Here is a 437,190-nt window from a genome sequence, read left to right as displayed (position 1 = left end):
CAATTCAAAGGGAACCAACCTTACAAGATCAGAGCCCAATTACAAGTTTTGCCCAGCGTTCACCCGCGAATCAGCAACTGATCCGCAGGAAGGGTTGCTTCGAGCAGGTTTTGGTTATATTTTATACAGTTATTTCATCTTCATCATGTCATTCATCTTTTCCATTTCACCTTTTTCAAAGTCAAATTACCTATGAAAGACACACCGCCTAAAGCGCCCCCGCTTTATCCGAAGAGTCACCTGCTCGCTGCAAGCGGCATCGCCGCGTTGTTGAGCCTGGCTCTCCTGGTTTTCCCTTCAAGCGAAGTCGAAGCCAAACGAACGAACCTTGCCCTTGATCTGGAGATGCCAGATCAGGACGTACAAGACCAAGACGCTGCGAAAGACACTCAAGCCACACCTGAAACCACAGAATCGCCATTTGCCCAGATCGACAACGCTGACGATCAGGCTCAGAACACCGCCACCGCACAGCCGGAGGCAGAAAAACCGGCTCCGGCCGCTGCCAAGGACCCCAATCATCGGGAAGTCACTGTCAGCAAGGGCGACACGCTTTCGACGTTGTTTGAAAAAGTCGGCCTGCCCGCCTCCACGGTTCATGAGGTTCTGGCCAGCGACAAGCAAGCCAGGCAGTTCAGCAAGCTGCAGAACGGGCAGACCCTGCAGTTCGAGTTGTCGCCGGATGGCCAGCTCAAACAACTGCACACCAAGCTCAGCGAACTCGAGACCATCAGCCTGTCGAAATCGGCTTCCGGCTTCGTGTTCAATCGCGAAATCAGCAAGCCCAACGTGCGCAACGCTTACGTACACGGCGTGATCAACAGCTCCCTTTCGCAATCCGCGCAACGTGCTGGTCTGACGCACACCATGACGATGGACATGGCCAATATCTTCGGCTACGACATCGACTTTGCTCAGGACATCCGCAAGGGCGACGAATTTGATGTGGTGTACGAGCAAAAAGTAGTCAACGGCAAAAGCGTCGGCACAGGCAATATTCTTTCCGCCCGCTTCACCAACCGCGGCAAGACCTACACGGCCGTGCGTTACACCAGCAAACAAGGCACTACCAATTACTACACCGCCGACGGCAACAGCATGCGCAAGGCGTTTATCCGTACACCGGTAGACTTCGCCCGCATCAGCTCGATGTTCTCGATGGGTCGCAAACACCCGATCCTCAACAAGATACGCGCGCACAAAGGCGTCGATTATGCGGCGCCACGCGGTACGCCGATCAAGGCGACCGGCGATGGCAAGGTTCTGCTGGCTGGCCGTCGCGGCGGCTACGGCAACACAGTCATCATTCAGCACGGCGACACCTACCGTACGCTGTATGGCCACATGCAGGGTTTCGCCAAAGGTGTACAAACCGGTGGAACCGTCAAGCAAGGTCAGGTAATCGGCTATATTGGAACGACAGGCCTGTCGACTGGCCCGCATTTGCACTATGAGTTTCAGGTCAATGGTGTTCATGTAGACCCGCTGGGCCAGAAGCTTCCGATGGCGGATCCGATCGCCAAATCCGAAAAACAGCGGTTCATGCAGCAAAGCCAGCCGTTAATGGCGCGCATGGATCAGGAAAAGGCCACCACGCTGGCCTCGAATAAAAGGTAATCCATGGACTTCTTCTATATAGGTGTGATGTCTGGCAGCAGTCTCGACGGGATTGATATCGCCCTTTTGAAGCAGGATGACCGTTCAAGGCTTGTGGCCACTCACTACATTCCCATGCCGGAAGACCTGCATGCCGAGTTGCTGGGGCTTTGCTCCAGCGGCGCGGACGAGTTTGCTCGTGCGGCAATTGCCGAACAGAAGTGGTGCAAACTGGTTGCACAGGGCGTGCAGACCTTGCTGAAAGAGCAAAACAAGGTTGTCGCCGATATCCGCGCCATCGGCAGCCACGGCCAGACCATCCGCCACGAGCCTGCGCGCGGCTACAGCATTCAGATCGGCAACCCCGCATTGCTTGCAGAGTTGACCGAGATTACCGTGGTCAGCGACTTCCGCCGCCGCGATATCGCAGCAGGCGGACAAGGCGCACCTCTGGTGCCTGCATTCCACGAGGCGTTGTTCGACGACAATAAAGACCACCGCGCGGTATTGAACATTGGTGGCTTCAGCAACCTGAGCCTGATCGAATCCGATCGCCCGGTTGAGGGTTTCGATTGCGGGCCCGGCAATGTGCTGCTGGATGCCTGGATACAATCGCAGCGCCACGAAAGCTATGACAAGGACGGCGCATGGGCCGCGAGCGGCAAAGTTGATCCCGAGCTGCTCAAAAAACTGCTCAGCGATCCGTTTTTCCTGACCAAGGGCCCGAAGAGTACCGGCCGGGAAGTGTTCAACCTGGGCTGGGTGCACCACCACCTCTTTCAGCTGCCAACGCTGGCTCCGGAAGATGTGCAAGCCACCCTGCTGGAACTGACGGCGCTGACCATCACCGAATCGCTGCAAACAGCCCAGGCGGTCACCAAGGAGCTTCTGGTCTGTGGCGGCGGCGCACATAACAAGGCGCTGATGAAGCGCTTGGCTGAGCTGTTGCCAGACACCGAGGTCAACAGCACCGAGAAATTCGGCGTGGACCCTGACTGGGTTGAAGCAATGGCGTTTGCCTGGCTGGCTCATTGCTGCCTTGAAGGTGTGCCGGCGAACCGTCCAACGGTAACCGGCGCCAAAGGCCGCAGGGTTCTGGGCGCTATTTACCCCGCCTGACCCTTATGCCGCAAACAAAAACGCCGCTCCAATGAGCGGCGTTTTGTTTGAAGCAGCACTCAATCAGATCGAGAACGAAGAACCGCAACCACAAGTTGTGGAGGCATTGGGGTTCTTGATCACGAAGCGCGAACCCTCCAGGCCTTCCTGATAGTCCACCTCTGCGCCCGCCAGATACTGGAAGCTCATCGGATCAACCACCAGACTGACGCCTTCGCGCTCGACGATAGTGTCATCGTCTGCCACGTCTTCATCAAACGTGAAGCCATACTGGAAACCGGAACAACCACCGCCCGTTACAAAAACACGCAGCTTGAGGCGATCGTTGCCCTCTTCGTCGACCAGGGTTTTCACCTTGTGCGCTGCATTTGGAGTGAACTCCAAAGCGGTAGGCGTGAAGGATTCGACACTCATGTCAGATATCTCCCGGCGTTAGCCGTCGTAATGCGTAATGCGTAATGCGTAATGACGGCATTATCCGCTTCTCCTAGAAAATCGGTCAACTATTTGATCGGGAGCAGCTACAAGCTACAAGAGCATGGGCTGGCCGGTCTTCGCTTTACCACTTGAAGCTTGCCGCTCGAAGCTCAAAGCTGCCCCTCTCAAAGCTGCCCCTCTAAGGCATCATCCCCGCATGAGACAGCCCGGCGCGCTCATCCAGACCGAACAGGATGTTCATGTTCTGAACCGCCTGCCCCGATGCACCCTTCACCAGGTTGTCGATGACCGACAGCACAACAACCAGATCGCCATCCTGCGGGCGATGCACAGCGATGCGGCAGACATTGGCGCCACGTACGCTGCGGGTTTCCGGGTGGCTGCCCGCAGGCATCACGTCCACAAACGGCTCGTCGGCATAGCGCTTCTCGAAAAGGGCCTGCAAATCTACCGAGCGATCCGTGACCGTCGCGTAGAGCGTGGAATGAATGCCACGAATCATCGGTACCAGATGTGGGACAAAGGTCAGGCCGATATCACCACGGGCAGCGCGACGCAGCCCTTGGGTGATTTCAGGCAGGTGACGGTGGCCTTTGACGGCGTACGCCTTGAAGCTTTCGTTGGCCTCCGAATACAGCGAGCCAATGTTCAGACCGCGACCGGCGCCGCTGACGCCGGACTTGCAGTCGGCAATCAGGCGCGTGTTATCGGCAATGCCTGCTTCAAGCAGAGGCAGGAAACCCAGCTGGGTAGCCGTTGGGTAGCAGCCAGGCACAGCAATGAGCCGCGCGTTCCTGATCTGCTCGCGATTGACTTCCGGCAACCCGTAAACCGCATCCTGCAGCAATTCCGGCGCGCCATGCGGCTGGCCGTACCACTTGGCCCACTCGACCGGGTCCTGCAGACGGAAGTCGGCAGACAGGTCGATCACTTTGGTGCCGGCTGCGAGCAGCTCACCCGCCAGAGCATGAGCAACACCATGCGGCGTGGCGAAGAACACGACGTCACAGGCACCCAGGGTTTTCACGTCAGGCACGCTGAAGGCCAGGCCGTCGTAATGACCTCGCAGGTTCGGGTACATATCGGCGACTGGCAGGCCGGCCTCCGAGCGCGAGGTAATAACCACGACTTCTGCCTGCGGATGCTGTGCCAACAGACGCAGCAGCTCTACCCCGGTGTAACCCGTGCCGCCGACGATACCGACCTTGACCATAACCTGCCCTCAACGAAACAACTGGAAAGCGGTCGATAATAGGAGCCTATCGCCTCTACGACAACCGACAACGTGACGTATGGCCTTACAAGACACTACTATTCGGCCACCGTGAACCTGGGAATAACCAAAAATGCTCTATTTATGGATCAAAGCGCTGCACGTCATTTCGATGGTCTGCTGGTTTGCAGCCCTGTTCTATCTGCCGAGACTGTTCGTCTACCACTCGATGAGCGAGGACAGCGTCAGCCGCGAGCGCTTCATGGTGATGGAGCGCAAGTTGTACCGTGGCATCATGACCCCGGCAATGATCGCGACGCTGGTCTTCGGCGGCTGGCTGATCAGCTTCGATGCCAGCGGGTATTTCAGCCAGGGCTGGATGCACGCCAAGCTGACGCTGGTTTTCCTGTTGATCGGCTATCACCATGTCTGCGGCGCGCAGGTCAAACGCTTCGCCCGTGGCGAAAACGGTCGCAGCCATGTGTTCTATCGCTGGTTCAATGAAATTCCGGTGCTGATTCTGATCGCCATCGTGATTCTGGTCATCGTCAAACCCTTCTGACCCGAAGGCCGTTTGCGCCTGATCGGTGATGTAACAGGACGTCTCGCCCGCGCAGAGACGTCCGGCACTGTTTTCAATTCAAGACAAGGAAGCCCTGTATGACCGATACCCTCTTCAAGATCATGTTTGAAGGGCAGGTGCGTGACGGCGTAGAGCCGGAGACCGCAAAGGCCAATCTGGCCGGGCTGTTCAAGAGTGAAACGGCGGCCGTTCAGAAACTGTTCAACGGCGAGCCCATTGCGTTAAAGCGCGGCCTGGTCCATGCAGAAGCCGAGCGCTACATAGAAGCCCTGAAAGAGGCAGGTGTTGAAGCCCGTATCGAGCCCGATCAGGCAATCAGTTTCAACCTCAATGAAGTCGGCAACCAGGCCTCGCCCTGGACTCCCGCCAGGCAGGCGCCCCAGGATGCCTCCCCGTATGCGCCCCCCAAGGCTCAGGTAGGCAGTGAGCATTACGGGCACTCGACGCTCAAGGTCTTCACCACCAATGGCCGCATAGGACGCCTGCGCTTTCTGGCATGGAGCATGGTTCAGTGCGTCGCCCTGGTGGCACTGATAGCACTGGCGCTGATAGTGCTGAACTGGTCGCTGGTCGCCGGTGGTTTGCTGATCGCGGTCCTGGTGGTGGTATTTGTGACCATCGGCGTAATGATAGGCGTGCAGAGGCTGCATGACCTGGGCTGGTCCGGCTGGCTCCTGCTTTTGAACCTGGTACCGTTCGTAGGCAGTTTGTTCCCCTTCCTGATCATGCTGCTGCCGGGCACCCGAGGCGCCAACCAGTACGGCCCGCCACCGCCGCCCAACACGCGGGGCGTCAAGGTGCTGGGCATCATCTGGATTGCCATGATCCCGGTTATCTCGGTGGCCAGTATCTACTACAGCATTGGCAAACTGGCCGAGGCAGAACTGGCACTGCAAACCGACGAGTACGAGCAATCGCTGCCTTACGACGATGAACAAGAACCTGGCAGTGCCTTGAACGCGCCGGCGGATGTCATTGAAGAGCCCCAAGACCAGAACGACAAGCAATAGAACGCTCACGGTTCGGCAGACCGCCGGGCGCAATACGTACGATGGAGAACTGCATGACCCGTTACGCCCTGATCACCGGCGCTTCCAGCGGCATAGGTCTGGCCATGGCCGAGGCGCTGGCACGTCGCGGTCACAGCTTGATCCTCGTTGCCCGCCAGCGCGATCTGCTGGAAACAATTGCCCTGGAGCTGACGCAGCGTTTCGGCGTAGAAGTGCTGTTTCGCGCATGCGACCTCGGTGAGCCGCTTCGTCTTTCGGGCTTCCTGCTGGAACTGGAAGACGGCGCGCATCAGATTGACCTGCTGGTGAATGCGGCGGGCATCGGCACCTGCGGACCGTTTCTGGCGCAGGACTGGAGTGCCGAACAGGACTTGATCGACCTGAACATCCTCGCGCTCACACGGCTTTGCCATACGGTCGGTAACCTGATGGCTATTCAGGGTGGCGGGCAGATTCTCAATATCGCTTCGGTGGCTGCGTTTCAGCCCGGGCCGTGGATGAGCACTTACTACGCCAGCAAGGCGTACGTGCTGCACTTTTCCGAAGGGCTGCGCGAGGAAGTGAAGAAAGCCGGGGTCAAGGTGTCGGTATTGTGTCCCGGCCCGACCAAAAGCGCTTTTTTCCGCACCGCACAGTTGCAAGTGAACGTCGACAACCTGATGAGTGCCGAAGAAGTGGCGCTGTACACCGTTCGTGCACTCGAAAAAAACCGCGCGGTGATCGTTCCAGGCTTCAGTAACAGGCTGTGGACCTTAAGCCCGCGTCTGGTTTCACGCTGGCTGGCTCGCCAGATCAGCGGCTACATCAACAAGAAGTACTGCCCGCGCTGATGGACGAACGACTGGGCGAGCCGCGTCCCGCTCAGTACACTCGACCCCAATGCAGCACCGCGACACCCGCGACGCCCATCAACCGACAAGGAGCAAACGGCTGTGGAAACTTTGTTTACCAAGATCATCAATCGGGAGATCCCGGCGAAGATCATCTATGAAGATGATCAGGTACTGGCCTTTCACGACATCGCCCCACAGGCACCGGTGCATTTTCTGGTCATCCCGAAAAAGCCCATTCGTACTCTCAACGACCTGACCGAAGAAGACAAAGGCCTGGCCGGGCATATCCTGTTCACTGCGCAGCGTCTGGCGATCGAACTGGGCTGTGAGGAAGGCTTCCGTGTGGTCATGAACTGCAACGAGTTGGGCGGGCAGACCGTCTATCACATTCACATGCACGTACTGGGTCAGCGCCAGATGAGCTGGCCGCCGGGCTGATCCCGCATTTGCGGACTGTGCAGCCGGTCAGCGACTTCGATGCTCGCCGACCGGCCGACACAAGCCCTGCCGCCTCCGGCCGATTCGGGTAAACTGCCCCCATGATCTTCCGGAGGTGCCCATGGCTACCGAACGTCAATATTCCCCCATCGACCGTCTGTTACTGCAAGCCGACAGCGCAATGCGCACATTGCTGCCATCGAGCGCTCATTCACGCCGCCCTTCCCCTGCCATCGTCCAGCCCGATCACAAGATGAGCGACGTCGACACACGCCACGTTGCCGGCCTGATGCGCATCAACCACACCGGCGAAGTCTGCGCCCAGGCGCTGTACCAAGGGCAGGCGCTCACGGCCAAGCTGCCCAAGGTGCGCAAGGCAATGGAGCATGCAGCCGAAGAAGAAATCGACCACCTGGTCTGGTGCGAGCAACGCATTCATCAGCTCGGCAGCCACACCAGCGTGCTGAACCCGCTGTTCTACGGCCTGTCTTTCGGGATCGGCGCGGTAGCCGGGGTGATCAGCGACCGGGTCAGCCTGGGTTTTGTCGCCGCGACAGAGGATCAGGTGTGCAAGCACCTGGGTGAGCACCTGGAGCAATTGCCGATCGAGGACGGAAAGTCCCGGGCGATTCTGGAGCAGATGCTCAGCGACGAAGAACACCACGCCGAGTCCGCGCTGGAAGCAGGCGGTTTCCGCTTCCCGGCTCCGGTCAAATTCGGTATGGGCGTGCTGGCCAAGGTCATGACCAAGTCCACCTATCGCATCTGACGCCGCAAGAACAAAAAAGGCGCCTGCAAGAGGCGCCTTTTCAATGCCTGAAATCCGGGTTTACACCGCTACGTTACGACCGTAGAAGATTTCCAGCATTTCGTGTTTGACCTTGGCGGTCACTTGCTCACGCTGTTCGGCAGACAAGTTGCTGGTAGCGTCGCCAAACAGGTAGTTATCCAGTTCGAACTGCTTGAGCAGCATTTTGGTATGGAACAGGTTTTCCTGATACACGTTCACATCGGTCATCTGGTAACCGTTGCGCGTGTCTTCGGAGAGGTAATTCTGGATCGAGTTGATCTCGTGATCGATGAAGTGCTTTTTGCCTTCCACGTCACGGGTAAAGCCGCGCACGCGATAATCGACGGTCACGATGTCCGACTCGAACTTGTGAATCAGGTAGTTCAGCGCCTTAAGCGGTGAAATAACGCCACAGGTCGACACGTCGATGTCTACGCGGAACGTTGCAATACCGTCTACCGGGTGAATTTCCGGATAGGTATGCACCGTGATGTGGCTCTTGTCCAGGTGGGCCAGGATGGTTTCCGGCAATGGACCTGGCGACTCTTCGATCTGGCTTTCGGTAGGCGTCACCGGCTGCTCGGAGATCAGAATGGTCACACTGGCACCTTGTGGATCGTAATCCTGACGCGCAATGTTCAGGATGTTGGCACCAATGATATCGACAACATCAGTCAGAATCCGCGTCAGGCGTTCTGCGTCGTACACACTGTTGATGTACTCGACGTACGCCTGCTGGTCCTGCGGGGTTTCCGCATAGCAGATGTCATAAATGTTGAAGCTCAAGGTCTTTGTCAGGTTATTGAACCCGTGGAGCTTGAGTTTGCTTTTCACCGTTAAAAACTCTCTATATGTGTGCGGCGCCAGCCGCGTGATCAAGCATGCCCGTCAGCTGAGCCCGGCTCATCTGCGTAGGACGGTTAACACCTCTTCGCGTTGGCGATTTTGGTTGTCTGTTCGGGCCGGCAGCAGAAAACCAGTACATGCTGCGCCCTGAAAAAGTGGCGCATTATGCAGACGTCCGAAGCCGTCTGCCAGAGTGTGCGCCGTTTTTATGATCGTTGGATGTCTGGCGCTCAACCGAGCTCGACAATTTCATAATCGTGAGTGATCTCGACGCCGGCATTACCGAGCATGATCGAAGCCGAGCAGTACTTCTCGGCAGACAGCTCGATGGCACGTTTGACCTGTGCTTCTTTCAGGCCACGGCCCTTGACGACAAAGTGCAGATGAATCTTTGTGAACACCTTCGGGTCTTCATCTGCGCGCTCGGCTTCAAGGAAAGCCTCGCAGCTTTCAATCGGCTGACGCGACTTCTTGAGGATGCTCACCACATCGTAGTTGCTGCAGCCGCCCAGACCGATCAGCACCATTTCCATTGGCCGGACACCCAGATTACGACCGCCGCTTTCAGGCGGACCGTCCATTACCACCACATGACCGCTGCCGGATTCGCCGAGGAACATGGCTTCGCCAGCCCATTGGATGCGTGCCTTCATCGCCAAGACTCCACTGTAAAAAAGGGGCTGTCAGCTTAGCACAGCGCCAAAAGGTGTCTGGGGCCGGGAAAAGAATGCTTTTTGTAGGAAACGTGTAGGAACATTCGCAAATAGCACCCGCACGGCCTCGAAAAGCTGGCGAGAATGCATGCGCAGCCGATACCTACAAGTATGCCATTTGGCCATAGTCTTTATTTCGGAAGTCGCGCATGGTCGCAATAAGCTTTACACCCAAAGCGAACGGTCTGGACAAGCTGCTGCCCCATGCAGAGCGGCGTCGCTGCCCCGCGAAAACCAACATCATCAGTGCGGGAGATCGCTCCGAGTCGTTGTTCTTCATCCTCAAAGGCACCGTCACGGTGTTGATAGAAGACGACGAACGGCGGGAAATGATTGTCGCCTACCTCAACAACGGAGACTTCTTCGGCGAACTGGGCCTGTTCGAGCAGCCGGGGCATGAATCCGTGCGCAGCGCATGGGTGCGTGCCAAGACCGAGTGCGAGGTCGCCGAGATACCCTACGAGACCTTTCGCGAGCTGACCCGAAAAGACCCGGAAATTCTCTACGCCATCGGCAGTCAGATGGCCGAGCGCCTGCGCAATACCACGCGCAAGGTGGGCGATCTGGCGTTTCTCGATGTCACCGGACGCGTCGCCCGTACGTTGCTGGACCTGTGCAAGCAGCCGGACGCCATGACCCACCCGGACGGCATGCAGATCAAGATTACCCGCCAGGAAATCGGACGCATCGTGGGTTGTTCGAGGGAAATGGTCGGCCGCGTACTCAAGGCGCTGGAAGAACAGAGTCTGGTCAACGTCAAAGGCAAAACGATGGTGGTCTACGGAACGCGCTGAGTGCGTGCTATTCAGAGGTCGGCGAGAAGGCGCCGGTAGGCTTGCGCCAGACGCTCCAGCACCTGAGCATCCGGAAACGCTTCATGCAGGGCAATATGACTGTCGGCACGCACCCGTTGGTCAAGCTCGCAGAGTTCATTGAAACGATTGACCGCCGCCACCATCGGCACCCGCTCGTCATCCAGCAACAACGCTCCATGAGCCAGCACCACAGGACGCGTGCCGCCCTGACTCTGACGCCAGCGCTGGGCTGTTCCGACCATCTTGCGGCCTTCGAGATTGACGTTGAAACGCCCGTCACAGAATGCGCCTGCCACCTCCCCCAATGACGCCTTGCCCCCCAGTTCGATGAGCAGGTCCAGAATCGGCTGACACAGCCGCAGGTAAGCGGTTTCGATCCGGTCTCTGTCAGTGTCCGCAGGCGGCTGAGCGTAAACCAGCGCGATATTCACCGTCGCGCAGGATTGCGGCACGGGCTCGCCCCCCGTCTCACGCAGTAGAACGGGCCATCTATTGTCGGCCAGGGTTTCGCTGGCTTCGGTAAAACCCGGCAGACGGCTCATGCGTCGCGGCATGACCAGCGCGCGGTCACTGGGCCGCCAGAGCAGCAACCCATGCCCGGAAGCACCGGAACATACCGACGCCAGCAGATCCTGCTCGGCCTGCAAGCCTTGTTCGACACAGATGTCGATGATCGAGTCTTGCATGCCGGACCTCAGAGTAATATTTGGCACGCTACAGTCAGTCGACAGCCGGGCCGCCCGCTGCCGGCTTGCGCTCCGGGAAGAACAACCGCTGCAGCTCTGCGCCGGGCTGTTCGGCACGCATGAAGGCTTCGCCTACCAGGAACGAGTAGACATCGTTGATTTCCATCAGCTCGACGTCGGCGCGGTTGAAAATGCCGCTTTCGGTGATCACCGTGCGATCACGCGGAATGCGCGGCAGCAGGTCCAGCGTAGTTTCCAGGCTGACCTCGAAGGTATGCAGGTTGCGGTTGTTGACGCCGACCAGCTTGGTGTCGAGGGTTTTCAGCGCGCGTTCCAGTTCGTCACCGTCATGCACTTCAACGAGCACGTCCAGGCCGACACCCTTGGCAACGGCGGCAAGCTCGGCCATCTGCACGTCATCGAGCGCCGAGACGATCAGCAGGATGCAATCTGCACCCAGCGCACGCGCCTCGACCACTTGATAAGGGTCGATCATGAAGTCCTTGCGGATCACCGGCAAATTGCACGCCGCGCGCGCTTCTTGCAGGTAGGCGTCCGAACCCTGGAAAAAATCGACATCGGTCAGTACCGAGAGACAGGTAGCGCCCCCAGCCTGATAGCTTCTGGCGATCTCGCCCGGCAAAAAGTTTTCCCGGATGACGCCCTTGCTTGGCGACGCTTTCTTGATTTCCGCGATCACTGCTGGTTGTTTCAGCCTGACCTGATTGATCAGCGCATTGGCAAAGCCACGCGGCGCATCGGCGTTGGCAACCTGTTGCTCCAGTTCGGCCAGGCTCACGACAGCGCGACGAGCAGCGATCTCTTCGGCCTTACGGGCAAGAATTTTTTCCAGTACGGTTGGCACACTCATGCTTCGTTCTCCTGCTTGAATACCGCCGTGAAGGCACCCAACTCATCCAGTTTTTCCCGCGCAAGGCCGGTGTGCAGTGCGTCATGGGCCAGCGCCACGCCTTCTTTCAGGCTGGTCGCATGATCGGCAGCATAAAGCGCAGCACCGGCATTGAGCACGATCATTTCCGCAGCCTTCTGCCCGATCTCGGTCTTGCGCCGACCCAGAGCATCGCGAATCAGCTCCAGCGACTGCGCCGGACTTTCCACCGCCAGGCCATACAGGCTCTGGCTCTTGATGCCCAGGTCTTCAGGCTGCACCCAGTATTCCGTCACTTCGCCATTTTTCAGTTCAGCGACGAACGTCGGCGCCGCCAGACTGAATTCATCCAGCCCGTCCTGCGAGTGCACCACCAGCACATGCTTGCTGCCCAGACGCAGCAGCACTTCGGCCAGCGGGCGGCACAGTGCCTGATTGAACACGCCGACAACCTGATGACGCACGCCAGCCGGGTTGGTCAACGGACCGAGCATATTGAACAGTGTGCGCAGCCCCAGCTCGCGGCGAGGGCCGGCCGTGTGTTTCATCGCGCTGTGATGCGACTGGGCGAACATGAAGCCGATGCCGACGCTGTCAATGCAGCGCGCCACTTGGACAGGCGTCAGGTTCAGATAAACCCCCGCCGCCTCCAGCAAATCAGCACTGCCGCTTTTACCCGACACCGCGCGGTTGCCGTGCTTGGCCACCGTGCAGCCCGCCGCTGAAATCACGAAAGCCGACGCGGTGGACACGTTGAAAATGTTCGCACCGTCACCGCCAGTGCCGACGATATCGACAACGCCATCCAGCGTTTTCAGTTCAACCTTGTCGGCCAGCTCACGCATGACAGAAACCGCACCGACGATTTCATCGATGGTCTCGCTCTTCATGCGCATGCCCATCAGAAACGCACCGATCTGCGCTTCGGTGCATTGGCCGGTCATGATCTCGCGCATGACGTCGCGCATCTCGTCAGTGGACAGGTCCAGCTGGTTGACCACGCGGTTCAGCGCGCTTTTGATATTCATGGGGGTGCTCATAAAAAATCCTTAGCCCTGACGATGGCCGCCGCTTTGTTTGAGAAAGTTGGCGAACAACTCGTGACCTTGCTCGGTCAGGATCGACTCAGGGTGAAACTGCACCCCTTCAACGTTCAGTGTCTTGTGACGCAGGCCCATGATCTCATCAACCGAGCCGTCTTCCAGTGCCGTCCATGCCGTCACTTCCAGACACTCGGGCAGGGTATCGCTTTTGACCACCAGCGAGTGGTAGCGGGTTACCACCAGCGGATGGTTCAAACCTGCGAATACGCCGCCGTCCTCGTGCACCACCGGGCTGGTCTTGCCGTGCATCACCTGACGCGCGCGCACCACATCGCCACCGAACGCCTGGCCGATGGACTGATGCCCAAGGCAGACACCCAGAATCGGCAGTTTGCCCGCGAAGTGCTTGATCACTTCAAGCGAGACACCGGCTTCGTTGGGCGTGCACGGGCCGGGCGAAACCACGATGCGCTCCGGGTTGAGGGCTTCGATCTGCGCGATGGTCAGTTCGTCGTTACGAATGACTTTGACGTCTGCCCCCAGCTCACCGAGGTACTGCACAACGTTGTAGGTAAAGGAGTCGTAGTTATCGATCATCAGCAACATTTTGCTATCAACCTTTTGATTTTGCTCACTTTTATTTAGCCTCCTGAATTCCTGTACCCGCTTCTATACCCGCTACTATGTTTGCTTGGTAACGGTTGTGTTGCGCCGCAGGTAGTCGGTAATAAGCACAGGAGGCCGGAATCGGCGGGATGAAAATTCAGGCACGCCAACGCCAGCGGGCATGGGCCTTGATAACGCGCATCAAGAGTCTGCTGACCAACGGCACGGAGGGAGTCTCATTTGGAGGTTGCAGGACAGTAGCGTACCCAATCCTGCGGTGCAATATCATTGTACGATAGCAAACCTGCTGATATCAGGACGGGAGGCACGCCCGACCCCGCTGATGACCTGATGCTTCAACTTAGAGGGGGCTTAACAACGCATTGTCTAATGCAGAATTGATCACTCACTTCGGACGGTCCAAAGCTGATCAAGCCTTGTGGTGTAGCTCTGGCTCATCATGTCGCGACGCATTGCCCACTCGGGATTAGTAGGCACGCTTCCGGTTCTCAGCGTCCCTCTACCCCAGCGAGCATTGATCTCGTCCAGCACGCCCATTACCTTTTCTGCCGCCGCTGGCTGCGACGCCGCGAACAAGTCATCCGTGAACTCACCAGGCTGGCGAAGATCGAGCAGCAGCACTTCTGCTTTGCTGTACTTGTACCCTGGGCGGAACAGCCGGTTGACCGCTTCGGTCGCACCTTTCGTCATCAGTCGTACGTCATTTGTGGGATACGGCAGCTCGATCATCGCGCCGTTCGCATATTTGGGTTCGTCCGGATTGAACATGCCTGTACGTATGCTGACGCGCATCTTCTTGCACAGCGAGTTTTGGGCACGCAGCTTTTCGGCGGCACGCTGTGTGTAAGTGGCCACCGCTTCCTTAATAGGCTCGATAGCGGTCAGCCGCTGCCCAAACATTCGACTGCTGCAGATTTCCTGCTTTGGCGGATCCGCCTCACTCATTTCCAAGCACGACGTGCCGGCCAACTCGCGCGCAGTCTTTTCAATGACGACGCTGAACCTGGTGCGGAGGGTCCGCGCGTCGGCCTTGGCCAAGTCCATTGCGCTCCGGATATTCATTGCCTCCAGATGCGCTTTCATCTTCTTTCCTACCCCCCACACCTCTGACACACACGTATTGCGCAGCACCCAGTTGCGCTTGTGCAGGTCACAAATGTCGACGACCCCTCCTGTTTGGGCAAGCAGCCTCTTGGCGGTGTGGTTAGCCAGCTTGGCGAGCGTCTTGGTGGGCGCAATCCCGATACCAACCGGAATACCAGTACATTTTAGAATGGTGGATCGGATAAAGCGGCCAAACTCTGTCAGGTTACCCGGCATCCCGGTCAGATCGGCGAACGCTTCGTCGATGCTGTAGACCTCTGAGGCCGGCACCATGGACTCGATGATCGTCATGATCCGTTCGCTCATGTCGCCGTTTATGTGGAATGGAAATTCAACCAAAGGTCCGGAGAGACAGTGGAGCTTGGTAAGCAGGATCATGCTTTGCCGTCTTGGCCTACTGATTTCTATAGCATGATACGCGGCATAAAACCGTTCCTGATTTTACGTACCAAACCCAAGAAAAACAGGCTGCCCCCACTTCAGAAAAGTCAGGGAACTGAACCGCTTATGAAACCACTCATTTCGCATCTTTTTGAATAGGGCGCTGAAAATATGACAATCGTGTCTGGACACATCGGAAAACACCCAAGCCTAACCACTGTTCAAGCTGGGTCTTCGGCTTCGGTCGAGAATCAAATGCCTGATCCTGCACAGTTCAGTGATGGACGGTGGAAAAAGCTTCCGACCCAATTGTCGTCAATTACATTGGCGAGATTCGATCAGGATATTTGCACGAATAATCATGGCATCAGTCAGCGTGCAATGTGCTTTGGCCTTTCATTGAGCTGGATTAACATGATTCATGCCGGGAAAGATCATGTTACGCCCTATGCATCGGCAGAAAGAATGAGGTTTCTGGGTTCCTTTGAAGGGGTGGTGCATGCTCGTACTGTTCATAACTTCTATCGGACTGAGCACAAATTTCTGATGGAGCAAGCTTCCGCAAACCCCGGAGTATCAAGTGGCGCGATGGCTGGCACAGAAAGTTTATTGCAAGCTGCTGAGTTGAAGGGGTTAAAGCTTCAACCTGTTCTAGAGGACAAGTCGAACTCAGGCCTACCCTTCCTAATTGCGTGTAAGCAGTCAGGGCGGCAGGTGAGCACAGATGAAGCTGCGCTAAGCTCCTTATGTGATGCAATTGTAGAAAATAAGAGAGGGGTAATGGTGATATACAGCCAAGAAATTGCCCACGCTTTGGGCTTTTCTGTATCATCAGATGGCAAAAGAGCGACCTTATTTGATCCCAATCTCGGAGAGTTTCATACACACTCGAAAGCGTTGGCTGATACTATCGAAAACATATCATCGGCAGATGGGCTGCCTTTAATCGGCGTTCAAGTATTCGCTTCAAAAATACACTGACTTGAAGTCTCCAAGCTCTACCTTGTGGATTCCACTACACTTGGAGACCCAGCCCGATTATTTGGACACTCGCTCCACGCTCCGCTCACTTGGACAGGCCGTCGAAGCCCAGCAGATTACATTTTTAGTCTGAAGTCCCTGCCGTCGTTTTTTTGCGCATCTGCGCATCGATTCGCCCTTCAGCTCGATATGATAAGCGTTGTGCACCAACCAGTCTAGGATTGCATCGCCTGAGATCGGATCGCCAATTAGCGCATGTCATTTGTCCAACGGCGCCCTCGCGTTTTGCGATAGTGAGGCTTGATCAATTTGGTCAAGCCATTCAAGGCACGACCTGATCTATCTCTATGAGGAAGCTTTCACGGCGGTTTTTTTTGCGTTTGCCGCGCATTCGGCGTCTGAAAGACATCTGCTGATTGGAGACTACATAACCTTTTTATGGAACCGAATCCATCTCGAGGGCCACTCAAGGACCGCAACATATTTTTGACGTAGATGTATGCATACGGGAGTGTAATTTTCAGATAATCCTGGATGATCCATTGGACTCCCTACCAAACTATTTCAGAAGCAACTGGAGTAACACCAACAGGCTAAATCTCAAGCAATCACATACTCGTCAGATCAACTCAATTAGCTTTCAGGATAACTATGATCACTCCGTCTCGATATCCAGGCATCTATATCGCCCCCCTCAGTAACGAACCGACAGCAGCTCACACATTTAAAGAACAAGCAGAGGAAGCACTTGACCATATCAGCGCCGCACCCTCTGGCGATAAGCTATTGCGAAAAATATCCACTCTTGCCAGTCAAAAAGATAGAAAAGTCACGCTAAAAGAGATTGAAATAAATAACCAGTGTTATACCGAAGCTGTTCTGAGCAGGAGGCAACTGGAAAAGTACGAACCAGAAAACTTTAACGAGAACCGGCACATTGCATCACAGCTATCACGAAAGGGGACCTTTACCAAAGGTGAAGGAAGCAACGCGATTATTGGCTGGTCACCAGACAAAGCAAGCATACGCTTAAATCAGAATGGCTCACCGTTACACCTTGGAATGGATAACGACGACAAAATCACGACCCTAGCTCATGAGCTCGTTCATGCTCGACATGTGTTAGGTGGCAGCTCCTTAGCGGATGGCGGAGATCGCTATAATCCACGTACGGGATCTGGCAAAGAGGAACTTAGGGCCGTTGGATTAGATAAGTACCGCTATTCACTTACAAAAAAACCGTCAGAGAACTCCATCCGAGCTGAACACGGCCTGCCTCTGCGCATGAAGTACAGGGCACATCAATAGGGCAACCTACTGTAAGTTATTTTTTAGCGATGAGCACAGGCGATTATATCTAATTTCGCACAGAAGGAATTAAGACAAACGCCGAATTAGGACGCCCATGATTATCGATTTTTTTTCGCCTCGATTTGACTGGGCGTTCTGCCATCCAGCGTCGGTACATCATCGAGCTTGCGTATAAGCCCATCCAATTTTGCTAGGTCACCTTCGACAATAGCCCGCTCATCGGCAGTTAGAGGCACGGCCTCCAAGTAATGTCCGATGGATGCTTTACTTTCCAAGGCCTGCGCTCGGGCGCTGGCTTTAGGGACATTAAAATCACAGCCGGCACACGCCATTCGATGGGGACAACTGCTCCAGAACGGATTTGAACAGTACGAATCGCCCAGATCATAAAAGGTATAGGGGTCAGATGAATGGCGCGCGATTACGTCGTGGTCGATAAGCACTGACACCATGTGCGACATTTGATCCGCTCTAACAAATGATGCCGCCAGCTTGGTGGGGCGGATGCGGATGTAATGGAGCGTAGAACTGGGCGAACTGTGCCCGGACCACTGCATAAGCTCCATTAGCGACATACCCTGTGGAACACTCGCCAATGCAGTCACGACCGAGGCGCGCCCCCGATGGCTGGTAATACGACCCCGACTATCGTCTAGCGGGACACCGGCCTTTGCACATAGCATCGGGATAATCGTACGGTTGATGACGCCCGCGCCCATGCGCTTGCCCCGAAACTGAAAAAGGTAACTGACCTTCTCCCCGGTTCGTTCATCCACAAGCGGTGCCTGGTTCACCGGTCTTTCTTGAAGCCAGACGTCGATTCGCTCTTTAACCACCACCGCCACAGGTTTGACAAAAGCCTTGAACGTCTTGCTGGCTGGAATATCGAGGTAGCACAAGGTCCCTGGCGGAATTGTGGTTCCGTCTTCGTGTACCACCTCATGGGGCTGGGCATGCGCACACCCCACGGACAACCGCATAATTTCATTACTGCGTAGCCCGGTGTGTGTCCACACCACAGACGCCGCCTGAACCATCGCCAAGGGGTAGTGAGTTTCCGAGAGCAAATCCTTACGCTCCAGGTTTAGGCTCGCCCAGATAAGCTTGAGCCAGCTGGAGTCGTCGATAACGCGTGGATTGATACCCGAGTTGAACGCCACAGTACGGGGTGTGGCCAGGTAATGACGGGGGCTGAACTTTAGGCGTCCCCAGCCCCACAGTTCAAAGTCGATGAAAAAACGGCGTAAGGCATGCAGAAACGCTCGTTTTGAGTTCGGTGCAATCGGTTGACCAAGTCCTTTCAATTTCGTACCGAGCGCTGACTCCAAAGCCCACTCACCAACGGTCATCCGGTCAATCGCCGCGATGACGGCCGCGCAGGTTGATGTGTTCCAATCGACGGGGGAGCTCACCCACGGCTGCTCGCGCGTCAACCAGATGCCGGTTCTCAACATGAAGCTGTAGTTACTTTCCCGTGTCCGGGGACGTAAGGTTGAGGTGTCTCGCCAGCGACGACACCAACTGACCCAGACAGGGTCAATACCCTCGATACTCTTTTCACGCCAGTCAGCATAGCCACGCTTGCGTAACGGTTTATCCAGAATACCCAGCGCAGCTAGACCATGGGAGACTTTGCCAACCAGCCTGGCAATGCCCACGCTTCGATGGCCTTGGCCTTTAATCAAAAGCACTTCCGTGAAAGTTTCAAGCCGAGGGTCGCCGTTTTCCAACATCAATGCCGCCAGCACGCCACTCAGGAATTTTTCAAGATGACGCGCTGTGTAGCCCAGTGATTTCAAAACCGTGCTTAAACGAGTGAGCTCATCCTTGAATATCTTGTGCCCGAAAATGAATGATGCATAAATCGCAGATTGGCGAAATTTGGTAATGCGCTTTGGCGTACGAAAACCTCCCATGTGGTATGCGACTGCTGCCAGATAAGGGCGCGACCCAGCTTGGGTATCGAGGAGAGCCAGCCACTGCATTTCTGACCAAGACCAATAGGGGATATCAGTCCTACTAACGTACCAGAGAATGACGGACACAGAGGAGACCGCCAATCGATCCGAAACGCCAGCGTGTGCCACGAGATCAATTAGAGGAATAACGAGTCTGGGTACACTCGATTGTAGATAGGCCCAGTCAGAACGATACCGACGATTCGAGAGTATAGTCCGCTCCAGATCCGACAATTCCTCTTGACGCTCATAATGATCCACATCAAATGGCACGTAGCTCATGGTCAATAATGCTCCCTTGACGATTACTCCGACTTGAAGAGTTCAGCGAACAGTCGGGCGTCCAGACTACCCACCGAATGCGCCAATCTTGCAGTCAGGTCCGCGCCCGACAGGTGCACATAAATCAAGGTGGTCTTCGGATCCCGGTGACCTGCATAGGCCGTCAACTCATGCAGTTTCCACCCCGCACGAGCCAAATGCGTGAGTCGCAGATGACGAAAAGTGTGTGTGCTAAGGCATGACAGATTTGAGTCTCTGGCCCATCTTTCTACCGTTTTACTCCACGTCCACCGCGTGAGTGCCGAACCTCGATTGCGATCAGACTCGGATCGAAACAGGGCTCCTTTCGACCAACCGGCCAGACGAAGGGCATGAAGATGCGTCCCAAGTATCGGCGCAATGTCAGGGCTGTAGCACACGACACGGCTGCGTCGGCCTTTGGTCGTTTCTGCGCGCACTGAAATGAGTCGATGGGCGAGATCCAGGTCTTCGATTCTCAGGCCCACCAGTTCGGCACGACGGAGCGCACCGCAGTACGCCAACGAGAGCATAAGTCGATCACGAATAGACGACCTGGCCGCAATGCTGAGAAAGTAACGCCACTGCTCATCCGTGGGGATGTCGGGCAGCTTTATCAGGCGAGGCACCAGCCCTCTCACAAACCCTGAATGTCCAGGGATCTGACACAGGCGGCCGTGCTGGTCGCGAGGTACCGGATTCTGTGCGCAACGCCCCTGAAACACCAGGTGGTCGTACCACAGGCGGATCGCGGTGAGGCGCTGGTGCAAGGTCGAGTTCGCCACCGCGTTTTCTTGCCCGGGCAGTAGCCGACGGATGTAGAGCGTGACTTGCTCAAATGTGATGGATTCAGCCTCCAGACTGGAGGCCTCGCAGTGGAGCAGGTAGTGCGCTAACCCCCGGCCATACGCCTCCAAGGTAGCCGGCGCTCTTCCCAGGTTCCCGAGCAGTTCCAGCCATTCCTGAACGCTAGGGTAGCGGTGAAGCACGTGCTCATAAGAGGCAGTAGAGGCCATGGCCAATCCCCCAGAACGTCGACAGAATAAGCGTAGCCCAGAAGCATTCCACCTAACTTACTACAGCGCGTAGTTGCTGCTGAATGCGACCACTCCGTTCTGGCGCAGAACATTTTTTATTTGAAAATACGGTGCACCCATCTTTACGAATGGCTTGGCGTCATAACTTCGGGCGATGACGCAGCCGTCGTTATATCTGAATGACCCTAACTATTAGTAAGATATAAGCTTATGATTTATATGATTTTTTTTGCGCTAACATTTTTCCATTTTTTTCGCCTGATCTTGTGTGTCCTGATGCGATTTGGGAAGCCTGAGATGGCTGCTTGTGCAATACATACATATGGATATGCGGATATTAAATTGCGCATATCAACAGGCTTTCCCGATGATCCGGAGCGTTGCGATCGTTTTGAGGAAATGGAATCACTTCGCATAAGCGGAACCAGGATCATCCCACTGCGCAGTCTCAAGAACCGGATCAAGCGCGGACACCTGCGACGGTGGGCAATATGAGCGGCACCCTATTGGATTTCAGCTACTGGTCACCGCCCGTTCAAATATCATCGCCGGAGTGATACTCGCCGTTTTCACGACGCTGGCTTGGGCTCTTAACTTCATAGCCCCTGACGTCACTGGCGTCTGCAGCATTTACGACCTTACGATCATCAGGTTTCTAATCGCGGGTGCCTGGGGGCAGTAGCGTGACCCTGTATCGCGCCCAGCAGCGATTATTGCAACGCCCCCAGCAGTTGCTCGCCGCAGGGCTGGGCGCAATCGAATATTTAGGGTACAGCAGCTGTATTGCCGCAGGCGTAATCTTCGGTGGCCCCGTGCTGACGGCGGCGTTTGTTGGGTTCGTAGATGACTTGGCCGGACGCTTACGTCCGTTACGCATAGCCCGAAGTACAGTCAGCCGCGGTGTACCTCCAACCATAAGTTGCCGATCCCAAACGACGAAGCTATGAGCGTTATTACGCTTTGAAAATTAGGTCGACTCAGAAGAGTCGGATTTTCGCCAGTGCCTGTCGACGGTCGTAGTTCCGATGCCGAGTTCGCGTGCGATTTCCGTCTTGGTACGGCCTAAGGACTGCAGGGATTGAACGGCCTTTCGATTGTTCTCGGCACGTTTGCCTCTCACGCCTCGGGCACCTCCGTTACTAGCTTCGCTTCGCAACCTTCCGGCCCCGACATACTCCCTCACCTGACGCTCTTGGCTTGCTTGATACTGTTCTAGCTTCAACATGGCCAGACGAGCTTCTACGGTGGTAAGAACGAGGCTCGGAGGTATACCTAAACACTCGCACAAGGATACGAGTTTGGCTATAGAGATGCTTTGACGGCCTAGTTCTACGTTCGCGAGGTATTCGCGGCTGAGCGCCCCGGAACAATCCTCTCTTCGAAGCCCGGCATCAACTCGAATTTCCCTTAGGGTCTGCCCAAGCGTCTGCAGATAATCCATCTCTCTTCCGTACAACCACAAAAGAGAGTATGAGGCCACGCTTTGACACCCCGCATCGCTGAGCTATAACATGTATATGTGGGGCAAAAAAAATGGCCTACTAGACCCGCCGGACAGCTTGGACATGTAAGCTCGTCGTACTGATGCGCCTCCATAAGCCGTGCCGGAAATCCTTTCAACTGGGCCGCCATACGGCGGGCCGGCGAATTTGCAGCGGTGTGCTCATTGATCTACGTGCTTGACCCAGTTAGCAAGGCAGTTCAGGCGCGGTCGCACTGTGAAGTGGAAGACCTTTGCTTCCTATTGACCATCACCTCAATTCAGACCGGCCAGCGGGATCGAGCTGCGATAGTTCGTTGCGCTTACGAACTGCAGTCCTACATAACTTGCGCCATGGATGTGAAGGTCGAGGAGGTGCAACTGCTGTGTCCGCCGAGCGTGAACGGCAGTGATGCTTGGAGCCTGGAACACCTGGAAAAAATCGCTTTTTACGAAGGGATCGGAACGGGCGAGTCCGCAGTTATTTATCAAACGTCTGGCAAAACCTACAAATTTGGCAATCTAGATCTACGCAAGAAGAAAACCCGGCGAATTTGGTATTCCGAACAGCACCTTTTTTCTCGTATTACTCAACAATCTCGTCGGACTTTGGACATGCGAGAGCCGCATTTCTACGCATCCAAGGTGAGATAGAGCAATCATTTCGTCCTGATCTCACACAGTCGACTAACGACAGGCGTTAGCCAAGGTGCCTCCCTGACTGAATTAGAGCTAGCTTCAAACGCGCTACTGAATGCCAAGAAAATCGTCTGCTTCTCCGGAGCAGGTATTTCAGTGGAAAGCGGAATCCCCACCTACCGGGAAAAACAGACTGGATTTTGGGCCTGCCACAACCCCGAGCGTTTGGAAACAGCGAAAGCATTTCGAGAAAATCCAAGCCTGGTTTGGGGATGGTACTTGTGGCGACGACAACAGTTTTCGAAGGCTCAACCCAATGCAGCGCACTTGGCATTGCGCGAAATGGCCGGATCAATGGGAACCGTCTCTATCATCACTCAAAATATCGATGATCTTCACGAGAGAGCGGGCTCCGTAGATGTACTCCACCTGCACGGCAGCCTGTCCAAACCAAAGTGCTTCGCGTGTCATCGGCCTGGAATGGTGAGGAATGAGTCGGCCATTATGGAAGAAGGTGCACTAATAGAGCCTCCACGATGCACGAGGTGCAATGGAAAACTACGCCCCGGTGTGGTTTGGTACGGTGAGGATTTGCTTCCAGACGTCTGGAAGTCTGCATTGTCGTTGGTGAAAAGCTGCGACGTGCTTATTTCAGTCGGCACGTCTGGAATTGTCACCCCTGCCGCAGATTTACCTAACATTGCTCTGGCTTGTGGCGCGACTGTCATCCACGTAAATACGGTTGATGTAGGGATGGGGGCGCCCAATGAAATCATGTTGATCGGTAGAGCTACACAAATCCTCTCTCACCTATCTGCTTTTTTGTCTCGCGAGCTCAATTCACCGTAACAAGTACTCACTCTGACTGTGTTTACTGCACCCGAACGCGACGTATTGATGAAACAGCCTGGCTAGAACGGACGGTGCGGAGCTCATTTTTCTATCCCATTAGCGGTTCTCGGAGGTTTGTGATGACGACTCCTAATGAGCGCAGCCGCGCCGTGATTCATACGGAAGGCTTCCTCAAACAGCTCGCGCGGGATACTTCCCTCCCTGAAAAAGTACGCCGGGACGCCCACTTTTTGCTTCGGCACTATCCTGAGAGGAGCGATGTTTTGCTGGCTGGGCGACTTGAGGAGGAGGCGACAATGCTGCCGTCGTTCCCGTTCTTGTATCCGATATTCGGATCTACGATCGATGAGTAGCGTCGCAGCACTGATCACCATATCGACTGGACAGACGCAGTTCGTTAAAGTCGCGCGGACGTCATTTTCTGTGCTACGAATCCCCCTCGCCGGCAGATGTCGTGTCCGGGATCAGTTGACCACTACAATAAAGACAGAGCAGAAACCCATAAAAATAGGGGGAAGAGACGTGAGCCTAAATGATCACTTGAAAAAAGCATTGAATTCTGATTCCAGCGACGAGCTTGATGAAATCACCGACCTTTATGTGACGTTGCCTGCAGAGGTCTTCAGTTGCTTGACCATTTCACTCGAAGGGAATTGGAAGGAAATTGATAGCGTCTGGTCTGCTCGGTTAGACGCAGCAGATTCAAAGAATAATACAAAATGTCACGTCCATATCGCCAAAACCAAGCATCGATCCTCAAAAAGCAAACAGGTTTCTTGGAACAGTGATGGTAGCCGGCATGATAAAAAAACATTCGATGTAACGCTGGGACAGAGCAGAAAGGCCCAGGCGATAGCTAGGAAATTTTTAGGCCTTGGCGAGTCCATAAGCCTTGAAAGCAAAGATTCCAAGCAGATGGTTGAAAGACCTCTACTCAGCACTGCTACATCCTTTTCGAATGATGGAAAAGAGGTGAAGGTCGAGTTCTACGTGGAAGAATCCACCGCCCACCTTCCCGCATGGTTACGATGGTAGCGGTTGTCGAAGTACGTATAGGGGGAGCTTAGGTCTCCTACTGCCGTCAGAGGGGCACGCACAATTGCGAGCACATAGATGATGTTGACAGCTCCGTTTCGCACGACCTCCCAGTATCCTGCAGACGCGGATCGCTGCTCCAATGGGCTACAAGTGAATTGAACGCAGGGTCACCACAAAGATTCGCGCAGTGGACAAGGTGTGATCACCGGACACTTACACTTTAGGTGCAGCAGGCAGATTAATTCTGGAACATTGACTTGAGCTCATCATCGCTAGCGCCCCGCATGGCAGCCTCAAATGAGTCGAGGTCATCGTCGGAAGGGATGGTCATTGCGGGTATTGCCCGAATCCCATCCGCAATGTCCCTGCGGCTCAGATTGCAGATGATCATCTGGCCGCTGTTGATCTGGTACTCCAAGGAACCACACCAGCGATTCATGTACCCTACGGTAGGTGCCTGGACGGCTGCGCTGGGGCGCTTTCTCATCTGGTGTTTAGCGAGGGACATTCGCAGGAGCTCCATCTGAGTAAACAGCATTTGGGTACGCTTTAGGTCATCCCTCATCGTTTCAATGAGCTCTGGTTTCTCGATGAGCAGATTGATTTCCTCGATACGTTTTTGGACTGTGAAGTTCTCGTAGCCTAGGGGCTTCTGCAACTCCTTCAGCTTGAGCGGCAGCCCTCCATTGTCTGCTGCTTTGAGGTACTTGCTGATTTTCTCTCGCCATGTGCGCATCAACTCGTAAGCAGAGAAAATCCACATCTGTGACTGCGCAGACAGGAACACCGACTGGTAAGGCGTGTTTGTCTCATCGAATTTACTACGAAGGTATCCGTATTCCAGATCCATAGTAAACTCATCCACAATCGCGAGATTCATCGCTTGGCTGCTGAAGTCGAGATTGTTTGCGAAGAACATCAGGCTGTTCAGAGCAGAGTAAATCGCCATCTGATCGATTTGCTCAGCGCTCTCATAAGTAATCTCTTCGCCGTACTCTTCGTAGTCATTCATGGTCTATCCTTTGAGCAACAAACACCTTAGCGAAATGTGCATATACCGAGCGTTTACAATCATCCAGAGGTTTCCTAACGTAGCAAGAACCTAAACAAACATCGCTCCCGTCGTTAGAGTTTGATTGAAGGGCTCAAAAGTGTTGGATCGGTGCAGTGTTTTCACCTCCCAAAGATAGAATGATCGCACCGCACCTTCCAGTGCGTCCTCCCCCTCCCGATAGCACCTACCTCGTGAAGTAAGTGCTGTACCGCAGTTACCACTGAACTGCATGGGGCGCGCAGTTCCCCAACCCGCATTCCAATAACAGAGGTCCGCGATGACCTGCTCGTCAACCTTAATCTCCAACTGTCCCCCGCGAGGAGTAAGTTCGGCTTGGTCGGTGCTAGGAAGCGTCGGAAGAAAAAGCCTTCCAGGATATAGGTCGTGTTGGAGATACCCCAAACGGTCGATACCAAGCGGCGCGGCAAGCGGCCAAGCCTTGCATTGGTCCTCCATCAGCCTATCTAGCGGGGGGGAAGCGAACACGGTTGTCGTGCTCAAAGGTTCAGGAGATGCACTACGAAGCATCCAACCGTCGGCCCAGAACTCCTCTAGATGTGCGGCCAAGTCAGCGTCGGCAATACTACTCTCCTCAGCTTGTGACCACCGGACGAGTGAAACCTCCACACACCGCTCCATTGAAACAAATATTGGAGAAGCGAAAGCGATCAGTTCGTCATCCGGCCGCGCTGTTTTTACGCGGGCTACCAAGCCTCGCATAGATGATTCGATAGCCTCTCTATCGCCATCGAAGTCAGTTGTAGCGGGGAACCAAATCGGGCGCTCAGGCCTGAGCAGGGCCAACGTCGGATGAACTGGTAAGGCCAATAGAGCACTAGCTTCAGCCCGATCCGTTGGCATGCCCCAGAACTCTTCAGCCACCGCCAACGTGCGAAGGTAGGCAGAGATAGCACGAAGGGCTGTCCGCGAGGAGAGCTGTCCGATGAAACCATCGCCTAGGGGGCGCGAGAAGTGCCAAGGATCTCCTTGGAACGGGGCGTCCGGGTAAGGGACCGTTTCAAGGTCGGAAGACCCACCGCTGCTGCCGGAACTCGACGCCAGGCTGATGGAGGTGCTGCTGCCGGAACCACTGCCGGAACTTCCACCCGAGCCAGCACCTGAACCGCCGCCGACCGAACTGCCGGAACCGGTTGTGGTGCTGGCGCCGCTGACACTGCTGCTGCCATTCGCTCGTCTGGATCGGCGACTGTCGCCGTCGAAACTGGCAAAGAACGTGGTGAACAACGTGCTCACCGTCAGCGGCGCATTGACCAGCGAATGCACCAGTGCAGTGACATCCGAGTAAATCGCCATGAACGGCGCAAACTGCCGCTGAATAGTGGCAAACACCCCGGACAGCGCACTGCGCAGCGCCTGAACGTTGATGCGCACGGCATCCACGACGGCCATCACCGAGCGATAGCGCCGAAGCGCCGAGTCCAGCAGGCTCGCGGACGCGCCGAGCAGTTGCCGCCGGGTATTGAGCGTCGACACAGGAAACTTGAGCGGGTTGGCCGGATAAAACACCAGGTCCAGCCGGACCATCCCGCCTTCAATCAGGGTGTGCGTCACACTGCACTGCCCGACCTGTACCTGCATGCGCCCCAGCCACGGGTGCACCAGCTCACCCGCACCGTCCTTCTCCAGCGCCTGAAGCAAGTTGTCCCGTTTTTCAAAACAGTCGCGACCGACAATAAAAGCCGTCAGCGTATGAACCTGCGCCTGCTTGCCCAGCGACTCGAAGTAAGGCTCGTCGCGCTGTGGAAATTCATGCAACTGCCCTTTGCGACCCACCGGGACGACGGCTTTTTCAATGAAAAAACCGACACCACGGAAAGACGCTGGCAGCAGGCTGTCACGCCATGTACTCATAATCCGGCTCCTGCGCCGAGGGTTCGATAACCGACGTTTGGCGAAATCGTCAAACCCGGCTGGTTGCTTTGCACTTGTCCCGGACGCATGCCAGGCGGTGCGTTTTCAAAGCGAATATTGAGTTCGCCTTCAAGCCGCGCGCCGGCCCCCGCAGCACCCTGTTGCAGCAACAGGTTGCCGGGGGCTGGAAAGTTTGGCGCACTGAGCAATTGACTGGTCGGCGGCACTCCGGTCGCCAGGTTGAGCTGCTGCTGTTGCGAGCGACTGGCGTCAACCGCATTTGCAGCCAGAAACGCCCCGGTTCCGCCACCAGGCCCTGCGTTGCGTACCCGTTGCTCTTCAGCGAACTGATTGACCTTTTCGGTGGCGCTTTTCAGCAAGGACTTATCCCCGTCGCCGCCAAACCAGCTCATGATCGGGTCGATGAACGGTTTGATGTCTGCCCACAAATCCGCGAACCAGGCTTTGATCGGCGCCCATTTCTCGATAACCATGCCCAGCGGCGAAAAACTGAACATCATTGCCAGCGCGTCGGTAAACGGCTGCGCAGCGGTCTTGATGCTTTCCCACAGGCCGGCGAAGTACTCGGAAATTGGCTGCCAATTGGCCACAACCATGCCCAGCGGCGTCCACGAGAACAGCGTCTGCAGGAAGTCGGAAAACGGCGTGGCCAGCACTTTGATCACATCCCACAGCGCCGCAAAAAACTCGGATAACGGCTGCCAGTTGGCTACGATCATGCCGATCGGCGTCCAGGCAAATACCGCCTTGAGTACATCCCACAGCGCCATGGCCGGCCCGCGAATCGCCTCCCAAACGGCCTGAAAATAAGGCGCGACGGTCGACCAGTTGGCGATCAGCAGACCTGCCGCCAGCGCCAGGCCGCGCACGATCAGGCCCAGCGGTGACAGGCCCATCACCGCACTCAGTACGCTCATGGCAGTCGTTGCGGTCATTACCGCAACTTGCAAGACGCCGAACGCAATTGCAGCGGCCACCACACCCTTGATCACGCCAGGGTGTTCGGCCGCCAGTGCGGCGACCTGAGAAATCATCGGCCCGATCACGGCCATTGCCTGGTTCATCGCAGGCAGAAACATGCTGCCGATGTTGATGCCCAGACGATCGACACGGTTGGTCATCTCTTTGATGGCCGTGGCCGTGGTCTGCGAGTTGTCGGCGAATTCCTTCTCGAGGGTGCCGCTGTTCTGCACGCCCTCGCCGACCTTGGCCAGGTTGGACCTGAGCACATCGAGGTTGGCCAGCAATGGTGTAATCGCACCCAGCGATTCAGCGCCGAACAGTTGCGTGATGACATCCGACTGTTTGTCGGGGTCAACACTTGAGACAGCCGTCAGGACCTTTTCAATGGTCCCGGACGGGTCGCTCTGCATGCCCTGGGTCAGCTGGTTGACGTCGAGTTGCAACGCCTCGAACGCCCCCGCTTTCGCCGCGCCGCCTTCGGTCAACGACTGCATGAAGCGCTTCATGCCGCTGGCGGCCACATCGGCCGGTACATCGACGCTGGCCAAAGTGGCGCCCATCGCCGCCAGTTGCCCGGATGCCAGACCCGCAACCGGCCCGAGCGGGCCCATTGCGGTGACCATGGTGGCAATTTTCTTTTCCAGATTGTTGCCGCCGAGCACGTTGATCTTCTCGGACAGCGCCGCGACTTGCGGTTGAGTCATCTGGAACGAAGATCGCCACGAGGCCATCATGTCGCCCGACTCGGCCGCCGTCTGATCGAAGGCGACCCCCATTTTCACGGCATCGCTGGCAAACCCGGTCAGTTCTTCGCGCGGTACATTGGCCTTGGCACCGGCGGCAACAATCGCCGCGATGCCGTTGGCGCTTTCCGGCAGCCGTTCACTGAGGTCCAGAATATCGGACCCCATCTGCTGAAATTGCTGCGGTGTTTCAAAGGTAACTGACCGTTTCACGCCGGCCATGCTGGTCTCGAAACCGATCGCTGCCTTTACCCCGGCAATCAAAGGCCCCGCCAAAGCGTTGTCCGTGATCGCCTTGCCAAGTTCTATGGCCCCCAGACTGGTCTCGAGGCCTTTGACGTTGTTGCGGATAGTTGCCAGCGTTGGAGACAGCTGGTCGACGCCGGTAATCAGCGTTCTGATAGTGTCTGCCATCACTCCCCCTGCAGGATCTGGTTGATGCGTTGCGCCTGCAAGATCGATTCGGTGATGACGTCCAGCTCCCTGGACATCATCAGTTCGGGATCGGTCTTCCAGAAGTACGCGAGGTCGTAAACGACGGCGATCAGTCCTTCAAGGTTGCTGATGCCGCTGCCATGAAAAAACTCGCAACCTTCCAGCTCAACGTGTTGATGTCGCACAGATCCATCTGATTGACCGACGAGGGCGGAATCCCGGCGCAGACGGCGATGTACTTCGCCGCCACGTCCAGGTCCAGCGACACGTCTTCGTTCTTGTCGATCTTGTACGGCAGGGCCTTGATGGCTCGCGCTTCCTGCGCCGTAGGACGTCGGAATGTCACCTGCGAAAGGGTTTCCCCGTGTGCTTCGATCGGGCTGGCAAGGTCGATGACTTCACTCATTGCCAGCTCCCCTGACTGCCTTCGAATTTGAAATCGATGGCGCCGTCATCTGCCTTGCTGATCGGGTCTTCGACCAGGTAAGCGCCGGACAGTACGTAGATCTTGCCGTTGCTGAATTCACAGGTGATGGTCATGTCCACACCGGTGGTGAGCAGCTTGATCGGCAGGTCCGCGGTATGCAGCGCCTGAAATTTCAACCAGGCCGCCTTGTCGACTTCCTTGTAGTAGCCCGGCACGACCGTATCGCGCTTGACGTTCGTCAGAGGGGCTTCGCCGCCGCCAATGATGGTCAATTGGGTGCCATCCACTTTGATGTAGCAGGTACCCGCAACTTTCTGACCCATGTTGTTTATCTCCAGAATGAAAAAACCCGCACGCGGCGGGCTTGAAAGGGTGAGTGAGGCTTACGCCGCTTCGTCGTACTGCAAGCGGAACTGGTTGAGCAGCGCGAACACGCGCAGGCCGTTGATGTAATCAGGCGGGAACATCACGTTCACGCGGCTTGGATCATTGCCGTCACGCTCGACGATCAGGTGCTGGGCGAACACTTCGGCGTTCTCCACATGGCCTTCTTCTTGAAGACGGGCGTACTGCGCAATCAACTCGCCACGAATGGTGCTCGGCGTGATGATCGGCTGACCCGCACCAAAGCGCGTACCATCGCTGGCCAGCTTGTGACGACCGTATTTGCTGGTGATGATGCCTTGCAGACGACGAATGATGAACGCCGACTGGTGCATGGTTTCGCTGTCCAGGTACGAGTTATCAGCCTGGCCGTAGGCGTTCTTCTGATAGGTAGTGATCGAGCGTTGAATGCGCACGTAACCGCCTTCGTAGTACGCCGTCGCGATGCCATAACGCAGCAGTGACTCACGCTCGGTCAGGGTGAAACGCTGACTGGCTGGCGCCGGGTCCAGGCCGGGCATGGTGCCGCTCTGGGTCGGACGGCTGGAGTCGGCAGAAATGAACACTGCAGTGCGCGCAGCCAGGGCAGCGGCCTGCAGCCAGACCGGTTGCGGCACACCGGTTTCCACGCCTTGAATGGTGATGTGCTGATCGTTGCGCAGTTGGCCAGCAGCCACCAGCGTACCGACCGTACCGCGCTTGGCGCTGTACACATGGCCATACAGTTGACGCGCCCAACTCCAGCGACCCGTGCTATCGTCCATCGCCGCTTTCCAGGCATCCAGGGTGCTGGTATCAGTCCATGGCATGCACAGAAACTCGAACGGTTCGTCGCCCAACGCAGCCAGCGCCTTGAGCTGATCAGGCGTACCCACGCCACCGGTCATGGCAGTCACTGCGGCAGTCAGGCCAGCTGGAATGACCTCACCGTTGGTTTTGCCCAGACGATTGAATTCCAGATGAATGTCGTTGCCGCTTGCCCCGCTCCATTTGCAGGAAAGGGTCAGCACGCCGGCCTCGACAACGGCCTTGATCGGCAGATCGGGCGTGGCATTGATCTTCACCGACAGCGCGGTTGCGGCTTGTGCAGCCGTTGCGCCGTTAACGACAGTCGCCTGCACCCGTGCACCGCCGACATACAGATTCAGCAAGCCCGCTTCGGTCGCCGCCCCCGTCAGGGTAATGGTTGCACCGGCCTTGACACCTTCTGTGTTGAGCAGCGGCAGGCACCAGACTTCCCCGGTCGGATCAGCCTTGCGCCAGATTTCGTACATGGCCGCCAGCATGGAACCCTGACCGCCGATGTTTTTTGCCAGCGCCACGCTGGGCACCAGCACCAGGGAGCCGAGTTCAGGTCCGGATACGTCGTCGTTGACCTGAGCAACGATCAGGCGACGCATGCTTGCCGAAGCGCTGTTGGCGGCCGTGTTGTCCATCTCCGCATAAAACAGCGGCACGCGGACATCGGATGGAATGTTGTTAAAACTGATAGCCATTATTGGGCTTCCTCTTGGTTAGGCTGTGAAGGCCTGATAGGTGGTAGGGGTTTGCTCGGTCTGAATGGTGATGTCGCCGTCGTTCTGACGACGCTGCCACCAGGCATTGAATGCCACCTGCCGACCTTCGACGGGCAGCAAATCGCCCGCCTCCGGATCCGGCACAGTGCGGCCTTCGGCCGGTACTACAGTGATGCGTTGGGTCATGGTGTTACCTCTGCGGTGAACTTCGCTTCGAGACGGCCATCAGGGCCTGGGGATTTCAGATTCGGGTCGGCGGGATCGACGCAGTCCATCTCGAGGGTCGCGCCGGTAAAACCCGGCAAACCATCCAGATACGCTTCGTGCCAGGTTTCGGCGGGCTGATCCGAGGTGCTGCGGCCCAGCTGAAACTGCGCGGCAAAACCGAAGCGATAGGTCACGCGTGCGCCGCTGATCTGCACCAGCGCACCGCCCGTGTATTGCATCGCGTCGTAATCGCGGTCAGCGTTCCAGCCCACCAGCGCGCGCCACAACTCGGCGCGAACGGCGTGCAACTGATCGCTGGCCTGCTGTCCGCGCTTGTCGTCACTGTCAAGCACCACCACGATGTCGATCTGGTCGGTGATGTTCTGGCGAATGACGTTTTGCAGGTCATTGGCCGTGGCCACATCACCCGTAGCGATGACATAGGCCGAGGGGTGCGCAAGTTGATCGCCAAGAGCAACCGCAGCCCAGTCGATGCCAGCGCTGATGCGACCGGCAAAGGTCGGGCAGGTCGCCTGCAAATGGGCAACTATCGGGGTTATCTTCATAAGGGGTTCCGCGTGTAGTAAGGGTTGATCCGGCGTGAGAAATGCCTACTGATTTGCCTTGCCCAGCGCTTCATCGGCCTTGTCCGCAGCGCGGTTGGCAGCATGCGCAGCCTGACTGGCGATAGACGCCGCCGTCTCGACCTTGTCCGCCGCCTGGGTGGTGGTTTCGGCCAGCCTGTCCAGGCGACGATCGCGCTTGCCCAAGGCTGCATCGTAGGCATCACGAACCTCGGCCAACTGCCGGGTGTGCTCGGCACTGGCCGACCATTGCCCGGCCTGAAAACCGAGCATCAGGCACCCGGCAATCAACAACACGGCGATCAGCCAGATCTCCAGCCGCCGCCACCAGTGGCGAGCTATAAAATCAATTGCGCATCTGTGCATCATTGGCACCTCCGAGCTTGGAACGGAGCCGGGCAATTTCGGCACTCTGCGTGGTGACCTTGTCGGTGAGCTGAACGATGTGGCTGGTGAGGGCTTCAATCTTGCCTTCCATACGGCCAACCGCAGCGGCGAGTTCGTTGCGCTCCCTGGCAAACTGATCGGACCGCGCTTCAGCCTCCTTGCGAGCTTGCCGCTCGGAGTCGAGCAGTTCATTGAGGCGGCGAACCGTACCGATATCAGCGTTATCCATCGCCCGGTCAGTGGCATCCCTTGAAAGAAACTTGCGCAGCCACAAAAAGCCGCCAAGCAGAATGGTGCCCGTTCCGCCCAGCCAGGTAGCTGTGCCTGGGCCTAGGTCGGTTGGGTCCATGGGTACTCCAGATACGAAAAAGCCCCGGCAGATGCCGAGGCCTGAGATAGCCGTGCGTGTCATATCAGTGTTCAACCGCACGGAAAGCAGGAACTTGAGCTCGAGAAAAAGAGCGCCTGAAATCAGACGCTAGCCCAAATTTTTCCTTTTTGAAAACAAGGAATAAGCGCCGAGGATCGATATCAGTGATAACAAGCAGGCGAATATTCCAGTCAATGAATCCAAAGCGTAACCAGCGCTTACCAACGTGGCGAGACAGGTCGAGAGCAGCATAGGCGCGAAAAGAACGAGTCGAATCACCCTCCCCATTCTGCCGACACTGGAGGTGAAGCACTCTAATAATCTTCCGGCCGCAGCCAGGAGAAAAGAGAGGGCTCCAAATCCAACAAGCACAACGAAGTAAATAGCCACCGGTGGCAGCCCATAGGTATCAGAAGGCTGTAGCGGATTTTCACTGCCCCCCCTGATTGATAAGCCTAAAACACCTAGAGCGACTGGAAATGATAAAAAAACAAAATTCCTGCGTAACGCAGCCATTGTCAATCCTTATGGAAAGAGGTTCGAACGAGTAGAAAAACAGTACACGCCTGCCTGTCTTTTTTACAGATAAGTCAACGCTGGCTACGCCACTGCTCAGGCGCTACCTGTCATGCCTTTGACCTAGTTGCCACTAACCGTAACCGGCAACGAACCGGGAATTTCGATCGAGTACGAGGTAAATGGAACGGCACTCAACAACGAAGTAAGATTTTCACCCAGCCATCCGCGATGATTGGACGGATTGGCATCGTAGACATCATTGAAGGCGCGAATCTCGCCCGAGAATGTCCATGCTCCACTCGCGTTTTTATCGATAGTTCCCACCAGCCTGAGTGTAATGTTCCCCAGCGTCAGCCAAGATGCGTTGGAATCCTTACCGACATCATAGGCGAAGTTGACATCAAGCGAACTGGTGCCAACTGGGCGTGCGCTCTGAATAACATTCATTACATCAGGGATACCACGGATATCGACGTTAAGCCCAACATTCTGAATAGGGAACGTAAGGGGTGCGCCCAAACCAAACATGCCATGAGCCAGCGCATGAAATGGTGTCATAAGGCCGCCAGACAATACATGGTTGCCTGGCGGATACTTGATGATATTTTCGTTGATCTGCTGGCTTCTGCCGATGTCAGTTGCGATTTCGTTGTAAGCCGTTCGAAGATCACGCCCTTCAGCCTCACGCTGATCCGCCGCTGCGAAGGTCTTCAAGGCAACCTTGGATTGAATCCCGAAGCTGTCACGCCTCGCTTGATCCTGAAACGTGGCAAGACAGTTCGGGCTGCAATACAAATCACCCTGAAGAAGCAGCACAGTCGCTACAGGATTCTGCATACCTCGCGGAAAGCTTTGACCAGAACTAAGGTCTTGACCACGATAGGTACCATTACCTCCTGCGCTAATTTCAGGATAAGGGGTGATGTATGTCGGAGGAAGCTCAATAGGCATTGATTTTACCTGTTAATAAGTTGATGTTCGCGAAGGATTCCGCTTTTCTATATAGATCAAAGGCGATGACTCATGGCTCACGGCCTTCACATGGCTCAGCGTTCCACATAGGGAACGCTTGATGTAGTTCGGTAGGATCACCCATACGGGCTTGCAGTTTCCAGCACTGGCCGCATCGAAAGTCTTTCAACATGTGCACGAGGCCTCTGTGTGCCTGGCCTAATGAAAAACCCCGCCGAAGCGGGGTTTGGGGTGGGTTGCGATTGGCCGGTTGGCGCTGCTGAACAGCCTGTGTCCGGCTGCAGCCCTGAGGCGCAAATCGCATATCGTGGGACCTTTTTACCCCCCTCCGGAAAGCCTGGGAAGGGGCAGTTTCGGGGCGGGTCGAGTTTGACCGGAGTTCAACACGAGTTCGACCACAGCTGTGCAATCGACCCGGATAAACGGTGCCGGCCAGCGTGTTCATGGGCACTTATCCGGCCTTGCTCGCGGTGGCTTTATTGCTTCTGGAAGCACTGCGCTCGGCAAGAATGGCCAGCACTTGCTGGTGAAGCTTGTTGATCCAGTTGCGATAGGTGCGGTCCGCGCCTTCATTGATGCCTACCAGACGCATCTGCTCGCGCACCGGCAACGACTCGACATAACGCAACGTCGCCAACCGAGCCAATTCAGGCCCACGGCCTTTCGCAAGGCTGCGGGACATTTGCGCAATGGCCGCTTCCACTTCGCTGCTTATATAGTCCATGCCACTGCCATTGCCGACCAGCGCACGCGAACCCGGCGTACGTCGCGGAATGTAAGCGCCCCATTCCATGATCCCGGCCATCGGACTGCTCAGCCCGCCGCCCAGACCTACCCGCATCCGTTGTTCGCCCCAATGCTGCAGCACTGCTTCCACTTTCTCGATCATCGTGTGTCTCCTGTCAGACCTTTCTGAAAATGCAGTGCGACTCTTCCGATCACACCGCTCAAGGCCGAACAATACATTTTGTATATTTTCAGCACAATGACGCATTACATTATGTATATTGATCCGCACCCTACAGCCTGTATGATTCGACGCATGAACAGAAAATGGTATGAAGTCGCAAGACAGGTCATGGAAACCCAGGAAATCAGCCAGGAAGAAATGGCTGAGCGCATGGGCGTTACCCCCGGCGCGGTGGGGCATTGGCTCAACGGCAAACGCGAACCGAAGATCGAGGTCATCAATCGATTGCTGGGTGAGCTGGGCCTGCCGATCCTCGCGACCTCGATCCCGTCGAGCGAGCCGGGCATGCAAAACGTGGCGCCTACGGTGCAGCCTTCGCGTTTCTATCGGTACCCGGTTATCAGTTGGGTCGAGGCCGGCGGCTGGAGCGAGGCGGTCGAGCCCTACCCTGCGGGTTATTCCGACACCTTCGAGATCAGCGACTATAAAGCCAAGGGCCGCGCCTTCTGGCTGGTGGTGCGTGGCGACTCGATGACTGCGCCCGCAGGCCAGAGCATTCCTGAAGGCATGCTGATCCTGGTGGACACCGGAATCGAGCCCACGGCCGGCAAGCTGGTGATCGCCAAGCTGCCGGAAAGCAACGAGGCCACCTTCAAAAAACTGGTCGAAGATGCCGGACGCTATTTTCTCAAGCCGTTGAACCCCGCCTATCCGACCCTCCCGGTCACCGAAGACTGCAAGCTGATCGGGGTCATCAGGCAAATGACGATGCGCTTGTGATACCCGCACCATCTGCCCAAGCCCCGATCATCGGGGCTTTTTTATGCGTCCGGTCTGAGCAAAGGTCCACATATCTGTAGGAAAAATTTGCCGCTTGCGTGAGAAACACCCCTCAATTACTGTATGCACATACAGTAAAAAGGAGTTAACGCATGCTTGACCAGCCCCCCGGCAATTCGCAACACGACGCTTACCTCGCTCTGGCACAGCGTATTCAGGACGCCATCGCCAGCGACAAGGCCCAGATCGAGCATCAAGTGCTGCTGATCAGAGAGCCTGGCGAATCCGCTGCCCACTGGGATCACATCGTGGATCAGATCAGCGAGGCCGAGGGCATCGTCGTGACCCGCAGCCCTGAAAATGGCACCGCGCACGTGTCCTGGTACATCGACTCCCTGTAAAGCAAACAAGACAATTTGTATTTAAAATACAAACTGTATTGTAACGAGGCCCTACATATCGTATTGTTTGTCTGCACCTCATCTCGGGAGTGCCTACATGCAAACCACAGGGAGTCATGGAATGAACGAAATACTCGATCAACTTCGCAAAGAATTCGCCACGCCGTGCCCTTCGTTGAGCGCCGTCAGAGAGCGATATTTTTCGCACCTTTCGAATGATCGCAATCTGCTGCGCAAGATCAACGCGGGCCGTATCGCCTTGAAAGTCAGCCGCACAGGCGGCACTCGCCAGGGCCATCCGTTCGTCTATTTGCACGATCTGGCCAATTACCTGAGCGACATCGTGACCAACAGGGCCGCATGAGTTCAAAAAAGCGCCGCAGCCGAGTAAAAAGTCTCGGCTGACCTTTGCAGTCATGACAAATCTTGGTACGTTTCCGCTACAAAATAACAACAATCAGGATTCTTTCATGACCAAGACATCAAGGTGCTGGCCCTTCGCGGCCTGCCTGCTATCGCTGGCCTGTGGCACCGCCACTGCGGGGCCCTATTCGACCATGGTGGTGTTCGGCGACAGCCTGGCAGATGCCGGACAGTTCCCGGACACCGCTGGCCCCAGAGGCTCCACGTTGCGCTTCACCAATCGCGTCGGCCCGACGTATCAGGATGGCAGCGGTGAAGTGTTCAACCTGAACTCATCGACGCTGATCGGCAGAATGCTCAATGTCTCGGCGGGTGATCTGGCAGCCTCCACCTCACCCGTCAACGCCGCGCTGGGGCAGGCGGATGGCAATAACTGGGCTGTCGGTGGTTACCGAACGGACCAGATCCTTGATTCGATCAACTCGCAATCCACCGTGGTCGATCCGAACTCAGGCACGCTGTTGCGCAGCCGGACCGGATATTTGCCCGCCAACAGCTTTCGCGCCGACCCCAATGCGCTGTATTACCTGACCGGCGGCGGCAACGACTTTCTGCAAGGTCGCGTGTTGAGCGCCAGCAGCGCGGGACAAGCCGCCAACCGCCTGGCTGACAGTGCACTGGCACTGCAACAGGCCGGCGCGCGCTACATCATGGTCTGGCTGTTACCGGACATCGGCCAGACGCCAGCCTTGAGCGGTACGCCTCTGGCGTCAGCGACATCAGCCCTCAGCGCCGTGTTCAATCAGCAACTGGTCAGCCGTCTGGCGCAGATAGATGCACAGGTCATCCCGCTCAACGTGCCACTGTTGATATCTGAAACGCTGGCGGCTCCCGCACGCTTCGGTTTCGACCCCAACGAGAATCTGGTCGCCACGTGCTTCAGTGGCGACAGTTGCAGAGAAAGTGCAGCCAACGGTCGGTCCAGCGCGACGCCTGATCCGAGCCGGGTGTTTTTCAATGACCGCGTCCACCCTACCGAAGCCGGGCAGCGACTGCTGGCCGACTACGCCTATTCGCTGCTCTCGGCCCCCTGGGAAATCAGCCTGCTGCCGGAAATGGCCAATGGCACGTTGCGCATGCATCAGGACGAACTGCGCGCGCAATGGCTCAGCGACTGGGGCAACTGGCAGGGTGTCGGCCAATGGCAGAGCATTATTGCGGCGGGTGGTCAGAAAATGGATTTCGACGCGCAGGACAGCTCAGCCAATGCTGACGGCCGGGGCTACAACCTGACCATTGGCGGCAGCTACCGTTTCGCCGAACACTGGCGCACGGGCGTCGTTGCGGGTGCTTATCGACAGAACCTTGAGGCCGGTGCCAGAGACTCGGACTACAAACTCAACAGCTATATCGCTACGGCCTTTGTGCAATATCAGGCCAACCACTGGTGGGGCGACCTTGCGGTGTCAGGCGGCAAGCTGGATTACGAAAACGCCGAACGCAAGTTCGCGCTGGGCGTGAGCGAAGGTCAGGAAAAAGGCGACACCGACGGCGAGTTGTGGGCCGTCAGCGGGCGAGTCGGTTTTGACATCGCAGGGGCTGCCAGTCGCTGGCACCTGTCGCCTTTCGTCAGTGCCGACTATGCCCATATCGACGTGGATGGCTACTCGGAAAAAGGCAACCGCTCGACCGCGCTGACGTTCAGCGATCAGACGCGCAAGTCGCGTCGTGCAGGCGTTGGTTTGCAGGGCAAATTCGAAGTGACGCCCACCACGCAACTGTGGGCAGAAGTCGCAAGGGAACGGGAGTTCGAGACCGATCAGCAGAACGTGACGATGGCCCTCAACAGCGTGCAGTCGGTCGATTTCACACTCGAAGGCTACACGCCGCAACGCGACCTGAACCGGGCGACTTTCGGCGTCAGCCAGAAACTCACCCAGGACCTGACGCTGCGCGGCAACTACAACTGGCGCAAGAACGACGACGTGACTCAGCAGGGGGTTAATGTGGCATTGAGTATGAGTTTCTAGACAGCACGCTGAACCGTGCGGAACGACAACCTCACTATCGTGCGACGCTCCGCGTCGGCATGCCTTTCTGGACGCTCTGCGTCCTGTACTGATTCTGCGGTGCCGCGCAGATCTGTGACGCGGAGCGTCACCCATGGCTTTCCCACGCTGCAGCGTGAGGAACGATAATCCCAACTGTCGTGATGCTCTGCGTCTGCTTCAAGACGTAGAGCATCGTCTGCTCAACCCTCGGCAGTCTGCGAAGCCAAAGCCACGGCACGGAACATGGCGCGGCGTTTGTTGAGGGTTTCTTCCCACTCCAGTGCTGGCACCGAGTCGGCGACGATACCGCCGCCAGCCTGCACGTGCAGCTCACCGTTCTTGATCACCGCCGTACGAATTGCGATGGCGGTGTCCATGTTGCCGTTCCACGCCATGTACCCCACCGCCCCGCCGTAGACGCCACGCTTGACCGGCTCCAGCTCGTCGATGATTTCCATGGCGCGGATTTTCGGCGCACCGGACAAGGTGCCGGCCGGCAGAATCGCCCGCAGTGCATCCATCGCCGTCAGCCCGCTTTTCAGCTCGCCAGTGACGTTGGAAACAATGTGCATCACGTTGGAGTAACGCTCGATAACCATCTTCTCGGTCAATTTGACCGTACCGATCCCGGACACCCGCCCGACGTCATTACGACCCAGATCGATCAGCATCAAGTGCTCGGCGATCTCCTTGTGATCGGACAGCAGATCCTCTTCCAGCGCACGATCCGCTTCTTCAGTAGCCCCGCGCGGACGCGTACCGGCGATTGGCCGAACCGTGATCAGGTTGTCCTCGACGCGCACCAGCACTTCCGGCGAACTGCCGACAACGTGGAAGTCGCCGAAGTTAAAGAAATACATGTACGGCGTCGGGTTGAAGCAGCGCAGCGCACGGTACAGGTCAATGGGCGCTGCAGCAAAATCGATGGACATGCGTTGCGATGGCACGACCTGCATCACGTCGCCCGCCAGGATGTACTGCTTGATCGTGTCGACTGCGGTTTCGTAATCATTCTGCGTGAAGCTTGAGCGAAACACCGGGTCGGCAGCCGGAGGCCGGTCCAGATCCAGGCCACGACGCGGTGTGATCGGCTGACGCAGCTTGTGCATCAGCTCATCAAGCAGTGCAGCGCCACTGTCGTAAGCGTCCTGCTGCGCCGGGTCGACCAATACGATGGCGTGCATCTTGCCCGCCAAATTGTCGAATACCACCACGGCATCGGACACCATCAACAGGATATCCGGTACGCCCAGCGGGTCAGGGTTCGGGCAGTTGGCAAGACGCTTTTCGACGTAACGCACGCAGTCATAACCGAAATAACCGACCAACCCGCCATTGAAACGCGGCAGACCGGCGATGGTCGGCACGTTGTAGCGCGCTTTGAAGGTCTCGACGAAGTCCAGCGGGTCTTCAACGTCCAGGCTTTCGATCTCGACGCCATCGTGGGTCACGCTGACGTGATGGCCATGTACGCGCATCACAGTGCGGCAAGGCAGGCCGATGATCGAGTAACGACCCCATTTCTCACCGCCCTGCACCGATTCCAGCAAGTAGGAGTTCGGCTGATCGGCAAGCTTGAGGTAGATCGACAGCGGCGTGTCGAAGTCAGCCAGGGTTTCGCGGGCAAGCGGGATGCGGTTGTAGCCATCAGCAGCCAAACGCAGGAATTCTTCACGGTTCATGAGCAACCTCGTGGTTTGAGGGTAAACGGTCAGGTAGGCAAACGTGCCGGCAGGCCGGCCAGAATCAAGTCAGGCGCGCCAACGCCAGCGGGCCAGGGCCTTGATGACTTTCATCCAGAGTTTGCGAGTGACCACCACGATGGATTCTCTTGAGGAGGGACGTTTGATGTCGGGCAACAGTATCTCAGCGTCCAGATCCAGGCAACCGGGAATCAGCCTGCGCAGATCATCTATTACCATCGCCGGATTTTCCTCGGCAATCGGCCTGCCGTGGTTGTAGCCATAACTCAGCGCAACGCAGGCCACACCGGCAGCCTTGGCGGCCTGCACGTCACTGCGCGAGTCGCCGACAAACAGCGACTGCGAGGCCGGGACACCGGCCATTTTCATCACGAAAAACAGCGCCGCTGGGTCAGGCTTTTTCTGCGGCATGGTGTCGCCACCGATGATCCAGCGAAAGAACCGCCCCAGCTTCATTTCATCGAGCAGCGGCGCAACGAAGCGTTCCGGCTTGTTGGTGATGAGGGCCATTTCGACGCCCATCTTCTGCAGCCACTTGAGGGTTTCGCGCACGCCAGGGTAAACCACGGTGAACTCGTGCTTTTCAGCGTAGGCGCGCATGAAAATGTCCAGCCCCCGCTCGGCAAGCGCTTCATCGACACCGCTGTGGTCAAGGTTGTTGGCCAGCGCACGACGCACCAGCACCGGCGCGCCGTTACCGACCCAGGCGCGGACCGATTCCAGCCCGGCTGTCGGCCGGCCAAGCTCAGCCAGCATGGTGTCCACGGCGACGGCAAGATCGGGGACCGAGTCCACCAGCGTGCCGTCCAGATCGAACATGATCAGCTTGGGCAGCTTGCCTGCAAACAATTGCTCGAAGTCGCTCATGCGCGCGATAACGCCAGTTCTGCGCGCATTTTCTCGATCACTTCACGGTAGTCCGGGGCGTTGAAAATGGCCGAGCCGGCGACGAAGGTGTCAGCCCCTGCGGCGGCGATTTCGCGGATGTTATTGACGTTGACGCCGCCGTCGATTTCCAGACGGATATCACGGCCCGAGGCATCGATCAGCGCGCGCGCTTCGCGCAGCTTGTTGAGCGTACCGGGGATGAACTTCTGCCCGCCAAAGCCTGGGTTGACGCTCATGAGCAGGATCATGTCGACCTTGTCCATGACGTATTCCAGCAGGTTCAGGGGCGTGGCCGGGTTGAACACCAGACCCGCCTTGCAGCCGCCTTCACGAATCAACTGCAACGAGCGATCGATGTGCTGGGTCGCTTCGGGGTGGAAGGTGATGTACGTGGCACCGGCCTCGATGAAATCGCCAATAATGCGATCCACCGGGCTGACCATCAGGTGCACATCAATCGGGGCGGTCACGCCGTACTTGCGCAGTGCGCTGCAGACCATCGGACCGATGGTCAGGTTCGGGACGTAATGGTTGTCCATGACATCGAAGTGGACAAAATCAGCGCCGCTGGACAGCACATTGTCGACTTCCTCGCCGAGGCGGGCGAAGTCAGCGGAAAGAATCGATGGGGCAATAACGAAGGGCTGCATGACGCACCTGTTTGAGCAGAATCACGGTGGTGCGCATTGTACGCCAAGCTTCGCCTGGAGCGTTAAGCGGCAAGCTTCAAGCTTCAAGCTTCAAGCTTCAAGCGTTTGATCTGCTTGTAGCTTGAAGCTTGAAGCTTGTAGCTTGTAGCTCCAGCTCACTGAGCCGTTCTCAGTTTCTCGCTACGCCCTCTCAGCCATTCCAGCACCAGCAGTAACAGCACCGAGAAGCCGATCAGTAGCGTCGCGGCCGCTGCGATGGTCGGGCTGAGGTTTTCGCGGATGCCGCTGAACATCTGCCGGGGCAAGGTTGCCTGTTCCGGCCCGGCGAGAAACAGCGTCACAACCACTTCGTCGAACGACGTCGCAAAGGCGAACAGCGCACCGGAAATCACCCCCGGCGCAATCAACGGCAGGGTCACACGGCGGAAAGCGGTCAGCGGCGACGCACCGAGGCTTGCCGCAGCGCGTACCAGGTTGTGGTTGAAGCCCTGCAAGGTCGCCGACACGGTAATGATCACGAACGGCACACCCAGCACGGCGTGGACCAGAATCAGCGAGGTGTAGCTGTTACCCAGGCCCAGTGGCGCGAAGAACAGGTAACTGGCCACACCAACGATCACCACCGGCACCACCATCGGCGAAATCACCAAGGCCATGACCAGCGCCTTGCCGGGAAAATTGCCCCGGGTCAGGCCGATCGCCGCAAGCGTGCCGAAGCCCATTGCCAACAGGGTCGCGGCCGGGGCGACGATCATGCTGTTTTTCAGCGCCCGCATCCACTCGGCAGAATTGAAGAAGTCCTGGTACCACTGCAACGAAAAGCCTTGCAGCGGATAGACCAGAAAGCTCCCCGAATTGAACGACAACGGCACGATGACCAGCACCGGCAACACGAGAAAGAGCAGGATCAGCGCGCAGAGGATGCGCAAGGCGTAATACCAGATGCGCTCGATCGGCGATGTGTAGGCATTCAACATGTTGACGCTCCTCAGCTCAGTCGCAGGCGGCTGGCGCCGACCAGCCAGCTATAAATCAGGTACAGCACGATGGTCGCCAACAGCAGCAGCCCGCCGAGCGCCGTTGCCATGCCCCAGTTGATGCTGGTGTTGGTGTAGAACGCGACAAAATAACTGACCATCTGGTCGTTCGGACTGCCCAGCAAGGCCGGGGTGATGTAGTAGCCGATCGACAGAATGAATACCAGCAGACAGCCCGCCCCGATGCCGGCGTAGGTCTGCGGGAAATACACGCGCCAGAAGCTGGCGAACGGATGGCAGCCTAGCGAAATGGCGGCGCGCATGTAGGTCGGGGAGATGTTCTTCATCACGCTGTAGATCGGCAGAATCATGAACGGCAGCATGATGTGCACCATCGAGATGTACACACCGACCCGGTTGAAGACCAGCTCCAGCGGCTTGTCGATGATGCCCATCGCCAGCAGCGCACTATTGATCAGGCCGCTCGACTGCAACAGCACGATCCAGGCCGCGACACGCACCAGAATCGAGCTCCAGAACGGCAGCAGCACCAGAATCATCAGCAGGTTGCTCTGCCGTGCTGGCAGGTTGGCCAGCAGGTAAGCCAGTGGATACGCCAGCACCAGGCAGATAGCGGTGATCACCAGGCCCATCCAGAAGGTGCGAGCGAAGATATCCAGGTAAATCGCCTGATCCGGCGTTGCAGGGGCGACTTCCCCCAGGTCATCGACGCGATGGTCAACCGCCGCCAACAGGTAATACGGCGTGACACTGCTGGTGTTGCGGCGCACCGCCTGCCAGTAAGCCGGGTCGCCCCAGCGTTCATCCAGCGCTTCGAGCGCTTCTTTATAAGAGGCCGGTTCGGTCTTGAACGGCAGCGCGCGAGCGGTCTTGCTCAGCAGGCTGCGATAACCGGCCAGTTCCATGTTCAAACGCTTGGACAGGTCGCCCAGCGTGGAATTCTTGCGCGTTTCAGCCAGGTCCAGGCTCAACGCCTTATAGACCGACTCGGGCGGCAGCCCTTTACCATCCCATTTCTGCACCTCGACCACGGTGGTCGGTAGCGCGGTAACAACTTCGGGGTTGCCAACGCTCTTGTAGAGCAGCGCGGCGATGGGCACCAGAAACACCAACAGCAGGAAAATCACCAACGGCGCGATCAATGCCTGAGCCTTCCAGCGGTTGACCCGCTCGGCGCGAGCGAGACGTTGCTTCAAGGTGGGGCTGGCGCCTTCAGTCAAGGGCACGGCGATGGCCATAGCGAACTCCGAAATCTTTCAACAAGGGGGCGTTCCCTGCAGCAGGGAACGCCCGGATCTGACTCAACGCAAACGGCTTACTTGGCAGCCCAGGCAGTGAAACGCTGCTCGAGGGATTCGCCGTTGTCGGTCCAGAACGCCACGTCCATCTGCACCTGATCCTTGATGTTCTCAGGTGTGGTGGGCATGTTCTGCAGCGTTTCCTTATCCAGCAGCTTGACCGCCTGGGTGTTGGCCGGGCCGTAGGCGATGTTCTGCGAGTAAGTTTTCTGTTGCTCCGGGCTCAGCATGAAAGCGATGAATTTCTTTGCTGCATCGGCGTTTTTCGAGCCCTTTGGAATCGCCCAGGCATCGAAGTCGTATACGCCGCCGGTCCAGACCACTTTCAGGTTGCTTTCTTTCTGCACGGCAGCGATACGGCCGTTGTAGGCCGAGCTCATCACCACGTCACCGGAAGCGAGGTACTGCGGCGGCTGTGCGCCGGCTTCCCACCACTGGATGTTTGGCTTGAGCTCATCGAGTTTCTTGAACGCACGGTCCTGACCGTCTTTGCTGGCCAGCACTTTGTAGACGTCTTTCGGCGCAACGCCGTCGGCCATCAACGCGAATTCCAGGGTGTATTTGGCGCCTTTGCGCAGGCCGCGCTTGCCAGGGAATTTCTTGGTGTCCCAGAAATCGACCCAGCCGCTTGGCGCGCTGGCAACCTTGTCGGCGTTGTAGGCCAGCACGGTGGACCAGACGAAGAAGCCCGCACCGCAGGTGGTGATGGCGCCAGGCACGAAGTCAGCGGCATTGCCGAGCAGTTTCGGGTCCAGCTCTTCGAACATGTCTTCATCGCAGCCGCGAGCCAGCTCCGGCGATTCAACTTCTACCAGGTCCCAGGAAACGCTCTTGGTGTCGACCATGGTTTTGACCTTGGCCATTTCACCGTTGTACTCACCGGCAATGATCTTGCCGTTGCCGGCCTTTTCCCACGGCGCATAGAACGCTTTTTCCTGAGCGGCCTTGTTGGCACCGCCGAAGGAAATGACGGTCAGGTCGGTGGCGGCCATGGCTTGCGCGGCGCACATCAGGCCCAACGTGATGGCGGTGAACTTCAAAGACTTCAACATAGATTCTTTTCTCCACGAGCAGTGTTGGTAAGCGATTGGGATGGGCGATCAATTCGCCTCTGTTGTTGCTTTTATGTACAGATCAATGCTCTTGCTGCAGGGGATCGAGCGCACGCACGTGCTCGACTTGCCAACCGATCGGCACAACGTCACCCACACTCAGCGTCGGGTCCAGCTCGGCAATCGGCTGCTTGACGAAGAAGTCAGTCTTGCCGGCAACTTCCAGACGCACACGGACGTGGTCGCCGAGGTAGATAAACTCGGCCACTCGACCAGAGAAACGGTTCACACAGCTTTCGCTGCGGCCATTGAGGTTGATGCGTTCGGGGCGAATGGACAGCGTCACCGGGCCACCCGGCCGACCGACGTTGATCGCCAGTGCGTGCACTTTCTCGCCGCGCTCCAGCTCGACCACGCAGCGGTCGCCGTCCTGGCTGACCAGACGCCCGTTGAGTCGATTGTTCTCGCCGATGAAATTGGCTACGAAGGTGTTTTTCGGCTCTTCGTACAGGCTGCGTGGCGGCGCGATCTGCTGGATCTCACCTTGATGGAAGACCGCAACCCGGTCGGACATGGTCAGTGCTTCACCCTGGTCGTGGGTCACGTAGACCACTGTCACACCGAGGCGCTGGTGCAGATGCTTGATCTCCATCTGCATGTGTTCGCGCAGTTGTTTGTCGAGCGCGCCGAGCGGCTCATCCATCAGCACCAGTTGTGGCTCGAACACCAACGCGCGCGCCAGAGCTACACGTTGCTGCTGGCCACCGGACAGCTGCGCCGGGTAGCGATGCGCAAACGTGTCGAGCTGGACCATGCCCAGAGCCTTTTTGACTTTTTCGCCGACGTCGGTCTTGCTCATGCCACGCACCGACAGCGGGAACGCGAGGTTCTCGGCAACCGTCATGTGCGGAAACAAAGCGTAGTTCTGGAACACCATGCCGATGTCACGCTTGTGCGGCGGCACGTTGTTGATGGCGCGGCCACCGAGCAGAATTTCGCCAGCGGTCGGTGTTTCGAAGCCGGCCAGCATCATCAGGCTGGTGGTCTTGCCGGAGCCGGAAGGCCCGAGCAGGGTGAGGAATTCGCCTTTGCGAATGTCCAGATTGAGGTCTTTGACGATCAGTGCTTCGCCGTCGTAGCTCTTCTGCACACCACGAAAGCTGACCAGAACATCACTCGCTCCAGCGCTTGTATCGACGTCGCTCATTACCCACACCTTTGTTTTGTCTGCGTGGGCTCAAGCCTAGAGCAGCGTGATCGCCCCGCAAATCGGGGACCGGGAGAGAATGGCCTAGGCAGGCTGGAAGGCCGGGGGTAGGGATTGCCCTACAGAGATGGCGCGATTGAGCATGTCGGCGACGTCTGATCGTTCCGCACGCGCTGGTGGGAATACAGTGGGTGACGCTCTGCGTCACAAAAGAGGACGCGCAGCGTCCAGAACAGCATGCCGACGCGGAGCGCCGCACGATAGTGGTCGTGGTTGAGGTTATCGTTCCGCACGCTCCAGCGTGGGAATGCAGTGCGTGACGCTCTGCGTCACAAAAGAGGACGCGCAGCGTCCAGAACGGCATGCCGACGCGGAGCGCCGCACGATAGTGGTCGTGAGTGAGGTTATCGTTCCGCACGCTCCAGCGTGGGAATGCAGTGCGTGACGCTCTGCGTCACAAAAGAGGACGCGCAGCGTCCAGAACAGCATGCCGACGCGAAGCGCCGCACGATAGTGGTGAGCAGTGTGTCGTTTTCAGACTCAGAGCAGTTTGTGCTCCATCGCGTATTTGACGAGATCGGCCAGTGAGTTGAGTTTCATTTTCTGCATCAGCCGCGCTTTGTGGGTGCTGATGGTCTTGCTGCTCAGGGCCAGTTGCTGGGCAATGTCATTGACGTTGGCGCCCTGCGCCAGGCGCTCGAACACCGAGAACTCGCGCTCAGACAGCAATGAGTGCAACGGCCGGCTATCGGTGAGACCTACTTCAAAGACCATGCGGTCGGCCAGGTCCGGGTCGATGTAACGCCCGCCCGCCGCAACCCGACGAATCGCCGTCAGCAGCAATGCCGGGTCGCTATCTTTTGTCGCATAGCCCGCCGCGCCGACCTTCAAGGCGCGTGCAGCCATCTGCGCCTCGTTGTGCATCGACAACACAAGAATCGCAGGCGGATGGGTCAGTGCGCGAATCCGCGGAATCGCCTCAAGGCCATTCACGCCGGGCATGGAAATATCCAGCAACACCACTTCGCAGGCCACATGGCGCAGGGTCTCGAGCAACTGCTCGCCGTTGCTGGCCTCACCGACCACTTGCAGGTCTCTGGCCAGACCAATCAACTGCTTGATCCCTTCACGCACGATGGTGTGGTCTTCGGCTACCAAAACACGAATCACTGGCTTCGCTCCTGTGCGGTGGGGTCCAACGGAATGTAGGCGCGCAAGGTTGTGCCTTCACCGGCCTCGCTGTCCAGTTCCAGTCTGCCGCCCAGCATCAACACCCGCTCGCGCATCCCGACCAGACCGAATGAAACCGCCCTGCCCGACTCGACGACAAACCCCTGACCGTCATCGGCGACGGTCATGCACATCATGCCGTCTTGCAGCGTCAGGCTGATCTCCACCGTGTGCGCCTGAGCGTGGCGCATGACGTTGGTCAGCGCCTCCTGAAGAATCCGGAACATGCCCGTGGCCCTGGCATCACTAAGCGCCGGGAGGTTGTCCGGCACCTGCACCAGACAAGGAATCTGCGTACGCGCCTCGAAACGGCGCGCTTGCCACTCGATAGCGGAAGCGATGCCAGCGTCGAGAATCGGTGGCCGCAATGCAGTGGCGACGTCTCGCACCAGTTGAAACAATTGAGAAATAAGGCGCTTCATGCTGTCCAGACGTTCGCTCAAGCCTGGGTCAAGATCGGCATACGCCAGCTCGCACATGGATGTTTCCAGCTTCAAGACGGTCAGCATCTGACCCAGCTCGTCATGAACTTCCCTGGCAATACGCGCCTTCTCTTCTTCACGCACGCTTTCCAGGTGCGCCGACAGTTCACGCAACTGATCGTGAGCGCGGCGTCGTTCGCTGACATCACTGAGAAACACCACCAGGTATTCCGCATCACGAAAACGCAGGAAGCTCAGCGAGACATCGGCAGGCAGAAGACTGCCATCGGCGCGCAGGCAGTGGGTCTCGAACACCTGCGCACTGTCCTCACTGGAGCGTGCGTTCTTCCACAGATTAAGCCAGCGGTCCATGTGCAGGTCGGGCTCGAAGTCGATCAGCGGACGCTCGACCACTTGCCCCGGCGCATAGCCCAACATGGATTCCACCGCCCGGTTGGCATAGCGCACGCGACTGTCCCAATTGACCCAGAGAATACCGACGGTGCTCTGATCAATGGAGAATTGTGCCAGTCGCAGCGCCTCTTCGCTTGCAACGCGACGGGCCAGATGTTCACGCCCGGCCAGCAGTTCCTGCTCCAGCGCCTGCTGCTGACGGCGCTGCCAGATCACGATGGCGAAACAGGCCAGCAGCATCACCAACAGTAAAATGCACAGGTTTTTCCAGAGCTTCGTCGATTCACTGAAGTGCGACGGGGTCAGCGGCATCCAGCGCGCATGCAGTTGCTCCAGCTCCTTGGCAGGAACCGCCCGCAAGGCTTCGCTGACGATCGCCGCCAGCTCTGGCGCGTCGCGGCGTGACGCCACACGCAACAGTTGTGGCAGGCCGGTATCGCCGACCACCGCCAGCCCGGCAAACTCCGGCTCACGCAGCAAGCGACTGAGTTGTGCTTCATCCACCACGGCATAGCGTGCCTGCTGGCTGAGCAGCAATTGCAGCGCCTGACGCTCCAGCGGCACCCCTTGCAGGTTCAGGTGCGGAAAATTGCTGCGCAGGTAATCGGCAGTAGCGCTTGGCATACGCACCGCGACCCTGGAAAGGCTGTCGAGTTTTTCCAGGTCCACGGCGGTGCTGCCGTCACGTTCACCGATCAACAGTTGCGATACGCGCAGATACGGATCGGAAAACAACCACAGACGCAAACCCGCCGGGGTCTGCATCAAGCCGGGGGCGACGTCGATTTCTCCGTTGCTCAGGGCTTTTTCCAGTGAGGCCTGATCGACAAAGTTTCGCCACAGCAACTCGACAGGCAGCGTTGCCGCCAGCGCGTTCATCAGGTCGACGTTAGCGCCGGACAGTTGCTGCAAACGCTGATCAAACTGGGCGTAAGGCGCACGCAGCACCAGACCAACCCGCAACGGCCCATGCTGATCGAGCCAGCCACGCTGTGCCGGGCTCAGTTGCGCAAGCGCAGGCGATTGCGGCTCATCGGCCTGTGTATTCGCCATGTGAACCATCAAGAGCAAAGCCATGCAGCCGATAAAACCGGTGCGCAGAAGACGAATGATCACTGTGTCGCTCTCGTGTGTTTGCATGGCAGCCATGTGCCATTCAGGCTCAGGACTGACAAAAACCGATCAACCCATTAGGCTGCCGGTACAGTTTCCGGCTTGGAATATCCGATGTCCTACACCTTTCGCGCAACGTTTCCCGCACTGTTTCTGTCATTGATGCTCCCTTGCGCCCTGCCCGCGCTGGCAGCCGACCCAGCGCCGGCCAAGGATGCCGCGGCCCAGGCACCTGTCGAACGGGCACCGCTGCTCAGCCGCTCACAGGAAGACGCCATAGCGCTGGAACGTCAGTTGCCTCGCGAGGATCAGCAGCAACTGCAGGCCGGAGACGAAAGTTTTCTCGCGCTCTGGAAGCCGGCAAACACTGACGCGCCGCAAGGCGCGGTCATCATCCTGCCGGGCGACGCCGAGTCTCCGGACTGGCCAGACACCGTTGGCCCGCTGCGCCGCAAGTTTCCTGATGTCGGCTGGTCCAGCCTGAGCATCACCCTGCCGGATGCGCAGGACAACACACTGCTGCCCCGCGAACCTGATGCCGCTGCGGGCGATGCGAACGCAGCCAAACCTGAAGAAACGCCAAAGGACGCCGCCGCAAAAGCGCCAGACCCTGCTGCTGAAGCTGAGGCTCTGGCGGCAGTTGCAACCGCAAAGGCAGCCGCGGACGAAGAGCGCAACAAGGCCCAGGCCGAGCTGATTTTTGCGCGAATTGAAAGTGCGATCAGCTTTGCGCAACAGAACAAGGCGCGCAACATTGTGTTGCTCGGCCATAGCAGCGGCGCGTATTGGGCGGCCAGGTTCCTCAATGAACGCCCCTCGCCTGCCGTGCAGAAACTGGTCATGGTCGCTGCCCGTGAGCCCGTCGATGCGGCGCCGTCACTGCTGGCGATGGTGCCCGGCCTGAAAATCAAGACTGCCGACTTCATTTACAAGAACCCGGAGGACCAGGCAGCCAAAGCACGTTTGCAGGCCAGCAAGCGCGCCAAAGGGCCAGGCTTCACGCAGATCGGGCTGATCAACATCGTAGGCAATGAAGAAACTGAACAGGAACAGATGTTTCGCCGCATTCGTGGCTGGGTAGAGGCTAAAGAGGAAAAATAAGCGCCGGCATGTGGGCCGGCGCGCAGTCAGTCATGCAAAGCCGCGGCGCGCCTTCACCACCCGATAGGCATTGTGCAACTCGCTGGTTTTCTCGGTCGCCACCCGCACTTGCTGCGCGTTGGCACCCGAGCCTGCAATCTTGTCCGGGTGATGCCGACTGAGCAGCCGCCGATAAGCGCGCTTGATGCTCAACGGGTCGGTGTCCGGTTTTATCCCCAGCAAGGCCATCGCCCCCATGTAGTCATCGCCGCTGCTGAGGGGAGCACGCTTCATAGGGTCATGATCAGCCGCCAGCGCTTCAACCTGCTGTTGCGACCAGCCCAGCCACATGCCCCACACCCCGATCAGTTCGCGCTTGACCCGCGAAGCCTTGCCATCCGCCCAGGCCATGCGCCAGCAGGCACGTAACATATCCTCGGCAATGTCCGACTGCCCCTGCAAGCCACGCAGGTAAGTGCGCAGGCCGTCGGCGCCATCACGGCCACGCTTGAACGCATTGATAGCGCGCAACTGGTCGGCTTCTTTCAGATTGATGCGGCGCATCTCGGCACGTGCCTGCTGGATATGACTGGCCACAACCCGCCCGTCACTCTTGGCCAGACGACCCAGCAGCACGAACAACAGCTCGTCCTCAGGTATCGCTGCCCGCCCGCCGAGACGTTCGCGCAGGTGCGCCCAGCTCTGCAGCTTGAGCCGCCGATCCAGCGCCTGCCCCAGTAGCGCCCCGAGCATGGCGCCCGGAATACTGGCGATCGTATAACCTACGCCAGCGCCAATCAGTGTGCCGGGCCAGAGCATTCAGCGCGTCTCCGCAAGCAACTGCTCGACTTCTGCCAGGCGTTCATGGGTGCCGACATCGACCCAGCGCCCTTTGAAGTGCTCACCCGTTACCAGCCCTTGATGCATGGCCTCGCGCAACAACGGCGCAAGCTTGAAGGCACCAGGCTCGCAGTCGGCAAACAGTTGCGGATGCAGGATGGCGATGCCGCTGTAGGTCAGGCGCAGGCCAGCCGAATCGTCATCGCGCACCTGGCCGTCGACCAGCGAAAAATCGCCGGTGGGGTGGTGTGCGGGGTTGTCGATCAGCACCAGATGCGCCAGGCCGGCAAGCGGCATGCGCAATGCGCCGAAATCGTAATCGGTCCAGACATCACCATTGACCACCACAAAAGGCTCGGCGCCCAGCAGTGGCAGCGCCCGCTGGATACCGCCGCCGGTTTCCAGCGGCTGACCTTCGGCGGAATAGCGGATGCTCAGGTCGAAACGCTGACCGTCCCCCAGGTAATCCTCGATCTGCTGGCCCAGCCACGCATGGTTGATCACCAATTGGTGAAACCCTGCTGCACGTAAGGCGTTCAGGTGGTACTCGATCAACGGAATGCCGCCCGCACGCACCAGCGGCTTGGGTGTATGCAGGGTCAACGGGCGCATTCGCTCGCCTTTGCCGGCGGCGAGAATCATCGCTTTCATGCAGTCCTCTTCAAACAATCAATCTCTCATTCAACCTGGCAGTCTTTAAAAGCGTCCGCTTTTCACAACGGCCAGCCCCTCAGACAGCTGTTTCTGCCGGCTGCTGCAAACTGGTCAGCAATTGACCCAATTGGGCCAGCTCCGGGCGCTTCGACAACACCGCTTCTATGTAGGCAAAAAAGCGCGGGACATCTGCCAGATAGCGGGGCTTGCCGTCGCGATGACAGATCCGCGCGAAAATCCCGATCACCTTCAGATGACGCTGTACGCCCATCAGATCACTGGCGCGCTCGAAAGCTGCAAAATCCTCCTGCACCGGGATACCCAGCGTACGCGCCTGATCCCAGTAAGTCCTGAGCCAGTCGCTGACGCGCTCTTGCGGCCAGCTCAAAAATGCGTCCTTGAACAGGCACGTCACGTCGTAGGTGACCGGCCCGTACACAGCGTCCTGAAAATCCAGAACGCCGGGGTTGGGTTCGCTGATCATCAGGTTGCGGGGCATGTAGTCGCGGTGCACCAGCACTTTGGGTTGTGCCAGGGCGCTGTTGATCAGCAACTGGCTGACCTGCTGCCAGTCGGCCAGTTGCGCCTCGTCCATCTCGACACCCAGATGGCGCTTCACGTACCACTCAGGGAACAGCTCCAGCTCACGACGCAGCAAGGCTTCGTCATAGCTGGGCAGCGGCGCGTCCATCGGCAATTGCTGGAAAGCCAGCAGCGCCTCGATCGCTTCGGCAAACAACCCATCGGCGTTGTCCGCGTCAATCACATCCAGATAGGTCTGACGGCCCAGATCGTTGAGCAGCAAAAAGCCTTGCGTCAGGTCTTCGGCATAAATTTTTGGAACATTAATGCCCGACTTTTCCAATAAATGAGCGATATCCACAAACGGTTTGCAGTTTTCCTGCGGTGGAGGGGCGTCCATGACAATAAAAGTTCGGGCCCCACCCTCCCAGCGAAAATAACGACGAAAACTTGCGTCACTGCTGGCCGCAGTCAACGTGGCCGGGGGCACAGCGCCCCAATTTTGCGCCGCAAACAGCGCTGGCAACTGCTCATCGAGCCAAACTTTCAGCGATTGCAGGCGTATATCTTGATCTGACATTACAAGGGTCTCCGACGGCGCTAGCCGTCAAGCGGGTCATGCTTTATTATCCGGAATCTTTTTCAGCCCATCGAGAGGCGTGCGGCCCCCCCGCGGGCAGATGGCGCGCAGGAAGCCCGGACTAATAAGATGGCATTGAAATCCCCCGCGTTTCGTAAAAAATTTCCGTTGCTCGTAACCGGCAGTCTGCTGGCGATGCAACCTCTGGCCACTCAGTTCGTGGTCGCCGCGGAACAGTATGACTGCTCAGTCTCTGCTTCGGGTGCCTGGAACTGTGCGCCGAAATCCACTGCCGCTGCTGTAGAGCTGCCTCCACGCCCCGTGCACAGCACAGCGTCGGTCAGTTCCAACGGTACGGTGACGTCCGAAAGCAGCTCTTCGGGTGAGCAGGTTGCGGGTCCGCAACTGGTTACCGAAGCCAAGGGCAAAGGCTTGAAGTCGCGTAGTGCTGACTACAGCCACCTCGATTGGGTTCCTCGCGAAAAGCTCACCGCAGCGCAACTGGCCGAGACTGGCCCGTATTGCTCGGGTGCCTACGTCGAGCCGATTCGTCCTGGCATGGACGACAAGACGCCGATGAAAGACGCGCCAATGTTCGTGGGAGCCAAGGCTTCGCGTTACGAGCAGGAAGCGCAGGTCGCGACGCTGGCTGGCGATGTGGTACTGCGCCAAGGCAGCATGCAGGTGCAGGCCCAGGAGGCCGCACTGCATCAGGCCGAGAACCGTGGCGAGCTGAACGGCGATGTCCGTCTGCGCGACAACGGTGCGCTGATCGTCGGTGACAAGGCCGAACTGCAACTCGACACCGGTGAAGCCCGTGTCGACAACGCCGAGTACGTCCTGCACAAGTCGAACATTCGCGGTAACGCCCTGTACGCCAAACGTGCAGAAAACGCGATCATCCGGCTCAAGGACGGCACGTACACCACGTGCGAACCGAACAGCAACGCCTGGACGCTCAAAGGCAACAACATCACGCTGAACCCGGCCACCGGTTTCGGCACAGCGACCAACGTTACCCTGCGAGTCAAGGACATTCCGGTCCTTTACACGCCATATATCTACTTCCCGATCGACGACCGTCGCCAGTCCGGCTTCCTGCCGCCGACCATTGCGGCAGGCGGCGATAACGGTTTCACGCTCGTCACCCCGTACTACTTCAACCTGGCGCCGAACTACGACGCCACGTTGTACCCGCGCTACATGGCTGATCGCGGCTTGCTGATGGAAGGCGAGTTCCGCTACCTGACCAAAGGCAGCGAAGGCCAGTTCGGCGGCGCGTACCTGAACGACGAGAATGACGACCGCAAGCTGCAGTCCGATTACGACAAGACCCGCTGGATGATCAACTGGCACCACAAGGGCGGCTTGGATACACGCTGGCTGACCCAGGTTGATTACACCGACATCAGCGATCCGTATTACTTCCAGGACCTGGAAACCGATCAGATCGGCGTCAAAAGAACTGACTTCCTTAACCAGCAGGGCTCTTTGACCTACCGCGGCGACAGCTACTCGGCAGTGTTCAACGCTCAGGCTTACAAGCTGGCGACTGTTGCGAACGTTACGCCTTACAACCGTCTGCCACAGCTGACCTTGAATGGCACCTTGCCGTACAACCCGGAAGGCTTGAAGTTCGATTATCAGACCGAAGCTGTTCGCTTTGATCGTGATTTGCGCACCGGCACATTTGTTGATGAAAACGGCAACTTTGAAAGTCGCCTGGACAACAACATCAGCGGGCTGGACCGTGCCAACGGCGATCGTCTGAACCTTGCACCGTCCGTCAGCCTGCCGATGAACTGGTCCTATGGCTTCCTGACACCCAAGGTCAAGTATGTCTATACCCAGTACGACCTGAGCCTGGACGGTACAGGCAAAAGTCAACTGGCGGCTTCGGGCGGGACATTCGACAGCAGCGTAAACCGCAGCGTGCCGATTTTCAGCGTGGACAGCGGTCTGTACTTCGACCGCAACACCAACTGGTTCGGCAAGGATTATCGCCAGACGCTAGAACCTCGCCTGTTCTATCTCTATGTGCCAGAGAAAGATCAGACGGACATTCCGGCATTCGATACCAGCGAGAGCACGTTCAGCTACTCGTCGCTGTTCCGCGACAACCGTTTCACCGGCTCTGACCGTATCGGTGACGAGAACAAGCTGTCGCTGGGCATCACCAACCGCTGGATCGAAGACAACGGCTTTGAACGCCAACGCTTCGCCATAGGTCAGGCCATATACTTCTCCGACCGTAAAGTACAGCTGCCGGGCGTTTCATTCGCAGATCGCGACGATGCCAAGGCAAACGTTTCGCCGTACGCACTGGAATACGAGTACCGCTTCAACCGCGACTGGCGCTTCAACTCCGATTTCAACTGGGATCCGGACAGCAAGAGCACCCGTTCGGGCAGCGCAATGTTCCATTATCAGCCTGAAGCCGAACCCAACAAGATCGTCAACTTCGGCTATCGCTATCGCAATGACCAGATTCGTTACGACGAAAGTACAGGTCGCTGGATTGTGGGTGGTGGTGACTACGGTCGTCCGGGCGATCCCAACTACGTGAAGGACTACTACAAGATTCAGCAGCACGATTTCTCGGTCATCTGGCCAATCGTGCCGCAGTGGAGCCTGATCAGCCGCTGGCAGTATGACTACAACCGTGAACGCACCATCGAAGCTTTCGGCGGGTTCGAGTACGACAACTGCTGCTGGAAAATGCGTCTGGTCAACCGTTACTGGATCGACTACGACGAATTCAGCCAGGCAGCGCCTCAGAACGAGAAAGGCGACCGCGGCATATTCCTACAAATCGTGTTGAAGGGGCTTGGCGGTGTTACTGGCGCCAAAGTGGACAGCTTCCTCGACAAAGGCATCCAAGGTTATCGTGAACGTGAAGACCAAGCTTTCTGATTGTCTGCGCCCGCTGATGCTGGGCGCGTTACTCCTGAGCGGCGCAGTACATGCAGCGGTTCAACCTCTGGACAGTGTCGTGGCCATCGTCGACAACGACGTGATCATGAAAAGCCAGATGGACCAGCGTGTTCGTGAAGTTCAGCAAACCATCGCCAAACGTGGCTCTGGCGTGCCTCCTGCAGCCGATCTGCAACCGCAGGTTCTGGATCGTCTGATTCTGGAAAACCTGCAGTTGCAGATGGGCGAACGGTCCGGCATTCGTGTTTCCGATGACGAGCTGAACCAGGCGATCGGCACCATTGCCCAGCGTAACAACATGAGCGTGGAGCAGTTCCGCGCCGCGCTGGCGCATGACGGCTTGTCTTATGAAGACGCTCGCGAGCAGGTTCGCCGGGAAATGATCATCAGCCGGGTGCGTCAGCGCCGGGTGGCCGAACGTATCCAGGTGTCCGAGCAGGAAGTGAAGAACTTCCTCGCCTCCGATCAGGGCAAGGCTCAGTTGTCTGAAGAGTTTCACCTGGCCAACATCCTGATCGCCACGCCTGACAGCGCTTCTTCGGATGCAATTCAGGCCGCAGCCGTCAAGGCCAAGAGCATTTATGACCAGCTGAAGAAAGGTGCGGACTTCGCCAAGATCGCCGCCACCACGTCTTCCAGCGAAAACGCACTGGAAGGTGGCGACATGGGCTGGCGTAAAGCGGCTCAACTGCCGCCGCCATTCGGTGACATGCTCAGCTCGATGCCAATTGGTGACGTGACGCCTCCGGCGCGCACACCCGGTGGTTTCATTATCCTCAAGCTGCTGGAAAAACGTGGCGGTCAGGGCCAGGCACAGATGCGTGATGAAGTGCATGTGCGTCATATCCTGATCAAACCAAGTGAAATCCGCAGCGAAGAAGCCACCAAACTTCTGGCGCAGAAAATCTACGAGCGTATCGAGAATGGCGAAGACTTCGCCACGCTGGCCAAAAGCTTCTCGGAAGATCCTGGTTCTGCGCTTAACGGTGGCGATCTGAACTGGGTAGATCCCAATTCGCTGGTCCCGGAGTTCCGCGACGTCATGAGCAGCACACCGCAGGGTGAACTGTCCAAACCGTTCAAGACCGCCTACGGCTGGCATGTTCTGGAAGTCCTTGGCCGTCGTGCCACCGACGCAACCGGTCAGGCCCGCGACCAGCAGGCGTTGAGCGTACTGCGTAACCGCAAGTACGACGAAGAGCTGCAAACCTGGCTGCGTCAGATCCGTGACGAAGCCTACGTTGAAATCAAACTCCCTGGCGCGACCCAGGCTGCACAGTGAAACCAAAGCGTTTCGCACTGACACCCGGCGAGCCGGCCGGCATTGGTCCTGACCTTTGCCTGCTGCTCGCCACGCAGCCTCAGCCCTACCCCCTGATCGCCATCACCAGCCGCGACCTGCTTACCCAGCGGGCCGCGCAACTGGGTGTGGCGGTCAGTCTGCTTGACGTCACGCCCGAGACTCTTCCCGATCAGCCCGCGCCTGCCGGCAGCCTGTACGTCTGGCACACCCCCCTGGCTGCTCCGGTAGAAACCGGCGTGCTGAACAAGGCCAATGCCGCCTTCGTTCTACAGACCCTGACGCGCGCCGGGCAAGGCTGCCTGGACGGGCTGTTCAGCGGCATGATTACCGCGCCGGTGCACAAGGGCGTCATCAATGACGGCGGCATCGCCTTTTCCGGGCACACCGAATTCCTCGCCGAGCTGACTCACACCGAACAGGTGGTGATGATGCTGGCCACTGGCGACCTGCGTGTGGCGCTGGTGACCACTCACCTGCCGTTGCGCGAAGTGGCCGACGCCATCACGGCGGATCGACTGGAGCGCGTGACACGCATTCTGCACGCCGACCTTGTGAACAAGTTCGGCATTGCGCACCCACGCATTCTGGTCTGCGGCCTGAACCCTCATGCCGGCGAAAGCGGGCATCTGGGCCGTGAGGAAATCGACATCATCGAACCGACTCTGGAGCGTCTGCGCAGCGAAGGGCTGGATTTACGCGGCCCGCTGCCTGCGGACACTCTGTTTACCCCCAAATATCTGGAGCACTGCGACGCAGTGCTGGCGATGTACCACGATCAGGGCTTGCCCGTGCTGAAATACAAAGGTTTCGGCGCAGCAGTCAATGTGACGCTCGGCCTGCCGATCATCCGCACCTCTGTCGATCACGGCACGGCGCTGGATCTGGCCGGCAGCGCGAACATTGACACCGGCAGCCTGCGCGTCGCACTGCAAACCGCCTACCAGATGGCCGAGACCCATTCATGACCGAGCAATTCCAACACCGGGCGCGCAAGCGTTTCGGGCAGAACTTCCTGCACGATGCAGGCGTTATCGACAAGATCCTGCGCGCCATCCGGGCCAAGCCTGAAGACCGCCTGCTGGAAATCGGACCGGGCCAGGGCGCATTGACCGAAGGGCTGCTCAACAGCGGCGCGCAGCTGGACGTAGTGGAGCTGGACAAGGACCTTATTCCGATCCTCAACAGCCAGTTCGCCAGCCAGCCGAACTTCAACCTGCATCAGGGTGATGCACTGAAATTCGACTTCAACACCCTGGGTGCCGAGCCCCGCAGCCTGCGTGTCGTCGGCAACCTGCCGTATAACATCTCTACCCCACTGATTTTCCATCTGCTGCAGAACGCCAGCCTGATTCGCGACATGCACTTCATGCTGCAGAAAGAAGTCGTCGAGCGCATGGCCGCAGGGCCTGGTGGTGGCGACTGGGGCCGTCTGTCAATCATGGTTCAGTACCACTGCCGCGTGGAACACCTGTTCAACGTCGGACCGGGAGCGTTCAATCCGCCACCGAAAGTGGACTCGGCCATCGTGCGACTTGTGCCTTACGAAACGCTGCCGCACCCTGCCAAGGACCATCGCGTGCTTGAGCGAGTGGTACGTGAAGCGTTCAATCAGCGCCGCAAGACCCTGCGCAATACGCTCAAGCTGCTGCTGAGCAGCGACGAAATTACAGCGTCCGGGGTAGACGGCAGCCTGCGTCCCGAGCAGCTCGATCTGGCCGCATTCGTTCGTCTGGCAGACACGCTCAGCGAAAAAGTTCTGACCGAGTGAGCCCCCTGGGCAAGTAAACGGCGCGATCAGTCGTCTTTTTCCGTTTACTTGTCCTAGACTGATCTACCTGCCGCACACGCCCTTTTTTTGCTACGGATTCCAAGGCCTACTGCATGTCCGATTCTCGTTACAAGGTCGACGTCAGCGTCGTCACGCGCTTCCTCGCAGAACAATCGCAACCCGAGCAGAACCGCTTCGCTTTCGCCTACACCATCACCGTGCACAATAACGGCGAGTTGCCTGCCAAGCTGCTGTCACGGCACTGGATCATCACCGATGGCGACGGTCATGTCGAAGAAGTGCGTGGCGAAGGGGTGGTCGGTCAACAACCGTTGATCAAGGTCGGGCAAAGCCATACTTACAGCAGCGGCACGGTAATGACCACTCAGGTGGGCAATATGCAGGGCAGCTACCAGATGCTGGCTGAAGACGGCAAACGCTTCGATGCGGTGATAGAACCCTTCCGTCTCGCCGTTCCGGGCTCACTGCACTGATGGCGGTGTACGCCGTCGGCGACCTGCAAGGTTGCCTCGAACCTCTGCAATGCCTGCTTGAACACGTCCGCTTCGACCCGGTTCAGGATCGACTCTGGCTGGTAGGCGATCTGGTCAACCGTGGTCCGCAGTCGCTGCAAACACTTCGTTACTTGTACAGCATCCGCGAGTCTCTGGTGTGCGTGCTCGGCAACCATGACCTGCACCTGCTGGCCGTCGCGCGCAAGAACGAACTCCTCAAGAAAGGCGACACGCTGCGCGAAATTCTTGAAGCGCCCGATCGTGACGAGTTGTTGCGCTGGGTGCGCCAGCAAAAGCTCATGCATTACGATGCCGAGCGCAACATCGCCATGGTTCATGCGGGCATCGCGCCACAGTGGTCAGTGAAAAAGGCCCTGAAACAGGCTGCTGAAGTCGAACACGCACTTCAGGACGACCAACTGTATGGCGCCTTCCTCGACGGTATGTATGGCAATGAGCCTGCCAAATGGAACAACGACCTGCAAGGCGTCACACGACTGCGGGTCATCACCAACTATTTCACGCGTATGCGCTTCTGCACCAGCGATGGCAAACTAGACCTCAAGAGCAAGGAAGGCGTCGGCACCGCAATACCCGGTTACGCCCCTTGGTTCAGCCACCAGAATCGCAAGACGCGTGATGTGAAAATCATCTTCGGCCACTGGGCGGCACTTGAAGGCCGTTGCGACGAGCCGGGGGTCTTTGCGCTGGACAGCGGGTGCGTCTGGGGCGGCGCCATGACGCTGTTAAACGTCGATACGCTTGAACGTCATCAGTGCAATTGCGATGCTGTCGGCAATGCCGCCACCGGGATCATCGCCAGTGCGCAGCCCGGTAACGCCCATATTCAGCAAATCCCGGCTCAGGAGCCCAAGCAATGACCGAATTCAAACGTATTCCGCCTGAACAGGCTCAGGCATTGCGCGCTCAGGGTGCCGTGCTGGTCGATGTTCGTGATGCCCAGGCGTTTCAGAGCAATCACATTCCTGACTCTCAGCACCTGGACAATCACTCGATTGCCGACTTCATCGCCAACGCCGACCTGGACAAGCCGCTGGTAGTGGTTTGTTACCACGGCAACTCCAGCCAGAGCGCTGCCGCTTACCTGGTGGGCCAGGGTTTCTCGGACGTCTACAGCGTGGACGGTGGTTTTGAACGGTGGCGCAGCACTTTTCCGGAAGAAACCGCGCAAGGCTGATAGAAAATATTTTTATGACCGCTGATCCCGCGTTCTACGCGGGCTCGCGCGCGATCTGACGAACGGTCGGCCCCTCTTCTCGCGCAACCCTTCTTTATCTTTCCGAATCCGAACTATCCTAAGACCAGGCCATCCGTATTCAGGGGAGAGCCGGTACACCGGCGCGTGGGTCATCGGTAGTTACTTTTAAGGTGTTCTGGGGGGTAAACAGCAGCCGGGCAATCGGTTGTTGCCAGCATCGACTGAGATCCGCCGCCGGCTCTACGTATCGAGCGAGGTGACGTCATGAGTATATTCAGCCACTTCAAAGACCGCTTTGAAAGCACACGCCAGGAAGAGCTTTCGCTACAGGAGTATCTTGAGCTCTGCAAACAGGATCGCAGCGCCTACGCCTCTGCCGCAGAACGTCTGCTGTTGGCCATTGGCGAGCCCGAGCTGGTGGACACTTCCGCCAATTCACGGTTGTCGCGAATTTTCTCCAACAAGGTCATACGCCGCTATCCGGCCTTTGCTGATTTCCACGGGATGGAAGAATGCATCGACCAGATCGTTTCGTATTTCCGCCATGCCGCCCAAGGCCTGGAAGAGAAAAAACAAATCCTTTATCTGCTCGGCCCGGTAGGTGGCGGTAAATCGTCTCTGGCGGAAAAACTCAAACAACTGATCGAAAAAGTACCGTTCTACGCCATCAAGGGCTCACCCGTTTTCGAGTCGCCCCTGGGCCTGTTCAACGCCAGTGAAGACGGTGCGATTCTGGAAGAAGACTTCGGGATCCCGCGGCGCTACCTGAGCACCATCATGTCGCCCTGGGCGACCAAGCGTCTGGCTGAGTTCGGGGGCGACATCAGCCAGTTCAAGGTCGTTAAGCTTTACCCCTCAGTGCTCAACCAGATTGCCGTGGCCAAGACCGAGCCAGGTGATGAGAACAACCAGGATATTTCCGCGCTGGTCGGCAAGGTTGATATCCGCAAGCTGGAAGAATTCCCACAGAACGACGCCGATGCCTACAGCTACTCTGGCGCGCTGTGCCGGGCCAACCAGGGCCTGATGGAATTCGTCGAGATGTTCAAGGCGCCGATCAAGGTTCTTCACCCGCTACTGACCGCCACGCAGGAAGGTAACTACAACAGTACCGAGGGGCTGGGCGCGATTCCGTTCACCGGTATTCTGCTCGCCCACTCCAACGAATCGGAATGGCACAGCTTCCGCAACAACAAGAAAAACGAAGCCTTCATCGACCGTATCTACATCGTCAAGGTGCCTTACTGCCTGCGCGTCAGTGACGAGATCAAGATTTACGACAAGCTGTTGTTCAACAGCTCGCTGGCCAAGGCGCATTGCGCCCCCGACACCCTGAAAATGCTCGCGCAGTTCACCACGCTGTCGCGCCTCAAAGAGCCGGACAACTCCAACATCTATTCCAAGATGCGCGTGTACGACGGCGAGAACCTGAAGGATACCGATCCAAAGGCCAAGTCGATTCAGGAATACCGCGACAGCGCAGGCGTCGACGAAGGCATGAACGGCCTGTCCACCCGCTTTGCGTTCAAGATTCTGTCCAAGGTTTTCAACTTCGACCCGCACGAAATCGCTGCCAACCCGGTGCACTTGCTCTATGTGCTGGAACAGCAGATCGAACAGGAGCAATTCCCTGCCGAAACGCGCGAACGCTATCTGCGCTTCATCAAGGAATACCTGGCACCTCGCTACATCGAGTTCATTGGCAAGGAAATCCAGACCGCGTACCTGGAGTCCTACAGCGAATACGGCCAGAACATCTTCGACCGTTACGTGCTGTATGCAGACTTCTGGATTCAGGACCAGGAATACCGCGACCCTGAAACCGGCGAGATTCTCAATCGCGTCGCCTTGAACGAGGAACTGGAGAAGATCGAAAAACCGGCCGGCATCAGCAACCCGAAAGATTTCCGCAACGAAATCGTCAACTTCGTGCTGCGCGCCCGCGCCAACAACAATGGCAAGAACCCGATCTGGCTCAGCTACGAGAAGCTGCGGGTGGTGATCGAGAAGAAAATGTTCTCCAACACCGAGGACCTGCTGCCGGTTATCAGCTTCAACGCCAAGGCCAGCAAAGAGGATCAACAGAAACACAACGACTTCGTCACACGAATGGTCGAGAGGGGCTACACGGACAAGCAGGTACGTCTGCTTTCCGAATGGTATCTGCGCGTGCGGAAATCGCAGTAAAGCAGCTGCAAGCTTCAAGCTATCAGCTGCAGGCGAAAAGCAATCAAGGTCCGGGCTCGGGATTGATCGTTTCCTCGCTTGCAGCTTGAGGCTTACAACTTGAAGCTCCCCGGAGGAGCCTATGAGCTATGTGATCGACCGACGTCTCAACGGCAAGAACAAGAGCACGGTAAACCGGCAGCGGTTTCTGCGGCGTTACCGTGACCACATCAAGAAGGCAGTGGAGGAAGCCGTCAGCCGACGCTCCATTACCGACATGGAGCACGGCGAACAGATCAGTATTCCCGGACGCGACATCGACGAACCGGTCCTGCACCACGGTCGCGGCGGCAAGCAGACCGTTGTTCATCCTGGCAACAAGGAATTCACCACAGGCGAGCACATCGCCCGCCCTCAAGGCGGTGCGGGCGGTAAAGGGCCTGGCAAGGCGGGTAATTCCGGCGAGGGCATGGACGAGTTCTCGTTTCAGATCACTCAGGAAGAGTTTCTTGAGTTCATGTTCGAAGACCTCGAGCTGCCGAATCTGGTCAAACGCAATCTGACCGGTACGGACACCTTCAAAACAGTGCGCGCCGGCATCAGTAACGAAGGCAATCCATCGCGCATCAATATTATCCGTACCTTGCGCTCCGCCCATGCGCGGCGCATTGCCCTGTCGGGCAGCAGCCGCGCGAAACTCAGGGAAGCGACCAGCGAGCTTGAGCGCATAAAGCGCGAAGAGCCGGACAACTTTGGTGACATTCAGGCGCTGGAAGTCGAGATCGACCGACTCAAAGCACGTATTCGTCGGGTGCCCTACCTCGATACGTTCGACCTCAAGTACAACCTGCTGGTCAAACAACCCAACCCCAGCTCCAAGGCCGTGATGTTCTGTCTGATGGACGTTTCCGGCTCCATGACCCAAGCAACCAAGGACATCGCCAAGCGCTTCTTCATCCTGTTGTACCTGTTCCTGAAACGTAACTACGACAAGATCGACGTTGTTTTCATTCGCCACCACACCAGTGCCCGCGAAGTGGACGAAGAAGAGTTCTTTTATTCACGGGAAACCGGCGGCACCATCGTTTCCAGCGCGTTGAAACTGATGCAGGAAATCATGGCTGCGCGTTACCCCAGCAGCGACTGGAACATCTACGCGGCCCAGGCCTCGGACGGCGACAACTGGAATGACGACTCGCCTATCTGCCGGGAAATCCTCACCAAACAAATCATGCCTTTCGTGCAGTACTACACGTACGTGGAAATCACGCCGCGTGAACATCAGGCCCTGTGGTACGAATACGAGCGCATCGGTGATGACTTCGCCGACACGTTCGCCCAGCAGCAGCTGGTCTCGGCCGGTGATATCTATCCGGTATTCCGCGAACTCTTCCAGCGAAGGTTAGTGTCATGACCGCCAGAGAGCAGAAGCGCCAACCCCTCTCCACGGGTTCAGAGTGGACATTTGAACTGATCCGGGCCTACGACCGTGAAATCGGCAGAATTGCCGAACGGTACGCTCTGGATACGTATCCCAACCAGATCGAAGTGATCACCGCCGAGCAGATGATGGATGCCTATGCCTCGGTGGGCATGCCGCTGGGCTACCACCACTGGTCCTACGGCAAGCACTTCCTCAGCACCGAAAAATCCTACTCCCGGGGCCAGATGGGTCTGGCCTACGAGATCGTCATCAACTCGGACCCTTGCATCGCCTACCTGATGGAAGAAAACACCATCTGCATGCAGGCCCTGGTTGTCGCCCATGCGTGCTATGGGCACAACAGCTTCTTCAAGGGCAACTACCTGTTCCGCACCTGGACCGACGCCAGCTCGATCATCGATTACCTGGTGTTCGCCAAGCAGTACATCATGCAGTGCGAGGAACGCCACGGCATTGATGCCGTGGAAGACTTGCTCGACTCCTGCCATGCGCTGATGAACTACGGCGTGGACCGCTACAAGCGTCCGTATCCGATCTCTGCCGAAGAAGAGCGGCGCAGGCAGAAAGATCGTGAAGAACACCTGCAGCGGCAGATCAACGATCTTTGGCGCACGATTCCGAAGAACGCCGATAAAAGCAGCAAGGAAGACAACGCGCGCTTCCCCGCCGAACCGCAGGAAAACATCCTCTATTTCATCGAAAAACACGCGCCACTGCTGGAACCCTGGCAGCGCGAAGTGGTGCGAATCGTACGCAAGATCGCCCAGTACTTTTACCCACAGCGCCAGACTCAGGTGATGAACGAAGGCTGGGCGACGTTCTGGCACTACACGCTGATGAACGACCTGTACGACGAGGGCCTGGTCACCGACGGCTTCATGATGGAGTTTCTGCAGTCGCACACCAGCGTTATCTATCAGCCTGGCTTCGACAGCCCGTATTACAGCGGCATCAACCCCTACACGCTTGGCTTTGCGATGTATCAGGACATCCGGCGGATGTGCGAACACCCCACTGATGAGGACCGGCAGTGGTTTCCGGAAATCGCCGGGACCGACTGGCTGACTGCGATCAAGTTTGCGATGAGCAGCTTCAAGGACGAGAGCTTCATCCTCCAGTACCTGTCGCCCAAGGTCATTCGTGATCTCAAACTGTTCAGCATCATGGACGACGATCAGAAAGAAGACCTGCTGGTGCCCGCCATCCATGATGAGAACGGCTACCGGACCATTCGGGAAATTCTGGCTGCGCAGTACAACCTCGGCAATCGGGAACCCAACGTACAGATCTACAGCATTGACCGCCGCGGAGATCGCTCGCTGACCCTGCGCCATCAACAGCACAATCGCAAACCGCTGGGCGATTCGACAGACGAGGTGCTCAAGCACCTGCATCGGCTGTGGGGTTTTGATATTCATCTGGAAACCCTGCAGGGCGACCAGTTGATCAAGACCCATCACGTCCCCCCTAAAGGCGAGCATGCCGATGGGGAATATCCCCGGCTTGATATGGCGGTCGTCCACCTCTAAGCGTTAGGGGCAGGCGGACCTGAAAGTATGTTCATGCAGTTTTAGCCTCCGTAAGCGCGACGCAAGGTTTATCCTGTCGCGCTTACGGAGGTTTTTTATGCAGATTTATAAAGTTGGCGGTGCTGTACGCGACCGCCTGCTGGGTCAACCTGTCACTGATATCGATTGGGTGGTGGTCGGCGCGAGTACCGAGGACATGCTGGTCAAGGGCTATCGCCCGGTCGGCACCGACTTCCCGGTGTTCCTGCACCCGCTGACTAACGAGGAGTACGCGCTGGCACGCACCGAGCGCAAGAGCGGCGTGGGTTATGGAGGCTTCGTGTTTCACGCAAGCCCTGACGTCACACTGGAGCAGGACCTGATTCGCCGCGACCTGACGATCAATGCCATGGCCGAAGACAAGGACGGCAATCTGACCGACCCTTACAATGGCCAGCAGGATCTTGAAGCGCGAGTATTGCGTCACGTTTCGCCCGCGTTCGCCGAAGATCCGCTCCGGGTCTTGCGTGTGGCCCGGTTCGCCGCGCGCTATGCCGGCCATGGCTTCACCGTCGCGCCCGAGACCCTTGAGCTGATGCGTCAGCTCAGCGAATCCGGCGAACTCAAAGCGCTGACGGCCGAGCGAAGCTGGAAGGAAATCTCTCGCGCCCTGATGGAAGACCAGCCGCAGGTGTTCATTCAGGTGCTGCATGACTGTGGCGCGCTGAGTGAGCTGATGCCCGAGGTCGAAGCGCTGTTTGGCGTGCCGCAGCCGGCTGCACACCACCCGGAAATCGACACCGGCGTGCATGTGCTCAGCGTGCTTGAGCAGTCGGCCATCCACAAACACCCGCTGACCGTGCGCTGGGCCTGCCTGCTGCATGATCTGGGCAAGGGGCTGACGCCAGAATCCGAATGGCCCAGGCACATCGCCCACGAACACACCGGCCTGCGCCTGATAAAAGCGGTCAACGAGCGTTTTCGGGTGCCAAGAGACTGCCAGGAACTGGCACTACTGGTGGGCCAATACCACACGCATGGCCACCGGGCACTGGAACTGAAACCATCGACCTTGCTGGAGCTGCTGCACAGTTTCGACGTCTACCGCCGACCGCAACGCTTCGAGGAGTTTATTGCAGCCTGCGAGATGGACGCACGCGGCCGCCATGGCTTCGAGCAACGCAGTTATCCACAGGCCGACTACCTGCGCGGCGCGGCACACGCCGCCCGAACCGTGTCAGTGCAACCGCTGCTGGAGAAAGGCCTGAAGGGCAAGGAACTGGGTGACGCGCTGAAGAACGAGCGCTTGAAGGCACTGAAAACCTACAAGGCGGGGCACGTCGCCTGACAGGCTCGCGCACCAATTATGCTTTTGATTCTGGCCGCAGGCCGTGGGAGCGAACTTGTTCGCGAAAGGGTCGATATAACCGCCGAAAATGCACCGACTGAAACACTGTCTTCGCGAACAAGCGAAGCGTCGCCCGGTTCCCACGCCCTCCGGGCAGATGCCGGGAATCTCACTATTCCAGGCGCTCTATGACTTACGCATAACGAGCGCTACAGCGTGGTAGCGCAGCCCTGGAAGCTCTGCGCTCAAGCTGAAAGGCGAGGATGATCTCAGCTGCGCAGCAAATCCTCAGGTGTCAGCCCCACCCCCCGCCATTCAAAAGCCACAGGCCAAAGCTGCTGATCAATCTGCGCATCCGCCCACAATTTGCTGAACGACAAGCCTACCCCCGGATGCAGACGTTCGGGGGCGATGAGCGCCAATGGGCGCAAAACGAAGGCATTTTTGAGAATTTCCGCTCTGGGCAAAATCAGCCCATCAAAGTTGCCGACCTGTTCGCCATACAGCAGCACATCAATGTCCAGCGGCAGGCCGACTCGATCAGGCGCGTAGCGGCCATTGTCCGCCTCGATGAATTTCAGGCGGCGATCCAGCTCTGTCAGCGGCAGGTCGGTCAGCGCCGAGACCACCAGATTGAAGAACGGCCCGCTCTTGATACCTACGGCATGGCTCTCGAAAACCGGCGAACAGCTTATGTCGGAGAGAAAGCCATCCAGCGCATCAAGCCCCGCATGCAGGTGCCGTTCGCGCTCGATGTTGCTCCCCAGGCCGAGGAAAATCCGCGTCAGCGACATCCGCGCTCGATCTCCACGCCGACACCGGCGGCGGCGGCCACAGCACCCGGCTTGGTCAGCTTCAGATGCAGCCAGGGAACATTGAATTCGCTCATCAGCACTTCGGCGAGGCGTTCGGCAAACGTCTCCACCAACTGAAACTGCGCCTGCTCGGCAAACGCCTGAATACGTGTGGAAACGCTGGCATAGTCAAGCGCCTTGCTCAGGTCATCACCCGCCGCGGCAGGTCGATTGTCCCAGGCAAAACTGAGGTCCAGACGCAGGCACTGGCGAATGCCACGCTCCCAGTCATAGGCGCCGATAACCGTATCGACCTCAAGGCCCTCGATGAAAACTCTGTCCAAGCGCTACTCTCCACTGCACGACAAGGGCGCGATGCGCCGTTAGAATCAGGGCATCCTCGCCCGGAATGGTTAGCATGTTTTGGTTACTGGCGACTTTCGCCTACCTGCTCGGCTCGCTGTCCTTCGCCATCCTGCTCAGTCGCCTGAGCGGCAGCCCGGACCCGCGCGCCAGTGGTTCGGGGAATGCCGGTGCGACCAACATGTTGCGTCTGGCCGGAAAGAAACTGGCCGTCCTGACCCTGCTCGGCGACCTCTGCAAAGGCCTGATTCCGGTAGTGCTCGCCGGCGCCTGGGGCCTTGATCCATCACAGCAAGGCTGGATCGGCGTCTGCGCAGTGCTGGGCCATCTGTTTCCGCTGTACTTTCGCTTCCGTGGCGGCAAAGGTGTCGCGACCGCCGCCGGCGTGCTGCTGGGGCTTTACCCGCCCGCAGCGGCCCTGGCGATAGCGGCCTGGCTGCTGACGCTCTACCTGACCCGTACCAGCTCGCTCGCCGCCCTGATCGCCACCCCGCTGACGCTGCCATTACTGGCCTGGCAGGAACCGCACGCCTTGTTGCCGATGAGCGTGCTAACCCTGCTCATCGTCTGGCGCCATCGCGGCAATCTACGCGACCTGCTGGCCGGGCGCGAACGACATTTCTGATACACAACCTGAAATCCGCTCAACCGCAGCACAGCCCACACCACCCCGACCACTAGAGCCCCGACAACTGCTCCATGGGCCAGCGCGCCTGCACGCTGATGCTCAAATCTTCTTTCTGCCCGGCCTGCAGACGCTGGCAGCCGGCAAAGGCGATCATCGCGCCGTTGTCAGTACAGAATTCCGGCCGCGCGTAGTAAACGTGCCCGCGCAACTCACCGAGCATGCTTTCCAGCGATACCCGCAACGCCTTGTTGGCGCTGACGCCGCCTGCGATGACCAGACTCTTGAGCCCGGTCTGCTTGAGCGCGCGCTTGCACTTGATGGTCAAAGTCTCCACTACCGCCTGCTGGAAGGCCAGAGCGATGTCGCAGCGGGTTTGCTCACTGTCGTCCCCGGCACTCTGGCACTGCTGCCAGGTGTTGAGCGCCGAGGTTTTCAGGCCGCTGAAACTGAACGCCAACCCGGGGCGATCGGTCATCGGCCGAGGGAAGACAAAACGCCCCGGCACGCCCTGCAAGGCCGCTTTCGAGATCTCCGGGCCGCCCGGATACTGCATGCCCATCATCTTGGCGGTCTTGTCGAACGCCTCGCCTGCGGCATCATCCAGCGTCTCGCCCAGCAGCTCGTACTGACCGATGCCATCGACGCGCACCAGCTGCGTGTGCCCGCCGGACACCAACAAAGCGACGAACGGAAACTGCGGCGGGTTTTCTTCCAGCATCGGGGCCAGCAGATGGCCTTCCATGTGGTGAACACCCAGCGCCGGAATATCCCAGGCAAACGCCAGCGCCTGCGCGCACGACGCGCCGACCAGCAACGCGCCCACAAGGCCCGGCCCTGCGGTGTAGGCGATGGCGTCGATGTCGGTCGCGACGCAGTCGGCCTCGGCCAGTGTCTGGCGGATCAGGGGCAGCATGCGCTTGACGTGATCACGCGAAGCCAGCTCCGGCACCACACCGCCATAAGCGCGGTGCAGGTCGATCTGACTGAATAAAGCGTCCGCCAGCAAACCGCGTTCGCTGTCGTACAACGCGACGCCGGTTTCGTCGCAGGAGGTTTCTAATCCCAGTACTAGCATGGGGTTGCGCCTTGTAGGGGGCAGATTTGAAGGCGCGCATAATAGTCGTCGACCGAGGTGCCGACCAGCGGTTTTCGATCAGAGGCTTTGCATTCCTCTCAATGAGGGGTTAACATCCGCAACCCTTAAAAACCGACGTACTTTGTGCAGTGTTTGTACAGAGCGTTGACCCCGGTAATGAATGAAGGTAGCTCTGGATGCCAGCCGTCAAAGTTAAAGAGAACGAACCCTTCGACGTAGCTCTGCGTCGTTTCAAGCGCTCCTGCGAAAAAGCCGGTGTTCTGGCTGAAGTTCGTAGCCGCGAATTTTACGAGAAGCCGACTTCGGAGCGTAAGCGCAAGGCAGCAGCTGCTGTCAAACGCCACGCCAAGAAAGTCCAGCGCGAACAGCGCCGCGCCGTTCGTCTGTATTAATTTACAGACCTTCGTCGCAAGCTTCTGCCTTGCCCGGCCACACAGCCGGGCTGTCTGCAGTTACAGCTTTGCTGTTTTGCGTTAGCTAGATTGATTGACCTGTCCAGGCCGCAGATGCGACTCAAACAACCAGTCAAGCACGTCCAGCCTGTTTACAGGTAGCTTCAGCCATGCCCACTCGGGCAGCAATTGGCTGATGACAAGACGAGTATGCCTTGATGACTTCGCAAGAAGCTCAGCCAAGGCAGCGTCTCTCGCCCTATCCGAATGAATGTCGTCAACGCCCACAGCCTGATGATCGATTCGCAAAAGTCATGCACCCGCTTTTTTTCAGCTTTCAGCACCGACCTTCGGATGCAAAGACGTGCCCGCTTATTGCTGTCGTCATACCAAAAGACGGCTGACAGGCTGACGGAACGCTCGTAGAGTCACTCGATATTTTCGCGACACGCTTGATGATGAGAACGCCATGGCCGGGCTGATCCCCCAGAGCTTTATCGACGACCTTCTGAACCGCACCGACATTGTCGATGTCGTCAGCTCGCGCGTGCAGCTCAAAAAAGCCGGCAAGAACTACAGCGCGTGCTGCCCGTTCCACAAAGAAAAGACACCCTCTTTCAGCGTCAGCCCGGACAAACAGTTCTATTACTGCTTTGGCTGCGGCGCAGGTGGCAACGCACTGGGCTTCATCATGGACCACGACAACCTGGATTTCCCCCAGGCCGTCGAGGACCTTGCCAAAGCCGCCGGCATGGAAGTGCCACGCGAGCAAGGCGTCAAGGGTCAGAAACCCCGTCAGCCGACCGACTCACCGCTTTACCCGCTTCTTAACGCTGCCTCCGAGTTTTACCGCCAGGCACTAAAAAGCCATCCGTCGCGCAAAGCCGCAGTGGATTACCTCAAGGGCCGCGGCCTGTCCGGTGAAATCGCCCGGGACTTCGGCCTGGGCTTTGCACCACCCGGCTGGGACAACCTGTACAAGCACCTGAGCAGCGACTCGCTACAGCAAAAGGTCATGATAGATGCCGGCTTGCTGATCGAAAACGCTGAAACCGGCAAGCGCTACGACCGCTTCCGTGACCGGGTGATGTTTCCGATCCGTGACTCGCGCGGGCGCATCATCGCCTTCGGCGGTCGCGTATTGGGCGACGACAAGCCCAAGTACCTGAACTCGCCGGAAACGCCGGTATTCCACAAGGGTCAGGAGCTGTACGGGCTGTTTGAAGCACGCAAATTCAATCGCAACCTCGATGAAATCATCGTCGTTGAAGGTTACATGGACGTCATCGCTCTGGCCCAGCAAGGCTTGCGCAATGCCGTGGCCACGCTGGGCACGGCCACCAGCGAAGAACACTTGAAACGTTTGTTCAGGGTCGTGCCGAACGTGTTGTTCTGCTTCGACGGCGATCAGGCCGGACGCAACGCCGCATGGCGAGCGCTGGAGGCCGCGCTGCCAAACCTGCAGGACGGAAGGCGGGCCCGCTTCCTGTTTCTGCCCGAAGGCGAAGACCCGGACACGCTGGTGCGCTCGGAAGGCACCGACGCCTTCAAGGCGCGCATCAATCAGCACGCCCAGCCGCTGGCCGATTATTTTTTCGAGCAACTGACCAAAGAATCCGACCCGCGCTCACTGGAAGGCAAAGCGCACATGGCCACACTCGCCGCGCCACTGATCGACAAAGTGCCCGGCGCGAACCTGCGGATCCTGATGCGTCAGCGCCTCAGTGAAATTACCGGGCTCACCGGCGAGGCCGTCAGCCAACTGGTGCAGAGCGCACCCGCAGACGCGCCTCCGAGCTACGACCCGTATGTCGATTACGACGCCATGCCCGACTTTGCCGATTACCAGCCACAAGGCGGGTACGAGGCGCAGCAGGAATGGACGCCAAAGAAAGCCGGCGGTCCGAATCAGAAAAAATGGGACAACAACAAGTCCTGGGGCAAGAAAGGCAAGCGTCAGGAGTTCGAACCCCGCACGCCGCGTGTACCGACCGCCGTCGAGCCGCCAATGCAGGCCGCATTGAGAACCTTGCTGCACCACCCGGAACTGGCCGAAAAGGTCGAAAATGCCAGCCATTTCGCTGCAGAAGACCAATCAAACGCACAACTGCTGGTCGCCCTTATCGAAGCCCGGCAAAAGAATCCCAGCCTGCGGTCGTTACAGTTGATAGCGCGATGGCACGGAACTGAACAGGGCCGCTTGCTGCGTGCACTGGCAGAAAAGGAATGGCTGATTGAGACCGACAACCTTGAACAACAGTTTTTCGACACTATAACTAGCTTATCCGCTCGCCAACGCGAGCGCAGCCTGGACCATCTGATCAGCAAGGCTCGGCAGACCGAGCTGAGCGCAGAAGAGAAAATTCAGCTAAGGGAACTGCTAAATCGCAATGTTCCCGCACAAAACCCGACCTCAACTGGCGCGTGAGGTCATAGCTCGGGTATAATCCTCGGCTTGTTTTTTGCCCGCCAAGACCTTCAGTGGATAGGGTGTTATGTCCGGAAAAGCGCAACAGCAGTCTCGTATCAAAGAGTTGATCACCCTGGGTCGTGAGCAGAAGTATCTGACTTACGCAGAGGTCAACGACCACCTGCCTGAGGATATTTCAGATCCCGAGCAGGTGGAAGACATCATCCGCATGATCAACGACATGGGGATCCCGGTACACGAGAGTGCTCCGGATGCGGACGCCTTGATGCTGGCCGACGCCGATACCGACGAGGCAGCCGCAGAAGAAGCGGCTGCAGCGTTGGCAGCGGTCGAGACCGATATCGGGCGTACCACCGATCCCGTTCGTATGTACATGCGTGAAATGGGCACCGTTGAACTTCTGACCCGTGAAGGCGAAATCGAAATCGCCAAACGTATCGAAGAAGGCATCCGTGAAGTGATGGGCGCAATTGCGCACTTCCCAGGCACGGTTGACCATATTCTCTCCGAATACACACGTGTCACCAGCGAAGGCGGTCGTCTCTCCGACGTTCTCAGCGGTTATATCGACCCGGACGACGGCATCGCGCCGCCTGCCGAAGTCCCTCCGCCCGTCGACCCCAAAGCCGTCAAGGCCGAAGGCGCTGACGATGATGAGGAAGAGTCGGCAGACTCGAGCGACGAAGAAGACGAAGTCGAAAGCGGTCCGGATCCGGTCATCGCCCAGCAGCGTTTCGGTGCGGTTTCCGATCAAATGGAAATCACCCGCAAGGCGCTGAAGAAGTTCGGTCGCGACGACAAGCACGCCATCGCCGAACTGGTTGCCCTTGCCGAATTGTTCATGCCGATCAAACTGGTTCCAAAACAGTTTGAAGGTCTGGTAGAGCGTGTCCGTGGTGCCCTCGAGCGTCTTCGTGCTCAGGAACGCGCCATCATGCAGTTGTGCGTACGTGATGCACGTATGCCGCGCGCCGACTTCCTGCGCCAGTTCCCCGGCCACGAAGTTGACGAAAGCTGGACCGATGGGCTCGCCAAAGGTAAAGGCAAATACGCTGAAGCCATTGGTCGCCTGCAGCCTGACATCCAGCGTTGCCAGCAGAAGCTGTCTGCGCTGGAAGAAGAAACCGGCCTGAAAATCGCCGAGATCAAGGACATCAACCGTCGCATGTCGATCGGTGAGGCCAAGGCCCGCCGCGCGAAGAAAGAGATGGTTGAAGCCAACTTGCGTCTGGTGATCTCCATCGCCAAGAAGTACACCAACCGTGGCCTGCAATTCCTCGATCTGATCCAGGAAGGCAACATCGGCTTGATGAAGGCTGTGGACAAGTTCGAATACCGTCGTGGCTACAAGTTCTCGACGTATGCGACCTGGTGGATCCGTCAGGCGATCACTCGCTCGATTGCCGACCAGGCCCGCACCATTCGTATTCCGGTGCACATGATCGAGACGATCAACAAGCTCAACCGTATTTCCCGGCAGATGCTGCAGGAAATGGGTCGCGAACCGACCCCGGAAGAGCTGGGCGAACGCATGGAAATGCCTGAGGATAAAATCCGCAAGGTATTGAAGATCGCCAAAGAGCCGATCTCCATGGAAACCCCGATCGGTGACGACGAAGATTCGCACCTGGGTGACTTCATCGAAGACTCGACCATGCAGTCGCCAATCGATGTCGCCACCGTTGAAAGCCTGAAAGAAGCGACACGCGAAGTGCTATCGGGCCTTACCGCCCGTGAAGCCAAGGTTCTGCGCATGCGTTTCGGCATCGACATGAATACCGACCACACGCTTGAAGAAGTCGGTAAACAGTTTGACGTAACCCGCGAGCGGATTCGTCAGATCGAAGCCAAGGCACTGCGCAAGCTGCGTCACCCGACAAGAAGCGAGCACTTGCGCTCGTTCCTCGACGAGTAATCGCACCAGCGAGTCAACAAAACCCCCGGCCTGCCGGGGGTTTTGCGTTTTCGGCCCGGCAAAACCGAGACCTGCACCGAAAACGTGAATCAGATCAAGTTACAAACTTTCAGACATTGGTCTGGTTGCGGCCCCCCGCTAATTGACCTACACCTATGTATCACCCCGGACACATGTTATCGGGTCAAACCTTGGCTCGGCATGTGTTACCAAGGTCATATCATCAGCAGCGGTCAAACACGGACTTGAGCCACTTATGGCTGGATTAATGATCGATATCAGCGACCGGGAAGCGTTGCGACTGTCAGAAGGCAGATTCGCTTCGGTCTTCGCTCAATGTCCGGACGCCATGATCATCGCCAGCCTTATCGATGGGCACATCATGGATGCCAATCAGGCATTTGTTGAGCACACAGGGCTTTCCATCGAAGAAGTCATTGGTAAAACACCTACTGAGCTTGACCTATGGGCAGTGCCGGGCATTGGCCCAAAAGTGCTGCAACAGTTACAAACAGGCAACATCCATAATCTCGAGATCCCCTTCCGCCGCAAGAACGGGCGAACCTTTTCAGGGCTGATGTCTGCGCAACCTTTCGATCAAGGCTCAACACCGGCAGTGCTGGTGGTCGTGCGTGACATCACCGCACTCAAACAGGCCCAGCAGCAACTGCAGCTTTCCGAGGAGAAGTTCGCCAAAGCCTTTCATGCCGCGCCTGACGGGCTCGCCATTACTCGCCAACAGGACGGCATGCTTCTGGAGGTCAACGAAGGGTTCTGCCGGATTACGGGTTACAGCGAACGGCACTGCCTTGAACATTCCACGTTCGACCTGGGCATATGGGCTGATTTAAGCGAGCGCTCCAGGCTTATCGAGCAGTTGAAGCAGCACGGCGTTGTGCATGGTTTTCGGGCTCGACTTCGCAATGTCAATGGCAGTATCCGGGTATGCGAACTGTCTTCGCACCCGCTTCTCATCTCGGGCGACGCGTGCCTGCTGACGATTTCGCGGGACATAACCGAAAGCCAGTTGATGCAGGAAAAACTGCACCTGGCCGCCACCGTCTTCGAGAGCACCGCCGAGGGCGTGCTTATCACCGATACCGACCAGCGAATAAGCGCCGTAAACCGCGCGTTCACTGAAATTACCGGCTACAGCGAGAGCGAGGCCATCGGCCAGACACCTCGTCTGCTCGCCTCCGGCCAGCATGACAGCGCATTCTACGCCTCGATGTGGCATCAGCTGACAGCCGAAGGCCACTGGCAAGGCGAGATCAGCAACCGACGCAAGAACGGCGAGCTTTATCCGAGCTGGCTGACCGTCAGCGCCGTACGCAACAAAGAGAACCTTCTGACGCACTTTGTCGCGGTGTTCGCAGACATCTCCAGCCTCAAACATGCCCAGGCGCGCCTCGACTACCAGGCTCACCACGACCCGCTGACCGGCCTGCCCAATCGCACCCTGTTCGAGAGTCGCTTGCAGTCCGCATTGCTGCACAGCGAAGAGTCCGGCAGCCTTGGCGCGGTGCTGTTTCTTGACCTGGATCGCTTCAAGCACATCAACGACAGCCTGGGCCATCCGGTCGGCGATTTGCTGCTCAAGGGTATTGCCCACCGCCTCAAGGAAACCCTGCGCGACATCGACACTGTGGCGCGACTCGGCGGTGACGAGTTCATCGTTCTGCTGCCCGGCCTGCTGCAGCCCAGCGACGCCAAGGCTATCGCCAACAAGCTGCTGGCCTGCTTCAGTACGCCGTTTGAAGCCGGCGAGCACGAGTTGTACATCAGCCCCAGCATCGGAAGCTGCGTATTCCCCACCGACGGCACCGACGTGGCGACGCTGGTCAAAAATGCCGACGCCGCCATGTACCGCTCCAAGGCTCAGGGCCGCAATCGGGTCGAAAGCTACACCCGCGACCTGACCGAACAGGCCAGCGAGCGCATTGCGCTTGAGCAGGAGCTGAGAAGAGCACTGGACCGCAACCAGCTGAGCCTGGCTTACCAGCCCAAAATCAGCCTTCTGACCCAAACGCTGGTCGGCGCAGAAGCACTGATACGCTGGAGCCACCCGACGTTCGGCGAAGTGCCACCTGAACACTTCATCCCCCTGGCAGAAGAAAACGGCATGATCCTGCAGATTGGCGACTGGGTGCTGGAACAGGCCTGCCGCCAAATGGGCGCATGGCGGAAAACCTGCACACCATTCGGGCCAATGTCGGTCAACCTGGCCGGCGCCCAACTGCGCCAGCCCAATCTGGTCGAGCGCATCGAACAGCTGCTCACCGACAACGGCCTGGTGCCGGATTGCCTGCAACTGGAAATCACCGAAAACTTCATCATGAGCCAGACACAGGATGCGCTGGCCGTGCTGCACAAGCTGAAACAACTCGGCGTGCAACTGGCCATCGACGACTTCGGCACCGGTTATTCCTCGCTGAGCTACCTCAAGCGCCTGCCACTGGACATCCTCAAGATCGACCAGTCCTTCATCCGCGGCCTGCCCGAAGACACCCACGACGCCGCCATCGTCCGCGCCATCATCGCACTGGGCCGCAGCATGCAACTGACCGTGATCGCCGAAGGCGTCGAGACCCACGAACAGCAGCAATTTCTCAGCGAAGAAGGCTGCGAACAGATCCAGGGCTACATCATCAGCCTGCCCCTCCAGCCCGACGAATTCAGCGAGAGATTCCTTCTTACGAATCTTTCCGACGTTTCGGATAGCACAGCCGCGAAACCGCCGTTATAATCCGCGGCCTACTGAGGGCCCATAGCTCAGTTGGTTAGAGCAGAGGACTCATAATCCTTTGGTCCACGGTTCGAGTCCGTGTGGGCCCACCATACTCAAAGCCGCGCACTGCGCGGCTTTCGCGTTTCTGGGTGGCTCTGCACAAATACAGTCCTATGGTCTAAAGGTACAAAATCGGTACAGTGCTGGTGCGCCAGTACACCTTTGGAGTCCTTTCAGATGGCAACACTAGTCAAAACCCCTTCCGGCACCTGGAAGGCTTTGATCCGCAAAACCGGCTGGCCAACTGTGGCTAAAACCTTCCGCACCAAACGCGATGCGGAGGACTGGTCACGTCGCACCGAAGACGAAATGGTCAGAGGTGTGTATATCCAGCGCAGCGGCTCCGAGCGCATGACGCTGGAGGCGGCCCTAAAGCGCTACTTGAGCGACATCACCCCCACCAAGAAGCCCACCACTCAGCGTGGCGAAACCTCGAAAGCCAAGAAGCTCATCGAGCATCTGGGCAAATACTCACTGGCTGCGCTCTCCGCTGACATCATCGCCGGCTATCGCGACAAGCGCCTGAACGAGCCCAGCCGTGGTGGGACCATTAGCAACAACACAGTGCGCCTCGAACTGGCCCTGTTGAGCCACTTGTACACCGTAGCGATTCAAGAGTGGGGTTTGGGCCTGACTTTCAACCCAGTGCTGAATATCCGTAAGCCCAGCCCTGGGGATGGTCGTGATCGGAGGCTATCGCCGGAGGAAGAACGTCTTTTGCTCGCGGCCGTGAATCGACATAGCAATCCTATGTTGGGCTGGATTGTTTGCATCGCTTTGGAAACGGGCATGCGCTCGTCAGAGATCTCATCCCTACGTCGACCTCAAGTGGATTTGGCAAAGCGCGTCATACGTCTCTCCGACACAAAGAACGACGGCTCGCGCACTGTGCCTCTAAGCAAGCGTGCCACCGAAGTATTCAAAGCCGCGATGGATAACCCGGTGCGACCAATCGACTGCAATCTGGTGTTCTTCGGCGAGCCTGGAAAGGACGGTAAGCGTCGGCCGTATACCTTCACGAAAATTTGGGGTCAGCTGAAGAAGAAGCTCGACCTACCTGACTTCAGGTTTCACGACCTGCGTCATGAGGCAGTGAGTCGGCTTGTCGAAGGCGGGCTATCTGACCAAGAGGTTTCAGCCATTAGTGGCCACAAGTCGATGCAGATGCTCAAGCGATACACCCATCTCAGAGCCGAGGATTTGGTCGCTAGACTCGACCGAATTGGCTCGGCTCCCCAGACTCAGGGTCGGAACAGATCCAAAAGTGAAAAAAAATAAGCAAATTAAAAAAAATCTGAAAAACCTAACTGTCACAACTAGTTAGTTTCGCCCAGAAAAGCCAAAACATATAACCTTGGCACTAAAATGGTGACAGCGCCCCTGCCAATCTCATACAACTTGGCGACTTCATTGTCACCACTACATTTGACACGTACTACTCGACATATAAAACTTCGCTCATCTACCGCAGACAAAGCGAATTTACGGATGACTACTGAACAGTATCTACTGCATAAATTTGGGCCACTTATGACCTTACCAGATCTCGCGAAACTCTTGGGTCGCTCGACTGACGGAGTGCGCGTATCTCTCTATGCAGATAGCGAGATATCCAGAGCGCTCCGCTCAACCATGATTAAAATAGGACGACGGGTTTATTTTAGGACCAGTCAAGTCAACACGGTACTGCACCTAGAAGCGCCATCCTCAGAGCAGTAAGGCCATGAAAGACTCAGTAACCATAAGGCATAGATATGAAAGGGACTTTACAGTTCTCCCTAATAAACTACTTAGGGATAGTTCACTTTCCTGGGGAGCCACGGGACTGCTTGCCTATCTAATCCACTTACCTAAGGAAGGTCTGAAGTAGGCATCGATTTTTGACGCTCTCATGGCCTGAGGTTCAAAAAAAGCTCGCCCGATCAGATAATTAGACGTTTTCCGCTCTTAACTCATCGATTTTCCTTCAAACAGCACCTTTCCAAGGCGTTTTTCCGCATTACAGGCGCACCTCTCCCATCGCCAGCAGCCGTTTTCGCACCATCCAAAGGTTCGACAAGGCAAACAGAGTAGCCTGTTGCGCGGTGTTTTTAGCCAGCCCGCGAAACCGGACTTTCGTATAACCAAACTGGCGCTTGATCACGCGAAACGGATGTTCAACCTTCGCCCGTAACTGGGCTTTCGTGAACTCGATTTTGCGATAGACCCGTGCGATCAAACTTTTCTCGCCATGCTTTTTATAACGGCTTGGGCGGGCCGCAATTGACCAGATCATCTGACGATCCTGATGCTCCGCACGCTTGTCCACGCCGGTGTAGCCCGCATCACCGCTGACATAGGTTTCCTCACCATGTAGCAATTGATCAACCTGAGTCACGTCCGCCACATTCGCCGCAGTACCCACCAGGCTATGGACTAAACCCGACTCGGCATCGACGCCGATATGCGCTTTCATGCCGAAGAAATACTGGTTTCCTTTCTTCGTCTGATGCATTTCGGGATCGCGTTTGCCGTCCTTGTTCTTGGTCGAGCTCGGCGCATGAATGATCGTCGCATCGACCACCGTACCTTGGCGCAGCATCAAACCTCGATCACCCAGATAGCCATTGATGACCTGCAAAATCCCGCCTGCCAACTCATGCTTTTCCAACAGACGCCGGAAGTTGAGAATCGTGGTTTCATCGGCGATTCGATCCAGACTCAACCCTGCGAACTGGCGCAGGATCGTTGTCTCGTAAAGTGCTTCCTCCATCGCCGGATCGCTGTAACCAAACCAGTTCTGCATCAGGTGAATACGCAGCATCGCCATCAGCGGATAAGCCGGACGGCCACCTTCGCCCTTTGGATAATGTGGTTCGATAAGGGCAATCAAGCCTTTCCAGGGCACAACCTGATCCATCTCGATGAGAAAGCGCTCGCGGCGGGTATGCTTACGTTTACCCGCGTACTCGGCATCGGCGAAGGTCATCTGTTTCATCAGGGAAGCTCGGTGAAAGGTGTTGGGGTATTTTGCCAAATCAGGAAACCTTTTTCAGAGTTTCCCTAGACGATAAACCACCCGCAAGTTGGCTTCCCAGGGAACTGGCTTGATAGACCATGTAGAGGACTATCCCACTCAGAGCCAATACCTCCAACATATCGGTCGCGGGGCCATTCCCAGAAGTCGGTTGGATGTCCGTCAACATCGTAGTGAAAAACTTCATACCTAGCGTCAGCACGGACGTTATTGCCGCGCTCTGCATGATGTAGTTCATCACCTGCGCAAACCATTGGTCGAACCACTTGCCGGTCATTTGGCCGAAGAGCAGCATTGCGATGAAGATCGGGCCACACCCCAGCAGAAACGACATCAGCACCTTGGCGGTAATGATCATGGCACCAGCAGGCAGCGTGATCAGAAATGTTGCGACAAGCATCGTGCCGGCCATGAGCAAGTCATAGCACATCATGCCTATCTCCGTTATGCCTCGCCTCCCTGCGCGGGCAAGGAGATCAGAGGCAATTTTGAAACCATCAGTCATAGCCCTGTCGATTACCTGATAGACAGACGTCGCAGTAGCTCCCTTTCCATTGGGGGAAAACGCATCAGCCAACCCAACTTCCAGGCCACGAATCGCTTCCACAACCCATCCAAGGTATGTGTTCGCGTTTAATGCCAGAGCGCCAATGAACGCCCATTTAATTGCGATTTTGAAAAGATGTGGTAGAGGTTGCTCAATAAAGCCGCCGACAGACAATAGCCCCATCGTCATGAAAAATAGCGCGCCACCCAAAGCGAGCAAAACGGAGAAGTCGCCAACGACAGTCTGCGCCATGAGCTGGACGTAGTCGTTCAATACGACATCGATAGATCCACCTACCCATTCGTAGAAATTGGATTCCATGGTCACGGCTCCTTCAAATCTAAAGTCTCGCGCTTACGGAACCCTCGTTCAGCAAGCCGCAGTTCATTCTCGGCCTGCTTGGCATTGACGCAATTCGGCGTCAACGCAAGCCTTCCCGGATCACGCTCACATTCCGAGATCTGAGTCGCCCTTTCTGCGTTATGAGCCTTATACCAATCGACAGAACGGACAGGTTCATCCGCTCCGCATCCTGTGAGCAGTAGGGAAAACAAAACCAACCAACGAGAGGTAATCATTCCTGATCCTCCCGCTCGACAACGCTCAGGTTCCGGGGCGATGCGCAACGCGCCTTAGCTCGAAAGTACTCTGCGTATTTAAGGGAGTACGCGAGTTCAGCGGTATCGATAATCTGCAAAGCGGCGAGCGTGCGCAGGGCACTTTCTCTTGTGCCAGCCCAACTACCAGCAATGCGAGCTTCGGCCTTCGAAACCAAAAGAGCCGAGGCAAGCGCGCAGGCAAATGAAATCAAAACTGCGAGCGTTGATGAAATCGGGCCTGTTGCTCGAGGCGGGACTATCTGGAGCCAATCAGCAAGCGCCAAGAGGAATGGCATCACTGCCGTCGCGGCGGCGAGCAGATCACTCTGAATCAGTTCTGGGGCACGCCGCGATACCTCTTTCAGAGCGCCGAACCAGCCGATACACAACCAGAATCTACGCAATGACGTGAGAATGAAGAAGCAAACGATGATCGGGAGGATGTGAGCGTACGAAACCATTTCAATTTCCCCCCAGGTTCAGCATGGTGCGAGTCTTGAATCCTCGCTTATCAAGAATCTGGGCATTCAATTCACGCTGCCTCTGCTCCTGTACCTTGTCCTCTGCCTGAGCCACCATTTGGAACATCTGCAACTTGGTCTGCTCGTTTTGAATCATTGCTTGCTCTGCAGCAATGCGCCCCTGTAACTCGGCGATGCCTTTGGGATCTTGGGTTTTATCAATTTGCCCCATGAGCTGATCAAGCTGACGCAGCCTACCCTTGGCTTGATCATAGGCGTCCAATGCGAACGCTTTGTCCTGCGATGGCTTTACAGCCTGCGCCTGACAGGCAGCCCGTTGCTCATCCTGAGCGAAACTTTGGCATGCATCGAACACCTTGTTATCTGCATAGATCATCTCGGCACGGCCATCCAGGCCTGAATATCCGCCGCTTTTCACTGAGTCATAGACCGCTTGCCATTCTTGAGGCAGATACTCTCGGAGCTGAGGATCATCGAACACTCTTCCGAGTCCTCGCGAGCCTGTGATCGCTCCGTACTGCTGCTTCATCTGGTCAATCTGAGAAGCCATCTGTTGAACCTGCTGACCCCAACGGGTGGAGTTGGAAGCAAACTCAGCGATAGTCATCGGGGATTCGGTTACCTGGCTGGTAACGGTTACAGGAATTTGTGCAAAACCCTGCTGCGCGCACATCAACGATGAAAATGCGGCAGTAATACGAAGCGGTTGCTTGCCCATACGAGCCAGACACTTAAACAGATCCATAGTCACCTCTCCATTAGCAATGGTGAGCGCTGGACCGTCTGTCCGGCCTGTCGATCTGTTTAGGAATCGCACCCGGCACGGCGTTGCCGTTCTTGGGGTGACTATGCGCCAGTCTTACCCGGTGTAGGCCCCGTCTTTTAAGGGCCGCGCCCATAATGCAAGCAGCATCAGCGAGGCGGTTTCAGCGTTCGTTTTAGAAACCAAAAAACAGTATTTTGGCGAAACAATTATCTCATTATGGTGCTATGACCTGAAGTACCGACCGTCCAGGAAACTTCGTCATGACGAAGTTTTTCTCTGTCCAAAAGCTAGTGGCGCATCAGCTAAAACCAAAACACTTTATATTGGCAAACCAACTATATAACTTTGGCTCAACCGTCGAGTAATGAGCTCCTAATCCTTCGTCATGACGAAGTTTTCATTGTCACGAAATACTAGTGCAGGATAGGCTAATCGCCGGTAATGTGTGCGCACACTCGTAACAAAGTATGACCTTGCTAAACTATTTATCGTTGACTGGGAGTATTTGTGGAGAAGCCGAGCCGTTCCATGAACATCCACCTAGGAGCAGAGCTTAAAGCCAGCTGGACGGATTATTGCCTTGCTTTGGGCAAGTCTCCGGGGACAGCAATCAAAGCGGCTATTGAGCAGCAACTGGCGCATGCAGCAACCTCTGAGCCGAGGACTTATCAGCAAATTGCAGAGACTCCGACTAGCGAGCCCAAGCAACGCTTTGAAATCCTGCTGACTGCCTCAGAAAAAGCAGCGATCAAAGAGCGTAGTCGAACAGAGCGGTGCTCTATGCGGCGGTGGATTGTCGACGCCATCCGAGTGGGCTTAACTCACGAACCGCAATTCGGCATGAGCGAGATCGACGCATTAGGTGAGTCGAACTATCAGCTTTTGGCTCTAGGAAGGAACCTCAACCAGGTTGCCCGTCGGTTGAATGAGGGCGAATATGAGCCAGTCACTCTCGAGAGGATCGAGGCGCTGAGCGAGCTTATCCGAAAGCACACTGGAGTCGTCAGCCAAGCCATTCGAGCAAGCCTTGAGCGTTGGGATATCGAATGAACATCGCATCTGCTGGAATCATTCTGGCTCGCTGAAGTGGATATGACTAATGCCACCCGCCGCCCTAGACGGACCGACTGCAGGTTTTAATCCACTATGGCCTGCCGCGAGCAGAGGCTGTCGACCCAAACCCACCTATGAATCTAATTGATGACGCACGGTGGGTCGGTGCATCATTGCATATCGCTGACGTACCCACCCGTCAAGCGATCGAGCTTTCCAAGGTTATCGACAATTTTACTCCTGAAGATCTTGAGCGTCTTGAAACTCTTTCGACAACGTTGCCGCCCAGACTCGCTCCGGTTACCACGGCAATTAATCTTGCCAAAACTATGGGTGTCGGGGGATGGCACGTGCGCTTCTCAAGCCAAACCGGCCTAGATGCTTCCTTCGCGAGTGAACCAATGGCGCTTGCGAACCAGCTCTATCGCGAAAACTTGTTGGGTCAACTGCTGTGACAGACGAGCATGAAGAGTTGGACGTCGACATTGACGTCTTCGAACAATCGGAGACCGAGCAGGCAGCGAATTCGGATAAGCATTGGGAGCCGTTGCCAGCATCCTCAATGTTGTCGCTGGATGATGCTGACATGCTACTGCGGTGGCGAAAAGCCTCGATTGTCACCATTGTTGGCGAGCGAAACGGTGGCAAGACAACTCTGGTCGCTCAGCTGTACGAGCAGTTTTTACGAGGACCTTTTGCAGAGACGCTTTTTTCCCACAGCTTAAGCCTTCAAGGTTTCGAAAGGAAAAGCTTTCAGTCGCGTGCAGAATATGGGGCAGATAACCCAGATACCCCACGTACATCAGCGCAGGATGGACTGACTTTCTTTCATATTGCAGTTTCAGATGAGACCAGCCTAGAACGTACAGACCTCTTGATTTCCGAGCGTGCGGGGGAGAGTTATAGAGACGTGCGCGACAGACCCGAGCTTGCCGCTAACCTGATAGAAATTCGGAAAGCCTCCACGATTGTTCTTATCTTAGATGGAGAACGAGTGGCTCAACCACGAATGCGCGCGGGCGTTTTCGCTTCCGTTCGCACAATTACTCGAGCCCTGGTGGAGTCTGGCGGCATTGACCCTCAAACACAGATCCAACTTGTTACTACCAAGTTTGACTTGCTTAAGGGCGATGCAGCTGCTGATGCACTGGAAGCTTTGGCTACCTTTGAGGCTAATCTTACCGCACTGCTAGAAGGTAGGTTCCTATTAACGACATTTCGCACAGCTGCACGTGATCCCGATGGAAATGTGGCCCCTGCCAGCGGGATGGATAGGCTTTTAAGGAGCTGGATTTTGCCACCCCACAAATCTTATCTGGATGACCCGAAACTCCCCGCATTAGTGAGCGAGTTTGATCGACTTTTGTTGAGAGGGAGCCACTCATGAACGCTAGTTTCGTAATCATGGGATTACCTGCGTCTGGCAAAACTACTTTTTTGGCTGCGCTATGGCATTTGGTGGAGTCAGGAGAGACCGAATGTCGTCTTGTAATGGACCATTTCCGGGGAGATTTTACCTACCTTAATAATATTGCCGATGCGTGGCGTAACTTTAAAAAGGTCCCTCGCACATCGCAAACTGGCGATACGGATGTGACGATCTATCTACATGATCGTGTAACAGGAGCTCGGGGCACGGCGCTCTTCCCAGACTTGGCCGGAGAAATATTTGACCTTCAGGTTGAGGAACGACGTTGTCGACGTGAGTTTGTCGAACAGGCCGATGCCGAGGACGGAATTCTTTTTTTCATCAACGCAGATGTGAAAGAGGACGGACTATCAATCATCGATCTTAACGCACGGTTGCCAAAAGACGCTGCTGGGAATATTTCTGGGCTAGAGTTGCCTCAAGAATTGGGGGAGGTAGGTACCCCTGTCAAAGTGCCTGAGTGGGAACCAAAATTTCTGCCTGCGCAGGTCCGAGTAGTTCAATTGCTTAGCGACCTCTTGCGCCCCCCATTTACCCACCGCTCCCGCAAACTTGCTTTTATGATTTCAGCATGGGATCTCGTTCGAGATCAGGGCCATAGCCCTGAACAGTGGCTGGCTAAAAACATGCCCCTTGTTGACCAATTTCTTCGCACCAACGGTATGTCATTCACTTACCAGGTTTATGGCATCTCGGCACAGGGTGTTCGCCTTGATGACGACGTTGCGGTTGACGATGCCACGAAGATCGTGCCGAGTCGGCGAGTTCAGATCGTTAGGCATGATGGCGAAGGTCACGACTTAACAGCCCCCCTTGTCTGGCTGATGTCGGCGGAAGAATGAAATTCGATCAGTGTTTATTTGGTTATGATGACGGGCATAGGCTACTCGCATCATCGCTCCCCTTAGGTACCGAGACTTCATTTCTTACCGAGCTTAGCGATTTGGCGCCTGGGACTATTTTCAATCAGTCAGAGGGCTACTGGACTGGTCTTCCAGTACCTGGCATCAGCCGGTATGTTTTGATGCGTACATGGCCTGCCCCCGAAATGTCTCGGCCAGGATGTGTATGGACGCATGCCCTTCTTCTTGAACCCGCGCTCTTCGAATCGATTGAGGATTTGTCAGTATTACAAGCCTTCGCGATCCGCCCCAAAGGGCTGGTCGATAAAGAGCGTTATCGTGAGCCACTGACGCACGACGTAAGCCAATTGGTGCAATCCCCTAAGTCGGTCGACATCGCAATACTCAAGCGACTCCTTCTGTCTCTCTACACTGGAGGCTCTCCGTCGATAGAGGTTGAGTCACCTGGCCAATTGGACGCTCCGCTTTTTGCTGTCTGGTCCCAACAATGGCCGAGACTAAGACGCAACCTTCGCTTCCAGACTGCGGCTTCAAGAGCACCGCGCTCTACAGGCTCCATGCGCTTTGACATCACAGTAGAACTGGCTCTAACCATTACAACGCCATCACGTGATGGCGTGAAGGATTTGCCTTGGCTCGAATCTGCTGCACTTGATGTTCAAGAGGGAACAGCAGGTACGCTGAGACCTTTCCTATGGCGCTATGGGCGCGATGTCAGACGCCAGCGCGGTTCGTTTCTCCCGCTGGCAGAAATCAAGGCCATCGACACCGAAGGGACGCATGATTCAGGCGAACGTTTGATTGAGATTGTAACCACATCATTTTCGACTTTAGATGACGCACAGCACCTGAAGCAAGATCTCGTGGATGGCAATCTGGCCCCCGTGGCCCAACCGCAATTGCTACAACTCGTACTATCGGGAGCAGGACGCGCTGTTTTCCCAATGCCAACATGCTCCGGCATATCAAAACTTATTGATCTGTGGCCAGAGAGGCGTAAGGAGATGCTTTCCCTAATAGAGATCACTGTGGACGCAGTTGATCCTATAGGCCAATCGGTGTTTGACCTTCTAACCCGAGGAACTCAGGAATCGCTGACTTGGCTACTCACACAAGCATCCTCCCAAACTCGTAAACGGATCATGCGGGAAAACCCGGGGCTTTTGCTTGCAGATTGGTTTCTTGATCTGGAAAGCCCTGCGGTGATTGAACTTCTGCCGCTGATCCCTGAGAAGCTTCCCGGAGTTGACGCGCTGTTGGCGAAATTGCTTATGAGAAACGACCGCACCTTAGCCGAGGTGGCGTTCGAGCATTTTCCCATCCTAATGGCTGGGCAAATCGTATTAGCGGCGGGTGGTGCAAGCACACATGTCGCAGACGTTTGGTGGCAAAAGCTTAGGCAAAATCCCGCTGTATTATTACAGCCCGAGGTTTTGCGCTTCGTGTCCCGTATGAGCCAGCTTTACGCAATGGCGGAAATATTGGGCTGGCTGACGCCAAGTGTCGTTGCAGCAGGTCCAGCGTTATGGGCCCCAATTCTCAGCAAAGCTTCAAATGATCTCCCCACAGAGCAAGCGGACACTTTGTATAGCTTCCTAGTTGGGATCGCAATCTCATCTGGAGATAGCAGCGGAATACTCCTAGTCGAAAAGCTGTTCGATGTCATACATGAACAGTTACTCGCATCAAGGTTGTCCGACTCCGCGCGAGATCTCCTTGAAGACCTGCTGCCAGACGTAGGTTGGATTCGTAGGTGGGACGTGGCTCTGCGTTTCCGTGTAGCAATAGCAAATGCTTACGTTCGATTTCGGTGGCCCCCTCAAAGCTACGCCAAGTTAGGTAATACCAGGAGGATACGCAGGATGCTTGTAGATGCTGCGTCAGACGTTCCTGGCGGAAAACACTATGCCGAGGCCGCAGACGACTGAAGTTTGGCAAGTAACTCATCGTAGCCCTGTGTTCACTAGGGTGGAGTGCGGGGAGGGAGACACGCCCTCCCTGCGAGATACGCTGAAAAATCAGTACAACCACAGTACAGTACTCAGCTTGAGACACTTTCTCTAAACTACGCTAAACACCAGTGAAACCGGGGCCTCCAGCTATGCCAACCTACGTTCACCTACGAACGATTTCTCTAGGCATAGCACGTCGCCCAGCAACTCATAATCCTTTGGTCCACGGTTCGAGTCCGTGTGGGCCCACCACCTTTGAAAGCCGCGCATTGCGCGGCTTTTTTCGTTTTGGACCGGGGCAAACCAGAGTCATGCTTAGCCCCAAAAATCACCAAAGTGTCCACATGGAAATCCTCACTCGGTGGCTGCATTAGCCTTGCTGTCCACATTTGCCAGGTTCATCTGAAAAATCGGGTGCAGCTCGCGATGGCGGTATTCATCCATGCGTAGGGGCATTATGCACCACAAAGACCTCGGCGATAACACGTCCGAACTGACGTATACGTTCAATCTGCGTTTGAGACCCCGCTGGCTGGGGTGGATGTTTGATTCGCTGATCAACAGGTTGTTTGAAATTGAAACCCGGCGACGCTTCGCGGCGATGGCGAAGTACCTGGCTGGGGAACACGGACAGATGCCCTCTAACCAGGACGGGACAATGAATCAGTAAAAGCCGTGGTACCTTGCCGGCCTTATTAATGACAAGGAGGTCGCCATGCGCACCCTTTATATCTCCATCATAGTGGCATCCGCAGTATTGGCATCGGGGTGCACCATCAACCAAACGGTGACTCCCGTTCAGCTTTCTCAGGACCTGGCACCGGAAATCTGCATGATTCCTGCTAAGGGTCTGCGCGAAGGGTTCAATACGACCTACGTCAGGTTGCTGACCGAGAAAGGCTTTCATACACGTCAGATTCCGCCGGGCAGCAGCCCGTCCAGCTGCCCTCTGACGACAACCTATATCGGAACCTGGAGTTGGGACGTGGCCATTTACATGAGTTATGCCGACATTCGCGTTTATCAATTTGGTCAGCAAGTGGGCCAGGCTGAATATGATTCGCGCTGGGGCGGTGGACGTGTGATCGACAAGTTTATCAATGCAGAGAAAAAGATCACCGAGATGACCAACCAGTTATTTCCCAAAGGCGCCGCAGGGTTGAAAGGCGCCCAAGGTTCGAACTCAGTTGCCGGCACATCCCCCCTGACAAAAGAAGCCTACCAGCAGCAACAGCTCGATCTGCTTAAACATCAGAGTCTTCCTTATGCTGAATATCAAAAGCGCTACAAGCAAATAATGGCCGAATAGCTCGACAAGCTTACCGGGGTAATTGCCAGCGCCTGATCCCTTTGCCCGCGATTCGTGCTCAGTGTCAGGCGGCAGCCAGAGTCCGACGATCTGCGCAGGTCGAACTTCATGGAGTTTCCCCCTTGGTCACTGTAAAGAGCCCGAAAGAGCTTGCGCCTGTCCAAGACAAATCACTGGTTACCATAGCGGCTCAGGAAAATAGCCGCCCGTTTCGTCACCACGGGCAAGGAGCCCAACTCGATGGTTTCATTTTCACTGTGCGCACCTGCCCCCCACGCACCAAGACCGTCCAGGCTCGCAGTCACATACTTGTTCACATAGGAAATATCTGCGCCGCCTCGTTCTGCTGAAGGCGCCGACTCCAAAGCAGGTCCGTCGAGATCCTGGCTGACCTGACTGTAGGCTGCCAGTAGTTGGCGATTGCTTTCGCGATCCGCCATGACCGGCATGATGGCTTTTATTTTCAGGTCGCTGTTGGTCTGCGGCAGCGGGTGACTGGCTATGTCCTTCATTCGGGTTTCCGCAGAGGCCCTCTGGTCTTCACTGCTGAAGCGCAAATCACCATGCACCGACGTGATCCGGGCAACTGTTGTCTTTCTTCCAGAAGCCGTGCCTTGCCCACTGGCGCTATCTTCCACAGCCGTTGAGCCGCCCAGAATGAGTCCCGGATTGATGGTCAGGCCCTGCTCGTTCGACAGTTTCTGACGAATCTCGTCAAGCACTCGGGCCGACTCGTACATCGCACCAAAACCGGTCTCAGGCTGAAAGATCGTCGCTGAATGTTTGTCGATGCCGGTGCTGGTCAAAAACCATTCGCTCAGCCCTCTTCGCTCGGTGATCAGTTGATTGGGCGACAAGGCGAATTCGAAGCCCAGCGCAATGTCGCTTCTTTTGGCTTCGGCGATCAGCCACTCTCTGGAAATCTCGGTCGGTTTGGCCGCCAGCTCTTCATCGCCTATCAAGACTACCGAGATGTTCATCTTTTCCAGCGCGCCGCTGTGCTTGAGCGCCTGCAATGCATAAAGCATCGTGACCACGCCGCCTTTGTCATCAATGACGCCGGGGCCCTTGGCTTTTTTGCCGCCGTCCAGGTAAGCGAACGTCTGAAAGCGGCTTGTTTGAGGAAAGACCGTATCCAGATGGCCTATCAGCAGAATACGTTTTGCAGACTTGCTGCCGTCATGCACAGCGACAAGGCTGCCGGCATGGTTCATTGCCGAGGGCAGGTCGTGCCAGGCGGTCTCGAAACCCAACGCCTCCAGCTCCGGCTTGATCAGGTTACCGACCTTGACGACACCCTCAACGTTGTCTGTCCCGCTGTTGATGTTGACCAGCTTCTCAAGCAACGCGATCTGTTCGGTGCCGTGACTGTCGATGTAAGACGTGATGTTCTGTTCATCACGTGCCGTTCCTGCCAATGCACCTTCGCAGACGACCAGAGTAAGGAGCAGAGCAATACATTTTTTCATGCGGGATAGAGTCCACTTGGCGATCAATCAATAGCATCAGATTACCCGTGACGGGCCTGACTGTGCCGACTTAAGTGGCAGGCAGGCTCTATGGGTTCCCTTAAACGGGTGTTCGACAGATGCAAACCCGAATATTTTACCCACCCAAAGAAGCGACGCTGGAAGATGAGCCGAATAGCCTGCACAATCGGCTCATCTCATGAGCCGAATAAATCCTTTATTCGGCTCACTGCACAGGCATATCCGATGTCCGAACATCTCTGGATCTGGCAGCAACCGGACTGGCCGTTTTTCAGCTGGGACGAAGAACGCATCGCACCGTTACTGCGGGCATGTGCCAAGGCTCAAGGACAGTTGCTGGGTATGAGCGGTGCTGTGGCTGGCGATACCGGAATGCAGGAGGTTCTGGATACGCTGCTACAGAACATCATCACCTCGTCTGCCATTGAAGGCGAGCAGTTGAATGTGGGCTCTGTAAGGTCTTCACTGGCCCGTCGCCTGGGAATTGCCGATAAAGGCAAGCTGAGCCCTCGCAGTGAGGGGTTGGCCGAACTGATGCTGGACGCCATCCGAGGACACGCCCAGGCGCTTGACTTGCAGCGTCTGTATGACTGGCATCGCTGGCTGTTTACAGCGGAGGACAACTCAGTCTCCGGGCGCATTCTGGCCGGCCAACTGCGTGGCGACGATCCCATGCAGGTTGTTTCCGGAAGACTTGATCGGCCAAAGGTGCATTTTGAAGCGCCACCCCGCCCGGTGCTTTCCCGGCAGTTGGACGATTTTATCGACTGGTTTGCCACCAGCCAGAATGACCAGCGTCTTGACCCATTCATACGTGCCGGTATTGCACATTTCTGGTTTTTGACGCTGCATCCCTTTGATGACGGCAATGGTCGTCTGACACGAGCACTGACTGACCTGGCACTGGCTCAGGGCGATCAGCAGGCCATTCGGCTGTTCGCCATGTCGGCCAGCATCCTCGACGACCGGACCGGGTATTACCGCGTATTGGAGGCCAGCCAGAAAAGCACGACCGACATAACCCAATGGCTGGAGTGGTTTCTGCGCACATTGCTGAGCAGTATTGAGCATGCCTTGGCTCGCATTGAACGCGTGCTGGCCAAAACACGGTTTTGGCAACTGCACACCCGCGACGGCTTGTCCGCCGAGCAGGTAAAGGTGCTCAATCGTCTGCTTGACGGAGGCGAGCGCGGTTTTGAAGAGGGGCTGAGCGCTGCGCAGTATCAAGCCGTGGCGAAAGTTTCCAAAGCCACGGCTACCCGTCATTTAAGCGCCCTGCTCGCCAACAACTGCCTGGTGCGCTTGCCAGGTGGCGGTCGAAGTACACGCTATCAGATCAATTGGTCTGCGCTGTAGCGAGCCGCAAAACCAACGGCGCTGCTAACGCTTCAGGCGCGCCCCACTGGTCGCAGTGACCGCAGCATCCAGTTCCGCGCCAGCAAGGAACTGGCTGTAGTAGTCGTGCAGTTCGGCCTCCCAGCTTGCGACCTCATCCAGCACGGCTTCAGCTTGCGACTTGTTCAGCGCAAAGTGACTGTGCTGGCTCAACAGATTGCCTCGATTGAGACGCGGACCTTCGATACCCACCGACATGGCAAGCACCTGAGCAGGCCCTTGGTCCAGAATCGGCAGCACGTCGTACATGGGCGACAGTCGCCAGGTGCTGTCTTTCCAGATAACCGCGTGGTTACGAGGATGGTCATCGGCATTGCCGACCAGCACGTTATAGGCCATGCGCCGATACAGCTCTCGCCTGTCCTGATCGGGAGCCCCCCGGCGATAGAGCTCGTCAGCGAGTGCAGCGTATTGCCAATCCGGATGGCTACGCGCTTTCCACTCGGCATCCAGCAAGGTCAGCCCGCTGAGCATCGGCAGCCGCCGAAAACGACCGGTACGCTCTTCAAAAAACCGGTCAAAGCGCTCGACCAAAAGCGTATTGATTCTTTCGCTGCGATACAGCGACGTGTTGGCCGCCTGAAGCCCTTTGAGCCCTGCGAATGTCATGCAGGCATGCTCTACAGAAGGCAGATCATAGTGATCGAATTTGTCACGGGGCTTGGCCAGGATCAACTTCTTGTCGAACAGGTAGGTTCGCTTTGGACGAGCGCCACCTGCCGAGGATCGCTGATCCCTGACCTTGAGAATCTCCAGTTGCTCGGCAGTGAGTTGGCTGTCATAGATTGCTTCGCAAGTATCGATAAAGTGATCGAGGCCTCTGGCATGCAGGGCCTTGGGAGGCGTCTGGCCCAACCCGTCCTGCGGCACGCGCGCCGCACCGGCCATGATGTTGCCAGCTCTGTCGCCGTTGGGGGACTTGAGCAGAAGCTGGATCGAATCCAGCGGGCCTTTCTCAACCCGATGCAACAGCCGCTCACCCCAGCCGTCCGGCATGGCGTCGTCAATAAAACCGGGAACGCCGCCATTTTTCGTAACGGAATAAGAGCGCGCAGACAGCGGATACCTGAAAGGATCCGGCACCCAGATGTTTTCCTGCACCGCATCAGGTGAATACTGAAAAGTCCCGACACCGGACTGAATCGTCAGCTTGCCCAGCGTAAGCGTCTGCCCGCTGACAGGGCACTCCATGTAAATATAAGCCTGAGCCATCAGAAATCCTCCGGCCTGTTCCTGGGTAAGCGGACGCGCTTGCGGTCGGCAGCTTCAAGCTGTTCGACGCTGAACGACTCGTCGTCTCGCAGCCCCTGAAACAAGCGCTCTGACACACCCAGGCCCCAGACCACCAGCATGAAGTCGCGCAGCGATACGCCGTCTGCGCTGCCAGCTTCAATGCGGCGGAACGTGCGAAGCGTGATGCCCAGCCTCTCGGCGAGATCGATCTGGCGAACGCCCTGCTGCAGCCTGGCCTGCTTCACCAGCAGGGCAATGCGCATCAGCGTGTCGGTGCATTGAACGGGGAAAAAAGCTTTCATGAGCAATACCGGCAAGCAGGGCGCGGGAAATCAAGAGATCACAAAGTAGCACGTATGCACACCTTTGGCTGCTGATAATGGCTCATGAAAACACACATTAACCACGATAAAGCTTCATATAGAGCCACCTTAAGAAGACATAAATCTTGCTCTTACTGCATTCAGAGCTCTTTTCCTACCGTTCATGTGCGCAAGGCCATGCTCACCGATCACCAACAAACCCCACCCATCGCCGGTCAAATGTGGCTTACTGAGGCCTACCATCATCCAATCAGGGATCTCTTCCCTACCCTCGCGGTCTCTTAACGCATGACGAATTCGCGCTCTGCTTTCATACCCTCCTGGCTTCGCCCTGTTCTGCGTCCTTTGCTGGATCCGTATCGCCGTTACCGGCATGCGCGGCTGATCCATGCGGCGCGGATTGCGGTGGGGTTGCTGGTAACCATCCTGCTGACCACGGGCCTGAATTTGCCGCATGGCGAATGGGCGTCGGTGACCATGCTGATCGTGATCGGCGGTTTGCAGCATCACGGCAATATCGGCAAAAAGTCAGTCGAACGGGCCTACGGGACGCTGATCGGCGCCGGGCTCGGCCTGATTGTGGTGGTGCAGCAGGGTTATCTGGAAATGCCGCTGCTGACCTACGCAATGATGTCGGTGCTGTGCGGCTTTTTCGCCTATCACGCCATCGGCAAGGGCGGCTACACCGCGCTGCTCTCGGCGATTACGCTGTTTATCGTTGCCGGACACGGTTACAACCCGATCAGCGACGGGCTGTGGCGCACGGTAGATATCCTGATTGGTATCGCGCTGGCGCTGGCCTTCTCCTTCGCGCTGCCGTTGTACGCCGTGTTTTCGTGGCGCTACAACCTGGCCAGCGGCCTGCGTGACTGCGCCAAGGTGTACGGACGCATTGTGCAAGGCCAGCCGGTCACCGCTGACGAGCACCTCAAGCTCACGGCCAGGCTCAACGCCACGATGCTGCAATTGCGCTCGCTGCTGCCGTCGGTCTCCAAGGAAGTGAAGATGTCCATGGTCGAACTGGACGCCATTCAGGGGCATTTCCGCATGTGCCTGAGCACCCTGGAAATTCTCGCCAACATTCGTCCTGCCGACCTGGACAAGGTGGCGGGTGAATCGTTGAAAGCCTCGCTGGACGGCGATTACCGGCAGATCCGTCGGCAGTTGATCGGCATGGCTCGCGCGCTGCAAACCGGCGCGACCGAGCGCTTGATACGTACGCCTGAAACGACTGAAACGCCAGCGGTGCAGCCAGTCATACCGGCCGAATTGATGGGCTATCACTTGATGACTCAGCAACTGGCGCAGAACCTCGACGGCTTGCAGGCACGTCTGGCCAAGACCGCCAAACGCTGGAAGTTCTGAAGGAAATGTCCGTGTCCGAAACCCGCCCGCCCGTGCTCGATGAAATTGATCAGAAATTGATCGCTGCGCTGCAAATCAACGCACGCGAAAGCGTCGCCATGCTGGCCCGCCAACTGGGCATCGCCCGCACCACCGTCACCTCGCGACTTGCACGGCTGGAAAGCAGCAAAGTGATCACCGGCTATGGCGTGCGTCTGGCGCAACGCGTGGTGAACGGCGGCTTGCAGGCCTATGTCGGCATCACCGTACAACCGCGCTCGGGCAAGGAAGTGCTACGGCGCTTGAGTGCGATGGCGCAGGTTCAGCAATTGTGTGCGGTGAGTGGCGAGTTCGATTATGTCGCCTGGTTGCGCACTGATTCTCCAGAGCAACTGGACCAGCTTCTTGACCTGATTGGCAGCGTGGACGGCGTGGAGAAAACCACCACGTCGATCATTCTCAGCAGCAAGATCGACCGTGGGCAGCCGGTCTGACTCAGTGCGAATAACGACGAAACACTCAAAACAACCACAAGCTTCGTCATTTAGCACAAACAAACTGCATTTCGACGACACTTTGCGTCTTATTAACGTGCTCGCGCTTATCTAGACTGTTGTTTTTCGCCGTTGCCCATCAAGGTCCGTCATGAAGAACAACCGTCACCCCGCCAACGGCAAGAAGCCGATCACCATGTTCGGCCCTGATTTCCCCTTTGCCTTCGATGACTGGATCGAGCACCCGAAGGGTCTGGGCAGCATTCCGGCTGAACATCATGGCGCAGAAGTGGCGATTATCGGCGCCGGTATTGCCGGGCTGGTAGCGGCTTACGAATTGATGAAGATGGGCCTCAAACCCGTGGTGTATGAAGCCTCCAAGATGGGCGGCCGTCTGCGCTCGCAGGAGTTCGAAGGCGCCAAAGGCATCGTTGCAGAATTGGGCGGCATGCGCTTCCCGGTGTCATCGACGGCGTTCTTTCACTACGTCGACAAGCTGGGCCTTGAGTCCAGGCCGTTTCCCAACCCGCTGACGGCCGCCTCCGGCAGCACGGTCATCGACCTGGAAGGCACCACTTATTACGCGCAGATGCTATCGGACCTGCCAGCCCTGTTTCAGGAAGTCGCCGATGCCTGGGCCGACGCACTGGAAAGCGGCTCGCAGTTCGGTGACATCCAGCAAGCCATCCGCGACCGTGATGTGCCGCGTCTCAAGGAGCTGTGGAACAAGCTGGTGCCGTTGTGGGACGACCGCACCTTCTATGACTTCGTCGCGACGTCCAAGGCGTTCGCCAAACTGTCCTTCTATCATCGCGAAGTGTTTGGCCAGGTCGGTTTCGGCACTGGCGGCTGGGATTCGGACTTCCCCAATTCGATGCTGGAAATCTTCCGCGTGGTGATGACCAACTGCGATGAGCACCAGCACCTGATCGTCGGCGGCGTGCAGCAAGTGCCGGTCGGGTTATGGAGCCACGTGCCCGAGCGTTGCACCCATTGGCCGAAGGGCACCAGCCTGTCTTCGTTACATCGTGGCGCGCCTCGCCCCGGCGTGAAGCGCATTGCGCGAGCCGAGGATGGAAGCTTTGCCGTGACCGACAACTGGGGCGACACCCGGCAATACGCCGCCGTGCTGACCACCTGCCAAAGCTGGCTGCTGACCACCCAGATCGAGTGCGAGGAATCGCTGTTCTCGCAAAAGATGTGGATGGCCCTGGACCGCACCCGTTACATGCAGTCGTCGAAGACGTTCGTCATGGTCGACCGGCCGTTCTGGAAAGACAAGGACCCGCAAACCGGTCGCGACCTGATGAGCATGACCCTCACCGACCGATTGACCCGTGGCACTTATCTGTTCGATAACGGCGACGACAAGCCGGGGGTGATCTGCCTGTCCTACTCGTGGATGAGCGATGCACTGAAGATGCTGCCGCAACCCATCGAGAAGCGCGTGAAGCTGGCGCTCGATGCGCTGAAAAAGATTTACCCGAAAGTGGACATCGCGGCGCGCATCATCGGCGATCCGATCACCGTTTCGTGGGAAGCCGATCCGCACTTCCTCGGCGCGTTCAAGGGTGCGCTTCCGGGCCATTACCGCTACAACCAGCGCATGTACGCGCACTTCATGCAGCAGGACATGCCCAGCGAACAGCGCGGCATGTTCATCGCCGGTGACGATGTGTCCTGGACGCCAGCCTGGGTAGAAGGCGCGGTGCAGACGTCGCTGAATGCGGTATGGGGCATCATGAATCACTTTGGCGGCAAGACTCACGCTGAAAACCCGGGCCCCGGCGATGTATTCCACGAAATCGGCCCGATCACGCTGGCTGACTGACAACCAGGGAAAACGTCATGCGCATAGCGCTGTATCAATGCCCGCCACTGCCGCTGGACATCAGCGGCAACCTGGCTCGTCTGGAGCAACAGGCCGTCAGCGCCGCCGCACAAGGTGCGAATGTGCTGATTTGCCCGGAGATGTTTCTGACCGGCTACAACATTGGCGCCCAAGCGGTCAGTGAGCTGGCGCAGGCACACGACGGTTCGGCAGCTACGCGCATCGCTGCGATCGCGAAGGCCAATGGCATTGCGATCCTGTACGGCTACCCGGAGCGCGATACCGATCAGCAGGTGTACAACGCTGTGCAACTGATCGACGAGCACGGCGTCAGTCTGTGCAACTACCGCAAGACGCATTTGTTCAGTGAGCTGGACAGATCGATGTTCTCCGCGGGCGCAGACTATTTCCCGGTGGTTGAATTGAACGGCTGGCGATTGGGCATGCTGATTTGCTACGACGTGGAATTCCCCGAAAACACTCGCCGGCTGGCGCTGGCAGGGGCCGAGCTGATCCTGGTGCCGACCGCGAACATGGCGCCTTACGACTTTGTCTGTGACGTGACCGTGCGGGCGCGGGCGTTCGAGAACCACTGTTACGTGGTATACGCCAACTATTGCGGCAGCGAAGGCGAGATTCGTTACTGCGGGCTTAGCAGTCTCTGCGCACCGGACGGCAGCCGCCCGCTGCTGGCAGGTCAGGACGAAGGCTTGCTGGTGGGGACGCTGGACAAAGCACTGCTGGCGCAGGCCAGAACGGTGAACGACTACTTTGTTGATCGTCGGCCAGAGTTGTATACGTCACTGACCCGAGCCCGAGACTGATACATCAAGCGGCTGCAGCGGCCTCTTCGTGAGCAATGCGGATCGCCGCCCCGGTCACTCCCACATTTTGGACTGCCCCCCGGAAGTTGGACAGTTTTAGCTTGCCGCCTGAGTCCTGTATTTTACGGGGCTCAGGCCGCCTAGCTTCAGCTTAATGCGGTCATGGTTGTAGTAGCGGATGTACTCCTCCAGACCTGCCGTCAGCTCTTCTATGCTTTCAAATCGTTTCAAGTAGAAAAACTCGGACTTAAGCGTACCAAAAAAGCTTTCCATCGCAGCGTTGTCCAGGCAATTTCCCTTACGAGACATGCTTTGCTTCACACCCTTTGCCGCCAGTTTCTGACGGTACTGCGCGTGTTGATACTGCCAGCCTTGATCCGAGTGCATCACAAGCTTCGGCTCGTCTTGCAACTGCTGCAACGCCTTGTCCAGCATACTGGTGACCAGCTCAAAGCACGGCCTGGTAGACAATTCGTACGCCACGATCTCACCGTTGTACAGGTCCATCACAGGCGAGAGATACAGCTTTCGATTGGCCACTTTAAACTCGGTCACATCGGTCACCCATTTCTGGTTCGGGCGTTGCGCCGTGAAATTGCGCTCCAGCAAATTCGGTGCAATTTTTCCGACGGTGCCCTTATAGGAACGGTATTTTTTTGGTCGAACAACGGAGCGCAGACCCAGTTCAGCCATCAATCTCTCCACAACCTTCTTGTTGACCAGCGTGCCTGAGTTGCGGATAACCGCTGTGATGCGCCGAGCCCCATAAAGACCTCTCTCCTCGTGATAAATCCGCTCTACCTCCTGCTTTAGAGCAGCATCTGGATCGGGTCTGGATTGCACCTGAACCTGATAGTAGAACGTACTGCGCGCCAAGCCCGCCAGCGTCAGAAGGGCGCAGAGCGAGAAGCGGCTCCTCAGTTGTTTGACGATCAGGGCTTTTTCTTTTGCCGTCGTTGCTGCTCCTTCAACTCTTCCAACTTTTTTAGGTAAGCGTTCTCCATGCGCAGGTATTCGAGCTCGGCCATTAACTGGTCACGCGTCTTCTGCGTATCGTCGTCGATTACTGGTGCGGTGGGATAAGGCTTCTTGGGCATGGCAACAGACTTTCTTCTCTTGGGAACGTAGGGGGCTAGATCGTTACTGTAATGCTGCTGTTCCCAAATGACTATTTGGCCAGGATCACCAATACCAAAATGCGCTGCGGTCTGGCGAAGGGACAGCCCGTGCTCGCGCTTGTGCTCCAGCACTGAGCGTTTGAAGGCTTCGCTGTACCGAAGACCAGGCTTACGATGGCCTGTGTGCCCATGGCTCTTGTAATTGGCGACCCAGCGTCGAAGCAGGCTGGAATCGATCGAGAACTGGCTGGACACCTTGCGAAAGCCTATGTTGCCTGCAAGATAGGCTTTGACGACGGTGAGCTTGAATTGCTCTGAATACTTGGCCATTTGAACACCCCCATTAGGTCGGATTGGTGTCCAACTTCTTGGGGGCAGTCCATTTACGGGGCACACATGGCCCCTGTGGGAGCGAACTTGTTCGCGAAGACTGTGTTTCAGGCGATCCAATTCCTGCGACTGTACTGGCCATCTCAACTATCATGCCAGGCTCGCGAACTCCGTCGGTTATCCGCTAGCATGACGCTTTGCCTTCCCTGCTCCTGTGGACGCCCTCATGCCTGCCCCTCAATCCGCTGACCTCAGACGCATCACGCTGGCCAACGGCCTGAGTGTGGCGCTGTGTCACGATTCGCGGCTCAAGCGCAGTGCGGCATCATTGCGCGTGGCCGCAGGCAGTCACGATGCGCCGCTGGCGTGGCCGGGGCTGGCGCACTTTCTGGAGCATCTGTTTTTCCTCGGCACCGAGCGCTTCCAGGCCGGGGAAAACCTGATGACGTTCGTGCAGCGTCACGGCGGTCAGGTGAATGCCAGTACCCGTGAACGCACCACCGACTTCTTCTTCGAACTGCCGCAGACGGCATTCGCTCAAGGGCTGGAGCGGCTGTGCGACATGCTCGCCCGGCCGCGCATGACCGTCGCCGATCAGCTGCGCGAACGCGAAGTGTTGCACGCCGAGTTCATCGCCTGGCGTGGCGATGCAAACGCGCGCGATCAGTTACGTTTGCTGGCTGCAGTCAATCCACAGCACCCGCTGCGCGGCTTTCATGCGGGCAATCGCTACAGCCTCTCGGTGCCCAACCCGGCCTTTCAACAGGCGCTGCAAAACTTCTATCAGCGCTTCTATCAGGCCGCACAGATGACCCTGTGCCTGAGCGGTCCGCAATCGTTGGCGGAACTGGAAACGCTGGCTAATACGCATGGCGCACTGTTCGCCAGCGGCACAAAAGTCAGACAGCACGCCCCTGCGCCGCTGATGAAGCACCCAACCAGCCTTGAACACATCGACGAGCAAAAACACCTGCTGTTCGCCTGCGAGCACCTGCCCGCGAAAGCTGACGAGGCCGTGGCGTTCCTCTGTCACTGGCTGAATGCCGCGCAGCCGGGCGGGCTGATCGCCACATTGATCGAGCGGGGCCTGATCGAGTCGCTTAACGCAACGCCGCTGTATCAGTTTGATGGGCAACTGCTGCTGGATATCGAGCTCAACGCAAATCGGCCGAGCGCATCCACGATAAAATCGCTGCTTTTGAGCTGGCTCCGGTTCTTCAAAACCCAATGGCCAGCGCTGATCGAGGAATATCAACGCCTGGAACAGCGCCGCCTGCAAATGAGCGGAGCACTGACCCTGGCACACCATCACTGTCGTGAACTGCCTGCACAGTTGAGTGACCAAGGCGCTGACGCATTGCGTGAGCTGCTGGAACAACTCACAAGCAACGCTCTGATCGGCTCGGCACCAGTGGATAACCTGGACAGCACGCTGGCCGAATGGCGCCTGCCAGCGCCCAACCCCTTTCTGGAATCCATAGCCGAAGACAGCCCTGAAGCGGCGCTTTACCTGCGTTGGGAATTACCTTCAGCGCAGCCGACGCTTTGGCAGATGCTCAATACCCGGCTCACGCCACTGATCGAGGACGCCCGGCAAGCCGGTGTAAACCTGACGTTCAGTGCCTACGGCAACTACTGGCAGATACAGCTGAACGGTTTGCGGGCACCGATGGTGGCGGTCATCGAACACGCTCTGCAACGCCTGCGACACGCCGCACCTGGACCGCTGACACACGCCGGGCAGGCCAGTGAACCGCTGATCCCTGTTCGCCAGTTGCTCAAGCATCTTGCTGATCACTATTTGATCAGCAAACAGGCGCAAACCACGGGTGATCTGCACACCGTCTGGAAACATTCGCGCTGGATCAGCTTCGCCAGCGGGTTCTGCGCCGCCAGCCAGTTGCAGTTGAACACCGCACTGAACGCCACCCCGGGCACCCGGCAAACAGACGTGCCCACGCTACCCGCCATTCGCCTCGGCAAACGCTGGAGCAGCGAAGCATCGTCCTCGTCCGAAAACGCCGTGCTGGTATTTTGCCCTGCGCCAACGGCCTCAGTCGAAGATGAAGCCGCCTGGCGGCTGCTCGCGCACCTGCTGCAAGCGCCGTTCTACCAGCGGCTGCGCGTCGAGTTGCAATTGGGGTACGCGGTGTTCAGCGGCATCAGGCAGATCGCCGGGAGGACCGGGCTGCTGTTCGGTGTGCAATCGCCCACCTGCAGTGCCGATCAGCTTTTTCAGCACATCGAGGCGTTTATCGGCCGTTTGCCGGCGCTCATTCGCACTGCAGACCTGCCCGAGCAAATCCGGGTGCTGTCCGCCCAGTTCGACCCCGCAAACATGCCGGATCAGCAACAGGCAGATATACACTGGCAGGCGTACCTTGCCGGGCATCGGGCGCATCATTCGCAAGCCCTGCAGCGCGCCCTGTCAAATCTGGATACACACTCGCTGCTCGCCACCGCCAACCAACTGATTGACGCTGCAGGCGGCTGGCTCATCGTAGCCAGCCGCCCTGCCAGCGCGGCCGTCCCGTTATCCTTACCTGAACGGTAACGGTCTTTTCTGCAGATTCTGGCCCTGCCAAATTGTTAAATTGAGTAACATAGCTCCCTAAGCATCTGAACGTATGCCGTCAGCGGTGCACTAAGATGTAGTCACCAACCGTAGCATTCATCCGAGGAGATTTTTATGTCGTGGACTAAACCTGCTTACACTGATCTGCGTATCGGTTTTGAAGTCACCATGTACTTCGCAAGCCGTTGATTTCATTGCGCTGTGAAGCCTCGGTTCGCCGGGGCTTTTTTTATGGTTGTAGCGGTTCTTTGTTTTTGTGTTCCAGATTGTGTGCCAGGGAGCTGACATGTACATCCAGATTCTAGGTTCCGCTGCGGGCGGTGGATTCCCGCAGTGGAACTGCAACTGCGTCAATTGTGCGGGTTTTCGTGACGGCAGCCTGCGGGCGCAAGCGCGTACCCAGTCGTCCATCGCGCTGTCCGACGACGGCGTGAACTGGGTGCTGTGCAATGCCTCGCCGGATATTCGCGCGCAACTGCAGGGTTTTGCGCCCATGCAGCCGGGGCGGGCGTTACGCGATACCGGCATCAGCGCTATCGTGCTGATGGACAGCCAGATCGACCACACCACCGGCTTGCTCAGTTTGCGCGAAGGCTGCCCGCATCAGGTCTGGTGTACCGACATGGTCCATGAAGACCTGAGTACCGGCTTCCCGCTGTTTGAAATGCTCAAGCACTGGAACGGCGGCCTGAACTGGAACCGCATCGAGCTGCAAGGTAGCTTCGTGATCCCGGCCTGTCCGAACCTGCGCTTCACACCGTTCCCGCTGCGCAGCGCGGCACCGCCTTACTCGCCGCACCGGTTCGACCCGCATCCGGGCGATAACATCGGCCTGCTGGTCGAAGACACACGCACCGGCGGCAAGCTGTTCTACGCGCCGGGCCTGGGCAAGGTCGATGAAGCGCTGGCCGAGAAAATGCGCGACGCCGACTGCCTGCTGGTCGATGGCACGATGTGGGACGATGACGAGATGCAGCGCCGTGGCGTCGGCACCCGCACCGGCCGGGAAATGGGCCATCTGGCACAGAACGGGCCTGGCGGCATGCTCGACGTGCTGGAAGGCTTCCCCGAGCAGCGCAAGGTGCTTATCCACATCAACAACACCAACCCGATTCTCGACGAAGACTCGCCGGAGCGCGCCGAACTGGTCCGGCGCAACGTTGAAGTCGCCTTTGACGGCATGAGCATCGAGCTTTAGGAGCTGACATGAGTGAAGCGACTGCGCTGTCCCCGGCTGAATTCGAGCAGGCCTTACGTGCCAAGGGCGCCTATTACCACATCTATCATCCGTTTCATGTGGCGATGTATGAAGGCCGCGCGACCCGCGAGCAGATTCAGGGCTGGGTCGCCAACCGCTTTTACTATCAGGTGAACATCCCGCTCAAGGACGCCGCCATTCTGGCCAATTGCCCGGATCGCGAGATTCGTCGCGAGTGGATTCAGCGCCTGCTGGACCACGACGGCGCGCCCGGTGAAGACGGCGGCATCGAAGCCTGGCTGCGCCTCGGCGAGGCCGTGGGGCTGGACCCGGATCAGTTGCGCTCGCAGGAACTGGTACTGCCCGGTGTGCGCTTTGCGGTCGATGCCTACGTGAACTTCGCCCGCCGCGCCAACTGGCAAGAGGCCGCCAGCAGCTCGCTGACCGAGTTGTTCGCACCGCAGATTCATCAATCGCGCCTGGACAGCTGGCCACAGCATTACCCGTGGATTGACCCCACAGGTTACGAGTATTTCCGTACTCGCCTGGGTCAGGCACGTCGCGATGTGGAACACGGCCTCGCAATCACGTTACAGCACTACACTACGTATGAAGGCCAGCAGCGCATGCTGGAAATCCTGCAGTTCAAACTCGACATTCTGTGGAGCATGCTCGATGCCATGTCCATGGCGTATGAATTGAACCGCCCCCCGTACCACAGCGTCACAGACCAGAAGGTCTGGCATAAGGGGATTACGCCATGAAGCACGAGATAAAACACGATCCGGCTTTTCGAGCACTTACGCCCAAGTGGCACCACGGCTATCGCTTTCAATACGAGCCTGCGCAAAAAGCTCATGTGGTTCTTTACCCGGAAGGCATGATCAAGCTCAATGACAGCGCGAGCCTGATCGGTGGGCTGATTGATGGAGAGCGCACGATCGCCGCTATCATCGCCGAACTGCAAAGGGAATTCCCCAACATCCCCGAGCTTGGAATGGACGTCGACGACTTCATGAAAGTGGCCAAAGAAAAGTACTGGATCGATCTTGTCTGATATCGCGCCTGCTGCCCACAGCCCTTACATACCGCCCACCCCGGAGGTCGGCCTGCCGCTGTGGCTGCTGGCCGAGCTGACCTATCGCTGCCCGCTACAATGCCCTTACTGCTCTAACCCGCTGGATTTCGCCAGGCAGGGTCAGGAGCTGACTACCGAGCAGTGGTTCAAGGTCATGCAGGAAGCGCGTGAAATGGGGGCCGCCCAGATCGGTTTTTCCGGTGGCGAGCCGCTGGTGCGTCAGGACCTGGCCGAGCTGATCGCCGAAGCTCGGCGATTGGGTTTTTACACCAACCTGATTACCTCAGGCATCGGCCTGACAGAAGAAAAGATCATCGCCTTCAAAAAGGCCGGGCTGGACCATATCCAGATCAGCTTTCAGGCCAGCGACGAGCAAGTGAACAACATGCTCGCCGGCTCGAAAAAAGCCTTTGCGCAAAAGCTGGAGATGGCCAAAGCGGTGAAGAAGCACGGCTATCCGATGGTGCTGAATTTCGTGACCCACCGGCACAACATCGACCGGATCGACAAGATCATCGAGCTGTGTCTGGCGCTGGAAGCGGACTTCGTCGAGCTGGCAACCTGTCAGTTCTATGGCTGGGCGCACCTGAACCGCGTCGGTCTGCTGCCCACCAAGGATCAACTGGTGCGCGCCGAAGCGGTCACCAATGAGTACCGCGACCAGTTGGCCGCGCAAGACCATCCCTGCAAACTGATCTTCGTGACCCCCGATTACTACGAAGAGCGTCCCAAGGCCTGCATGAACGGCTGGGGCAATATCTTCCTGACCGTCACCCCGGACGGCACCGCCCTGCCCTGTCACGGCGCGCGACAGATGCCGATCCAGTTTCCCAATGTGCGCGAACACAGCATGCAGCACATCTGGTACGACTCGTTCGGCTTCAACCGCTTTCGCGGTTACGACTGGATGCCCGAGCCGTGCCGTTCGTGCGACGAGAAGGAAAAGGACTTCGGCGGCTGTCGCTGCCAGGCGTTCATGCTGACCGGCGATGCTGCCAATGCCGACCCGGTGTGCAGCAAGTCTTATCACCACGGGATCATCACTCAGGCTCGCGACGAGTCCGAAACCGCTACTCAAACCATTGAAGAGCTGGCCTTTCGCAATGACCGAAACTCACGCCTCATCGCAAAATCTTCCTGACACCCTGACCGCCGCACAGGCGGTCGCCGCTGGCGTTGACTTCGCCGAGCTGGACGTCAGTTCGGCGGGCCTGTTCTGGAACGAATACCGCCCCGAAGACGGCGCATGTCGCATCTGGCACTGGTACGCCAACAGCAAGCACTGCCTGACGCCGCAAGGCTTCAGTGTGCGCAGCCGGGTGTACGAGTACGGCGGCGGCTCGTTCTGCCTGGCTGACGATGCCGTGGTGTTCGTCAACGAGCGCGATCAACAGCTGTACCGCCAGGCGCTGGACGCCAGCGTGCCGGTTGCGCTGACTCAGGGCGACAAACGCTATGGCGGCGTGTTCTTCAGCAATGGCCAGGTACTCGCCGTCGAAGAAGACCACAACACCCATAGACTGGTCGCTATCAATCTGGCTGACGGGCAGCGCGTGTTGCTGGCCGAAGGCGCTGATTTCTATGCCTCGCCGATCGTCAGTGCCAACGGCAAGCGCCTGGCCTGGATCGAATGGCAGCGCCCGCATCAACCGTGGACCCGCAGCCGCCTGATGTGTGCGGCAAAGCAGGACGATGGCCAATGGGGCGTCGCCGTGTGCATTGCAGGCGACGGCGCTGAAGAATCCCTGCAGCAACCTCGTTTTGATGCCCGGAGTCGCTTGTATTGCCTGACCGACCGCGCCGGGTTCTGGCAGCCGTGGGGCGAAACACCGTCCGGGTTTGCTGCGCTTCCTGCCGCCTCCGCCGATCATGCGTCTGCACCCTGGCAACTGGGCAGTTGCACCTGGCTGCCGATCAATGACGGCTATCTGGCCAGTTGGTCGCAGGACGGTTCAGGGGTATTGGGGCTTTGTCAGGCTGATGGCTCAACAGAGGATTTCAGCGTTGGTTACAGCCGCTTTCGCAGCCTCGCGGTTGACGAAGAGTTTGTCTATTGCATCGCCGCTTCGGCCGTGAGCACGGCGGCAGTGCTGGCCATTTCCCGCGCCGATCACAGCGTGCACGTGCTGGCAGGCGGTGGCTCCCCGCTGCCTGCCGAACTGATCAGCCGCCCGCAGGCGCTGTGCTATCCCAGCGGCGGAGCCGAGGCCTATGGCTATTTCTATCCGGCCATGACGGGTGCGCAAAAGCCGCCGTTGGTGGTCTTCATCCACGGCGGCCCGACCTCAGCCTGTTACCCGGTACTCGACCCGCGCATTCAATACTGGACGCATCGCGGCTTTGCCGTTGCAGACCTCAATTATCGCGGCAGCAGCGGCTACGGACGCGCCTATCGCCAAGGCCTGCACCTGACCTGGGGCGTGGCGGATGTGCAAGACGCTTGCGCCGTGGTCACGCATCTGGCCGAGCGCGGCTTGATTGACGAACAACAGGCCTTCATCCGTGGCGGCAGCGCTGGCGGTTACACCACGCTGTGCGCACTGGCCTTCGAGGACGTGTTTCGCGCAGGGGCCAGCCTGTATGGCGTCAGCGATCCGGTCGCACTGGCCAAGGCAACGCATAAGTTCGAGGGCGATTATCTGGACTGGCTGATCGGCGACCCGGTAACAGACATCGAACGCTACGAGGCACGCACGCCTTTGCTACATGCAAATCTAATCAGCGTGCCGGTGATTTTCTTCCAGGGCGAACTGGACGCCGTGGTGGTGCCGGAGCAGACCCGCGCCATGCTCAAGGCTCTGCAGGACAACGGCATCAAGGCCGAAGGGCACTTTTACCCGGACGAGCATCATGGCTTCCGCAAGGCACATAACCAGGCAGATGCGTTGGAGAAAGAGTGGCGTTTTTACCGGGACGTGCTTGATCAGGCCGTGTGATCGTTCCCGATGGGGAACGATCAACGAATGCGCCGTGGCGTTACTTACGCGAAACGATGATGTAGATCGCGTGGATGATGCCTGGAATGTAGCCCAGCAGGGTCAGCAGAATATTCAGCCAGAAAGCGCCAGCGAAGCCGACTTGCATGAACACGCCCACCGGAGGCAGCAGAATGGCGAAAATGATACGAATGATGTCCATGAAAAGCTCCTGATTGATTGGCTCTGATTGGCCATACAGCTAATCGACCCTTGCCGGCGGTGAGGGTTCAACCGGCTCTGGCACGACGCCATTATTCTTTCTCTGGGGGCTTTATCTAAAGAAGACCGCGACACGCGGCGCAAGGGGGCGTTCAAGGCGGAATTGATGAACAGCGAAAACCTCAATCCTTAAAACGCAGACAAAGAAAACCCCGCCTAAGCGGGGCTTTCCAGACTGTTTCCCTGATTTCCCTTTCACCCCGCCGTCCTGGCAGGCTTCCCTACGTGTCCCTGTTATGTCTTGTTGCGCTTCCTGCGCTACGTCCATGTACAAAGATTAACTTTGGATCCCTTTATTGGGAAGAGGTCAATTGGCACCACGGAGTGTAAGCAAATGCTTACACGACTTTTTCAAGTCAGAATTGTGATGCCTCCAACAAAAACAGTGATTCACTGCCTGCCCGCACCGAGGCATCCAGCGAATGAATACGCGGCAGCAGGCGGGCGAAGTAGAAGCGCGCCGTGCCCAGCTTGCTCGCATAAAAGTCGTCCTGCTGCTCCTTGCCAAAGGCTGCCTTGGCCATCATCGCCCACATGTAGGCGTAAGCGGTGTAACCGAACAGATGCAGGTACTCAACGGATGCAGCGCCGATCTCGTTCGGGTTGCTACGCGAGCGGTCCAGCACCCAGCCGGTCAGCTCGTCCAGCATATTCAACGCTGCCGTCAGCGGTCGGGTAAATTCACCGAGCGAGCTATCGGAAGTATCGATGAACTGGCGCACTTCATCCGAGAACAACTGATAGAGCGCGCCATTGGAGCCGACGATCTTGCGCCCCACCAGGTCCAGTGCCTGAATGCCGTTGGTGCCTTCATAGATCTGCGTGATACGCACGTCACGCACCAGTTGCTCCTGACCCCACTCACGAATGTAACCGTGACCACCGAACACCTGCTGGCCGTGGACCGTGGTTTCCAGACCGATGTCGCTCAGGAAGGCCTTGGCGACTGGCGTGAGCAGCGCTGCCAGATCATCGGCACGTTTACGCGCGGCGTCATCTTCGCTGAACTTGGCGATGTCCAGTTGCAGAGCAACGTAACTGGAGAATGCCCGACCGCCTTCGTTGAAGGCTTTCATGGTCAGCAGCATGCGCCGCACATCAGGGTGGACGATGATCGGATCAGCGGCCTTGTCCTTGTTCTGTGCACCGGTCGGGGCACGGCTTTGCAGACGATCAACAGCGTACTCGACAGCGTTCTGATAAGACTGCACACCGGACGCCAGACCCTGGATACCGACACCCAGACGTTCGTAATTCATCATGGTGAACATCGCCGCCAGGCCCTTGTTCGGCTCACCGATCAGATAACCGACGGCGTCATCGAAGTTCATCACACAGGTGGCCGACGCCTGAATACCCATCTTGTGCTCAATGGAACCACAACTGACGGTATTGCGCGCACCGAGGCTGCCGTCGTCACCGACCATGAACTTGGGCACCAAAAACAGCGAGATCCCTTTCGGCCCGGCCGGAGCGTCCGGCAGCTTGGCCAGTACCAGGTGAATGATGTTCTCGGTCAGGTCGTGCTCACCGCCGGTGATGAAAATCTTGCTGCCAGTGATCGTGTAGGCGCCGTCCGTCTGCGGTTCGGCTTTAGTGCGAATCATGCCAAGGTCCGTACCGGCGTGCGCCTCGGTCAGGCACATCGAACCTGCCCAGACGCCCGAGTACATGTTGGGCAAAAATTTGGCCTTGAGCGCTTCGGTGGCGTGGGTGTTTATCGATACGCAGGCGCCGGAGGTCAGCATCGCGTACAGGCCGAACGCCAGGCTGGCGGAGTTGATCATCTCCTCGACCTGAGCCGAAACAATCTTGGGCATGCCCATACCGCCAAACACGGGGTCGCCACCCACGCCGACCCAGCCGCCCTCTGCGTAAATCCGGTAGGCCTCCGGGAAACCTGCCGGAGTGGTCACGACAGTGTCTTTCCAGTGGCAGCCTTCCTCATCACCGTTGCGGCTCAGCGGGGCGATGGTCTTGCTGGTGACTTTGCCGGCTTCTTCAAGAATGGCATCGACCGTTTCGGCGTCGACTGTTTCAGCCAGCTCAGGCAGTTGAGCCCAGAGTCTGGAAACTTCGAACACTTCATTGAGGACGAAGCGCATATCGCGCAGTGGCGCTTTGTAGTCAGCCATGGCAAACCTCGTGAACTCGGAGCAAGAGACCTGTGGAAGCTGATCGATGCACGCAATGATGCAGATCAGCTGTCGATAACCACGAGTCTACCCGAACAACATTTCAGAGACATAGGGTCGTGTCATGACTCAATAGTCATAACAGGTCACGAGAAAGTGCCTGATTTGCTCAGTGGGCAGCTTCGGTGGTGCGCACTGCGCCGCGCCGGTTCAACTGCCCGTAGGCGACCACACAATTGCGCCCTGCGCCTTTGGCCGCGTACAGCGCCTGGTCTGCGCTCTTGAGCACTTCTTCCGGGGTGCGGTGCTCTGGCTGACGCTCGGCTACGCCAATACTGACCGTCACCGATACACTGGCTTCGTGAGCGCCGCTGCGCCGCTGGCGTCCTTGCTGATCGTCCTGAGGACGGCTGTCTTTGTTGCGCAACTGGATCGCGTAATTGGCGATGGTTTCGCGAATGGCTTCCAGGTGCGGCATACATTCATCGATGGTTTTGGCGGCAAACACGATGGCGAATTCTTCACCGCCATAGCGGTACGCCCTGCCGCCACCGTTGGTGATTTTCGACAGTTTGCTGGCGACCAGACGCAGCACCTGATCCCCTACATCGTGGCCGTGGGTGTCGTTGAATTTCTTGAAGTGATCCACATCACTCATCGCCAGCACATAATTGCGCCCCAGACGCTGCATGCGCTCATTGAGCGCCCGGCGTCCGGGCAAGCCGGTGAGCTCGTCGCGAAAGGCCATCTGATAAGCCTCGTGAGCAACGGCGGCGGCGATCATCAGCATGACCTGGCTGCAGAGAATGTTGAGGGTGAAGGGCAGGATGAACGTTTTCGGCAGCGCCCAGAACAAACCCAGCAGACCGACGATCTGTGCGGCATGCAGCGGTCGCGGTTTTTCCAGGTACTGCCAGATGAGCACGGCGAACGACAACAGAAACATCGCGTAAGACAACTGAATCAGGCTCATCCACGAACCGTGCAGCGCGGGCCAGCGAATATCCGCCAGCCACACTTGCAGTTCGACCGGGTAACTCTGCTCCAGCCCCAGAGCCACGCTGCCCACCGCAATCAGCACCGCAAGCCGCGCCACCAGATCCTGGAACAGGTGAGTGCGCTCCTCCCACGCCGCATAAAGGCCGAATAACACCGGCAGCAGCAGGCAGACCAGATGGAAGATGACCGCGGCATCCTCGCGCACCTTGCCGTTGTCACGGTAAAAGTCGGTCTGGGTGTCGAGAAGGTAATAGGCGATATACACCGTGACCATCAGAAACAGCTCGCGCTGGCGCCGGTAAACACAGCAATACGCACCGCCCAACAGCAACACCAGTGTCGGCAGCACGTTGAACAGCGAAGTGAGAAACACGTTGAGGTCTTTTACGTACGCAGCAGCAAACCCCGCCACCAGCAAGCCAAGCGAAGGCAGAAAATGACTCAAGCGTGCAGCTGATGGACGCAACAAAAGAGGTTCCCTCCTACCTGGCATCGAAATGACGCACAGACTGGTGGCATTGTGCCCTCAGCCAGCGAACAATGCATTCGGCAGGATCAATAAACAAGCTACTTCTGTAACGGCAGGAGGCTGGAAATGTTTATTCGTGATTCTCGCTACGCCGCGCACTCAAGATCGGACGCAGAGCGTCCAGAACAGCATGCGACGCGGAGCCACGCACGATAGTCATAAGTGACTGAAAGGTCCGTTGAATGTAATCGCTCCATGAACCCCACATTCAAAGCCGCCCTCTGATCCCTGATGCTGTGCTCCCGATTCCTTTCTAGAGCCAGCACATCATGATGCGTCCCGACGCCAAAGTCGAAAAAGTCTATCTCTATCCCAAACCTGTCGACTTCCGAAAATCCATCGACGGCCTCGCCACGCTGGTCGAACTGGACATCAAGGTCGCAGTGTTGCTCAAGCAGATGCTTGCAAAGATGCAATCCAGAATGGGCATGCTCGAAGAGCAAGTTGCCCTGCTGAGGCAGCGGCTGTTCGGTCAAAAATCGGAACAGATGATCGACCCGAAGGCTCCCCAAATGGCGCTGTTCAACGACGCCTGACACGAGGTTGAACTGGCGCACGAGGCCATTGAAGAAGAGGTCGTAGCTCCAGCCAGACGTCGTGGCAAGCGCAAGCCGCTGCCTGCCGATCTACCGCGCATCGAAGTCATCCACGAACTGCCCGAGTACGAACTGATCTGCGCCCGCGGTTACCGTAAACACAGCATTGGTGAGGAAATCAGCGAGCAGCTCGAGATCGTGCCGACGCAAATCCGCGTTATCAAACATGTGCGCAAGATCTACGGTTGCCGCGAGTGCGAAGCCGCCCCAGTCACCGTGGACAAGCCTGCTCAACTGATTGAAAAAAGCATGGCCAGCCCCAGCGTTTTGGCGATGTTGCTGACGACCAAATACGTCGATGGCCTGCCACTGCATCGCTTCGAAAAAGTGTTGGGTCGCCACGGTATCGAGCGAGATTTAAAAGAAGTCGGCGATGAACGTCGCCACGAAAGCCGACAGCAAAACAGCCTACCTGTGCTGGCGCAGTTGCACACATGGCTGGAGAAAACCCAGCCACAAGTGACGGCGCAAAATGCGCTGGGCAAAGCCACCAGCTACCTGGCCAGCAACTGGATCAAGTTGGTACGCTACACCGAAGCCGGTTATTTGCAGATCGACAACAATGCGGCAGAGCGTGCGATCAGCCCCTTCGTTACCTTCCAGCGTGGAACCGGGAGACGGATAGAACAGCGAGATCGGCTGGTCAGGATCGTCTATCGGACGGTTACGATCTGCGCGCCCGCCAGCAGCTCTGCTCACTGACGAGCATCATCAAAAAGGGAACCTGATGCTGCTCAGTGACCACTCATAACCTTAAATTATGAGGATATGAGGAGATGCATTATGAAAAACGCATTTGACCTGCTTGTGGAAGGGCTGGCTAAGGACTACAACATGCCGCCCTTGCCTGACAAGAAACATATCGATGAAGTCTATTGCTTTGAGTTTCAAAGTGGTATGAACGTAAAAGTATACCAAGACGAATTTCGCTGGGTATATTTCACCGCTGACGTTGGGACATTTCAAGATAGCAGTATTGACACATTAAACTACGCGCTCCAGCTGAACAACTTTAGCCTTAGAAAACCTTTCCTGACCTTCGGAATGACGAAGGAGAAAAATGGTGTATTGCATACACGCACCCCCTTGATTGAGGTAGACAACGTGCAAATGCGCAGGATATTTGAGGAGCTTATAGGCGTGGCAGGTGAAATCAGAAAAACACTAAAACTCAAATAGTAGCGAGGAAGTTTTTTAGCCTTGTGAACTCTGGTAATGTCACATAAATGCATCAATATTACATGGGCACTGTACATACACCAGAGCGTCGGGCATAAAAGAAGCAATCTGCAGTTTTTAAAAAGAGGAAACCATTATAGGTAATATTTGCGGCACCTCGGGCTCACGTCATGTGTATAGCCCATCCCATACACAACGAATAACTTCAGCTCCCTCTACATCCACTCATGTTGGTGGAGATACACTGACATCCATTCATCAGCTTTCGCATAGTCAGAGAGAGCAGTTTCTGAACATGCATGATCCAATGAGAGTAATGGGACTTGACCATGATACCGAGCTTTTCAGAACGACGGATAGTCGCTATATAAAAAACGATAAACTCGCGGGCAATCCACAATCCATGGCGAGTATCCTTATGCATGAAGAACTGCGCCCCAATCGTTTTGCCAGCCATACAGGTGCCCAACCACACGAAGCAAGGGCGTACGTTCCGAAAAGAATAAAAGCCACCGATCTAGGAGTTCCATCACTGAACGTAATGACTGGCTCGCTAGCGCGAGACGGAATTAGAGCTTATGATCACATGAGTGATAATCAGGTCTCTGTCAAAATGCGACTGGGAGATTTTCTCGAAAGGGGTGGCAAGGTCTATGCCGACGCTTCGTCTGTAGCTGACGATGGGGAAACATCACAAGCTCTGATTGTCACATTGCCCAAAGGACAGAAAGTGCCGGTCGAAAGGGTCTGAATATCGGTGCTCGTCTAAACTGTAGATGAGCATCTCAAGCGTGTCGCAAACGCAGCGTCACAGACTCATATCCACTTTATGCATGCAAATAGCGGGTTACTCTGCATCGACAGAAAAGTGGGCATATTCAATGTGCATGGCCTTTTAATATAAAAGGCCATGAGCATTTAACCTGGACAAAACCAACTCAATCACGCACATAACAACGGTGATAGATATGACTTTCATAATCAACAACCTAATAGTAGCGCCATGAATATAAATCGACAACTGCCTGTATCAGGCTCGGAGCGATTGTTGACTCCCGACGTGGGCGTATCTCGCCAGGCTTGTTCCGAAAGGCATTATTCTACTGGACAGGATCGGCATGATTTTTACCGTTTTGCTGCCAGGCTACATGTGGATGCGCAGTGTTTTGGTCTGTCAATAGACGATTTGATGGATAAGTTTTCTGACAAGCACTTCAGGGCTGAGCATCCTGAATACAGGGATGTCTATCCGGAGGAATGTTCTGCCATTTATATGCATACCGCTCAAGACTATTCTAGTCACCTCGTAAGGGGGGAAATAGGAACGCCGCTGTACCGAGAGGTCAATAATTATCTTCGACTTCAACATGAGAATTCTGGGCGAGAAGCTGAAATTGATAATCACGACGAAAAGCTATCGCCTCACATAAAAATGCTTTCATCTGCGCTTAATCGTTTAATGGATGTCGCCGCTTTTAGAGGAACGGTTTATAGAGGCATTCGCGGTGATTTAGATACCATTGCTCGGCTCTACCATCTATTCGATACGGGCGGCCGGTACGTAGAGCCCGCTTTCATGAGTACAACTCGAATAAAGGACAGTGCCCAGGTGTTTGAGCCAGGCACGCCAAACAACATAGCTTTCCAGATAAGCCTAAAAAGAGGCGCCGACATTTCGGGATCTTCCCAAGCGCCCTCAGAGGAAGAAATCATGCTACCCATGATGAGTGAGTTCGTCATTGAACATGCATCCGCTCTTTCCGAAGGAAAGCATTTATTTGTATTAAGTCAGATTTGAGTCCATGAAGGAGGCCGTACGAAAAATGTGCGATGCGCCAGACGCGATTGATGAAAGCGAGTCTGGCCTGCCAGCGATAAATTACGTCAAACACAGAAAATCGCATGTTCCGTCGTCATCCGCCAAAACGCATCCATAAAAAAACCGCCTGATCAGTGATCAGGCGGTTTCCATGACTAATGCAGGGCTTAGTAAGCCAGGCCGAAGTCCTCTTCTTTCATGTCCATCAGGTTGCCAGCGCCCGACAGGATGGCGGCAACGTGGGTGCGGGTGCGCGGCAGGATGCGCTGGAAGTAGAAGCGCGCCGTCTGGATCTTGGCACGGTAAAACGCTTCGTCAGCCGTACCGGCTGCCAGTTTTTCAGCAGCCAGACGCGCCATGTCGGCCCAGAAATAAGCCAGGCAGGCATAACCGGAATACATGATGTAATCCACCGAAGCAGCACCGACTTCTTCACGGTCCTTAATCGCGGCCATGCCGACTTTCAGGGTCAGCTCGCCCCATTCCTTGTTCAATGCAGCCAATGGTGTAACGAATTCCTGAACGCCTTCGTTACCTTCATTGCTCTGGCAGAACTTGTGGACAATCTTGGTGAAGCCCTTCAACGCTTCACCCTGGGTCATCAGCACTTTACGGCCCAGCAGGTCGAGGGCCTGGATACCGGTGGTGCCTTCGTACAGCATCGAAATGCGGCTGTCGCGAACGTTCTGCTCCATGCCCCACTCGGCGATAAAGCCATGACCGCCGTAGATCTGCACGCCGTGGTTGGCAGCTTCAAAACCCACTTCGGTCATGAAAGCCTTGGCAATCGGTGTCATGAACGCCAGCAGCGCGTCGGCGGACTTCTTCTGCTCCGGGTCTTCGCTGTACTTGACGATATCGACCTGTTTGGCGGTGAAGTACACCATGGCCCGAGTGCCTTCAGCGAAGGCCTTCATGGTCAGCAGCATACGGCGCACGTCAGGGTGAACGATGATCGGGTCAGCTGCTTTTTCCGGCGCCTTAGGGCCAGTCAGCGAACGCATCTGCAGACGGTCCCGGGCGTATTTCAGACCGCCCTGAAACGCGACCTCGGCATGCGCCAGACCTTGCAGTGCAGTGCCCAGACGCGCTGTGTTCATGAACGTGAACATGCAGTTCAGGCCCTTGTTCGGCGGGCCGATCAGGTAGCCGGTAGCGCCGTCGAAGTTCATCACGCACGTGGCGTTGCCGTGAATGCCCATCTTGTGTTCGATCGAGCCGCAGTTCACCGCGTTGCGCTCGCCCACACCGCCGTCGGCAGCCGAGAGGAACTTGGGCACGATGAACAGCGAAATGCCTTTGGTGCCAGCCGGTGCATCCGGCAGGCGGGCCAGCACGATGTGGACGATGTTATCGGCCATGTCGTGTTCGCCAGCAGAAATGAAGATCTTGGTGCCGGTCACCTTGTAGGTGCCGTCAGCCTGAGGTTCGGCCTTGGTGCGCAACATGCCCAGGTCGGTACCGCAGTGGGATTCGGTCAGGCACATGGTGCCGGTCCATTCGCCGGAGACCAGCTTGGTCAGGTACGCGTCCTGCTGCTCGGGCGTGCCGTGCTCGGAGATGGTGTTCATCGCACCATGCGACAGGCCTGGGTACATGCCCCACGACCAGTTGGCTTCGCCGACCATCTCGCTGACTGCCAGGCCCAGCGACTCAGGCAAGCCCTGACCGCCGTGCGCGACGTCATGCGCAAGGCTCGGCCAGCCACCTTCGACGAACTGCTTGTAGGCTTGCTTGAAACCGGACGGCGTCTTCACGCCCGACTCGCTCCAGGTGCAACCCTCGGTATCGCCAACACGGTTCAGCGGCGCAAGCACCTGCTCGCAGAACTTGGCACCCTCTTCAAGAATGGCGTCGACCATGTCCGGAGTGGCGTCGTGACAGGCTGGCAGACTCTGATAGTGCGCTTCGTAACCGAGCAGCTCGTCACGGACGAAACGAATATCACGCAAGGGGGCCTTGTAGTCAGGCATAGCGATAAACCTCTGCTGATGAATCCTGGAACGAATGACCGGGCGGTCGCTGAAAGCATGGCTTCAAGCACCAGACAATCTCACATGCCTTGCGGTCAAACAGGTGTTTGAAACATACGTTTACGCCCAAACCTTGTCAATAGCGAAGCACGCACCATTCGTCCACGTTGCTTTATCAACCGCGCACGCACAGGCGCACGACGCGAAGAAAAGCGTAAGCAAAATTTTAGTAAAGGATGGAGGCGTTGCAGGGACGATACAAAAGCGTGATGCGGGGAAATTCAGCAGACGACGCCGTACAGGTCAGGCACGGCGTGAGCGTTACACAGGACTTTCAGAAACCCCGTATCAGGCGTAGGTGTCGATCAATGTGCCGAGCGCTTCGTCGCTGGCTTTCTGAACCGCAACACCGGCTTCAATCTGGTTCTTGCCAGCATTGAGTTCGACAATGTTGGAGGACAGATCCGAACGCTGGCTGCGATCGACAGAACGCAGGTTTTCGAGCTGAAAGTCCGAAGACTGGCTTCTGCCCGACACTTCGATGTTGGAGCTGGCGATCTGGGTAGCCGCCTGATCGACACGGCCTTGCCCGACCTGCATGGCGCTCAGACCTGGATAAAGGGTGTTGTTCATGGTGATTTGCATAAGCCGATCCTCAGTTCAAAAAACGAACACGTGCCATTGAACCAGTATTTACAGCTGAATACCCGACAAACAGACTAATGGCACAAGGCCGTGCCATAGACTGAGTCTTGATAAAACCTGAACACCCTTGCCTTTCAGCAAGATACGGACGCTGTCAGTTCAACAGCTGCACGTCGAGATAATGCGCCACATTTTCGGCGCTCGCCTCGCTCAGCCGTGGCACGCGCCCCAAACAGGGGGCAGGCAAACGCTCGCGCAGCGTGGCGAGGTTTTCCTCCAGCCGAGAGGTTTGTGCGTCGATAACGTTGGCCACCCAGCCCGCCAGGTGCAGACCGTCCCGAGCGATAGCCTCGGCGGTCAATACGGCATGATTGATACAGCCCAGGCGCACGCCCACCACCAGAATCACCGGCAACCCCAAGGCAATGGCCAGGTCGGACAAATTATGTTCCCCGGCCAATGGCACGCGCCAGCCGCCTGCACCTTCGATCAAGGTGAAATCCGCCTGTTTGTTCAGAATGTGCCGCATCGGTTGCAGCAGTGAATCGACAGTCAGCGTAACGCCTGCTTCAAGCGCCGCCAGATGTGGAGCAATGGCGGGGGCGAATGCCAGTGGATTGACCTCATCGTAATCCAGCTCGATGGAACATTCAGTCTGCAACGCCAGCGCATCGGAGTTGCGCAACCCCTCCGCCGTCATCACGCAGCCGGAAGCCACAGGCTTGCCTGCCGCTGTGCTCAGACCCTTCAAGCGGGCGGCATGCAAGAGGCCGGCAGCCACGGTGGTCTTGCCGGCGTCGGTGTCGGTTCCGGTAATGAAATAGGCTGCGCTCATCTCGACCATCTTTCCTTATAACGTGAAGCCATCAGGCTTTTTCAAGCACTGCATAAACCACTTGATACGTGGCAGGCAGCCCGGCTGGCTGACGAAAACCTTCGTAGGCCTGGACCATGCCCAGAATCCGCTCGCGCCCGGTCAGGCCGTTGTGCCGCCCAGGGTTAAGGTTGTGGGCACCGAGCGCCTTCAACTCATGGGTCAGGCTGCGCACGTCCGGGTAATGCAGCACCTGCGGACGCACTTCAAGGCTGCGCACCCGCAGGCCGCTGGCCGCGCACAACTGGCGGTAGTCATCTTCGTGACGAAAGCGATTCACATGCACCTGGCCGTCAACGGCACGCCAACTGTCACGCAATTCGTACAGCGTGCCGACGCACAGGCTGGCGAAGGCAAACACGCCGCCCGGCGACAATACGCGATGAGCTTCGCTAAGCACTGCCGCAAAGTCGGCGCACCACTGCACGGCGAGGCTGGAGAAAATCAGCTCGCAGCGCTCGTCGCGCAACGGCAAGCGCTCGGCGTCACCAGCGACAAAATGCTGCGCGCCGCCCAACGGCTGCGCATGGCGCAACATGCCTTCGGCGATGTCCAGCGCGATGCCTTCGCTTTGGCTGAATGTCCGGGCCAGCGCACGACTGAAATAGCCGGTGCCGCACCCCAGATCCAGCCAGGGCGAAGGCGTGAACCCGGCAGGCAGACGAGACAGCAGTTCGCTGCCGACACTGCGCTGCAACTCGGCCACGCTGTCGTAACTGCCTGCCGCTCGGGAAAACGATGCTGCAACCTGGCGCTTGTCAGGCAATACCGAGGGCGGCTTGGGATGTGAAAGGTCAGTCATCGCCAGACTCATGTAGAAAGGCCTGGATCGCGGCCGCCACTGCGTGTGGGTTTTCCAGCAAAAACGCATGGCTGGCCTGTTCGATCAGGCCCACCTCGACATCCGGCAACACGGCCAGCAGATCACCTGCAGCCTCGGCTGGCACGAAAGCATCAAGCCCGGCGAACAGGTGCAGTTGCGGGCCGCGATAGGTTTGCAGCGCACTGCGCGTATCGAGTTGCTGAAGTATTTTCAGCCCGTCGACCAGCGCGGTTTTAGAGCTGTGCGGCGCGCCGGCCTTGAGCAGGCGTGCCAGACCACGTGGGTCTTGCGCGCCTTGTGTGCACAACAGACTGAAGCGCTTGAGCGTCGCGTCGGGATCCACCGAACAACCTGCCAGAAACGCATCGAAATCCTGCGCGGGCATCGCATTCGGCCACCCGCCCTGGGTGACGAAACAGGCGTTGCTGGCCAGGGTCAGCAACCCGCAGCAGCCTTCACCGCGCCGTGCTGCCAGCTCGGCGGCAAGCATGCCGCCCAGCGACCAGCCGCCTAGCCAGGCGTTGTCCGGCAGGTTGGCGTCCAGTTCGTCGAGCCAGTCCGGCACCTCGCAGCTGTCGATGTCCGGCAACGGCTCGATCTCGACCCGCAGGTGCTCATCAAGCCCACGCAATGCAGCCGCGAGCGGCTCCAGCGGAGAAACACCCAGGCCCCAGCCCGGCAGTAGAATCAGACGATCACGCATGGACGGGCTCCGTGGATTCACTTGCATCCAGCAGCGGGTAGCACTGCTCCAGAGCTTCCAATAATAGCTGCACGTCAGCCTCGCTGTGCGCAGCAGACAACGTCACGCGTAAACGAGCGCTGCCCGCAGGCACGGTCGGCGGACGAATCGCCGTCACCAGCAAGCCGCGCTCACGGAGCAACTGCGACAGACGCAATGCGCGCCCGGCATCGCCGATCATGATCGGCTGGATCGGCGTGAAGCTGTCCATCAATTGCAGACCGAGCTGCTCGGCGCCGCGACGAAACTGGCCGATCAAACTCGCCAGATGCTCACGACGCCAATGCTCGCTGCGCAACAATTGCAGGCTTTTCAGCGTGGCGCAGGCCAGCGCAGGTGGCTGGCTGGTGGTGTAGATGTACGGACGGGCGAACTGGATCAGGGTTTCGATCAATTCTTCGCTGCCCGCCACGAATGCCCCGGAGGTGCCGAACGATTTGCCGAGGGTGCCGACCAACACCGGCACATCCTCCATGCTCAGGCCGAAATGCTCGACGATACCTGCGCCATTGGCACCCAGCGGCCCGAAGCCATGGGCATCGTCGACCATCAGCCAGGCGCCCTTGGCCTTGGCAGCCTGCGCCAGCGCGGGCAAGTCAGCGATATCGCCGTCCATGCTGAACACGCCGTCTGTCACCACCAGCGTATCGCCCACGGCTTTTTCCAGACGCGCGTTCAAACTGCCGGCGTCGTTGTGCAGATAGCGGGAAAAGCGTGCGCCGCTGAGCAAACCGGCGTCCAGCAGCGAAGCGTGATTGAGGCGGTCTTCCAGCACCGTGTCGCCCTGCCCGACCAGGGCTGTGACCGCACCGAGGTTGGCCATGTAACCGTTGGAGAACAACAGCGCTCGCGGACGTCCGGTCAATTCGGCCAACGCTTCTTCCAGTTCATGGTGCGGCGTGCTGTGGCCGATCACCAGATGCGATGCCCCGCCGCCCACGCCCCAGCGCTCGGCACCTGCCTGCCAGGCCGCGATCACTTCGGGATGGTTGGCCAGGCCCATGTAGTCGTTGTTACAGAACGCCAGCAATGGCTGACCATCAACAATGACATGCGGGCCTTGCGGGCTTTGCAGCAGTGGGCGCTGGCGATAGAGGTGTGCGGTGCGACGGGCATCAAGGCGCGTGCGGAGATCGAAAGACATGCAGGCCCCGGTCCGGAATGTGGCGATTCAAAGCGGGCCAAAACGTCCGGCCCGCTCAAGGCATCAGGCAGAGGCGGCGTCGTAGAACATGGCGCTGCTTTGCTGTTCGACCAGCGCCTGTTCGATGGCGGCCTGATGCACTTCGTCGGCATGGCCTTCGCCCGCTTCAGGCTTGATACCCAGGCGCGAGAACAACAGCATGTCCTTGTCGGCTTGCGGGTTGGCGGTGGTCAGCAGCTTGTCGCCGTAGAAAATCGAGTTGGCACCGGCGAAGAACGCCAGCGCCTGCATTTGCTCGTTCATCGCTTCGCGCCCGGCGGACAGACGCACGTGGGATTGCGGCATCAGAATACGCGCGACCGCCAGCATGCGGATGAAGTCGAACGGGTCCACGTCTTCGGCGTTTTCCAGCGGCGTACCGGCCACCTTGACCAGCATGTTGATGGGCACCGATTCCGGGTGCTCTGGCAGGTTTGCCAGTTGAATCAGCAGCCCGGCGCGGTCGTCGAGCGACTCGCCCATGCCCAGAATGCCGCCGGAGCAGATTTTCATGCCGGCATCGCGCACATAGGCCAGCGTTTGCAGGCGCTCGCCATAGGTGCGGGTGGTGATGATGCTGCCGTAGAACTCCGGCGAGGTGTCCAGATTGTGGTTGTAGTAATCCAGCCCGGCGGTGGCCAGCGCTTCGGTCTGTTCCTGATCGAGACGCCCCAGGGTCATGCAGGTTTCCAGGCCCATGGCTTTCACACCTTTGACCATCTCCAGTACATAAGGCATGTCCTTGGCGGAAGGATGCTTCCAGGCCGCGCCCATGCAAAAGCGGGTCGAACCGATGGATTTGGCGCGCGCAGCTTCTTCGAGGACCTTCTGCACTTCAAGCAGCTTTTCTTTCTCAAGGCCGGTGTTGTAGTGACCGGACTGCGGGCAGTACTTGCAGTCTTCCGGGCAGGCACCGGTCTTGATCGACAGCAGGGTAGAAACCTGGACGCGGTTGGCATCGAAGTGAGCGCGGTGCAACGTTTGCGCCTGAAACAGCAGGTCATTGAATGGCTGTACAAACAGCGCCCTGACCTCGGCTAAAGTCCAGTCGTGACGCAAAGTGGCGGTGGTGCTGGCGCTCATCGGGCGGCTCCTTGGTGTTTCTGGGCAATGCGCGAGGGCGGAAAAGACCACAGGCGCTACACGGATGTCGGGCATATTTAAGGAAGAGCCATGCGCTGTCAACCCAGCTATGATCGCCAGGTTTACATCTGGTTAAAAAACAAACAAACCTGCTTATTGTGCGATGAGCGCAGCGAGGTCCCAGCGCCCATCTGCGTGCCCTGCGAAGCCGAGTTGCCTTGGCTTGGCGAGCAGTGCGAATACTGCGCGCTGCCCTTGCCGGTCTTCGGCCTGAGCTGCGGGCAATGCAGCAAACGTCCTCCGGCCTTTGCCCAAGTGGTTGCGCCGTGGCTGTATGAGTTTCCGATAGACAGCCTGATTACGCGCTTCAAACACAACCGCAAATGGCCCATGGGGCGGCTGCTCGCTGAGCTGTGCGGCCAGTTTCTGCAACACCGCTTCGATGAAGGCCTGCCGCGTCCGGACTACCTGCTGCCGGTGCCGCTGGCCAACAAACGCTTGCGCCAGCGCGGTTACAACCAGGCGGGAATGCTGGCCGGATGGCTGGGCAAACAGTTGCAACTGCCTGTCGATGAACAGCATGTAGTACGCAGCCGAGAAACCGCAGCACAACAGGGTCTCGACGCCAAAGCGCGCAAACGCAACCTGCGCGGCGCATTCGCATTGATTGATCCCGATTGGGTGCACGGCAAACACCTGGCGTTGGTCGATGACGTATTGACCACCGGCTCGACGGCAGAGGTCATTGCTCGATTATTGAACAGCGCGGGCGCCCGGCGCGTGGACGTCTATTGCCTGGCGCGGACGCCCAAGCCGGGGGATTGATTGGGCCATATGCTCAGACGCTTTTAATGCAGAATGGTGACGCAGAGCGTCACGAAAGGCATGCCAACGCGGAGCATTGGCACGATGGTCATCTCAAAACGTTCATCGCTCCCACGCTCCGCGTCCGGCTTTCGACGCCACACACAAGAACGATCATACTGCCCGCTCCTCTCCAGCCACCCCGGATCACCATGTCCCTGCCCCCGTCACTCACGCAACACATGGTCCGCCGCCCGCAACGCATTGCGCTGTTGCAGCACATTGCCGAACAGGGCTCGATCACCCGCGCGGCGAAAAGCGCAGGTTTGAGTTACAAGGCGGCCTGGGACGCCATTGATGAGCTGAACAATCTGGCGCAAAAGCCGTTGGTAGAACGCAGTGTCGGTGGGCGCGGTGGTGGTGGCGCCAAACTGTCGGTCGAGGGCGAACGGGTGCTGCGTCTCTATCAGCGGGTGCAGGCCTTGCAGGCTCAGGTGCTGGAAACGGCCGAAAACAGCAGCGACCTGGACCTGCTCAATCGCCTGACCCTACGCACCAGTGCACGCAACCAGTTGCTGGGGCGCATCGCGGCCATCACCCGTCAGGGTCATCATGACCAGGTTCGCCTGCAATTGGCCGATGAGGTGTTCATCGAAGCGCAAGTGACCCACGACAGCACGCGGGATTTAGGCCTGGAAGTGGGCACCGACGCGGTGGCGCTGATCAAGGCCGGCTGGCTGGAACTGCATGCGCAACACGTCGAAGTAACAAATGGAAACAATTGCTTGGTCGGGCAGATCGAGAGCGTGATCGACGCCGACGATGGCCCAAGCGAAGTGCGCATCAAACTCCCGAGCGGCCTGACATTGTGCGCCCTGGCGACACCTGCACACCTGCAGGCTCAGCAGTTGAAAACCGGCGTTACCGTGCAGGCAGGATTCGCGGCCTCGTTCGTGCTGCTGGGTATACCGACGTAAGCGCCGGGAAGTCATCACCGCGACACAATTCCGTCATATGCGCGCACTAAGGTGGCTGCCATATTCGAGGGAGCCGTGATGATGAAACTATTAGAAGAAAATCAAACCACCGATCTGGAAAACATGGTCGGCGCAAGCAGGGCCGGTCTTACCCGTCGGGGCTTCATCAGCGCGGGCGCACTGTGTGGCGCAGCGATGTTCCTGGGCGGCAACATCCTGAGCCGCACGGTACTGGCAAACAGCGTCAGTGCAGCGTCCGGCGCATTGCTGGGTTTCGAGAGCATCCCCACCGCCACGGCCGACAGCATCAGTTTGCCAAAAGGGTATACGTCTTCCGTGCTGATCAGTTGGGGCCAACCATTGCAAGCCAATGGCCCGGCGTTCGACCCGAGCGGCAAGGGCACCGCCCAGGCTCAGGAAGTGCAGTTCGGCGACAACAACGACGGTATGTGCCTGTTCCCGATGCCGGGTCACAAAGACCGCGCGCTGATGGCGATCAACAACGAATACACCAATTACCGCTACCTCTTCGATCACGGCAAAGAGCCGCAATCGGCCGAAGAGGTGCAGAAGGCACTCGCCGCCGAAGGCGTGTCGGTAATCGAAGTCCAGCAGAAGCAAGGCAAATGGCAGTTCGTCCAGGACTCACGCTACAACCGTCGCGTGCATGGCAACACGCCAATCAAGCTGAGCGGCCCGGCTGCCGGTCACGACTGGCTCAAGACCGACGCCGACAAGGGCGGCACCCATGCGCTGGGGACTTTCCAGAACTGCTCCAGCGGCCAGACGCCGTGGGGCACTTACCTGACCTGTGAGGAGAACTTCACCGATTGCTTCGGCAGCAGCAACCCGGAGCAGAAATTCGATGCGGGCATGAAGCGCTACGGCGTCGTCGCCGCCAGCAAGGAGATCAACTGGCACCCGCACGACCCGCGTTTCGACGTTGCGAAAAACCCCAACGAAGTGAACCGCCACGGCTGGGTAGTGGAGATCGACCCGTTCGACCCCAAGTCCACGCCGGTCAAGCGCACGGCGCTCGGGCGCTTCAAGCATGAGAACGCGGCGTTCACCCAGACCAAGGGCGGGCGCGCCGTGGTGTACATGGGCGATGACGAGCGTGGCGAGTTCATCTACAAGTTCATCAGCCGCGACAAGATCGATCACCAGAACCCCAAAGCCAACCGCGACCTGCTGGACCACGGCACCTTATACGTGGCGCAGTTCGACGCGGGCGACAGCAACCCGGATCACCCGAAAGGCAAAGGCCAGTGGATCGAACTGACCCACGGCAAGAATGGCCTGGACGCCGCTGCCAGTTTCAATAATCAGGCAGAAGTGCTGATTCATGCGCGCCTGGCTGCCAGTGTCGTAAAAGCCACACGCATGGACCGCCCGGAATGGATAGTGGTGAGCCCCAAGGACGGCCAGGTGTATTGCACGCTGACCAACAACATCAAACGTGGCGACGAAGGTCAGCCGGTAGGTGGACCGAATCCACGTGCCAAGAACCAGTACGGGCAGATTCTGCGCTGGAGCGAAGAAGGCAGCAATGCGTCGGCCATGGCGTTCGACTGGGACCTGTTTGTGGTCGCGGGCAACCCGGCCGTGCATGCCGGTACGCCGCAGGCCGGGTCGAGCAATATCAACGCGCAGAACATGTTCAACAGCCCGGACGGCCTGAGCTTCGATGAAGCCGGTCGTTTGTGGATTCAGACCGACGGCGACTCCAGCAACAAGGGCGACTTCGCGGGCATGGGCAACAACCAGATGCTTTGCGCAGACCCTGCCAGCGGCGAGATTCGCCGCTTTCTGGTCGGCCCGGTCGGTTGCGAAATCACCGGCATCAGTTTTGCGCCGGACTACAAGACGATGTTCATCGGCATTCAGCACCCTGGCGAAAACGGCGGTTCCACCTTCCCCGAGCATTTGCCTAACGGCAAACCGCGCTCATCGGTGATGGTGATCACCCGCGAAGACGGCGGCGTGATCGGCGCCTGATCGAGTAGCTCTGATCGTGCCCGCGCTCGGCGTGGGCATGCAGTTCGTGACGCTCTGCGTCATCTTCAGAACAGGACGCAGAGCGTCCAGAACAGCGCTACCACGCAGAGCGTGGGAGCGATCAGATCAATCAATCAACCCACCCTCATCATAAAACGGGTACGGCCCTTCATAGTCCCCGAACACGGCGTTATGGCTGACCAGCCCTTGCTCCGGGTCCCAGCGGTGCAGCACGTAGCCGGCCGGTTCCAGGTTGAAATGAGCGGGGGCGGCTTCGTCGAGGTCCAGCACGATCTGATGCGAGGTGCCGGGACAGATGCTCGCCACACTGCCACCAAAACGCCGCTGCATCGGTCGATGCAAATGCCCGCACAGTAAACGCTCCACTTGCGGATGCTGAGCAATCACCCGCTCCAGTGCTGAAGCATTGCCGAACGGTTCGCGGTCCATGTGGCCGATGCCGGTGATGAACGGCGGATGGTGCAGAACAATCACCGTCGGCACATCAGGGCGGCGCGACAATTGTGCGTTCAGCCAGTCCAGCTGGCAGTAATCCAGCCGCCCGCCATGTTCGCCGGGGATGGTCGTATCCATGCCGATCAGGCGCAGCGGATACTGTTCCACCACCCAGTCCAGAGGCCCGCTGGCCGCCAAAGGCAAATACACCTGATCGGCGAACGCAGCCAGCAGGTTTTCGCGATCATCATGATTGCCGGGCACCAGATAAAACGGCATCTGCAAGCGCTCCAGCTCTGGCTTGAGCACGGCATATTCATCCTCGCGGCCGAAGTCCACCAGATCACCACTGATGACCACGATGTCGGGGCGCTGCTTGCTGGCATTGATGTGGGCAACGGCGCGGCGTAACGCGCCCAGCGTGTCGACCACGCCATAGGTCAGGCGCCCGTCGGCTTTGAGGTGCAGGTCGCTGATCTGGGCAATAAGAAACGGACGATTCAAAATAAACTCTCTACGGAAACGACTTCACGAATGCAGGGTGAACAGTTGTTGCGGCTCGACACTCAGGCCAATGGCGGCGTTGGCGGGGTAAATCACGTTGTCGGTGCTGTCGACCAACAGCGGCTGCGGGCCGCCGACATCGACCAGCAAGCGGCTTTGCGCGCCCTGAAAAAACTGCCCGACCAGACGACCCTGAAGATGGCTCTGAAGATGGCCATGCCCCGGCACCAAACGCAGGTGCTCAGGACGGCAATACACCGTGCCCGGCATGTCTGCGCCATTCCACGGCAACTCGCCGCCGCTGACCGTGAGGCCCGACGAGGTGCGCGCAACCACACTGAACGCATTCAGATTGCCGACAAACCCTGCGACAAAAGCATTGGCGGGCCGCTGATAGATTTCCCGTGGCGTCGCCAACTGCGACACGCAGCCTTTTTCCATCACCAGAATCCGGTCGCCCAAGGCCATCGCTTCGCCCTGATCATGAGTCACGAAAACCGAGGTGATGCCCAGCCCGCGCAGGAGCTGATCCAGCTCGCTGCGCAAGCGCTCGCGCAACTGCGCGTCCAGTGCGGCCAACGGCTCGTCGAGCAACAGCACCCGAGGGCGCGGCGCCAGTGCACGGGCCAGCGCAACCCGTTGACGTTGCCCCCCAGACAGCTCGTTGACGCGACGATTGCCGTGACCGGTCAGGCCGACCAGTTCCAGCAACTCGTCACAACGCTTGTTGCACTCGGCAGCCGACAGGCCGCGAATCTTCAGACCGTAGACGATATTCCCGGCCACATCGAGATTGGGAAACAACGCATAGTTCTGAAACACCATGCCCACGTCACGCCGCTCGATGGGCAGGCGCGTGACGTCCTGATCGTCGAACAGCACCTGCCCGACGTCCGGCCGCTCAAGCCCGGCAATCAGGCGCAACGTGGTGGTCTTGCCACAACCGGACGGCCCGAGAATCGCCAGCGTTTCGCCGGGTTCGATGGTCAGGTGCAAATCCTGTACAGCAACGGTGCCGTCGGCAAATGCCTTGCGGCAGCCTTTCAGGCGAATGGTGGTTCCGCTCATCGGCTCTCTCCACGGGCAAGACGCGCGCTGATGGCCTGCAACGCAATCAGCAGCGGCACAATCAGCAACAGAAAAAGAAGGGTGTAGGCGCTGGCGACTTCCAGCCGGGCCGAGGCATAACTGTCGGCCAGGCCGACCGGCAGGGTCTTGGTCATCGGCGTGTGGAGCATCCAGGTCAGGTTGAATTCACCCAGCGACAGGGTCACAACCATCAACACACCGGCCAGAATCCCGGCCCGGCAGTTCGGCACCACCACGCTGAAAAAACGCTTGATCGGCCCGGCCCCAAGACTGGCCGCGGCCTCCTCGAGCACCGGCAACTGCTGACGCTGCATGACCGCCATCACCGGGCGCACCAGAAACGGCAACGTGAACAGCACGTGGCCCACCAGAATGAACAGCCAACTGCTGCGAAAGCTGCCGAACTGGCCGTAGGTCAGCAATAACGCCAGCGCGCTGGCAAGGCCAGGCATGGCGACCGGCAGCACCATCAGCTCTTCAAATGCACGGCTGAAGCGATTGTTCATGCGTACCAGCGCATACGCCGCCGGAACGCCGACCAGGCACACGCAGATCGCGCAGGCCACCGCCAATTGCAGCGACAGCCAGACGGTCGGCGAATAGCCCTGCCAGACCTGTACCAGCCAGTCGAAGGTCAAACCGCTCGACAGGCCCAGAAAATAATTGCGGGTCACGCCGGCCAGCAGCGACAGCACCACCGGCACCAGCATGAACGCGCAGACCAACAGCGTGAACGCCAATTGCGCAGCAAACAACGGAGAGCGTTTCACAGGGCAACTCCCGATTTTCCGACCATGCGCCGGGCCAGCAACAGCACCGCCCAGGTCACCAGGCCGAGGATCACCGACAGCGCCGCGGCCACGGTGAAGTTGGCGTAATTGGTGAATACGTTGTAGATCGCCACCGGCGTGACGTTCAGCCGAGTACCCAGCGTGAACGCCGTGCCGAATGCGCCCATCGACGTCGCGAAACAGATCGCCCCGCAGGACACCAAAGCCGGTGCCAGGCCCGGCACGATCACATCGCACACCACCCGCCAGTGACCGGCACCCAATGAATGCGCGGCTTCTTCAAGGCTGCGGTCCAGGCTTTCGCAAGCGGCCATGACGGTGAGGATCACGCGCGGTATCGAAAAGTACAGGTAGCCGATGAACAGACCGATGAGCGAGTAGGCAAACACCCAGCGCTCCCCCGCCAGTTGCAGACCGAGTGCAGCGAAGATGCCTTGCCGACCGGCCAGCAGAATCACCAGAAAACCGACCACCACGCCGGGAAATGCCAGCGGAAAGGTCAGCAGTGCCACCAGCGCAGAGCGCCCAAAAAAATGATTACGGGCCAGAAACACACCGCTGATGCCGCCGATCAGCAACGCCACAAGCGTCACCACCAGCGCCAGCAGACAAGTCTGCGCCAGACTGCCCAGGTACTGAGCACTGCTCAATACCTGCCAGTAGCCGCTGCCATTGCCATCGGTGCCTTGCGCACCGAGCAGGATCAGATGGGTCAACGGCAGCAGCCAGAAAGCCAGCAATACCGCCATCGCCGGGGCCAGCGCCACCGCAGCGGTCGGGCGCAGCCGCAGCCTGAAAAACCCGTCCTTGCGCAGAGCCAGCGCGTGTTCCGGCGAGGCTGGCATTACTTCACCTCTCGCAGATAACGTGCGGCGAAGGCTTCCTGCACGGCGGCCATGCGCTGGTAATCCACCACACCGGCACGTGCGTAGTCACTGTCGGGCAGGAACTGTGCGGCCACGTCGGCAGGCATCTTCGAACGCACCGGACGCAGATAAGCCTTGGCCCACAGCGCCTGGCCCGCGTCAGACAGGACGAAATCCAGCACCTTCTCGGCATTGGCGCGGTGCGGCGCTTTGGCAACCATGCTCATCACGTAGGGAACGCCGATGGTGCCCTCCTTCGGAATCACGAAGGCGACGTTGGCCTTGTCCTTGTAGCGGGCGCGATAGGCGTTGAAGTCATAGTCGACCAGAATCGGCAGCTCGCCTGACAGTGCGCGAGCGTAGGCAGTTTGCTTGGGCACGATGGGCGAGTTCTTCGCCAGTTTCTGGAAGTAGTCGATGGCCGGGCCGAAGTTGTCCAGCGAGCCGCCCATGGCCTGATTGATTGCCACGGCGGAAACGTAGCCGACGAACGCGCTGGAGGGATCAAGGTAACCGACCATGCCCTTGTACTCAGGCTTGAGCAAATCTGCCCAGCTCTGCGGCACGGGCAGACCGCCCAGTGCATCGACGTTGACCATGATGCCGAGGGTGCCCGAATGAATGGCGAACCAGTGCCCCTGCGGGTCTTTCAGGCCTGCCGGAATGTCGTCCCAGTGTTTGGGTTTGTAGGTGTCGACCACACCCGCTTTTTGCGCTTGCAGGCCGAAGGTCACGCCGTAATACACCACGTCGGCGACCGGTGCCGCCTGCTCGGCAACGATCTGCGCCAGCGCCTGCCCGGAGTTCTTGTTGTCCAGCGGCACTTGCACGCTGGTGCTGTCGGCAATCGCCTTGAGCTGAGTACCCCAGTCGGCCCATTCAGGCGGGCAGTTGTAGCAGATGGCGGTTTCGGCGGCCTGGGCGAGGCTGGCCGCACTGCATAACAGCAGCGCCGCGAGGGTTTTACTGAGGCTGAACATGAAGCATCTCCTGGTAGGGCTGGGTGCTTTCACCGGGCCGGATATGGCACGGCAGACAATGAGAAGCCGCTGCGGCGCCGGCAATCCGGGCCAGCAATTGTTCGATGACGGTGTGCGCCAGTTCGGCGATGGGCTGAACCACACTGCACAGCGTGGGGTGCATCTGAGTGCCCAGCGCAATGCCGTCAAAGCCGATGACCGACAGGCGTTCGGGCACGCCCCAGCCATGGCGGCGCAATTCGGCAATCAGGCTGATGGCCAGCAAATCGTTGGAGCAGACCAACGCGCTGGGTGCGTTCGGGCCGCGCAGCAAGGGTTCGAGCGCGGCAAACTCGGCGTTGGTATGTGCCGGCATTTCGATCACTGGCCGCGCCTCAAGCCCACGCTCGTTCATGGCATCGCGGTAGCCTTCGTAACGCAGGCGGGCGCGGTCGGACTGCATGACCGGGCCGGCAACCATGGCAATACGCTGGTGGCCGGCATCGATCAGGTACTGTGTCGCCAGTGCCATGCCTGCGCGGTTATCCACAGACACGGCGCTGTAATCCTCATTGTCGGTCTGGTGATAAGCCAGCACGAACGGCGTGTCCTCACTGACCAGACTCTCCAGCACACGGTTATGCTCGGCGTCCGTCACCGTCAGCACCAACCCGTCGACCCGCTGGCGCAGCAGCTCTTCAACCACGGCGCTTTCACGTTCGGCGCTGTAGTCGGTGGTCGCCAGCAACAGGTTGTAGCCTCGCGCACGGGCCGCCCGTTCCATGGCCTGAAACTGCTCGGCAAACACCGGGTTGAGCAGGTTTGGCACGATGACGCCAATCAGATTGGTGGTTTGCAAGCGTAACTGCCTGCCCAACCGGTTGGGTCGAAAACCCAGTTCACGGGCAGCGGCGAACACGCGCTCACGGGTCTCGATACGTACCACCTTGGGGCTTGCGAACGCGCGTGCAGCGGTGGCTCGGGAAACGCCGGCCAGGCGTGCAACATCTTTCAAATCGGTCATGGCGGCTCGCTTTGAGATCGATCTCATTGGCAGCAAATCTATGTGGCGAACATGGCTAAACCGCGTCCGGGTGATGACCGTTTGGTGACAACTCGACCCTTGGGCACTTTAAACATCAGGGGTTTGGCGAACCGGGACCGGTCTGCGTTACCATCAGCGGTCCGACGCGGCAACCTGCTGCGCGCAGGAGTAGTCATGGCTCACCCGTTTGCAACACTTACTCCCGATCTGGTTCTCGATGCCGTCGAAAGCATCGGTTTTCTCAGCGATGCCCGCATCCTGGCACTCAACAGCTACGAAAACCGCGTTTATCAGGTCGGTATCGAAGACGGTCAGCCGCTGATCGCCAAGTTCTATCGCCCGCAGCGCTGGACCAACGAGGCCATTCTCGAAGAGCACAGCTTCACGTTCGAACTGGTGGACGTCGAAGTGCCCGTGGTCGCGCCCATGGTGCACAACGGCGAAACCCTGTTCGAGCACGCCGGCTTTCGTTTCACGCTATTCCCGCGCAGGGGCGGACGCGCGCCGGAGCCGGGCAATCTTGATCAGTTGTATCGCCTGGGTCAGTTGCTGGGGCGTATCCATGCGGTCGGCTCGACCAAACCGTTCGCACATCGCGAAGCGCTGGGCGTGAAGAACTTCGGCAATGACTCGGTCAATTACCTGCTGGAAAACAACTGCATTCCGCGCAGCCTGTTACCGGCCTACGAGTCGGTGGCCCGCGATCTGCTCAAGCGCGTAGAGGACGTTTACGCTGCCACACCGCACACCAACATCCGCATGCACGGCGACTGTCACCCCGGCAATATGATGTGCCGCGACGAAATGTTCCACATCGTCGACCTGGACGATTGCCGTCTTGGTCCAGCGGTCCAGGATATCTGGATGATGCTCGCCGGCGACCGCCAGGAACGCCTCGGCCAGCTCTCCGAATTGATGGACGGTTACAACGAGTTTCACGATTTCGACTCACGCGAACTGGCCCTCATCGAACCGCTGCGTGCCTTGCGCCTGATGCATTACAGCGCCTGGCTGGCCCGCCGCTGGGATGACCCTGCCTTCCCCCACAGTTTCCCGTGGTTCGGCACCGAGCGTTACTGGGGCGACCACATCCTGGCCCTGCGCGAGCAGATGGCCGCACTGAATGAAGAGCCGCTGAAACTGTTTTGATTTGTAGAACGTGAGGCACGATAACCCCGGTTATCGTGCGACGCTCCAGCGTGAGTACGATCAAAACCATCAACCGCATCACCCCACAATAAAACCGGAAATTTCTGCATTAAAAGGGACGCTCCATGCAAGCTGCCAATCCACGCCGCGGATACATTCTGGGCCTGAGTGCTTACACCATCTGGGGCCTGTTCCCCCTGTATTTCAAAGCCATTGCCGCCGTTCCAGCCATCGAGATCATCATCCATCGTGCGCTGTGGTCGGCGCTCTTCGGCTTGATCGTGCTGATGTTCTGGAAACACCCCGGCTGGTGGCGTGACCTGCGCAACAACCCGCAACGGCTGGCCGTGCTCGCGCTGAGCGGCACCCTGATTGCCGCCAACTGGATCGTCTACGTGTGGGCCGTGAACAACGGCCGCATGCTTGAGGCAAGCCTTGGGTACTACATCAACCCGCTGGTCAACGTGTTGCTGGGCATGTTGCTGCTGGGCGAACGGCTCAGGCGTCTGCAATGGGTCGCAGTCGTTCTGGCTGCAACGGGCGTCGCGCAGCAGGTCTGGCACGTTGGCAGCCTGCCGTGGATATCACTGGCGCTCGCACTGACGTTCGCTTTCTACGGCCTGATCCGCAAAAAAGCCCCGGTCGCCGCCCTGCCCGGCTTGGTCGTGGAAACCTGGATGCTGGTGCCGCTGGCCCTGATCTGGCTAACGCTCAACCCGACGGCCGTCACCGCACAGGCAGAATTCTGGACCACCACCCAGGCCATCTGGCTCGCTGCGGCAGGCCCGGTGACGCTGATACCGCTGGTGTGCTTCAACGCCGCCGCTCGCCATCTGCCGTTCACGACACTGGGTTTCCTGCAATACATTGCACCCACTCTGGTCCTGCTGCTGGCCGTTCTGCTGTACGGCGAACACCTGACCACCAGCACCATCATCACCTTCGCCTTCATCTGGGCGGGGCTGGCTGTCTACAGTGTGGATATCTGGCTAAAATCCCGCGGCCGCCGCTGATCAAAAAACACACAAATTTATGCAGACCACGCCCCCCGTGGCCTGCAAGAAGTTCTCCAAGGGTTATCCACAGGCAGACTGACCTTATCTGTGCACAAGCCCTTGAAACTGTTGGTTTTTTGATCAGTATCCGCCAAGCCACGGCAGGCGGGGCGCGCAGGGCTATTCCCCCAGGTTATCCACAGGCAGGTGCACGGTTAACTTGGATAACCTGGGTATACTCAAAGAGCGCTTAAGGAGTGCACATTTTTTGGTACACTTCAAGTCTATAAAGGCCTGATGGGATTTGATCGCCAAGATCCTTTAACGAGATGAACAAAGGGCAGACAGCGCAAAGCAGCACTCAAAAGGAACAAATAATGAACCAGCACATTGGCTCTGACTTCGATGACTTTCTTGCCGAGCAAGGCTTTGCGGAGGAGGTGTCTGCCGCGGCACTCAAACGGGTTATTTCCTGGCAGATCGCCGAGGTCATGAAACAGCAGAAGGTTACCAAAAAGGCTCTCGCCGAGCGTATGCACACAAGCCGAACCGCAGTAGACCGCGCTCTGGATCAGAATGATCCGGGGATGACCCTTGCAACGCTGGCCAGCGCTGCAAGGGCACTGGGTCAACGGGTAGAGGTCAGGCTGGTCCCGGAGCAAGAAGCCAAACGCGCCTGAGCACAATCAGTTTCAGGAATCACTCCTCACCACCCAACACCAACTCCACCATCAGATCATCAGCCAGTGTCTCAAGCCCGGCCTGCAGATCATCCAGCGATAAACCCACTGGCACGCCCAGCACTGCATCGGCGTGGAACAGCAGTTCGCTGCTCATGGGGGCCGGAGTGACGTCGGTGATCAGGTGTTCGACGTTGACGCCCTGTCCGGCCAGCAATCGGGTGATGTCGCGCACGATGCCGGGGCGGTCGTTGCCGACCAGTTTCATGCTGATCAGTTGGGTCGTGTCGCTCGTCTCTACTGCGCTGTCGGCCAGCAGCATACGAATACCATAGGCTGACAGTGCGTTCAGCGCCTTGATCAGGTCGTCGTATTGCTGCGGCTCGACGCCGACCTTGAGGATCCCGGCAAACTGCCCGGCCATGCGTGACATGCGGCTTTCCAGCCAATTGCCACCGTGCTCCGCGATGCATTGGGCAATGCGTTCGACCTGGCCCGGTTTGTCCGGGGCAACCAGCGTTACGACGAGATGATCCACGGTCAATTCCTCTTTCAATGAAGATGATTTGAAAACTGCGACGCTCGCACGAGTATAGGCCTGCTTGAAGCCCACCTGATGTGTGGCAAATCGTGTACCGTCTGGCAGGCTTTATGGAACAATCCTGAGCGAATCTGGAAGCACCGTGACCCTCGGCGTGACCCGACGTTGGGATTCAGTCGTTTAATGACATATCCAGCGACGTTTTCACACGACTGCGGCTGATGTAGTATCCCACAGCGATCACTACATAAAACCAAGATCAATGACAGAGCGCTCCCTGAGTGTGCTCGACCCTGCTGAGCAGAGTGAGGCAAGTGCAATGACTGAGTACGTTCAAGTCGGTGACCTGCAAGTCGCCAGAGTCCTGTTCGACTTCGTGCAGAACGAAGCAACCCCCGGAACCGGCGTCGATGCGGGCGCATTCTGGGCCGGTGCGGACCAACTGATCCACGACCTCGCGCCAAAGAACAAGGCACTGCTCGCCCAGCGTGATGAATTGCAGGCGCAGATCGATGCCTGGCACCAGTCGCGTGCTGGCCAGGCGCACGACGCCTCGGCTTACAAAGCCTTCCTTCAGGAGATCGGCTATCTGCTGCCAGAAGCGGCGGACTTTCAGATCACCACGCAAAACGTCGACGAAGAAATTGCCACCATGGCTGGCCCGCAACTGGTCGTGCCGGTGATGAACGCACGCTTCGCGCTCAACGCATCGAATGCACGCTGGGGCTCGTTGTACGATGCGCTCTACGGCACCGATGCAATCAGCGAAGAAGGCGGCGCGGAAAAAGGCAAGGGCTACAACAAGGTGCGTGGCGACAAAGTCATCGCCTTCGCCCGCGCCTTTCTTGATCAGGCTGCGCCGCTGGCGGCAGGCTCGCACGTTGACTCGACTGCTTACAAATTGATCGACGGCAGACTGGTCATCAGCCTCAAGGGCGGCAGCAACACCGGCCTGCGCGACGATGCACAACTGGTCGGTTTTCAAGGCGATGCCTCGGCACCGTTCGCCGTGCTGTTCAAGCACAACGGTCTGCATTTCGAATTGCAGATCGACGCTGCAAGCCCGGTCGGCCAGACCGATCCGGCAGGCGTGAAAGACATCGTCATGGAAGCCGCGCTGACGACCATCATGGACTGCGAAGACTCCATCGCGGCCGTCGATGCCGACGACAAAGTGGTCGTTTACCGCAACTGGCTGGGCCTGATGAAAGGTGATCTGGTTGAATCGGTGTCCAAGGGCGGCGAAACCTTCACCCGCACCATGAACCCGGACCGGGTCTACACCACGCCACAAGGTGGCGAAGTCACGCTGCACGGTCGTTCGTTGCTGTTCATCCGCAACGTCGGCCACCTGATGACCATCGACGCGATTCTCGACAAGCATGGCAACGAAGTGCCAGAAGGCATTCTCGATGGCCTGCTGACCAGTCTCGCTGCGATCCACAACCTCAACGGCAATAACACACGCAGCAACAGCCGCAGCGGCTCGATGTACATCGTCAAACCGAAGATGCACGGGCCGCAGGAAGCCGCGTTCACCAACGAGCTGTTCGGGCGTATCGAGCAGGTACTGGGCTTGCCGCGCAACACGCTGAAAGTCGGCATCATGGACGAGGAGCGCCGTACCACGGTCAACCTCAAGGCCTGCATTCAGGCCGCAAGCGAGCGCGTGGTGTTCATCAACACCGGCTTTCTGGACCGCACCGGTGACGAAATCCACACGTCGATGGAAGCAGGCCCGGTGGTGCGCAAGGCGCAGATGAAAGCCGAAAAATGGATCTCGGCCTACGAGAACTCCAACGTCGATATCGGCCTGAAATGCGGCCTGCAAGGTCGTGCGCAGATCGGCAAGGGTATGTGGGCCATGCCCGATCTGATGGCCGCCATGCTGGAGCAGAAAATCGCCCACCCGCTGGCAGGCGCAAACACCGCCTGGGTGCCATCACCCACCGCGGCTGCGCTGCATGCTCTGCACTATCACAAGGTGGATGTGTTCGCTCGTCAGGCCGAACTGGCCCAGCGCGAACAGGCCTCGGTGGATGACATCCTGACCATACCGCTCGCGCTGAACACCGACTGGACACCGGAACAAGTCCAGAACGAACTGGACAACAACGCCCAGGGCATTCTTGGCTATGTGGTGCGCTGGATTGATCAGGGCGTGGGTTGCTCGAAAGTCCCGGATATCAACGACATCGGCCTGATGGAAGACCGCGCCACGCTGCGCATCTCCAGCCAGCACATGACCAACTGGCTGCGGCATGGCATCGTCACCGAAACGCAGGTACTGGAAAGCCTCAAACGCATGGCCCCTGTCGTGGACCGCCAGAACGCCAACGACCCGCTGTACCGCCCACTTTCACCAGACTTCGACAGCAACATCGCCTTCCAGGCGGCCGTCGAACTGGTCATAGAAGGCACGCGACAGCCCAACGGCTACACCGAGCCGGTGCTGCATCGCCGCCGTCGCGAGTTCAAGGCGAAAAACCGGGTGTAAGGATTTCAGTCATTGGACCGGAGAGGCGGCTTGCTGCCTCTTCGGGAAGGTGATGAGTAAACATCGCGTTTTTTCGTTTGAACGACCCAGATACTTTCTAACTCGATACATCATCGAAGCAAAACAAACTTCATCCTGCTTGTGGGAAAAAGTCACCCCCCGCGTAAGACGCCTGATCAATATAGGTAAGTCGAGTCTTTAATTATAAAAACGTAACCACAAGGTATTTCCGCGCACGACGCACAGTGCTATCTCTCTTCCTGTTGAATTAACAAAAGTCATACCCCTTAAACAACGCCGTTTAAATTGATGAGCGTTGAGAGTGGCCATGACTTCAGTTCTGCTCAAGGAGAGTTGCATGAACCGACTGGCAATTGTTGTAGGTGATATGACGGATCATGGAGGACACGTCATGACAGGCTCCGAAAGCCATATTATTGATGGGTTCCCCACGGCGCATGTCGGGTGTGATGTTATTTGTCCGCTGCATGGCCCTACCAAGATAATCAGCGGGCAGAACGACTACCTCGTAGAAGGCCAACCACTGGCGCTTGAAGGCGACCTGACAACCTGCGGTGCACGACTGGTATCTTGCCAACAGAACTTTTTCCTGGTCGAAAGAGAATTCTCTTCCGAACCCACACCCGTTACCCCGCCAATGAAACGGGCATATACCCCCGTCGTACTTGCTCAGTCCTGCACTTCGTCGACTTCCAGACAAAACCGAATCGTGTGTGACGAGCGTTTTCAAATGCTCACCCACCAACACAATCGCCTTGGGCATCTGGATTACGTGCTGCTGGAACATAACCAATACACGGCTCGCGGCACCCTCGATGAGCACGGCCACAGCCGCAAACATGGCAGCTCAAGCCCCTCGACCCTGCAGTTTGCCGCCTCCGCCCCTTGGCCTGTAATGGAGTAACTGAACATGTCCCTGAATGATTTCCAGCGCACCAATGCCGTCGGTCCTGATACCTACTTTGCTCTGCCACAGGGTGTGTCACGCACCTATGCACCCTTGGACACGCCACCCAAGCAAGTCATCATCGAAAACCTCGCCCTGTCCCGCATCCCGGGCGCCATGCGCAACATGGGCTGGGATACCGCCGCGGCGTTGTTGCAACGATGGTTTGATAGCCCGGGGTGGGAGATGCCGGCGGATTGGAAAAAGCCGGAAACACAGCCTGATCCGATGAGCTTATCTCCTGAGCAATGCGATGAAGACATAGTGAAAATGGAGTGGGCAATGCAGTTTGAGCGCTGTCGAACCGCAATAGCCGTGGCGGAGTCCAGATTGACTACGCCCAATGCGCTTTTGCGGTTAAAAAAGCTTTTGAAAAAGCAGGGATGGCATGGAAGCGCTCCGTTTAAGCTGGGTTCCACGCTTATGACCGCCCGACAAATAGACGTATCCTCTCAGGTAAATTTTACCGAGTTTGGTGGAGCATGGGATGCACTGGATGACATGTACGGAGCTTTAGGCACCGCGACACTCAAGGTTGGTGTCGTGGGGGAGGTTTTTACCAAAGAACACCCTATTACTCAGCAAGCGCAGCATTATTTCAGAGTCGAGCACTTAGGTTTTTACATTCGCGATCACTACGACTTCAACGGCTTTCAATACTTGGGCACATGGACAGAGGACCGTGTGCTGACGAAAGCAGAAACCGTTATAGCTGTGACGCCACAAGGAAACTTAATCATACGCCTGAAAGAGGGACCATTTGCGGCCATAGCCAATAATCACTTTCGAAAATACAGGGATAATACAAGTAACGGCGGAGACTTCTTTATCTATTCGGATGTGTTATGGAAAAAAGCCGACCCATTCATTGATCTGGAAATTCCCATTTGAAAATAAGCGCGAGAAAAATCCAATTCCTTTCTGCCTATTTTCTTATCGCACTCAGCCTGTGGGCCGCGTCGCAATGGTGGGAAAAAGGCTTGGCGGAAAGGTCAGGTGACCCGATCGTCAGCCCTGATGGCTGCTACCGACTCGAAACATTTAAACCATTCTGGGTACTGCCGAATATGTTTCATCGCAAGCCTCATCCTGACGAAGACGTACCGCCAAAATGGTTCCCGTTGTGGGGCTACCCTGGCTTCTATCGGCTGTATGACAATCGCAACGGTGAACTAATTTCAGAAAACAAGATTTATGACCTTGAAACAGCAGGATGGGGAATAGATTGGGGAGAAGAGTCGGGTTTCGTCTACGCAGGAATGATCCTCATCGGGCCGAACGTCTCTGATTGCATCGGTGATCGCTCTTCACATGTCACGAACCAAAAATGAAGTCGCCATCGACACACATCATCTTTCTTGCAACCTTCATCACGACCGCTGGAAGCCTATGGGCTGCTTCGGAGTACTGGGAAAAGGGCTTGGCGGAAAGCCTGAACGAACCTGATATCAGTCCGGGTGGATGCTATCGAGTTGAAACGTTCAAGCCGTTCTGGATTTTGCCCATGATGTTTCATAGAAAAGCCAACCCCTATAAAGATCATTCACCGAAATGGCTTCCTTGGTGGGGCTACCCTGCATTTTTCCGTCTCTACGATCACCGCACTGGCAAATTGATCTCGGAAACCGAGATTTATGATCTGGAGTCGGCAGGCGGGCCAATGTCTTGGGGTGGTGGGTCAGGGATGGTCTACGCAGGAATGATCCCCATCGGCCCGAATGTCCCTGACTGTAGGGGGGACCGCCCAGCTACACGTGCTGCGCCTCAAGAATGAAGTCGCCATCGAAGCGCATCATCTTTCTTGCAGCCTACATCACCATTGCAGGCAGCATATGGGCTGCGTCGGAGTGGTGGGAAATAGGCTTGGCCGAACGCTTGAGTGACCCCTACATTAGCCCTGGCGGATGTTATCGCGTAGAGCTTTTCAAGCCATTTTGGGTTTTGCCCATGATGTTTCACACAATGCCCGACCCGAACGAAGGCGTACCTCGGGAATGGCTCCCTTGGTGGGGCTATCCTGCATTTTTTCGTCTCTACGATCACCGCACTGGCGAACTGATCTCGGAAACCGAGATTCATGATCTGGAGTCGGCAGGTGGGCCAATGTCTTGGGGTGGTGGGTCAGGCATGGTCTATGCCGGAATGATCCCCATCGGCCCGAATGTACCCGACTGCATCGGTGATCAGCCTGCCACCCATTGAATTCCCGGCATCTCTACGCTCATCAAAATAAAAAACCGGAACCGAATCCATATTTCGACCACCCATCCAGACAGGTCCGAAAACCTCCCGCTCAGGCAGGGAAACGTTTCAGGCACCTGCCACAGCTGACCCACCAAAGGACGCAAGCCGCGAGTCAGCACGTAGCCCCAGCCCCCCGAGCAAACACGCCTCCCCGTGCCGCCCAGGCAGTTTGAAGAAGTGTCGCCTTCCGCCGCGACAGCCCTTCGAACACGTTTTACGCACCACCGAATGCGCAGTGTCGATTACTACCACCACCTGTATTGATCTGTCGAACTTGATATCTGAGCCGATGGAGCCCGCTCATGACCTTAAGAATCAATACTCGTTCTGCTACCCCGGTTGTACCTCTGGAAACAGGCTCTACATCGCAGCCGACACCACCGCCGGTCACGGCAAGAGCGACTGAGCCTCCCCCCGTCGCCAATCCTGCGGCGCCTAAATCAGCGCCAGGTGTTCAGCAAGCACACGGGCTGAAGACGCGCATCGCTGGCAAGCTTTCCGAACGTCAGACCAATTTCAGTCTCGGGATTCCCGGCACTGGTCGTACTCTCAACCGGCCCTTGCGCAGCGGGATTCCGGAGGAAGGTGAGCAGGTATCGAACGAGGAGAGTCATGATCCGTTGCTCAAGGAAGCGCATGAACTGCAGCGTATGGTGGAGTCGGCGCTGACCCATCTGAAGGCGGCACCGACGTCTCTCTGGGAGCGTCCCGCCCCTTCAACGGTAAGGCGTATTACCACCAAGATTTTTCCGTGGCTAAAGCCTGCCCCGCTGCGCGAAGTCGCAAGCAATGGCAGCAACGCCAAGACCAAGATCAAGATCAACTCACAGCAAAGCCCTGAAACCATCGCAGCGGCGGTGAAAGAGCTGAGCACCCGGCTCGATCACCAGAGCAAGGTGCTCGCCACAGCCACCCACGCACTGGTCGCTGCGCGTGAGCATCTTGAATCGCTCGAACAGGCCACCCCGCCCTCGTCGACCGAACCACTGGACCATGCCAGGGCTCGCGTTCAACAAGCCGACTCCACCACCCGCCTGGCCAGTCAGCAACTTCGTGAGCTGATTCAGGGTACAGACGTGTTGCAACTGGGCGCGCTGAGTGAAGGGCAGGATCAGGTTGAACAGAAAGCCGAGTTTTCTTAGCAGTGGCTGAGCGAGTTGCGCACACGCATGCAGGCGGTGGATGTCCGTTTCGCCGACCGGCACACTGCTATTGAAATCGAACTGCAACTCAAGGTGGCGCAGACTCGTGAGCTGATTTCACTCGATCACGACATGACCGCTGCCGAGCACACGGCCGCGCAAGCCAACACGCAGCTTTCTGCCTTGCGCGCCCAGCGACAGGAAACGCCCGAAGGGTCAGACGAAGCCGACAGACTGGACACCGCCATTGGGCAGACGCTTGCAACGCGTTCGCAGGCCATGCAAACGCATCAGCAGCTGGCAAAAAGACTGGTGCGGGTCGATGCCGATGTTGCGCGCCTGAACGACGAGCTGGGCGAGATTCATCAGCGAATCGCGATCGTCAATGATGAGCGCTTTGCACTCAAGACACTTGATCAGAAACTACCCGCATCAGAACAGGTCGCCGCGCCTGCAGAGGACCAAACTCAGGAACGAATCGACAAAACCGCGCTCAAGAACGTTCGCGAGCAGTACCTCGCCAGTCAGATCGGTGAAGCGCACGCTTTTGCAGCAACCGGCGCGGACGAAATTCAAGCGGCCCTGCAACGTATCGGCGATCGCCTGCAAGGCACGCCGCCACCCACACCGCTGCCAGCTTTTGCGGTTATCGAGGTGGTGACGTCGGCGTTGGCAGACGTGACGGGCAATGACGCCACGCGCGCCAACCGCGTGCTCGACTTGCTGAACCAGCACCCACTGGAACATTGGCCTCGCGTTGCCGAGGAGATGTCGAAGTCGGTCAGGACCCGCAGCGCCAACAACAACAGCGTCCAGCGGGACACGCTCGACCTCTGTCGAAAACTGGCAAATGTGCCGCGTGGCATGGAAATGCTGCAAGTGCTCTCCAGCGACGGCACTGCACCGATAGTGGCCGAGCGGGCCAAGCCTTTGCGGGTGTTCTGGAATGCCGATGAAGCGCAGCAGAAAGAGCCCGACGGCAAGGTCAAGGCATGGCTGCAAACCGCCAAACAGGTGGCACGCAGCAAGCTGGATGGAGACGAGAAGTCGTTCGACGATGTCGATCACGCCGCTTTCAACGCGGTTCGTAACGGTTATTTCAGCAACGCTCCCGGCACGCCCTATGCGCAACATGACCAGCGCCTGAAGAAAGCGACGATGGAATGGGTCATGCGCGCTGTGGCGGCCAATACCCCGGAGCAAGCAACAGCAACGGCACCGACGAAAAGCTCGTTGCCACGCCGCCTGGTCCCCACGCTGAACAAGACACCCTTTGCCAAATCGACGCTGGATCGGGCCTACTCGGTGGGCGAAAGCATGGGCCTGCAATCACCCAGAAAGCAGGTTGATCAGGTTATTTCCGCGCGTATCAGCATGCTGGAAGAAACGCTGAAAAACGCCAAGGGCGCACCGGGACTGCAACTTGAAATCTCGGCAGCCCACGCCATGCTCGATCACCTTAAATCTCTGGAGAAGAAAGGCACTCACCTGTCGCAGGTGACGCTCAAAAAGCGCGATGGCAAATCGATGCAAAGCCTGCTCAAGGCCCGCGTTCAGCAGCAGCGGCTATCACAGATATGGGATAAGCCGGACGCGAATGGCAAGCGCGCAGTCAACGTACTGCACAAAGCTCAGCACATCGAACTGCCGCCGCTGTACAGCGAACTGGCCAACAGCAAGCTGTCGGTCTACGAAGCCCTCAATCGTGTCGATGAGCACCTGCGCGAGGTATTGCCGCCAGTGCTGCAACCTGCTGAGTCTGTTGAAGAGGTGCTTGATCAGGACTTGAGCGCAGCGATAAAGCTGCTGAAAACCCGACACTTGAGCGAGAAAAGCGACATCGTGACGTTTTTCAAGCCGTTCATTCTTGAAAGCCGCCTGCGCGACCGGTTGCGACTGGGCGGCGGAGGCACGCTGGGCGTGGGCTTGCCGTCGCTGCCCTACAGCTTGATATCGCCCATCGTGTCACCGATCTTTTCGGCAGAGAAATCTCGCAGTGACGAAGCGTTTGCCCAGCTGTTCATGCCGATTCTGGGCATGGAAATGTCCTTCGGCAAAGCACGAACCGAAGCCGCCGAGGCCACCATCGGTGTGGCGGCAGGAAGTGCGGTTGCAGACGGTGTGGCGATACAGGCTGCGCTCACTGGCCGCTTTACCGCTCAGGAAACTCAAACCAGCTCGACCCTCATGCGCTTTTTTCGCACCCGACACAAGGACGATGAAATGCGCGGCAACATGCTGACCGCGCTGGACAGCATGGTGCGCTGGGACATCATCGATCCGCAAAAGGGCCAGCGTTACGCCGGGCCGCTGGAAGCCATACTGGCGCGTAACCCGGAGGTCTCTGTCAGCCAGATCGATGCGACGTCCAGCACCCGCAACGTCGCGGCGCGTGTGGCACTGCGCGTCCCGGCGGTACGTTTCAAGGATGGCGCCAGTCACGCCTCTCAAACCCTGACGCCGGAACCCTCGGTGTACGTCGAAGCGGATCGAATCAAGGAAACACGCACGGAAACCGGCGGATTCATCAGCGTTGTCGGCGCCAAGGGTGACACCGCTCAGCAACGGATGGGGGTCACCGCCAACCTGAACTTCGCGCCGATTGCCAGCTCGGCCACGCCAGCAGAAAAAGGTGCCAACCATGGGGTTCAGGGTCAGGGGCTGGGTTTGCAACTGGGCATGTCCCGGGACCTGGCCTGGGCACTGGAAAAGAACGAAATATCGCCCTTCCTGATTGGCGACAAACAGGACGCCGATCTGGACCGACATTACTCCACGCCGCGCGACATGCAGGCCGAAATCACCGCCAACCGCGACCTGTGGTTGATGCGTTGCATCGAAACACTGGAGCCGGATGAGACAGGCAACAAAAACACCCCGGACAACCGCCTGCGCGCGGCCATGCACCTTGACGCTTTCGAGGCGACGATCAAGCGTCTGGGCAAGGACAGCAAGTATTGCCAGTACAACGTCAATTACTCGATGAAAGGCCGGGCAGGCGCCGAGATAGATGGCTATCGCGGTATTCAGGCACTCGCTTTGCAGCGCGGGGATGTGCAGGCAGCGGAAAAGGCCCAGCAGGCCATTGACGATATTTTGCTGACCAAAGAAACGTGGCGACCACTGGTGTTGATCGTTCGTGAGCGAGCGCGGGATTCAACCGTGGTTGGCTGGCGTAACCTACTGCGTTGGCAGAAGCTCTCCAATGTCGACGGTCAGCGCACCGCAGCGCAGTTTCCGCCGCCGTGAAGACGGGGTGACTGGCCCATGATCAGCGGGCCAATGCCGGGATCGGCACGCTGGTCATTCAGCTGTACGACGAATGCTTCAACTCATTCCCAGCTCACGCTTCACCAGCTTCACCAGTTGTTTGGTGTTCAACGGCTTGAGCAGGAAGTCCACCACGCTCAGGTGCATGGCGTCGATGGCGTCGCGCACGTTGGCGTCGCCGGAAACGATAATGATGGGCAACTCGGCGCGGTCCGACTCGCGGACCTTGCGGATCAGGTCAAGACCGTCGAAAGGCGCCATGCGCAAATCGGTGATCAACAGGCCTATAGACTGGCGCGTCTGAATCATTTTGAGGGCGCTGTCACCACCGGGCGCAGTCATGCAACTGATGTCATTGAGACTCAGAATCTCGGCCAGCAGCTCGCGCGCGTCACTGTCGTCATCAACGATCAGGACCCGTTGCGGTGCGCCGCGATCAGGCGAGAGCATGACCTCATGGAGGGCATTGCGCTCATCGTCGCTCAAAATATCTTGGTCAATCATTGCAATCTCATCGTTCCCTGGACTATCCGACAGCAGATTCTGTCAAATCTGCGATGCAGTTCGTCGGCATCCCGGCCAGTCTTCGCTCGCAGTCCATTGCGCTCGTCAAATCGGTTCCAGCAATCACCATCACTTTGCCAATCGCCTCAGGCGTAAGACTTACGTCCAATGGGCACCTGGCTACAAGCGGCCGACCATGAGCACCAATAACAAGAGTGCGGAACAGGCCATGAGCAAGGCAGATGCGTTCACCCAGGCAGGCAAGACAGCCGTGCTGCAGAACATACACGGCACCATGCAGTTCCTGCAAAAATTCCCGCCTTTCAACCAGATGGAAAACGCTCATCTGGCGTATCTCGTCGAGCAGTGTCAGCTCAGGTTTTATGCGGCAGACGAGAGCATCATAAAGCCCGGCGATGGGCCAGTAGAACACTTTTACATCGTCAAACAGGGGCGAATCGTCGGTGAACGTCCTCATTCCGCGAAAAGAGGCACCGAAACCACCTTCGAAATCACCACGGGCGAGTGCTTCCCGCTCGCCGCCCTGCTGGGTGAGCGTGCCACGCGCACCGAGCATCTGGCCGCCGAAGACACTTTCTGCCTGCAACTGAACAAGCAGGCCTTCATCAAGCTGTTCGCGCTGTCCACGACATTTCGCGACTTCGCCCTGCGCGGGGTCAGCAGCCTGTTGGATCAGGTCAACCAGCAGGTCCAGCAGCGCGCCGCCGAAACCCTTGGTACGCAGTATTCGCTGAACACGCGCCTGGGCGAGCTGGCCATGCGTCATCCGGTGATGTGCAGCCCCGACATGCCCATGCGCGATGCGGTAAAACTGATGCATGAACAGCAGGTAGGCAGCATCGTGATCGTCGACGAGCAGCAAGCGCCGTTGGGTATTTTCACCCTGCGCGACCTGCGTGAAGCGGTTGCCGATGTGAATGCCGATTTCAGCGCGCCGGTCAAAAACACCATGAGCCCCTCACCGTTTCACCTGAGCCCGGACGCCAGCGCGTTCGACGCAGCCATTGCCATGACCGGGCGTCATATCGCCCATGTGTGCCTGGTCAGAGACGGGAGGTTGTGCGGTGTGGTGTCGGAGCGGGATCTGTTCTCCCTGCAACGGGTCGATCTGGTGCATCTGGCGCGCACCATCCGCAATGCGCCGCGTATCGAAGCGCTTGCCGGTTTGAGGGGCGATATCGTCCAGCTGGTTGATCGCATGCTCGCGCACGGCGCCTCGTCCACGCAGATTACCCAGATCATTACCTTGCTCAATGATCACACGGTGTGTCGGGTGATCGAACTGACGCTCGCGGAAAAAGGCGACCCCGGCGTGCCGTTCAGCTGGCTGTGTTTCGGCAGCGAGGGCCGACGCGAACAGACGCTGCATACTGATCAGGACAACGGCATTCTGTTTGAAGCCAGCGATGCCACAGAGGCAGAGCAGATCCGCACACTGCTGCTACCCATTGCCGAACGCATCAATCAGAGCTTGGCGCAGTGCGGTTTTACGCTGTGCAAGGGCAATATCATGGCCGGCAACCCTGATTTGTGCCTGTCGCGACTTGAATGGTCGAGGCGCTTCTCGGCCTTTATTCGCGAGGCCACCCCGGAGAACCTGCTGGCATCGAGCATCTACTTCGACCTGCGCGTGGTCTGGGGCGATGAGAGCGGCGGCGGGCAACTGCGCCGCGGCATTCTCGATCAGGTGGCAGACAATCGGCTGTTCCAGCGCATGATGGCCGAGAACGCCCTGCGTCAACGGCCGCCGGTGGGCCGCTTCAAGGATTTCGTGCTGGCGCGCAAAGGCAGCGAGAAAGACACCCTGGACCTCAAGACCGAAGGTCTGACGCCCTTTGTCGACGGTGCGCGCCTGTTGGCGCTGGCCAACGGTATCGGCGTCAACAATACTCAGGAACGCTTGCGGCAACTGGTCGAGCGCGAAGTCATCGACCCGCTGGACGGTGCCGCCTACGAGGAGGCTTATCACTTCATTCAGCAGACCCGTATGCAGCAACACCAATTGCAGAGTCGCCAGAACCTCGCCTACTCCAACCGCATCGACCCGGACACACTCAACCACCTGGACCGTCGCATTCTGCGTGAATCGTTTCGTCAGGCGCAGCGATTGCAGATGAGCCTGACCATGCGTTATCAGCTATGAACCTGTTCGAGTGGTTGAAGCCACGTCCGAAAAAGGTCCCTTTGGACGCTCATCAACTGAAGCGGATCAAGCAATTGCCGGTCTGCGCGAAGCTCAGCGACAAACCGCTGCGCCAACAGCGCTGGGTGGTGCTGGACCTGGAAACCAGCGGGCTGAACATGAACCGCGATCAGGTGCTGTCCATCGGAGCGGTTGTGATTGAGGACGGAGCCATCGATCTGGGCCAGCAGTTCGAGCGCACGCTGTTGCGCGTCGATCACAAGCTCAGCCCGGCCGTGCTGATTCATGGGCTGGCACCCAGTGCGATTGCAGCGGGCAGCGAGCCGGTCGAGGCGTTGCTGGATTTCATGGAGTTTGTCGGCGACAGCCCGATTCTGGGCTTTCATGCACCATTCGATCAGCACATGCTGGCGCGTGCGCTGAAAGAAAGCCTGGACTACCGTTTGCAGCATGCGTTTTTCGACGCCGCCGAAATAGCCCCGATGCTCTGCGAACAGGCCAACCTGCGGCACGCCGGGCTGGACGACTGGACGCAGTTTTTTGGCCTGCACGCCGAAGAACGCCACAACGCCAGCGCCGATGCACTGGTCACCGCAGAGCTGGCGTTGATTCTGTTCAGCCACGCCCGCCGCCAGCAGATCGACAGCACCTTGCGACTGGCAGAATCACTGGGGCAGTGGCGCAGGCGCAAGCAGTCGCATTCGTTCTGATGGCAACTGCTTCTCGCGTGTGCATTGGCACGACACACGCCTCAGCACTCGGCATAAGCCTTGTGGGAGCGACCTGGGCTCAGCCCTGGGAAATGGTCTTGGCGATCACATCCACCGTGGCATCGACCTGCTCGCGGTAACGCTTCAATTCGACCTTGTGCAGTTGCTCAAGCTCGATCTGCTGCGAGCAGAGATTCAGGGCTGCCAGGACCAGCAAACGGTCGCCGATCAATGTCGGGTATTTGCGCTTGGTGTCGGCCAGCGACGCATTGAGCATCGCGGCGGCCTTCATGAGAGTCAGGTCTTCGCCAGCCGGGGCCTTGACCGAGTACTCATTACCCAGAATTGAAAGAACGGTTACACCGTTGCCATCGACGTTCATGCGCCAACAGCACTTGCGCTGGTCGCGCGGTCAACCAGTGCCTGGATACGCGCGGCGGTGCTGCCCTGCTTTTCTTCCTGCTCCATCAGGCTCAGTTGCAAGTTCTCGTTCTCGTCCTTGGCTTTTGCCAGCTCGGCGCCGAGCTGTGCATTCGTGTCCTGCAGGGTCTGGTTTTGCTGCACCAGGTCACCGACAAGTTGTTCCAATTGGCTAAGGGAGGCTTCCAACATTTTGATTTCTCGAGCAAATTTCAACGGGCGCGTACGATAAAGAAAAGTCGCTGCGCATGCCAGCGCTCAGGCTTTGATACCGATCTGTCATGACATTGACATGTCGATAACGTAAACGCGTAGGGGGCTTGTGACTACGTATTCGGAATCCGGTTCCTGCTGTTCGTCAGACCGCCCCGAACTGCGACAAATGCGCACAGCCAATGAGCAAAATGATATCACCCTGACTGCCCTCAACGCCGTGTTTTCAAGGGTTTGCGCGGATTTTTGCCATATCCCAAAATAACCGTCAGTAATAAGTCGTCAATATTTAGTGCCTACTAACTCAAGACGTTAGTCGCATGACCGATAGGCAGCCATTCACTGCATTCCCTTCACCGTTAAATCGCATGGACCGCGTACCTACCCTGGAAGCTTTCTATGTCCCTGCGAAATATGAACATCGCGCCCCGAGCGTTTCTTGGATTCGCCATCATCGGCACACTCATGCTGATCCTCGGTGTATTCGCCCTGTCCCAGATGAACAAGATCCGTGGCGCGACTGAAGACCTGGCCAACGGCAATGTGCCCAGTATCAAAAGCCTCGATCGATTCGCAGAAGTCAGTATCCGTTTGCGCGTGTTGTCTTACCGACTGCTGGTCAACCGCGACCCGGAAACCCAGCAGAAGACCATCGACCTGCTGGCGATGCGCAACAAGCAGATCACCGACGCTCAGGCGATTTACGAGAAGCTGATCAGCGACCCCGACGAGCGCAATCTTTACGGCCAGTACGTGCAACTGCTGGGGCAGTATCGCCAGCTTGAAGAGCGCCTGAAGACGCTGACCCGCGCCAACAAAATCGAAGAGCTGCAGAGCCTGCTCAACAACGAACTGCTCAGCAACTCCGATCAGATGAACGTCGTGCTCGGCAAGCTGGTAGAGATCAATACTGCTCAATTGAACCAGGTCAAAAAGGATGCTTCCCGCGAGTACGACTCAGCATTCAATATGGTCATCGGGCTGCTCATAGCTGCCACGCTGCTCACCATCGTGTTTGCCTGGATGCTGATCAAAAGCATTACCACGCCGATCGCCACGGCGCTGCATGCGGCGGAAACCATCGCGAAAGGTAACCTGACCCAGCCGATCCAGATTGATGGCAGCGACGAAGCCGGTCGTTTACTGCTGGCCATGAAAACCATGCAGGACAAACTGCGCGACACGCTGCAGGGCATTTCCGGTTCGGCCACGCAACTGGCCTCGGCGGCCGAAGAGCTGAATGCCGTTACCGACGAAAGTGCACGTGGGCTGGTGCAGCAGAACAACGAAATCGAGCAGGCTGCCACTGCGGTCAACGAAATGACCAGCGCCGTGGAAGAAGTCGCCCGCAACGCTGTCAGTACGTCGCAAGCGTCTCGCAATGCGGCGACCTCTGCCGGTGACGGTCGTGATCTGGTTCAGGAAACCGTCAGCGCCATCGAACGCATGAGCGGTGACGTGAAAGGCACGGCTGAACTGATCATCAACCTGGCTACTGAGTCTCGGGATATCGGCAAGGTGCTGGACGTGATCCGCGGCCTGGCCGACCAGACCAACCTGCTGGCGCTCAACGCCGCCATCGAAGCTGCACGTGCCGGTGAAGCCGGACGCGGTTTTGCGGTAGTGGCCGACGAAGTGCGCGCTTTGGCACACCGCACGCAGCAATCGACCAGCGAAATCGAACGCATGATCGGCAGCATTCAGAGCGGCACGGAACAGGCAGTAAGCTCGATGCGCAACAGCACCGAACGCGCCGAATCCACCTTGAACATCGCCAAAGGCGCGGGCATGGCGCTGAACACCATCAATGTCGCGGTCGAAGAGATCAACGAACGCAATATGGTCATCGCCAGCGCCGCTGAAGAGCAAGCGCAAGTCGCACGCGAAGTGGACCGCAACCTGGTGAACATCCGCGACCTCTCGGCACAATCAACCAGCGGCGCCAACCAGACCAGCGCAGCCAGCACCGAGCTTTCCCGCCTGGCCGTGGACCTCAACAGCATGGTGTCGCGCTTCGCGCTTTAAGGGTCAACGATCGTGCGACGCTCTGCGTCGCATGCCGTTCTGGACGCTCCGCGTCCTTTTGCGACGCAGCGCGTCGAAAACGATAACCTGACTATCTCAATTATCGTGCGACGCTCTGCGTCGCACGCCGTTCTGGACGCTCCGCGTCCTCTTTGCGGGCCCCGCGCAAAGATCAGTCAAATTAAAGCCGCACACTCGCAAACGTCGATTCATTACGCGCCTGGCTCAACGCCGAGAGCGGTCCCGACAACGGCGCGAGCACCAGTGCTTGCGGGATTGGCATCATGGCGACCTGTTGCGCGGTGTTGGAGCCTACGCGCTCGTCGCGCGGCGGGATGCCGAAGTATTCGCGGTAGCATTTGGAGAAGTGTGGCGTCGACACGAAGCCGCACACTGACGCAACCTCGATGATCGACATCGGTGTCTGCTTGAGCAATTGCCGGGCGCGGATCAGGCGCAGTTTCAGGTAATAACGCGACGGCGAGCAGTGCAAGTATTTCTGGAACAGCCGCTCCAGTTGCCTGCGCGACACGGCGACGTACACCGCCAGCTCATCAAGGTCGATCGGCTCTTCGAGATTGGCCTCCATCAAGGCCACGATTTCCTGCAATTTCGGCTGATTGGTGCCCAGCATGTGCTTGAGCGGCACGCGTTGATGGTCCTGCTCGTTACGAATGCGCTCATAAACGAACATCTCGGAAATCGCCGCCGACAGCTCACGGCCATGATCGCGGCTGATCAGGTGCAGCATCATGTCCAGCGGCGCGGTGCCACCGGAGCTGGTGAAGCGGTTACGGTCCAGCGTGAACAACCGGGTGCTCATGGACACACGCGGAAAGGCTTCCTGCATTGAAGCCAGGCATTCCCAATGCACGCTGCAATCGAAACCATCGAGCAAACCGGCGCACGCCAGCGCCCAACTGCCGGTGCACACAGCACCCAGGCGACGCGACTGACGCGCCTGGCTCTGCAGCCAACTGACATGCTCACGGGTTACAGTGCGCTGAATGCCGACACCACCGCAGACAATCACAGTATCGAGCGCCTGGGCCTTGTGCATGGCGGCGTCCGGGGTGATCTGCAAGCCATCGCTGGCCCAGACCTGGCTGCCATCGACACTCAGCGTGGTCCAGCGATACAGCTCGCGGCCCGACAGCTGGTTGGCCATGCGAAGAGGTTCTACCGCCGATGCGAGGGAGATCAGGGTGAAGTTATCCAACAGCAGAAAGCCGATGGACTGTGGCGCGCGGTTCTGGGGTTGAGCCCCTTGATTGAACGATGTCATCACACTATCTCCTCACATATGGCTATGGTTGGCCTCAGGGCGGGCTCTTCTTATACCCCTCGTCACTGAAGGGCTTTGTGATGACATCGCAAATCTCATGCCGGAAATTGATCAGGCATTCAATAACACCTGAAAACGACGTCGCGAAGTGTCTATCCGGCAGCGACCCGAGTGTCTGTTTGCGACGCGCAGGCATGCGGGCTGCGCTGCCTGATGAGCAATTCGGTAGCACTACGGGGAAACGCTCAGGGGCTGACCGTGCCCCGAGTGCTACTCAAGGCACACCGTGAAAAAATCAGGCAGCCAGCGGGTTTTCGCGCTAAAAGGTGGCGGCCATCGAGGCGTGTGATCAAAAAGTGCGCAGTGCTCGAAAGTCGTATCATCTTTGGCGCCGCTATGGCCCGACCACAGCCCATAATGAACTTGTCGGCGTTACCCCCCTCCAAAAGACCGCGTTCGCGCAGGCACCGACCTGCCAACCGACGGCTGCCGACCTGCGCAGCGACCGTGTAACGTACTGGCCGCTTTTCAGCAGTCCCGACACTGCAACCGGGCGCGCGTACGATGCAATGAATCTGTAAGCGACCTTGCGCGCACTGGATGCGACGCCTCCTGCACTGGATACGACGCCCCCTGTAGGCGTTTGATTTTCCCTGTTACATGATCGGGTCCGACTCGATCGCCCGGCGCAGTGATGGAGCTTCGCGAAAAGCCTCGCCAACCCATAAGCCGCGTCAGCGTTCACCTGCTGATGACTAGAAGAAACTCACAGGAGTCCACCCCATGAAAGGTTCCAAATCGTTGCTGTTGGCCGCCACGCTCTGTATGCCGGTGCTTGCTCAGGCAGCCGAGCCAGAGGCCTGTCATACGGTCAACTTCTCCGACGTAGGCTGGACTGACATCACCGTCACCACAGCGGTGACCAGCGCCGTACTCGAGTCACTGGGTTACAAGACCAAGACCACCATGATTTCCGTACCGGTGACCTACAAGTCGCTGGCAGATGGCAAGAACATGGACGTTTTCCTCGGCAACTGGATGCCGACCATGGAAAACGACATCAAGCCTTATCGCGAAGCCGGCACTGTCGAAACCGTGCGCGCCAACCTCGAAAACGCCAAATACACCCTGGCCGTGCCGCAAGCGCTCTACGACAAAGGCCTGCATGACTTCGCCGACATCACCAAATTCAAGAAAGAACTGGGCGGCAAGATCTACGGTATCGAACCCGGCAACGACGGCAACCGCCTGATCCAGAGCATGATCGACAAGAACGCCTTCGGCCTCAAAGATGCGGGCTTCAAGGTGGTGGAATCCAGCGAGGCGGCCATGCTCTCGCAGGTTGATCGCGCCGTGAAACGCAAAAACGATGTGGTGTTCCTGGGCTGGGAACCGCACCCGATGAACACACGCTTCAAGATGAAATATCTTACCGGCGGCGATGACTTTTTCGGCCCCAACTATGGCCAGGCGACTATCTACACCAACACCCGCAAAGGCTACAGTCAGGAATGCAGCAACGTAGGCCAGTTGCTCAAGAACCTGTCCTTCACGCTGGAAATGGAAAGCACCCTGATGGGCAATGTGCTGGATGACAAGACCAAGCCTGATGCCGCCGCCAAGGCGTGGATCAAGAAAAACCCGCAAGTGCTCGACACCTGGCTGGCAGGCGTGACCACCGTGGATGGCAAACCAGGCCTGGAGGCAGCCAAGGCCAAGTTGACCCAGTAAGCCGACAGCAGGCGGGCCCGTCCCGCCTGTTGCCCTCTTCACCTTCCGCAAGCGGACACCCGACATCATGCTGACTGATCAAAAAATCCCTCTGGGCGAGTACATCGCCGCATTCGTCGACTGGTTGACGGCCAACGGCGCCGACTACTTCGACGCGATAGCCTCGACACTGGAAATGATGATCCACGGGTTCACCTTTGCCCTGACCTGGTTCAACCCGTTTGTATTGATCGGCCTTATTGCCGCGCTCGCGCATTTTATTCAGCGCAAGTGGGGCCTGACCGTTTTCGTCATCCTGTCGTTTCTGCTGATTCTCAACCTGCATTACTGGCAGGAAACCATGGAAACCCTCGCGCAGGTGCTGTTCGCCACTCTGGTCTGCGTCGTCATCGGCGTGCCGCTGGGCATCATTGCCGCGCACAAGCCGCTGTTCTACACAATCATCCGGCCGCTGCTCGACCTGATGCAGACCGTTCCCACCTTCGTTTACCTGATTCCGACACTGACGCTGTTCGGTCTGGGCGTGGTGCCCGGGCTGATCTCGACGGTGGTCTTCGCCATCGCAGCGCCCATACGCTTGACGTACCTGGGCATCCGCGATGTGCCGCAGGAATTGCTCGACGCCGGCAAGGCCTTTGGCTCGTCGCGCCGCCAGTTGCTGACCCGCATCGAACTGCCTTACGCAATGCCCAGCATCGCCGCCGGGATTACCCAGTGCATCATGCTGTCGCTGTCGATGGTGGTAATTGCCGCGCTGGTCGGTGCCGATGGCCTGGGTAAACCGGTGGTCAACGCACTGAACACTGCCGACATCGCCCTCGGTTTCGAAGCCGGCCTGGCAATCGTATTGCTGGCCATCATGCTCGACCGCATCTGCAAACAACCCGAAGCCAAGGTAGGGTCCGACGCATGAGTATCATCAAATTCGACAAGGTTGACGTCATCTTCTCCAAGGACCCGCGTGAAGCCCTCAAGCTGCTGGACGAAGGCCTCACGCGTGACCAGATCCTCAAAAAGACCGGGCAGATCGTCGGCGTGGAGAACGCCAGTCTGGACATCGAAAAAGGCGAAATCTGCGTTTTAATGGGCTTGTCCGGCTCGGGCAAATCCAGCCTGTTGCGCTGCATCAACGGCCTCAATACCGTCAGCCGTGGCTCACTGTTCGTCGAGCATGAAGGCTCGCAGATCAACATCGCCAACTGCAGCGCTGCCGAGCTGAAAATGATGCGTACCAAGCGCATCGCCATGGTCTTCCAGAAATTCGCCCTGATGCCTTGGCTCACGGTGCGCGAAAACATCAGTTTTGGCCTCGAAATGCAGGGTCGCCCGGAAAAGGAACGACGCAAGCTGGTTGATGAAAAACTCGAGCTGGTCGGCCTGACCCAGTGGCGCAACAAGAAGCCCGACGAGCTGTCGGGCGGCATGCAGCAGCGGGTCGGCCTGGCTCGCGCGCTGGCGATGGACGCCGACATCCTGTTGATGGACGAACCGTTCTCGGCGCTCGACCCACTCATCCGCCAAGGCTTGCAGGACGAACTGCTGGCCCTGCAAAGCAAGCTGAGCAAGACCATTGTCTTCGTCAGCCACGATCTGGATGAAGCGCTCAAGCTCGGCAGCCGGATCGCGATCATGAAAGATGGCCGCATCGTCCAGTACAGCGTGCCGGAGCAAATCGTCCTTAACCCGGCAGACGAATACGTGCGCACCTTCGTGGCGCATACCAACCCGTTGAACGTGCTGTGCGGTCGCAGCCTGATGCGTACGGTTGATGAATGCACGCAGGTCAACGGCTCGGTGTGCCTGGACCCGAGCGGCGACTCATGGCTCGACCTGGCCGAAGGCAATGTGATCAAGGGCGCCCGGCAAGGTGCCGCGCCACTGGACCTGCAGAACTGGACCCCCGGACAGGACGTTGGCACGCTGGATCGTCGCCCTACCCTCGTGCACTCCAACATCGGCATGCGCGACGCCTTGCAGATCCGTTACCAGACCGGCAACAAACTGGTCTTGCAGGATGGCGAGAAAGTGGTCGGCATTCTCGGTGACACCGAGCTGTATCACGCCCTGTTGGGCAAAAACCACGGTTAACGCCTGAAACAGACAAGCCCGCCCCTACGCTCTGGAATCACTCCAGCCGGGAGCGGGCTTTTTTGTTTGCAGCCTCGTCACTGCGCAACGCCCCCTCGCGCGATATCTACTCCCCAAGCCCCCATGTCGTAAACGCACCTTTGTGTGGCGTCCATAGGCATTTGGCGACTTCGGTCCGGCCCTACCATCGCTCTCAGAGGGCGCCGTTGGGCCCTAACGACAAGTCAGGCGCCGCGCCGCCGCCGGGAGATCCGCGATGTTCAGCAAGCAAGACCAGATTCAGGGTTATGACGACGCACTGTTGTCGGCAATGAACGCCGAGGAGCAGCGTCAGGAAGACCATATCGAGCTGATCGCCTCGGAGAACTACACCAGCAAGCGCGTCATGCAGGCCCAAGGCAGCGGCCTGACCAACAAATACGCCGAAGGCTATCCCGGCAAGCGCTACTACGGCGGTTGCGAGCACGTCGACAAGGTCGAGCAACTGGCCATCGAACGCGCCAGACAGCTGTTCGGTGCCGATTACGCCAACGTCCAGCCACACTCCGGCAGCCAGGCCAACGCGGCGGTCTACCTGGCGCTGCTGCAGGCAGGCGACACGGTGCTGGGAATGAGCCTTGCGCACGGCGGCCACCTGACCCACGGTGCCAAAGTCAGTTTCTCGGGCAAGCTGTACAACGCCGTGCAGTACGGCATCGACACCACCACCGGCCTGATCGATTACGACGAAGTCGAACGCATCGCCGTCGAATGCCAGCCAAAAATGCTCATTGCCGGTTTCTCGGCCTATTCCAAAACGCTGGATTTCCCGCGTTTTCGTGCAATCGCCGACAAGGTGGGTGCCTACCTGTTCGTCGACATGGCCCACGTTGCAGGTCTGGTGGCTGCCGGTCTTTATCCAAACCCGCTGCCGTATGCCGATGTGGTCACCACCACCACGCACAAGACACTGCGTGGCCCGCGCGGCGGTCTGATCCTTGCCAAGGCCAACGAAGAGCTGGAGAAGAAATTCAATTCAGCCGTCTTCCCCGGTGGTCAGGGCGGCCCGTTGATGCACGTCATTGCGGCCAAGGCCGTGTGCTTCAAGGAAGCGATGGAGCCCGGCTTCAAGACGTATCAGCAGCAGGTCATCGATAACGCACAAGCGATGGCGCAAGTCTTCATCACGCGCGGCTTCGACGTGGTTTCCGGCGGCACCGACAACCACCTGTTTCTGGTCAGCCTGATCCGTCAGGGCCTGACCGGCAAAGAAGCCGACGCCGCGCTAGGCCGTGCGCACATCACCGTCAACAAGAACTCGGTGCCCAACGACCCGCAGTCGCCATTTGTCACCTCGGGCCTGCGCATCGGCACCCCGGCCGTCACCACTCGCGGTTTCAAGGTCACCCAGTGCATCGAACTGGCAGGCTGGATATGCGACATTCTCGACAACCTCGGCGCCGCCGATGTCGAGGCCAACGTCGCCAGCCAGGTAGCAGCCCTGTGCGCCGATTTCCCGGTTTATCGCTGAGTCAGGAGTAGCCTTACATGCAGCATTACTCAGGCTTCGGCCTTCTCAAGCATTCCCTCAGCCATCACGAAAACTGGCAGCGCATGTGGCGCACGCCAACGCCGAAGAAGGTCTACGACGTGGTGATCGTCGGTGGCGGCGGGCATGGTCTGGCGACCGCTTATTATCTGGCCAAGGAACACGGCATCACCAACGTGGCGGTGGTCGAGAAAGGCTGGCTGGGCGGCGGCAACACGGCGCGTAACACCACTATCGTGCGCTCTAACTATCTGTGGGACGAGTCGGCTCATCTTTATGAGCACGCCATGAAACTGTGGGAAGGCCTGTCCCAAGACCTGAATTACAACGTCATGTTCTCCCAGCGCGGCGTTTACAACCTGTGCCACACCTTGCAGGACATGCGCGACTCAGAACGCCGTGTCAGCGCCAACCGGCTGAATGGTGTGGACGGCGAATTGCTCAACAGCAAGCAGGTCGCTGAAGAAATCCCGTACCTGGACTGCTCGAAAAACACCCGTTACCCGATCATTGGCGCAACCGTGCAACGCCGTGGCGGCGTGGCTCGTCATGATGCCGTGGCCTGGGGCTTCGCACGTGCTGCCGACGCTTTGGGCGTTGACCTGATTCAGCAGACTGAAGTGATCGGCTTTCGCAAGGAAAACGGCGTGTGCATCGGCGTCGAGACCAACAAGGGCTTCATCGGTGCCAAACGCGTTGGCGTGGTGACCGCCGGTAACTCCGGGCACATGGCCAAACTGGCCGGCTTTCGTTTGCCGATCGAGTCACACCCGTTACAGGCGCTGGTCTCCGAGCCGATCAAGCCGATTATCGACAGCGTCATCATGTCCAACGCCGTGCACGGCTACATCAGCCAGTCCGACAAGGGCGACCTGGTGATCGGTGCCGGTATCGACAGCTGGGTCGGCTATGGCCAGCGCGGCTCGTACCCGGTGATCGAACACACTATTCAGGCCATCGTCGAAATGTTTCCAGTCTTGTCCCGCGTACGCATGAACCGCCAATGGGGCGGCATCGTCGATACCACGCCGGACGCCTGCCCGATCATTTCAAAGACGCCGGTGCCGAACATGTTCTTCAACTGCGGCTGGGGCACAGGTGGCTTCAAGGCCACACCGGGCTCGGGCAACGTATTTGCTGCAAGCCTGGCCAAGGGCGAAATGCACCCGCTGGCCAAACCGTTCTCCATCGACCGCTTCCATAACGGTGCGCTCATCGACGAACACGGCGCTGCAGCCGTAGCCCACTAACAGGAGAACCCGACCATGCTGCATATCTTCTGTCCTCACTGTGGCGAGCTGCGCTCCGAAGAGGAATTCCATCCGTCCGGCCAGGCGCACATCCCGCGTCCGCTGGACCCCGCTGCCTGCACCGATGAGCAATGGGGCGACTACATGTTCTTCCGCGACAACCCGCGTGGCCTGCACCACGAGCTGTGGATTCACGCTGCCGGTTGCCGTCAGTACTTCAACATGACGCGCAACACGGTGACCTACGAGATTCTCGAAACCTATCCGATCGGTAGCAAGCCGCAGTTCACGGATCAGGGAGAAAAGGCATGAGCCAGAGCAATCGCCTGCCCAACGGCGGCCGCATCAACCGCAGCAAAGTGCTCAACTTCACCTTCAACGGCCAGACCTATCAGGGCTTTGAAGGCGACTCGCTGGCGTCCGCGCTGCTGGCCAATGGCGTTGAGATCATTGGTCGCAGTTTCAAGTATTCCCGGCCACGCGGCATCTTCGCGGCGGGTTCGGAAGAACCGAACGCCGTGTTGCAGATCGGCGCGACCGAAGCGACGCAGATCCCCAACGTGCGCGCCACCCAGCAAGCGCTTTATTCGGGGCTGGTGGCGACCAGCACCAACGGCTGGCCGAGCGTAAACACCGACGTAATGGGCATTCTGGGCAAGGTCGGCGGCAAACTGATGCCTCCGGGCTTCTACTACAAAACCTTCATGTACCCGCAATCGTTCTGGATGACGTACGAAAAGTACATCCGCAAGGCGGCAGGCCTCGGTCGCTCACCGACCGAGAACGACCCGGACAGCTACGACGCGATGAACCAGCACTGTGATGTGCTGATCGTCGGCGCAGGCCCGGCTGGTCTGGCCGCCGCACTGGCAGCGAGCCGCAGCGGCGCCCGAGTGATCATCGCCGATGAACAGGAAGAATTCGGCGGCAGTCTGCTCGACAGCCGTGAAAGCCTGGATGGCAAACCCGCTGCCGAGTGGGTTGCAACAGTAGTTGCCGAGCTGAAAAGCCTGCGCAACGTGACACTGCTGCCACGCGCCACGGTCAACGGTTATCACGATCACAATTTTCTGACCATCCACGAGCGTCTGACCGACCACCTCGGTGATCGCGCGCCCATCGGCATGGTTCGCCAGCGCATGCACCGGGTGCGCGCCAAACGTGTGGTGCTGGCTGCCGGCACGCACGAGCGGCCGCTGGTCTACGGCAACAACGATGTGCCGGGCAACATGCTTGCGGGTGCAATCTCGACGTATGTACGTCGTTACGGCGTCGCGCCGGGCAAAAAACTCGTGCTGTCCACCAACAACGACCACGCCTACCGCGTCGCGCTGGACTGGCTCGACGCCAGCCTGCACGTGGTGGCGATTGCCGATGCGCGGCACAATCCACGCGGCCCGCTGGTTGAAGAGGCTCGCGCCAAAGGCATTCGTATTCTGACCGGCAGCGCCGTGATCGAAGCGCGTGGCAGCAAGCGGGTGAGCGCTGCACGCGTTGCCGCCATCGACCTCAAAACGCACAGCGTCACCAGCCCCGGCGAGTGGCTTGAGTGCGATCTGGTGGCAAGTTCCGGCGGTTACAGCCCCATCGTCCATCTGGCCTCGCACCTGGGCGGCAAGCCGGTCTGGCGTGAAGACATCCTCGGTTTCGTGCCGGGCGAAGCGCCGCAGAAACGTATCTGTGTGGGCGGCGTGAACGGCGTCTACAGCCTGGCAGACAGCCTGGCCGATGGTTTCGAGGGTGGCGTGCGCGCTGCCAGCGAAGCAGGCTTCAAGATTGTCGAGGGCGTGATGCCCAAAGCCCTCAGCCGCGCCGAAGAACCGACGCTGGCGCTGTTCCAGGTGCCCCATGAAAAAGGCACTGCACGGGCGCCCAAGCAATTCGTCGATTTCCAGAACGACGTGACCGCCGCCGCCATTGAACTGGCGACCCGTGAGGGTTTCGAGTCGGTCGAGCACGTCAAACGCTACACCGCGCTGGGCTTCGGCACCGATCAGGGCAAGCTGGGCAACGTCAACGGGCTGGCCATCGCAGCCCGCTCGTTGAACGTGTCGATCCCGGAAATGGGCACCACCATGTTCCGCCCCAACTACACACCGGTCACCTTCGGCGCGATTGCCGGGCGTCATTGCAAGCACATCTTCGAGCCGGTGCGCTTCACCGCGCTGCATGCCTGGCACATCAGAAACGGTGCCGAATTCGAAGACGTCGGCCAGTGGAAACGCCCGTGGTACTTCCCTAAAAACGGTGAAGACCTGCCCGCTGCCGTGGCGCGTGAATGCAAGGCGGTGCGTGACAGCGTCGGCCTGCTGGACGCCTCGACGCTGGGCAAGATCGACATTCAAGGGCCGGATGCGCGCGAATTCCTCAACCGCATCTATACCAACGCCTGGACCAAACTGGACGTGGGCAAGGCCCGTTACGGCCTGATGTGCAAGGAAGACGGCATGGTCTTCGATGACGGTGTGACTGCCTGCCTCGCCGACAACCACTTCCTGATGACCACCACGACGGGCGGTGCTGCACGCGTCCTGCAATGGCTGGAAATCTATCAGCAAACCGAATGGCCGGACCTGAAAGTGTATTTCACCTCAGTGACCGATCACTGGGCGACCCTGACGCTGTCTGGCCCCAACAGCCGCAAGCTGCTCAGCGAAGTGACCGATATCGACCTGGGCCGTGAAGCGTTCCCGTTCATGACCTGGAAAGAAGGCTTGGTCGCAGGCGTGCCGGCGCGGGTGTTCCGTATCTCGTTTACCGGCGAGCTGTCCTATGAGGTCAACATTCAGGCCGACTACGCGATGGGTGTTCTGGAAAAGATCGCCGAGGCCGGCAAGCAGTACAACCTGACGCCTTATGGCACTGAAACCATGCACGTACTGCGCGCCGAAAAGGGTTTCATCATCGTCGGTCAAGACACCGACGGCTCGATGACCCCGGACGATCTGAACATGGGCTGGTGTGTCGGGCGGACCAAACCGTTCTCGTGGATTGGCTGGCGCGGCATGAACCGCGAAGACTGTGTGCGTGAACAACGCAAGCAATTGGTCGGCCTCAAACCCATAGACTCGACCCAATGGCTACCGGAAGGCGCTCAGTTAGTGTTCGACACCAGGCAGGCGATCCCGATGAGCATGGTCGGCCACGTGACCTCCAGCTACGCGCACAACTCGCTGGGCTATTCGTTCGCGATGGGCGTGGTCAAAGGCGGCCTGAACCGGATCGGCGAGCACGTGTTCGCGCCGCTGGCCGATGGCAGCGTGATCGAAGCCGAGATCGTCTCGTCGGTGTTCTTCGACCCGAAGGGCGAGCGTCAGAATGTTGAGTAAACAGCAGGGCCAAACAGAATTTAAAGCAGGTGAATCATGAGCACAGCCAACGTTTACCAGCAGCGCCCGACCACCGACGTCAAAGCCGAGTCGCCGCTGTTCCACGCCAGTCTCGACAGCCTGATCGGCAAAGGCCGCGCCAGTCCGGGCGTGTTTCTGCGCGAAAAGAAACTGCTGGGCCACCTCACCCTTCGGGGTGATGCCCACGACCAGGCCTTCGCCGCTGGCGTACACAAGGCGTTGGGCATGGAACTGCCAGCAGCCCTGATGTTGGTGATCAACGGCGAAAGCTCGCTGCAATGGCTCGGCCCGGACGAGTGGCTACTGATCGTGCCAAGCGGCGAAGAATTCGCGGCAGAACAGAAGCTGCGTGAGGCGCTGGCAGGGCTGCACATCGCCATCGTGAACGTCAGCGGCGGCCAGTCGATCCTCGAACTGACCGGCCCGAAAGTGCGCCAGGTATTGATGAAATCCACCAGCTACGACGTCCACCCGGACAACTTCCCGGTGGGCAAGGCGGTCGGCACGGTGTTCGCCAAATCGCAACTGGTGATCCGCAGGACCGGCGAAGAGACCTGGGAACTGCTGATCCGCCGCAGTTTCTCGGATTACTGGTGGCTGTGGCTGCAGGATGCGAGTGCCGAGTACGGGCTGAGCATTCAGGCGTGAAAAGCCTGTGGGAGCGGACTTGTCCGCGAAGACGGTAGTCCAGGCGATACATTTTCGGTGAATATACCGTCCCCTTCGCGAACAAGTTCGCTCCCACGGCCTTCGGCCAGAATCAAAAGCAGATTTGTGTATGACTTTGCGGATAACAAATACCCAGGAGCATTGATTGAATGAGCCGCGCCCCGGACACGTGGATTCTGACAGCCGACTGCCCCAGCATGCTGGGCACAGTAGACGCGGTGACCCGCTTTCTGTTCGAGCAGGGCTGCTATGTCACCGAGCACCACTCCTTCGATGATCGCCTGTCGGGGCGGTTCTTCATTCGCGTGGAATTTCGTCAGCCTGACGCCTTCGACGAGCAGGCATTTCGTGAAGGGCTGACTGAACGCGGCGAGACGTTCGGCATGATCTTCGAACTCACAGCGCCCAACTACAGGCCAAAAGTGGTGATCATGGTTTCAAAAGCCGATCACTGCCTGAACGACCTGCTCTATCGCCAACGCATCAACCAGTTGTCAATGGACGTGGTCGCGGTGGTGTCCAACCACCCGGATCTCGAACCGCTCGCTGGCTGGCACGGAATTCCGTACTACCATTTCCCTCTGGACCCGAACGACAAGCCTGCGCAGGAAGCCAAGGTCTGGCAGGTGATCGAGGAGTCCGGTGCTGAACTGGTGATCCTCGCCCGCTACATGCAGGTGCTGTCACCGGAGCTGTGCCGCAAGCTGGATGGCAAGGCGATCAATATCCATCACTCCTTGCTGCCCGGTTTCAAAGGCGCCAAACCGTACCATCAGGCCTACGAAAAAGGCGTGAAACTGGTGGGTGCCACGGCGCATTACATCAACAACGATCTGGACGAAGGCCCGATCATTGCCCAAGGCGTCGAAGTGGTCGATCACAGCCACTACCCCGAAGACCTGATTGCCAAGGGTCGGGACATCGAAGGGCTGACACTGGCCCGCGCGGTGGGTTATCACATCGAACGACGGGTGTTTCTCAACGCCAACAGGACGGTGGTTCTGTAGTTGCAAGCTGCAAGAGTTTCTCTCTGCTTCACCACAATAAAAGCGAGGCGACATGTATGTCTGGTAATCGCGGTGTAGTTTATCTCGGCGCTGGCAAGGTCGAAGTGCAATCCATCCCCTTCCCGAAAATGGAAGACCCACGCGGCAAGCGCATCGAACATGGCGTCATCCTGCGCGTTGTTTCCACCAATATCTGCGGCTCCGATCAGCACATGGTACGTGGCCGCACGACGGCGCAAACCGGGCTGGTGCTGGGGCATGAAATCACCGGCGAAGTGCTGGAAGCCGGTCGCGATGTCGAGCATCTCAAGGTCGGTGATCTGGTTTCCGTACCGTTCAACGTGGCGTGCGGTCGTTGCCGCAGTTGCAAGGAGCAAAACACCGGCGTCTGCCTGACGGTCAACCCGGCTCGCCCCGGCGGGGCCTACGGTTATGTCGATATGGGCGACTGGGTCGGCGGTCAGGCTGAATACGTGCTGGTGCCTTACGCAGACTTCAACCTGCTGAAACTCCCGGACCGCGATGCGGCGATGGAGAAGATTCGCGACCTGACCTGCCTGTCCGACATCCTGCCCACCGGCTACCACGGCGCAGTGACCGCAGGCGTTGGCCCTGGCAGCACGGTCTACGTTGCAGGCGCTGGCCCGGTCGGTCTGGCTGCGGCTGCTTCCGCGCGCTTGTTGGGCGCGGCAGTGGTGATCGTCGGTGACGTCAACCCGACCCGCCTGATCCACGCCAAGGCCCAGGGTTTCGAGATTGCCGACCTGTCTCAGGACACGCCGCTGCACGAACAGATCGCTGCCCTGCTTGGCGAACCGGAAGTCGACTGCGCCATCGACGCCGTGGGCTTTGAAGCACGCGGCCACGGTCACGCAGGCGCTCAGGCCGAAGCACCTGCCACCGTGCTCAACTCATTGATGGGCGTGGTGCGTGTAGCAGGCAAGATCGGCATCCCCGGCCTGTACGTCACCGAAGACCCGGGTGCCGTGGACGCCGCCGCAAAAATGGGCAGTCTGAGCATCCGCCTTGGCCTGGGCTGGGCCAAATCCCACAGCTTCCACACCGGCCAGACACCGGTCATGAAATACAACCGCCAACTGATGCAAGCCATCATGTGGGACCGCATCAAGATCGCCGACGTGGTGGGTGTCGAGGTGATCAGCCTGGACGATGCGCCGCGTGGTTATGGCGAGTTTGATGCGGGCGTGCCGAAGAAGTTTGTGATTGATCCGCATGGGTTGTTTGGTGGGGTGTAGGTTTGTCCGACACCTCACTTTAGCTCCATTAATAATCCATGCCCCGATTACGAAGATCTTGAACCGCATCCCGTACTCGGCTCACCACATTAGAGATGGGTCGGGTTGGGACAGGGGCAATCCTTGAGTTATTGGCGTTAGCGCCAGAAGGCCCTGTAGATGGTACAGACGACTCAAAAAGTGTGTATTGCGGAGGAGGGTCATAGATATCACTGTCGTGTATACCTAATTGAGAAGAGCTGTATGTCGGCGGAGCTACGGACGGCAGACGAGACATGGACGGCAGAGACCCGGCTGACGGATTTGCCAAATCAGTAGACAGTTGGCGGGACATTGGCCCGAGCTGCGCGCTGGTACGCAGAGCAACATTTTGCCCAAGTGCGGGATCAACTGAGCGGTGCGGTGCGGGGGTCCCGGAAGGAGTATTCGCAATGACGGATGAACGTCGAACAAGTGAAATCTGGGGCGCATTAGGTTGCGTATTACTGCTGCGCCGGAAAAACCATCGCACATGCCCACTCGGATCAACCCCATTAACCGGATCCCCCTCACAATACGCATACGCATTCAGCCCACCCTCGCCAAACGGGCTCAAACTGTCCGGGCTATTGAACCGCATCAACACCGGGTTAAACGCCCGGTAACCATTGCCCAACAAATAATGCCCCGTTACCGGATCAACTCGCTCACCTGTAAAGCCCGGCAGGTTCATCGGCCCTGTTGAAGGCTGACGATGGCCGTAAGGCGTATAAGCAAACGCCAAACTCTGAGCTGCGATCACGGACTGCTGTTGATCCGTCGCCAGCAACGCACAGTTGCTCTGGTTGTTTTCCACACTCAGGCGGGCCAGCAAATACTCGTCCGTACGCAGAAGCGTGTGCTGGATCTGCCCTTGAATTTGCGTCGCCAAGAGGCTCTTCTGATAAAAAAGCCGAGTGCTGTCCTGCTCCGCAGGCGAGCAGTCAGCCAAGCGATCCGTTGCGTCGTAATGGTAAGTGCAGAGCACTACAGGGTTGGCAGAAGACATGAACATCACCCGCGGCAATCGATGATAGAACCGTAATTCTGGGCGTATGATCTCGTGCTGCACAGCTAGCAACTGTGCTAGGGAGCCCGCCTTGCCTGCCAGAGCTGATTCCGACAGATGAAATAACCGCCTGTCTTCAGCGCGTTGGGAACAAGCCTCTGTTGCTCACAGTCAAACCGTGTGCTTTATCGCCCACTCACGGGCGGTTCGAGTTCGATAAAGGTGACGCAATGAAAACTGCACGCGGTATGGCTTTGGTAACGTTGATGGCGCTTGCGGCAAGCCCGGCGTTTGCCTTCAATCTGAATGACGCCGCAAATGCGGTTTCCAATGCCACGGGCGGCAATCAGAAAGCCACGGCGGCACCCGAGGCGGCCGGCTTGCTCAATATGCTGGGCAGCCAATTGAATGTCACACCTGAGCAGGCTGTCGGCGGAACGGGCGCATTGTTGGGGCTGGCAAAGAATAAGCTGACCAGCGCTGACTACTCGCAATTGAGCAAGTCGGTCCCTGGGCTGGAGCAATTGTCCGGAACATCGGCGCTTGAGAGTCTGGGTGGCGCAAACGGGCTGGGCAGTTTGCTGGGCGGCAACTCGGCCAACAACTCGATGCTCAACAGCGCGCTGGGCAATGTGCAGAACATGAACGACGTGAACACTGCCTTCAAGGCACTGGGCATGGACAGCACCATGGTCAGCCAGTTTGCCCCGCTGATTCTGCAATACCTCGGCCAGCAAGGCGCCAGCGGGTCGGCATTGCAGAGTTTGAGCGGGTTATGGGGTGCCGGCAGCTGATTCACGCCGCAACGCCGCAATACGCGCATCTTTCTCGACCCAGAGCTGATTGACCCAAGCCTGCACTTTCTCGCGAAACACCGGGTCGTTCTCGTAATCGCCCTGCCACAGCGCAGGGTCCAGCTCGCGGGTCTGGATGTCGACGATCACCTTGGCAACCTGCCCGCAAAGCATGTCCCAGAACCCCGGAATGCTTGAGCCAGGATAGACCACGGTGACATCCAGGATGGCGTCCAGTTGTTCGCCCATTGCCGCCAGCACAAATGCAACGCCACCTGCCTTGGGCTTGAGCAGGCTGGCGTATGGCGAAGCCTGGGCGGCATGTTTTGCCGGTGTGAAACGTGTGCCTTCCAGGTAGTTGACGATGGTCACCGGCTGGCGCTTGAACAGTTCGCAGGCCGCCTGGGTGATTTCCAGGTCCTTGCCTTTGAGTTCCGGGTGCTTTGCCAGAAAAGCCTTGCTGTAGCGCTTCATGAATGGGTAATCCAGCCCCCACCACGCCAGCCCCAGCAACGGCACCCAGATCAGTTCCTTTTTCAGGAAAAACTTGAAGAACGGCGTGCGGCGGTTAAGCGCCTGAATCAGCGCCGGGATATCGACCCAAGACTGGTGATTGCTGATGACCAGATACGAGGTGTCGCTGCGCAGGCCTTTATCGCCGCGGATGTCCCATTGCGTCGGCACGCACCAGGCGAAAATGAGCTTGTCGATTTCGGCCCAGGTCTCGGCGACCCACATCGCGCCCGTTGAGCAACGATCGCGCATTCGACCTCTGAACAGCAGCTTGAGCAACGCAAAAATCAGTAGCGGGCCGATCAGCACGAGTGTGTTGATCAGCAACAAAATGGCAACGAAACAGCCGGTGAGCAGACGGCGCATGACGGACTCTTGAGGGTTCAGGGGCGGCAATGATAATGATCTGCGCGTTTTACGCCAATTACACAGGTACTTACAAATGTTTCACGCTTGGGCATTTATGCTGAATAGACACTCATGCCACCGAACCTGCCAGCGGTTCGCTGTCTAAACCCGGACGCCACTCCGGCGCTGCCCCTTGCGAGGAACCTCTCACGTGAAACCGATCCTGGCGCTATTGTCTCTGCTGGCTCTGCCGGTCATGGCCGCTGAACCCACGCTGTATGGCCGCTACGAGAACATCAAGGTTCTGGAAATAGGCCAGACCTTCAAGGCCAAGATGGACACCGGCGCGCTGACCGCTTCGCTGTCGGCCAAGGACATCGAGCTGTTCCAGCGTGATGGCGATGACTGGGTTCGCTTCCGCCTGGCAACCAAGGGCGCGGATGACAAGGTGTACGAGCACAAGGTGTCGCGGATCAGCAAGATCAAGGGCCGTGCCGAAGGTGATGATGAGGACGACGAAGGCATCAACCCCGCCAAACGCCCTGTCGTTGATCTGGAGCTTTGCCTGGGCAACAAGAAACGCACCGTCGAAGTCAACCTTGTAGACCGCAGCCACTTCAACTTCCCGCTGCTGATCGGGGCCAAGGCATTGCGCGAGTTCGGCGCTGCCATCAACCCGGCACGCCGTTATACCGCTGACGAGCCTGATTGCTGAGGTTTTTATCGCCTTGCACTATCGGGCGACGCTGCGCAAACCTGTGACGCGGAGCGTCACGCAAGGCATTCCCACGCAGTGGACTGCCCCCCGGAAGTTGGACAGTTTTAGCTTGCCGCCTGAGTCCTGTATTTTACGGGGCTCAGGCCGCCTAGCTTCAGCTTAATGCGGTCATGGTTGTAGTAGCGGATGTACTCCTCCAGACCTGCCGTCAGCTCTTCTATGCTTTCAAATCGTTTCAAGTAGAAAAACTCGGACTTAAGCGTACCAAAAAAGCTTTCCATCGCAGCGTTGTCCAGGCAATTTCCCTTACGAGACATGCTTTGCTTCACACCCTTTGCCGCCAGTTTCTGACGGTACTGCGCGTGTTGATACTGCCAGCCTTGATCCGAGTGCATCACAAGCTTCGGCTCGTCTTGCAACTGCTGCAACGCCTTGTCCAGCATACTGGTGACCAGCTCAAAGCACGGCCTGGTAGACAATTCGTACGCCACGATCTCACCGTTGTACAGGTCCATCACAGGCGAGAGATACAGCTTTCGATTGGCCACTTTAAACTCGGTCACATCGGTCACCCATTTCTGGTTCGGGCGTTGCGCCGTGAAATTGCGCTCCAGCAAATTCGGTGCAATTTTTCCGACGGTGCCCTTATAGGAACGGTATTTTTTTGGTCGAACAACGGAGCGCAGACCCAGTTCAGCCATCAATCTCTCCACAACCTTCTTGTTGACCAGCGTGCCTGAGTTGCGGATAACCGCTGTGATGCGCCGAGCCCCATAAAGACCTCTCTCCTCGTGATAAATCCGCTCTACCTCCTGCTTTAGAGCAGCATCTGGATCGGGTCTGGATTGCACCTGAACCTGATAGTAGAACGTACTGCGCGCCAAGCCCGCCAGCGTCAGAAGGGCGCAGAGCGAGAAGCGGCTCCTCAGTTGTTTGACGATCAGGGCTTTTTCTTTTGCCGTCGTTGCTGCTCCTTCAACTCTTCCAACTTTTTTAGGTAAGCGTTCTCCATGCGCAGGTATTCGAGCTCGGCCATTAACTGGTCACGCGTCTTCTGCGTATCGTCGTCGATTACTGGTGCGGTGGGATAAGGCTTCTTGGGCATGGCAACAGACTTTCTTCTCTTGGGAACGTAGGGGGCTAGATCGTTACTGTAATGCTGCTGTTCCCAAATGACTATTTGGCCAGGATCACCAATACCAAAATGCGCTGCGGTCTGGCGAAGGGACAGCCCGTGCTCGCGCTTGTGCTCCAGCACTGAGCGTTTGAAGGCTTCGCTGTACCGAAGACCAGGCTTACGATGGCCTGTGTGCCCATGGCTCTTGTAATTGGCGACCCAGCGTCGAAGCAGGCTGGAATCGATCGAGAACTGGCTGGACACCTTGCGAAAGCCTATGTTGCCTGCAAGATAGGCTTTGACGACGGTGAGCTTGAATTGCTCTGAATACTTGGCCATTTGAACACCCCCATTAGGTCGGATTGGTGTCCAACTTCTTGGGGGCAGTCCACAGAGCGTGAGGAACGACAGGTGTCTGAGCTAAAGCGTAACTATCGTGCGACGCTCTGCGTCGCATGCCGTTCTGGACGCTCCGCGTCCGATCCTGAACACGCGACGTGACGCAGATCTGTGACGCAATGCGTTCCGGCGCTGGAGTGAGGCACGATAGTCACGGTCATGACTTACGCCGGCGGCTGGGTTGCCAGCATCGACGGCCGTTGACTGACTTCCAGGTACCAGTTGGCCAGCCGTGGGTACGTGTTGCGCCAGCGCAGTTCGGGCTGGCGGAAGTCGAGATAACCCAATGCGGCCGCCACGCTGATGGAGGCCACATCGAACGACGAACTGAGTTCGGTAATTGCATCGCGCTCGAAATAACTCAGCGAGCGTTCGATCTTCTGCTGCTGATTGTCCAGCCATTGATCCCAGTGTTTTTCCTGCGGGCGCAAGGCGGTTTCATAGCGAATCAGCACCGCAGCGTCGAGTACGGCATCGGCCAGCGACGCCAGGGTCAGGCGTCTCCAGCGCGCAGAGCCTTCGCGGGGGATCAGCGGCTGCCCCACGTGCTGGTGGTCGAGGTAATCAAGGATGACACGGCTGTCGTGGATCACGTTGCCATCGGCCAGGCGCAAGGCCGGGAGCTTGCCCGCCGGATTGTCTTCATTGAGTTCGGCAGACGGGCTGACCGGCGTCAACACGGTAGGCTGCAACTGCACACGGTCGAGCTGACCGGTTTCATGAAGCATCACCATCACTTTGCGGGCGAAAGGCGAAGCGGCGTTGAAGTACAACGTCATCGTGGGCGCGGACATGAGTGTTCCTCGAATGAGACAGCTCCCTAGACTAGTCAGCGAGTAGCCGGTCTGCAATCGATGTGTTGATCAGCCGCGCCGCGCCAGCAACCCCCGAACGCTGAAGACCGATGCACTGCCCATCGCCAGCCAGGCCAGCGTGTCCCACCAGCCGTCACCCAGTAGCGCCGCGAACAGGCCTGTTGCGGTGAGCACGGCAATCACGCCGGGGATGGCGAAAGTCTTCCAGAACCGCGACGGCCTTGCGCTCATTGCGCGACCTGCGCTTGAACAGCGCTGACCGAACGGGCGACGCGGCGTCGGACCCACCACAGGTAGACCCCGCTGCCAAGCACGATGATGGTCAGCACATCCAGCACCGCCCAGAGCACTTTCATCGGCATGCCGCCGTAATCACCGAAATGCAGCGGTTGCGACATGCCCAGCGCATCCATGTACCACGGACGCTCGACCACTGCGGTGACTTGCAGGGTCTGTGCGTCGATCAGCACCGGTGTGGCTAGGTGCGCGGTCAGGTGCGTATTGCCTTTGAGAAACACAGCGTAGTGGTGCTCGCTGGAGAAACGCGTACCGGGAAAAGCGATGAAGTCAGCTTGCATGCCGGGCGCAGCCGACTCGGCAATCTCCAGCAGGCGTGTCGGCGCTGCTCGCTGCGTCAGCGGCGGCGCATCTTTGTAAGGGGCGATCATGCTGGCCAGCGCGTCGTTGCGCCATGAAGCAATCAGCAGGTCGGCGCAGGCACTGATCACTCCCGTTACGCCCACCACCAGCGCCCAGGTCAGCGTTACTACGCCGATCAGATTGTGCAGGTCCAGCCAGCGCGTACGCGTGGATTTGTTGACCCGCACTTGGCCAAACTCCAGCTTGCGCATGAACGGCGAATACAGCACGGTCCCGGAAACAATCGCCACCACGAACAGCAGCCCCATGAAGGCCAGCAGCAGTTTGCCGGGCAACTCGGCGTACATGTCCACGTGCAGGCGCAGCATGACCATCATGAAACCGCCGTTGGCCGAAGGCATTTCCAGCGCCTCGCCGGTGCGCGCATCCAGGGCAAAGGTGTGTGATGAGTTGGGCTCGGTGCCTGCCGTGGCAGCGGTGATCGCCATCACGCCATTGGGGTCTTCGTCATCCCAGCCGAAATACTGCATGACCTCGCCGGGCCGATGGGCTTCGGCAGCTCTGGCCAGTTGCTCCAGATTCAGATGCGGCGTGTCGGCCGGCATCTCTTTGTAATGCGGCGCGTCGCCCAGCAGATGATCAATCTCATGGTGGAAGATCAGCGGCAGGCCGGTGATCGCCAGCATCAACAGAAACAGGGTGCAAATCAGGCTGTTCCAGGTGTGCACGATGGACCAGCGACGCACGGTTTGGCTTTTCATGGTTTATCCACAGGCGATGAGGCCAGGCGCTGAGCGCGCCCCGAAATGACGTATAAGACTAAGCCGCTCGAAACCGGAAAAGTGTCAGGGCGAATCGACGCTGATGTAAATCGAGGTGTATCAGGGTTTTGCCGGGTTGGCGGCCGCCTGCTCATCGCGCGCCAGCACCGTGACCCACCATTGGGTGTGTTGCTCGATCTGCACCGGCAACGTTGGCAGCAGCGCCTTAAGCGCCAGGTCGGTATCGGCCAGCGGGAAACTGCCGGTGATGCGCAAGTCCGCCACCTTCGGATCGACGCCAACGTGCCCGGCACGATAGCGGCCCAGTTCAGCGAGCATGTCGGCCAGCCGCGCGTTGTCCACCACCAGCATGCCTCGCGTCCAGGCATCGGCACCTGACGGCAAGGCGAGCAACGTGCCAAAGCCGCTGCCGGTCAGGCGAATCTGCTGGCCTTCATGCAGCACCTGTTCGCCCGGTGCGTTGCGTGGCTGGGCGACAACCGCCGATTGCAGAACACTGAGCAGCGTCCCGTCGGCCTCGCGCCTGACCAGAAATCGCGTACCCAGCGCGCGCATATTGCCGTCTGCCGTTTCAACGATGAATGGCCGGGGATCGTCGTGATTGCCGGTCTGCACCAGTATTTCGCCGTCCTGCAGAATGATCCGGCGTTGCTGCGCGTCGAAGCGCACATCGATTGCGCTGTGGGTGTTGAGACGAATCAGGGTGTTGTCAGCCAGACGCACTTCGCGCTGTTCGCCGGTTGCGGTGCGCTGGTCGGCCAGCCAGTAATCCATCGGCAAGTAACGGTCCCCGACAAACAGCGCCAGGCCGCACGCCATGAACACTCCCGCCAGACCACCGCCAAGCTTGCGCACGCTGCGCCGCAGCGAAACCGGCGATTGCTGCAAGGCCTTGCGTGCCGGGCCGGCTGGCAGGACGAAGCGCTGGTTGACCATGCCCAACTGGCTCCAGGCCCTGGCATGTTCTTCGTCGGCGGCCAGCCAGCGGGCCAGTTCGGCGCGGTCGGCTTCGCTGCCGCTGTTGCCATCCATGTTCAGTTGCCACTCGATTGCGGCGTCGAGCACACGGGCAGATACCGGTCGTGTGTTCATGTCGGCTCGCCGTACAGCGCGACATAGCACTGGCGCACAGCCTGGGCGAGGTACTGCCTGACGCGTGATACCGAAACACCCAGGCGCTCGGCAATCTCGCCGTGGCTCAGCCCGTCGAGGCGGTTATAGAGAAACGCAGCCCGCGCTTTGCTGGACAGCGTGCCCAGCATGCGATCGATAGCCTTGAGGTCTTCCAGAATCAGCAGTTGCTCTTCGGGCGACGGCTGCTCGGCCTCGGGGACCTGCAGCAATTCCCCAAGATAAGCCTGTTCAAGCGCGGCCCGCCGGAAGTAATCGAACATCAGACCTTTGGCGATGGTCGCCAGAAAAGCACGCGGCTCGCGGGGCAATTGCAGTTCATCGCGCCCCAGCAGGCGCACAAACGTGTCCTGGCTCAGGTCCTGAGCCCGTTGTGGGCAAGCGACATTGCGCCGCAGCCAGGCCAGCAACCAGCCGCGATGATCGCGATACAACGCACCAACGATCTCGCTATGAGCGCTTGGGACTGACGACACGAATGGCCTCGATGAGAAAGATCTAACTAAAGAGAATCATTCGCGATTGTGGTAGAGCGGAGGGGGAGTGGCAATTGGCGTCTGTCGGGAGGCTGACGGCAGCGTTGGCTGGCGGACGCCAGTCGCCCTCACGGCGTGAGAACGACTGGTCGCCCAGATCAGATCAGGCCTGGTGGCTGATCTCACGCAGCGGCTTGCCGCGTGCTGGCTTGTCGCCTGCGACGAAGTAGTCGGCGGTGCTGCGTGGCAGGGGCTGACGGCCACGGATCTTGTCGGCGATTTTCTCGGCGATCATGATCGTCGGCGCATTCAGGTTGCCGGTGGTGATGATCGGCATGATCGAGGCATCCACCACACGCAGGTTCTGCATGCCGTGCACACGGCCCTGACCATCGACCACAGCCATTTCGTCGGTGCCCATCTTGCAGGAGCAAGATGGGTGATACGCCGTTTCGGCATGTTCACGCACGAACTGGTCCAGCGCTTCGTCAGACTGCACGTCGATGCCCGGGCTGATTTCGCGGCCGCGGTACGGATCGAGAGCCGGTTGCTGCATGATCTCGCGGGTCAGGCGGATGCCGTCGCGAAATTCCTGCCAGTCCTGATCCGATGCCATGTAATTGAACAGAATGCTTGGGTATTCACGCGGGTCCTTGGACTTGACGTGTACGCGACCACGGCTTGGCGAACGCATCGAGCCAACGTGCGCCTGGAAGCCGTGTTCCTGAACACCCTTGGTGCCGTTGTAGTTAATCGCGACCGGCAGGAAGTGATACTGAATGTTTGGCCACTCAAAGGCTTCGCTGGAACGAATGAAACCACCGGCTTCAAACTGATTGCTCGCGCCGATACCGGTGCCGAGGAACATCCACTCTGCGCCAATGGCAGGCTGGTTCCACCACTTCAACGAAGGGTAAAGCGACACAGGCTGGGTGCAGGCGTATTGCAGGTACATCTCCAGGTGATCCTGAAGGTTCTGACCCACACCCGGAAGATCATGAACCACTGGAATATCCAGCTTGTTCAGGACCTCGGCCGGGCCAACACCGGAGCGCTGCAGAATCTGCGGCGAAGCGATGGCGCCGCCACACAGTAAAACTTCCTTGCGGGCACGGACTTCAATGCGCGTGTCGCTGTCACCCACAAGATAGGCCACACCCACAGCGCGCTTGCCTTCGAACAGAATGCGGTCGGTCAGCGCGTGTGTGACGATGCTCAGCGTGTCACGCTTTTTCGCTTCGTCCAAGTAACCGCGAGCAGTGCTGGCGCGACGGCCTTTCGGGGTCACGGTGCGGTCCATCGGACCGAAGCCTTCCTGCTGATAACCGTTGAGGTCGTCGGTGCGCGGGAAACCGGCCTGCACGCCCGCCTCGACCATCGCGTGGAACAACGGATTGTTACCGGCCTTGGGCGTGGTCACGCTGACCGGGCCTTCGCCACCGTGGTAATCGTTCGGGCCGATGTCACGGGTTTCAGCCTTGCGAAAGTACGGCAGGCAGTCGAGGTAGCTCCAGTCTTCGAGGCCCGGCTCTTTCGCCCAACCGTCGTAGTCCATCGCGTTGCCGCGGATGTAGCACATGCCGTTGATCAGCGACGAACCGCCCAGGCCCTTGCCGCGACCGCATTCCATACGGCGGTTGTCCATGTGCGGCTCTGGCTCGGTCTCGTAGGCCCAGTTGTAGCGACGGCCCTGCAACGGGAACGCCAGGGCGGCGGGCATCTGGGTACGGAAGTCCAGACGATAGTCCGGGCCACCGGCTTCGAGCAGTAGAACAGTGACGCCTGCGTCTTCGGTGAGACGGGCTGCCAGGGTGTTACCGGCAGAGCCGGCACCAATGATGATGTAGTCGTATTCGGATTGCGTGGTCATAGAGGCTCCCTCATAGAGCTGCAAGTCTCAAGCCTGGGCTGCAAGCAGAAGCAGCCAGGCGATACTTGTGAAAATGGGGTGCGGCAAGCCGCTTTTGATTGCGTCTGCTTGAGGCTTGTCGCGTGCCACTTGAACGGTCTTTAGAACACCGAGGCGTAGTCGCCCAACTCGATCTGAACCGACTTGATGCGCGTGTACTGGGCCAGCGAGCTGATGCCGTTTTCACGACCGACGCCCGACTGCTTGTAACCGCCGACCGGCATTTGCGCCGCCGACTCGCCCCACGCGTTGATCCAGCAGATACCGGCTTCCAGCAAGTGAATCACGCGGTGCGCGCGGTTCAGGTCACGGGTCACGATGCCCGCAGCCAGGCCGAAGTCGGTGTCGTTGGCGCGGCGCACCACTTCGTCCTCGGTGTCGTAACCAAGAATGCTCATCACCGGGCCGAAGATCTCTTCGCGCACGATGGTCATCTCGTCGGTGCAGTCGGTGAACACGGTTGCAGCCACGAACGCGCCCTTGTCGAAAACGCCACCGGTCAAACGGTCGCCGCCGCACAACAGGCGTGCGCCCTGCTCTTTGCCCTTGGCGATGTAGCCCAGCACGCTTTCCATGTGTTCAAAGCTGACCAGCGGACCGAAATTGATGTTTTCGTCTTCCGGGTTGCCGGGACGAATACGCTTCACACGCTCCAGGATTTTCGCTTCGAACTCGCCTTTCAGGGCATTCGGTACGAACACGCGCGTACCGTTGGTGCAGACCTGACCGGAGCTGTAGAAGTTGGCCATCATGGCGATGTCGGCGGCGCGATCCAGGTCGGCGTCGTCGAAAACGATCAGCGGCGACTTGCCGCCCAGCTCCATCGTCACTTCCTTGAGCGACGAACTCGACGCACTGGCCATGACTTTCTTGCCGGTGTCGGTGCCGCCGGTGAAGGAGACTTTCTCGATGCGCGGGTGCTCGGTGATCCAGGTGCCGACTTCACGGCCGCTGCCAGTCAACACGTTGAACACGCCGTTCGGCACGCCGGCTTCGGTGTAGATTTCTGCCAGCTTCAGGGTGGTCAGCGAGGTGACTTCGCTCGGCTTGAAGATCATCGCGTTGCCCGCAGCCAATGCCGGGGCGGACTTCCACAAGGCGATCTGGATCGGGTAGTTCCAAGCACCGATACCGGCGACCACACCCAGCGGCTCGCGGCGGGTGTAGACGAAGGACGAATCACGCAGCGGAATCTGCTCGCCTTCGATGGCAGGCACCAGGCCTGCGTAGTATTCCAGCACGTCGGCGCCGGTCACGATGTCAACGTAACGGGTTTCGGAAATGGCTTTACCGGTGTCCAGCGTTTCGAGCGCGGCCAGCTCATCGTTGCGCTCACGCAGGATATCGACGGCACGACGCAGGATGCGCGAACGCTCGACTGCAGTCATTGCGGCCCAGATCTTCTGGCCCTTCTCGGCGGCGACCACCGCACGCTCGACGTCTTCCTTGCTGGCGCGCTGGATCTTAGCCAGAACTTCGCCGTTCGCAGGGTTGATCGAGTCGAAGGTTTCAGTGTTGCTGGCATCGACATAACCGCCGTCGATGTAGAGTTTTTGCAATTCAAAACGGGCCATAAAGTCCTCGCAAATTCAGTGGGGGGCGATGACTGATTTCAGTGTGCCGGAAACTTTGGGCAACACGTGTATGCAGTCGTTCGGCGAGCGGGCTTCAAAAGCACTCAGCTCGCTGATTTCGCCAGTTGAAAATCCATGTATTCGTAAGCGATCCGTTGCGCTTGCTCGGTGTCGAATGCATCGCCTGACAAAGCGCCTCGCAGCCACAGCCCATCTATCAGGGCTGCCAGCCCACGGGCGGCGTTGCGTGCCTGTTCCAGTGGCAAGGTGCGACGGAACTGGCAGCACAGGTTGGAATACAGACGATGGTCGTTGATACGCTGCAATCGGTGCAGCGAGGGGTGATGCATGCTGGTCGCCCAGAAGGCCAGCCAGGTTTTCATGGCCGGGCCGCTGACCTGACTGGCGTCGAAGTTGCCTTCGATTATCACTTGCAGATGCGCCCTGGGGCTGTCTTCGGTCAATGCCTGACGGCGTTCGCGGACGTTCTGGATCAGGGCGTTCATCAGATGCCGCATCGTCGCGGCAATCAGGCCGTTCTTGTCCTGAAAATAGTGACTGATGATGCCGTTGGAGACGCCTGCCAGGCGTGCGATCAGCGCAATGCTGGCATCGCCCATACCGACCTGATCGACCGCCGTGAGCGTGGCCTGGATCAGTTGTTGGCGGCGGATGGGTTGCATACCGACCTTGGGCATTGGCGCAAATCTCCCGGTTGTCTGCAGTGATCGTTGTACCAAAATGGTGACGCCAGTCTAAAGATTTTTTATTGAACGATCAATCAATAAAAAATCAGTGGCGAGTTTTTAGCGGCAAGCGGCAAGCGGCAAGCTGAAAAGCGCCTGAATGCGGGTGTGCCGGGGGATGCGTCAAGGCGCAGATTTGTGACGCGGAGCGTCACGACAGGCATCCCCACGCTGGAGCGTTGGGAACGATGACCTCAACTATCGTGCTAATGCCTCATCCTCAACTATCGTGCGACGCTCCGCGTCGCATGCCGTTCTGGACGCTCTGCGTCCGGTCTTCAGCGCTGGAACAGCTCAATCCTGCAACACCACACTCGCCAATTCATCAATCGCTTCCTGCCTCTCGCCCTGATTCGGTTTCGGATGCGGGTTGAGTGTTGACCACTGCGGGTGGGCGCGGGCTCGAGAAAGCGGCTCGGGGATCTTGCCTTTGCGCCAGGTCTTGTCCTGTGGCGTGGTCAATTCCATGCTGTGAATGGCTGCGTGCCCTCTCACGCCCAACGCCAGCAGCAAATGGCCCTGACGCAGCGCGAGCAGGCGCAGCACGGCATCATCGACGGTCAGTTCTCTGCGGCCCTTGAGCTTGCCCAGCAAACGGCCGCCATAGCTGCGCGCCGTCAACAAGGCTCCGCCTGCAAGCGCGCCGACCAGCGCCGCCGCACCGAGGGTCACGCCACCAACCATCAAATCTACCCCCGCCCCGGCGGCTGCACCCGCCGCCACGCCGCCGCCGACGCGCACGCCCATCAACTTGAGGGTTTCGGGGTTGAACAGGTCATCGCCCCAACGGCCGTCCATCAACGGCAGGTCGCTGGTGGACACGTCGTCTTTGCGAAACGCGTACAGCTTGAGCAGCGCCTCGACGCAGTGCTGCTCACGCTGACGAACAGCCTGGCGCAACGCTTCCACCGCCTGCCGCTCTTGCTCGGGAAGCGTCTCGACGCTGCGCCGACAGGCCGCGCAGTCAATCAACAGCTCAGCGATAAGGCGTGCCGCGCTGTGTTTTCTGGCCTGGCGTTGCTGCTGCTGATCTTCAATCAGACGCTCGAGCCGGGGCCGCGCGCTTTCCAGCAGCAGTGCCAGGCTTTCATACAGACGACGGCCGCCGTCTTCGGGCGGCGCCACACTGTCGAAACGCACCAGCGCATGCAGCCCCAGACGCGAAAGCGCTTCTCGCCACTCGGGCTCGCGGTGTTCGCGCGCACTGACGAAATTCAGCACCGGCAGCAGCGGCTTGCCACAGCTCGCCAGCACCGCCAGTTCATCACGGTATTTGGCCAGCACCGGTTCGCGCGCATCGATCACATACAGCCCTGCGTCCGAGGCGAGCAACTGGCGCATGACCTTGGCCTCCTGCTCAAAGCGCTGCCGTGCTTCGCTGCCCTCCAGAAAGCGCGCCAATCGCGCAGGGCCATCCAGTCGTTCGCCGGGACGATCCAGCCGCTCAAGGTAATCGAGCAGCGCAATGGCATCCTCCAGACCGGGCGTGTCGTACAGCTCGAGCAGCGCCTGACCGTCTACCGACAGGCGTGCCCCCTCCACATGACGGGTGGTGCTGGGCCGATGAGAAACTTCGCCGAAGCTGACATCGCCGGTCAACGTGCGCAACAGCGAGGTCTTGCCGACATTGGTATGCCCCACCACTGCGAGCTTGATGGCGGGTGCGTTGTCCATTTCAGTCATGGCCCGTCTCCAGCCAGTTCAAGGGCGCGCTATTTGTGCGGGACAATTGCAGTTGATCCAGCGCGACATGCCAGTCGTCAAGGCGCTCAGGGTCGAGCGTCTGCCCGGCAGGCGCGGGCAGCAGCCAGAGGCGTGTCGCCCCTGCACAACGCGCCAGTTCGGCAATCAGCGCCAGACTGCCGCGATCCGGTGAACGACGCGGATCACAGGCGATGACCAGGCGCGCAGGCGGATAGTGGGCCAGTTGCTCCAGCAACTTCTGGCGCGATTCACGGCTGTCGAGCACCCCGGCATCGGCCACACCAGACGGCAACTGTGGCGGCCAGACCTGCTGATCATCCAGCTCGATGGCCACCAGCAGCGCGCCGTCGCTTTCAGCAGCACCCGCATTGGACTGCACCTGATGCAGCGCAGCAGGCTCGGCATCGTTGACGCCCAATCGCTCGCTGCTGGGCATCAGCCGTTCACGCAGTTCAAGGTATTCCGGCAGCTCAAGGTCAAGACGCAGGGCCGCCCGCCCACGCTTCCAGCGCCACAGGCAAAACACCGCCAGCAGCAAGCGCGGCAGGATGCCGTACACCAGCAGCACACCGACCAGCCAGGCGGCCCAGGCCTGCCGAGCGTTCTCGATACTCAGCGCGCCATTTCCGCTGGCGCGGATCATGGTTTCATCCGGCACGCTGAAACCCAGCCAGGCCGGGAGCGTGCCGAGGGTCTGAGTCAGGCTGACGAAGGTGTCGCTGCTCAGAATGGTGGTTTCCCAGACAAACCCGTAACGCCGGGTCGCCATCAGCATCAACAGCACCACCAGCGCACTAATCAGCGCCAGCAGCCACAGGCTATTGACCATCAATCCAAGCACCCAGCGATTCAGGCGTTTGCGTTGCAGCAGCAGAACCAGCGCAGGCGCGAGTTGTGCGGCCTGAGCATCGCGGGCGAGCTTTTCGCTCAACCACAGCCACAGCCGCCCCAGCCCGGTGTTGCTGCGCCCGGCGAAGATCAAACCGAGCGCCCAACTGGCCAACAGCATCAGGTTCAGGCCCAACAAGCTGCCCAGCGCCCAGAACACATTGACCGGGGCCTGGCCGTCCCCCATCGCCGCGAAGGCCAGGCCCGCGCCGCTGATGACGGCCAGCACGGCCAAAACAATCAACGCCAGCCGTGCGCCCTGCTTCCAGCGATGCAGCGCCGCTAGCATGCCGTCGCGTTCAGCCAGCCCGAGGGCACGGTGCGTGATGCGGGCAGTCAGGTCGCCTCCGGCAGCGCGGGCACGGCGGTTGGCTTCCTGATCATCCAGCGCGCCCGCCTGTTGTTCACGCAGGCGCACGGCTTCGGTCAGCCAGAGAGTATCGAGGGGGGTCAGTGCAGTCACACGGGGTCTCTTGAATGGATACTGCGGGATTGAATACTGCGGTGAGCATAACCGCTGTCATCGGACTGAGCACGGCGCGTATCAGTTCATTCGCCCGCCCCGCGACCTCTGATATCCTCGCGCCCATGAAAACTCATCTCCCGCTCAGCCTGATTGCCGCCCTTGGTGAAAACCGAGTGATCGGCGTCGACAATTCCATGCCCTGGCATCTGCCGGGGGATTTCAAGTATTTCAAGGCCACGACCCTCGGCAAGCCGATCATCATGGGTCGCAAGACCTGGGACTCGCTGGGCCGCCCACTGCCCGGCCGTCTCAATCTGGTGGTCAGCCGCCAGACGGACCTGCAACTTGAGGGTGCGGAGGTCTTCCCGTCACTGGACGCCGCCGTGGTACGCGCCGAGCAATGGGCGCAAGAACAGGGCGTCGATGAGGTGATGCTGATTGGCGGTGCGCAGCTTTATGCGCAGGGTCTGGCGCAGGCGGATCGTCTGTACCTGACTCGCGTAGCGTTGAGCCCTGAAGGCGACGCATGGTTTCCGGAATTCGATACGGCGCAGTGGGCGTTGGTGTCCAATGCCGAGAACGCTGCCGTTGATGAAAAGCCTGCTTACAGCTTCGAAGTCTGGGAGCGCGTCTGATCAGCGTTTTTCAGCGCTTTTGAGGTCGCTGACGAAAAACCGCAACAAAAGTGTCGTTTTTGGTTTCGTCGTCGCAAATAAAGGGGCAAACGGCGTCTTTCGACCTTTTTCGGGTCGCTGACGTACTTTTGCCTTCACAATAATTTGTTACGGTCTGCCCCTTCGTTTTTTTGACAAGGGGAAATCGCCTATGAAATTCGCGCCAAAATTGCTGGCTGTTGCACTCTGCGCCGGGCTTGCCAGCCAGGCTTTTGCTGCCACCCAATTGAAGCATTGGCCCGAGCCTGCCGCCAAGGCACTTGACGCGATGATTGCCGCGAATGCCAACAAGGGCAATTACGCGGTCTTCGACATGGACAACACCAGCTACCGCTTCGACCTTGAAGAGTCGCTGCTGCCGTACATGGAAAACAAAGGCCTGATCACCCGCGAAACCCTTGACCCGTCCCTGAAACTGATCCCCTTCAAAGACACCGCCGAACACAAGGAAAGCCTGTTCAGTTACTACTATCGCCTATGCGAACTCGACGACATGGTCTGCTACCCGTGGGTGGCGCAGGTGTTTTCCGGCTTCACGCTTCAGGAACTCAAAGGCTACGTCGATGAGCTGATGGCCCTGAAAAAGCCGATCCCTGCGACCTATTACGACGGCGATACCGTCAAGCAGCTCAATGTCGAGCCGCCACGCGTGTTCACCGGGCAGACCGAGCTGTACAACAAGCTGATGGAAAACGGCATCGAGGTCTATGTAATGACCGCCGCGTCCGAAGAGCTGGTGCGCATGGTCGCCGCCGATCCCAAGTACGGCTACAACGTCAAACCGCAGAACGTGATCGGCGTCACCACGCTGCTCAAGGACCGCAAGACTGGCGAATTGACCACCGCGCGCAAGCAGATCACCGCGGGCAAATACGATGCGAAAAGCAACATGGGCCTGGAGCTGACGCCCTACCTGTGGACCCCGGCAACCTGGATGGCCGGCAAGCAGGCGGCGATTCTGACTTACATCGATCAGTGGAAAAAACCGGTGCTGGTCGGCGGCGATACGCCCACCAGTGACGGCTACATGCTGTTTCACAGCGTCGATGTGAGCAAAGGCGGCGTGCACTTGTGGATCAACCGCAAGGACAAGTACATGACCCAGCTCAACGGCATGATCAAAGCCAATGCCGAAGCTCAGGCCAAGGAGAAGTTGCCGGTGACGGCAGACAAGAACTGGGTCATCGTCAAGCCGGACGAGATTCAGTAAGCGGTGAAGGACTTGCGGGTTGTTACCAACCCGCAAGCTCATTCAGTCGACTTTCTCGAACTTCAAATCCCACACACCGTGGCCGAGTTTTTCACCCCGGCGCTCGAACTTGGTGATCGGACGTTCCGCAGGGCGCGGCACGTACTGGTTGTCTTCGGCCTGATTGCGATAGCCAGGCGCTACGCTCATCACTTCCAGCATGTATTCCGCGTACGGGCCCCAATCGGTGGCCATATGGAATACGCCGCCGACTTTCAGCTTGCTGCGCACCAAGGCGGCAAACTCGGGCTGCACGATCCGGCGCTTGTGGTGGCGGCTCTTGTGCCACGGGTCCGGGAAGAACAGCATCAGTCGATCAAGGCTGTTATCGGCGATGCAGCGGTTCAGCACTTCAATGGCGTCGCAATCGTAGACGCGCACATTGGTCAGCCCTTGGGTGAGCACGCCATTGAGCATCGCGCCCACGCCTGGATAATGCACTTCGACACCGATAAAATCCTGTTCCGGTGACGCCGCGGCCATTTCCAGCAACGAATGGCCCATGCCGAAGCCGATCTCCAGGGTGCGCGGCGCAGAGCGGCCGAACACCTGGTCGAAATCCACCGGCGTGTCGGTCAGCGACAGGCCGAACAGCGGGCGCCCCTGGTCCAGACCACGCTGCTGGCCTTCGGTCATACGGCCAGCGCGCATCACAAAACTCTTGATACGGCGGTGAGGTCGCTCTTCGCCTTCTTCGGCAGCAGGCAACTCGGGGGGCGGAACGTGTGTATCAGTCATCAACGGGCTCTTACTTGATCAGGCCATCCAGCGGCGAAGACGCGCTGGCATAGAGTTTTCGTGGCATGCGCCCGGCGAGGTACGCCAGACGACCGGCAATTACAGCGTGCTTCATCGCTTCGGCCATCATGACCGGCTGCTGCGCGTGGGCGATGGCCGAGTTCATCAACACCGCCTCGCAACCCAGTTCCATCGCGATGGTGGCGTCGGACGCAGTGCCGACACCGGCATCGACCAGCACCGGCACTTTGGTTTCTTCAAGGATGATCTGCAGGTTGTACGGGTTACAGATCCCCAGACCGCTGCCGATCAGACCGGCCAGCGGCATGATCGCGATGCAGCCGATTTCAGCCAGCTGGCGAGCGATGATCGGGTCATCGCTGGTGTAGACCATGACGTCGAAACCGTCCTTGACCAGTATTTCAGCGGCCTTGAGGGTTTCGATCACGTTCGGGAACAGGGTTTTCTGATCCGCCAGCACTTCCAGCTTGACCAGATTGCGACCGTCGAGCAGCTCGCGAGACAGGCGGCAGGTGCGCACGGCCTCGACGGCATCGAAGCAACCAGCGGTGTTCGGCAGGATGGTGTAGCGGTCAGGTGGCAACACGTCGAGCAGGTTCGGCTCGCCCGGGTTCTGGCCCAGGTTGGTGCGACGCACGGCAACGGTGACGATCTCGGCACCCGAGGCTTCGATGGCCAGACGGGTCTGTTCCATATCAATGTACTTGCCGGTGCCCACCAGCAGGCGCGACTCGAAAGTCCGACCGGCCAGGACGAAGGGCTTGTCGCTGCGAACATCGCTCATCGGAAATCCTCATAACGTGCAAATTGGGGTTCGGTGCAGGGCGAGTGCGAACTAGCCACCACCGATGGCATGCACCACTTCGACCTGATCGCCTTCGCGCAAAACGGTCGATACGTGCTGGCTGCGCGGCACGATGTCCAGGTTCAGCTCCACCGCAACCCGGCGTCCGGCAAGGTCCAGGCGGGTCAACAGCGCCGTGACGGTCTCGCCATCGGGCAATTCAAAGGATTCACCGTTCAACTGAATGCGCATGCGACAGCAGCCATCATTTTAGGGGGCCAGCATTCTAGCCCGATCAGCCGGTATGACCAAGGCAAAGCCACGCCATTCGTCTCGAGCGGCCTGTTGTTCAGGGAGCACTCAAGGAGCGGAACCCAGCCTCCAGGCCGCCAGCCCCAGCATCGACCAGCCAAACAGAAACGCCAGACCGCCGAACGGGGTGATGATGCCCAGCTTGCTGATGCCGGTCAGGGTCAGCGCGTACAGGCTGCCGGAGAACAGCAGAATGCCGATGGCGAAAGAAAACCCGGCAAAATTGATCAGGCGTCCGGGGATGTGCGTCGCCAATACGGCCACGCCCAGCAGCGCCAGCGCATGGATAAGCTGGTAAAGCACGCCGGTATGAAAAACCGCCAGGTACTCGGCGCTCAGGCGTTCTTTCAGGCCGTGAGCCGCGAATGCGCCCAACGCCACGCCGGTAAAGCCGAAGAAAGCGGCCAGCATCAAAAAACTACGAAGCATCAGGAACTCCAGGGAAAAATCGTCGGAAGGCGCACGGTCTGTATAATGGCCCGCTCAACGGGTTCGGCCAAGCCATCTCTATGCTGCAAATCATTCTCCGTCGCCTCATGAAAGCCCTGCTGTGGTTCGCTGCGGGCAGCGCTCTCGTGGTTCTGGTCCTGCGCTGGGTACCGCCACCGGGCACGGCGCTGATGGTCGAGCGCAAGGTCGAATCCTGGTTCGACGGCGAACCCATCGACCTGCAGCGCGACTGGGAGCCGTGGGACAAAATTTCCAACAATCTGAAAATCGCGGTCATTGCCGGCGAAGACCAGAAGTTTGCCGAGCACTGGGGCTTTGACGTCGACGCGATTCAGGCCGCCATTCTGCACAACGAGCAAGGCGGTTCGATTCGCGGGGCCAGCACGTTGAGCCAGCAGGTGTCGAAGAACCTGTTTCTGTGGTCGGGCCGCAGCTACCTGCGCAAAGGGCTTGAGGCCTGGTTCACCATGCTCATTGAATTGCTGTGGTCCAAGGAGCGCATCCTTGAGGTGTACCTCAACAGCGTCGAATGGGACGAAGGCATATTCGGCGCCCAGGCTGCCGCGCAACACCACTTCCGCACCAACGCCAGTGCACTCTCCGAGCAACAGGCCAGCTACCTCGCCGCCGTCCTGCCCAACCCCCGCCAATGGAGCGCCAGCCACCCGAGTGGCTACGTCTCGCGTCGCGCGGGCTGGATACGTCAACAGATGCGTCAACTGGGTGGGGATGAGTATTTGCAGGGGCTCAATAGCAGCCGTCGGTGGTGAGCGCGCCACAAAGAGGGCGCAGAGCGTCCAGAACGGCATGCGATATTGAGATTATCGTTCCCTACGCTCCAGCATAGGAATGCGGTTCGTGACGCTCTGCGTCACAAAAGAGGATGCGAAGCGTCCGAAGCGGCATGCGACGCGGAGCGACGCCCGATAGTTGATACACAAACGAAAACGCCCCGATCATCTCGGGGCGTTTTTCGTTGCCGGGGTAGGCTTACGCAGCGATCGACGTCTTGAGCTTGTTCATCGCGCTTTTTTCCAACTGACGAATGCGCTCGGCGGAGACGTTGTACTTCTGCGCCAGGTCGTGCAGCGTGGCTTTTTCTTCGGCCAGCCAGCGCTGGTAGAGGATGTCGCGGCTGCGTTCGTCCAGCACGTCCAGCGCCTGATGCAGGTTGGCGGTGGAGTTGTCGGTCCAGTCTGCATCTTCCAGTTGACGCGCCGGGTCGTACCGGTGGTCTTCCAGGTAGTTGGCAGGCGACTGGAACGCGCTGTCGTCATCCGCCTCGGCTGCCGGGTCGAAGGCCATGTCGTGACCGGTCAGGCGGCTTTCCATTTCGCGAACTTCGCGCGGCTCGACACCCAGGCTTTCTGCGACGCGATGCACCTCGTCATTGTTCAGCCAGGCCAGACGCTTCTTCTGGCTGCGCAGATTAAAGAACAGCTTGCGTTGCGCCTTGGTCGTGGCGACCTTGACGATGCGCCAGTTGCGCAGGATGAACTCGTGAATTTCGGCTTTGATCCAGTGCACTGCAAACGACACCAGACGCACGCCCATTTCCGGGTTGAAGCGCTTCACAGCCTTCATAAGGCCGACGTTGCCTTCTTGGATCAGGTCAGCCTGAGCCAGACCGTAACCCGAATAACTGCGCGCGATGTGCACGACGAATCGCAGGTGAGCGAGGACCATTTGTCGGGCCGCGTCCAGATCCTGCTCATAGTAGAGACTCTCAGCCAGTTCACGCTCCCGCTCCGGCGTCAGCAAGGGAATGCTGTTGACCGTGTGCACATAGGCCTCAAGGTTTGCACCCGGGACTAAGGCATAAGCAGGTTGCAAAGAAGTGGTCATACGAAAAAACCTCCAGCGCACATGTGATGTGCAGTTCAACACTAGCCAGATTGACCCGGAACCGCTAACCAAGTTCCTTGATTTTCAGAAGCCAATCTGGTGAACGAAAAAATTCCCTTTAGCGGGGCGCCAGTTCACGCAAGTGACGAGCGACCGCAATCCAGGCACCGATATACCCTAACAGAACGGCTCCAAGCAAGAGCGAAAGACCATCACCCGTCGGAACACCCGCCAGCGCAAAGTCGCTTCCATACAGACCCGCCAGCCCGACGACCGCACCGTTCAGCCAGTTAAGACCATACGCCAGAACCCCCCAGGACAGGATCCCTGCCCCGAAACCGTACAGCGCGCCCATATAAAGGAAGGGTCTGCGCACGTAGCTGTCGGTGCCGCCCACCAGTTTGATGACTTCGATTTCGGTACGGCGGTTTTCGATGTGTAGACGTATCGTGTTACCAATTACCAACAGCAAAGCCGAGACCAGCAGAACCGTCAAGCCGAAAACGAACCGGTCACCCAGTTTGAGGATCGCCGCCAGTCGTTCGACCCAGACCAGATCCAGTTGCGCCTGCTCCACTTTCGGCAGGCCGGCGAGCCGGGTGCGCAAGGCTTCCAGTGCGGGCTTGTCCACTTCGTCCGGAGTGACCAGCACTACGCCTGGCAACGGGTTCTCCGGCAATTCCTTGAGCGCCTCGCCCAAGCCGGACTGTTGCTTGAACTCGCCCAATGCCTGTTCGCTGCTGATGTACTCGGCATCTGCCACGCCGGGCATGGCCTTGATCTCATCGCGCATGCGGGTGCCATCAGTGGTGCTGGCATCCAGATTCAGATAAATCGAAATCTGCGCCGCACGCTGCCACGAACCACCCAGGCGCTCGACATTGCTCAACAACAATGACAGGCCCATGGGCAGGCTCAGGGCAATGGCCATCACCAGACAGGTAAAGAAGCTGCCGATCGGCTGCTTGGTCAGACGACGCAGGCTGTCGAGCAGACTGGACCGATGACTCTCCAGCCAGGCAGACAACAGCGCGCTGAAGTCAGGGCCGTCATCATCATGATCGTGGCGCGGTTTTTTCTGCTTTTGCGGCGAAGGATCGGCGGCTCTGGGCGCGACGCGCTCTGAAACCTTGGGGCTGCGTGTGGCACTCATACTCCAGCCTCCCCGTCACCGATCAGACGACCGCGTTGCAGGGTCAGCATGCGGTGGCGCATGCGGGCAATCAATGCGAGGTCGTGACTGGCAATCAGCACGCTGGTCCCCAGTCGGTTGATGTCTTCAAACACGCCCATGATTTCCGCTGCCAGACGTGGATCGAGGTTACCGGTCGGCTCATCGGCCAGCAGCAAGGCCGGGCGATGGACGATAGCGCGGGCAATGCCGACACGCTGTTGCTGGCCGGTGGACAGGTCGCCGGGGTACAGATCGGACTTGTCGGACAGCGCCACACGCTCAAGTGCCGAATCGACCCGCTTGGCAATCTCCGGCTTGGACAAGCCGAGGATCTGCAGGGGCAAGGCGATGTTGTTGAAGACCGTGCGGTCGAACAGCAACTGGTGATTCTGGAACACCACGCCGATCTGCCGACGCAGAAACGGGATCTGCGCGTTACTGATCTGCCTCAGATCCTGACCTGCCAGCATCAGTTTGCCGGTCGTCGGGCGCTCCATGGCCAACAACAGGCGCAACAGCGTGCTCTTGCCGGCACCGGAATGACCGGTGACGAACAGAAACTCGCCGCGACGTACTCGAAAGCTCAGTTCATGCAACCCGACATGTCCATTCGGGTAGCGCTTACCGACCTGCTCGAATCGAATCATGGACGCTCCCGCTCCGCAAACAGAGCCTGAACAAAGGGTTCGGCCTCGAAGGTACGCAGATCATCAATGCCCTCGCCCACGCCGATATAGCGAATAGGCAGGCCGAACTGCTTGGCCAGGGCGAAAATCACGCCGCCCTTGGCTGTGCCATCCAGTTTAGTAAGTGCCAGCCCGGTCAGGGTGACCGTCTGGTTGAATTGTTTGGCCTGATTGATGGCGTTCTGACCAGTACCAGCGTCGAGTACCAGCAGGACTTCATGGGGAGCGTCGGCGTCGAGTTTACCGATCACACGGCGAACCTTCTTCAACTCCTCCATCAGGTTGTCCTTGGTATGCAGACGCCCGGCAGTGTCGGCAATCAGCACATCAATGCCACGGGCCTTGGCGGCCTGCACGGCATCGAAGATCACCGAGGCGGAATCGGCGCCGGTGTGCTGGGCGATGACCGGAATGTGGTTACGCTCGCCCCAGACCTGCAATTGTTCGACAGCGGCAGCGCGGAAGGTGTCACCCGCCGCCAGCATGACTTTCTTGCCTTCCAGTTGCAGCTTCTTGGCCAGTTTGCCGATAGTCGTGGTCTTGCCTGCGCCATTGACGCCTACCACCAGAATCACGAAGGGCTTGTGCTCGGCCTTGATCACCAGCGGTTGCTCGACCGGCTTGAGCATCGCTGCCAGCTCACCCTGCAGCGAGGTGTACAACGCTTGAGCGTCGGTCAACTGCTTGCGCGCGACTTTCTGGGTCAGGCTCTTGATGATGACTGACGTGGCCTCGACGCCGACATCTGCGGTCAGCAGACGGGTTTCGATTTCTTCCAGCAGGTCATCATCAATGGCTTTCTTGCCCAGAAACAGGCTGGCCATGCCTTCGCCGATGCTGGCGCTGGTCTTCGACAGGCCCTGCTTGAGGCGAGCGAAGAAACCGACCTTGCCGGCTTCTGCCTCTGGCACAGGTGCCGGTGCTGCTGGCGCTATGATCGGAACCACTGTCTGAGCAGGCTGCACTGGCTGAAGGACGGGCTGGGCCGCGACAGGTTCAGGTTCAGGAGCAGGTTCTGCAGCAGGCTCAACCAATACCGACTCTTGAGCGCTGAGCGGCAGGATATCGGCTACAGGTTCGGCTTGCGGCTCATAGGCGACAGGTTCGGACACCACCGGCTCAGGCACGACATGAACATGACCCTGTAGCGGAATCGCCGGGGTTACGTGCGGCTCGCGCTCATCACTCAGCGCCACCGACTCTTCGTTGACCGGCAAGGTCAGCCAGGGCTGAGGTGACGGCGCGCCCGGCTCTACATTGATCTGCGGGGCAGGCGCATCCGCCTGGGGGATGCTCTCGGGCGCAGGTTGCGGGGCAGCAGATGGCTCGACCAGGGGGGTCTTTATAACCTGATCGATGACCGGTTCGGGTTGCGCCGGCGATGATTCTGGCGGCGTTGGTTCGGCTTCTTGCTGCGGCTTCTTGCGCAGCCATCCGAACAGGCCTTTCTTCTCACCAGCCGCAGCTGGGGTCTTCTTGTCGTCGCTGGAACCAAACATGGATGACGGCTATCTCAAGGTTGCGGGCCGCCAGAGGGCGGCGCGGAAAATTCTGACATGCAAAACAGACTGCGTTTAAGACTTCTTGTTCACTCAGCGGCCGCTTAAGCAGCTACCTTTACCTGCGCTTTAAACAGGTTTCACTCGCAATTGGCCAGTGAAGGCTGTCTCTGAGGCAAACGGATCAGTATCCTAACACCCCCGCGCCCGCCGACGCTAAGTTCACGCGGGCCGTCCTACAGGTTCAAACAACGAATGAATGCTCTAGCCCGCCGCGCCGCAGGCCTGCTGCTCAGCACGATTTGTCTGCCTTTGACAGCATTGGCTGCTGACCCGCAACCGACCCATGAATTTACCCTGGATAACGGCCTGAAGGTGGTTGTCCGCGAAGATCACCGCGCTCCGGTGGTGGTTTCCCAGATCTGGTACAAGGTCGGCTCCAGTTACGAGACGCCGGGCCAGACAGGTCTGTCTCATGCCCTTGAACACATGATGTTCAAAGGCAGCAGCAAGACCGGGCCGGGGGAGTCCTCGCTGATTCTGCGCGATCTGGGCGCTGAAGAGAACGCCTTCACCAGTGATGACTACACCGCTTACTATCAGGTGCTGGCCCGCGATCGCCTGAGCGTTGCGCTGGAGCTGGAAGCCGATCGCATGGCAACCCTTAAACTGCCCGCCGACGAGTTCGGCCGCGAGATCGAAGTCATCAAGGAAGAGCGCCGTTTGCGCACCGATGACAAACCGATGGGCAAGGCTTTCGAGCGTTTCAAGGCAATGGCCTACCCGGCCAGCGGCTACCACACGCCGACCATCGGCTGGATGGCCGACCTTGAACGCATGAAGGTTGAAGAGCTGCGCCATTGGTACGAATCCTGGTACACGCCGAACAACGCCACGCTGGTGGTGGTCGGTGACGTGCAGCCGGACGAGGTCAAGGCACTGGCAGAGCGTTTCTTCGGCCCGATCCCGCGCCGCGACGTGCCGCCTTCGAAAAAGCCGCTTGAGCTGGCCGAACCCGGCGAGCGCAAGATTACCCTGCACGTCAAAACCCAGTTGCCGAGCCTGATCTACGGCTTCAACGTGCCGAGCGTAGCCACCGCCGAAGACCCACGCTCGGCCAACGCCTTGCGCCTGATCGCCGCCCTGCTCGACGGCGGTTACAGCGCGCGCATTCCGACACGCCTGGAACGTGGCGAAGAGCTGGTGTCCGGTGCTTCGTCGCGCTACGACGCCTTCGCTCGTGGCGACAGCCTGTTCATGATCAGCGCCACGCCGAACATGCAAAAGAAGAAGACCCTGGCCGATGTCGAAGCCGGCATCTGGCGTCTGCTCGATGACTTGAAAACCAAGGCGCCGTCCGCTGAAGAACTTGAACGCGTCCGTGCTCAGGTCATCGCCGGCGTGGTTTACGAACGTGACTCGATCACCAGCCAGGCGACCATGATCGGCGAGCTGGAAACCGTCGGCCTGTCCTGGAAACTCATGGACAAGGAACTGGAAGACCTGCAGAGCGTGACCCCGCAGGACATTCAGAAAGCCGCCAACACCTATTTCACCCGTGAGCGCCTCAGCGTTGCGCACGTTTTGCCTGAGGAGAAAGCCAAATGATCAAGCGCAATGCTCCACGTCATGCGCTGCTCGGCCTGATCCTGGCCGGTTCGCTGGGTGCCTTGGTCGCCCAGCCGGTTCTGGCAGACGACGCCCCTGTTGCCGAGGCAACCCAGACCACGCCCGCATTGGGCAGCAACCTGCAAACCCTGAAAGAACTGGACGGCAAGGCCCCAGCCCGCCGCGCCTTGAAAATCCAGACCTGGAACACCGCTGAAGGCACCAAGGTGCTGTTCGTGGAGTCTCGCGAACTACCGATGTTCGACATGCGCGTGATTTTTGCCGCTGGCAGCAGTCAGGATCAAAAATCGCCCGGTATCGCCTTGCTGACCAACGCCATGCTCAATGAAGGCGTCAAGGGCAAGGACGTCAGCGCCATCGCCCAGGGTTTTGAAGGGCTGGGCGCAGACTTCGGCAACGGCTCCTATCGCGACATGGCCGTCGCATCGTTGCGCAGCCTGAGTGCGGTCGACAAGCGCGACCCGGCCTTGAAGCTGTTCGGTGAGGTCGTGGGCAAGCCCACCTTCCCTGCCGACTCGCTGGCGCGCCTCAAAAACCAGCTGATCGACAGCCTGGAAAGCCAGAAGCAGAGCCCGGGTGCCATCGGCAACAAGGCGCTGTTCGAGCGTCTGTATGGCGATCATCCATATGCTCATCCGAGCGAAGGCAATGTAAAAAGTATCAATGCTATTACGCTGGCTCAACTCAAGGCGTTTCACGCCAAGGCCTATGCGGCTGGCAATGCGGTGATTGCACTGGTTGGCGACTTGTCGCGAGACGAAGCGCAAGCCATCGCGGCGCAGGTGTCCGCCTCGCTGCCAAAAGGCCCGGCGCTGGCCAAGGTTGCCGACCCGGTCGAACCCAAGGCTGGCCCGACGCACATCGAGTTTGCTTCCAACCAGACCCACCTGATGCTCGCGCAACTGGGCATCGACCGCAACGATCCGGATTATGCGGCGCTGACCGTCGGTAATTCGGTATTGGGTGGCGGCGGTTTCGGCAGCCGACTGATGACCGAAGTGCGTGAAAAACGCGGACTGACCTACGGTGTCTCGTCTGGCTTCACGGCCATGCAAGTGGCCGGGCCGTTCATGATCGGCCTGCAGACCCGTGCGGAAATGAGCGAAAACACCCTCAAGCTGGTCCAGGACATAGTTCGCAACTTCCTCGCCAGCGGCCCGACCCAGAAAGAACTCGACGACGTGAAGCGCGAGCTGACCGGGAGCTTCCCGCTTACCGCAGCCAGCAACTCGGCCATCGTCGGCCAATTGGGCGCCATCGGCTTCTATGATCTGCCATTGACCTACCTTGAGGACTACATTGCCGCCGCCCAGAGCGTGACGGTCGAACAGGTCAAGGCTGCAATGAGCAAGCATCTGAGCGCCGACAAGATGGTCATCGTCAGCGTTGGCCCGACAGTGGAGCAAAAGCCGCTGCCCGCGCCGACCGACAAACCCGTTCGCCAACCTGTAGGGGTCCCGGAACACTGATGGCCAATCCACGTCCGAAGGGCCATAACGGCCTGGGTCAGCTTCGTATCATCGGGGGAGAATGGGGCAGCCGCCGCCTGACCTTCCCCGACGCCCCCGGCCTGCGCCCGACGCCTGATCGCGTGCGCGAAACATTGTTCAACTGGCTCGCGCCTTACATCGCGGGCGCCAGGGTGCTGGACGTCTTCACCGGCAGCGGCGCGCTGTTTTTCGAGGCGCTGTCGCGTGGCGCCAGCATGGGCCTGGCACTGGACAGCAACGCTGCCGCCATCGCCAGCCTGCGCCAGAACCTCAACGCCCTGAACTGCACCAGCGGCCAGGTTGCCCAGACCGACGCCCTGCGCCATCTGGAAACCGCCACCGCATCGCCCTTCGACCTGGTTTTTCTCGACCCGCCCTTCCACCAGGGCCTGCTCGCTTCGGCCTGCACCCTGCTGGAAACCCAGGGCTGGCTGGCCGAAACCGCCTGGATCTACACCGAAAGCGAAACACCGCCCTCGACCACCGGCCTGCCGGGCAGTTGGCGATTGCATCGCGAGAAAAAAGCCGGACAGGTGTATTACGCGTTGTGGCAGCGGGGGTAGCACAGAAATCTGATTAGACGGGACGCACCCACTGGCGTCCCGTTGGCCGGATAATCAGTCCTTCCCCAAGCGACCTACCTAAATCGAAGACCAGTCCTACGTCGCCCTCGTTGACTCAAGCTAGCAGCCATAGTCCCATCTGCTCATACCCTCATACGCGTTCGCGGCTTTTTGCCATGTCTAAAAGGAAGGTTATGAACAGATTACAAAGGACTGCAATACGGCAATTGCAGAGTGTGATGTATCGCATCACAATCACCCATTGATCGTCAGCTGGAGACACAAAGGGCTCAAAGCTTTTTTCGAAACCGGCTCTAGCAGCGGCATCAGGGCGGATCACTCAAAACGCCTCGCGCACGTCCTGGCAGTACTGAATCGAGCGAGAACCCCTGCTAACGTCAACATGCCCGGCTGGCGGCTTCATCCCCTGAAAGGTGAACTGGAGGGTTTCTGGTCAATAACTATCAATGCGAACTGGCGGATTATTTTTCGTTTTTTCGATACAGATGTCGAACTGGTCGACTACCTGGATTACCACTGAACCGAGGTCCCCATGGAAATGTTCAATCCTCCCCATCCGGGGGAAATCCTCCTTGAAGAGGTCATTCCCGGCTTGCAGACCACCATCACTGAATTCGCCAGTCACCTGGGTTTTGCAAGAGAAACGCTGTCAAGAATTCTGCATGGGCATGCACCTGTAAGCCCTGATCTGGCGGTAAGGCTCGAGCGAGCGGGTATCAGCAGCGCGCGCCTGTGGCTGGGTATACAGGCGGACTATGATTTGTGGCAAGCGGAGCATCGCGAGCAGCCGCCGATCGAGCCTTATGTCATAGCAAACCCGGGGTAGTGCCGATCTTGCCAGGACGACTTATCAAACCACTTGCCATTCCCCACTTACATCCCGGCCCACTTAGTGGCAACGTACCGCATCAGCCCTTGAATTGATCGTCGAGCAATACCGTGCCTACACGCCCTGCCTTTGTGCCCCATGCAAACCCGTTCGTCCCGGCCGTCGGCATGGGCAATCCGCACCTGCAGACGCTTTGGGGCCCGCTGGTGCGCAGGCCAACGCTGCTGGCGCGTTCTCGCGAGCGGTTGTGGTTGAAGGACGGGGATTTTCTGGACATGGACTGGCACGGGCCGAACGACGCCGATGCGCCATTGGTGCTGGTGCTGCACGGCCTGACCGGGTCGTCCAACTCGCCGTATGTAGCCGGCCTGCAAAAGGCCATGGCGGCGAAGGGCTGGGCCAGTGTGGCGCTGAACTGGCGCGGCTGCTCGGGGGAGCCCAATCTGCTGTCGCGCAGTTATCACTCCGGGGCGAGCGAAGACCTCGCCGAAGTGATCGCTCATTTACGCTTGCTGCGCCCACTGGCTGCGCTGTATGCCGTGGGGTATTCACTGGGCGGCAATGTGTTGCTCAAGTATCTGGGCGAGTCAGGCAAGCACAGCGAGCTGCTGGGTGCGGTAGCGGTGTCTGTCCCTTTTCGTCTGGACGAGTGCGCCAACCGTATCGGCCAGGGGTTTTCCAAGGTCTATCAACGGCACTTCATGCGCGAAATGCTGACGTACATCCGCGACAAGCAACAGCGCTTTCAACATGAAGGGCTGACCGAAGGGCTCGCTGAACTGTCTGCCCTGGGCTCGCTGGAGAACATGCGAACGTTCTGGGACTTCGATGGCCGGGTGACGGCCCCTTTGCACGGCTTCGTCGATGCCACGGATTATTACCGCAGGGCATCGAGTCGCTATTACCTGGGCCAGATTGAAACGCCGACGCTGATTATCCAGTCTCGCGACGATCCGTTCGTTTTCCCCCACAGCCTGCCCGAGCCCGGCGAACTGTCAGCCTGCACCGAATTTGAACTGCATGCCAAAGGCGGGCACGTCGGTTTTGTCGACGGCTCGTTGCGCAACCCGACTTATTACCTCGAGCGGCGTATCCCGTCATGGCTGAGCGCCGCGCAGGAACGTGAAAGCGCCCGCTCAAGCTGACGCCAGGTCAACCGGCGCCAGTGGCTATTTCACGCGTCGGATCGGTAATCCATTCGCTCCAGGACCCTGCATACAGGGTGCCCATCGGGTAGCCGGCCAGGCACAGTGCGAACAGGTTATGACAGGCCGTGACACCCGAGCCGCAATAGGACACCAGACTTTCCGGAGGGCGGCCTTGCAGCTTTTCGGCGAAACGCTGCCTGAGCTGCTCGGGCGGCAGAAAACGCCCGTCCGGCCCGAGATTGTCGGTGCAGGCCGCACACTGCGCACCAGGGATGTGTCCGGCAACAGGGTCCAGAGGCTCCACGTCGCCGCGAAAGCGGGCTTCAGCGCGGGCATCGATCAACGTCATCTCCGCACGTCCGAGGCGGCTCTGCAATCGGCTGCCACTGAGCAACATCGACATGTCCGGCTCACCGCTGAAATTGCCCGGCTCATGGTTCAGCGCATCCAGGCTCAGCGGCAAACCCGCCGCGTGCCAGGCTTTAAGCCCACCGTCGAGCAGGTACACACCCTCGCGCTTGCCCATCCAGGCCAACAGCCACCAGGCGCGCGCGGCGAACATACCGGGGCCGTCGTCGTACAGCACGACGTCGCTGTCGGCATTGATACCCCATGCCTGAATGCTTTCCAGCAAGGCACCGGGTTCCGGCAGTGGGTGGCGTCCGGTCTTGCCTTTGATAGCCGGCCCGCTGAGGTCACGCTTCAGATCGGCAAACGACGCACCTTCGATATGGCCCTGCGCATAGTTGCGCTGGCCGTAATCCGCATCTTCCAGGGCAAAGCGACAATCGAGAATGACCAGACCCGGCGCTTTCTGGCGCATGGCCAGGCGTTCAGGGCTGATCAGTTGCGCAATGGACATGACACACTCCTGTGGCAGAAACCCGATGGTCAGGCTACTCATCGGTTCTGGATTCAGGCCAGAGCCTCTGGCAACGACGAATGAAACGTTTCACATAACGCATCGAACGCTTCGCGAGCCTGAGGCGCGACAAAGACCGATTCGAGCATAAGCACCTGATAGACACCACGCCGGATGGCTGATTCGTTCAACTCGGCATTGTTTTCCCGATTAGTGCACAAAAACCGCACCCACGACGTCAGCACAATCCAGGTATTGAGGCTGGTCCACTCGATCTGCGACTCATCCATCTGCAGGATGCCCGCCTTGATGAACCCCCGGTAAATGTTCATCGCCTGCATCAGGCAACGGTACGAAAAACGTCGGTAGCGCCTGGCAAGCTCCGCATCCGACGTCAGCAGGTGTTCAAGGTCCTGGTGCAGAAAACGATAGCGCCACATGGCGTCGATCATTGCCAGAAAGTAATCGCGCTTGTCCTCGATAGTCGGCAGGCGGTCTGTGCGCAACGTCAGAAAACTGCCCACCAGCGTCTCGTACTGGGTGAACAGCTCGGCAATGATTACCTGCTTGTTGGCAAAGTGATAATAGAGATTGCCGGGCGATATCTCCATGTGCGCAGCAATGTGATTGGTGGTTATGCAACGCTCGCCTTGCTGATTGAACAGCTCAAGGCTGGCTTGCACAATACGTTCACGGGTTTTGGTACGGGGTGCCATGCTGGGCCGGGACGCTCGGTTGCTGATGGGATGATGGCAATCTTAGCGCAGGCAAGTGCCACTATGGTGACTGAATCGTCGCTTTGACAGCAGTCAGTCAGCCTCGTGATTGTTGTATCGAATAGCAGGCGAACACCTGAAGGCATACAGAAATCAGATGACCATATGCCTTTAAGCATTCAAAAAACCATTGGTTGCAACGACCAGTGGCATGAACAATTTGACGCTGTAGAGCAAAAACTCTAGAAACCCTGTCATACCCGACCCGGAAACCTCCATGCTCGCCGAAACAATGCCTCAGCACACTGACCCTTCAATTGAAGCCATGCACCGTGCATTTGCCCTGCAACGTGCCGCATTCAGGGCCAATCCGATGCCTTCGGCAGCGCAGCGCCTGCAATGGCTCAAGTCGCTGGGCGAGGTGTTGAGCCTTCATCGCCAGGATCTGATCGACGCGATAGGCGCAGACTTCGGCCAGCGCAGTGCCGATGAGACCCTTCTGGCCGAGCTATTGCCGAGCCTGCTGGGTATTGCTGATGCGCGAAAACACGTGAAGCGCTGGATGAAACCGTCGCGGCGGCGCGTTGGCCTGATGTTTCAGCCTGCATCGGCGAAAGTCGTGTATCAGCCGCTAGGCGTGATCGGGGTGATTGTGCCGTGGAACTACCCGCTTTTCCTGGCGATCGGGCCCTTGATCGGTGCGTTGGCGGCAGGCAACCGGGTCATGCTCAAGCTCAGTGAATCGACACCCGCAACCGGCGCGCTGCTCAAACGTTTGCTTGCCAACGTGTTCCCGGAAGATCTGGTTGCGGTAGTGCTTGGCGAAGCTGAAACCGGCATGGCGTTCTCGCGCCTGCCGTTCGATCATCTGCTGTTTACTGGCGCATCCAGCATTGGCAAGCATGTCATGCGCGCTGCCGCTGAAAACCTCACGCCGGTCACTCTGGAGCTGGGCGGCAAATCGCCCGCTATCGTGTCGCAGGATGTGCCCCTGCAAGACGCCGCCGAGCGCATCGCATTCGGCAAGACACTCAATGCGGGACAAACCTGTATTGCTCCGGATTATGTGCTGGTGCCGAAGGACCGTTTGACAGGGTTTGTCGACGCTTACACCGCAGCAGTAAAACGCTTTTACCCGACGCTGATCGACAACCCTGATTACACCGCAATCATCAATCAACGCCAATTGCTGCGCCTGAACCACTGCCTGGAAGACGCCGAGAACAAAGGCGCGACAATCATCACGCTGTATGAGCAAGGTCAGGATCGGCGCATGCCGTTCAGTGTGTTACTTGATGTCAGCGACGACATGCTGGTGATGCAGGACGAGATTTTCGGACCGTTGCTGCCGGTCGTGCCTTACCACCGTATCGAAGATGCCTACGCCTACATCAACCAGCGCCCTCGCCCGCTGGCCCTGTACTACTTCGGCTACGACAAGGCCGAGCAACGGCAGGTACTGGAACGAACGCATTCTGGCGGGGTGTCGATCAATGACACGCTGATGCATGCCGCTCAGGACGATCTGCCTTTCGGCGGGGTCGGCCCGTCAGGCATGGGTAATTACCATGGCCGCGAAGGCTTTCTTACCTTCAGCCAGGCCAAGGCGGTGTTCACCAAACAGCGCCTGAACACAGCGCGATTGATTTATCCACCGTACGGCAAAGCGATTCAGCGCCTGGTTTATAAACTTTTCATGCGTTGATTGCGTGAAAGCCATAACAGTAAATAGCCCCTGAATCAGGGGTTTCACGCCACACATGGCCGATAATCGGCGCAATACGGCCTTTTCCATCAGTCGAGTCGCTTGGCCCATCGGGACGGCTGCGATACCATCCGAGTCCCACAACGGACTCCGACCAGGACGACGCGATGAACCGAGTGTTGTACCCAGGCACCTTCGACCCTATCACCAAGGGCCATGGCGATCTGGTCGAACGCGCCTCGCGCCTGTTCGACCAAGTGGTCATTGCAGTTGCCGCCAGCCCGAAGAAAAACCCGCTGTTCCCCCTGGAGCAACGCGTCGAGCTGGCCCGTGAGGTGACCAAGCACTTGCCTAACGTGGAGGTCGTCGGTTTCTCGACGCTGCTGGCGCATTTTGCCAAGGAACAGAACGCCAATGTCTTTCTGCGCGGCCTGCGTGCGGTGTCGGACTTCGAGTACGAGTTTCAGCTCGCGAACATGAATCGGCAACTGGCACCGGACGTCGAAAGCCTGTTCCTCACGCCGTCAGAACGTTACTCGTTCATTTCTTCGACGTTGGTGCGCGAAATCGCGACGTTGGGCGGTGATATCACCAAGTTCGTACACCCTGCCGTCGCCCAGGCACTGACCGAGCGATTTAAACGCTAGCACATCAAGGTGCATCCCGAAGCCTAATGCGGCACAATTCGCCGCATTGGTTTTCATATGCCCCGGCGTCGGCCGCGGCAGGAGCAATTCATGTCCCTTATCATCACTGACGATTGCATCAATTGCGACGTCTGCGAACCCGAGTGCCCAAACGAAGCGATATCACAGGGTGAAGAGATCTACGTGATCAATCCGAACCTGTGCACCGAATGTGTGGGGCATTACGACGAGCCGCAATGCCAGCAGGTTTGCCCGGTCGACTGCATCCCGCTGGATGAAAATCACGTCGAAAGCAAAGAGCAACTGATGGACAAGTACCGGATCATCACCAGCAACGTCTGATCCAGACCCTACTGCTGCTTGCCGTATCCGTCACCGGTGCAACCCAGGCAACGCACAAACGCCGCCTTGCCCGGATCGACTACCAGTGCCTTGCCCGTCGCGCCAAGGTTGCCGCCTGCCGCTGCAAATGGCGCCGCAATGACAAACAGACCTGTGCCGATGATGGTCGCGCCGATCAACAGCGGTCGGGCAATCAGCAAGTCTCCGATCATGGCGAACGCCGGCGGGTTCTGGATGGTGTAGACCGGATCGCCGCTGCCTTGCGTGATATCGGCAGCGACTGCGGGCAGGGCCTGCAAGCCAATGAACAACGCCAGCGTGGCGGCGAAAATACGAAACGGGTTCATGGCTTGGTCCTTCAGGCGTCGCAAATTAGGGTGCCATCACTATAAACAGGGATGCGGGTTAAGCAAGCGGCGCAGGGCTCATAAGTCGTTCAGCGCTGGCACTTGGGACAGTAAACGCTGGCGCGCTGGCCCAACTTGATCTCGCGCAACGTTGTGCCACAGACCTTGCAAGGCTGACCGCCGCGCCCATAGGCAAACAATTCCTGCTGAAAATAGCCGGGCTTGCCATCGCCGCCGATGAAGTCGCGCAACGTCGTGCCACCGCGCTCAATGGCATACGCCAAAATGCGTTTGATCTCGATGGCCAGCTTCAGGTAACGCGCCCTGGAAATCCCCCTGGCTTCGCGCCGAGGGTCGATGCCCGCCGCAAACAGCGCTTCTGTCGCGTAGATATTGCCCACGCCCACCACCACGGCGTTGTCCATGATGAACGGCTTTACGGCAATCGACTTGCCGCGCGAGCGCTCGTAAAGACGCTCGCCGTCGAACAGATCGGTCAGCGGCTCGGGACCAAGACGGATCAACAATTCGTGATTATGCGGATCATGACTCCAAAGCATCGCCCCGAAACGACGCGGGTCGGTGTAACGCAGCGCCAGCCCGGATTCCAGCTCGATATCGACGTGCTCGTGTTTGAGCGCCGCAAGCCCCGCCTCGACGAGACGCAGATTGCCCGACATGCCCAAATGGCTGATCAACGTGCCCACTTCGGCCTGAATCAGCAGGTACTTGGCGCGGCGACTCACCTGAACGATGCGCTGCCCGGAAAGACGGATGTCCAGGTCCTCGGGAACGGGCCAGCGCAGACGGCCATCACGCACGATCACGCGGCTGACGCGCTGGCCTTCGAGGTGGGGCGCAATGCCACGGCGGGTGGTTTCGACTTCTGGTAATTCAGGCATGGATAACTCGGTCGTGCGGAAAGTAAGGGCTGACAGCGCGCAGGATCAGCGCGCACCGAGCTCGCGAATACTTTCCCTCAGGTATTCAAAATCGTATTCGGACAACCCGACGTAGTCCAACACCAGCGCGCCGATGCTTTCCCACTCGTGATCCTCGTCCTGATTGCCCAGTACCCGGTAGGACTGACAGATATGCTCGGCCATTTTCAGGGGCGCCAACAGATTCTTCAATGTGGCATTACGGCTGGTATCGTCTTCAAAAATCGCCAATGCGTTGTGATGATTGGCGATCGCGTCGGTAATGTGCGCCGGCAAGCGCCAGGACTTGGCCGTGTAATAGCCCACAACCGAATGGTTGGTGTCAAACGCACTGTTTTCGGTATCCACGATGCGGCGTTCAGGCCCGGCATTGGCGTAAGCGTCTTCAAGCACCGGCATGTAATTGGGGAAACGCTTGAGCATCAGCGGAATGCCGCAGTCATGAAACAGACCCAATGCGTAGGATTCATCCACCGTCTGCGAGCCGATGCGCTTGGCCAGCGTCAGACTGGTCATCGCGACATCCTGAGCGGTATCCCAGAAGCGGTTGAGTGCCACGATGGTTTCATCGCTCATCTCGCCCCTGATCGACTGCGCGTTGATCAGGTTGATAACGGTCCGACTGCCCAACAGATTCACCGCCTTGTCGATCGAGGCGATCTTGTTGGACAGTCCGTAATGCGCAGAATTGACAATCTTCAGCAGCGCCCCGGACAAGCCGGGATCCTGTGCGATGAGACGTGCAATCGCGCCCAGGTCCGGGTCAGGCATGTACTGCTCCATCTGCAGATCCACCATGATCTGCGGCTGCGGGGGCACGCTGATGCCTTGCAACGCTATCTGGATCTGCTCGGAGGTAAGCTCTTCGGACATAGGTAATCACTCTCGGTGGTGAAGGGATTCTGACCCTTTTGAGGGGCAACGGTCCATCACCGGGGAAGAAGATATTCTCGGAACTTTAGCTGATAGACAGCTTCAGGCCCTGTGCCCCATGGCGTTAAGGTCAGTCCCGATCATTGAGGCGCTGTCGGCACAATAGGTTACGAAAGTTGTCGTCAACCCGGCGCATCAGCGGGATGACGCGCTATAATCCCGCTCTTTTTTCAGGAGCGACGTCATGTCCCTGCCTAGCTTGCGCCTCAAAGCCAACGCCGACCGCCGCCTGCGCGCGGGTCATCTGTGGGTCTACAGCAACGAAATCGACGTAGCCGCCACTCCGCTGAATGGTTTTGCGGCCGGTGATCAGGCATTGCTTGAAGCGGCTGGCGGCAAGCCGCTGGGCATCGTCGCCATGAGCCCCAACAACCTCATCTGTGCACGCTTGCTGTCGCGTGACATCAAGCTGCCGCTCGACAAATCCCTGCTTGTGCACCGCATCAACGTGGCGCTTTCGCTGCGCGAACGTCTGTTCGACAAGCCGTTCTATCGCCTGGTTTTCGGCGATTCCGACCTGCTGCCGGGCCTGGTGGTGGATCGCTTCGGTGACATTCTGGTTGTCCAGCTGGCCTCGGCCACCATGGAAAACCACAAGGAAGACATCATTGCGGCGCTGGTTCAGGTCATCAAGCCTAGCGGTATTCTGTTCAAGAACGACTCGGCGGCCCGCGACGCGGAAGGCCTGAATCGTTACGTCGAAACCGTGTTCGGGCTGGTGCCGGAGTGGGTTGCGCTGGAAGAAAACGGCGTCAAGTTTGAAGCACCGGTCATGGCCGGGCAGAAGACGGGCTGGTTCTATGACCATCGCATGAATCGCGCACGCATCGCCCCTTACGTCAAAGGCAAGCGTGTCCTGGACCTGTACAGCTACATCGGTGGCTGGGGGATTCAGGCCGCAGCGTTTGGCGCCAGTGACGTGACGTGCGTCGATGCCTCGTCCTTTGCTCTGGATGGCGTGGAGCGCAACGCAGCGCTGAACGGTTTTGCGGAAAAGATGACCTGCATCGAAGGCGACGTTTTTGAAGCGTTGAAAGAGCTGAAAGCCGGTGAAGAGCGTTTCGACGTCATCGTTGCCGATCCACCTGCGTTCATCAAACGTAAAAAAGACATGAAGAACGGCGAAGGTGCCTATCGCCGCCTGAACGAACAGGCCATGCGCCTGCTGTCCAAGGACGGCATCCTGATCAGCGCGTCGTGCTCCATGCACCTGCCGGAAGACGACTTGCAGAACATCCTTCTGACCAGCGCCCGCCATCTGGATCGCAACATCCAGCTGCTGGAGCGCGGCGGTCAGGGCCCGGACCATCCGGTACACCCGGCGATTGCCGAGACGCGCTACATCAAGAGCATTACTTGCCGGTTATTGCCCAATAGCTGATGTATGAAGAGCTCTGCGTCGCACGATAGTTGAGGTTATCGTTCCGCACGCTCTGCGTGGGAATGCCGTTCGCGACGCTCTGCGTCGCAAAGAGGACGCGGAGCGTCCAGAACGGCATGCCGACGCGGAGCGTCGCACGATAATTGCAATTGATACCCGATAGTTGCGGTTCTCACACCCGCTCCAACACCACCCGCACCCCCAGCAACACAAGGAAATGCAGCGGGTAGATCGCGTAGGCCCAACGCCGCATCGGGATCACTGAGAACTCAGGCTTTGTCCGCAGCAACGCGATGCCCAGCACTGGCGCCAGCGCACAGGCAATTATCGAACCTACGGAAACTGGATCGCCCCAGGCCGCACCGGCGAACATCTGTGACCAGGCGTTCCCCGCCAGACAAAAAACAGCCGGGAACGCTGCATACCAAAGCCGTTTTTGCAGCACCAGCACAAAGACCAGCGGCAACAGCACGCCGGCGAAGCCAAACATCAAGTGCTGCTGAAAAACCGCTGCCAGCAGCAGTGCGACGATGGCCATGACACGGGTCGTTACATTGCGATGCTGCCAGCCCTGAGCAATCAACAGCCCCAGTAACAGGGTCGGCATCACGTTCAGCACGGTCGCATCCGCCATGAACAGTCGATACGGAATCTCCGATAACGCGGCGAACGCCAACAACCAGCCCAGATACCGCCATTGCACACGCGGGGCCACAAGGGCTGCGCTGCGCCGTGACAGGTTTACCGCAATCGCCAGACAGAACCAGGGAAAGGCGAAACGCCCTGGCACGTACAGAAAATCAATCGACCAACCCACGTAGCGCAGATGATCGAGCACCATGCTCAGCATCGCCAGCCACTTGAGCAGGTCCAGCGCCTTGTTGCGTCCGGGCAGAAAAGGCGGGTTGGAAAGATCCATATCACTCCTGAATGTGTGGGCGCGCCGTGCATGCAAAGCATGACCGCCCCCCTCTTTGTTCGCTACAGTGCGCAGCATAATTGCCCATAAGGAATCGGCCATGACAGACCAAAGCCAACAGTTCGCCAGTGACAACTACTCCGGTATCTGCCCTGAAGCGTGGGCCGCGATGGAGCAGGCGAACAAAGGCCATCAACGTGCCTATGGGGACGATCAATGGACTGCGCGCGCCTCGGATGATTTCCGCCGTTTGTTTGAAACCGACTGCGAAGTGTTTTTTGCTTTCAACGGCACAGCGGCCAACTCGCTGGCGCTGTCCTCGCTGTGCCAGAGTTACCACAGTGTCATCTGTTCGGAAACGGCTCACGTCGAAACCGATGAATGCGGCGCGCCGGAATTTTTCTCCAACGGCTCCAAGCTGCTGACCGCCCGCAGCCCGGGCGGCAAGCTGACCCCGGAATCGATTCGTGAAGTGGCGCTCAAGCGTCAGGACATTCACTACCCCAAGCCGCGCGTTGTAACCCTGACCCAGGCCACGGAAGTGGGCGGCGTCTATCAGCCAGAAGAGCTCAAGGCCATCAGCGCCACCTGCAAGGAACTGGGCCTGCACCTGCACATGGACGGTGCGCGCTTCTCCAATGCCTGCGCGTTTCTGGATGCATCGCCGGCCGAGCTGACCTGGAAGTCCGGCGTTGATGTGCTGTGCTTTGGCGGCACCAAAAACGGCATGGCGGTGGGCGAGGCGATCCTGTTTTTCGACCACGATCTGGCCGTCGATTTCGATTATCGCTGCAAGCAAGCCGGGCAACTGGCGTCGAAAATGCGCTTCCTGTCCGCGCCCTGGGTTGGCCTGCTGGAAAACGACGCGTGGCTCAAACATGCTCGCCACGCCAACCGGTGCGCACAGTTGCTGGCTGATCTGGTCAAGGACATTGCCGGCGTCGAACTGATGTTCCCGGTGCAGGCCAATGGCGTGTTTCTGCAACTGTCGGAGCCTGCCATCGCAGCCTTGACCGCCAGGGGCTGGCGCTTCTACACCTTCATCGGCAATGGCGGCGCGCGCTTCATGTGCTCGTGGGATACCGAAGAAGACCGCGTGCGTGAACTCGCCGCGGACATCCGCCTGGTGATGCAGGGCTGAAGCGTCTGGCTCAAAGCTTGCAGGTGCAGCCTGGCAATCTTTGGGGTAACCCCCCTCTCAAAGCAATCGGCTCAAAAGGCCATCCGGACTTCACCGACCACCCTCAAGAAGGAGCTTGTCTGCATGTTCGATTTCTCCGCCCGGCTCAAGCAGCATTTCGCTGCTTTGCAGAGTGAAGCGCAATTCTTTTCCGTACGTTACGTGCGCCGCACCGGCCAACGCTTGTGTGTGCGCAAGAACGTGGCCGAGCCACCGTCGCTAAGCAGCGATGAAGGCGCAATGCTGACTGTGCGCCTCAATGGCGTTGAAGCCTACGCCGCCACCAACGACACTTCCCGCCAGGGTTTGCAGGCCGCATTGCAGCAGGCCGAGGCACTGGCCCGCCGACTGGCACCACACGCCTTGCTGGACCTGAGCGAGCAAGCCGTTTCAACCGCCAGGGCTGACTACCTGTCACCGAACATGGATCAAGCCTTCCCGCCGTTGAGCGACTGCATTGGCCTGCTGATGGCTGAGTCAAGCGCAGTCCCCAAGGACGAGCGCCTGGTCAACTGGCAGGCCATTCTGGGGCTGGAAACCGTCGAGCAGATCTACCTGAACAGCGCAGGTGCGCAGCTTCGTCAGGCGCAGCGTTTTGTGTTCCCCGGCATGAGCGTGACCGCTTACGACGGCCGCGACAGCCAGACGCGTAACCTGGGCGGCGACAATTTCGGCCAACAGGGTGGCATCGAAGTACTGAGCAGTTGCGGGCTGATTGGCTCAGCTGCAAGGGTGGCCGATGAGGCCTTGCAGTTGATCCTCGCACCCAACACGCCAACAGGCCCGCGCGACCTGCTGTTGATGCCGGATCAGATGGTCCTGCAAATTCACGAGTCCATCGGCCATCCGCTGGAACTGGACCGGATTCTGGGCGACGAGCGTAATTACGCCGGCACCAGCTTCGTCAAGACGTCGGATTTCGGCAGCCTGCAATACGGCTCCAGCCTGTTGAACGTGACCTTCGACCCGGACATTCCCGAACAACTCGCCAGCTACGCGCACGACGACGACGGCACCCCGGCGAACAAACAGTTCCTGATTCGCGACGGCCTGCTGCAGCGTCCGCTCGGTGGCGCGCTGTCGCAGTACCGCAGCGGCCTGGACGGCGTTGCCAACAGCCGCGCCTGTGGCTGGAATCGCGCACCGATTGATCGCATGGCCAACCTGAACATCGAACCGGGCGACCAGTCGATGGACGGCCTGATCGGCACTATCGAGCACGGCATCCTGATGTCGAGCAACCGCTCGTGGTCCATCGACGATGCGCGCAACAAATTTCAGTTCGGTTGCGAATGGGGTCAGTTGATTGAAAACGGCGAACTCAAGGGCGTGGTGAAAAACCCCAACTATCGGGCGATCTCCGCGCAATTCTGGAAAAACCTCAGTGCTGTCGGCGATGCCAGCACCTTCAAGGTGCTCGGCACACCCAATTGCGGCAAGGGCGAGCCCAATCAGGTGATCCGTGTCGGTCACGCCTCTCCGGCGTGTGTATTTGCCAATGTCGATGTATTCGGAGGAGACGCCTGATGTCGCACCAACAGCAATTCGAGGCGCTGGTCGCCGTGCTCAAGGCTGCCATCAGCCCGACCGAACACTTCACCCTGGCTTACGACGCCGAAGCGTCGGACTTCATTCGCTTCAACCACGGCCAGGTACGCCAAGCCGGCCGCGTGCAGCAGGTCATCGCGACGTTCAAGCTGATCAATGACGGGCGGCATGCCAACCTGGAAGTGACACTTTCAGGCGATTCAGAGACAGACACCCAGCGCCTGACCGACGCTCTGCAGCAATTGCGCGAAACGCTGCCTGCCTTGGCGAAAGACCCGTATCTGCTGCCCAACACCGAGGCCTGGCAGAGCAGTAATGTTCAGGACCTGCCGCTGCCCGACAGCGCACAGGTCGTCGAGCAGATCTGCGAGTTATCGGGCGAACTGGACCTGGTGGGTTTTTATGCCGCAGGTCCGCTGTATCGGGGCTTCGCCAGTTCCTGGGGCGCGTTGGGCTGGCATCAGGCCAACAGCTTCAATTTCGACTGGAGCCTGTTTCATGAGAACGGGCAGGCGGTGAAAGCCAACTATGCCGGTCATCACTGGAACAATGAGGCCTTCGTAAGACGTTTCGAGCAGGCGCGTGAGCAACTGGAGTTTCTCGGTCGCCCGCTGCACACCCTTGAACCAGGCCAATACCGCGCCTATCTGGCCCCGGCAGCCGTTGACGAAATCATCGGCATGCTCACCTGGGGTGGCTTCTCCGCGCAGGCGCTGGCCAGCAAACGCAGCCCGCTGCAACGGCTGTATGACGGTGATACCCGGTTCAGCCCGTTATTCAATGTCGAGGAGCACGTCAGTGGCTCGCTTTCGCCGGCGTTCTCGCGCGAAGGCTACCCGCGCAAGGACCTGACACTGATCGTCGACGGTCAGGCCCGTGAGCGATTGGTGGATTCAAGCAGCGCTGCCGAATACGACCTGCCCGCCAATGGCGCGGATTACGGTGAAGGGCCCAGCGCGCTGGACATTGCCGGTGGTTCGCTGGAGCTCGATCAGGTGCTTGAAAAGCTGGGCACAGGTCTTTACATCAGCAACCTGTGGTACCTGAACTTCTCGGACAGAGCCGCCGCGCGTCTGACCGGCATGACACGTTTCGCAACGTTTTGGGTCGAAGAGGGCAGGATCGTCGCACCGGTCAGCACCATGCGCTTCGATGACAGCGCCTACAGCCTGTTAGGCAGCGCGCTGGAAGACCTGACCCGCGAGCGGGAACTGATCCTGCAATCGAGTACCTACACTCAGCGCCAGACCGGCTCCATTCAACTGCCGGGTGCGCTGGTCAGCCATATCACTTTCACGTTATAGCAGGAGCCTATGCAGAACTCAGCAGCGCCGATCATGGACGAAAAGACCCTGCGCTGGATGCCTTGGGTCATCGCCATTGCGTTCTTCATGCAAAGCCTGGACGGCACGATTCTCAATACCGCCCTGCCGTCCATGGCCCGCTCTCTGGCAGAAGATCCGCTGCGCATGCAGTCGGTGGTCATCGCCTACATGCTGACGATCGCGCTGCTGATCCCGGCCTCGGGCTGGATTGCCGATCGCTTCGGGATCAAACGCATCTTTTTCAGCGCCATTTTGCTCTTCAGTTTCGGATCGCTGCTGTGCGCGCTGTCCAACTCGCTGACCATGCTGGTCGCGGCGCGGATTATCCAAGGGCTCGGCGGTGCACTGATGGTGCCTATCGGGCGGCTGATTGTGCTGCGCGCCTACCCGCGATCAGAGCTGGTGCGGATCATGGGCTTCATCACCATACCCGGCTTGCTCGGCCCTTTATTGGGTCCGACGCTGGGCGGGTGGATGGTCGAATACCTGAGCTGGCACTGGATTTTCCTGATCAACATTCCGGTCGGGCTCTTGGGCTGTTACGCGGTCAAGCACTTCATCCCTGATCTGCCCGGCGGTGGCCGAACGCATTTCGACGGAATCGGCTTCATTCTGTTTGGCGCAGCGATGGTGCTGATCACCATTGCGCTGGAAGGCCTGGGCGAACTGCACCTGCCGCACATGCGCGTGGTGCTGCTGCTGTTTGCCGGGATGGGCTGCCTGGCGGCCTACTGGCTGCGGGCCGGGCACATCGAGTCGCCGCTGTTCGCACCCTCGCTGTTTCGCACCCGCACGTTTGCGGTGGGCATCATGGGCAACCTGTTCGCGCGGCTGGGCAGCGGTGCCCTGCCCTTTCTGGTGCCTTTGCTGCTGCAGGTCGCGCTGGGGTATTCGCCCTCGCAGGCCGGCATGAGCATGTTGCCGCTGGCGGCGGCGGGTATGTTCGCCAAGACCGTGGCGCGCTGGTTGATCGAACACTTGGGTTATCGGGTCATCCTGACCAGCAACACATTGCTGCTCGGCATTCTGTTGGCCAGCCTGGCGCTGGTGGACGGGCAGACGCCGTACTGGATTCTGCTGATCCACCTGGGGCTGCTCGGCGCGGTGAATTCCTTGCAGTTCACGGCGATGAACACCGTGACCCTGATCGACCTGGACGACGCCAGCGCCGCGAGTGGCAACAGCCTGCTCTCGGTGGTGGCACAGTTGTCGCTGAGCCTTGGGGTTGCCAGCGCTGCGGCCTTGTTGGGCGGCTTCAGTGAGGAGGTGACCAGCGGCGAGGTCAGCAGTGTGCTGGGTGCGTTCCAGCTGACCTTCCTGAGCGTCGGAGTCTTGGCCATGTTCGCAGCCGGGATCTTCCTGCAATTGCCGCCCAAAGAGGTAAAGGCGGCGAAGGCCTGACCGCACGCCCTCTCGAGAAGCTTGAACCCGCACGGCCGATACCCCCTGAAAACAGGGGTTTTGTGCTTAAAACGGGTAATTTCGAGTATCCGACCAGTTACATTGAAGAACCTGCGCCTGCGGCCGACACTTTTATAGCACTAAGCCACTGTGGTCTCTTGTAAGCACGGGCCGCATGATGCAACCTTGCCATAAGCGAACGTGGGTTTACCCCCGTCGCGACTAGTATTCCGGAAGCGAGTTTGTTCATGAAAAGCCAAACCGATGCTGCCGGTAGATCCGCAGCCGAGGTAGTGACGCAATTGCCGGTGCCATCGCGCCTGGGCATGCTGCGTTTCGAGCGGCTGAATGAAGCCAATTGGGCGCTGTTGTTTCTCGACCCGAACTGTGAAAAACAGCTCGGGCTGCCGGCTGTTGACCTTTGCGCCCTGATTGGATCCCCTTACGCCAGCCTCATGGAGCCGCAAGCACGTTATCAACTGCACGATGACATCCAACTGCAACTGGCCTCGTCTCCGAACTACCTGATCCGCTATACGCTGCACAGTCCTAAAGGCCCGCTTGGCCTGCTCGAAATCGGCGAAGCCTACAAACAACACAATCGTCATTTGCTGCGCGGTTATTTCATGATCGTGGAAGACCTTGTCACCGATGGCGAATCAGTCACTGACTCTGACCTGGAAACCCGCAACTCACGGCTGCAGATTGCCCTGGAACTCAACCAGCGTGCCCAGCGTGACCAGTTTGCACACCTTGAACGAGTGCGCGCCCAGCAAGACCTTATCCTGCGCCTGACCCGCCACCGTTACACCACGGCCAATACCCTGCTGGAAGCGGCAGAGCTGATTACCAGAAGCGCGTGCGACATCTACGATGTCGATCACGCCAGCATCTGGAACCTGAACGACAAGCGTCTCGAGCCGATCACCGACTATCGTCGGGAAAGTGGCGACTACCAGACCCGTACGGCGATTGACATCAGCGCCTACCCTACTTATCTGCAAGCCCTGAACACCAGCAGGGCGATTGACGCCAGCAATATCCAGACAGACCCGCGCACCCGGGAAATGGCGATAAGCCTGAGACCTGGAGAGACGCGCGCGGTCCTGGACGCCAGTATCCGTATCGACGGGCAAGTCATTGGTGTGCTCTGCCTGGAGCAGTCGGGCTCGACGCGTGAATGGCAGTCCGACGAAATCGCGTTTGCTGGCGAGCTGGCCGACCAGTTCGCTCAGGTCATCAACAACCATAACCGCCGGGCCGCGACCAACGCGTTGCACCTGTTCCAGCGCGCCGTCGAACAAAGCGCCAACGCCTTTTTGCTGGTCAATTGCAATGGCGTGGTCGAGTACGTCAACCCAAGCTTCACGGCGATCACTCAATACAGCTCCGAGGAAGTCTCCGGCAACAAGCTGTCGGAGCTGCCCGCGCTGGAAAACCTCAACCAGTTGCTGCTCGAGGCCAACTCCAGCCTGACCAGCAGTAACAGCTGGCAGGGCGAATTCAAGAGCCGCCGCAAGAATCTCGAACCCTACTGGGGTCAGTTGTCGATTTCCAAGGTATACGGCGACAACCGCGAGCTGACGCACTACATCGGCATTTATGAAGACATCACTCAAAGCAAGCTTGCCCAGCAGCGTATCGAGCGCCTGGCGTACACCGACAACCTGACCAATCTGGGCAACCGCCCGGCCTTCATCCGCAATCTGGACGAACGCTTTGCCCGTGACACCGACACGCCGATGAGCCTGTTGCTGGTCGACATCGACAACTTCAAGCGCATCAACGACAGCCTCGGCCACCAGACCGGCGACAAGTTGCTGATCAGCCTCGCACGCCGCCTGCGCAACACACTGAGCCCGACCGACGTGCTGGCGCGCTTTGCCAGTAACGAATTCGCGGTGCTACTGGACAACACCGGTCAGGAAGCCGGGCAGGCCACCGCCAGCCAGGTGCTGGCGACGCTGGACAAGCCGATGTTCGTAGATAACCAGTTGATCAGTGTGACAGGCTCCGTGGGCCTGGCCTGCGCGCCATTGCACGGTCGTGACCCGCAAACCCTGATGAAAAACGCCGGGCTGGCCCTGCACAAGGCCAAGGCCAACGGCAAACATCAGGTTCAGGTGTTCACCGAAGCGCTGAATGCCGAGGCCAGCTACAAGCTGTTCGTCGAGAACAACCTGCGCCGCGCGCTGACCCAGAATGAGCTGGAAGTGTTTTATCAGCCCAAGCTGTGCCTGTTGACAGGCCGATTGCTGGGTATGGAAGCGCTGCTGCGCTGGAATCATCCTGAAAAAGGCATGATCCGTCCGGACCAGTTCATCAGCGTGGCTGAAGAAACCGGGCTGATCATTCCGATCGGCAAATGGGTCGCCCGGCAGTCCTGCCGCATGAGCAAGGACCTGACCGCTGCAGGCTTCGGTAACCTGCAAGTAGCGATCAACGTATCGCCCAAGCAGTTTTCCGACCCGGAACTGGTGTCCTCGATTGCCGCCATCCTCAAAGAGGAACAGCTCGACCCGTCGCTGCTGGAACTTGAGCTGACCGAAGGTCTGCTGCTGGAAGCCACAGAAGATACTCGCCAGCAACTCGACTCGCTGAAGAAGCTCGGCCTGTCGCTGGCGATGGATGACTTCGGCACCGGTTACTCATCGTTCAGCTACCTGAAGAAATTCCCCATCGATGTGATCAAGATCGATCGCAGCTTCATCCGCGACATTCCGGACGATGAAGACGACATGGAAATCACCTCGGCGGTAATCGCCATGGCTCACAACCTCAAGCTCAAAGTGGTCGCCGAAGGCATTGAAACCGCAGCCCAACTGGCGTTTTTACGTCGCCATCGTTGCGATGTCGGCCAGGGTTACCTGTTCGACAGGCCCATCCCCGGCGAAGAGCTGATCGAAAAACTGACGCGTTACCCTCGTCGCCCGTCTGCCTGACAACCTTCCCTGCACCCCGCCCTCTCGGGCACACTGTAAGTCTGTTATTACACGGCAGCACTTGTTTCTGCGTGTAACGGGACTTATGTATTTGTATTGATCATCCGTCCTGGCCCCCGCTGCCCGTCTCCACACGAGAGGATATGGTTCATGACTTTGCGCTCGGAAATTCTAGTGAACAAAAACGTACTGCCTACCGCTGAACAAGCACTGCCGGGTCGTGAAACACCGATGACGCTCCCGGAAACTCACTTCGTCAACGGCAACCCGCTGCTGGGGCCGTTCACCAGCAACGTGGAATTCGCCATCTTCGGTCTGGGTTGCTTCTGGGGCGCAGAACGCCGCCTGTGGCAACAGGAAGGTGTGGTAAGCACCGTTGCAGGTTATGCGGGCGGGTTTACGCCGAACCCGACGTATGAGGAAGTCTGCTCGGGCCTGACGGGTCACACAGAAGTGGTGCTGGTGGTCTACGAGCCTGAGAAAATCAGCTATGACTCGCTGCTGAAAGTGTTCTGGGAAGCGCACAATCCGACCCAGGGCATGCGTCAGGGCAATGACATCGGCACTCAGTATCGCTCGGTGATTTACTGCACAACCCCTGAGCAACTCGCAGCCGCCAAAGCCAGCGCCGACGCGTTTCAGGCCGAATTGAGCAAAGCCGGTCTGGGCGGTATCACCACTGAAATCGAAGAAGCCCCGACGGTCTACTTCGCCGAGACCTACCACCAGCAATATCTGGCCAAAAACCCGCAGGGCTACTGCGGCCTGGGCGGCACCGGGGTTTGTCTGCCGGCTTGAGGCATTCCCCTCGGGCTTCTGTCCGGAGAGCGTAGGAGCGCTTGTGTGGGAGCGGACTTGTCCGCGAAGGCGATGGTGGGGGCGACAGTTTTTTTGCGGATGTACGACCCTCTTCGCGGACAAGCGAAGCGTCGCCCGGTCCGCTCTACACCGTCTTCTAAAGCCTGTCAGGACCTGTGTGTCACGCTGAGCGCTCTGCGTGGGCATGCAGTTCTGGATGCAGGCACGCCTACTCGGCAATCAACCAGTCCATCTTCCAGCCGCCCTGGGTCTGGCCCAGCTTTTCGGCCAGATACGGCATCAACTCGCGCAATTCTTCTTCAAGCCCCCACGGCGGGTTGGCGATGGCCAGACCGGAGCCGTTCAGGCTTGCCGGGGTGTCCAGCGGGTGGACGTAGAGTTCGACGCGCAGCAGCTTGGGTGCGCCGGTCTCGGCCAGGTCCTGATAAAAACGCCGCAACAGGCGCGGGTCCTTGATCGGGTACCAGATCGCTGCCACCGTCTGACGCATACGCCCGATGGTTTCCTTGAGCGCCACCGCGCAACGCTTCATTTCATCGAGCTGCTCGAAGGGCGGGTCGATGAGCATGACAGCGCGCTTTTCAGCAACCGGCAGCAAGGCACGCGGCACATGCCAGCCTTCACCCAGATGCACCGCCACACGCCGGTCGCCCTTCATGTTTTCCTTGAGCAGACGTCCGTCTTCGGGGTGCTTCTCATTGAGCAGCACACGCTCGCGCTCGCGGGTCAATCGACGGGCCAGTTCAGGCGAGCCGGGGTAATAGCGCAGTTCGCCATCGGGGTTCATGTCGTGCAGCACTTGCAGATAATCAGCCGCCAGCGCTGGCAGGTCTGGGATATTCCACAGGCGGCCAATGCCCTCAAGCCATTCCCCGGTGCGGGTAGCCTGATCGCCCTTGAGGTCGTAAAGCCCGAGCCCGGCGTGGGTGTCGAGGTAGGCAAACGGCTGCTCCTTGCGCGCCATCAGGGCGATCAAGCGAGTCAGGGTGAGGTGTTTGAACACGTCGGCGTGGTTGCCGGCATGGTAGGCGTGACGGTAATTCATGGCAGCTCCTGGCAAGCTGCGCAGTTTAGCAAACCTGAGCAACGAACAAGAATTTGTAACGAATTTGCGGGATTTGTCTGTATCACTTGAAGGAAATTTCCGAGAAGCTCCCGGCCTATTGTGCCTGCCGATTTCGATGACTACTCTGCGCCCGTCGCTGCATATTCAGCGATGAGGATTAGTAGCCCTCGTTATCCAGGCGCATCGCGCCACTTCGTGCAAGGTGCTTTCAACGGCCTGCACTTTTATGGTGGTCGTGCGCGGGGCATCTTCGGATGCACCGGGGTTCCTGGACCGGGCTACTACCTGCGCATGACCACCACCCTCGCCTGGTAGCCGACGGTAATGGTCTTTTAAAACTCCAGGAGATACATCACATGCTCAAACTCGTCCCCGATCCACCCCCTTACCGCGCCAACCCCACCATCAGCCATGAAGACGCACTGATGTATGCCAGTGACCTGCTGCGCTGCGCCGCCACCAGTGCCTACGAATTCAGCGACGGCATGACCGGCGCGCAGCGAGACATGACGCTGACGATCATGCACCTGGTGGAAATGGCAAAAGTCATGGTCGACAACACGATAGAAAACCTGCAAACCCAATGACCACGACCTGAGCTGAACTGAAAACGACGTACCTGTAGTCAATCCTGCCATGCGCGACGCACAGCACTTGCCCTTGGCAGGCGGCCCTCCCAGAATCGGAAAAAAGCCCGATCAAAGGAACAGACGCCATGATGCACGCAGACTTGATTGACCAGGAAGACCTGCTCGGCCAACTCAGGGCCCTGGGGTTCGAAACGCCCGGCGGCGCCACAGCCGAACAGGCCTGCGCCCACGCCGTCTGCGGCCTGAACGCCGAACGCGCTACCGCCCTGCGACGTTTGGTAGAACAGCTACTGAGCGGCAGCGCCACGCTCCTCCCCGCCGTCCGCCAGGCCATCGACCAGCAACTGCTGCCCGCGCTGGCGATTTACCGGCAGGGTCAGAAGGGGTCATGAAGCCCCAGCCAGATCCTGACTAGGCGTTTTAGCGCAGATCTGTGACGCAGAGCGTCACGCACTGCATTCCCACGCCAGAGCGTGCGCAACGATACCCCCCACTGTCGTGCGACGCTCCACGTCCGGTCTCAATACTCGATCCGCACATCGCCCTTCGGCACGCTGCAGCACGACAGGATGTAGCCCTCTGCAACGTCTTCGTCGGTGATGCCGCCGTTGTGTTCCATTTCCACTTCGCCGCTCAGCTTCATGACCTTGCACGTGCCGCAAATACCCATACCGCAGGCTTTGGGGATCATCAGGCCGAGCTTGGCGGCGGCGGCGTGGACGGTTTCGCCCGGGGCCACGCGGATGCTCTTGCCGGTGTCGGTAAACTCGACCTGATGCAGGTCAGCGGCGTCGACATCAGGTGCGTCGGCAGCGATTTCAGCCTGTTCGACCGCATCGGCGCGGGCTTCGGGCGGTGTCGCGCCGAACGACTCCTCATGGTATTGGGCCATGTTGAAGCCGTTTTCCTGCAACAGGCGCTTGACCGCGGTCATGTACGGCGTCGGCCCGCAACAGAACACTTCGCGGTCCATGAAATCCGGGGCCATGAGCTCGAGCATTTTCTGGTTCAGGTAGCCGCGATAACCGGCCCACGGCTCGCCCAGCCCGTGCTTTTCACAGACCAGATGCAGGCTGAAGTTGTCGATCCGCGAGGCCATGTGCTCCAGCTCGCGGTGGTAGATGATGTCCTTGGGCGAGCGCGCGCTGTGCACGAAGACCATGTCGACATTGGCGTTGGTGTCGTAGAACCAGCGCGCCATGGACATCACCGGCGTGATACCGACACCGCCACTGAGGTACAGGATTTTCGGGTTCGGGAAGTCGATGGCATTGAACAGCCCGACCGGGCCATGCACCGCCAGCTCCTGCCCTTCACTCAGCGTGTCATGCAGGTAATTGGAGACCTTGCCGCCTGGCACGCGCTTGACGGTAATCGAGAAACTGTAGGGCACCGACGGCGAGCTGGAGATGGTGTACGAGCGCATGATCGGCACGCCGTCGATCTCAAGCTCCAGGGTCACGAACTGCCCGGGCTTGAAAAAGAACATGATCGGCTGGTCGGCCATGAAGCAAAAGGTGCGAACATCCCAGGTTTCCTGGATCACCTTGACGACCCGAACCAGGTGACGCCCGTTGGCCCATGTCTGGGTGGTAACCGGGCTGAGGAAACTTTGGGACATACTTGATCTCCACGGCCGACTGTCGGCCTCTCATGTGCCGATTCTGCGTAACGCGCGAAGCGACCGTTTATCCATCAACGACATTCACGTACTTACCGCGACCAGCCCCGAAGAACAAGGGTTGTCGCGTCGGGAACAGATTGGGCCATGTCGCCCATGGATAAGGTCAGCTCTGCGCCCGGCTCCACACTCGCCATCAAGGGTCATAAGCGTGAACGACTGATCTATCGTCTTGACCACAACCGTATCAGCCACATTCGCAGGCCGCCCATGACGCGGTCATGAGGGATTTTAACGATGGACGTCACCGCAACCTTGAGCCTGGGCGATCCGCTGGAACCTGCACGCAAGGCCACTGCCGAGATGCTGCAGAATCGCGAGCGCACGTACTCGCTGCCGCAGCCTTTTTACAGTGATGACCGGCTGTTTGAAATCGACATGCAGGAAATCTTTCATAAAGAATGGCTGATCGCCGGAATGACCTGCGAGATCCCGACCAAGGGCAACTTCCTGACCCTGCAGATCGGCAAGAACCCGATCCTCGTAGTGCGTGGCCCGGACGGTGCAGTCAACGCGTTCCATAATGTGTGCCGCCATCGCGGCTCGCGCCTGTGCACGGCCGAGAAAGGCAAGGTCGCCAAACTGGTCTGTCATTATCACCAGTGGACCTACGAACTGGACGGCCGCCTTCTTTACGCCGGTACTGAAATGGGCGACGACTTCGACATGAAGCAGTTCGGCCTCAAGCCGGTGCACGTCAAGACCGCAGGCGGTTACATCTTTATCAGCCTGGCGGAGAATCCGCCTGCCATCGATGAGTTCCTGGCGACACTCAAGCACTACATGGAACCCTACGACATGGAAAACACCAAGGTGGCGGTGCAAACCACCTTGATGGAGAAGGCCAACTGGAAGCTGGTGCTGGAGAACAACCGCGAGTGCTATCACTGCGGTGGCGCGCACCCTGAATTGCTCAAGACCCTGCTGGAATGGGACGACGTCACCGACCCGCGTGCCGACCAGGCCTTCAAGGATCATGTCGCCGCGTCCGCCGCCGCGTGGGACGCCGAGAAAATCCCTTACGCCCACGCCAGTTTCGGCCTGCGTAACCGCATCGTGCGCATGCCGCTGCTCAAGGGCACCGTCTCGATGACCATGGACGGAAAGGTCGGCTGTAAAAAACTGATGGGCCGCATCCAGAACCCGGAGCTGGGCTCGATGCGCATCCTGCACCTGCCACACTCCTGGAACCACTGCATGGGCGATCACATCATCGTGTTCACGGTGTGGCCGATCAGTGCACAGGAAACCATGGTCTCCACCAAATGGATTGTCCACAAGGATGCGGTAGAGGGTGTGGACTACGACGTGGCGCGTATGCGTCAGGTCTGGGACGCCACCAACGACCAGGACCGCCGTCTGGCCGAAGAAAACCAGCGCGGCATCAACTCCACTGCCTATCAGCCCGGCCCGTACTCGAAAACCTATGAGTTCGGCGTGGTCAATTTCATCGACTGGTACAGCGCACGTATGCTGGAAAACCTCGGCGCAGAGCCCGCGCCTTATCTGAAAGGGGTGGCGGTGAATCACGAGTAGCGGGCTCCCACGCCTTTGGCAATACCAGGTACGGCTCACTCTCCTGCGAGGTGAGCCTGCTCGCATGATCCTCGACTGACGACTTTCCCGCTCCCCTGCAAAAAAATTGCTCCATCGATACCGTCATTTCTGACAGTTACGTGAAAAATCCTTTCGTGATCAACTCCAGTTGAAGTCAATCCAACGGACGGAGACACGAACCATGCTCAACCCAAAAATCATCAATCAATATAAAAACAAGAAAGTCGACGCAGCCTCTGACATGCCGGATATAAGAGGCAAAAATATTCTCATGGGCTTCTGGCACAACTGGCCTTCCGAACCCGGCCAGGGCTACCAGCAGGGCTTGTTCAAGGAGATGCAACTGACCGATATACCCGAAGCGTATAACGTCGTGGCAGTGGCTTTCATGAAAGGCGCCGGCATTCCCACCTTCAAGCCTTATAACCTCAGTGACGAGGCGTTTCGCGCCCAAGTGGCAGCACTGAATGCACAAGGCCGTGCGGTGCTGATTTCTCTTGGCGGCGCTGATGCGCACATTGAGCTGCACGCGGGCCAGGAAGAACCACTGGCCTATGAAATTATTCGCCTGGTTGAAGTCTACGGCTTTGACGGGCTGGACATCGACCTTGAGCAGGCCGCTATCACGTTTGCTGATAACCGTACGGTATTGCCAGCGGCGCTGAGGATGGTGCGCGAACACTACGAAACGGAAGGCAAGCACTTCATTATCAGCATGGCCCCGGAGTTTCCTTACCTGAGAGCCAGCAAGAAACTTCCTGCCTTGAAAGAGATCACCACCTACTTCCCTATCCTCAAGGAGTTTGTGACGTTCCTCGAATCGTTTAGAAGCGGCGGTGCCTACCTCGCTTATATCAATGCACTGGAAGACATCTATGACTTTATCGCGCCGCAGTATTACAACCAGGGCGGCGATGGCATATGGGTCGAAGAGCTGAACCTGTGGGTCACTCAAAACAACGACGCCCACAAGAAAGCGTTTCTTTACTATCTGACCGACAGTTTGATCCACGGTACGCGTGGCTTCACTAAAATTCCGGCCGACAGACTGGCCATTGGTCTACCGACCAACAATGACGCCGCCGCTACCGGTTACGTCATTAACCCACAGGACGTCAAAGACGCACTGCAAGAACTGAAAGATGCTGGCAACCCCATCCGCGGGCTGATGACCTGGTCTGTCAACTGGGATGCGGGCAAGGACAAGACCGGCAAGGACTACAATTGGGAGTTCGTGAACCGCTACGGCTACCTCACCGGCGGCGAAACACCTGTGCCGGATAAACCTCCAGCGCCTGCTGACCTGACATTGTCATGGCAGACCAAGGATTCGGTAACGCTGATATGGAGGCTTTCGGAAGGTGCACACCCGATCCGAGTCTATAATTTGTTCAAAAACGGCACGCCTGTAGGCGACCCAACGGCGCCACCGTTTGTCGATACAGATGTTTCACCTGGCGCTGTCTACGATTATCAGATCAGCGCGACTGACATTGAGGGGAATACATCGGACCTGTCCACAGTGCTGACTGTGTACATGGATCACGATCAACCGCCATCAGCACCCACTGATCTTAAAGCAACGGATATCACTGCTTACAGCGTGTCCCTTGAGTGGACAGCTCCCTCAGGGCCACATCGCATCAAGCAGTATATTGTTTACCGAAATCGGATGCGCCTTATTACAGTCACCGCGCCACAAACCACCTACACCGACGCTGGACTTACGCCTGAAACTGATTATGTTTACGAGATCAGCGCGCAGGACAAAGATGACGCTGTTTCCGCTGGAAGCGAATCTCTGACCGTCACGACTGAGCTCGACAGCGGCGGTAATGTTACGGTGTGGGCGCCAGGCGTGCAGTATCAGGCAGGCAACGAGGTGACTCATCAGGGCATTAGCTACAGATGCCTTCAGTCCCATAAGTCAATCCCGGAATGGTCCCCGGAGCTACCTGGCTCTGCGTCCTTGTGGTAGTTGCTCGGGCGGTCAACGGGCTCTAAACACTAGCAGCTTAAACGGCGTTACCGGGGAGCAGCTAAGCCTTCCCGGTAATAAAGCGTACTCACAGGGGTAAGGAAACAACTCACCCACATGAGCGGGTGCAGATGAGCTGGTTATTTTTCAACCAACTCACTGCAAAGCCCGTACTTCAAAGGCTACAGCCAGACGCCAACAATTTATCCACAGATGCACCAACAGACTTTGGGAATAACTTGGGTCGGCGGAATTGTGCCCTGTGGAAAACTTGAGGCAAGTCCACCTACGCCTCCTGCGAAAGAAACCATCAACACTGGCTCAAACTTTGATCATTTTTTGCACAAACCTCTAGAGATCAAGCATTTAAAGGCGTGCAGACAACCATGAACAACTTACCCACAGGCACACCAACAGAGATTGTGGGCAAATACGCAAACTCGTTTCCGAGACGTTTTTTTATCCACATTCAAGATCACTACCGTCGAAGGCAAGCTGCTCATTTTTTGATCACCACCCTACAGGCCACGTTATCCGTGACGTTTGGTAACCGGCCAACACGTTATCCACAGGCGCACACACAGAGAATGTGTGTAACTCGATCACCTCACCTGACAACGCCTTCGTCAATCAACAACTTCAGTATCGCCGCCGCGCTTTGTTCGGGTGACAGGCCCTTCAAGACCTGTCCCGAACCCCCGCTGGCCTTGGCAGTAGCCGCTTTCATACGGTCCGCGCCACTCTTGGCCTTGATCACCTTAAGACGCTTGGGGCGCGGCTTGGCAGGCTGCAGTGATTGAGCTGTGAATAAGTCGTCAATCACCGTTTCAATCTTGTCCACATCCAGAATTCCGCGCTGCGCAGGCCCATAAGCACTTTGCCGAGGCGCAGGCGCTGCGTTATCCACAGTGGCGAGAAACGGCAAACGAACCTTGAGACGACGACGCTGACCACGTGGCAATGCCTGCAAAACCAGTGCGGTGCCGTTACTCAGCGACTCGACCTCAGCAAGCCCCGTCACCAGCGGCCAGCCGAGCCCCTCGGCCAGCAGAAACGGCAGCATGCCCGAGCCTTCGCCGGTTTCCGCCTGGCTGCCAGCCAGCACCATCTGTGCGCCAGAGTCGCGTATGTAATCGGTCAGCGCGGCCAGCGCGTCAGCACCGTCTGGCTGCTCAAGCACATGCAGTTCGCTCAAGCCCATGCCCAGATAGGCGCGCAATGCTGGCTCTGCAGGATTGCCGGCGTGCAGCACCTGCAAGTTATCCCCAACCAGTTGCAAGCCAAGTTCCACTGCCCGCGCATCCTGTTCGGCGCGCCGCGCACGGCCTGATGTCGGGTGCGCGCCTACGGAAACCAGGCTGATGATCTGTACGTCATGTTTATCCACAGGCACGTCAGGCCGCATCACGCTTCTCCCCGTTACGCCAGGCTTGGACTGCTGCGACCAAGGCGGTGAGGATTTCGCCACCATCACCAATGACCGACAAATCAGCGCGTTTGATCATGTCGCAGCCCGCATCCAGATTGATCGCAATGACCTTGTCGCAGGCACCAATACCTTGCAGATGCTGAATCGCCCCGGAGATGCCGACAGCGAGGTAAACCCGCGCGGTGACCCAAGTGCCGCTGGCGCCCACTTGACGCTCGCGCCCCATAAAACCATCGTCCACCGCCACCCGCGAAGCCCCCTCGGTTGCGCCAAGGACCAGCGCGGCGCGGTGGAAAAGATCCCAGTCCTTGACGCCATTACCGCCAGACAGAATGAACTCCGCTTCGGCCATGGGGATAACTGCCGGGTCAACCGCCACTGCGCCTAGGTCTTCAATGCGCGACAAGCTGCGTGCAGCGCCTGTGGATAACTCGACAGGCAATGCTTCGTGACGGGTTTCACTGACCGGCTCGGCACACTCGACGTCGGCCAGCATCAAACGCGCCAAGGGACGCACAAGGTCTTCGCGCCCTGCCCCGGCGCGGCTTGTGCAGTGCTCGCCCTTGACCTGCCAGACCCGCGTTGCAGGACGTTCGCCAAGGCTGGCCGCAAAGCGCCGCCCCAGTTCACCACCGCCAGTGCGGCTGTCAGGAAATACCCAGCGTTGCGGGCCAAACTGGTTATCCACAGCGCGCAAACCCTGCACGCGCTGTTCAGGGGAGTAGCCATCGGACTCGTTACCGTCGAGCAACAACAGGCGGTCCACACCTGCACTGTCGAACGCCGTCTCTTTATGCTCGCCGAACACCACCGCCAGCACCGCGCCTTCGGCCCCCGCCAATTGACGCGCCAGGCCCAGCACGTCGCGATCATGGCTGCTCAAACGACCGCCGACCATGTCGGGAACAACGTTGATATAGAACGCTGGCGTAGCGATCACATGCAGCGGCAACTGGACGTCGGACACCACCGAACGCTTGCTCGTCCCGCCCTGCTGCGCGCCGCTACGGTCGATGCGCTTGATGCCATTGGGGCCGATAAACCCCAGGCCATGCACGTTCTTGCGCATCAAGCCGTTGGGACCCATCCAGCTGCTTTGTGCGGGCTGCATGGCCGCGTGCAGCGGGTGCAGTCGATTACGAGCGATCCATTGAGCACGAGGATCGCGGCGGATAATGTCGCTCATCAGTGCACCTCCGCGGGTTCACGTTTGGCGGCAACAGACGGGCTGGGGATAACTTCTTCAACCAGCGCATCAGCCACCAGCTCGGCGATATCCTTGATCAGCGGGCGCGGTTCAACCACACCTTCAAGCATGGCCGTGCATTGTGGACAACCCACCGCCACCACCTCGGCAGCGGTTTGACGAATGTCGTCCATACGCATGTCGGGAATCCGCTGTTTGCCGGGGATGTCCGTAATCGGTGCGCCGCCCCCACCACCGCAGCAGCGAGAACGAAAGCCGGAGCGCTGCATCTCCCTGACTTCGATACCCAGCGCGCGCAGCACTTCACGCGGTGCTTCGTATTCGCCGTTGTAGCGGCCCAGGTAACACGGGTCGTGATAGGTGACGCTGGCGCCTTTGTGCTGGCTCAGATTCAGGGTGCCGCGCTGTACCAGTTCGGCCATGAAGGTGCTGTGATGCTGCACCTGATAGTCACCGCCCAATGCGCCGTATTCGTTTTTCAGCACATGAAAGCTGTGCGGGTCGCAGGTCACGATGCGTTTGAAGTGGTACTGGGCCAGGGTCTGAATGTTGCGGCGGGCGAGCGTCTGAAAAGTCGCCTCATCGCCCAGACGCCGAGCCACGTCACCGCTGTCGCGCTCTTCAAGGCCCAGCACGGCGAAATCCACCCTGGCCGCCTTGAGGACTTTGACGAACGCACGCAGCGTGCGTTGATTGCGCATGTCAAACGCGCCATCGCCAACCCAGAACAGCACGTCTACTGTCTTCCTCACGCTGAGCAGATCAAGGTTCAGGTCGGCGGCCCAGTTCATTCGTCCGCCCGGTGCGAAGCCGCCGGGGTTGTCGGTGGCGATCAGGTTATCCAGCACTTGCGCGCCTTTGTTCGGCGTTGCGCCTTTTTCCAGGGTCAGGTAGCGGCGCATGTCGACGATGGCATCAACGTGCTCGATCATCATCGGGCACTCTTCGACACACGCGCGGCAGGTGGTGCAGGACCACAGCGTCTCGGCATCCACCAGACCGTTGACGATGGGCTGATGCGGGTTGCCGCCATGCTCGCCCAGTGGCTTGCCTTTGCCATCAAGCGATGGGTACGGGCTGCCGGCAAATTTTGCGTCGGTGCCGCCGGCAAGGCCGACGACCATGTCCTGGATCAGCTTCTTGGGGTTCAGCGGCTGACCCGCCGCGAACGCCGGGCACGCTGCTTCACATTTGCCGCACTGCACGCAGGCGTCGAAACCCAGCAACTGGTTCCAGGTGAAGTCTGCGGGCTTCTCGACACCCAGCGGTGCAGTCCGATCATTCAGATCAAGCGGTTTCAACCCGGTGGAACGTCCACCGCCAAAACGCTCGGCACGGCGATGCCAGGCCAGGTGCAAGGCCCCGGCGAAAGCGTGCTTCATCGGGCCGCCCCAGGTCATGCCGAAGAACAGCTCGCTCACGCCCCACAACACACCCAACCCGAGAATGGCGACCAGCACCCAGCCACCGAAGTGTTCGGGAAGAATACCGGCCACCGGCAACGTGACCAGAAAGAAGCTCGCGGAAAACGCCATCAGGCTTTTCGGCAGGCGCATCCACGGTCCTTTGGACAAACGCGCAGGCGGGTTGAGGCGACGGCGATAGACAAACACTGCGCCGACGAACATCACTGCGGTCATCAGCAATAGCGCGTAGCCCAGCACACGGTTATGCAGACCGAAACCATGCACCAGAATCGCCAGCACAACCGAGGCGACCGCGCCGCCTGCCGTCGCCACATGCGTGTTGGCGATGTATTTGTCACGGGCAACCACGTGGTGCAGATCGACCATGTAGCGCTTGGGCATGGCCAACAGCCCGCCGAGCAGATCGACTCTGGAAGCACGGCCCATGCGCCACATATTCACCCGCCGCCAGGCACCCAGCGCCGCGAGGGCCAGGGCGCTGAACAGCAGGATGGGGAGAAGGGTGTCTAGCATCACGTTGACCTCAGGTGCGAGCTTTAAGGTGCGGGCTTTAAGCTGCAAGCCTCAAGCTGCAAGAAAAAGCACGGGGCAAAGGCTCTTACTTGCAGCTTACAGCTGACAACTTGCCGCTGCGGTCAGAAATCCTTGCACAGCCGCAAGCCGTCGTAGATCGCTGCATGGGTATTGCGCTGCGCCACGCAGTCGCCGATGCGGAACAGCAAATAACCGTCGCCCGGCTGGCTCAATGAAGGCTGCGGCTCAATGGCGAACAGTGCGTCGATGTCTATCTGGCCCTTGTTGCGCGAGCCTTCCTTGAGTGCGTAGTAAATCGCTTCGTCCGGGCGCACACCGTTTTCCACCACCACCTGATCGACCACCCGCTCTTCCTTGGCCCCGGTGTATTCGTTTTCCAGCACCGCGACCAGCTTGTCGCCCTCGCGATAGACCTTTTCCAGCATCATGTCGCCGGTCATGATCACTTCCTTGGGGTACATGCTGCGGTAGTAGGTCGGGAACGACGTACCGCCGATCGCCACACCCGGCTTGATGTCATCGGTGACGATCTCGACCTGGCAGCCCTTATCGGCCAGGAAGTCAGCCACCGACATGCCGGTGAACTCGCAGATGGTGTCGTAGACCAGCACGTTCTTGCCTGGCGCGACCTTGCCGTCCAGTACGTCCCAACTGCTGACCACCAGCCCTTCTGCCGCGCCCCAGTGTTCGTTCTGTTCCAGAAACGGATGACCGCCCACTGCCAGCACCACGATGTCCGGGCGCAGGTCGAGGATGGTCGCCGCATCGGCGGCTGTGCCAAGGCGCAGATCGACTTTCAGGCGCGCCAGCTCAAGCTGGAACCAGCGCGTGATGCCGGCAATCTGGTCGCGCTGCGGTGCTTTCGATGCGGTGGTGATCTGCCCGCCGATAAACGCCTTTTTCTCGAACAGGGTCACGTCATGGCCGCGCTCGGCAGAAACCCGCGCAGCTTCCATGCCGGCAGGGCCAGCCCCGACCACCACGACCTTGCGTTTCGGCCCGGCGGATTTTTCGATGATATGCGGCACGCCCATGTATTCGCGGGACGTAGCGGCGTTCTGGATGCACAGCACATCCAGCCCTTGATACTGACGGTCGATGCAGTAGTTGGCGCCCACGCATTGTTTGATCTGGTCGATCTGACCCATCTTGATCTTGGCGATCAGGTGCGGGTCGGCGATGTGCGCGCGGGTCATGCCGACCATGTCGACGTAGCCACCTTCCAGAATGCGCGTGGCCTGGTTTGGGTCCTTGATGTTCTGCGCGTGCAGCACCGGCGCTTTCACCACTTCCTTGATACCGGCCGCCAGATGCAGGAACGGTTCCGGTGGGTAACTCATGTTCGGGATGACGTTGGCCAGAGTGTTGTGGGTGTCGCAGCCCGAGCCCACCACGCCGAGGAAATCGATCAGGCCAGTGTCGTCGTAATACTTGGCGATCTGTTTCATGTCCTCGTGGCTCAGGCCATCAGGGTGAAATTCATCGCCGCAGATGCGCAGGCCCACGCAGAAATCAGGGCCGACTTCCTTGCGCACCGCCTTGATGACTTCCAGGCCGAAGCGCATGCGGTTCTCAAAACTGCCGCCCCATTCATCGGTGCGCTTGTTGACGCGCGGGCTCCAGAACTGGTCGATCATGTGCTGATGCACGGCAGACAATTCGACGCCGTCCAGCCCACCAGCCTTGGCGCGAGCCGCTGCGCTGGCGTAATTGCCGATCACGCGCCAGATTTCTTCCGGTTCGATGGTCTTGCAGGTCGCCCGGTGCACCGGCTCGCGGATGCCCGATGGCGACATCAGGGTCGGCCAGTGATCACCATCCCAGCGCGAGCGTCGGCCCATGTGGGTAATCTGGATCATGATCTTCGCGCCGTGCTTGTGCATGGCGTCGGCGAGGTTCTGAAAATGCGGGATAATTCTGTCGGTCGCCAGATTGACCGACTTCCACCAGCCTTGCGGGCTGTCAATGGCCACGCTCGACGAGCCGCCGCAGATCGCCAGGCCAATACCGCCCTTGGCTTTCTCTTCGTAATACTTCACGTAACGGTCAGTGGTCATGCCGCCGTCGGTGGCGTACACCTCGGCGTGCGCGGTGCTGAGCACACGGTTGCGGATTGTCAGTTTGCCGATCTGGATCGGCTGGAACATCGCTTCGAAAGCCATAACGCGATCCTCGATTTACAGCGGCTTGACGACAAACAGTCCGTCGTCGTGACCTTCTTCGGAGCCACCGTAAATCTGCTCGGCAACGGTCCGGATCGAGCTGCCACTGGCGGCGAGTATCTGGTCCATCGCACCGGCGAACCAGCCGGTGAACATGTAATCGACCTTGCGCCCGACCTTGCCGTAGACGTACACAAAGCATGAATGCTCAAGCTTGACGCTGGCGGTGCCTTTCTCGATATCGATGTCCTGAATCCTGAACAGCCCCCAGCCGCGTTGCGACAGGCGTTTCATGTAGTGCTCGAACACCGCAACACCCTGCAGACCATGGCATTCGGCCTCTTTTTCACACCAGTGCCAGGCAGATTTGTAGCCGGCCTTGTAGAGAATGTCGGCGTAGGCGTCGGCGCCCAGTACTTCTTCGATGCCTATGTGGTTGTTGACGAAAAAGTGCCGTGGCACGTAGAGCATCGGTAACGCATCGGAGGTCCAGACACCGGTTTCGCTGTCGACTTCGATGGGCAGTTGCGGGGCGATTTTAGCCATGGGGTCAAACTCCAGATAAGAGGGGCTACACCCACCGCCATCAGGGCCATGGGGGTTCAATTCGATAAGGTTTGGCTGGCGGGTTACTCGCCCCAGACGTCCGCCAGCACGTTTACCCAGTTCTCGCCCATGATCTTGCGCACCACGCGCTCGGGGTGACCGCGCCTGAGCAGGGTTTCAGTGAGGTTGGGGAACTCGCCCACGGTGCGGATGCCCAGCGGGTTGATGATCTTGCCGAAGCTGGTCAGGCGGCGGGCGTAGCCCTTGTCATGGGTCAGGTATTCAAAAAAGTCCTGACCGTGGCCCTGGGTGAAATCGGTGCCGATACCGATGGCATCCTCGCCCACGATGTTCATCACGTATTCGATGGCTTCGGCGTAATCGTCGATGGTCGACTCGATGCCCTTGGCCAGAAACGGCGCGAACATGGTCACGCCGACAAAGCCGCCGTGGTCGGCAATAAACTTCAGTTCAGCGTCGGATTTGTTGCGCGGGTGCTCTTTGAGGCCGGAAGGCAGGCAGTGGGAATAACAGACTGGTTTCTTCGATTCGAGAATGACTTCTTCAGAGGTTTTCGACCCTACGTGGGACAGGTCGCACATCACCCCGACGCGGTTCATTTCAGCGACGATTTCGCGGCCGAAACCCGACAGGCCACCGTCGCGTTCGTAACACCCGGTGCCGACCAGGTTCTGCGTGTTGTAGCACATCTGCACGATGCCGACGCCGAGCTGCTTGAAGATCTCGACGTAGCCGATCTGGTCTTCGTAGGCATGCGCATTCTGGAAGCCGAAGAGGATGCCGGTCTTGCCCAGCTCCTTGGCCTTGCGGATGTCGGCGGTGGTGTGCACCGGCATGACCAGGTCGCTGTTCTCGCGCATCAGTTTCTGGCTGGTACAGATGCTGTTGATAGTGGCTTGAAAGCCTTCCCATACCGATACGGTGCAGTTGGCCATGGTCAGGCCGCCCTTGCGCATGTCTTCAAACAGCTCGCGGTTCCACTTGGCGATGATCAGCCCGTCAATAACGATGCTGTCGGCGTGCAGTTCGGCTGGGCTCATCAGGCTGTCCCCTTTTTTGCTTGCGGCGCGCCGAATCGGCTGTCGGCGCTAATGAGGCCAGCATATGCCGGAGGATCAGGTGAGCCGGGTGCAAAAACGACAGGGGGTTTGCCGAAAGCGTCAAGATGCGACAAAGGGTGACGGCGTATCGTCCTGCGATGTCGTAAACCTGTTCATTGTCTCGCGCTTGAGACAGAATCCAGCGTATCAATGGATCGGAGCGACTCGATGAAAACGTTTTTGCTGACCTTGGCCCTGATGGCGACGGCTGTAACAGGCGTGCAGGCTGCTCAGAACCCGGACGCTTCGCCTTGTGACGGTGTCGACGACGACAAGCAGACCCTGGAATGCTCGGTTTACAGCCGCACGACCGCAGAAGAATTGCTTAAGGAAAATTTCAACAACCTGCTCAAGCGTGTTCAGTCGCAGTTCGTCGCCAACAAGACGCAGTACAACGACTTTACGAGCAAACTCAAGACGGCTCAGCAGGCGTGGGAAAAGCTGCGTGATGCCGATTGCGCGGTCGATGTGTTCCCTTCTGCCGCCGGCAGCAAGGCGTTCACCATCAGTGAAAACGACTGTATTGCGCGCATGAGCGATGAGCGTTCGGAATACCTGGAGTCGATTGCGCAGGAATAACGGCTACGATGAGATAACCTGTTTCTTTATATGAACCAGCTCATCAGGTTTTCTCATGATTATTTGCGGTGTAGAAATCAAAGGCAGCGAAGCCATTTTCGCCCTCGCCACCCGCCAAGGCGGTGATATAGGGCATTTGCCACTCGCCACCAAAAAGCTTGCGCTGGAAGACGACGACGAGGCCGCCAACGTCAAAGTCTTCGCCTCACAGCTCGCAGGCTTCGTGCGCGAAAACGGCGTCAGCCATGTGGTGATCAAAAAACGCAGCAAGAAAGGCGAATTCGCCGGCGGCCCGACCACGTTCAAGATCGAAACCATTTTTCAACTGATGTCCGATTGCGAAGTCCTGTTGATCTCGCCGCAGACCATCAATGCGCAGAACAAGAAACACAACTTCGCCTTGCCCGACACCCTGAACAAGTATCAGCACGAGGCGTACAAGGCGGCGTGTGCGGGGTTGATGAAAAGCGTTTAGTTGCGAAGACCGGACGCAGAGCGTCCAGAACGGCATACGACGTGGAGCGTCGCAAGATAACCGCACGCTCTGCGTCACAAATCCAAGCCTCGCAACCAATATCAAAGCGCTATAAAGAAACCCGCATTTCTGCGGGTTTCTTCAATGCTCGATCAACTCAGTTGATCTTGGCATCCAGCTCGCCACGGGCGTAGCGTTCGAACATGGCGTCCAGGGAGACCGGTTTGATCTTCGAGGCGTTGCCAGCGGTGCCGAATGCTTCGTAACGCGCGATGCACACGTCGCGCATGGCCGAAACGGTTTTGGCCAGGTACTTGCGCGGGTCGAACTCGCTTGGGTGTTTGGCCATGAATTCGCGGATGGCACCGGTAGAAGCCAGACGCAGGTCAGTGTCGATGTTGACCTTGCGCACGCCGTGCTTGATGCCTTCAACGATTTCTTCGACCGGCACGCCGTACGTTTCTTTGATGTCGCCGCCGAACTCGTTGATGATCTTCAGCCATTCCTGTGGGACCGATGAAGAACCGTGCATCACAAGGTGAGTGTTCGGGATGCGCTTGTGGATCTCTTTGATCCGCTCGATCGCCAGGATGTCGCCGGTAGGCGGCTTGGTGAACTTGTACGCGCCGTGGCTGGTGCCGATGGCGATGGCCAGTGCATCAACCTGGGTGCGCTTGACGAAGTCAGCCGCTTCCTCGGGGTCAGTCAGCATCTGGCTGTGGTCCAGAACGCCCTCTGCGCCAACGCCGTCTTCTTCACCGGCCATGCCGGTTTCCAGCGAACCCAGAACACCCAGCTCGCCTTCCACGGAAACACCGCAGGCGTGGGCAAAGGCCACTACGCGACGGGTCACATCGACGTTGTAGTCATAGTCAGCCGGGGTCTTGCCGTCTTCACGCAGCGAGCCGTCCATCATGACCGAGCTGAAGCCCAGCTGGATCGAGCGCTGGCAGATATCAGGGCTGGTGCCGTGGTCCTGGTGCATGACCACCGGGATGTGCGGAAACTCTTCAATTGCCGCCAGAATCAGGTGGCGCAGGAACGGCGCACCGGCGTATTTGCGGGCACCGGCAGAAGCCTGAACGATCACCGGGGAGTCGGTCTTGTCGGCCGCTTCCATAATGGCGCGCATCTGTTCCAGGTTGTTTACGTTGAAAGCTGGAACGCCATAGCCGAATTCGGCTGCGTGGTCCAACATCTGGCGCATGCTGATAAGTGCCATTGTCTGTCTCTCTCCCGGTAGGGTCGTTATCGTGCAAGCCTGCCGTAGTGGCGGCTGCTATTCAAGTTATAGGCACGGCCACAAGGGCCGGGCGTGTGTGCGCGTGATCCGGCTTATCGGGCCTTGCAGCCGCGACCGATCAGATCGTTGGTAGCGTCCCAGTAGATCAGGCCCTCGCTACCCTTGTTGACGAATGCCAACACGTTGTTGCTGTACAGCGTTCCGCTGGCAGCGCCGGGTTCAGCCTTGAGCCTGAACACCTGGTCGCTCTGATTGAGGCGAACATCGACTTCCTTTTTGGCCGAGTCGATGTAGCGCCAGTTGACCTCTGCATTGCTGTCGCAGACCCAACGGTTCCAAGGATCATTCTGCTGCGGTGTGCTCATGCTCGAACAACCGCCAAGCAGTGCAAAAACCCCAAGGGCAATCACGCCTTTCATCACGTCTCCTGGCTGCTCGGAAAAATATTCATTCAATAAAAACCACCGAAGCCGGTCAATCGTGACTGACCGGTCTCAGGCCTGAACTACAGGCAACCCACGCTGCCGGTTTTGCGCGGCATGAATTCGTACCGATCCCACACCTCCGGCCCGCCACGCTTGTAGATCACCGGCACGGTCTCGGCTTGCCAGCCCGCCTGATAGCAGCTCAGCTGGAGCGGCTGGGTCTGGGAATCACTCTCCACCTCATCAGCCGCAGGTTTGCCCGCGCAACCGGCCAGCAAACCTGCGATGAGAAACCACGGTAACGCCCTGACCATTGACTACTCCTTGTCCAAAGCCACTACTCAGGCCCTGGCACGTTGTTCGAGCATTTCAACCGCTGGCAGAACCTTGCCTTCCACGAATTCGAGGAACGCACCGCCACCGGTCGAAATATAGGAAATCTGATCTGCCACACCGTACTTGTCGATCGCGGCCAGGGTGTCGCCACCACCCGCGATGGAGAACGCTTTGCTTTCAGCAATGGCCTTGGCCAGCGTTTTGGTGCCTTCACCGAACTGGTCGAATTCGAACACGCCAACCGGACCGTTCCACAGGATAGTCCCGGAAGATTTCAACAGTTCGGCGAAGTGCGCAGCAGTCTGTGGACCAATATCCAGAATCATGTCGTCGTCGGCCACATCGGCGATCAGCTTGACGGTTGCAGTGGCACTCTCGGCGAATTCCTTGGCAACCACCACGTCAGTCGGCAACGGCACGCTGACCTTGGCGGCAATGGCGCGCGCGGTGTCGAGCAGGTCTGGCTCGTAAAGCGATTTACCGACCTTGTGACCGGCTGCAGCCAGAAAGGTGTTGGCAATCCCGCCGCCAACAATCAACTGATCGCAGATCGCGCTCAGGCTGTTGAGCACGTCCAGCTTGGTGGACACTTTGGAGCCGGCAACAATAGCAGCCATTGGCTGAGCCGGAGCGCCCAGCGCCTTGCCCAGCGCTTCCAGTTCGGCAGCCAGCAACGGGCCAGCAGCGGCAACCTTGGCGTATTTGGCCACGCCGTGGGTCGAGCCTTCAGCGCGGTGAGCGGTGCCAAAAGCGTCCATCACGAACACGTCGCACAGGGCCGCGTACTTCTGCGCCAGCTCGTCGGCGTTCTTTTTCTCGCCCTTGTTGAAGCGAACGTTCTCGAACAGCACGATATCGCCCGCCTTGACGTCAACGCCGTCCAGGTAATCGGCGACCAGCGGAACGTCACGACCCAATGCCTTGCTCAGGTATTCAGCAACCGGCTTGAGGCTGTTTTCAGCAGAAAACTCGCCCTCGGTCGGACGGCCAAGGTGCGAGCAGACCATGACAGCCGCGCCTTTTTCCAGCGCCAGCCTGATGGTCGGCAGCGAAGCAAGAATACGTGCATCGCTGCTGACAACGCCGTCCTTTATCGGGACGTTGAGGTCTTCGCGGATCAGTACACGTTTACCTTGCAGATCGAGGTCGGTCATCTTCAAGACGGTCATGAGCATTCCTGTTTTTTTACTGTTATTGGTCAGCGACGCGCAAAAAGTGATCAGCGACGTCGAGCATTCGATTGGCAAAGCCCCACTCGTTATCGAACCAGGCCAGCAGATTCACCAGCCTTGGACCAGAAACGCGGGTCTGACTCGCATCGACAATCGACGAATGCGGGTCATGATTGAAATCGCAACTGGCGTGCGGCAACTCAGTGTAGGCCAGCAGCCCCTTGAGCGGGCCGCTGGTGGCAGCCTCGCGCAGGATACGGTTGATTTCCACGGCATCGGTGTCCCGCGCCGTTTGCAATGTGATGTCCAGGCACGACACATTGACGGTCGGCACACGAACAGCTTTGGCCTGAATTCGGCCGGCAAGTTCCGGAAGCAGCCGCTCGATTCCCCTCGCCAGACCGGTGGACACCGGAATGATTGACTGGAACGCCGAGCGTGTGCGGCGCAGATCTTCGTGGTGATAAGCATCGATCACCGGTTGATCGTTCATCGCCGAGTGGATTGTGGTGATGGTGATGTATTCAAGCCCGATGGCCTGATCCAGCAAACGCAGCAGCGGCACACTGCAGTTGGTGGTGCACGACGCTGCGGAAACCAGTAATTCCCGGCCGGTCATTTTCTGCTGATTGATGCCGAACACCACAGTGGCATCGACATCGCGCTCACTGGCCATCGGCTGGGAAAACAGCACCCGTGGCGCGCCGGCCGCGAGAAAACGCTGGCCGTCGTCACGGGTGTTGTAAACACCTGAGCATTCAAGCACCAGATCGACTTCCAGCCCGGCCCAGTCGATGCCCTCCGGCGTCGCACTGCGCAGCACCTTGATACGGTGGTCGTTGATATGCAGGTATTGCCCTTCGACCCGCACTTCGCCGGGAAACCGGCCATGTGTGGAGTCAAAGCGCGTGAGGTATTCGAGACTGGCCATGTCAGCCAGATCGTTGATGGCAACCACTTCAAACCCGGCCTTGGTCCCCCGCTCGCACAACGCGCGTACAACACAACGGCCAATACGGCCGTAACCGTTCAGAGCAACTTTGTAAGGGCGGGGCTGGGGCATGACATTTTCGCCAGGGAATAACAGTCATGTGGGAGCGGACTTGTCCGCGAATGGGAGCACTCGGTGTAGCTGATTTACCGAGTTGCTGCATTCGCGGACAAGTCCGCTCCCACAAAATCAAACACAAACCATCAAGCAGCTGATCAGTCTTCCAGCAGCTCTTCAGCAATGCTCAGGACGTTTTCCAGCGTGAAGCCGAACTCTTCGAACAGCAGCGGCGCAGGCGCCGACTCGCCGAAGGTGGTCATGCCGATCACGCGGCCTTCCAGGCCCACGTATTTGTACCAGTAGTCGGCATGGGCCGCTTCGATGGCGATACGTGCGCTGACCTGAAGCGGCAGAACGGCTTGCTTGTAGCCCGCGTCCTGCGCTTCGAACACGCTGGTGCATGGCATGGAAACCACACGAACGTTGCGACCCTGAGCGGTCAGCTTTTCGTAGGCTTCAACGGCCAGACCGACTTCAGAGCCGGTCGCGATCAGGATCAGCTCGGGTTCTGCAGCGCAGTCGCGCAATACATAACCACCACGAGCGATGGCATCTATTTGCTGCTGTTCGCGCGCCTGGTGAGTCAGGTTCTGACGCGAGAAGATCAGCGCGGACGGGCCGTCGTTACGCTCCAGCGAGTATTTCCAGGCCACAGCCGATTCAACGGCATCTGCCGGACGCCAGGTGTCCAGGTTCGGCGTGGTACGCAGGCTGGTCAGCTGCTCGATTGGCTGGTGAGTCGGACCGTCTTCGCCCAGACCGATAGAGTCATGGGTGAACACGTAGATCACGCGCTTCTTCATCAACGAGGCCATACGCACCGCATTGCGCGCGTATTCCATGAAGATCAGGAAGGTTGCGCCGTATGGCACGAAGCCACCGTGCAGAGCGATACCGTTCATCATGGCGGCCATGCCGAATTCGCGAACGCCGTAATGCAGGTAGTTGCCGTTAGGGTCTTCGCCGGTGATGCTCTTGCAGCCTTTCCAGATGGTCAGGTTGGAACCGGCCAGGTCAGCCGAACCGCCGAGAATTTCCGGCAGCAACGGGCCCAGTGCGCTCAGCGCGTTCTGACTGGCCTTGCGGCTGGCAATGGTTTCGCCCTTGGCGTTGACTTCGGCAACGTAAGCCGCCGACTTCTCGGCAAAGTCAGCAGGCAGTTCGCCGCTCATGCGACGGATAAATTCATTGGCCAGCTCCGGGAAGGCAGCAGAGTAGGCAGCAAAGCGCTGGTCCCACTCGGCTTCAACAGCCAGACCTTTTTCCTTCGCATTCCACTCGGCGTAGATATCAGCCGGGATTTCAAAAGGACCATGGTTCCACTTCAGGGCAGCGCGGGTCAGGGCGATTTCGTCAGCGCCCAGCGGTGCACCGTGGGATTCTTCCTTACCCTGCTTGTTCGGCGAGCCGAAACCGATGGTGGTCTTGCAGCAGATCAGCGTTGGCTGATCGCTTTTGCGGGCCGTGTCGATGGCGGTCTTGATCTCGTCGGCGTCATGACCGTCGACATTGCGAATGACCTGCCAGCCGTAGGCTTCAAAGCGCTTTGGCGTGTCATCGGTGAACCAGCCTTCAACTTCGCCGTCGATGGAGATGCCGTTGTCATCGTAGAACGCGATCAGTTTGCCCAGTTGCAGCGTACCGGCCAGGGAGGCGACTTCGTGAGAAATGCCTTCCATCATGCAGCCATCACCCATGAACACGTAGGTATGGTGATCAACGATGGAGTGGCCTGGACGGTTGAACTGTGCAGCGAGTGTCTTCTCGGCAGCGGCGAAACCGACGGCATTGGCAAAACCCTGACCCAGTGGGCCAGTGGTGGTTTCAACGCCTGGGGTGTAGCCGAACTCCGGGTGGCCCGGCGTGCGGCTGTGCAACTGACGGAAGTTTTTCAGATCGTCGATGGACAGGTCATAGCCGGTCAGGTGCAGCAGTGAATAGACCAGCATCGAGCCGTGGCCGTTGGACATGATGAAGCGGTCACGGTCGGCAAACGACGGGTTGGTCGGGTTGTGTTTCAGATAATCGCGCCACAGAACCTCCGCGATATCCGCCATGCCCATCGGGGCACCCGGATGGCCGCTGTTGGCTTTTTGCACGGCATCCATGCTTAGGGCACGAATAGCATTGGCACGCTCACGACGGCTTGGCATCGCTGATCTCCTGGGAATTGTAAAATTAGGATCGGAAAAAAGACTGCCATTTTCCCTCAGGGACAGGCCGGGGGCAATCACAGATAGTCGACCATAGGCTTTTTTCCTGCATCACGGACATTATTTGGTCTGTAAGAACTGGATTACCCATCAGCGCGACAAGTTCACAACGCCTGACCGATGCCACCCATCAAGCAATATCAAAACTTTTTGATATTGCCCTTGCGACGTTCAGGATCGCTCTTTAGACTGCGCAACCATGAACCTGCGCGTACCTGCCATTCGCCATGACGCCTGCGACGACCTCTCTGCATTGTGCAAGGCCGGCGGCGACCCTTTGCGACTGAATGTACTGCGCGCGCTGAGCAACGATTCGTTTGGCGTGCTGGAACTGGCGCAGATTTTTGCCATTGGCCAGTCCGGCATGAGTCACCACCTCAAAGTGCTGGCGCAGGCTGATCTGGTTGCGACAAGGCGTGAAGGCAATGCGATTTTCTACCGTCGCGCCCTGCCGCATACCGATCTGCCCGGCGGCAGGCTGCATGCAGCGTTGCTCGATGAAATCGATACGCTAGGCTTGCCCGATGATGTTCAGGGGCGTATCAGCCTGGTGCATCGCCAGCGCGCACTGGCCAGCCAGGACTTTTTTGCCCGCACTGCAGAGAAATTTCGCGCTCAGCAAGACCTGATTGCAGGGCTGGCGCAATACAGCGAGAGCCTGCTGACGCTGCTCGACAAACTGAGCTTCGGTGCGCAGGCAACGGCGCTGGAAGTAGGCCCCGGGGACGGCGGCTTTCTGCCAGAGCTGGCGCAACGCTTCCAGCAGGTGATTGCCATGGACAGCAGCCCGGCCATGCTTGAACTGGCGCGGGGCCTGTGCGAGCGCAGGGCACTGGCTAACGTTGAGCTGAGACTGGCCGATGCACTGACCGACACTAAAGTCAGTGCCGATTGTGTCGTCCTCAACATGGTGCTTCACCACTTTGCAGCACCGGCCGAAGCCTTGAGGCAACTGGCCGACCATGTAAAACCCGGCGGTAGCTTGCTGGTAACAGAACTGTGTAGTCATGACCAGAGTTGGGCCAGAGAGGCCTGTGGCGATCTCTGGTTAGGTTTCGAGCAGGAAGACCTGGCCCGTTGGGCCATCGCTGCGGGGCTAGTTCCCGGGGAAAGCCTCTATGTAGGCTTACGTAATGGTTTCCAGATCCAGGTTCGCCATTTTCAGCGACCGGCTGGCAACACTCACCATCGGTAAAATGAAGGAAACCCGTAGAGATGAGCGAATACTCACTTTTCACCTCCGAGTCCGTGTCCGAAGGGCATCCGGACAAGATCGCCGACCAGATTTCCGACGCGGTTCTGGACGCCATCATCGCTGAAGACAAATACGCCCGTGTAGCGTGCGAAACGCTGGTCAAGACCGGCGTTGCAATCATCGCTGGCGAAGTGTCGACTTCGGCCTGGGTCGATCTGGAAGACATCGTGCGTAACGTCATCCTCGACATCGGCTACAACAGCTCCGACGTCGGCTTCGACGGCGCGACCTGCGGCGTGATGAATATCATCGGCAAGCAGTCGGTGGACATCGCTCAGGGCGTTGACCGCAGCAAGCCTGAAGATCAGGGCGCTGGCGACCAGGGCCTGATGTTCGGCTATGCCAGCAACGAAACCGACGTGCTGATGCCAGCGCCGATCACCTTCTCTCACCAGTTGGTACAGCGTCAGGCCGAAGCCCGCAAATCCGGCCTGCTGCCGTGGTTGCGCCCGGATGCAAAATCCCAGGTCACTTGCCGCTATGAAAACGGCAAAGTGGTCGGCGTCGATGCCATCGTCCTGTCGACCCAGCACAACCCGGATGTGTCCTACAAAGACCTGCGCGAAGGCGTAATGGAACTGATCGTCAAGCACGTCATTCCTGCGCACCTGCTGCACAAGGACACCCAGTTCCACATCAACCCGACCGGCAACTTCATCATCGGTGGCCCGGTAGGCGACTGTGGTCTGACCGGTCGCAAGATCATCGTCGACACCTACGGCGGCATGGCCCGTCACGGTGGCGGTGCGTTCTCCGGCAAGGATCCATCGAAGGTTGACCGTTCGGCGGCCTACGCCGGTCGTTACGTGGCCAAGAACATCGTCGCTGCCGGTCTGGCCGAGCGCTGCGAAATTCAGGTGTCCTACGCCATCGGTGTGGCTCAGCCTACGTCGATCTCGCTGAACACCTTCGGCACCGGCAAGCTGTCGGACGACAAGATCATCAAGCTGGTCCGCGACAACTTCGATCTGCGTCCTTACGCAATCACCACCATGCTCGACCTGCTGCACCCGATGTACCAGGCCACTGCGGCCTACGGCCACTTCGGTCGTACCCCGGTCGAAATGACCGTTGGCGATGACACCTTCACCGCCTTCACCTGGGAAAAAACCGACCGCGCCGACGCCCTGCGCGCCGCTGCCGGCCTGTAAAAACCCCGAAAGAAGCCCCGAACGACCAAGTCGTTCGGGGCTTTTTTTCGCCTGAAGATTATCGTGCGACGCTCCGCGTCGCATGCCGTTCTGGACGCTCTGCGTCCTCTCATCAAACATGCGGCACCGGGCTTCGGCAAAACCCGGTAACCAGACCTCTCGGCGATAAACCACACCAGCAGCTAGCCTCATCGGGCCAATTCCTAAAGCAAGGATGCTTCGATGTTGCCTGCCTTACGCCTGATGACCTGCGCCCTCCTGACTTTTTTCACAACGCTCAGCCATGCCAGCCAGTGCCCCGACTGGTCTCACGCCAGGGCGAGCAGCGAAATCACAGCCCTGCAACAGCAAATAGCCAGCTGGGACGACAGTTACCACCGGCAAGGCCTCTCGCAAATCCCGGACGAGCTTTATGACCAATCCCGGCAAAAGCTGAACGACTGGCGTTCGTGCTTTGCAGTGTCTACACCTCAGGCCAATCCGCTGAAAACCGCCACTGGCCCGCTGGCACACCCCGTCCCGCACACAGGTGTGAACAAACTCGCGGACGAGAAAGACGTCAAGGCCTGGCTCAAGGGCAGAACCGATCTGTGGATTCAGCCCAAGGTCGATGGCGTGGCGGTCACGCTGGTCTACGACGAGGGCAGGCTCGTGCAGGCGATCAGTCGCGGTGACGGGACACAAGGCCAGGACTGGACCCCACAGGCACGGCTGATCAAGGCGATCCCTCAACAGTTACCCCAGCCCGACTCGCTGATCCTGCAGGGCGAACTGTATTGGCGACTGACCGACCACGTACAGGCGGCGTCCGGCAGCGTCAATGCTCGCAGCAAGGTGGCAGGCATGCTGGCCCGGCAGACCATCAGCCCGCAACAGGCCGACGCCATCGGCTTGTTCGTCTGGGACTGGCCAGACGGGCCTGCCGATATGGCTCAGCGACTCGCCGGCCTGCAAGCCATGGGTTTTAACCACAGTGTTGCGTACACGCACCCGCTGGAAAACCACGCTCAGGCAGCAGATTGGCGCGAGCATTGGTATCGCAACCCTCTGCCGTTCGCCACAGACGGCGTGATCATGCGCCAGGGTCAACGGCCACCGGCGCAGCGCTGGCAGGCCAGCGCGCCCTACTGGATTGCTGCCTGGAAACATCCCTATGCCCAAGCGCTGGCGGAGGTGCGCAAGGTGCATTTCAACATCGGCCGCACCGGCAAGATCGCACCGGTGCTGGAACTGACGCCAGTGCGCCTCGATGATCGCACCGTCAGCCGTATCAGCGCAGGTTCACTGTCACGCTGGGAAAAACTCGACATAAGGCCGGGCGACCATATCGCCGTGAGCCTGGCCGGGTTGACCATCCCTCGGCTCGACGGCGTGGTCTCTCGTGCCGCCGAGCGCGCTGAAATGAGCGTTCCGCACGCCAGCGACTATCATGAATCGAGCTGCTGGCAAGCCGCACCCGGCTGCGAAAGCCAGTTCCGCGCCAGGCTGGTGTGGCTCAGCGGCAAGAAGGGTTTAGCCTTGCCAGGCGTGGGTCCGGGGACTTGGGACAAGCTCATTGAAAGCGGCCACATCAGTGGCTTGCTCGATTGGATGACCCTGAATCATGCTGAGCTTGCTAACATTCCCGGCCTCGCCGAGCGCAGCAGCGATAAACTGCTCGACAGCCTGCAAACAGCCCGTGAAAGGCCCTTCCAGACATGGCTCAAGGCCATTGGCTTGCCGCCTGCCGGGAATGCAAAACTGCCTGATAACTGGCACGACCTGGCCGAACGCAGCGTCGAGCAATGGCAGGCAGAACCGGGTATTGGTCCAGGGCGCGCGGCAAAACTCAGGGCATTTTTTCAGGACCCACACGTACAGGCACTAAGCCAGCAATTGCAGGCTCAGGGCATTTCAGGTTTTAAGTAGCGGACGTTCATTTTTTTGTCCGTATTCAAACGGAGTTCATATGCAGTTTTTGTCACCGCTGATCCTTTTCACCAGTTGCACTCTGCTGGCAACCAGCTTGCTGGCCGCCGAACAGGCACCGCCACCCTCTGAGTGCCTGATCAAAAGTCAGCAAATCAGCAGCCAGATTCAGGATGCCAAGACCGAGGGCAACAAGGCCGAGCAAAGCGGGCTGGAAAAGGCGCTCGCCGAAGTCAATGCCAACTGCACGGAAACCTCGCTGCTCAAACAGCGCGAACAAAAGGTGCTGGACGCCAAACGTGAGGTCAGCCGTCGTCAGACCGATCTGAACAAGGCCATGGACAAGGGTGATCCAGAGAAGATCAACAAGCGCAAAGACAAGCTTGCCGAGTCGCGCAAGGAACTGCAGGAAGCCCAGACTGACCTCGAAAAAGTCCAGTCAGACGATTGATCAAGGTTGCCAGGACGCGGCGCTTCGGCTGACCGACAGCGCCGCAGCATGTGTCAGGACACCGCCGGGAAAGCCGACACCCCGAACAGCGCGATAATCAGGCCCATGCCGGCCAGCCAGACAACCGAACGCAACGCCGCAAGGTCTGCCAGATAGAAAATGATGTAGAGCAGACGGCTGGTGATAAACAGCACCGCCAGTACATCAATGGTGACCAACTGCGCATTGCCCGCGATGTGCGCAATGATCACCGCGGCGGCAAACGCAGGGGTCACTTCAAAGCTGTTGAGCTGCGCGGCGTGCGCGCGTCGCGGAAAACCCTCCAGCTTGTCGAGAAAGGCGCGCGGATCATGATTGTGTCCGCTGCCAAATTTGCCGCTGCCGAACTTGGCGATGCCCGCACAGATAATCGGCAGCAATATCGCGACCAGCACGCACCAGAAAGCAACTGTCATACGTCCATCCTTATAGGTTCAGCTTCGATTGAAGCATGCCGGGCACACCCGGTTACAACCTTATGAACCATAGCTCAGCGAAAGGTTCTCGACGTGCGACCTATAACCGCCCACTTAGACCCGTCTCGGGAAAATCAGGTTGAAGGTAGTGAACTGTCCTGGCTCGCTCTGCACCGTCACCTGCCCCTCATGCAGGCTCATGATGGAACGCACGATGGCCAGCCCCAGCCCCGTACCGCCCTGCTGCCGGGCACGACTGACGTGCACGCGGTAAAAACGGTCGAACAGTCGCGGCAAGTGCTCGGCGTCGATGCCGTCGCCCGCATTGCGCACTGCCAACCAGACTTCATCCTCGTGCGTATCAAGGGTAATGGTAATGACACTGCCAGCCAAACCGTGGCGAATGGCATTGGACAGCAGGTTTGAAATCGCCCGCTGGATCATCAGTTTGTCGCCCGACACCTTCGCAGCCACGTGCACCTGCAGGGTGATGTCGCGATCTTCGGCCGACGATGAAAACAGCTCGGCGACCTTCTCTGCTTCTTCCCCCAGATCGATCACCTCAAGCGGCAACGGCGCAGCGGGCTGACTTACGCTGGCAAGAAACAGCATCTGGCTGATCATGCGCGACATGCGCTCCAGTTCTTCGGTACAAGACTCCAGCGCCTGTTTGTATTCTTCCGAAGGGCGCGGCCGGGACAGCGTGACCTGCGCCTTGCCCATCAGGTTGTTCATCGGCGAGCGCAATTCGTGCGCCAGGTCGTCGGAAAACTGCGCCAGTTGCTGCACATCGCCGTCCAGCCGGTGCAGCATGAAATTGACCGCATGGGCCAGATCGCGCAGCTCATCAGGCAAGCCTTTTATTTTCATGCGATGCGACAGATCGCGGGCCGAGATCAGCGCGGTCACTTTACGGAACGCCCGCAACGGCCTGAGGGCACGACGCACCACCCACCAGACGCCAAAGCCGACCAGCAGCAGAATCAACGGCAGGATAAAGAATGTCGATTTCAGATAAGCATGCAGCAGCGTGCTGTCGCTTTCCCGGTCCATTGACAACCTGACCAGAATGTCCTGGCCGGTCTTGAGGCGTATTTCCCGATAACCCATCAGAATCTTGTGGCCGTGTACCGACTGCAACTCCTGAAAACCCTGGGGTATGCGGTCGGCATCGGGGATAGGCAGGTTCCGCCCTTCCTCGTTACCGACCATCATCAATTGTTGGCGTGGCTTGCTCGAATCGAGCACCGCCAACGAGTAGCTGTCGTGGCCGACAATCTGGTCGCGCAGGGTGTGGGGGTATTGAACGATGTCTTCTATGGCGAGAAAACCCTCACTCATACTGTGTTCGATCTGCGCAAACTTCTCGTTCAGGCTGTCTTCGGCGCGCACATCGAGCTGCCGGGAAATAGCCATATAAGCCAGCATCTCCATCACCAGCACCAGGCAGGCAATCAGCGCAGTAACCGTCAGCCCCAAGCGCGTCGAGAGACGGGTCGGCGTCATTCGCGCACTTCCAGCACATAGCCCACGCCGCGCAGGGTGTGAATCAGCTTGGTCTCGAACGGATCATCGATCTTCGCCCGCAAGCGGCGGATCGACACTTCCACCACGTTGGTGTCGCAATCGAAGTTCATGTCCCATACCAACGAGATAATCTGGGTGCGCGACATGACCTCGCCGCTGTGGCGCATCAACAGGTGCAGCAGCGCGAACTCCTTGGTGGTCAGATCAATACGCTGCTTGCCGCGAAACGCCCGGTGCCGACCCTGATCGAGCTCCAGGTCGCCGACCTGCAACACTTTGGCGGTGGTGGTCTGCTCGCTGCGGCGCATGAGGGTGCGAACCCGCGCCAGCAGCTCGGGAAATTCAAACGGCTTGACCAAATAGTCGTCTGCGCCCATTTCCAGGCCTTTGACCTTTTCTTCCAGACGCCCCCGTGCCGTGACCATCATGATGCGCGTATTGACGGTTTTTCTCAGGCGGCTCAGCACTTCCCAGCCGTCCATTTCCGGCAGGTTCACGTCCAGTATCACCACATCGTAAGCCTGATGCTGCGCGAGGTAGAGCCCATCGAGCCCGGTGGCGGCGATATCGACGACATAGCCACTCTCGGTCAGACCCTGATGCATGTACTCGGCAGTTTTCGGCTCGTCCTCGACGACAAGGATTCGCATAAGTCAGGCTTCCTGTTTGATGAGCGGATGATGACGATGCCGTGCAGTGTACTGAAAAGAAACGCTTATCTTGCTGGATAACAGAATCGTAATTTTCCGGCAATCCCTCTGATAACTCCCATTGCATAAAGTCACCCCAGCCAACTTCAGCGCCCAAGTGCCTGGTTGTTAATTTCTGCTTTGAGGGGTGATTCATGGGACTGCGCAACGATGTACGCATGCAACGTACAGACCGCTTTGCAAGGTGCCCGGCATGAGAGTCGGCGCATTTTGCCTGTTGCTGTTACCGCTTGTTGCCCCCGGTGTGGCAAGTGCCCAGGGCATCAGCCTGCCGCAGGCACTGGAAGCGGCCTTTGCCCACAACCCTGAGCTTGCAGCCGCGCAGTGGGAAATCGGTGTTGCAGAGGGTGATCGCCAGCAGGCCGGACTGATCCCCAACCCGGTGCTGTCGTGGGAAGTGGAAGACACCCGCCGCGACACCAGCACCACCACCGTGATGCTCAGCCAGGCGCTGGAACTGGGCGGCAAACGCGGTGCGCGTATCGAAGCGGCCGGCAAGGGTCAGGACGCTGCCAGACTGGAGCTTGAACAGCGTGGCAACGAACTGCGCGCCGACGTGGTTCAGGCGTTTTATGCCGCAGCGCGGGCGCAGGCAGGTCTGGAGCTGGCGCGTCAGTCCAGGGCACTGGCCGAGCGCGGCCTGCATGTCGCCGAAGGACGTGTGCGGGCGGGCAAGGTCTCGCCGGTCGAAGCCACCCGCGCACAAGTGCAGCTGGCAGAAACCGACTTGCTGGTACGCCGTGCCGAAACCCTGAAAATCAACAGCAACCGTGAACTGGCACGCGCCACCGGCTCGCCGACCGCCTCTTTCGAGCGCCTGGATTACACCGACCTGTCGCCGGGCAAATCGCCATCGAGTGCAAGGATGATGACCGCCCTCAATCAGTCCGCCGAGCTGCGCCTGGCCCAGACCCGGATCGAACAGCGCGAAGCCGCACTCGGCTCGGAACGCGCCAAGCGCATTCCCGACCTGACCGTCAGCGTCGGCAGCCAGTACAGCCGCGAAGAGCGCGAGCGGGTCAACGTTGTGGGGCTGTCGATGCCGCTGCCGTTGTTCGATCGCAATCAGGGCAATGTGCTCGCCGCCTCACGCCGTGCCGACCAGTCCCGTGACCTGCGCAATGCCGTCGAACTCAAGCTGCGCACCCAGACGCAATCAGCTCTCGATCAGTGGAGCACCGCGGCACAGGAAGTCGAGTCATTCAACAAGGTCATCCTGCCTGCCGCGCAAAGCGCCGTTGACACCGCAACCCGTGGTTTCGAGATGGGCAAGTTCGGCTTCCTCGAAGTGCTGGATGCGCAACGCACATTGATTTCGGCCCGTAGCCAGTACCTGGAGTCACTGGCGACGGCCACCGAAGCGCGGGTCGCCATCGAGCGTATCCACGGTGATCTCAACCGGTTCAGCTTCACCCCCTGACTGTCTTTTTCCGCCTACATCGAGCGTATCCAAAGGTGCTGCACGTACCTGATCGCCGGGAGCCTTCATGAATAACAAACGAAGCATTGCCATCGCACTGGCGGTGGTGGTCATCATTGGTCTGGGCAGTCTGACGGTGAGCCAGCAGATGCTGCCCTTCGCCGCTGAAACCGACGCCTCGGACAAAAAGCCTGCAGATAAGGAGCATGGCCATGAGTCAGAGGACGCCCACGGCGACGATGACCACGCCAGTGACCCGAAAAAGGCGAGTGCCGCAGCCGCAGAACAGCCCCATGAAGAGGAGGAAGAAGGCCACATCGAGCTGACCGCCGAGCAGATCAAGACGGCCGGCATCGAACTGGCCACCGCCGAGCCTCGGCAAATGAGCACCACCGTGACCTTCCCCGGTGAAATCCGCTTCGATGAAGACCGCACCGCGCATGTGGTGCCTCGGGTCAGCGGCGTGGTCGAGTCGGTCAAGGTCGATCTGGGTCAGGCTGTGAAAAAGGGCCAGGTGCTGGCGGTCATCGCCAGCCAGCAGATCTCCGACCAACGCAGCGAACTGAATGCCGCGCAGCGACGTCAGGAACTGGCGCGCCTGACCCTGCAACGCGAGAAGAAACTCTGGGAAGACAAGATCTCCGCCGAGCAGGATTACCTGCAAGCGCGCCAGGACTTTCAGGAAGCCGACATCAACCTCGCCAATGCCCGGCAGAAGATCAGCGCCATCGGTGCCAGCCTCAGCCCCTCCGCAGGCAATCGCTACGAGCTGATCGCGCCCTTTGACTCGATGGTCGTGGAGAAACACCTCGGCATCGGCGAGATGGTCAACGAAGCGAGCAACGCGTTCACCCTGTCGGATCTGTCCCGCGTGTGGGCGACCTTCGGTGTGGCGCCAAGGGATCTGGACAAGGTGGTGGTCGGTCGCCCGGTCATCGTCAGCGCGCCTGATCTGAATGCGCGGGTCGAAGGCAAGATCGGTTACGTCGGCAGCTTGCTGGGCGAACAGACCCGCGCCGCCGCCGTACGCGTCACACTTGCCAACCCGCAGGGCGCATGGCGTCCCGGCCTGTTCGTGTCGGTCGAAGTGGCTGCCGAGCAGTCCAGTGTCGCGGTCAGCGTGCCCGACTCCGCAATCCAGTCAATTGAAGAAAAACCGTCGGTGTTCGTGCGTAACGCTGAAGGTTTTCAGCTGACGCCGGTGACGCTCGGCCGCCGCGATGGCGGTCATGTGGAAATCGTCAAAGGCCTGGCCGCCGGCACGCAAGTGGCCGCCGCTGGCAGCTTCATCCTCAAGTCGGAGCTGGGCAAAGGCTCCGCCGAGCACGCCCATTGATCTGCGCCACACGAGTACACCTCCATGTTTGAACGGTTGATTCAATTCGCGATTGAACAGCGCATCGTCGTGATGCTCGCTGTGTTGCTCATGGCTGGGCTGGGCATTGCCAGTTACCAGAAACTGCCCATCGATGCCGTCCCCGACATCACCAACGTTCAGGTGCAGATCAACACCTCCGCGCCCGGCTTCTCACCGCTGGAGACCGAGCAGCGGGTTACCTTCGCCATCGAAACCAACATGGCCGGCCTGCCTGGCCTGCAACAGACCCGCTCGCTGTCGCGCTCGGGCCTGTCCCAGGTCACGGTGATTTTCGAAGACGGCACGGACTTGTTCTTTGCTCGCCAGCTGGTGGGCGAGCGCCTGCAGATTGCCAAGGACCAGTTGCCCGAAGGCGTCGATGCCATGATGGGGCCGATTTCCACCGGCCTCGGCGAGATTTTTCTGTGGACGGTCGAAGCCCGCGACGGCGCGCTGAAAGAAGACGGCACGCCTTACACGCCGACGGACCTGCGAGTGATCCAGGACTGGATTATCAAGCCGCAACTGCGCAACGTGCCGGGCGTGGCCGAGATCAACACCATCGGCGGTTTCGCCAAGCAATACCAGATAGCCCCCGACCCGAAAAAACTCGCGGCCTACAAGCTGACCCTAAACGACCTGGTGGCCGCACTGGAGCGCAACAACGCCAACGTTGGCGCGGGTTACATCGAGCGCGGCGGCGAGCAACTGTTGATCCGCGCACCGGGCCAGCTCGGCACGGTGGACGACATCGCCAACATCGTCATCGCCAATGTGCAGGGCACGCCGATCAGAATCAGCAGCGTGGCCGAGGTCGGCATCGGCAAGGAAATGCGCTCCGGCGCCGCGACTGAAAACGGTCGGGAAGTGGTGCTCGGCACGGTGTTCATGCTGATCGGTGAAAACAGCCGGACCGTCTCGCAGGCCGTGGCGGCCAAGCTTGCCGACATCAACCGCACACTGCCCGAAGGCGTCGAGGCGGTCACGGTGTATGACCGCACCAACCTGGTCGAAAAGGCCATCGCGACGGTGAAAAAGAACCTGATCGAAGGCGCGATTCTGGTCATCGTGATTCTGTTTCTGTTCCTGGGCAACATCCGCGCCGCACTGATCACCGCCATGGTCATTCCACTGGCCATGCTCTTCACCTTCACCGGCATGTTCACCAACAAGGTCAGCGCCAACCTGATGAGCCTGGGCGCGCTGGACTTCGGCATCATTGTCGATGGCGCGGTGGTGATCGTCGAAAACGCCATCCGCAGGCTGGCACATGCCCAAAAGAAATACGGCCGCATGCTGACCCGCAGCGAGCGCTTCCACGAAGTGTTCGCCGCCGCCCGAGAAGCCCGTCGGCCGCTGATATTCGGCCAGTTGATCATCATGGTCGTGTACCTGCCGATCTTTGCCCTCACCGGCGTGGAAGGCAAAATGTTCCACCCGATGGCCTTCACCGTGGTCATCGCCCTGCTCGGCGCCATGATCCTCTCGGTGACCTTCGTGCCGGCCGCCATCGCCATGTTCGTCACCGGCAAGGTCAAGGAAGAAGAAGGCTTTGTGATGCGCACCGCTCGCCAGCGCTATGCGCCGATCCTGAGCTGGGTGCTGAGCCATCGCGCCATCGCCTTCGGCATGGCCTTCGTGCTGATCGTGCTGTCCGGCTTCACTGCCAGCCGCATGGGCAGCGAGTTCATCCCAAGCCTCAGCGAAGGCGACTTTGCCTTGCAGGCGCTGCGCGTACCCGGTACCAGCCTGAGCCAGTCGGTGGACATGCAGCAGCGTCTGGAAAAAGCCATCATCGAAAAAGTGCCGGAAGTGCAGCGCGTCTTCGCCCGTACCGGCACCGCCGAGATCGCCGCCGACCCGATGCCGCCCAACATTTCCGACAGCTACGTGATGCTCAAGCCGCAAAGCGAATGGCCGGACCCGGACAAATCCCGCGAAACGCTGATCGCCGACCTGCAAAAGGCCGCCGCCAGTGTGCCGGGCAGCAACTACGAACTGTCCCAGCCGATCCAGTTGCGCTTCAACGAACTGGTTTCCGGGGTGCGCAGTGACGTGGCGGTGAAAGTGTTCGGCGACGACATGAACGTGCTCAACCAGACCGCCGCCAAAATCGCCGCCACGCTGCAAAAAGTGCCGGGCGCCTCAGAAGTCAAAGTCGAGCAGACCACCGGCCTGCCGGTACTGACCATCAACATCGACCGCGACAAGGCTGCGCGTTACGGCCTCAACGTGGCCGACGTGCAGGACGCCATCGCCATTGCGCTGGGCGGTCGTCAGGCGGGCACCTTGTATGAAGGTGATCGGCGTTTCGACATGGTGGTGCGCCTGTCCGAGCAACTGCGTACCGACGTGGACGGGCTTTCCAGCCTGCTCATTCCGGTGCCTGCGAACGCGAGCAGCCAGCAGATCAGCTTCATCGCCCTGTCCCAGGTCGCCAGCCTTGATCTGGTATTAGGCCCGAACCAGATCAGCCGCGAGAACGGCAAGCGCGTGGTGATCGTCAGCGCCAACGTGCGCGGTCGCGACCTCGGCTCGTTTGTCGAAGAAGCGGGCACCACCATCGACAGCGGCGTGCAGATCCCGGCGGGCTACTGGACCAATTGGGGCGGCCAGTTCGAGCAACTGCAATCGGCCGCCAAACGCCTGCAAATCGTCGTGCCGGTGGCATTGCTGCTGGTCCTCGCACTGTTGTTCATGATGTTCAACAACCTCAAGGACGGCCTGCTGGTGTTCACCGGCATACCGTTCGCCCTCACCGGCGGCGTCATGGCCCTGTGGCTGCGCGACATTCCCCTGTCGATCTCCGCAGGCGTGGGCTTCATCGCCCTGTCGGGTGTGGCCGTGCTGAACGGCCTGGTGATGATCTCTTTCATCCGCAGCCTGCGCGAAGAAGGCCGCTCGTTGCACGACGCCATCAACGAAGGCGCCCTCACCCGCCTGCGCCCGGTGCTGATGACCGCCCTCGTCGCCTCCCTGGGCTTCATCCCCATGGCCCTTGCCACCGGAACTGGCGCGGAAGTGCAGCGGCCACTGGCAACGGTGGTGATTGGCGGGATTCTGTCGTCTACGGCGCTGACGTTGCTGGTGCTGCCGGCGTTGTATCAGTGGGCGCATCGGCGCGAGGAGGAGCAGGAAGAGGATGAGGTCAAGGCGCTGAAATAGTTTTAACCGCCAACCACTCACGCTTCAGGATGCTCAAGACAGGGCCTCCTGAAGCTTTCGTGTGCCTGCAATGAACTTTCGCTTGAGGAAAGGTCGAACGCTTAACTTTTGCAAGTAGAACCTGTCCGTAGCCTTTGTCCCACAGGGTTTTCAGTTTTTTCCATGTCGGCCGTTCGCCATTGGAGATGCAACCGGCTCGTTCAAATGCCTATCGTCAGCATACAAACGGGTGTCTGGCGCGGCATTGACCGGCGCCACCCGGCATAAGGAGATGTAGACATTGATGAACAAGGCCAAGGCTCTATGACACGACCCAGTCTCTACGACCGTATCTCCGAGCGCCGACTGGCTAACGAAGCCCTGGCGCGCGAGGAAGCTGAACGCGCCGCTGCGCAACGTGAACTTGACCTCATTCAAGCGGCCATTCCCGTTCCACAGCCCTTGCTCGACGCCCCCTGCAGCTTCAACTTCGGCGGGTTCCATTTCGGCTTCCCGGAAGGGTTCCGCTGCAGCGCGATTGAAGCCACTGTTCACGTTGAGGGAGAGCCTGTTGTCGTCTCCATTCAGAGGCGCGATGTGCCTGAAGGGGCAAACCTTGCCGAGGCATTCGCCGAAGCCGTCAAGGCGCTAAAGCCCCTGCATGGCGAGGTCCGGATCATTCGCCACTATGAAACGCTGTTGGCCGGTAATGCGGCGCTGGGGCTGGATTTTCACTTTCGCGAAGGCTTTGAGGAGCGACACGGGCGCTTGATCGGCGCCATCGTGCCGGTCGCCGATCACAATCAGCGTCAGTGGCTGAGCGTGGGATGCGTGATCGACTCTGAAAAACCCGCGCTCACCACCTGGCTGCTGGATTTCGACAGCATGCTTGAAGGCCTGACCGCCTCCTGAACTCCACTTCACCGCTGACAGGACACGTTTTAATGGACTATCCACTGCACAACATCAGCCTCACTCCCGGTGACGCCCCCTCAACTGTCCGCAGCCTGCAGGAGTAACGGCGATGTTCGAGGCGGCGCGGTTGATGGATGAGATTGATCACACCAGTGCCATGACAGGCTTTGTGCTCGGTGCGATTGTGGGCATTGCGGCAGTGGCGTATGTGTCGTTCACCGTCGCCACCTGCGGGCTCGGCGGAATTTTACTGGGTCTTGCGGTCGGTCTGGCCGGTAATGCCATTGCCAGCCTCGGAGAGAGTATCGGCGCCGCCTTCAGCTCTGCGGCGGGGCAGATCGAGTCGGGCTCGCCCAACGTGTTCATCAACGGTCGCCCCGCCGCGTTTGCCATCGACAGCACGGCGGTGTGCGAAAAGCACTCGCCCATCGTCAAGGTGGCCGAAGGCTCCAGCAATGTATTCATCAACGGCAAGCCTGCCGCGCGCAAAGGCGACAAACTGACCTGCGGCGCAAAAATCGGCACCGGCTCCAACAACGTGTTCATTGGCGGCGGCACCCATCGCTACCTGGCGGTGGACGATGAAGTGTCGGCGACAGCCCGCTACACCGTGGACATTCTGCTGGTGGTCGCGGGCGGTGCCAAAGCGGTGGGCAGCATCGCCAAGCTGGGCCTGCAGGCCGGGCTCAAAGCCGCTGGCCCTTGTGCGCTACGTTTTATGGGCGGCATCGTGTTGAGCGATGCCATCGTTCGCTTTGGCGTCGCCCCGCTGGCGGAAAAAGTGCTCGGCGGCCTGCACGGCAACCCGGTGGACACCACCACCGGGCGCAAACTGCTGATCGACGAGTTCGACTTCAGCCTGCCCGGCCGGATGCCTATCGAGTGGACACGCTTCTACGCCAGCGACCTCAATGTCGACAGCGTGCTGGGCAAAGGCTGGGTATTGCCGTGGGAACAAAGCCTGCGCCGCAAGGGCAGTTTTTTGTACCTCAGCGACAATCAGGGCCGCAGCGTGCCGTTCGTGACACTGGACTACAACCAGCGCATCTACAACGCACAGGAACAGCTGTACCTGGTGCGCACCAACGGCGGTCATTACCTGGTGCAAACGCTGGACAACGTTTTCTACTACTTCGGCGAAGTACCCGACGACAACCAGCCGGTGCCGCTGGAACGCATCGAAAACGCCCTCGGGCATTTTCTGCATTTTGTGCGCAGTGAAGACGGCGTACTGACCGACATCTGCGCCACCGGCGGGCAGCGCGTGCACCTGCACTACGACGAAGTGTCCCACCGCCTGAGCACCGTCAAACGCATCGTTGACGGCAAGGCGGTCGAAACGCTGGTGCGTTACCACTACGACAGCAACGGCCAGTTGAACGGCGTGTACAACCGCAATGGCGATTCGGTGCGCACCTTCAGCTACACCGACGGCCTGATGACCCGCCATGCCAATGCACTGGGGCTTGGCTGCGAGTACCGCTGGGAAGTGCTGGATGACAAACCGCGTGTGGTCGAACACTGGACCAGCGACGGCGAGCACCTTCACTTCGATTATGATTTTGAAGCGCGCCAGACCCGCGTAACCGATGTACTGGGCCGCTGCGCCGAAGTGACCTACAACAAGGACCGCCGCGTCATCGCCAGCACCGATTTCGGTGGCGAGCAGTACCGCATCGCGCTGGACGACACCGGCAACATCACCGGCCTGACACTGCCCGACGGCAATCAGCTGGGCTTTGAGTACGACGACCTGTCACGCCTGACAGCCGAAACCGACCCGCTGGGCCGAACCACCCGCTTCAAACATCACTACAAGACCACGCTGGTCAAACAGGTCACCTACCCCGACGGCAGCACCTGGCAGGCCCGTTACGATGATCGGGGCAACCTCATCACTGAAATCGACGCGCTGGGCAACAAGACCGAGTACTACAACGGCGAAGACGGCCTGCCGCACACCATCACCGACGCGACCCTCAAGTCAAAATACCTGTGGTGGAACAGCCTGGCGCAGGTCGAACGCTTTCAGGACTGCTCGGGCAAGAGCACCCATTACCGGTACGACGAACGCCATCAACTGATCGCCGTCACCGATGCCCTGAACAACACCACCACGCTGGAACGCAAACCCGGCGGCGAAGTGCTGCGCATCGACCACCCGGACGGCAGCCGTGAACGCTTTACCTACAACGCCCACGGCCAGGTGCTGACACACACCAACGGCAAGGACCAGACCACCCACCTGGCCCGCAACGCCCGTGGCCTGCCGGTCCGCCGTCAGGACCCCAAGGGCTTGATGGTCGCGTACCAATACGACAAGGCCCTGCGCCTGGTGGCACTGACCAATGAAAACGATGCGACCTACACTTTCGCCTACGACCATTCCGACCGGCTGATCGAAGAAAAACGCATCGACCAACTGACTCGCCGGTTCAGCTACAACCTGGGCGGGCATCTGACTCAGGTTGAAGAAACCGGCTACAGCGAAAAAGGCGAACGGCCACAGCGCAGCACGTATTTCGAGCGTGATTCGATTGGCCGCTTACTGGCCAGACTCAACGACGATGCCCGTCAGGATTTCGCGTACGACGACAGCGACCGCCTGCTGTCGATTCAGCGCAAGCCCACCGACAGCGGCAGAAAACTCGGCGTGACGGCTGAAAAGCTGGAATAATGAGATGGTCAGCCCGATCCGAGAAACCCGGAGTGTCTACACTTTCCGGGTTTCTCTCTAACGTCGAGGAGATCACTCATGAAAAACGGCCTCAAGCTCTTAGGCATCGACATTGGTAAAAACAGTTTTCACCTCATAGGCCATGATGCAGGCGGCCACCAAGTATTACGCAAGTGCTTCAATCGCAATCGCCTTCTGCAGTTTGCGGCTCAGATTGAACCCTGCACCATTGCAATGGAGTCGTGCGGTGGCTCTCACTGGCTTGCCAGGAAACTCGCCTCGCTGGGGCACCGGGTGAAGTTGATTGCTCCGCAACATGTGAAGCCCTACGTGACGGGCAACAAGAATGACTTCATCGATGCCGAAGCTATATGCGAGGCGGCCTCCAGACCACGTACTCATTACGTTGCCGTCAAGACTGTGGAGCAGCAGGTACTTTCTGTACAACATCGTCTTCGCGAGTCACTGGTTTGCCACCGTACTGAAGCCATCAACAGGGTGCATGGTTTTTTGCTTGAGTTCGGAATTGCCTTGCCAGCCACCAAGGCAGCGATCGCCAAAGTGCCTGAGCTGATTGACGATTCACGTAGCGACCTGCCGCTGCAGTTCAAAAGGGTCATGGAGCATTTGCTGGAGGATATTCATCGCCTTGATACCGAAATAAAGGCCTGTGATGCGCAAATCAAGCAGCAACTGGCGCAAGACGATGCTGGTACACGCTTGATGACGATTCCTGGCATTGGTCCTATTACCGCCAGCGCATTTGTAGCGGATCTGGGTGACGCTTCCAATTTTCGAGCCTCACGAGACCTTTCCGCTTTTCTGGGGCTGGTTCCCAGACAGTTCTCTACAGGCGGGAGACCCGTATTGCTGGGTATCAGCAAGCGAGGTGACAGGCACCTGCGAACCCTGTTGGTGCAAGGTTCTCGAGCGCTCATGATTCGAATAGAACGCCGCGATGATGCCCTTGGGCAGTGGGTAAGAGACTTGTTGGCACGCAAGCATCCGAACAAGGTGGCATGTGCTTTAGCGAACAAGCTGGCAAGAATCGTATGGGCGGTGCTCAGACGAGGTAGCACTTACAACGCATCAATGATCTGAGTAGGACATAGGCGTACCGGCTTTTGCGACGCAGTGATGATGACGATAAACAGCTCATGGCCAGACTGAAAACCTGATAGGCAAAGCAGCCTTCGAGGCTTTAGGGATTTTTGAGGACAGTAAGGCGGCGAATACTCATCAAGGGCCGGGCAGCGAAATTGCCCAGAATGAGCCCGGATACATTAGCGCAAGCATGCTTTACCGCTCATCGAACTGCGATTGCAGGAGGTGGGCTGACCATACATTTGCCTACGACATCCTCTGCCGCCTGACGCAGGAAGCCTCGCCTCGCAAACTGCACCCACACAGCCCAAAGACCCCGTCGGTGCAGCGTGTTCATGCTTTCACATCAGCCATTCAATTCCTGCGGTCAATGATGTAGAGCATTTTGCCTCGCTCCGAGACGGCGTAGTCTCTGGCATCCTTGCGCACAACCAGCACGCTGCCCTGGTCTTTCTGATAGGCCTCGTTGATGTCCGGAATATCGGCGATGGCTGTTTCGATTCTGGCGCGTTCATCTTCGTTGACTTCCGAGGCCTGAACGAAAACGGTCACCAGTTCTTTGCGCGCATCAGTCACTGACAGGTGAACCTGGATTTCCAGCGTGCGGCCCAGTGTCTGTTTGATCGCTTGTTGAATGATGCCCAGACCAATGAGGTTGCCCATGAAGTTGAAGCTCATGTCCTCCCGCTGGATGTCAGTCAAATAGAGCTTGTCGCCTTTCAGCGAAAGCGTTGCGGTGTCTCCCAGGCGATACCGGAGCAGCGGTGTGAAGTTCTCGCGGGTCAACGAGGTGATGAGGATGCTGTCGCCTTCTTTCTCGATGAAGTATTTGTCGGAAAGAAACTCGTATTCGGTGTGGCAAGGGCTGTTGGTGAAACCCAGAATGCCGCCCTCGGAACTGCCATATACGCCGACGATGGAGACCTGTTCGCCAAAGGCTTCCCTGATGATTTTCTTCTGAAAGGTTTTCAGGCCCTCGCCATTGAAGACGACCTTTTCGATATCGATGTGCACACCGTGCTGCTGCATGGCATCGATGAACTGCAGGATGGTCGAGGGTACGCCGAGCAGTACGTTGAGCTTGATCGAGTTGAGCGCCTCGAAGTGACTCTTGGTCAGCAGGGTGATATCGCCTACGGACACCACATGCGCACCGCAGTTACCGGCCATCATGGTGGTGATGTTGTTCAGGGCAGAAAACAGGTTGATGGTGAACAGGTTGGCGCAGCGATCACCGGGTTGAATGAAACCATTGCTGCGGAAGACGTTGGAGCGGGAACTGTCTTCATCGACTTCACAGTCGTAGTAGTAATAACAGCGTTTGAGGTTGCCGCTGGTGCCACTGGTAAAGCCGATCAGGCAGTTGCGCTCGTTGCGCTCAAGGCAGCGTTCGGTTTGTGCCGCGAAGCCTTCCTTGTCCATGATCGGTACGTGGGTTCTGAAGTCCTGGTAGGTGAAACCTTCAAAATCGTTGTTCTGGTGAGTTTTAGCGGCAGTATTGGAAATTCTGCTCCATTCCTTTTCTACATCGTAGGCAGTCATGAGAGTCCTCTATAGTCCATTTTTTTGATTATCTGTACGACCTGCCCACCCGTCAGCAGCGAAGGGCGGACAAAGCGTGGGCTATGAGTTACCTCGATGGCGAGATCGGTTCCCTGTTAGGTCGAGCTTGTTGCCTATCCGCTTTTTCATGAGCAGATGCGCCACCCAGCAGGCACAAAAGGCCACTATGGTGTTGCCCAGCAGTTGCCCGAGCATGACACCGACACTGCCGAATGCCTGTGCGCCATACCACACGAACGGCACCGTTCCCAGGCTGGCCCGCAGCCAGCCAAACAACGTCACGTACATCGGTCGACCTGCGCTGAGAAAGATAGACGTGGCAATGAACTGGAGCCCGATCAGCGTCCAGAGAAGACCGCCCCATCGACAGAACGCGGAGAAAACAACCAGGCCTTCGCCGGAAACATGGAACAGTCTGGCCAACGGCTCAGCCAGCAGAATCAGCAACAGCGAGGTGGTTGCCCCGTAGCCGATCAGCAACCCGTACGTGGTTTTTACGGCTTGCGAGACGCGGGCGGTGTTCATTGCGCCGAGGTTTTGTCCCAGTATCGGAATCAGCGCGCCGGGCAAGGCAAACACCACGCAAAACGCTACCTGAATGACCCTGTCGATCACCCCGATCGCCGCCAGCGCCTGTGCACCGAATGGCGCCATCGCAGCCATTACGTAGGCCATGCCCACCGGTGTCGCCAGGTTTCCGATCACCGCGGGCACGGCAGTTCGGCCGATAATGCTGATGTCGCCTGACAGGTGCGTCAGGCTGACCCGACAGGTCAGGCGGGCGACACGGTGGACGTAATAAAATCCCAGGCACGCCGATACCAGGCTCGATATCAGGTAGGCGACCCCCGCACCCGCCAGGCCCAGATCGAACACGATGATAAGCAGCGGGTCGGCGATTGCGACGGCAGCAGTCGCAGTCAGCAGGGTCCACATCGCCTGTTTGCCGAACCCTGCACTGCGCAGTATCTGCACGCACAGTTGCTCGACGGCAACCAGCACCGAGGCCGGAAGGGTTAGCCAAAGGTACTCGCGCGCCGCGGTGAAACTACTGCCCTCGCCGCCCAGCATTTGTATGGCTGAATCCAGAAATATCAGCTCAAGCACAGCGCAACAGACAGTGGCAATGATGCCCAGCAGCAAGCCGCTGCTGGCGAGCCGCCTGGCCTGATCCGGCACGCCACTGCCCAAGGCTCTCGACACGGTTGAAGAGACTGCCACGGCGATGCCAAGAATCATCGAGATAATGAAAAACATCAGGGTCTTGGCCACCGCGAACGCGGCCAGCAAACTGTCGTCGCGCAGCATCGCGATATAAACCACGGTCAGCACTTCGATCAGAAAGATCGACAACAGGCTGGTCGCACTGGTGCTGGTCATGAACACAACATGCCGCAACACCGAGCCCTCGGTGAAGACTGCTTTGGTAACCGCCATTGACCCTTCTCTTCCCGTTGAACGCCATCGCCGATTTTCAGATGAGCATCGGCAGTGCAGCACCCCGGACTATTGAGCGCTCACTGAGTGACCGAAACAACGTTGCAGTTCCGGAAAGTTTACGGGCAAGAACCATCGCACAACGAAAAAGCGCCCCGAAAGGCGCTTTGACTGATGCTGCTGTTGAAGTGTGATAAGCGGTCAGAGCACGCTCAACGGATACTCCATAATCACCCTTACTTCATCCAGATCCGATTCAAACGCTGTCGCGCGAGTATTGGCCTGGCGAACGCGCAGGGACAGGTCTTTCAACGAGCCGGTCTGCACGATGTATTTGGCTTCGATGTTGCGCTCCCAACGCTTCTGATCGGTCAGCGGGTTACCTTGTGCGTCGCGGCGCATGTAGGTGCTGTTGGCGTTGGAGTAGTCGGCGTCGGTGCCTTTGCCGTAACGGGTCATGAATGACAGGCCGGGAACGCCATAAGTGGACATGTCGAGGTTGTAGGTGACCATCCACGAGCGCTCTTTGGGTGAGTTGAAGTCGCTGTACTGGATGGAGTTGGCCAGGTAGATGGAGTCGGACTGCCTGAGGTAGTCGAAATCGTCATCACCCTGGTTGCGCTGGTGCGAGAGCGACAGGGTGTGCGCGCCGTATTGCAGGGCGACTTTTGCACTCCAGATATCGTTGTCGAATTCGCCGAGCAGCTTTTTGCCTTCGTCGGTGGCGTTGTAATAGTTCAGGCTGCTGGTCAGCGACAGTTCATCGGAGAGTGGCAGAACGTAAGACGCCGAGGCGTATTTCTGATCCCAGGCGTCTTTGAGTCGGCTGGTGTAAAGGCCAAGGCTCAGCCTGTCGGTGGCCTGATAGTCACCGCCGAAGTAGGCAACCCACGGAGAGTCGACGGCACCGCCGTAGAATGTGACGAAACCGTCCCGCATGTTGCTGGAGACCGGCTGGCTCATGGAGTGCAAGCGACCGCCTTGCAGGGTCAGGCCCTCGAAGCTGTTGTTGATCGCCGTGACGCCGCGAAAGCTTTCCGGCAGCAAGCGAGAGTCGCCGAAAGCAACCACTGGTGTGGACGGGAAAACATCACCTACGTTCACGACGGTGTCGAAGGCACGGGCTTTCAGTGAGCCGCCGACTTTGGTGTATTCGTCACGGGCGCTGCCGTCCCCATCGACCGGCATTACGTCGAACGGGCTGCGCCCGCCGTTGCGTCCGTCACCGGTGTCGAGCTTGATGCCGATCATGGCAAAGGCATCGACGCCAACGCCGAAGGTGCCTTGGGTAAAACCGGACTGGAATCGCCCGATGATGCCGTGCGCCCACGCTTCGGAATAACCATTGCCGGTAGGGCTGGACTCGCCGTTGCGGTGGTCTCGGTTCATGTAGAAGTTGCGGTTGAGTACGGTCAGCGTGCTGCCTTCGATGAAGCCTTCTTTCTGCTCGTCGGCAAATACGGCAGCCGGTGCGACACCTGCGAGTGTCGAACACAGGGCCAGTGAGAGTGTTTTAAGTTGAGTCATGTGCGCTCCGTCTGATCGGCAGATTGTTATAAACATGTCGGCCTGGCTATTTTTATAAACCCGAGCGCTGCCAGTGGGGCACAATCTTGAAGTGGCGAAGATAACGCCAAGGTGACAGCCAGATTACAAATAGGTAATGAAGCACACGACGGCGTGTGTTTATTCAATAAAATGAAACATGCTTTGACACGCGCAACCCGGCACTCAAGATCGGACGCGGAGCGTCCAGAACGGCATGCGACGCAGCACGTCGCACGAGAGTCAAGCCGCGTTGTGTATACCGCTGAGCGTGGGGGCGATGGCCCGTGGCGGAAATAAAAAAAAAGCGCCCCGCAGGACGCTTAAAGATTCGCCCCGTCCAAAGGAGCAGGGAGCTGCTACAAAGGGCGAATGGGGGTGCAGCGGGTCGGGCATCAAAGGCATCAGCCTTCGGACTTGGTCGACCGCTCGGCCTTGGCGTTGTCGTCTGTATTGACGTACTGCTCGGCTTTATTGCTGCTGTTCTGTTCGTTGAAACGCAATTCCTGCGCCAGACGCATCTTGTCAGCGGCGATGCTTGCGTACTCGTTACCGTCGTCGGCGAAGGCTGCAGTGGCGGACAAGGCAGCTACGGCGAAGACCATCGACTTGATCAGTTTCATCATCATTACCTCTTGGGTGTGTAAGGGGTTCCTTAAGAGCGCGGTGCTCGTCAGGGATGAAACAAGCTTATGCCAGGGCAGCTAACAGGAAGGTGAGCAGAGAATGACAATACTGTTAGAAAGCTGACATTTACCAGATTACCGATTTGTAATGTTTCAGCCACTTTCTGGTTAGCACGCACTTGTTAAGGTTAAGCCACATTCAAACGGAGACAAAAGAAAATGCGCACAGCCAAATCGTTGTTACTTGCTCTGGTTATCCTTTCGCCACTGAGTGCTTTCGCTTACACCACTGATGAAGTCAAAGCCACTACCGTGATTAAAGAGCACCAGGCCAGCGTACAGAAGTACGCCGCTATTCATAACAAGCCGATGCCTGAGATCAAGGAATACAAGTACGGCATGAAGCTGGACGTTGCCAAGGTCATTCGCAAATCCCCGGATCTGCAGACCTGTAGCGTGATGCCCAAGCTGATGACCTACGAGGACTCCAAAGGCAAGCTGAACACCGTGCAGTATCAGATCCTGAGCGGGTGCAGAAACAGCCAATGATTCTGAACCTGCCAGGGAGGCCACCCACCGTTACATCCCCCGTCAGCCCGGACCGTTATCCGGGCTGACTTTTTTATATGTGCCCCCCCCGACGTTCCTCGCTTACAACCCGCCAGACCGTTTATTCCCGCTTTTTTGCAACATCACCGTTTTCGCGTGGTCAACGCAGACCCTGCTGTGTCGCATCGCTATGTGCCTGGACACCGCCCCGGTCCATCAAACACAGGCTCGGTTACGGTGATCGAGAAACTGCAATTACGGATTTTGGAATAACGGATGCTTGAGCTCGCTGCTGGTTTTATCTGCCTCACCTCGCTGCTGACCTATGTGAATTATCGTTTTATCGGTCTGCCCCCCACCATCGGCGTAATGGTCACTGCGCTGATGTTCTCGTTGCTGCTGCAAGGCCTGAGCTTTCTGGGCTATCCCGGCCTGGAAGATCGCGTCCAGCAGTTGATCGGTCAGATCGACTTCGGCGATCTGCTGATGAACTGGATGCTGTCGTTCCTGCTGTTCGCCGGGGCGCTGCACGTAAACCTTGCCGACCTGAAGAGCTATCGCTGGCCCATCGGCCTGCTGGCAACGTTTGGTGTGTTGATTGCCACCACCGTCATCGGCGCGTTGGCTTACTGGATTTTTGCCCTGTTCGGCTGGCACGTCAGCCCGCTGTACTGCCTGCTGTTCGGCGCGCTGATCTCGCCCACCGACCCGATTGCGGTGCTCGGCGTGTTGCGGACCGCCAATGCGTCCAAGCCGCTGAAAACCACCATCGTCGGTGAATCACTGTTCAACGACGGCACGGCGGTTGTGGTGTTCACCGTGTTGCTGGGCATTGCGCAACTGGGCGAGACGCCTACTGTAGGCGAAACCGCGCTGTTGTTTGTTCACGAAGCGGTGGGCGGTGTGCTGTTCGGCGGGCTGATCGGCTACGCCGTGTACCTGATGATCAAGAGCATCGAGCAGTATCAGATCGAAGTCATGCTGACGTTGGCGCTGGTGATCGGCGGCTCGGCAATGGCTTCGGAGCTGCATGTGTCCGGCCCTATCGCGATGGTCGTGGCCGGGCTGATCATCGGTAATCTGGGGCGCAATCTGGCGATGAACGACATGACCCGTCGCTACATGGACGGTTTCTGGGAGTTGCTGGATGACATGCTCAACGCATTGCTGTTTGCGCTGATCGGCATGGAGCTGTTGCTGCTGCCGTTCTCGTGGCAGCACTTGATTGCAGCCAGCCTGCTGGCCGTGGCGATTCTGCTCTCGCGCTTTGTCACCGTGGCCCCGGCCATTCTGCTGCTGCGTCGCTGGCGCAAGGTGCCGCACGGCACCATCCGCATTCTGACCTGGGGCGGTTTGCGCGGCGGCGTCTCGGTAGCGCTGGCGCTGGCCCTGCCCAACGGGCCGGAACGCGACTTGCTGTTGAGCATCACCTATATCGTGGTGTTGCTGTCGATCCTCTTTCAGGGCCTGACCATCGGCAAGCTGGTGAATGCAGTCACTCGCGAGCCACAGGCGAAAGACCCGGCAGGTCACTGATCAGACGAGGGCAGCGGCGCGCCGGTATTCACTGGGCGTCTGCTGCATTTCCACGCGAAAGTGCCGGTTGAAGTTGGACAGGTTGGCGTAACCGACTTCAAAGCAGATGTCTGACACCGACATCTCGCTTTGCAGCAGCAACCGGCAAGCCCGCTGAACGCGCAGTTTGCGCATCAGATCAATGAAACAGTGGCCGGTGGTGCGCTTGAAAAAGCGTGAAAAGCCCGGATCACTCATGTCCAGCCGTTGCGCGATGACCGACAGGCGAACATCACTGGTCAATTCGGTCAGCAGATAATCGAACGCCTTGTTGATCCGCTCGGAACTGCGCGCATCCAGCGTCGGTGCATAACAGGCGCTGGCCAGCAGGTGAGCGTCCTGGGTGGGCGCTTTCATCAGTGTGTTGACCAGTTGCAGGAACAGAATCAATCGCTCCAACCCCTGAGCCGGGCCAATCTGTTCAAGCAGTTGCGCCGCCTGCACCGCCGTTTTGCCAGTGAACTCCAGCCCACGACGCGCCTGCTCGAACAGACGCTGCAAGTCACCCACTTCCGGCAATGTGCCACGCAGCGCCAGCAACGCCGCGCCGTCGAACTGCAACACCACGTCACGCCCGGCCAGATGCTCGCCGGGAGCCAGGTCGCCGATCCAGTCGTGGGGCAGATCGGGGCAGATCAGTGCCACATGACCGGCACCGAACTCGCCGATGTAATCACCGGCGACCAGCCTGCCGCTGCCTTGGCGGATCAGATGGATTTCAAATTCAGGATGGTGGTTCCAACGCGCCAGCGAGTAGGGATAGTCGTGCTCATACCAGCGAAAGCAATGATCGGGCTGCGGGAGGATGACCTCAAGCTCGGCGGGGCGCTGCTCGAACAAGGCAGCTCGGCTGTCAGGCATAGATTGCGCCTTTTATCGTTATGAATGCTCTGTGCACGTACAAACATACGCCCTCCCGTTCGCCCAGCGCTAGCTCGCGATGAGGCCGGCGCTGGTACTTTTTTGCTTTCAGACCGCCAGGCAGGCTTCGGTTAAAAAAGTATCAGTCGAGCGTTCCTGCTGCGTTTGTTCACCCGCGCACAGGCTGCTGTAATCGGCTCGTCCATCAAGGCCGCTCAGCCGTGGTCAACAACAAAAACAATAGCTCCCGCCGAACAAGGCGCGGAGTGGAGAGCACTACGATGAATATCCACAAAGCACTTTGCCTGTCCGCAGGTGTGTCTGTTGCCCTCATCAGCCTTGCCGCTCAGGCCGCCGAAACCGTGACCATCGCCACTGTGAACAACGGCGACATGATCCGCATGCAACGCCTGTCGAAGATCTTCGAACAGCAGCACCCTGATATCAAACTCAACTGGGTGGTGCTGGAAGAGAACGTTTTGCGCCAGCGCCTGACCACCGACATTGCCACCCAGGGTGGCCAGTTCGACGTGCTGACCATCGGCACCTACGAAACCCCGCTGTGGGGCGCCAAGCAATGGCTGGAGCCGATCACCGACCTTGCGCCGGAATACGACCTGGAAGACATCTTTCCCTCGGTGCGTCAGGGCCTGTCGGTCAAAAACACCCTCTACGCCCTGCCGTTTTATGGCGAAAGCACGATCACCTATTACCGCACCGACCTGTTCAAGCAAGCGGGCCTGAGCATGCCGGAGCGCCCGACCTGGACGCAGTTGGGCGAGTTCGCGGCAAAGCTTCATCAGCCTGACAAGGGCGTGTACGGCATGTGCCTGCGTGGCAAAGCGGGTTGGGGTGAGAACATCGCGCTGCTCAGCACCATGGCCAACGCGTTCGGCGCGCGCTGGTTCGATGAACACTGGAAACCCGAACTGAACAGCCCGGAATGGGCTAACGCTGCGAACTTTTACGTCAACACCCTGAAAAACTATGGCCCGCCGGGCGTATCGAGCAACGGTTTCAACGAAACCCTCGCGCTGTTCAATAGCGGCAAATGCGCCTTGTGGGTGGACGCCAGCGTGGCGGGCTCCTTCACCACCGACAAGGAACAGAGCAAGGTGGTCGACAGCGTCGGCTTTGCGCCTGCGCCGGTTGAAGTGACCGACAAAGGTTCTTCATGGCTTTACGCCTGGTCGCTGGCGATACCGGCCACCTCCAGGCACAAGGATGCGGCCAAGGCATTTATTACCTGGGCGACGTCCAAAGCGTATATCCAGTTGGTCGCCGAGAAGGACGGCATCACCAATGTGCCGCCTGGTACCCGGACCTCCACCTACAGCGAGGCCTACCTCAAGGCTGCGCCGTTCGCCAAAGTCACGTTGCAGATGATGCAGCACGCCGACCCTGCACAACCCTCGGCCAAGCCTGTGCCTTATGTCGGCATTCAATACGTGACCATTCCGGAGTTCCAGGCCATCGGCACCTCGGTCGGCAAGCTGTTCTCAGCCGCTGTGACCGGGCAAACCACCACTGAACAAGCCCTCACTGCCGCACAGGCCGTCACCGAACGCGAGATGAAGCGCGCCGGTTATCCAAAGTAAACCGGCAGTTCTCACACTTATTGGACGGATGATGAACCCATGAAACGACTTGAAGGTAAAAGCGCGCTGATCACCGGATCGGCGCGGGGCATTGGGCGGTCTTTTGCGCAGGCTTACATCCGCGAAGGGGCCAGCGTGGCCATTGCCGATATCAATCTTGAGCGTGCACAAGCCACAGCAATCGAACTGGGGCCGAACGCTTATGCGGTCAGCATGGACGTGACGGATCAGGCGTCCATCGATCAGGCCATCGCCGCCGTGGTGGCGCAGACCGGCAAGCTGGATATCCTGATCAATAACGCGGCGCTGTTCGATCTTGCACCGATTGTGGATATCACGCGTGACAGCTACGAGCGGCTGTTTTCGATCAATGTCGCGGGCACGCTGTTCACCTTGCAGGCAGCGGCAAAGCAGATGATTGCTCAGGGCCACGGCGGCAAGATCATCAACATGGCCAGCCAGGCCGGCCGGCGTGGTGAAGCGTTGGTGGCGGTGTATTGCGCGACCAAGGCTGCGGTGATCAGCCTGACGCAATCGGCCGGGCTGGACCTCATCAGGCACGGTATCAATGTGAATGCCATCGCCCCTGGCGTAGTCGATGGCGAGCACTGGGATGGCGTGGACGCGATGTTCGCCCGCTATGAAAACCGCCCGCGGGGCGAGAAAAAGAAACTGGTCGGCGAGCAGGTACCCTACGGACGCATGGGCACCGCGGATGACCTGACCGGCATGGCTATCTTTCTCGCCTCGACCGACAGTGAATACGTGGTGGCGCAGACTTACAACGTCGATGGTGGCAACTGGATGAGCTGAGGTAAACGGGCTGCCGAGATGAGCCGAACCGCGCAAAAAGCCCAGTCGCCGCTTCCATTGCCGAGGCGATTGGCTAAGATGCGCGGACCGCCTGTTGTCTTGGCGGCTCATCAAGGAGCACGAATGTCCACTGAAGAGGAGATCGCCATTTCTGGCGGTACACCTATGATCCCCGATCAGCGCCGGGAGCTGATGCTGCGTCAGTTGCGCAAGCATCAGGTACTCAGCGTTCATCAGTTAATGGAGATGTTCGACTGCTCGCACATGACCATCCGCCGCGACATCGCTCAGCTGGAGCAGGAAGGCCGGGCCTATTCGGTCACCGGTGGCGTGCGCATCGCCAGCCAGGTGCACAGCGAGCCCAGCCATCAGTCCAAAGCCGTGGTAGAACTGCCGCACAAGCAAGGCATGGCGCGGCTGGCAGCAGGTTTGCTGCACCCGGACATGACGATTTACCTGGACGCAGGCACCAGCACGCTGGAAATCGTGCCGCACATTATCGCGCTGTCAGGCATGACCGTGGTGACCAATGATTTCGGCGTGGTCAACGCACTGGCCGATGCTGCGCATGTGGATGTGATTCACACCGGCGGGCTGCTCGATCACCCCAATCGCTCCAGCGTCGGTGGGCTGGCTGCAGCGACGTTGCGGCAATTGGCCACCGACGTGGCGTTCATGTCTACCAGCTCGTGGGACTTGCAGCGCGGTACCACGACGCCGTCGGCCTTGAAAGTCGAGGTCAAGCAGGCCGCCATGCAATCAGCCTCGCAAACGGTTTTGGTCGCCACCAGCTCCAAATACGGCACCTTCGGCATGTACAAGGTGGCCGGGCTGGATCAGTTCGACACCATCATCAGCGACGCAGCCTTGGCTGAAGCCGCAGCCGACGGCATTCGCAAGCAGCGCATCGAGTTGCTGCTGGCCCCCGTGGGCGGTCGCTCAAAGTAGAGGTGGCTGCACTGGCTGATGCCAGAGGCCACAAATGGCAGGCATAAAAAAACCCGGTCTCGCGACCGGGTTTTTTGTGTCTAGCCGACTAACTGATCACTCAGTTGCCCGACTTCTTGGCAGCGCGGGTACGCTCGCTTTCGCCAAGGATTTTCTTACGCAGGCGGATCGACTTTGGAGTCACTTCGCAGAGTTCGTCTTCTTGTACGAATTCCAGCGCTTGTTCCAGAGTGAAGCGGATAGGCGGAACCAGAGCGATGGTTTCGTCTTTACCGGAAGCACGCATGTTGTCGAGCTTCTTGCCCTTGGTTGGGTTTACACCCAGGTCGTTGTCGCGGCTGTTGATGCCGACGATCTGACCTTCGTACACATCTTCGCCATGACCCAGGAACAGCTTGCCACGGGCTTGCAGTGTTTCCAGGGAGTAGGTCAGTGCCTTGCCGGTAGCAACCGAAACCAGAACGCCGTTCTGACGGCCGGACATGTCGCCAGACTTCATCACGTCGTAACGGTCGAAGATGCTGGTCAGAATGCCTGCGCCGGAAGTCAGGGTCAGGAATTCGTTACGGAAACCGATCAGGCCACGAGCAGGGATGTTGTATTCAAGACGAACACGGCCCTTGCCATCCGGAACCATGTTGGTCAGGTCGCCCTTACGGATACCGATCTGTTCCATGATGGAACCCTGGGATTCTTCCGGCAGGTCGATGGTGACGTTCTCGAACGGTTCGTGCTTGACGCCATCAACCATGCGGATGATCACTTCAGGACGACCAACACCCATTTCGAAGCCTTCGCGACGCATGGTTTCGATCAGTACCGAGAGGTGCAGCTCACCACGGCCGGAGACCTTGAACTTGTCGGCGGTGTCGCCTTCTTCAACGCGCAGGGCAACGTTGTACAGCAGTTCTTTGTCCAGACGTTCCTTGATGTTACGGCTGGTGACGAACTTGCCTTCTTTACCGCAGAAAGGCGAGTCGTTTACCTGGAACGTCATGGAAACGGTAGGTTCGTCAACGGTCAGCGGCTTCATCGCTTCAACGTTCTGTGGGTCGCACAGGGTGTCGGAGATGAACAGCTCTTCGAAGCCGCTGATGCAGACGATGTCGCCGGCAGCTGCTTCTTCGACGTCTACACGGTGCAGACCGTGGTGACCCATCAGTTTCAGGATACGACCGTTACGGCGCTTGCCGTTGGCGTCGATAGCCACAACCTGGGTGTTTGGCTTGACCTTGCCGCGAGCAATACGGCCAACGCCGATGATGCCCAGGAAGCTGTTGTAGTCCAGTGCCGAGATTTGCATCTGGAACGGGCCGTCACGGTCAACGGCAGGTGCCGGAACGTTGTCGACGATGGACTGATACAGCGGGGTCATGTCTTCAGCCATTTCGGTGTGGTCCAGACCGGCAATGCCGTTCAGGGCAGAGGCGTAGACGACTTTGAAGTCCAGCTGTTCTTCGGTAGCACCCAGGTTGTCGAACAGGTCGAAGATCTGATCCAGAACCCAGTCCGGACGCGCGCCTGGACGGTCAACCTTGTTGATGACCACGATTGGACGCAGGCCGGCTTCGAAAGCCTTCTTGGTCACAAAGCGGGTTTGCGGCATAGGGCCGTCCTGGGCATCGACCAGCAGCAGTACGGAGTCAACCATCGACATCACGCGCTCTACTTCACCACCGAAGTCGGCGTGGCCCGGGGTGTCCACGATGTTGATGTGGTAGCCATTCCAGTTGATCGCGGTGTTCTTCGCGAGAATGGTAATACCGCGCTCTTTTTCCTGGTCGTTGGAGTCCATCACGCGCTCATCGTTGAGCTCGCCGCGCTCCAGAGTGCCGGATTGACGCAGGAGTTTGTCTACCAGGGTGGTCTTACCATGGTCAACGTGAGCAATGATGGCGATGTTGCGTAGATTTTCGATCACTTGTGTATCTCGATCAGAGGATTCGGTCTGCTGCCTGTTTACAGGCAGCGATTACTATTTCGAGTCGGCAAAAGCCGTTACGGCATGACGACTGGTGTCGGGGGGCCGGTGACGCAAGCCACAGGCAAACAGCCCCGGGCACTTAGCTCGGTCGATAAACGCGCACATTGGCATGCCCCTCACTGAGCAAATGGTGAGCATGCAGGCGACTCATGACGCCTTTGTCGCAATACAAAAGGTACTGGCGCGTGTCATCCAGTGCCTTGAAACGGCTGTTCAGTGCGTAGAACGGCAACGTCTGTATCTCCACGCCGGGCACTTGCAGCGGCTGGTCTTCCTGGGCATCCGGGTGACGGATGTCGATGATGACCTGGCCGGCCAGCGCCTGGCTGACTTCTTCGATGTCGATATTGCGGCTCAGATCGTCGATGACCCGATCGATCGAAACCAGCTTGGCGCGCTCGAGCGCCTGCTCGAGAATCGCCATGTCGAACTGTTGTTCTTCGTACTCAACGCGATTTCGCTTGGCGTTGGTCTTCGGGTTGACCGAAATCACCCCGCAATACTCGGGCATGTGCCGGGCAAAATCGGCAGTGCCGATTTCAGTCGCCAGGTCCACGATGTCCTGCTTGTGGGTTGCAACCAGCGGTCGCAACACCAGTTTGTCGGTGGCCGCGTCGATCAGCGACAGGTTCGGCAGTGTCTGGCTGGCAACCTGTGAAATCGCTTCGCCCGTCACCAGCACGTCGATTTCGAGACGATCAGCCACAGCGGATGCAGCGCGTAACATCATACGCTTCAAAACTACACCCATATGACTGTTATCGACTTTCTGCAGAATTTCTCCGAGAACTTCCTCGAAAGGCACGCTGACAAACAGCACACGCTGCGAACTGCCGTACTTCTTCCAGATGAAATGCGCGACTTCCATCACGCCCAGTTCATGGGCACGACCGCCCAGATTGAAGAAGCAGAAGTGCGCCATAAGGCCGCGGCGCATGATCTGGTAGGCCGCAACGGTCGAATCGAACCCGCCGGACATCAATACCAGGGTCTGCTCCAGCGCGCCCAAAGGATAGCCGCCCATGCCCTTGTGCTGGTCATGAACAACAAACAACCGTTGGTCGCGAATTTCCATCCGCACGACCAGATCGGGCTTTTTCAGCTCGATCCCGGCCGCGCCGCATTGCATGCGCAACTGGCTGCCGACGTATTTTTCGACGTCCATCGAGCTGAAATCGTGACGACCGGCGCGTTTGCAGCGCACTGAAAACATCGTGCCCGGCAACAGATCGGCGTAGTGCAGTTTGCACTTGGCGACCACGTCATCCATGTCGCCCAGCGGGTACTCGGCCACCTGCAGAAAGTTGGCAATCCCCGGCATGCAGCTAAGCCGGTCCCTTATGCCCTGCAGCACTTTGGGGTCGGTCAGACGGGTTTCGACCTCAAGGTTGTCCCATACGCCACCCACGACAATGTCCGCGTCCAGTTCACGGAGCACGGTACGAATGTTCTTGCCCAGCTGCCGGATGAATTTCTTGCGCACCGGCGGGCTTTTGATGGTGATTTCTGGGAAAACTTTAACGATTAGTTTCATGGAAACAGAGCGTGAGGTGCCGACTGAAAAAGGGGGGCGCGGATTATAGCGGAAATTGCTCAACGTTTAACCAGTTATCGTACACGCAATCGTCGACGCACCAAAAAGAGTCAGCACAACAAATGACAGCGCCATAACGGTGCGTGATTTTCCCGGAAGACGCGTTTTCATCCCCTGAAAGCCGGCTTTTGAAGCAAAAAACCCAACTCGGGGCACTGGCATGCAAATTGCTCCCTTGTGAGGCAGGTTGCCTTGGCAGAATACTCGCGCCGGCATCACCCAAATTCAAGGGACCCAGCCTATAGAAGGCGGTCCTTAGCCACCCGGAGGACACCATGTCGAAGTCGGTTCAACTCATCAAAGATCATGACGTTAAGTGGATTGATCTGCGCTTCACGGACACTAAAGGTACGCAGCACCACGTGACCATGCCAGCTCGCGATGCGCTGGAAGACGACTTCTTCGAAGTCGGCAAGATGTTCGACGGCTCCTCCATCTCTGGCTGGAAAGGCATCGAAGCCTCCGACATGATCCTGCTGCCGGACGACGAAACCGCAGTTCTGGATCCGTTCACCGAAGAGCCGACCCTGATTCTGGTGTGCGACATCATCGAACCGTCGACCATGCAAGGTTACGACCGTGACCCACGCGCCATTGCTCGTCGCGCCGAGGAATACCTGAAGTCCACCGGTATCGGTGACACCGTATTCGCAGGTCCGGAGCCAGAATTCTTCATCTTCGACGAAGTGAAATTCAAATCCGACATCTCCGGTTCCATGTTCAAGATCTACTCTGAACAAGGTTCGTGGATGTCCGACCAGGATGTGGAAGGCGGCAACAAAGGCCACCGCCCTGGCATCAAAGGTGGTTACTTCCCGGTTCCGCCGTTTGACCATGACCACGAAATCCGTACCGCCATGTGCAATGCTCTGGAAGAAATGGGCCAGACCGTTGAAGTTCACCACCACGAAGTGGCGACCGCTGGCCAGAACGAAATCGGCGTGAAGTTCAATACGCTGGTCAAGAAGGCTGACGAAGTTCAGACCCTGAAGTACGTTGTTCACAACGTTGCTGACGCTTATGGCCGCACTGCGACCTTCATGCCAAAGCCTCTGTACGGTGACAACGGTTCGGGCATGCACGTGCACATGTCCATCGCCAAAGATGGCAAAAACACCTTCGCAGGTGAAGGCTATGCCGGCCTGTCCGACATCGCGCTGTACTTCATCGGCGGCATCATCAAGCACGGTAAAGCCCTGAACGGCTTCACCAACCCGGCAACCAACTCCTACAAGCGTCTGGTTCCAGGCTTCGAAGCCCCGGTCATGCTGGCCTACTCGGCACGTAACCGCTCTGCCTCGATCCGTATTCCTTACGTCAACAGCCCACGCGGCCGTCGTATCGAAGCACGCTTCCCGGATCCGGCAGCCAACCCGTACCTGGCCTTCGCGGCTCTGTTGATGGCTGGCCTGGACGGCATCCAGAACAAGATCCACCCTGGCGACGCAGCTGACAAAAACCTGTATGACCTGCCGCCTGAAGAGGCCAAAGAGATCCCACAGGTTTGCGGCAGCCTGAAAGAAGCGCTGGAAGAACTGGACAAGGGCCGTGCGTTCCTGACCAAAGGCGGCGTATTCAGCGACGACTTCATCGACGCTTACATCGCACTGAAAAGCGAAGAAGAAATCCGCGTTCGCACCTTCGTGCACCCACTGGAATACGAGCTTTACTACAGCTGCTGATCCAGCCGCGCCAGCATTGATGGCGTAACAAGAGACCTCCTTCGCAGACTGTGTGAAAACCTAGCAATCTGCGCAGCGCTCAAAGAAAATGCTCCGTATCGAAAGATACAGAGCATTTTTCGTTATGGCCTACATCCAAGGTGAGTCCCGCAGCCAGACCAGCCTATTCCCGGTCTCGCTGGAAGAGTTGATCCCCGAGGATCACCTCGTTCGTGTCATTGACCTGTACGTTGCCAAGCTCGATCTGGTGCAACTGGGCTTCGATAAAGCGATTCCAAAAAGCACGGGGCGCCCTGCTTATGATCCCGCCGATCAGCTAAGACTCTACCTCTACGGCTATTTTCAGCGGATTCGCTCATCGCGACGTCTTGAAGCCGAGTGTCAGCGCAACATCGAAGTGATGTGGCTGATCAACCGGCTCAAGCCCGACTTCAAGACCATCGCCGACTTTCGCAAGAACAATAAACCCGCCTTCATCGCGACCTGCCGTGCTTTCGTTCGATTTTGTCGCACAGCAGGCTTGATCGCCGGTGAATTGGTGGCCATCGACGGCAGCAAGTTTCAGGCGGTCGCCTCCTCACGGCGTCATGTGAATTTGAAGCAGCTCAAGCGCCAGGAAGAAAAACTGGATAAGCGCATCGCTCAGTATCTGGCCGAGCTGGATGAGGCCGACAAGGCTGAAACCACAGATTCAATTGATCGCAGCGCAATCAAAGCAGCACTGGCACAGCTTGAGGCTCGACAACAGGATAATCAGAGTTGCCAGGCACTGATGCGTTCGATGGGCATCGAGCAGTTCAACACTCATGAAAGCGATGCCCGAATGATGCGCACGGCCAAAGGGCCACGTGTGGCCTACAACGTGCAAACCGTCGTGGACGCCGAGCATTGCCTGATTTTGCATCATGAGGTCACCCAGGATGGCGATGACCGAAAGCAACTGGAGCCGATGGCCAAGGCCGCCAAAGCAGAGTTACAGCAAGATGAGCTGACGGTCACTGCCGATGCCGGCTACTCCAATGGCAAGCAGTTTCAGGCCTGCGAGGATGCTTCGATTACGGCCTATGTACCGCCCAATCGTTCGAAAAACCCTGGCAGTCATGAAGAGCAGCTCTTTGAGCGAAAAGACTTTATCTATGAGGCCGGACACGATCGTTTCCAGTGTCCGGCAGGCAAATGGTTAACGCTAAAACAGCACAACAAAGGTGATCGGATCTATCAGGCTGAGGTCGATGACTGCGCCAACTGCGCGCTGAAAACGCAATGCACTCGAGCCCAGCGCCGTTATGTCTCACGACATGCCCATGAAGAGGCTTTCGAGCGGATGGAGCAAAGAATGCAGGCGCATCCTGAGATGATGGCCAACCGAAGATCCATCGTTGAGCACCCCTTCGGCAACCTCAAGCAATGGCTATTTGGTAATGGCCGTTTCTTGCTGCGACAACTGGAGGGGACAAAAGCTGAAATGGCCTTGGCGGTGAATGCTTATAACCTGAAACGAGCGATTAAAGTGCTCGGTGTGCGCCATCTGATGGCTTTGATGGGCTGAGCGGTCATTTTTTCGTCTGCTGCCAATACAAAACAAAACGCCCCGAACAAGTCGGGGCGTTTGCTTGGGCCTTCATCAGTGTGTTTTCACACAGTCTGTTCGGGAGGTCTCTTTTCGCCCGGATTTTGCGGGGTGAAGTTTTATTCACCCCGTAAGGCTGGCCCTGACCAGGCACTTGGCGTTAAATCTGCGTCTCCTCAATAACCCGAGATGGACCGCAATGCGCCTGCTTCTCGCCACTTCCCTGCTGACCCTGACGTGTATGTCTTCCTGCTTCGCTTTCGCTGCCGAGCAGAAGCCTTCGGCTATCGAGCCATTGTTGCAAGCGATCAGCGAGCGTCTGACCATCGCCGATCAGGTTGCCCTGAGTAAATGGGACAGCGGCAAAGCCGTCGAAGACCCGCCCCGCGAACAGCAAGTCATCAGCGCCGCGCAGGCACGCGCTGACGAGTTCAAGCTGAACCCCGACGATGTTCAACGCCTGTTCCGCGCGCAGATCGAGGCCAACAAGCAAGTACAGAACTCACTGCTTGCCCAATGGCATGCAGCGGGCAAAGCCCCTGACACACCCAGACTGAGCCTGGTAGACGACATCCGCCCGAAACTCGACCGGCTGCAAACCCAGTTGCTGCAGGCGTACGCCGCCTTCCAGCCACTGCGCAAGAGCGAGGACTGCAAGGTCCAGCTGGATGCCGCGCTGAAGCGCTACCAGACCGACGCCATTCATGATCAGGCGCTGGTCTTGGCCACCGCTGATCTTTGTGCGGCAAAACGCTGAGACATCAGGCGGATAGCGCAGCATGGGGCGATGTGTTCTATGCTGACGGCCACTTGTGCCATTGCTGTCGAGAGTCTCATGCGTCAAAGCCTGATTTGCCTGCTGCTGTTGATCAGCCTGCCTGCCCTGGCGCAGATCTATAAATACACCGATGCGAATGGCAACACGGCATTCAGCAATCAGCCACCCAACGGCACCAAAACCGAAGTGGTCGAGCTGCCGCCGCTCAACAGCATCGAAAAGCAGACGCCTGCCAGACCGGCCGTGAACAGTGCGCCGCAAAACGCGCCCGAGCCGGCGCAGCAGCAGTCACAACCCCTAACCCGCTACGACGTGCTGGAGCTGACCGATCTGCCCACCGACGAGGCCTTACGCGCCAACAATGGCACGTTCATCATCGGTGTGAAGGTTCAGCCGCGCCTGCAACAGAACCATCGCCTGCAACTGCTGCTGGACGGCAATCTGTACGGGCAGCCCTCCAATCTGCCGCGCTTTCAGGTGGTCAATGCAGACCGCGGCGAGCACAGCTTTGCGGTGGTGGTGAAGGACGGCGAACGGATCGTTCAGCAGAGCGAGACCATCACCCTGACCATACAGCGCGTGCACCTCGGCAAACCATGAACAGACACCGAATACGCAGCGCGCTGGTCTGCTGGCTGCTGCTGATGGCGCTGCCCGCCGCTGCCGACGTTTACACCTACATCGATGCGCAGGGTAATCGGGTGTTTACCGACCAGCCGCACAAGAATGCCAAACGCGTGGACATCCCGCCCAGCAACAATATGACCGGCACACCGCCGACCAAAACCTTGAAGGCGCACCCCGCAAGCCCCGCCGTGCAGCCGATGTTTCACTATCAGTTGCTGAGAATTCTGGTACCCGAGCCCGACGCCACGCTGGTCAATCCCAGTGGCGACCTGATCGTGACCGTCACCAGCGAACCGGTGTTGCAACCGGGCCACAGCTATCGGCTGCTGCTCGATGGTGTTGCCGTCGGCCAGGCCGGACGCAGCCCGGTGTTCCCGCTGAGCAATGTGGATCGTGGCACGCATCAGCTGTCGGTCGAGATTTTCGACGAGATGGGTCGCGTTCTGGAAAAGACCCCGAACCAGCCGTTTCATCTGCAGCGTATTTCTCTGTCGCAAAAACGCGCGACCCATCCGTGCAAGGACGAGGACTACGGGGTGCGTCCAGAATGCCCACTCAAGGACAAGCCCGAGCCCAAAAGCAGCATCCTGCCTTTCTTCTGATCCCTCTAGAACCGATAGCACCTTTTTGGTGCACACATTGAACGCATACGCAACAATACAGCCCAATTTGGTTCAGGATTGCGCTTGAGAGAGCGCCGTATGCGGGCACGTTCGCCAAAAACGATCCGCTTTTGCAGATAAAGCGCTTCTTTTCGGAGCCTTGGTTTGTTTTTTGCAACTTCACTGATACAGCACCGTATGGGTGGCTTTGCTCCTGCTGGCGCAGGCCTGCCAGCACCAGCATTGCGCGACTGCAATGTGCCAAAAGAGGTCAATACGATTCATGACTATCAGCGACGCGCTGCACAGACTGTTACTGGATAACCTGACCACTGCCACCATTCTGCTCAACGCCGACCTGCGACTTGAGTACATGAACCCGGCAGCGGAAATGCTCCTGGCCATCAGCGGGCAGCGTAGCCATGGGCAATTCATCAGCGAGCTGTTCACCGAGTCGGCTGAGGCACTGAGTTCGCTGCGTCAGGCAGTGGAACAGGCACACCCGTTCACCAAGCGCGAAGCGATGCTCACCGCACTGACCGGTCAGACATTGACTGTCGACTATGCCGTGACGCCCATCCTCAGCAAGGGCGATACCCTGCTGCTGCTTGAAGTGCATCCCCGTGACCGGCTGTTGCGCATCACCAAGGAAGAAGCCCAGCTGTCCAAACAGGAAACCACCAAGATGCTGGTGCGCGGCCTGGCTCACGAAATAAAGAATCCGCTCGGCGGCATTCGCGGCGCTGCGCAATTGCTGGCCCGCGAACTGCCCGAAGAAAGCCTCAAGGATTACACCAACGTCATCATCGAAGAGGCCGACCGCCTGCGTAATCTGGTTGACCGCATGCTGGGCTCCAACAAGCTGCCGTCGCTGGCGATGACCAACGTGCACGAAGTGCTTGAACGGGTGTGCAGCCTGGTGGAGGCCGAGAGCCGGGGCTGCATCACGTTGGTGCGTGACTATGACCCCAGCATTCCCGACGTTTTGATCGACCGCGAGCAGATGATCCAGGCGGTGCTCAATATCGTGCGTAACGCCATGCAGGCCATCAGCGGCCAGAACGAACTGCGTCTGGGCCGGATCACCATGAGAACCCGCGCCATGCGCCAGTTCACCATCGGGCATGTGCGCCACCGACTGGTGAGCAAGATCGAAATTATCGACAACGGCCCGGGCATCCCGGCCGAGCTTCAGGAAACCATTTTCTATCCGATGGTCAGTGGTCGCCCGGACGGCACAGGGCTCGGTCTCGCCATTACCCAGAACATCATCAGCCAGCACCAGGGCCTGATCGAGTGTGACAGCCATCCCGGCCACACCACGTTCTCGATCTTCCTGCCGCTGGAACAAGGAGCAGCTTCGACATGAGCCGTAGTGAAACTGTCTGGATCGTAGACGACGATCGTTCGATCCGCTGGGTACTGGAAAAAGCCTTGCAACAGGAAGGCATGACCACACAAAGCTTCGACAGCGCCGACGGGGTGATGAGCCGTCTGGCCCGCCAGCAACCGGACGTGATCATTTCCGACATTCGCATGCCCGGTGCCAGTGGTCTGGACCTGCTGGCGCGGATTCGCGAGCAGCATCCACGTCTGCCGGTGATCATCATGACCGCCCATTCAGACCTGGACAGCGCTGTGGCGTCGTATCAGGGTGGTGCTTTCGAGTACCTGCCCAAGCCATTCGACGTTGACGAAGCTGTCTCGCTGGTCAAGCGCGCCAATCAGCACGCTCAGGAACAGCAAGGCCTGGACGTCGCACCCACGCTGACCCGCACCCCTGAAATCATTGGCGAAGCGCCAGCGATGCAGGAAGTGTTTCGCGCCATCGGGCGTCTGAGCCACTCCAACATCACCGTGTTGATCAACGGCGAATCGGGTACCGGTAAAGAACTGGTCGCTCACGCCCTGCACCGCCACAGCCCACGCTCGGCTTCGCCGTTTATTGCGCTGAACATGGCGGCGATTCCGAAGGATTTGATGGAATCAGAGCTGTTCGGTCACGAGAAAGGTGCCTTCACCGGCGCGGCCAACCTGCGTCGCGGTCGCTTTGAACAGGCTGATGGCGGCACGCTGTTTCTCGATGAAATCGGCGACATGCCGGCCGACACCCAGACCCGCCTGCTGCGCGTGCTGGCCGATGGCGAATTTTATCGGGTTGGCGGGCACACGCCGGTCAAAGTCGATGTGCGGATCATTGCCGCGACTCACCAGAACCTGGAAACCCTGGTGCAGGCCGGGAAATTTCGTGAGGACTTGTTTCACCGTCTGAACGTGATCCGTATTCATATCCCGCGCATGTCGGACCGTCGCGAAGACATCCCGACCCTGGCCAAACACTTCCTGAGCCGCGCCGCACAGGAACTGGCGGTCGAACCCAAGCTGCTCAAGGCCGAGACCGAGGAATACCTCAAGCATCTGCCATGGCCGGGCAACGTTCGACAGCTGGAAAACACTTGCCGCTGGATCACCGTCATGGCCTCGGGCCGTGAAGTGCACATCAGCGACCTGCCGCCGGAACTGCTCAGCCTGCCGCAAGACGCCGCACCGGTTACCAACTGGGAACAGGCGCTGCGTCAGTGGGCCGATCAGGCGTTGTCGCGCGGTCAGTCCAGCCTGCTGGACAGCGCGGTGCCGACCTTCGAGCGGATCATGATCGAAACCGCCCTCAAACACACCGCCGGTCGCCGCCGCGACGCTGCTGTGCTGCTGGGATGGGGCCGCAACACCTTGACCCGCAAGATCAAGGAACTGGGCATGAAAGTCGATGGCGGGGATGACGACGAGGCTGATGAGGGCTGAGTGGTTATATGATGGTCGTGGGTGCCAATGCTCCGCATTGGCATGCATTTCGAAACACTCTGCGCCGCGCCTACTATTCAAGGCAGGACGCAGAGCGTCCAGAACTGCGTTCCCACGCGGTGGGAACGATGGTCAGCACCGCGTGCCTGACTCTTCTGGACTTATTGGCACGCGCATTACTCAGCCAGAGATGGCTTTTCCCACAGATTGATCCCGCCTTCCACCGCAAAGCTGTCGATCTCGGCCAGTTCTTCGCTGCTGAACGCCAGGTTCTGCAGAGCGCCAACGTTTTCGATGATCTGCTCCGGACGGCTCGCGCCGATCAACGCTGAGGTTACGCGCGGGTCTCGCAGGGTCCAGGCCAGGGCCATTTGTGCCAGGCTTTGACCGCGACGCTGGGCAATTTCATTGAGGGCGCGCACGTGGGCGATGTTCTGCTCGGACAAGTGCGAAGCCTGCAGCGAGCCACCGCCCGGACGATTGACCCGTGCGTCCTTGGGCACGCCGTTCAAATACTTGTCCGATAGCAACCCCTGAGCCAACGCAGTGAAGGCAATCACGCCAGCACCCAGTTCTTCGGTCGCATCAAGCAGGTCTTTCTCGACCCAACGGTTGAGCAGGTTGTAAGCCGGCTGGTGAATCAGCAACGGCACTTTCCACTCTTTGAGCAGCGCGGCTATTTCACGGGTCTTGGCCCCGGAATACGACGAGATGCCGATGTAAAGCGCTTTGCCCTGCTGCACCGCAGTGGCCAGCGCGCTGGCGGTTTCTTCCAGCGGAGTGTCCGGGTCGAAGCGGTGCGAGTAGAAAATATCGACGTAATCCAGCCCCATGCGTTGCAGGCTCTGATCAAGGCTGGCCAGCACGTATTTGCGCGAGCCACCGCCCTGCCCGTAAGGCCCCGGCCACATGTCCCAGCCAGCCTTGCTGGAGATGATCAGCTCGTCGCGGTAGCGCTTGAAGTCTTCACGCAGCAAACGACCAAAGTTGATCTCGGCGCTGCCGTAGGGCGGGCCATAGTTGTTAGCCAGGTCGAAATGGTTGATACCCAGATCGAACGCGGTGCGCAGCATGGCGCGCTGAGTGTCGATCGGCGTGCTGTCACCGAAGTTGTGCCACAAGCCCAACGACAGTGCCGGAAGCACCAGCCCGCTGCGGCCGGTACGGCGATACGGCATGTCTTTGTAACGATTTTCGGCAGCGATATAGGTCATTGAATCCTCTCTTGTCTGCGGGATATTCGAGGCGTGTCGCGGTGCGCTCGCGAGCTTGAAGCGTCTGCTCGCCGCGCAGGAATCATGGCTTTTGCCAGACAGCCTGCTGAATGTCGACCCGCTTGGGTATCAAGTGGTTGTCGTAAAACAGATCGGCGGTCGCTTGCTGCGCACGCACGATTTCAGGCGTGATCGGCAAGCTGGGTGATGCAGGTCGATGGTCAAGATACTGAGTGATGACCGCTTCGGACAAGCCCATGCTGCGCGCCAGGATCTGGATGCTCTCTGCGCGTTGCGTGCGAGTCAGTTCATCGGCCGTCGTCAGTTCGTCGAGGATCTGCTGGACGAACGCGCCGTTTTTCTCGGCGAATTCCCGGCGTGCGGTGTAGAACGGCCCCGACAGCCCGAGCCCTTCACCGTTGGCCAACAGGCGGCTGTGGCCTTCGTTCAGGGCGATGGAGTAGTACGGGTCCCAGATCGCCCAGGCATCGACGCTACCGTTTTCAAACGCGGCACGGGCATCGGCCGGGGTCAGGTAGATCGGCTGAATATCCTTGAACGCCAGCCCTGCCTTGTTCAGCACACGCAGCACCACGTTGTGCGCGCTGGAGCCTTTCTGGAGCGCGACTTTGCGGCCTTTCAGCTCTGCCACGCTGTGCAGCGGGCTTTCGTTGCGCACCAGCAGGGTTTCCGCCTGCGGCTTGGCGGGCTCCGCGCCGATGTAGACCAGGTCTGCACCTGCCACCTGAGCGAAGATCGGCGGAATGTCGCCGGTCGAAGCGATGTCCAGGCTGCCGATATTCAACGCCTCAAGCATCTGCGGCCCGGCCGGAAACTCGATCCATTTGATTTTTGTGGCAGCAAAGCGCTTCTCCAACAGGCCGTGCTCCTTGGCCAGCACCAGAGTGATCGAGCCTTTCTGGTAGCCGATGCGCAAGGCGTCAGGCTCGTCGGCAGAGGCGGTATTGAGCAAGCCGCTGAAAGCCAGAATGGCGGCGATGAAAGTGAATGATTTCATGGTTAATCCTTTAATTCAGTGGTCTATGCCCAGTCTCTGTGTTGTAAAAAATCCGCTCCCACAACGCCCTGCGGGCAGAAGCCTGAGCGCGCCGTTTTCTGAGTCCTCCAGGGCTTGCATGCGGGAAATATCAAAATCCATAAGCAGGCCGCTGCAAGCCCAGGTTTTCGCGCAACGTGGTGCCTTCATATTCAGTACGAAACAACCCGCGCCGCTGCAACTCCGGCACCAGCAACTGTGCGACGTCTTCCAGACCGCCCGGCAGATGCGGCACCAGCACATTGAAGCCGTCCGCCGCGCCTTGTTCGAACCAGATTTGCAGCTCATCGGCGATCTGCACAGGCGTGCCTATCAGGCTGTAGTGCCCTCGCCCACCGGCAATCCGCCGCCCCAGTTGCGCCAGGGTCAGGTTTTCCTGGTCGGCCAGTTCAGTCAGCAGCTTTTGCCGACTGCGCTGGCCGCTGTCGGTCAGTGGCAGTTCCGGCAACGGGCCGTCCAGCGGGTAGCCGGACAGGTCGAAGTTACCCAGCATCCGGCCCAACGGAGCAACACCCACCTGCGGTTCGACCAGGTCCTGAAACGACTCGAACTTCTGTTTCGCCAGCGCTTCGGTTTCTGCCACGACGATGAACACGCCGGGCATGACTTTCAGCGAATCTGCGTCTCGCCCGTAAGCGCTCAAGCGTCCCTTGATGTCGGCATAAAACGCCTGAGCACTGGCCAGCGAGGTCTGCGCGGTGAACACCACCTCTGCCGTCTGCGCCGCAAGGTCGCGGCCGACTTCCGAGGAACCGGCCTGCACCACCACCGGCTGACCCTGCGGCGAACGCGCCACGTTCAGCGGGCCTTTGACGCTGAAATGCTCGCCCACGTGATCCAGCACATGCACGTTGGCCGGGTCGTAATACTGGCCGCTGGCCTTGTCACGGGTGAAGGCGTCGTCTGTCCAGCTGTCCCACAGGCCGGTCACTACCTGATGAAACTCACGCGCTCGGCTGTAACGCTCGGCATGGCCGACATGCTCGGCGCGACCGAAATTCTGCGCCTCGGCGGCGGCGTCCGACGTCACCAGATTCCAGCCCGCCCGGCCGCCCGACAGGTGATCCAGCGAGGCGAACTTGCGGGCCACGTGATACGGCTCGTTGTAGGTGGTGGTTGCCGTCGCGATCAGGCCGATGTGATCGGTCACCGCGCTCAGCGCCGAGAGCAGCGTCAGTGGCTCGAAATGATCCGAGCGGGCCATGCGACTGGCGATGTCACCGGTCGCCGCCGCCACACTGTCGGCCACAAACAACGTATCGAATTTCGCCGCTTCAGCGACCTGGGCCAAATGCCGGTAGTGCTTGAAATCCAGCCCCGCATCCGCAGGCACATCCGGGTGGCGCCAGGCTGCAACGTGGTGCCCGGTGGCCATCAGGAAAGCGCCCAGTTTCATCTGTCGAGCAGTCGTGCTCATGCCTCACTCCTTACTGTGTTGCTGCGGGCAGCGACTCAAAAATCCTTGCGCAGCTGCACGCCGAAATAACGTTCGTCATCACGCGGCACGGATCGGTAAACGTAGTTGCCGCCGGTTGCCAGCATCGGCGAATAAGACTTGTCTGCCAGGTTCTTGCCAAGCAGTGCCACGCGCCAGCCGCTGTTGTAATCGGCCAGTGCCACGCTGGCGTTCCAGATGCCGTACGCACCCTGCCTGGTGTCCGGGTTCTGGCTGATGTCGTACTGCATTTCGCTCTGCCAGCTGTAATCGGTGCCCAGTTCGATGTCCAGGCCGTTGTCCAGCGGGATGGTGTAATCGGCGCGCACGTAGCTTTTCCAGTCCGGGCTGTAAGGCAGGGTTTTGCCATCGACGTTGCACGACGCCGCTGCACCGGCCGGGCAGGCGAAGGTGTCAATGCGCGCCTTGGTGTAGGACAGCGCACCGGAGAATTTCAGGTTCCCAGTGGCCTGCAAGGCGTAATCCAGCTCGACGCCTTCGGTGCTGACACTGCCTGCGTTAATCAGGCGCGTCACGACATGCCCGGCCACGCTGTCGAAGAAGTTCGCCTGATAGTTGTCGTAATCGCTGTGGAACACCGCCAGGTTGGTGGTCAGGCGATTGTTCCAGGTGGTGGCTTTGACGCCCACTTCCCAGGTGTTTGAGGTTTCCGGCTTAAGGGCTTCGGTGTCACGCGGCTGCATGTTGAAGAACACGTTGTAGGCCGGGCCTTTGTAGCCGCGCGAGTAGGTGATGTAGGTCATCACGCTGTCGCTCAGGTCATATTGCAGACCCAGCCGCCCGGACTTGCCGTCCTCGTCCACCGACCCGGAACTGCTGGTTGCAGGCTGAATGCCGCTGAGCCGATGTCGAAACGCGGCGATGGTCGTATTCCAGATCGTCGTGGGTCCAGCGCGCCCCCGCAATCGCGCGCAAATCCGGCGTGAAATTGAAGGTGGTTTCGCCAAACACCGAATAGCTGTCGGTGGTGGTGCTGTAATCGGCGATGCCACGGTTTTGCGTGGTCGGGGTGAGCAGCGTGCGCTGATAGGTTTCGTCACTCTTGCCGTGCATGTAGAACAGCCCGCCGACGTACTCGACAAACTGGCCCTTTGGCGACGCCAGACGCAGCTCCTGAGAATACTGGTTGAACGCCAGATCGCCCTTGTCTTCGGTGCCGGGGAAGGCAGCAGTGACGGTGCCGAGACGGTCGCCATCCTGATACTGGGTGTTGTCCCAGCCGCGCCAGGCGGTGATGGAGGTCAGGGTGTAATCGCCCAGTTGCCAGTCAAGCTGACCGGACAAGCCTTTGTTGACGTCTTCGACGTGGCTGCGGTAATCGCTGAGCACGTTGCGGTTGTCGCTGTCGGCGCGCACCGGTGACAGCGCACTGGCGAACGCCGGGGTCAGCGCCTTGCTGACCACGCCGTTGGGCGCGTCATCATGGGACTGCATGTAGTCTGCTGCGAGGGTAAGCGTGATGTCGTCGTTGGGCGTGAACTCCAGCTTGCCGCGCGCGCCCTTGCGGTTGTAACCGTTGACTTCCTGACCGTTGAGCTTGTTGTCGACGTTGCCGTCGTAGCTGCCGAACAGCGTGGTGATCGAGCCCCTGAGGGTCTGCGGTATAAGACTGCCACCGATGCCGAAACGGGTGCGGCTTTCATTGCCGCTGTAATACGACTGATCGATATAACCGTGGGTCTCTTCGGTCGGTGCCTTGGTGGTGACGTTGAGCACACCGGCCGACGCATTCTTGCCGAACAGCGTGCCTTGCGGGCCGCGCAGCACTTCGATGCGTTCAAGGTCGAGCATGTCCAGCGTGGCCTGACCCGGACGCGCATACACTACGCCATCAATCACGGTCGCCACGGTCGGTTCGACGCCCGGCGAAGTGGAAATGGTGCCGACACCGCGAATGAACAGCGAGGTGTCCTTGTTGGAGGCGCCGGTGCGGAAGTTCAGCGACGGCACTTGCTGCACGATACTGGCCACGCCGTTGCGGTTGTCCCGCTCCAGTTGTTCGCCCTGAATCACCGAGACTGCGACCGGGACTTTTTGCAGCGACTCTTCACGGCGCGTTGCCGTCACGGTGACCGACTCCAGCGCTACGGTCTCAGGGTTTTGCGCGGCCTCGGTCGCGGCCATTGCCGGCACCCACGGCAAAGCCGTCAGCCCCATCAACAACCAGCCATAGCGACGCCCCCGCGCCACATGAGCCTGGTCGATGGCTTGCGCCAGAAGTGTGTGTTTGACGCCATCCCCGTGTGTTGTGTGCATCTGCGTGCCTGCCTGAAATATGCCCTGATCCGACAGTGCGATGCGCACTGGCGCCTGTTCGTGCTGGCTAAACCGGGTCCGGGCATTCGCGGTGGCGAGTAGCAGACAAACCATCGTTGTTAGCGCTAACATCGCCAGTATCAGGAATTGGCGGATAGATCGTCCAATACTGAAAAATTAGTTTTATATTCCTTTTACTTTTATGCGAAGTGATTCGAGCATGGCTGACGAAAAACCTGCGACACGCAAACGCCGAGGCGCCGGCCGGGTGACGATCACCGCCGTGGCACGCCAGGCGGGGGTGTCGGCCATCACCGTGTCGCGCTATTTCAATCAGCCGGAGCAAGTCTCGCCCGAACTGCGCGAACGCATCGCGGCGGTGGTCAATACGCTGGGCTATGTGCCCAACCTGGTGGCAGGCGGCCTGGCGTCGGCGCGCAGCAAGGTGGTGGCGATGGTGATTCCCAACATCTCCGGGCCGATCTTCGCCAACACTATTCAGGGCTTCAGCGACACCTTGAGCCAGCATGGTTTCCAGTTGTTGCTGGCCTCCAGCTACTTTTCCGCCGAGCAGGAAGAAAGCGCCGTGCGGGCGTTTCTGGGCTGGTCTCCGGCGGCCTTGGTGCTGACCAGTCACTTCCACAGCCCGGCGACTGAGAAGATGATCGAGCAGACCGAGGTCCCGGTGATTGAAACCTGGGACCATCAGCCTGACCGCAGCCCGATTCAGATTGGTTTTTCCCACTACGACGTGGGCGTTAGCGCAGCCCGCTATCTGTATGCCAAAGGCTATCGCCGCATCGCGTTCGTACAGAACAGCGTCGCGGGCGACTTCAGCGCACTGGAGCGGCGCGACGGTTATGCCGCGACGCTGGAAGGGCTTGGCCTGAGGCCGTGGGTATTTGTCCCGGACGCCGGGCGAGCGCCTTTCGAGGCAGGCAAGCAGGCCATGGAAATGCTGATGAGCCAAGCGCCGCGCCCCGACGCCATCTTCTTCGCCAACGACAACCTGGCAGCCGGCGCCCTGCTCGCCAGCCAGCGCGCAGGCCTGCACATCCCGCAGGACTGCGCCGTCATGGGCTTTGGCGACTACGCCTTCGCAGAAATGATGCTGCCCAGCCTTACTACAATCAAACCACCTGCACTGGAGATCGGCGTAATGGCCGCAACCCGCGTGCTGGAGAGTTTTGGGGTGCTGCCGGTGGAGGGGGCACCGCAGCGGCTGAATTTGCTCGATTGCAGGTTGGTGGAGCGGGAAAGTACGTGAGCCTGCAGACAAGCTCTCGTTCCCACGAGCCCTCAACTATCGTGCGACGCTCCGCGTCGTATGCCGTTCTGGACGCTCCGTGTCCGATCTGGAATAGAGCCATTCAGAGCGCAAACGGCAACGCGATGTGTGGCGTTTGACGCTCTGCCAGGCGCTGTTCGAACTCGACAGGGTCGTGAATCAGCACGTCCTGCCCGGCGAAGGTCTCGGCGGCGATCAGGCGGGACAGCCAGAAACGCACGCAGGCTATGCGCAACATTGTTGCCCACAGCTTTGATTCGGCAGCGGTGAACGGACGCAAGCCGGCATAGGCACCCAACAGCGCGCGGGCGCGGACGGCGTCGAGCTGGCCGTTTTCGCGGGAGCACCAGTCGTTGAGGGCAATCGCCAGGTCGTAGAGCATCGGACCGGAACAGGCGTTGTAGAAATCGATCAGCCCGGTCAGGTGTGTGCCCTCGAACAGCACGTTGTCACGAAACAGGTCGGCATGCAGATTGGCGCGCGGCAATGCCATGATCTGCGGCTTGAGGTCTTCGATCTCCTGAAGACTCTTTTCAAGCAGGGCGCGCTGAGTCTCGCCCAGATGCGACAGAAAATTGCGTCCCTCGCTGAGCATCCAGTCAAGACCACGGTCAGTCTTGCGCTCAAGCACCTGCTCGCGGGTGGCCAGGTGCAGGTTGGCCAACAGTTCGCCAATCTGCACGCAATGCTGGGTGTTGGGCTCGCTGATGTGCTTGCCCGGCAGCCGCGGCTGCAAGAGCGCAGGCTTGCCCGCCAGCTCGCGCAGGGCCTGACCGTCGGTGGTGCGCAGCGCGTAGGGCACCGGCAGGTTGGCGTCGTGCAGCACATCGAGCAGTTCGATGAAGAACGGCATCTCCTGCACCGGGCCACGCTCGACCAGCGTCAGGACAAATTCACCCTGCTCCAGGCTGATGAAGTAATTGGTGTTTTCACTGCCGGCGGCAATGCCCTGATAGTCAAGCAGGCGGCCGAGCCCGTAAGGGGCGAGAAATGTTTCCAGCTCGGGCCGAGCCAGTGGGGTAAAAACAGACATGTCAGAACTGCCAACGATTAGGGTGAATGTAAGGTGCTACCAGCTGAATATTTCCCACTGCGGGATCAGCATGTCCGGTTGGTCCGAACGGATGAAGTTAGGGCTTGTACCATCGGCGCGCACCAGAAAATAGGGCTTGCCGTGTTTCGGAGTGATTTTCACGGCGTACAGGAAACCATTCTGGCGGTATTCCTGAATCGTTTTGTCGCCATCGGTGCGAATGGTCACGTCCGGTGCCGCCGACGGCGGGTCCTCTGCCGAAACTGCGAGCAAAGGGCAAAGTGCCAACAGGCCGGTCAATATCAGTCGATTTACCTTGCGCATGATAACCTTGTCCCTTTGTCGTCAATGGTCTGCGCATTCTAGCGCCGACCCCGCCGAAAAGGTTGATTCTGCTCATGACCCAAGCGCCGCTCGTCCTGGTGGACGGTTCTTCTTACCTCTACCGCGCCTTCCACGCCCTGCCACCCCTGACCACGTCCAAAGGGTTGCCGACCGGCGCCGTCAAGGGCGTGCTCAACATGCTCAAAAGCCTGCGCCGTCAATACCCGGACAGCCCGCTCGCGGTCGTCTTCGATGCCAAGGGCGGGACGTTCAGGGACGCGCTGTACACCGACTACAAGGCCAACCGGCCGAGTATGCCGGATGACCTGCGCGTGCAGGTCGATCTGCTGCACGCTTGCGTGAAAGGCATGGGCTATCCGTTTTTGTGCGTTGAAGGCGTCGAAGCGGATGATGTGATCGGCACCCTGGCGCGCAGCAGCGCGGCGGCTGATCGTCCGGTGGTCATTTCCACCGGCGACAAGGACATGGCGCAGCTGGTCGATGGCCATATCACGCTGGTCAACACCATGACCGGCAGCGTGCTGGACGTGGCGGGCGTAAAAGAAAAATTCGGCGTCGGCCCGGAGCACATCATCGACTACCTCGCTCTGATGGGCGACAAGGTCGATAACATCCCCGGCGTGCCCGGCGTTGGCGAAAAAACCGCTGTCGGCCTGCTGGTGGGCGTGGGTGGCGGGATCAAGGAGCTTTACGACAACCTGGAAATGGTCGCGACCCTGCCGATCCGCGGCGCCAAGACCCTGGCCGCCAAGCTTGAAGAACACCGCGCGATGGCCTTCCTCTCTTACGAGTTGGCGACCATCAAGATCGACGTGCCGCTGGACATCGAGCTGGAGCAGTTGCATTGCAGCGAGCCAGACCGCGACAAGCTGATGGAACTGTACGCCGAGCTGGAATTCAAGAGCTGGATCGAAGACCTGCAACGCGATGCCAAACGCGCAGGCCAGGAGCTGGTGGTCGAAGAGCCGACCGTGGCAGCCAAGGAAGCAGCGTACGAGGTCATTCTTGAGCAAGGGCAGTTCGACGCCTGGCTGAAAAAGCTTCAGGCGGCACCGCTTTTCGCCTTCGTTACCCAGAGCAACGGCACCGACGCCCAGCGTGCGCAACTGGTGGGCCTGTCTTTCGCCATCCAGCCCCACGAAGCCGCCTACATCCCGCTGACCCACTCCTATATGGGCGTGCCGCAGCAACTGGATCGCGACACCGTCCTCAAGACGCTCAAGCCGCTACTGGAAGACCCGAACAAGATCAAGGTCGGTCAGCACGCCAAATTTGCCATCAACCTGCTCGCCAACTGCGCGATCGGCGGTGATCAGGCGCAGGGCATCGAGCTGCAGGGTGTGCGCTTTGACACCATTCTTGAATCCTACGTACTGGACTCCACCGCCACTCGCCACGACCGCGACAGCCTGGTGGCCAAGTACCTGACGCATACGCCGATCAACTTCCAGGACATCGCCGGCAAGGGTGCCAAGCAGCTGACCTTCGACCAGATCGCCATCGAGCAGGCCGGTAACTACGCCGCCGAAGAGGCCGACCTGACCCTGCGCCTGCATGAAGTCTTCGAAGCCCGCCTGGCCGCGATTCCGACCTTGCAGCCGGTGCTCAACGAGATCGAGATGCCATTGGTGCCGGTGCTGGCCCGCATCGAACGTCAGGGCGCGCTGGTCGATGCCAACCTGCTGGGCATCCAGAGCGTTGAGCTGGGCGACAAGATGACCGCACTGGAGCGCGAGGCGTTCGCCATTGCCGGTGAAGAATTCAACCTCGGTTCGCCCAAGCAGCTTGGCGTGATTCTCTACGAAAAACTCGGCATGCCGATCCTGAGCAAGACCGCCACCGGCCAGCCATCGACAGCCGAGGCGGTGCTTGCCGAGCTCGCCGAACAGGACTTCCCGCTGCCCAAGGTGCTGATGCAGTACCGCTCGATGAGCAAGCTCAAGAGCACCTATACCGACCGCCTGCCCGAGCAGATCAACCCGCGCACCGGGCGTATTCACACCTCCTATCATCAGGCGGTAGCCGTGACCGGGCGTTTGTCTTCCAGCGACCCGAATCTGCAGAACATCCCTATTCGTACCGCCGAAGGCCGCCGCATCCGTCAGGCGTTCGTGGCGCCCAAGGGTTACAAGCTGCTGGCGGCAGACTATTCGCAGATTGAACTGCGGATCATGGCGCACCTGGCCAAGGACGAAGGCTTGCTGCATGCGTTCCGCAACGACCTGGACGTCCACCGCGCGACAGCGTCGGAAGTTTTCGGCGTCGAACTGGAGAACGTCACCACCGACATGCGCCGCAGCGCCAAAGCGATCAACTTCGGCCTGATCTACGGCATGAGCGCATTTGGCCTGGCCAAACAGATCGGCGTGGACCGCAAGCAGTCGCAGGCGTATGTCGATCGCTATTTTGCCCGCTACCCCGGCGTGCTGGACTATATGGAGCGCACGCGCACCCAGGCCGCCGAGCAGGGCTTCGTCGAGACTATTTTCGGCCGTCGCCTGTACCTGCCGGACATCAACGCCAAGAACCCTTCACTGCGCAACGGCGCGCAACGCATGGCGATCAACGCGCCGATGCAGGGCACGGCGGCGGACATCATCAAAAAAGCGATGGTGGCGGTGAATGGCTGGCTGGACGAATCCGGCCTGGATGCACGGGTCATCCTGCAGGTGCACGATGAACTGGTACTGGAAGTGCGCGAAGACCTGGTTGATCAGATCAGCGAGCAGATCCGTCCACACATGAGCGGAGCGGCAGAACTGGCAGTGCCGCTGCTGGTGGAAGTCGGGGTCGGCAACAACTGGGACGAGGCACATTAACGCTGAAAAACGACGAATTCGTGGGGGGATTCGTCAAACATTGTAGGAAATGTGAACTTTTCTTAATTGCTGGAACTTAACCGTTTGGACAGGAGTCAGAGGTTCCGATTGATTGAAAAATCCATCGTGCTCTTAAGTTGTGTTAAGTGTTGGCAGTTATTCCGGACCCCACCCTAAGGTCCGGACCTTAAGCCCCGGTACTTCCCCTCCCCATGTGAAGTCCGGGGTCTTTTTTTGCCTGCGATTTACTCCGCAGGCGCTTTGTCTTCCAGCTCCATCCAGCCGGCCAGCACTGTGTAGGCCTCTTCCAGCCCCATGCGTTTGGGCGCCGAAAACAACTGGATGCTCACTGCGTCACCCCAGCCTTTGCGAATCTCGGCCTGAACCTTGAGCAGCGTGTTCTTGGCAGCGCCGTAGGTCAGCTTGTCAGCTTTGGTCAGCAGGATGTGCATTGGCATGTGGCTGGCAATCGCCCAATCGAGCATCAGCAGGTCGAAGTCGGTCATTGGATGACGGATGTCCATCATCAGGATCAGCCCTTTCAGGCTTTCGCGGCTGCCCAGATAAGCTTCCAGGTGGCGCTGCCAATGCAGTTTCAGCGGGATTGGCACTTTGGCGTAGCCATAGCCGGGCAAGTCGACCAGACGACGATCTTCATCAAGGCCGAAAAAGTTCAGCAACTGGGTGCGCCCAGGAGTCTTGGAGGTGCGCGCAAGGCTGGCGTGAGTCAGGGTGTTCAGCGCGCTCGACTTGCCCGCGTTGGAGCGCCCGGCGAATGCGACTTCAAAACCTTCGTCATCGGGGCATTGGTCGACCTTGGCGGCGCTGAGCATGAACGTGGCCTGTTGGCACAGACCGAGAATGGGGTTTTTGAGCTGCATGTGATTTCCGGTGAAGACCCTGCCTGCAAGGGGTGCGGCAAGAGGTGTCGGTTTCGTTTGGGTGCGTGCGCCTATAATGACACACCTGCCCCCCGGCCCATACTCGCACCCTGTCGGGGCGCACTGACTGGCGGCTGGAACATTCAGACATGACCTGCTTCACTCCTTATGCAAAAAGGCCGTCCAAGGCCGCCCATTTTTACAACCTCAGCGTTACACTAACGAACTCAGGCTTTCGCGACCGGTCGAACAACCGCCGCTTGAAGGCGATTTTATCTGCTCAGGAGTAAAGCATGCGTAATCTGATCATCAGCGCCGCCCTGGTTGCCGCCAGTCTGTTCGGTATGTCCGCCCAGGCTGCCGAGCCCATCGAGTCCGGCAAACAATACGTCGAGCTGACAAGCGCTGTGCCCGTCGCCGTGCCGGGCAAGATCGAAGTCATTGAGCTGTTCTGGTATGGCTGCCCGCACTGCTACGCATTCGAGCCGACCATCAACCCGTGGGTCGAAAAACTCCCGTCCGACGTCAATTTCGTGCGCATCCCGGCCATGTTCGGCGGTCCTTGGGACGCTCACGGCCAACTGTTCATCACCCTGGACACCATGGGCGTCGAGCACAAGGTTCACGCAGCGGTATTCGAAGCGATCCAGAAAGGCGGCAAGCGTCTGACCGACAAGAACGACATGGCTGACTTCGTCGCAACCCAGGGCGTCAACAAGGACGACTTCCTCAAGACGTTCGACTCCTTCGCCGTGAAGGGCAAGATCGCGCAGTACAAGGAACTGGCCAAGAAATACGAAGTAACCGGCGTTCCAACCATGATCGTCAACGGCAAGTACCGCTTTGACCTGGGTTCTGCCGGTGGTCCGGAAAAGACCCTGCAGGTTGCCGACCAGTTGATCGACAAAGAGCGAGCGGCTGCCAAGGCCGCCAAGTAAGCGCTCGCCATGCGCCGCTGGGGCAAAGGCAGCCCGCGTATCGTTGGCCTGCATGATCCGCAGGTCAACGAACATCATCTGACGCAAAGCGGCTTGCCGGAAGACGGCAGGCTGCGGCTGCTCAGTTTCAATATCCAGGTCGGTATCAGCACCGAGCGCTACCGGCATTACCTGACGCGCAGCTGGCAACACCTGCTGCCGCACGTCGGCCGGGCTGGCAACCTGCAGAAGATCGGCGACCTGATCAACGATTTCGATCTGGTCGCCTTGCAGGAAGTCGATGGCGGAAGCATGCGCTCCGGCTTCGTCAATCAGGTCGAGCATCTCGCCCAGCTGGGCGGTTTCCCGTTCTGGTATCAGCAGCTCAATCGCAACCTCGGACGCTTTGCCCAGCACAGCAACGGTGTATTGAGCCGCCTGCGTCCGACCAAGATCGAAGATCATCCTCTGCCGGGTCCGGCAGGGCGCGGGGCCATTCTTGTCCGCTTCGGCGAAGGCGAAGATGCGCTGGTGGTGGTCATGATGCACCTGGCTCTGGGTACTCGTACCAGAACCCGGCAACTGGCCTACATTCGCGAGCTGATCGGCGGTTATCGTCATCAAGTGCTGATGGGCGACATGAACACCCACGCCAACGATCTGCTGGAACACTCGCCGCTGCGTGACCTTGGCCTGCTGGCCCCGCAGATCGAAGCGACCTTTCCGAGCTGGCGGCCACAACGCTGCCTTGATCACATTTTGCTCAGCCCGACCCTGACACTTGAACGCGTGCAGGTGCTGGCTCACCCTATTTCCGATCACCTGCCGGTTGCTGTCGAGATCCGCCTGCCCGCTTCACTGCACGGGGACTCGCTGCCTGTGCCTTCTGGTGGAAACCTTGCATGAGCGACGAGGCGGAGCGCTGGAGAGAGAAGTACCTCAAAGGCATCGAGCAGCAGGATAAGCTCGAAAAGCGCTGGGACGCGCGGCTCGACTTGTTGCGCCGCGGTTTGGTGCGCAGCAGCCTGGCGGCGGAAGGCTCCGACCGCGCCGTCGATGAATGCATGAAGGAAATGCGCGAAATCGTCCGCAGGGACGACATGGACGCAGGTCTGGCAGCCTTGATTCCACGCCTTGAAAAAGCCGTGCTGGACTCCGAGCAACGCCGTGAAGTCCGCGTCGGGCAAATTGGCTCGGCACTGACCGCGCTGGTTACACAGTTGCAGGCACTGCCGTTGACTCGAGAGGTGCGCAAACCCCTCAAGCGCTTTGCCAAGGACCTTGAAGAGCGGGCGGCGCAAGCACGCGAGTTGCCACTGCTGCTCAGCGAGTTGAGCGGCTTGCAGGGGCAGGCCCTGACTCAGCTTGAAAAACAGGATGAAGGCCAGCGCCCGGGGCTTCTGCAACGCCTGTTCGGCTCACGGGACGAGCACGGTAACGAGCATCCTCCTGAAGCGGCCCATCCGCAAAGCCTTCCGCCCGCGCAGGAAATGCACGACGAAGTTCACGAGCCCCCAGAGGCACCCGACGCACAGGCCCCGACATCGCCTGCGCCTGCCGCTCTGGAAAGAGAGATCGAGAGCAAACCTGCGGTGCCAGCGCCCGAGCCCAACGCTGAAACACCCGCCCTGACGAACACTGTGGAACCTGTGCCACCGCCAGCGGCTGTTTCGGTCGCTCCAGTGCCGGTAGAAATTACCGTCGAACCTGCCAGCGTGCCCGTGGAGCATATCGATACAACCGACATGCTGGCGCCCACGCCCATCGTGCCCTATCAGCAACGCCCTGCCCCCGCCGCCCTAGAGGTGGAGCCGGAAGACGACCCCGAGCCAGACACCGAAGGTGAAGACAGCGAAGAGGGTTATGCACTGCCCTCCTCTCCGGAGCCAAGCTACAGTTCGGTCGCCGCACACATCGAAGAAACGCTGCTGGGCCTGCTCAACGACCTGACCCTGTCAGAGCATTTCCGGCCGCAAGTCGAAGACATGCAGTTGCGCCTGAAACATGGCTTGAACTGGTACGAACTGCTACCGATCCTCGACGATCTGGCTGTGCTGATGCTGGCGATCAACAACGGTGACCAGCAGGAATTCAGCAGCTATCTCAAGCAGCTCAACGAGCGCCTCGAGTCTTTCCAGAGCCACTTGCAGGCCGCCAGTGAAGACCATGCCGAGAACCAGTCCAGCGCGCGTGACCTGAACGAACAGTTGCGCGAGCAGGTTGGCGGCTTGCAAAGCAGTGTGCAGGACGCGTACGACCTGAACAGCCTCAAGCAAGTGCTCGACAACCGTTTTGAAGGCTTGCTGAGTACCATGGATAACTACCAGCTCAAGCGCGACGAGCGCGAGCGGGAAGTTGCCTCACGCCTGCAAGGCCTGGCCTCACGTGTCGCGAGCATGGAGCAGGAAGCGTTGGGGTTCAGGACCCATCTGGAAGAACAGCGCCAGAAAGCCTTGATCGACCCGCTTACCGGCCTGCCCAATCGCGCCTCCTGGGGTGAGCGCCTGGAGCAGGAAATGGCTGATTGGCAGCGGGATAAGAACAGCCTGCTGGTGTGCATACTCGATCTGGATCATTTCAAGCGTATCAACGACGGTTACGGCCACCTGGCCGGCGATAAAGTGTTGAAAATTGTCGCCAACGTCTTCAAAAAGCGCCTGCGCCCCGCCGACTTTCTCGCAAGGTTTGGTGGCGAAGAGTTTGTCATGCTGCTGCCGGCGACGCTTCTCGGCGCAGGGCTGACATTACTCGACGAACTGCGCACTGCGGTCGAGCTGTGTCCATTCCACTTCAAAGGCGAGCGAGTGACAATCACCGTCTCCATCGGCGTGACCGCATTGCGCACCGGTGAGCGAAGCGATACCGCCATTAAACGCGCCGACCAGGCTTTGTATAAAGCCAAGGAAAACGGGCGCAACCGGGTCGAGCAAGGCTGACTGAAACATTTTGACCTGAACGAATGCTTCAGCGCTGAAGCTATTTTCGGGCTCTTTGTTATGATGTTTCATTTCCTGCCGACGCTGCCTACCCCATGAAGCTGTATCTCTCTGCCTTTATCCTGCTCGCCCTCACAGCCTGCTCCAGCGCTCCGAAGCTGGACACCAGCCATCCGTCGGTGAACTTCGATAACCGGGTTCAGTACGTCGTCATGCATTACACCTCGACGTCGATGGAGCGGTCCCTGCAACTGCTGACCCATGGCGAGGTAAGCAGCCATTACCTGATTGGTGACGACAGCAAGGCGACCATCTACAAGCTGGTCGATGAAAACGCACGCGCCTGGCATGCCGGTGAAAGCGAGTGGGAAGGGCGCACCTGGCTCAACTCCAGTTCGATCGGCATCGAGATCGTCAACCCCGGCTTCAAGGACACACCGACCGGTCGCTTGTGGTATCCGTACACCGAAGCACAGATCCAGTCGATCACCGTGCTGCTCAAAGACATCGTCAAACGTAACAGGATCGACCCGAAACACGTCATCGGGCACAGCGACATCGCCCCGCTGCGCAAGCAAGATCCGGGTCCGTTATTCCCGTGGAAACGCCTCGCCGCCGAAGGGCTGGGCACCTGGCCCGACGAGCGACTGGTTGCCCAGCGCCAGGCAATGCTGGCAACCAACCTGCCGAGCGTCAGCTGGTTCCAGCAACAACTCGCACGCCTGGGCTACAGCACCCCACAAACCGGAGAGCTCGACACCGCCACACGCCAGGTCATCGCCGCCTTCCAGATGCATTACCGCCCTGCACGGTTTGACGGCGAACCCGACACACAGAGCGCGGCCATTTTGCAGGTGCTTAATCATTTGAAGTGATTGGGCGCCATACAATGCCACTTCGACGAGCAAAATAGGGCGTGTCGACGGTTTGATCGTTACAACTTCAACACTCAAGATAAACAATATCTGCGATGGCTTAGCGGGATTGAATTTACGTACAATATTCTGTACAGCAGTCCTATGCCCAAGCTGTGTGCTTGAAGATGCGCTCGGCGCCTGATTGACAGTCGAGCAGTTCCAATCCCTCACGGGAATTTACAAGAGCTCCTGGCTTGCAGCCTGGAAGGAATATTTTATGCAGGTTTTATCATTCAGCCAGGCTCGCGCCGGTTTAAAGCAAGCGATGGATGATGTGTGCCGGGACCATGAGCCAGCACTCATCACACGCCTGCGCGGTGATCATGTAGTCATGCTTTCCCTTGATGACTACAACTCGATGTCAGAAACCATGTACCTGCTAGGCACAGAGGCCAATGCGAAGCACCTGCGGCAATCCATTGCGCAGCACAAAGCCGGAAAAGCCTTCGTAAAGGAAATTTCACTGGATGTCACAGGGTCAGAAACAGAAGAATAAACAGGCAGCAAGGACCGCTGTCGGCGTGCATTTCACCCTATCGGGATGGGATGATTACACTCACTGGAAGGATGCCGATCAGGCAATTTCCCTGTCAATAGACAGCCTCATTAGCCAGTGCCTGCGTACGCCGTTCAAAGGCACCGGTAAGCCGAGACCACTGACCGGCGATTTAACCGGGTACTGGTCCCGCCGCATCACCAAAGAGCATCGTCTTGTCTACTTCTATGAGGGCGGTGTACTGACAGTCATCGCGTGTCGCCATCATTACTAGCGCCAACTTTTTAAAGGACGCCTTGCGCTGCGAACTCCTCAAAATGCAGCACTGAGGCCACAGGGCTTGGTGGCTTAAGGCGTAAACTTCAAAGCAGCAGCGCCATATAGAACTGAGTGCCCTGCCCCGGCCTTGAGTAGACGCCCATGCGCCCGCCGTGCAACTGGACGATTTCCTTGCACAGCGCCAAGCCAAGGCCAGCGCCGCCTTTTTTGCGGCCGACCTGGACGAAGGGCTCGAAGATTCGTCCTTGCTGCCCATAGGCGATGCCTTCGCCGTTGTCTTCGACACTGATGATCGCCCGCTCGCCGTGACGCCTCGCCTGCAAGCGGATCAGGCCGTTGGGCGGTGTATGACGCAATGCGTTGTCGAGCAGATTGTCCAGCACCCGCTCCAGCTGGGACTGGTCCGCATGCAGGCGCGGCATCGGTTCCTGGATGTCCAGCATCAGCACGATCTCCTGCTCCTGCGCCTGCCCTTCGTATCGGGCTCTGGCTTCTTCCAGCAAGGTTTCGATAGAGCACGGTGCCAGTTTGAGTTTTTGCAGGCCGTTCTGGTAGCGCGAGAAATTCAGCAGGTCATTGATGAGCTGCATCAAGCGCTGCATCTCTTCGGTGACGGTATTGAGCAGATCGGCTTCGCGGGATTCGGGGGCGAAGTGCAATCGCTCCTGCAGCAGGCCGAACGCCATGTGCATGCCCGTGACCGGCGTGCGCAGTTCATGGGAGGCGCGCAGGACGAATTCGCTGCGCACGCGTTCAAATGCCCGCTGCTCGGTGACGTCGTGCAGCACCATCACAGCACCCAGGATATGGCCCTTGGTGTGACTCACTGGCGTCATGCTGTAGGTCAGCAGCCGCGACTCACCGTCGATGTCGATGGCCAGGTCTTCCGGGGCGCGCTCCAGGGTCCCGCCACGCAGGACCAGATGCAATTGCTCGTCCAGTTCGGGACGACTCAGCGCCTCCCCCAGACTCTGCCCGAGGCGACTCTCGTCCCAGCCGAGCTGGCGCTGAGCAACAGGGTTCAAATGCTCCAGATGGCCTTGGCGATCGATCATCAGCAGGCCGTCGTCAATGCTGTCGAGCACCGCCTGCAGGCGCTGCTGGCCGGCCAACAACTCATCGACATTGGTCGCCTGGTGCTGACGCAAGGCCTCTGCCATGATGCCGAATCGCCGGGTCAGCAGGTTCATTTCGGCGGCCGAGGAAATGGGCAGCGTGACCTCGTAATCACCTTCGCCAATGCGGTCGGCAGCCTTGGCCAGCGCTTCGATAGGTGCACCAAAGCGACGGGCAATACCGTGCGCGGTCACAAAGCCGATGCACAGCACCGCCAGCCCGACCAGCCCCAGAAGGCCCGCGATCCACAGCGCGCGATCGCGGGAATTGATCTCGGCGCTGCTGATGTTTTCCAGCGCCTTGCGGTGCACATTCAGCAAGCCGTTACGCAAGCTGTCAAAGCTTTCACTCAACTGCGGATTGCCACGTATGCCTCGCGGGTCGGTGCCGAATTGTTTCAAGGCATCGATGAATCGCCGGTAATCGACCCAGGTCCCCTCAAGCCCGTTGCGCACGTCCTCCTGTGTGTCCTGCGCCGACGCTTCCTCCAGCAACTCCTCGAACTGACGCTGAATCTTTTCCAGCTCGGGCGGATTACGGGTGGCCCCGGTCATCAACACCAGTTGGTCACCCAGGTTCTGACGCAACTTCAAGCCCAGATCCAGAATGGCGAAGTTGTGCTGAATCAGCGATTCCTGCGTGCGCGCCATCTGCATGACGCTGACGAGCCCCAGCAGCAGTCCGAGCAAGGCAACCGTGATCAGCGCCGAAATGCTCAGAAAGAGGCGAGTGCGCAGCTTCATGGCCAGTTTCATTTGAGGTCATTCATAGGTTGTACTGTTTGCGTTTGCGGTAAAGCGTCGAAGCATCGATACCCAGCGTCTTGGCGGCCTGATCCAGGGTTTCGCTGGTCGCCAGCACGGCACCGATGTGCGCTTTTTCCAGCTCGTCCAGACTCAGAGCGGCCCCGACGCGCGGCGCGTTGTTCGCCGGTTGCTCGGCCATGCCCAGATGGCTGACCTCTACACGCTCCTGCGGGCAGATGATGCTGGCGCGTTCGATCACGTTGCGCAGCTCACGAATGTTGCCCGGCCAGCGGTAGTTGAGCAGCGCGGCGCGGGCTTCTTCGCTGAAACCCCGTGCCGGGCGGGCGTACTCTTTGACGAAGCGGGCCAGAAAGCGGTCCGCCAGGGTCAGAATGTCTTCGCTGCGCTCACGCAAGGCAGGCAAATGCAGGGTGATGACGTTCAGGCGGTACAGCAAGTCTTCGCGGAAGCGTCCGCTGCGCACCATGTCCTCCAGATTGAGGTTGGTGGCAGCAAGGATGCGCACGTCGGCCCTGCGGGTGACCGGATCGCCAACGCGCTCGTATTCCTTGTCCTGAATAAAGCGCAGCAGCTTGGGCTGCAGCGTCAGCGGAAAGTCACCGATCTCGTCGAGAAACAACGTACCGCCGTCCGCCTGATTGACGCGCCCCAGCGTGCTTTCGCTGGCACCGGTGAAGGCCCCGCGGCTGTGACCGAACAATTCGCTTTCCATCAGCTCTGCGGTGAGCGATGGGCAGTTGATCGTGACGCAGGACTTCTTGGCGCGCTTGCTCCAGCCATGAATCGCCCGAGCCAGTTCGCCCTTACCCGTGCCCGACTCACCCAGAATCAGGATGTTGGCATCGGTGACCGCGACCTGACGGGCTGTTTCCAGAATGGCCATCATTGAAGGGCTGTGGGAATCCAGTCCGTCCTTGGGCTTGCGAACTTCGCCTTCGAGCGCCTCGAGGCGTGCAGACAGCTGACGGACTTCAAGCTGCTTGGCGGTCGCCAGGCGCAATTGGTCAGGGCTGCAGGGTTTGACCAGATAGTCGGCTGCACCTGCCTGAATGGCATCGACAGCGGTATCCACCGCCGAGTGCGCAGTCACGATCACCACGCGCATCCACGGCGCCTGAATGCGCATCTGCGCCAGCACATCGAGGCCGTTGTCTTCTCCCAGACGCAAATCAAGGAAGCACAGGTCGAACACCTGGCGTTGCATGAGCGTGTCGGCCTGCGCTGCGCTGTTGGCAGTGGCGACACTATAACCTTCGTCTTCCAGACAGTACCGGAAGGTGCGGAGGATGGCGGACTCATCGTCCACAAGCAGAATACGGCCCTGATTCTCAGTGGCTGCTTCCATTTTTCCTACGCTCCTTAATGAATTGTCTCAGTTAGTCTCGGAATCATCGGGCAAGTTGCATGGTCAATTCTGATTGATTATGCGGTATGCATGCTAGCTCTCTGATCATCTAATGATGAACAGCCTGATTAATCCGTGTTTATGTCGTTAAAACCGTCTATTCGGAGACGAAATCTCACCTCAAAAGGTAAACCCGTATGTTTTCGCTGAAAAAAATTGCTCTGGTCACCGCTGCTGCCGCAATGCTGGGCAGCGGTCCGGTTCTCGCCCAGCCTGATCTGCCTGCCCAACTCGATGAAGCTCGCCAGGAGGGTTCGATCTGGACGGCCTTCGCGCTGAACAAGCATTTGAGCCCGTTCAAGATCGACGTGGATGTCGAGCAAGGCACTGCCATTCTCAAGGGCAAGGTCGAAAACGAGGTCGACCGTGAACTGGCCGAGCGCATAGCGCTGGATACCAAAGGCATCGAGAAGGTCGACAATCAGTTGGAAATCGACCCGGCCGTCGCCAGCGATCCAGGCACGCGAACCAACATGGCCCAACGCTTCGAAGACGCAACGCTGGTAGCGACGGTGAAATCCAAACTGCTGTGGAGCAGCGTTACCGAAGCACTGAGCATTGATGTGGACAGCAAAGACGGCGTCATCACCCTCAAGGGTCGCGCGCAGAGCCCCGAAGCCAAGGAGCTGGCGGGCAGCCTGGCCAGCAACACCGATGGTGTGGTCAGCGTCAACAACCTGATCAGCCTGAGCGCAGCTGATTCAATCGCCGCCAAGACTCAGCCCCAGTCAGTGATCCCGACTGAAGAAATGAGTGACGCCTGGATCACCAGCAAGGTCAAGGCGAGCCTGATCTATAGCCGTACGCTGGATGGGCTGAACATCAAAGTGGACACCAAGGCCGGGGTCGTCAGCCTCAACGGCGTGGTCGCCAACTTTGCTGAGAAGGAACTGGCCGTGGAAATCGCGCGAAATATTCGGGGCGTAAAAGGGGTAAATGGCGACGCCTTGAAAGTCATGGCGCGCAGCGCGGGCTGATCATAAGGACGTAGCACGGCAGAGGCTTCGTGCAGAACGCACGATTACAAAGGTGTAATCGTGCAGCTTGCTGGTAGGACACCTTCGCAAAACTTTACAAGACATTGATTTAAAAGGAAAAAATATCAGCTAACAAACTGGCATGCAGTCTGCAATAACTCTTTCAACAAGGTCGGGACATACCGACCCATCAGATTGATTGCCCACTCAGGCCAAGGGGAGTTTGCAGATGAACAGCCAGCGTATTGCACAATTGCGTATTTCGCCTCTGCACATCCAGCAAGGTCTTTTTCTACTCCTCGCCCTGCTCGTCACTCTGATCGCCATTCAGCAGTTCCAGCGTTGGAATCAAGCCAGCGAGGCAACTCAAGCCAGACAGCAATTCATCCATGCCAGCAGCATGTCCTTTCGCGGAGTAAGCGCTCCAGCGGTCAAGGACCTGTCTTCCAGCCTACGCCCTGTCGATGGCCTGGTTTCGGTGGATGAAGTCGCGCCGCAGCAAAAATGGGTTTTTTGACCCAACCTGAAAAAATGCAGCATTCACATTAAAAATCGGCACCAAAAAGGAGTATCACCATGTTGAGTTGGGCTATCACGTTTCTGATCATCGCCATTATCGCTGCAGTACTGGGCTTTGGCGGTATCGCTGGTACGGCTACTGGTATCGCCAAGATCCTGTTCGTCGTGTTCCTGGTGATGTTCGTTGTATCGTTCTTCTTCGGTCGTCGTGGTCGAGGCTGAACATGCACAGGTCGTTTCGCACACTGGCTGCCGCCCTGTTGATGGGCGGCAGTGCCATAGTCATGGCAGCCAATGATGGACAGTCTCGGGTCAACGAGCTTTTAAGCTCTGCACCCGAGTACCGCACAACCTGGGCGAAAGTCGTCAAGAAGGAAGAGCGGTTGCCGGAATGGGTTCTGAACCTGTCCGGTGCTTCCGAGCAGCAAATGACGGCGACCTCCGAGGACCGTGACAAGTATCTGGTCGGGCCGCTCTGCGAAACTGCCGATACGTGCAAGAGCAAGCGTCTGATCGTGGCGTTCAGCCTCGATAAGGAAGACGCCTACGCCATGTTGGTTGAAGTCCCTGCAGGCTTGCCTGCGGATAAGTCGCCAACCCGTCACGCGACTTATCGATATTTGGGTAAGCCTGACGAGGGTATGCAAAAGCTCTTGAACGAAGAGCTTCGCAAGGACCCGAACTGGTATTGATTTATCGCAAGGCGCCGGCCCAATGGACCGGCGGCTTTGTAACATGTGCGGCCTGAGGAAGGTGCGCGCATGACCAAGGGGCCGGGATGCGTTGATCGAAAGGATCGGCGTGACCTAGGGGTACAGGGAGTACCTCCGCCAAGGGCCGGGTCAGGCAAGCTGCCGTGCAAATCACGAGAGTGTTTCGAGCTATCCGAACCTCTGGATGATCGTTGCACGGCGCTTTATATCTTGGTTAAACCTCCCTGCTTAAATCGCATCCCTTGGCAGCATCAAGCCCAGCGGCAAGCGCACGCGCGCCTCCAGACCGCCGCCCGAACGATTTCTCAACTCGACATTACCGCCGTGCATCGCAGCGATACGCTTGACGATGGCCAGCCCAAGGCCGGTTCCCTTGCCGCTGCGTGCGCGATCGCCGCGGATGAACGGGTTGAAGATCGTGTCCAGTTCGGACGGATCAATGCCCGCCCCTCTGTCCAGCACACTCAGCACCACGTAGGGCGCGTTTCTGTCACCTGAGACGTAAGCAGCCACTTCGATACCGTTGCCCGCATGATGCCTGGCGTTGCCGATCAAATTGGTCAGCAGACGTTTCATCGACACCCGGCGCAGCGGAAACGGCGGAATTGGCTCCAGGCACAGGCGGATGCTGCCTTCAGCATTATTAAAGGGCGCAACCACGTCACGCACCAGATCGCCCAGGTCGACCTCTTCAATTTCCTCGTCGCGACCATCACGGATAAACGCCAGAAACTGGTCGAGAATGGCGTCCATGTCCTCGATATCGCGAACCATGCCCTCGGAAAACTCGTTGTCGTTCATCAGCTCCAGCGAAAGACGCAGGCGTGTCAGCGGCGTACGCAGGTCGTGGGAGACGCCAGCCAGCATCAGCTCGCGCTCCTGCCCGGCCTGTTCGACATCTTCGGCCATCTGGTTGAAGGCCCGATAGACTTCGGTCATCTCGCTGGGTGTATCACTGACCGGTAAGCGCACGCTGCGCCCCTGCCCCAGTTGCCGGGCGGCAAAGACCAGACGCTTGAGCGGCTGGTTGAGCTGACGCACGAAGATCCACGCCGACGCGGTGGACAACAGGCCGATGGCCAGGAACCAGCCCAGCACGCTCCAGATTTTCTGGCCGCGTAACGGATGCGGGTAAAGCGGCACTTTCAGCCAGCCATCCCCCAGGCTCGGCGCGCGAACCCAAAGCGCGGGCGGTGCATGCACGCGCAGACGCACTTCGGTATCGGCACCCAGTTCAGCCTGCATCTGCCGCTGATAGATCTCGCTGTACGGCCAGTGCTGCTCGCCTTCCGGCACGCCTCCCCCCACTACCCGAATCAGACCAGCCGCCTCGGCAATCGCCTCCCGATCGTTTTCATCGGCAGCCCAGTAGGCACGCAAGGTCAGTGCGACGCCGTGGCTGTACTGCCTGTCGACCAGCACGTCTTCGTTCATCAACAGGTAAACCAGCGTCAGGGCCTTGGAAAACAGCACGACGATGAGCACCAGCCAGAGCGTGCGGGAAAAAAAACTTTGCGGGAACCAGAGCGGAGTCTTCATAACTGCAGCCATACACTTTGCAAGGCGAGCCAGGCTCGCAGGTTTGCCGAACGCGGGCGAGACCCGATGGACGAACGCAAAAAACCAGAACGTCGATAGCCTTGCGCAAGGTTATCGACGTAACTGGCGGGAGTAACGAGTTTCGGTGCTGACAGCCGCGCTGTCAGCGGCTTCCGGCACCATCCGGAACGAATACATAACCTACGCCCCAGACTGTCTGGATATAACGCGGCTTGGAAGGATCCGGTTCGATCAGGCGACGCAGACGGGAAATCTGTACGTCGATGGACCGCTCCAGCGCATCCCACTCCCGGCCACGGGCCAGATTCATCAGTTTGTCGCGGGTCAGCGGCTCGCGAGCGTGCATTACCAAAGCCTTGAGGACCGCGAATTCACCCGTGGTCAGCATGTGTACTTCTTCACCGCGTTTCAGTTCGCGGGTCGCCAGGGAGAGCACGTAGTCGCCGAAGCTGACCGACTCGTCTTCACTGCCGGGCGCGCCTGGCACAGGTGCTGCCTGACGACGCAGAACAGCCTTGACCCGCGCCATCAGCTCGTCCGGGTTGAACGGCTTGGCCAGGTAGTCGTCAGCGCCCAGTTCGAGCCCCTTGATGCGGCTCAGCTCATCGCCCTTGGCGGTCAGCATGATGATGGGTACCTGATTGTTCGCGGCACGCAGACGACGGCAGGCTGAAAGGCCGTCTTCTCCGGGCAGCATCAAGTCCAGCACCACAAGGTTGAAAACCTCACGGGCCAGCAAGCGGTCCATTTGTTCCACGTTTGCCACGGCGCGGGCACGGTAGCCCTTGCTGGAGAAAAAACGTTCCAGAAGGCTGCTCAGCCCCGGATCGTCATCGACAATAAGGATTTTTTCGCCTTCAGCATTTTGTGCGGTGCTGCTCATCGGATGCTCCTCTGATCTCGGGGCGCATTATGGCGTAGCTGCGGTGATGCGCACCTTGTGCATTGTTAGCAGATTTTACTGGAGGCGACACTTGTGCATGCTTTTTCGCCGAAAAAAGAGCGTATTTGTCGGCTAATCCCCTAATTGCGCTTCGGCAGGTATAATGCGCCGCCCTCAAAGTCAGGCAACGCCGGACTCATGGCGGTTCGCCAGCCCTGAAAATAAAAGCCGGCAGACGGACACCAGGCAAGGCAATTCGTACACAGCCCAGTTTTCTGCTCACAACTCCAGGTGGTTTTATGGACAGCATCAACAGCCGCATCGCCGAAGAACTCGGCGTACGCCCACAACAGGTCGCAGCGGCCGTAGCACTACTGGATGAAGGCTCGACCGTGCCCTTCATTTCCCGCTACCGCAAGGAAGTGACCGGCAGTCTCGATGACACGCAATTACGCCATCTGGAAGAACGTCTGCGCTATCTGCGCGAACTGGACGACCGGCGCGTCAGCATTCTTGCCAGCATCGAAGAGCAAGGCAAGCTGACCCCGGAACTGGCTCGCGACATCAAGCTGGCCGACACCAAGACCCGCCTTGAAGATTTGTACCTGCCTTATAAGCAGAAACGCCGTACCAAGGGCCAGATCGCCCTTGAAGCGGGCCTCGGCGAGCTGGCTGATGGCCTGTTCAACGACCCGAGCCTGACCCCGGACGCCGAGGCCGCCCGTTTTGTCGACGCCGAGAAAGGCGTGGCCGACGTGAAAGCTGCGCTGGAAGGCGCCAAGTACATCCTGATGGAGCGCTTCGCCGAAGACGCCTCGCTGCTGGACAAACTGCGCAGCTTTCTCAAGCAGGAAGCGGTGATCAGCGCGCGCGTGGTGCCGGGCAAGGAAGAGGAAGGCTCCAAGTTCCGTGACTACTTCGAACACGACGAGCCGCTCAAAAGCATGCCGTCGCATCGCGCGCTGGCAATTTTCCGTGGCCGCAACGAAGGTTTTCTCAGCTCAGCACTGAAAGTCGGTGAAGAACTGCCAGGTGCCATGCACCCGTGCGAACTGATGATCGGCGAGCGTTTCGGCATCCAGAACCAGAGCCGTGCGGCGGACAAATGGCTGGCCGAAGTGGTGCGCTGGACCTGGAAGGTCAAGCTGTATAGCCATCTGGAAACCGATCTGCTGGGTGAGTTGCGTGAAGGCGCTGAAACCGAAGCCATCAACGTGTTCGCCCACAACCTGCACGACCTGCTGCTCGCCGCCCCGGCTGGCCAGCGCGCCACGCTTGGCCTGGACCCGGGCCTGCGCACCGGCTGCAAGGTCGCGGTCGTGGATGCCACCGGCAAACTGCTCGACTACGCGACTGTTTATCCGCATGTGCCGAAAAATCAGTGGGATCAGACCATCGCCGTGCTGGCCGCCCTGTGCGCCAAGCATTCGGTCGACTTGATCGCCATCGGCAATGGCACCGCCAGCCGCGAAACCGACAAGCTGGCCGCCGACCTGATCAAAAAATACCCAGGCCTGAAAATGACCAAGGTCATGGTTTCCGAAGCTGGCGCATCGGTGTACTCGGCGTCGGAACTGGCCGCCAAGGAATTCCCGGACCTCGACGTGTCGATCCGTGGCGCAGTATCGATTGCCCGCCGTTTGCAGGACCCACTGGCCGAACTGGTGAAAATCGACCCGAAATCCATTGGTGTCGGCCAGTATCAGCACGACGTGTCGCAGCTCAAACTGGCTCGCGGCCTGGACGCGGTGGTTGAAGACTGCGTGAACGCAGTGGGCGTGGACGTAAACACCGCGTCGGTGGCGCTGCTGGCGCGAATTTCCGGCCTCAACACCACGCTGGCGCAGAATATCGTCGCGCATCGCGATGAAAACGGTGCGTTCAAGACCCGCGCAGCGCTGAAGAAAGTCAGCCGTCTGGGCGAGAAGACCTTTGAGCAGGCCGCAGGCTTCCTGCGCGTCATGACCGGTGACAACCCGCTGGACTCTTCTGCCGTTCACCCGGAAGCCTACCCGCTGGTGCAGCGTATTGCGGCTGAAACCGACCGCGACATCCGTTCGCTGATCGGCGACGCCAGCTTTCTCAAGCGTCTGGACCCGAAGAAGTTCACCGACGAGACCTTTGGTCTGCCAACCGTCACCGACATTCTCCAGGAACTCGAAAAACCGGGCCGCGACCCGCGTCCGGAGTTCAAGACCGCTGAATTTCAGGAAGGCGTCGAGGACCTCAAGGACCTGCAACCGGGCATGATCCTCGAAGGTGTTGTTACCAACGTTACCAACTTCGGTGCTTTCGTCGACATCGGCGTGCATCAGGACGGTCTGGTGCACATCTCGGCGCTGTCCGAGAAGTTCATCAAGGACCCGCGCGAAGCGGTCAAGGCCGGTGATGTGGTGAAAGTGAAGGTCATGGAAATCGACATCCCGCGCAAACGCGTCGGCCTGTCGATGCGCATGAGCGACACGCCCGGCGAGAAAATCGACGGTGCGCGCGGCGCACGCCCTGGTGCCTCGCCTCGCCAGCAGAACAGCGCCCCGCGCAAGGAAACCACTGCTCCGGCACCGGCCAACAACGCCATGGCCTCGCTGTTCGCCAACGCCAAGCAATTGAAGAAGCGCTGATGGACATTCCCGAGGATCTGACCCAAAGCGCCTACTTCAAGATGCTCGGCTGCGAGCTGCGGCGTCTTGACGAGGGCGTGGCCGAAGTTGCGCTGCCGCTGGAGGCGCACCTGCGCAATCGCGGCAACGTGATGCACGGCGGGGCGATCTTCAGTCTGGTCGATATCAGCATGGGGCTGGCCTGTTCCAGCTCTCATGGTTTTGACCAGCGCAGCGTGACCATCGAGTGCAAGATCAACTACGTGCGTGGCGTGTCCGACGGCGAAGTCCTGTGCATCGCCAACGTGCTGCATGCGGGCCGCAGGACGCTGGTGGTCGAGGCGCAAGTCGTGCAGGGCGACAAGCTCGTCGCCAAAGCTCAGGGCACGTTTGCGGTCATCTAAGCTCATTCAAAGGCTGATGAAAGCAATCATTGCGAACAGAACCTAGCCGTATCGACATCATTTGGGTTAATTTCGGCACCATTAGCGTGGTGCCGAGTCCATTTGGGTGGTACGACGAAGTGCAGTGATTGTGAACAGGCGTTACAGAGTCAACCAGGCGACCACGCCAGTTCCTTTCTTCACCCTTGTAGACCGTCAAGTCCACCCCAATATCGGGGCGACCGATGCGTGAAGGATTACACCTTGAGCGAACTTTTAAACCGTCGTCTTGCTTTGCTCGGCGAGCGCAACAACCTCTCTTTGCTGGAGCAGTGCCTGCACGGTATCGAGCGTGAGTGCCTGCGTGTCACGCCACAGGCAGAGCTGGCCCGCACGCCCCATCCGCAAGCTCTGGGTGCCGCACTGACCAACGGCCTTGTCACGACCGATTATTCCGAATCGCTGCTGGAGTTCATTACCCCGGCGCTGAAGAACCCGGTCGATACCCTCGACAGCCTGGACAAGATCCATCGCTTTGCCTACAGCAAGCTGGACAACGAGCTGCTCTGGAGCCCGTCGATGCCTTGCCCGTTGCCGGACGAGGAGCACATCCCGATTGCGTATTACGGCACGTCGAACATCGGCAAGCTGAAATACGTCTATCGCAAAGGGCTGGCGCTGCGTTATGGCAAGACCATGCAGTGCATTGCCGGTATCCACTACAATTTTTCGCTGCCGGAAGACGCCTGGGCGTTGCTCAAGCAGACCGAAGACTTTGCCGGCGATGCGCGCGACTACCAGTCGCACTCCTACATCGCGCTGATCCGTAACTTTCGCCGCTACAGCTGGCTGCTGATGTACCTGTTTGGGGCATCGCCCGCACTGGACGCAGGTTTCCTGCGCGGTCGCGAGCACCAACTGGAGCAGTTCGACGCTGATACCCTGTACCTGCCATACGCCACCAGCCTGCGCATGAGCGATCTGGGTTACCAGAGCGATGCCCAGGCCGATCTGACGCCGTGCTACAACGATCTGGTCAGCTACACCGACAGCCTGCGCAAGGCCGTGGCCACGCCGTACAAGCCCTACGTCGATATCGGCACGCACGACCAGAACGGCGAATGGGTTCAGCTGAACACCAATGTGTTGCAGATTGAGAACGAGTACTACTCCAACATCCGCCCCAAGCGTGTGACCTATAGTGGCGAACGCCCTATCCAGGCGCTGGTGGCCCGTGGGGTGCAGTATGTCGAAGTCCGCTGCCTGGACATCAACCCGTTTCTGCCGACCGGCATCAGCCTGGAGCAGTCGCGCTTCATCGACGCATTCGTGCTGTATTGCGCACTTGAGGAGAGCCAGCAACTGGCTGGTCATGAGTGTTCCAACGCCAGCTCGAACTTTCTTGCAGTGGTCAAGGAAGGGCGTCGTCCGGGCCTGAACCTGCAACGCGATGACTCGCCTGTCGAGCTCAAGGCCTGGGCCACCGATTTGCTGGAAAAAATCACGCCGATTGCCCGACTGCTCGATCAGGCGCAGGGCACCGATGAGCACATCAAGTCGATTGCCGTGCAACAGGCCAAGATCGACGACACCTCCCTGACACCTTCTGCCCAGGTGCTGGCCAGCATGAGAGCGCATGGCGAAGGCTTCACGGCGTTTTCCCTGCGCCAGAGCCAGGTCCACGCCGAATACTTCCGCACCCATCCGCTGAGTGCCGCAGAGCAGGCGCATTTCGAAGACCTGGCCAAAACCTCGCTGGAGGAACAGGCCGAACTGGAGGCGACAGAAGAAGTGGTGGATTTCGACACGTTTGTCGGGTCGTATCAGGCGAGCATTCTGTCGATCAGTAACTGATCGACAGCGTGAGGCCAGAGCGTCACGAACGGCATCCCCGCGCTGGAGCGTGAGGAACGAAAATCTCACTTATCGTGCGACGCTCCGCGTCGCATGCAGTTCTGGACGCTCTGCGTCCGCCCCTTAAATCGCTTTTTCAAAGATCTTCGAATTACGCTGGAAGTTGTACAGCGACGCACGGGCGCTTGGCAGGCGGTCGACGCTGCTGGGCTCGAAGCCGCGCTCGCGGAACCAGTGTGCGGTACGGGTGGTGAGGACGAACAGGGTTTTGATGCCCAGCGCCCGCGCGCGGTTTTCGATACGCTCCAGCAGCTCGTCGCCACGCCCGCCGTGTCGGTATTCCGGGTTGACGGCCAGACACGCAAGCTCACCAGACTCCGAGTCGGCAATCGGGTACAGCGCCGCGCAGGCGATGATCAGCCCTTCCCGCTCGACCACACTGAACTGGGTGATCTCGCGTTCCAGCACCTCACGAGAACGGCGTACCAGAATGCCCTGCTCTTCCAGCGGGGTGATCAGGTCCATCAAACCGCCGACGTCCTCGATGGCCGCCTCGCGAACCAGTTCAAACTGCTCCTGCGCCACCAGCGTGCCACCACCGTCGCGGGTAAACAGCTCGGTCAGCAGCGCGCCGTCTTCGGCATAACTGACGATATGGCTGCGAGCCACACCACCGCGGCAGGCCTCGGCCGCTGCATCGAGCAATTCGGCCTGATAGTTGCCACCCAGCCGCTGCAAATGCGCAGGCACCTGTTGCGGGCGCAGTTCGCGCACCAGTCGGCCCTGCTCGTCCAGCAACCCGGTTTCGGCACCGAACAACAGCAGTTTGTCGGCAGCCAGATCAATCGCAGCGCGCGTGGCGACGTCTTCGCAGGCCAGATTGAAAATCTCGCCGGTCGGTGAATAACCCAACGGCGACAGCAGCACGATATGACGCTCGTCCAGCAGGCGATTGATACCCTTGCGGTCTACCCTGCGCACCTCACCGGTGTGCTGATAATCAATACCTTCCAGCACCCCGATAGGCCGGGCAGTGACCACATTGCCGCTGGTCACCCGCAGCCGCGAGCCCTGCATCGGCGAGGCTGCCATGTCCATCGACAGGCGCGCTTCTATCGAGATGCGCAACTGGCCAACGGCGTCGATCACGCACTCCAGCGTCTCGGTATCGGTAATACGCATGTCGCGATGGTAGCGCGGTGTAATGCCGCGCTGGGCCAGACGGCTTTCAATCTGTGGACGCGAGCCGTGCACCAGCACAAGCCGCACGCCCAGGCTGTGCAGCAGCACCAGATCGTGGACGATATTGCCGAAGTTGGGATGCGCAACGCCGTCGCCGGGAAGCATGACGACGAAGGTGCAATCGCGGTGGGCATTGATGTAGGGAGACGCATGGCGAAGCCAGTTGACGTATTCGGGCATGACAACAAGAGCCTGTAGAAAAAATGGACGAAAAGAAAAAGCACGCACAACGGTGTGGTGGTTATCGTCGGAACAGGCTTGGCACTCGCAATCTCCTTATATTCAAAACGTGTAGGGCCTGACTCATTGAGGCGTCAGGCAGTAGTGCTCGATCAGTTGCCGTAACAGACGCACTGTAGGGTCCAGACGTGACATTTCGAGGTATTCCCCCGGTTGATGCGCACAGGCGATATCACCAGGGCCGAGCACCAGCGTCTCGCAACCGAGGCGCTGAAGATAAGGCGCTTCGGTGCCGAATGCTACTGCCGCTGCCGTGTGACCGGTGAGACGCTCGGCAACACGCACAAGTTCAGCGTCGGCCACCTGCTCGAACGGCGCGCACTCTGGGAACAAAGGAGCATAGTCGATCTGCACCTGATGCAGCTCGGCCAGCGGTTGCAGCTTCTGCCGGATGGCGGCACGCAGCACCTGCGGGTCCATGCCCGGCAGCGGGCGCAGGTCGAATTCCAGCGAGCACTGGCCACAGATCCGGTTCGGGTTGTCGCCGCCGTGAATGCAGCCCAGGTTCAAGGTCGGCTGCGGCACCGTGAACTGTGGATTGCGGTATTCAAGCTGCCACTGCGTGCGCAGGCCCTTGAGTTCGCTGATCGCGTCGTGCATCGCCTCCAGCGCGCTATGGCCCAGGCTCGGGTCGGACGAATGGCCACTGCGCCCGAGGATATGGATGCGCTCCATCATCACGCCTTTGTGCATGCGAATCGGCTTGAGCCCGGTCGGCTCGCCGATCACCGCCGCACGACCCAGCGGGCGTCCGGCTTCTGCCAGCGCACGCGCGCCGGCCATCGAGCTTTCTTCATCGCAGGTGGCGAGAATCAACAGGGGCTGCTTGAACGGCTGATCGACAAGACCACGCACGGCCTCGATGACCAGCGCAAAAAAGCCCTTCATGTCGCAACTGCCCAGCCCGACCCAGCGGCCATCGACTTCGGTGAGCTTCAAGGGGTCGGTTTTCCACAATGCCTCGTCGAACGGCACGGTGTCGCTGTGGCCAGCCAGTACCAGCCCGCCGGGGCCTGTGCCGAAGGTGGCCAGCAGATTGAACTTGCCAAGGGAAACCTGCTGGATATCGCAGGCAAAACCCAGGTCCCCGAGCCATCCGGCCAACAGATCGATGACAGGCCGGTTGGTCTGGTCCAGAGAAGGCTGAGTGCAGCTCACCGAGGGCGCAGCGATCAAGGCGGCAAACTGGTCTTTCATGGACGGCAACGGCATGGACGCTTCCTGTTATCAAGACGGAACACGACCCATCATAGGGCCATAGCAACCCAGGAATAAACCGTTTCGGGCCATGTCCTGTACACTGGCGGCCTCAGCAGCCGTTCAGTCATGGGCTGCGCTCCCGTTATCAGTATCAGCGTTTGGATTCCCCCGGCCATGCAAAAAGAAACAGAAATCAAACTCCGCGTCAGCCGCGAGACCCTCGCTGCACTGCGCGAACACCCGTTGCTCAAGAAGCGCAACAAAAGTGGCTGGGAGCGCCTGGAACTGTCGAACCAGTATTTCGATACCCCTGAGCGCGAGCTGGCCCATGCCAAGGTGGCGTTGCGCATCCGTCGTGACGGCGATCAGATCATCCAGACCATGAAGACCCGCGGGCAAAGCGTGGCCGGCCTGTCCGAACGCAACGAGTACAACTGGGACCTGACCAAGGCCAAGCTGGACCTGAAAAAGCTCGAAGGCGATTGCTGGCCCGAGCAACTGACCGAACTGGACAAGAAATCCATCAAGCCGCTGTTCACCACCGATTTCATCCGTGAAAAAGCCGAAATTGCCTGGGGTCGCGGCAAAACCAAAGTCGTGATCGAAGCCGCGCTGGACCTCGGCCAGGTGGTTGCAGGCAAGCAGAAAGAAGAAATCTGCGAGCTGGAGCTTGAGCTGCGCGAGGGCGACCCTGCGGCGCTGCTGGAACTGGCCGCTGAACTGGCTGCAACGCTGCCGTTGATGCCGTGCGACATCAGCAAAGCCGAGCGCGGCTATCGCTTGCTTGATGCCAGCAGTTATTCGCTGAGCCTGCCTGCGCCAACCCTGAACGCAGAAACCCCGCTGGACGACGCCTACTCCGCGCTGGCCTGGCACCTGCTGGGCAGCAGCCAGCGTCTGGCCGAGCAATACCGTTTCAACGGCCACTGGCGCCTGCTGCAGGACTGGGTCGAGATGCTCGGCGAACTGCGCGCCCTGACCAGCAGCCTCGGCCAGGCGGCGCCACGCACTTCGACCGCTCAGCTGCGTACCGCGCTGGATGCGTTGCTGGAAGACTGGCGTCCGCTGGTTCAGGCCGGTCAGGAAGATGCCGATGTCCGTGGTGCAGCCCACGAGCAGTTTCTGGAAGAATTGCAGGACACCCGCTGGGGCGAGTTCTCGCTGAACACCTCACGCTGGTTGCTGGCCCGCAGCTGGACCGCAGAACGCAACACCCGCGGCAACCGCCAGGGTGCTGCGCTGTTGAGCAGCTGGCTGCCCCGTTTGCTGGGTGAAGAAGCGACATCCCTGCAACTGAGCCGTTATCAGCAGCAGCCGGAAGACCTGGCCGAGCAACTGCCGCGCATTGAGCGCATCCAGGCCTGGCTGCACTGGGCCCGCGGCGCGCTGGACCTGCCAGAGCTGGACCGCCTGTACGGCGAACTGCGCAAACTCGAAGAACTGGCCCATCTGGACATCAGCGACGAAATCCTCGATGCCCGCGTGCAACAGGCCATCACCGTCTTCCAGAGCCGCGCGTGGAAGACCTTGTTGCGTTTGTAAGGGCTGGAGGACTCTCGTTCCGGCGTTATGGCTTATCGTTCCCACGCTCGTGTGGGAGCGCAGCTCTGGACGCTCTGCTTAACTATCGTTCCCACGCTCCGGCGTGGGAATGCCGTTCTGGACGCTCCGCGTCCGATCTTGAACATGTGGTGCGACCCGAATTTGTGACGCAGAGCGTCACGAACTGCATGCCAACGCGGAGCATTGGCACGATAGTCATCTCGAGGCACAAGTCATCGTTCCCACTCCAGCGTGGGAATGCCGTTCTGGACGCTCCGCGTCCGATCTTGAACATGTGGTGCGACCCGAATTTGTGACGCAGAGCGTCACGAACTGCATGCCAACGCGGAGCATTGGCACGATAGTCATCTCGAGGCACAAGTCATCGTTCCCACGCTCCAGCGTGGGATGCCGTTCCGGACGCTCTGCGTCCGATCTTGAACATGTGGTGCGACCCGAATTTGTGACGCAGAGCGTCACGAACTGCATGCCAACGCGGAGCATTGGCACGATAGTCATCTCGAGGCACAAGTCATCGTTCCCACGCTCCAGCGTGGGATGCCGTTCCGGACGCTCTGCGTCCGATCTTGAACATGTGGTGCGACCCGAATTTGTGACGCAGAGCGTCACGAACTGCATGCCAACGCGGAGCATTGGCACGATAGTCATCTCGAGGCACAAGTCATCGTTCCCGCGCTCCAGCGTGGGATGCCGTTCCGGACGCTCCGCGTCCGATCTTGAACATGTGGTGCGACCCGAATTTGTGACGCAGAGCGTCACGAACTGCATGCCAACGCGGAGCATTGGCACGATAGTCATCTCGAGGCGCAAGTCATCATTCCCGCGCTCCAGCGTGGGATGCCGTTCCGGACGCTCCGCGTCCTGTCTTGAACATGCGGCGCGGCACAAACTTGTGACGCAGAGCGTCACGAACTGCATGCCAACGCGGAGCATTGGCACGATAGTCATCTCGAGGCGCAAGTCATCGTTCCCACGCTCCAGCGTGGGAATGCCGTTCTGGACGCTCCGCGTCCTGTCTTGAACATGCGGCGCGGCACGATGGTCAAAAGCGCACGTTCAACCTCCCTCGCGCAGCAGCGGCAAGCTGGTGGTGGATTTGATCTCTGACAGGGCCACTGTCGAGTTCACTTCCTGGATGCCGGGCACCAGCGACAGCTTTTCGAAGAAGAATCGCTCATAAGCCTCAATGTCCGGCGTCACGATGCGCAGCAGAAAATCCACTGAGCCCATCAGCACATAGCATTCCAATACCTCGGGAAAGCCCCGAATGGCATCAGTGAATTCAGTGAAGTTGGAGCGCCCGTGGGCGTTGAGTTTTACCTCGGCGAATATCTGCGTATTCAGGCCGATTTTCTTGCGATCCAGCAACGCGACCTGCCGACGGATCACCCCTTCATCCTTGAGCCGCTGAATACGACGCCAGCAGGGCGATTGCGACAGACCGACCTGCTCGGCGATCTGCGCGCTGGAGAGCGACACGTCTTCCTGCAGCAGCGCCAGAATCTTGCGGTCGTACATATCCAGATCGATTTGCATAATTAATTTTCCACAATGCGCTTTGACGCATAAACGAGTCGCAACAAGCGTAATCCAGTTGATGATCGACCAGAAATTTCTTTTTCACCGTGTAAAGATTTCTCCCATCGCTCTGGAGAATCAGCATGCCCAACCTTGAAGCCGTCACCGCCGCCTCGCAACGTCCCGACAACTGGTCATCCAGCAACGCGCCCTGCTGCGCGCGCTACCAGATTGTCGCCGAAGCCGAGCCGGCGTTGCTCTGTCAGGTGCTCAACCTGCTTGCGATGCAGTACCTGATTCCTCACCAGCTCACCGTTGTGCAGCAGGAAAGCACGCTGATCATCGACCTGCACGTCGCCAGACTGAGCTGGCACCGGGCGCAGGTGATTGGCGAAAAAATGCGCAATCTGATCGACGTTTGCTCGGTGGGAGTCGAACAAATCGACGCCCTCAATACCCCACAAACTCACGTTGCGCTGGCCACCGGCTGAATCAATTCGCCTGCTCCGGTAATTCCCGGTCGCATAGAACGAGTAACGCTGTCACGCTTGGCGTCTACTCTTGTTCATCGTTCAATGACCAATTGCCTCAAGGAGCGCGCATGGCAGCCCTGGCCCCCTCTTCACAGGATCGCTGGCTCGACCTGAACGACGTGTTGCGTGAACTGGTCACCGAAGGCTATCTGAGCCAGGACGACACGGAAACGGCACTCAGCCAGCGTCGCAGTGCGGTGAATATCCAGCTGCATCCGCTCGAGTTTCTCGCGTCGCAGCAGTTTGATGACTTGAAGCGACCGGGCAAAAAACTCGACCTGGAAACCCTGACGGCCTGGCTGGCGAAAGCCTCCGGTCAGCCCTACATGCGCATCGACCCGCTGAAGATCAATGTAGCGGCCGTCACGCCCCTGATGTCCTACGCCTTCGCCCAGCGCCACAAGATTCTCGCCGTGGCGGTGGACCGCGAGTCGGTGACCATCGCCAGCGCCCAGCCATACGTGCGCTCATGGGAAGCGGACCTGGCGCACGTGCTCAAGCTGCAGATCAAACGTGTGGTCGCCAACCCGACTGACATCCAGCGCATGGCGATGGAGTTTTTCAGGCTGGCGAAGTCGGTCAGCGGCGCCAATGCGTCTGAGCAGAAAATGAGCAACATGGGCAACTTCGAGCAGTTGCTCAAGCTCGGTGCCAGTGACCAGGAGCCAGACGCCAACGACGCGCACATCGTCAACATCGTCGACTGGCTGTTCCAGTACGCATTCCAGCAACGCGCCAGCGACATCCATATCGAGCCGCGCCGCGAACAAGGCACGGTGCGCTTTCGCATCGACGGGGTGCTGCACAACGTCTATCAGTTTCCAGCGCAGGTCATCATGGCGATTGTCAGCCGCCTGAAAAGCCTGGGGCGGATGAACGTCGCTGAAAAACGCAAACCGCAGGACGGACGGGTCAAGACCACCACGCCTGAAAATCGCGAGGTGGAGTTGCGTCTGTCGACCCTGCCGACCGCGTTCGGCGAAAAAATGGTCATGCGCATCTTCGACCCCGAGGTGTTGCTCAAGGACTTCGACCAACTGGGCTTCTCCAGTGACGATCTGCGGCGCTGGCAGGAAATGACCCGCCAGCCCAACGGCATCATTCTGGTCACCGGCCCAACCGGTTCGGGCAAGACCACCACGCTGTACACCACCCTCAAGAAGCTGGCGACCTCGGAGGTCAACCTCTGCACCATCGAAGACCCCATCGAGATGGTCGAGCCCGCCTTCAATCAAATGCAGGTGCAGCACAATATCGATCTGAGCTTTGCCGCTGGCGTGCGCGCCTTGATGCGCCAGGACCCGGATATCATCATGATCGGCGAAATTCGCGACCTGGAGACGGCTGAAATGGCCATTCAGGCAGCATTGACCGGTCACCTGGTGCTATCGACGCTGCACACCAACGACGCACCCAGCGCCATCAGCCGCATGCTTGAACTGGGCGTGCCACATTACCTGCTCAAAGCCACCATCCTCGGCGTCATGGCCCAGCGTCTGGTGCGCACGCTGTGCCCGCACTGCAAGGCGCCGATCAACCTGAACGAGACAGACTGGCAAACCCTCACCCGCCCCTGGCAAGCGCCTGTACCGCCCGGCGCGCATCAGGCGGTCGGCTGTGTGGAGTGTCGCGATACCGGTTATCGGGGCCGGGCAGGTGTGTACGAGATCATGGTCATGTCCGACAACATCAAGGCATTGATCTCGGCGGACCTGGACCTGACCGCCATGCGTCGTCAGGCGTTCAAGGAAGGGACGCGCAGCTTGCGTCTGTCTGGTGCGCAAAAAGTCTCGGCCGGGCTGACTACACTTGAGGAAGTACTGCGGGTGACACCGCAGAGCGAACAGCGCTGACAGGGTTGGAAGCGTTGTGCCGGAGGCCTGACGTCATGGCGAACCCGCTAAAGTGAACTAAGTGGTACACATTGATTGAACTAGTTCATGGCTTTAGCTATCCAACCCCTCAGAACAACCACAGTTGGAGTAACTCATCATGCGTCTCAAGTTTGCTGTCGCCACCGTAGCCTTGCTTTCCATCCCAATGGGTTCAGCGATGGCTGACACCTTCTGGCGTAACGTGCTGTCGTCGGGCGCTACTACCGGCTCGTCTTACCTGACCTTCAAGGACCACAAACTGATCGTTGCCGCCCAGGATGATGCGGGCAGCTATGTCGCCAGCAACGGTGACATTCGTGGCCCGTTTCTGGAAGCTGCTATCCAGCAGGTTCGCATAGACAACCCTGGCCTGAAAGCCACGGACATGGAACTGGCCAACGCGATTCTGGAAAAGAATCTGGTTGCTGAAAGCCAGTAAGTCTCGTCGGCCAGCGGGTGTGGCCGATAAGCACCGCGCATAAAAAATGCCGCTCGATGAGCGGCATTTTTTTGCCTGACGATTACTCGCCGATGGCGCCTTTGTAGCCTGCAGCGTCCAGCAGTTTGGCCAGATCAGCCTCTGCACTGGCTGGCTTGACCTTGAAGATCCAGGCGCTGTACGGCTCGCTGTTGAGCGACTCGGGCGAATCGCCCAGCGCCTCATTGACCTCGACAACTTCACCGGCCACTGGCGAGTAGATGTCCGAGGCCGCCTTCACCGACTCGACAACGCCAGCCACATCACCGGCAGCGAACACCTTGCCGATTTCCGGCAGTTCGACGAAGACCACATCGCCCAGCGCTTCCTGTGCATGGTCCGAGATGCCAACGGTCACGGTGCCATCAGCCTCCAGGCGTGCCCATTCATGACTTTCGGCGAAACGCAGCTCGGCGGGAATATTGCTCATTTAGTCCTCCTCAACATCGGGTCAGCGGAAAACCCGCCATAGGTTAGATCAAGGTTTTGCCATGGCGCACGAACGCAGGCTGCACCACCCGCACCGGGTACCATTTGCCGCGGATTTCCACCTCGGCCCGGTCGGCAGTCGCCATCGGAACGCGAGCCAGTGCAATGGATTTGCTCAACGTAGGAGAGAAACTACCACTGGTGATCTCTCCTTCGCCAATTTCTGCGACACGTACCACCTGATGCGCCCGTAAAACGCCGCGCTCTTCGAGCACCAATCCTACGAGTTTGAAGGCGGTTCCTTCAGCCCGTTCGCTTTCCAGCGCCTGACGGCCGATGAAATCACGCTCGGCAGGCTCCCAGGCGATGCTCCAGGCCATATTCGAGGCCAGCGGCGAAACATGTTCGCCGATGTCCTGACCGTAGAGGTTCATGCCTGCCTCAAGGCGCAGCGTGTCACGCGCGCCCAGACCGATGGGCGAAATACCCGCGCCAACCAGTTCATTGAAAAAACGCTGGGCTTCGTCGGCAGGCAGCATGATTTCCAGACCGTCTTCGCCGGTGTAACCGGTGCGCGCAATGAACCAGTCGCCATCATCGAGGCCTTCAAACGGCTTAAGCTGGCGGATCAGTTCTGCGCGAGCGCTGGAAACCAGCTGGGCAATCCGGTTTCTGGCCTGTGGCCCTTGAATTGCCAGCATCGCCATTTCGCTGCGTGCGAGCAACTGCACATCGAAATCGCCCAACTGCGACTGCATCCAGGCAAGGTCCTTGGCACCGGTCGCGGCGTTGACGACCAGCCGGTAACCATCGGCGGTGAGGTAGACGATCATGTCATCAATGACACCGGCCTGCTCATCCAGCATGGCGCTGTACAGGGCGCGACCAGGGGTCTTGAGCTTGTCGACGTCGTTGGCCAGCAACCGGCGCAGCCAGGCTTTGGCCTCACGGCCGAGCACATCAATGACGTTCATGTGGGAGACGTCGAAGACCCCACAGTCGCGGCGCACCTGGTGGTGCTCCTCAACCTGCGATCCATAATGCAACGGCATGTCCCAGCCACCAAAATCGACCATTTTCGCGCCAAGGGCGAGGTGCAGGTCGAACAGGGGGGTACGCTGTCCCATGGGTTTCTCCTTCCGGGCGTGGCGAAGGTGCGGGCAGAAAATATCGGCAAGCCCCCAATAAACCGGAGTTTGCAGCACATTACAGCTGACCGAATAATCTGACAGACCGCACCAATTGCGGCGCATTGTAGCCGCAAGGTGAGGGGCCCGCACCTAGCCAATCTGACGGGCAGAGCGACGAATCAACACAATGACAGGCAATAATCCTACAAGCACCAGAGACAAAGCTGGCAATGCAGCCCGCGCCCACTCGCCCTCGCTGGTCATTTCAAAGATGCGCACGGCCAGCGTATCCCAGCCAAACGGGCGCATCAGCAGGGTTGCCGGCATCTCTTTGAGGACATCGACGAACACCAGCAATGCCGCGCTCAGCGCTCCCGGAATCAGCAGCGGCAGGTACACGTTGAGAAACAACTTCGGTCCACTGACCCCCAGACTGCGTGCGGCTTCGGGCAACGAGGGGCGGATGCGCGACAGGCTGTGTTCCAGCGGCCCGAAGGCGACGGCGATGAAACGCACCAGGTAAGCCAGCAGCAGGGCTGACAGACTGCCCAGCAACAGCGGCTTGCCCGCGCCGCCCAGCCAGCCCGACAGCGGGACGACCAGCACCCGGTCCAGGTAACTGAACGCCAGCATGATTGAAACGGCCAGCACCGAGCCCGGTAGTGCATAACCCAGGTTGGCGAGACTGACGCCAGAGCGAATGGCCGGCGTGGGTGCCATGCGTCGGGCAAAGGCCAGAATCATCGCGACGCTGACGGTGATCAAGGCCGCCATGCCGCCCAGATAGAGAGTGTGCAGGATCAAACCGGTGTACCGCTCGTCGAGGTCGAAACGGCCACGCTGCCAGACCCAGACGATCAATTGCAGCACCGGTACGACGAAGGCGCAGAGAAACACCAGCCCGCACCACAGGCTGGCGCTCCATGCCTTGACGCCGTGTAGCGTGTAAAGCGCGGTAGCGCGGGGCCTTTCGTTGCCCGGCCGGCTTGCGCCACGGGCACGACGCTCGCCATACAGCAGGATCAGCACCGCCAGCAGCAACAGGCTGGCCAGTTGCGCGGCGCTGGACAGGCTGAAGAAGCCGTACCAGGTCTTGTAGATAGCGGTAGTGAAGGTGTCGAAGTTGAACACCGATACCGCGCCGAAATCCGCCAGGGTTTCCATCAACGCCAGCGCCACACCCGCGCCGATGGCCGGACGCGCCATCGGCAGCGCCACGCGCCAGAAGGCCTGCCAGGGCGAGTTGCCCAGCACGCGGGCTGCTTCCATCAGCCCCTTGCCCTGCGCCAGAAACGCGGTGCGCGCCAGCAGGTAAACGTAGGGATAGAAGACCAGCACCAGCACGATGATCACCCCGCCGGTGGAACGCACTCTTGGCAAGCGCAGGCCAGCGCCGAACCATTCGCGCATCAGGGTTTGCACCGGGCCGGAAAAATCCAGCAACCCGACAAACACGAACGCCAGCACATAGGCCGGGATTGCAAACGGCAGCATCAGCGCCCAGTCCAGCCAGCGTCTGCCGGGAAACTCACACAGGCTGGTCAGCCAGGCCAGGCTTACGCCCAGTAGCGTCACGCCCACGCCAACCCCCAGCAGCAGGATCAGCGTGTTGCTCAACAGGCGCGCCATCTGGGTTTCAAGCAGGTGCGACCAGATCTGCGTGTCGATGGTCTCCCATGACAGCAGCAAAACGCTCAGCGGCAACAGCACCAGCGCAGCGATGGCAAAGACCAGTGGGTACCAGCGGCGTTGGACAGGATGGGCCAAGGGGGTTCTCGAAATGAGGAGTGATCAGTTTTTAAGTCATACATCTATGCGGCACGGCTCACTCACGCTGGAGCGCTCAGCGATACACAAGTCTGTTTTTGATTCTGGCCGAAGGCCGTGGGCAGAAGCCAGAAAGCCCCGTATTCCGGGCTCGTCAGGCTTGTGTATACCGCTGAGCGTGGGCGCGATAGGGCAGTGGGTATTAAATCAATTCCAGCCTGCGCGATCCATCATGCGAATGGCTTCTGCCTGACGCTTGCCTGCCACTTCGACAGGGATGGTGTCGGCCTTGAACTGCCCCCAGCTCGCGACTTCTTCCGAAGGCGCCACGTTCGGGTTGGCCGGGAACTCCTGGTTGACGCTGGAGAAGATCTTCTGCGCCTCAGGGCCGGTCATCCACTCCACCAGCGCTTTGGCCGCTTGCGGGTGCGGCGCATGCTTGGTAAGGCCGATGCCCGACAGGTTGACGTGCACGCCACGGTCCGCCTGGTTCGGCCAGAACAGCTTCACCGCCAGGTCCGGGTTCTGCTTGTGCAGGCGGCCATAATAGTACGTGTTGACGATGCCCACATCGCACTGCCCGGCATTGATTGCTTCAAGCACCGCGATGTCATCGGAGAACACATCCGTAGACAGGTTATTCACCCAGCCTTTGAGAATTTTCTCGGACGCTTCTGCGCCGTGGGTTTCAATCAGTGTAGCAGTCAGCGACTGATTGTAGACCTTCTTCGCCGTGCGCAGGCACAGACGCCCTTCCCAGTTCTTGTCGGCCAGCGCTTCATAGGTCGTCAGCTCGACCGGTTTAACCCGGTCGGTGGAATAGGCGATGGTGCGCGCACGCAGGCTCAAGCCGGTCCAGCCGTGGGTAGACGAGCGATACTGCGGCGGAATGTTGGCTTCGATGACCGGCGAAGTAAATGGCTGCAGGATGCCCATCTGCTCGGCCTGCCAGAGGTTGCCGGCATCGACCGTCAGCAGCAGGTCGGCGGTCGCGTTTTCGCCCTCGGCCTTGATGCGCTGCATCAACGGCGCTTCCTTGTCGGTGATGAACTTGATCTTGACGCCGGTCTTTGCCGTGTAGGCATCGAACACCGGCTTGATCAGCTCGTCGATACGGGAGGAATACACCACCACTTCATCGGCAGCCTGGGCGGCGCTGCCCAGCAAAGTCAGTGTCAGCGCAGCCAGAAGACGCTTGCTTGCCTGCATCGGGGTATCTCACGTTCGCAAATGAGGCGAAATGGTAGTGAATCCCATTTGCTATCTCAATCGAAGAGGCGTCGGAGCCGTTACCGAATGTTTCCGGCCTGTAACGCAGAGCGCCTGATCAGCACACCGCCCTGGCCCTGGAGAAGTTGGCAATCTTGCGCAGTTTGTCGACATCGAACACTTCCAGTTGCCCGATGCCCAGGCGCACGACCTTACGCTCGTGCAGATCTTCAAGTACTTCAAGCAAGGCCGAGTGCGAGAGGTCTTGCAGTGAGGTGACTTCATCAAGCGTAATCAAGCGCCGTGCATGGCTCAACGGTCCATACCCTTCACTCAGCAACAACAACCGCGATGCGACCCGCGAACGAGGCGGCAACAACTGAAGCTTCTCGGGGTTTTGCAGCGGCAAACCGAGCTTCTGACTCAGCAGCGCAGCGAAATGGCGCCAGTATTCGGGATGCCGGTCGAGCAAGGAGACCAGAAACGAGTGCGGCACCTGCAGGAAGATAGTCTGCTCCAGTGAACAGACATCGAAGCGGCGCGGCATTTCATCGAACAGCGAGACTTCGCCGAACCAGTACGGCCGCCGGATCGGCTCGAGGCGAGGTCCCAGCCGCTGAAAATGCGCGCCACCGATGCGCACGTCACCTTCCAGCAGTGCATAAAGACCGCACGGCGCAGCGCCTTTTTCAAACAGCATCTTGCCGGGCGTCTTGCGGACCTGGCGAGCGGCGTGCAGCACGCTATCCTGCAAAGCGGCAGGCAAGTGTGAAAACCAGTAGTCGGACAGCAACGATGACCGCCACAGCACTCCGTTTGTCATATTTGCTCCCTTTTATTGCAGGCAATCGTATTGCAAAGGCGATACGTTAACGGAACCCGATCATCGTCGCAGGCAGGAATAATAATGAAAACCCTTGTCGATCATCTCAGCCAATACGCGTCCTATCACCGTGACTCACGCAACATCTTGACCCACTTCGTGGGCATCCCGCTGATCGTGCTGGCCGTGGCGGTGCTTTTATCGCGTCCGGGCTGGAACATCAGCGGGCTGTGGATTTCCCCAGCGGCGCTGCTGGCCCTGGGCTCGACGGTGTTTTACCTGCGGCTGGACAAAGCGCTGGGCGCGGTGATGGCGGTATTGCTGGCGCTGTGCATCTGGGCGGGGGCCAATCTCGCGCAGCAGGCGACCATGGCCTGGCTGAGTGCGGGCGTCGGGTTGTTTGTGATTGGCTGGATCATCCAGTTCATCGGCCATTATTACGAAGGCCGCAAGCCGGCATTCATCGATGACCTGACAGGCCTGATTATCGGCCCGCTGTTCGTGGTCGCGGAACTGGCGTTCCTGATGGGCCTGCGCAAAACCTTGCAGCACGCCATCGAAGAACGCTCCGGCCCGGTGGGGCGGAATGCGCGCAAGGCGGCGGTGTAAAGGCTCTGCTCGCTTTGCACTAAGCATCTATAGCGATGCGCAAGTCCTGATGGTCGAAAAATCTCGGAGTTTCTGCCCGAAGGGCGTGGGAGCGAACTTGTTCGCGAAGGGGTTGTTACATCCGTTGAAGATGTATCGCCCGGAATGGAGCTTTCGTGGACAAGCGAAGCGTCGCCCGGTCCACTCCCACGGCCTTCGGCCAGTATCAAAAGCGAACCTGAGTACAGCGATTGACGCTGGAGCATCGCTCCAGCGCAGGCCATCAAAGCTTCTGCCACACCTTCGGCTTGAAGAACAGTGTCTCGCCCTTCGCCAGCCCGACCAGGCTGTCGTGGTCTTTCACCACTTCGGCCTCGATCAGTTCGTTCTGCCCTTCTACCTTCAGCGTCACCCGTGTGGTAGCGCCCAGCGGGCGGATGTCGCGGACTTCGGCGGCGTGGTGGTCTTCGATTTCCTGGCGTGACAACGAGACTTCGTGCGGCCGGAACAGCACATGGCCCTCGTCGCCCAGGCTCAGGCGGTTGGAGTCACCCAGGAAGTGGTAAACGAAATCGTTGGACGGGTTCTCGTACACCTCGCCCGGCGAGCCGATCTGTTCGATCACGCCCTTGTTCATGACCACGATGCGGTCGGCCACTTCCATGGCCTCTTCCTGATCGTGGGTCACGAACACCGAGGTCAGGTTGATGTCCTCGTGCAAGCGCGCCAGCCAGCGACGCAGTTCCTTGCGGACCTTGGCGTCCAGCGCGCCGAACGGCTCGTCCAGCAACAGCACTTTCGGCTCGACCGCCAGTGCGCGGGCCAGGGCGATACGCTGACGCTGACCACCGGACAACTGCTCCGGGTAGCGATCAGCCAGCCAGTCCAGCTGCACCATGTTCAGCAGCTCGTGGACTTTTTCCGCGATGCGCGTTTCGTTCGGGCGCTCGCTCTTGGGCTTCATGCGCAGGCCGAAGGCGACGTTGTCGAAAACGGTCATGTGGCGGAACAGCGCATAGTGCTGGAACACGAACCCGACGTTGCGATCACGCACGTCATGGCCGGAAACGTCTTCACCGTGGAACACGATGCTGCCGTCATCCGGAGTTTCCAGACCGGCAATAATGCGCAACAAGGTAGTCTTGCCGCAGCCTGACGGGCCCAGCAAAGCGACCAGCTCGCCACTCTGGATGTCCAGACTGATGTTGTTCAGGGCCTTGAAGGCGTTGAAATTCTTGCTGACGTTACGGACTTCGATCGACATGATTATTCCTCCGCCGCGTTATGGCGCAGACGGTTAATGCGCGATTCGCTCCACTGCTTGAGCAGCAGGATGAACAGCGCCAGGATCAGCAACAGGCTCGCCACGGCAAAGGCTGCGACGTGGTTGTACTCGTTGTAGAGAATTTCGACGTGCAGCGGCAGGGTGTTGGTAACGCCGCGAATGTGCCCGGAGACCACCGACACGGCACCAAACTCACCCATCGCCCGTGCGGTACACAGCACCACGCCGTAGATCAGGCCCCATTTGATGTTCGGCACCGTGACATGCCAGAACATCTGCCAGCCGTTGGCGCCGAGCAGCCGCGCGGCTTCTTCTTCCTGCGTGCCCTGCTCCTGCATCAGCGGGATCAGCTCACGCGCCACGAACGGCACGGTGACAAAAATGGTCGCCAGCACAATGCCCGGCAGAGCAAACACGATCTGGATGTCGTGGTCCTGCAACCACGGCCCGAACAGGCCCTGCGCACCAAACATCAACACGTAGACCAGACCTGCGATAACCGGCGATACCGAGAACGGCAGGTCGATCAGCGTGACCAGAATGCTCTTGCCACGGAACGAGTATTTACTCACGCACCACGCCGCGCTGACGCCGAACACCACATTGAGCGGCACCGAAATCAGCACCGCAATCACCGTCAGCTTGAGGGCCGACAAGGCGTCAGGTTCAAGGATGGCGGTAAAAAATGCACCCAGACCGTTCTTCAGCCCCTGCGACACCACGATGAACAGCGGCAGACCCAGAAACAGCACGAAGACCAGCCAGCACAGGCCGATCAGAATACGCCGCGACACCGCGCTGCCACGACGGGCTGCGTTGGCGGAGGCGGCGGCTGAAACAGATGAATAAGACATGTTCTGCGCCTCCTCAGGATGGGGTTTCGATACGCCGCTGCAGCAGATTGATCAGCAGCAGCAGAATGAAGGAAACCACCAGCATCATTACGCCGATAGCGGTGGCGCCGGTGTAATCGTACTGGTCGAGTTTGACCATGATCAGCAGCGGCAGAATCTCGGTTTTCATGGGCATGTTGCCGGCGATGAAAATCACCGAACCGTACTCGCCCACGCCCCTGGCAAACGCCAGCGCAAAACCGGTCAGCCAGGCTGGCAGCAAGGCCGGAACAAGGATGTGGCGGAACACCTGCAGCGGACGCGCACCCAGACAGGCGGCGGCTTCTTCGACTTCTCGCGGGATATCGGCCAGTACAGGCTGCACGGTACGCACCACGAACGGTAGCGTGACAAACGTCAGCGCCAGCGTAATGCCCAGCGGGGTGTAGGCGATCTTGAAGCCAAGATCAGCGGCGAACTGCCCGACCCAGCCATTGGGTGCGTACAGCGCTGTCAGGGCGATACCGGCCACGGCGGTCGGCAGGGCGAACGGCAAATCGATCATCGCATCGATGATCTTGCGGCCGGGGAAGGTGTAACGCACCAGCACCCAGGCCAGCAGCGTACCGATCACGCCGTTGATCAGGGCCGCGTAGAACGCGGTGCCGAAACTCAGTTTGAGTGCCGCAATCACGCGAGGCGCCGTGATGATGGTCCAGAACTGATCCCAGGTAAGCTGCGCGGCATGTATGAACATGGCGGCCAGCGGTAGTAGCACAATCAGACTGAGGTACACCAAGGTGTAGCCCAGCGTCAGCCCGAAGCCGGGTATGACGGGGGAGATACGACGCGACATAAAAGTCCCTGGTTTCACTTGCACGAAGCCCGGACGTTAATCCGGGCTGCTTGACTAAACCTGTGATGCCGCTCGCGCGGCATCGTCATTCGGTTTATTGCGCTTGGTAAATCTGGTCGAACACGCCGCCATCATTGAAAAACTTCGGCTGCGCAGTCTTCCAGCCGCCAAAGTCTTTGTCGATAGTCACCAGGTCAAGTTTCGGGAATTGCTTCTCGTATTTGGCAGCGACTTCGGCATTGCGTGGACGATAGTAATTTTTTGCAGCAATTTCCTGACCTTCCTTGCTGTACAGGTGCTTGAGGTACTCGGTCGCGATCTCAGTGTTGCCCTTCTTCTCGGCGTTTTTGTCGACCACGGCAACCGGAGGTTCGGCAAGGATCGACAGCGAAGGTACGACAATATCGAACTTGTCTTTGCCTTTGCCGCCGTCTTCGTTCTGCGCCAGGAATGCTTCGTTTTCCCAGGCCAGCAACACATCGCCCTGACCGTTGTTGACGAAGGTAATGGTCGAGCCGCGAGCGCCGGTGTCCAGAATCGGTACGTGCTTGAACAACGTCTGCACGTATTCTTTGGCTTTGGCTTCATCGCCGCCGCCCGCTTTCAGGCCGTAGGCCCAGGCCGCCAGAAAGTTCCAGCGCGCCCCGCCGGAGGTTTTCGGGTTGGGGGTGATTACGGAAACGTCTTTCTTGATCAGGTCGCCCCAGTCCTTGATGCCTTTGGGGTTGCCCTTGCGCACCAGAAACACGATGGTCGAGGTGTACGGCGTGCTCGCGTCCGGCAGTCGGGTCTGCCAGTTTTCAGGCAGGGTTTTGCCGAGCTTGGCGATTTCGTCAATGTCACCGGCCAGCGCCAGGGTCACCACATCGGCACGCAGGCCGTCGATTACGCCACGCGCCTGCTTGCCCGAGCCGCCGTGAGACTGGTTAATCTTCACGGTGTCGTCCGGATGGGACTTTTTCCAGAAGTTGACGAATTCTGCGTTGTAATCCTGATACAACTCGCGTGTCGGATCGTAAGACACGTTGAGCAGTTCGTAATCCTTGGCAACAGCCGAACCTGCGAAAACAGCACTGGCGAGAGCGGCCAGAGCAAAACGGCGAATGGACATAGATGAAGCTCCTGGAATGCAGTGTGTTGGCTTTTTTGATTTCTTCTTCGCGCGCCAGAGCGGCATCCGCAACGACGCGCTGCTTTTTTTCAGGGTTGTATCAGGAGTCAGGATGAAGCCCTCCGGTGGACCAGTCGGGTACCGTTTCAGCTCTGCTTGGCGGCGGGGTTCTGCAAACGAAACTTTTCCTTGCGCTCGATCTGCACCACTTGCGCGTTGTGCACAGTGATTTCGACGGCGCCAAAACGCAGGTCACGCAACGCACTCTGAATTTCACGCAGAATTGCTGCTTCGTCCTGACCGTCAACACTACGTAGAGATGCGCTCATTATCTTTTTCCTTGAAATGTGAGTTTCCGGCCTTCGCGACTGGGGGCGATGGCGTATGGCGGTAGGGCAATAATAGTGACGCGCGGATATTCTTAAAAAGACTATTTAAGAATGCAGATATAACCAAAAGACATTTAGCAAGTTGATGTCTCGCCAGGATGCGTTGCACACCCTGGCAAGCCTGATGTTTTCAGGACGCGCCAGGGCCAAAAACAGGCGCGTGAGACCAGTCGATCAGGTGCGCAGCCATCGGCCGTGCAAACCAGTAGCCTTGCCCCAGCTGACAGCCATTCTCCAGCAGAAATGCAGCCTGGCTGGCCTGTTCGATGCCTTCCGCCAGCACGCGCATGCCCAGGCTGGCGCCCAGTGCGATGACGGCTCGGACAATCGCGATATCGTCGCCGTCACCCGGCAGCCCGGCCACGAAACCCTGGTCGATCTTCAACTTCTGCACCGGCATGCGCTTGAGCCGCAACAGTGAAGAGTAACCGGTGCCGAAGTCATCGATGGCCAGGCTCAGGCCCAGCTCACGCAGCCGGTGCAGCTGCTCGATCGCCTGTTCGGGGTCTTCCATGACTGCGCTTTCCGTCACTTCCAGCTCCAGAAAAGCCGGATCAAGCCCGATATCGTGCAGCACCTGCGCAACCTGACGGTCGAGATCGCCGCGGCTGAACAGGCGGCTGGACACATTGACTGCGACGAATGCAATCGGTACGCCCTCGGTCAGCCAGGCGCGCATCTGCCGACAGGCGGTGTTCAGCACCCAGGCATCAATGTCAGCGATCAGGCCGTTCTGTTCGGCGATGGGAATGAATTCGCCCGGCGAAACCATTCCGCGCGTAGGGTGCTGCCAGCGCACCAGCGCTTCGACGCCGCAGACAGAACGGGTGATGAGGTCGTGGACCGGCTGGTAGAAAACCCGCAACTCACCCTGTTCGATGGCCTGACGCAGCTCGCCGGCCAGTTGCACGCGCTGCTGGGCGTGGGCGGTCAGTTCCTCTGTGTACAGCGCATAACAGTCGCGCCCCTCACTTTTGGCCTTGAACAGCGCCGAATCGGCATTGCGCAACAACTGCTCGGCGCTCTGTGCATCGCCGGGATACAGGCTGATGCCCATGCTGGCGGTGACAAACAACTGATGCGCGGCGATGACAAACGGCGCCTTGAGCACCTCGCTGACCTGTTGCGCCAACGCAGCAGCCCGGACCACCTGCGAGCAATTCTTGACCAACAGGGCGAACTCGTCGCCGCCGGGACGTGCCAGGGTCGTTTCGTTGCCGCACAGGCCTTTGAGCCGCTCGGCGACGGCCTTGAGCACATCGTCACCGACGTTGTGGCCGAGGCTGTCGTTGATATTCTTGAAGTGGTCCAGGTCAATCAGCAACAGCGCGCAGCCGCGCTTGCTGGCGCGTGCAGAGGTCAGCGCCTGACTGATGCGATCCGTCAGCAGCAGCCGATTGGGCAAATCGGTCAGGGCGTCGAAATGGATCAACTGAGCCAGTTCTCGCTCGGAGCGTTTGATGGCCGTGATGTCGGAGAATACCGCGACAAAGTGTTTGAGCTGGCCATCGTCGCCCATAACGCTGCGAATGGTCTGCCACTGCGGGTAAATCTCGCCGCTCTTGCGTCGATTCCATATCTCGCCGCTCCACTGGCCCACGCTGAGCAGCGAGTGGTACATCTGCCGGTAGAACTCCGGGCCGTGGCGGCCGGATTTGAACGTGCTGGGGTTGAAACCCAGCACTTCCTCGGCTTGATACCCGGTGATGTCGACAAATGCACGATTGACGTGAACGATCCGCCCTTGCGCATCGCTGACCAGCACGCCTTCACGAGTGCTGTCGAACACCGCCTCGGCCAGCCGCAGCCGGTCGTAATCGTCCTGCTGGCGCTCGAAATGCGCCTCGCCACCGATGATTTTCCTCAACCTGTCACGCGCAACGAAGATCGTCACCGCGCTGAGCAGCACCCAGGCGTAACCGGCCATCTGATGGCAGAACGCCAATCGAGCCGGTTCGTCGACGAAAAGGGGCAGCAAAATGTCGCACGCCATAAACCACAAAATGGACAGCAGCCCATACAGGACGGCCGTTCGCAGCGCGTCACGGGAGTAATCTGACATCAGAAACGAAAAACCTTATGAAAAGGCAGAATTATAAAGCAAGAAACATTCTGCGACGCTTATCTGAAAGGGTGACTGGTTTTCTGTGTGATGTCAGTGATAATGCTCATCGCAACTTTTTTCTTCACGAGTCACTTTTCGAGGGCCAAACAGCCTATGTGGTACAACGGTTTGCTCGACCTTTCTGTCTGGCAGGTAATAGCAGTCACGCTGGCGATGACCCACGTGACGATCGTCGGGGTCACGGTCTATCTGCACCGCTACTCGGCCCACCGCTCGCTTGAACTCAATGCGGGGCTGAAACACTTTTTCCGCTTCTGGCTGTGGCTGACCACGGCGCAGAACACCCGCGAGTGGACCGCCATCCACCGCAAACACCACGCCAAATGCGAAACCGTCGACGACCCGCACAGCCCGGTCGTCAAAGGCCTGTCCACCGTCTTGCGCAAAGGTGCCGAGCTGTATCGCGAAGAAGCCCAGAACCAGGACACTCTGCGTATCTACGGCAAGAACTGCCCGGAAGACTGGATCGAGCGCAATCTTTACTCGCGTTACAAAATGCTGGGTATTGTGCTGATGGCAGTCATCGACCTGGCGCTGTTCGGTGCCATCGGCATCACCGTCTGGGCGATCCAGATGATGTGGATTCCGTTCTGGGCTGCCGGTGTGGTCAACGGTCTGGGTCATGCCGTCGGCTATCGCAACTTTGAATGCCGTGATGCGGCCACCAATCTGGTGCCGTGGGGCATCGTGATCGGCGGCGAAGAGCTGCACAATAATCACCACACCTACCCCAACTCGGCCAAGCTTTCCGTCAAGCCGTGGGAATTCGACATGGGCTGGGCGTGGATCAAGCTGTTCAGCTTCCTGCGTCTGGCCAAGGTCCAGCGGGTCGCGCCTATCGCCCACCGAGTAGAAGGCAAGGGCCATATCGACATGGATACTGCCATGGCGATTCTCAACAACCGGTTCCAGATCATGGCCCAGTACCGCAAGCTGGTCATCGCGCCACTGGTTACCCAGGAGCTGGCCAAGGCCGACGAGTCAGTGCGTCATCAGTTCCGCCGCGCCAAAAGGCTGCTGTCACGCGAGACCAGTCTGCTCGATGACAAGCACCATCTGCGCATCCAGACCATGCTCGAGCACAGCCACGCGCTGAAGGTGATTTATGAAAAGCGCCTGGCCTTGCAGCAGATCTGGGTCAAGACCAGCAGCAACGGTCATGACATGCTTTCAGCCATGAAAGAGTGGATTCACGAGGCCGAAGCCAGCGGCATTCAGTCATTGCGCGAGTTCGCCGATCAACTGAAAACCTACTCGTTACGCCCTGTCCACGCCTGATACCGTTGATCGGCGCGCCTCTGGTGGGCGCGCCCGTTCCGGAACTTCCCCCCGTTCAACCTATCTCATCAACTTTCCCGGGCTCTTTGGGAAGGTGTGTGGCGCTGGCCGCAATCGCTTGAGATGCGCTCTTATGGAAAAGCAGTCCCCTACCGCCCTACCCGGCACGCCGATCACTGATATGCCTGCAGCCGCAGAAACCCTGTTAGCCCTGATGCACGCCCAGGCAGAAGTCGCACGCCTGAGCGAGCGCGAACAATTGTTCAGCTCGTTGCTGGTGAGTGTGAACGCGGTTCTGTGGGCGTTCGACTGGGAAACCCAGCGCATGATCTACGTCAGCCCGGCTTACGAGCACATTTTCGGTCGCTCGGCCGGGCTGCTGCTGGCTGACTACAGCGAGTGGCGCGACAGCATCTACCCCGACGACCTGAATTACGCCGAGCGCAGCTTGAGCGAAGTCATCGAGAAAGGCGCTGTCGAGGACCGCGAGTACCGCATCATTCGCGCCGACGGCGAAGTGCGCTGGCTCAGTGACAAATGCTTCGTCAGCCACCGCGCCGACGCCAGTCAGCGCCTGATTGTGGTGGGCATTGCCGAAGACATCACCGACAAAAAGCACCTCGAAGATGAGCTGCAGCGCCTGGCCACGACCGACGTACTGACCCAAAGCAGCAACCGCCGGCACTTTTTCGAGTGCGCCCAGCGCGAGTTCGAACTGGCTCGCCTCAACGGCACGCCGCTGGCCTTCCTGTTGCTGGACATCGATGACTTCAAACTGGTGAACGACACCTACGGCCACCAGGAAGGCGACACCGTGCTGCAACGCATCGCAGAAAGCGGCCGCTCGGCATTGCGGCGTGGCGATCTGTTCGGCCGGATCGGCGGCGAGGAGTTTGCAGCGGTGTTTCCTGGCTGCGCACCGGAGATGGCCATGCAGATCGCCGAACGCTTGCAACGCGAGATCCAGCGCCAGAACTTCCAGGCAAATGGCAGCACCTTCAGCATCACCGCCAGCCAGGGCCTGACCAATCTTGGCCCAGAAGACCAAGGCCTGGAAGCCCTCTACGGCCGCGCCGATGCAGCGATGTATCAGGCCAAGCGCCAGGGCAAGAATCAGATTGTGCTGGTGTGACGCACCTTAAGTAACCTCAACTACCGTGCGACGCTGGAGCGTGCGGAACGATAACCTCAACTACCGAGTTATCGTGCGACGCTCCGCGTCGCATGCCGCCCTGGACGCTCTGCGTCCGATCTTGAATAGGCGGCGCAGCTGAGCTTTTGACGCAGAGCGTCAGGATGATGTTCGCCTGTGGGAGCAAGCTTGCTCGCGAAGGGGTTTGGCCACGCTCTTATTTCTTCGTCACACCCTGAACCGCATCGCCCGGGTCCTCAAGCGCCGCGGGCTCTTGAATAGGTGCCTCAGGCGTAAGGTCCAGCAAGTCATGCTCATCTTCCTCAACTGCATCGGCAACGGCCTCAGGCTCGACCGGCAGCGGTATCAGCAGGCTCGGATCCGTCACGCCGGTGAGTTTCTTGCGCAGACGCTGCAAGTCGCCAACGCTTAGCTTCAACAGCTTCGCCGACTTAGTCTTGATCAACGGGGTAACACTCTCTTCCTCGCCCAGACGCGCCATCTGGCCCGCCAGGTTCATCGCCAGTACCTCGCGAGTGAAGATGCCGGTGTTGTACTGATATACCGCAGCGATCAGCTCACGCAGCTCCAGCGGCAAGCGCCAGCGGGTGCGCAGCGCAGAACCGAAGGCAGCGGAATACTGCTCCAGCGATTGCTTGATCACCTCTTCATTCAGCACGCCACCAGCCAGCAGCCACTCCTGCAAACAGCCCAGCACAGCCAGATCACCCAGCGACTGCAACAGCCCGGCGCAGAAACAACGCTCTACATCCAACTCCAGCATGCCACCCAGAATGCGCGCGTAGTCAGCGGTGCGCTGCGACATGGTCCAGAATTCATGGGCTTGTGCCAGCAACGCATCGTCGGTCAGCACCGCCATGCGCTTTTTAGCCAAACCCGATGCAATGTTCGCACCTTGCACCGGCCCCAGAATGCCAAGCGCCCCACCCATGGTCTGCACCGGCTTGCCCAGGTGTTGGGCAGCGCTGTTGGCGGCGGCGATTAAAACGGCGGTGATGTGCGGATCGTTGCGCAGTTCCTGCTCCAGCAAGGCAACGTCGATGCCATTCGCGGTTTGACTGAGCTTCACGGCGGTCGCGACATCAACGAATAGCGGCGCGCCGTCCGCCACGTCACGGCGCTTGTCGAGAAACTTGGTGAGGGTCAGCCCAGGCGTCAACGCAGGCACTTCACCCGGCGCCGGGGCGCGATGCTCCAGCAGCAGGCTTTCAAGGCGCTGGCGCAAACCCTCGGTGTTCAGGGGCTTGGTCAGATAGGCGGTCGGAGCCAACGGCAAGACTTCACGCACGCTGGCGCTGTCACTACGGCTGCTGATCAGAATGAAGGGGATAACAGGCTGACGGCGCAGGTTACGCACGCCACGCAACAGGCTGAGCCCATCGATGCCCGGCAGCTCGCGTGCAGCAATGACCAGATCCGGCAGTTGCTTCTTCATCCACTCGACGGCTTGCTTGCCATCGGTGCACATCTCCAGTTCGACGTCCGCGCGCACGCCCAGCACCAGATCGCTGAGTGTTTCGCGAACCCACGGATCAGACTCAGCAATCAAGACGCGAGGTACCGCGGGTAAAACTACAGCAGTCATCATGACTCTCCGACATCGATGCGTTCACCTTAGCCAATGCGTTCGCCCGGATATAGCCAAAAGAGTGAAATACCTTGCTCCAGACGAAAAAAAACCCGTCGAAACGGGCTTTTTTTGTCCGTTTGGTCACAAATTAATCAATTCGCGACCGCACGTTTTTCACGCTATTTCAGCGAAGCACTCGTCGAGAATTGCCAGACCACGGGTCAGCAGTTCCTCTTCGGCGGTCAGCGGTACCAGTACGCGCAACACGTTGCCGTAAGTACCGCACGACAGCAGGATCAACCCCTTGTCACGCGCCTTGGCGACAACCTGAGCCACTGCAGCGGCGTTAGGCTTGTGCGAGTCGCCGTCTTCAAACAGCTCGACAGCGATCATCGCGCCCAGCGCACGCACTTCACCGATCACCGGGTACTTGGCCTGCATGCCTTTGAGCGCCGTCACCAGACGCTCGCCCACGGTCTTGCAGCGCTCCAGCAGGTGTTCTTCTTCAAAGATATCCAGCACCGCCAAGGCTGCCGCGCAGGCCACCGGGCTACCGGCATACGTGCCGCCCAGACCGCCGGGCGCAATGGCGTCCATGTATTCAGCCTTGCCGCACACGCCCGCCAACGGGAAACCGCCCGCGATGGACTTGGCGAATGTGGTCAGGTCAGCAGCAACGCCCATCTGCTCCATGGCGAAGAACGTACCGGTACGGCCAGCGCCGGTCTGCACTTCGTCAGCGATCAGCAGGATGCCATGCTTGTCGCACAGCTCGCGCAGACGCAGCATGAAGGCCTTCGGCGCCACGTAGAAACCACCTTCGCCCTGCACCGGCTCGATGATGATCGCAGCGATGTCCCGTGGCTCGGCGTCGTTCTTGAAGATGCGCTCGATGCTGGCGATGGAATCGTCAACGCTCACGCCATGCAGCTCGCACGGGTACAGCGCGCGGAAGATACCGCCCGGCATCAGGCCCATGCCGGCCGAGTAAGGCACAACCTTACCGGTCAGGCCCAGGGTCATCATGGTGCGGCCGTGGTAAGCACCGGTGAACGCGATCACACCTGCACGGCCAGTGGCAGCACGAGCGATCTTCACGGCGTTTTCCACCGCTTCGGAACCGGTAGTGACCAGCAGGGTTTTCTTGTCGAAATCACCTGGCACTTTGGCGTTGATCTTTTCGCACAGCTCTACATAAGGCTCGTACGCCAATACCTGGAAACAGGTATGGGTCAGCTTGGTGAGCTGCTCTTGCACGGCGGCGACGATCTTCGGGTGCAGGTGACCGGTGTTCAGCACCGCAATACCGCCGGCGAAGTCGATGAATTCACGACCTTCCACGTCGGTAACGGTGGCGTTCTTCGCCGAAGCAGCGAAGATAGGGTGGATCTGACCAACGCCACGCGGGACGGCAGCATGGCGGCGTTGCATCAGGGATTCGTTGGTCTGGCTCATGTATTCCTCATTCGCCGCTCATCGGTCGGCGTGGTTCAAGGATCAAGCGGGCTGGATCAACTGCAACAGCATACGATGATCGACTGCTGCAGCCTTCAGGCCGCCAAGAAATTACGGTGCAACAAAAGCCGATGGCACGTCGCTCTCGCGCGCCATCGGCTGCAACACCTCAGCGCCAGTCAGTCAGACCGACAGGCAGAGGTATTTGATTTCCAGATAATCTTCAATGCCGTACTTGGAACCTTCACGGCCCAGGCCGGACGACTTGATCCCGCCGAACGGTGCCAGTTCGTTGGAGATCAGGCCGGTGTTGATACCCACCATGCCATATTCCAGCGCCTCGGCCACCCGGAACACGCGGCTCATGTTCTGCGCATAAAAGTACGACGCCAGACCGAACTCGGTATCGTTGGCCAGCGCAATCGCCTCAGCCTCGTCCTTGAAACGGAACAGTGGGGCCAGCGGACCGAACGTCTCTTCTCGGGCAACGGCGGCATCTTTCGACACATTGACCAGAATAGTCGGCTCGAAGAACGAGCCTTCCAGGCTGTTGCCACCGGTCAGCACGGTCGCACCTTTGCTGACAGCGTCGGCAATGTGCTCCTTGACCTTGGCCACGGCCTTTTCATCAATCAACGGGCCAGTGGTAATGCCGTCTTCCAGGCCGTTACCTATTTTCAGCTTGCCGACCGCCACCTTGAGCTTCTCGGCGAATGCGTCATACACGCCGTCCTGCACATAGATGCGGTTGGCGCAGACGCAAGTCTGACCGTTGTTGCGGTACTTGGAGATCATCGCGCCTTCGACGGCCTTGTCGAGGTCGGCGTCGTCGAACACGATAAAAGGCGCGTTACCGCCCAGCTCCAGCGACACTTTCTTGATGTCCTTGGCGCATTCAGCCATCAACTGGCGACCGATCTCGGTCGAACCCGTGAAGGACAATTTACGCACGATCGGGTTACCGGTCAGCTCGCTGCCGATATCGCCCGCGCTGCCCGTCACCACGCTGAACACGCCGGCCGGAATACCCGCACGCTCGGCCAGTTCAGCCAGCGCCAACGCAGAAAACGGCGTTTGCGACGCAGGCTTGAGCACCATCGTGCAACCCGCCGCCAGCGCAGGGCCGGCCTTGCGGGTGATCATCGCTGCCGGGAAATTCCACGGCGTAATCGCCGCCGTCACACCAATCGGCTGCTTGAGCACAATCAGACGCTTGTCCGGCTGGTGACCGGGGATCACATCGCCGTACACGCGCTTGGCTTCTTCAGCGAACCACTCGATAAACGACGCTGCATACGTGATCTCGCCCTTGGCCTCAGCCAGCGGCTTGCCCTGCTCCAGGGTCATCAGCAGACCCAGGTCGTCCTGATTCTCGATCATCAGCTCGAACCAGCGACGCAGCTTGTTACCGCGCTCTTTGGCGGTCAGCGCACGCCAGGCCGGCAGCGCCTTGTCAGCCGCCTCAATCGCCCGACGCGTCTCGGCCGCGCCCATTTTCGGCACAGTGCCGAGGATCTCGTTGGTCGCCGGGTTGTTGACCTTGATCGACTGACCACCGTCCGCATCCAGCCACTGGCCGTTGATGTAGGCTTGCTGGCGGAACAGGGTGGAATCTTTAAGCTGCATGTCGGCCTCCTAAACAGCACCGCGCAAAGGCGGAGCGAACAATTGAATATCGATGCACCCCGTTTGGAAGCCATCGCCAGGAAAACATTCCATCGGGTTCCAGCGATGCGCAACGCATGAAAGCAGGAAGACCGAACAAGAGCGTTTGAAATCTCAAACGAATCCTAGGCATTGCGGGGGCAAAGGACAATAGGCCGTTCGAAAAAAAGATCGGGTGTTCAGGGCTGTGTGGTTTTTTGATCCGTGCCAGTCCCGGAGGGGACTGCACCACTATCGATAATCAGGCAGCGTGAACGACTGAACCGCAGGCGTTAGCGCCCTGGCAGCACGCTTGCTGATAAAGGGGGTCGCCACCAACCGCTGCACGGCGCGAAGGATCCTGACACCCGTGCGACTGCGAGGATGCACCAGACGCGGAACAAGCCTGGGCACACTCTGCGACTTTTTCACCACCGGGCGCAGCACATACTCATACGCGGCAAGAGCCGCGGCAATGGAATCGGTTTTGGTCAGCTCGCCAGCCAGCACATACGCGCCAATCAGCGCCAGCGAAGCGCCGACCCCGCCCAGCGGCGTGACACACCAGGCCGCATCGCCCAGCAACACCACAGGCCCGTTGGACCAGCGATCAATCTTCACCTGGCGCAGATCATCGAACCAGAAGTCCTCCGCGGCCTCCATCCCGGCCAGCAGACGAGGCACCTCCCAGCCCGCGCCGTCGAAAGACGACCGAAGAAACGCCTTCTGCTCGGCAATACTGTTGCCAACCCCGAGGTGGCTGCGGCCGTGCACATTAAAGAACGCACGCGTCGTACCGCGATTGTCCGGGCGAACACCTGCACTGCGACCGCCTACTGCGTTATACCAACGCGCAGTCTGGCTATCGGTCGGCGCACGAGGCACGGTAAAGAATGCGCACGCCATGTCCATCCTGCGCGGCTGATTCTCGCCGGGGAACACCAGCTCCCGCGTACGCGAGCCGACCCCTTCCGCGATGATCAACAGATCAAAACGCTCCTCGTCACCGTTCTCGAACGTGACCGACACACCGGCATCATCGTGCACCACCGAGACAATACGATAAGCAAAGCGATAGAAGGCATCGGCAGACGAAGCCTCATACAGCAGGCGGGCAAGATCACCACGCAACACCTCAAGCTCAGCCGTAGGACCATCGCCGTCCAGACCGGACAGATCAATTTGCGCCGCCGTACGGTTATCCTCATCGACCCACGCCAGCCCCGTCTCGCCGGTATTAAGGTCCTTCACCGCCTGCTCAAGCCCCATCAAACGCAGCACCTCCCGAGCCGCGCCGCGCACATCCACATTCTGCCCGCCATCGCGAAAGGCAGGCGCCTGCTCGACGACCGTGACATCGCAATTGCGCTGCGTCAGCCACCATGCCGCAGCGCAGCCTGCGATGCTGGCCCCGGTGATAAGAACGCGGCACGGGCTGCGCTCGATGCTTTTGAACTGGTTGATAAGAGGACCTCGGGGAGAACGATCTGGCTGGGGGGTAGTGGGGCATCATGCACCACGTGGTGGTTGTGCCGGAAGCGGGTGGCTGTCTCTTTGTGGGTGGCAGTGGGTGTGGGGTGATGAAAGGCTTACTGGCGTCCGCCTGCCGGGGGCGCTGGATGATTTGCGTTACGGGCTGACCGCAACTGGACGCCCCGTACCCATGTGAGTATCATGGCGCCCGCGCTGCACCAGTAGCTCAGCTGGATAGAGTACTGCCCTCCGAAGGCAGGGGTCGTGGGTTCGAATCCCGCCTGGTGCACCAATGAATTCAGGGCTTTCAGCCCATTCAGCCTGACAGCGCATACACCCGTGACAGCAGGGTGACAGCATCAGGCGAAAAAAAGCCCCGCACAGGATCTTCTGGCGGGGCTTTTTTATGCTCGATGATTATGAACCCGATGACTCCCTGATGCGGAGCACGGTCGTCGTGGAGCAGTCAGCGTGCCGGGCAGTGGCACGGATGCCCAGCCCAGCCCTCAAAAGCTCTTTCACGCGCTTGTGCAGATCGGCGTCGACCGGGCGGCCCTGATATTTACCCTCGGCCTTGGCCTTCTCGATCCCCTGCGCCTGGCGCTCGCGCCGCTGCTCGTAATCCTTACGGGCAATCGCAGCCATCATCTCCACCAGCATTGAGTTGATCGCGCCCAGCATCCGGGCGGTGAACTCGTCGCCCTTGGTGTCCTGCATTCCCTGGTGGCTCGTTGGCAGATCGAGCGCGACGATTCGCAGGCCCTTGGAGTCGATAGCGGCCTTGAGCTTCTGCCAGTCGTCCACAGGCAGGCGCGAGAGCCTGTCGATGGATTCCACCAGCAGCACGTCACCCTTGCGCGCATCCTTGAGCAGGCGTAGCAGCTCGGGGCGATCCGCTGTCGCGCCGCTGGCATTCTCCAAGTATTCGCTGGCAATGACCTTGTTGTGGTCGCTGGCGAACTGCTCGAGCGAGGCGCGAGCCCGGCCAGCGTCTTGCTCATCGGTTGAGGCTCGAAGGTATGCGCGAATGAACATGATGTGCGTACCGTATCAGTTTAGGCGTATCACTAATAATGTTGCACTTTGAGTGTCATTTATCAAGCGAAAAGCCGAAATAAACGGATATTTGCGTGTATCAGCTCATGCATACCTTTGTTTACGCCACGCTGAACTTGCCCCGAGGCCCGAGCAAAGTGCCGAACGACTCGGCATAACTCTCTCTCATCTGCTTCGTGAAAATCTCGGTCAGCTCGACAACCTCCGGTCCGACTTCCTCACCGCAATGGATCACCGCGATAAAGCGGCCCATGACGTCAGCGTTCAGTTGCGCGCGCTCACGCCATACGTGTGGTGGCGTTTCGGCCTCCATGCCCTTAAAGATTACCGGCACCAGAGCCTGGCTTAGCGCCTCGATCAGCTCTGGCATATTGATATCACTGATTTTCATCGTTTCCCCCTAATAATTTGCATGGCCGGGCCGTTTCTCTGCAGATCGCGCAGCATCATCTCGTAGCCACCCCTCATGCCTCGGGATGCACCGTCGTCCGCTGCCTGCTTCAGTTGCTGAGCCGTGTTCTCGTCAGCGCCTCCTTGAAAGTAAAAGTTCTGCTCGATCGTTGGCAAGCCTACCGATGCTGAAGAGCTAGAAACCCTGGATGTTGATGCGGCGCTGCCGACATACCCGCCGTCGGCATAGCCCTTGGTGTTGGCGTTCATGCGCTCCAGGAACTCACGCGCGCCGGGCTGGCTGACTACTTCCTTTTTCACGACAAATTCTCCGGCGTGGACAACGCCCTTAGGCTCGAACTTACCGCCAGGTGCAGGCCCCTTTCTGTAATCCAGCGCTTGGCTCGATTACGCTTGCTGCTGAAGTTTCTAGGCTCGCCCAATTGCCGACTCCAAGCTGATAACTGGCTTGTTTTCCGAGAGGGCTATTAGCAGGGCATTGGCCGTGACATTACCGCTGTCGGCAGCCGCACGAATTCGCGCCCAGGCGAGATTTAACTCGGTGCGGGTTGGCCTAGCTTGCGGGCCGCGTTGCTTTGCTTGGGTGGTATGCATGATCAATCCTCAATTGGCCGCGTAACCTTCTTACAGCGCAAATTAGGCTTTATCTGAATGCACATCCAGTGCTTTTTGAGTGCACTTAGAGTGATACACAGAACGAGACAGAACTGGACGAAAAGACCCTTTAAAAGCGGACGAGCGGTCTATTCAAGGAGGGTCGTTTTGTTGCAGTAAGTAGAAGGGAGGCTAAGTGATACAGGGCTGGAATCTCAGCTCAGTGATCCAACCTCAGATTGAGGCTGAGCGGTAACTTCCCCCAGCGGGGAAAGTTGTTCCGCGCCACGAAATGAGAGCACTCAAAATCGTGGCGCGCGACTCTGCAGTGAACGAATCGCTCACCCTCGTGTTACGGCGTGCTGTCAGGCTTTTCCACCGACGGTGGCTTTCAACCCTCCTCCTTTGGGAAAGGTGGGAAAATCCCACATCGAACTGATGAGCCTGGTCACAGAAAGCCGTGCTCAGCTTTGAGCACATCTCCAACACTACCCAGCACCCGGCCTCCCGTTTCGGAATGGCAGGTATGCCCCCAACGGGGGAGCATCTCCGGCCGCGGCTCAGATCTGATCCATCCCCCACTGGGGCTCGAACCCGCATCCAGATGTGAGCAGCTCTGCGCGCATCTAAAGGTGGGCCAGGATCACTTTTACGATCTGCTCGTGAAAGGGTGTCGTTCCTTGAAACGGCACCCTTCTGGATCTCAAATCCGAAACTACCCAGATTCCGGGTAGGTATCCCAAACTTTCGGGACACCTAAAAGTGGGATTTTTCCACTTCGCACAGATAGATCGGCTTAACTTTCAGCCAATCCCCCAAATCTGGGGCCAGCTCGTACGCACCACCCGGGCAGTGCGTGGCACCGGGCAAGGCAGGGGGTGCAATTATTTTGCATCCTCCTATTGCGTCAGTACTAACGATATGTGAATATGCTCGCACGTCAGTACAAACGAGGTATGTCATGGCAGAGAAGACCGAACAGAAACCCAAGACCAGCACAGAGCGACAGCGCGAGCTGAAGGCGCGTCGGGTTGCAGATGGGTACAAGCACACCACGGTATGGATTCATGAGGAGACAGCGAAGGATGGGATCAGGGCGGCACGGAAAGGCGAGCCACTGGCACCGATGGACTCACTAGACCCGCTCAGTTGGGCGGCAGGGTGGATCAGCGAGAAGGGTAGGCAGTAGACCGGCAAAGAATTTTGCCAATCTGAAATAGGTGCCAACCCGGTGCGTCAACACCGGGTTGGCTGCCACACGACGCAACTCTTGAGGAACACGTCATGCAACAGTACCAAAAATACACCGAAACCGTTGGAAATCAAGACATTATAGCCGAAACGGCGGTAGTGCTTGAACTGCTGGCCTTCGCGCTGGCGATTATCGCAATGCCAGGCACTACGCCGATCGTTTCAAAGGTGCTGGCCACCCTGGCACAGCACACGGCGTCGAGCTGGGCTGAATTGTTAGCCCAGTCCTCAGCTGTCGAAGGGGGTGCCCAATGAGCGCGAAAACCGAACAGCCAGGCGCAACAGTCACCCTGCTAAGGCGCGCACTTGATGCCGATTTTACGCCCGAACAGAAGACCATAATCGCAGAGCTGCTTACCGCCGAAAGAGCGCACGCGTCCCGCTGGTGGACACATTTGAACGAAATGCGCCTTGCCCAGCAGCTCCCGGCGTGGTGTTCAGGCGCAGACGTGGGCAGTCGCGCGGATCGCGACCGGTGGCAGCAAGATTGCAGCGCCACCACGCAAGAGTTGCTCGGTTACAGAGGGCACTTAAACCGGTTCGACCCGCAACACGTCCATAAGGTTATCGACCTGGACACCAAGCGGTGCTTCTCGCTCGAAAATCCGTCCGCGCACGGTGAATCCGGCAAGGGGGATGAAGCATGAGCGGCCTCTTCGCTGATCACGCTGCTTTTGGATCGGAGCCAATAAAACGAGAGTTTCGTAGTAAGACCTGCTGACGCGACATTGAAAAAGGGATGCCCTCAAACCCGAGTGCATCCCTTTTTCGTTTGATGATCCAAATCTGGACCATCTTCAATGTATCCAAGCCTGGATGCATCTCCCCAAAACTGGGGCAACCTGAGATGCGTCCAAATCTGGACCGATCGCGTAATTACCCGAGAGAGCCCGAGTGTGTACGTTTCAACACAGTGTGTCGTTTCCTACACAGTGGATAACGTTGAATGGCGGCGGTTTAACGTTAAAACTGTCTCTGGGACAGAGTTGCGGCCGGACTTCCTGCATCGGCGGGAGTTATCAAGGCCCGCGAGACAGACCATATCGTCCGACTCGGACCTAGAGCCCCATCTGCCGAGCAATTACCCTAGGCTCCACGCCACGCTGCAAGGCGCGCCGGGCGTCAGCAGTCATCTGGTCCAGCGCCTTCTCTTCAAACGCCGTAGCCATCGCACCGGCTTTCCTCACAATCAGCAGTGCCAGCTCGGGCGGGAACTCGACTTTCGCGGTGGGCAGGTAGTCGCAATCGATCACGGACATTCAGGGCTCCCGGCTATTTGTCGTATGGCGGGAAGTTTAGCGCGTAGCGGTCCGGCTTGGTCAGGGTCTTCACGATCAGGCCGCGCTCTACCAAGTTCGCCAGGGCTTTGCGCACTTTGAGTTGAGACGGCAGGTCTCTATCAACGTCCGGACGCAGCTCACGTGGACGAGCATCCCATATCTGATGAAAGAAGCTCACCAACACCATCCGCGAATATTGCGGAGCGCCTTTCCACGCTCTACTGCGCATGATTGAAATGGGCATGATGAGGTGATCTTTCATGGCCGCCCGTATCTGATACTTCTTCAGTGTAATGCCCATCGTGTATTCCTCGGTGAAAGATCATAGAGAGGCTGTGTGTATGGTTTACGTAGGAGTGGTCCATATTTGATACCTGTGACTTCAGAAAACAGCCTCCACAGGTACTAAAAATGGTACCTGTGGAGTCGTGAAACCCCTCATATGGTCCATATTTGATACCTGTGGAATGCTCACAGGTATCGTTTATGGACCGGTAGAAATCGAAACTCAGCTCTTTTCCCAGTCATTTGTCGGCGCCCTATTGTTCCAGCAAGGTAGCCAGGTTAGCCGCCAGGTCCGGGTCTTGGATTGCGTTCGACTACAGAAAAGACTCTCATCAACCATTACAATGAATCCGGCGTCGGTCAGCTCTTTGAATACCCTAAGGGCCAACGTGCGTGAGCAGGGTATTTCCTCTTCAGCTTGGCGAACCCCGAATCCAACAGGGCCAGCTGGCGTCCAATGGCGATGCATTAGCTGCATCAGTGACTTGGCCTGAGGGGTTAGCTGTCACCGCCACTGTAAAAATGACCCCCTAACGCCAACCTAGAATTGACCCCCCTGGGTAAAACTGGCGGCTTTGAGCTGCCAATATGTTGACCCAGGAGCAGTCTGTGGAAATTAAAGTGTTGGCCCGTCAGGGCCATGGCATCAAATTCATCGCCCGTGAGCTGGGTATTTCGCGTAACACCGTGCGCAAGTACCTGCGAAAGGCCCGGTCGCTACCCAGTGACAAGGTGAGACCCGCACGTCCGTGCAAAATCGACCCCTTCAAGGACTACCTGCACGAGCGTATTGAGGCGGCGCGCCCACACTGGATTCCGGCGACCGTCCTGCTGCGTGAGATCACGGCATTGGGGTACAGCGGCGGCGTCAGTCGTCTGAAGGCTTATATTCGCCCCTTCAAACGTAAGGCAGAAGAGCCGGTGGTACGTTTCGAGACACTGCCCGGCAAGCAGATACAGGTGGACTTCACCACCATTCGACGAGGCCGTCAGCCGCTTAAGGCGTTCGTGGCGACACTTGGTTTTAGTCGAGCAAGCTTTGTCCGTTTCTCCGAGCGAGAGGACAGCGAAGCCTGGCTGACAGGGCTTCGGGAGGCGTTCGCTTACTTTGGCGGCGTGCCCGAGCAGGCATTGTTTGATAACGCCGGAACCATCATCACCGAGCGAGATGCTTTTGGGGAGGGCCAGCACCGTTGGCATCCCCGATTGGCTGCGCTGGCCGATGAGTTTGGTTTTATTCCCAAGGTCTGCCGCCCTTACCGTGCCCAGACCAAGGGCAAGGTTGAGCGCTTCAACGGGTATCTGAAGGGCAGTTTCATTACCCCGTTGGCCGCTACGCTCAAGAGTGCGGGTCTGACGCTGGATGTGGTGACGGCCAACGCACATATCGGCCAATGGCTCGACGAAGTCGCTCATCAGCGGATTCACGGCACGACGGGTGTTCAACCGGCGGTACGTCTGGCCCAAGAGCAGCAGGTACTATTACCACTGCCAACACAGAGCCTGCGCCCACAACCCGCCCAAGGCCTACGCCTGGGACGGGTCCTGCCGTACGAGAGCTTGCAGCATCCGCTGTCGGTTTATGAGCAACTGCTGGAGGTGAGAGCATGAACCTTCAACATGCTCGCCTGACAGAACTATGCAAGGGGCTAAAGCTTGAGCGCGTCGGGGTGGACTGGCCGCACCTGGCCCAACAAGCAGCAAGCGGCGAAGACAGCTTTGCCGACTTCCTCGAAAAGCTGCTGGCTGCCGAGACCGATGCCCGAAGTGAACGCTCTCGACAGGCCCTGCTGAAAACTGCCGCGCTGCCCGCTGTGAAAACGCTGGAGCAATACGACTTCGCGTTTGCCACCGGCGTCCCCCGGGCACAGCTCCAGGAGCTGGCAGCACTGAGTTTTGTTGGACGTGCCGAGAACATCGTGTTCCTGGGGCCTAGTGGTGTAGGCAAGAGCCACCTGGCTATCGCCCTGGCCTACCGGGCAGTGATGGCCGGTATCAAAACCCGCTTCGTCACGGCGGCTGACTTGATGCTGCAACTGACCGCTGCGCACCGCCAGGAACGGCTCAAGGAATACTTCAGTCGTGTGGTGATGGCCCCTGGGTTGTTGGTCATCGATGAAATCGGCTACCTGCCGTTTGGTCGTGATGAAGCCAACCTGTTCTTCAATGTTGTCGCCAAGCGCTACGAGCAAGGCAGCCTGATCCTCACGAGTAACTTGCCGTTTACCCAGTGGGCCGGAACCTTTGCGGATGATCAAACACTGACAGCGGCCATGCTGGACAGGCTGTTACATCATGCCCATATCGTGCAGATGACAGGTGAAAGCTATCGACTCAAGGACAAGCGCAAAGCAGGAACCAAATCTTCTCGGGCCGAACCGGCTCGAAAATATGAACCCGAGGGGGGTCAAAACTAAGTTGGCGATTTAGCACGGAAGGGGGTCACTTTTTAGTTGGCGTTGACAGTTAGCTGAAGCCATCTCGCAGACGAATACATGCGGCGCTGTGAAACGACTGTCCCCCCCTCCTTATCGAAAGGGAGGCGGCTTTTTTTCTTAGCCATTCAGTAGCTCGCAGGCAGTCGCCGGAAGCGGAATCGCTCCCGGCCGAGTGGTTAGGAGGCTTCACGCATCAGGACGTATTTTGCGACCCGATGCGGTGGCCGGCCTGGCTCAGTTGCCTGCCATACCCAGTTGGTGCGGATGTCGAAGCCGCGATTGCGCAGCCGGCGTATCGTGTTCGGCGGCTGGACGATGTCCAGATTTTGCGCAGCCTCAATGGTAGAAATCGGGCCTTCGCGTAGCGCCTCGATCATTTTGCGGTCTTGCTCAGTGGAAGAGTGGCGTGTCATAGTTTCGACCTCACGTTGGTGCTACCCAGTGTGTTTTTTGCTCTGACGGTGCTCGAACACCGTCAGGGCATTTCCCCCGCGCTTCCTGCGCTCGCAGTGCTCCCTCCATAGAATTTTGCTAATCATGCGACCACCTTTGCGCGCCAGGCACCCAGCTTGCGCAGCATTTCGAGATCGATCACCTTCGTGGCTGCAGGTAGTGCGATCTGGCACAAAAACCTCTCTTCACCATCATGCAAAGCCACTTTGACGGTCGTTCCGTCGATAGCAGCCATCACCGCGCACCAGCTTTGGCCGCGCGCTCAATCCATGCACGAAGCTCGGTCATCAAGATCAGGCGACGCTTGCCGAGCTTGAAGGCCTTCAAGTCGCCCGAGGCTATGACCTCATAAATGCCGGAGCGGGAGTGACCCACCAAGCGTGCGGCCTCTTCAACGCTTACTGAAAGCTGAGGTGTTACTGCGAGTTGCGACATAGCGTCTCCTTCTGGCGGGTTAGGTTTTGCCAGTGGTTGCTAGTCTATATTCATAAATTATAACAGCGCAAGCAATTGCTAAATCAATCCGTACTTATTCGGATTGACTGGGGAATGCAGGTGAAGCAAGCTATACGCGCAGGTCGGTTGGGCCGGCCGTTACGGTGGTAGGGATATGGCAACGAAGACGAGCAAGCGCACTGGCGAGACGAGCACCACGGTTGCCGTGGGCATCCGGATTGACCCGAAAATTAAATTCGCTCTGGATATAATGGGTCGACTGCAGAAGCGTTCGTTGACGGCCGTTGTGGAATGGGCGATTTCGAACGCCATCGCCGACCAGAAAGTAGATGTAGCTGGCAGAACTGGCAGAACAGAGATGTCTCTTGGGCGAGCAATCGACCAAATTTGGTCGACCGACGAATCTACTCGGTTTGTGATGCTTTGCTTCGATATGCCTCAAGCCCTCACCTATGACGAATTACGGATATGGGAAACAATCAAGGCAAGCCCGTTTTTTTGGAATACAGATGAGGCAGGCTGTTATGGCGTTGACAGGGATTCTATTTCCCTTGTGTCTGTAAGAATGGCGTGGGACTCGTTGATCGCTCATGTGGAAAAACACAAGCTGAGTGCTACGGTTGTACCTATTCGGGACGATGATTGTATCCCGTTCTAAATCAGCTCCACCGCCGCGGCCTTCGTGCCCGGTGCCAAGTGCGCATAGCGCAAAGTCATCTTGATGTCGGTGTGCCCCAGCAGCTCACGCACTGTGTTGAGCGGTACGCCGGCCATCACAAGTTTGGACGCGAAGGTGTGGCGCAGATCGTGCCACCGGAAGCGCTCCACTTTGGCCAATTTGAGCAGGCCGCTCCAGCTCTTCTTGACGTTATCCAACCGTTTGCCGTGCTGGCCGGGGAAGACGAACCCATTGCCGCCCCGCTGCTCTTTCCACTTCGTCAATGTGTCCAGCGCCTCGCGGTTCAGCGGGACGTGCCTGGTCTGCCCTGACTTCGAGGTGTCACCCTCGACGGTGATCAGCTTGTTCTTCAGGTCGACATCTGCCCAGGTCAGATTAAAGGCCTCGCCACGGCGCACGCCGGTATTGATCGAGAGCACCACCAGCGGCTCCAGGTGATCGGCGTAGCGAACCGCGCGCAGGTCCGCCAATGGCTCTTTATGGCGCTCCAGTCGCCACTTGTTTGCACTGTCGCGGGCATCGCGCATTTCGTTGCTGCGGGCCTCCAGAGCCTCTCGCAGAGCTGTTTCTTCCTCAATGCTGAGGTATCGCACCCGGCTGCGGTCGTCGACCTTGAGCTTGCGCACCTTGAGAGGGTGCTCCTGCAGTACTCCCCACTCCAGCGCGCGGCTCAGCACGCCACGTAGCCGGGTGATATTTCTATTCGCTGTCGATGGTGCCAAGCCGGCACGAAGCCAGGCGGTGCGGATCTGTTCTACACGCTTGGTGTCGATGCTACTGAGCGGTATTGAGAGCAGCGCTTCGAAACTGTGCCTGATCGCCCGATTTCCGTTCTTGGCGTCCCGGTGGTGCTCCGCGGCCCAAGGTTCGAACGTGTGGGTTAGGAAATGGTCGAGCGTCGGCATAGCAGCGCCGGTACGCTTCTCAGTGATTGCCACTGGCTCACCTATTGCGTGAGCATCTGCCAGATACCTTGATGCGTCCGTCCTGGCCTGCTCAAGCGTGATCACGCCGACACGGCCAAGGGTGGCCGCCTTGTTCCGTGCCCACGTGACCATATAGCTCGCGTGACCACTGGGCAGAACCCGTATTGAAAGACCGGGCTGGAGAGTGTCGTGGATGCGGTAAACCTTCTCCGCTGGCACAATGCGGGATATCGTCTTGCCGGTGATCTTGGTCTTCATGCTTTGTCCGTGACAGCAGGGTGACAGCAAAAAACACTATACGGCTACGATTACGCATACACAACCGGACGACAAAGCCCAGCAACACTGGGATCACCCCTGTATTTGCTGACTTAAATTTTGCTCTCCGAAGGCAGGGGTCGTGGGTTCGAATCCCGCCTGGTGCACCATATTTGTTAACTATCTGTCAGATAAGTAGTTCTGGCGGTTAGTAGGTCTTCAAGGCTGGTGGGGCACTGCACAGTGCTTGCAGGTGGTGCATCGCAAAGGTGCCAGTAATGCCGGCCCAACCCTCGCACATCACGATCAACCGCCATCGCACTTACTATTTCCGCATACGCATAATAATAGTAGTACCCAAGCCCGTGCGCGCCGCATTGGGCCTTCAGCGCGAGATTCGCCGCTCTCTCAAAACCGACAGCTTACGGCTAGCGCTTCGCCGCGCCAGGCAATACGCTGCACGCTTAGGTAGAAGCCGTTTTTGACAAGGTGCTAGTTCTGGGTGATCAAAACGATTATGACCTGACAGATGAAGAGTATCAGTCGCTCACCAAAGAGCTGATCAGGCGAGCCATGCCGAACTCTGGGGATCGCACTTAACCGGTCCCGTAGAACCTGAACCAGCTTAGCAAGTCGGCTTTCACGGATGACGAATGGCGCCAGCTAGAAGAGAAGCAAAGGCGCGATTATATTGCACAAGTATTGACCGGCTTCGCCAAAAGAGATGTGCCTGAGAGCCAGCAGGAGCTCGCAGAGCAGCTTTACGCAGCGGGACTCATCTGCCACCACGTGAGTTTGTGCGGCTGCTGCCTAAGCTCATAGACAAGCTGGTGCTGAGCCACCTTCCAAGAACAGTACAGCCAACGCCCCGGTAATGATCTAGGCAGCGCCCTTGCCGGCTGACTCAACAATATTCGAGCTGTAGGGACTCCTACGCAAATCGGGTATTCGGCTTAACAAAAAGAAATCAGTCAGTGCTCAAAATGATGAGCACGGACATGCATGCAGGCTCAACATCTTGAGTGGGGAACGAACCCTTTTTCTCGCTTAGCCTTGAAGCGATCAATTAGCTATATCTGCAATCTTCACAAGTAAAAACTGTGCGTGGGGCCAAAATCCCAGCACCAGACGCCCCAGTCGAATCAATCCTCGCCAATCCCGCTCCTCAAGGTGCAGTTGCAGCCGGACGCATCTCCTAGCTCGTCGGTCACAGCCGATCGCTACCAGATTTCGTCAGAGACTCGCACTTGAGCGTGTAATGCGTTCAAAATCTTAAGCTGTATGCCCAGCGCCCATCCTACAGATGCAGCCCTAGCAAGAATACGAGGGGCAAGACTTTTGTTATAGTTCGCATTTTTTCCGAGCATGGGCGTGGATATGGGCAACGAGAAGGCCACCGATCAATTTGTACGTGACCTGCTGCGCGACATCGGCGTAACAAAACCGTGGGAGCAGGACGGCGGACCTAAATGGAAGCGTGCTGCTCTCTCCGGAGGATCCAAGTCGAAAACTGCTAAGGGTGAAGGCAAGCCCGAGTTTGTATTCGTCATCGATGACTTTATCGTGATAGTCGAGGACAAGAAGGAAGCACGTTTCACCCGCTTTCCAGCGGAAGGTCAGGTGACCATCGAGCATCCATACAAGCAGGATTACGCACTCAATGGCGCAGTACATTATGCGACCGTAATGCTGCGCAACGGCGTGCCATACAAGAAAGGTATCTTCGCTGTTGGCATTGGTGGTGAAGAGCACCACCATGAGATTGCCGTGGCTTATGTAGGGCCCGGCCAGATTAAGATGCTTGAAGACCTCGACAACCTTGACGTGTTCGGAGCGGAGTCAATTGGCGAGTATCATTCAGTCGCGGTACTAGGAAACAAGCCCCAGGCGGAGATTCGGCTCGACACAGTGAAAGCTGCTGCCTCGCGCCTGCATGAGGGAATGCGCAACTACGGTTCAGTTGAGAACGACCGCAAAGCACCGCTCGTTTCTGCAATTTTGCTGGCACTGGAGAAGCCGGGCTTCAGTATCGAAGAACTGAAAGGCTCTTACGATCAGGTTCTGCCGGATGATTGGGATGGTTCGAGGATCTACAAGGCAGCACATGCCTACATGATCTCGAAAGGTTTCGGACCGCAGCAAAAGATCGGAACGCTACTCGACCAGTTCGCATTCATTGAAAAATCACCGGCGCTGAACCGTGTACACAAAGAGCTGGGGATGACTCCCCTTAAGTGGTTCGCTCAGATTCTTAAGTCGGACGTGCAGAAGGTTGTGACCGACCCTTCGATGAGCTCATTCGACGTGCTTGGTAATTTCTATCACGAGTTCATTTCGTACGGAGGTGGCGACGGCAACACCCTCGGCATCGTCCTTACTCCGGAACACATCACAGCACTCATGAGTGCGCTGATAGACGTCGGCGCTAGCGATTGGGTCCTTGACCCGACAGCTGGTACCGCGTCGTTCCTCATTTCTGCGATGCACCGGATGTTTAAAGACGCCGGGGACGACGAGGATATGAAGGAGGACATCCGTACGAACAGGCTCCACGGTATAGAGCTTCAGGACAAACTGTTCGCCATCGGGGCTACAAACATGATTTTGCGCGGCGACGGTAAAGCTAATTTCCGCCGCGACTCAATTTTCGAGGCTCCGTTACATGAGATGCGTGGTGACAAGCGCGGCACTGGAGAGGCTTGGATTCCAGGACACGGCTTTACGAAAGTACTGCTAAATCCGCCATATTCGCAGGCAAAGGACAAAACGACGCGCCACCTATCTGAGTTAGCGTTCATAGATAGAGCACTGGAGTTTTTGAATATAGGGGGCCGTCTCGCAGCGATCGTTCCGCAGTCGACAATGGTTGGGAAAACGTCAGAGGACAAGGACCGAAAGGTTTCGATTCTCAAAAGGCACACACTCGATGCTGTAATTACGCTGAATGGTGAGACCTTCGCCGATTCAGGTGTCGGGGTGCATCCAGTAATCGTGCTGTTCACAGCAGGACGCCCTCATCCGTCATACGCAAAGGTGAAGTTCATTAACTTCCAACATGATGGGTATAAGGTGCAAATGCACCGAGGTCTCACCGACGATGGCACGGCTGCCTCCCGACGTAAGCACCTGCTTGAAGTCTTAAGAGGTGATGCTGTCGATGATACTCGGTTTATCGTGCGCTCGTAGGTTACAGCGCAGGATGAGTGGCAGCACTCCTATTTCTACTTCAATGACCAGCCCCCAACTGTCGAAGACTTCATGAAGACAATTGCAGACTATGTAACTTGGCAGGTAGACACACACGCCCACGGCAACGGCGATTTGATTACTGCCTCTTTAGATACATCGCAGCACGATGGAGCTGGCTCGTGAATGCATTCGATGAGCTGGTATTTGCCCCAATGTATGTAACCAGCGTCGACGGGCGTCAGGCAGGAGTCTTCCATGCGCATAAAGGGCGGCGGTTGATTGCGGCGCACAGGAAAGCTGGAACAACTCCATTCGTAGGCGCGTCGAGGGTAAACAATAGCATTACCGGTTTTGCCGACACTCCCGCACTCTTTCCTGGAGGATGGATAACATTGATCTACAACGGCGACGGAGGAACTGGTCACGCGAAGTATCAACCAGCTCCATTTAACGCCTCTGATGACGTCATCGCTCTCGAACCGATATCGAAACAGGCTACCGAACCAGCCTTGCTGCTGATCGCGAGCATGCTCACGCTGCAATGCGTTCCGAAATTTGGGTTCGGCTATAAGTTGACCTTACATCGCCTTGATCGTCAAAAAATCATGATTCCCGTGCTTACCAATGCCGATGGCGAGCAGGTCGTTAACTGGAGCGGATTGACGCGCCATGGCAAGAGACTGTTAAACGAAGCAAAGACCAGGGCCCGGGCCGTTCGTGAATTGACCTCAACTGCGAAGCCGAAACTTCCCGAGCTGAACTACATGCCGATGTTTATCACAGATGTGTTTGAGTCAATGAATGCAGCTGGCAAATGGTTCGATTTTGCAAAGGCTTGCTTGTCTGGAAAACCGTTTGCCCCGTATATTGCGCGCTCGGGAGGCGGAAATGGGGTGGGATCATTTGTCCCGCATCAAGGGTTCGCCCCACCCAATGCCGGAAACGCCATCACAATCGGAGTTTCCACTTCGACCGTGTTTTATCAACCCGTACCCTTCTACACCAGCAAAGAGATCCAGGTCCTTCGGCACCATAAGCTTACGGCTGACAGCGGGCTTATTCTTGTCGCGCTACTTCGAGAGCAAATGGGCAAATTTCAATGGGGTAACGGAGCATCTTTGGAGCGGCTTAAAGCCACCCGGATCATGGTGCCAGCGATGGTTGGAGCCGACGGTGAGGATGTGGTGGATTGGGATGGTTTGAGCCGCTACGGGCGCGCACTTCGCGCCCGGGTAGAGCTTGCAATAAATGCGGTATTGTAAAAAATGGGAAAGCCGGTTGTGTCATATCAGACCGGCGCCAAAGGAACAGGCGTAAAATGGCATCAGTCGAGACAGCCCCCTCATGACTATCGCAACGCTTGCGCTGACGCCACCGCCAGAGAGTTGATCGTGAGACTCGACGTGAAATTGGTGGCAGTGGTACTGAAAGCAACGGATCAGAAATTTATTCAGATGTTAACTGTCTCCCTCTGACCGCTAATCACTGACAGCAGAGGGTTCCAACCTGTGCTGAAAGATAAATGACGCTTACCTCACCGACACTAGACGAACATCAGCTAAGCCCAGCCGTGTAACCAGCATGAAAATTGCCCTCGCATCACAATCAGAGAAGTATGCAAGTTTGATAGTGGCACGACCATTTGTCGAACACCATCAAATAACTATTTTAAATAGCTATCTGATTTAGTTGTCAGTATCCGTCCGGCCAAGGCATCTACCCAACCCCGCAAAGCTCAGACATGGTGTGCAACTAAATCTAGGGAAGCTCTGAAGTAGGCATCGATCTTTGATGCCCTCGTGGCCTGATGTTCAAAAAATCTCGCTCGACCAGATAATCACACTTTTCCGTTTTTAATTGTATCCGTCAGAGCATCCCGTCTTGCGTAATTAAACCGGTTTCCAGTTATGCGGCAGTAAGTGGCCAGTCTCACTCGACCGATGCGTCGGCAGGTGCGTGAGAACATCTTTCAGGTACGCATACGGGTCATGGCCGTTGAACCGCGCAGACTGGGTCAAACTCATGATCGCAGCCGCCCGCTTCCCGCTGCGCAGTGAACCTGCGAAAAGCCAGTTCTTACGACCAAGCCCCCATAGCAGCATCTGGTTCTCGGCCCAATTATTATCTATGGGTGCGGCACCGTCATTGAGGTAGCGCGACAGCGCTGCCCAGCGTCTCAGGCAGCTCTGGCCGGGTGATCCGGGAAACAGCGCTGACCGTCAAACAGCCACCTGATGAGCCCAAAAAGTAGATCGCGAGCACGAGCAGTAGCCAGGGCTTTTTATTCCCACATATATGCCCGCAAAAACCGAAGACTAGTAGACCTAACAGATATGAGCCTGCCGGCCTCCAGTTCAAACGACGTCTGGGCATGTGAGAGCGCCTTGGTACCACTCTAAAAAAACACCTAAACCACAACCCCAACGAGTAAAGTACCGCCGCCCGAGACGTGGATCCGGGGTTTTTCCATGGAGTTTTACCTTGAAGTCATTTAGCAAAGTCGTAGCCGCTGCAGTATGTGGTCTGGTTCTGGCGGGTTGCACCGGCACCCCTATGAAAACTCAGCAATACGACAGCAACCAGTACACCGTCGTTGGCCACAGTGAAGCAAGCGCCACCGGCCTGATGCTGTTCGGTTTGATCCCGATTCGTCAGAACGACCGTTTTGTTCGCGCGCAGAACAGCGCTATCCAGGCCAAGGGTGGCGATGCGCTGATCAATACCCAAGTGCAGGAGAAGTGGTTCTGGGCCTGGGTCCTGAACGGCTATACCACCACCGTCTCTGGTGACGTGATCAAGCTGAAAACCGCTAAATAAGCGCCGCTCGGTTTCAGAAAGCCCGGTTCGCCGGGCTTTTCTGTTTCTGGCCATTGGTGGATGCGCAGTGGGGCGGTGGTGTAAGAGCAGACACGCATCGTTGCCAACGGCTAAAAGGTTTAGCATCCAGCCCACCTCCAGATGTGAAGTTTCTGCATGACGGCCTTCTACCTCAAGTTACTCATCACCCCCGCGCTCATGCTGGCCATTTCGTTGGCGGCCAGGCGCTGGGGCACTGGCGTGGCGGGGCTTCTTTCTGGTCTGCCGATGACTTCGGCGCTGGTCATGCTGTTTCTCAGCCTTGAGCAGGGCGCCGTATTCGCGTCGATGGCGGTGCCCGGGGCGTTGGCGGGGCTGGCGGCGATTCAGGCGACTTATCTGTTTTACTTTCTGGTTACTCGACGCGTTTCAGCGGTGGCGGGATGCGTGCTGGCCTTGGCGCTGTATGGCGCAACGGCCTTTTTGATGAACCTGTCGGGATCGCTGGCGCTGTCGATCTTGTTCACGCTGCTGATGGTTGCGTTGATCATCGTTGCCACCTCGAAACAGACGCCGCCGGCCGCAGCGCCCTACGTTGCACTGCCGCGCTGGGTTATTCCGATGCGAATGTTGACGGCCACCCTTCTGCTGCTGGCGATTACCGCAAGTGCTACCTGGCTTGGGCCTGTGGTCAGTGGGCTGCTGGCGCCGATCCCGGTGATTGCCTGGCCGCTTGCCGTGTTCGTCCACGTTCAAGGCGGGCGTTATGAGTTGGCGGCGATAATCCGGGGCAATGCCATTGGCGCTGTCGGGGTGCTGAGCTTTTACCTGACCCTCAGGTATTCCTTGCTGCAATGGGGCGCGCTTCTGTCTATCACCACTGCCGTTTTGTTGGCTGTTGTGGTGACGGCTGTGTTGGCGCGGTTGTTGGCAAAGCGATAGTGCTCATAATTGCCTCCAAGGCGACTTCGACTAAAGCCAGCCAGATACAAACACTGACGACAAAGCGACTAGAACGGCAATGGTGCACACCGGAATCCAACCGCTTCTTTGAAAAATAAGCTGAACTTGTATCAGGTGCCGTCCCTCTCAATAACTACGCGCACCTATTATGAGGAAAACATAATGTCAAAACTCGCAGAATTCCGTCAGCTGGAAAAACACCTCGCCGAGCAGCTCCAGGCACTGGAAGCCATGAAAGGTAATGAGGGCCTGAAGAAGGAAATCGAGTTCGAAACCAAGCTGCGCAAGCTGCTTGAACACTACGGCTTCAGCCTGAAGCACATCGTCAACCTGTTGGAGCCACAGGGTTCGGCCAGTCGCCAGACATCTGAAAAGCCTGCAGGCACACGCAAACCACGCGAGCTCAAGGTGTACAAAAATCCGAAGACTGGCGAAGTGATCGAAACCAAGGGTGGGAATCACAGAGGTTTGAAGGAGTGGAAGGCAGAGCATGGCAGTGATGTTGTTGAGGGGTGGTTGAAGAAGTAAGGTTGCTTCAACTGGAAAAGGGCTCTGAGGGGCCTTTTTTGGTTTACGCGCTTCACTGAAATTAACGGTCTTGGTTGTAACTCGCAGTCTCGTGGCAACACGCACAAGATTTGTGTTTCTCTGCCCCCTTCAGTCACAACCTGCTTTCGGCCAGATGCGCGCTCTCGCCATCCAGGGATGTGGTGTTTTCGTACCATCTCTGGAAGCAGTATTTTCAAAGCGAACGAATCCTTATAATGGTGCCGTAAGATTATCTATCAAGGCCTGCCCGCCAAGGAATTAAGTTTGAGAAGCGTAGGGATATTGTTGTTGCTCTATTGCATGAATGGTTTCGCCATAGAGTCGTCGCTCGAGCATTATGCCGACGCTAATCGCGCCCGTGCCGCAGGCATCACTCAACTGGAAAGCTCGACAATTCTTGCCGAGGAGGCGCGGCTCGCGCCGTTGGCCAGTGACCTTTTACTCAGCGTCAAGCCAATGATCCGTGAGGGCGGCAGCGGTGCTGCGATTCAAAGCTACGTGTTGACGCAATTCGAACGCTACGGCTGGCTGCCTATGCTGGTGGGCTATAAAGGCTATACAGCGGCGGTGCCGGTGTCGGTGAATAACCAAGTGGGTAACGTGCAGCCTACTGATACGCCATTCCCGGACGCAGCCTTGGTCAAAGTAGAGTTGGTTGCCGCATCGACCCAAGCCCATGTCGCCCAGGTTTGGACATTTGCCACACCTAACGCCACACAACAGCAGCGTCAATTGCTGGCAACGGCCCGCAGCGCGTTGCGCAGTGGCATTGATCAGGTTTGTGCTGGCGAGCGGTTATTCAATGTGGGCCAGGCCATCCAAAAGGTGCTTGATGCCAATCAGGCGGTCGCGATTCATGAATTGTCAGGTTACGCCATGGGACAGGCGCGAATTCAGAAACCTCAGGTGCTGGGTTACAAGGGCAACATAAACGATGACACCCTCATGCTACCCGGGCAGGTACTGAACGTTTATGTGATCGCTAAGGCGGGCGCGTTCGGGGTGCGATTCCAGCCGCCTGATTTTTGGACCATCCTCACTCAGGACGGTGCGGACAGCGTCATGCTGTCGGCAATGGTGGAGGTTACAGCTGACGGGCACCGACTGCTGAGTAGATTGGTAGACTAATTACTGTTAGCCAAGTAGTGGAGGATAGGCACGGAATACGCCAACGAGTCTGTCGAAAGTTATGCCTTCAGGGATTTTGGCACCTCAAAAACGTCGTGCAGTCGCCATATTCATAAATTAAATTAACTAATTCTTGGCAATGCCACCATTTTGCCCCAAAATTTCCCGGCGTCTAAACGCTTGCTGGTAGCCTGAAAGCTACTCGATATAAGGAAATACAATGGCGATGGTCTTCTGTCGTGGCTGCGCGAAGGAAATACATGAAACGGCGCTCAACTGCCCGCAATGTGGCGCTAGCCAGTTCCCCGCAACCCCTGTGAAACAGCTACAAGAGAATGGCTCTCCGTGGATGGCTATCACCTCACTGGTGCTGGGCATTCTCTGCTCGCTGGCATTGTTTGACGATGGCGAATGGGATCTGGAAACCATCGTCGGGCTCGGCATGTGCTCGGTGGCCGGACTGGCTCTGGGTATCGTCAGCATCAATAAAAAGATGCCTGGATACGGAATAGCGATCGCTGGCACTGTCTTGTCAGCCGTATCGCTACTGGTATTTTTTGGATTAATCGTTAACTGATTTAGGGAAGAATGAAATGGTATTTTGTCGTGGTTGTGCAAAGGAAATCAGTGACGACGCTGGCACGTGCCCGCACTGCGGGGCACCGCAGCTGATTATTTCGTCAGCAAGTGCCAACAAAGAGGCTCCCGCATCAGGGAACTGGTATTTCGAAGTTCTGAAGAAATATGCGGTGTTCACCGGTCGCGCTCGCAGAAAAGAATACTGGATGTTCTTTCTGTTCAACGTCTTGATCTCGATAGTCATCGGCGTTATCGGTGGGCTCGTGGGAGATGGCGGTATACTCGCCAACCTGTACTCCCTGGCCGTATTGGTCCCGGGTATTGCAGTGGGTGTCCGCAGGCTGCACGACACAGATCGTAGCGGCTGGTGGTTGCTGGTGCCGATTGCCAACCTGGTGTTCCTGGTTCAGGAAGGTCATGCAGGCCCTAATCGTTTCGGCCCAAGCCCGAAATAAATGCTGCGTGAAGATGTGGTCGACTGACCACATCTTCAAAAGGCTTTTTCAGGTTAAGCGCAATTAATGTCTACGGGCCTGGCACACTCGCGATCGTGAGCCCAAGTGCCAGTCAAGGCCGAGTAACCGTCACCTCAACATCCAGTACATGTCCCGAACCCGAGTAGTGGTCAAGGGTGATGGCTTCACCCACATTCCCTTTCTTGGGCGATAGTGCAATCAACTGCGACCAGAACTTAGGCAGTTGGTAATCACTGGCGCCGTACTTGACTGTTTTCATCCGATCAATACCTACAAAAGAAAGCTCGCCGGTAATCCGTACCGTCCCTTCAGGCTTGACCAGTCGCGGTGTGATTTTGCCGCTCAGGCCTAACGCTCGCGTTTTCTTACGCTCTACGCCTTTTGTGACGCTGGTGACATATTCAATCGAATCGTGCTCCGTGTAGATGACCTGCTTTCCGCTTTCCACGTAGTCGATCTGGACAGGCAAAGCCTTACCGTCCACTTTTACATTGGTGGATACTTTCAACTGCTCAGCAGCTTGGGCCAGTGAGGCGGAAAGGACGGTGAGGGCCAAAACCAAAAGCGTTGTTCTCTTCATGAGGATTGTCTACTTGTCGAAGGGGGCCGCGTCCGGATGATCGGCTACGCATTAGTTATGTGTGGGTTGCTAAGCGATCGAATGCAGGAGCGATTATCGGGGTTCAATCATAAAAGATCTGAAACTTTATGCTTGATGAAATCCTGAAGAAACGGATGCCTTCGAAATTGCTGATAAATTCAAGCCAGAAACAAAAAACCCACCGTGAGGTGGGCTCTTCATGAGTCACTATCGTATGTCCGTGGGTGGAGGCTTTCGCCCTCGTTTCCCTGGGCCAGCGGATTTACCATACGGATAGTCGCAGTTATCGTCAACGCGGCTCCCCTATCATCCGGCAAACCTGCCTCCCGCCCAAAAGATCGAACCCCCAACCCATCAAGCACTCGAAAACGTGTGACCTCAAAACTCGACCCTTTTCCCTCCGTCTGGCATCGCCGTATTTAAAGCCTTGGCTAAGCCCTGGGATCGCTGCATTTCCGACACCGACGCTCACGTGTCGCCGAAGGCTTCAGACCTCGCCAGACGGCCAACCCGAATTGAAAAAGAGTAACCCTATGAGACCCCAAACCTCCTTCATCTTCGACCTCGACGGCACCCTGACCGACAGCGTCTACCAAAACGTCGCTGCCTGGAAAGAAGCACTGGACGCAGAAAATATCCCGCTCGCGATGTGGCGTATCCATCGCAAGATCGGCATGAGCGGCGGGCTGATGTTGAAGTCGTTGTCGCGTGAAACCGGCATGAGCATTACCGATGAGCAAGCCGAGCGGCTCAGCGAAAAGCATGCGCAGGCGTACGAGCGGTTGCAGCATCAGATCATTGCGCTGCCGGGTGCGGTCGAGTTGCTTGAGACGCTCGACAAGGAGAACCTCAAGTGGTGCATCGCCACGAGCGGCGGGATTGATACGGCGACGATCAATCTGAAGGCGCTGAAGCTGGACATCAATAAGATCAACATTGTTACGCGCGATGACGTGAGTTACGGCAAGCCGGACCCGGACCTGTTCCTGGCGGCGGCGAAGAAGATCGGCGCTCCGATTGATGAATGCCTGGTGATCGGCGATGCGATCTGGGACATGCTGGCGGCGCGTCGCTGCAAGGCGACCGGCGTCGGCCTGCTTTCGGGTGGCTATGACATCGGCGAGCTTGAGCGGGCGGGTGCCTTGAGGGTGTACGAGGACCCGCTGGATCTGCTGAATCATCTGGACGAGATTGCTTCACGTCCTTGAATGCTTGGCTGGAATAGTGAATGAGGTAACTATTTACCTACACGCTACGGATTATCAGGTTCATCATTGCGCTCATAACCCAACGCTGCTGTCGTTGACCGTGACGGTGCCAGCCCATAATGTACGAGCATGTGCCGCGCTCTGCGGTGCGTGATATCGCCAAGGAGAAGGCAATGCCTGACAGCCCGCGCATGGATCAGCTCGAGACAGCCTTCTCTGACGTTCCGAATTCGCCATGAGCCAAGCCGCATTTGTTAATCCAAGCATCCTCACGTGGTCCCGAGAACGTGCGGGGCTTTCTGCTGCACAGGTCGCTAGAAAGCTGCCCGTAAAGCCTGAGCGGGTCGAGGAATGGGAATCGGGCGAGGCAAGGCCAACCTTTCTGCAAGCCCAAAAATGGGCAAGCGTCGCGCACGTTCCTTTCGGCTTCCTGTTCCTGCTTCAGCCTCCTGTTGAGCAGCTTCCGCTGCCAGACCTGCGCACGGTCGGTAACTCGGCGCCATTGCGGCCGAGTCTGGAGCTTTTGGACACAGTAAAAGACGCGATCCGCAAACAGGACTGGTATCTGGAATACCTCCATGTGCAGGAGCGTCAGCCTCTTCCATTCGTGGGTCGCTTTGACAGCCGGACGCCGGTGAAGACGGTTGTGAGCGATATTCGGCAAACCCTGGGCGTCGATCCGGAAAAATCCCGCCTCGATTACGATAAATACAGCCGCGCGCTGATTGATGCTGCCGAAGTGGCTGGCGTGCTTGTCATGCGCAGTGGCATTGCGCTGGGCAACACACACCGGAAACTGGAAGTCAGTGAATTTCGAGGCTTCGCCATCAGTAACCCACTGGCACCGGTGGTGTTCATCAACAGCTCTGATGCTCCAACAGCTCGGCTATTCACGTTGATGCATGAACTCGCTCATATCTGGATTGGCAGCAGCGGCGTTTCTGATGCAGGTACTGCTAACGGTCGAGAGGAAGAGCGATTCTGTAATGCTGTGGCAGGTGAGTTTCTTGTGCCCGAAGCGCTTTTTCGTACCGTATGGAGCGCCAGTATTGAGTGGGAAAGTAATCTGGCCACGCTCGCCACGCGGTTCCATGTCAGCAAACTTGTCATTGGTCGACGCGCGATGGACCTGGGCTACGTAACGCAAGAACAGTACGGCGCGTATTACCAGAAGATCCTGAAAGCATTCCGGGACGAGAAAGGCGGGGCTGAGGATTACTACCGCAATGCAACGGCCAAAAACAGTACGCGTTTGAGTAAGGCTGTATTGACCGAAACCCTGAGTGGCCGGATGCTGCTGCGTGAAGCAGGCAATCTGCTCGGCGTACAGCCTGCCAAGTTAAGAACGCTGGCCGCTGAACACCTTTGAGCTGCTACATCACCTGAACGCCATATTCGTTCTGCCTCACCCCGGCGAAACACCGCCGCCCTCATCCGCCACGATGTCCGGATCATCCGAATACACTTCCGGCTCGTCGTCTTCGTAGGCCTCATCTTCTTCTGTACGCGCCTTCACTTCGTCGCCCTTTTTCGCGCCGGCGCCGGGTTTGTTGGCGTTCATGGCAAGGACCGGGTCGGCTTCGCGGTCGTATTGGCCGAGCCTGGCGCTGGCGGGATCTTCTTTGGGTACGGTGTTGGTGAGTATGGGATCGGTCGTCATGTCAGCCACCTTTTTCATTTGCCAAAGAAAGTGGACGTGGCGCGGGGCTGAGGGTTCGATTCAATTGATGAGCGTGGCGGTGCTTATCCGCCGAACGATGCGTATTGCAGCGGCAGGCCGGTGGTGAATTTGATCTGCTCCATGGCAAAGCTGGAGCTGACGTCGCTGATGCCGGGGATGCTGATCAGCTGTTTGTAGACGGCGTCGTACCCTGCGATATCGGCTACGACGATGCGCAGCATGTAGTCAGTGTCTCCGGCCATGCGGTAGCACTCGACGACCTCGGGCAGTTCGCCGACGGCGGCGTGAAACTTTTCGAGCCAGGCGGCGTTGTGCTGGTTGGTGCGGATGGCGGCGAAGACGCTGACCGAGACGTTCAACTGCTGCGGATTGAGCAGTGCGACGCGGCGGTCGATAATGCCCGACTCTTCCAGCTTCTGGATTCTGCGCCAGCACGCGGTGCTGCCCAGGCCGATGCGCTCGGCAATGTCGGCGACAGAGCGTGTGCAGTCGGTTTGCAGGATGTCGAGGATTGCCCGGTCGAATTTGTCCATGGGGGGTTCCTGAGTGAAGTCGGGGCAGATGCTGATCGTTTCTCGCGTTCTGCGCAGGGCCTTTACGTGTACATAAATATCGTGGGGGCGACCGGGGCGGCGATCTGCGTTGTTCGCGAAGACTGTGGTTCAGGCGATACATTTTCAGAGAATGTACCGGCCCTTTCGCGAACAAGTTCGCTCCCACGCCCTGCGGGCAGAAGCCTGGCAGCGCCGTATTCAGAGCTCATCGCGACTTGCATAACCCCGAGTGTGGAGCGTGAGAAACGAGAGGTGTCTGGCTATAAGATTGCACGCCTGACAGCATCCTAGAATTTTTAATCGCATTAATCCAATCAGAATCGAATAATTTTTCGCATTCGTCGCCAATCTCCGGGTAAATATCAAAAAATTTTCGCCTCTTGATCAGTAACCTTTCACATCATCAGCCTTGCGAGGCTAACCCCTGATTCTGACCCGATCACGAAGTGAATTTGCCCATGACCACACCTGCTCTTTATCTGGATTACGCCGCTACCACGCCTGTTGATGAACAGGTCATCGAAGCCATGGTGGCCTGTATGGGCCGCGAAGGTCATTTCGGTAATCCGGCGTCCAGCGGGCACGGGTATGGGCAGGTTGCACGGCAGGCGGTCGAGCTGGCACGGCGTCAGGTGGCCGATGCGGTGGGTGCGCCTGCGGATACTATCGTCTGGACGTCCGGCGCCACGGAGTCCAACAACCTGGCGATCAAGGGCATCGCTCATGACAGCAGCGCGCAGCGCCGGCACATCATTACCAGTGTTCTGGAACACAAGGCGGTGCTTGATACCGTCAGCACGCTGGAGCGTCAGGGCTTTCCGGTTACCTGGTTGAAACCGGACGCCCAAGGCCTGATCCAGCCGCAGGCGGTTCAGGCTGCGCTGCGCGAAGACACGCTGCTGGTGTCGCTGATGCTGGTGAACAACGAGCTGGGCACGCTGACTGATATCGCCCGTATTGGCGCTATCGTGCGCGAACACGGCGCGCTGTTTCATGTGGATGCGGCGCAGGCGGTGGGCAAGGTGAAGGTTGATCTGGCGAGCCTCGCTGTAGACCTGATGTCCTTTTCCGCGCACAAGGCGTATGGCCCCAAAGGCATCGGCGCGCTGTATGTAGGCCCGCGTGCTCATTCGCTGTTACAGGCGCAAATCCACGGCGGCGGGCACGAGGGCGGTTTTCGGTCGGGCACGCTGGCGACGCATCAGATCGTCGGCATGGGCACCGCCTTTGCGTTGGCGATCAGCCAGGCAGAAGCTGAAAATCGTCGCATCGAAGAACTGAGCTGTCATTTGCGTGAAGGCCTGCTGGCCCTGCCGGACGTGCAACTCAATGGCAGCCCTGAGCAGCGCATCCCGCACACGCTCAACCTGTGTATCACCCGCAGCGGCTTCACAAGCTCGCAGTTGTCTCACAACCTGGCGGTGTCCTCGACGTCTGCGTGCAACTCGGCGAGCAATGCGCCTTCGCATGTACTGCTTGCCCTGGGCATGGACTCCACGAAAGCGCTCGCCAGCGTACGCGTCAGCCTGGGCCGCTACACCACGCAGGCGGATGTCGAGCGTGCTGTTGAAGTGTTCAGCAAAGCCCTCAGCGCTCCCGCTGCATTCTGGTAATTTTCAACGCCTCCCAAGCCGCCCTGCCAACGGGCGGCTTCCTGCCTTTCTTCCACTCCCACTAAAACCTTCTGCCTTGCATCCCGCCACTTGCAGCCCGCAACTAAAGAAAATGTACCCCTCCAGATACAAAAAGACACAAATTGGCACAGTTCTTTCAAGTGGAACGGTCGTGCCATAAACCAATGGTGCACGCTGCAGTCAAGGGGTGCCCACACGCACCAAATGCAGTCCACGGGCGCGAGAGCGTCCACAAACAGTGCAGGCGTCGGATCACAAGTCTTGCGCCTCACCAGGAAAGGAATCTGGCTGTGCCCTACCCGTACCGTGTCACATCACCATTGCGCTGGCCGCTTACCCCTTGGGTATCACCTGCCCTCGACGCTGCACGCCCGGTCGCAGCGCCTTTGCCCGGCCCTGCGCGCTGCTTCATGACCGCTTTGCATTTCTGGACCTGAGACATTTTGCGCTCAACGTTGCCTGTTCTGATGATTAATCAGCGCCTTGCGAAACTGTGCGCGCGATATAAGAAAAACGTACCGGCTTATCATTAACTGACACTTAACATACACCCGTTGTCCGACAATTTTTTCTAGCCAGTTCCATTTGGCCACTCTTTTTATGACGGCCTTTATTTCATTAGCGGTTACCTGCATTACCCACCACGAGCATTAGGAGCATCCTTTTTGAGCGACTGACCAACTAACGCACCAACTTGATCCCCGCCACACAGTATTGGTGCATCAAGCAAAGTGACTTGCACGTCACGCTTTTCGAACTCGTCTGCTCAAGCAGAGGGTGTTTAGTCACGCGCTGTTTTTTATGACGTGTCATTCGAGTGAGTGCTTTTCACGCCCATGAAATCGGGATTCGATAAATAGTTACACGAATGCGACACCCGTTCTGAACCAAGGCTTACCGCCCTTACGTTCTGGCACAGCGGTTGCAATGTAGCTTTTAAGGAACATGGATGTACGTACCCGTACATCACGATAAGAAGACAAGGATCAGCAATGCCAGCGCCCTGATGTAGAACTCGTTTTCCCTGTTTGAGCCTGTGCGCACGCACAGGCTTAGTGGCGTCATGCACCTGATCAATGTGCGGATATCCAGCATTCGAATATTCACGAAATATTCGAACGGACTCTTATTGCCCTTCAACTACCCGAGGGAGCGTTAATGAATGATGCGGTAATAATGAAAGCAGTGCCCGGCCCATCGCCCGATATAACACCTACGGCGTGGCAGGGCATTCCTTTCACGGCCAATACGTCACGCCCGGGCGGCCTTAACAAGCCGCAAGTCATGGTATTGATTGCTGCGTCGGTACTTATTCACGGTGTGATCTGGTGGTACATGCAAACGGCGCAGCCAGCACTGCCCGAAGTTGCACCACAGGTTCCGGAAATGACCATTGAACTGACCAGCCCGACACCGCCGGCGCCGGAACCGCCGCCACCCGAGCCACCACCTCCGCCTCCCCCGCCGCCGCCACCCGAACCGGAACAACCGGTCGAGGATCCGGACGCCGTGGAGCCGCCGCCCAAGCCGATCGAAAAGCCGAAGGTCGAGAAGCCCAAGCCGGTCAAGAAGCCTGAACCGGTGAAAAAGCCGACGCCGCCCGCGCCAACGCCTGCTGCCGCACCGAGCCCGCCTGCGCCGCCAACACCTGCGCCCGCGCCTGCTGCCCCTGCTGCGCCGCCTGCACCGGCCAAGGAAAGTGCGGCTGTTTCCGGGCTCGCCAGCCTGGGCAATCCGCCACCGGAGTATCCGGGGCTGGCCTTGCGCCGCAGTTGGGAAGGTCGCGTGATTCTGCGCATCAAGGTGCTGCCCAACGGCCGCGCTGGTTCGGTCGAGGTGACCAAATCCAGCGGCAAACCGGCACTAGACGATGCCGCCGTGGAGGCCGTGCGCAACTGGAAGTTTATCCCGGCCAAACGTGGCGATACGCCGATAGAAGGCTTCGCGACGCAGACCATCGACTTCAAGCTGCCGGAATGATCCGGCCCATGACAACCGACAATTCATTTAAAGCTGGTGAGGTTTAAACCATGAACGCATCGCTCTCTTCCATGATCGTCCCCGCCGTACTCTGGGCATTGATTGTGTTTTCCGTGTTGAGTTGGGCCCTGTTGCTGATCAAGTCGGCGCAGTACGTCCGCCAGAAGTCGCAGAACAAACAGTTCACCAAAGCGTTCTGGAGCGCGCCGGATTTGCTCACCGCCGCCGAGCACTCTGCGCAATACCCTGGGGCGCTGGCGCGTATTGCCAACAGCGGTTTCGAGGCAATGGCAGTCGATGAGTCGCCACGCACCACGCAACAACTGGCGCACACCATCAACCGCTCGGACCGCCTGGAGCGCAACCTGCGCCAGCAGATTCAAAAAGAGCGTCGTGCGCTGGAAAGCGGCCAGGCCATTCTCGCCAGTATCGGCTCCACCGCGCCCTTCATCGGCCTGTTCGGTACGGTCTGGGGGATCATGGAAGCGCTGCAAAGCATCGGTCTGACCGGTTCGGCCAGCCTTGAAGCGGTCGCCGGCCCCATCGGTCACGCACTGGTTGCGACCGGCGTGGGTATCGCTGTCGCCGTGCCGGCGGTGCTGATCTACAACTTCTTTCTGCGCCGCCTCAAGCTCGCCGTGGCCGACATGGATGACTTCGCCCACGATTTCGACGCCCTCGCCCAGCGCAGCGCCTTCGCCGTGACCCGTCAGCCCATCGCCAGCAAGAATGGCCATGCCGTTCGGGAGGCCAGCTAATGTCTTTCTCCACTCAGGACAACGACGAAGTACTCAGCGAAATGAACGTCACGCCGCTGGTGGACGTGATGCTCGTGCTGCTGGTGGTGTTCATCGTCACCACGCCGCTGATGACCAACGCGATCAAGGTCAACCTGCCCAAGACCGACTCGGTCGCGCCCGCCGAGAAGAAAAATCCGGTGGTGGTCAGCGTCGATCAGGACGGCAAGTTCTACCTCGCCAAATCGGAAATCGCCCCGGAGCTGCTGGAAAAAAGCCTGCAGGACGAGAAAGCCAAGGACCCGGAAATCCGCGTTCAACTACAGGCCGACACCGCCGTGAACTATGGCCAGGTAGCCAAGGCGATGGCGTCCATTGAGCGCTCCGGTATTACCAAAATATCCGTCATGACGGCGAAATGACCCGAACGTGATCTGAGGGCTTCGCCTGGCGAAGTCCTCTGACCCGACTCCCGTGAATGCGGTCGTCCGTGGGCTGAAAAGCTCCTGGAGGGGAGCGGCTTGCTGGAAAACGAAGAAGTGGAATACCCGCTCGGCACAACCGCGTCGGGAACAGAGGGCTCACAAGGCCATTTCAATAATGTCTGGACCAAGTCGGAACTAACCATGCTGATGAATCTTCCCGGTAGCACCCTCAAACCACTGGCCCTCGCGGTCCGGCGTCATCCACGTGCCCTGCTCTGTGCATTGGCCATGGGCATGAGCGGTGCCCAGGCGGCTGAAGCCGTCGATGCAGACACCAGCGGCTCGGCCGTGTCCTCCAGTGCAGCGGTTGTGCCTGCCACAACCCAGTTGCAACGTGTTGAAGTGACCGGTTCGGCGATCCGCCGGGTCGATGCCGAAACGGCAGTGCCGATTACCATCCTGCGCGCCGACGACCTGAAGAAACAGGGCGTGACCACCACTCAGGAAATGGTCCAGCGCATCACCGGCAGCCAGTCGATCAACAACAGCGCAGGCTCGGTCGGAGCCGGAACAGGGGGAGCCTCCTTTGCTGACATGCGCGGCATCGGCGCAAACAAGACGCTGGTCCTGCTCAACGGCCGACGCCTGGCTAATAACGCCTTGTCCGGCGTGGGCACGCCCAATGGCAGCGCCATCGACCTGAACATGATCCCGTTCGCCGCCATTGACCGCGTGGAAGTGCTGCGTGACGGTGCCTCGGCGCTTTACGGCACCGACGCCATCGGCGGTGTAATCAACTTCATCACCAAAAAATCCCTGACCGACGGCAGCCTGACCCTGGGCGGCGAGACACCGACCGCCAGCGGTGGCGGTGCAACCAAAGACATGAGCGCCAGTTGGGGCTTTGGCGATCTGGAGCAAGACCGCTTCAACGTCATGGGTGTCTTCAACTACAACAAGCAGCAAAACCTGGACGCCAACGATCGCTCGTTTGCCAAAGATTACGTGCCAGGACGCGGTCTGAACCAGACCTCCGGTACGGCTTATCCCGGCAATTACTTCCAAGGTGACAACTCCGCCAACCCGCTGGGCAGAAACTGCGGTGGCGCCAACCTGATTGCCAGCAACGGTATCTGCCGCTTCAGTACCCGCGAATACATCGATCTGATTCCGCAGACCGAAAAGACCTCGTTCTTTGGCAAGGCCACCGGCAAGCTGGCAGACGATCACAACGTCAGCCTCGAATACTTCTGGGCCCGTAACAACAACCATACCGATATCGGGCCAGCGCCCTTGACTGGCCTTTCTCTGGACTCATCGTCGCCTTTTTACCCCGGCAACGGCATTACCCCGGCACCGACCGACTTCACCCTCGACCCGACCCAACCCATCAGCACTGCCTGGCGAGAAACGGCGGCCGGGCCACGCGGGTCCAGCGATCAGAACACCAGCCAGCGTTTTCTGCTGAATTTCGACGGTTTGGTGGGCGGCTGGGATTACAACGTCGGGGCCTCCTACAACCAGAACAAAGTCTTGTCATCGCTCACCAACGGGTACATCAGCGACGCTGCAATGCTCAACGGCCTGGCCAATGGCACCCTTAACCCGTTCGGCCCGCAAACCACTGCCGGTCAGGCACTGATCGACGCGAGCGAATATCACGGCCAGTATTCCAGCGCTGTTGGCCGGGTCGCAGGCCTCGATGCGCGCATCAGCCGGGAAATCGGCGACTGGTTCGGCGCAGGTCCTGCCGGCATTGCGCTGGGCGGTGAATACCGCAAAGAGAAAATGCATCAGGAGTACGAAGCTTACGTCAACGACATCAGCAGTCTGGGCGCAGATGCCGCAGGCAGCGTCGAAGGCGACAGGAGCGTCAAGGCGCAATACGCCGAACTGAACGTCCCTGTGCTGGACAGCCTGGAGCTGACCGCCGCGGTTCGTCACGACAAATACAGCGACTTCGGCAGCACCACCAACCCGAAATACTCCTTCCGCTACCAGCCGTTCAAGCAACTGGTGGTCCGTGGTGCCTACAGCGAAGGCTTCCGCGCACCGTCGCTCTATGAACTGTATGCACCGCGCAGCACGACCTTTACGCAGGGCTATTACAACGACCCGGTTCTGTGTGCCGGAGGTGTCGTCCAGCCTGGTGGCAACGCCGGTCGTGATTGCCAGCAGCAGTTCCTCAACAATGGCGGAGGCAACACCGAGCTGGCCCCGGAAAAAGCCCGCAACATGACCCTGGGCTTCGTCTATCAGCCGGTCAGCAACCTGTCGATGGGCCTGGATTTCTGGTGGATTCATATTTCCAACCAGATCCAGGCGTTCCCCGAGTCGACTGTGTTCGATGACCCGAACACCTACGCTGACCGCTACGTGCGTGCCGCCGACGGTTCGATTGCCAATATCGTCACCGGTAACGCCAACCTGGGTATCGTCAAGACCAGCGGCGTCGACGTAACGCTCGACTACCGCTTTCCGAATACGCCGTACGGCCAGTTCGGCCTGGGCATGACTGGCACCTATGTGACGCGTTATGACTTCCAGAACATCATCGACGGCCCGTACACCGACAAGGTCGGCGACTTCCAGGGCGATGGCGTGATCTCACGCTGGAAACACGTACTGACCGGCACCTGGGCACTGGGCGACACCCGCGCCTCCCTCACCAATCGCTTCACCAGCGGTTACAACGACTACGACCGCACCACCAATGCGCGGGTCGCGTCGTACGCGCTGTGGGACATGTCGGTGGGTCATACCTTCGACAAGGTGCTGGATATCGATGCCGGGGTACGCAACATGTTCGACCGCAACCCGCCGTTCTCCAACCAGGCCTACAACTTCCAGTCCGGCTATGACCCTCGTTACGCCGACCCGTTGGGCCGGACCCTGTTCGCACGCGCGACTTACCACTTCTGAGTGTGACGACATGGCCCATACATGCTCCGTGGGCCACGTCAGATTGCGAGCTCGCCCCCTCCGGCCCAGGCTTCATCCACCTTCCCCGGCCGGGGGCTTTTTCGCGACTCATTGTCATTCAGTGCGTACGAGGAAAGCCCCACCATGTTGCGTCATACCCGTTTGTTGCAGCGCCTGATTCTGGGTGTTGCGCTATTGAGTGGCTGGCAGGTCACGCAGGCCGCGCCGACCCACGCCTTGACTGTCTACGGCGAGGCACCCAAATACCCGGCTGGCTTTCAGCACTTCGACTACGTCAACCCGAACGCTCCCAAAGGCGGTTCACTGACGCGCTCGGCGGAAGAAATCGGCCAGTTCAACTACCTCAATCCTTATGTCGATCAGGGCATCAATGTGCGGGAGGTCGATAGCTGGGTTTATTCACCCTTGGCCTATCGCTCGCTGGATGAGCCGTACACCGTTTATGGCTTGATCGCGGAAAAGATGGAGATGGACCCGAACGGTCTGTGGATTCGTTTTTTCCTCAACCCCAAGGCACGTTTCGAGGACGGCAAGCCCGTCACTGCGCAAGACGTGCGCTACACCTTCGAGCTGATGACCACCAAGGCCAGCTTCAGCTATCGCCCCATGTTCGCCGACGTCAAAGAGGTGATCATCGAGGGGCCGCTACAGATTCGCTTCGACTTCAAGAACAACCTCAACCGCATGCTGGCGCTGGACATTGCCAGCCTGCACATCCTGCCGGAGCACTGGTGGAAGAGCCGCGACTTCGCCAACGGCGGCGGTTTCGAGCCGCCGCTGGGCAACGGGCCTTACCGGGTCGCCAAGGTCGATGCCGGGCGCAGCGTGGCCTTTGAACGGGTCAAGGACTGGTGGGGCAAGGACCTGCCGGTCAGCCGTGGCCTGTACAACTTCGACAGCCTGACCGTGAACTACTACGGCGACACCGAAATCGCCCGGCAACTGCTGCAGGCCGGGGCCTTCGACTATAACCGGGAGTTTTCCTCCTCAGGTTTCGTGGTCGGTTACAGCGGCCCGGCGATTGACGACGGGCGTCTGCAAAAAAACATCTTCGCCCAACAACGCCCGGTCGCCGCGCAGGGTTTTGTGTTCAATCTGGACAACCCGATCTTCAAGGACCGCCGCGTGCGTGAAGCGCTGTCATTGCTGTGGGACTTCGACTGGATCAACCGCCGGGTCATGCGCAATTTCTACGTGCGCGAGCAGAGCTACTTTCCGAAAAGCGACATGGCCGCCACCGCGCTGCCGACGCCCGCCGAACTGAAGATTCTCGAACCATTGCGCGCTCAGGTGCCGGACGAGGTGTTCACTACGGTGTATCAACCGCCTAAAACCGATGGCAGTGGTTACATCCGTGACAAACAGTTGCAGGCCCTCAAACTGCTGGCCGAGGCCGGCTGGCACCCCAAAGACAACAAGCTGGTCAACGCGGCGGGCGAGCCGATGGTGTTCAGTTTTCTCGACGGTCAGGGCGGTTTCGACCGACTGATTCTGCCCTTCAAACGCACCCTGGCGCAGATCGGCATCACCCTGGATTTTTTGCGCATCGATTCGGCGCAGTACATCAACCGGCTCAATGCACGGGACTACGACATGATCGTGGTGACATTGCCGAAAAACGGCAACCCGATCATTTCTCCAGGCCGCGAACTGTACAACCTGTACGGCTCGCAAAGCGCCACGGAGGTGGGCAGTTCCAACGCGATGGTGCTGCGCAACCCGGCAGTGGACACGCTGATCGACGGGCTGGTGAGCGCCAACACGCGCAACGACATGGTGACCTATGCCCGCGCGCTGGATCGGGTCCTGCAATGGGGCTACTACATGATTCCCAATTACTACTCCAAAGGCACGCCGCTGGTGTTCGCCAACCGTTTTGGCATGCCTGCGGTGGCGCCGATTTACGACGTGGGCCTGGAAACCTGGTGGCAGATCAGCCCGACCCCGCTGACCAATGCTCAGGCTGCTGCGCTTGCCGGCAAGACCACCGCTGCGAAGGAGCATTGAGATGCTGGCTTACGTGATTCGACGCCTGCTGCTGATCATCCCCACGCTGCTGGCCATTCTGATTGTCAACTTCCTCATCGTGCAGGCCGCCCCCGGCGGGCCGGTCGAGCAGGCCATCGCCCGCATTCAGGGTTTCAGCCCCAACGGGGTCGGTGGCGGCGGTGGTGAAGTGGCCGCAAGCGGCACCGCCAGCCGCAGCACGCGCGGGCTGGACCCGGCGCTGATCGAGCAGATCAAAGAGCATTACGGTTTCGACAAACCCATGCACGAACGACTCTGGCTGATGCTCAAGAACTACGCGCAACTGGACTTCGGCACCAGCTTCTTTCGGGGTGCGCCGGTCACCGAACTGATTGCGCAAAAGCTGCCGGTATCGCTGTCACTCGGGCTATGGGCGACGCTGATCACTTACCTGATTTCCATCCCGCTGGGCATTCGCAAGGCGGTGCGGCATGGCAGCGCGTTCGATGTGTGGAGCAGCACGCTGGTGATCATCGGCTACGCTACGCCCGCGTTTCTGTTCGCCATTCTGCTGATCGTGGTGTTTGCCGGTGGCAGCTACCTGAGTTGGTTTCCGGCGCAGGGTTTGCTCTCGGAAAACTTCGACAGCCTGAGCACCTGGGGCAAGGTGAAGGACTACCTGTGGCACCTGGTGCTGCCGGTCAGTTCGCTGGTGATTGGCGGGTTTGCCACGCTGACCATTCTCACCAAGAACAGCTTTCTCAACGAGATCAGTCGCCAGTACGTGGTCACGGCGCGGGCCAAGGGTCTGACCGAGCATCGCGTGCTGTACGGCCATGTGTTTCGCAACGCCATGCTGCTGGTCATCGCCGGCATTCCGCAGGCATTGATCGAAGTGTTCTTCGCCGGTTCCCTGCTGATCGAAACCATCTTCGGCCTCGACGGTTTGGGGCGCATGAGTTACGAGGCTGCGGTGTCGCGGGATTACCCGATTGTGTTCGGCACGCTGTTTCTATTCACGCTGTTCGGCCTGCTGATCAAACTGATCGGTGACCTGTGCTACACGCTGGTCGACCCGCGTATCGACTTTTCCGCGAGGAGCGCCTGATGTTCGAGTTCTCTCCCCAGACCCAGCGTCGCTTCGCCCTGTTCAAGGCCAACCGGCGTGGCTGGTGGTCGCTGTGGATCTTCATCGGCCTGATGCTGGTGTGCCTGTGCGGCGAGCTGATCGCCAACGACAAACCGTTACTGATCAACTACGACGGGCAGATGTATTACCCGGTGTTGCACACCTACATGGAAACCGATTTCGGCGGCGAGCTGCCGTTTGAGCCGGACTATGCCAGCGACTACGTGCGCAAGCTGATCGCCGCCAAGAATGGCTGGATGCTCTTCGCGCCGATCCCGTTCAGCTACGACACCATCAACTATGACCTGGACGCGCCATCGCCCAGCCCGCCCGACGGCACCAACTGGCTGGGCACTGATGAGCAGGCCCGCGATGTGCTGGCGCGGGTGCTGTTCGGTGCGCGGATTTCCATCCTGTTCGCGCTGCTGCTGACCGTGATCAGCACGGTAATTGGTGTCTGCGCCGGGGCCATTCAGGGCTATTACGGCGGCATGACCGACCTGATCGGCCAGCGGATTCAAGAGATCTGGTCGGGTTTGCCGGTGCTGTACCTGCTGATCATTCTGTCCGGCTTTGTATCACCGAGTTTCTGGTGGTTGCTGGGCATCATGGCGCTGTTTTCCTGGCTGTCGCTGGTGGACGTGGTGCGTGCCGAGTTTCTGCGCGGGCGCAATCTGGAATACGTGAAAGCCGCCCGCGCACTGGGCCTGACCGATGCTGCGCTGATGTGGCGGCACATCCTGCCCAACGCAATGACCAGCACCCTGACCTACCTGCCGTTCATCATCACCGGCGCCATTGCCACGCTCACCGCACTGGATTTTCTCGGCTTCGGCATGCCGGCGGGCAGCGCTTCGCTGGGTGAACTGATCGGTGAAGCCAAGCGCAACCTGCAAGCGCCCTGGCTGGGGCTGACCGCGTTCGTGGCGCTGGCCTTGATCCTTTCGTTGCTGGTGTTCATCGGCGAAGCCTGCCGCGACGCTTTTGATCCTCGGAGCTGACATGCAAGACAACCTGATTGAAATTCGCGACCTGCGGGTCGCCTTCAACGGCCACGAAGTGGTGCATGGCATCAGCCTTGATATCCGCCGTGGCGAATGCCTGGCGCTGGTGGGCGAATCCGGTTCCGGCAAATCAGTGACCGCGCATTCGATTCTGCGCTTGCTGCCCCCGAAAAACGTCAGTACCCAGGGTTCGATTCGCTATGACGGGCTGGATCTGGTCACGGCCAGCGACAAGCAATTGCGCAGTCTGCGCGGCAACCGGGTGGCGATGATTTTTCAGGAGCCCATGAGCTCGCTGAACCCGCTGCACACGGTCGAAAAGCAAATTGGCGAAATCCTCGTCACGCACAAGGGCCTGAAGGGCAAGGCCGCGCTGAGCCGGACGCTGGAGCTGCTGGAGCTGGTCGGCATTCGCGAACCGTTGTTGCGGCTCAAGGCTTATCCGCATCAACTGTCGGGCGGGCAACGCCAGCGGGTCATGATCGCCATGGCGCTGGCCAACGAACCTGACTTGCTGATCGCTGACGAGCCGACCACCGCGCTGGATGTGACGGTGCAGGTGAAGATTCTCGAGTTGCTTAAATCGCTGCAACAGCGGCTGAACATGTCGCTGCTGCTGATCAGCCACGACCTCAATCTGGTCCGGCGCATCGCTCAGCGAGTCTGTGTGATGCGTGAGGGCGAGATCGTCGAGCAGGCTGATTGCCAAGCCCTGTTCGATAACCCGCAGCACCCTTACAGCCGTCTGCTGATCAATGCCGAGCCGGATGGCGAACCGGTGCCGTCCACGCACAGCAATACGCTGCTGTCGGTGCAGGACCTGAAGGTCTGGTTCCCGCTGGGCAAAGCCTGGTTCCAGCGCGAGCAGCAGTACGTGAAGGCGGTGGACGGGGTCAGTTTCGAGCTGCTCAAGGGCAAGACGCTGGGCATTGTCGGCGAGTCCGGTTCGGGCAAATCGACGCTGGGCCAGGCGATTTTGCGGCTGGTGGATTCAGAGGGCAGCATCCGCTTTGGCACCAAGGAACTGAGCTTGCACAGTCAGCACCTGATGCGCCCGTTGCGTCGCCAGCTGCAGGTGGTGTTTCAGGACCCGTTCGGCAGCCTGAGCCCGCGCATGACCGTAGAGCAGATCATCGCCGAGGGCTTGGTGACGCATAAAATCGGCACGCCCAAAGAACGTGAGCAGACGGTGATTCGGGTGTTGCAGGAAGTGGGGCTCGATCCGGCGACGCGGCATCGTTACCCGCATGAGTTTTCCGGTGGCCAGCGCCAGCGCATTTCCATCGCCAGGGCATTGGTGCTTGAACCGGATCTGATCCTGCTGGACGAGCCGACGTCAGCCCTCGACCGCACCGTGCAGAAGCAGATCGTCGCACTGTTGCGCGACCTGCAAATCCGTCATGGCCTGACGTACCTGTTCATCAGCCATGACCTGGCGGTGGTGCATGCGCTGGCCCATGACCTGATCGTGATCAAGGACGGCAAAGTGGTCGAACAAGGCCCGTCCCGCGAGATCTTCGCCGCGCCGCAGCAGGCCTACACACAGGAACTGCTGCGCTCGTCGGGGCTAGTGTTTGCCTGAGCCTGAATTTGAAAGCCGGATGTGAACGCTAATTATGGAAACTCTGGCCCAGCGCTGCCAGGCGTACGGCCAGCGGCGACAGGCTCTGGCTGCTGCTCGCCAGTACGCCGATATTGGCGGCAGTGTGTTCGGCGATGGCCTGCACCGAACGCAGTTGATCGGCGATTTCGCGGCTGGCGGTGGCCTGCTGTTCGGTGGTCGTGGCGATCAGGCCGTTGAGCTGCGTGATGTGCCCGATGCCTTCGCCCACCGAGCGCAGGGATTCAGACGCGCGCTGACTGTTTTCCACACAACGACCGACGCCTTGCAGGCTGTCGCTCATGGCCGTTGCAGCCTGGCGACTGCCCTTTTGCAGGTCTTCGATGATGGTCTGGATCTCTTTGGTGGATGACGCGGTGCGTTGTGCCAGGTTGCGCACCTCGTCGGCTACCACCGCAAAGCCCCGGCCCTGCTCACCCGCGCGGGCGGCTTCAATCGCAGCGTTGAGCGCCAGCAGGTTGGTCTGCTCGGCGATACTGCCGATCACGTCCAGCACCTTGCCGATCTGTTCTGACTGATTGGCAAGTGCCTGCACGGTTTCGTCGGTGGTGCTGATGCGCGCCGCAAGCTGGGTGATTTCGCTCTGCGCCCGGTCGACACTGTCGCGCCCGTGGGCCACCTGATCACTGGCGTCACCGGCACGCTGCACGGCCTGCGCGACGTGGCCGGAAATGTCATTCATGGCATCGCCCATGCGCTGCATTGCGCCGGTCATGCGGGCGATCTCGCTCAACTGGTGCTGCGCACCGGTTTCCAGCGTGCCACTGGCTTTGGCGAGGTCATGGCCCAGTTCGCCAAGCCCGCGCGTGTCGCGCACAACACCGTCGACAAGGCCGGTGATCTGCGCCAGAAACTGCTCGAAACGCTGCGCCAGCGAGACGTGTTTGCCCGATCGCTCGTCGATCCGGCTATCGGGGGAGAACTGGTTGGTGGTGGCCAGCATGCGGTCGAGCATGTCCTGATTCTCGACCGCCTCGGCCTGATTCTGCACGGCCAGGTAGACCAGAATGGTACTCTCGACCACCACGTAAACCGCATGCATAGCCACCATGCTCCAGCCGCCGCCATGTTGCATGACGTACACCGGGAAGCCCGAGTGGTGCAGGGCATGAAAGCCGATGTGGTGGATAGCGATGGTGACGGCGGCGACCAGAATCGGCAGCCAGTCGCGGTAGAAGGTCAGCACGGCGAGAAATACGAAGATGCCGAAGTGTATTTCAATCTGCCCATGTGCCTGATTGATGTGCAGCGCGGCCATGACCATCAGCCCGATACCGACGCAGCAGCGCATCAATCGAGTGCCCCCGATCACGCGATACAGCCCGGTCAGCACCAGCGCGGTGCCACCACCGACCACAACCGCCTGGGTAAACGTATCAAACCAGAACCCCAGGCCCAGCGCGTACACAAACAACAGCCAGATCAGACCCAGCATGATGCGGTCGGCCTTACGGTAATGCTCAAGGAAACGAGGGGCTGCGGGCATCGAACACATCCTTATGAAATCCGTGACGACAGGGAAGCCCGGTCGGAGTCAGGTCTTGACGAGCAAAAGCCCGGCCAACGCACCGCCCAGATAGTAGCCCCGTGCCATAAATTCAGAAATAGATTATTTACCCGGTGTTGAGGCGCGATGATGGAGCGGGCATCCGTTGGTAGCAGGCCGGACCTCTTCGCGGACAAGTCCGCTCCCACCACATCAACCGGTGATCCTGACCCTGTGACCCTGATCCTGATCCTGATCCTGATCCTTATCCTTATCCTGAGATCCTGCACTCCTGTAGGAGTGGACTTGTCCACGAAGACTGATCATCAGACACCGAATGAATCACTGAAATTACATGCTGTAAAGCATTACTCAGTTGATCCACGTGCCACGCACTAAAGTTCACCGATGAAGTGATTTTAGGGGCAAGGGAATGCATGTTTACTCTGCGTCAAAACGTTTGCGTACAGGCCGATATTCCGCAATAGGCCAGATATACATGGTGACTTCAGTGACACGAGGACGCGAACCGGTATTCGCCGATGTTCGTCTCGGGCGCTTGCTGGTTCGAGAGCTGAGACGATGCGAAGAGCAGGAATTGGTCAAGTCGCTTGCCTGGGTCGTAATGCCTGACCACTTTCACTGGCTTTTTGAGCTCAAAAAGAATTCCCTGCCCATGTTGATTCAACAACTTAAAGCACGCAGTTCAATAGCCATCGGAAAAATCAGAGCACATCCCGACACCTTATGGCAGTCCGGGTATCACGACCAGGCTGTGCGCAACGAACAAAACATGGTCGGTCTGGCTCGCTATATCGTCGCAAACCCGCTACGCGCAGGACTGGTCAAGAAGATAGGAGACTATCCATTGTGGGATGCGATCTGGATTTGATCCCCTCGCATCCACACTTTACGCCGTTTCAATGCCGCAACAACTTGCGCAGCGGCACGCCGTCTTTCATGACCGGGGATTTGATGACGATGTAGCTGAAGTACTTGGAGATGCCGATGTTCTTGTCCAGCAGCTCTTCGATCACTTCCTGATAATGCTGAATGCTGCGGGTCATGAAGCGCACCAGGTAGTCGTACCCGCCGCTGATCAGGTGGCACTCCAGCACTTCGTCCACATGGCGGATGTTCGCTTCAAATTTGGCAAAGTCTTCGCGTTTGTGGTCGCTCAGGGAGATTTCGGTGAACACGGTAACCGATTCGGTGATTTTTGCGAGGTTGAGGTGCGCCTTGTAGCTGGAGATGTACCCAGCCGACTCCAGACGTTTGACGCGCTGCAGGCAAGGGCTCGCGGAAAGCCCGACGGCGTCGGCCAGGCTGACGTTGGTCATGCGCCCGTCTTTCTGGAGTTCTACCAGGATATTGATATCAATCCGATCCAGTTTGACCAAGCCTTCCATTACCTACCTCTTGTATTGCCATTCACGGTGCCTACCTTCTAGCAAAATCAGCGCCGTAAAGACAGCTGATGCTGAGCAACGAGGTCGGCCATGCTGCTGATACAGATGTCTGCGGTACATGGCTGGCGGTGCTGTTCGCGGCGGCGACGGATCAGGCACAGCCCGCCCAGACCCGGCGCAGAAGCAGGCGGACGGGACACCAGCAGGGTGTCGCGGGTGTCCAGGTCCATCTCGGCGAGCCAGCGCGTGTCGTCCAGCGGGTGAGTGGCCCGCGACAGCAGGCTGTCAGGCTCAAGCCCCAGGCGCTCGCACAAAATGCCGCGATCCTGCAGGTCGCGGTCGGCGTACACCAGCAGTCGATAGAACTTGCGCAGATAAAGCATGGCGCCCGGCGCGTCCTCGAACAGCGTCCAGTCGGGCACTGAACGTGCGAAGGTCATGCCCTCTTCCCAACTGGTCTTGATGGCGAGGCGCTCGGCCAGCTGGCGGTGCGCAAAGCACAGCAGGCCGCTGAAACCCAGCTCGTCGAAGCGCGCATACAGCGTGCGCACCACGCCATTGAATTCGGTCAGTATCGACTCTTTATCCGGTGTATTCAGGCCGTTTTCCAGTAACGGCTGCAACGCCGCCCAGACACCTGAATCACGGTCCACCAGAACCTCGTCACAATCGATCAACAGTGCGCGGTAATCAATAAGCCCCATGGCAGGCAACGTCTCCATTCAACAATGATCCCCAGCGCTGGTGGTCGCAGCGTCTCGCGACAACCACGCCGACGCTTAGCTGGACTTCAATACTCGTGCCAAGGCGGCATCGAGAATGCTCAGTGCTTCATCGATCTGCTGCTCGGTGGTCACCAGCGGTGCGAGAAAACGCAACACGTTGCGGTACACACCGCACTTGATCACCAGCAGGCCGCCGATGCGCGCCTGATCGATGACTTTCTGGTTGAGATCAGCGTCCGGGCTGCGTGCAGCGTCGTTCTTGGTCAGCTCCATCGCCAGCATGAAACCGGTGCCGCGTACGTCGCCGATGCAGGCGTAGCGGTCCTTGAGCCTGAGCAAACCGGCACGCAGGTGCTCGCCCAACTGTTCGCCACGCGCCAGCAGATTGTCCTGCTCGTAAGTATCGATTACGGCCAGCGCTGCGGCGCAGGACAGCGCATTGCCGCCGTAAGTGCCCCCCAGACCGCCCGGAAGCGGTGCATCCATAATCTCGGCACGCCCGACCACGCCCGACAGCGGCATGCCGCCCGCGAGGCTCTTGGCAACCGTCACCAGGTCCGGCTGGATACCGGCGTGCTCGAAACCGAACCACTTGCCGGTTCGACCAAACCCGGTCTGGATTTCATCGAGAATCAGCACGATGCCGTGTTGTTCAGTCAACGCGCGCAGGGCCTTGAGGAATTCGACCGGAGCAGTCAGAAAGCCGCCGTCACCCTGAATCGGCTCGATCAGGATGGCCGCGACGCGATCCGGCGCGACCTGGGTCGCCAGCAGTTCATGCAGCGCAGCCAGGGCCACTTCGGTGGTCACGCCGCGGTACTCGTTCGGGTACGGGGTGTGGAACACTTCCGGCGCCATCGGGCCGAAATTCTGTTTGTACGGCTGGCTCATACCGGTCAGCGTAGTGCCGAGCAACGTACGGCCGTGGAAGCCACCACGGAACGAGATGATCGCCGGGCGATTGGTGCGCGCGCGGGCTATTTTCACCGCGTTTTCCACCGCTTCGGCGCCGGAGGTGAAGAACACCGCTTTGTGATCAATACCGCTCTGGCCGGCGATCATCAGGCTCAGGCGTTTGGCCAGATCCAGGTAGGGCTGATAGGACGCCACCTGAAAGCAGGCGTGGGTGACTTTGCTCAGTTGTGCCTGAATCGCCTTGACCACGTTCGGGTGGTTGTGGCCGATGTTCAAGACGCCGATGCCGCCGACGAAATCCAGATAGCGCTTGCCGTCGACGTCCCACAGTTCAGAGCCCTGGGCGCGGTCGATAACCAACGGGTGGGCTGTGACGATGCCACGCGGCACAAACTGGTCGCGCTGGCGGAGCAGATGAGGAGTTTCGTCGACTTTGCTGTTCATGGTTTTACCTATCGTGGGCCTGGCAGCCGGCGGGGTGGCTGCGATGTTGTTCAGGTTAAGCGTTCAGCGAAATGATCTACGCCGAACTTGCCCTCTCAGATGTCCAGATCAACTGTTTTTCGCCTCGCAAACGGCAGATTCCTTCATGCCCTGCGAGCACCACGCAATCTGCCGGGCAGCGCTGCTTTTCAGTCACGCCGACGCTCTGCAAAAGGCTGTTTCGACAGATCCTGCTTGCGACTTGCGGCATGATGAGGCTCCACTTTCATACTCAGGAAATGCCCATGCCCGCCCTGCTCTACAAAGCCGACCCCGCACGTGCAGAACGCTGGCGTGTCCTGTTTGCCGAGCACGCGCCGGACATCGAATGGCGCGTATGGCCGGACATCGGTGACCCGGCCGATATCCACTATCTGGGTGCCTGGCTGGCACCTGATGACCTGCAGGACCTGTTGCCCAACCTGAAAGTGCTGTTTGCGCTGTCGGCTGGCGTGGATCAACTGGACCTGAGCCGTATTCCCAAGTCGTTGCCGGTGGTTCGCCTGCTCGACCCCGGCATCAGCCACGGGATGTGCGAGTACGCATCTTTTGCGGTGCTGAGCCTGCACCGGGAAATGCTGCGCTATCGTCAGCAGCAGGTTGAAGGGCTCTGGAAAGCCCAGCCGTTGATACCGGCGAACAAGCGTCGAGTGGGCGTGATGGGGTTGGGCTTGCAGGCGCAGCATATTCTGTCGAGCCTCAAACCGTTCGGTTTCCAGCTGTCAGGCTGGGCGCGCAGTGCGCATCAGGTCGAAGGTGTGACGTGTTATGCGGGCGAGGAGCAGTTGAGCGAGTTTCTTGGGCAGTGCGACATTCTGCTGTGTGTGCTGCCTTTGACTGCGCAAACCGAAGGCATCCTCAACCGCCAGCTTTTCGAGCGCCTGCCCGAAGGTGCCGCCCTGATCAACATGGGCCGTGGTGGGCATCTGGTGGAGGCCGATCTGCTTGAAGCACTGGACAGCGGCCAACTCAGCGCGGCGGTGCTGGATGTGTTGCAGCAAGAGCCAGCACCTGCCGACCATCCATTCTGGCAACACCCGAAAATCCTGCTGACACCGCACGTCGCGGCCATGACCCAACCGGAAAGCGCCTTCCCCGGCCTGCTCGACAACATCCGCCGCTTTGAGCGCGGAGAAGCGATGCAAGGACAGGTTAATCGCGGGCAGGGTTATTGACTGTCAACTGTCGCTATACTCAGCTCCGATGAGCATTGAGAACAGCGTTTCTGCCCGCAGGGCGTAGGAACGGACTTGTCCGCGATGGGCTGCGAAGCGGCACTGAAACCGGTCACATTGGCTGTGTCTGGCACACCGAGGTGGCCGATTTTACTGCCGGTTCCCGGCAGTTCGCGGACAAGTCTGCTCCCACGAAAACCGAGAGATCGTGGGCAAGCGAAGCGTCGCCCGGTCCGCCCCTACACAAGCACCGTTTTGCGCTCTACAACCCACCCACATGAAACGCCTTCACTTCCAGGTATTCATCCAGGCCGTAGCTGGAGCCTTCGCGGCCCAGGCCGGATTGTTTGATGCCGCCGAAGGGGGCGATTTCCATGGAGATGATGCCGGTGTTGAGGCCGACCATGCCGAATTCCAGCGCTTCGCCGAAACGCCATGAGCGACGCAGGTCCTGGGTGAAGTAGTAAGCGGCAAGGCCGTAGGGCGTTGCGTTGGCCAGTGCGAGGGCCTCGGCTTCGTCGGTGAAACGCATCAGCGGGGCAACCGGGCCGAAGGTTTCTTCGTTGGCCAGCAGCATGCCCGCATGGGTATCACCCAATACCGTTGGCTGGACGAACTGGCCGTCACCGTTGGGCAACCCGCCGTACAGCAACTTCGCGCCCTGGCTCAGCGCATCGTCGATGTGCCGGGCAATTTTGCTGACCGCTGCCGGATTAATCAACGGGCCGATGGTCACGCCCTCTTCCAGACCGTTGCCGACCTTGAGTTTGGCGACTTCTTCCACCAGCCGCGCAGCGAAACGGTCGTAAATGCCGCTCTGCACCAGAATCCGGTTGGCGCACACGCACGTTTGCCCGGCGTTGCGGAATTTGCTGAGCATAATGCCGGCCACAGCCTGCTCCAGATCAGCGTCGTCAAACACGATGAACGGCGCGTTGCCCCCCAGTTCCAGGCTCAGGCGCTTGATGTGTTCGGCGCTCTGGCGCATCAGCAGACGGCCGATCGGCGTGGAGCCGGTGAAGGAAATCTTGCGCACCACCGGGTTGCCGGTCAGCTCTTCGCCGATGGCGGTCGGCATGCCGGTGACGACGCTGAACACACCAACAGGAATGCCCGCGCGCTCGGCCAGCACTGCCAGCGCCAGCGCCGACAGCGGCGTGAGGTCCGACGGTTTGACGATGATCGTGCAGCCTGCAGCCAGAGCTGGCGCGCATTTGCGGGTGATCATGGCGTTGGGGAAATTCCACGGGGTGATCGCGGCGCAGACACCGACCGGCTGTTTGAGCGTCATCAAACGACGATCAGCGCTGGGCGTGGGAATGGTTTCACCGTACGAGCGGCGCGCTTCTTCAGCGAACCATTTGACGAAGCTTGCGCCATAGCGGATCTCGCCACGCGACTCGTTCAGCGGCTTGCCCTGCTCAAGGGTCATGATCAGCGCGAGGTCTTCGACGTTGTCGAGCATCGCCTGATGCCAGCGCTCCAGTAGCGCCGCACGCTCGGCGGCAGGACGCGCGCGCCAGGCAGGCCAGGCACGATCAGCGGCCTCGATGGCGCGGCGGGTTTCAGCGCCTTGCAAGGCCGGAACCTGCGCGATCACTTCGCCGGTCGCCGGGTCGCTGATGGCCAGCGTTGCACCATCATCAGCGCTGATCCATTGCCCATCGACGTAGGCGCGGTCCACCAGCAGGCTGGGGTCTTTCAACTGATTCTTGAGCATGGTCGAGTCCTGTTTCGGGATACCTGCCAGTCTAGGCAGGCGTCGCAGTCCAGGATGCTGAAAGCAGGATAACGGCAGCGTCCGATGCTGAAATTCGCGCCCGGACGGCAGCCTCTACTGCTTCAGCGAGCCGAGCAGGCTGTGCAGAAAGCGCTCGCCCGCGTCCATCTGGCTCTCGTCGATAAATTCATCCGGCTTGTGCGCCTGCTCGATGGAACCTGGCCCGCACACCACCACCGGCACGTTGAGCCGTCCGGCGAACAGCCCGCCTTCGGTGCCGTAGGACACCTTGATGTGCTGAGTACCCGGCTCGGCAAATGCGTGCAGCATGCGCACCGCCTCAACGCTTGGATGCGTCTCCAGCGCGGGGTATTCGTTCATCACTTCGATCTCGATAGCGGCAACGCCCGACAAGTGTTTCGCTTCGCGTACCAGCACGTCGGCACGCTCGCGCAGTTGCTCCAGCAGCACCTCGGGATTGTCCCCCGGCAGGTTGCGGTACTCGAATTCCATGGTGCACAGGTTGGGCACAATGTTCAGCGCCTTGCCGCCATCGATACGACCGATGTGCACGGTGCTGTAAGGAATGTCATAACCCTCGTCGCGGCTGCCTTGCTGCTCGATTCGTTTCTGGCTGTTGCGCAGTTCGGCGATGAAATCGCTGGCCAGGTGAATCGCGTTGACCGCCCGGGGGGCCAGCGAAGAATGCGCTTCCTGGCCTCGGCAGAAGGTGCGATACGACGCCTTGCCTTTGTGCCCGACGGCAAACTGCATCAGCGTGGGTTCGCCGACCACGCACAAGAATGGACGCACCGGCGCAAGGTGCAATACGTCCAGCAAACGCCGCACGCCAACGCAGCCGATTTCTTCATCGTGGGACAAGGCCAGTTGCAGCGGACGCAGCAGGGTCATGTCTGCCGCATTGAGCATGGCGTCGATCGCCAGCGCAATAAAGCCCTTCATGTCGCAGGTACCACGGCCATAGATACGGCCGTCGCGCAGGGTTGCCTGAAACGGCGGCATCGTCCATGCCTGACCCGCAGCCGGCACCACGTCGGTGTGGCCGGAAAGCAGCACGCCCGGCACATCACGCGGGCCGGTGCTGGCAAACAGGTTGGCCTTTTTGCCGGTCTCGTCCTTGACGATCAGCGACTCGATGCCTTTGCTGGCCAGCAGCTCGCGGACGTATTCGATCAACGCCATGTTAGGCTCCGACGACACGGTGTCGAAGGCGATCAGGCGCTTGAGGATTTCCAGTGCACGGGGGCTCATGAGGCTTTGCTCGCGTGTTCGGTGACGATTTCAAAACGGCGAATGTCGAACGGGCTGATGGAGGTGCTGGTCGTGCCGGTGCTGATCAGTTCAGCCATCACGTCGCCCACGCCCGGACCAAGCTGGAAGCCGTGCCCGCAGAACGCGAACGCATAAAACAGCCCGTCGACCTTGCCGCTGCGGCCCATCACCGGCAGTGAGTCGGGTGTGTAGCCTTCGATGCCGCTCCACACGCGGATGATATTCAGGTTACCGACACCGGGCAGCAGACGACGCATCTGCTGGACCTGATTGACGATGCTGCGCGGCTCGACGTAGGCGCGACGATTGACCATGTCCGGCTTGCTGCGAAAGCCACCGCCAATGACAATGTTGCCGCGCGCGATCTGCCGGAAATAAATCACTTCATGGGGGATTTTGGTGAACACGCCGATGACGGTCGGCAGCGCGTAAGGCACCGGTTCGGTCACGGCCATCTGCGGGCCATTGGTCTCCAGCGGCACGGGTTCGCCAAACTGCGCAGAGAGCTTCTGCCCCCACGCGCCAGCGGTGATCAACAATTGATCAGCTGTGAAAATACGCCCGTCAGTGGTGGTGACTTCAAATTCGTTACCGACCTTTTCGACATGCGCCACTTCAGTACGCTCTTCGATCCGCGCCCCGGCACGAATCGCTGCACGCGCAAAAGCAGGCGCGGCCAGACGCGGGTTGGCGTGGCCATCGTGCGGCGCGTAGGAACCGCCCTTCACGTCAGACCCGAGAAACGGAAAACGCTCGTGCAGCGCTTTACCGCGATAGATTTTCAGGTCCAGCTCACGCGCTTCTGGCGCAGCGGCATAAGCTTCCAGCTCGGCAATTTCGTCCTCGCGATAGCAGACGCGCATGTGCCCGCTGGGCAGAAATTCCAGGTCCTCGCCGATCAGTTCCGGCAGCCGCTGCCAGAGTGCACGGGAACGGTTGGACAGCTCCAGCTGGCCCAGATGACGACCCTGACGCCGCACGTTGCCAAAATTCACGCCGCTAGCATATTGGCCGACCACGTCACGCTCCAGCAGGGTCACCGACTTGCCGCGCTGGCGCAGAAAAAACGCCGACGCCGAGCCCATGAAGCCGCCACCGACAATCAGCACATCGACTTTCGGTTGTTTCATGACACCACCTCGTCTATCAGCATCGACAACGGTTTGACCGGTGCCTGACCGCGCTGCCGACCCACCTGCTCGACCGGCACACCGGCTTCGGCGGCGATCACCTCGGCCCCGGCCTGCGAGCAATAGCGGCCCTGACAGCGGCCCATGCCGACACGGCTGAACGCCTTGGCGCGGTTGACTTCGCACGCGCCCTTTTCACGCACCACGCCACGCAATTCGCCTGCGCTGATCATCTCGCACCGGCAGACAATCGCCTCATCAGGCAGCGCCGCCGCCTGAGCAGCAGGCCACGGGAAGGCTTCGGCCAGCCCCACGCGGAAGCGGTCCATAACCACCAGGTTCTTGCGCACGGCTTCCCTGTGCGACTTATCCACAGGCCGGCCGAGGTCTTCCAGCAACGCCATCGCCGCCAGCCGACCGGCCTGCTCGGCCGCATCGGCACCGCGAATCTTCGCGCCGTCGCCAGCGGCATACACGCCTTTGACCGAGGTGCGGCCTTCTTCATCGACGGCCAGCACCCATTGCCCGGAGGCGTCATCGAAGCGCAACTGGCACCCGGCCAGATCAGCGAGCTGGGTTTCCGGGCGCAGGTGGTAGCCCAGCGCCAATGCATCGCAATCGACGGTCAGTACGTTGCCGCTGGCAAGCTTTACCCGCACGCCTGTCACGCCGTCCTGCTCGCTGCCCATAATCTCTTCAGGCTGCACGCCCAGATGCACCGGCACGTTGGCGCTGTACAACTGCGCCAGCAGTTTCATGCCGTTGAACAACAAACCTGGGCGCGCCAGCAACTTGGGCATCGCGCCGATGCGCTTGCTGAACGGTGAAGTGTCGAGCACGGCGGCCACCTCGGCACCGGCTTTGACGTACTGGCTGGCAACCAGATACAGCAGCGGCCCGCTGCCCATGAACACCACGCGGCTGCCGATGGAAACCGACTGCGACTTGAGGGCAATCTGCGAGCCGCCAAGGCTGTAGGTGCCCGCCAGTTGCCAGCCTTTGATCGGCATCAGACGGTCGGTGGCACCGGCGCAGAGTATCAGCGCGTCGTATTCGACCACGCTGTGCACGCCCTGGCTGGCGCAGCACAGTTCGCCCTGCGTGAGGTTCCAGGCCAGCGTGTCAGGGCGATAGTCGATCTGTTTGCGCAGGCGGTCGAAGCTCTCGTGCAGGTCGCGCGCCTTGGCCGCTTCAGTGCCGTACAGCGCCGAGTAATCACGCTTGAAGCCTTCGGGCTGGCGGCGATAGATCTGCCCGCCGTCACGCCGGTTTTCGTCGATCAGGATCGGCTTGATGCCCGCCGCCAGCAGGGTTTGCGCACAGCGGGTGCCGGCCGGGCCCGCGCCAATGATGACGACTCTGGGGCTGCCAGGGTTATGAACGTCTAACCGTGAAGAAGTGGCCATTTCGCCTCCGGCTGGGTGGTGACGATGTCGAGTCCATCGCGAACTTCGTTGGAGCAAGCGCGCAGGCGCTCGCCACTGCGGGTCCAGACCCAGCAATCCTGGCAGGCGCCCATCAGGCAAAACCCGGCACGCCGCCCCGAGTCAAACTCGGACTGGCGCAGCGTGGCTTTGCGGGTCAGCAACGCGACCATCAGGGTGTCGCCCTGCAACGCTTCGATGGGCGCACCATCGACCAGCAGGCTGACAACCGGGCGATCGCGCTCGCCCAGTCTTACAAAACGGCCACTCATGCGTAGGCTCCCACGGTCACAGGATTAAGGTTTTCTTGTACGGCTTGCAGTTCGTCGCTGTCGCGATGGCAAAGAATTTCGCTGCCGCCTGCAATGCGACGACGGCCAGGCGCGGTCCTGTTGCACAGGCCTTCGATCCGCGCCGGGCAGCGATTGAGAAAAGTGCACAGCTCCCGGTTGTTGACCGGGGCGCTGATCGGCGGCAGTTTGCCACTGGTCACGCCGCAGCTTTCCAGCCAGCCCTGACGCAGTTCCGGCACCGAGTGCACCAACAGATCGGTATACGGATGGAACGGTACGTGGCTGAAGGTTTCACGGCTGCCCTCTTCGACCTTGTGGCCGCTGTACATCACCACAATGTCGTCGCACAGCGCGCGGACGGTGGAAATGTCATGGCTGATGAACAGGTAGGAAACACCCAGCTTGCGGCGCAGTTCGCCGAGCAGTTCGAGGATGCAGGCACCGACCACGGTATCGAGCGCCGAGGTGACTTCATCGCAAAGAATAAGGTCTGGTTTGGCGGCCAGTGCACGGGCCAGGTTAACGCGTTGCTTCTGCCCGCCCGACAGTTCATTGGGGCGCCGCTCGGCCAGCTCGCGTGGCAGACGCACCAGGTCCATCAACTCGTCGATACGCTCGCGCAACGCCTTGCCCTTGAGACCGAAATACATTTTCAGCGGCCGGGCGAGAATCGCACCGACGCTGTGCATCGGGTTGAGCGCGGTGTCGGCGTTCTGAAACACCATCTGGATGCGCCGGAACTGCTCTTCGGTGCGCCCCGCCAAGGTGCCTGACAGTTCAGCGCCGTCAAACGTCAGGCTGCCGTGGGCCGGATCCAGCAGACCGGCTACCACACGGGCCAGGGTCGATTTGCCCGAGCCCGACTCGCCAATCACGCCGATGGCCTGGCCACGGCGGATGGTCAGGTCGATGTCTTCCAGCACGCGAATCATCGGCATGCCTTGCAGGTTCTTTTTGCCGTAGCCGGCGGTCAGCCCTTTGATGGTCAACAGGGTGCTGTCCTTGACCACCTCGCTGGCCGGTTTCAGCACTTTATCCGGCCGCGCCGCTGCCAGCAGGCTGCGGGTGTACGGGTCTTCCGGGCCTTTGAGCAATGCCGCCGTACTGCTCTGTTCGATGATCCGCCCGCCGTTGAGCACCACGATCTGATCAGCCATCTGCGCCACCACTGCAAGGTCGTGGGAGACATAGACCGCCGTCGCGCCGCGCTCGCGCACTACACGCTTGAAGGCGCGCAGCACGTCGATCTGCGTGGTGACGTCCAGTGCGGTGGTCGGTTCGTCGAGGATCACCAGCAACGGGTCGCTGATCAGCGCCATCGCCGCCATCACCCGTTGCAACTGCCCGCCCGACACCTGGTGCGGATAACGCTGGCCAATGGTTTCCGGGTTGGGCAAGGCCAGATCGCGGAACAGCTCGATGGCTTTGGCCTGCAAGTCTGCACGACTGCCCAGACCGTGAATCAGCGCGCCCTCGATCACTTGATCGATGAGCTTTTTCGCCGGGTTGAACGCCGCGGCGGCACTTTGCGCGACGTACGAAACGCGATTGCCACGCAGGCCCTGCAACTGGCTTTCGGGCAGGCTGAGCATGTCATGCTCGCCGACCCGAACCACGCCGCCTGCCAGTTTGCAGCCGCGCCGGGCATAACCCAGCAGTGCCAGCGCAATAGTCGTCTTGCCCGAGCCGGACTCGCCGATCAACGCCAGCACTTCACCTTTTTCCAGTGCGAAGCTGACGCCTTTGACGATTTCCAGTTCACCGTGATCGCCCTCGGCAACCACGCGCAGGTCTTGTACGCGAATCAACTGGCTCATTTCAATGCCCTCCCGAACGACGACCGCGCCGTGAGGCCAGCCGGTCGATGAACAGGTTGACGCCGATGGTCAGCGTGCCGATCGCCAGCGCCGGAATCACGATGGCTGGCGCGCCCTGGCTGAGCCCGCCGATGTTTTCCCGCACCAGCGAACCGAGGTCGGCATCGGGGGGTTGCACACCGAGCCCGAGAAAACTCATGCCGCTGAGCAGCAACACGATGAAACCAAAACGCAGGCCCAGGTCGGTCAGAACCGGGTTGAGCATGTTCGGCAGAATCTCCCGGCAGGCGATGTACACGCGGCCTTCACCACGGGTACGCGCCACTTGCACGTATTCCAGCGCCTCGATGTTCACCGCCAGGCTGCGCGCGATACGAAACGCCCCCGGCGAGTAGCTCAGCACCGCCGTACAGATCAGCAGCACTTCGGACGAACCGAACGCCGACACCATGATCAGCGCCAGCATCTTGCTCGGGATCGAGATAAAGGCGTCCATCAGGCGGCTGATGATTTCATCCAGCCATTTCGGCGCAACCACCGACAGCAGCGCACACAGGGTGCCGATACCACTGGCCAGTACCGCCGAGATCAACGCCAGGCCCACCGTAAATTTTGCGCCGACCAGCACCCGGCTGAGCATGTCGCGGCCCAGGTAATCGGTGCCGAACGGGTAGACCGCGCTCATGTTTTCAAACATGTTGTCGGACACCACTTCGCCAACCGGGTGCGGCGCAAGCCAAGGGCCGAACAACGCGACCATCAGCCAGAGAAAGCACACCGTTGCGCCCAGCAGGCCCAGCCAGGAAGTCGGGCGGGACGCTTTTTTGCGCAGCACCGGTTCCGGCGCGGCAGGCGTCGATTTCGCAATGAATTGAGTCATTGGGTTCTCAGCCTCGGATTGGAAAGAATTGCACACAGGTCGGCCATCAGCACCAACCCAAGATAAGCGGCGCAGAACAGCATGGTGCAGCCCTGCACCAGCGCCATGTCGCGGTTGGTGACCGCGTCAACCATCAGACTGGCGATGCCGGGATAGTTGAAGATGGTTTCAACGATGACCACACCGCCCAGCAGGTACGAAAGGCTCAGCGCCACGGCGTTGACGATCGGCCCGATGGCATTGGGCAAGGCGTGACGCAATACGATGCGCACCGGGCTGACGCCTTTGAGGCGGGCCATTTCCACATATGGGCTGTCCAGTTGGTCGATGACTGCGGCGCGGGTCATGCGCGCCATCTGCGCCACGATCACGCAGCACAGGGTCATCACCGGCAACGCGTAGGTGCGCATGAACTGCCACGGCGAGGTGACATCAGAGCCGTAGGACAACGCCGACAGCCAGCCCAGGTTGACGGCAAATATCAGCACGGCCAGCGTCGCCACGAGAAATTCGGGAACGGCCACCAGCGACAGCGTGATGAAGTTCAGCGCGCCATCGAGACGACCACCACGACCCATCGCCGCGCCGATACCCAGTGTCAGGGCGACCGGTACCGAGACCAGCGCGGTGGTCGCGGCCAGCATCAGGGTTTTCGGAAAGCGTCCGGCAATCAGCTCGGAAACCGGCATCGCATTGGACACCGATTCGCCGAAGTTGCCACCGAGCAGGTTCGTCAGCCAATGCAGATAACGCACCACACCGGGTTGGTCCAGGCCCAGTTTTATACGCAATGCCGCGACCTGTTCAGGGGTCGCGAATTGCCCAAGAGCCTGTTGTGCCGCGTCACCAGGCAGTACCGCCGTAATGGCGAATACCACGATGGAAACGATCAACAACGTCACGATCGCCGCGCCCAGGCGCTGTACGATCAACCAGAGTGTGTTGCTATTCATCTGCATCCTCCCGCTCGGTTCAGCGTTGCATTTACGCGTCCAGCCAGACCTGCTCGCTGAACATGTAGCCCATGAAGCCGCCCAGCGGGTTGCTGGAATAGCCCTGGATACGCTTGTCCACGCCGTCGATGTTGCTGATGAACACAGGGATGCCGATGCCGCAGTTCTGGCTGACCAGAGTCTGCATGTCGCCATACATTTTGGCGCGCTTGGCGTCGTCGGTTTCGCCACGGGCCAGCAGCAGCAACTGGTCGAACTGATCGTTTTTCCAGCCCGATTCGTTCCACGGTGCGGAGGACTGGAAGAACTGCGAGAAGATCACGTCGGCGTTCGGGCGCGGGTTGATGTTGCCGAAGCTCAGCGGGTGCTTCATCCAGTGGTTGGACCAGTAGCCATCGCTCGGCAGGCGGTTGACGTTGAGGGTCAGGCCGGCCTGTTTGGCGGATTGTTGCAGCAGCACGGCGATGTCCACCGAACCGGTCGCGGCAGGCGATGCCGCCACGGCCATGGTGATCTTTTCCATGCCCGCTTTTTTGAGCAGGAACCTGGCCTTTTCAGGATCGTAGGCGCGTTGTGGCAAGTCGGCGTTGAAGTAACGCGAGCCAGGCGCAATCGGGTGGTCGTTACCCACGCGGGCATAGCCACGGAACACAGCCGATTTGACCTGTTCGCGGTCCAGCAGGTGCTTCATGGCCTCGGTGAATTCCGGGCTCTTGCCGGGCATTTGATCCTGACGAATGATCAGGTCGGTGTAGTTGCCGGACGGCGCATCCACCACGCGGTGCCTGGCGCTGGCAGCAATGCGCGTGGTGGAACGCGGGTTGACCTCGTTGATCATGTGCACGTCGCCGGAGAGCAGCGCGTTGACCCGCGATGGCTCATCGGAAATGGCGATGAATTCGATTTCGTCCAGGTATGGCAGGCCCGGCTTCCAGTAGTTGGGGTTACGCGCACTGACCGAACGCACGTCAGGGTTGAATTCCTTGACGGTGAACGGGCCGGTGCCGATGCCTTTGCTGAAGTCGGTGGTGCCTTCGGGCACGATCAGCAGGTGCGAAACCGCGAGGATCGACGGCAACTCGGCGTTCGGCGAGCTGAGGGTGATCTGCACTTCCATCGGGCCGGTGGCCTTGATCTCGGAGAACTGCGCCATCAGCGGCAGGACTTTCGAGCCGGTGGCCGGGTCTTTGTGGCGCGACAGGGAGAACACCACATCGCCTGCGGTCAACGCTTTGCCGTTGTGGAAGGTCACGCCCTGGCGCAGGGTCACGGTCCAGACGGTAGCGTTGTCGCTCTCGATTTTCTCGGCCAGTTCCATGTGCGGAACCAGGTGGCTGTCGAAACGGGTCAGGCCGTTGTAGAACATGAAATGGCGAACGTAGTCGGTGGACAGTGCGCCTTTGGCCGGGTCCAGTGTGTCGGCGGTGGAACTGGACATGCCCGCCACACGGATACGACCGCCTGGCTTGCCTTTGACAGGCGTATCGGCGTCATCGGCAAAGACCTTGCCCGCCGCACCGAACAGGCTGGTGGAGCCGGCGGCAACCACACCTGCGACACCCAGCATACGCAGTGCATCGCGACGTGACAGACCACGATTGAGACCCTCGAAAACACGCAGGCTGTCTTGGCCTGTGATCAACTGGGAGTCGGTTTTATTGTCAGCCATATCAGTTCTACCTGTCGAAAAGGGGAAATTCCGAGTTGCTCACGGTTGGCCGGAGCGTCCTTCATACACACACGACGACGGTGAAAAAAACTCAGTGGCGGCTGTCCTGATAGCGGTAGTAAGCGCCTACCAGGGGCAGAAACCAGGGCTTGCCGAAGTGGCCGGGAATCGCTGGCCAGTTCAGGTCTTTCCAGGGGTTGGCCTGCGCCTTGCCTTCCATGACCTCGGCCATCACCTGCCCCATGTGCACCGACATCTGCACGCCATGCCCGCTGTAGCCCATGGAATAGAAAACACCGTTGTGCTCGCCTGCACGCGGCAAACGGTCGGACGTCATGTCCACCAGACCGCCCCAGCAGTAGTCGACCTTGACGTGGGCCAGTTGCGGAAACATCTGTACCATCGCCGCTTGCAGCACCTTGCCGCTCTTGGCATCGGAGCTGCTGTTGGACATGGCAAAGCGCGCCCGGCCGCCGAACAGCAGGCGGTTGTCCGGGGTGAGGCGGAAGTAGTTGCCGATAAGACGGCTGGTCACGTAAGCGCGCTGATGAGGGAACAGCTGGTTGATCAGCGCCTGCGGCAACACTTCGGTGACGATCACGAAACTGCCGACCGGCACGATGCGTCGGCGATACCAGCCCAACCCGCCATGCTGGCAGGCGCCGGTCGCCAGCAACACCTGCCCGGCCTGAATAGACCCCTTGGAGGTGTTGACCACAAAACCTCCACGGTTGGCTTTCCAGTCCTTGACCGTAGCGTCCTGGTACACACGTGCGCCATGACGCACGGCGGCATCGGCCAGGCCCAGGCCAAAGCGGCCCACGTGCATCTGCACGCCGTTGCGCTGCAGCAGGCCGCCGTGAAATTCGTTTGAATCGATTTCGCTGCGCACGTCCTGAGCCGACAGCAGTTCGACATCGGCATCGACCTCACGACGAATCAGCTCGCAGGTGCGCGCCAGTCCTTCGTAATGCCCCGGTTTGGCGGCCAGTTTGAGCTTGCCGTTGCGCTTGATGTCGCAGGCAATGCTTTCCTGCTCGACCACTGTGACAACGCTCTGAACGGCACTTTCATACGCCTTGTAATACTCGCGGGCCTGATCAGCACCCAGGGTCGCGCTCAATGACGCGTAATCCTGAGCCACGCCGGTGTTGCACTGCCCACCGTTGCGGCCAGAGGCTTCGCCGATCACCCGGCCCGCCTCCAGAACCACCACGCTGGCACCTTTCAAGGCCAATGCACGCGCCGCCGCAAGGCCGGTAAAGCCGCCACCGACCACCACAACGTCAGCTTGCCCCTCCACTGCGCCATCCTGCGCGCCGGTGAAATCCGGAGCTGTGTCGAGCCAGTAAGACTCACTGCGCATTCTGTTCCCCTTGTCACTCATTGAAGAGCACCTTGAAAAATGCCGGTGTTGCTCGGGTTTGCCGGTTTAAAGACCGACCAGCCCGGCCAGCCCGCCGATGTCCGGGATCTGGTGGTACTCGTAGAAGCTATTGGCTGGCTGTTCATGACCACGCGCCACGAAAGCCTTGTTCTTGATTTTCATGTCGTGTGCGGAGAACAGGTCGTAACGGAAGCTTGAAGACACATGCAAGATGTCTTCCGGGCCGCAACCGAGGTTGTCGAGCATGAACTCGAAGGCCGCCAGACGTGGTTTGTAGACCTTGGCCTGATCAGCGGTGAACACCTTGTGGAATGGCGCGCCGAGCTTTTCGACGTTGGACATGATCTGGCTGTCGCTGGCGTTGGAGAAAATCACCAGCGGGATCTTGTCGGCAATTTTCGACAGACCGGCCGGCACGTCGGCGTGCGGACCCCAAGTCGGCACAGCGTCGTAATACAGCTGGCCTTCCTCGCGGTATTCAACATTCCAGCGCTTGCAGGTGCGAGCCAGTGCCACTTTCAGGATTTCGTCGTATGGCATCCAGTCACCCATGACCTGATCCAGACGATACGCCGAGAAGTCCCTGACAAACTGATCCATCTGTTCAGCCGGAACGCGGTCGGCGAAGATCTCGCGCGTCATGGTGCCCATGTGGAAGTTGGTCAACGTGCCGTAGCAGTCGAACGTAATGAATTTTGGTCGAAGAAAGCTCATTGTGTGCGGTCCTGAAAGTTCGTTGAGGTCATGGCATGACGAGCAATCCGGCCTCGTTTCAAGGGCGGTGATGCACGCTGCAGCACACCCTCATTACAACACCGTGAAATCAGCATATGGCGTTAAAAGTGATGGCTGCTTGATAGAAACCACCGTTTTGAGGTGCGCGCTCAGCAGACTTTGCGGGGCGCTCCAGCCTTGGGCAAACCCCGGTTTTCGGCGCTTTTTTGACCCTTTTCAGGGCGCTCAGGCTCAAACACGGGGCTTTGCACCGCAGAAACTGCGCCGCGCTACCGATTGCGGAGCGGGCAAATCCGGCCACGCTATAAAGAGCTTGATCCGGATAAAAAACCACAAGCATTTGCTGCCGAGCCCTCGGCCGATTTAAGCAGTAACTGTGGTCTGGCGAACGGCGGTTTGTGGAATCTGCCGAATGCGTTCCGCCCTCTTGTCACCTCTCGCCACAGGTGGGATACAACACACCTGCCGCACCTTTTTATTTGCCTGTGCATCCTTATGGACGGAGACACGTCATGCTCGCTCAGCAACGCCTCGACTTTGAATTTCGCCCCATGACCGCCGCCGATGTCGGCAACGCGCATGAACTGTCCATCGCCCTGAAGTGGCCACATCGACTTGAAGACTGGGCCATGCTGCAACGCGTCGCACAGGGTTTTGTCGCGGTGCGCAACGGCCGTTTGATCGGTAGCGCCTTTGCCTGTCATCAGGGCGAGTTTTCCACCATCGGCCTGGTGATCGTCAGCGACGACTATCAAGGCAAAGGCATTGGTCGCAAGTTGATGGAGTTGGCCGTCGGCAGCATTCCGCCACGCACCGCCATCCTCAACGCCACGCTGGCGGGCGCCCCGCTGTACGAGAAAATGGGCTTTGTCAGCTTCGGCGAGATTCAGCAGCGCCAAGGGCAGGCGCAACTGCCGGATGCGACATTATTAACAGCAGAAGAAAGCTGCCGCGTGCTGAGCGAAGCCGACCACGATCGCGTGCTGGAACTGGGCAATGCCGGTTCAGGCCTGGACCGCTCGGTCACACTGGGCGATCTACTGAACAACCTCGAACACGCAGTCGGCATCGACCGTGACGGCCAGCTACAGGCCTTCGCCCTGCTGCGCCCGTTCGGCCGCGGCCTGTGCATCGGCCCGGTGGTTGCCCAGACGGTCGAGCAAGCACGGCACATGATCGAACACCTGCTGGCCAGAGTGCCCTACGCCTTCGTGCGCATCGACATACCCACCCACTGCGGCCTGGCGGACTGGCTAGAAGCAGCCGGCCTGAAACGCGTGGACAGCGTGACCTGCATGAGCATGGGCGCAGTTCCGCAAGCCCGCGAAGGTGTGAGCCAGTTTGCGTTGATAACCCAGGCGATCGGTTGAGTGCCCGGAAGAACATCATCGTGCCAATGCTCCGCGTTGGCATGCAGTTCTGGACGCTCTGCGTCCAGTCTTGAGCATGTGACGCAGAGCGTCACGAAAGGCATTACCACGCGGAGCGTGGGAACGATCAGCCACTCTTCAACTTCAGGAGCCCAACCCAATGCCCCAACCCACAGTCCTGCTATTAGCCCGCGCTGACCTCAGCCCGGTAGGTACCGAATTCACCACCGGCCCCATTGATGCGCATGACCCGTTCGATAGCGGCCGCCGCACAGCGTTTGTCGATGAACAGGGTATTGCGGCTGGCATCGTTGAATTTGGAACGGCGCTCTCGGTTGAGGCCTACCCTTACACCGAAATGCTGGTGATGCATCGCGGCAGCGTCACGCTGACCTCAGGCACCGACAGCGTCACCCTCAGCACCGGTGAAAGCGCAGTGATCGGTCGCGGCACGCAGGTACGCATTGACGCGCAACCGGAAAGCCTCTGGGCGTTCTGCGCGTCCACTCAGGCCAGCGGGCCAGACAAATCCGGCATCACCGCCCTCGACCGCCTCGCCCTGCTCACGCCGTCCTCGCCGCCCGACCCGAGCATCATGATCAGCCCGCTGCCGCAGTGCCGCAGCAACAACCTGTTCGAAGACACCGCCAGCACCCTGCGTATCGGCGTCTGGGACTCCACGCCCTACGAGCGCATCTCACGCCCGCACAAAATCCACGAGTTGATGAACCTGATCGAAGGCCGCGTAGTGCTGAGCCTGGAAAACGGCTCAAGCCTGACCGTGAACACAGGCGACACGGTATTCGTTGCACAGGGCGCACCTTGCAAATGGACCAGTACGGGGTATGTGCGCAAGTTTTATGCGGTGACGTGAAGAAAGTTGTTGCGCCCTTCAGCCTTGCAGGGCGCAACATGCTTAAGTGTTTAGCTCTCGCCAGCGCAGTTAATCCAATGCAGCGCTAAAAGACAAGAATAAAAAACATCTTTCGCCAATGCGCGAAGAATCAGAAATTTCCTACTTGCTTTCCTTGTCGCCTGTGTTAAAACAACAACGGACTTCAGCAAGTAAAAATTTGCTCCTGACGGGCAAATCAAGATAGCGATACGCTTCATGCGTCGCTTTAACGTTTATCTATTATATTAAATGGAGATACCTTATCTGACCGACGCATTCACTATGCGCACGCCCTGCCTATCCCTCCGCGACACTCTATAAGCTGAACGATCCGCCTGGACACGAACGACCGCTGCCCCGTTTCGTCGCGCTTTTATCTTATTCAAATCAATATGTAATCACTCATTAAAATCAAGGATTATTCCCTATGAAAACTAACAAGACCTTATTGGCCTCCCTTGCTTTTGCAACACTGTGCACCAGCGTGACAGCGCAAGCGGGACCAGCAGTCACTGTTACATTTAAAAATCTGAGCTCTGAGGTGGCGGAGTATAAACCCGTTACGCGTAATGAGATCTCTGCCCGGCTGAATGCTAAATCACCGATTAACTCTGCAGTCCCCCCGGGAGGTTCAGATACTTACTCTATGCAAAGCACTCTATCACCGGATACAAGCTACGCCAGTGTTCGCTACGTCATGGGTTCCAAGGTTTGCGTATTCTCGACCACCTTCATAAAGCTTCCCGGTGCAGGCGGGGCCAAGGTGCCGAAATGGAACCGGACTGCAAATTCTGAAGGCGGCGCTGTCTGCACGGCGACTTCTCGTGCTACCAATCTCTCCACCTACGCGTGGGCTGCTGAATTCACCATGAAATAAGCCCCGGAGCGTGCGTGTCGCATTTTGATACGCACGCTTTTCAGCGGAAAACTAAAGCGGTGTCTGGCTGGGCCGATACAAAGAGTGAATATAAAGCCATGGATTGGCCTCTGCCGCGAGGACGCAGCATGATTGATACAAAATCCATCACACACCTCACCAGTAAAATCGCACTAACGACTGTCGAGAAAAGCATCTCCGCCACGACCATAAACTCTAGTCTAAAAGAACTAGATTCTGCACCTGCCATTGACGGCGCCACCTTCTCGACATTGTCCAGTCAGTTAAGTAGCAGCGCAGCACGAGCCCAAGCTCGTGACAGCAGTCTTGACTTAAAAAACCTGGGGGCCTTGGCAAAAAATATTAGTGATAAAGTTGCAGGCAACAGCTATTACGCCAATAGAAAACTGCACGACGCAGAGATTCCGGATACGGACGACCCTGTATTGCTCGAAAGGGCCAGGCAAGCGACTTCGTTCAGCAACGGGGCAGGAAAAAACCCATTCGCGGGTTTATCTCAGGATCAACTGAGGTTGATTATTTATGACGAGGGTGGCGACTTCACAATAAACGAAAGAAATGCCGCGTACTCCGAAAACTACTCTCAAGAACAAGTATGGAAAAGGGCCATATGCCAAAGGTATACCGACGAATACAACGAGACCGGCAAAAGCACTCAAACGCTGGTGATGCTTCTCGCCCACTACAACCAGCTGCCCCCCATAGAAAAAGCACAATACCCGGCCAATTACGCCGCCAACATTACTTCGGGGGACAGTTCAGCCCTGGATATTTTCAACACACTGAAAAGTCAGTCACACACTCAGGAGGCTTGATTGCCAGGCATGAAGAACGCCCGTAACGCCTACGAGAACTTGAGTGTCGACGAGGACGATGCAATTGCGCGTGCTCCCCGGCGAAAACCAAGGAGGATGCCCACATTCCAGCGCAATGTGTTGGCGGTGCTTGTACTCATGGCGCTGTGTGGCTACAGCCTGTTTCATTACAGGCATTTGCCGAAAACAACCGACCCCAACCCTTCACCGCCTCCTGCTTCCGTTGTTGCCGACGCCACAGTGATTGCTCCGCTGCCAGTGAACGAGACGCAGGGTCGCCCCCAAACGCTGCCCGAATGCATGGGGCCGGATAATCTCATCGACGAAGCAGTCGCGACCTGCCGTTTCGGGAAAAACCAAAGGGTAGTTCCCGGTTCAACCGCACAGGGCATGGTGTCTGCGCGCTACATGAGCCAATACAAGGCACAGCAGCAGATGCATCAGCCCAGGCTCGCAGCAGCGCAATTTATCGAGTCAGCCGTTGTATCGCAGTGGGACAGGAAGCGGACCTATGCCGCTGAATGGGTCGTCAGTGGCAATCAAATTGACGGCACCAGCGTATGCCGCAACTGGCGTCGGGGCTCGATCGAGTACCGGGAATGCCGCAAAGGCGCGAAGGTGCATTTCAAGGAGCAATGCAAACGACTCGCTGAATCCATTATTCGCCAACGCTATTGCAGTGCGGCGAGCGGGTTCAATCCTTTGGGTTGAGGGGCCATGAAGCGCCGCATCACTCAACGGTTCAGGCTCCGCGCCGACAAGTCGCGGCGTTTACCCGAGCATTTCCGGGGGTCGTACGTCGGTGCGGCTTCGGAGATGTTTAATTACAACATGGCCCCGGCACCAGTAGATTACGACCGTAGCCACTCAAACAGTGAACTGCTCCCGACACTCTCGATTGAGGGCTCGATTGGAGCCTGCGCCACATCACGCAAATAGTTGACGGCAAGCATGAGATTTCGACCCTGTCCATTGAGGTGCCCACACCATCAATCGAGTCAGATCGAGAGAGACAGCACAACCGGGATGGAGACCTTATCATTTACAGCAGGCCAAAAAACCACACGCTAAAAAACCGATCACTATAGAACTGGATATCGTATGCAAGCCTTTAAAAACCATCTAAGAAATAAATATTTTTGGCCTTTTTTATTTCTTGTTTTTATATCGATTTCTTTAGTGATTTACGCCGCCCTATTCAGCCTGCTCGACAACTCCAGCTGCCAGCGCTATAACCACACAGAAAAACTAAATGGTGGCTCAAAATCTTTCAACAATAAACCGTTCACGATAACTATTTGCGGAGCCGGGGTAAACAATAGTCTTTTTAATGGCGATGGTATGGAGAGGGTACGGCTGACTATTTTCGACGATCAAGGCGAGCTGTTAGCCAGAAGGTACTACAAGGTTTTTTGGGACGGGCAGCCCGGACATGAGCCGCTTAAGGTCTCCGAGGTGAGTATTGTCTATCAAGATGACAAGGAGCAGATGGACCACACAATCACGATGCCTCCCACACGCCTGGAATGGATTCGGGCAAGGCTTCCCCTGTAACTCTGGGAACCTTTGAAGTCATGAATATCAAGCAGCGTCGGCTCAGTGGAGCCGCCTGTCTGCGCACCAGACCTAACACTGCTGACCGTCCGCGACCCTCGTAAAAGCTACAAATACTGCAACTGTCCGGCATCACATCACTTTATCCAAGTGATCACTGTTATGTTAATTAACCTGGCGTTGACTACAGTGCAGGAACGATATTTCTGGCGCCTAAATGAATGAAGATATTTTACAACACATCGTATCTTTGGGGTCTACGTATAGAGGCTTACCGAAACTGTCGGTTTTCCATCCAGGCACTAAATAGGCTGAAGCAGACAATAGCGGATTAGTGCCTGTTCAACACTTTGTTTACCACCTAATACGAGCACTATGACGATGACATTAATATCATCTGTCTCCCTCACCTCGTAAAAGATCCGGTATCCGTCAGCGTTCAACTCACGATAGTGCAGTACGCCCAGCTCACTCAATTGAGGACTGACCGGGTAGCCCAACGGGGTGGACAGGAGCTTGTCCTGAATGGCATCAATCAGGGTGTCTATGCGCTGAGCAGCGGGAGAGAATCCCTGATAGACCGCCAGGTGTTCAACCTGATCTTCGAGGCTTTGCTGGGCAACATCGGTAAAGCGCAGTGCAAACATATTCATTTATGCTCCTCTTTATTCTTTGTGGGCAAACCTCCTGCTCAATCGGGCTTTAAGTTCGTCAGCAGAACAGTGCTTGCCTTGGGAGTACTCGCGGGAACTGATTGCCAAGAGCTTCACCAAGGCAATGGACTCATCGCGACGCTTACGATCTGCGTAAGACTCCACCACGTAGGCCGGGACACCGTTTTGCGTGACAATCAGTGGCTCATCGAGAGGCAGATCGGCTGCATTGCGTTTCAAATAGCTTATTGTTTCAACTCGCATGAGTTGATATCTCCTTCGTAGTGGCACCGAGAAAATCGTGCCTAACTCTCCGCTGCTTTCGGCACGATTTGGCCTAAACTGGAAATCACAAGACCAAATATAGACCAAATAAGGACTTTTCGCAAAATCTATTTTTTACCGAATTAAGGGGAATCTAAGCTAATGAAGATCTTTACAGGGTATGCAGCCGATATCGTCGATTCGTTATCTGGCAAGATCTGCAACAGGCCCTCAAACTGATAAAACGAAGGCAAAAAAAACCGCCTGACAAAGGCGGTTTTTTCAAGCAGCGCTACTTACAACTTCGGACCCGCAGCCTTGATGGCGTCGCTCACGTCGAACTTCTTGAAGTTCTCCACGAACAGGCCAGCCAACGCCTTGGCGGCTTCGTCGTAGGCGGCTTTGTCAGCCCAGGTGTTGCGTGGGTTGAGCAGGCCGGTGTCTACGCCGGGTACCAGTTTCGGTACGTCGAGGTTGATGGTGTCGAGGTGTTCGGTTTCTGCACCGATCAACGCGCCGCTCTGGATGGCTGCAATCACGCCACGGGTGGTCGGGATGTTGAAGCGCTTGCCGACGCCGTAGCCGCCGCCGGTCCAGCCGGTGTTGACCAGGTAGACCTTGGATTTGAAGCCGCGGATACGCTTGATCAGCAGTTCTGCGTATTCGCCGGCCGGACGCGGGAAGAACGGTGCGCCGAAGCAGGTGGAGAAGGTGGACTTGATGCCCGAACCCGAACCCATTTCAGTCGAACCGACCAGTGCGGTGTAGCCCGACAGGAAGTGGTAAGCGGCTTGTTCTTCGCTGAGGATCGACACAGGCGGCAGGACGCCGGTCAGGTCGCAGGTCAGGAAGATAACGGCGTTCGGCTCGCCACCGAGGTTTTTCGGGGCGCGTTTTTCGATCAGTTCGCGCGGGTAAGCGGCACGGCTGTTCTGGGTCAGGCTGCTGTCGGCGTAGTCAGCGGTCTTGGTGACCGGGTCGAGTACGACGTTTTCCAGTACAGCGCCGTGCTGGATGGCTTTCCAGATGACCGGCTCGTTCTTCTCGGACAAGTCGATGCACTTGGCGTAGCAACCGCCTTCGATGTTGAACACCACGCCCACGCCCCAGCCGTGTTCGTCGTCACCGATCAGGTAACGGCTTTCATCAGCGGACAGGGTGGTCTTGCCGGTGCCGGACAGGCCGAAGAACAGGGTTACATCACCCTCTTCGCCCATGTTGGCAGCGCAGTGCATCGGCAGTACGTCTACGGCCGGCAGCAGGAAGTTCTGCACCGAGAACATGGCTTTCTTCATTTCGCCGGCATAACGCATGCCTGCGATCAGCACCTTGCGGGCGGCGAAGTTGATGATGACGGTGCCGTCGGAGTTGGTGCCATCACGCTCAGGGTCGCAGACGAACCATGGCGCGTTCTGGATTTCCCACTCGTCCTTGCCAGCCGGGTTGTACTGTTCAGGGTTGATGAACAGGCAACGGCCGAACAGATTGTGCCACGCTGTTTCGGTGGTCATCTTGACAGGCAGGTAGTGCGCAGGATCGGAGCCTACATGAACGTGGGAAACGAAGCGCTCGCGCTCGGCAAGGTACGCACCGACACGGTTCCACAAAGCGTCGAATTTCTCGGCGGGAAACTTGCGGTTGATCGGGCCCCAGGCGATGGCGTCCTGGGTGCTCGGCTCTTCAACGATGAAACGATCGACCGGCGAACGGCCAGTACGATGGCCTGTCTCCACAACCAGTGCGCCAGTGTCGGACAGTACGCCTTCGTTGCGGGCAAGGGCTTCCTTGACCAGTTCGTCGGTGCTCAGATCGGTGTGCACAGCGTTGTTGATTTGCGTCATGAGGTTCCCCGTCGGCCTGTAGCCGAGTGCTCCAAACGGTTTTGTAGTAAAAAAACAACCACTACTACAGCGTAAAAGTGGGCCGGATTATGCCAGAAATGCCCAGAAATGGTAGGACCCTCCTGTCAGAACAGTATTACAGGGGCCCACACCGTATTCTGAGGCTGTTTACGCGCTGATTAATGACGCGTATCAGATGGCGAATCGACACCGCCGCCAGCAAACAGCTGCGCAACGTCAGTGGCATCGAACAGGTAGCGCTCGTTGCAGAACTGGCAGTCGATCTCGATGCTGCCGTTGTGCTCGATAACCAGTTGCTGCGCGTCCTCCAGCCCAAGGCTGGCCAGCGCATTGGCCGAGCGCTCGCGTGAGCAACTGCAGCGAAAGCAGATTGGCTGGACATCGAACAGGCGCACCGGGTCTTCGTGATACAGGCGATGCAGCACGGTCTGGTTGTCCAGGCTGAGCATTTCTTCGGCCGTCAGGGTGCTGGCCAGGGTAACGACGTGCTCCCAGCTGGCGTCGCGTTCTTCCGGGTCGGTGATCTGGGCGGCGGGCAGTTGTTGCAGCAGCAGGCCACGGGCGCGATGACCGTCAGCCTTGAGCCAGAAGCGGGTGCCCAGCTGTTCGGACATCACGAAGTAGTTGGAGAGGCTTTCCGACAGGTCGACGCCGTCCAGCGCCACGATGCCCTGATAGCGCTTGCCCTGACGCGGGTCGACGGTCAATGCCAGCGAGCCGTCCGGCATCAGGTCCTGCAGGCCGGCGCCAGGGGTGATCAGCGCTTCGTCGTAACGGGCAATGCCACGCAGCTCGCGCTCGCTTGAGCACTCGACCATCAGCAATGGTACGGCGCCGCTGGAGCGCGCCTGCAGAATCAGCAAGCCGTCGAACTTGAGGGTGCCGACCAGCAGGGCCGCGGCCGCCATCAGTTCGCCGAGCAGTTGCGCGACCGGCTCCGGGTAGGGGTGTTTGGCAAGCACTTCGGCGTAGCTGCGCTCCAGGGCTACCAGCTCTCCGCGTACGTCGCTTTCGTCGAAGATAAAACGCTGGGTGAAATCGATGTCCGGGAAATCATGCATAAGAAGTGGGTATCTGAGGTAATGACAGTGAATGGCTCGCGGCGGGAAAAGCGCCGTCCTGCACTCGAAAGTGTCTGGAGCCATACGGGTTGACCGGTATTTTAGGAGCTATCCGGGACGCTTCCAAGCTGGATGGCATTTCGAGCGCCGAGCGGAGCTTTTATTCGCTGTCGCGAGCGCCGCGGAAATCGAAAAGCTGGCGACGCTGCTTCTTGGTCGGCTTGCCATCGGTGGTCACACCCAGGTTGCCGGCCTTGCGCTGAAGAGCTGCATTTTCACGTTTGGCGATGCTTTCCGGGGTCTCGCGATAGAGCGTCTGCGCTTGCGGCGCGCCACGGCGAACAATGGACAGCGCCTCGACGACCACTGTGCGTTCATCGAAGCCCATGCGAATCTGAAACTCATCGCCAAGGCGAGGCTCCTTGCCGGGCTTGCAACGTTCGCCGCGACAGTGCACCTTGCCGCTTTCGATAGCGGCTTTGGCCAGCGCACGCGTTTTGAAAAAGCGGGCGGCCCACAGCCATTTATCCAGACGAACCTTGTCGTCCTCTTCCATCTTTTGTGCCATTTGAATTCCTCATCAGTGCGGCAGTCTGAACGTTATCCGGCTCATCAGGAAACGTGACTGCCTGCGGTTGCTGATTTGTAGCTATCAAGAACATGAAGTAACCGATCCTTGCTTGTCAAAATCAGCTATTCATCATTTTATGGCCCTGACCTCACATGGAGCGCGACGTGACAGATTTTCCAACTTCGTTGACCGCCCCCAAAAAGGGGTGTGAGGGCTGCACCGGCAGTCCGGAACTGGGCTTTTCGTTTGATTACGCCTACCAACCCATCGTCAACCTGCACGACCAGTCGATCTTCGCCCACGAAGCGCTGGTCCGCGGTCCGAATGGCGAGGGCGCAATGTCGGTGCTGAACCAGGTCACCGACCAGAATCGCTATCGCTTCGATCAGAAGTGCCGGACCACAGCCATCGCCGGCGCGGCAAAACTGGGCATGACCGAGCGTTTATCGATCAACTTTCTGCCCAATGCCGTGTATCGTCCCGAGCTGTGTATCCGCAGCACACTGGAGGCGGCCAAGCAGCATGACTTTCCTATCGAGCGGTTGATTTTCGAGACCATCGAAAGCGAGCATGTGGATAACAACAACCATTTGAGCAACATTTTGCGCGAGTATCGCGAGTTCGGTTTCATGACCGCCATCGACGATTTCGGTGCCGGCTACTCCGGGCTGACCCTGCTGGCTGATTTTCAACCCGACCTGATAAAGCTCGACATGAATCTGGTCCGCGATATTCATCGTGATCGCGCGCGTCAGGCTATTGTTCGGGGTGTTGTCACAATGTGTAAGGACTTGGGGATTAAGCTCATCGCCGAAGGTATCGAACACATTGAAGAGCGGGATTTTCTGGCTGATTGCGGCATATCCCTGATGCAAGGCTATTTGTTCGCCAAACCTGCATTCAAAGCCCTGGCTCAGATAGCACCTGAGGCCTGGCAGAAGCCTTGAGAAGTACGGAATCGCATTGAAAACATTTGATCACCTGACCGTTATCGGCCTGCGCGAGTGGGTGGCGCTGCCCGACCTTGGGGTCGCTGGCCTGCGGGCAAAAATCGATACCGGGGCGAGCACTTCAAGCCTGCACGCGACTGAAATCGAGCCGTTTGAACGTGATGGCCAGAAATGGGTGCGCTTCAACGCGCACCTGGGCACGGTGGTGCAGTTGCGCCATCGCCGCTGCGAGGCGCAGCTGGTCGCCATGAAAACCATTAAAAGCTCCAACGGCCAGGCACAGGTGCGTTACGTCATTCGCACCACGCTGGCCTTGGGTGATCGTATCTGGCCGGTGGAATTCACACTGGCTTGCCGCAGGTCGATGCGTTATCGGCTGCTGCTGGGCTCCAAAGCCTTGATCGACGGCCATCTGGTCGTCAATCCGGGCATCACTTATGTACAAGACAAGCCGGTGTTCCCGGCCTCTACTTCCTCAGGTGTTGCATGAAGATCGCTGTGCTTTCGCGTAATCCGCGTTTGTATTCCACACGTCGTCTGGTCGAAGCGGGTATCGAGCGGGGCCATGAGATGGTGGTGATCGACACGCTGCGCGCCTATATGAACATCGCCAGTCATAAGCCGCAGATCCACTATCGCGGCAAACCGCTGGAGGGCTTCGATGCGGTCATTCCACGCATTGGCGCCTCGGTGACGTTCTATGGCTGTGCGGTGTTGCGCCAGTTTGAAATGATGGGCGTGTTTCCGCTCAACGAATCCGTCGCCATTGCCCGCTCGCGGGACAAGCTGCGCTCGCTGCAATTGCTGTCACGCCGGGGGATCGGCCTGCCGGTCACCGGGTTTGCGCATTCGCCGGACGACATTCCCGACCTGATCCAGATGGTCAACGGCGCGCCGCTGGTCATCAAGGTGCTGGAAGGCACTCAGGGGATCGGCGTGGTGCTGTGCGAAACCGCCACGGCCGCTGAGTCGGTGATCGAAGCCTTCATGGGCCTCAAGCAGGACATCATGGTTCAGGAGTACATCAAGGAAGCCGGCGGCGCAGACATTCGCTGTTTCGTGGTTGGGGACAAGGTAATCGCCTCGATGAAACGTCAGGCCAAACCGGGTGAGTTCCGCTCCAACCTGCACCGTGGCGGCAGCGCCAGCCTGATCAAGATCACCCCCGAAGAGCGCATGACCGCGTTGCGCGCAGCCAAGGTCATGGGCCTGAGTGTCGCGGGCGTGGATATCCTGCGCTCCAATCACGGCCCGTTGGTGATGGAGGTGAACTCCTCACCCGGCCTGGAAGGTATTGAAGTGACCACCAGCAAGGATGTCGCTGGAATGATCATTGAGTACCTGGAAAAGAACAGCGGTCCGCACATGACCCGCACCAAGGGAAAAGGCTGACCGGCCAAAACAATGTCGAGCGCCCGGGGCATAACTCATCTGCGGATGAGCAGCCTCGGGAGTTTTGATACCGTACATCCGTTAAATCCCCCGCGTAATCGATTCAGCACACCGATGTTCGTCCTTCCCCCACGCTTCGCCTCATCAGCCCGAAGACGACGTATTAGCCACCTTTACGCCAAATAGCCATCTTCTTGTTTGACACAAATCAACACATATTTGCGCATTTGTATGCCGATTGAGCATGAGGTAGTCGTTTACGGCATTAGACGTACACGCACGTCATGGGAATAGTTGCGACTTTTTTCGCCTGCTATAGAGCTGGGATGCTCGCCTGCGGTGACCTTCTCGGGACATTTCCAAAGGGAGCCCGTGCCCTGAGAGTGCTGTGAAAAGCACGCTCGGAGTAACGGTCTGGACTTGCCCAAGCCACTTCCAACAAGGGTAATAATATGAAGAAGGCAAAGCTGAGCCTGGCCTGGCAGATTCTTATCGGGCTGGTACTGGGCGTCGCGGTGGGAGCACTGCTCAACCATTTCGGTGACGAGAAAGCCTGGTGGATCAGTAATATCCTGCAGCCCGCGGGCGACATTTTCATTCGTCTGATCAAGATGATCGTTATTCCTATCGTGGTCGCATCGCTGATTGTCGGCATCGCGGGGATGGGCGACGCGAAGAAGCTGGGGCGCATTGGCCTCAAGACCATTCTTTACTTTGAAGTCGTGACCACCATCGCCATCCTGGTGGGTCTGGTGCTGGCCAACGTGTTCCATCCGGGCACTGGCATCGACATGAGCACCCTGGGGACGGTCGATATCTCCAAGTATCAGCAGACCACCGCTGAGGTTCAGCACGATCACGCCTTTGTTGCGACCATCCTCAACCTGATCCCGTCCAATATCTTCGCCGCCATGACCCGTGGCGAGATGCTGCCGATCATTTTCTTCTCGGTGCTGTTCGGCCTGGGGCTTTCGAGCCTGCAAGCCGAGGTGCGCGAGCCGCTGGTCAAGCTGTTCCAGGGCGTTTCGGAAACCATGTTCAAGGTCACTCACATGATCATGAACTACGCACCGATTGGCGTATTCGCCCTGATTGCGGTGACGGTCGCCAACTTCGGTTTCGCGTCGCTGCTGCCGCTCGCCAAGCTGGTGATTCTGGTTTACGTGGCCATCGCCTTCTTCGCCTTCGTGGTGCTGGGGCTGATCGCTCGGGCATTCGGCTTTTCGGTCATCAAGCTGATGCGTATCTTCAAGGACGAGCTGATTCTGTCCTACTCCACCGCCAGTTCCGAAACCGTGCTGCCGCGCGTGATTCAGAAGATGGAAGCCTACGGCGCGCCGAAAGCGATCTGCAGTTTCGTGGTACCCACCGGCTACTCGTTCAACCTCGACGGTTCGACGCTTTATCAGAGCATTGCAGCGATATTCATTGCCCAGCTGTACGGCATTGACCTGTCGATCAGTGCGCAATTGATGCTGGTAGTGACGCTGATGGTCACCTCCAAGGGCATCGCAGGCGTGCCGGGCGTGTCCTTCGTCGTGCTGCTGGCGACACTGGGCAGCGCGGGCATTCCGCTGGAAGGCCTGGCGTTCATTGCCGGTGTCGACCGGATCATGGACATGGCACGTACGGCCCTGAATGTGATCGGCAATGCGCTGGCCGTGCTGGTCATCTCGCGCTGGGAAGGCCTGTACGACGACGCCAAAGGCGAACGCTACTGGAACTCCCTGCCGCACTGGCGCAGCAAGGAATCTGTTGCGCTGGGTCAACCGACAGCGGATTGATCTTCCGGCCTGCGTGCTGACAAACCCCGGACTTCCGGGGTTTGTTGTTTTCAGGTCGCCGGTTAGACTGCCCGCCTTACTTGAGGATTTACCATGACCGACGCAATCGACAATGACGAAGAAGAATTTGCCGCCTCGACCCTGATCGAAGCCATCGAGAACCAGATCGAATCCGGTAATCCGCCGGCGGCCAAGGCCGTGTTCAACATGCTCACGCTGGTTAATTATGAGCGTGAAGACATTCTTGAAATGATGGCACACGTACTGGCCATCGAGATCGACGCCTTGCTCGAGCAGGACCGTGCGTTCGATACGCAATGGTACGAAGCAGCGCTGCGCGCCCTGCCTGAACTGCCGCCCGAGAAATAATCACCCGGCCGGTCACGCCGACAATATATATGCTGCAAACACGCCAGACGCTGACTACACTGCAAATGCCCCGCCGCAGCTCAATCCTCCGGGGCTATCACGCCAAACCGGCTTTAACGGTCATCCAGAACCGACGAGCGCAGACAGGACACGTCGATTCCAGAGCCCACCCGCCAGCCGGCCAGGTCGTACTACTATAAAAAGTCTGGAGTACCTATGTCGTATACCCCTGAGTTGGTTGCCGAACTGGAAATCCTTGCACTGTTCAATCTGGGAAACACCCAGGAAGGCCTCAAAGTCCACCACGTAGCGGCCCCCGCTGCCGTCTCAGCTGCAAAAAGACTCTTCGAAAAAGGCCTCACGACTCAAGTCGATGGCGGCTATCTGACCAGCCTCGGTCTTGAATCCGCTCAGCACGCGCAGTCACTGCTGACCATTCTTAGCGTCTCCAGACAAGCTGCCTGACAGTTGCCGGGCCTGCACACAAAAAAGCGTGGCAGGCCCTTTACTTATCTGAACGCCAGTCGATACAGGACATTGGCGCCAGAATAACAAACCGACTGAATCCGCTTCTCTCGGCTGCAAACTTTCTTTGCCCTTTTGCTCAGTAAGTCCATGCCTGCACGGGCCAGGTGCCTTGAGTTGCGATGACGCGTAATCCTGAAATTCGCCCCGATCTGGATGAGGGCATTGACCGCAAGGTTCTCAGCCAGTTGCGTAACCGCTTCCTGTCGCTCAATGACGGGCGATACGCGCGCGCCCTCGAAGGCATGTCGACGCGCCAGCAAAGCGTATTGACGCTGCTGCCACTGTTCTTCCACGTCAATCATCCACTGTTGCCCGGCTACGTTTCCGGCAGCACGCCTGCCGGCGTCTCGCATTACGAGCCAGACACCCTCGCGCTGGCCGAGGCGCAGCGCCTGACGCGCTCGTTCTCGTACAAAGCGCGACACGGCAACCCGCCGCAGCCTATTCACGGTCTGTTTCTGATGGGCAGCCTCGGCACGCTGGCCCAGGCTGATCAAAGCGATATGGACGTTTGGGTCTGCCACGACAGCGAACTGGACCTGGAAGCCATCGCCGAACTGCGCAAGAAATGTCAGGCCCTTGAAGCCTGGGCTGCCACCATGGGGGCAGAGGCGCATTTTTTTCTGATCGATCCGCAACGCTTCAAAAGCGGCGAGCGCGACTCGCAGCTCAGCTCTGACGATTGCGGCACCACCCAGCATTATCTGTTGCTCGACGAGTTTTATCGCACAGCGATCTGGCTCGCCGGGCGCACGCCGATGTGGTGGATGGTGCCGGTCTACGAAGAGCAGAATTATGAGGATTACACCTACACCCTGCTGAGCAAACGGTTCATTCGCGCCAGCGAAGTGCTCGACCTCGGACCGATGTCGCACATCCCCGCCACAGAGTTTATCGGCGCAGGGCTATGGCAGTTGTTCAAAGGCATCGGGTCGCCTTACAAGTCAGTGCTCAAGCTGTTGTTGATCGAGGTGTATTCCAGCGAACATCCCCGCGTGCAGTGCCTGAGTCTGCGCTTCAAACAGGCGGTGTTTGCCAATCAACTAGACCTGGATGAGCTGGACCCTTACGTGGTCGTGTACCGCCGTATCGAAGAGCACCTGCAGGCGCGCAACGAGCCCGAGCGTCTCGAACTGGTGCGGCGCAGCCTGTATTTGAAGGTCAACAAAAAGCTCACCGGCTCGACCCGCCAACGCAACATCGGCTGGCAACGCCTGCTGCTTGCGCGCCTGACCTCGGAATGGGGCTGGGATGAGCGGCAATTGACGTTGCTCGACAGCCGCAGCCAGTGGAAAGTGCGCCAGGTGGCCAGCGAGCGCCGCGCGCTGGTCAATGAGCTCAATTACAGTTATCGCTTCCAGACCCGCTTCGCCAGAGCGCAAAGCACTGCCGACACGCTCGATGCCCGCGACCTGACCATTCTGGGGCGGCGCCTGTACGCGGCGTACGAGCGCAAGGCGGGCAAGGTCGAGTTCATCAACCCGGGCATCGCCCCTGACCTTGCCGAAGACACGCTGACGCTGGTGCACTCGCCTGACAAGCGCGAGCCTGGCAAACATCAGTGGGCGCTGTACAACGGCAACCTGGGCATTCATGAGTGGGCAAACTTTTCGCCCATCAAGCGCAGCCGGGAATTGCTTGAGCTGTTGGCCTGGTGCCACCGTAACAATGTGATAGACACCACCACCCGCGTGGCGCTGCACCCCGGCACCAGCGACCTGAGTGAATTCGAGCTGTTCAACCTGTTGGGGGCCTTGCAGCAGAGTATTGAGCTGCCACTGCCCGAGGTCAGCGATGACGAGCTGCTCAAACCCAGCGCGCCCAGCGAGATACTGCTGCTGATCAATGTCGGCGTCGATCCGCTCAGGCATCACCGCGATCTCAATATTCTGATGACCACCGAGCGCACTGATTCGCTCAGTTATGCAGGCGTTCGGGAAAATCTGGTGCTTACGCTGGACCAGATCACGCTCAATACCTGGAACGAAACGCTGGTCAGCCGCTACGACGGCCCGCACGCCCTGCTCGACTGCATGAGCGAGTTGCTCGGCAGCTTGCCGACGAGTGGCAAACAGCCGCAGATTCGCGTGCGTTGCTTTTGCCATAACCGCGCGTCTGCCATCGCCCAGCGTGTCGAAGAGCTGATCAGCACAGCGCAATTGTTACTCGCCAGACAGCTCAACCACCGTTATCTGATACAGGTGCAGCAGCAGTATCACGTACTGGAGATCAAGCCCGGCCAGGTTGGCCATGTGGTGGTCAACAGCCTGCCAGGGTTGTTCAAGTACCTGGGCGAGGAACTGCCACGTTACAGCCCTCTGCATCTCGACCCTCAGGCACTCGACGGGCATGACCTGGCCCTGATCCTGCCGCTCGGGCAGCCGGAGTGCATTCAGGTGTTTTACCGGATCAACGAGCCGGATGCGGATCTGTATGTGCTGGACGAGCACAACTCGCTCTGGCACCAGCGTGTGCCTTATCACGATGAGCAGAGCCTGTTGACGCCCCTGCAGCGCTTTTTTCACTCGCTGGTCTATCGTCGTGGCGCATCGTTGCCGCTGGATGACCCGTCCGAGCCGGTTTCGCTGGAAGCTCTTTACTATCAGATCCTGCCTTCCGGCCCGGGGCACGCACGGCGTGTCGAACACCGATTGGCACCGACCGCGACGGACCGGTCTTTCTATGACGTGCAGGCAATCATCGAAGAAACCTCGCCAGGGCAGCTCAACGCCACCCTGTATTGCGACAACAGCGAGTTTTCCGAGCTGGAATACGGCGATCAATTGTATGCAGCCGTTGCCCGGCAAATTCTCGGTAAACGCCTGGAACCGCAACGCTATCGCTGTTACATCACCGACCTGGACCTCTCCGGCCTGATGGATGGCAAGCACGGGCAAAGCATCCTCTTCCTGCGCCACAAGGCCGAGCTGGAGACACTGTTGAACGAGGCGATGGAGCAGGCGTGACGCTGGAGCGTGCGCAACGATAATCTCAACTATCGTACGACGCTCTGCGTCGCATGCCGTTCTGGACACTCCGCGTCCGGTCTTGAATGTGCGGCGCGGCAGAGATTTGTGACGCAGGAGCGTCACCCAATGCATTCCGACGCTGGAGCGTGCGGAACGATAACCTCAACTATCGTGCGACGCATTCCGACGCTGGAGCGTGCGCAACGATAATCTCAACTATCGTACGACGCTCTGCGTCGCATGCAGTTCTGGACGCTCCGCGTCCGGTCTTGAATGTGCGGCGCGGCAGAGATTTGTGACGCAGGAGCGTCACGCAACGCATTCCTACGCTGGAGCGTACGGAACGATAACCTCACTATCGTGCGACGCTCCGCGTCGCATGCCGTTCTGGACGCTCCGCGTCCGGTCTTGAATGTGCGGCGTTGGCACGATAGGCGTTCTCCGCAGGCGACGCTTTTCGATTACTCGTACTCGCCCGCCGCTTCCGGCTGATATTCGACGGCCAGCAAGGTCAGTTTGAGGGTCTTGCCGCCCGGTGCGGGCCAGTCGATGTGCTGGCCGACCTGCAGGCCGAGCAGGGCCGAACCCATTGGGGCCAGGACCGATACGGTGCCCTCTGCGCCGGCATCCTGCGGATAGACCAGCTTGAGGTGGTAGTCCTTGCCACTGACTTCCTCACGGCAATGCACACGCGAGTTCATGGTCACAACGCCCGCAGGCACCTCATCGTGGCCAACCACTTGTTCGGCACGGTCCAGTTCGGCCTGCAACGCCTGCAGGCCCGGTGTGTTTTCGTCCTGGCTGTCGATGAAACTCTCAAGACGCTGTACGTCGAGCCGGGTGAGGATGATCGAAGGTGCTGTGGTCATGGTCTGGGCAGACTCCTTTATTCTCCATGAATAAAACAAAACCCCGCCGGGGCAGGCGGGGTTTTACGGGCTTCTCGATCTGGAGAAGCAGGGTCTGACACTAACACAGCGCAACAAATACACAACCCGACCCGGCGCTAGCCAGCGGCTTGCCCAACCTCGGCAGCGGCCCGACGCTGGTCTGCATTGAGGCGGATCTGCCGACGCCGGTCGTCGTCGGCCGAGCGCCATTCGCGTATGTCTTCGACGTGGCGAAAGCACCCCAGGCAGACTTTCTGCTCGTCAAGCCGACACAGACTGACGCAAGGTGACGCCACGGCAGGGCTGACGTTGCTGAAAAGCGGCTTGGGCGGTCGTGCAGGTGTCTGGCTCACAATCAGATCTCGGAAAAGTCCAGGTCGGCACCAGCTTGCTCAAACGTCATGCGCGCAAGCATCTCGCTGAGCAGCTCGTCACTGGTGTCACACGCCCAACGGCTTTCTTCTTCATCGTAATCGAAGTGAAAACCACCCGATTTGGCTGCCAGCCAGAGCTGACGCAGCGGCTCCTGACGGCTGAAAATAAGCTGCGAGCCACCTTCGAACTTGACGGTTAGTACACCGGCCGAGTTTTCCAGATCCACATCCAGACCACTCTCGTCGAAAACGTCTTCGATATTCTGCTGAGTCGCATCGACCAGGTCGTGGAATCGCGCTTCGGTCAAACTCATTACGGGAACCTCGATAAGTGTCTGCTGATAGCGCAGAGGGGCAAGATACGGACGCTGCCAGGCAAATGCAAAGCTTACCCGCCAGTTGGTGTTACGAGAACGGTTTAATGTCCGAGGCCCGCCAGACGGGAAGCCCCTCGCATAGGCAAGCTGGCGGGTGGTCGGTATACTCGGGCGCAATTAATGCTTTTACAAAGGATTTCGCCATGAAGCGCCTGATCTCTTCGCTTGCTGCGCTTGTCGCGGTCGCTTGTCTTGTTTCAGCTTGTGGTCAAAAAGGCCCGCTGTATCTGCCGGATGACAGCAAAACCCCGGAAGAACAAGCCAAATCGCAATCGCACAAGCACCTTTAAGGGAATCCCATGGACGCCTTCAACTACCGCGACGGTGAGCTGTTCGCGGAAGGGGTAGCATTGTCTGCCATTGCCGAGCGTTTCGGCACGCCGACCTATGTCTATTCGCGCGCTCATATCGAAGCGCAGTACCGTGCCTTCGCCGATGCGCTGAGCGGCATGCCGCACATGGTCTGCTTCGCCGTGAAAGCCAACTCCAACCTGGGTGTGCTCAATGTCCTGGCGCGTCTTGGCGCCGGTTTTGACATTGTGTCGCGTGGCGAACTGGAACGCGTGCTGGCCGCTGGCGGCAAAGCCGAAAGAATCGTGTTCTCCGGCGTCGGCAAAACCCGTGAAGACATGCGTCGCGCCCTTGAAGTCGGCGTGCACTGCTTCAACGTCGAATCCACCGACGAGCTTGAGCGCCTGCAGGAAGTCGCCGCCGAACTCAACGTTCGCGCGCCGATCTCGCTGCGCGTCAACCCGGACGTGGACGCAGGCACTCACCCCTACATCTCCACCGGCCTGAAAGAAAACAAGTTCGGCATCGCCATCGCGGCTGCCGAAGACGTTTACATTCGCGCCTCGCAGTTGCCAAACCTGGAAGTGATCGGCGTCGATTGCCACATCGGCTCGCAGCTAACCACGCTCGAGCCGTTCATCGATGCGCTGGATCGCCTGCTGGATCTGGTCGATCGCCTGGGCGATTGCGGCATTCACCTGCACCACATCGATCTGGGTGGCGGCCTGGGTGTGCGTTATCGCCATGAAGAGCCCCCGTTGGCGGGCGATTACATCAAAGCGGTACGCGAACGCCTTGCCGGGCGTGATCTGGGCCTGCTGTTCGAGCCGGGGCGCTTTATCGTGGCCAACGCGGGCGTGCTGCTGACCCAGGTCGAGTACCTCAAGCATACCGAGCACAAGGATTTCGCCATCGTCGATGCGGCGATGAACGACCTGATCCGCCCTGCCCTGTATCAGGCCTGGATGGACGTCACGGCGGTGCGCCCGCGTGACAGCGAACCGCGTGCGTACGACATCGTCGGGCCGATCTGCGAAACCGGCGATTTCCTTGCCAAGGGCCGCGAGCTTGCACTGGCTGAAGGCGATCTGCTGGCGGTGCATTCGGCCGGCGCTTACGGTTTTGTCATGAGCTCTAACTACAACACCCGTGGCCGTGCCGCTGAGGTACTGGTCGACGGTACCCAGGCGTTTGAAGTGCGTCGTCGCGAAACCGTGGCCGAGCTGTTCGCTGGCGAAAGCCTGCTGCCGGAGTAACCCCATGCTGCTGCGTTTTACCAAGATGCACGGGCTGGGTAACGACTTCATGGTCCTGGACCTGGTGAGTCAGCACGCGCACATTTTGCCCAAGCACGCCAAACAATGGGGCGACCGCCACACCGGCATCGGTTTCGATCAGCTGTTGCTGGTCGAGGCACCGAACAACCCGGACGTGGACTTTCGCTACCGGATCTTCAACTCGGACGGCTCCGAAGTCGAACAGTGTGGCAACGGCGCACGCTGCTTTGCCCGCTTCGTACTCGACAAGCGTCTGACCGCCAAGAAACAGATACGCGTCGAGACCAAAGGCGGCATTATCGAGCTGGAGATCCGCAGCGACGGGCAGATCAGCGTCGATATGGGACCGCCGCGCCTCGTGCCGGAAGAGATCCCGTTTCAGGCCGCGGAGCAAGCCAAAAGCTACTCGCTCGACGTAGACGGGCAGACAGTCGAGCTGGCGGCCGTGTCGATGGGCAATCCTCACGCCGTGCTGCGCGTCGATGACATCAACAATGCGCCTGTGCACACACTAGGCCCGAAGATCGAACATCACCCGCGCTTTCCGGCACGGGTCAACGTCGGCTTCCTGCACGTTGTGGACCGCCAGCGTGCGCAGTTGCGCGTCTGGGAACGCGGCGCCGGGGAAACCCAGGCCTGCGGCACCGGGGCCTGCGCAGCGGCAGTGGCCGCCATCAGCCAGGGCTGGATGGATTCGCCATTGCTGATCGACCTGCCCGGAGGTCGCCTGTCCATCGAGTGGGCAGGCCCGGGACACCCTGTCATGATGACCGGCCCTGCTACAAGGGTCTACGAAGGCCAAGTTCGTCTTTAAGCGAGTAACTACGATGACCGATCAGCCTCCCGCTTCAACCGGCACCCCCAGCGAATCGCCTGTCGATAGCGCAGCGCCAGACCTTGAAGCAGAAGCGGTCATCGCTTTCCTGCTTGAGCATCCTCAATTCTTCGCCGAGCATGACGAGCTGCTGGTGTCGATGCGCATTCCTCACCAGCGTGGCGACACCGTCTCGCTGGTCGAGCGTCAGCTCAATCTGCTGCGCGAGCGCAACATCGAAATGCGCCATCGCCTCTCACAACTGATGGACGTGGCACGCGACAACGACCGTCTGTTCGAGAAAACCCGTCGCCTGAACCTCGCGCTGATGGACGCCACCAGCCTGGACGAGCTGGTGATCGCCGTGGAAGACAGCCTGCGCCAGGATTTTCAGGTGCCTTTCGTCAGCCTGATTCTATTCAGCGACAGCCCGATGCCAGTGGGCCGCTGGGTCAGCAGTGCCGAGGCACAGAAAGCCATCGGCGGTCTGATTGGCGAGAAGATCATCTGCGGCGCGCTGCGTGAGCATGAGCTGGCATTTCTGTTCGGTGCCGAGCAAGGCAAGGAAGTCGGTTCGACCGCCATCGCCAGCCTTAACCATCTGGGCCTGCATGGCGTGCTGGCCATCGGCAGCCGTGACCCACAGCATTACAAAAGCTCGGTCGGCACGCTGTTCCTCAGTTATATCGCTGACGTACTGAGCCGTCTGCTGCCCCGCTTCGCCCATTCGCTGCGTTCGGTCCGCTAGCCGTGGAACAGCATCTGGACGCCTACTGCATGCACCTGCGCAGTGAGCGCCAGGTGTCGCCGCACACACTTGAAGCCTACCGACGCGACCTGAGCAAGGTTCTGGCGTATTGCCAGAAAGCCCGGCTGTCGAGCTGGAATGATCTGGATATCCAGCACCTGCGCAGCTTCACCGCCCGCCAGCATCAGCAAGGCCAGTCCTCGCGCAGCCTGGCGAGAATGCTGTCGGCAGTGCGCGGCTTCTACAAGTACCTGAACCGTGAAGGCCTCTGCCAGCACGACCCTGCCAACGGCCTGTCTCCGCCCAAAGGCGAACGACGCCTGCCCAAGACGCTGGATACCGACCGCACGGCGCAATTGCTGGACGGTGGCGTTGAAGATGATTTTCTGGCTCATCGCGATCAGGCCATCATGGAGCTGCTTTACTCATCAGGGTTGCGGCTGTCCGAACTGACCGGCTTGAACCTCGACCAACTGGACCTGCGCGACGGGCTGGTGCAGGTGCTGGGCAAAGGCAGCAAGACCCGCGTATTGCCGGTCGGCAGCAAGGCACGCCAGGCACTGGAAACCTGGCTGCCGCTTCGCGCCCTGACCAACCCGCAGGACGACGCCGTGTTCGTCAGCCAGCAAGGCAAACGCCTCGGCCCGCGCGCCGTTCAACTGCGGATCAAGACCGCCGGTGAGCGCGAACTGGGGCAGAACCTGCACCCGCACATGCTGCGTCACTCCTTTGCCAGCCATCTGCTGGAGTCGTCACAGGACTTGCGCGCGGTGCAGGAACTGCTCGGTCACGCGGACATCAAGACCACGCAGATATACACGCACCTGGACTTCCAGCACCTGGCCACTGTCTATGACAGTGCCCACCCCCGAGCCAAGCGTAAAGGAGCTGCAGATGATTAAGCTGGTGACGTTCGATCTCGACGACACGCTCTGGGACACCGCGCCTGCCATTGTCGGCGCAGAAGCCGCGCTGCGTGACTGGCTGGCCGAGCAGGCGCCAAAGCTCGGGCCGGTCCCCGTGGAGCATCTGTGGGAAATCCGCTCACGCCTGCTGGACGAAGACCCTTCGTTCAAGCACCGGATCAGTGCACTGCGACGCCGCGTGCTGTTTCACGCCCTTGAAGATGCTGGCTACGACTCCGACGAAGCTCAGCAACTGGCCGACGAGAGCTTTGAAGTCTTTCTGCATGGCCGCCATCAAGTGCAGATTTTCCCGGAGGTGCAGCCCACTCTGGAAATTCTCGCCAAGACCTTCACGCTCGGCGTTATCACCAACGGCAATGCTGACGTGCGTCGCCTGGGGCTGGCCGACTACTTTGCCTTTGCCCTGTGTGCCGAGGACCTGGGCATCGGCAAGCCCGACCCGGCCCCGTTTCTCGAAGCGCTGCGCCGTGCAAAAGTCGATGCCAGCGCGGCCGTGCACGTCGGCGACCACCCCAGCGACGACATTGCCGGCGCACAACAGGCGGGCATGCGCGCCATTTGGTACAACCCGCAGGGCAAGGCATGGGACGCAGATCGCTTGCCGGATGCCGAGATTCACAACCTGTCGCAATTGCCGGAAGTACTGGCGCGCTGGGCCTGAAAACAGCCTGAGACGCCCACAATAGAAAAAGCCCGCAGCGACGGCGGGCTTTTTCTCATACAGCGTCTGCCACCTTAAATCGGGCGGCTGCCGTATTTGTTGTCTGGCTTTTTGGGCGGATCGGCGACCACATTGGCCTCCACTTCCTGCACCTTGCCGCCACGCGCCAGGAATTCTTCCATCGCACGCGCCAGAGCATCACGCTCTTTGTTCTTGGCTTCTACGCTAGGCAGCTCGTCAACCGAGACCGCAGCCTTGGCCTTGCCTTTTGCGGGCGCTGCCGGGACGTCGGAATCGTCTGGTTCGGCCGAGTCGTCTTCCGGGGAAGCAGCTGCAAGCTCCTCACCGTCCTCTTCGCCTTCCAGGTCGTCTACCAGATCGTCGTTAGTATCGTCGTCGCTCATGTTCTACCTCATGACTTGCGAAAGCTGATTAGTTATAGCCCAGCCGCCCAGAATTGCTAAGGCAACCGGAAAAATTCAACAACCGCTGTCTCCAGCGGTTATGCGTACTCACCCTGAAGGGTGGCCAGGACGTTACGAGACCCACCCGCGTCTCGATGTTCGCCCAGATAAATACCTTGCCAGGTGCCCAGCGCCAGTCGGCCTGCCGTCACCGGCAAAAACAACTGGCAGCCCAGCAAACTGGCCTTGAAATGCGCGGGCAAATCATCAGGGCCTTCGTCGTCATGTTCGTAGCCGTCCACGCCCTGAGGCACCAGACGGTTGAAAAAACGCTCGAAGTCACGACGAACTGCCGGATCGGCATTTTCGTTGACGGTCAACGAAGCCGAGGTATGTTGCAGCCATACGTGAAGCAGGCCGACACGACAATCGCGCAACTGAGGCAAGCCTGCGACGATCTCGTCAGTCACCAGATGAAACCCGCGAGACCTGGCGCGCAAGGCAATCCTGGATTGATGCCACATACCGTTCTCCGCACCTTCGGCGCGCATTCTAACTCGACTGAGGAAAAAGCAAAGCGCGCAATAAACCGGCTTCCCTGCAAGTTGACGAAGACTGCTGCTACATCGTTACCTGCGCTGCGTCACGCTGCCGAAATCATTGACACGGGCAAGATCAATGACAGCAAAAAAGCGCGGTTGATCCGCAAATGTCAGACAAAAAAATGCCCGGAGACCGGGCATTCTTTTTTGCATCGGCGGCTGCTTACAAGTTGTAGCCACGCTCGTTGTGTTGCGCAAGGTCCAGACCGACAGACTCTTCCTCGTCGGTAACCCGCAGACCCATCACTGCATCCAGTACCTTGAGGATGATGAAGGTCACGATCGCGGTGTAGACGACGGTGAACGCGACGCCCTTGAACTGAATCCAGACTTGAGCACCGATGTCAGTCACCGTGCCGAAGCCGCCCAGTGCAGGTGCTGCGAACACACCGGTCAGGATCGCGCCGACGATACCGCCGATACCGTGAACGCCGAACGCATCCAGGGAGTCATCGTAGCCAAGCTTGCGCTTGAGGCTGGTGGCGCAGAAGAAGCAGATCACGCCTGCCGCCAGACCGATGATCAGCGCGCCCATCGGGCCAACTGTACCGGCCGCCGGGGTGATGGCAACCAGACCGGCAACCACACCCGAAGCGATGCCCAGCGCACTTGGCTTACCGTGCGTCAGCCACTCGGCGAACATCCAGCCCAGCGCGGCGGCAGCGGTAGCGATTTGCGTCACCAGCATCGCCATACCGGCAGTGCCGTTGGCCGCAGCGGCGGAACCGGCGTTGAAACCGAACCAGCCAACCCAGAGCATCGCTGCGCCGATCAGGGTGTAACCCAGATTGTGCGGAGCCATCGGGGTGGTCGGGAAGCCTTTGCGCTTGCCCAGTACCAGGCAAGCCACCAGACCGGCTACACCGGCGTTGATGTGCACCACGGTGCCACCTGCGAAGTCCAGAACGCCCCAGTCCCACATCAAGCCACCGACGCCGCCCCAGACCATATGGGCAATTGGCGCGTAGACCAGCGTGAACCAGATACCCATGAAAATCAGCATCGCGGAGAACTTCATGCGTTCTGCGAAAGCACCGACGATCAGGGCTGGAGTGATGATCGCAAAGGTCATCTGAAAGGTGACGAACACCGCCTCAGGGAACAATGCAGCAGGACCGGTAAGGCTTGCAGGCGTGATACCCGCCAGGAACGCTTTACCCATACCGCCAAAGAAGGAATTGAAGTTGACGACGCCAGCTTCCATACCGGTTGTGTCAAACGCGATGCTGTAACCGTAAACGACCCACAGGATGCTGATCAGGCCGGTGATGGCGAAACACTGCATCATCACGGACAGGATGTTTTTTGAACGGACCATGCCGCCGTAGAACAGCGCGAGACCGGGAATGGTCATGAACAGGACCAGAGCGGTCGCGGTCAGCATCCATGCGGTGTCGCCAGAGTTCAGCACCGGCTCGGCCACTGGGTCAGCCGCCAGGGCAAGACCAGGTATTGCGAGGGACAACAGGGCACCGAGCCCTGCGAATTGACGCAGAGTCATATTGTTTTCTCCTGGGGCGTTGGGGTTTTGGCGGCTTAAATTGCGTCTGTATCGGTCTCGCCGGTACGGATGCGAATGGCCTGTTCCAGATTGACCACGAAAATCTTGCCGTCACCGATCTTGCCAGTGTTGGCAGCCTTGGTTATGGCTTCGATCACACGATCCAGATCCTTGTCATCGATGGCGACATCGATCTTCACCTTAGGAAGGAAGTCGACGACATACTCAGCACCGCGATACAGCTCGGTGTGACCCTTCTGACGCCCGAAGCCTTTGACTTCAGTAACAGTGATGCCCTGCACGCCGATTTCAGACAACGACTCGCGCACGTCATCCAATTTGAACGGCTTGATGATGGCAGTGACTAGCTTCATGAAAACTTTCTCCCGAATTGGTGGACTTGCCCCAGGAAAACAAACCCGACTCAAGTCTAAGCGCAGTGTCTGGCTTTGTAACGTGTCGGCCGCCTGATCAGGCCAGACCAACTCCAGAAAACCGCTTCTGACGAAACACTTCCCCGCTCCGCCTGCCGCACTGCATTCGTCACAGCGACTGCATCAGTGCATGGGTCATTAGCCACTAAGCAGAAAGCTTGCCATCTCGTGAATATTCATTGAATACAGGCCCTTGGATGCGTTTCGCTTCATCAGGCATGTATTGCAATGGGGGTAATGCACAACAATGGTGCTTATGTGCCCGCCCCAGCGCGCCATAAGCGTGCACCTTGCGCCCTCGGAATTGACTATAGACGCTGCATGTTACACTGCTGCCCATCTGATTCAGGAAAATCATCATGCTCGCGCCCAAAGCTTTCCTCGATGCCCTCAGCGGCCACGCCTCGCGCCTGTTCAACGGCGAAACGCCGGTACCTCGCAGCGAATTCGAAACCCAGTTCAAAGCCCTGCTGCAAAGCGGTTTCAGTAAGCTGGACCTGGTCAGTCGCGAAGAATTCGACAGCCAGATGGCCGTCCTCGCCCGCACCCGTGCCCGCCTTGAGGCGCTGGAGGCCAAGATGGCCGAGCTGGAAGGTAAGGTCGGCGGGGCTGAGAAGGCTGGCTCTGAAAAGGCTGAATAAGGGCTCATTGACTGCGCTGACGGGTGACAGTTATCAAGCGCAGTGGGCCAGACATTTGACCTGCTCACGAATCTGCGCGCCCTTCTCTGTCTCTGCCTTGCGCAGATCGTAGGCAAGCTGCAGGTTAAGCCAGAACTCAGGACTCGTCTCCAGGCATACAGCCAGACGCAGCGCTACATCAGCGCTCACACCTCTGCGCTGGAGCACGATGTCGTTCACCGTCGGCGTAGAAACCTTAAGGGCCCTGGCCAACGCTGCGGCGGTCAGCCCCATCGGCTCAAGATATTCCTCTTTCAGAACCTCGCCTGGATGGACGGGGCGCATTCCGTTTTTGTTCATTGGAGCACCTCAGTGATAATCGACAATTTCTACGTCCTCGGGACCGTTGATGCTCCAAACGAAGCAAATCCTGAATGGAGCGTTTATACGTACGCTGTATTGGCCAGAACGACTTCCATCAAGCGCCTCTAGTCGATTGCCGGGAGGAGAGCGCAGATCCAAAATCGAGGTAGCAGCATCAAGCATTGCGAGCTTGCGCTCGGCAACAGATTTAATCGATGGCCACAGCCGCGTCTTGCCTTGTAAAAAGAGATATCTCGTGTGCACGCACTTAAAACTCACAATCATGATTAAAGCTTAACGTTATTCGTTAACGCAAGATTTTATTTGCTATCATCGCAGCCTACAATCCGACCCTTCGGCCCATGCCGGACGAGTTCATCCGCATCGAACAGCTTGAAGCCTGTGACGCCATGCTGCAGCGGGTGCTGGAATTTGTATCCCGCCCATAGGGTTTCTTCAGTTATTGCGGCATCAAGTGATTCGGCAGCTCATGCAGGAAACAGCCTTTCCTGCTTTTGCATAAGCGCCCCCCCCTTCAAGGCCCGGCAGCGATTGGCACATTGATCGCCGCCAATCGTGCCTCGACGATCGAGGCTTGCTCACGCAATGCTTCTTCAAACAGCCCGACCAGCCTGGACGCAGGTCGGTGCAGCGGTTTGACAAGGCTGACCGTGAACGGTATCGACGCCGTAAACGGCCGGATCTCCAGACCCTGCCCGACAAAGTCCAGCGCAGTGAGCGGGTTGACGATGGCCAGCCCGATTCGCTCGCGTACCATGGCGCAGACCGAGGCGGCACTGTGGGTGTCCAGCACCATCTGCCGCTCTACCTGGGCCAGGCGGAAAATCTCGTCTATCTGCTGCCGGTAGCTGTCCAGGCTGGACAGGCTGATGAAGGGTTTAGAGGCAAAGTCCTCGGGTGCCAGCACCTGTTTTGCCAGAAGCGGATGGCCGACGGGCAATACACACACCTCGTCCACAACCATCAACGGCACCAGCTCTGTGCCCGGAGGCGCGCTCGCCACTTCGGTCAGCCCTAGGTCGTAGCGCTGAGCCGACAGCCACTCTTCCAGCAACGGTGATTCCTGCGGCGTGATGCTCATGCTGGCTTTGGGGAACTGGGCAAAAAAGCGTTGGCACGCTTTCGGCAACAACGACTGTGAAAACACCGGCAGGCAGGCGATGGATAACTGGCCGTGCTCGAACTCTCGCAGTGACGCCGCCGTGCTCAGAATACGCCCCAACCCGAAGTAGGCCCGCTGCACCTCCTCGAACAGTGACAACGCCTGCGCCGTAGGCCTTAGTCGCCCGCGTACGCGATCGAACAATGTGAGCTGAGTGAGCAATTCGAAGCGCGCCAGCTCGCGGCTTACCGTCGGCTGAGAGGTGTTCAGCATGTTGGCGGCTTCCGTCACGCTGCCTGACGTCATGACGGCTCGGAACACTTCTATGTGGCGCAACGTTACTGACATGGACCGCACTCATTGCCTTCGACAGAGCCATATCATAAATGAATGGACTTGCTGAATATTGATATTTTATGAGTGCACCGTCTTTGCCCATCATGCCGCCCTTAGCGCAGTGGCACCTTTGATGCACACGCGATAATCAAGGTAGGGAAGACCGATGGACGCTCAAATATTTGATGCGGTGGGAGTAGGTGCGGGTCCGTTTAACCTGAGCGTTGCGGCGCTCCTTCATCCTCTCAAGGATGTAAGGCATCTGTTTCTGGAGAAGCAGAGTCAGTTCTGCTGGCATGCCGGAATGCTGCTGGACAACACAACGGTTCAGAACAGTTTTCTCAAGGACCTGGTCAGTTTCGCCGACCCCACCAGCGCCTTCTCCTTTCTGGCCTTTCTTCACCAGCACAAGCGCCTTTATCAGTACGTGAACGCCGGCTTTCAAAGAACCACCCGCCGGGAATTCAACCAATACCTGCAATGGGCCGCAAGGTCCCTGCCTGCCGTGCAGTGGGGGCAGGAGGTCAGAACGGTAAAACCTCATGCCTGTGGGTTCGAGGTGTTCACCGACACCGGTGCTTACATCGCCCGCAACCTGATTGTCGGCACCGGACCACGTCCGTCTGTTCCGGTCATGGCAATGCCTCTTTTGGGGGAGCAGGTGTTTCACAGCAGCGACTACCTGTTCAAACGGCAGGCGCTGGCAGGGCGTCGGGTCGCCGTGATCGGTGGCGGCCAAAGCGGCGCGGAAATCGTCCTGGACCTGTTAGGGCAAAGCGTTCCGCCCAGCGAGATTGTCTGGGTAAGCTCGCGCACGCACCTGGCGCCGCTCGATGAATCGCACTTTGCCAATGAACTCTACACGCCGGCCTATGTGGAGTATTTCTGGGGCCTGGAACGGTCGAAAAAACATCAGTTGCTTGCGCAACACACGCTGACCAGCGACGGGATATCCCCGGAAACGCTGGAAGCGCTCTATCAGCGGCTGTATCACCTGCGTTTTGTCGAGGACGGTGCTCCGTGCCGGTTGATGCATTCGCGCCGGGTCGAAGACATCAGGCCCACCGCAGACGGGTACCTGCTCGATATCAGGGAGCTGGATACCGGCGGCACAGACGTCATCAACGCCGAGCGGATTGTACTGGCCACCGGCTACAAGCAGGACGCAATACCCGCCGTGCTGGAGAACCTGCTGGACGACATCGAGTTCGCCCATGATGAGCCCGTTGTTCGTCTGGACTTCTCGCTCGGTTATCGCGGGCCCGGGAAAATATTCCTGCTCAATGCGGCCAGGCACAGCCACGGCGTCAGCGAGCCAAACCTGTCGCTGAATTCGTGGCGCGCGGCAACAATCATCAACGCCATCGTCGGCCACGAGCATTACCCCAGCCCGCATGCTCAATCGATGCTTGAACTGGGGCACTTCCCCCATCGAGTGGGGGTCGCCTGATGATCCCTTATCTGTATGTGCTGGCGGCTGCATTTCTGTGGGGAACATCGTTCGTCGCGGGGAAAATAGCCTTCGGTGTCGCTGACGCGCCGCTGATTGTGCTGGCCCGCTTCGCCATGGCGGGTCTGTTCTGGCTGCCGGTTTTCTGCAGGTCGGTGCGCAGCGTTCCCTCATCACGATGGGGCGCACTGTTGTTGCTGTCTTTTCTGATGATCCCGGCCACTTTCCTGCTGCAATTCATGGGGCTGCAATACACCAGTGCAACCAGTGCAACGTTGATGATCGGCTTTGAGCCGTTGATGGTGATGCTGGTCGGCTGGCTGATCTGGCGCGAACAGATGACTGCGCTTCATCTGCTGCTCGGCACGGTCGCACTGGCCGGCGTGCTGTTGGTGATGGGATGGCCCAGCGGCGCCAACTTTCTTGGCTGCTTGCTGGTTCTGCTTTCGACGGTGGTAGTCGCCATCTGGGTACGCTGGTCGAAAATCTGGATGCAGAGCCTGTCGGTCAACGCCTTCACCGCGCTGACAACGGTGCTGGGCACCATCATGCTCATCCCGTTTGCCTTGTTCCTGACCAACGACTGGCAGGTCAACCTCTCGACTCAGGGCGCGTCCGCATTGCTGTATCTGGGCGTTGGTTGCAGCCTGGGCGCGGGCTGGCTCTGGAACATGGGCATGCGCTCTATTCCCGCAAACGCAGGCGGCATGTTTTTGGCGCTCGAACCGATCTTCGGCGTCATATTCGCAGTCGCCCTTCTCTATGAACCACTGGGCGCAACGACCCTGGCAGGCATCGGCCTGGTCGTGATTCCGGTGCTGGTCATTTCCGTTCTGCCCGTGCTTCAGGCACGCCGTTTACCCGAGGCATGTTGATATGAAAACCCTCGCTGACAGCCAGCTGTCCAGACTGGCCGATCAATACGGCACTCCGCTATGGGTGTACGACGGCCAATTGATTAAAAAGCGTGTTCAGCAACTGGCTGCATTCGACACAGTGCGCTTTGCGCAAAAAGCCTGTTCCAACCTTCATATCCTGCGCCTGTTGCGCGACGCTGGCGCGGCGGTGGATGCCGTCTCACTGGGGGAACTGGAGCGCGCCCTGCACGCAGGCTTCAGCGCCCAAACCACTCAGGGCGCGGCCGGTGTCGTGTTCACTGCCGATGTGTTTGACCGAGCCACCCTGCAGCGCGTGGTCGAGGCACAGGTCGAGGTGAATGTCGGCTCGATCGACATGCTGCATCAACTGGGCGCGCTTTCCCCCGGCCACCGTGTATGGCTGCGAATCAACCCGGGCTTTGGCCACGGCCACAGCCGCAAGACCAACACCGGCGGCGAAAACAGCAAGCACGGCATCTGGCATACGCACCTGCAGGATGCGCTGACGCTCGTCCACTATTACCGGCTGCATCTGGTCGGCCTGCATATGCACATCGGCTCGGGGGTCGATTACCAACACCTCCAGCAGGTCTGCAGCACCATGGCAGAACTGGTTGTTGAAATGGACCACGATATTGAAGCCATCTCGGCAGGTGGCGGTTTATCAGTGCCCTATCGCGCAGGCGAACTGCCGATCAATACCAGCCACTATTTCGCTCAGTGGGACCACGCCAGAAAACGCATCGAAGCCCATCTCGGGCACCCGATACGTCTGGAAATCGAGCCCGGCCGTTTTCTGGTCGCGCAGGCCGGTGTGCTGGTGTCCGAGGTCCGTGCTACCAAGCACATGGGCGGCAAGCACTTCACGCTGGTCGATGCAGGGTTCAACGACCTGATGCGTCCTTCGCTGTATGGCAGCTATCACGAGATGTCCCTGATCACCTCGCGCGACGAACCGCTGCCGATGCAGGAAACAGTTGTAGCGGGGCCACTGTGCGAGTCTGGAGATGTGTTCACGCAGGCCGAAGGCGGGATCGTCGAGTCCCGTCTACTGCCCGTCGCGCAGGTGGGCGACTACCTGGTTTTTCATGATGCAGGGGCTTATGGCGCGTCCATGTCTTCCAACTACAACAGCCGCACCCACGCGGCAGAAGTGTTGGTTGATGACGGGCAGGAACGATTAATCAGACGGCGTCAGCCACTGGATGATCTGTTGCGACTTGAAGAAGACTGTTAAGCAAGCCGCTGCGGGCACTGAATAAGTGCCCGCAGCCATTACATCAATCAACGCCGTTCCTTGATCCGCTGTTCAATGACATGATTGCTTTCACCAACACCGTGATGATGCGCAACGCTTGATTTTGATACATCGCGTAAAGCCGGTTGAGCGCAATGGGTCACTTTACTGACAACGGACTGAAAAAATGACGCACAACCCTTCTATTTCCCGCTGGCTCGTCGCGGGAACCCTCTCGTTACTGATCGGCACATCCGCCTTCGCGGACAGCACGACCCTGCGTTCCGGCAAGTACGAGCAATTGATGCTGGCGGTAACGCCCGATCATCAAGTCGAGGGCTACTACGAGGAAGAACGCGGCGAAGACCCGCCCTTCAGGTGCGCTTTCTATTTAAAAGGCACTATCGAGGCCGGGAAAGATGTCGCGGTGGCTTCCTGGTCCGACGGAGCCTATCCGGGAACACTAAAGCCCTCGGCTGACGGCGTCACGCTGACCATCAAAGAAGGCCAGAATAACTCAGGCTGCCTGAACGTGTTGATGCCGGAAATCGCAACCGGTCTGGACCTGACCCGAACAGCCAGCAAGCAGTGGATAAGCCTGGTGAAGGTCAACGCTGACAAGGCATGGCTGCAGAAAACTGCAAATGCCAAAGCCACTCGCGGCCCCTACATCGTCAAAGGTGATGTTGTCGGGGTACTGGCCTTCAAGGATGGCGCGGCCCAGGTCGAGTTCATCAACGCTGACAACCGCTCGTTCACGGGATGGATCAGTCAGGATCAATATGCGCGACTGACTGCCCCCAGACAGTAATGTCAGGCAGTTTGCATCAGACGATCTGGCGTACCCGGCTCACGTCTTTTGAAGGCGGGCAGCCAGACTGGCGCGGTGTACTGCGCAACCAAATTCGCCGTCAGAGCCATCTCCGACGGACTGCGGCAAGAAACCGGCAAAATCCGCGTAACCGTCGTCTGTCCCGGCGTGGTCGAGTCAGAACTGGCCAACTCGATTTCAGACGAAACGGCGCGTGAAGCAATGAAAGGGTTTCGAAAAGTGGCGCTGGGGGGCGGATGCGATTGCGCGGGCGCTGGTGTATGCGATTGGGCAGCCCGATGGGGTGAATGTCAGTGAGATTGTGGTTAGGCCTACGGGGGGTCCGTACTGAGGCACGAGCAGCGAAACACTACTTTTCACGGCATGGACACTATTGCATACAGATAACGAGTTCACGCCCTGTATCGACCTCTCCAGAATGAGGCGCTCAACCCCAGCGCCTCAACGCCTCACGTCACATGCGTCAAACGGCGCTATACTTGCGTCAAATGTCGCACATGGAGGAACACATGATGGTTTCCGCCACCACACGTAACGTCGAGCCCGCAGCGCCCGCCCGCAGGCCAACGGAATATCTGCTCAGGACCGATGCAGGTCAGCTCAGTCAGGTCATGGTCTACAAGCTGACCGTTAAAGGCTTTGAACTGAAAGACGTACAAGACATGCTTTCGATCTCTGATCTTTATTCGACGAATAAAATCATGAGCCGCATCGTGGGCAAGTCCGTAAGGACAATCCAGCGGCAGGGCAGCAGCAAGCAGCCTGCACACCTCAACTCACAACAAAGCGCTGTGGCGTTCCAGTACGCAAAGGTTCTGGAACACGCCACCCATGTGTTCGGTAATCAGAAGCTCGCAGAAGAGTGGCTCGGGCGCCCTTGCAAATACCTGGACGGCGACGTGCCGCTGGACGTCATCGACAATCCCATCGGGTTTCAGACAGTCGAAGACTACCTGGAGCGTATCGAGTACGGGGTCTATCAGTGAATCCACTGCCTTGGACTGATTCATCGATGAAGCTCTTTGGCTGGCAACTGACTGAGCGATATCGTGTAGGCTATTCTTTCTAACGAGGCCATTGACCCCATCCTCAAGCAAGGCAAAGCATCAGCATACACGGCTAGCCAGGAATCGCATGACGCGAAAATTAACGCTGATCTAATACTGTTTTAAATCATGAGCTTAAAGAGCGAATATCCTATTTTTTGCCTTGTCTCGGAATGAACCCGTCCAGGCGGCGCGAGAGTTTGTCTCCTGTTAGCAATGCTTCCCGTACGATTTTCTCCGAATTTTTCGGGCTCTCCTGATTGATTTTTGTAGAATAATGGCATCTTGCCACCCGCGAGCCATCAGGCTTTTTCTAAGGATTGAGGACATTTGATGAACGCTTTAATGGCAGCCATCTGTATTACGTGGTCTGGATTTTCCTTTCTTTTTTATCGAGGGCTCTATCACCGGCGTGTTCGTCACGCTGCGTATGCCGAGTTTGCACGTGCCACGTTCACTGCAGTGCAAGCGCATTTCCCAGAGTTGAAATCAAAAAGCTCGAGCCTTGTTATCGACAAAGGCTTTGGGGTTAAAAATGACGAAGCTTGGCAAGAGGCGCTTCATACTTTCATCTCCCATCGAGTCGTTCCTGAGCTGAGCCCCAGAATCAGAGAGTCTTTAAAGGCTTCACCGAGTGCGAACAAGGATTTCTCTACGTTGACTGTCAACTTAGTGCTCACATTGGTCGAGTATCAGAGCATGCCTGAGACCTACAACCTCACCGAAGCTATCGCCTTGATTGAGGAGCCCGAGGATCCATTTGCATTTCTATCCGGAACTCCAAAATTCAAGCCGCAGAAAGAGGTATTGACCCGCTTAGCGGTTGTTGTATTGGCAGTCGGAATTATAGGAGAGACCTCACCTTCTAATGCAGCCGGTGGAGAAGCTTTTTCTCCTCTATCGGCCTGCAGCGCGCTTGCCGATATTGACGGTTTTCAGCCAAACAAAAGCGGCTACATTGAGCTTTACGATGGCATTTTTTCTTGCGCTACACCTTACAAGGAATTGGGAAACCAAGCATTACCTAACAACATCGCTTTGTATGGCAGAGGGAATGCAAGCGAAGTCACCCGTGTAAAGTTGATGCTTAACGTCAATGTTTCCTCACGTGGAGCCCAAGACGCCATGCTTTTGGCAAGCCTCTGCACGCAGATGATAACCAACGTCACGGGGAATCCGGCTTCCGGTTTTGAACACAAAATAGCTCAGGGCAAGCCTTTCAAGCAGTCTTTTCACGGCTATAGCGTGTACCTAGATAGGACCTTATGGGGAACAGGGAAAGGTTACGAGCTTAACTGCGGTATTGCTACGCTGAATAACAAGGAGTAAGTGGTGTTATCTATTATGCTCAGCGGGGTCCCGTACGGAATAAACCCACGGTGGTGGGTTGTTACAGGTGTAGTAACTGCGTTAGGAGTGAGCGTTTTTGCGGCAAGCTGGATCTCCGGTTTGATGCTGATATGTCTTGCCATTTTGATCAGCCCCCCAGTCTACGACCGCTTGCTGGTCGCCCTCAAAGCCGGGGATCCACTTCACTTACGGGTGCTGATCGTCCTCATAGGGCTGACTGCGTCTACGTATGCGCTGAACGTTCACACCTCGCATATAGAGGCTCAGCGCGTCGCTGCAGCCAAAGCAGAACAGGATCGTACGGGTCAACTTGAACGCGAGGTCAGCGCAGCAGCTGCTCACGCAAAGATCGAGAGCACCCGGCAGTTCTACGCAACCAACAAGTCTTCGATATTGCGAGAAATTGCTATGGCGCTAGACTCGAGAGACGTCAACAAAGCAACCACCATCAACGCCAGATATGCCTCGGTTATCACGGACCCAGAGTACTTGGCACTGCAGCAGAAGCTGGCGACGCTCGCTGGTGAGATCGCTATGGCTAAGCGTGAGCAAGAGCGTAAGGGAAAGATTGCAGGGCTACTTAACGATCTCAAAACTTTGGACGCCGCCGATTACACCAAAGCGATTTCACTCTACACCTCACTGCTTCAGCTTGAACCCGCCAATAAGGCCTACCAGCAAAGTCTTGAACGCTTCAAGAAAGCTGAAGCGTCACGTCAGGCGAAAATCGAGGCCGACCAACAGGCCGCAGCGGCGCGTGCTTCACGCACCAAACAGATCGAAAGTCAGTTCAGCCAATGGGATGGTTCGCACCGAACATTTGAGAGGCTGATCAAACAGGCTATGAACGATCCCGACAGCTATGACCACGTGGATACCCGCTACGTAGATAAAGGAAAATTTATCCGTGTCTACTGCACGTTTAGAGGTAAAAACGCCTTTGGAGGTACTGTTAAAAATACCCGGATAGCGGACTTTGACATCAATGGCAATTTCTTGCGGGAGGTCGAATAGGTTCAGGCTATTCTCCTGTGAGTTCACCCGCTGAGTCAGACATTGCTTCACAGGTCTGCTCGGCAGGTAACAGTCAGTTCAACCATGCCTTCGCCGCCAACTGGGGAGACGGCGGTACCTCATCCTCAGATTGCCAGCACTTCCGTGCAGGCGAAGGCCAGAGCACGGGGCACGCTAGCCCAAAGTGCGGTAACGAAACGGGACGGCTGTTTGAGCTGAACAGTGAGGGGATCTGCAGGCCTAGGTTTTGTACGAAAAGTCGGCTGGGGTAGAATTGCCGCCATGATTGGCTGGAGGCCCGCATGGCAAAGCGTTACGAACTCTCCGACTCATCGTGGGAATTGATCAAGGATCTGGTTTCTCCCGAGCAGAAAATGGGTCGCCCACGTAGTGATGATCGTTTGATACTCCACGGAGTCCTTTGGATTTTGTGCTCGGGTGCTGCCTAGCGTGATCTGCCGGAACGCTTTGGGCCTTGGTCGACGGTGTATCAGCGTTTTCGCGACTGGCGCGATGACGGTACGTTCGACCGGATACTGGAGCGCTTGCACATTCGACTCAACCAGGAAGGACTGATCGATCTGGACACCTGGATGATCGACTCCACGGCGGTACGTGCAACCCGAGCCTCTTCAGGCGCCGGGAAAAAGGGTGACCTGAAGAACCGCTAGACCATGCTCTGGGGCGCAGTCGAGGCGGCCTGACGACCAAGATTCATATGGTTTGCGACGCTAATGGCGTGCCATTGCGCTTCATGCTTTCACCGGGACAAGCCAGCGATATCGCCCACGCCCAGCCGTTGCTGGATAAGGTGCGCATTCCCGGTAGGCCGGGGCGACCACGAAAACGCAGTAGATGGTTACTGGCTGACAAAGGCTATGACGCAGAACACCTGCGTTACTACTGCGACCGTTACCGAATACAGCCTGTGATCCCGCTACGCGCCATGCCACGTAACCCCGGCCTGGCTTGCCCCGACTTTTTGATCGTCCAAAGTATCGGCAGCGCAACATCATTGAGCGGATGTTTGGCTGGCTAAAAGAGAACCGCCGAATCGGCACTCGCTACGACAAGCTGGCCAAGAGCTACGCAGCCATGGTCACGCTGGCCTGCAGCCTACGTTGTATGCGGCAATACTTTTCGTACAAAACCTAGGTTGATATTCACTTGACAAAGAAATTTTTGGAGATTAATTTTAGCACTGGTTTAATGGGTTGTTACATTTTTTGAAAAAAACAGTCTATAAGGATATGGATCGTGCTACAAATAAAATGGATTTTACTCATCATATATAGTTCTAGCTTCCACATTGCGAAGCTACAGTTCAAGGTTTTGACTGGTAACGCCGCTCAATATACGCCGTTCGATGTTATAAAGTTTATAGTGATAATATTTATTATTTCGCTTCATCCCCCCCCTTTTTTTACATCTCTCCCTTAAAAGCTATTAGCGGAAGCGTTAGTAGTAAGTAAGCGGTCTATTGAAGTTATTTTTATAAGTGCTCAAGTTATAGAAATTTGAACTTGTGAAATAGCGATACACATAAAACCAGTACTTAAAAAGGAAGTTGAGAAATGCTTACACCGGCTCTCAAGTATAAGTATTATACAGCGTATCTACCTCACTACGACGAAATAAGCGTCACTTCTTTCAGCCTCGGTTCGAGAATATATTTCGATATTTGGTTTAAAGTCTATAGATAATTGGTTTATGCATTAGCTTATCTATCTCAGTGCATTAAATAATATGCGCCCAAGAATTTCTTACGATTCAGAAATGCTTATATAGGAATCGGCGTAGTAAAGCTTATGGAAGGAGGTCATGGAATGATAATAAGTAATGTAAAGCTGGTTGATATCTGCCTCTTAAAGCCACATGAGCATGTTGATGAGAGTGATCTTAAATGCCTCACGGAAGAAATAAATAAACATGGATTTTGGCATGTTCCAATTATATTTGATAAAGAAAGTGGCGTAATTATGGATGGGCACCATCGCTATAACTTCGCTCTCATATCAGGTTTTTCCAAAATACCAAGCTATGAAATGTCATACCGCTCGGAGAGCGGTAAAGGTATATGACTGGAAAACCGGACTCCCTTTCGCATATCAAGAAATATTGAGAACTGTCGATTCAGGAGAATTGCTTCCACCTAAAACTACTCGTCACGAGTTTTATGAGAAGTTTGCAAGTGTCAATATTGAGTTGACTCAACTTTATTAAAGTTATGACTA

General features: G+C 58.6%; 399 protein-coding genes, 2 tRNA genes and 12 pseudogenes. 216 read left to right on the top strand and 197 right to left on the bottom strand.

Features of this window, described 5'->3' with window-relative positions:
- Positions 1 to 192 precede the first annotated feature (192 nt).
- Entirely contained in the window at positions 193 to 1,617 is a 1,425-nt protein-coding gene (locus PSPTO_RS03180) for a peptidoglycan DD-metalloendopeptidase family protein (RefSeq protein ID WP_005767873.1), read from the top strand.
- 3 nt (positions 1,618 to 1,620) lie between these two features.
- A complete protein-coding gene (locus PSPTO_RS03175; protein WP_005614195.1) occupies positions 1,621 to 2,715 on the top strand; it encodes an anhydro-N-acetylmuramic acid kinase in 1,095 nt (364 codons plus the stop codon).
- Between the two features lie 63 nt (positions 2,716 to 2,778).
- On the opposite strand, the gene erpA is transcribed toward PSPTO_RS03175, so the two are convergent.
- Together erpA and argC are read right to left on the bottom strand one after the other, a co-directional pair.
- Positions 2,779 to 3,129: an iron-sulfur cluster insertion protein ErpA gene (gene erpA / locus PSPTO_RS03170; protein ID WP_002551953.1), complete on the bottom strand. Its 351-nt coding sequence runs from the start codon at positions 3,127 to 3,129 to the stop codon at positions 2,779 to 2,781.
- Between the two features lie 202 nt (positions 3,130 to 3,331).
- Complete coding sequence (gene argC, locus PSPTO_RS03165) at positions 3,332 to 4,366, bottom strand: N-acetyl-gamma-glutamyl-phosphate reductase (protein ID WP_005767875.1); 1,035 nt, start codon at positions 4,364 to 4,366, stop codon at positions 3,332 to 3,334.
- Between the two features lie 133 nt (positions 4,367 to 4,499).
- On the opposite strand from argC, the gene hemJ reads away from it, so the two are divergent.
- From hemJ to coq7, 5 genes are all read left to right on the top strand, one after another.
- Positions 4,500 to 4,928, top strand: a complete 429-nt coding sequence (gene hemJ, locus PSPTO_RS03160; RefSeq protein WP_003377457.1) for a protoporphyrinogen oxidase HemJ — start codon at positions 4,500 to 4,502, stop codon at positions 4,926 to 4,928.
- A 98-nt stretch (positions 4,929 to 5,026) separates the two neighbouring features.
- Positions 5,027 to 5,959 (top strand): DUF805 domain-containing protein, encoded by a 933-nt coding sequence (locus PSPTO_RS03155; protein WP_011103217.1) that lies wholly within the window; start codon positions 5,027 to 5,029, stop codon positions 5,957 to 5,959.
- A gap of 53 nt (positions 5,960 to 6,012) precedes the next feature.
- Positions 6,013 to 6,789, top strand: a complete 777-nt coding sequence (locus PSPTO_RS03150; protein ID WP_005614190.1) for an SDR family NAD(P)-dependent oxidoreductase — start codon at positions 6,013 to 6,015, stop codon at positions 6,787 to 6,789.
- A gap of 102 nt (positions 6,790 to 6,891) precedes the next feature.
- A complete protein-coding gene (locus PSPTO_RS03145) occupies positions 6,892 to 7,230 on the top strand; it encodes a histidine triad nucleotide-binding protein (RefSeq protein WP_005767882.1) in 339 nt (112 codons plus the stop codon).
- A 121-nt stretch (positions 7,231 to 7,351) separates the two neighbouring features.
- Positions 7,352 to 7,999: a 2-polyprenyl-3-methyl-6-methoxy-1,4-benzoquinone monooxygenase gene (gene coq7, locus PSPTO_RS03140; RefSeq protein ID WP_005767884.1), complete on the top strand. Its 648-nt coding sequence runs from the start codon at positions 7,352 to 7,354 to the stop codon at positions 7,997 to 7,999.
- 60 nt (positions 8,000 to 8,059) lie between these two features.
- On the opposite strand, the gene speD is transcribed toward coq7, so the two are convergent.
- Together speD and PSPTO_RS03130 are read right to left on the bottom strand one after the other, a co-directional pair.
- A complete protein-coding gene (gene speD / locus PSPTO_RS03135; RefSeq protein WP_002551946.1) occupies positions 8,060 to 8,854 on the bottom strand; it encodes an adenosylmethionine decarboxylase in 795 nt (264 codons plus the stop codon).
- A 242-nt stretch (positions 8,855 to 9,096) separates the two neighbouring features.
- Entirely contained in the window at positions 9,097 to 9,519 is a 423-nt protein-coding gene (locus tag PSPTO_RS03130; RefSeq protein ID WP_005767887.1) for an OsmC family protein, read from the bottom strand.
- 209 nt (positions 9,520 to 9,728) lie between these two features.
- Between PSPTO_RS03130 and crp the strand changes: the two genes are divergently transcribed.
- Positions 9,729 to 10,373 carry a cAMP-activated global transcriptional regulator CRP gene (gene crp / locus PSPTO_RS03125; protein WP_005614181.1) on the top strand — a complete coding sequence of 215 codons (645 nt, stop codon included), beginning with the start codon at positions 9,729 to 9,731 and terminating at the stop codon, positions 10,371 to 10,373.
- 11 nt (positions 10,374 to 10,384) lie between these two features.
- Here the strand turns inward: crp and PSPTO_RS03120 are convergent, their stop codons facing one another.
- From PSPTO_RS03120 to PSPTO_RS03100, 5 genes and pseudogenes are all read right to left on the bottom strand, one after another.
- Complete coding sequence (locus PSPTO_RS03120; protein ID WP_011103216.1) at positions 10,385 to 11,080, bottom strand: lipoate--protein ligase family protein; 696 nt, start codon at positions 11,078 to 11,080, stop codon at positions 10,385 to 10,387.
- Positions 11,081 to 11,114: 34 nt separating this feature from the next.
- A complete protein-coding gene (trpC, locus tag PSPTO_RS03115; protein ID WP_005767891.1) occupies positions 11,115 to 11,951 on the bottom strand; it encodes an indole-3-glycerol phosphate synthase TrpC in 837 nt (278 codons plus the stop codon).
- The gene (gene trpD, locus PSPTO_RS03110) at positions 11,948 to 12,997 is read right to left on the bottom strand and encodes an anthranilate phosphoribosyltransferase (RefSeq protein WP_011103215.1); all 1,050 of its coding nucleotides are present in this window, start codon (positions 12,995 to 12,997) and stop codon (positions 11,948 to 11,950) included. Before trpD ends, trpC begins: the two co-directional genes overlap by 4 nt.
- Positions 12,998 to 13,018: 21 nt before the next feature.
- The gene (locus PSPTO_RS03105; protein WP_005767895.1) at positions 13,019 to 13,618 is read right to left on the bottom strand and encodes an aminodeoxychorismate/anthranilate synthase component II; all 600 of its coding nucleotides are present in this window, start codon (positions 13,616 to 13,618) and stop codon (positions 13,019 to 13,021) included.
- A 402-nt stretch (positions 13,619 to 14,020) separates the two neighbouring features.
- A pseudogene (locus PSPTO_RS03100) lies at positions 14,021 to 15,055 on the bottom strand (DUF4113 domain-containing protein); the annotation flags it as partial.
- Positions 15,056 to 15,379: 324 nt separating this feature from the next.
- Here PSPTO_RS03100 and PSPTO_RS03095 point away from each other — a divergent pair.
- Positions 15,380 to 16,105 carry a YopT-type cysteine protease domain-containing protein gene (locus tag PSPTO_RS03095; RefSeq protein ID WP_226992679.1) on the top strand — a complete coding sequence of 242 codons (726 nt, stop codon included), beginning with the start codon at positions 15,380 to 15,382 and terminating at the stop codon, positions 16,103 to 16,105.
- Between the two features lie 124 nt (positions 16,106 to 16,229).
- Here PSPTO_RS03095 and PSPTO_RS30145 read toward each other — a convergent pair.
- A pseudogene (locus PSPTO_RS30145) lies at positions 16,230 to 16,387 on the bottom strand (ATP-binding protein); the annotation flags it as partial.
- Positions 16,388 to 16,756: 369 nt separating this feature from the next.
- Here PSPTO_RS30145 and xopG point away from each other — a divergent pair.
- Complete coding sequence (gene xopG, locus PSPTO_RS03090; protein WP_011103212.1) at positions 16,757 to 17,413, top strand: XopG/HopH/AvrPtoH family type III secretion system effector; 657 nt, start codon at positions 16,757 to 16,759, stop codon at positions 17,411 to 17,413.
- A 101-nt stretch (positions 17,414 to 17,514) separates the two neighbouring features.
- Here the strand turns inward: xopG and PSPTO_RS03085 are convergent, their stop codons facing one another.
- The 4 genes and pseudogenes from PSPTO_RS03085 to PSPTO_RS03075 all read right to left on the bottom strand — a co-directional run bounded on the left by PSPTO_RS03085 (position 17,515) and on the right by PSPTO_RS03075 (position 22,152).
- Positions 17,515 to 19,656 carry a tyrosine-type recombinase/integrase gene (locus tag PSPTO_RS03085; protein ID WP_011103211.1) on the bottom strand — a complete coding sequence of 714 codons (2,142 nt, stop codon included), beginning with the start codon at positions 19,654 to 19,656 and terminating at the stop codon, positions 17,515 to 17,517.
- Between the two features lie 23 nt (positions 19,657 to 19,679).
- Complete coding sequence (locus PSPTO_RS03080) at positions 19,680 to 20,690, bottom strand: tyrosine-type recombinase/integrase (protein ID WP_011103210.1); 1,011 nt, start codon at positions 20,688 to 20,690, stop codon at positions 19,680 to 19,682.
- Positions 20,691 to 20,753: 63 nt separating this feature from the next.
- A pseudogene (locus PSPTO_RS30140) lies at positions 20,754 to 20,882 on the bottom strand (DNA polymerase V subunit UmuC); the annotation flags it as partial.
- Between the two features lie 796 nt (positions 20,883 to 21,678).
- A complete protein-coding gene (locus PSPTO_RS03075; protein WP_046463945.1) occupies positions 21,679 to 22,152 on the bottom strand; it encodes a helix-turn-helix domain-containing protein in 474 nt (157 codons plus the stop codon).
- Positions 22,153 to 22,386: 234 nt separating this feature from the next.
- Here PSPTO_RS03075 and PSPTO_RS03070 point away from each other — a divergent pair, with 234 nt between their 5' ends.
- The 4 genes from PSPTO_RS03070 (at position 22,387) to PSPTO_RS03060 (ending at position 24,717) form a co-directional block, all read left to right on the top strand.
- A complete protein-coding gene (locus tag PSPTO_RS03070; protein ID WP_226992713.1) occupies positions 22,387 to 22,845 on the top strand; it encodes a hypothetical protein in 459 nt (152 codons plus the stop codon).
- A gap of 63 nt (positions 22,846 to 22,908) precedes the next feature.
- Positions 22,909 to 23,679, top strand: a complete 771-nt coding sequence (locus tag PSPTO_RS03065; RefSeq protein ID WP_074805571.1) for an SIR2 family NAD-dependent protein deacylase — start codon at positions 22,909 to 22,911, stop codon at positions 23,677 to 23,679.
- A gap of 122 nt (positions 23,680 to 23,801) precedes the next feature.
- Positions 23,802 to 24,035 (top strand): BPSL0761 family protein, encoded by a 234-nt coding sequence (locus PSPTO_RS30135; RefSeq protein WP_057443293.1) that lies wholly within the window; start codon positions 23,802 to 23,804, stop codon positions 24,033 to 24,035.
- A 169-nt stretch (positions 24,036 to 24,204) separates the two neighbouring features.
- A complete protein-coding gene (locus PSPTO_RS03060; RefSeq protein WP_161439824.1) occupies positions 24,205 to 24,717 on the top strand; it encodes a DUF6367 family protein in 513 nt (170 codons plus the stop codon).
- A gap of 241 nt (positions 24,718 to 24,958) precedes the next feature.
- Here PSPTO_RS03060 and PSPTO_RS03055 read toward each other — a convergent pair whose 3' ends face one another.
- The 14 genes and pseudogenes from PSPTO_RS03055 to PSPTO_RS02995 form a co-directional block, all read right to left on the bottom strand.
- Positions 24,959 to 25,732, bottom strand: coding sequence for a hypothetical protein (locus PSPTO_RS03055; protein WP_052746259.1), 774 nt, complete (start codon positions 25,730 to 25,732; stop codon positions 24,959 to 24,961).
- 1,047 nt (positions 25,733 to 26,779) lie between these two features.
- Positions 26,780 to 27,646: pseudogene (locus tag PSPTO_RS30035) on the bottom strand (DNA circularization protein); the annotation flags it as partial.
- On the bottom strand, positions 27,643 to 29,787 hold the full coding sequence (locus tag PSPTO_RS03045) for a phage tail tape measure protein (protein WP_011103204.1): 2,145 nt from the start codon (positions 29,785 to 29,787) through the stop codon (positions 27,643 to 27,645). The pseudogene PSPTO_RS30035 and the gene PSPTO_RS03045, both read right to left, overlap by 4 nt.
- Positions 29,788 to 29,917: 130 nt before the next feature.
- Positions 29,918 to 30,214 carry a phage tail assembly protein gene (locus PSPTO_RS03040; RefSeq protein WP_005614160.1) on the bottom strand — a complete coding sequence of 99 codons (297 nt, stop codon included), beginning with the start codon at positions 30,212 to 30,214 and terminating at the stop codon, positions 29,918 to 29,920.
- Positions 30,211 to 30,558: a phage tail tube protein gene (locus PSPTO_RS03035; protein WP_005768018.1), complete on the bottom strand. Its 348-nt coding sequence runs from the start codon at positions 30,556 to 30,558 to the stop codon at positions 30,211 to 30,213. The genes PSPTO_RS03040 and PSPTO_RS03035 overlap by 4 nt, the downstream gene beginning before the upstream one ends.
- Positions 30,559 to 30,618: 60 nt before the next feature.
- A complete protein-coding gene (locus tag PSPTO_RS03030) occupies positions 30,619 to 32,115 on the bottom strand; it encodes a phage tail sheath subtilisin-like domain-containing protein (RefSeq protein ID WP_011103203.1) in 1,497 nt (498 codons plus the stop codon).
- Between the two features lie 18 nt (positions 32,116 to 32,133).
- Positions 32,134 to 32,322, bottom strand: coding sequence for a DUF2635 domain-containing protein (locus PSPTO_RS03025; RefSeq protein ID WP_005768022.1), 189 nt, complete (start codon positions 32,320 to 32,322; stop codon positions 32,134 to 32,136).
- Complete coding sequence (locus PSPTO_RS03020; protein ID WP_005768024.1) at positions 32,319 to 32,909, bottom strand: phage tail terminator protein; 591 nt, start codon at positions 32,907 to 32,909, stop codon at positions 32,319 to 32,321. The genes PSPTO_RS03025 and PSPTO_RS03020 overlap by 4 nt, the downstream gene beginning before the upstream one ends.
- Before the next feature lie 45 nt (positions 32,910 to 32,954).
- Complete coding sequence (locus tag PSPTO_RS03015) at positions 32,955 to 33,293, bottom strand: hypothetical protein (protein WP_005768026.1); 339 nt, start codon at positions 33,291 to 33,293, stop codon at positions 32,955 to 32,957.
- Positions 33,274 to 33,663: a hypothetical protein gene (locus PSPTO_RS03010; protein WP_005739807.1), complete on the bottom strand. Its 390-nt coding sequence runs from the start codon at positions 33,661 to 33,663 to the stop codon at positions 33,274 to 33,276. The genes PSPTO_RS03015 and PSPTO_RS03010 overlap by 20 nt, the downstream gene beginning before the upstream one ends.
- Positions 33,664 to 33,792: 129 nt before the next feature.
- The gene (locus PSPTO_RS03005) at positions 33,793 to 34,200 is read right to left on the bottom strand and encodes a hypothetical protein (protein ID WP_123633177.1); all 408 of its coding nucleotides are present in this window, start codon (positions 34,198 to 34,200) and stop codon (positions 33,793 to 33,795) included.
- Positions 34,201 to 34,323: 123 nt separating this feature from the next.
- On the bottom strand, positions 34,324 to 35,154 hold the full coding sequence (locus tag PSPTO_RS03000) for a lipid II-degrading bacteriocin (protein WP_011103200.1): 831 nt from the start codon (positions 35,152 to 35,154) through the stop codon (positions 34,324 to 34,326).
- A 12-nt stretch (positions 35,155 to 35,166) separates the two neighbouring features.
- Positions 35,167 to 35,347, bottom strand: a pseudogene (locus PSPTO_RS29835) (Com family DNA-binding transcriptional regulator).
- A gap of 279 nt (positions 35,348 to 35,626) precedes the next feature.
- Positions 35,627 to 36,064: a hypothetical protein gene (locus tag PSPTO_RS02995; RefSeq protein ID WP_046463952.1), complete on the bottom strand. Its 438-nt coding sequence runs from the start codon at positions 36,062 to 36,064 to the stop codon at positions 35,627 to 35,629.
- Positions 36,065 to 36,253: 189 nt separating this feature from the next.
- Here PSPTO_RS02995 and PSPTO_RS02990 point away from each other — a divergent pair, with 189 nt between their 5' ends.
- The 4 genes from PSPTO_RS02990 (at position 36,254) to estP (ending at position 39,659) form a co-directional block, all read left to right on the top strand.
- Positions 36,254 to 36,865: a LexA family protein gene (locus tag PSPTO_RS02990; RefSeq protein WP_005768035.1), complete on the top strand. Its 612-nt coding sequence runs from the start codon at positions 36,254 to 36,256 to the stop codon at positions 36,863 to 36,865.
- Positions 36,866 to 37,017: 152 nt separating this feature from the next.
- Entirely contained in the window at positions 37,018 to 37,266 is a 249-nt protein-coding gene (locus tag PSPTO_RS02985) for a DUF1654 domain-containing protein (protein WP_005768037.1), read from the top strand.
- A gap of 121 nt (positions 37,267 to 37,387) precedes the next feature.
- Positions 37,388 to 37,630: a pyocin activator PrtN family protein gene (locus PSPTO_RS02980; RefSeq protein WP_046463953.1), complete on the top strand. Its 243-nt coding sequence runs from the start codon at positions 37,388 to 37,390 to the stop codon at positions 37,628 to 37,630.
- A 106-nt stretch (positions 37,631 to 37,736) separates the two neighbouring features.
- On the top strand, positions 37,737 to 39,659 hold the full coding sequence (estP, locus tag PSPTO_RS02975; protein WP_011103197.1) for an esterase EstP: 1,923 nt from the start codon (positions 37,737 to 37,739) through the stop codon (positions 39,657 to 39,659).
- Positions 39,660 to 39,880: 221 nt separating this feature from the next.
- Here the strand turns inward: estP and trpE are convergent, their stop codons facing one another.
- From trpE to PSPTO_RS02920, 9 genes are all read right to left on the bottom strand, one after another.
- The gene (gene trpE, locus PSPTO_RS02965) at positions 39,881 to 41,362 is read right to left on the bottom strand and encodes an anthranilate synthase component I (RefSeq protein ID WP_007244435.1); all 1,482 of its coding nucleotides are present in this window, start codon (positions 41,360 to 41,362) and stop codon (positions 39,881 to 39,883) included.
- A 69-nt stretch (positions 41,363 to 41,431) separates the two neighbouring features.
- Positions 41,432 to 42,250 (bottom strand): phosphoglycolate phosphatase, encoded by an 819-nt coding sequence (locus PSPTO_RS02960; protein WP_046463955.1) that lies wholly within the window; start codon positions 42,248 to 42,250, stop codon positions 41,432 to 41,434.
- On the bottom strand, positions 42,247 to 42,921 hold the full coding sequence (rpe, locus tag PSPTO_RS02955; protein WP_005739815.1) for a ribulose-phosphate 3-epimerase: 675 nt from the start codon (positions 42,919 to 42,921) through the stop codon (positions 42,247 to 42,249). Before rpe ends, PSPTO_RS02960 begins: the two co-directional genes overlap by 4 nt.
- Positions 42,922 to 43,076: 155 nt before the next feature.
- Positions 43,077 to 43,898, bottom strand: coding sequence for an ABC transporter permease (locus PSPTO_RS02950; protein ID WP_005768044.1), 822 nt, complete (start codon positions 43,896 to 43,898; stop codon positions 43,077 to 43,079).
- 11 nt (positions 43,899 to 43,909) lie between these two features.
- Positions 43,910 to 45,157: an ABC transporter permease gene (locus PSPTO_RS02945; protein ID WP_011103195.1), complete on the bottom strand. Its 1,248-nt coding sequence runs from the start codon at positions 45,155 to 45,157 to the stop codon at positions 43,910 to 43,912.
- 77 nt (positions 45,158 to 45,234) lie between these two features.
- Complete coding sequence (locus PSPTO_RS02940) at positions 45,235 to 46,269, bottom strand: polyamine ABC transporter substrate-binding protein (protein WP_003377314.1); 1,035 nt, start codon at positions 46,267 to 46,269, stop codon at positions 45,235 to 45,237.
- Positions 46,270 to 46,351: 82 nt separating this feature from the next.
- Entirely contained in the window at positions 46,352 to 47,476 is a 1,125-nt protein-coding gene (locus tag PSPTO_RS02935; RefSeq protein WP_005768050.1) for an ABC transporter ATP-binding protein, read from the bottom strand.
- Between the two features lie 540 nt (positions 47,477 to 48,016).
- The gene (locus tag PSPTO_RS02925) at positions 48,017 to 48,646 is read right to left on the bottom strand and encodes a response regulator (protein ID WP_005768051.1); all 630 of its coding nucleotides are present in this window, start codon (positions 48,644 to 48,646) and stop codon (positions 48,017 to 48,019) included.
- Positions 48,643 to 50,691: a sensor histidine kinase gene (locus PSPTO_RS02920; RefSeq protein ID WP_046463956.1), complete on the bottom strand. Its 2,049-nt coding sequence runs from the start codon at positions 50,689 to 50,691 to the stop codon at positions 48,643 to 48,645. Before PSPTO_RS02920 ends, PSPTO_RS02925 begins: the two co-directional genes overlap by 4 nt.
- 78 nt (positions 50,692 to 50,769) lie before the next feature.
- Between PSPTO_RS02920 and PSPTO_RS02915 the strand changes: the two genes are divergently transcribed.
- The gene (locus PSPTO_RS02915) at positions 50,770 to 51,756 is read left to right on the top strand and encodes an alpha/beta hydrolase family protein (protein WP_024667176.1); all 987 of its coding nucleotides are present in this window, start codon (positions 50,770 to 50,772) and stop codon (positions 51,754 to 51,756) included.
- Between the two features lie 30 nt (positions 51,757 to 51,786).
- On the opposite strand, the gene PSPTO_RS02910 is transcribed toward PSPTO_RS02915, so the two are convergent.
- The 3 genes from PSPTO_RS02910 to PSPTO_RS02900 all read right to left on the bottom strand — a co-directional run bounded on the left by PSPTO_RS02910 (position 51,787) and on the right by PSPTO_RS02900 (position 54,331).
- Positions 51,787 to 52,554, bottom strand: a complete 768-nt coding sequence (locus PSPTO_RS02910) for a TerB family tellurite resistance protein (protein WP_011103191.1) — start codon at positions 52,552 to 52,554, stop codon at positions 51,787 to 51,789.
- The gene (gene murU / locus PSPTO_RS02905) at positions 52,555 to 53,226 is read right to left on the bottom strand and encodes an N-acetylmuramate alpha-1-phosphate uridylyltransferase MurU (RefSeq protein ID WP_046463963.1); all 672 of its coding nucleotides are present in this window, start codon (positions 53,224 to 53,226) and stop codon (positions 52,555 to 52,557) included.
- Between the two features lie 79 nt (positions 53,227 to 53,305).
- The gene (locus PSPTO_RS02900) at positions 53,306 to 54,331 is read right to left on the bottom strand and encodes an aminoglycoside phosphotransferase family protein (RefSeq protein WP_007244442.1); all 1,026 of its coding nucleotides are present in this window, start codon (positions 54,329 to 54,331) and stop codon (positions 53,306 to 53,308) included.
- A gap of 129 nt (positions 54,332 to 54,460) precedes the next feature.
- On the opposite strand from PSPTO_RS02900, the gene PSPTO_RS02895 reads away from it, so the two are divergent.
- From PSPTO_RS02895 to PSPTO_RS02845, 11 genes are all read left to right on the top strand, one after another.
- The gene (locus tag PSPTO_RS02895) at positions 54,461 to 57,244 is read left to right on the top strand and encodes an LPS-assembly protein LptD (protein WP_046463957.1); all 2,784 of its coding nucleotides are present in this window, start codon (positions 54,461 to 54,463) and stop codon (positions 57,242 to 57,244) included.
- Positions 57,225 to 58,547 carry a peptidylprolyl isomerase gene (locus PSPTO_RS02890; protein WP_010217367.1) on the top strand — a complete coding sequence of 441 codons (1,323 nt, stop codon included), beginning with the start codon at positions 57,225 to 57,227 and terminating at the stop codon, positions 58,545 to 58,547. Before PSPTO_RS02895 ends, PSPTO_RS02890 begins: the two co-directional genes overlap by 20 nt.
- Complete coding sequence (pdxA, locus tag PSPTO_RS02885) at positions 58,544 to 59,533, top strand: 4-hydroxythreonine-4-phosphate dehydrogenase PdxA (RefSeq protein WP_011103187.1); 990 nt, start codon at positions 58,544 to 58,546, stop codon at positions 59,531 to 59,533. Before PSPTO_RS02890 ends, pdxA begins: the two co-directional genes overlap by 4 nt.
- Positions 59,530 to 60,336 carry a 16S rRNA (adenine(1518)-N(6)/adenine(1519)-N(6))-dimethyltransferase RsmA gene (gene rsmA / locus PSPTO_RS02880; protein ID WP_005768067.1) on the top strand — a complete coding sequence of 269 codons (807 nt, stop codon included), beginning with the start codon at positions 59,530 to 59,532 and terminating at the stop codon, positions 60,334 to 60,336. Before pdxA ends, rsmA begins: the two co-directional genes overlap by 4 nt.
- A gap of 113 nt (positions 60,337 to 60,449) precedes the next feature.
- Positions 60,450 to 60,830, top strand: coding sequence for a Co2+/Mg2+ efflux protein ApaG (gene apaG / locus PSPTO_RS02875; RefSeq protein ID WP_005768068.1), 381 nt, complete (start codon positions 60,450 to 60,452; stop codon positions 60,828 to 60,830).
- Positions 60,830 to 61,732: a symmetrical bis(5'-nucleosyl)-tetraphosphatase gene (locus PSPTO_RS02870; protein ID WP_011103186.1), complete on the top strand. Its 903-nt coding sequence runs from the start codon at positions 60,830 to 60,832 to the stop codon at positions 61,730 to 61,732. The genes apaG and PSPTO_RS02870 overlap by 1 nt, the downstream gene beginning before the upstream one ends.
- The gene (gene glpE / locus PSPTO_RS02865) at positions 61,729 to 62,049 is read left to right on the top strand and encodes a thiosulfate sulfurtransferase GlpE (RefSeq protein ID WP_007244448.1); all 321 of its coding nucleotides are present in this window, start codon (positions 61,729 to 61,731) and stop codon (positions 62,047 to 62,049) included. Before PSPTO_RS02870 ends, glpE begins: the two co-directional genes overlap by 4 nt.
- Before the next feature lie 285 nt (positions 62,050 to 62,334).
- The gene (locus PSPTO_RS02860) at positions 62,335 to 64,257 is read left to right on the top strand and encodes a PrkA family serine protein kinase (RefSeq protein ID WP_011103185.1); all 1,923 of its coding nucleotides are present in this window, start codon (positions 62,335 to 62,337) and stop codon (positions 64,255 to 64,257) included.
- A gap of 121 nt (positions 64,258 to 64,378) precedes the next feature.
- Positions 64,379 to 65,650 (top strand): YeaH/YhbH family protein, encoded by a 1,272-nt coding sequence (locus tag PSPTO_RS02855; RefSeq protein WP_007244449.1) that lies wholly within the window; start codon positions 64,379 to 64,381, stop codon positions 65,648 to 65,650.
- Positions 65,647 to 67,209, top strand: coding sequence for a SpoVR family protein (locus tag PSPTO_RS02850; protein WP_011103184.1), 1,563 nt, complete (start codon positions 65,647 to 65,649; stop codon positions 67,207 to 67,209). Before PSPTO_RS02855 ends, PSPTO_RS02850 begins: the two co-directional genes overlap by 4 nt.
- Before the next feature lie 97 nt (positions 67,210 to 67,306).
- Positions 67,307 to 68,536 (top strand): multifunctional CCA addition/repair protein, encoded by a 1,230-nt coding sequence (locus PSPTO_RS02845; RefSeq protein ID WP_011103183.1) that lies wholly within the window; start codon positions 67,307 to 67,309, stop codon positions 68,534 to 68,536.
- 269 nt (positions 68,537 to 68,805) lie between these two features.
- Here the strand turns inward: PSPTO_RS02845 and folK are convergent, their stop codons facing one another.
- A complete protein-coding gene (gene folK / locus PSPTO_RS02840; protein WP_011103182.1) occupies positions 68,806 to 69,330 on the bottom strand; it encodes a 2-amino-4-hydroxy-6-hydroxymethyldihydropteridine diphosphokinase in 525 nt (174 codons plus the stop codon).
- Complete coding sequence (gene folB / locus PSPTO_RS02835) at positions 69,321 to 69,674, bottom strand: dihydroneopterin aldolase (protein ID WP_011103181.1); 354 nt, start codon at positions 69,672 to 69,674, stop codon at positions 69,321 to 69,323. Before folB ends, folK begins: the two co-directional genes overlap by 10 nt.
- A 74-nt stretch (positions 69,675 to 69,748) precedes the next feature.
- On the opposite strand from folB, the gene plsY reads away from it, so the two are divergent.
- Entirely contained in the window at positions 69,749 to 70,318 is a 570-nt protein-coding gene (gene plsY / locus PSPTO_RS02830; protein WP_005614129.1) for a glycerol-3-phosphate 1-O-acyltransferase PlsY, read from the top strand.
- Between the two features lie 52 nt (positions 70,319 to 70,370).
- Here plsY and tsaD read toward each other — a convergent pair whose 3' ends face one another.
- Entirely contained in the window at positions 70,371 to 71,396 is a 1,026-nt protein-coding gene (gene tsaD / locus PSPTO_RS02825; protein ID WP_005614128.1) for a tRNA (adenosine(37)-N6)-threonylcarbamoyltransferase complex transferase subunit TsaD, read from the bottom strand.
- Positions 71,397 to 71,593: 197 nt separating this feature from the next.
- Between tsaD and rpsU the strand changes: the two genes are divergently transcribed.
- From rpsU to PSPTO_RS02795, 6 genes are all read left to right on the top strand, one after another.
- Positions 71,594 to 71,809, top strand: a complete 216-nt coding sequence (gene rpsU / locus PSPTO_RS02820; RefSeq protein ID WP_002551877.1) for a 30S ribosomal protein S21 — start codon at positions 71,594 to 71,596, stop codon at positions 71,807 to 71,809.
- 469 nt (positions 71,810 to 72,278) lie between these two features.
- Positions 72,279 to 74,237 (top strand): DNA primase, encoded by a 1,959-nt coding sequence (dnaG, locus tag PSPTO_RS02815; protein ID WP_007244455.1) that lies wholly within the window; start codon positions 72,279 to 72,281, stop codon positions 74,235 to 74,237.
- Between the two features lie 67 nt (positions 74,238 to 74,304).
- Positions 74,305 to 76,155, top strand: coding sequence for an RNA polymerase sigma factor RpoD (gene rpoD, locus PSPTO_RS02810; RefSeq protein WP_005614111.1), 1,851 nt, complete (start codon positions 74,305 to 74,307; stop codon positions 76,153 to 76,155).
- 268 nt (positions 76,156 to 76,423) lie between these two features.
- Positions 76,424 to 78,901 carry a sensor domain-containing protein gene (locus PSPTO_RS02805; protein WP_046463958.1) on the top strand — a complete coding sequence of 826 codons (2,478 nt, stop codon included), beginning with the start codon at positions 76,424 to 76,426 and terminating at the stop codon, positions 78,899 to 78,901.
- 15 nt (positions 78,902 to 78,916) lie between these two features.
- Positions 78,917 to 78,993, top strand: a tRNA-Ile gene (locus tag PSPTO_RS02800).
- A 127-nt stretch (positions 78,994 to 79,120) separates the two neighbouring features.
- On the top strand, positions 79,121 to 80,221 hold the full coding sequence (locus tag PSPTO_RS02795; RefSeq protein ID WP_046463959.1) for a site-specific integrase: 1,101 nt from the start codon (positions 79,121 to 79,123) through the stop codon (positions 80,219 to 80,221).
- Positions 80,222 to 80,942: 721 nt separating this feature from the next.
- Here the strand turns inward: PSPTO_RS02795 and PSPTO_RS02790 are convergent.
- From PSPTO_RS02790 to virB5, 5 genes are read right to left on the bottom strand one after another with little or no spacing between them, the layout of a single operon-like run.
- Complete coding sequence (locus PSPTO_RS02790; RefSeq protein WP_007247571.1) at positions 80,943 to 81,920, bottom strand: IS5-like element ISPssy family transposase; 978 nt, start codon at positions 81,918 to 81,920, stop codon at positions 80,943 to 80,945.
- Positions 81,921 to 81,960: 40 nt separating this feature from the next.
- Complete coding sequence (locus PSPTO_RS02785; RefSeq protein ID WP_046463871.1) at positions 81,961 to 82,827, bottom strand: type IV secretion system protein; 867 nt, start codon at positions 82,825 to 82,827, stop codon at positions 81,961 to 81,963.
- A gap of 2 nt (positions 82,828 to 82,829) precedes the next feature.
- Positions 82,830 to 83,084, bottom strand: a complete 255-nt coding sequence (locus PSPTO_RS02780) for an EexN family lipoprotein (protein ID WP_011103178.1) — start codon at positions 83,082 to 83,084, stop codon at positions 82,830 to 82,832.
- Positions 83,081 to 83,566, bottom strand: coding sequence for a hypothetical protein (locus tag PSPTO_RS02775; RefSeq protein ID WP_046463869.1), 486 nt, complete (start codon positions 83,564 to 83,566; stop codon positions 83,081 to 83,083). The genes PSPTO_RS02780 and PSPTO_RS02775 overlap by 4 nt, the downstream gene beginning before the upstream one ends.
- A gap of 1 nt (position 83,567) precedes the next feature.
- Entirely contained in the window at positions 83,568 to 84,332 is a 765-nt protein-coding gene (gene virB5, locus PSPTO_RS02770; protein ID WP_011103177.1) for a P-type DNA transfer protein VirB5, read from the bottom strand.
- A gap of 549 nt (positions 84,333 to 84,881) precedes the next feature.
- On the opposite strand from virB5, the gene PSPTO_RS02765 reads away from it, so the two are divergent.
- The 7 genes and pseudogenes from PSPTO_RS02765 (at position 84,882) to PSPTO_RS02735 (ending at position 90,959) form a co-directional block, all read left to right on the top strand.
- The gene (locus PSPTO_RS02765; RefSeq protein WP_011103176.1) at positions 84,882 to 85,403 is read left to right on the top strand and encodes a plasmid mobilization relaxosome protein MobC; all 522 of its coding nucleotides are present in this window, start codon (positions 84,882 to 84,884) and stop codon (positions 85,401 to 85,403) included.
- Between the two features lie 137 nt (positions 85,404 to 85,540).
- A complete protein-coding gene (locus tag PSPTO_RS02760) occupies positions 85,541 to 85,861 on the top strand; it encodes a hypothetical protein (protein WP_046463868.1) in 321 nt (106 codons plus the stop codon).
- Positions 85,862 to 85,878: 17 nt separating this feature from the next.
- Positions 85,879 to 86,793 (top strand): TRAFAC clade GTPase domain-containing protein, encoded by a 915-nt coding sequence (locus PSPTO_RS02755; RefSeq protein ID WP_226992678.1) that lies wholly within the window; start codon positions 85,879 to 85,881, stop codon positions 86,791 to 86,793.
- A complete protein-coding gene (locus PSPTO_RS02750; RefSeq protein ID WP_011103174.1) occupies positions 86,790 to 87,677 on the top strand; it encodes a TRAFAC clade GTPase domain-containing protein in 888 nt (295 codons plus the stop codon). The genes PSPTO_RS02755 and PSPTO_RS02750 overlap by 4 nt, the downstream gene beginning before the upstream one ends.
- Positions 87,674 to 89,626 (top strand): hypothetical protein, encoded by a 1,953-nt coding sequence (locus PSPTO_RS02745; protein ID WP_011103173.1) that lies wholly within the window; start codon positions 87,674 to 87,676, stop codon positions 89,624 to 89,626. Before PSPTO_RS02750 ends, PSPTO_RS02745 begins: the two co-directional genes overlap by 4 nt.
- Before the next feature lie 481 nt (positions 89,627 to 90,107).
- Positions 90,108 to 90,320 (top strand): annotated as a pseudogene (locus PSPTO_RS02740) (hypothetical protein); the annotation flags it as partial.
- 45 nt (positions 90,321 to 90,365) lie between these two features.
- Positions 90,366 to 90,959: an Sbal_3080 family lipoprotein gene (locus PSPTO_RS02735; RefSeq protein WP_011103172.1), complete on the top strand. Its 594-nt coding sequence runs from the start codon at positions 90,366 to 90,368 to the stop codon at positions 90,957 to 90,959.
- 170 nt (positions 90,960 to 91,129) lie between these two features.
- Here PSPTO_RS02735 and PSPTO_RS02730 read toward each other — a convergent pair whose 3' ends face one another.
- Entirely contained in the window at positions 91,130 to 92,428 is a 1,299-nt protein-coding gene (locus tag PSPTO_RS02730) for a M20 family metallopeptidase (RefSeq protein ID WP_011103171.1), read from the bottom strand.
- 246 nt (positions 92,429 to 92,674) lie between these two features.
- Here PSPTO_RS02730 and PSPTO_RS02725 point away from each other — a divergent pair, with 246 nt between their 5' ends.
- Positions 92,675 to 93,805, top strand: a complete 1,131-nt coding sequence (locus PSPTO_RS02725; RefSeq protein ID WP_005763812.1) for a Fic family protein — start codon at positions 92,675 to 92,677, stop codon at positions 93,803 to 93,805.
- A gap of 24 nt (positions 93,806 to 93,829) precedes the next feature.
- Here PSPTO_RS02725 and PSPTO_RS02720 read toward each other — a convergent pair whose 3' ends face one another.
- The 3 genes from PSPTO_RS02720 to PSPTO_RS30610 form a co-directional block, all read right to left on the bottom strand.
- Positions 93,830 to 95,056 (bottom strand): type II toxin-antitoxin system HipA family toxin, encoded by a 1,227-nt coding sequence (locus PSPTO_RS02720; protein WP_005763811.1) that lies wholly within the window; start codon positions 95,054 to 95,056, stop codon positions 93,830 to 93,832.
- A complete protein-coding gene (locus tag PSPTO_RS02715; RefSeq protein ID WP_005737537.1) occupies positions 95,056 to 95,379 on the bottom strand; it encodes a helix-turn-helix domain-containing protein in 324 nt (107 codons plus the stop codon). Before PSPTO_RS02715 ends, PSPTO_RS02720 begins: the two co-directional genes overlap by 1 nt.
- A gap of 129 nt (positions 95,380 to 95,508) precedes the next feature.
- Positions 95,509 to 95,775 carry a hypothetical protein gene (locus PSPTO_RS30610; RefSeq protein ID WP_074842959.1) on the bottom strand — a complete coding sequence of 89 codons (267 nt, stop codon included), beginning with the start codon at positions 95,773 to 95,775 and terminating at the stop codon, positions 95,509 to 95,511.
- Between PSPTO_RS30610 and PSPTO_RS02710 the strand changes: the two genes are divergently transcribed.
- From PSPTO_RS02710 to PSPTO_RS02695, 4 genes are all read left to right on the top strand, one after another.
- Positions 95,689 to 96,765, top strand: a complete 1,077-nt coding sequence (locus PSPTO_RS02710; RefSeq protein ID WP_005763809.1) for an FUSC family protein — start codon at positions 95,689 to 95,691, stop codon at positions 96,763 to 96,765. The two genes, PSPTO_RS30610 and PSPTO_RS02710, sit on opposite strands and share 87 nt — an antisense overlap.
- An 11-nt stretch (positions 96,766 to 96,776) precedes the next feature.
- Positions 96,777 to 97,238: an Lrp/AsnC family transcriptional regulator gene (locus PSPTO_RS02705; RefSeq protein WP_003383369.1), complete on the top strand. Its 462-nt coding sequence runs from the start codon at positions 96,777 to 96,779 to the stop codon at positions 97,236 to 97,238.
- 151 nt (positions 97,239 to 97,389) lie between these two features.
- Entirely contained in the window at positions 97,390 to 99,069 is a 1,680-nt protein-coding gene (locus PSPTO_RS02700; protein WP_005763807.1) for a flavin monoamine oxidase family protein, read from the top strand.
- A gap of 17 nt (positions 99,070 to 99,086) precedes the next feature.
- Positions 99,087 to 99,893 carry a carbon-nitrogen hydrolase family protein gene (locus tag PSPTO_RS02695; protein WP_005763805.1) on the top strand — a complete coding sequence of 269 codons (807 nt, stop codon included), beginning with the start codon at positions 99,087 to 99,089 and terminating at the stop codon, positions 99,891 to 99,893.
- Positions 99,894 to 99,989: 96 nt separating this feature from the next.
- Here PSPTO_RS02695 and PSPTO_RS02690 read toward each other — a convergent pair.
- Positions 99,990 to 101,341, bottom strand: a protein-coding gene (locus tag PSPTO_RS02690; RefSeq protein WP_149032136.1) for an IS3-like element ISPsy8 family transposase whose coding sequence is annotated in 2 segments (ribosomal slippage) — positions 99,990 to 100,882 and positions 100,882 to 101,341 — 1,353 coding nt in all. Because the reading frame shifts where the segments join, the coding sequence is not laid out codon by codon here.
- 226 nt (positions 101,342 to 101,567) lie between these two features.
- On the opposite strand from PSPTO_RS02690, the gene pqqF reads away from it, so the two are divergent.
- The 7 genes from pqqF (at position 101,568) to PSPTO_RS02655 (ending at position 109,128) form a co-directional block, all read left to right on the top strand.
- On the top strand, positions 101,568 to 103,895 hold the full coding sequence (gene pqqF / locus PSPTO_RS02685) for a pyrroloquinoline quinone biosynthesis protein PqqF (protein WP_057443183.1): 2,328 nt from the start codon (positions 101,568 to 101,570) through the stop codon (positions 103,893 to 103,895).
- A gap of 135 nt (positions 103,896 to 104,030) precedes the next feature.
- Positions 104,031 to 104,105, top strand: a complete 75-nt coding sequence (gene pqqA, locus PSPTO_RS02680; protein WP_003422658.1) for a pyrroloquinoline quinone precursor peptide PqqA — start codon at positions 104,031 to 104,033, stop codon at positions 104,103 to 104,105.
- A gap of 97 nt (positions 104,106 to 104,202) precedes the next feature.
- Entirely contained in the window at positions 104,203 to 105,114 is a 912-nt protein-coding gene (gene pqqB, locus PSPTO_RS02675; RefSeq protein ID WP_005763801.1) for a pyrroloquinoline quinone biosynthesis protein PqqB, read from the top strand.
- Positions 105,115 to 105,122: 8 nt separating this feature from the next.
- Complete coding sequence (pqqC, locus tag PSPTO_RS02670; protein ID WP_005614033.1) at positions 105,123 to 105,878, top strand: pyrroloquinoline-quinone synthase PqqC; 756 nt, start codon at positions 105,123 to 105,125, stop codon at positions 105,876 to 105,878.
- Positions 105,875 to 106,171: a pyrroloquinoline quinone biosynthesis peptide chaperone PqqD gene (pqqD, locus tag PSPTO_RS02665; RefSeq protein ID WP_005614032.1), complete on the top strand. Its 297-nt coding sequence runs from the start codon at positions 105,875 to 105,877 to the stop codon at positions 106,169 to 106,171. The genes pqqC and pqqD overlap by 4 nt, the downstream gene beginning before the upstream one ends.
- Positions 106,164 to 107,333: a pyrroloquinoline quinone biosynthesis protein PqqE gene (gene pqqE, locus PSPTO_RS02660; protein WP_005763799.1), complete on the top strand. Its 1,170-nt coding sequence runs from the start codon at positions 106,164 to 106,166 to the stop codon at positions 107,331 to 107,333. Before pqqD ends, pqqE begins: the two co-directional genes overlap by 8 nt.
- On the top strand, positions 107,296 to 109,128 hold the full coding sequence (locus tag PSPTO_RS02655; protein ID WP_005763797.1) for a S9 family peptidase: 1,833 nt from the start codon (positions 107,296 to 107,298) through the stop codon (positions 109,126 to 109,128). The genes pqqE and PSPTO_RS02655 overlap by 38 nt, the downstream gene beginning before the upstream one ends.
- 40 nt (positions 109,129 to 109,168) lie before the next feature.
- Here PSPTO_RS02655 and PSPTO_RS02650 read toward each other — a convergent pair whose 3' ends face one another.
- The 3 genes from PSPTO_RS02650 to PSPTO_RS02640 form a co-directional block, all read right to left on the bottom strand.
- Positions 109,169 to 109,330, bottom strand: a complete 162-nt coding sequence (locus PSPTO_RS02650; protein WP_002555565.1) for a YqaE/Pmp3 family membrane protein — start codon at positions 109,328 to 109,330, stop codon at positions 109,169 to 109,171.
- A gap of 415 nt (positions 109,331 to 109,745) precedes the next feature.
- On the bottom strand, positions 109,746 to 111,524 hold the full coding sequence (locus tag PSPTO_RS02645; RefSeq protein ID WP_011103167.1) for an acyl-CoA dehydrogenase C-terminal domain-containing protein: 1,779 nt from the start codon (positions 111,522 to 111,524) through the stop codon (positions 109,746 to 109,748).
- Between the two features lie 169 nt (positions 111,525 to 111,693).
- Entirely contained in the window at positions 111,694 to 112,992 is a 1,299-nt protein-coding gene (locus PSPTO_RS02640) for a GGDEF domain-containing protein (protein WP_010207011.1), read from the bottom strand.
- 458 nt (positions 112,993 to 113,450) lie between these two features.
- Here PSPTO_RS02640 and PSPTO_RS30025 point away from each other — a divergent pair.
- The 4 genes and pseudogenes from PSPTO_RS30025 to PSPTO_RS02610 form a co-directional block, all read left to right on the top strand.
- A pseudogene (locus PSPTO_RS30025) lies at positions 113,451 to 114,242 on the top strand (transposase); the annotation flags it as partial.
- A gap of 189 nt (positions 114,243 to 114,431) precedes the next feature.
- Positions 114,432 to 114,827 carry a CesT family type III secretion system chaperone gene (locus tag PSPTO_RS02620; RefSeq protein ID WP_011103165.1) on the top strand — a complete coding sequence of 132 codons (396 nt, stop codon included), beginning with the start codon at positions 114,432 to 114,434 and terminating at the stop codon, positions 114,825 to 114,827.
- Between the two features lie 136 nt (positions 114,828 to 114,963).
- Entirely contained in the window at positions 114,964 to 115,578 is a 615-nt protein-coding gene (hopF2, locus tag PSPTO_RS02615; protein WP_011103164.1) for a type III secretion system effector HopF2, read from the top strand.
- A gap of 252 nt (positions 115,579 to 115,830) precedes the next feature.
- On the top strand, positions 115,831 to 116,625 hold the full coding sequence (locus tag PSPTO_RS02610) for an ADP-ribosyltransferase (RefSeq protein ID WP_011103163.1): 795 nt from the start codon (positions 115,831 to 115,833) through the stop codon (positions 116,623 to 116,625).
- Positions 116,626 to 116,813: 188 nt separating this feature from the next.
- Here the strand turns inward: PSPTO_RS02610 and PSPTO_RS02605 are convergent, their stop codons facing one another.
- The 7 genes from PSPTO_RS02605 to bioB all read right to left on the bottom strand — a co-directional run bounded on the left by PSPTO_RS02605 (position 116,814) and on the right by bioB (position 123,969).
- Positions 116,814 to 118,619, bottom strand: a complete 1,806-nt coding sequence (locus PSPTO_RS02605) for a phenylacyl-CoA dehydrogenase (RefSeq protein ID WP_011103162.1) — start codon at positions 118,617 to 118,619, stop codon at positions 116,814 to 116,816.
- A gap of 348 nt (positions 118,620 to 118,967) precedes the next feature.
- Positions 118,968 to 119,264, bottom strand: a complete 297-nt coding sequence (locus PSPTO_RS02600; protein ID WP_003382340.1) for a hypothetical protein — start codon at positions 119,262 to 119,264, stop codon at positions 118,968 to 118,970.
- A gap of 154 nt (positions 119,265 to 119,418) precedes the next feature.
- Complete coding sequence (bioD, locus tag PSPTO_RS02595; RefSeq protein ID WP_005763772.1) at positions 119,419 to 120,099, bottom strand: dethiobiotin synthase; 681 nt, start codon at positions 120,097 to 120,099, stop codon at positions 119,419 to 119,421.
- A gap of 31 nt (positions 120,100 to 120,130) precedes the next feature.
- Positions 120,131 to 120,940 carry a malonyl-ACP O-methyltransferase BioC gene (gene bioC, locus PSPTO_RS02590; protein WP_011103161.1) on the bottom strand — a complete coding sequence of 270 codons (810 nt, stop codon included), beginning with the start codon at positions 120,938 to 120,940 and terminating at the stop codon, positions 120,131 to 120,133.
- Positions 120,933 to 121,664, bottom strand: coding sequence for an alpha/beta fold hydrolase (locus tag PSPTO_RS02585; protein ID WP_005763768.1), 732 nt, complete (start codon positions 121,662 to 121,664; stop codon positions 120,933 to 120,935). Before PSPTO_RS02585 ends, bioC begins: the two co-directional genes overlap by 8 nt.
- Entirely contained in the window at positions 121,657 to 122,847 is a 1,191-nt protein-coding gene (bioF, locus tag PSPTO_RS02580) for an 8-amino-7-oxononanoate synthase (RefSeq protein WP_011103160.1), read from the bottom strand. Before bioF ends, PSPTO_RS02585 begins: the two co-directional genes overlap by 8 nt.
- A gap of 63 nt (positions 122,848 to 122,910) precedes the next feature.
- Complete coding sequence (gene bioB, locus PSPTO_RS02575) at positions 122,911 to 123,969, bottom strand: biotin synthase BioB (protein WP_005763762.1); 1,059 nt, start codon at positions 123,967 to 123,969, stop codon at positions 122,911 to 122,913.
- A gap of 90 nt (positions 123,970 to 124,059) precedes the next feature.
- On the opposite strand from bioB, the gene PSPTO_RS02570 reads away from it, so the two are divergent.
- The 3 genes from PSPTO_RS02570 (at position 124,060) to PSPTO_RS02560 (ending at position 127,748) form a co-directional block, all read left to right on the top strand.
- Positions 124,060 to 124,794, top strand: a complete 735-nt coding sequence (locus tag PSPTO_RS02570) for a ComF family protein (RefSeq protein ID WP_005763760.1) — start codon at positions 124,060 to 124,062, stop codon at positions 124,792 to 124,794.
- A gap of 191 nt (positions 124,795 to 124,985) precedes the next feature.
- Entirely contained in the window at positions 124,986 to 125,750 is a 765-nt protein-coding gene (locus PSPTO_RS02565) for a TOBE domain-containing protein (protein ID WP_005763757.1), read from the top strand.
- Positions 125,751 to 125,831: 81 nt separating this feature from the next.
- Positions 125,832 to 127,748, top strand: coding sequence for a PhoX family protein (locus PSPTO_RS02560; protein ID WP_011103159.1), 1,917 nt, complete (start codon positions 125,832 to 125,834; stop codon positions 127,746 to 127,748).
- 126 nt (positions 127,749 to 127,874) lie between these two features.
- Here the strand turns inward: PSPTO_RS02560 and PSPTO_RS02555 are convergent, their stop codons facing one another.
- The 6 genes from PSPTO_RS02555 to PSPTO_RS02530 are packed head-to-tail and all read right to left on the bottom strand — an operon-like array spanning position 127,875 to position 133,437.
- Positions 127,875 to 128,708, bottom strand: a complete 834-nt coding sequence (locus PSPTO_RS02555) for a phosphodiesterase (protein WP_005763753.1) — start codon at positions 128,706 to 128,708, stop codon at positions 127,875 to 127,877.
- Between the two features lie 24 nt (positions 128,709 to 128,732).
- Positions 128,733 to 129,776, bottom strand: a complete 1,044-nt coding sequence (locus PSPTO_RS02550) for an ABC transporter ATP-binding protein (protein ID WP_011103158.1) — start codon at positions 129,774 to 129,776, stop codon at positions 128,733 to 128,735.
- On the bottom strand, positions 129,773 to 130,567 hold the full coding sequence (locus tag PSPTO_RS02545; protein ID WP_007244499.1) for an ABC transporter permease: 795 nt from the start codon (positions 130,565 to 130,567) through the stop codon (positions 129,773 to 129,775). The genes PSPTO_RS02550 and PSPTO_RS02545 overlap by 4 nt, the downstream gene beginning before the upstream one ends.
- Positions 130,564 to 131,433, bottom strand: coding sequence for an ABC transporter permease (locus tag PSPTO_RS02540; RefSeq protein ID WP_005763744.1), 870 nt, complete (start codon positions 131,431 to 131,433; stop codon positions 130,564 to 130,566). Before PSPTO_RS02540 ends, PSPTO_RS02545 begins: the two co-directional genes overlap by 4 nt.
- Positions 131,433 to 132,434, bottom strand: coding sequence for an ABC transporter substrate-binding protein (locus PSPTO_RS02535; protein ID WP_005763742.1), 1,002 nt, complete (start codon positions 132,432 to 132,434; stop codon positions 131,433 to 131,435). The genes PSPTO_RS02540 and PSPTO_RS02535 overlap by 1 nt, the downstream gene beginning before the upstream one ends.
- Positions 132,418 to 133,437: a LacI family DNA-binding transcriptional regulator gene (locus PSPTO_RS02530; protein WP_005763739.1), complete on the bottom strand. Its 1,020-nt coding sequence runs from the start codon at positions 133,435 to 133,437 to the stop codon at positions 132,418 to 132,420. Before PSPTO_RS02530 ends, PSPTO_RS02535 begins: the two co-directional genes overlap by 17 nt.
- Positions 133,438 to 133,632: 195 nt before the next feature.
- Here PSPTO_RS02530 and PSPTO_RS02525 point away from each other — a divergent pair, with 195 nt between their 5' ends.
- The 3 genes from PSPTO_RS02525 (at position 133,633) to PSPTO_RS02515 (ending at position 136,282) form a co-directional block, all read left to right on the top strand.
- Positions 133,633 to 134,607, top strand: coding sequence for a serine/threonine protein kinase (locus tag PSPTO_RS02525; protein ID WP_005763737.1), 975 nt, complete (start codon positions 133,633 to 133,635; stop codon positions 134,605 to 134,607).
- A gap of 125 nt (positions 134,608 to 134,732) precedes the next feature.
- Positions 134,733 to 135,620: an EamA family transporter RarD gene (gene rarD, locus PSPTO_RS02520; protein ID WP_005763735.1), complete on the top strand. Its 888-nt coding sequence runs from the start codon at positions 134,733 to 134,735 to the stop codon at positions 135,618 to 135,620.
- 359 nt (positions 135,621 to 135,979) lie between these two features.
- Positions 135,980 to 136,282: an XRE family transcriptional regulator gene (locus PSPTO_RS02515; protein ID WP_003379963.1), complete on the top strand. Its 303-nt coding sequence runs from the start codon at positions 135,980 to 135,982 to the stop codon at positions 136,280 to 136,282.
- Positions 136,283 to 136,301: 19 nt separating this feature from the next.
- On the opposite strand, the gene PSPTO_RS02510 is transcribed toward PSPTO_RS02515, so the two are convergent.
- Positions 136,302 to 136,820: a glycine cleavage system protein R gene (locus tag PSPTO_RS02510; RefSeq protein WP_005763732.1), complete on the bottom strand. Its 519-nt coding sequence runs from the start codon at positions 136,818 to 136,820 to the stop codon at positions 136,302 to 136,304.
- Between the two features lie 322 nt (positions 136,821 to 137,142).
- Here PSPTO_RS02510 and PSPTO_RS02505 point away from each other — a divergent pair, with 322 nt between their 5' ends.
- The 7 genes and pseudogenes from PSPTO_RS02505 (at position 137,143) to PSPTO_RS02475 (ending at position 146,922) form a co-directional block, all read left to right on the top strand.
- The gene (locus PSPTO_RS02505; RefSeq protein ID WP_005763731.1) at positions 137,143 to 139,320 is read left to right on the top strand and encodes a malate synthase G; all 2,178 of its coding nucleotides are present in this window, start codon (positions 137,143 to 137,145) and stop codon (positions 139,318 to 139,320) included.
- Positions 139,321 to 139,678: 358 nt separating this feature from the next.
- Positions 139,679 to 140,245, top strand: coding sequence for a PAAR domain-containing protein (locus PSPTO_RS02500; protein ID WP_011103156.1), 567 nt, complete (start codon positions 139,679 to 139,681; stop codon positions 140,243 to 140,245).
- 6 nt (positions 140,246 to 140,251) lie between these two features.
- Complete coding sequence (locus PSPTO_RS02495; RefSeq protein ID WP_011103155.1) at positions 140,252 to 141,178, top strand: DUF6402 family protein; 927 nt, start codon at positions 140,252 to 140,254, stop codon at positions 141,176 to 141,178.
- Positions 141,175 to 141,618, top strand: a complete 444-nt coding sequence (locus tag PSPTO_RS02490; RefSeq protein ID WP_005763718.1) for a hypothetical protein — start codon at positions 141,175 to 141,177, stop codon at positions 141,616 to 141,618. Before PSPTO_RS02495 ends, PSPTO_RS02490 begins: the two co-directional genes overlap by 4 nt.
- Complete coding sequence (locus tag PSPTO_RS02485; RefSeq protein WP_011103154.1) at positions 141,615 to 142,061, top strand: hypothetical protein; 447 nt, start codon at positions 141,615 to 141,617, stop codon at positions 142,059 to 142,061. Before PSPTO_RS02490 ends, PSPTO_RS02485 begins: the two co-directional genes overlap by 4 nt.
- Entirely contained in the window at positions 142,058 to 142,489 is a 432-nt protein-coding gene (locus PSPTO_RS02480) for a hypothetical protein (protein ID WP_011103153.1), read from the top strand. Before PSPTO_RS02485 ends, PSPTO_RS02480 begins: the two co-directional genes overlap by 4 nt.
- A 692-nt stretch (positions 142,490 to 143,181) precedes the next feature.
- Positions 143,182 to 146,922 (top strand): annotated as a pseudogene (locus tag PSPTO_RS02475) (type III effector).
- Positions 146,923 to 147,000: 78 nt separating this feature from the next.
- Here the strand turns inward: PSPTO_RS02475 and PSPTO_RS02470 are convergent.
- Positions 147,001 to 147,447, bottom strand: a complete 447-nt coding sequence (locus tag PSPTO_RS02470) for a response regulator (protein WP_005763705.1) — start codon at positions 147,445 to 147,447, stop codon at positions 147,001 to 147,003.
- Between the two features lie 229 nt (positions 147,448 to 147,676).
- Between PSPTO_RS02470 and PSPTO_RS02465 the strand changes: the two genes are divergently transcribed.
- Positions 147,677 to 149,611, top strand: a complete 1,935-nt coding sequence (locus tag PSPTO_RS02465; protein ID WP_005763703.1) for a DUF294 nucleotidyltransferase-like domain-containing protein — start codon at positions 147,677 to 147,679, stop codon at positions 149,609 to 149,611.
- Positions 149,608 to 150,321 (top strand): 3'-5' exonuclease, encoded by a 714-nt coding sequence (locus PSPTO_RS02460; protein ID WP_011103148.1) that lies wholly within the window; start codon positions 149,608 to 149,610, stop codon positions 150,319 to 150,321. The genes PSPTO_RS02465 and PSPTO_RS02460 overlap by 4 nt, the downstream gene beginning before the upstream one ends.
- 79 nt (positions 150,322 to 150,400) lie before the next feature.
- Here PSPTO_RS02460 and PSPTO_RS02455 read toward each other — a convergent pair whose 3' ends face one another.
- Both PSPTO_RS02455 and PSPTO_RS02450 read right to left on the bottom strand, forming a co-directional pair.
- Entirely contained in the window at positions 150,401 to 150,703 is a 303-nt protein-coding gene (locus tag PSPTO_RS02455; protein ID WP_003379947.1) for a cell division protein ZapA, read from the bottom strand.
- Positions 150,700 to 150,933, bottom strand: a complete 234-nt coding sequence (locus PSPTO_RS02450) for a hypothetical protein (RefSeq protein WP_005763699.1) — start codon at positions 150,931 to 150,933, stop codon at positions 150,700 to 150,702. Before PSPTO_RS02450 ends, PSPTO_RS02455 begins: the two co-directional genes overlap by 4 nt.
- A 420-nt stretch (positions 150,934 to 151,353) precedes the next feature.
- On the opposite strand from PSPTO_RS02450, the gene PSPTO_RS02445 reads away from it, so the two are divergent.
- Positions 151,354 to 152,979 (top strand): methyl-accepting chemotaxis protein, encoded by a 1,626-nt coding sequence (locus PSPTO_RS02445; protein ID WP_011103145.1) that lies wholly within the window; start codon positions 151,354 to 151,356, stop codon positions 152,977 to 152,979.
- A gap of 181 nt (positions 152,980 to 153,160) precedes the next feature.
- Here PSPTO_RS02445 and PSPTO_RS02440 read toward each other — a convergent pair whose 3' ends face one another.
- Positions 153,161 to 154,264: a GlxA family transcriptional regulator gene (locus PSPTO_RS02440; protein WP_005763696.1), complete on the bottom strand. Its 1,104-nt coding sequence runs from the start codon at positions 154,262 to 154,264 to the stop codon at positions 153,161 to 153,163.
- Between the two features lie 326 nt (positions 154,265 to 154,590).
- Here PSPTO_RS02440 and PSPTO_RS30605 point away from each other — a divergent pair, with 326 nt between their 5' ends.
- The 11 genes from PSPTO_RS30605 to fdhA all read left to right on the top strand — a co-directional run bounded on the left by PSPTO_RS30605 (position 154,591) and on the right by fdhA (position 167,143).
- Positions 154,591 to 154,845 carry a hypothetical protein gene (locus PSPTO_RS30605; protein ID WP_024666105.1) on the top strand — a complete coding sequence of 85 codons (255 nt, stop codon included), beginning with the start codon at positions 154,591 to 154,593 and terminating at the stop codon, positions 154,843 to 154,845.
- 202 nt (positions 154,846 to 155,047) lie between these two features.
- On the top strand, positions 155,048 to 155,995 hold the full coding sequence (locus PSPTO_RS02435; protein WP_005763694.1) for a choline ABC transporter substrate-binding protein: 948 nt from the start codon (positions 155,048 to 155,050) through the stop codon (positions 155,993 to 155,995).
- A 64-nt stretch (positions 155,996 to 156,059) separates the two neighbouring features.
- Positions 156,060 to 156,908, top strand: a complete 849-nt coding sequence (gene choW / locus PSPTO_RS02430; protein WP_174171207.1) for a choline ABC transporter permease subunit — start codon at positions 156,060 to 156,062, stop codon at positions 156,906 to 156,908.
- Positions 156,905 to 158,083 carry a choline ABC transporter ATP-binding protein gene (choV, locus tag PSPTO_RS02425; protein ID WP_005763692.1) on the top strand — a complete coding sequence of 393 codons (1,179 nt, stop codon included), beginning with the start codon at positions 156,905 to 156,907 and terminating at the stop codon, positions 158,081 to 158,083. The genes choW and choV overlap by 4 nt, the downstream gene beginning before the upstream one ends.
- 256 nt (positions 158,084 to 158,339) lie before the next feature.
- Positions 158,340 to 159,593 carry a serine hydroxymethyltransferase gene (glyA, locus tag PSPTO_RS02420; RefSeq protein WP_005763690.1) on the top strand — a complete coding sequence of 418 codons (1,254 nt, stop codon included), beginning with the start codon at positions 158,340 to 158,342 and terminating at the stop codon, positions 159,591 to 159,593.
- A gap of 17 nt (positions 159,594 to 159,610) precedes the next feature.
- Positions 159,611 to 160,861, top strand: a complete 1,251-nt coding sequence (locus tag PSPTO_RS02415; RefSeq protein WP_005763688.1) for a sarcosine oxidase subunit beta family protein — start codon at positions 159,611 to 159,613, stop codon at positions 160,859 to 160,861.
- 15 nt (positions 160,862 to 160,876) lie between these two features.
- Positions 160,877 to 161,173 carry a sarcosine oxidase subunit delta gene (locus PSPTO_RS02410; RefSeq protein WP_003379926.1) on the top strand — a complete coding sequence of 99 codons (297 nt, stop codon included), beginning with the start codon at positions 160,877 to 160,879 and terminating at the stop codon, positions 161,171 to 161,173.
- Positions 161,170 to 164,190, top strand: a complete 3,021-nt coding sequence (locus PSPTO_RS02405) for a sarcosine oxidase subunit alpha (RefSeq protein WP_005763685.1) — start codon at positions 161,170 to 161,172, stop codon at positions 164,188 to 164,190. Before PSPTO_RS02410 ends, PSPTO_RS02405 begins: the two co-directional genes overlap by 4 nt.
- A gap of 36 nt (positions 164,191 to 164,226) precedes the next feature.
- Entirely contained in the window at positions 164,227 to 164,859 is a 633-nt protein-coding gene (locus tag PSPTO_RS02400) for a sarcosine oxidase subunit gamma (protein ID WP_011103144.1), read from the top strand.
- A gap of 170 nt (positions 164,860 to 165,029) precedes the next feature.
- On the top strand, positions 165,030 to 165,887 hold the full coding sequence (purU, locus tag PSPTO_RS02395; RefSeq protein ID WP_005763680.1) for a formyltetrahydrofolate deformylase: 858 nt from the start codon (positions 165,030 to 165,032) through the stop codon (positions 165,885 to 165,887).
- Positions 165,888 to 165,943: 56 nt separating this feature from the next.
- A complete protein-coding gene (gene fdhA, locus PSPTO_RS02390; protein WP_003379921.1) occupies positions 165,944 to 167,143 on the top strand; it encodes a formaldehyde dehydrogenase, glutathione-independent in 1,200 nt (399 codons plus the stop codon).
- Positions 167,144 to 167,171: 28 nt separating this feature from the next.
- Here the strand turns inward: fdhA and PSPTO_RS02385 are convergent, their stop codons facing one another.
- Positions 167,172 to 168,170: an RHS repeat-associated core domain-containing protein gene (locus tag PSPTO_RS02385; protein ID WP_005763678.1), complete on the bottom strand. Its 999-nt coding sequence runs from the start codon at positions 168,168 to 168,170 to the stop codon at positions 167,172 to 167,174.
- Positions 168,171 to 168,400: 230 nt separating this feature from the next.
- Between PSPTO_RS02385 and PSPTO_RS02380 the strand changes: the two genes are divergently transcribed.
- The gene (locus PSPTO_RS02380; protein WP_005763676.1) at positions 168,401 to 168,964 is read left to right on the top strand and encodes a DUF2780 domain-containing protein; all 564 of its coding nucleotides are present in this window, start codon (positions 168,401 to 168,403) and stop codon (positions 168,962 to 168,964) included.
- On the opposite strand, the gene PSPTO_RS02375 is transcribed toward PSPTO_RS02380, so the two are convergent.
- The gene (locus PSPTO_RS02375) at positions 168,944 to 169,843 is read right to left on the bottom strand and encodes an acyltransferase (protein ID WP_005763674.1); all 900 of its coding nucleotides are present in this window, start codon (positions 169,841 to 169,843) and stop codon (positions 168,944 to 168,946) included. The two genes, PSPTO_RS02380 and PSPTO_RS02375, sit on opposite strands and share 21 nt — an antisense overlap.
- Positions 169,844 to 170,036: 193 nt before the next feature.
- Here PSPTO_RS02375 and PSPTO_RS02370 point away from each other — a divergent pair, with 193 nt between their 5' ends.
- Positions 170,037 to 170,540, top strand: a complete 504-nt coding sequence (locus PSPTO_RS02370) for an ATP-dependent zinc protease family protein (RefSeq protein ID WP_005613972.1) — start codon at positions 170,037 to 170,039, stop codon at positions 170,538 to 170,540.
- Positions 170,541 to 170,647: 107 nt separating this feature from the next.
- Here the strand turns inward: PSPTO_RS02370 and PSPTO_RS02360 are convergent.
- The 11 genes from PSPTO_RS02360 to PSPTO_RS02300 form a co-directional block, all read right to left on the bottom strand.
- Positions 170,648 to 171,999, bottom strand: a protein-coding gene (locus PSPTO_RS02360) for an IS3-like element ISPsy8 family transposase (protein WP_149032136.1) whose coding sequence is annotated in 2 segments (ribosomal slippage) — positions 170,648 to 171,540 and positions 171,540 to 171,999 — 1,353 coding nt in all. Because the reading frame shifts where the segments join, the coding sequence is not laid out codon by codon here.
- Positions 172,000 to 172,223: 224 nt separating this feature from the next.
- On the bottom strand, positions 172,224 to 172,853 hold the full coding sequence (locus tag PSPTO_RS02350) for a glutathione S-transferase family protein (RefSeq protein ID WP_010205456.1): 630 nt from the start codon (positions 172,851 to 172,853) through the stop codon (positions 172,224 to 172,226).
- Between the two features lie 69 nt (positions 172,854 to 172,922).
- Positions 172,923 to 173,105, bottom strand: a complete 183-nt coding sequence (locus PSPTO_RS02345; protein WP_005763669.1) for a hypothetical protein — start codon at positions 173,103 to 173,105, stop codon at positions 172,923 to 172,925.
- Positions 173,102 to 174,235, bottom strand: coding sequence for a PepSY-associated TM helix domain-containing protein (locus PSPTO_RS02340; RefSeq protein ID WP_011103143.1), 1,134 nt, complete (start codon positions 174,233 to 174,235; stop codon positions 173,102 to 173,104). The genes PSPTO_RS02345 and PSPTO_RS02340 overlap by 4 nt, the downstream gene beginning before the upstream one ends.
- Positions 174,236 to 174,355: 120 nt before the next feature.
- A complete protein-coding gene (locus PSPTO_RS02335; RefSeq protein ID WP_011103142.1) occupies positions 174,356 to 175,348 on the bottom strand; it encodes a FecR domain-containing protein in 993 nt (330 codons plus the stop codon).
- Positions 175,345 to 175,863: an RNA polymerase sigma factor gene (locus PSPTO_RS02330; protein ID WP_007244528.1), complete on the bottom strand. Its 519-nt coding sequence runs from the start codon at positions 175,861 to 175,863 to the stop codon at positions 175,345 to 175,347. Before PSPTO_RS02330 ends, PSPTO_RS02335 begins: the two co-directional genes overlap by 4 nt.
- A gap of 163 nt (positions 175,864 to 176,026) precedes the next feature.
- Positions 176,027 to 177,733: a choline dehydrogenase gene (gene betA, locus PSPTO_RS02325; protein WP_005763658.1), complete on the bottom strand. Its 1,707-nt coding sequence runs from the start codon at positions 177,731 to 177,733 to the stop codon at positions 176,027 to 176,029.
- A 140-nt stretch (positions 177,734 to 177,873) separates the two neighbouring features.
- Positions 177,874 to 179,346: a betaine-aldehyde dehydrogenase gene (gene betB, locus PSPTO_RS02320; protein ID WP_005763655.1), complete on the bottom strand. Its 1,473-nt coding sequence runs from the start codon at positions 179,344 to 179,346 to the stop codon at positions 177,874 to 177,876.
- 104 nt (positions 179,347 to 179,450) lie between these two features.
- On the bottom strand, positions 179,451 to 180,044 hold the full coding sequence (gene betI / locus PSPTO_RS02315) for a transcriptional regulator BetI (protein ID WP_005737465.1): 594 nt from the start codon (positions 180,042 to 180,044) through the stop codon (positions 179,451 to 179,453).
- A 342-nt stretch (positions 180,045 to 180,386) separates the two neighbouring features.
- A complete protein-coding gene (locus PSPTO_RS02305; protein WP_011103141.1) occupies positions 180,387 to 181,775 on the bottom strand; it encodes a GTPase/DUF3482 domain-containing protein in 1,389 nt (462 codons plus the stop codon).
- Positions 181,768 to 183,147: a DUF2868 domain-containing protein gene (locus PSPTO_RS02300; protein WP_005763651.1), complete on the bottom strand. Its 1,380-nt coding sequence runs from the start codon at positions 183,145 to 183,147 to the stop codon at positions 181,768 to 181,770. Before PSPTO_RS02300 ends, PSPTO_RS02305 begins: the two co-directional genes overlap by 8 nt.
- A 125-nt stretch (positions 183,148 to 183,272) precedes the next feature.
- On the opposite strand from PSPTO_RS02300, the gene PSPTO_RS02295 reads away from it, so the two are divergent.
- Together PSPTO_RS02295 and PSPTO_RS02290 are read left to right on the top strand one after the other, a co-directional pair.
- A complete protein-coding gene (locus PSPTO_RS02295; RefSeq protein ID WP_007244533.1) occupies positions 183,273 to 183,785 on the top strand; it encodes a dihydrofolate reductase in 513 nt (170 codons plus the stop codon).
- 190 nt (positions 183,786 to 183,975) lie between these two features.
- On the top strand, positions 183,976 to 185,034 hold the full coding sequence (locus PSPTO_RS02290; protein ID WP_005763647.1) for a hypothetical protein: 1,059 nt from the start codon (positions 183,976 to 183,978) through the stop codon (positions 185,032 to 185,034).
- A gap of 42 nt (positions 185,035 to 185,076) precedes the next feature.
- Here PSPTO_RS02290 and trmB read toward each other — a convergent pair whose 3' ends face one another.
- The 4 genes from trmB to PSPTO_RS02270 all read right to left on the bottom strand — a co-directional run bounded on the left by trmB (position 185,077) and on the right by PSPTO_RS02270 (position 187,357).
- The gene (trmB, locus tag PSPTO_RS02285; protein WP_216598005.1) at positions 185,077 to 185,724 is read right to left on the bottom strand and encodes a tRNA (guanosine(46)-N7)-methyltransferase TrmB; all 648 of its coding nucleotides are present in this window, start codon (positions 185,722 to 185,724) and stop codon (positions 185,077 to 185,079) included.
- A gap of 97 nt (positions 185,725 to 185,821) precedes the next feature.
- Positions 185,822 to 186,616 (bottom strand): thiazole synthase, encoded by a 795-nt coding sequence (locus tag PSPTO_RS02280; RefSeq protein ID WP_005613959.1) that lies wholly within the window; start codon positions 186,614 to 186,616, stop codon positions 185,822 to 185,824.
- A 51-nt stretch (positions 186,617 to 186,667) separates the two neighbouring features.
- Positions 186,668 to 186,868: a sulfur carrier protein ThiS gene (gene thiS, locus PSPTO_RS02275; protein ID WP_003379876.1), complete on the bottom strand. Its 201-nt coding sequence runs from the start codon at positions 186,866 to 186,868 to the stop codon at positions 186,668 to 186,670.
- A 108-nt stretch (positions 186,869 to 186,976) separates the two neighbouring features.
- Positions 186,977 to 187,357, bottom strand: a complete 381-nt coding sequence (locus PSPTO_RS02270; protein WP_005613956.1) for a DUF423 domain-containing protein — start codon at positions 187,355 to 187,357, stop codon at positions 186,977 to 186,979.
- A gap of 80 nt (positions 187,358 to 187,437) precedes the next feature.
- On the opposite strand from PSPTO_RS02270, the gene mtgA reads away from it, so the two are divergent.
- Positions 187,438 to 188,148, top strand: coding sequence for a monofunctional biosynthetic peptidoglycan transglycosylase (gene mtgA, locus PSPTO_RS02265; protein ID WP_011103140.1), 711 nt, complete (start codon positions 187,438 to 187,440; stop codon positions 188,146 to 188,148).
- Between the two features lie 220 nt (positions 188,149 to 188,368).
- Here mtgA and rpoH read toward each other — a convergent pair whose 3' ends face one another.
- From rpoH to ftsY, 4 genes are all read right to left on the bottom strand, one after another.
- Complete coding sequence (gene rpoH, locus PSPTO_RS02255; protein WP_003379873.1) at positions 188,369 to 189,223, bottom strand: RNA polymerase sigma factor RpoH; 855 nt, start codon at positions 189,221 to 189,223, stop codon at positions 188,369 to 188,371.
- Between the two features lie 118 nt (positions 189,224 to 189,341).
- Positions 189,342 to 190,376: a permease-like cell division protein FtsX gene (gene ftsX / locus PSPTO_RS02250; RefSeq protein WP_005763640.1), complete on the bottom strand. Its 1,035-nt coding sequence runs from the start codon at positions 190,374 to 190,376 to the stop codon at positions 189,342 to 189,344.
- A complete protein-coding gene (ftsE, locus tag PSPTO_RS02245) occupies positions 190,373 to 191,044 on the bottom strand; it encodes a cell division ATP-binding protein FtsE (RefSeq protein WP_005763638.1) in 672 nt (223 codons plus the stop codon). The genes ftsX and ftsE overlap by 4 nt, the downstream gene beginning before the upstream one ends.
- Complete coding sequence (ftsY, locus tag PSPTO_RS02240; RefSeq protein WP_005763636.1) at positions 191,041 to 192,582, bottom strand: signal recognition particle-docking protein FtsY; 1,542 nt, start codon at positions 192,580 to 192,582, stop codon at positions 191,041 to 191,043. The genes ftsE and ftsY overlap by 4 nt, the downstream gene beginning before the upstream one ends.
- A 255-nt stretch (positions 192,583 to 192,837) precedes the next feature.
- On the opposite strand from ftsY, the gene PSPTO_RS02235 reads away from it, so the two are divergent.
- From PSPTO_RS02235 to PSPTO_RS02210, 6 genes are all read left to right on the top strand, one after another.
- Positions 192,838 to 194,190: a M16 family metallopeptidase gene (locus tag PSPTO_RS02235; protein WP_005763634.1), complete on the top strand. Its 1,353-nt coding sequence runs from the start codon at positions 192,838 to 192,840 to the stop codon at positions 194,188 to 194,190.
- Positions 194,187 to 195,680 (top strand): M16 family metallopeptidase, encoded by a 1,494-nt coding sequence (locus PSPTO_RS02230; protein WP_005763632.1) that lies wholly within the window; start codon positions 194,187 to 194,189, stop codon positions 195,678 to 195,680. Before PSPTO_RS02235 ends, PSPTO_RS02230 begins: the two co-directional genes overlap by 4 nt.
- On the top strand, positions 195,680 to 196,264 hold the full coding sequence (gene rsmD / locus PSPTO_RS02225) for a 16S rRNA (guanine(966)-N(2))-methyltransferase RsmD (RefSeq protein ID WP_005763630.1): 585 nt from the start codon (positions 195,680 to 195,682) through the stop codon (positions 196,262 to 196,264). Before PSPTO_RS02230 ends, rsmD begins: the two co-directional genes overlap by 1 nt.
- Positions 196,265 to 196,526: 262 nt before the next feature.
- Positions 196,527 to 196,805 carry a type II toxin-antitoxin system RelE/ParE family toxin gene (locus PSPTO_RS02220; protein WP_005737444.1) on the top strand — a complete coding sequence of 93 codons (279 nt, stop codon included), beginning with the start codon at positions 196,527 to 196,529 and terminating at the stop codon, positions 196,803 to 196,805.
- 12 nt (positions 196,806 to 196,817) lie between these two features.
- Positions 196,818 to 197,111, top strand: coding sequence for a HigA family addiction module antitoxin (locus tag PSPTO_RS02215; protein WP_011103139.1), 294 nt, complete (start codon positions 196,818 to 196,820; stop codon positions 197,109 to 197,111).
- Positions 197,112 to 197,224: 113 nt separating this feature from the next.
- Positions 197,225 to 198,259, top strand: a complete 1,035-nt coding sequence (locus tag PSPTO_RS02210) for a hydrolase (protein ID WP_161797805.1) — start codon at positions 197,225 to 197,227, stop codon at positions 198,257 to 198,259.
- Positions 198,260 to 198,266: 7 nt separating this feature from the next.
- On the opposite strand, the gene PSPTO_RS02205 is transcribed toward PSPTO_RS02210, so the two are convergent.
- The gene (locus PSPTO_RS02205; protein ID WP_011103137.1) at positions 198,267 to 199,124 is read right to left on the bottom strand and encodes a sulfurtransferase; all 858 of its coding nucleotides are present in this window, start codon (positions 199,122 to 199,124) and stop codon (positions 198,267 to 198,269) included.
- Positions 199,125 to 199,177: 53 nt separating this feature from the next.
- Positions 199,178 to 199,840, bottom strand: coding sequence for a TetR/AcrR family transcriptional regulator (locus tag PSPTO_RS02200; RefSeq protein ID WP_005763620.1), 663 nt, complete (start codon positions 199,838 to 199,840; stop codon positions 199,178 to 199,180).
- Between the two features lie 277 nt (positions 199,841 to 200,117).
- Between PSPTO_RS02200 and PSPTO_RS02195 the strand changes: the two genes are divergently transcribed.
- The 3 genes from PSPTO_RS02195 to PSPTO_RS02185 all read left to right on the top strand — a co-directional run bounded on the left by PSPTO_RS02195 (position 200,118) and on the right by PSPTO_RS02185 (position 202,534).
- Positions 200,118 to 201,545 (top strand): coniferyl aldehyde dehydrogenase, encoded by a 1,428-nt coding sequence (locus tag PSPTO_RS02195; protein WP_005763618.1) that lies wholly within the window; start codon positions 200,118 to 200,120, stop codon positions 201,543 to 201,545.
- A gap of 167 nt (positions 201,546 to 201,712) precedes the next feature.
- Positions 201,713 to 202,192, top strand: coding sequence for a pantetheine-phosphate adenylyltransferase (coaD, locus tag PSPTO_RS02190; RefSeq protein WP_005737440.1), 480 nt, complete (start codon positions 201,713 to 201,715; stop codon positions 202,190 to 202,192).
- A gap of 90 nt (positions 202,193 to 202,282) precedes the next feature.
- Positions 202,283 to 202,534: a YfhL family 4Fe-4S dicluster ferredoxin gene (locus PSPTO_RS02185; RefSeq protein ID WP_005763614.1), complete on the top strand. Its 252-nt coding sequence runs from the start codon at positions 202,283 to 202,285 to the stop codon at positions 202,532 to 202,534.
- A gap of 8 nt (positions 202,535 to 202,542) precedes the next feature.
- On the opposite strand, the gene PSPTO_RS02180 is transcribed toward PSPTO_RS02185, so the two are convergent.
- The 3 genes from PSPTO_RS02180 to PSPTO_RS02170 all read right to left on the bottom strand — a co-directional run bounded on the left by PSPTO_RS02180 (position 202,543) and on the right by PSPTO_RS02170 (position 204,641).
- Positions 202,543 to 202,881: a hypothetical protein gene (locus PSPTO_RS02180; protein ID WP_005763613.1), complete on the bottom strand. Its 339-nt coding sequence runs from the start codon at positions 202,879 to 202,881 to the stop codon at positions 202,543 to 202,545.
- A gap of 89 nt (positions 202,882 to 202,970) precedes the next feature.
- Positions 202,971 to 203,783: a bifunctional DNA-formamidopyrimidine glycosylase/DNA-(apurinic or apyrimidinic site) lyase gene (gene mutM / locus PSPTO_RS02175; RefSeq protein WP_005763611.1), complete on the bottom strand. Its 813-nt coding sequence runs from the start codon at positions 203,781 to 203,783 to the stop codon at positions 202,971 to 202,973.
- Positions 203,784 to 203,828: 45 nt separating this feature from the next.
- Positions 203,829 to 204,641 (bottom strand): HDOD domain-containing protein, encoded by an 813-nt coding sequence (locus PSPTO_RS02170; RefSeq protein ID WP_174171208.1) that lies wholly within the window; start codon positions 204,639 to 204,641, stop codon positions 203,829 to 203,831.
- A 298-nt stretch (positions 204,642 to 204,939) separates the two neighbouring features.
- Here PSPTO_RS02170 and PSPTO_RS02165 point away from each other — a divergent pair, with 298 nt between their 5' ends.
- Positions 204,940 to 206,136 (top strand): class I SAM-dependent rRNA methyltransferase, encoded by a 1,197-nt coding sequence (locus PSPTO_RS02165; protein ID WP_005763607.1) that lies wholly within the window; start codon positions 204,940 to 204,942, stop codon positions 206,134 to 206,136.
- A 172-nt stretch (positions 206,137 to 206,308) separates the two neighbouring features.
- On the opposite strand, the gene PSPTO_RS02160 is transcribed toward PSPTO_RS02165, so the two are convergent.
- Positions 206,309 to 207,055 (bottom strand): TraX family protein, encoded by a 747-nt coding sequence (locus PSPTO_RS02160; protein ID WP_011103135.1) that lies wholly within the window; start codon positions 207,053 to 207,055, stop codon positions 206,309 to 206,311.
- A gap of 100 nt (positions 207,056 to 207,155) precedes the next feature.
- Here PSPTO_RS02160 and PSPTO_RS02155 point away from each other — a divergent pair, with 100 nt between their 5' ends.
- From PSPTO_RS02155 to msrA, 6 genes are all read left to right on the top strand, one after another.
- Positions 207,156 to 208,196 carry a low specificity L-threonine aldolase gene (locus PSPTO_RS02155; protein WP_005613930.1) on the top strand — a complete coding sequence of 347 codons (1,041 nt, stop codon included), beginning with the start codon at positions 207,156 to 207,158 and terminating at the stop codon, positions 208,194 to 208,196.
- Positions 208,197 to 208,319: 123 nt separating this feature from the next.
- Positions 208,320 to 209,762, top strand: a complete 1,443-nt coding sequence (locus tag PSPTO_RS02150; RefSeq protein ID WP_005763601.1) for a TldD/PmbA family protein — start codon at positions 208,320 to 208,322, stop codon at positions 209,760 to 209,762.
- Positions 209,762 to 211,087: a TldD/PmbA family protein gene (locus PSPTO_RS02145; RefSeq protein WP_011103134.1), complete on the top strand. Its 1,326-nt coding sequence runs from the start codon at positions 209,762 to 209,764 to the stop codon at positions 211,085 to 211,087. Before PSPTO_RS02150 ends, PSPTO_RS02145 begins: the two co-directional genes overlap by 1 nt.
- A gap of 9 nt (positions 211,088 to 211,096) precedes the next feature.
- Positions 211,097 to 212,509 carry a multidrug transporter subunit MdtD gene (gene mdtD, locus PSPTO_RS02140; RefSeq protein ID WP_005763597.1) on the top strand — a complete coding sequence of 471 codons (1,413 nt, stop codon included), beginning with the start codon at positions 211,097 to 211,099 and terminating at the stop codon, positions 212,507 to 212,509.
- Positions 212,510 to 212,757: 248 nt separating this feature from the next.
- Positions 212,758 to 215,451 (top strand): sensor domain-containing phosphodiesterase, encoded by a 2,694-nt coding sequence (locus PSPTO_RS02135; RefSeq protein ID WP_007244549.1) that lies wholly within the window; start codon positions 212,758 to 212,760, stop codon positions 215,449 to 215,451.
- Positions 215,452 to 215,601: 150 nt separating this feature from the next.
- The gene (gene msrA, locus PSPTO_RS02130) at positions 215,602 to 216,249 is read left to right on the top strand and encodes a peptide-methionine (S)-S-oxide reductase MsrA (RefSeq protein ID WP_005763591.1); all 648 of its coding nucleotides are present in this window, start codon (positions 215,602 to 215,604) and stop codon (positions 216,247 to 216,249) included.
- 229 nt (positions 216,250 to 216,478) lie between these two features.
- On the opposite strand, the gene PSPTO_RS02125 is transcribed toward msrA, so the two are convergent.
- On the bottom strand, positions 216,479 to 217,315 hold the full coding sequence (locus tag PSPTO_RS02125) for a 23S rRNA (adenine(2030)-N(6))-methyltransferase RlmJ (protein ID WP_005763589.1): 837 nt from the start codon (positions 217,313 to 217,315) through the stop codon (positions 216,479 to 216,481).
- Between the two features lie 377 nt (positions 217,316 to 217,692).
- On the opposite strand from PSPTO_RS02125, the gene PSPTO_RS02120 reads away from it, so the two are divergent.
- Together PSPTO_RS02120 and PSPTO_RS02115 are read left to right on the top strand one after the other, a co-directional pair.
- Positions 217,693 to 217,923: a DUF6124 family protein gene (locus tag PSPTO_RS02120; protein ID WP_005763587.1), complete on the top strand. Its 231-nt coding sequence runs from the start codon at positions 217,693 to 217,695 to the stop codon at positions 217,921 to 217,923.
- Positions 217,924 to 218,051: 128 nt separating this feature from the next.
- Entirely contained in the window at positions 218,052 to 218,318 is a 267-nt protein-coding gene (locus tag PSPTO_RS02115) for a hypothetical protein (RefSeq protein WP_005737430.1), read from the top strand.
- 128 nt (positions 218,319 to 218,446) lie between these two features.
- Here the strand turns inward: PSPTO_RS02115 and gbcB are convergent, their stop codons facing one another.
- Entirely contained in the window at positions 218,447 to 219,547 is a 1,101-nt protein-coding gene (gene gbcB, locus PSPTO_RS02105; protein ID WP_005763583.1) for a glycine-betaine demethylase subunit GbcB, read from the bottom strand.
- 297 nt (positions 219,548 to 219,844) lie between these two features.
- Here gbcB and gbcA point away from each other — a divergent pair, with 297 nt between their 5' ends.
- Positions 219,845 to 221,143, top strand: a complete 1,299-nt coding sequence (gene gbcA / locus PSPTO_RS02100; protein ID WP_007244552.1) for a glycine-betaine demethylase subunit GbcA — start codon at positions 219,845 to 219,847, stop codon at positions 221,141 to 221,143.
- A 202-nt stretch (positions 221,144 to 221,345) separates the two neighbouring features.
- Positions 221,346 to 223,142 (top strand): fibronectin type III domain-containing protein, encoded by a 1,797-nt coding sequence (locus PSPTO_RS02095; protein WP_011103132.1) that lies wholly within the window; start codon positions 221,346 to 221,348, stop codon positions 223,140 to 223,142.
- 607 nt (positions 223,143 to 223,749) lie between these two features.
- Here PSPTO_RS02095 and PSPTO_RS02090 read toward each other — a convergent pair.
- The 6 genes from PSPTO_RS02090 to PSPTO_RS02065 all read right to left on the bottom strand — a co-directional run bounded on the left by PSPTO_RS02090 (position 223,750) and on the right by PSPTO_RS02065 (position 231,508).
- A complete protein-coding gene (locus PSPTO_RS02090) occupies positions 223,750 to 224,547 on the bottom strand; it encodes an electron transfer flavoprotein subunit beta (protein WP_011103131.1) in 798 nt (265 codons plus the stop codon).
- On the bottom strand, positions 224,537 to 225,757 hold the full coding sequence (locus tag PSPTO_RS02085) for an electron transfer flavoprotein subunit alpha/FixB family protein (protein WP_046463890.1): 1,221 nt from the start codon (positions 225,755 to 225,757) through the stop codon (positions 224,537 to 224,539). Before PSPTO_RS02085 ends, PSPTO_RS02090 begins: the two co-directional genes overlap by 11 nt.
- Positions 225,757 to 227,718: a dimethylglycine demethylation protein DgcB gene (gene dgcB, locus PSPTO_RS02080; protein ID WP_046463891.1), complete on the bottom strand. Its 1,962-nt coding sequence runs from the start codon at positions 227,716 to 227,718 to the stop codon at positions 225,757 to 225,759. The genes PSPTO_RS02085 and dgcB overlap by 1 nt, the downstream gene beginning before the upstream one ends.
- Positions 227,719 to 227,840: 122 nt before the next feature.
- Entirely contained in the window at positions 227,841 to 229,901 is a 2,061-nt protein-coding gene (dgcA, locus tag PSPTO_RS02075) for a dimethylglycine demethylation protein DgcA (RefSeq protein ID WP_011103128.1), read from the bottom strand.
- 15 nt (positions 229,902 to 229,916) lie between these two features.
- Positions 229,917 to 230,447: a DUF5943 domain-containing protein gene (locus PSPTO_RS02070; protein WP_011103127.1), complete on the bottom strand. Its 531-nt coding sequence runs from the start codon at positions 230,445 to 230,447 to the stop codon at positions 229,917 to 229,919.
- A gap of 83 nt (positions 230,448 to 230,530) precedes the next feature.
- Positions 230,531 to 231,508 (bottom strand): dipeptidase, encoded by a 978-nt coding sequence (locus tag PSPTO_RS02065; protein WP_003382379.1) that lies wholly within the window; start codon positions 231,506 to 231,508, stop codon positions 230,531 to 230,533.
- A gap of 228 nt (positions 231,509 to 231,736) precedes the next feature.
- Here PSPTO_RS02065 and PSPTO_RS02060 point away from each other — a divergent pair, with 228 nt between their 5' ends.
- Together PSPTO_RS02060 and PSPTO_RS02055 are read left to right on the top strand one after the other, a co-directional pair.
- The gene (locus PSPTO_RS02060) at positions 231,737 to 232,147 is read left to right on the top strand and encodes a lysozyme inhibitor LprI family protein (protein WP_005763567.1); all 411 of its coding nucleotides are present in this window, start codon (positions 231,737 to 231,739) and stop codon (positions 232,145 to 232,147) included.
- A 55-nt stretch (positions 232,148 to 232,202) separates the two neighbouring features.
- Positions 232,203 to 232,622: a DUF3010 family protein gene (locus tag PSPTO_RS02055; protein ID WP_005763565.1), complete on the top strand. Its 420-nt coding sequence runs from the start codon at positions 232,203 to 232,205 to the stop codon at positions 232,620 to 232,622.
- A gap of 157 nt (positions 232,623 to 232,779) precedes the next feature.
- Here the strand turns inward: PSPTO_RS02055 and fba are convergent, their stop codons facing one another.
- The 6 genes from fba to tkt all read right to left on the bottom strand — a co-directional run bounded on the left by fba (position 232,780) and on the right by tkt (position 239,002).
- Complete coding sequence (gene fba, locus PSPTO_RS02050) at positions 232,780 to 233,844, bottom strand: class II fructose-bisphosphate aldolase (RefSeq protein ID WP_005763563.1); 1,065 nt, start codon at positions 233,842 to 233,844, stop codon at positions 232,780 to 232,782.
- A 113-nt stretch (positions 233,845 to 233,957) separates the two neighbouring features.
- Positions 233,958 to 234,284 (bottom strand): MliC family protein, encoded by a 327-nt coding sequence (locus tag PSPTO_RS02045; protein ID WP_003382373.1) that lies wholly within the window; start codon positions 234,282 to 234,284, stop codon positions 233,958 to 233,960.
- Positions 234,285 to 234,370: 86 nt separating this feature from the next.
- Positions 234,371 to 234,604 (bottom strand): lipoprotein, encoded by a 234-nt coding sequence (locus tag PSPTO_RS02040; RefSeq protein WP_003382372.1) that lies wholly within the window; start codon positions 234,602 to 234,604, stop codon positions 234,371 to 234,373.
- 27 nt (positions 234,605 to 234,631) lie between these two features.
- Positions 234,632 to 235,795: a phosphoglycerate kinase gene (locus PSPTO_RS02035; RefSeq protein ID WP_005763560.1), complete on the bottom strand. Its 1,164-nt coding sequence runs from the start codon at positions 235,793 to 235,795 to the stop codon at positions 234,632 to 234,634.
- A gap of 22 nt (positions 235,796 to 235,817) precedes the next feature.
- Positions 235,818 to 236,861 carry an erythrose-4-phosphate dehydrogenase gene (gene epd, locus PSPTO_RS02030; protein WP_011103126.1) on the bottom strand — a complete coding sequence of 348 codons (1,044 nt, stop codon included), beginning with the start codon at positions 236,859 to 236,861 and terminating at the stop codon, positions 235,818 to 235,820.
- Positions 236,862 to 237,004: 143 nt separating this feature from the next.
- Positions 237,005 to 239,002: a transketolase gene (tkt, locus tag PSPTO_RS02025; RefSeq protein ID WP_007244559.1), complete on the bottom strand. Its 1,998-nt coding sequence runs from the start codon at positions 239,000 to 239,002 to the stop codon at positions 237,005 to 237,007.
- Between the two features lie 259 nt (positions 239,003 to 239,261).
- Between tkt and PSPTO_RS02020 the strand changes: the two genes are divergently transcribed.
- The 4 genes from PSPTO_RS02020 to PSPTO_RS02005 all read left to right on the top strand — a co-directional run bounded on the left by PSPTO_RS02020 (position 239,262) and on the right by PSPTO_RS02005 (position 243,827).
- Positions 239,262 to 240,257, top strand: coding sequence for an ArsR/SmtB family transcription factor (locus PSPTO_RS02020; protein WP_005763555.1), 996 nt, complete (start codon positions 239,262 to 239,264; stop codon positions 240,255 to 240,257).
- A gap of 20 nt (positions 240,258 to 240,277) precedes the next feature.
- Positions 240,278 to 241,468, top strand: coding sequence for a methionine adenosyltransferase (gene metK, locus PSPTO_RS02015; RefSeq protein ID WP_002555698.1), 1,191 nt, complete (start codon positions 240,278 to 240,280; stop codon positions 241,466 to 241,468).
- Positions 241,469 to 241,690: 222 nt separating this feature from the next.
- Entirely contained in the window at positions 241,691 to 243,376 is a 1,686-nt protein-coding gene (gene ligB, locus PSPTO_RS02010) for an NAD-dependent DNA ligase LigB (RefSeq protein ID WP_011103125.1), read from the top strand.
- Positions 243,377 to 243,416: 40 nt separating this feature from the next.
- Positions 243,417 to 243,827 (top strand): DUF1090 domain-containing protein, encoded by a 411-nt coding sequence (locus PSPTO_RS02005; RefSeq protein ID WP_005763550.1) that lies wholly within the window; start codon positions 243,417 to 243,419, stop codon positions 243,825 to 243,827.
- A 53-nt stretch (positions 243,828 to 243,880) separates the two neighbouring features.
- Here the strand turns inward: PSPTO_RS02005 and PSPTO_RS02000 are convergent, their stop codons facing one another.
- The 3 genes from PSPTO_RS02000 to PSPTO_RS01990 all read right to left on the bottom strand — a co-directional run bounded on the left by PSPTO_RS02000 (position 243,881) and on the right by PSPTO_RS01990 (position 246,459).
- Entirely contained in the window at positions 243,881 to 244,282 is a 402-nt protein-coding gene (locus PSPTO_RS02000; protein ID WP_003382364.1) for an MAPEG family protein, read from the bottom strand.
- Between the two features lie 114 nt (positions 244,283 to 244,396).
- Positions 244,397 to 245,788, bottom strand: coding sequence for a heavy metal sensor histidine kinase (locus PSPTO_RS01995; protein WP_011103124.1), 1,392 nt, complete (start codon positions 245,786 to 245,788; stop codon positions 244,397 to 244,399).
- Positions 245,785 to 246,459: a heavy metal response regulator transcription factor gene (locus PSPTO_RS01990; RefSeq protein WP_003382360.1), complete on the bottom strand. Its 675-nt coding sequence runs from the start codon at positions 246,457 to 246,459 to the stop codon at positions 245,785 to 245,787. The genes PSPTO_RS01995 and PSPTO_RS01990 overlap by 4 nt, the downstream gene beginning before the upstream one ends.
- A 253-nt stretch (positions 246,460 to 246,712) precedes the next feature.
- On the opposite strand from PSPTO_RS01990, the gene PSPTO_RS01985 reads away from it, so the two are divergent.
- The 6 genes from PSPTO_RS01985 (at position 246,713) to PSPTO_RS01960 (ending at position 257,133) form a co-directional block, all read left to right on the top strand.
- Positions 246,713 to 247,939 carry a TolC family protein gene (locus PSPTO_RS01985; RefSeq protein ID WP_007244563.1) on the top strand — a complete coding sequence of 409 codons (1,227 nt, stop codon included), beginning with the start codon at positions 246,713 to 246,715 and terminating at the stop codon, positions 247,937 to 247,939.
- A gap of 67 nt (positions 247,940 to 248,006) precedes the next feature.
- Positions 248,007 to 249,275 carry an efflux RND transporter periplasmic adaptor subunit gene (locus tag PSPTO_RS01980; RefSeq protein WP_005763543.1) on the top strand — a complete coding sequence of 423 codons (1,269 nt, stop codon included), beginning with the start codon at positions 248,007 to 248,009 and terminating at the stop codon, positions 249,273 to 249,275.
- A 24-nt stretch (positions 249,276 to 249,299) separates the two neighbouring features.
- Positions 249,300 to 252,461, top strand: a complete 3,162-nt coding sequence (locus tag PSPTO_RS01975; RefSeq protein WP_011103123.1) for a CusA/CzcA family heavy metal efflux RND transporter — start codon at positions 249,300 to 249,302, stop codon at positions 252,459 to 252,461.
- A 303-nt stretch (positions 252,462 to 252,764) separates the two neighbouring features.
- The gene (locus tag PSPTO_RS01970; protein WP_011103122.1) at positions 252,765 to 253,352 is read left to right on the top strand and encodes a hypothetical protein; all 588 of its coding nucleotides are present in this window, start codon (positions 252,765 to 252,767) and stop codon (positions 253,350 to 253,352) included.
- 112 nt (positions 253,353 to 253,464) lie between these two features.
- On the top strand, positions 253,465 to 256,032 hold the full coding sequence (locus PSPTO_RS01965) for a PAAR domain-containing protein (protein WP_011103121.1): 2,568 nt from the start codon (positions 253,465 to 253,467) through the stop codon (positions 256,030 to 256,032).
- Between the two features lie 78 nt (positions 256,033 to 256,110).
- Entirely contained in the window at positions 256,111 to 257,133 is a 1,023-nt protein-coding gene (locus PSPTO_RS01960) for an IS110-like element ISPsy7 family transposase (protein ID WP_011103120.1), read from the top strand.
- Between the two features lie 357 nt (positions 257,134 to 257,490).
- Here the strand turns inward: PSPTO_RS01960 and PSPTO_RS01955 are convergent, their stop codons facing one another.
- The 4 genes from PSPTO_RS01955 to PSPTO_RS01940 all read right to left on the bottom strand — a co-directional run bounded on the left by PSPTO_RS01955 (position 257,491) and on the right by PSPTO_RS01940 (position 262,310).
- Positions 257,491 to 258,678, bottom strand: coding sequence for an AMP-binding protein (locus PSPTO_RS01955; RefSeq protein WP_007247550.1), 1,188 nt, complete (start codon positions 258,676 to 258,678; stop codon positions 257,491 to 257,493).
- Positions 258,679 to 258,759: 81 nt separating this feature from the next.
- Positions 258,760 to 260,136 carry an MATE family efflux transporter gene (locus PSPTO_RS01950; protein ID WP_007247551.1) on the bottom strand — a complete coding sequence of 459 codons (1,377 nt, stop codon included), beginning with the start codon at positions 260,134 to 260,136 and terminating at the stop codon, positions 258,760 to 258,762.
- 201 nt (positions 260,137 to 260,337) lie between these two features.
- Positions 260,338 to 261,663: an OprD family porin gene (locus tag PSPTO_RS01945; RefSeq protein ID WP_005763528.1), complete on the bottom strand. Its 1,326-nt coding sequence runs from the start codon at positions 261,661 to 261,663 to the stop codon at positions 260,338 to 260,340.
- 422 nt (positions 261,664 to 262,085) lie between these two features.
- Positions 262,086 to 262,310: a hypothetical protein gene (locus tag PSPTO_RS01940; RefSeq protein WP_017698872.1), complete on the bottom strand. Its 225-nt coding sequence runs from the start codon at positions 262,308 to 262,310 to the stop codon at positions 262,086 to 262,088.
- Positions 262,311 to 262,526: 216 nt separating this feature from the next.
- Here PSPTO_RS01940 and PSPTO_RS01935 point away from each other — a divergent pair, with 216 nt between their 5' ends.
- Together PSPTO_RS01935 and PSPTO_RS01930 are read left to right on the top strand one after the other, a co-directional pair.
- On the top strand, positions 262,527 to 262,856 hold the full coding sequence (locus PSPTO_RS01935) for a DUF2790 domain-containing protein (protein ID WP_003373363.1): 330 nt from the start codon (positions 262,527 to 262,529) through the stop codon (positions 262,854 to 262,856).
- 276 nt (positions 262,857 to 263,132) lie between these two features.
- Complete coding sequence (locus tag PSPTO_RS01930) at positions 263,133 to 264,392, top strand: cation:proton antiporter (protein WP_005763524.1); 1,260 nt, start codon at positions 263,133 to 263,135, stop codon at positions 264,390 to 264,392.
- Here the strand turns inward: PSPTO_RS01930 and PSPTO_RS01925 are convergent, their stop codons facing one another.
- The gene (locus PSPTO_RS01925; protein ID WP_011103119.1) at positions 264,393 to 265,292 is read right to left on the bottom strand and encodes an AraC family transcriptional regulator; all 900 of its coding nucleotides are present in this window, start codon (positions 265,290 to 265,292) and stop codon (positions 264,393 to 264,395) included.
- A 281-nt stretch (positions 265,293 to 265,573) separates the two neighbouring features.
- Between PSPTO_RS01925 and PSPTO_RS01920 the strand changes: the two genes are divergently transcribed.
- From PSPTO_RS01920 to PSPTO_RS01910, 3 genes are all read left to right on the top strand, one after another.
- A complete protein-coding gene (locus tag PSPTO_RS01920) occupies positions 265,574 to 266,890 on the top strand; it encodes an ABC transporter substrate-binding protein (protein WP_005763521.1) in 1,317 nt (438 codons plus the stop codon).
- A gap of 39 nt (positions 266,891 to 266,929) precedes the next feature.
- Positions 266,930 to 267,703, top strand: coding sequence for an L-iditol 2-dehydrogenase (locus PSPTO_RS01915; protein ID WP_011103118.1), 774 nt, complete (start codon positions 266,930 to 266,932; stop codon positions 267,701 to 267,703).
- A 123-nt stretch (positions 267,704 to 267,826) separates the two neighbouring features.
- Complete coding sequence (locus PSPTO_RS01910; RefSeq protein WP_005737391.1) at positions 267,827 to 268,651, top strand: DeoR/GlpR family DNA-binding transcription regulator; 825 nt, start codon at positions 267,827 to 267,829, stop codon at positions 268,649 to 268,651.
- 100 nt (positions 268,652 to 268,751) lie between these two features.
- On the opposite strand, the gene typA is transcribed toward PSPTO_RS01910, so the two are convergent.
- Both typA and thiI read right to left on the bottom strand, forming a co-directional pair.
- Positions 268,752 to 270,572, bottom strand: coding sequence for a translational GTPase TypA (gene typA / locus PSPTO_RS01905; protein WP_005737390.1), 1,821 nt, complete (start codon positions 270,570 to 270,572; stop codon positions 268,752 to 268,754).
- Between the two features lie 142 nt (positions 270,573 to 270,714).
- Complete coding sequence (gene thiI, locus PSPTO_RS01900) at positions 270,715 to 272,169, bottom strand: tRNA uracil 4-sulfurtransferase ThiI (RefSeq protein WP_003380207.1); 1,455 nt, start codon at positions 272,167 to 272,169, stop codon at positions 270,715 to 270,717.
- A gap of 335 nt (positions 272,170 to 272,504) precedes the next feature.
- On the opposite strand from thiI, the gene glnA reads away from it, so the two are divergent.
- The 7 genes from glnA to ntrC all read left to right on the top strand — a co-directional run bounded on the left by glnA (position 272,505) and on the right by ntrC (position 280,290).
- On the top strand, positions 272,505 to 273,911 hold the full coding sequence (gene glnA, locus PSPTO_RS01895) for a glutamate--ammonia ligase (RefSeq protein WP_005763515.1): 1,407 nt from the start codon (positions 272,505 to 272,507) through the stop codon (positions 273,909 to 273,911).
- A 124-nt stretch (positions 273,912 to 274,035) separates the two neighbouring features.
- Positions 274,036 to 275,460, top strand: coding sequence for an IS1182-like element ISPsy6 family transposase (locus PSPTO_RS01890; RefSeq protein WP_164923171.1), 1,425 nt, complete (start codon positions 274,036 to 274,038; stop codon positions 275,458 to 275,460).
- A 220-nt stretch (positions 275,461 to 275,680) separates the two neighbouring features.
- A complete protein-coding gene (locus PSPTO_RS01885) occupies positions 275,681 to 276,238 on the top strand; it encodes a chorismate mutase (RefSeq protein ID WP_011103115.1) in 558 nt (185 codons plus the stop codon).
- A gap of 78 nt (positions 276,239 to 276,316) precedes the next feature.
- Positions 276,317 to 276,859 carry a DUF4124 domain-containing protein gene (locus PSPTO_RS01880; RefSeq protein ID WP_011103114.1) on the top strand — a complete coding sequence of 181 codons (543 nt, stop codon included), beginning with the start codon at positions 276,317 to 276,319 and terminating at the stop codon, positions 276,857 to 276,859.
- Positions 276,856 to 277,488 carry a DUF4124 domain-containing protein gene (locus PSPTO_RS01875; RefSeq protein ID WP_011103113.1) on the top strand — a complete coding sequence of 211 codons (633 nt, stop codon included), beginning with the start codon at positions 276,856 to 276,858 and terminating at the stop codon, positions 277,486 to 277,488. Before PSPTO_RS01880 ends, PSPTO_RS01875 begins: the two co-directional genes overlap by 4 nt.
- Positions 277,489 to 277,771: 283 nt before the next feature.
- Entirely contained in the window at positions 277,772 to 278,857 is a 1,086-nt protein-coding gene (gene glnL, locus PSPTO_RS01870; protein WP_011103111.1) for a nitrogen regulation protein NR(II), read from the top strand.
- The gene (ntrC, locus tag PSPTO_RS01865) at positions 278,854 to 280,290 is read left to right on the top strand and encodes a nitrogen regulation protein NR(I) (protein WP_002555721.1); all 1,437 of its coding nucleotides are present in this window, start codon (positions 278,854 to 278,856) and stop codon (positions 280,288 to 280,290) included. Before glnL ends, ntrC begins: the two co-directional genes overlap by 4 nt.
- A gap of 176 nt (positions 280,291 to 280,466) precedes the next feature.
- Here ntrC and mgrA read toward each other — a convergent pair whose 3' ends face one another.
- The 4 genes and pseudogenes from mgrA to PSPTO_RS01845 form a co-directional block, all read right to left on the bottom strand.
- Positions 280,467 to 281,504, bottom strand: a complete 1,038-nt coding sequence (gene mgrA, locus PSPTO_RS01860; protein WP_011103110.1) for an L-glyceraldehyde 3-phosphate reductase — start codon at positions 281,502 to 281,504, stop codon at positions 280,467 to 280,469.
- 82 nt (positions 281,505 to 281,586) lie between these two features.
- A complete protein-coding gene (locus tag PSPTO_RS01855) occupies positions 281,587 to 282,522 on the bottom strand; it encodes a sulfonate ABC transporter substrate-binding protein (protein ID WP_011103109.1) in 936 nt (311 codons plus the stop codon).
- Between the two features lie 130 nt (positions 282,523 to 282,652).
- Complete coding sequence (locus tag PSPTO_RS01850) at positions 282,653 to 283,978, bottom strand: LLM class flavin-dependent oxidoreductase (RefSeq protein WP_011103108.1); 1,326 nt, start codon at positions 283,976 to 283,978, stop codon at positions 282,653 to 282,655.
- Positions 283,979 to 284,013: 35 nt separating this feature from the next.
- Positions 284,014 to 286,321: pseudogene (locus tag PSPTO_RS01845) on the bottom strand (TonB-dependent receptor).
- Positions 286,322 to 286,493: 172 nt separating this feature from the next.
- Here PSPTO_RS01845 and PSPTO_RS01840 point away from each other — a divergent pair.
- Positions 286,494 to 287,540 (top strand): LacI family DNA-binding transcriptional regulator, encoded by a 1,047-nt coding sequence (locus PSPTO_RS01840; protein WP_011103107.1) that lies wholly within the window; start codon positions 286,494 to 286,496, stop codon positions 287,538 to 287,540.
- A gap of 103 nt (positions 287,541 to 287,643) precedes the next feature.
- Here the strand turns inward: PSPTO_RS01840 and PSPTO_RS01835 are convergent, their stop codons facing one another.
- Positions 287,644 to 288,594 carry a homoserine kinase gene (locus tag PSPTO_RS01835; RefSeq protein ID WP_005763495.1) on the bottom strand — a complete coding sequence of 317 codons (951 nt, stop codon included), beginning with the start codon at positions 288,592 to 288,594 and terminating at the stop codon, positions 287,644 to 287,646.
- Between the two features lie 36 nt (positions 288,595 to 288,630).
- Positions 288,631 to 288,918 (bottom strand): DUF2782 domain-containing protein, encoded by a 288-nt coding sequence (locus PSPTO_RS01830; protein WP_003380192.1) that lies wholly within the window; start codon positions 288,916 to 288,918, stop codon positions 288,631 to 288,633.
- A gap of 74 nt (positions 288,919 to 288,992) precedes the next feature.
- On the opposite strand from PSPTO_RS01830, the gene polA reads away from it, so the two are divergent.
- Positions 288,993 to 291,758 carry a DNA polymerase I gene (gene polA / locus PSPTO_RS01825; RefSeq protein WP_005763493.1) on the top strand — a complete coding sequence of 922 codons (2,766 nt, stop codon included), beginning with the start codon at positions 288,993 to 288,995 and terminating at the stop codon, positions 291,756 to 291,758.
- Between the two features lie 245 nt (positions 291,759 to 292,003).
- On the opposite strand, the gene yihA is transcribed toward polA, so the two are convergent.
- Entirely contained in the window at positions 292,004 to 292,639 is a 636-nt protein-coding gene (yihA, locus tag PSPTO_RS01820) for a ribosome biogenesis GTP-binding protein YihA/YsxC (protein ID WP_005613810.1), read from the bottom strand.
- Between the two features lie 293 nt (positions 292,640 to 292,932).
- On the opposite strand from yihA, the gene PSPTO_RS01815 reads away from it, so the two are divergent.
- The 6 genes from PSPTO_RS01815 to PSPTO_RS01790 all read left to right on the top strand — a co-directional run bounded on the left by PSPTO_RS01815 (position 292,933) and on the right by PSPTO_RS01790 (position 298,179).
- Positions 292,933 to 293,577, top strand: a complete 645-nt coding sequence (locus PSPTO_RS01815; protein ID WP_005763490.1) for a thiol:disulfide interchange protein DsbA/DsbL — start codon at positions 292,933 to 292,935, stop codon at positions 293,575 to 293,577.
- A 9-nt stretch (positions 293,578 to 293,586) separates the two neighbouring features.
- Positions 293,587 to 294,462 (top strand): endonuclease/exonuclease/phosphatase family protein, encoded by an 876-nt coding sequence (locus tag PSPTO_RS01810; protein ID WP_005613805.1) that lies wholly within the window; start codon positions 293,587 to 293,589, stop codon positions 294,460 to 294,462.
- Positions 294,459 to 296,492 carry a GGDEF domain-containing protein gene (locus PSPTO_RS01805; protein ID WP_011103104.1) on the top strand — a complete coding sequence of 678 codons (2,034 nt, stop codon included), beginning with the start codon at positions 294,459 to 294,461 and terminating at the stop codon, positions 296,490 to 296,492. The genes PSPTO_RS01810 and PSPTO_RS01805 overlap by 4 nt, the downstream gene beginning before the upstream one ends.
- Before the next feature lie 95 nt (positions 296,493 to 296,587).
- Complete coding sequence (locus PSPTO_RS01800) at positions 296,588 to 297,367, top strand: N-acetylmuramoyl-L-alanine amidase (RefSeq protein ID WP_011103103.1); 780 nt, start codon at positions 296,588 to 296,590, stop codon at positions 297,365 to 297,367.
- A gap of 259 nt (positions 297,368 to 297,626) precedes the next feature.
- Complete coding sequence (locus PSPTO_RS01795; protein ID WP_005613797.1) at positions 297,627 to 297,905, top strand: type II toxin-antitoxin system Phd/YefM family antitoxin; 279 nt, start codon at positions 297,627 to 297,629, stop codon at positions 297,903 to 297,905.
- The gene (locus PSPTO_RS01790; RefSeq protein WP_046463600.1) at positions 297,877 to 298,179 is read left to right on the top strand and encodes a Txe/YoeB family addiction module toxin; all 303 of its coding nucleotides are present in this window, start codon (positions 297,877 to 297,879) and stop codon (positions 298,177 to 298,179) included. The genes PSPTO_RS01795 and PSPTO_RS01790 overlap by 29 nt, the downstream gene beginning before the upstream one ends.
- Positions 298,180 to 298,267: 88 nt before the next feature.
- Here PSPTO_RS01790 and PSPTO_RS01785 read toward each other — a convergent pair whose 3' ends face one another.
- Together PSPTO_RS01785 and algB are read right to left on the bottom strand one after the other, a co-directional pair.
- Entirely contained in the window at positions 298,268 to 300,055 is a 1,788-nt protein-coding gene (locus tag PSPTO_RS01785) for a KinB sensor domain-containing domain (RefSeq protein ID WP_011103101.1), read from the bottom strand.
- 10 nt (positions 300,056 to 300,065) lie between these two features.
- Complete coding sequence (gene algB, locus PSPTO_RS01780; protein ID WP_003380235.1) at positions 300,066 to 301,412, bottom strand: sigma-54-dependent response regulator transcription factor AlgB; 1,347 nt, start codon at positions 301,410 to 301,412, stop codon at positions 300,066 to 300,068.
- A 197-nt stretch (positions 301,413 to 301,609) separates the two neighbouring features.
- On the opposite strand from algB, the gene PSPTO_RS01775 reads away from it, so the two are divergent.
- From PSPTO_RS01775 to PSPTO_RS01760, 4 genes are all read left to right on the top strand, one after another.
- Positions 301,610 to 302,449, top strand: coding sequence for a BON domain-containing protein (locus PSPTO_RS01775; protein ID WP_005763472.1), 840 nt, complete (start codon positions 301,610 to 301,612; stop codon positions 302,447 to 302,449).
- Positions 302,450 to 302,678: 229 nt separating this feature from the next.
- Entirely contained in the window at positions 302,679 to 302,966 is a 288-nt protein-coding gene (locus PSPTO_RS01770) for a hypothetical protein (RefSeq protein WP_011103100.1), read from the top strand.
- Between the two features lie 59 nt (positions 302,967 to 303,025).
- The gene (locus PSPTO_RS01765) at positions 303,026 to 303,190 is read left to right on the top strand and encodes a DUF1328 domain-containing protein (protein ID WP_003380232.1); all 165 of its coding nucleotides are present in this window, start codon (positions 303,026 to 303,028) and stop codon (positions 303,188 to 303,190) included.
- A gap of 2 nt (positions 303,191 to 303,192) precedes the next feature.
- Entirely contained in the window at positions 303,193 to 303,660 is a 468-nt protein-coding gene (locus PSPTO_RS01760) for an inhibitor of vertebrate lysozyme family protein (RefSeq protein ID WP_011103099.1), read from the top strand.
- A 249-nt stretch (positions 303,661 to 303,909) separates the two neighbouring features.
- Here the strand turns inward: PSPTO_RS01760 and PSPTO_RS01755 are convergent, their stop codons facing one another.
- A complete protein-coding gene (locus PSPTO_RS01755; protein WP_005763465.1) occupies positions 303,910 to 305,220 on the bottom strand; it encodes an ATP-binding protein in 1,311 nt (436 codons plus the stop codon).
- A 163-nt stretch (positions 305,221 to 305,383) separates the two neighbouring features.
- Entirely contained in the window at positions 305,384 to 306,124 is a 741-nt protein-coding gene (gene ompR, locus PSPTO_RS01750) for an osmolarity response regulator transcription factor OmpR (RefSeq protein WP_003380226.1), read from the bottom strand.
- 299 nt (positions 306,125 to 306,423) lie between these two features.
- Here ompR and PSPTO_RS01745 point away from each other — a divergent pair, with 299 nt between their 5' ends.
- From PSPTO_RS01745 to gshA, 3 genes are all read left to right on the top strand, one after another.
- Entirely contained in the window at positions 306,424 to 308,745 is a 2,322-nt protein-coding gene (locus tag PSPTO_RS01745; RefSeq protein ID WP_005763462.1) for a Tex family protein, read from the top strand.
- Positions 308,745 to 309,128 (top strand): PaaI family thioesterase, encoded by a 384-nt coding sequence (locus tag PSPTO_RS01740; protein WP_005763459.1) that lies wholly within the window; start codon positions 308,745 to 308,747, stop codon positions 309,126 to 309,128. The genes PSPTO_RS01745 and PSPTO_RS01740 overlap by 1 nt, the downstream gene beginning before the upstream one ends.
- A 243-nt stretch (positions 309,129 to 309,371) precedes the next feature.
- Positions 309,372 to 310,961: a glutamate--cysteine ligase gene (gshA, locus tag PSPTO_RS01735; RefSeq protein ID WP_005763456.1), complete on the top strand. Its 1,590-nt coding sequence runs from the start codon at positions 309,372 to 309,374 to the stop codon at positions 310,959 to 310,961.
- A gap of 123 nt (positions 310,962 to 311,084) precedes the next feature.
- Here gshA and argA read toward each other — a convergent pair whose 3' ends face one another.
- Both argA and argE (PSPTO_RS01725) read right to left on the bottom strand, forming a co-directional pair.
- On the bottom strand, positions 311,085 to 312,383 hold the full coding sequence (gene argA, locus PSPTO_RS01730; RefSeq protein ID WP_005763455.1) for an amino-acid N-acetyltransferase: 1,299 nt from the start codon (positions 312,381 to 312,383) through the stop codon (positions 311,085 to 311,087).
- 123 nt (positions 312,384 to 312,506) lie between these two features.
- Entirely contained in the window at positions 312,507 to 313,655 is a 1,149-nt protein-coding gene (gene argE / locus PSPTO_RS01725; RefSeq protein ID WP_005763453.1) for an acetylornithine deacetylase, read from the bottom strand.
- A 162-nt stretch (positions 313,656 to 313,817) separates the two neighbouring features.
- Between argE (PSPTO_RS01725) and PSPTO_RS01720 the strand changes: the two genes are divergently transcribed.
- Entirely contained in the window at positions 313,818 to 315,185 is a 1,368-nt protein-coding gene (locus PSPTO_RS01720; protein ID WP_005763452.1) for an inorganic triphosphatase, read from the top strand.
- Positions 315,186 to 316,262: 1,077 nt separating this feature from the next.
- On the opposite strand, the gene PSPTO_RS01700 is transcribed toward PSPTO_RS01720, so the two are convergent.
- A complete protein-coding gene (locus PSPTO_RS01700; protein WP_011103096.1) occupies positions 316,263 to 316,742 on the bottom strand; it encodes an Lrp/AsnC family transcriptional regulator in 480 nt (159 codons plus the stop codon).
- A gap of 125 nt (positions 316,743 to 316,867) precedes the next feature.
- On the opposite strand from PSPTO_RS01700, the gene PSPTO_RS01695 reads away from it, so the two are divergent.
- The 3 genes from PSPTO_RS01695 (at position 316,868) to PSPTO_RS01685 (ending at position 319,570) form a co-directional block, all read left to right on the top strand.
- Entirely contained in the window at positions 316,868 to 317,215 is a 348-nt protein-coding gene (locus tag PSPTO_RS01695) for a hypothetical protein (RefSeq protein ID WP_005763448.1), read from the top strand.
- A gap of 110 nt (positions 317,216 to 317,325) precedes the next feature.
- Positions 317,326 to 319,110, top strand: coding sequence for a GspE/PulE family protein (locus tag PSPTO_RS01690; protein ID WP_005763446.1), 1,785 nt, complete (start codon positions 317,326 to 317,328; stop codon positions 319,108 to 319,110).
- Positions 319,111 to 319,249: 139 nt separating this feature from the next.
- Complete coding sequence (locus PSPTO_RS01685) at positions 319,250 to 319,570, top strand: DUF2388 domain-containing protein (RefSeq protein WP_003380209.1); 321 nt, start codon at positions 319,250 to 319,252, stop codon at positions 319,568 to 319,570.
- A gap of 82 nt (positions 319,571 to 319,652) precedes the next feature.
- Here PSPTO_RS01685 and gcvH read toward each other — a convergent pair whose 3' ends face one another.
- From gcvH to PSPTO_RS01660, 5 genes are all read right to left on the bottom strand, one after another.
- The gene (gene gcvH / locus PSPTO_RS01680; protein ID WP_011103095.1) at positions 319,653 to 320,039 is read right to left on the bottom strand and encodes a glycine cleavage system protein GcvH; all 387 of its coding nucleotides are present in this window, start codon (positions 320,037 to 320,039) and stop codon (positions 319,653 to 319,655) included.
- Between the two features lie 43 nt (positions 320,040 to 320,082).
- Positions 320,083 to 321,165, bottom strand: coding sequence for a glycine cleavage system aminomethyltransferase GcvT (gcvT, locus tag PSPTO_RS01675; RefSeq protein ID WP_005763440.1), 1,083 nt, complete (start codon positions 321,163 to 321,165; stop codon positions 320,083 to 320,085).
- Between the two features lie 153 nt (positions 321,166 to 321,318).
- A complete protein-coding gene (locus PSPTO_RS01670; protein WP_011103094.1) occupies positions 321,319 to 322,935 on the bottom strand; it encodes an ABC transporter permease in 1,617 nt (538 codons plus the stop codon).
- A gap of 207 nt (positions 322,936 to 323,142) precedes the next feature.
- A complete protein-coding gene (locus PSPTO_RS01665) occupies positions 323,143 to 324,144 on the bottom strand; it encodes an extracellular solute-binding protein (RefSeq protein WP_007247176.1) in 1,002 nt (333 codons plus the stop codon).
- Between the two features lie 118 nt (positions 324,145 to 324,262).
- Complete coding sequence (locus PSPTO_RS01660) at positions 324,263 to 324,967, bottom strand: Crp/Fnr family transcriptional regulator (protein ID WP_011103093.1); 705 nt, start codon at positions 324,965 to 324,967, stop codon at positions 324,263 to 324,265.
- 84 nt (positions 324,968 to 325,051) lie between these two features.
- On the opposite strand from PSPTO_RS01660, the gene PSPTO_RS01655 reads away from it, so the two are divergent.
- Positions 325,052 to 325,576 carry a DUF962 domain-containing protein gene (locus PSPTO_RS01655; RefSeq protein ID WP_011103092.1) on the top strand — a complete coding sequence of 175 codons (525 nt, stop codon included), beginning with the start codon at positions 325,052 to 325,054 and terminating at the stop codon, positions 325,574 to 325,576.
- Positions 325,577 to 325,838: 262 nt separating this feature from the next.
- Here the strand turns inward: PSPTO_RS01655 and PSPTO_RS01650 are convergent, their stop codons facing one another.
- From PSPTO_RS01650 to dibA, 6 genes are all read right to left on the bottom strand, one after another.
- Positions 325,839 to 326,819: a sulfate/molybdate ABC transporter ATP-binding protein gene (locus PSPTO_RS01650; protein ID WP_003380252.1), complete on the bottom strand. Its 981-nt coding sequence runs from the start codon at positions 326,817 to 326,819 to the stop codon at positions 325,839 to 325,841.
- Positions 326,820 to 326,821: 2 nt separating this feature from the next.
- Positions 326,822 to 327,694, bottom strand: a complete 873-nt coding sequence (gene cysW, locus PSPTO_RS01645; RefSeq protein WP_003380253.1) for a sulfate ABC transporter permease subunit CysW — start codon at positions 327,692 to 327,694, stop codon at positions 326,822 to 326,824.
- Positions 327,695 to 327,707: 13 nt separating this feature from the next.
- Positions 327,708 to 328,529 carry a sulfate ABC transporter permease subunit CysT gene (gene cysT / locus PSPTO_RS01640; protein ID WP_005763424.1) on the bottom strand — a complete coding sequence of 274 codons (822 nt, stop codon included), beginning with the start codon at positions 328,527 to 328,529 and terminating at the stop codon, positions 327,708 to 327,710.
- Positions 328,530 to 328,623: 94 nt separating this feature from the next.
- Complete coding sequence (locus PSPTO_RS01635) at positions 328,624 to 329,640, bottom strand: sulfate ABC transporter substrate-binding protein (protein ID WP_011103091.1); 1,017 nt, start codon at positions 329,638 to 329,640, stop codon at positions 328,624 to 328,626.
- A 146-nt stretch (positions 329,641 to 329,786) separates the two neighbouring features.
- Complete coding sequence (oscA, locus tag PSPTO_RS01630) at positions 329,787 to 329,969, bottom strand: sulfur starvation response protein OscA (RefSeq protein ID WP_002551397.1); 183 nt, start codon at positions 329,967 to 329,969, stop codon at positions 329,787 to 329,789.
- 190 nt (positions 329,970 to 330,159) lie between these two features.
- On the bottom strand, positions 330,160 to 332,091 hold the full coding sequence (dibA, locus tag PSPTO_RS01625; protein ID WP_011103090.1) for a phosphodiesterase DibA: 1,932 nt from the start codon (positions 332,089 to 332,091) through the stop codon (positions 330,160 to 330,162).
- 156 nt (positions 332,092 to 332,247) lie between these two features.
- On the opposite strand from dibA, the gene desA reads away from it, so the two are divergent.
- Together desA and PSPTO_RS01615 are read left to right on the top strand one after the other, a co-directional pair.
- Positions 332,248 to 333,432 (top strand): delta-9 fatty acid desaturase DesA, encoded by a 1,185-nt coding sequence (gene desA, locus PSPTO_RS01620; protein ID WP_044393593.1) that lies wholly within the window; start codon positions 332,248 to 332,250, stop codon positions 333,430 to 333,432.
- 133 nt (positions 333,433 to 333,565) lie between these two features.
- A complete protein-coding gene (locus PSPTO_RS01615; RefSeq protein WP_005763415.1) occupies positions 333,566 to 334,564 on the top strand; it encodes a GGDEF domain-containing protein in 999 nt (332 codons plus the stop codon).
- A 217-nt stretch (positions 334,565 to 334,781) separates the two neighbouring features.
- On the opposite strand, the gene PSPTO_RS01605 is transcribed toward PSPTO_RS01615, so the two are convergent.
- The 4 genes from PSPTO_RS01605 to PSPTO_RS01590 all read right to left on the bottom strand — a co-directional run bounded on the left by PSPTO_RS01605 (position 334,782) and on the right by PSPTO_RS01590 (position 340,718).
- Positions 334,782 to 336,173, bottom strand: coding sequence for a response regulator (locus PSPTO_RS01605; protein ID WP_046463817.1), 1,392 nt, complete (start codon positions 336,171 to 336,173; stop codon positions 334,782 to 334,784).
- Between the two features lie 156 nt (positions 336,174 to 336,329).
- Positions 336,330 to 337,610 carry a 4-aminobutyrate--2-oxoglutarate transaminase gene (gabT, locus tag PSPTO_RS01600; RefSeq protein ID WP_011103086.1) on the bottom strand — a complete coding sequence of 427 codons (1,281 nt, stop codon included), beginning with the start codon at positions 337,608 to 337,610 and terminating at the stop codon, positions 336,330 to 336,332.
- Between the two features lie 183 nt (positions 337,611 to 337,793).
- Complete coding sequence (gene gabD, locus PSPTO_RS01595; protein WP_011103085.1) at positions 337,794 to 339,236, bottom strand: NADP-dependent succinate-semialdehyde dehydrogenase; 1,443 nt, start codon at positions 339,234 to 339,236, stop codon at positions 337,794 to 337,796.
- Positions 339,237 to 339,506: 270 nt separating this feature from the next.
- Entirely contained in the window at positions 339,507 to 340,718 is a 1,212-nt protein-coding gene (locus PSPTO_RS01590) for an FAD-dependent monooxygenase (RefSeq protein WP_046463816.1), read from the bottom strand.
- Positions 340,719 to 340,942: 224 nt separating this feature from the next.
- Here PSPTO_RS01590 and PSPTO_RS01585 point away from each other — a divergent pair.
- Positions 340,943 to 341,019 (top strand) — tRNA-Arg (locus tag PSPTO_RS01585).
- Between the two features lie 125 nt (positions 341,020 to 341,144).
- On the opposite strand, the gene PSPTO_RS01580 is transcribed toward PSPTO_RS01585, so the two are convergent.
- From PSPTO_RS01580 to PSPTO_RS01570, 3 genes are all read right to left on the bottom strand, one after another.
- On the bottom strand, positions 341,145 to 341,762 hold the full coding sequence (locus tag PSPTO_RS01580) for a recombinase family protein (RefSeq protein WP_011103083.1): 618 nt from the start codon (positions 341,760 to 341,762) through the stop codon (positions 341,145 to 341,147).
- Positions 341,763 to 341,883: 121 nt separating this feature from the next.
- A complete protein-coding gene (locus PSPTO_RS01575) occupies positions 341,884 to 342,174 on the bottom strand; it encodes a hypothetical protein (protein ID WP_011103082.1) in 291 nt (96 codons plus the stop codon).
- Positions 342,171 to 342,494, bottom strand: coding sequence for a hypothetical protein (locus PSPTO_RS01570; protein ID WP_011103081.1), 324 nt, complete (start codon positions 342,492 to 342,494; stop codon positions 342,171 to 342,173). Before PSPTO_RS01570 ends, PSPTO_RS01575 begins: the two co-directional genes overlap by 4 nt.
- A gap of 1,578 nt (positions 342,495 to 344,072) precedes the next feature.
- On the opposite strand from PSPTO_RS01570, the gene PSPTO_RS01565 reads away from it, so the two are divergent.
- Positions 344,073 to 344,294 (top strand): hypothetical protein, encoded by a 222-nt coding sequence (locus PSPTO_RS01565; protein ID WP_011103080.1) that lies wholly within the window; start codon positions 344,073 to 344,075, stop codon positions 344,292 to 344,294.
- Positions 344,291 to 344,686 (top strand): hypothetical protein, encoded by a 396-nt coding sequence (locus tag PSPTO_RS01560; protein WP_057443286.1) that lies wholly within the window; start codon positions 344,291 to 344,293, stop codon positions 344,684 to 344,686. Before PSPTO_RS01565 ends, PSPTO_RS01560 begins: the two co-directional genes overlap by 4 nt.
- 411 nt (positions 344,687 to 345,097) lie before the next feature.
- On the opposite strand, the gene PSPTO_RS01555 is transcribed toward PSPTO_RS01560, so the two are convergent.
- Together PSPTO_RS01555 and PSPTO_RS01550 are read right to left on the bottom strand one after the other, a co-directional pair.
- On the bottom strand, positions 345,098 to 345,298 hold the full coding sequence (locus tag PSPTO_RS01555) for a hypothetical protein (protein WP_011103079.1): 201 nt from the start codon (positions 345,296 to 345,298) through the stop codon (positions 345,098 to 345,100).
- A gap of 13 nt (positions 345,299 to 345,311) precedes the next feature.
- A complete protein-coding gene (locus tag PSPTO_RS01550; RefSeq protein ID WP_011103078.1) occupies positions 345,312 to 345,620 on the bottom strand; it encodes a hypothetical protein in 309 nt (102 codons plus the stop codon).
- Positions 345,621 to 346,192: 572 nt separating this feature from the next.
- On the opposite strand from PSPTO_RS01550, the gene istA reads away from it, so the two are divergent.
- Together istA and istB are read left to right on the top strand one after the other, a co-directional pair.
- Entirely contained in the window at positions 346,193 to 347,215 is a 1,023-nt protein-coding gene (gene istA, locus PSPTO_RS01545) for an IS21-like element ISPsy4 family transposase (RefSeq protein ID WP_002551322.1), read from the top strand.
- Positions 347,212 to 348,021: an IS21-like element ISPsy4 family helper ATPase IstB gene (istB, locus tag PSPTO_RS01540; RefSeq protein WP_005741073.1), complete on the top strand. Its 810-nt coding sequence runs from the start codon at positions 347,212 to 347,214 to the stop codon at positions 348,019 to 348,021. The genes istA and istB overlap by 4 nt, the downstream gene beginning before the upstream one ends.
- A 197-nt stretch (positions 348,022 to 348,218) precedes the next feature.
- Here istB and PSPTO_RS01535 read toward each other — a convergent pair whose 3' ends face one another.
- The 3 genes from PSPTO_RS01535 to PSPTO_RS01525 all read right to left on the bottom strand — a co-directional run bounded on the left by PSPTO_RS01535 (position 348,219) and on the right by PSPTO_RS01525 (position 348,930).
- Positions 348,219 to 348,455, bottom strand: coding sequence for a helix-turn-helix domain-containing protein (locus PSPTO_RS01535; protein ID WP_011103077.1), 237 nt, complete (start codon positions 348,453 to 348,455; stop codon positions 348,219 to 348,221).
- Between the two features lie 122 nt (positions 348,456 to 348,577).
- The gene (locus tag PSPTO_RS01530; RefSeq protein WP_162491839.1) at positions 348,578 to 348,730 is read right to left on the bottom strand and encodes a hypothetical protein; all 153 of its coding nucleotides are present in this window, start codon (positions 348,728 to 348,730) and stop codon (positions 348,578 to 348,580) included.
- The gene (locus PSPTO_RS01525) at positions 348,730 to 348,930 is read right to left on the bottom strand and encodes a helix-turn-helix domain-containing protein (protein WP_011103075.1); all 201 of its coding nucleotides are present in this window, start codon (positions 348,928 to 348,930) and stop codon (positions 348,730 to 348,732) included. The genes PSPTO_RS01530 and PSPTO_RS01525 overlap by 1 nt, the downstream gene beginning before the upstream one ends.
- 175 nt (positions 348,931 to 349,105) lie before the next feature.
- Here PSPTO_RS01525 and PSPTO_RS01520 point away from each other — a divergent pair, with 175 nt between their 5' ends.
- The gene (locus PSPTO_RS01520; RefSeq protein WP_057443213.1) at positions 349,106 to 349,609 is read left to right on the top strand and encodes a hypothetical protein; all 504 of its coding nucleotides are present in this window, start codon (positions 349,106 to 349,108) and stop codon (positions 349,607 to 349,609) included.
- On the opposite strand, the gene PSPTO_RS01515 is transcribed toward PSPTO_RS01520, so the two are convergent.
- Positions 349,606 to 350,814: a tyrosine-type recombinase/integrase gene (locus tag PSPTO_RS01515; protein WP_057443212.1), complete on the bottom strand. Its 1,209-nt coding sequence runs from the start codon at positions 350,812 to 350,814 to the stop codon at positions 349,606 to 349,608. The two genes, PSPTO_RS01520 and PSPTO_RS01515, sit on opposite strands and share 4 nt — an antisense overlap.
- A 278-nt stretch (positions 350,815 to 351,092) precedes the next feature.
- Between PSPTO_RS01515 and PSPTO_RS30600 the strand changes: the two genes are divergently transcribed.
- From PSPTO_RS30600 to PSPTO_RS01505, 3 genes are all read left to right on the top strand, one after another.
- Complete coding sequence (locus tag PSPTO_RS30600) at positions 351,093 to 351,299, top strand: DUF6538 domain-containing protein (RefSeq protein WP_369403324.1); 207 nt, start codon at positions 351,093 to 351,095, stop codon at positions 351,297 to 351,299.
- Between the two features lie 892 nt (positions 351,300 to 352,191).
- Positions 352,192 to 354,000: an HsdM family class I SAM-dependent methyltransferase gene (locus PSPTO_RS01510; RefSeq protein ID WP_201367524.1), complete on the top strand. Its 1,809-nt coding sequence runs from the start codon at positions 352,192 to 352,194 to the stop codon at positions 353,998 to 354,000.
- 182 nt (positions 354,001 to 354,182) lie between these two features.
- Positions 354,183 to 355,265, top strand: coding sequence for a restriction endonuclease subunit S (locus PSPTO_RS01505; RefSeq protein ID WP_011103073.1), 1,083 nt, complete (start codon positions 354,183 to 354,185; stop codon positions 355,263 to 355,265).
- Positions 355,266 to 355,892: 627 nt separating this feature from the next.
- On the opposite strand, the pseudogene PSPTO_RS01500 reads toward PSPTO_RS01505, so the two are convergent.
- Positions 355,893 to 356,183: pseudogene (locus PSPTO_RS01500) on the bottom strand (transposase domain-containing protein); the annotation flags it as partial.
- Between the two features lie 301 nt (positions 356,184 to 356,484).
- Here PSPTO_RS01500 and PSPTO_RS01495 point away from each other — a divergent pair.
- The 6 genes from PSPTO_RS01495 (at position 356,485) to PSPTO_RS01470 (ending at position 360,473) form a co-directional block, all read left to right on the top strand.
- Positions 356,485 to 356,820, top strand: coding sequence for a hypothetical protein (locus tag PSPTO_RS01495; protein ID WP_005737305.1), 336 nt, complete (start codon positions 356,485 to 356,487; stop codon positions 356,818 to 356,820).
- A 156-nt stretch (positions 356,821 to 356,976) separates the two neighbouring features.
- A complete protein-coding gene (locus tag PSPTO_RS01490) occupies positions 356,977 to 357,741 on the top strand; it encodes a hypothetical protein (protein WP_046463854.1) in 765 nt (254 codons plus the stop codon).
- Between the two features lie 183 nt (positions 357,742 to 357,924).
- Positions 357,925 to 358,290, top strand: coding sequence for a histone-like nucleoid-structuring protein, MvaT/MvaU family (locus PSPTO_RS01485; RefSeq protein WP_007247160.1), 366 nt, complete (start codon positions 357,925 to 357,927; stop codon positions 358,288 to 358,290).
- Between the two features lie 321 nt (positions 358,291 to 358,611).
- Positions 358,612 to 359,439, top strand: coding sequence for a M24 family metallopeptidase (locus PSPTO_RS01480; protein WP_024668184.1), 828 nt, complete (start codon positions 358,612 to 358,614; stop codon positions 359,437 to 359,439).
- A gap of 220 nt (positions 359,440 to 359,659) precedes the next feature.
- The gene (locus PSPTO_RS01475; protein ID WP_007247158.1) at positions 359,660 to 360,016 is read left to right on the top strand and encodes a DUF4190 domain-containing protein; all 357 of its coding nucleotides are present in this window, start codon (positions 359,660 to 359,662) and stop codon (positions 360,014 to 360,016) included.
- A gap of 16 nt (positions 360,017 to 360,032) precedes the next feature.
- Positions 360,033 to 360,473: a DUF805 domain-containing protein gene (locus PSPTO_RS01470; protein WP_011103068.1), complete on the top strand. Its 441-nt coding sequence runs from the start codon at positions 360,033 to 360,035 to the stop codon at positions 360,471 to 360,473.
- Between the two features lie 112 nt (positions 360,474 to 360,585).
- Here PSPTO_RS01470 and PSPTO_RS01465 read toward each other — a convergent pair whose 3' ends face one another.
- A complete protein-coding gene (locus PSPTO_RS01465) occupies positions 360,586 to 361,074 on the bottom strand; it encodes a hypothetical protein (protein WP_011103067.1) in 489 nt (162 codons plus the stop codon).
- Positions 361,075 to 361,628: 554 nt separating this feature from the next.
- Here PSPTO_RS01465 and PSPTO_RS01460 point away from each other — a divergent pair.
- Both PSPTO_RS01460 and PSPTO_RS01455 read left to right on the top strand, forming a co-directional pair.
- The gene (locus tag PSPTO_RS01460) at positions 361,629 to 362,303 is read left to right on the top strand and encodes an HAD family hydrolase (protein WP_003377258.1); all 675 of its coding nucleotides are present in this window, start codon (positions 361,629 to 361,631) and stop codon (positions 362,301 to 362,303) included.
- 235 nt (positions 362,304 to 362,538) lie between these two features.
- Positions 362,539 to 363,672: an XRE family transcriptional regulator gene (locus PSPTO_RS01455; protein ID WP_011103065.1), complete on the top strand. Its 1,134-nt coding sequence runs from the start codon at positions 362,539 to 362,541 to the stop codon at positions 363,670 to 363,672.
- A 36-nt stretch (positions 363,673 to 363,708) separates the two neighbouring features.
- Here the strand turns inward: PSPTO_RS01455 and PSPTO_RS01450 are convergent, their stop codons facing one another.
- A complete protein-coding gene (locus tag PSPTO_RS01450) occupies positions 363,709 to 363,963 on the bottom strand; it encodes a hypothetical protein (RefSeq protein WP_005771123.1) in 255 nt (84 codons plus the stop codon).
- An 83-nt stretch (positions 363,964 to 364,046) separates the two neighbouring features.
- Entirely contained in the window at positions 364,047 to 364,517 is a 471-nt protein-coding gene (locus PSPTO_RS01445) for an Lrp/AsnC family transcriptional regulator (protein ID WP_005613713.1), read from the bottom strand.
- A 479-nt stretch (positions 364,518 to 364,996) separates the two neighbouring features.
- Between PSPTO_RS01445 and PSPTO_RS01440 the strand changes: the two genes are divergently transcribed.
- The 9 genes from PSPTO_RS01440 (at position 364,997) to PSPTO_RS01400 (ending at position 377,940) form a co-directional block, all read left to right on the top strand.
- On the top strand, positions 364,997 to 366,151 hold the full coding sequence (locus tag PSPTO_RS01440) for a cysteine desulfurase family protein (protein ID WP_046463853.1): 1,155 nt from the start codon (positions 364,997 to 364,999) through the stop codon (positions 366,149 to 366,151).
- Between the two features lie 1,197 nt (positions 366,152 to 367,348).
- On the top strand, positions 367,349 to 368,152 hold the full coding sequence (locus tag PSPTO_RS01435; RefSeq protein ID WP_052746256.1) for an energy transducer TonB: 804 nt from the start codon (positions 367,349 to 367,351) through the stop codon (positions 368,150 to 368,152).
- Positions 368,153 to 368,202: 50 nt separating this feature from the next.
- Complete coding sequence (locus tag PSPTO_RS01430; protein ID WP_011103062.1) at positions 368,203 to 368,910, top strand: MotA/TolQ/ExbB proton channel family protein; 708 nt, start codon at positions 368,203 to 368,205, stop codon at positions 368,908 to 368,910.
- The gene (locus PSPTO_RS01425) at positions 368,910 to 369,311 is read left to right on the top strand and encodes an ExbD/TolR family protein (protein ID WP_005739842.1); all 402 of its coding nucleotides are present in this window, start codon (positions 368,910 to 368,912) and stop codon (positions 369,309 to 369,311) included. Before PSPTO_RS01430 ends, PSPTO_RS01425 begins: the two co-directional genes overlap by 1 nt.
- A 99-nt stretch (positions 369,312 to 369,410) precedes the next feature.
- Entirely contained in the window at positions 369,411 to 372,236 is a 2,826-nt protein-coding gene (locus PSPTO_RS01420; RefSeq protein WP_044392586.1) for a TonB-dependent receptor, read from the top strand.
- 144 nt (positions 372,237 to 372,380) lie between these two features.
- Positions 372,381 to 374,264 carry an extracellular solute-binding protein gene (locus tag PSPTO_RS01415; RefSeq protein ID WP_046463852.1) on the top strand — a complete coding sequence of 628 codons (1,884 nt, stop codon included), beginning with the start codon at positions 372,381 to 372,383 and terminating at the stop codon, positions 374,262 to 374,264.
- 1 nt (position 374,265) lies between these two features.
- Positions 374,266 to 375,333 (top strand): microcin C ABC transporter permease YejB, encoded by a 1,068-nt coding sequence (locus tag PSPTO_RS01410; protein ID WP_005739846.1) that lies wholly within the window; start codon positions 374,266 to 374,268, stop codon positions 375,331 to 375,333.
- Positions 375,333 to 376,355 carry an ABC transporter permease gene (locus PSPTO_RS01405; RefSeq protein WP_011103059.1) on the top strand — a complete coding sequence of 341 codons (1,023 nt, stop codon included), beginning with the start codon at positions 375,333 to 375,335 and terminating at the stop codon, positions 376,353 to 376,355. Before PSPTO_RS01410 ends, PSPTO_RS01405 begins: the two co-directional genes overlap by 1 nt.
- A gap of 1 nt (position 376,356) precedes the next feature.
- Positions 376,357 to 377,940, top strand: coding sequence for an ABC transporter ATP-binding protein (locus tag PSPTO_RS01400; RefSeq protein ID WP_011103058.1), 1,584 nt, complete (start codon positions 376,357 to 376,359; stop codon positions 377,938 to 377,940).
- 28 nt (positions 377,941 to 377,968) lie between these two features.
- Here the strand turns inward: PSPTO_RS01400 and PSPTO_RS01395 are convergent, their stop codons facing one another.
- Positions 377,969 to 379,465, bottom strand: coding sequence for a methyl-accepting chemotaxis protein (locus PSPTO_RS01395; RefSeq protein ID WP_011103057.1), 1,497 nt, complete (start codon positions 379,463 to 379,465; stop codon positions 377,969 to 377,971).
- A 433-nt stretch (positions 379,466 to 379,898) separates the two neighbouring features.
- Between PSPTO_RS01395 and PSPTO_RS01390 the strand changes: the two genes are divergently transcribed.
- Entirely contained in the window at positions 379,899 to 380,357 is a 459-nt protein-coding gene (locus PSPTO_RS01390) for an REP-associated tyrosine transposase (RefSeq protein ID WP_007247110.1), read from the top strand.
- Between the two features lie 28 nt (positions 380,358 to 380,385).
- On the opposite strand, the gene PSPTO_RS01385 is transcribed toward PSPTO_RS01390, so the two are convergent.
- The 3 genes from PSPTO_RS01385 to gabT (PSPTO_RS01375) all read right to left on the bottom strand — a co-directional run bounded on the left by PSPTO_RS01385 (position 380,386) and on the right by gabT (PSPTO_RS01375) (position 382,958).
- Positions 380,386 to 380,874: an Lrp/AsnC family transcriptional regulator gene (locus tag PSPTO_RS01385; RefSeq protein ID WP_002555947.1), complete on the bottom strand. Its 489-nt coding sequence runs from the start codon at positions 380,872 to 380,874 to the stop codon at positions 380,386 to 380,388.
- 47 nt (positions 380,875 to 380,921) lie between these two features.
- Entirely contained in the window at positions 380,922 to 381,578 is a 657-nt protein-coding gene (locus PSPTO_RS01380; protein ID WP_011103056.1) for a hypothetical protein, read from the bottom strand.
- Positions 381,579 to 381,653: 75 nt separating this feature from the next.
- Positions 381,654 to 382,958, bottom strand: a complete 1,305-nt coding sequence (gabT, locus tag PSPTO_RS01375) for a 4-aminobutyrate--2-oxoglutarate transaminase (RefSeq protein ID WP_011103055.1) — start codon at positions 382,956 to 382,958, stop codon at positions 381,654 to 381,656.
- 284 nt (positions 382,959 to 383,242) lie between these two features.
- Between gabT (PSPTO_RS01375) and PSPTO_RS01370 the strand changes: the two genes are divergently transcribed.
- Positions 383,243 to 384,172 (top strand): 2-hydroxyacid dehydrogenase, encoded by a 930-nt coding sequence (locus PSPTO_RS01370; RefSeq protein WP_010207549.1) that lies wholly within the window; start codon positions 383,243 to 383,245, stop codon positions 384,170 to 384,172.
- Between the two features lie 262 nt (positions 384,173 to 384,434).
- Here the strand turns inward: PSPTO_RS01370 and PSPTO_RS01365 are convergent, their stop codons facing one another.
- The 11 genes from PSPTO_RS01365 to PSPTO_RS01315 form a co-directional block, all read right to left on the bottom strand.
- Positions 384,435 to 385,892: an NAD-dependent succinate-semialdehyde dehydrogenase gene (locus PSPTO_RS01365; RefSeq protein ID WP_011103053.1), complete on the bottom strand. Its 1,458-nt coding sequence runs from the start codon at positions 385,890 to 385,892 to the stop codon at positions 384,435 to 384,437.
- Positions 385,893 to 386,006: 114 nt separating this feature from the next.
- Positions 386,007 to 387,164, bottom strand: coding sequence for an acetylornithine deacetylase (gene argE, locus PSPTO_RS01360; protein ID WP_011103052.1), 1,158 nt, complete (start codon positions 387,162 to 387,164; stop codon positions 386,007 to 386,009).
- Positions 387,161 to 388,315 carry an NAD(P)/FAD-dependent oxidoreductase gene (locus tag PSPTO_RS01355; protein WP_011103051.1) on the bottom strand — a complete coding sequence of 385 codons (1,155 nt, stop codon included), beginning with the start codon at positions 388,313 to 388,315 and terminating at the stop codon, positions 387,161 to 387,163. Before PSPTO_RS01355 ends, argE (PSPTO_RS01360) begins: the two co-directional genes overlap by 4 nt.
- Positions 388,312 to 389,721: an NAD(P)/FAD-dependent oxidoreductase gene (locus tag PSPTO_RS01350; protein ID WP_007247117.1), complete on the bottom strand. Its 1,410-nt coding sequence runs from the start codon at positions 389,719 to 389,721 to the stop codon at positions 388,312 to 388,314. The genes PSPTO_RS01355 and PSPTO_RS01350 overlap by 4 nt, the downstream gene beginning before the upstream one ends.
- Entirely contained in the window at positions 389,700 to 390,011 is a 312-nt protein-coding gene (locus PSPTO_RS01345) for a (2Fe-2S)-binding protein (protein WP_003382315.1), read from the bottom strand. The genes PSPTO_RS01350 and PSPTO_RS01345 overlap by 22 nt, the downstream gene beginning before the upstream one ends.
- Positions 390,008 to 391,849: an ABC transporter ATP-binding protein gene (locus tag PSPTO_RS01340; protein WP_011103050.1), complete on the bottom strand. Its 1,842-nt coding sequence runs from the start codon at positions 391,847 to 391,849 to the stop codon at positions 390,008 to 390,010. Before PSPTO_RS01340 ends, PSPTO_RS01345 begins: the two co-directional genes overlap by 4 nt.
- Position 391,850: 1 nt before the next feature.
- On the bottom strand, positions 391,851 to 392,729 hold the full coding sequence (locus PSPTO_RS01335; RefSeq protein ID WP_005771077.1) for an ABC transporter permease: 879 nt from the start codon (positions 392,727 to 392,729) through the stop codon (positions 391,851 to 391,853).
- On the bottom strand, positions 392,726 to 393,682 hold the full coding sequence (locus PSPTO_RS01330) for an ABC transporter permease (protein ID WP_005771075.1): 957 nt from the start codon (positions 393,680 to 393,682) through the stop codon (positions 392,726 to 392,728). The genes PSPTO_RS01335 and PSPTO_RS01330 overlap by 4 nt, the downstream gene beginning before the upstream one ends.
- Before the next feature lie 31 nt (positions 393,683 to 393,713).
- Positions 393,714 to 395,351, bottom strand: a complete 1,638-nt coding sequence (locus PSPTO_RS01325) for an ABC transporter substrate-binding protein (protein WP_011103049.1) — start codon at positions 395,349 to 395,351, stop codon at positions 393,714 to 393,716.
- Between the two features lie 91 nt (positions 395,352 to 395,442).
- A complete protein-coding gene (locus PSPTO_RS01320; RefSeq protein WP_011103048.1) occupies positions 395,443 to 396,717 on the bottom strand; it encodes an NAD(P)/FAD-dependent oxidoreductase in 1,275 nt (424 codons plus the stop codon).
- A 66-nt stretch (positions 396,718 to 396,783) separates the two neighbouring features.
- Positions 396,784 to 397,452, bottom strand: coding sequence for a haloacid dehalogenase type II (locus tag PSPTO_RS01315; RefSeq protein ID WP_005771069.1), 669 nt, complete (start codon positions 397,450 to 397,452; stop codon positions 396,784 to 396,786).
- Between the two features lie 533 nt (positions 397,453 to 397,985).
- Here PSPTO_RS01315 and PSPTO_RS01310 point away from each other — a divergent pair.
- The 6 genes from PSPTO_RS01310 to PSPTO_RS01280 all read left to right on the top strand — a co-directional run bounded on the left by PSPTO_RS01310 (position 397,986) and on the right by PSPTO_RS01280 (position 403,005).
- A complete protein-coding gene (locus PSPTO_RS01310) occupies positions 397,986 to 398,843 on the top strand; it encodes a GNAT family N-acetyltransferase (protein ID WP_011103046.1) in 858 nt (285 codons plus the stop codon).
- Positions 398,844 to 399,003: 160 nt separating this feature from the next.
- Positions 399,004 to 399,717: a cupin domain-containing protein gene (locus PSPTO_RS01300; RefSeq protein ID WP_011103045.1), complete on the top strand. Its 714-nt coding sequence runs from the start codon at positions 399,004 to 399,006 to the stop codon at positions 399,715 to 399,717.
- 448 nt (positions 399,718 to 400,165) lie between these two features.
- Positions 400,166 to 400,615: a hypothetical protein gene (locus tag PSPTO_RS01295; protein WP_074843309.1), complete on the top strand. Its 450-nt coding sequence runs from the start codon at positions 400,166 to 400,168 to the stop codon at positions 400,613 to 400,615.
- A 128-nt stretch (positions 400,616 to 400,743) separates the two neighbouring features.
- A complete protein-coding gene (locus PSPTO_RS01290; RefSeq protein ID WP_046463848.1) occupies positions 400,744 to 401,451 on the top strand; it encodes a hypothetical protein in 708 nt (235 codons plus the stop codon).
- A gap of 96 nt (positions 401,452 to 401,547) precedes the next feature.
- Complete coding sequence (locus tag PSPTO_RS01285) at positions 401,548 to 402,162, top strand: hypothetical protein (protein ID WP_046463847.1); 615 nt, start codon at positions 401,548 to 401,550, stop codon at positions 402,160 to 402,162.
- Between the two features lie 390 nt (positions 402,163 to 402,552).
- Entirely contained in the window at positions 402,553 to 403,005 is a 453-nt protein-coding gene (locus PSPTO_RS01280) for a hypothetical protein (RefSeq protein ID WP_024666863.1), read from the top strand.
- Positions 403,006 to 403,307: 302 nt separating this feature from the next.
- Here PSPTO_RS01280 and PSPTO_RS01275 read toward each other — a convergent pair whose 3' ends face one another.
- The 5 genes from PSPTO_RS01275 to PSPTO_RS01255 form a co-directional block, all read right to left on the bottom strand.
- Positions 403,308 to 403,658, bottom strand: a complete 351-nt coding sequence (locus PSPTO_RS01275) for a type II toxin-antitoxin system RelE/ParE family toxin (protein ID WP_005768484.1) — start codon at positions 403,656 to 403,658, stop codon at positions 403,308 to 403,310.
- 12 nt (positions 403,659 to 403,670) lie between these two features.
- Positions 403,671 to 403,922 (bottom strand): type II toxin-antitoxin system prevent-host-death family antitoxin, encoded by a 252-nt coding sequence (locus PSPTO_RS01270; protein WP_007246542.1) that lies wholly within the window; start codon positions 403,920 to 403,922, stop codon positions 403,671 to 403,673.
- Positions 403,923 to 404,218: 296 nt separating this feature from the next.
- Positions 404,219 to 405,763, bottom strand: coding sequence for a phosphoenolpyruvate carboxykinase (locus tag PSPTO_RS01265; RefSeq protein ID WP_005613653.1), 1,545 nt, complete (start codon positions 405,761 to 405,763; stop codon positions 404,219 to 404,221).
- A gap of 179 nt (positions 405,764 to 405,942) precedes the next feature.
- Positions 405,943 to 406,845 carry an Hsp33 family molecular chaperone HslO gene (gene hslO, locus PSPTO_RS01260; protein WP_005613652.1) on the bottom strand — a complete coding sequence of 301 codons (903 nt, stop codon included), beginning with the start codon at positions 406,843 to 406,845 and terminating at the stop codon, positions 405,943 to 405,945.
- Between the two features lie 160 nt (positions 406,846 to 407,005).
- Complete coding sequence (locus tag PSPTO_RS01255; protein WP_003377907.1) at positions 407,006 to 407,413, bottom strand: RNA-binding S4 domain-containing protein; 408 nt, start codon at positions 407,411 to 407,413, stop codon at positions 407,006 to 407,008.
- A gap of 167 nt (positions 407,414 to 407,580) precedes the next feature.
- On the opposite strand from PSPTO_RS01255, the gene PSPTO_RS01250 reads away from it, so the two are divergent.
- From PSPTO_RS01250 to PSPTO_RS01220, 7 genes are all read left to right on the top strand, one after another.
- Positions 407,581 to 408,363 carry an EAL domain-containing protein gene (locus tag PSPTO_RS01250; RefSeq protein ID WP_005768488.1) on the top strand — a complete coding sequence of 261 codons (783 nt, stop codon included), beginning with the start codon at positions 407,581 to 407,583 and terminating at the stop codon, positions 408,361 to 408,363.
- Between the two features lie 49 nt (positions 408,364 to 408,412).
- Positions 408,413 to 408,856 (top strand): ATP-dependent zinc protease family protein, encoded by a 444-nt coding sequence (locus PSPTO_RS01245; RefSeq protein ID WP_172679536.1) that lies wholly within the window; start codon positions 408,413 to 408,415, stop codon positions 408,854 to 408,856.
- Positions 408,853 to 409,758, top strand: coding sequence for a 30S ribosomal protein S6--L-glutamate ligase (rimK, locus tag PSPTO_RS01240; RefSeq protein ID WP_003318100.1), 906 nt, complete (start codon positions 408,853 to 408,855; stop codon positions 409,756 to 409,758). The genes PSPTO_RS01245 and rimK overlap by 4 nt, the downstream gene beginning before the upstream one ends.
- Before the next feature lie 452 nt (positions 409,759 to 410,210).
- The gene (gene gltP, locus PSPTO_RS01235) at positions 410,211 to 411,542 is read left to right on the top strand and encodes a glutamate/aspartate:proton symporter GltP (RefSeq protein ID WP_011103042.1); all 1,332 of its coding nucleotides are present in this window, start codon (positions 410,211 to 410,213) and stop codon (positions 411,540 to 411,542) included.
- A gap of 93 nt (positions 411,543 to 411,635) precedes the next feature.
- Positions 411,636 to 411,911: a hypothetical protein gene (locus tag PSPTO_RS01230; RefSeq protein WP_005768491.1), complete on the top strand. Its 276-nt coding sequence runs from the start codon at positions 411,636 to 411,638 to the stop codon at positions 411,909 to 411,911.
- 216 nt (positions 411,912 to 412,127) lie between these two features.
- Positions 412,128 to 412,376: a TIGR02647 family protein gene (locus PSPTO_RS01225; protein WP_005768492.1), complete on the top strand. Its 249-nt coding sequence runs from the start codon at positions 412,128 to 412,130 to the stop codon at positions 412,374 to 412,376.
- 182 nt (positions 412,377 to 412,558) lie between these two features.
- The gene (locus PSPTO_RS01220; RefSeq protein WP_011103041.1) at positions 412,559 to 415,405 is read left to right on the top strand and encodes a class I adenylate cyclase; all 2,847 of its coding nucleotides are present in this window, start codon (positions 412,559 to 412,561) and stop codon (positions 415,403 to 415,405) included.
- Between the two features lie 464 nt (positions 415,406 to 415,869).
- On the opposite strand, the gene rnk is transcribed toward PSPTO_RS01220, so the two are convergent.
- The 3 genes from rnk to cyaY form a co-directional block, all read right to left on the bottom strand.
- The gene (rnk, locus tag PSPTO_RS01205) at positions 415,870 to 416,277 is read right to left on the bottom strand and encodes a nucleoside diphosphate kinase regulator (RefSeq protein ID WP_007246537.1); all 408 of its coding nucleotides are present in this window, start codon (positions 416,275 to 416,277) and stop codon (positions 415,870 to 415,872) included.
- 137 nt (positions 416,278 to 416,414) lie between these two features.
- Positions 416,415 to 416,651: a DUF1289 domain-containing protein gene (locus tag PSPTO_RS01200; RefSeq protein WP_005613644.1), complete on the bottom strand. Its 237-nt coding sequence runs from the start codon at positions 416,649 to 416,651 to the stop codon at positions 416,415 to 416,417.
- Positions 416,652 to 416,653: 2 nt separating this feature from the next.
- Complete coding sequence (gene cyaY / locus PSPTO_RS01195) at positions 416,654 to 416,986, bottom strand: iron donor protein CyaY (protein WP_005768497.1); 333 nt, start codon at positions 416,984 to 416,986, stop codon at positions 416,654 to 416,656.
- Positions 416,987 to 417,192: 206 nt separating this feature from the next.
- Between cyaY and PSPTO_RS01190 the strand changes: the two genes are divergently transcribed.
- The 6 genes from PSPTO_RS01190 to PSPTO_RS01165 are packed head-to-tail and all read left to right on the top strand — an operon-like array spanning position 417,193 to position 421,766.
- The gene (locus tag PSPTO_RS01190) at positions 417,193 to 417,339 is read left to right on the top strand and encodes an LPS translocon maturation chaperone LptM (protein WP_011103040.1); all 147 of its coding nucleotides are present in this window, start codon (positions 417,193 to 417,195) and stop codon (positions 417,337 to 417,339) included.
- 9 nt (positions 417,340 to 417,348) lie between these two features.
- Positions 417,349 to 418,596, top strand: coding sequence for a diaminopimelate decarboxylase (lysA, locus tag PSPTO_RS01185; RefSeq protein ID WP_011103039.1), 1,248 nt, complete (start codon positions 417,349 to 417,351; stop codon positions 418,594 to 418,596).
- Between the two features lie 4 nt (positions 418,597 to 418,600).
- Entirely contained in the window at positions 418,601 to 419,431 is an 831-nt protein-coding gene (gene dapF / locus PSPTO_RS01180; protein ID WP_011103038.1) for a diaminopimelate epimerase, read from the top strand.
- A gap of 13 nt (positions 419,432 to 419,444) precedes the next feature.
- Entirely contained in the window at positions 419,445 to 420,179 is a 735-nt protein-coding gene (locus PSPTO_RS01175; protein ID WP_011103037.1) for a DUF484 family protein, read from the top strand.
- Between the two features lie 2 nt (positions 420,180 to 420,181).
- Entirely contained in the window at positions 420,182 to 421,081 is a 900-nt protein-coding gene (gene xerC / locus PSPTO_RS01170; RefSeq protein WP_007246535.1) for a tyrosine recombinase XerC, read from the top strand.
- Positions 421,074 to 421,766 (top strand): HAD family hydrolase, encoded by a 693-nt coding sequence (locus PSPTO_RS01165; RefSeq protein ID WP_005768510.1) that lies wholly within the window; start codon positions 421,074 to 421,076, stop codon positions 421,764 to 421,766. Before xerC ends, PSPTO_RS01165 begins: the two co-directional genes overlap by 8 nt.
- A 74-nt stretch (positions 421,767 to 421,840) precedes the next feature.
- On the opposite strand, the gene sutA is transcribed toward PSPTO_RS01165, so the two are convergent.
- From sutA to glnK, 4 genes are all read right to left on the bottom strand, one after another.
- Positions 421,841 to 422,170, bottom strand: a complete 330-nt coding sequence (gene sutA / locus PSPTO_RS01160) for a transcriptional regulator SutA (protein WP_005768511.1) — start codon at positions 422,168 to 422,170, stop codon at positions 421,841 to 421,843.
- Between the two features lie 98 nt (positions 422,171 to 422,268).
- Entirely contained in the window at positions 422,269 to 422,694 is a 426-nt protein-coding gene (locus tag PSPTO_RS01155; RefSeq protein WP_005768513.1) for a secondary thiamine-phosphate synthase enzyme YjbQ, read from the bottom strand.
- Positions 422,695 to 422,935: 241 nt separating this feature from the next.
- Positions 422,936 to 424,273 (bottom strand): ammonium transporter, encoded by a 1,338-nt coding sequence (locus PSPTO_RS01150; RefSeq protein ID WP_005739890.1) that lies wholly within the window; start codon positions 424,271 to 424,273, stop codon positions 422,936 to 422,938.
- Positions 424,274 to 424,308: 35 nt separating this feature from the next.
- Entirely contained in the window at positions 424,309 to 424,647 is a 339-nt protein-coding gene (gene glnK / locus PSPTO_RS01145) for a P-II family nitrogen regulator (RefSeq protein ID WP_002555808.1), read from the bottom strand.
- A gap of 419 nt (positions 424,648 to 425,066) precedes the next feature.
- On the opposite strand from glnK, the gene PSPTO_RS01140 reads away from it, so the two are divergent.
- Entirely contained in the window at positions 425,067 to 425,348 is a 282-nt protein-coding gene (locus PSPTO_RS01140) for an accessory factor UbiK family protein (protein ID WP_005768515.1), read from the top strand.
- Between the two features lie 33 nt (positions 425,349 to 425,381).
- Here PSPTO_RS01140 and PSPTO_RS01135 read toward each other — a convergent pair whose 3' ends face one another.
- The 3 genes from PSPTO_RS01135 to PSPTO_RS01125 all read right to left on the bottom strand — a co-directional run bounded on the left by PSPTO_RS01135 (position 425,382) and on the right by PSPTO_RS01125 (position 427,161).
- Complete coding sequence (locus PSPTO_RS01135) at positions 425,382 to 425,687, bottom strand: HigA family addiction module antitoxin (protein ID WP_005739893.1); 306 nt, start codon at positions 425,685 to 425,687, stop codon at positions 425,382 to 425,384.
- 9 nt (positions 425,688 to 425,696) lie between these two features.
- Entirely contained in the window at positions 425,697 to 425,975 is a 279-nt protein-coding gene (locus tag PSPTO_RS01130) for a type II toxin-antitoxin system RelE/ParE family toxin (protein WP_011103035.1), read from the bottom strand.
- Positions 425,976 to 426,225: 250 nt separating this feature from the next.
- Positions 426,226 to 427,161, bottom strand: a complete 936-nt coding sequence (locus tag PSPTO_RS01125) for a LysR family transcriptional regulator (RefSeq protein ID WP_011103034.1) — start codon at positions 427,159 to 427,161, stop codon at positions 426,226 to 426,228.
- 154 nt (positions 427,162 to 427,315) lie between these two features.
- On the opposite strand from PSPTO_RS01125, the gene PSPTO_RS01120 reads away from it, so the two are divergent.
- The 10 genes and pseudogenes from PSPTO_RS01120 (at position 427,316) to PSPTO_RS01075 (ending at position 437,037) form a co-directional block, all read left to right on the top strand.
- Positions 427,316 to 428,599 carry a lysine N(6)-hydroxylase/L-ornithine N(5)-oxygenase family protein gene (locus PSPTO_RS01120; RefSeq protein WP_011103033.1) on the top strand — a complete coding sequence of 428 codons (1,284 nt, stop codon included), beginning with the start codon at positions 427,316 to 427,318 and terminating at the stop codon, positions 428,597 to 428,599.
- Entirely contained in the window at positions 428,599 to 429,474 is an 876-nt protein-coding gene (locus PSPTO_RS01115; protein ID WP_011103032.1) for a DMT family transporter, read from the top strand. The genes PSPTO_RS01120 and PSPTO_RS01115 overlap by 1 nt, the downstream gene beginning before the upstream one ends.
- 1 nt (position 429,475) lies before the next feature.
- Positions 429,476 to 430,714 (top strand): diaminopimelate decarboxylase, encoded by a 1,239-nt coding sequence (gene lysA / locus PSPTO_RS01110; protein WP_011103031.1) that lies wholly within the window; start codon positions 429,476 to 429,478, stop codon positions 430,712 to 430,714.
- A gap of 187 nt (positions 430,715 to 430,901) precedes the next feature.
- Positions 430,902 to 431,525 carry a hypothetical protein gene (locus PSPTO_RS01105; protein ID WP_005768530.1) on the top strand — a complete coding sequence of 208 codons (624 nt, stop codon included), beginning with the start codon at positions 430,902 to 430,904 and terminating at the stop codon, positions 431,523 to 431,525.
- A gap of 72 nt (positions 431,526 to 431,597) precedes the next feature.
- Positions 431,598 to 431,877, top strand: a pseudogene (locus PSPTO_RS01100) (SDR family oxidoreductase); the annotation flags it as partial.
- 178 nt (positions 431,878 to 432,055) lie between these two features.
- Complete coding sequence (locus tag PSPTO_RS01095; protein ID WP_005768531.1) at positions 432,056 to 432,532, top strand: antitoxin Xre/MbcA/ParS toxin-binding domain-containing protein; 477 nt, start codon at positions 432,056 to 432,058, stop codon at positions 432,530 to 432,532.
- Between the two features lie 393 nt (positions 432,533 to 432,925).
- The gene (locus PSPTO_RS01090) at positions 432,926 to 433,921 is read left to right on the top strand and encodes a hypothetical protein (RefSeq protein WP_005768535.1); all 996 of its coding nucleotides are present in this window, start codon (positions 432,926 to 432,928) and stop codon (positions 433,919 to 433,921) included.
- A 3-nt stretch (positions 433,922 to 433,924) separates the two neighbouring features.
- Positions 433,925 to 434,956: a hypothetical protein gene (locus PSPTO_RS01085; RefSeq protein ID WP_122295160.1), complete on the top strand. Its 1,032-nt coding sequence runs from the start codon at positions 433,925 to 433,927 to the stop codon at positions 434,954 to 434,956.
- 302 nt (positions 434,957 to 435,258) lie between these two features.
- Positions 435,259 to 436,111 (top strand): annotated as a pseudogene (locus PSPTO_RS01080) (IS5 family transposase).
- A 671-nt stretch (positions 436,112 to 436,782) separates the two neighbouring features.
- Positions 436,783 to 437,037, top strand: coding sequence for a ParB N-terminal domain-containing protein (locus PSPTO_RS01075; RefSeq protein ID WP_146230918.1), 255 nt, complete (start codon positions 436,783 to 436,785; stop codon positions 437,035 to 437,037).
- Positions 437,038 to 437,190 lie beyond the last annotated feature (153 nt).

Source organism: Pseudomonas syringae pv. tomato str. DC3000 (genome assembly GCF_000007805.1).
In the GTDB taxonomy this organism is placed as follows: domain Bacteria; phylum Pseudomonadota; class Gammaproteobacteria; order Pseudomonadales; family Pseudomonadaceae; genus Aquipseudomonas; species Aquipseudomonas avellanae.
This window is presented reverse-complemented; position numbering and strand designations above follow the sequence as displayed.

Excerpts from the sequence above, each read along its gene's own strand:
- PSPTO_RS02005 (WP_005763550.1), top strand. The coding sequence starts at position 243,417 with ATGCAGTTTTTGTCACCGCTGATCCTTTTCACCAGTTGCACTCTGCTG.
- PSPTO_RS01270 (WP_007246542.1), bottom strand. The coding sequence starts at position 403,922 with ATGCGAGTTGAAACAATAAGCTATTTGAAACGCAATGCAGCCGATCTG.
- PSPTO_RS01690 (WP_005763446.1), top strand. The coding sequence starts at position 317,326 with ATGGCAGCCCTGGCCCCCTCTTCACAGGATCGCTGGCTCGACCTGAAC.
- PSPTO_RS01350 (WP_007247117.1), bottom strand. The coding sequence starts at position 389,721 with ATGGCCACTTCTTCACGGTTAGACGTTCATAACCCTGGCAGCCCCAGA.
- ntrC (WP_002555721.1), top strand. The coding sequence starts at position 278,854 with ATGAGCCGTAGTGAAACTGTCTGGATCGTAGACGACGATCGTTCGATC.
- PSPTO_RS01650 (WP_003380252.1), bottom strand. The coding sequence starts at position 326,819 with ATGTCGATCGAAGTCCGTAACGTCAGCAAGAATTTCAACGCCTTCAAG.
- PSPTO_RS01535 (WP_011103077.1), bottom strand. The coding sequence starts at position 348,455 with ATGACACGCCACTCTTCCACTGAGCAAGACCGCAAAATGATCGAGGCG.
- PSPTO_RS01165 (WP_005768510.1), top strand. The coding sequence starts at position 421,074 with ATGATTAAGCTGGTGACGTTCGATCTCGACGACACGCTCTGGGACACC.
- trpD (WP_011103215.1), bottom strand. The coding sequence starts at position 12,997 with ATGAATATCAAAAGCGCGCTGAACCGCGTGGTCAACCAGCTGGACCTG.
- ftsX (WP_005763640.1), bottom strand. The coding sequence starts at position 190,376 with ATGAGTGCCACACGCAGCCCCAAGGTTTCAGAGCGCGTCGCGCCCAGA.
- PSPTO_RS02655 (WP_005763797.1), top strand. The coding sequence starts at position 107,296 with ATGACCGAAACTCACGCCTCATCGCAAAATCTTCCTGACACCCTGACC.
- PSPTO_RS02605 (WP_011103162.1), bottom strand. The coding sequence starts at position 118,619 with ATGCCTGACTACAAGGCCCCCTTGCGTGATATTCGTTTCGTCCGTGAC.
- argA (WP_005763455.1), bottom strand. The coding sequence starts at position 312,383 with ATGCCCGAATACGTCAACTGGCTTCGCCATGCGTCTCCCTACATCAAT.
- PSPTO_RS03120 (WP_011103216.1), bottom strand. The coding sequence starts at position 11,080 with ATGCAAGACTCGATCATCGACATCTGTGTCGAACAAGGCTTGCAGGCC.
- ftsE (WP_005763638.1), bottom strand. The coding sequence starts at position 191,044 with ATGATTCGATTCGAGCAGGTCGGTAAGCGCTACCCGAATGGACATGTC.
- betB (WP_005763655.1), bottom strand. The coding sequence starts at position 179,346 with ATGGCCCGTTTTGAATTGCAAAAACTCTACATCGACGGCGGTTATGTC.
- PSPTO_RS02945 (WP_011103195.1), bottom strand. The coding sequence starts at position 45,157 with ATGGCCATCGCCGTGCCCTTGACTGAAGGCGCCAGCCCCACCTTGAAG.
- algB (WP_003380235.1), bottom strand. The coding sequence starts at position 301,412 with ATGGAAGCAGCCACTGAGAATCAGGGCCGTATTCTGCTTGTGGACGAT.
- PSPTO_RS01800 (WP_011103103.1), top strand. The coding sequence starts at position 296,588 with ATGAAGCTGTATCTCTCTGCCTTTATCCTGCTCGCCCTCACAGCCTGC.
- PSPTO_RS01295 (WP_074843309.1), top strand. The coding sequence starts at position 400,166 with ATGAAAACTAACAAGACCTTATTGGCCTCCCTTGCTTTTGCAACACTG.
- PSPTO_RS02530 (WP_005763739.1), bottom strand. The coding sequence starts at position 133,437 with ATGACCGATTTGAAAGATGTTGCACGCCTGGCCGGCGTTTCCCGAGCC.
- PSPTO_RS01095 (WP_005768531.1), top strand. The coding sequence starts at position 432,056 with ATGATGGTTTCCGCCACCACACGTAACGTCGAGCCCGCAGCGCCCGCC.
- PSPTO_RS02270 (WP_005613956.1), bottom strand. The coding sequence starts at position 187,357 with ATGCTTCGTAGTTTTTTGATGCTGGCCGCTTTCTTCGGCTTTACCGGC.
- PSPTO_RS03010 (WP_005739807.1), bottom strand. The coding sequence starts at position 33,663 with ATGGACCCAACCGACCTAGGCCCAGGCACAGCTACCTGGCTGGGCGGA.
- PSPTO_RS01445 (WP_005613713.1), bottom strand. The coding sequence starts at position 364,517 with ATGGACAAATTCGACCGGGCAATCCTCGACATCCTGCAAACCGACTGC.
- PSPTO_RS01935 (WP_003373363.1), top strand. The coding sequence starts at position 262,527 with ATGCGCACAGCCAAATCGTTGTTACTTGCTCTGGTTATCCTTTCGCCA.
- msrA (WP_005763591.1), top strand. The coding sequence starts at position 215,602 with ATGACTTTGCGCTCGGAAATTCTAGTGAACAAAAACGTACTGCCTACC.
- gbcB (WP_005763583.1), bottom strand. The coding sequence starts at position 219,547 with ATGTCCCAAAGTTTCCTCAGCCCGGTTACCACCCAGACATGGGCCAAC.
- PSPTO_RS02070 (WP_011103127.1), bottom strand. The coding sequence starts at position 230,447 with ATGGCTAAAATCGCCCCGCAACTGCCCATCGAAGTCGACAGCGAAACC.
- PSPTO_RS02715 (WP_005737537.1), bottom strand. The coding sequence starts at position 95,379 with ATGAAAGCTTTTTTCCCCGTTCAATGCACCGACACGCTGATGCGCATT.
- fdhA (WP_003379921.1), top strand. The coding sequence starts at position 165,944 with ATGTCTGGTAATCGCGGTGTAGTTTATCTCGGCGCTGGCAAGGTCGAA.
- PSPTO_RS01665 (WP_007247176.1), bottom strand. The coding sequence starts at position 324,144 with ATGCAGGCAAGCAAGCGTCTTCTGGCTGCGCTGACACTGACTTTGCTG.
- PSPTO_RS02780 (WP_011103178.1), bottom strand. The coding sequence starts at position 83,084 with ATGATTACCTCTCGTTGGTTGGTTTTGTTTTCCCTACTGCTCACAGGA.
- PSPTO_RS01525 (WP_011103075.1), bottom strand. The coding sequence starts at position 348,930 with ATGTCGCAACTCGCAGTAACACCTCAGCTTTCAGTAAGCGTTGAAGAG.
- gcvT (WP_005763440.1), bottom strand. The coding sequence starts at position 321,165 with ATGGGACAGCGTACCCCCCTGTTCGACCTGCACCTCGCCCTTGGCGCG.
- PSPTO_RS01965 (WP_011103121.1), top strand. The coding sequence starts at position 253,465 with ATGTTCGAGGCGGCGCGGTTGATGGATGAGATTGATCACACCAGTGCC.
- cysT (WP_005763424.1), bottom strand. The coding sequence starts at position 328,529 with ATGTCGCGTCGTATCTCCCCCGTCATACCCGGCTTCGGGCTGACGCTG.
- PSPTO_RS01910 (WP_005737391.1), top strand. The coding sequence starts at position 267,827 with ATGTCCACTGAAGAGGAGATCGCCATTTCTGGCGGTACACCTATGATC.
- PSPTO_RS01775 (WP_005763472.1), top strand. The coding sequence starts at position 301,610 with ATGTTTTCGCTGAAAAAAATTGCTCTGGTCACCGCTGCTGCCGCAATG.
- PSPTO_RS01930 (WP_005763524.1), top strand. The coding sequence starts at position 263,133 with ATGCTTGAGCTCGCTGCTGGTTTTATCTGCCTCACCTCGCTGCTGACC.
- PSPTO_RS02340 (WP_011103143.1), bottom strand. The coding sequence starts at position 174,235 with ATGAAAAGCCAAACCGTGCGTCGCTGGTCCATCGTGCACACCTGGAAC.
- glyA (WP_005763690.1), top strand. The coding sequence starts at position 158,340 with ATGTTCAGCAAGCAAGACCAGATTCAGGGTTATGACGACGCACTGTTG.
- PSPTO_RS02995 (WP_046463952.1), bottom strand. The coding sequence starts at position 36,064 with ATGATCGAGAAAGTGGAAGCAGTGCTGCAGCATTGGGGCGAACAACGG.
- PSPTO_RS01950 (WP_007247551.1), bottom strand. The coding sequence starts at position 260,136 with ATGGCGGTTACCAAAGCAGTCTTCACCGAGGGCTCGGTGTTGCGGCAT.
- gabD (WP_011103085.1), bottom strand. The coding sequence starts at position 339,236 with ATGCAGCTTAAAGATTCCACCCTGTTCCGCCAGCAAGCCTACATCAAC.
- PSPTO_RS02200 (WP_005763620.1), bottom strand. The coding sequence starts at position 199,840 with ATGGCACCCCGTACCAAAACCCGTGAACGTATTGTGCAAGCCAGCCTT.
- PSPTO_RS01635 (WP_011103091.1), bottom strand. The coding sequence starts at position 329,640 with ATGTCCATTCGCCGTTTTGCTCTGGCCGCTCTCGCCAGTGCTGTTTTC.
- glpE (WP_007244448.1), top strand. The coding sequence starts at position 61,729 with ATGACCGAATTCAAACGTATTCCGCCTGAACAGGCTCAGGCATTGCGC.
- PSPTO_RS01310 (WP_011103046.1), top strand. The coding sequence starts at position 397,986 with ATGCTCGCTCAGCAACGCCTCGACTTTGAATTTCGCCCCATGACCGCC.
- PSPTO_RS01265 (WP_005613653.1), bottom strand. The coding sequence starts at position 405,763 with ATGACGCAAATCAACAACGCTGTGCACACCGATCTGAGCACCGACGAA.
- argC (WP_005767875.1), bottom strand. The coding sequence starts at position 4,366 with ATGGTCAAGGTCGGTATCGTCGGCGGCACGGGTTACACCGGGGTAGAG.
- PSPTO_RS02855 (WP_007244449.1), top strand. The coding sequence starts at position 64,379 with ATGAGCTATGTGATCGACCGACGTCTCAACGGCAAGAACAAGAGCACG.
- pqqB (WP_005763801.1), top strand. The coding sequence starts at position 104,203 with ATGTACATCCAGATTCTAGGTTCCGCTGCGGGCGGTGGATTCCCGCAG.
- trmB (WP_216598005.1), bottom strand. The coding sequence starts at position 185,724 with ATGCGCGCTGGCCGTATGACCGAAGGCCAGCAGCGTGGTCTGGACCAG.
- PSPTO_RS02725 (WP_005763812.1), top strand. The coding sequence starts at position 92,675 with ATGTCCGAACATCTCTGGATCTGGCAGCAACCGGACTGGCCGTTTTTC.
- PSPTO_RS02710 (WP_005763809.1), top strand. The coding sequence starts at position 95,689 with ATGACGAATTCGCGCTCTGCTTTCATACCCTCCTGGCTTCGCCCTGTT.
- PSPTO_RS01130 (WP_011103035.1), bottom strand. The coding sequence starts at position 425,975 with ATGATTGTGAGTTTTAAGTGCGTGCACACGAGATATCTCTTTTTACAA.
- PSPTO_RS02040 (WP_003382372.1), bottom strand. The coding sequence starts at position 234,604 with ATGGTCAGGGCGTTACCGTGGTTTCTCATCGCAGGTTTGCTGGCCGGT.
- PSPTO_RS02405 (WP_005763685.1), top strand. The coding sequence starts at position 161,170 with ATGAGCCAGAGCAATCGCCTGCCCAACGGCGGCCGCATCAACCGCAGC.
- PSPTO_RS02565 (WP_005763757.1), top strand. The coding sequence starts at position 124,986 with ATGTCCCTGCCCCCGTCACTCACGCAACACATGGTCCGCCGCCCGCAA.
- PSPTO_RS01090 (WP_005768535.1), top strand. The coding sequence starts at position 432,926 with ATGAACGCTTTAATGGCAGCCATCTGTATTACGTGGTCTGGATTTTCC.
- PSPTO_RS02280 (WP_005613959.1), bottom strand. The coding sequence starts at position 186,616 with ATGAGCGATGTTCGCAGCGACAAGCCCTTCGTCCTGGCCGGTCGGACT.
- PSPTO_RS01555 (WP_011103079.1), bottom strand. The coding sequence starts at position 345,298 with ATGTCCGTGATCGATTGCGACTACCTGCCCACCGCGAAAGTCGAGTTC.
- PSPTO_RS01520 (WP_057443213.1), top strand. The coding sequence starts at position 349,106 with ATGGCAACGAAGACGAGCAAGCGCACTGGCGAGACGAGCACCACGGTT.
- PSPTO_RS02620 (WP_011103165.1), top strand. The coding sequence starts at position 114,432 with ATGAAAAACGCATTTGACCTGCTTGTGGAAGGGCTGGCTAAGGACTAC.
- PSPTO_RS02145 (WP_011103134.1), top strand. The coding sequence starts at position 209,762 with ATGTCGCACCAACAGCAATTCGAGGCGCTGGTCGCCGTGCTCAAGGCT.
- coq7 (WP_005767884.1), top strand. The coding sequence starts at position 7,352 with ATGGCTACCGAACGTCAATATTCCCCCATCGACCGTCTGTTACTGCAA.
- PSPTO_RS02765 (WP_011103176.1), top strand. The coding sequence starts at position 84,882 with ATGAACATCCACCTAGGAGCAGAGCTTAAAGCCAGCTGGACGGATTAT.
- PSPTO_RS03035 (WP_005768018.1), bottom strand. The coding sequence starts at position 30,558 with ATGGGTCAGAAAGTTGCGGGTACCTGCTACATCAAAGTGGATGGCACC.
- PSPTO_RS02065 (WP_003382379.1), bottom strand. The coding sequence starts at position 231,508 with ATGAGCCCAGCCGAACTGCACGCCGACAGCATCGTTATTGACGGGCTG.
- rimK (WP_003318100.1), top strand. The coding sequence starts at position 408,853 with ATGAAGATCGCTGTGCTTTCGCGTAATCCGCGTTTGTATTCCACACGT.
- crp (WP_005614181.1), top strand. The coding sequence starts at position 9,729 with ATGGTCGCAATAAGCTTTACACCCAAAGCGAACGGTCTGGACAAGCTG.
- PSPTO_RS01975 (WP_011103123.1), top strand. The coding sequence starts at position 249,300 with ATGTTTGAACGGTTGATTCAATTCGCGATTGAACAGCGCATCGTCGTG.
- ftsY (WP_005763636.1), bottom strand. The coding sequence starts at position 192,582 with ATGTTTGGTTCCAGCGACGACAAGAAGACCCCAGCTGCGGCTGGTGAG.
- PSPTO_RS02120 (WP_005763587.1), top strand. The coding sequence starts at position 217,693 with ATGCTCAAACTCGTCCCCGATCCACCCCCTTACCGCGCCAACCCCACC.
- thiI (WP_003380207.1), bottom strand. The coding sequence starts at position 272,169 with ATGAAACTAATCGTTAAAGTTTTCCCAGAAATCACCATCAAAAGCCCG.
- PSPTO_RS02585 (WP_005763768.1), bottom strand. The coding sequence starts at position 121,664 with ATGCGTGATCGTCTGATTCTACTGCCGGGCTGGGGCCTGGGTGTTTCT.
- PSPTO_RS02850 (WP_011103184.1), top strand. The coding sequence starts at position 65,647 with ATGACCGCCAGAGAGCAGAAGCGCCAACCCCTCTCCACGGGTTCAGAG.
- PSPTO_RS01765 (WP_003380232.1), top strand. The coding sequence starts at position 303,026 with ATGTTGAGTTGGGCTATCACGTTTCTGATCATCGCCATTATCGCTGCA.
- PSPTO_RS02375 (WP_005763674.1), bottom strand. The coding sequence starts at position 169,843 with ATGCGCCGTCTGCTCACCGGCTGTTTCGTTGCCATTTTGTTGCTGATC.
- PSPTO_RS02230 (WP_005763632.1), top strand. The coding sequence starts at position 194,187 with ATGATCAAGCGCAATGCTCCACGTCATGCGCTGCTCGGCCTGATCCTG.
- PSPTO_RS01470 (WP_011103068.1), top strand. The coding sequence starts at position 360,033 with ATGGTATTTTGTCGTGGTTGTGCAAAGGAAATCAGTGACGACGCTGGC.
- PSPTO_RS01880 (WP_011103114.1), top strand. The coding sequence starts at position 276,317 with ATGCGTCAAAGCCTGATTTGCCTGCTGCTGTTGATCAGCCTGCCTGCC.
- PSPTO_RS02525 (WP_005763737.1), top strand. The coding sequence starts at position 133,633 with ATGGCTCACCCGTTTGCAACACTTACTCCCGATCTGGTTCTCGATGCC.
- rpoH (WP_003379873.1), bottom strand. The coding sequence starts at position 189,223 with ATGACCACTTCTTTGCAACCTGCTTATGCCTTAGTCCCGGGTGCAAAC.
- dibA (WP_011103090.1), bottom strand. The coding sequence starts at position 332,091 with ATGTCAGATTACTCCCGTGACGCGCTGCGAACGGCCGTCCTGTATGGG.
- PSPTO_RS01435 (WP_052746256.1), top strand. The coding sequence starts at position 367,349 with ATGAAAGCAGTGCCCGGCCCATCGCCCGATATAACACCTACGGCGTGG.
- PSPTO_RS02195 (WP_005763618.1), top strand. The coding sequence starts at position 200,118 with ATGCTCGCCGAAACAATGCCTCAGCACACTGACCCTTCAATTGAAGCC.
- mgrA (WP_011103110.1), bottom strand. The coding sequence starts at position 281,504 with ATGACCTATATCGCTGCCGAAAATCGTTACAAAGACATGCCGTATCGC.
- bioB (WP_005763762.1), bottom strand. The coding sequence starts at position 123,969 with ATGAGCGCCAGCACCACCGCCACTTTGCGTCACGACTGGACTTTAGCC.
- PSPTO_RS01660 (WP_011103093.1), bottom strand. The coding sequence starts at position 324,967 with ATGACAAACGGAGTGCTGTGGCGGTCATCGTTGCTGTCCGACTACTGG.
- PSPTO_RS02910 (WP_011103191.1), bottom strand. The coding sequence starts at position 52,554 with ATGCTCTGGCCCGGCACACTGATTGGCGCTGGCGTAGGTTATACGATC.
- gltP (WP_011103042.1), top strand. The coding sequence starts at position 410,211 with ATGAAGAAGGCAAAGCTGAGCCTGGCCTGGCAGATTCTTATCGGGCTG.
- PSPTO_RS01105 (WP_005768530.1), top strand. The coding sequence starts at position 430,902 with ATGACGCACAACCCTTCTATTTCCCGCTGGCTCGTCGCGGGAACCCTC.
- PSPTO_RS02385 (WP_005763678.1), bottom strand. The coding sequence starts at position 168,170 with ATGTCTTCTGCCAACCCTGTAGTGCTCTGCACTTACCATTACGACGCA.
- PSPTO_RS02060 (WP_005763567.1), top strand. The coding sequence starts at position 231,737 with ATGAAAACGTTTTTGCTGACCTTGGCCCTGATGGCGACGGCTGTAACA.
- PSPTO_RS01395 (WP_011103057.1), bottom strand. The coding sequence starts at position 379,465 with ATGCCCGCAGCCCCTCGTTTCCTTGAGCATTACCGTAAGGCCGACCGC.
- PSPTO_RS02750 (WP_011103174.1), top strand. The coding sequence starts at position 86,790 with ATGAACGCTAGTTTCGTAATCATGGGATTACCTGCGTCTGGCAAAACT.
- PSPTO_RS01450 (WP_005771123.1), bottom strand. The coding sequence starts at position 363,963 with ATGACGACCGATCCCATACTCACCAACACCGTACCCAAAGAAGATCCC.
- xopG (WP_011103212.1), top strand. The coding sequence starts at position 16,757 with ATGATCACTCCGTCTCGATATCCAGGCATCTATATCGCCCCCCTCAGT.
- plsY (WP_005614129.1), top strand. The coding sequence starts at position 69,749 with ATGTTTTGGTTACTGGCGACTTTCGCCTACCTGCTCGGCTCGCTGTCC.
- betA (WP_005763658.1), bottom strand. The coding sequence starts at position 177,733 with ATGACCACGCAATCCGAATACGACTACATCATCATTGGTGCCGGCTCT.
- PSPTO_RS01190 (WP_011103040.1), top strand. The coding sequence starts at position 417,193 with ATGAAGCGCCTGATCTCTTCGCTTGCTGCGCTTGTCGCGGTCGCTTGT.
- PSPTO_RS01315 (WP_005771069.1), bottom strand. The coding sequence starts at position 397,452 with ATGAGCTTTCTTCGACCAAAATTCATTACGTTCGACTGCTACGGCACG.
- PSPTO_RS02940 (WP_003377314.1), bottom strand. The coding sequence starts at position 46,269 with ATGTTGAAGTCTTTGAAGTTCACCGCCATCACGTTGGGCCTGATGTGC.
- PSPTO_RS03030 (WP_011103203.1), bottom strand. The coding sequence starts at position 32,115 with ATGGCTATCAGTTTTAACAACATTCCATCCGATGTCCGCGTGCCGCTG.
- lysA (WP_011103039.1), top strand. The coding sequence starts at position 417,349 with ATGGACGCCTTCAACTACCGCGACGGTGAGCTGTTCGCGGAAGGGGTA.
- PSPTO_RS01835 (WP_005763495.1), bottom strand. The coding sequence starts at position 288,594 with ATGTCTGTTTTTACCCCACTGGCTCGGCCCGAGCTGGAAACATTTCTC.
- gabT (WP_011103055.1), bottom strand. The coding sequence starts at position 382,958 with ATGAACAGCAAAGTCGACGAAACTCCTCATCTGCTCCGCCAGCGCGAC.
- PSPTO_RS02165 (WP_005763607.1), top strand. The coding sequence starts at position 204,940 with ATGTCCCTGCCTAGCTTGCGCCTCAAAGCCAACGCCGACCGCCGCCTG.
- PSPTO_RS02900 (WP_007244442.1), bottom strand. The coding sequence starts at position 54,331 with ATGTCAGATCAAGATATACGCCTGCAATCGCTGAAAGTTTGGCTCGAT.
- PSPTO_RS01565 (WP_011103080.1), top strand. The coding sequence starts at position 344,073 with ATGCAACAGTACCAAAAATACACCGAAACCGTTGGAAATCAAGACATT.
- PSPTO_RS02980 (WP_046463953.1), top strand. The coding sequence starts at position 37,388 with ATGAACGAAATACTCGATCAACTTCGCAAAGAATTCGCCACGCCGTGC.
- PSPTO_RS01410 (WP_005739846.1), top strand. The coding sequence starts at position 374,266 with ATGCTGGCTTACGTGATTCGACGCCTGCTGCTGATCATCCCCACGCTG.
- polA (WP_005763493.1), top strand. The coding sequence starts at position 288,993 with ATGACCCAAGCGCCGCTCGTCCTGGTGGACGGTTCTTCTTACCTCTAC.
- PSPTO_RS01920 (WP_005763521.1), top strand. The coding sequence starts at position 265,574 with ATGAATATCCACAAAGCACTTTGCCTGTCCGCAGGTGTGTCTGTTGCC.
- PSPTO_RS02185 (WP_005763614.1), top strand. The coding sequence starts at position 202,283 with ATGTCCCTTATCATCACTGACGATTGCATCAATTGCGACGTCTGCGAA.
- PSPTO_RS02400 (WP_011103144.1), top strand. The coding sequence starts at position 164,227 with ATGAGCACAGCCAACGTTTACCAGCAGCGCCCGACCACCGACGTCAAA.
- PSPTO_RS01460 (WP_003377258.1), top strand. The coding sequence starts at position 361,629 with ATGAGACCCCAAACCTCCTTCATCTTCGACCTCGACGGCACCCTGACC.
- PSPTO_RS01155 (WP_005768513.1), bottom strand. The coding sequence starts at position 422,694 with ATGTGGCATCAATCCAGGATTGCCTTGCGCGCCAGGTCTCGCGGGTTT.
- PSPTO_RS03000 (WP_011103200.1), bottom strand. The coding sequence starts at position 35,154 with ATGCCTATTGAGCTTCCTCCGACATACATCACCCCTTATCCTGAAATT.
- PSPTO_RS03105 (WP_005767895.1), bottom strand. The coding sequence starts at position 13,618 with ATGTTGCTGATGATCGATAACTACGACTCCTTTACCTACAACGTTGTG.
- PSPTO_RS02085 (WP_046463890.1), bottom strand. The coding sequence starts at position 225,757 with ATGAGCGACATTATCCGCCGCGATCCTCGTGCTCAATGGATCGCTCGT.
- PSPTO_RS02215 (WP_011103139.1), top strand. The coding sequence starts at position 196,818 with ATGGAAATGTTCAATCCTCCCCATCCGGGGGAAATCCTCCTTGAAGAG.
- PSPTO_RS01345 (WP_003382315.1), bottom strand. The coding sequence starts at position 390,011 with ATGAGTGGCCGTTTTGTAAGACTGGGCGAGCGCGATCGCCCGGTTGTC.
- PSPTO_RS02790 (WP_007247571.1), bottom strand. The coding sequence starts at position 81,920 with ATGAAACAGATGACCTTCGCCGATGCCGAGTACGCGGGTAAACGTAAG.
- rpe (WP_005739815.1), bottom strand. The coding sequence starts at position 42,921 with ATGCAGCCCTTCGTTATTGCCCCATCGATTCTTTCCGCTGACTTCGCC.
- PSPTO_RS01325 (WP_011103049.1), bottom strand. The coding sequence starts at position 395,351 with ATGGCTGACAATAAAACCGACTCCCAGTTGATCACAGGCCAAGACAGC.
- PSPTO_RS01655 (WP_011103092.1), top strand. The coding sequence starts at position 325,052 with ATGAAAACCCTTGTCGATCATCTCAGCCAATACGCGTCCTATCACCGT.
- PSPTO_RS02540 (WP_005763744.1), bottom strand. The coding sequence starts at position 131,433 with ATGCCAGCCTCGCCGGAACACGCGCTGGCTCTGCGCAAGGACGGGTTT.
- mdtD (WP_005763597.1), top strand. The coding sequence starts at position 211,097 with ATGCAGAACTCAGCAGCGCCGATCATGGACGAAAAGACCCTGCGCTGG.
- PSPTO_RS02645 (WP_011103167.1), bottom strand. The coding sequence starts at position 111,524 with ATGGCTGACTACAAAGCGCCACTGCGCGATATGCGCTTCGTCCTCAAT.
- PSPTO_RS01795 (WP_005613797.1), top strand. The coding sequence starts at position 297,627 with ATGCAGGTTTTATCATTCAGCCAGGCTCGCGCCGGTTTAAAGCAAGCG.
- PSPTO_RS01425 (WP_005739842.1), top strand. The coding sequence starts at position 368,910 with ATGTCTTTCTCCACTCAGGACAACGACGAAGTACTCAGCGAAATGAAC.
- PSPTO_RS02535 (WP_005763742.1), bottom strand. The coding sequence starts at position 132,434 with ATGTTCAGCCTCAGTAAAACCCTCGCGGCGCTGCTGTTATGCAGTGCG.
- PSPTO_RS01455 (WP_011103065.1), top strand. The coding sequence starts at position 362,539 with ATGAGCCAAGCCGCATTTGTTAATCCAAGCATCCTCACGTGGTCCCGA.
- PSPTO_RS03045 (WP_011103204.1), bottom strand. The coding sequence starts at position 29,787 with ATGGCAGACACTATCAGAACGCTGATTACCGGCGTCGACCAGCTGTCT.
- PSPTO_RS03095 (WP_226992679.1), top strand. The coding sequence starts at position 15,380 with ATGCCTGATCCTGCACAGTTCAGTGATGGACGGTGGAAAAAGCTTCCG.
- PSPTO_RS02600 (WP_003382340.1), bottom strand. The coding sequence starts at position 119,264 with ATGCAAATCACCATGAACAACACCCTTTATCCAGGTCTGAGCGCCATG.
- PSPTO_RS01790 (WP_046463600.1), top strand. The coding sequence starts at position 297,877 with ATGTCACAGGGTCAGAAACAGAAGAATAAACAGGCAGCAAGGACCGCT.
- PSPTO_RS02895 (WP_046463957.1), top strand. The coding sequence starts at position 54,461 with ATGGCATTGAAATCCCCCGCGTTTCGTAAAAAATTTCCGTTGCTCGTA.
- PSPTO_RS02985 (WP_005768037.1), top strand. The coding sequence starts at position 37,018 with ATGCTTGACCAGCCCCCCGGCAATTCGCAACACGACGCTTACCTCGCT.
- PSPTO_RS02435 (WP_005763694.1), top strand. The coding sequence starts at position 155,048 with ATGAAAGGTTCCAAATCGTTGCTGTTGGCCGCCACGCTCTGTATGCCG.
- PSPTO_RS02990 (WP_005768035.1), top strand. The coding sequence starts at position 36,254 with ATGGAAACCCAGGAAATCAGCCAGGAAGAAATGGCTGAGCGCATGGGC.
- PSPTO_RS02570 (WP_005763760.1), top strand. The coding sequence starts at position 124,060 with ATGCGCTGTCAACCCAGCTATGATCGCCAGGTTTACATCTGGTTAAAA.
- virB5 (WP_011103177.1), bottom strand. The coding sequence starts at position 84,332 with ATGGATCTGTTTAAGTGTCTGGCTCGTATGGGCAAGCAACCGCTTCGT.
- PSPTO_RS01275 (WP_005768484.1), bottom strand. The coding sequence starts at position 403,658 with ATGAATATGTTTGCACTGCGCTTTACCGATGTTGCCCAGCAAAGCCTC.
- PSPTO_RS02870 (WP_011103186.1), top strand. The coding sequence starts at position 60,830 with ATGGCGGTGTACGCCGTCGGCGACCTGCAAGGTTGCCTCGAACCTCTG.
- rsmA (WP_005768067.1), top strand. The coding sequence starts at position 59,530 with ATGACCGAGCAATTCCAACACCGGGCGCGCAAGCGTTTCGGGCAGAAC.
- PSPTO_RS02235 (WP_005763634.1), top strand. The coding sequence starts at position 192,838 with ATGAATGCTCTAGCCCGCCGCGCCGCAGGCCTGCTGCTCAGCACGATT.
- PSPTO_RS02345 (WP_005763669.1), bottom strand. The coding sequence starts at position 173,105 with ATGAGCGCAAGGCCGTCGCGGTTCTGGAAGACTTTCGCCATCCCCGGC.
- istA (WP_002551322.1), top strand. The coding sequence starts at position 346,193 with ATGTTGACCCAGGAGCAGTCTGTGGAAATTAAAGTGTTGGCCCGTCAG.
- PSPTO_RS01465 (WP_011103067.1), bottom strand. The coding sequence starts at position 361,074 with ATGAAGAGAACAACGCTTTTGGTTTTGGCCCTCACCGTCCTTTCCGCC.
- PSPTO_RS01255 (WP_003377907.1), bottom strand. The coding sequence starts at position 407,413 with ATGGCACAAAAGATGGAAGAGGACGACAAGGTTCGTCTGGATAAATGG.
- PSPTO_RS02290 (WP_005763647.1), top strand. The coding sequence starts at position 183,976 with ATGAAATTCGCGCCAAAATTGCTGGCTGTTGCACTCTGCGCCGGGCTT.
- estP (WP_011103197.1), top strand. The coding sequence starts at position 37,737 with ATGACCAAGACATCAAGGTGCTGGCCCTTCGCGGCCTGCCTGCTATCG.
- PSPTO_RS02415 (WP_005763688.1), top strand. The coding sequence starts at position 159,611 with ATGCAGCATTACTCAGGCTTCGGCCTTCTCAAGCATTCCCTCAGCCAT.
- PSPTO_RS02155 (WP_005613930.1), top strand. The coding sequence starts at position 207,156 with ATGACAGACCAAAGCCAACAGTTCGCCAGTGACAACTACTCCGGTATC.
- PSPTO_RS01875 (WP_011103113.1), top strand. The coding sequence starts at position 276,856 with ATGAACAGACACCGAATACGCAGCGCGCTGGTCTGCTGGCTGCTGCTG.
- PSPTO_RS03085 (WP_011103211.1), bottom strand. The coding sequence starts at position 19,656 with ATGAGCTACGTGCCATTTGATGTGGATCATTATGAGCGTCAAGAGGAA.
- PSPTO_RS02000 (WP_003382364.1), bottom strand. The coding sequence starts at position 244,282 with ATGACAGTTGCTTTCTGGTGCGTGCTGGTCGCGATATTGCTGCCGATT.
- PSPTO_RS02095 (WP_011103132.1), top strand. The coding sequence starts at position 221,346 with ATGCTCAACCCAAAAATCATCAATCAATATAAAAACAAGAAAGTCGAC.
- PSPTO_RS03025 (WP_005768022.1), bottom strand. The coding sequence starts at position 32,322 with ATGACCCAACGCATCACTGTAGTACCGGCCGAAGGCCGCACTGTGCCG.
- PSPTO_RS02920 (WP_046463956.1), bottom strand. The coding sequence starts at position 50,691 with ATGGCTGCCATGCAAACACACGAGAGCGACACAGTGATCATTCGTCTT.
- PSPTO_RS01550 (WP_011103078.1), bottom strand. The coding sequence starts at position 345,620 with ATGGGCATTACACTGAAGAAGTATCAGATACGGGCGGCCATGAAAGAT.
- PSPTO_RS02505 (WP_005763731.1), top strand. The coding sequence starts at position 137,143 with ATGACTGAGTACGTTCAAGTCGGTGACCTGCAAGTCGCCAGAGTCCTG.
- PSPTO_RS01355 (WP_011103051.1), bottom strand. The coding sequence starts at position 388,315 with ATGAAACAACCGAAAGTCGATGTGCTGATTGTCGGTGGCGGCTTCATG.
- PSPTO_RS02020 (WP_005763555.1), top strand. The coding sequence starts at position 239,262 with ATGAACCTGCGCGTACCTGCCATTCGCCATGACGCCTGCGACGACCTC.
- PSPTO_RS02450 (WP_005763699.1), bottom strand. The coding sequence starts at position 150,933 with ATGTTGGAAGCCTCCCTTAGCCAATTGGAACAACTTGTCGGTGACCTG.
- PSPTO_RS01945 (WP_005763528.1), bottom strand. The coding sequence starts at position 261,663 with ATGACTCAACTTAAAACACTCTCACTGGCCCTGTGTTCGACACTCGCA.
- PSPTO_RS01810 (WP_005613805.1), top strand. The coding sequence starts at position 293,587 with ATGCGCCGCTGGGGCAAAGGCAGCCCGCGTATCGTTGGCCTGCATGAT.
- PSPTO_RS01510 (WP_201367524.1), top strand. The coding sequence starts at position 352,192 with ATGGGCAACGAGAAGGCCACCGATCAATTTGTACGTGACCTGCTGCGC.
- dgcB (WP_046463891.1), bottom strand. The coding sequence starts at position 227,718 with ATGCTAGACACCCTTCTCCCCATCCTGCTGTTCAGCGCCCTGGCCCTC.
- PSPTO_RS01885 (WP_011103115.1), top strand. The coding sequence starts at position 275,681 with ATGCGCCTGCTTCTCGCCACTTCCCTGCTGACCCTGACGTGTATGTCT.
- glnK (WP_002555808.1), bottom strand. The coding sequence starts at position 424,647 with ATGAAGCTAGTCACTGCCATCATCAAGCCGTTCAAATTGGATGACGTG.
- PSPTO_RS01745 (WP_005763462.1), top strand. The coding sequence starts at position 306,424 with ATGGACAGCATCAACAGCCGCATCGCCGAAGAACTCGGCGTACGCCCA.
- PSPTO_RS01335 (WP_005771077.1), bottom strand. The coding sequence starts at position 392,729 with ATGACTCAATTCATTGCGAAATCGACGCCTGCCGCGCCGGAACCGGTG.
- PSPTO_RS01970 (WP_011103122.1), top strand. The coding sequence starts at position 252,765 with ATGACACGACCCAGTCTCTACGACCGTATCTCCGAGCGCCGACTGGCT.
- PSPTO_RS01985 (WP_007244563.1), top strand. The coding sequence starts at position 246,713 with ATGAGAGTCGGCGCATTTTGCCTGTTGCTGTTACCGCTTGTTGCCCCC.
- PSPTO_RS02550 (WP_011103158.1), bottom strand. The coding sequence starts at position 129,776 with ATGAGCGGAACCACCATTCGCCTGAAAGGCTGCCGCAAGGCATTTGCC.
- PSPTO_RS01285 (WP_046463847.1), top strand. The coding sequence starts at position 401,548 with ATGCCCACATTCCAGCGCAATGTGTTGGCGGTGCTTGTACTCATGGCG.
- rnk (WP_007246537.1), bottom strand. The coding sequence starts at position 416,277 with ATGACCACAGCACCTTCGATCATCCTCACCCGGCTCGACGTACAGCGT.
- PSPTO_RS02055 (WP_005763565.1), top strand. The coding sequence starts at position 232,203 with ATGATTATTTGCGGTGTAGAAATCAAAGGCAGCGAAGCCATTTTCGCC.
- PSPTO_RS02560 (WP_011103159.1), top strand. The coding sequence starts at position 125,832 with ATGAAACTATTAGAAGAAAATCAAACCACCGATCTGGAAAACATGGTC.
- choV (WP_005763692.1), top strand. The coding sequence starts at position 156,905 with ATGAGTATCATCAAATTCGACAAGGTTGACGTCATCTTCTCCAAGGAC.
- metK (WP_002555698.1), top strand. The coding sequence starts at position 240,278 with ATGAGCGAATACTCACTTTTCACCTCCGAGTCCGTGTCCGAAGGGCAT.
- PSPTO_RS02485 (WP_011103154.1), top strand. The coding sequence starts at position 141,615 with ATGAAGTCGCCATCGACACACATCATCTTTCTTGCAACCTTCATCACG.
- pqqF (WP_057443183.1), top strand. The coding sequence starts at position 101,568 with ATGCCTGCCCCTCAATCCGCTGACCTCAGACGCATCACGCTGGCCAAC.
- PSPTO_RS02440 (WP_005763696.1), bottom strand. The coding sequence starts at position 154,264 with ATGACATCGTTCAATCAAGGGGCTCAACCCCAGAACCGCGCGCCACAG.
- bioD (WP_005763772.1), bottom strand. The coding sequence starts at position 120,099 with ATGAGCGCAGCCTATTTCATTACCGGAACCGACACCGACGCCGGCAAG.
- rsmD (WP_005763630.1), top strand. The coding sequence starts at position 195,680 with ATGGCCAATCCACGTCCGAAGGGCCATAACGGCCTGGGTCAGCTTCGT.
- PSPTO_RS01575 (WP_011103082.1), bottom strand. The coding sequence starts at position 342,174 with ATGAAAATCAGTGATATCAATATGCCAGAGCTGATCGAGGCGCTAAGC.
- PSPTO_RS01960 (WP_011103120.1), top strand. The coding sequence starts at position 256,111 with ATGAAAAACGGCCTCAAGCTCTTAGGCATCGACATTGGTAAAAACAGT.
- PSPTO_RS01440 (WP_046463853.1), top strand. The coding sequence starts at position 364,997 with ATGACCACACCTGCTCTTTATCTGGATTACGCCGCTACCACGCCTGTT.
- oscA (WP_002551397.1), bottom strand. The coding sequence starts at position 329,969 with ATGAGCGCATCTCTACGTAGTGTTGACGGTCAGGACGAAGCAGCAATT.
- PSPTO_RS01430 (WP_011103062.1), top strand. The coding sequence starts at position 368,203 with ATGAACGCATCGCTCTCTTCCATGATCGTCCCCGCCGTACTCTGGGCA.
- PSPTO_RS01940 (WP_017698872.1), bottom strand. The coding sequence starts at position 262,310 with ATGATGATGAAACTGATCAAGTCGATGGTCTTCGCCGTAGCTGCCTTG.
- PSPTO_RS01115 (WP_011103032.1), top strand. The coding sequence starts at position 428,599 with ATGATCCCTTATCTGTATGTGCTGGCGGCTGCATTTCTGTGGGGAACA.
- PSPTO_RS02090 (WP_011103131.1), bottom strand. The coding sequence starts at position 224,547 with ATGCGGCCTGACGTGCCTGTGGATAAACATGACGTACAGATCATCAGC.
- PSPTO_RS02445 (WP_011103145.1), top strand. The coding sequence starts at position 151,354 with ATGTCCCTGCGAAATATGAACATCGCGCCCCGAGCGTTTCTTGGATTC.
- PSPTO_RS02125 (WP_005763589.1), bottom strand. The coding sequence starts at position 217,315 with ATGAATTACCGTCACGCCTACCATGCCGGCAACCACGCCGACGTGTTC.
- betI (WP_005737465.1), bottom strand. The coding sequence starts at position 180,044 with ATGCCCAAGGTCGGTATGCAACCCATCCGCCGCCAACAACTGATCCAG.
- PSPTO_RS01480 (WP_024668184.1), top strand. The coding sequence starts at position 358,612 with ATGAATGGTTTCGCCATAGAGTCGTCGCTCGAGCATTATGCCGACGCT.
- PSPTO_RS02915 (WP_024667176.1), top strand. The coding sequence starts at position 50,770 with ATGTCCTACACCTTTCGCGCAACGTTTCCCGCACTGTTTCTGTCATTG.
- PSPTO_RS01175 (WP_011103037.1), top strand. The coding sequence starts at position 419,445 with ATGACCGATCAGCCTCCCGCTTCAACCGGCACCCCCAGCGAATCGCCT.
- PSPTO_RS01700 (WP_011103096.1), bottom strand. The coding sequence starts at position 316,742 with ATGCAAATCGATCTGGATATGTACGACCGCAAGATTCTGGCGCTGCTG.
- PSPTO_RS01400 (WP_011103058.1), top strand. The coding sequence starts at position 376,357 with ATGCAAGACAACCTGATTGAAATTCGCGACCTGCGGGTCGCCTTCAAC.
- gbcA (WP_007244552.1), top strand. The coding sequence starts at position 219,845 with ATGGACGTCACCGCAACCTTGAGCCTGGGCGATCCGCTGGAACCTGCA.
- PSPTO_RS01330 (WP_005771075.1), bottom strand. The coding sequence starts at position 393,682 with ATGAATAGCAACACACTCTGGTTGATCGTACAGCGCCTGGGCGCGGCG.
- PSPTO_RS03130 (WP_005767887.1), bottom strand. The coding sequence starts at position 9,519 with ATGAAGGCACGCATCCAATGGGCTGGCGAAGCCATGTTCCTCGGCGAA.
- pqqD (WP_005614032.1), top strand. The coding sequence starts at position 105,875 with ATGAAGCACGAGATAAAACACGATCCGGCTTTTCGAGCACTTACGCCC.
- PSPTO_RS01685 (WP_003380209.1), top strand. The coding sequence starts at position 319,250 with ATGCGTCTCAAGTTTGCTGTCGCCACCGTAGCCTTGCTTTCCATCCCA.
- mutM (WP_005763611.1), bottom strand. The coding sequence starts at position 203,783 with ATGCCTGAATTACCAGAAGTCGAAACCACCCGCCGTGGCATTGCGCCC.
- argE (WP_005763453.1), bottom strand. The coding sequence starts at position 313,655 with ATGCCGTTGCCGTCCATGAAAGACCAGTTTGCCGCCTTGATCGCTGCG.
- ompR (WP_003380226.1), bottom strand. The coding sequence starts at position 306,124 with ATGAGCAGCACCGCACAAAATGCTGAAGGCGAAAAAATCCTTATTGTC.
- argE (WP_011103052.1), bottom strand. The coding sequence starts at position 387,164 with ATGAGCCCCCGTGCACTGGAAATCCTCAAGCGCCTGATCGCCTTCGAC.
- rarD (WP_005763735.1), top strand. The coding sequence starts at position 134,733 with ATGCAAGCTGCCAATCCACGCCGCGGATACATTCTGGGCCTGAGTGCT.
- lysA (WP_011103031.1), top strand. The coding sequence starts at position 429,476 with ATGAAAACCCTCGCTGACAGCCAGCTGTCCAGACTGGCCGATCAATAC.
- yihA (WP_005613810.1), bottom strand. The coding sequence starts at position 292,639 with ATGCAGCTCAAAAACCCCATTCTCGGTCTGTGCCAACAGGCCACGTTC.
- PSPTO_RS02700 (WP_005763807.1), top strand. The coding sequence starts at position 97,390 with ATGAAGAACAACCGTCACCCCGCCAACGGCAAGAAGCCGATCACCATG.
- gcvH (WP_011103095.1), bottom strand. The coding sequence starts at position 320,039 with ATGAGCAATATTCCCGCCGAGCTGCGTTTCGCCGAAAGTCATGAATGG.
- PSPTO_RS02295 (WP_007244533.1), top strand. The coding sequence starts at position 183,273 with ATGAAAACTCATCTCCCGCTCAGCCTGATTGCCGCCCTTGGTGAAAAC.
- PSPTO_RS02135 (WP_007244549.1), top strand. The coding sequence starts at position 212,758 with ATGAAAAGCCAAACCGATGCTGCCGGTAGATCCGCAGCCGAGGTAGTG.
- PSPTO_RS02960 (WP_046463955.1), bottom strand. The coding sequence starts at position 42,250 with ATGAGCGACTTCGAGCAATTGTTTGCAGGCAAGCTGCCCAAGCTGATC.
- PSPTO_RS01915 (WP_011103118.1), top strand. The coding sequence starts at position 266,930 with ATGAAACGACTTGAAGGTAAAAGCGCGCTGATCACCGGATCGGCGCGG.
- PSPTO_RS01415 (WP_046463852.1), top strand. The coding sequence starts at position 372,381 with ATGTTGCGTCATACCCGTTTGTTGCAGCGCCTGATTCTGGGTGTTGCG.
- PSPTO_RS01370 (WP_010207549.1), top strand. The coding sequence starts at position 383,243 with ATGCCCGCCCTGCTCTACAAAGCCGACCCCGCACGTGCAGAACGCTGG.
- gabT (WP_011103086.1), bottom strand. The coding sequence starts at position 337,610 with ATGAGCCAGACCAACGAATCCCTGATGCAACGCCGCCATGCTGCCGTC.
- coaD (WP_005737440.1), top strand. The coding sequence starts at position 201,713 with ATGAACCGAGTGTTGTACCCAGGCACCTTCGACCCTATCACCAAGGGC.
- PSPTO_RS01405 (WP_011103059.1), top strand. The coding sequence starts at position 375,333 with ATGTTCGAGTTCTCTCCCCAGACCCAGCGTCGCTTCGCCCTGTTCAAG.
- PSPTO_RS01815 (WP_005763490.1), top strand. The coding sequence starts at position 292,933 with ATGCGTAATCTGATCATCAGCGCCGCCCTGGTTGCCGCCAGTCTGTTC.
- PSPTO_RS01605 (WP_046463817.1), bottom strand. The coding sequence starts at position 336,173 with ATGATGACTGCTGTAGTTTTACCCGCGGTACCTCGCGTCTTGATTGCT.
- glnA (WP_005763515.1), top strand. The coding sequence starts at position 272,505 with ATGTCGAAGTCGGTTCAACTCATCAAAGATCATGACGTTAAGTGGATT.
- PSPTO_RS01720 (WP_005763452.1), top strand. The coding sequence starts at position 313,818 with ATGCAAAAAGAAACAGAAATCAAACTCCGCGTCAGCCGCGAGACCCTC.
- glnL (WP_011103111.1), top strand. The coding sequence starts at position 277,772 with ATGACTATCAGCGACGCGCTGCACAGACTGTTACTGGATAACCTGACC.
- PSPTO_RS02470 (WP_005763705.1), bottom strand. The coding sequence starts at position 147,447 with ATGATTGACCAAGATATTTTGAGCGACGATGAGCGCAATGCCCTCCAT.
- rpoD (WP_005614111.1), top strand. The coding sequence starts at position 74,305 with ATGTCCGGAAAAGCGCAACAGCAGTCTCGTATCAAAGAGTTGATCACC.
- PSPTO_RS01280 (WP_024666863.1), top strand. The coding sequence starts at position 402,553 with ATGCAAGCCTTTAAAAACCATCTAAGAAATAAATATTTTTGGCCTTTT.
- PSPTO_RS30135 (WP_057443293.1), top strand. The coding sequence starts at position 23,802 with ATGACGACTCCTAATGAGCGCAGCCGCGCCGTGATTCATACGGAAGGC.
- PSPTO_RS01075 (WP_146230918.1), top strand. The coding sequence starts at position 436,783 with ATGATAATAAGTAATGTAAAGCTGGTTGATATCTGCCTCTTAAAGCCA.
- hemJ (WP_003377457.1), top strand. The coding sequence starts at position 4,500 with ATGCTCTATTTATGGATCAAAGCGCTGCACGTCATTTCGATGGTCTGC.
- epd (WP_011103126.1), bottom strand. The coding sequence starts at position 236,861 with ATGCCCCAGCCCCGCCCTTACAAAGTTGCTCTGAACGGTTACGGCCGT.
- PSPTO_RS01955 (WP_007247550.1), bottom strand. The coding sequence starts at position 258,678 with ATGACTGCCTACGATGTAGAAAAGGAATGGAGCAGAATTTCCAATACT.
- PSPTO_RS02775 (WP_046463869.1), bottom strand. The coding sequence starts at position 83,566 with ATGGTTTCGTACGCTCACATCCTCCCGATCATCGTTTGCTTCTTCATT.
- PSPTO_RS03180 (WP_005767873.1), top strand. The coding sequence starts at position 193 with ATGAAAGACACACCGCCTAAAGCGCCCCCGCTTTATCCGAAGAGTCAC.
- PSPTO_RS02350 (WP_010205456.1), bottom strand. The coding sequence starts at position 172,853 with ATGTCCGCGCCCACGATGACGTTGTACTTCAACGCCGCTTCGCCTTTC.
- PSPTO_RS01125 (WP_011103034.1), bottom strand. The coding sequence starts at position 427,161 with ATGTCAGTAACGTTGCGCCACATAGAAGTGTTCCGAGCCGTCATGACG.
- PSPTO_RS02735 (WP_011103172.1), top strand. The coding sequence starts at position 90,366 with ATGCGCACCCTTTATATCTCCATCATAGTGGCATCCGCAGTATTGGCA.
- PSPTO_RS01150 (WP_005739890.1), bottom strand. The coding sequence starts at position 424,273 with ATGACTCTGCGTCAATTCGCAGGGCTCGGTGCCCTGTTGTCCCTCGCA.
- PSPTO_RS01805 (WP_011103104.1), top strand. The coding sequence starts at position 294,459 with ATGAGCGACGAGGCGGAGCGCTGGAGAGAGAAGTACCTCAAAGGCATC.
- PSPTO_RS03020 (WP_005768024.1), bottom strand. The coding sequence starts at position 32,909 with ATGAAGATAACCCCGATAGTTGCCCATTTGCAGGCGACCTGCCCGACC.
- PSPTO_RS01580 (WP_011103083.1), bottom strand. The coding sequence starts at position 341,762 with ATGTTCATTCGCGCATACCTTCGAGCCTCAACCGATGAGCAAGACGCT.
- PSPTO_RS01850 (WP_011103108.1), bottom strand. The coding sequence starts at position 283,978 with ATGAGCACGACTGCTCGACAGATGAAACTGGGCGCTTTCCTGATGGCC.
- dnaG (WP_007244455.1), top strand. The coding sequence starts at position 72,279 with ATGGCCGGGCTGATCCCCCAGAGCTTTATCGACGACCTTCTGAACCGC.
- PSPTO_RS02745 (WP_011103173.1), top strand. The coding sequence starts at position 87,674 with ATGAAATTCGATCAGTGTTTATTTGGTTATGATGACGGGCATAGGCTA.
- PSPTO_RS01615 (WP_005763415.1), top strand. The coding sequence starts at position 333,566 with ATGGAAAAGCAGTCCCCTACCGCCCTACCCGGCACGCCGATCACTGAT.
- PSPTO_RS02160 (WP_011103135.1), bottom strand. The coding sequence starts at position 207,055 with ATGGATCTTTCCAACCCGCCTTTTCTGCCCGGACGCAACAAGGCGCTG.
- PSPTO_RS02730 (WP_011103171.1), bottom strand. The coding sequence starts at position 92,428 with ATGAAAAAATGTATTGCTCTGCTCCTTACTCTGGTCGTCTGCGAAGGT.
- PSPTO_RS02115 (WP_005737430.1), top strand. The coding sequence starts at position 218,052 with ATGATGCACGCAGACTTGATTGACCAGGAAGACCTGCTCGGCCAACTC.
- PSPTO_RS02480 (WP_011103153.1), top strand. The coding sequence starts at position 142,058 with ATGAAGTCGCCATCGAAGCGCATCATCTTTCTTGCAGCCTACATCACC.
- PSPTO_RS01980 (WP_005763543.1), top strand. The coding sequence starts at position 248,007 with ATGAATAACAAACGAAGCATTGCCATCGCACTGGCGGTGGTGGTCATC.
- PSPTO_RS03005 (WP_123633177.1), bottom strand. The coding sequence starts at position 34,200 with ATGGCTGCGTTACGCAGGAATTTTGTTTTTTTATCATTTCCAGTCGCT.
- PSPTO_RS01890 (WP_164923171.1), top strand. The coding sequence starts at position 274,036 with ATGGCCTACATCCAAGGTGAGTCCCGCAGCCAGACCAGCCTATTCCCG.
- PSPTO_RS01490 (WP_046463854.1), top strand. The coding sequence starts at position 356,977 with ATGACGGCCTTCTACCTCAAGTTACTCATCACCCCCGCGCTCATGCTG.
- PSPTO_RS03175 (WP_005614195.1), top strand. The coding sequence starts at position 1,621 with ATGGACTTCTTCTATATAGGTGTGATGTCTGGCAGCAGTCTCGACGGG.
- erpA (WP_002551953.1), bottom strand. The coding sequence starts at position 3,129 with ATGAGTGTCGAATCCTTCACGCCTACCGCTTTGGAGTTCACTCCAAAT.
- PSPTO_RS02935 (WP_005768050.1), bottom strand. The coding sequence starts at position 47,476 with ATGAGCGACGTCGATACAAGCGCTGGAGCGAGTGATGTTCTGGTCAGC.
- pqqC (WP_005614033.1), top strand. The coding sequence starts at position 105,123 with ATGAGTGAAGCGACTGCGCTGTCCCCGGCTGAATTCGAGCAGGCCTTA.
- PSPTO_RS01475 (WP_007247158.1), top strand. The coding sequence starts at position 359,660 with ATGGCGATGGTCTTCTGTCGTGGCTGCGCGAAGGAAATACATGAAACG.
- PSPTO_RS01385 (WP_002555947.1), bottom strand. The coding sequence starts at position 380,874 with ATGGAAGGCTTGGTCAAACTGGATCGGATTGATATCAATATCCTGGTA.
- PSPTO_RS02805 (WP_046463958.1), top strand. The coding sequence starts at position 76,424 with ATGATCGATATCAGCGACCGGGAAGCGTTGCGACTGTCAGAAGGCAGA.
- PSPTO_RS02720 (WP_005763811.1), bottom strand. The coding sequence starts at position 95,056 with ATGGCTCAGGCTTATATTTACATGGAGTGCCCTGTCAGCGGGCAGACG.
- cyaY (WP_005768497.1), bottom strand. The coding sequence starts at position 416,986 with ATGAGTTTGACCGAAGCGCGATTCCACGACCTGGTCGATGCGACTCAG.
- PSPTO_RS30610 (WP_074842959.1), bottom strand. The coding sequence starts at position 95,775 with ATGCCGGTAACGGCGATACGGATCCAGCAAAGGACGCAGAACAGGGCG.
- ligB (WP_011103125.1), top strand. The coding sequence starts at position 241,691 with ATGTTGCCTGCCTTACGCCTGATGACCTGCGCCCTCCTGACTTTTTTC.
- PSPTO_RS01230 (WP_005768491.1), top strand. The coding sequence starts at position 411,636 with ATGACCGACGCAATCGACAATGACGAAGAAGAATTTGCCGCCTCGACC.
- PSPTO_RS01220 (WP_011103041.1), top strand. The coding sequence starts at position 412,559 with ATGACGCGTAATCCTGAAATTCGCCCCGATCTGGATGAGGGCATTGAC.
- trpE (WP_007244435.1), bottom strand. The coding sequence starts at position 41,362 with ATGAACCGTGAAGAATTCCTGCGTTTGGCTGCTGATGGCTACAACCGC.
- PSPTO_RS01990 (WP_003382360.1), bottom strand. The coding sequence starts at position 246,459 with ATGCGAATCCTTGTCGTCGAGGACGAGCCGAAAACTGCCGAGTACATG.
- PSPTO_RS01380 (WP_011103056.1), bottom strand. The coding sequence starts at position 381,578 with ATGGGGCTTATTGATTACCGCGCACTGTTGATCGATTGTGACGAGGTT.
- PSPTO_RS01290 (WP_046463848.1), top strand. The coding sequence starts at position 400,744 with ATGATTGATACAAAATCCATCACACACCTCACCAGTAAAATCGCACTA.
- dgcA (WP_011103128.1), bottom strand. The coding sequence starts at position 229,901 with ATGGCTTTCGAAGCGATGTTCCAGCCGATCCAGATCGGCAAACTGACA.
- PSPTO_RS01830 (WP_003380192.1), bottom strand. The coding sequence starts at position 288,918 with ATGCGCAAGGTAAATCGACTGATATTGACCGGCCTGTTGGCACTTTGC.
- mtgA (WP_011103140.1), top strand. The coding sequence starts at position 187,438 with ATGCTGCAAATCATTCTCCGTCGCCTCATGAAAGCCCTGCTGTGGTTC.
- PSPTO_RS01925 (WP_011103119.1), bottom strand. The coding sequence starts at position 265,292 with ATGCCTGACAGCCGAGCTGCCTTGTTCGAGCAGCGCCCCGCCGAGCTT.
- PSPTO_RS02205 (WP_011103137.1), bottom strand. The coding sequence starts at position 199,124 with ATGTCCATTGCGCAACTGATCAGCCCTGAACGCCTGGCCATGCGCCAG.
- PSPTO_RS02760 (WP_046463868.1), top strand. The coding sequence starts at position 85,541 with ATGAATCTAATTGATGACGCACGGTGGGTCGGTGCATCATTGCATATC.
- desA (WP_044393593.1), top strand. The coding sequence starts at position 332,248 with ATGTGGTACAACGGTTTGCTCGACCTTTCTGTCTGGCAGGTAATAGCA.
- tsaD (WP_005614128.1), bottom strand. The coding sequence starts at position 71,396 with ATGCTAGTACTGGGATTAGAAACCTCCTGCGACGAAACCGGCGTCGCG.
- PSPTO_RS01995 (WP_011103124.1), bottom strand. The coding sequence starts at position 245,788 with ATGACGCCGACCCGTCTCTCGACGCGCTTGGGGCTGACGGTTACTGCG.
- PSPTO_RS02860 (WP_011103185.1), top strand. The coding sequence starts at position 62,335 with ATGAGTATATTCAGCCACTTCAAAGACCGCTTTGAAAGCACACGCCAG.
- bioF (WP_011103160.1), bottom strand. The coding sequence starts at position 122,847 with ATGTCTTTCGATCTCCGCACGCGCCTTGATGCCCGTCGCACCGCACAC.
- PSPTO_RS01785 (WP_011103101.1), bottom strand. The coding sequence starts at position 300,055 with ATGAAACTGGCCATGAAGCTGCGCACTCGCCTCTTTCTGAGCATTTCG.
- hslO (WP_005613652.1), bottom strand. The coding sequence starts at position 406,845 with ATGCATGATTTCCCGGACATCGATTTCACCCAGCGTTTTATCTTCGAC.
- PSPTO_RS02695 (WP_005763805.1), top strand. The coding sequence starts at position 99,087 with ATGCGCATAGCGCTGTATCAATGCCCGCCACTGCCGCTGGACATCAGC.
- thiS (WP_003379876.1), bottom strand. The coding sequence starts at position 186,868 with ATGCGCATTCAGTTGAACGGTGAATCCTTTGAATTGCCCGATGGCGAG.
- PSPTO_RS01365 (WP_011103053.1), bottom strand. The coding sequence starts at position 385,892 with ATGCTCAAGAATCAGTTGAAAGACCCCAGCCTGCTGGTGGACCGCGCC.
- apaG (WP_005768068.1), top strand. The coding sequence starts at position 60,450 with ATGTCCGATTCTCGTTACAAGGTCGACGTCAGCGTCGTCACGCGCTTC.
- PSPTO_RS02465 (WP_005763703.1), top strand. The coding sequence starts at position 147,677 with ATGAGCAAGGCAGATGCGTTCACCCAGGCAGGCAAGACAGCCGTGCTG.
- rpsU (WP_002551877.1), top strand. The coding sequence starts at position 71,594 with ATGCCAGCCGTCAAAGTTAAAGAGAACGAACCCTTCGACGTAGCTCTG.
- PSPTO_RS02035 (WP_005763560.1), bottom strand. The coding sequence starts at position 235,795 with ATGACCGTCTTGAAGATGACCGACCTCGATCTGCAAGGTAAACGTGTA.
- PSPTO_RS01755 (WP_005763465.1), bottom strand. The coding sequence starts at position 305,220 with ATGAAGACTCCGCTCTGGTTCCCGCAAAGTTTTTTTTCCCGCACGCTC.
- PSPTO_RS30600 (WP_369403324.1), top strand. The coding sequence starts at position 351,093 with ATGCCGGCCCAACCCTCGCACATCACGATCAACCGCCATCGCACTTAC.
- PSPTO_RS01140 (WP_005768515.1), top strand. The coding sequence starts at position 425,067 with ATGCTCGCGCCCAAAGCTTTCCTCGATGCCCTCAGCGGCCACGCCTCG.
- PSPTO_RS02045 (WP_003382373.1), bottom strand. The coding sequence starts at position 234,284 with ATGAAAGGCGTGATTGCCCTTGGGGTTTTTGCACTGCTTGGCGGTTGT.
- PSPTO_RS01840 (WP_011103107.1), top strand. The coding sequence starts at position 286,494 with ATGGCTGACGAAAAACCTGCGACACGCAAACGCCGAGGCGCCGGCCGG.
- PSPTO_RS01760 (WP_011103099.1), top strand. The coding sequence starts at position 303,193 with ATGCACAGGTCGTTTCGCACACTGGCTGCCGCCCTGTTGATGGGCGGC.
- folK (WP_011103182.1), bottom strand. The coding sequence starts at position 69,330 with ATGTCGCTGACGCGGATTTTCCTCGGCCTGGGGAGCAACATCGAGCGC.
- PSPTO_RS01320 (WP_011103048.1), bottom strand. The coding sequence starts at position 396,717 with ATGCGCAGTGAGTCTTACTGGCTCGACACAGCTCCGGATTTCACCGGC.
- fba (WP_005763563.1), bottom strand. The coding sequence starts at position 233,844 with ATGGCACTTATCAGCATGCGCCAGATGTTGGACCACGCAGCCGAATTC.
- PSPTO_RS02650 (WP_002555565.1), bottom strand. The coding sequence starts at position 109,330 with ATGGACATCATTCGTATCATTTTCGCCATTCTGCTGCCTCCGGTGGGC.
- PSPTO_RS01740 (WP_005763459.1), top strand. The coding sequence starts at position 308,745 with ATGGACATTCCCGAGGATCTGACCCAAAGCGCCTACTTCAAGATGCTC.
- dapF (WP_011103038.1), top strand. The coding sequence starts at position 418,601 with ATGCTGCTGCGTTTTACCAAGATGCACGGGCTGGGTAACGACTTCATG.
- PSPTO_RS02950 (WP_005768044.1), bottom strand. The coding sequence starts at position 43,898 with ATGTTGAATGCCTACACATCGCCGATCGAGCGCATCTGGTATTACGCC.
- tkt (WP_007244559.1), bottom strand. The coding sequence starts at position 239,002 with ATGCCAAGCCGTCGTGAGCGTGCCAATGCTATTCGTGCCCTAAGCATG.
- PSPTO_RS01225 (WP_005768492.1), top strand. The coding sequence starts at position 412,128 with ATGTCGTATACCCCTGAGTTGGTTGCCGAACTGGAAATCCTTGCACTG.
- PSPTO_RS02460 (WP_011103148.1), top strand. The coding sequence starts at position 149,608 with ATGAACCTGTTCGAGTGGTTGAAGCCACGTCCGAAAAAGGTCCCTTTG.
- PSPTO_RS02845 (WP_011103183.1), top strand. The coding sequence starts at position 67,307 with ATGCAGATTTATAAAGTTGGCGGTGCTGTACGCGACCGCCTGCTGGGT.
- PSPTO_RS01300 (WP_011103045.1), top strand. The coding sequence starts at position 399,004 with ATGCCCCAACCCACAGTCCTGCTATTAGCCCGCGCTGACCTCAGCCCG.
- purU (WP_005763680.1), top strand. The coding sequence starts at position 165,030 with ATGAGCCGCGCCCCGGACACGTGGATTCTGACAGCCGACTGCCCCAGC.
- PSPTO_RS03015 (WP_005768026.1), bottom strand. The coding sequence starts at position 33,293 with ATGCACAGATGCGCAATTGATTTTATAGCTCGCCACTGGTGGCGGCGG.
- PSPTO_RS02515 (WP_003379963.1), top strand. The coding sequence starts at position 135,980 with ATGAACCAGCACATTGGCTCTGACTTCGATGACTTTCTTGCCGAGCAA.
- PSPTO_RS01770 (WP_011103100.1), top strand. The coding sequence starts at position 302,679 with ATGAACAGCCAGCGTATTGCACAATTGCGTATTTCGCCTCTGCACATC.
- PSPTO_RS02380 (WP_005763676.1), top strand. The coding sequence starts at position 168,401 with ATGAAAACTGCACGCGGTATGGCTTTGGTAACGTTGATGGCGCTTGCG.
- PSPTO_RS03040 (WP_005614160.1), bottom strand. The coding sequence starts at position 30,214 with ATGAGTGAAGTCATCGACCTTGCCAGCCCGATCGAAGCACACGGGGAA.
- PSPTO_RS01485 (WP_007247160.1), top strand. The coding sequence starts at position 357,925 with ATGTCAAAACTCGCAGAATTCCGTCAGCTGGAAAAACACCTCGCCGAG.
- PSPTO_RS01560 (WP_057443286.1), top strand. The coding sequence starts at position 344,291 with ATGAGCGCGAAAACCGAACAGCCAGGCGCAACAGTCACCCTGCTAAGG.
- PSPTO_RS02335 (WP_011103142.1), bottom strand. The coding sequence starts at position 175,348 with ATGAACACACGACCGGTATCTGCCCGTGTGCTCGACGCCGCAATCGAG.
- PSPTO_RS02785 (WP_046463871.1), bottom strand. The coding sequence starts at position 82,827 with ATGGAATCCAATTTCTACGAATGGGTAGGTGGATCTATCGATGTCGTA.
- PSPTO_RS02795 (WP_046463959.1), top strand. The coding sequence starts at position 79,121 with ATGGCAACACTAGTCAAAACCCCTTCCGGCACCTGGAAGGCTTTGATC.
- PSPTO_RS01340 (WP_011103050.1), bottom strand. The coding sequence starts at position 391,849 with ATGAGCCAGTTGATTCGCGTACAAGACCTGCGCGTGGTTGCCGAGGGC.
- PSPTO_RS02455 (WP_003379947.1), bottom strand. The coding sequence starts at position 150,703 with ATGAACGTCGATGGCAACGGTGTAACCGTTCTTTCAATTCTGGGTAAT.
- PSPTO_RS02150 (WP_005763601.1), top strand. The coding sequence starts at position 208,320 with ATGTTCGATTTCTCCGCCCGGCTCAAGCAGCATTTCGCTGCTTTGCAG.
- PSPTO_RS01855 (WP_011103109.1), bottom strand. The coding sequence starts at position 282,522 with ATGAAATCATTCACTTTCATCGCCGCCATTCTGGCTTTCAGCGGCTTG.
- PSPTO_RS02305 (WP_011103141.1), bottom strand. The coding sequence starts at position 181,775 with ATGACTGAAATGGACAACGCACCCGCCATCAAGCTCGCAGTGGTGGGG.
- PSPTO_RS01120 (WP_011103033.1), top strand. The coding sequence starts at position 427,316 with ATGGACGCTCAAATATTTGATGCGGTGGGAGTAGGTGCGGGTCCGTTT.
- PSPTO_RS03075 (WP_046463945.1), bottom strand. The coding sequence starts at position 22,152 with ATGGATTATCTGCAGACGCTTGGGCAGACCCTAAGGGAAATTCGAGTT.
- trpC (WP_005767891.1), bottom strand. The coding sequence starts at position 11,951 with ATGAGTGTGCCAACCGTACTGGAAAAAATTCTTGCCCGTAAGGCCGAA.
- sutA (WP_005768511.1), bottom strand. The coding sequence starts at position 422,170 with ATGAGCGACGACGATACTAACGACGATCTGGTAGACGACCTGGAAGGC.
- PSPTO_RS02500 (WP_011103156.1), top strand. The coding sequence starts at position 139,679 with ATGAACCGACTGGCAATTGTTGTAGGTGATATGACGGATCATGGAGGA.
- PSPTO_RS02180 (WP_005763613.1), bottom strand. The coding sequence starts at position 202,881 with ATGAACCCGTTTCGTATTTTCGCCGCCACGCTGGCGTTGTTCATTGGC.
- PSPTO_RS02410 (WP_003379926.1), top strand. The coding sequence starts at position 160,877 with ATGCTGCATATCTTCTGTCCTCACTGTGGCGAGCTGCGCTCCGAAGAG.
- bioC (WP_011103161.1), bottom strand. The coding sequence starts at position 120,940 with ATGACTGACCTTTCACATCCCAAGCCGCCCTCGGTATTGCCTGACAAG.
- murU (WP_046463963.1), bottom strand. The coding sequence starts at position 53,226 with ATGAAAGCGATGATTCTCGCCGCCGGCAAAGGCGAGCGAATGCGCCCG.
- PSPTO_RS01515 (WP_057443212.1), bottom strand. The coding sequence starts at position 350,814 with ATGAAGACCAAGATCACCGGCAAGACGATATCCCGCATTGTGCCAGCG.
- PSPTO_RS02495 (WP_011103155.1), top strand. The coding sequence starts at position 140,252 with ATGTCCCTGAATGATTTCCAGCGCACCAATGCCGTCGGTCCTGATACC.
- PSPTO_RS01530 (WP_162491839.1), bottom strand. The coding sequence starts at position 348,730 with ATGGCTGCTATCGACGGAACGACCGTCAAAGTGGCTTTGCATGATGGT.
- PSPTO_RS03080 (WP_011103210.1), bottom strand. The coding sequence starts at position 20,690 with ATGGCCTCTACTGCCTCTTATGAGCACGTGCTTCACCGCTACCCTAGC.
- PSPTO_RS01390 (WP_007247110.1), top strand. The coding sequence starts at position 379,899 with ATGCATGTTTACTCTGCGTCAAAACGTTTGCGTACAGGCCGATATTCC.
- PSPTO_RS03055 (WP_052746259.1), bottom strand. The coding sequence starts at position 25,732 with ATGAATGACTACGAAGAGTACGGCGAAGAGATTACTTATGAGAGCGCT.
- PSPTO_RS01135 (WP_005739893.1), bottom strand. The coding sequence starts at position 425,687 with ATGAACAAAAACGGAATGCGCCCCGTCCATCCAGGCGAGGTTCTGAAA.
- istB (WP_005741073.1), top strand. The coding sequence starts at position 347,212 with ATGAACCTTCAACATGCTCGCCTGACAGAACTATGCAAGGGGCTAAAG.
- PSPTO_RS02610 (WP_011103163.1), top strand. The coding sequence starts at position 115,831 with ATGAATATAAATCGACAACTGCCTGTATCAGGCTCGGAGCGATTGTTG.
- PSPTO_RS01695 (WP_005763448.1), top strand. The coding sequence starts at position 316,868 with ATGCCCAACCTTGAAGCCGTCACCGCCGCCTCGCAACGTCCCGACAAC.
- PSPTO_RS03155 (WP_011103217.1), top strand. The coding sequence starts at position 5,027 with ATGACCGATACCCTCTTCAAGATCATGTTTGAAGGGCAGGTGCGTGAC.
- PSPTO_RS03150 (WP_005614190.1), top strand. The coding sequence starts at position 6,013 with ATGACCCGTTACGCCCTGATCACCGGCGCTTCCAGCGGCATAGGTCTG.
- cysW (WP_003380253.1), bottom strand. The coding sequence starts at position 327,694 with ATGTCTTATTCATCTGTTTCAGCCGCCGCCTCCGCCAACGCAGCCCGT.